We start from the raw sequence: 461,373 nt of genomic DNA on the forward strand, positions 1-461,373 counted from the left end.
GCGTCAACGACGGTGCAGTCCGCGAGCTGACCGAACTCCAGACCTCAGGCGCCGCCGTCGAGGAGACGCCGATCGTCATCGTCCGGCCGCCCGACTCCGAGCTGATCGCGATCGACCGGCGATTCGAGGAGCTCAAGGCGTCTGCGGTCATCGACGGTGTCCTCAGCACGGCGGCCGAGGACACCGAACTGCCCGGCCTGCTCTCGGCCGGCCTGCAGGCGTGGATCGCCGAACGCGGTGACGCCGGTCGCCACTTCGAACAGGACCCGCCGCCGAGCACGAAACCGGCGCTGCACGCCCGGCTGCGCCGCACCGTCGACGAGGAGACAGAGGTCCAGGAGCACTGGGGCTTCCGGGCGATCGCGCCCGACCACCACGGCAATGCCGTACTCAACCGGATTCGCTCGGGCTGCACCGAGGCGGGGCTGGCTCATGGCGTACCCAATCGGCGGTTGTACTTTCTTCGGAATGCCGAGTGGCCGACGAGCGCCAAGAACCGCGAGGCGGTGGAATACTTCGAACGGGCCGGCGGGCGTCGTCTGACCGTGAACGACGAGGATCTGCGCATTCTGTGGGCGCTACGGGATCTGCTCGCGAAGGCGTCGCCGGACCTGCCGGCCTGGCTGATGGCGCGGCAGCCGACGGGGAAGATCACCTTTCTGCGGGAAGCGCTGGCTGACGCCGCGGTCGGCCTGTCGGCACCCGGGCCCGCCGCGCCCGAGCCGTCGCCGACGACCCCAATGCGGCCGGAGCCCGTGACGCACGGACCCGCCATCTCGCTCGGCGTTGCCTTCGACACCGCGGACACGGTGAGGGTAGAACTCGAGGCCCTGCGCAAGCACACCGCGATCTTCGCCGGTTCCGGTTCCGGCAAGACGGTTCTGCTGCGCCGCATCATCGAGGAGTGCGCCCTCCAGGGCGTCTCCACGATCGTGCTGGATCCCAACAACGACCTCGCCCGGCTCGGCGACCCCTGGCCCGAGCCGCCTACCGCTTGGCGCCCCGGCGACGCCGAGAAGGCCCAGGACTACCTGGATAACACCGATGTGGTGATCTACACACCGCGCCGGGCTGCCGGGCGGCCGATCACCTTCCAGCCGCTGCCCGATTTCCGGCAACTCATCGACGACCCCGACGAGTTCGACGCTGCCGTGGACGCCGCGCTCGCTGCGCTCGCCCCGCGAGCCAAGGTGGACGGGCGCACCGCCAAGGCCGAGACCGGCCGGGCCGTACTCAAGGAAGCGCTCGTCTACTACGCCCAGCGGCACCGGGAGACATCGCTGCGTGGCTTCATCGGCATGCTCGACGATCTGCCGGACGCCGCCAGCAGATTCGGGGCCGACGCCATCAAGATTGCTGCCGATCTCGGCCGGTCGCTGACCGCCGCGACCGTCATCGATCCGCTTTTCGGCGGGGTAGGGCAGCCGGTGGACCCGGGTGAGTTGCTGACGCCCGAGAACGGCAAACGGGCCCGGGTCTCGGTGATCAGCCTGATCGGGCTGCCCGACGATGGGCAGAAGCAGAGTTTCGTCAATCAGCTCCAGATGGCGCTTTTCGCCTGGATCAAGCGCAATCCGGCGGGGGACAGGCCGCTGGGCGGCCTGTTCGTGATGGACGAGGCGCAGACGTTCGCCCCGTCCGGCGCGATGACCGCCTGCACCGGGAGCACGCTGTCGCTCGCCTCTCAGGCTCGCAAGTACGGCCTCGGCCTGATCTTTGCGACCCAGTCGCCGAAGGGACTGCACAACAACATCCCGGGTAACGCCGCCACGCAGTTCTTCGGGCTGCTCAACGCGCCAGTCCAGATCGAGGCCGCACGAGAGGTGGCCCGGGCCAAGGGCGGCGACCTGCCCGGAATATCCCAGCTGCGCGGTGGCGAGTTCTACGTGGCGGTGGAGGGCTCCTCTTTCAGCAAGATACGTACGTCACTGTGCCTGAGCCACCATCCCAAGAGCCCGCTGACCCAAGAGGAGGTCATCCGGTACGCCCAAGGTGAGCCCGAGTGAGCGGTGACGCCTCAGCGTCGGCATCGTCCCGATCAGCAGACGGGTGACGAGGATTCCGCCGCCAGCGGGGCGTGTCCGCCTCGGTCAACCGCCGGCCTTCTCGGTCAATCGGGAGGTGACGAGCCGGGTGACCCGTTCGGCGGCGGCCGGCGCGGTCTTGAAACCGCTGCCCGACCAGGCGGCAGCCACCACGACGTCCGGCATTCCTGGCATCCTGCCCAGGACAGGGGGCCGTCCGGGTGGTACAGGTCGGTGCCGTACCGTCCGCCGAGGCATGCGGCGTCGGCCAGCCACGGCAGCCGTTGCCCGGCCTGGTCGCGGATGTGGTCCTGCTGTTCTCGGGTCAGCCGGGTGCCGCCGTCGACGGTGTCGTCCCACTCCGGCACGGCACCCCCGTGAGGAAGCCCGCCGGCGTGCTCGCCGTCGGCCTGGGGCCGGCCCCAGGTGCCGGTAACCAGGTCCACGACAGCGGGACAGCGCGGGTGCCGGTCGGTGAAGAAGCCGTATCGGATGCGGCGGGTGCGGGTGGCCGGGAAACTGGGAAGCAGGGCCGGGGTGTGGCAGCCGGCGGCGACCACGACAACCTGGGCCGCCACCGCACCGAACCCGATAGTGAGCGCTAACAACAATTAGGCGGAGGTACGCCGCCCCGCGAACCGCCACAGCAGGAGGACGGCCGCGGTCACCTCGACCAGGCCGCCCAGTTGTGGGTCCTGCACCACGGCACCGGATGTGGGGGCGGCGCCCGTCGTCTGGTCGTCGTCGACGTACGACATCCGGACCGCCGCGGCCCCCGGCGCCGCGACCTCGTCGGCGTGCGCGGCCGAAGCCAGGCACGCCTGGGTGAGGGAGGGGGCGGCGAGGATCATCAGCGCCCCCTCACATCAATCGCATCCCTCGGAATGTGCACGCTAACAGACCTCCGTGGCCGTGCGTAGGTTGCGGCCGATGATCTCCGGGTGAGGGGCTGGCCGATCGTGGACGGTGGGACTGTCCGATAGTTGCAGCGTCAGAAAATTCATACGTCCGGCTATTGACCATGGCAGCTGCAAAACCGATTCTGTTTCGGCGGACGACGGTGAGTGATCCTTACCGGACCGCGTCATCCCCTCTCCCCATAGCACCCTCCGGGTGCCACAGATCCGAATGTGTGAACGAGCACAGAAGGCCGAAAGAGGAGCTGATCGCGTGTCCGCGACGACCGTGCCGCCACCGCGCCGCACCGGTGGCACGATCCGGGGCCGCATCGCGCGAACCCTGGCTCTGCCGGTGGCCGTCATTCTCGCGCTGATCGGCGTGATCGCGTCCGGCGAGATCGACGACTATCGGGCCGCCGCCCAGACCGGCCGCGCGGTCACCCTCGACCTCGAGGTGTTCGACCTGGTGGACAAGCTGCAGACCGAACGCGGCCTGGCAGCCGGCCTCCTCGGCGGCGCCACGCAGTTCCGCTCCCAGCTCGCCGCGGCCCGCCAGGCGGTCGATCAGCAGCGCTCCGTCGTCGACGACCTGACCGACGGCGGCGGCGAGATCGAGGACCGGGTCGCGGCGGCGGTCGCCGGCCTCGACGGCCTCACCCAGGTCCGGGCCGCTAGCGACACCGGGACCGGCACCGCGGCCGACACGGCCGGCTTCTACACCGCCGTGATCGCCCGGATGAACACCATCGACTTCGGCCTCGACACCGTCGACGACAACGAGCTGCGCCGCAACTACGCCACCATCAGCATGTTCGGCGTGGCCAAGGAGTCCGCCGCCCAGGAACGCATGCTGCTGCACGGCGTCTTCTCCGCCGGGCGGTTCGGCCCCGGCGAGTTCGTTCAGTTCGTCTCGGCGAAATCGGCCCGCGACTCCGCGATCCTGGCCTTCAACCAGTACGGCAACCCGCAGGCCGTACAGGCACAGAACCTGGTCCTGGGCACCGACGCAGGCAAACAGGTCGTCGCGATGGAGAACCTCGCGCTGGCGGCGGCCGACGGCCGTACCCTGCGGGCCGATCCCGACGTCTACTGGCAGGCGTCCGGCATCGTCCTGCAGACCATCCTCCAGGCCAGTCAGGCCATGGGCGGCATCGCCCAGGCAAACGCCACCAAGATCAAAGACGAGGCGACGGTACGGCTGGCCGCACTCGTCGCGGCCATGGCCCTGTGCGTCCTCGGCGCGATCCTGCTGGCCATCGTGGCCTCCCGCATCCTGGCCCGGCCACTGGCCGCCCTGGCAGAGGAGGCCGGCCGGATCAGCGAGTCACTGCCCGAAGCGGTCGACCGCGCCGCCGCCGGCGACCACGACATCCGTCCCCCTCCGGTCCGGGTGTACCGCGGCGCCAGCATCGAGGTCCACCAGGTCGCCGAGGCATTCGAACAGGTCCAGGACACCGCCTACACACTGGCCACCGCCCAGGCCCGGCTCCGCCTGGCCACCACCCGCTCGCTGGCCAACCTCGGCCACCGCAACCAGAACCTGCTGCGCCGCCAACTCGGCTTCATCACCAAACTGGAGAGCGAGGAGCCCACCCCCACCGGCCTGGCCAACCTGTTCGAACTCGACCACCTGGCCACCCGCATGCGCCGCAACGCCGAAAGCCTGCTCGTACTGGTCGACGCCTCCGACCCCCGCCACTGGTCCGAACCCATGCCGATCGGCGACATCGTCCGCGCCGCGGTCAGCGAGGTCGAGGAATACCGCCGGGTGACCCTGCGGCGGGTCGACGACGTGCTGATCAACGGCTCGACGGTCGACGCCGTCGTGCACATGCTCGCCGAACTCGTCGAGAACGGCCTGGTGTTCTCCCCACCCGACGCCGACGTGGAGGTCCAGGGCCGGATGATCGGCGACAGCTACCTCATCGCCATCATCGACTCCGGGATCGGCATGAACGCCGCCGACCTGGAACAGGCCAACCAGCGACTGCGCGGCGAAGGCGACTTCATCACCGCGCCGACCCGCTACCTCGGCCACTTCGTGGTCGGCCGCCTCGCCACCCAGACCGGTGTCCAGGTCCAGCTCACCCCGTCACCGGTCACCGGCGTCACGGCCCGGCTCACGCTACCGGCCGCGCTCCTCGCCGAACGTAAACCTGTCTCCGTACCCCCTGCACCGCCACCGCCACCCGCGGCAAAGCTGCGGCCTTCGGCACCGCCGCAACCACCGCATTCGGAGATGGCCCCACTGCGATCCGACGCCATCGAGTACGTGGTGATGCACCGCCCCACGATCGAACTCGGCTCCCGCGAATCGCAGCCGGAACGAACCGATCGCACCCCCAACGGCCTGCGCCGGCGCCCGCCGAAGAAGCAGACCCCCGCCCCGAAACCGCAACCGGTGGACATCCCCCCGCAACCGGCGGTCATCACCGACTCGCCGGAGGCCGTCCACGACCGGCTCTCCGCCTTCCGCGCCGGCGTGCTGCGCGCCGAAGCCGACCACGGCGTACGGTCCTGAACCGCCCGACAACCGCAACGGGGATCAACCATGAGCATCGACGCAACCGCTGACCGCCACCAGTTCAACTGGCTCCTCGGCCACTTCGTCCAACAGACCGACGGGGTACGCGACGCGATCGCCGTCTCCTCCGACGGCCTGCTGATCGCCTCCTCGGACGGGCTGAACCGGGCCGAGGCCGACCAACTCGCCGCCATCGTGTCCAGCCTGGCGAGCCTCGCCCGCAGCGCCTCCCGCCGGTACGACTTCGACGGCCTCAAACTCATCATGATCGAGATGAGGCGCGGCTACCTGGTCGTCTCCCAGATCACCGGCGGCAGCATCCTCGGCGTGGTGGCCGGCAGCGAATGCGCGCTGGGCCTGATCGGCTACGAGATCACCGCACTCGCCGAACGGTTCGGCACCCTGCTGACCCCCGCGCTGATCGCCGAGTCACGACAGCACCTGCCACGATGACCGATCAGAGATGGCCGCGCCCGGGCCATCGGGACCCACTGGTACGCCCGTTCATGCTCACCGGCGGCCGAACCCAGCCGGTGCACGACGGCCTGCGCGTCGAGACCCAACTGCTCGCCACCCCGGCCGCGCTCTCCGCGCCGCTGCGGTTCGAGTCCCGCCGGATCGTCGAACTCTGCCAGCGCCCACACTCGCTGGCCGACCTCTCGGCGGCCCTCGCCGCCCCCCTCGGCGTGCTCCGGGTCATCGTCGGCGACCTGCTCACCGAAGGCCATCTGCACATCGAGGAACAACCCGACGTCCTCTCCATCAGCCTGATCGAAAGGATCCGGGACCGTGTCCGTGCTCTCTGAGACAGCGGCGCCACCGATCGCCGTGAAGATCGTGATCAGCGGCGGTTTCGGGGTGGGCAAGACGACCTTCATCGGCGCCATCTCCGAGATCGAGCCCCTGATCACCGAAGCCGCCCTGACCGAACGCTCGGTCGGCATCGACGACACGTCAGCCGTCTCCGGCAAGACCACCACCACCGTGGCACTCGACTTCGGCCGGATCACCCTCGACGACGCCCTGCTGCTCTACCTGTTCGGCACCCCCGGCCAGGACCGGTTCGCCTTCCTCTGGGACGACCTGGTCGACGGGGCACTCGGCGCGATCGTCCTGGTCGACACCCGCCGCATCGAGGACTCGTTCCCCGCGATCGAATACTTCGAGGACAACGGCACCCCGTTCATCGTCGCGGTGAACCAGTTCGACGGCGGCCTGCGCTTCCACCTGTCCGAGGTCCGCGACGCCCTGGGCATCGCCGCCGACGTCCCGATCGTCGAATGCGACGCCCGGACCCGGATCTCGGTGCGCGACACGCTGCTCGCCCTGACCGGAGAAATCCTGATCCGGCGAGCCGCCGCCTGACGGCATCGCTATAGTGCTCGCCGATCACGATCGGCGACAGAAATGAGTGACATGCGGACACGACCGGTGGTCATCGCCCAGTGCACGCTGGCAGCGGTGCTCGTTCTCGGCGGGTGCTCCTCCGCACCGGGCGCCGTGGCCACCACCGGCCCGAGCCCGGTCGTCACGATCCCCGCCGACCCGGCGGCGGCTCTCGCCGCCGCGAGCAGCAGACTCGGCACCCAGTCCGCCCGGTTCACCATCTCGTACGGTGAGGGCGAACCCTTCGGGTCGAAGCAGAGCGGCGTGGTCGACCCGGCGACCGGACGGTGGGAGCTCACCAGCGACAGCTACGTGATCCGCCGCATCGACGGCGACGTCTACGTGAAGCTGACCAAAGTGCCCGCGACGCTGCCCGAGAAGGTTTACACGAAGGCCATCGGTAAGTGGATTCACCAGCGCGTTCCGCACGGCGCCGAGTACTCACGCACTTTCAACAAGGACTTTCCCTGGTACACAGGGCGTTCGGTGGCCAGTGGCACCGACATTGTGAAGGCCGGCGACCGCTCGTACCGCGGCAGGATCAGTTTCGACGAGTCGATCCGGCCGAGCGCCGACACGCCGCAAGCGGCCGACTTCGTCGTCGAACTCGACGGTGAAGGCCGCATCACCCGTATGAGCCTCGTCGCCCCCGATGCGAAGGTGTCACCCACCGACCTGACGTACACGTACACCGATTTCGGGTTGCCGGTCGACGTCTCCGCACCACCGCCCGGTGAGGTGATCGAGATGCTCCTCCCGCTCCCCGCGATGGGCATCGTCTGATCGGGCGGATCGCTCGCCGGCGCACCGATGAACCGGCCTGATGGTGGATCATCGCTCCGGATTACGACTCTGATGAATCAGGTCACCGAGGGTTTTGAACATGCTCGTTGCCCCGATCTTCTCGGCGGCCGCCAGGCTGTCCTCCAGGACGGATCTCGCCTGCTCGTGATCGCCGGTCGCCAGAAGGAGTTGTCCCAGAACGCTGCCGACCACCGCGATGCCGTCATGTTTTTGAAGGTGGCAGAGGGAAAGAAACGACTCCATGATCCGAGGTAATGCGTCCTCGTAGTTCTCCCGCGCCAAGTCGATTTGAGCTAGCCCCCACTTGGCGGCCGCAACGCCCTCAAGATCACCCAACTGCTCGCAGACACGAAGCCGCTTGGTATGCAGGGCGGCTGCTTCGTCGAAATCACCACGTTCATAGAGGATGTCGGCGATGTTGCCCCAGGTGATTGCGGTCGATCGGGTGTCGCCGAGTCGTTCGTAGACGGGCAGTTGCATTTCGCGGCGGATCCGGAGGGCTTCGTCGTAGTCGCCTCGCTGGTAGAGGATGTCGGCGATACTGCCCCAGGTGATTGCGGTCGATCGGGTGTCGCCGAGTCGTTCGTAGACGGGCAGTTGCATTTCGCGGCGGATGCGTAGCGTCTCGTCGTAGTCGCCCCGTTGGTGGAGGATGTCGGCGATGTTGCCCCAGGTGATCGCGACCTTGCGGGTGTCGCCGAGTCGTTCGTAGACGGGCAGTTGCATTTCGCGGCGGATCCGGAGGGCTTCGTCGTAGTCGCCTCGCTGGTAGAGGATGTTGGCGATGCCACCCCAGGTGATTGCGGTCGATCGGGTGTCGCCGAGTCGTTCGTAGACGGGCAGTTCGACTTCGCGGCGGATCCGGAGGGCTTCGTCGTAGTCGCCCCGTTGGTAGAGGATGTCGGCTATTTGGCCCCAGGTGACCGCGGTCGATCGGGTGTCGCCGAGTCGTTCGTAGACGGGCAGTTCGACTTCGCGGCGGATGCGCAGCGTCTCGTCGTAGTCGCCCCGTTGGTAGAGGATGTCGGCGATACTGCCCCAGGTGATCGCGACCTCGCGGGTGTCGCCGAGTTGCTCGAACACCGGCAGTTCGACTTCGCGGCGGATGCGCAGCGTCTCGTCGTAGTCGCCCCGTTGGTAGAGGATGTCGGCTATCTTGCCCCAGGCGACCGCGGTCGCCCGGGTTTCGCTGAGTCGCTCGAATACCGGTAGTTGCATTTCGCGGCGGATCCGGAGGGCTTCGTCGTAGTCGCCCCGTTGGTAGAGGATGTCGGCGACCTGGCCCCAGGTGACCGCGGTCGATAGAGCGTCGCCGAGTCGTTCGTAGACGGGCAGTTCGACCTCGCGGCGGATGCGCAGAGCCTCGTCGTAGTCGCCACGCTGGTAGATGATGTCGGCGATCCTTCCCTGGCAGATGGCGGCTTCACGTTCGGAGCCGGCGGAACTGAACAGCTGGTGGGCTTGCTGGAGCAGTTGTTCAGCCTGCTGTACTTCCCCACGATTGAGCAGAAAGGTGGCGTGCTCAGCGGTGACACGCGCCCGCTCGCGGGGATCGGTCTGGTCGGGGCCGTCAGCTTGCGTCTGCCGACTTGCCCGGCTGTACAAATGCTCAGCGGTGTCGCCGTCCCCACTGATCCGCGCAGCGTCGGCGACCCGCCGGAGCAGGAACGAAGGCACCGGCACTCGATGCCGGTCGAGCAGGCCGATCGCCTCCTGGCCGAGCCGGAACGCGCCGACAGCTGGACCGGACCGCAACGCTTCTACGGCACCGGTAGCGCAGTGGGCGACAATTCCAGGGGTATCGGCGCGCAGAGCGATCAGAGTCAGTTGCAGCTCCGATCCGAGATCCCGGTTGCTCTCCGCGGCCCCGCCCCAGGCGGCATACAGCGGCTCGGCGACCACCTGGGCCAGTTCGGTGATCTCGGTGTCATCGAGTGGATCGACACGCCCGGCGGCCAGCGCGTTGACGGCCAACGCCGGCCGCCGCGAGTCGTAGCCGTCGGGAAAGACGTCGAGCAGACCCAACCCCACCAGCCGCTTGGTCGACCCACCGGCACGCTCGGCCAGCACGGCGGCCACCGGCTCCGGCACCGGTAGTTCGAACAGGGTCAGATCCCGCAGCAACGTACGATGCTCCGCGCCGGCCTGCTCGATCAGCGTGTCCAGCGCCAGGTTCTCAAGGAAGACGCGCAGTTCGGCCTCGGACGGCAACCGGCCCTGCTGCAGATACGCCTCCATCCCGGCGACCGCCGCCTCAGCCCGCCCCGCATCGACCTGTTCGCTGTAGACCAGCCGCAGACCGATGAGGTCCTGCAGACCCGGATTGCCGCGGCTGACCGTCATCGCCCGCTCGGCGAGCCCGTCCCGCTCCTGCCGCCGCTCGGCAGAGACGTCCACCTGCTGCCGGTGCAGCAGCTTGCGCTGGGCGACCGCGGACAGCGGCCGCAGCGGCACCTGCTCCAGTCGACCCTCCAGACCACCGAGGGTGAACTGGAACCGGCTCGTCACCAGCAGACGGCTGTCGGTCAAGCCCGGATCGAACGCCCGCAACACGCCCGCCAGCACCCCGGCCACCCGCGGATCGACCCGATGCGGACCGTTCGGATCCAGCTCCAGAACCTGCTCGAGGTCGTCGATGACCAGCAGCAGCGGCCGATGCCCACGTCCCGCCTGCGCGCACGGCCCGCTCAGCAGGTCGAGCAACAGCTGTTCCAGCGCCTCCGGACGGTCACGCACCTGAGCCCGGCGTTGCTCGATCAGATCGCGGGCGTCCTTGTCGGCGCGGACCGCATCATCGACCACATCGAGGATCGCCGCGGCGCTGTAGTCACCGAACACCACCGCCGGCACCAACTGCGGGCACCGGTCCGCGATCCGCGCCGCCAGGCTGGACTTCCCGAGCCGTCCCTGCCCGTGCAGCAGCACCCCCGCCTTGTCCTGCCCACGCAGAACCCGCAACGTGCGCTGCAACTCGGGGCGCCGGCCGACGAACATGGACGGCGCCGCGACCGGCACATGCTGCTTGCGGTCCAGAAAGACCTTCGTTCCGTGTACGGCCGACACCCGCGACCGCCGCTCCGTTCCGGTGACCACCGGTCCACCACCGGCCGGACCGATCCAGAGCCGGGCCAGATGCCAGTCCGCGCGCATCGCCCGGTCGTCGGAGTTCAACAGGGCCCGGCGGGCATCACCGACGGCCAGCGCGAGATCCGCCCGGTTGCTCAACTGCTGATACAGCACCTCAGCGAACGCGGTCGCCGCCTGGTCACCGACCGAACCGTCCCAGCCCAGCACCGCCGGGAACCCCGCCGCCACCAGCGCCGTCGCCATCGAATGGGCAAGCATCGGGTCCGGCCCGCCGTCGGTCGTACCGGAGCGCCGCCCGGCCCCACCGGCCAGATGTCCGGGCGCTCCCGCCGCCGCATCGGTGAGGCACGCCGACACGAACAACAACCGTGGCACCGACGACGCGAACAGGCGTACCAGATCAGCGGCCGTGGTCGGCAGTTCGTCGCCGACCTCGTCCTCCATCATCAGCACCGGCTCGCCGAGCCGGCCCGCCTTCGTCACGAACTTGTTCACCCCGTGGCAGGACAGGTGCACCACCGGCATCCCACCCAGATCGGCGAGCCGTCGCCCCAACTCGACGGGGTTACCGGTGTCCTCCACCACGAGATCGACCCGGGTGTCGTCGACAGCCGCGAGGATCGCCGCCTCCTCGGCCTCGAAGTCCAGCTCGTGCTGTCGCCGGGGCGACGACGCCATGAACGCCAGACCCAACCGGAACCCGTCAGGCTCCGGAACCGCCGCGGACCGCCCGAGCCGCCGCACCACACAGAACCGCTCCACCGCGTCGGCGGCCAGGAAACCGCCGCCCGGACGAGCCAGCAACTCGAACGGCGCCCGCAGCAACGTCCACTCCCGATCCACCGGCGACCGCGGCCCCCGCACCTCGAACGTGACCGGCGCCGAAATCCGCTCCAGCAGCGCCGACAGCTGCCCCTCGGCGCCGTTCAGCCACTTCCACAGCTCCCGGCCCAACGCCAGGAACACGTCGTCGCCGGCCTGCGACTGCACGGCCCGCAGATACCGCACCCCGAGATCGGACAGCTGAACCTCATCGGTTTCGGTCAGCTCCCGGCGCGGCCCCACCCGCTCACCGCCGGCCACGATCTCGAACCCGGAACCGTCGACCACCACACCGGTCACCACCAGCCACCTCCTGCCCGTCACTGACGGACAAGACCACCGGATCCACTGAATCAGGCGGCTGAGAGGGTGCCCGCCCTGCTCCGACAGATCCGGATGGTGGTCGTAAGGTTCCTGGCATCCATCGATGTTTGTGCCGGATGCGGAAGGAACACGCAATGACGGAGATCGCGGCCACCCCAGGACCCGACGGTCCTCCGCAGATCAACACGAACGTGCCGCACTCGGCACGGGTCTGGAACTACCTGCTCGGCGGCAAGGACAACTTCGCGGTGGATCGTGAGGCGGCCGACCACGCCGTCAGGCTGATGCCCGAACTCGTGCTGTCGGCTCGGGCGAACCGGCAGTTCCTCGGCAGGGCCGTGCGGTTCCTGGCCGGCGAGGGGCAGATCCGTCAGTTCCTGGACATCGGCACGGGGCTGCCCACGGCCGACAACACCCACGAGGTGGCCCAGTCGGTCGCTCCCGGGGCGCGCATCGTCTATGTCGACAACGACCCGCTGGTGCTGGTCCACGCCCGAGCGTTGCTGACCAGCAGCCCTCAGGGCGCCACGAACTACATCGAGGCCGACGTCCGTGATCCGCGGGCCATCGTGGAAGCCGCCGCCGGCACGCTGGACTTCACGCGGCCGACCGCCGTCGTGCTGTCCGGCATCATCAACTTCGTTGTCGGCGACGCCGAGGCCCACGCGGTGGTCGATCAGCTCGTCGACGCGGTGCCGTCCGGCAGCTACCTGCTGATCTCCCATCCGACCACGGTGGTCAACGGGCCGGCCGTCGAGGAGTCGATGCGGCAGTGGAACGAGAGCGGGGCCGCTCCGATCAGGACCCGGGGCATCGAGGAGATCCGCGGGTTCTTCGCCGGACTCGATCTGCTGGACCCCGGCGTCGTCACCTGCACCGCATGGCGGCCGGACCCGCGACACCCCGGCATCACCGAGGTCGTGTCGGAGTTCGTCGGGGTGGGGCGCAAGCCATGAGCGCGTCACCGTCGGTCATCGACAAGAATGATTGATATGAAACGTGCTTTCGCCGTCGCTGTCTGCGTTCTCGCCTCCCTTCTCGTCGCGCCGCAACCCGTCCTCGCCGCCGACGCCTCCTACCGAACGCTCAGCGCAGCCGACAACCCCGACTGGATGGCGCCGTTGGCCGGCTCGACAAGCCTGGCCGCGCTCTCCGTCCCCGGCACCCACGAGACCATGTCGACGCACGGCGGTGCCCTGACCCAGACACAGGAGGACTTCGGCGACAGCGGCGGCACACTCGCGCGCCAGTTGACCGCCGGCATCCGGATGATCGACATCCGGGCGCGGGTCAACACCGGCAACACGTTCACCATTCATCACGGGGCGGCCTACCAGAACGCCAACTTCGACGACGTCCTCAGCCGGCTCGGCACCTTCCTCGCCCAGCATCCCGGCGAGACCGTGGTGATGCGTCTCAAGCAGGAATGCACCGGCCAGCTCGGCTCGTGCACCGACGTGTCAGGCCAGAAGAGCTTCGCCGACATCTTCGACACCTACACCGCCCGCTACTCGGCCCTGTTCTGGCAGCCGTCGGTGACCCGCGGGGCCGGCGCCCCGACACCGTCACTCGGCACGGTCCGCGGCCGTGTCGTCCTTGCCGTCCTGCACGGACCGTACGGCGGCCCGATCGGGAACTACGGTCTCACGCAGTTCTCCGGCTGGGACGACGCCTCCTCGACATACGTGCAGGACGAGTACAACGTGCCCAACGTGGGAGCCATCGCGACCAAACGCGACCAGGTACGCCGGTTCCTCGACATCACCAGCGCCGGCGACCCGGGCACGATGTACGTGAACTTTGCCAGCGGCTCCAGCGTGTTCGCCCAGCCACAGCAGGTGGCCGGAGGCGCGTTCGGGGTCCAGGGCGTCAACCCGTTCCTGCTCACCTATCTGAACGAGGGCCCCGAGGTGCACACTCCGGTCGTCCGGACCGGCATGCTGATGCTGGACTTCCCCGGCAGCGGCCTGATCAGCAAAGTCATCTCGCTCAACACCGTCCAGCAGAGGTGAGCAGACCCTGCCCTACTGTGCTCCACGAGTGCCCGCCTCGTACGCGGCGGCGAATTCCTTCTCGCCCAGCGCGGCCTTTCCCCGGCGGGTGAGTTCGCAGATCTGCGGGTCGGTGCGGTCGTGCGCGCCGCGCTGGCGGGCGGCGGCGCCGAGGAGCGCGGCCGATCGGTGTGGTTGTCCCTGCCGGTCGGCCGCCGCGGCCATCTGCACCGTCACCCGGGCCAGGACCGGTAGCTCCCGCGTCGCCAGGGCGGCCGCGTGTGCCGCTGCCAGCGCCTCGTCCGCGCCGGGAAGGTCGTCCAGCACCAGGAGGAGTGCCGCCCGGGTGCCGCACACGAGCGCGCGGGCGTGATCGGCAGGGAACGCGGTGACGTGGCGCAGGCCTCGTTCGGCGGCATCGAGCAGATCACGCGCACGGTCCAGGTCGCCCGTCCTCACCCGCAGAGCCGCCTCGTGCGCGTCGATGAGGACCAGCATTTCCGCCGAGGAGGCGCGCACCGCGCGTACCCTTGCGGCGTCGAGCATGATGATCGCCCGGCTGGTGTCGCCGCGGCGCAGGTGCAGGTCGATCCAGTTCAGATCCCGGTAGAACTGGTCGCCGAGGCCGAGGGCACCGAATTTGTCCGCCAGTATCCGGGCCTCGTTCAGGTCGGTCAGGGCGCCGTCGACGTCGTCGTATCGGCGCAGCGTCGCGCGCATCGGTAGCACCGCGGCCGTGGCCCATTGGTCGCCGACGCGGTGGAAGTGGTCCAGCGCCGCCTCGACGTGATGGCGCATCCGGTCGAGTGCGCCCTCGTTCTCGGCGATCTCCGCCTGGAACATGTGCGCAAGTCCGGCCGACCACCGGTCGTCGCCGTCGGCGAGACGCTCGAAGGTCGCGAGCGCGGCCCGCTCGTCCTGGAGGAACAGCAGGATCGCGCCGAGCATGCGGAAGTGGTCCGGTAGGTGCGGGTGGGCGAGCAGCCGGTCGGTCAGTTCCCGCATCTCCGTCCGGTCTGCGATCGCATCCGGTGTGGAGATCCCGGATGTGATGTCCGCTCGGTTGAGCAGATAGGCGGCACGCGCGCAATCGCGTGCGGGTGCCGGCACCTCACCGGGCACCGCCAGCGCCTCGCTCAGCCAGTGCACGGCGTCAGCGTGGCGGCCACGCATCTGCCAGTACCAGGTGAGATGGAGGGCGAGAGCGATCGCACCGGTGACGTCGCCGGTGGCGCACAGGTGATGAAGGGCGGCGAGCGTGTTGTCGTACTCGGCGTCGACGGTCCGGACGGCATCCAGTTGGCCGGGCCCGCGCAACCGGGGATCCTGCTCGGTCATCAGCGCGGCGAAGTAGGCCGCGGCCAGATCACGAGCCGAGCCGAGGGCGCCGGCCTCGGCCAGGCGCTCACTGCCGTATCCCCTGATGGTTTCCAGCATGCGATAACGGCCGGTGACCGGATCGAGGTGGAGCAGCGACCGGTCGACGAGTGCGGCGAGCAGGTCCGGGACGTCGGCGATGTCCTTGCACACCGCGGTGGCGGATCTGACAGTGATGCCGCCGGGCAGGACGGCGATACGTTCCGCGACGGCACGTTCGCCGGTGTCGAGCAGGTCCCAGCTCCAGGCGATCACCGCGCGCAGAGTGCGGTGCCGCGCAGGTGCGGTACGGCTGCCCGTGCCGAGTATGCGGAACCGGTCAGCGAGCCCGTCCGCCAGGTCGGGCAGCGACAGCGTCCGCAGCCGGGCGGCAGCCAGCTCCAACGCGAGGGGCATTCCGTCGAGGCCACGCACGAGACGCACGACGAAAGGCAGCGTTGTCTCGTCGACAGCAAAACCTGGGCGTACGGCAGCGGCGCGCGCGGTGAACAGGCGCACCGATGCGGTGTCCCGCGCCTCATCGGCGCTGGTGTCCGGGCCGGGCAACTCGAGCGGAGCCAGCGGGACGAGCCCCTCGCCGTCGACCGTGAGGGGCTCGCGGCTGGTGGCGAGCACCCGCAGGCCGGAGCAGCGTGGCAGCAACGACGAGATCAGGTGCGCCACGGTGTCGATCAGATGCTCGCAGTTGTCCAGCAGCAACAGGGTCTCCCTGCCGCTGAGTTCGGCGAGCAGGACGCCGAAGTCGTCGTTGTCGGCCCGCTTGAGCAGGCCGCCGGTCCGCGGGCCGATGGCGGCGAGTACGGCCGTGGTGACCTCGGCGGGGTCGGTGACGGCCGCGAGGTCGACCAGCCGGACCCCGTCGTGGTACTCGTGACGGAGACGGTGAGCGGCTTCCAGCGCGAGACGGGTCTTTCCGGCGCCGCCCGGTCCGACCACGGTGGCCAGCCGGCCGGTGGTGAGCAGTGCGGAAATCCGGGCAAGGTCGTCGTCGCGGCCGATGAAGCTGGTCAGGGGCGTGGGCAGGTCGGCATCTGAGCCCCCTGGCACGGGTAGGTCGTTTACTATCGCACCGGTCGCCGGCCGAGGAGGCTCGGGGCGTAACAGGCGTAGATGGCGTTCACGCAGAGCGGTGCCGGGATCGGCGCCGAGGACGTCGGCCAGCGTCTCGCGGACCCGCTCGTAGACGGCAAGGGCCTCCGCCTGTCGCCCCAGAACGGCGAGAGCGTCCATCAACAAGGCGGCCGCGCGTTCATGCCCCGGATGTTCCCCCAGCAGCCCGGACAGCCGGGCAGCCGCGGCCTCGGCCCGTCCGGAGGACAGCTCGGCGTCGGCGAGGTCGGCAACCACTTCGACCGACGTCTGCGCCAGGCGGGTCGCGACGGTGGGCGCAACCGCGGCGATGGCCGCGGGTTCGACGCCGGGACGGTCACCCCACAGAGCCACCGCCTCGGACAATGCCGGCTCCTGGCCGTTCGCGGCCAGTTCCTCGAACCGTACGGCGTCGACGTCGGACGTCTCCACAGCCAGCCGGTATCCACCGGCGACCTGCACCACCACCGCGGGATCCGGAGCGTCCGGGGTGAGCGCACGACGCAATCGGGAGACGAGTCGCTGGAGTGCGTGCGCGGGGTCGGAGGGCGGTTCCTCGCCCCAGATCGCGTCGATCAGCACAGCCGGTGTGACGGGCCGGCCGCCGGCAAGGGCCAGCCGTACGAGCAGGTTCTGCAAGCGGGTTCCGGAGATGGCCAGGACGGTGTCACCACAGGAGACCCGGAAGACGCCGAGCAGCGTGACCTGTAGCCGTGCGCCGCCGTCCATCCCCAGATCTTCCCGTGCTCTCCCGTCCGATCCGGCGGCGGGGGCGGTGTCCGCGCGGTGTGCGCCACATGTCAGCACTGCGCCGCAAGCTCAGGCCGCCGAATCACCACAGGAGGAAAGTTGTGAACGACATCAGGCAGCGCCCGGCGTCCGCGTTGGCATTCATGGCCAGCGGAATCATCTACTTCACCGGCGAGTTCATCGCCGCCGCGGCGTGGACCGACCCGCCCTACAGCTATACCCACCACTTCATCAGCAACCTCGGAGTCCACGGGCCGCTCACCGCGTTCGGGCAGTACATGTACTCCCCGCTGGCTTCACTGATGAACATCGGACTGGTGCTGACCGGCCTGGCCGTGCTGACCGCCGTCACCATGCTGAAAGGCCTGCCGGGTGGACGCCGCGCGGCGACGGTCATCACGGCGGCCGTACTGGCGATCGGCATGATCCTGGTGGGGCTGTTCCCGGGAGACGGCGGCACCGGCGGGACCGACTACCACGGAATCGGCGCCATCCTGGCATTCCTCTCCGGCAACGTGCTCGTCATCCTGCTCGGCCGGGCGCATCAGCCGCTCGGAACATCGTCCGGGCTGGGCCGCCTCCTGACCGTCGCCGGGGCGCTCGGCCTGCTCTCGCTGGTGATCTTCGGGATCATCCTCGCCTCGGGTGCAGGCGTGCTCATCGGCCTGTCCGAACGCGGGATCATCTATCCGTTCCTGATCGGCTTCGTCCTCCTGGGTGCGGCATTCCGCAGACGCCGGGCATAGAGACTCATCGGTACGCTGCCCGGTCCGGACGTCGCGCGGCCATGGTCGCACGGGTTGCCGGTGCCGGAACAGGCCGCGACGGTGGGTGGGACCCGGCGGTTCCGCCGTTTTTCTGACATGGGCCGTTCGGTCCTAGCGTCCATCCCGGATGTCTCGCCAACAAGACAGGCGCGGCTGGAGGCGAGTTAGATCATGATGATTCGCGGCAAGCGGGTGGCCCTGCCCTCGGCCCCTGTCGTCCACCAGCGTTTCGAGGCGTACGCCGCGGCGACGCCCGGCGCCGTCGCCGTGGTCTGCGGCGGGGAACATGTGACGTACGGGGAGTTGGACGCCCAAGCCAACCGATTCGCCAACCTCCTCGTATCGAGGGGCTACGGCCGGGGCGCCCTGGTCGGTGTCTGCCTGGGTTACTCGATCGACCTTCTCGTCACCATCCTCGGAGCGCTGAAGGCGGGAGCGGCCTACGTACCGCTCGACCCCACCTACCCGCCGGCGCGACTGCGGCTGCTGCTGGGGCAGGTTCCCGATCTTGCCCTGATCGTCGCCTCCCCGGCGACGGCGGAGCTGGTCGGGTCCGCGACGGTGGAGGTCGTCGACCTCGCAACGCTGCGGACTGACCTCGAAGGCCGTCCGGCGACCGCGCCGGACGTCACGGTCACCGGCGACGACCTGTGCTACGCGATCTTCACGTCCGGGTCGACCGGTGTCCCGAAGCTGACCGCCGTGCGTCACGTGGGCTGGTTCAACCTGCTGAACTGGCTCCAGGACGAGTTCGGCCTGCATCGCGGGTCGAACAACCTCGTCGTCAGCGCGTTCGGATTCGATCTGTCCCAGCGCAGCCTGATGACGCCGCTGTTCTGCGGCGCCACGCAGCATCTGATCGCCAGCCGCAATTTCGACCCCGCCATGGCCTACCGCATGCTGGAGCGCCACGACATTCGCACGGTGCACTGCGCGTCCAGCACCCTTTACGTGCTGGCGGACTGGGAGAAGGCGTCCGGCGGGACGGCCCTCACCGAACTGGACCACCTCCTGTTCGGCGGGGAGCCGCTGCATGTCGAACGGCTCGGGAACCTGGTCGGGCGCGAGGCGGGCGGGTGTGTCCTGCTGCATCAGTACGGCGTGGCCGAGTGCACGGACGTCGCATCCTCCTTCGACCTCGCCGGCTATCGGCCCGGCGACCACGAGATCGCACCGGTCGGCCGTCCCGTGCACAACATGGACATCCACGTTCTCGACGAGCGGATGCGCGGGGTCGGGGCGGGGGAGTACGGCGAGATCGGCATCTCCGGGGCGGGCGTCGGCGCGGGCTACCTCAACGGCACGGGGCCCGAGTCGGCGCGCTTCACGACGGTCGAGGTGGACGGTGTGCCGCGCCGGCTCTACCGCACCGGCGACCGCGGCCACGTGAACGAGGACGGCGAGCTGGTCGTCGCCGGGCGAATGGACGCGCAGGTGAAGGTGCGGGGGATGCGCATCGACCCGGCCGATGTCGAGCGGGCGCTGAGCCGGCTGGCCGGGGTCCGGCAGGCCGCCGTGGTGAGCAGGTCCACCGACTCCGGCGACACGGAGCTGATCGCGTTCGTCGTGCCGGAGGGCGACGATCTCGCCGGCGACGAGCTCGGCGCGCGGCTGCTGGAGACGTTGCCGCGGAACATGGTGCCGGCCGAGTTCGTCAGCATCCCCCGGATCCCGCTGAGCCCGCACGGGAAGTCGGACCGGTTCGCATTGATGGACGTTCTCCGTGACAGGCGAAAGGGGCAAGGTGTTCGTGGATGAGGTGCGCGCCATCTGGTGTCGCGAGCTGGAGTGTTCCGATATAACGCCCGAACAGGATTTCTTCGCCCTCGGTGGCCATTCCGTGATCATGGCCAGAATTCAGCGGGCCTACATCGACGAAATGGGCTACGAAATACCGATGGACGAGATGTACCGCTATCCGACGATAGCGTCGATCTCCGCTTACATGGAATCCCTGCCGTGAGCGCCGGCTCCTGGCTCGTCCGGCCGGCGTCCCCCGACTCCCGCGCGCGAATCTTCTGCTTTCCGTACTCCGGGGCCGGAGCCTCGGCCTTCCGGGCCTGGCCGCACACGGTCGGCGACGTCGAGATCTGCCCGGTGCAGTTCCCCGGCCGTGAGAACCGGCTGGCCGAACCCCACTACGGCACCTACCGGAGGCTGGCCGCCGCCCTGGTCGACGGCCTGGGCCCGGCACTCGACCGCCCGTACGCGTTCTTCGGGCATTGCGCCGGAGTGCTGCCCGCCTTCGAGGCGGCGGTCGTTCTCCGTGAACGGGGCCTGCCCCAGCCCGAGTGCCTGTACGTGTCGGGGCAGCTCGCCCCGCACGACTCCGCGCGCGACCGGATGCTCACGATGACCGAGCCCGAACTACGTGCGGACCTGGAATCGGTCGTGCGCGGCCGCGGGCTCGAACCGTGGCCGGACATGATCAGGATGGGTCTGTCGGTGCTCCTGCGCGACCTCGACGCCGCGCGCGAGTACCGCCGGGCCGAGCCGATCCTCGTCGGATTTCCCATCGTCGTGCTGCACTGGCGCGACGACGAGGAGGTGAGCCTCGACGGGCTCCAGGGGTGGCGCGACTACGCGGAGTCGGTCGAGTTCCGGGTCGTCGACGGCGGGCACCACGACTTCATGAACGCTTCCGCCGACCTGTTGCATGCGGTGACCTCGTGGCGGTGAGCGCAACGGCCCGCGGTTGCTCGTCGAACGCCTCGGCCGCCGCGCTGGCCAGCGCCCGTTCCGCCCAGGTCTCCAAGGGAAGGCCGAGCCTGCTCGCGGCCTCCTGGAACGACTCGAGGCGCTCCACCGGGATCGACATGTTGAGCACCGCGACGGCGCCCCGGCCCGCCCCGCCGGCCCGCCTGCCGCCGCTGCCGTCGGTCCGTTCCAGCAGGCTGTCCTTCACCTCCCGGCGCAGACGTTTCGCCGACCAGGCGTACTCCTCCGCCTTGCGCAGCCAGAACTCCTGCTCGGGCTCCGAGAGGGCGGCCACCTCGGCGTGGTGGGTGAAACTCAGCCCCTCCCGGCGCCGGGACATCGGAAAGCGCCGTGCCACCCAGGCATGGTTGCGCAGCGTCTGGTAGTCCAGCTGGGTGAGCTTCACGGCGTCCTGGTACCGGCCGCTGAAGGCGGTCTCCCCGTAGACGAGCCAGTCCCCGAGGCACCAGGCCGAGGAACTGTACACATCGGAGAGATAGCCACCGACTCCGAGCCACCTGTCGAACGGCATCTGGTGCGGCAGGACGAGTCCTCGCCTGGTCACGAATGCCGAGCTGTCGAGCGCCTGCACTGGCGAGTCCCCGCCCATGCCGTCTCCTTCAACAAACCCGCGAACGGCGATTATCTTAACCACGCCGGGATCGCGAAGTAAACCAAACAATTGCTATTCGTCTCGGCCGCTATCGCTTTTCTATCGACATCGCATTTGGCTTCCGGGCTCTCTTGACCCAATTGATCGGCGCTCCATAGCCTGACGTCCGATCCCTTTGGCAAGACTCTGCCCAGCGCCTTTGAAAATCAGCGGGAAGGGAACCATGGGAAGCCTCCACGCATCCGCCGCCGCGGCATTACGGCCCCGTACAGCGCAACGAGGTCCTCTGTCGCACGGCCAGCAACGGCTGTGGTTCCTCGACCGCTGGCTGGCGGGCCGGCCGGTGTTCAACATGCCGGTCACGCTCCGCCTCACCGGCCCGCTGGACGCCGGCCTTCTCATCGGCGCGGTCCGGGCCGTGGCCGCCCGGCACGACGTGCTGTTCACCGTGTTCGAGGAGGGCCCCGGCGGACCCCGCCAGCGGGTGATGGACAGCCGGGATCTGCCGTGCCCGGTGACCGACCTCGCGGAGCTGGGGGAGAACGCGGCGCGGGCGCGGGCCGAACAACTCGCCGAACAGGACGCGCGACGCCCCTTCGATCTCGCGGCAGGCCCGATGGTCCGGGCGCACCTCTACCGGCTGGCCGCGGAGACCCACTGGCTTCAGCTGACGTTCCACCACATCGCCTTCGACGGCTGGTCGTTCGGCGTCTTCCAACGTCAGCTCGTCGCGGCCTACCGCGCCGGCGCGGCGCCCGGCGAGCCGCTGGACGTGCAGTACGCCGACTACGCCCTGTGGCAGCGCGAGACGCTGACCGGCGAGGCCACCGACCGCGCCCTGGATGCGTGGACCCGCGCCCTGGCCGGCGCACCGGACGTCCTCGACCTCGGCGCCGACCGACCACGTCCGGGCGAGCTCAGCTACCGCGGCCGCACCGAGCGGTTCACACTGCCCGGGATCCCCGTCGTGGCGCTGGAGAAGTTCGCCGCCGGGGAGGGGGTGACCCCGTACGTCGCGCTTCTCGCCGCCTTCCAGGCCCTCGTCGCCCGGCATGCGGGCAGCGACGACATCGTGCTCGGCTCGCCGACGGCGGGCCGGGGGCCCGCGGCGCTCGACGAGATGGTCGGCTTCTTCGCGGACTCGCTGGTCATCCGGACCCGCCTGGACGGCGACCCGACCTTCCGCGAACTCGTCACCCGCACGCGGGCCGGGGTCCTGGACGCCCTGTCCCGCAGCCGGATGCCGTTCGACCTCGCCGTGAACCATCTGCGCCCGGCGCGCGACCTCAGCTTCAGCCCGGTCGTCCAGGTGGTGTTCGGCCTGCACGAGGAGGACGCCGCCGAGGTGCTCGGCGACGGCGTCGGCATCGAGCGCGCCGACATCGACACGGGCACGGCGAAGTACGACCTCACCTGGTCGGTCCACCGGGGGGCGAACGGGCTGCGGCTGGACGTGGAATACGCGACCGACCTGTTCGACGCCGCGACCGTGCGGACCCTCGTCAGCCACTGGGAGACGCTGCTGCGGGGGGTCGTCGCCGACCCGGACGTTCCGCTCAGCCGGATCGAGCTGGCGTCCGAGGACGAGGCCCACCGGCTGCGGCGCTGGTCGGGCGAGGAACGGCCGGCACCCGCCGGCACGGTCCACGACCTCGTCGCGCTCAGCGCCGCCGCGCGGCCGGACGCGGTGGCGGTCACGGGCGCCGACCAGACGCTCTCGTACGCGGAACTGGAGCGGCGCAGCACGGCGCTGGCCCGGCGGCTGCGGGCGATGGGCGTGGGGCCGGAGGACTGTGTCGGCGTCTGCATGACGCGGTCGCCGGAGATGGTGGTGGCCTGCCTCGCGATCCTGCGGGCCGGCGGCGTGTACGTACCCCTGGACACGGCGTTTCCCGCCGACCGCATGGCGTTCATGCTGCGCGAGGTCGGCGCGGAGACCGTCCTGATCCATCCGCCGACCGCCGGGGTGGTCCCGGACGGCCCGTGGCGCGTCGCCGATGTGGGCGAGGCCGAGGACGAGGGTCCGGACACGGAAGCCGCACTGCCCGAGGTGGGACCCGGCAACGGCTGCTACGTCATCTTCACCTCGGGGTCGACCGGCCGGCCGAAGGGCACCACGGTGACCCACGGCAACGTCCTGGGACTCCTCAACGGCGTCCGGGAGCGGCTGCCGTTCGGCCCGGACGACGTGTGGACGTTCTTCCACAGCCTCGCGTTCGACTTCTCGGTGTGGGAGGTCTGGGGCGCGCTGACCACCGGAGGGCGCCTGGTCGTGGTGCCCTACGACGTGAGCCGTGACGCCGACGCGTTCCACCGGCTCGTCCACGGCGAACGGGTGACGATCCTCAGCCAGACACCGTCGGCGTTCCGGCAGTTCGAGACGGCCGACGACCAGGCCGGCGTCGAGCTGTCGCTACGGGCCGTGGTGTTCGGCGGCGAGGCCCTGCACCGGCCCTCGGTCCGGCGCTGGGCCGCCCGGCACGGCTACGACGCACCCCTGCTCGTGAACATGTACGGCATCACCGAGACCACGGTGCACGTCACGTACGTGGCCCTCGCCGAGGACGACCTCGGCCGTGATCTGACCCAGATCGGGAAACCCCTGCCCGGCGTGGTCGCGCAGGTGCTCGACGCGTACGGGCGGCCCTGCCCGGCCGGGGTGACCGGCGAGATCCATGTCGGTGGCGCGGGCCTCACCCGCGGCTACACCGGGCGGCCCGGGTTGACCGCCGAGCGGTTCGTGCCCGATCACCTCACCGGGCGGCCCGGTCGCCGCCTCTACCGCACCGGCGACCTCGGCCGGTGGAACGCGCGGGGCGGACTGGAGTACGCCGGGCGCGCCGACTCCCAGGTGAAGGTTCGTGGCTACCGCATCGAGACCGGCGAGATCGAAGCCGTCCTCGGGCAGCATCCGCGCTTGCTGGAGGCGGCCGTCATCGCCCGCGGCGACACCGACGGCCACGTCGACCTGGCCGGCTACCTGGTCGCCGACGGCATCGCGCCGTCGCCTGACGAGCTGCGCGCGTGGCTGCGGCGGCGGGTCCCGGATTACATGGTGCCCCGCCATTTCGTGGTCCTGGACGCGCTGCCGCTCACCCCGCAGGGCAAGGTCGACCGCCGGGCCCTGCCCGCACCGGAGGCCGTACGCCCGGAACTCGCCCAGGAGTACGTGCCGCCCCGGGGTCCGGTCGAGGAGCTGCTGGCCGAGATCTGGGGCGAGGTGCTGGCGGTGGACCGGGTCGGCCGGCACGACAACTTCTTCGACCTCGGCGGCGACTCCATCCGCAGCATCGGCGTGCTCGGCCGGGCCCGCGGCAGCGGGCTCGCCTTCGACCTCCAGGATCTGTTCCGCAGCCCGACGCCGGCCGGGCTGGCCGCCCTCGTGCGGACCACCGCGCCGGCGGCCGCGGGTCCCGAACGCGAGCCGTTCGCGATGCTGACCGAACAGGACCGGGCCCTGCTGCCGGACGGGGTCGAGGACGCCTACCCGATGGCGGAACTCCAGGTGGGCATGGTCTACGAGATGGAGCTCAACCCCGAGCGCCGGGCCTACCACAACCTGGACGGCCTGCGTATCGCCGGCCCGTTCGACGAGGAGCGCTTCCGGGAGGCGACGGCCCGGGTCGTCGCCCGCCACCCCATCCTGCGGACGGCGTTCGACCTCAGCGGGTTCAGCGAGCCGATGCAGCTGGTGTACCGCACCGCCGAGATGCCGTTCACCGTGGCCGACCTGCGCCACCTCGACGAGGCGGCCCGGGACGAGGCGCTCGACGAGTACGTGCTGGCCGAGCGGCGCCGCCCGTTCGACCACTCCCGCCCGCTCCTGCTGCGTTTCGCCCTGCACCGGCTGACCGACGAGTCCTTCCAGTGGACGCTCACCGAACACCACGCCATCTTCGACGGGTGGAGCCTGCACTCCACCATCTCCGAGATAGCCGAGCTCTACCAGCGGCTGCTGGCCGGCGACGACCCGGTGCTCACGCCGCCGGACTCCGCCTACCGCGACTTCATCGCCGCCGAGCGGGAGGCCCTGGCGTCCGAGGAGAGCCGGCGGTTCTGGCTGGAACGCGTCGGCGACCGCCCGGACTGCCGGCTGCCCCGCCGCCCGTCCGACCGGCCGGAGCGACTGTCCGGGCGGGCACAGCCGCATGAATGGCGGGCCCACTACCCCGAGCAGGGCTACGGCGCCGTCGAAACGCTCCTGCCGGAGGATCTGTGCGACGGCCTGCGCGACCTCGCCCGCCAGTGCGCGGTCCCCCTCAAAGCGGTGCTGCTGGCCGCCCATCTCAAGGTGATGAGCCTGGTCACCGGTGTGTCCGACCTCCTGGTAGGGCTCACCGCCAACGGGCGGCTGGAGGAGGAGGGCGGGGCCGAGGTCCGGGGCATGTTCCTCAACACCGTGCCGTTCCGCATCGCGCTGCCGGACGGCAGCTGGCTCGAACTGATCCGTGCGGTCTTCGCGACCGAGCGCGAGCTGCTGCCGCACCGCCGGTATCCGCTCGGCGCGCTCCAGCGGGAGGTCGGCGGCGACCCGCTGTTCGAGGTGAACTTCGTCCACAACCACTTCCACGTCCTGGATCGCGCGTTCGGTCCCGGCCTCATGCGCATCGAGGACGGCAAGATCGACAGCTTCGCGACGGACCGGGTGGAGCCCACCAACTTCCCGCTCAACGTCGGCATGGTCCGCAACCCGTACTCCAACCGCCTCCTGTTCGGCATGGACTACCACACCGACGTCCTCACCCGGGACCAGGTGCTGCTGTACCGCGACTACTACCTGCGGGCGATGACCGAGATGGTGGCCGATCCCGAGGCGGCGCACCGGTCGGTGTCCCTGCTGGGCGACGACGAGCGGGCGCTGCTGGAGACATGGAACTCACTGACGGCCGACGTCCCCCCGGCGCCGGTGCACCGCATGGTCGAAGCGCGGGCCGCGGACGCGCCGGACGCGGTCGCGGTGGAGTCCGGCGGCACCGCGCTCACCTACGGCGAGCTCAACGCGCGGGCGAACCGGGCCGCCCGCCGGCTGCGTGACCTCGGCGTCGGCCCGGACGTCCCGGTGGCGCTGTGCATGGACCGCTCACTCGCCACGATCACGTGCCTGCTGGCCGTCCTCAAGGCCGGCGGTGTCTACGTGCCGATCGAGCCCGACTACCCGGCCGAGCGCATGGAGTACATGCTGCGCGAGGCCGGCGCCCCCATCGTGCTGGCCGACGCGCGGGCCGCGGACCGGGTGCCGGCCGGGCCCTGGTGGGTCCGAACCGTGGAGAACAGCCTGTGGGACGAGGGCGACGACGGCAACCTTCCCGGTGGTGCGGGACCGGACAACGGCTGCTACGTGATCTTCACGTCGGGTTCGACCGGACAGCCGAAGGGGGTGGTGACCCGGCACCGCAACGTCACCGAGCTGCTGCACGGCGGCGAGTTCCTCCGGCTCGAAGCCACGGACACCCTGCTCCAGCTGGCACCACTGTCCTTCGACAACTCGACCTTCGAGGTGTGGGCGCCCCTCGTGGGCGGGGCCCGGCTGGTCCTGGCTCCGGCCGAACGGTACGGCCCGGCGGAGATCGCGGAATGGGTGGCCGAGGCGGGCGTGACGGTTCTGCACGCGACGGCGTCGCTGTTCGCGTTGCTGGTCGATCACGAGCCGGGGATGTTCGACGGTCTGCGCCGCTTCCTGACCGGCAGTGAGACCGTCTCGCCGGGTCATGTGGTGCGGATTCTGGATCGTTGCCCGGATCTGGAGGTGGTCAACTGCTGGGGGCCGACGGAGACGACGACGTTCTCGGTGTGCGGTGTGTTCCGGCGTGGTTCGGTGCCGGCGGGTGCGTTGCCGCTGGGTTCGCCGTTGGTCAACACCCAGGTGTGGGTTCTGGACGAGGCCGGCATGCCGGTGCCGGTGGGTTCCGCGGGCGAGCTGTACGTGTCGGGCCCGTGCCTGGCGAGGGGCTATCTGGGCCGGCCGGGGCTGACGGCGGAGCGGTTCGTGCCGCACCCGTTCCGGGCCGGGGAACGGCTCTACCGGACCGGGGACCGGGGCCGGTGGTCGGTGGACGGGCTGGTGGAGTTCCTGGGCCGGACCGATCACATGGTCAAGGTGCGCGGCTACCGGGTCGAACTGGGCGAGGTCGAGGCCGCCCTGCGCGAGCATCCGGGTATTCGCGAGTGTGTGGTGGTGACCCGGCCGGACGGGGCGGCCGGGGTGGACCTGGTCGGCTATCTGGTGGCGGACGGAGTGGGCCTGTCGTCGGGTGAGGTGCGCTCCTGGCTGGGCGGCCGGCTTCCGGCGTACATGGTTCCTCGCTTGTTCGTGTTCCTGGACGCCTTGCCGTTGACGCCGCGGGCGAAGGTCGATCGCCGCGCGCTGCCGGATCCGGAGCTGGTGCGCGCGGATGTGGGGCAGGAGTACGTGGCGCCGGTGGGCCCGGTCGAGGAGCTGCTGGCGGAGATCTGGTGCCGGGTGCTGCGTGTCGACCGGGTCGGCCGGCACGACAACTTCTTCGACCTCGGCGGCGACTCCATCCGCAACATCCAGCTGGTGGGGCATGCCCGCGCCAACGGACTCACCGTCGGCCTGCAAGACCTTCACCGCCATCCCACCGTGGCGAGCCTGGCCGAGGTCGTCCAGCCTCGCGGGTCCGTCCCGAAACGGGCGAAGACGTCGGCGTTCGATCTCCTCTCCGACTGCGACCGGGAGCGGTTGTCCGCGCGCGGGTCGGCCGGGGACGCGCGGTGACGGAGGTGATGCAGCGCCGGGAGGCGGCCGGCGGGATCGAGGACGCCTACCCGATGTCGGCGCTCCAGGTCGGCATGGTCTACGAGATGGAGCGCGACCCCGAACGGCTGCCCTACCACAACGTCCACACCCTCCGGATCCCCGAACGGTTCGACGAACATCGGTTCCGGCGGGCGGTGGCACATGCCGTGGCCCGCCACCCGATCCTGCGCACCTCGTTCGCGCTCGTGGGGTTCAGCGAGCCGATGCAGCTGGTGTACGACGTGGCCGAGGTCCCGATCACGGTGGCGGACCTGCGGACGGCGGACGAGAGCACGACCCGGGCGGCGCTGACGTCCTATCTGGACAGCGAACGGCGGACGCCGCTGGACGTGACGACCGCGCCCCTGTGCCGGATGGGCGTGCACGTGCTGGCCGGCGACGCCTTCCAGTGGACCCTCACCGAGCACCACGCCATCCTCGACGGCTGGAGCCTGGCCTCGGTCGTCGCCGAGATCACGGACGGCTACCGGCGGCTCCTCGCGGGGCAGGAGCCGCAGGCGGCACCGCTGCGCTCCACCTACCGGGACTTCATCGCCGCCGAGCGGGAGGCCCTGCAATCACCGGAGAGCCGCGAGTTCTGGCAGGAACGGCTGGACGAGCGGCCCGACAGCCGCCTGCCGCGCTGGCCGGACGACCGCCCCGCCATGCCGGCCGCCGAGCCGGTCCGGGGAGAGCACCACCGCCCCGGCTCGCTGATCAGCCCGCTGCCGGCCGACCTGGCTCCCCGGCTGCGGGACCTGGCCCGCCACTGCCGGGTGCCGCTCAAGTCGGTGCTGCTGGCCGCACACATGAAGGTGATGAGCCTGGTCACCGGCTCCGCCGACGTCGTCGCGGGCCTCACCGCGAACGGGCGGCTGGAGGAGGAGGGCGGCGCCGACGTCTGCGGCCTCTTCGTCAACACCGTACCGCTCCGGTTGGAGCTGCCCGGTGGCACCTGGCGTGACCTGATCGGGGCGGTCTTCGACGCGGAGAGCGCACTGCTGCCGCACCAGCGCTACCCGATGGCCGCGCTCCAGCGGGAGCTGGGCGGCGCGCAACTGGTCGAGACCAACTTCGTCTACACCGACTTCCAGCAGATCCCCGCCCCGGCGGCGGGGGACGGGGAAAGCCTCACCGACATTTCCCGTACGCACTTCGCCCTCGTCGTCGCCTTCGGCCGGGAATCGGGAACCGGGGGCCTGAACCTGGAGATGGAGTACGACGCACGGGCGTTCCCGGCCGCTCAGATCGCCGTCCTGCGCGACCACTACGTGCGTGTGATGACCGCGATGACGGCGGATCCGGCCGCCGGGCACCGATGGGTGCCCTTGCTCGGCCAGGGCGAGCGGGCGCTGCTGAAGTCCTGGAACTCGCGGACCGCCGACGTGCAGCCGGACCCCGTGCACCGGCTCGTGGAAAGGCGTGCCGCGCAGGCGCCGGACGCGGTGGCGCTCGTGACGGAGACCGGGTCGCTGACGTACGGCGAGCTGAACGCGAGGGCCAACCGGATGGCCCGGCGGCTCCGGGCCCTCGGCGTCCGCGCCGACACCGCGGTCGGCGTCGGCGTCCGCCGTTCGGTCGCGATGGTGACCAGCTGGCTGGCCGTGCTCAAGGCCGGCGGCATGTACGTGCCGCTCGACCCCGACCTCCCGGCCGAACGCCTGCGGTACATGCTCACGCGGGCCGGCGCCCCGCTCGTCCTCACCGCGGGCGACGCCGTTCCCGAGGGCCCCTGGCGGCAGCTCACGGCCGGCGAGGAGCTGTGGACGGACGGCGACGGCGACGACCTCCCGGGCGGCGCCGGTCCGGACGACGGCTGCTACGTGATCTTCACGTCGGGTTCGACCGGGCAGCCGAAGGGGGTGGTGACCCGGCACCGCAACGTCAGCGAGCTGCTGCACGGCGGCGACGCCATGACGGTGCCGGCCGGCGACACCCTGCTCCAGATCGCCCCCGCCTCGTTCGACGTGTCCACCTTCGAGGTGTGGGCGCCGCTCGTCGGCGGCGGGCGACTGGCGCTGCCGCCGGCGGTGCGGTTCGGGCCGGCGGAGATCACCGAATGGGTCTCCCGCTTCGACGTGACCGTTCTGCACGCGACGGCGTCGCTGTTCGCGTTGCTGGTCGACCACGAGCCGGGGATGTTCGACGGTCTGCGGCGCCTTCTGACCGGCAGCGAGACCGTCTCGCCGGGTCATGTGGTGCGGATCCTGGATCGTTGCCCGGATCTGGAGGTGGTCAACTGCTGGGGGCCGACGGAGACGACGACGTTCTCGGTGTGTGGTGTGTTCCGGCGTGGCTCGGTGCCGGCGGGTGCATTGCCGCTGGGGCTGCCGTTGGTCAACACCCAGGTGTGGGTTCTCGACGAGGCCGGCATGCCGGTGCCGGTGGGCTCTCCGGGCGAGCTGTACGTGTCCGGCCCGTGCCTGGCACGCGGATACCTCGAACCGGGAACGACCGCCGAACGATTCGTGCCGCACCCGTTCCGGGCCGGGGAACGGCTCTACCGGACCGGGGACCGGGGCCGGTGGTCGGTGGACGGGCTGGTGGAGTTCCTGGGCCGGACCGATCACATGGTCAAGGTGCGCGGCTACCGGGTCGAGCTGGGCGAGGTCGAGGCCGCCCTGCGCGGGCACCCGGATGTGCGGGAATGTGTGGTGGTCGCCGTACGCGGGGACCTGGCGGCCTACCTGGTGGCCGACGGCGAGAGCCTGTCGTCGGGCGAGGTGCGGTCCTGGTTGAGCGGCCGGCTTCCGGCGTACATGGTTCCTCGCTCGTTCGTCTTTCTGGACGCTCTGCCGTTGACGCCGCGGGCGAAGGTCGATCGCCGCGCGCTGCCGGATCCGGAGTCGGTGCGGGCGGATGTGGCGCGGGAGTACGTGGCGCCGGTGGGCCCGGTCGAGGAGCTGCTGGCGGAGATCTGGTGCCGGGTGCTGGGCGTGGACCGGGCCGGCCGGCACGACAACTTCTTCGACCTCGGCGGCGACTCCATCCGCAGCATCCAGGTCCTGGGACTGGTCAGGGAGGCGGGACTGACCGCGAGCATGGCGGCCCTGCTGGCCGATCCGACGCCGGCCGGCTTCGCCGCCACCCTGGGACAGAGCACGGCGGAAACCCGGTCCACGGCCTTCTCGCTCGTCACCGAGGACGACCGCAAGCTGCTGCCGGACGGCCTGGCGGACGCGTACCCGATGTCGGAGCTCCAGGCCGGCATGGTGTACGAGATGGAGCGCGACCCCGGCCGCAGCCCCTACCACAACGTTCACACCATGCGGCTGACCGGATCGATCGAGGAGGAGTGCTTCCGCGATGCGCTCGCCCGGGTGACCGCCCGGCACCCCGTCCTGCGTACCTCCTTCGCGATGAGCCGCTTCAGCGAGCCCCTGCAGCTGGTGCACCCCACCGCCGAGATCCCGTTCACCGTCCACGACCTGCGCGGCGAGCCGGCGGACAGGCAGCGGGCCGTCATCGACGAGCATCTCCGTGCCCAGCGCGGCACCCCGCTGGACCCGACCGTGGCGCCACTGTGCCGGATGGCCGTCCACCTCCTGTCCGACACGACCTTCCAGTGGACGGTCACCGAACACCACGCCATCCTCGACGGCTGGAGCCTGACCTCCATGCTCTCCGAGATCACCACCCTCCACGAGGAACTTCTCGCCGGGCGCGACCCGGGTGACGCCCCGCCGCGATCGCTCTACCGGGACTTCATCGCGGCCGAACGCGAGGCGCTGCGCACGCCGGCCACCCGCGACTACTGGCGCGACCGCCTGGCCGGCAGCGACGGGAGCCCGCTGCCCCGCTGGTCGGCCGACGCACACGAGGCACTGGGCGACACGCTGCCGGGTGAGCGCCACGACCGGGACGAGGCCCTGGGACACGGCTCGCTCGTCACCCCGCTCGGCGACGACCTGCGGGCCGACATCGAGGAGTTCGCGCGCCGGGCCGGCGTCCCGTTCAAGTCCGCGGTGCTCGCCGCCCATCTGCGCGTGGTCGCCGCGGTCACCGGCGGCCGGGACGTCACGATCGGCCTCTCCTCGCACGGGCGCCTGGAGGAGGCGGACGGCGCCGAGGCGTGCGGCCTGTTCCTCAACACCCTGCCGTTCCGCGTCGCGCTCCCGGACGGAACCTGGCAGGACCTGGCCCGGGCCGTCCTCGACGCCGAGCACGAGGTCATGCCGCACCGCCGCTACCCGATGGCGGCGCTGCAACGGGAACTCGGCCGCACGTCGCTGTTCGAGGCGGGCTTCGTCTACAACGACTTCCACCGCTTCGGGCGCCTGGCCGACGGCGACGGCGGGTGGCGCTTCGACGCGGCCGGCCAGGGCCCGTCCGGCTCCTCCCGCACCAGCCTCCCGCTGCTCGTCTCGGTGAGCCGGGAAGCCGGGGCCGACGGGCTGCGCCTTGAGCTCGAATACGACACCCGGAAACTCACCAGCGACCAGGTGACGCTTCTGCGCGACTATCACGTGCGCTGCCTCCGGGCGATGACCGCCGGCCCGTCGACACGGCACACCACCGTCACCCTCGCCTCCGGACGGGAAGCCCGAAAGGTTTCGGCCTGGTCGCGGCCGGGGCTGCCGGTCCCGGGCGCGACGACCGTGCACGAGCTGGTGGCGGCCGCGACCCGTGCGTGGCCGGATGCGGTGGCACTGACCTGCGGCGAGACCTTCCTGACATACCGGGAGCTGGACGAGCGCGCCGGCCGTCTGGCGCAACGCCTGCGCCGCCTCGGCGTCGGCCCCGAGGTGTGCGTCGGCGTCTGCGTGGAGCGGTCCTGGGAGACCGTGGTGGCGTGCCTGGCCGTGTTGCGGGCCGGTGGAGTGTACGTGCCCCTGGACACGGCGTTCCCGCCCGAGCGGATGGAACTCATGCTGCGCGACGTCGCGGCGCCGCTGGTCGTGGTGCACGCCGCCACCGCTTCCCGGGTGCCGGGCGGCCCCTGGGCACAGGTCGACCTCGGCGACGACGCGACGGATCCCGGCGACTCCGTCCCCCCGGCGGTCGATCCGGACGCCGGCTGCTACGTGATCTTCACGTCCGGGTCGACCGGCCGCCCGAAGGGGACGACCGTGACCCACCGCAACGTGGTGCGGCTCATCCGCGGCGTACGCGAGCACCTGCCGTTCGGCCCCGGCGACGTGTGGTCGCTGTTCCACAGCTTCGCGTTCGACTTCTCGGTGTGGGAGCTGTGGGGCGCGCTCACCACCGGCGGCCGCGTCGTGGTGGTGCCGTACGCCGTGAGCCGCGACGCCGACGCGTTCCACCGGCTCGTACGCGACGAACGGGTGACCGTCCTCAGCCAGACGCCGTCCGCGTTCCGCCAGTTCGAGACCGCGGACGAGCGGGCCGGAGGCGACCTCGCGCTGCGGGCGGTGGTGTTCGGCGGCGAGGCCCTGCACCGGCCGTCGGTGCGCCGCTGGGCGTCCCGGCACGGCTACGCGTCACCGCTGCTGGTGAACATGTACGGCATCACCGAGACCACCGTCCACGTCACGTACCTGGAGCTCGACGCCGGCCACGTCGAAGGGACCGTGAGCCGGATAGGCCGGCCCCTGCCGGATCTCGGCGCGCACGTGCTGGACCGCGACGGCGTGCCCTGCCCGATCGGCGTCACCGGCGAGCTGCACATCTCCGGTGCCGGACTGGCCCGCGCCTACGTCGGCCGCCCGGCGCTGACCGCCGAGCGGTTCGTGCCCGACCACCTGTCCGGAACCCCCGGCGCACGCCTGTACCGCAGCGGTGATCTGGCCCGATGGAACCCGCGGGGCAGCCTGGAATACCTCGGGCGGGCCGACACCCAGGTCAAGATTCGCGGATACCGGATCGAGACCGGTGAGATCGAGAACGCGCTCGCCACCCACCCTCGGCTCCTCGAGGCCGCCGTCGTTGCGCACACCGATCCGGAGGGCCGGACCGAGCTGGTCGCCCACCTCGTGCCGGACCCGGCCGGGCCGGGCGCGCCGACCGCCGACGAACTGCGGGCATGGCTCGGCCGCGGCTTGCCGGACTACATGATCCCGCGCCATTTCATCGTCCTCACCGCGCTTCCGCTGACTCCCCAGGGCAAGGTCGACCGGCGTGCGCTGCCGGAGCCGGGCACCGACCGGCCGGCACTGGAGCAGCGGTACGTACCGCCCAGCGGCGACGTCGAGGAGATCCTGGCCGGCATCTGGCGCCAGGTGCTGGGCATCGACCGGGTGGGCCGGCACGACAACTTCTTCGCCCTCGGCGGCGACTCCATCCGCAGCATCCAGATCGTCGGCCGGGCCCGGGACGCCGGGCTCACCCTGGAACTCCAGCAGGTTCTCGACGCACCGACGCTGGCCGGGCAGGCCGCGGCCCTGGACCTGACCACACGCCACGAGGCGCCGGCGACCCAGCCGTTCTCCCTGGTCCTCCCGGACGATCGCGCGCTGCTGCCGGCCGGGCTGGCCGACGCCTACCCGATGGCACAGCTGCAGGTCGGCATGGTCTTCGAGATGGAACGCGACCCGGCACGCAATCCCTATCACAACATCGAGACGATGCGCCTGGCCGGCCGCTTCGACGAGGCGTGCTTCCGGGAGGCGGTCGACCGCGTGGTGGCCCGGCACCCGGTGCTGCGTACCTCGTTCGACCTGGCCGGGTTCAGCGAGCCGATGCAGTTGGTGCACAGCGCCGTCGAGGTGCCCTTCACCGTCGTCGACCTCCGCGGCGGCACCACCGCACCGCTGCGCGACTACGTCCGCGACCAGCAGCACGCACGGTTCGACCTGTCCGCGGCGCCGCTGTTCCGGATGGCCGTGCACGTGCTGTCCGACCACGCGTTCCAGTGGACCATCACCGAACACCACGCCATCCTCGACGGCTGGAGCATGGTCTCCACCATCTCGGAGATCACCGGCCTGTACCGCCGGCTGCTCGCCGGTGACCAGCCGGCGACCGAGCCCCTCCGCTCGCTCTACCGGGACTTCGTCGCCGCCGAACGGGCGGCCGTCAGCTCGCCGGAGATCGCGGCGTTCTGGCGGGACCGCCTCGCCGCGGCCCCCGGCGGGCGGATGCCCCGATGGTCCGGCGGCCCCGCCCTCGCCGTACGCCCGGAGGAACGACACGACCGCGACGAGGCCGCCGGCCACGCAACCCTGACCACCCCGATCTCCGCCGAACTGCTGGCGGCGCTGGAGAAGTTCGCCCGCCGCGCCGAAGTGCCCCTCAAGACGGTCGTGCTCGCCGCCCATCTCAAGGTGGTCGGCCTGATCACCGGCTCGACCGACGTCCTCATCGGCATGACGGCCAACGGGCGTCTGGAGGAGCCCGACGGTGCCGAGGCGCGCGGGCTCTTTCTCAACACGGTGCCTTTGCGGGTACGGCTGCCGGAGGGCAGCTGGCAGGACCTCGTACGCGGCGTCCTGCGCGCCGAGCGCGACCTGCTGCCCCGCCGCCGCTACCCGATGGCCCTGCTCCAGCGGGAGTTCGGCGGCGACGCGCCGCTGGTCGAGACCAACTTCACCTACAACAACTTCCACCGCATCGCGCGGCTCACCGTGGACGGCACGCTCGACCGGGACGGGACCGAGGTGCAGCCCGGCGTGGCGCGCACCAACTTCCCGCTGGACGTGACCGTCAGCCACGACCTCGACGCCGGCGGCCTCCTCCTGGAGATCGGCTACTCCCTCCGGGATCTCACCGACGACCAGGTCGGACAGCTTCGCGACCTCCACCTGCGTGCCCTGGACGCGATGGCACGCAACGGCGAGACCCACCACCGGGCGTCATCCCTGCTCGACGCCGAGCAGACGCGCCTGCTCACCGAGTGGCAGGGCACGAACGCGCCCGGGGCCACCGCCCCCGTGCACGAGCTTCTGCGGGAGCGCGCGCGGTGGTGGCCGGATGTGGTGGCGGTGGAGTCGGAGGGGGAGTGTTTGACGTTTGCTGGGCTTGATGCGCGTAGTGAGGCGTTGGCGCGTTGTCTGGCGGCGGCTGGTGTGGGTCGTGGTGGTGTGGTGGGTCTGCATTTGCGGCCGGGTGTGGATGCGGTGGTGGCGGTGTGGGCGGTGTGGAAGGCGGGTGGCGCGTTCCTGCCGTTGGATCCGGATCTGCCGTCGATGCGGCTGGAAGCGATGGTGCAGGACGCGGGGCCTGTGGTGGTGGTGTCGCGGGAGTCGTGCGCCTGGCCGTCGGTGTCGCCCGACGGTGATGGCGACGCGGTTCTCCCCACGGTGGGGGCGCGGGATCTGGCGTACGTCATGTTTACTTCCGGCTCGACCGGCCGTCCGAAGGGTGTGATGGTCGAGCACGGTGGTCTGGCCAATTTCGCTGAGCGGATGCTGCAGTCCCGGATGGGTGGGTTGGAGCATGCCAGGGTTTTGACGGGGTCGTCGGCGTTCATTTCGGACTTCTTCCTGGCTCAGGTTTTGCCGTTGCTGGGTGGTCACACCCTGGTGGTGGTTTCGGGTCGTGATCCGCGGGATTTGGTGGCGTGGGCGCAGGATCCGGATCGGGCGGTTCAGGTCATCGATGCCACGACGTCGCAGGTGCAGTTGATGGTGGAGGCGGGGCTGCTGGATGCTCCGTGTCCGCCGCGGCTGATCGCGGTCGGTGGGGAGGCATGTCCGCCGGATCTGTGGCAGGTTCTGCGATCCCGGCCTGGGTTGGCGGCTTTCAACACGTATGGGCCTGCGGAGACGACGGTCGAGGTGGCGGTGGCGGAGATCGCCGCGTACCCGTATCCGGTGTTGGGTCGTCCGTATGGCGGTGCCCGTCTGTATTTGGTGGATGAGTCGCTTGGTCTGGTGCCGCCGGGTTCGGTGGGGGAGATCGTGGTGGGTGGCCCGGGTGTGGGCCGTGGTTATGTGGGTCGGCCGGGGGCGACGGCGGCGGTGTTCGTGCCGGATCCGTTCGGTGGGCCGGGTGGCCGTTTGTATCGGACCGGTGATCTGGGCCGGTACACGGCCGATGGTCAGATCGAGTTCCTGGGCCGCCGGGATCTTCAGGTGAAGATTTTGGGTCAGCGGGTGGAGTTGGAGGAGGTCGAGGCGGTTCTGCGTGGCCATCCCGGGGTGGTGGCGGCAGCGGTGAGTGTTCACCGGCGGCAGTTGGTGGGGCACGTCGTGCTGGACGGCGGGACGGTCTTGCCGGATCGGGACTATCTGGCGGCGCGGTTGCCGGTGGTGGCGGTTCCGGCGGTGCTGGTCGCGGTCGAGGCGTTGCCGATGACGGCCGGTGGCAAGCTTGATCGGCGGGCGTTGGCTGAGCCGCCGGAGTTGTCGCGCCGGGATGTGGTGGCTCCGCGGACGGAGACCGAGCAGCGGATCGCCGCGGTCTGGCAGAGCGTGCTGGGTGTGGACCGGGTCGGTGTCCACGATGACTTCTTCGCCCTCGGTGGGCACTCGCTGTTGGCTGTTCGGCTGACCATGCGGGTCAGTGCGGAGTTGGGTGCCGAGGTTGCGTTGCATGAGGTGTTCGCCCGGCCGACGGTGGCGGCGCAGGCGGAGTTGGTCGATCGGCATGGTGGCGGCACGGTCGAGCGGATTCCGCGGGTCGAGCAGGCCGGGATCGCGTCGCATGCGCAAGAGCGGCAATGGTTCCTCTGGCAACTCGCCCCGGACGATCCGACCTACAACGTTCCCTGGGGCTACGAGGTGCGGGGCGAGCTGGACCTGACGGTGCTCGGCAACTCGTTGAACACCCTCTTCGAGCGCCACGAGTCGCTGCGTACGACCCTGCACCTCGACGCGGACGGGCGCGTGGTGCCGAGGCTGGACGCCGTCGAACCGGGCGCGGTGGCGTTCTCGGCGGCCGGCGAGGCGGAGCTGAAGGGACTCGTCGAGCGGGCGGCCCGGCAGCCGTTCGACCTCACCACCGGGCCGATGCTGCGGGTCGACGTCTGGCGTACGGCGCCGGACCGGCACGTCGTGCTCTTCGTCGCACACCACGTCGCCGTCGACGAATGGTCGATCGGTGTACTCGAGCGGGAGTTGTGGGAGCTGTACCGGGCAGGAGGCGACGCGGTGCTGTCGCCGCCGGCGGTCCGCTACGCCGACTACGCGGCCTGGCACCGCGACCTGGTGGCGAGCAGAGCGGACGAGGATCTCGCGTACTGGCGGGAGGCGCTGGACGGCGCCACGTCGTCCTGGCCCCAACCCTCTTCCGGCCTCGGCGCCGCCGACGAGCGTGCCCGGATCGTGCCGGCCGAACGCTTGCGAGGGCTGGACGGGATCCGCTCGCAGGCGGGCGCCACGGAGTTCATGCTCTACCTGGCGGTGTACTGCCTCCTGATCGCCCGCAGCTCCGGTGAGCGGGACATCACGGTCGGCATCCCGGTCTCGGGGCGTACCCATCCCGACCTGGCGCCGGTGGTGGGCTTCTTCGTCAACACCCTGGCGTTGCGGGTGACGGTCGATCCGGCCGACGACTTCCTGGCGTATCTGCGGCGGGTCCGGTCGGTGGTCCTGGCGGCGTTCGCCCACCAGGAGACGCCTTTCGAGCATGTGGTGCGCGCGGTCGCGCCCGACCGCGCCGACGGCGTCAACCCACTGTTCCGCACGCTCTTCTCCTTCGCCCCGGAGGCAGCGACCGGCGACCGTCCGGCTGAGCCGGCCGCCGACGGGCTGGCCCTCGGCGACCTGCCGATCGCGAGCGGCGGCAACCACTTCGACCTGTTGATGGGAACCGCGCGTACGGCCGAGGGGCTGCACCTGAAGTTGGAGTTCAGCACCGCGATCCTCGGGGCGGGTGAGGCCGAGGATCTGCTGGGGTCGTTCGTGGATCTGCTGGCGGCGGTCGGCGGGTCGCCTCAGGTGGTGGTGTCGGAGCTGTTGCGCGCCAGCGGCCCGGAGCGGGAACGGATGGCCGGATGGACCGGTGACCCGGAGGCTCCGGCGTTCGGCGTTCCCGTACACGAGCTGCTTCGGGAGCGCGCGCAACGGTGGCCGGACCTGGTTGCGGTGGAGGCGGACGGGGAGTGTTTGACGTTCGCCGGGTTCGATGCGCGCAGCGAGGCGCTGGCGCGGCGTCTGGCGGCGGCCGGTGTGAGTCGTGGTGATGTGGTGGGTCTGCATCTGCGGCCGGGTGTGGATGCGGTGGTGGCGGTGTGGGCGGTGTGGAAGGCGGGTGGCGCGTTCCTGCCGTTGGATCCGGATCTGCCGTCGATGCGGCTGGAAGCGATGGTGCAGGACGCGGGGCCCGTGCTGGTGGTCTCTCGGGAGCCGTGCCCGTGGCCGTCGGTGACGCCCGACGGCGATGCCGACGGAGTCCTCCCCACGGTGGGCGCGCGGGATCTGGCCGCGGTGATGTTCACCTCCGGCTCGACCGGCCGGCCCAAGGGCGTGATGCTGGAACACGGCGGCCTCGCCAACTTCGCCGAACGCCAACTGCTGCCGAGGCTACGCAGGGCCGGGGTCGGCGAGCACGCCCGGGTCGTCACCGGCACGTCGGCGTTCATCTCCGACTTCTTCCTGGAGCAGACCCTGCCGCTGCTGGGCGGCCACCGGCTGCTCGTGCTTTCCGGCATGGAGGGCCGCGACCCCCGTCTGCTGGTGGAACGGGCACAGGATCCGCAGCGGGCGGTGGACGTCGTCTGCACCACCACCTCGCAGGTCCAGCTGCTGGTGGAGGCGGGACTGCTGGACGCTCCGTACCCGCCCCGGCTGATCGAGCCGGCCGGTGAGGCGTGCCCGCCGGACCTGTGGCAGGCCCTACGATCGCGGCCCGGCATGGCGGCCCACAACATCTACGGCCCGGCCGAGACGACAGTCGACACGACGTGTGCCGACATCGCCGCGTACCCGTATCCGGTGTTGGGTCGTCCGTACGGCGGTGCCCGCCTGTATCTGGTGGATGAGTCGCTGGGTCTGGTGCCGCCGGGTTCGGTGGGGGAGATCGTGGTGGGTGGCCCGGGTGTGGGCCGTGGCTATGTACGGCGGCCGGGGGCGACGGCGGCGGTGTTCGTGCCGGATCCGTTCGGTGGGCCGGGTGGCCGTTTGTATCGGACCGGTGATCTGGGCCGGTACACGGCCGATGGTCAGATCGAGTTCCTGGGCCGCCGGGATCTTCAGGTGAAGATTTTGGGTCAGCGGGTGGAGTTGGAGGAGGTCGAAGCGGTCCTGCGTGGCCATCCCGGGGTGGTGGCGGCAGCGGTGAGTGTTCACCGGCGGCAGCTGGTGGGGCACGTCGTGCTGGACGACGGGACGGCCTTGCCGGATCGCGACTATCTGGCGGCGCGGTTGCCGGTGGTGGCGGTTCCGGCGGTGCTGGTCGCGGTCGAGGCGTTGCCGATGACGGCCGGTGGCAAGCTTGATCGGCGGGCGTTGGCTGAGCCGCCGGAGTTGTCGCGCCGGGATGTGGTGGCTCCGCGGACGGAGACCGAGCAGCGGATCGCCGCGGTCTGGCAGAGCGTGCTGGGTGTGGACCGGGTCGGTGTCCACGATGACTTCTTCGCCCTCGGTGGGCACTCGCTGTTGGCTGTTCGGCTGACCATGCGGGTCAGTGCGGAGTTGGGTGCCGAGGTTGCGTTGCATGAGGTGTTCGCCCGGCCGACGGTGGCGGCGCAGGCGGAGTTGGTCGATCGGCACGGTGGCACGGTCGAGCGCATCCCGCGGGTCGAGCAGGCCGGGATCGCGTCGCATGCGCAAGAGCGGCAATGGTTCCTCTGGCAACTCGCCCCGGACAACCCCGCGTACAACGTCCCGTGGGGCCACGAGATCCACGGGGAACTCGACGCGGCCGTGCTGGGTTCGGCGGTGGACGCCCTCGTCGCCCGCCACGACGCCCTCCGCACCACGTTGCACCTCGACACGGACGGCCGGGTCGTGCAACGGATCGGCGTCGCGGGCCGGACCGGCCTGACGGTGCACGACGCCGGCGACGCCGAACTCCCCGGGCTCGTCGAGCGGGCGGCCCGGCAGCCGTTCGACCTCACCACCGGGCCGATGCTGCGGGTCGACGTCTGGCGTACGGCGCCGGACCGGCACGTCGTGCTCTTCGTCGCACACCACATCGCCGTCGACGAGTGGTCGATGGGCATCTTCGAGCGTGAACTGTGGGAGCTGTATCGCACGGGCGGCGACGCCGAACTGCCGCCGCCGGAGGTCCGCTACGCCGACTACGCGGCCTGGCACCGCGACCTGGTGGCGAGCCGCGCCGACCAGGACCTCGCATTCTGGCGCCATACCCTCGAAGGCGCACCCACCTCGGCCTGGCCGGACCGGAACGCCGCCCGCACGGCCGCCCCCGGCGAGCGTGCCCGGCTCGTGCCAGCCGACCGGCTGCAAGGGCTCGACCAGGCTCGTGCCGAAGCGGGCGCGACGGAGTTCATGGCCTACCTGGCGGTGTACTGCCTCCTGATCGCCCGCAGCTCCGGCGAGCGGGACATCACGGTCGGCATCCCGGTGTCCGGGCGTTCGCACCCTGACCTGGCGCCGGTGGTGGGCTTCTTCGTCAACACCCTGGCGTTGCGGGTGACGGTCGATCCGGCCGACGACTTCCTGGCGCATCTGCGGCGGGTCCGGTCGGTGGTCCTGGCGGCGTTCGCCCACCAGGAGACGCCCTTCGAACATGTGGTGCGCGCGGTCGCGCCCGACCGCGCCGACGGCGTCAACCCACTGTTCCGCACCATGTTCGCCTTCACCGCCGGAGCATCCCGGACCGACGGCCCGCTGCCCACCGGCCTCACCGTGCGCGGCCTGCCGATCGAGGGCCGCGACAGCCATTTCGACCTGTCCCTGAGCACTACCCGTACGACCGAAGGGCTCCACCTGACGCTGGAATTCGGTGCCGGAATTCTCGCCGACGGGGAGGCCGAGGGTCTGCTGGGGTCGTTCGAGGATCTGCTGGCGGCGGTCGGTGGACCGGTGTCGGACCTACTGGCCGCGAGTGGCCCGGAGCGGGAGCGGATCGCCGCGTGGACCGGCGATGTCGAGATTCCGGCCCTCGCCGCCCCCGTGCACGAGCTGTTGCGGGAGCGCGCGCAGTGGTGGCCGGACCTGGTTGCGGTGGAGGCGGAGGGGGAGTGTTTGACGTTTGCTGGGCTTGATGCGCGTAGTGAGGCGTTGGCGCGTTGTCTGGCGGCGGCTGGTGTGGGTCGTGGTGGTGTGGTGGGTCTGCATTTGCGGCCGGGTGTGGATGCGGTGGTGGCGGTGTGGGCGGTGTGGAAGGCGGGTGGTGCGTTCCTGCCGTTGGATCCGGATCTGCCGTCGATGCGGTTGGCCGCGATGGTGCAGGACGCGGGGCCCGTGGTGGTGGTGTCGCGGGAGCCGTGCGCCTGGCCGTCGGTGTCACCGGATGAGGATGCTGACGCGGTCCTTCCGCGGGTGGTGGCCCGGGATCTGGCGTACGTCATGTTCACTTCCGGCTCGACCGGCCGTCCGAAGGGTGTGATGGTCGAGCACGGCAGTCTGGCCAATTTCGCTGAGCGGATGCTGCTGTCGCGCTTCGGTGGGCTGGAGCACCTCAGGGTTCTAACCGGAACGTCGGCGTTCATTTCGGACTTCTTCCTGGCCCAGGTTTTGCCGTTGCTGGGTGGTCACACCCTGGTGGTGGTTTCGGGTCGTGATCCGCGGGATTTGGTGGCGTGGGCGCAGGATCCGGATCGGGCGGTTCAGGTCGTTGATGCCACGACGTCGCAGGTGCAGTTGATGGTGGAGGCGGGGCTGCTGGATGCTCCGTGTCCGCCGCGGCTGATCGCGATCGGTGGTGAGGCGTGTCCGCCGGATCTTTGGCAGGTTCTGCGATCCCGGCCTGGGTTGACGGCCTACAACACGTATGGGCCTGCGGAGACGACGGTCGAGGTGGCGGTGGCGGAGATCGCCGCGTACCCGTCGCCTGTGTTGGGTCGTCCGTATGGCGGTGCCCGTCTGTATTTGGTGGATGAGTCGCTGGGTCTGGTGCCGCCGGGTTCGGTGGGCGAGATCGTGGTGGGTGGTCCCGGTGTGGGCCGTGGTTATGTCGGGCGGCCGGGGGCGACGGCGGCGGTGTTCGTGCCGGATCCGTTCGGCGAGCCTGGTGCCCGTTTGTATCGGACCGGTGATCTGGGCCGGTACACGGCCGATGGCCAGATCGAGTTCCTGGGCCGCCGGGACCTCCAGGTGAAAATCCTGGGTCAGCGGGTGGAGTTGGAGGAGGTCGAGGCGGTCCTGCGTGGCCATCCCGCGGTGGTGGCGGCAGCGGTCAGTGTTCACCGCCGGCAGTTGGTGGGGCACGTCGTGCTGGACGGCGGGACGGCCTTGCCGGATCGCGACTATCTGGCGGCGCGGTTGCCGGTGGTGGCGGTTCCGGCGGTGCTGGTGGCGGTCGAGGCGTTGCCGATGACGGCCGGTGGCAAGCTTGACCGGCGGGCGCTGGCCGAGCCGGAGGAGCTTTCACAGCGGGACGTGGTGGCTCCGCGGACGGAGACCGAGCAGCGGATCGCCGCGGTCTGGCAGAGCGTGCTCGGTGTCGACCAGGTCGGCGTCCACGACGACTTCTTCGCCCTCGGCGGGCACTCCCTGCTCGCCATCCGGCTCACCATGCGGCTGAGCTCGGAATTCGGGACCGACATCCCGCTCGCCCACCTTTACACCGCCCCCACCGTCGCCGAACAGGCCGAACGGATCACGACGCTGCCGCCCGACCGCTCGGCCGTGGTGTCCCTCGGCGGAGTCCGGGGCGCGCGACCCCTCGTCCTCGTCCACCCCATCGGCGGCACGCTCTTCAGCTATCTGGATCTGCTGAGCGAGGTACGGGACGACGTCGAGGCGTACGGCCTGCAGGGGCACCTCGGCGAGGATTCCGGTGCGTCCGACATCGCGGCGCTGGCCCGGCGCTACGCCGACGAGCTGGCACCGGTCCTCGGCGACCGGGAACCGGTGATCGCCGGCTGGTCCGTCGGCGGCGTCCTCGCCCACGAGGTGGGACGCGCGCTCGCCGACCGTGGGATCCGCACCCACCGCCTGGTCCTGATCGACTCCGATCCGCGACCCGATGAGGCGGGCGACGCCGCGGCGTACCGGGCCGACATCGCCACCCTCGACGCGCTCCGCCGCGAGGTCGCCGACCACGGGCCGGCACCACTGCTGAGGTCGGCCGACGCGGACCGCCTGTTCGCCGCGCTCGGCGTCGATCCGGCCGCCGTCGCCGAACTGGACGGGCCCACCACCGCCGGGCTCATCACCTTCTGGCGCGACATGTTCACCGGGCTCGCCGCCCACCGGCCGGGCGTGTTCGCCAGCCCCGCCGCACTCGTCCTCGGCCGCGGCGAGGGCCGCGACCTTGTGGCCGCGGCGTGGCGCGAGCTGACCGGAACGCTCACGGTCACCCACGCCGGCGGCGACCACTTCCAACTGCTGCGCCGTCCATGGGTGACGGCGATCGCCGACGCCGTCCGCGGCTCCACCGCACAGACAGGAGAGTGACGTGCTGATCCTCGGAATCAGCGGTCTCGACCGGGCTGCCGCGCTCAAGAAGCGGATGATGCCCGACCTCGACCGGCGCGAGCAGCGCCTGGTGCAGGGCCTCGACTCGGCCGCCGCCCTGGTCGACGAGAACGGCGTGATCGCCGCCTCGGCGCAGGAACGGCACGACGGCGTCAAGGGGACGGGCACCTTCCCGGCCGACGCCGTCGCCGCCTGCCTGCGGATGGCCGGCGCCACCCTGGACGACGTCGACCTCGTCGCCCACGGCTTCCGCTATCAGCACTCCCCGGCCTTCGAGATCGACGGCTACGTGCGGCGGTGGTACCGGGAGGCGTACAGCGAAGAGGTCCAGCTCGACGTGCTGCGGTCGCATTACCCGGACCAGGACTGGGAACGCAAACTCGTCCGCGTCCCCCACCATTTGGCGCACGCCGCGAGCACGTACCACCTGAGCGGCTTCCGCGACGCGCTGGTGCTGGTCGCCGACGGGATGGGCGAATCGGAGTCGACCACCCTGTTCAGCGGGCACGACGGTCGGCTGGACACGTTGCGCACCTATCCCATCGCGAGCTCGCTCGGCATCCTCTACAGCGTCGTCACCCAGTATCTCGGCTTCCTGCCGGGCATGGACGAGTACAAGGTGATGGGGCTCGCCCCGTACGGCGACCTGGGTTCCTTCCCGGACGCCGGGCTGGTCACCCTCCGCCCGGGCGGCGGTCTGAGCGTGCCGCTGCTGGCCTGTGACAAGACGCCGGAGGAGCGGGAGACCCACCGCGGCGCGATCCGCCGCCTCGAAGAGCTGTTCGGCCCGGCCCGCCATCCCGACGCCCCGATCACGCAGCGGCACATGGACGTCGCCGCCGTCCTGCAACGGTCGCTGGAGCAGAGCCTGCTCCTCGTCCTGGACGAAGGGCTCACCGCGGCCACCGGGGAGACGTACCGCGATCTCTGCATGGCCGGCGGCGTCGCCCTCAACTGCACCGCCAACGGCCTCATCGCGCGCAGCGGCCGGTTCGACCGGGTCTTCGTCCAGCCCGCCTCGGGCGACGACGGAACCGCCCTCGGCGCGGCCCTGCACGTGTTACGCAGTCACGTTCCCGCCGTACCGAAAGCCATGGGAATGCCCTTCTGGGGCGAGGAGTTCAGCGGGACCGAGATCGAGGCGGCCCTGGCCACGCTCGGGCCCGGGCATCGGGTGGACCATCTTCCCGGCGAGGCGCTGCTGGCGGAGACGTCCGGCCTCATCGCCTCCGGCGCGGTGGTCGCCTGGTTCCAGGGGCGCATGGAGTTCGGGCCGCGTGCCCTGGGCAACCGCAGCATCCTGGCCGATCCCACCGCGCCGGACATGCGCGCCCACCTGAACGCGGTGGTCAAGCAGCGCGAGGAGTTCCGGCCGTTCGCGCCGGCGGTGGTCGCCGAGGAGGCGGGCGAGTACTTCGAGATCGAGCCCGGCGAGGAGGCCCTCTACCGGCACATGCTCGTCGTCGCCCGGGTACGCGACAAGTACCGCGACGAGTTGCCGTCGAGCACCCACGTCGACGGCTCCGCGCGGGTCCAGGTCGTCGACCGGGAGCTCGCACCCCGGTTCCACGCCCTGATCCGCCGGTTCGGCGACGACCACGGCACCCCGGTGGTCCTCAACACCTCCTTCAACCTTCGGGGCCAACCGATCGTGCGGACGCCGCGGGAAGCCGTCGCCACCTACGCCCGCTCCGCTCTGGACGCCCTCGCCATCGGTGACTGGCTGGTTCGGCGCGAGCCCGCCGCGGCCGGGGACGGAGGCGACGATGACTGAGCACCACGACGTCGCGGCCGACCACCTGCGCGAGGCGGTCACCGGGATCTGGTGCGCCGTGCTCGGCGCCGACCACGCCGGCCCCGAGGACGACTTCTTCGCCGAGGGCGGCGACTCCGCGCTGGCCGTCGAGGCCGCACTCAGCCTGCGCGCCGTCACCGGAACCGACCTCGAGATCGACATCCTCTACCAGTACCCGCAGTTCGGGCGCCTTCTGTCCTTTCTGACCGACCCGCGGCCCGAGCACGAGGAACGCCCGCTCACACCGGCCGAGGAGCTGCTCTGGTTCGTGGAACGGCTGCGCCCCGGCACGCCGGTCTACCACATCGCCGCGCTGTACCGGTTCCCCGGCCGCATCGACATCCCGCGCCTGCGGACCGCCCTCGATGCCCTCGTCGCCGGGCACCCGGCCCTGCGGCGCGGCTTCGAAGCCCCCGGCCGGGTGGTCACCGCGGCCCGGGCGACCGTCTCGTGCCGGTGGCTGGACGGCCGCGGCCTGCCGGCCGACACGCTGCGGGAGCTGATCGACGAGCACGCCCGCCTGCCCTTCGACCTGGCCCGCCCGCCGCTGCTGCGGGCGGTCGCCGTCGAGCGGGGCGACGACGGCGACCTCCTGCTGCTCACCGTGCACCACCTGGTGTGCGACGGCGGTTCGCTGGCGATCCTGGAGGACGCCCTCAGCGAGCTCTACACCAACGGCGGAGCCGGGCCAGCGCCGGGGAGCGCCGCGATCCCCGAAGGCGCGCGGGCGGTCAACGAGGAGTCCCGGGCCTACTGGCGGCGTGTCCTGGCCGGCTGCCCCCGCACCATCGCCCTGCCGCACGACCTGTCCCGGCCGGCCGCGCTGGACAACACCGGCGACGTCCACCGCCTCGTCTGCCCCGGGGACCTGGTGGCCGACATGGCGCGATTCGCCGCCCGGGAACGGGTGAGCCCGTTCATGACCTGGATCGTCGCCTACGTGGCGGGCCTCGTCGCGCAGACCGGCGAACGCGATGTGGTGATCGGGATCGCCGCCTCCTCGCGGACGGCCGAGCAGCGCGGCGAGATCGGGATGTTCGTCGACCCGGTGCCGTTGCGGCTGGCCGTCCCGGACGGGACCACCGCCCGGGATCTGGCCCGCCAGGTGCGCTCCGCGACCACCGCGGCACTGGCCCACCGCGGTGTGCCCTTCCAGACGATCGTCGACGATCTGGGCCCCGGCGGCGATTCCACCCGCGCGCCGCTCGTCCAGGCCGGCCTCAGCTATCTCGACGTGGCGGCAGGCGCCCTCCGGTTCGACGGGCATCAGGCCGTACGCGATCTGCTGCCCACCGGGACCGCGAAGTACGAACTGCTCTGGGCGGTCACCCGGCAGGCGGACCGCACGATCACCGAGCTCGAATACCTCAGCGGGCTGTTCACCACCGAGCGCGCCGAGCAACTGCACGCCGGGATGATCGCGGCGGCCGGCGCGGCGTTCGCGAACCCGGACGCACCGTTGCGACTGCCCGAACGCCCGATCCACGCCGACCGGCGCCCCCTCCCGGAGCTCATCCGACTGCGGGCCGGGCAACGGCCGGACGCACCCGCCATCCGCGACCACGGCGTCGAACTCACCTACGCGCAGCTCGACGAGCGAGCCGTCGCCATCGCCACCGGACTGCGGGCGGCCGGACTGCGCCGCGGTGACGTCGTCGCCGTACCGATGGCGCGCGGAGCCGACGCCATCTGCTCCTACCTCGGCATCTTCTACGCCGGGTGCGCCTATCTGCCGGTCGACCAGGGCCAGCCCGCGGAGCGGCTCCGGGCCGCCCTCGACGGGGTGGCCGACGCGGCGCTGGTCACCGAGGCGTCGCCGCCGCTGCCCGTGGGTCTGCGTGTGCTGCGGCTGGACCGGTTGCTCGACGACCCGGACCGGGCCGCCGACCCGGCCGTCCCGGTGCGCGTCACCGGGGACGACGCCGCCTACCTGATGTCCACCTCCGGCACCACCGGGCACCCCAAGACTGTCGTCGTTCCCCACCGCGCGATCAGCCGCCTCGTCCCCGACGCCGCCGGCCTGGAATACCGGCGCGACGACCGCGTCGCGCACCTGTGCAATCCCGCGTTCGACGCCGCCGTCCTGGAGATCTGGGGTGCGCTCGGCGCCGGAGCCGTGCTGGCGATCGGCAACCGGGAGGACGTCTCGTCGCCGGCCCGGCTGCGCGCGTTCCTTGACGAGCACCGGATCAGCGTGCTGGGGCTGCCGACCGCGCTGCTCAACACCGTCATCGACTTCGCGCCGGACGCTCTCGGCGAGCTCCGCCTGCTGATCTTCGGCGGGGAGAAGGCCGACGAGCAGCGGCTCGCACGGCTGCTGGCACACCGGCCGCCCGCCTCGGTCGTCAACGTCTACGGCCCGACCGAGAACACGACGGTCAGCACGCTGCAGCAGGTGACGGCGGCCGGTCTCGACCCGGGCCCGCTGCCGATCGGCCGGCCGGTCTCCGGGTCGACGGCGTACGCGCTCGGACCCGACGGCGAACCGGTCCCGCCCGGTGCCGAGGGCGAGCTGTACGTCGGCGGCGACGGCCTGGCCCGCGGCTACCACGGCAACCCCGTCCTCACCGCGGCGTCCTTCGTCCCGAACCCGTTCGGCCCCGGACGCCTCTACCGCACCGGAGACCGGGTGCGCATGCTGCCGGACGGAACCTTCTTCTTCCGGGGCCGGACGGACGACCAGGTCAAGGTTCGCGGCTACCGGGTCGAACTCGGCGAGATCGAGCACGTGCTGCGCTCCCTGCCGGGCGTCGACGACGCGGTGGTCGCCGCCCGCGCCACCTCCGACAGCGCCGAGCTGCTGGCCTGGGTCACCGGCGCCCGCGAGGCCGCCGGGCTCACCGAGGACCTGCGGACGCGGCTGCCCGCCTACATGATCCCGGTCGTGGCCGTCGCCGACCGGCTGCCCCTCAACGCGAACGGCAAGGTGGATCGCGCCGCGCTGCTCGCCTCCCTGGACGCCGCGGGCACCGCCGCCGAGGCGCCCGGCGAAGACCCCGCGGACGACTCCGTGACCGAGGCCGTCGCCGCACTGTGGCGCGAATCCCTCGGCCTGGCGCGGGTCCGCCCGGACGACAGCTTCGTCGCGCTGGGCGGCCATTCCATCAAGGCGCTGAGGCTGCTCGCCCGCCTCGACGAAGAACTCGGCGTCACCGTCGATCTGGCCGACTTCCTGGCCGACCCCACCATGCGCGCGCTGGTCGCCGCCGTGCACCACCTCCAACCGACCACGGAAAGGAATCAGCCATGAGCGAGGACGAGTACGACGTCGTCGTCAACGACGAGGAGCAGTACTCCATCTGGGCCGCGGGCCGCGCGGTCCCGGCCGGGTGGCAGACCGTCGGCGTACGGGGCAGCCGCGAGGAGTGCCTGGAGCACATCGAGGGGGTCTGGACCGACATGCGGCCCAAGAGCCTGCGCCTCGCCATGGGCGAGCACTGAGGAGGATCCCCATGTGGACGCTGCTGCGCACCAACCGGAGCTTCAGAACGCTGTTCGCCTCCAGCGCGGTGACGAGCTTCGGCGAGACCGCCGTCTATCTCTCGCTCGCGATCTGGGTCAAGGACCTGACGGGCTCGAACGCCGCGGCCGGCATCGTGTTCCTCACCATCACCCTGCCCGGCCTGTTCGCGCCGGTGCTCGGCCACATCGTCGACCGGGTCAGCCGGCGACGGCTGATGATCGGCATGGATCTCGCGATGGCGGCGCTGTTCCTCACGCTGCTGGCAGTGCGCAGTGACGACCAGGTGTGGCTCATCTATCTGGTCACCCTCGCGTACGGCGTGCTCTCCGCCAGCCCGGCCCCGCCCGCGCTGCTGAAGGATGCCCTGCCGTCGGACGACGCGGCATCGGCGCGCTCCTTGCTCATGGCCGTCGGCGAGGGCGTCCGGATCGTCTCCCCGGTGGCCGGCGCCGCGGTGTACGTCGCGTTCGGCGGGGCCGCGCTGGCCGTGTTCGGCAGCGCGACCTTCCTGATCGCCGCGCTCCTGCTGATGTCCGTCCGTGTCGTGGAGTCCGAGCCCGAGCCGGTCGGCGAGCGGCTTCGCACGTCCGTCGTCGCCGGTTTCCGTTTCATTCGCGGCGTGCCGTTGCTGCTGCGCCTGTCGCTCACGACCGTGGCGTTCATGCTGGTGGTCGGGCTGCTGGAGACCGCCGTGTTCGCCGCGATCCACGGACTGGGCCGGCCGGCCGCGTTCTTCGGCGTGATCACCTCGTTCCAGGGTGGCGGCTCCGTCGTCGGCGGGCTCATCTCCGGCTCGTTCGTGAAGCGGTGGGGCGAGGTTCGAACGACCTGCGCGGGGTACACGATGATCACCGGCGGTCTGCTGCTCTGCCTGGCCGGGAACATCCCCCTGTTCCTGCTCGGCGTCTTCTGCGTCGGGCTCGGCATCCCGTTCGTGATGATCTCCCTCGGCACCGCCCTTCACCTCTACACCCCCGGACGCATGCAGGGCCGTGTCAACGCGGCGGTCACCGCGGTCAGCGGCGGCGCTCAGGCGCTGTCGATCGCCGCCGGCGCCGCCCTCATCGGCGTGCTCGGCTACCAGGTGATGTATCTCGTGACGGCCGGCACGGCTGTCCTGTGTGCGGCATCGCTGCTGCTGGGACGGGTGCCCCAGCCCGAGATCGTGAAGTCGGTGGCCGACGACGCCTTGGATCCGGAGACCAGCCGATAGACCAGGAGGACCGTACGTGGACCCCATCGCACCGCGACCGAGGACGGGGCGGGCCGGCGGCTGGATCACCGGCCCGTCGCCCCGGCGATCTCCGGCCCTCCGCCTGTTCTGCCTGCCGTACGTGGGCGGCGGGGCGCAGGTCTACGAGCCGTGGCGCCCCGCCTTCGGTGCGGACGTCGAGGTCTGCGCCGTCGAGCTGCCCGGCCGCCAGACCCGCATGCGCGAAAGCCCGTACACGCGCCTGGACGCGCTCGTCGGCGCACTCGCGTCCGCGATCGTGGACGAGCTCGACGTGCCGTACGCGCTCTTCGGCCACAGCATGGGATCGCTGGTCGCGTTCGAGCTGGCGCACGAGCTGCGCCGCCGCGGCGCCGGCGAGCCGTGCGTCCTGTTCGTCTCGGCCGGCCCGGCGCCGCGGCTCCCGCGGCTGATGCCGCCACTGCACGCCGCATCCGAGGAACGGGTGGTCGCCCGGCTCGCCGAACTGGGCGGTCTGCCCCAGGAGATCCTCGACGAGCCGGAGCTTCTGCGCTACTTCCTGCCGGCGATCCGCGCCGACTTCGAGGTGATCGAGACGTACGGGTACCGGGCCCGGCAACCGCTCGCCTGCCCGGTGGTGGCCTTCACCGGCAGCGACGACGAGGATCTGCCACCCGCCGGCCTGACGCCGTGGGGCGAGGAGACCACCGGCCGGTTCGACCAGCACGTCCTGCCCGGTGGCCACTTCTTCCTGCGCGGGTCGCAAGACGAGCTGCTGACGCTGATGCGCGGCGCCCTCGCCCCGTACACCCGCTCGTGGAGGAGATTCGCCGATGCCTGAGAAAGCGACCGGCCTGGGACCCCTCCCCGCGTTTCTGGCGACCGACGGCACCGGCGTCGTCCCGATCGTCACGCCGATGGGCGACAAGATGTGGCTCGTCCGCGACCACGCCCTGGGCCGTCTCGTGCTCACCGACCAGCGGTTCAGCCGGGCCGAGGCGACCAGGCCGCAGGCGCCCCGCTTCAACGACGCCCAGCCCGCCGCCGACGCCATGATGAGCATGGACGGCGCCGGGCACGCCCGGCTGCGGCGGGTGGTGAGCGGTGCCTTCAGCACCCGCCGGGTGGCCGCGATGGCGCCCCGCGTCGAACGCCTCACCGACGAGTACCTCGACGGGCTCGCCGCGGCCGGACCGGGCGCCGACCTCATCACGGGCCTCGCCACACCCCTGCCGCTGGCCGTCCTCTGCGCGGTGGTCGGCATTCCGCCGGAGGACAGCGACGTCTTCCGCGACCGGGTCGAGGTGCTGTTCGACATCTCGGCCAGCACGCCGCAGGAGAAGTCCCGCCGCCGCATCGAGCTCGTCGACTACATGGGTGACCTGATCGAGCAGAAGCGGCGGCGCACCGACGACGACCTGCTGACCGCCCTGATCGAAGCGCACGACCGGGGCCATCTGTCGTTGGGGGAGCTGCTGACACTCGGCCTCACCCTGCTGATGGCCGGGTACGAGACCACGGTCGGCCAGATCGGCCTCTCGGTGCTCGCGCTGCTGTCGGACCCGGCCGCCCTCGCGGAACTGCGCGGCGATCCCGTGCTCGTGGAACCAGCCGTGGAGGAACTGCTGCGCCTCACGCCGGCCACGCCGCTCAGCTTTCCCCGGGTGGCCGTGGCTCCGGTCCAGCTCGGCACGGTCACCGTCCAGGCCGGCGAAGCCGTGGTCGTCTCGCTGCTGCACGGCAACCGGGACGAGGAGATCTGGCCGCGGCCGGAGCATCTGAACACGTACGGCCGCGACGCCGTCCACCTGACCTTCGGGCACGGGGTGCACCGCTGCCTCGGCGCCCCGCTGGCCCGCCTGCAGCTGCGGATCGTCCTGGACCGCCTGCTGCGCCGTTTCCCCCAGCTACGCCTCGCCACCGGGCCCGACGCCGTGGTCTGGAAGTCGGGGCTGTCCATTCGCGGCCTGGTCCGGCTGCGCGTCGACTGGTAGCCGAGCCGGTTGCCGAGTCTAGGAGGAGCACCGTGCCCATCGCCGTCGTCGGCCTTGCCTGCCGATTCCCGCAGGCGCCTGACCCTGTTGCGTACTGGCGGCTCCTGGCCGCGGGGAGGAGCGCGGTCGGCGAGGCCCCGGCCGGGCGCTGGGACGGGGTGGCCGGGCCGCGGCGCGGTGGCTTCCTCGACGCGGTCGGCGACTTCGACGCGGCGTTCTTCCGCATCTCGCCCCGCGAGGCCGCGGCCATGGATCCTCAGCAGCGGCTCGTGCTGGAGCTGGTCTGGGAGGCCCTGGAGGACGCCGGCATCGTGCCGGCCGCACTGCACGGCAGTCGTACGGCCGTCGTGGTCGGCGCGCTGCGTGACGACTACGCGGCCCTGGTGCACCAGCGGGGCGGCGCATCGGTCACCCAGCACACCATGACCGGCGTCAACCGCGGGATCATCGCCAACCGGGTCTCCTACCACCTGGGGCTGCGCGGCCCGAGCCTGGTCGTCGACACCGCACAGTCCTCCTCGCTGACCGCGGTCCACCTGGCCTGCGCCGGCCTGCACAGCGGCGAGTCCACCCTCGGCATCGCCGCGGGGGTGAACCTCAACCTGCTGCCCGGCAACGTGCTGGCCGAGCAGCGTTTCGGCGCGCTGTCGCCGGACGGCACGACGTACGCGTTCGATGCCCGGGCCAACGGCTTCGTGCCCGGCGAGGGCGGCGGCGTCGTCGTCCTCAAGCGGCTGAGCGACGCGCTGGCCGCCGGCGACCGGATCCACGGCGTGATCCTCGGCAGCGCGGTCAACAACGACGGCGCCACCGACGGGCTCACCACGCCCAGCCGGGCCGCGCAGGAGGACGCGATCCGGGAGGCGTACGAGCGATCCGGTGTCACCGCCGACGACGTGCAGTACGTCGAACTGCACGGCACCGGCACACCCGCCGGTGACCCGGTCGAGGCCGCGGCGCTGGGTGCCGTGCTGGGGTCCGGGCGCGGCGGCGGGCCCCGCCTGCGGGTCGGCTCGGTCAAGACCAACGTCGGGCACCTGGAGAGCGCCGCGGGCATCGCCGGACTGATCAAGGTGCTGCTGAGCATCCGCAACCGTCAGCTCCCGGCCAGTCTGCACTTCACCGCCCCCGGCCCGGCCGTCCCTCTCTCCGAGCTGGGACTGGAGGTCCAGACCCGGCTGACCGGCTGGCCGCGGCCGGACCGCCGGCTGGTGTCCGGCGTCAGCTCCTTCGGCATGGGCGGCACCAACTGCCACGTGGTGGTGGCCGAGCCCCCCGCGGCGGCGCCCGGATCTCGCGACGGCGCCGTCGCGGCATGGCCGGTGTCGTGGCCGATCTCCGGGCACAGTGAGGCGGCGTTACGAGCGCAGGCGGCACGGCTGATGGAGTTCGCCACCGCCCACCCGGAGCACACGGCCCGCGCCGTCGCCCACACACTGGTCACCCACCGGGCCGTGTTCGACCACCGCGCGGTCGTCACCGCCGGCGACCGTGACGGCCTGCTGAGCGGACTGGGCGCGGTGGCGGCCGGCAGGCCCGCGGCCGGCGTCGTGGCGGGAACGGCGGCACCGGGCCGCCTGGGCTTTCTCTTCACCGGGCAGGGCTCGCAGCGTACGGGCATGGGCATGGGGCTTTACGCTGCCTTCCCGCGCTACGCCAGCGCCTTCGACGAGGTCGCCGCCGCCCTCGATCCGCTGCTGGACCGGCCGATCGCGACCGTCATCGCCGAGGGCGGGCCGGACCTCGACCGCACCGTGTACACCCAGCCGGCCCTGTTCGCGGTGGAGGTGGCGCTCTTCCGGCTGCTCGAATCGTGGGGTCTGCGCCCGGATTACCTGACCGGGCATTCGGTCGGGGAGATCAGCGCCGCACACGTCGCCGGGGTGCTTTCGTTGCCCGCCGCGGCACGCCTGGTCGCGGACCGGGCGCGGCTGATGTCGGCCCTGCCGGCGGGTGGGGCCATGCTGGCCGTACGGGCGACCGAGGACGAGGTACGCGACCTGCTTCGCGCCGAGCGGGGCCGGCTTTCGGTCGCGGCCGTCAACGGCCCCGACGCCGTGGTCGTCTCCGGCGACGAGGCGGCCGTCCAGCGCGTCGCCACCGACCTCACGGCACGCGGCCGCCGGGTGAGGCGGCTCGACGTGAGCCACGCCTTCCACTCGCCGCACATGGACCCGATGCTCGACGACTTCCGGGTGGCCGTGGCGAGCCTCGATCTCGCGCCGCCGACCATCCCCCTCGTGTCCACCGTCACCGGAGCGCTGGTGCCGGCCGGCGAGCTCACGTCGCCGGACTACTGGGTCCGGCAGGTCCGCCAGCCGGTGCGCTTCCTCGACGCGGTCCGCACCCTCGAAGCCGAGGGCGTGACCACTTTTCTGGAGCTGGGGCCCGACGGCGTCCTCGCGGCGCACGCCGCGGCCGGCGTGCGCGACGCCGCCGCCGTCGGGACCGCCGCGGTGCTCAGGGCCGGCCGCCCCGACCCGGGCACGGCTCTCGAAGCGGTGGCGCGCGCCCACGTCCGGGGGCACGCGGTCGACTGGGACGCGGTGCTCGGCGAATCCGGCTCCGCCCGCGTGGAACTGCCCACCTACGCCTTCCAACGGCGCCATCACTGGTTCGACGGTTCCGCCGACGCGGCCGTGCCCGCCGGCGCGGCTCTCGGCGCGGAGGAGCTGGTGGCCGTGCACCTCGCCGCCGTGCTCGGCAGCGCGCCCGGCGAACGGGTGCCGCCGCACACCCCGTTCCTCGACCTCGGCGTCAACTCGCTGATGGCCACCGAGTTGCGTACGGCCCTCGCCGACGCCACCGGTCTGCCGCTGCCGAGCGGCCTGCTGTTCGACCACCCCACACCGGCCGCGCTGACCGCTTTCATCGCCGCCGGGCTGAGCGGCGCCACTCCCACCGAGCCGCAACCGGTCGCCGGGGCCGTGGCCGACCCGGGCGAGCCGATCGCGATCGTGGGGATGGCGTGCCGTTTCCCGGGTGGGGTGTCGTCGCCGGAGGATCTGTGGCGGCTGGTCGCCGACGGGGTGGACGCGGTGGGCGAGTTCCCGGCCAACCGGGGCTGGGACCTCGACGAGGTCTTCGCCGCCTCGCACACGCGGCACGGCGGATTCCTGCACGACGCCGGCGAGTTCGACGCGGCGTTCTTCGGCATCTCGCCCCGCGAGGCCGAGGCGATGGATCCGCAGCAGCGGCTGCTCCTGGAGACCGCCTGGGAGGCCGTCGAACGGGCCGGCATCGACCCGGCGTCGTTGCGGGGCAGCGGTACGGGCGTCTTCGTCGGCGCCACCGCCCTGGAGTACGGCCCGAGGATGGCCGACGCACCCGAGACCACCCGGGGACACGTGCTGACCGGCACCACCCCCAGCGTCGCCTCCGGGCGCATCGCCTACCAGCTGGGCCTGACCGGGCCGGCGATCACCGTGGACACCGCGTGCTCGTCCTCGCTGGTGGCGTTGCATCTGGCCGTCCGTTCCCTGCGTTCCGGCGAGTGTGACCTCGCGCTGGCCGGGGGAGCCACGGTGATGTCCACACCCGGCATGTTCGTGGAGTTCTCGCGGCAGCGGGGGTTGTCGGTGGATGGGCGGTGCCGGTCGTTTGCGGAGGGTGCTGGGGGGACGGGGTGGTCGGAGGGGGTTGGTTTGTTGTTGGTGGAGCGGTTGTCGGTGGCGCGGGCGCGGGGTCATCGGGTGTGGGCGGTGGTTCGGGGGTCGGCGGTCAATCAGGATGGTGCGTCGAATGGTTTGACGGCTCCGCATGGTCCGTCGCAGGAGGGGGTGTTGCGGGCGGCTCTGGTGGATGCGGGGTTGGGGGCTGGGGATGTGGATGCGGTGGAGGCGCATGGGACGGGGACGGTGTTGGGGGATCCGATCGAGGCGGGGGCGTTGGCGGGGGTGTACGGGCGGGGCCGTTCGGGTGGGTTTTTTGTGGGTTCGTTGAAGTCGAATATCGGGCATGCGCAGGCGGCGGCGGGTGTGGGTGGGGTGATCAAGATGGTGGGGGCGTTGCGGTCGGGGGTGTTGCCGGGGTCGTTGCATGCTGAGGTGCCGTCGTCGCGGGTGGATTGGGTGGGTGGCGGGCTGGTGTTGTTGTCGGGGGAGCGGGCGTGGCCCGCGGTGGATCGTGCTCGCCGGGTGGGGGTGTCGTCGTTCGGCATCAGTGGGACCAACGCCCACGTGATCCTGGAACAGGCGGAAGAACCAGAGCCTCCGGTACGGGTGAACGACACCCCGGCCGTCCTCCCATGGGTACTGAGCGCACGCAGTGAAGCCGCCCTGCGCGCCCAGGCCGCACGGCTGCGCGACCACCTCGACACGTCCCCGGCGCAGGAGGAGGACATCGGTCTCGCCCTCGCCACCACCCGGGCGACCTTCGAGCATCGCGCCGTGATCCTCGGTGCGGCCAAGAGCACCGGACTCGACGCCCTCGCGGCCGGTGCGACGGCACCGAACCTGCACGTCGGCTCGGCGGCCGGGGCCGGGCGTACCGCCTTCCTCTTCACCGGGCAGGGCGCCCAGCACGCTGGCATGGGCCGCCGCCTGGCCGCCGTGCACCCCGTCTTCGCCGCCTTCCTCGACGAGGCCTGCGCCGCCTTCGACGGCCTCCTCGACGAGCCGCTGCGCGATGTCATGTGGGCCGCCGAGGGCAGCCCGCGGGCACGGCTGCTGCACCTCACCTCGTACACCCAGCCCGCCCTGTTCGCCCTGGAGACGGCCCTGTTCCGGCTCCTGGAACACCACGGCACGGTTCCCGGACTGCTCGCCGGTCACTCGATCGGCGAGATCAGCGCGGCCCACGCGGCCGGCGTGCTCCCGCTGGCCGGCGCCGCCCGGTTGGTCGCGGCCCGGGGCCGGCTGATGGGTTCCGCCCCCGGTGGCGCCATGGCCGCGATCGAGGCCGGGCCCGACGAGATCCTGCGCTCCCTGGCCGGCGAGGAGCGGGTCTGCATCGCCGCGATCAACGCACCCCGCTCCGTCGTGGTGTCGGGAGACGACGACGTCGACCGCCTCGCCGCCCGCTGGAGCGAAGCCGGCCGCCGCGTACGCCGTCTGGCCGTGACCCACGCCTTCCACTCCCCGCACATGGACGCCGTCCTCGACGACTTCCACACCGTCGTCGCCGGCATCGAGCTCCAGCCGCCGCGTATCCCGATCGTCTCCACCGTCACCGGCGAGACAGCCACCGCCGCGCAACTGACCTCGCCCGGCTACTGGACCCGGCAGATCCGCGAGACCGTCCGGTTCGCCGACGCCACCGCCCGGCTCGCCGGCCTGGGCGCCACCGTCCTCATCGAGGTCGGCCCCGACGCCGTGCTGGCCCCGCTGGCCGCCAGCACCGTGGAGGGCACGGTCACGACGGTCTCCCTGATGCGCGCGGGCCACGACGAGGCCGAGACCTTCGCCGCCGGTGTCGCCCGCGCCCACGCGAACGGCGCACCGCTGAGCGCCGCCTCGTTCCTCCCCGGCGCGACCCCGGCCCCGCTTCCCACCTACGCCTTCCAGCGGGAACACTTCTGGTCGGCACCCGCCCCCCGCACCGGCACCCGCGCCCTGGGACTCGAGCCCACCGACCACCCGGTGCTGGCCGCCGCGCTGGAACGCGCCGGAGACGCCGGCGTCGTGTTCACCGGGCGCATCACGCCGGCCACCCACGCGTGGATGTCGGACCACACGATCGCCGGGACCACCCTCGTACCGGCCACTGTGCTGCTCGAACTGGCCGCCGCGGCGGGCGACCGGATCGGCACCCCCCGGGTGGGCGAGCTGACGCTGGAACAGCCGCTCGAACTCGCCGGCAAAGCCGTGCGGCTGCAGGTGGAGGTCGCCGCCCCGGACACCGCCGGGCACCGCGCCTTCACCATCCACGCGCGTACGGACCGGGAATGGACCCGTCACGCCGCCGGAGTCCTGGCCCCCGCCGACGAGGCACCCGCCGAAGCGGCACCGGGCGCATGGCCGCCCGAGGACGCGGAGCCGGAGCCCGTCGAGGGGGCGTACGCGCGGCTGGCCGAGCTCGGCTACGACTACGGGCCGGCCCTGCGAGGCCTCGAAGCGGTGTGGCGGCGCGGCCCGGCCACGTTCGCCGAGATCCGGCTGCCCGCGAGCACCGAACGGTACCCGGTCCATCCGGCCCTGCTGGACACGGCACTGCACGCCCTGGTCCTGGGCGCGGCACCGCAGGCCGGGCAGATCCTTCTGCCGTTCAGCTGGCGCGACGTCACCCTGCACGCGAGCACCGCCACCCGGCTCCGGGTCCGCATCACGCCGGACGCCGATGGCACCGTGGCCGTGCAGCTGACCGAAACGGACGGCACCCTCGTGGCGTCGGTGCGGTCCCTGGCCCTGCGCCCGCTGCCGAAGAGGCGGATCACGGCCGGCGACCTCTACACCGTGGACTGGACGGTCGTACCCGCACCGGCCGCGGACATGACCGGCGTCGTCACCGTCGACGTCGCGGGGGCCACCCCGGCCCACGTCCTGCGTCTCGTGCAGGAGTGGCTGGCGCGGGAAGATCCCGGCCGGCTGCTCCTGGTGACACGCAACGCCGTGGCGGTACGCCCGTCCGACGACGTCGACCTCGACACCGCCGGCGTCTGGGGCCTGGTCCGCTCGGTCCAATCCGAGCACCCCGGCCGGGTACTCCTGGCCGACCTCGACACCGGCGACGCCGCGACCGCGTTGCCCGCCGCCGTGGCCACGGGGGAACCGCAGATCGCCGTACGCGCGGGCGAGATCCACGCGCCACGACTCGTTCGCCGCCGGCCCGGCCCGGCGAACGCCGTGCGCCTCGATCCGGACAGGACCGTGCTCGTCACCGGCGGCACCGGCGGCCTCGGTGCGCTCGTGGCCCGGCACCTGGTGACCGAGTACGGCATGCGGCACCTGCTGCTCGTGAGCCGCAGCGGCCCGGCGGCACCGGGCGTGGCCGGGCTCACCGCCGAGCTGACCGCGGCCGGCGCACGGGTCACCGTGGCCGCCGCCGACGTCACCGACCGGGACGCACTGGCCCGCCTGCTGGCTGCCGTTCCCGACCGGCACCCCCTGACCGCCGTGGTGCACGCCGCGGGCGTCCTCGCCGACGCGACCCTCCCGGCGCTCACCGAGCAACGCCTGGCCGAGGTCATGCGGCCCAAAGCGGATGCCGCCCGCGCCCTGCACGAGCTGACCCGGGACATGGACCTCGCGGCCTTCGTCCTGTTCTCTTCCGTGACCGGCATCGTCGGCACCCCGGGCCAGGCCAACTACGCGGCCGCCAACACGGTCCTCGACGCCCTGGCCCACCACCGCGCCGCCCGCGGGCTGGCCGCCACCTCCCTGGCCTGGGGACTGTGGGACGCCACCCACGGCATGGGCGCCCGCCTCACCGAGGCGGACCTCGCCCGGTGGGAGCGGACCGGCATACGGCCGCTGACCCCGGCGCAGGGCCTCGCCCTGTTCGACGAGGCCCTCGCCGCCGGTGAGCCCCTCGTGGTGCCGGCCGTGTTCGAGCCGTCCCGGCTGGTGCGCGACGACATGCCCGTCCCGCACCTCTACCGGGCGCTGGTGCGGACCGCCCCGCGCGTCGCCGCCGCGCCACGGGCGGCCGGGTGGGCCGCCCGGATCGCCGCGCTGCCCGTGGCCAAGCGGGCGGACGCCGTCGCCGATCTGGTCCGGGCCGAGACGGCGGCGGTTCTCGGCCACGCCGGCACCGGCGCGGTCGACCCGCGGCGAGCCTTCAACGACCTCGGCTTCGACTCGATGGCCGCCGTGGACCTGCGCAACCGGCTCGCGACGGTCACCGGCGTCCGGCTCACCGCCACCGCCGTCTTCGACCACCCCACGCCCGAGCTGCTCAGCGCCCATCTGCTGGCCAAGGTCGCCGAGGAGAAGCCGGCGCCGCGGGCCGCGGCCGTCACCGCGCCCGGCGACGGCGATCCGATCGCGATCGTGGGGATGGCGTGCCGTTTCCCGGGTGGGGTGTCGTCGCCGGAGGATCTGTGGCGGCTGGTCGCCGACGGGGTGGACGCGGTGGGCGAGTTCCCGGCGAACCGGGGCTGGGACCTGGACGCCCTGTTCGATCCGGATCCGGATCGGTTCGGCACGTCCTACACGCGGCACGGCGGCTTCCTCTACGACGCGGACATGTTCGATCACGACTTCTTCGGGCTGTCGCCGCGCGAGGCGACCGCCACCGACCCCCAGCAGCGCCTCCTGCTCGAAACCGCGTGGGAGACCTTCGAGAACGCCGGCATCGACCCCGACTCCCTGCGCGGCAGCAACACCGGCGTCTTCACCGGCGCGATGTACGACGACTACGCCTCCCGCCTCGCCCGGACCCCGGAGGAGCTCGAAGGGTTCCTGCTGACCGGCAACCTGTCCAGCGTCCTGTCCGGCCGGCTGTCCTACCGCTACGGCTTGCACGGCCCCTCGATCACCGTGGACACCGCGTGCTCGTCCTCGCTGGTGGCGTTGCACCTGGCCGTCCGTTCCCTGCGTTCCGGCGAGTGCGATCTCGCACTGGCCGGCGGCGTCACCGTCATGAGCAGCCCGCGCACCTTCGTGGAGTTCTCGCGGCAGCGGGGGTTGTCGGTGGATGGGCGGTGCCGGTCGTTTGCGGAGGGTGCTGGGGGGACGGGGTGGTCGGAGGGGGTTGGTTTGTTGTTGGTGGAGCGGTTGTCGGTGGCGCGGGCGCGGGGTCATCGGGTGTGGGCGGTGGTTCGGGGGTCGGCGGTCAATCAGGATGGTGCGTCGAATGGTTTGACGGCTCCGCATGGTCCGTCGCAGGAGGGGGTGTTGCGGGCGGCGTTGGTGGATGCGGGGTTGGGGGCTGGGGATGTGGATGCGGTGGAGGCGCATGGGACGGGGACGGTGTTGGGGGATCCGATCGAGGCGGGGGCGTTGGCGGGGGTGTACGGGCGGGGCCGTTCGGGTGGGTTTTTTGTGGGTTCGTTGAAGTCGAATATCGGGCATGCGCAGGCGGCGGCGGGTGTGGGTGGGGTGATCAAGATGGTGGGGGCGTTGCGGTCGGGGGTGTTGCCGGGGTCGTTGCATGCTGAGGTGCCGTCGTCGCGGGTGGATTGGGTGGGTGGTGGGCTGGTGTTGTTGTCGGGGGAGCGGGCGTGGCCCGCGGTGGATCGTGCTCGCCGGGTGGGGGTGTCGTCGTTCGGTATTTCCGGGACGAACGCCCACGTGATCCTGGAACAGGCGGAAGAGCCAGAGCCTCCGGTACGGGTGAAGAGCACCCCGGTCGTCCCCTGGATCGTGACCGGCGCGACCACCGAAGCGGTACGCGCGCAGGCCGCCCGCCTCGCACGGCACGTCGAGGAGCACCCCGGGCAGTCCGCCACCGACATCGGCTACACACTCGCCACCGGGCGGGCCCTGCTCGGCCACGGCGCCGTGGCGATCGGCGCCGACCGCGACTCGCTGCTGCGCGGGCTCACCGCCGTCGCCGAGGGTGCGGATGCCCCCGGCGTGGTGCCCGCCCGCCGCCGCGGCCTGCCCGGCCGGACGGCCTTCCTGCTCACCGGGCAGGGCAGCCAGCGCCCCGGCATGGGCAGCCAGCTGTACGCGACCAGCCCCGCCTTCGCCGCGGCGCTCGACGAGGTGTGCCGCCACCTCGACCCGCACCTGCCCCGCCCGCTCAAGGACGTCCTGTTCGCGCCGGCCGCATCGGCCGAGGCGGACCTTCTCGGCCGCACGGAGTTCACCCAGCCCGCGCTCTTCGCCGTCGAGGTGGCCCTCTGCCGCCTGCTCGACCACTACGGACTGACGCCCGCCTACCTTCTCGGTCACTCGGTCGGCGAGATCGTCGCGGCATGCGTCGCCGGCGTTCTCGACCTACCCGACGCGTGCCGGCTGATCGCCGAGCGCGGCCGGCTGATGCAGGCGGCCCGCGGCGACGGCGCGATGATCGCGATCGAGGCGGCCGAGGCCGAGGTACGTGAGACCCTGCTCCCGTACGGCGACCGGATCAGCATCGCCGCGGTCAACGGCCCCCGGGCCGTGGTCATCTCCGGCGACGCGGACGCGGCGGACGAGATCGCGGCCGCCTGGCGGGCCGGCGGCGTACGGACGACGCGCCTGCCCGTCTCGCACGCCTTCCATTCGCCGCACATGGACGGGGTGCTCGACGAGTTCCGTACCGTGGCCCGGAGCCTGACGTTCCACCCACCGCGCATCCCGATCGTCTCCAACGTGACCGGCGACCTCGCCCGCCCCGAGGAACTGGCGTCGCCCGACTACTGGGTACGCCACATCCGGGAGGCCGTGCGCTTCGCCGACGGGGTGCGCCGCCTGGAGAGCGAGGGCGTCACCGACCTGGTCGAGATCGGCCCCGACCCGGTCCTCACGTCGCTGGCCCGCGACTGCCTGACCGAGCCGGCCGGGGAACTCATCGCGACGCTGCGCCGCAACCGGTCCGAGACGGAGGCGGTCGCGCGGGCCGTCGCGCTGCTGCGGCTGCGCGGCGCCGGCCCCGACTGGGAGGCGGTCTTCCCCGGCGCCCGCCAGGTGTCGCTACCCACCTATGCGTTCCAGCGCGAGCGGCACTGGATCGAGGCCCCCGAGGGCGCCTCCGGCACGGACCACCCGCTGCTCGGCCCGCCCGTGAGCCTCGCCGGCCGGGACGTCCTCGTGTTCACCGGGCGGTTGTCCGTGCGTACCCACCCGTGGCTCGCCGAGCACACCGTCGCGGGCGCCGTCCTCGTCCCGGCGACCGCGGTGGTGGAGATGATCGCGAGCGCCGGCGAGCGGGCCGGGGCGCCGCGGATCGCCGAACTGACCCTGACCAGGCCGCTCGTCATGCCCGCCGCGGGCGCCGTCCACATCCAGGTCGCGGTCGCCGAGGCGGACGAGTCCGGGCACCGCCCGGCCACCCTGCACGCCCGGCCCGACGACGGGGACCACCCCTGGACGCCGCACGCCCAGGGCGTGGTGGGTCCCGTCCCCTCCGGCACCGGCGAAGGGCTGGCGGTGTGGCCACCGGCCGCCGCCGAGGTGCCCCTGGACGGCTTCTACGACACGCTCGCCGCCGCCGGGTACGCGTACGGGACGGCCTTCCGGTGCGTGCGCCGCGTGTGGCGCGCCGACGGCGAGCTGTTCGCCGAGGTCGAGTTGCCGGATTCACAGCGGCCGGGAGTCCGCCGTTACGGCCTGCATCCCGCCCTGCTGGACGCGGCACTGCACCCGCTGCTTCTCGGCGCGACCGCCGACGAGCCGCTGCGGCTGCCGTTCGCCTGGACCGGGGTGAGCCGGTACGCCACCGGGGCCACCGCGCTGCGGGTGCGGCTTCGGTTCGCGGGAACGGGGGAGGCGTCGCTCACCCTGGCCGACGGGACGGGCGCGCCGGTGGGCGGCGTGGAATCCGTGCTCCTGCGCCCGGCCGACCGCCGTGCGCTGACCATGGCCGCGGAGGGGCTGTTCCGCGTCACCTGGACGTCGGTGCCCGCCCCCGCCGCAAGCGCTGTCGCCGACGCGACGGCGTCCTTCCCGGTGCTCGACGCCGGCGCTCCCGTTCCGGCGACCGTGGTCCTGGCCGCCGTCCCCGACCCCGGCGAGGCGGACGTTCCGGCCGCCACCCACGCCCTGCTCGGCCGGACCCTGCGCGCGGTGCAGCGGTGGATCGCCGACGAGCGGACCGCCGGCGCGACGCTGGTGGTCGTCACGCGTGGCGCGGTGGCGACCGGCGACGAGGACATGATCGACCCCGCCGCCGCCGGGGTCTGGGGGCTCGTCCGTGCCGCGCAGACCGAGCATCCGGGCCGTATCGTCCTGGCCGATCTCGACACCGGCGATGTGCCACCAGGGCTGGCGGCCGCCGGGGAACCCCAGCTCGCGGTGCGGCGCGGTCGTCTGCTGGCGCCGAGGCTGACCCCGGCCCGCCCGGACGGCGGCCGTGAGGCGGTGCGATGGGACCGGGGCACCGTGCTGATCACCGGCGGGACCGGGACCCTCGGCGCGCTGCTCGCCCGCCATCTGGTGAACGAGCACGGCGTACGCCGGCTGGTCCTGGTCTCCCGTAGCGGAGCCGCCGCACCGGGAGCGGCCGAACTCGCCGGCGAGCTGGCCGCCGCCGGCGCCGGGGTGGTCTTCGCCGCCGCCGACGTGAGCGACCGGAACGCTCTGTCGGCCGTGCTGGCGGCCGTTCCCGGCGAACACCCGCTCACCGCGGTCGTCCACGCGGCCGGTGTGCTCGACGACGCGCCCGTCACGGACCTGAGCGAGGCCCGCCTGGACGCGGTCCTGGCCGCCAAGGCCGACGCCGCCTGGCACCTGCACGAGCTGACGAAGGACCTCGACCTGTCGGCGTTCGTCCTCTACTCCTCGGTCGCCGGGCTGCTCGGCACCGCGGGACAGGCCGGCTACGCCGCGGCCAACGCCTTCCTGGACGCTCTCGCCCAGCATCGCGTGGCGCGGGGGCTGCCCGCCCAGTCCCTGGCCTGGGGCCTGTGGGAGCAGAGCAGCGACCTGACCCGCGACCTGGCCGAGACCGACCGGCGGCGGCTGGCCCGGATCGGCCTGCGCCCGCTGTCCACGGTGGACGCGTTCGACCTGTTCGACGCGGCGCCGGCCACCGGGGACGCGGTCCTGGCCCTCACCCCGGTCGACGCTCACGGCGACCACCCGCTGCTGCGCGGCCTGGTGGCGCGACCGGCGAGCCGGCCCGCCGCGGCGGCCGGCGATACGGCGGGGTTCGCGGCGGGAATCGCCGGACTGCCCGAGGCGGAACGCGACCGGATCCTGACCGACCTCGTCCGCGGGACCGTCGCCACCGTGCTCGGCCACGGCGACCGGGCGGCCGTGCACACCGATCGCAGCTTCCGGGATCTGGGCTTCGACTCGCTCACCGCGCTGGAGTTGCGCAACGCGCTCGCCCGCGGGACCGGGCTCGGGCTTCCCGCGAGCCTCGTCTTCGACCACCCGACGCCGGCCGCCGTCGTCCGGCATCTGGGCGACCTCGTGGCCGCTGAGCGCAAGCCCGCGGGCGAACCGGTCGCCGCGCGGCTCACCGGACTCGCCGCCGAGATCCGGCGGGCGGCCGCGGACCCCGAGGCCTTCGGTCAGATCGCCGCCGGGCTGCACGCGCTGCTCGACGTGGCGGCCGAGGCGGCCGGGAGACCGGCCACCGTCGGCGCCGCCGTCACGTCAGCGAGCGACGAGGAACTGTTCGCTCTGATCAACGACTTCGACTGACCGGCTCGTGCTTCTCGCACAGGAGCAGTATGCCGCCGGGGACGCGGCATCGGACGATCTCGCGAACGTCGAAGCCGCCCTCGGTCAGGACGTCGCGCCAGCCGTCGGCGGGCAGCAGGGTCTGGCGCACCAGCGCGTGCACGTACGTGAACTCCGGCGTGAAGGGCTGGCCGGGTTCTCCGTCGATCGGGGGCTCGATCTCGCCGACGAGCAGCTTGGCGCCGGCCGGGAGCCGGGCGGCCAGGCCGGTGAGGTAGCCCAGCAGGGCGTCGCGGCCGCCGGCCAGGATCTCGTGCAGGAGGTAGAAGGTGACGACCAGGTCGACCTTGTCGATCCCGGGGATCTCGTCGAGCGCGCGGACGTCGGCCCGGACGAGCTCGATCCGGTCCTGCATGTGGTTCGCCGCGACGGCTTCCCCGGCGGCGGCGTGGGCCGCGTGGTCGACGTCGACGCCGATGCCGCGGGCGCCGAACCGGTCGCAGACGGCCATGAGGAAGCGGGCGTTGCCGCTGCCGAGGTCCAGCACGGTGCCGAAGGAGATCTTCGCCAGGGTTTCCATCACCTGCGGGACGACGTCGGTGCGGGCCATCATCGCGGTGCCGCCGGCGACCCACCGGCCGTCCCGGGTGACGTCGGACCCGTACCGCATGCTGCGCTGGAGGAACGCGTCGATCCGGCGCATCGGCTCGCCGTATCCGCCGACCAGCCAGACGAGGAAGCCGCGATCGGCGTACACCCGGGCGCCGTAATCGGTCAGGGTGAAGCGCTCGCCCGACTCCCGCAGGACGCCACGGTGGCACAGGTATCGCAGCGTGGCGACGAGCAGCGGGTCGCGGCCCTCCAGGGAGGCGAGAGTAATCCCGCCTTTCTCCAGTGCGGACAATTCGTCGGCCATTTCGAGTGCGGCGATAGCACTGGCGAGAGCATATCCGTGAAAGAGGTCGAGAGCGGGGCGATCTTCCGGCTTGGTGGACACGGGAACAGACACGAATTCGTCCTCCTTGATCCGAGCGCGAGAGGTCGAACTTATCATTTTGGATACCACAATGGAGGGTGTGTGAATGCCGATTACACCGCGGGCCGAAATTGTCGCGCTGCCGGGATATGCGGCACGCCGATCCGAGTCGCTGCCGGCGAAGCTCGCCAACAATGAGCTTGCCGAGGCGGCGCTGCCGCCGCCGGTCGCCGCCGCGATCGCGGCCGCCGTCGCCGAGTCGCACCGGTACCCCGACATGGCCGCGACCGACCTGCTCGACAGGCTCGCCGAGAGGCACGCGCTGCCGGTCGAGCGGCTCGCGGTCGGCTGCGGCTCGGTGGCGCTGTGCCAGCAGGTGATCCAGGCGCTGTGCCGGCCGGGGGACGAGGTGATGTTCGCCTGGCGCTCGTTCGAGGCGTACCCGGTCTTCGCCCGGATGATGAACGCCACCGGTGTGCCGGTCGCCCTCGACGACGGCCACGCCCACGACCTCGGCGCCATGCTGGCCGCGATCACGCCCCGCACCAGGATCGTCTTCGTGTGCAACCCGAACAATCCGACGGGCACCGTGGTCTCCGGCGAGGCGCTGCGGAGCTTCGTCGCCCGCGTGCCGCCGGACGTCCTGGTCGTCATCGACGAGGCGTACCGGGAGTTCGTCACCGACCCCGGGGTGCTCGACGGGCTGGAGGCGGTACGCGGTGCGGAGAACGTCGCGGTGCTGCGTACCTTCTCGAAGGCGTACGGCCTCGCGGCGCTGCGGGTCGGCTATCTGGCCGGCCCGGCGACGGTCGCGTCGGCCGTCCGCAAGGTCGGTGTCCCGTTCGGCGTGAACGGGATCGCCCAGGCCGCGGCGGTCGCCGCCCTCGCCGTCGAGGGCGAGGTCACCGAGCGGTGCCGGCGGATCGCCGCCGAGCGGGACCGGGTCCGCGGCGAGCTGCGGGCGCAGGGCTATCCGGTTCCGGCGACCCAGGCGAACTTCGTCTGGCTCCCGCTCGGCGAACGCACCGGGGACTTCGTCGCGCACGCGGCGGCGCACGGCGTGGACGTCCGCGGCTTCGCCGGTGACGGGGTCCGGGTCACCATCGGCGGCCCGGCCGAGAACGCGGCCTTCCTCCGGGCGTCCGGATCATTCCTGTACGTCGGCCGCGAACTTGCGCAGCGCGGCGCGGTTGGGCATGCCGGTCTTGGCCAGCAGGTTGCTGACGTGCCGCTCGACGGTGCGCGGTGACACGTGCAGGAGGTCGGCGATCTCCCGGTTGCCCATCCGCCCGACGAGCAGTTGCAGCACCTCGAACTCGCGTCCGGTGACGCCCGCCGACCGCAGTTCCTCCGGGACACGGTCGACCCCGGCACGGCGCTGCGGGACCCGGGCGCCCGACCTGCGCAGCAGGGCCCGGCAGGCGTCGGCCACGGGACGGACGTCGCGGTCGTGGAAGTACCGCTCGGCGGTGCGCAGCCAGCCGGGTGGGTCGCCCCAGCCGTCCACGATCGCCGCCTCGGCCACCAGGCGCAGGCCGAGGTTGCGGCTCATCTCGAAGGGCTCGGCCGCCTCCAGAGCCGCGGTCACCGCGTCCGCCGCCTCCGGGCCCCGCCCGGCACGGCCGAGCAGGACCGCGTACGCGAACTGGGTGAACTGCCGGTCCCATCGCAGCGCGCTCGCCGGGTCGACGGCCATCGCGTCGTACTCCGGCCAGTCGGCTTCGCCGGCCAGCACGCGCATCAGCAGATGCAGGCCGTGCCGTCCGGAGAGGTAGTAGATGCTGGGCCCGCCCTCCACCCCGGACATCGCGCGGGCCAGCTCGTCGTGTGCGAGCCGCCGGTCCTCGCCGAGCAGTGCGCAGAACGCCCCGGCGAGCCCGTGCGCGCGGGGCGCGTGCAGGGCGAGGTTGCCGCCCCATCGTTCGAACTCGGCGAGCGCCGTGGTCATCGCGGTGCGGTCGCCCTCGTGCCCGGCGCACACCGCCCGCAGCAGCAGCAGGTAACGGGTGGTCTCGAGAAGCTTCAACCGGACCGTGGAGTCCAGCGCCTGATCGATGAGGGCGCGCGCCGCCGGGTAGTCGCCGCGCAGGATGGTGTGCAGCGCGATGCTGGACTCGGCCTGGTAGTGAGCGGTCACCGCGCCCACCCGGCCGGCCTTGTCGCGGGACTCCTCGAGGCGGGTCGTGTCCGCGTGCCGCAGGGCGTCGTCGTTGCCGAGCCGGATCAGCGCGTGGATCTCCCAGATCGGCAGGCCGTGCCGGGCGGCGAGGCCGTTGGCCCGCTCCAGGCAGCGGGTCGCCTCGTCCGGGTTGCGGTGCCGCACGATGGCGCCGAGCAGCTGCCACGCCTGGCAGGCCACGACCGGCAGGGGTACGGCCTCGGCGACGGTGGCCGCGTGGCGGGCCAGCCGTTCGGCGCGATCGAACTGGTCGGCGCCGGTGATGTCGAGGACGAGGTGCGCCTCCACCACGTCGATCGGCGCGATGTCCTCCGGGGCCGGAACCGGGCCGAGCAGGCCGCGCGCCACCGAGGCCTGATGCACCGCCTCGTCGAGCCGGCCGGCCACGGCGGCCGCCCAGGCGACCTGGGTGTGCAGGCGGGCGCGTCGCCGGGGGGTGAGCCCGCGTACCTGATCGAGGGTGTTGATCGAGGCGAGCGCCCGTTCCACCTCACCGGCCTCGGCCAGGGCCAGCAGCAGCTGTTCGAGGGCGTCGGCGCGGTCCGACGCGTCGGTCAGCAGTTCCGTGGCGCGGTCCAGCAGGGACACCGCCGAGGCGGCGGCGCCACTGGCGAGCGCCCGCCGGCCGGCCTCGGTGAACAGCCGGCCCGCGGCGGGGCGGTCGCCCGCGTCCAGCCGCAGCCGGGCCGCCACCTCGCACCACTCGCCCGGGTGGTCGGGAAAGAGGGTGTCGACGGCTTCGGCCACCGTGGCGGCGAGCCGAACCTGTTCCGCGCGATCCATGCGAGCCAGGATCGCGTCCCGGTTGAGCTGGTGACGGAACGTGTACCAGTCGGCGGTGTACTCGTCCGGAGCCACCAGGTGACCGGCCAGGTCGTCCTGGAGCAGGCTCAGCATGACCCGGTCGGACAGCCCGGTGGCGAGCTGCACGACCGCGAGCGGAAAGCGCGGCCCGAAGGTGGCCGCCGCCGAGAGCACCTCGAGCGTCTGCGGCCCGAGGATGGCCAGGCGCCGGGCCAGCGGGCGGGTGAGCTCCGGGGTGACCGCGGCCGCGTGCTCGCCGAGCCGCCACGAGCCGCCGTCCGGGACGATCAGCTCCTCGTCGACCATGACCTTGAGCATCTCCTCGGCCATGAACGGGTTTCCCGCACTGCCCGCCCACAGCAGCTCCACCGCGCTCTCGGGCAACTGCGCCCCGTCGACGTCGAGGCAGGCGCCGGCCATCCGGCGCAGCGTCGGACGGCGCAGCGGGCCCAGCTCGATCAGGGTGCACCGGCCTCGCTGGGTGGCGGTCCTGGCCAGCGCGTACGCGACGCTGTCGCCCTCGCGGATGCCGCCCAGCAGCAGGGTCGGCTGCATGTCGACGTTGTCCACGAGGTACTCGAGCACCGCCAGCGTCTCCGCGTCGGCGTCGTGCAGGTCGTCCAGGCTCAGCAGGCACCCGCGGTCGTGGCCGGCGAGCCCGGTGAGCCGGAGGGTGGCCTCGGCCAGCACGACCAGGGACTCGCGGCCTCCGCCGGGCGGCTCACCCCAGCCGGGAATCATCCGGCCGAGGATCGGCCCGTACGGTCCGAGTTCAGCCGGCTCGACCCGTTCCATCCTCAGCAGATAGAGGGCCGCCTCGGTGAGCGGCCGCAGCGGGGTGGCCGGGCCGACCGAGCTGGCCCGGCCCCGCATCAGGCGCATGCCGGCGGCGTACGCGATCTCGGTCATCGTGGACAGCAGCCGGGACTTCCCGATGCCGGCCTCTCCGGTGACGAAGACCGCGCCGCCGCGGCCTCCCCGTGCCTCGGCCAAGGCCCTCTCTACGACGCTCACCTCCCGGTCCCGGCCGATCAACATCGTCGAGTGTGGACGCATGCCGGTGAACCTACTCGGGGTGTCCGCCGCCTAACAGCTTGACAAGCATTGCCGACACTCCCGAGCCGGGCGCCTCTACATGGGGTTCGGCGGGCAGCAGCTGGTCTCCAGGATGACCAGGTTCTCCGCCCCGGCGCCCTGCACCACGGCGGCGATCCCGGCCGTCACCACGGCGACTGGCAGGGCCATCTGGGCCAGAGCGGCCGCCCGCACGCCGAAGTTGACCGACGGCAGCAGGCGCATGCGGCCGACGGCGTGCTCGGTGGTTTGTTCGTACTCGCCGTACTCGTCGTTCTCGTCGTTTTTGATCTCAGACATGGATCAGGTCCCCTCTGTCGGATGGTTGACTGTCGATGCCAGGTCGTGGGCGGGTTGGAGCAGCAGGACCGAGGGCACGTCGCCGGGGGCGGCGAGCCGCAGCAGCCCGTATCCGATACCGGCGAGCCCCGTCAGCAGGCCGGGCGTGAGGACGTTGCCGGGTACCCCGCACACCGGCCCGCCGCGGCGCAGGGCCTCCAGCACCCCGCCGGTCCGGCGGCGCAGCGCCGCGGCGGCCGGGGAGGGCCGGTCACCGGACGCCGCGATCGTCGCGAGCACTTCGAGCACGCCCAGCTCGCCGTGGCAGAGCGACAGATCGCGGTGGGCCGGACCGTCGGCCAGAGCGGTCGCGTCCGCTGCCGACATCTCGTGCGGGACGCAGACGCCGGCGAGAGCCATCCCGGGATCGCCGTTGCACCAGCCGCCGCCCACCGGCGCGCCGTCGGCGGTCGCACGGGCCACCACCTGCGAGGCCAGCCGGCGCCCGGCCGCGCGGTGGTCCGGCCGCGGACCGCATCGCACGAGTGCCCAGGCGATGCCGCTCAGCCCGTCGGCGAACGAGAGCGGCAGGGTGCCGTCGTCGTGGTCGGCGATCCGGGCGAGCCGGTCGGCGCAGTCGATCTCCGCATCGGAGGCGGATCCGAGACCCAGGCAGCGGCGCACCGCGGACAGGGCGGCCAGGCAGCCGGCGAGGCCGTCGGCCCAGCCGGGCCCGGACAGCGCCCGCGACGACCGGCCGGCCAGCGCGGCCAGCCGTGCGGCACCGTCGCGCAGCGCCGGGTCGTCCAGCAGCAGACCGAGCCGGGCCAGGCCGTACGCGATCCCGCCGAGGCCGTTCAGGCCACCCCAGCCGACCGTCTCGACCAACTCGGGGTGGCCCGTGAACAGGTCGACCAGCGCGGGCGTGCCGGCCACCGCGCCGCGGGCCTGACCGGCGTAGCGGCCGACGCCGGTCACGGCGGCCAACTGGGCCAGGAACAGCGCCACCCCGAGGTATCCCGTGCCGAGGCTCGCGCCCATCGGCAGCACCAGCCACTGGCCGTCGACGTGTTCGACACCCAGCCAGTTGACCCGCTCCTCGCCGGACATCCGGGTGACGACGGCGTCGGCCATGGTACGGGCGGCGGTGAGCAGGGCGTCCGGATGCACGACGGGGTTCGTCGGACCGGCCGGGGCCGGGGCGCCGGGCCGGGGCGCCGGGTGGGCGGGCGCGCCGTGCCGGGTGGCCAGCGTCGCCGAGATGATCCATTCCTGCTGCCGGCGGTCCACGTGGCCGAGCCCGGCGAGGGTGTCGAGGGCGGCGGCGACCCCGGCCCGGGGCAGCGGCACGGGCAAGCACGTGCCGTCCGGGGTCCGCAGCTCACCGGAGCCGGCCGAGGCGAGGAACATCGGCACGTCGCCGTTCCACATCGCCGTGATCTCGTGCCCGACGAGCTGGGACAGCAGCGGGTTGGCGGAGCGGTTGGCGTGGAGCACCGAGAACGCCTCGTCCCGGTCCAGCGCGTCGCGCAGCACGTCCGGGTGCGTCGTCTCGTCCAGGATCGTCGCGTACATCCAGCTGGGCCGGGTGATCACCCGGATCTCCAGATCGGCGCAGGCGGCGACGGCCGCGGCGAACTCGGCACGGTGCGCGGCGGCGAAGTCGTAGGCCTGCCGGAAACCGGCCACGATGGACTGCTCGTGGTCGCCGGGGTCGAGATCGGCGCCGGCCAGGCGGGGCCGGTTGGCCGAGCCGGTCATGGCGTACGGGCGGCGGACGAGCCGCATCCGGTCGGTGCCGGCGTCGAGCCAGTCCACCACGCTCGCCGGGCAGTGGCCGTCGCGGTCGCCGCCCAGCCCGGACAGGTCCGCGGCGCCCTGGTCGCCGATCACCAGCAGCGGCAGCAGGGCGGTGCGGTAGACCGACGAGGCGAGGGCACCGGCCGCCGGGTCGGCGTCACCGGCAGGTGTCAGCTCGGCGTTGAACAGCGTCTCGGTGTCGATCAGCACAGGGGTCCCGGCGTCGGCGACGACGTTCTCGTAGTGCATGTCGGTGGTGCGCAGCACGTGCAGCAGGGCGAGCAGCGCGCCCTGCCGGCGGTAGAACCGGTCGGCTTCGGCGGGGTCCGGCAGGTCGCGGGCCGCCACGTACGCGGTCCAGCCGTAACCGGGCCGGGCGACGGTGCGTGCGATGCCCGGAGACAGCTCGGGGTGCCCGGCCGACAGCAGGTCGATGAACCGGCCCATGACGACCTGCGTGGTCACGTCCCGCGGCTTGTAGACGACGCGGCTGCCGTCGGCGAAGTCGACGAAGCTGACCGTGCGGCCGTTGTGGTGCCGGTCGCCGAGGCCGGCCACGATGGCGACGACCGGTCCCGGGTCGGCGGTGCCGAGGAGCGCGCCGACCACCTCGTCGCGGTCGGCGGCCAGCCGGGCGAGCAGTTCCCGGGTCGCCGTCACGGCCGCGTCGGTGGCCTGGGCCAGCAGCCGCGCCAGTACGGGATACCGGGTGAGCAGCGCGGCCAGGCCGCCGGGGGACGCCGTGCGGCGCGCGAAGTCGAGGAACCGGGCCCGCTCGTCGTCCCCGGTGAGCCGGTCGCGGGCGCCCCAGCGGTGCAGTTCGGCGACGAGCGCGCGGGCGGCCAGGTCGACGAGGCCCCGGCGCAGCGCCGTACCGAGGTGGAGAGTGACCCGCGGCAGGTCGAGCCAGTCGCACGGTCCGGCGCCGGCGGTGATCCGCTCGACGGCGTCGTCGGCGAACGGCCGCAGCACCCGGCCGAACGCGTCGCGCCAGTCGCCGCCCACCTCGGCCACCGAGGCCGGCACCGCGGCCGCCACCGCACGCTCGGCGGTCGCCACCCACGCCGGCCGGACGGTCCGGGCGGCGAGGCAGGCGGCCGGCTCGGCCCGCAGCGCCGGCATCGCGTCCGGGCTCAGCCCGAGGTCGGCGAGGCGCTGGGTGAAGGGCTCGCCGGGGTCCGCGCACGACGGGCCGGCGGCGGGGCCGGGATGGATCCGCTCGTGCAGGGCCAGTGCGGGCGCCCACCACCCGGCACCGAGGAGCGTCCCGCCGGTGGGGGTGGAGGGGACGGCCATGGCGAGAACGATGCCCGCCCGCTCGTACGCAGTCATGGGTGTTTCGCACCCACATTTCGCCGCCGGTCAGGTCGGGGGCACCTCACCGGCCCCGGCCCGGTCTCCCGGAGCCGCCACGCGGGCCCGTTCACCGGCGCCGGAACCGTCGGTCGGGCGCGGCGGCCGGGGAGAAATGTGCGGGGTGGCGCCGGATGCGGCCCGCCGTGACCCGCGGCAACTCTGGGGCCACCGCGCGTGACGATCACTACGAGTTGCGGAGCGAACGATGGAGTACCGGATTCTCGGCCCCCTCGAAGCCCGGCGCGGGGGTACCGCAATAGACATAAGGGGCAGACGCCAGCTGACCGTACTGGCGATCCTGCTCGTGGACGCGAACCGGGTCGTACCCACGGATCACCTGGTCGAGGCGGTGTGGGGCCGTAGGCCGCCGACCACCAGCCGCAGCCAGATCCACATCTGCGTCTCGTCCCTGCGCCGTCAGCTGTTCGCCGGCGACGATCCGATCGACACGCGCGCCCCCGGTTATCGGTTGCGGGTCGCCGAGGAGGAGCTGGACCTGCACGTCTTCCAGGCTCGCGTGGCGGCCGCCCGGACGGCGGTCCGGGACGCGGACCCGCGGCGTGCCGTGGCCGAGCTGCGGGCGGCGCTCTCGCTGTGGCACGGTCGCGCGCTGGCCGGCATCGGCGGCGACGCGGTACGCGCACTGGCCGCCCGCTACGACGAGCAGCGACTCGCCGTACACGAGGAATGCCTGGAGCTGGAGCTGGAGCACGGCCCGGCGAACGCCCACGACCTCGCCGGTGAACTACTGGCCCTGGTCGCCGCCCATCCGCGGCGGGAACGCCTGCTGGCCCTGCTGATGACCGCGTTGTACCGGGCCGGCCGGCAGGCGGAGGCCCTGGACGAATACCACAAGGCCCGGCTGCGGTTCGTCGGTGAACTGGGCATCGAGCCCGGCTCCGGACTGGACGCGCTGTACCAGCGGATCCTCACCCACGATCCGGCGCTGGCGGGCCCGGCCGCCCCGCCGCCGGAGCCGGTGCGTGCGGCGCGGACGGCCGACCGGGCCCCGCGCCGGCTCCCGGCCGACGTCGCGGACTTCACCGGACGCCGGGACAGCCTCACCGGCCTGTTGACGGCGCTCGAACGCACCGGCGGGACCGCGGTGCCCACGGCGGTGGTCAGCGGCCGCGGCGGCGTCGGCAAGACCACGCTGGCCGTGCATGCCGCCCACCTTCTCGCGCCGCGGTTCCCGGACGGGCAGTTGTTCGCACGGCTCTGCGGGCCGGACGGGGCGGAGAACCCGCACGATGTGCTCGGGCGCTTCCTGCGCGCGTACGGCCTGGGGGAGCGGGACATCCCGGACGGCGCCGAGGAACGGGCGGAGACCTACCGCGATCTGATGGCCGACCGCCGGGCCCTGGTGATCCTCGACGACGCGCTCACCGAGAGCCAGGTGTTCCCGCTGTTGCCGGGCACGTCGCGGTGCCGGGTGATCATCACGTCGCGCCGGCCGCTGCCCGGCCTGCCCGCCGCCGTACGGCTGCGGCTGGCGCCGTTCACCGAGCGCAGCGCGCTGGAGCTGGGCGGCCGGATCGCCGGGCACGCCCGGATCGACGCCGACCGCGCGGCCGCCGTGGCGCTGAACGAGACCTGCGGCTACCTGCCCCTCGCGCTGCGGTTGGCGGCCGCCCGGCTGGCCGCGCACCCGCACTGGACGGTCGCCGACCTCGTCGCCCGGCTCGGCGCCGGTTCCGCCTGGCTGGCGGAGATGCAGGCCCAGACCGGTGTGGAGCAGGCGTACGCCGGCCTGTCCGACGACGCGGGCCGCCTCTTCCGGCTGCTGCCGCTGGTCGAGGCGGCCGACTTCCCGGCATGGGTCGGCGCGCCGCTGCTGGACGTGGACGTCTGCCGCGCGGAGGCGCTGTTCGACGAACTCGCCGACGCGGACCTGCTGGTCGCGCGGCCCGCTCCCGGCGGTACGCGGTACTGGGTGCCCGGCTGGATCCTCGGCTACGCGCGCCGGCTGCAGGCGCCGGAGCACGACCAGGCCCGGCGCAAGTCGCACGAACGCCTGCTGGGCGCGCTGCTCTACCTGTCCGAGATGGCGCATCGCCGGCGCGGCGGCCACGACCTGCGGCTGGCCGGGAACGGGGCGAGCCGCTGGGAGCTGCCGGGCCCCCAGGCCGACCTGATCACCGCGGACCCGGCCGGCTGGTACGGGCGGGAACGTCCCTGGGTGCTGCGGGCGGTACGGCAGGCGACCGCGGCCGGATTCGCCGAGCACGCATGGGGACTGGCGATGTGCACGGTGACCTTCGCCGGTCTGCCGGCACCCGCCGGCCGCTATCCGGGCGACGAGTCGTGACCGTCCGGCCGGCCGAGCTCGGCCTGCGCCCCCAGCACGGCTTGCAACAGGACGTTCGCGCCGTTGACGAGGTCGCCGGGCCCGGTGTCCTCGCCGGGTGCGTGGCTGATCCCGCGGCGGCTCGGCACGAAGATCATCCCGACCGGGGCGATCTGGGCCACGATCTGGGCGTCGTGCCCGGCCCCGCTCGGCATGGTGAGATGCGGCAGCCCCAGCCGGTCGGCCGCCTCCCGGATCACGCCGCGCAGTGCGGGCGCCGTCGAGACCGGCCGCGACCGCATGGTGGCGGTGACCTCGACCCGGCAGCCGGAGGCCGCCGCCACGCGAGCGCACTGTTCGCGTACGACGTCCTCGCCTCGAGCCTGCCGGGCGGGATCGGTGTCGCGAACCTCGGCGGACAACCGCACGACACCGGGGATGGTGTTGGTGACGTTGGGCGCGGCCTCGATGAAACCGGTGGTGGCCGTCGCGCACACCCGGTCCTCGGCGGCGATGCGGCGGACGGCGAGGACGATCTCGGCCGCGGCGGTCAGGGCGTCGCGGCGGTCGGCCATCGGCGTCGTCCCGGCGTGCTGCGCCTCACCGGTCACTCCGATGTCCAGGATCGTACGCCCGACGATTCCCTCCACCACGCCGACCGGCACCCCCCGGCGCTCGAGCGACGGGCCCTGCTCGATGTGCAGCTCGATGAAGGCGGCCACGCTGCCCGGCGGCCAGGGCACGTCGGCCAGCCGTTCCGGCGCGCAACCGGCCGCGGCCAGGTAGGCGCCGACCGGCCGTCCGGTGCGGTCGGTGGCGCCGAGCGGGTTCTCCAGCGAACCGCACAGCATCCGCGAGCCCCAGAACGGGGTCTGCACGAGCGCGCCCTCCTCGTTGGCGAAGGCGACGACGACCATCTCGACCGGCAGGCTGACCCGGTGCTCGTGCAGGACCCGCAGCGTCTCGAGGGCGGCGAGCACCCCGTACGCGCCGTCCAGGCGACCACCCTGCACCACCGTGTCCACATGCGAACCGACCAGCAGGACCGGCTTTGCGCGGGACGTTCCCGGCCGGCGGGCGAACAGGTTGCCGGCCGGGTCCGTCTCGGCCTCCAGACCGGCCGCGGCGCACAGGTCACCGAGGAACACCCGGGCGGCGTTCTCCTCCGCGCTGAGCCCCAGCCGGGTCACCCCGCCGGCCGGGTCGGCGCCGATCTCGCCGAGTCGCTCCAGCGTGTCGATCAGTCGCGCGCCGTCGATCCGGAGCCCGGCGTGGCCGTCCAAGGCAAGGCCGCCGGATTCGCGTGCTTTCAGGTTCGACTGGGACATTGCCCTTCTTCCGCTCGTAGGGTTCCGTCTGTCCGGAGGGGACGACACCGATGGCCCGGGTGCTGATCTGCGCGGTTCACACGCTGACCCGGTTGGGCCTGCGCGTCGTCGTCGACGGCTGCCCCGGCGTCGCGCTCGCCGGCGAGGCGGCCGACGGGCAGCAGGCACTGGGAATGGTCCGGTCGTTGCGCCCGGACGTGCTGATCGTCGACGAGGCGCCGCCTGAGGTGGACGGCGTGGAGCTGTCCCGGCGCACCCGCGACGATCCGGCGGCGCCGGCGGTGCTGTTGCTGCTCGACCACAGCGACCAACGGGTGGTGGAGGGCCTGCGAGCCGGCGCTCTCGGAATGCTGAACAAGGACTGCGAGCCGGCCGATCTGGGTGCCGCGGTGCGGGCCGTGACCGCCGGGCGGCGGTTCGTCTCCACCCGGCCGTGCGGCCGGGCGGAGGATCGGGCCGTGCCCGGCGTCCCGCCGGCCCTGGCCCGGCTGACGCCCCGGGAGCGGGAGGTGCTCGTGCTGCTGGCCGGCGGGCTGTCGAACGAGGAGATCAGCGCACAGTTGCTGGTGACCCGGCCCACGGTCAAGTACCACGTGTCGCATCTGCTCCAGAAACTCGACGTCCGGGACCGGCTCCAGGCGGCGGTCTTCGCATACCAGCACGGGATCACCGGGCCGGCCGGCTGACTGTCGTGAGATCCACCATGGTGCGACCGTAGGGCCCGCGACCCGAGGCCGACACCGCCGGAAGAATGGGTGCGGCCTATACCTCGGGCGGGGTCGGAAAACGCTATCGCCGAACTATTCCTATTCGCGACTGTCGTTTCTCCATCGTTTGTCCTTCACCGCTTTCCCGGACTCTTGACCCTGGTCGATCGCGATTCCTAATGTCCGCTGGGATGGCTACTGAAGAGGAACTCCGGAAGTATCTGAGGATCGCCGTCGGCGACGCTCAGGAGTACCGTCGGCGGCTGCGCGAGGCCGAGGAACGAGACCGGCAGCCGATCGCGATCGTCGGCATGGCGTGCCGCTATCCCGGAGGAGTCACCTCGCCGGAGGACCTGTGGCGGCTCGTCGCGGACGGGGTGGACGCGGTCGGCCCGTTCCCCGGCGACCGGGGCTGGGACCTGACCGCACTCTACGACCCGGATCCGGACGCCGCCGGCACCTCGTACGCCCGGGCCGGCGGGTTCCTGCACGACGCCGCCGACTTCGACCCCGAGCCGTTCGGCATCTCGCCGCGCGAGGCCCACGCCATCGACCCTCAGCAACGGCTGCTGCTGGAGATCGCCTGGGAGACCTTCGAACGGGCCGGCATCCCCCCGGAGAGCCTCCGCGGCAGCCGCACCGGCGTGTTCGTCGGCGTGATGTACGACGACTACGCATCCCGGCTGACCCCCGCCCCCGCCGCGTACGAGGGTTACCTCAGCGCCGGCAGCGCGGGCAGCGTGGCGTCCGGCCGGCTCGCGTACACCTTCGACCTCAAGGGTCCCGCCGTCACCGTGGACACGGCGTGCTCCTCGTCGCTGGTCGCGCTGCACCTGGCCGTGCAGGCACTGCGCCGCGGAGAGTGCCGCCGGGCGCTGGCCGGTGGCGTGACCGTGATGGCCACACCGACGTCGTTCATCGAGTTCAGCCGGCAGCGCGGCCTGTCCGCCGACGGCCGCTGCCGGGCCTTCGCGGAGTCGGCCGACGGCACCGGCTGGGCCGAGGGCGCCGGGCTGCTGCTCGTGGAGCGGCTGTCGGACGCGGTACGCGAGGGCCACGAGGTGCTGGCGGTGATCCGTGGCTCGGCGGTCAACCACGACGGTGCCAGCAACGGCCTGACCGCACCCAGCGGCACCGCCCAGGCGCAGCTGATCGAGCGGGCCCTGGCCGACGCCGGCGTGCCGGCCGCGGAGGTCGACGTGGTGGAGGCGCACGGCACCGGCACCCGTCTCGGCGACCCGGTCGAGGCGCGGGCGCTGATCGCCACGTACGGGCGGGCACACACGGCCGACCGCCCGGTGCGGCTGGGGACGCTGAAGTCCAACATCGGGCACACCCAGGCGGCCGCCGGTGTCGGTGGAGTCATCAAGATGGTCGAGGCGCTGCGGCGCGGTGTGCTGCCCGCGACGTTGCACGCCGACCGGCCGACGTCGCACGTGGACTGGTCGGCCGGCACCGTGACCCTGCTGACGGAGCCGGTCCCGTGGCCCGCGGCCGGCCACCCGCGGCGGGCCGGGGTCTCGTCGTTCGGCATCAGCGGCACCAACGCGCACCTGATCCTGGAAGCCGTGCCGCCCGCCGCGCCGGCCGCACCGGATCCGCCTGAACCGGGCGCCGGCGTCGTTCCGCTGCTGCTCTCGGCGGCCGGTGCCGATGCGCTCGGCGCCCAGGCGCAACGCCTCCTCGGCCCCCTGGCATCCGCCGGCCTGGCCCCGCTCGGGCTCTCCCTCGCGACCGCCCGCGGCTTTCTGCGGCACCGGGCGGTGGTGCTGGCCGCGGATCCCGGCGAAGCCGCGGCGGGCCTGCGCGCGCTCACCGCCGGCGAGTCCACGCCACAGGTGTTCCGCGGTGTGGCCGACGAGGGCCGTACGGCGTTCCTCTTCGCCGGGCAGGGCTCCCAGCGCCCGGGCATGGGGGAGGGGCTGTACCGGGCGTACCCGGCCTACGCGGCAGCCTTCGACGCGGTGTGCGCCGCCATCGACCCGCATCTGACCCGGCCGTTGCGCGACGTGGTCTTCGCCGCCGAGGGCTCGGCCGAGGCGGCCCTGCTCAGGCGCACCGAGTGGGCGCAGCCGGCCCTCTTCGCCGCCGAGGTCGCCCTGTTCCGGCTGCTGGAGTCCTGGGGCGTACGGGCGGACGCGGTGCTCGGCCACTCCGCCGGCGCCCTGGCGGCCGCCCACGTGTCCGGCGCCCTGCCGCTGGCCGGAGCCGCCGAACTGGTGGCCGCCCGGGGCCGGGTCATGGGCCGGCTGCCGGCCGGCGGAGCGATGGTCGTGGTCAACGTCGCCGAGCCGCAAGCCGCGGCCCTCATCGCCGGCTACGAGGCCCATCTCTCGGTCGCCGCGGTGAACGGGCCGGAATCGACCGTCCTGTCCGGCGAACGCCTCGCGCTGGCCATCGTCGTGGCGGCCTTCCAGTCGGACGGCGGCAAGGCGACCTGGCTGCGCGTCAGCCACGCCTTCCACTCCCCGCTGATCGAGCCGGCGCTCGCCGGGCTGCGCGACGCGGCCACCCGCCTCGACCCGGCCGAACCCGGCATCACACTCGTCTCCGACCTGACCGGAAAGGCCGTCGAGCCCGGCGGCCTGACCGACCCGGACCACTGGGCGCGGCACGCGCGCGGCACCACCCGATTCCTGGACGGCATGCGTCACCTCGCCGAACTGGGCTGCACCCGCTTCCTGGAGGTGGGCCCCGGCGGCGACCTGGCCGCGCCGGCCGCCGCCTGCGTGCCCGGCAGCACCGTCGTGGCGGCCCTGCGAGCCGACCGGCCGGAGCCCGCGACGTTGCTCGGCGCGCTCGCCCGGCTGCACGTCGTGGGCCAGCCGATCGACTGGGCGGGCGCCCTCGGCGCACGCGGCGCCCGGCGGATCCCGCTGCCGACGTACGCGTTCCGGCGCAGCCGATTCTGGCTGGACCCGCCCGCACCGGCCGGAGGCCACGACGCGGCCCGCGCCGCCGGTTGCACCCCGGCCGGCCACCCCCTGCTGAGCGCGGTGGCCGAGATCCCCGCAACGGGCGCCCTGCTGCTGACCGGCCGGCTGACGGCGGGCGACCACCCGTGGCTGGCCGGGCACCGGGTCGCCGGCACGGTGCTCCTGCCGGGCACCGCATGGCTGTCGATCGCCGGCCACGCGGCCCGGGCGGCCGGCTGCACCACGGTCGAGGAGCTGATCCTGGAGAACCCCCTGCCGGTGCCCGAGGACGCCGAGATACAGCTGCGGGTGTTCGTCGACGCGCCCGACGACTCCGGACGGCGGGCGGTCACCGTGCACGCCCGCCGGGAGGCGCACGAGTGGGTCCGGCACGCCCACGGCATCCTCGGCGACGAACCGGCCGGACCGGTCGCCGACCTGACCGCATGGCCGCCGCCGGACGCGGAGGCCGTGCCCCTGACGCCGGACCACCTCTACGCTCAGCTCGCCGCGCGAGGACTCGACTACGGACCCGACTTCCGTGCCGTCCGGGCGATGTGGCGCCGCGGCCCGGACACCTACGTCGAGGTGACGCGGCCGCACGACGGCCATCTCCTGCATCCGGCACTGCTGGACGCCGCACTGCACCCGCTCGTGCTGACCGGCGTGGCCGGCGCGGACGGCACACCGGTGCCCCACACCTGGTCCGGCGTCCACCTTCCGGACACCGCGGTCTCCGCACTGCGGGTACGCCTGGCCCCGGCCGGCACACGGGCGGTCTCGATCGACATGGCGGACACGGACGGCAAACCGGTGGCGTCGATCCGCTCACTCGCGCTGCGCCCGATGCCCGGCGCCCGCGACGGCCTGCTGGTTCCCTCATGGACGCCGCTCGCGATCCCGCCGGGGCCGGCCGACCGGTGGACGGAGGCGGACGGCCCCCCGCCGCAGGCGGACCGGATCCTTTACACCTGCGACGTCCGAGGCGACGACGCCGCTGCGGTCCGGGCGGCGCTCCACCCCCTGCTGTCCCTGGCCCAGACCCTCACCTCCGACGACCGGTTCGCCGGCACCCGCCTGGCCGTACTCACCCGCGAAGCCGTCGCGGTCGATGGCGAGCAGCGGCCGGCCGGGCTCGCCCACCGGGCCGTCTGGGGCTTCGTGCGGGCCCTGCAGGCAGAGCATCCCGGCCGGTTCGTCCTCGCCGACGAGGACGGCGAGCCCGCCTCCCGGCGGGTGCTGGAGGCGGCCCTCGCGACCGGCGAGCCGCAGATCGCCCTGCGCGCCGGCGTGGCATACCGCCCGGTGCTCGTCCACGACGAACCGGCCACCGTACTCACCCCGCCGGCCGGGGAGCCGCACTGGCGCCTCGACTTCGTGGGCCGCAAGACCTTCGACGGCCTCGCCCTGGCGCCGTGGCCCGAGGCGGGCGCCGCGCTCGGGCCGGGCCAGATCCGGGTACGCATGCGGGCCGCCGGCGTGAACTTCCGGGACGTCCTGCTGACCCTCGGCGTGATCGCGCCGTCGGTGGACGCCGACGCGGCCGGCCCGGGCCAGGGCGGCGAGGGGGCCGGTGTCGTCATCGAGACCGGCCCCGGCGTGACCGCATGGCGAGCCGGCGACCGGGTGATGGGCCTGTTCGCCGGCGTCGGGCCGGTCTCGGTCACCGACCATCGGCTGGTGTGCCGCATCCCCGGCGGCTGGTCCTTCGAACAGGCCGCCGCCGTGCCGGTGGCCTACCTGACCGCGTACCACGGCCTCGTGGACATCGCCGGCCTCAGCGCCGGCGAGTCCGTCCTCGTGCACGCCGCGACCGGTGGCGTCGGCACCGCCGCGCTCGCGCTCGCCCGGCATCTGGGCGCCGACGTGTACGCGACGGCGAGCCCGGCCAAGTGGGACGTCCTGCGCGCGGCCGGGCTGCCGGACGACCACATCGCCTCGTCGCGCACACTGGACTTCGTCCGCTTCGAGGGCGTCGACGTGGTGCTCAACTCGCTGGCCGGGGAGTTCATCGACGCCTCGCTGGGCCTGCTGCGCGGCGGAGGCCGGTTCCTGGAGATGGGCAAGACCGCGCGGCTCGACCCCGCGGCGGTCGCCGCGGCGCATCCGGGTGTCATCTACCGGGCCTACGACGTACGGGACCCCGGGCCGGACCGGATCCGGGACATGCTCGCCGGCCTTCTCGACCTCTTCGACCGGGGGATCCTCGCACCGCCGCCGATCGCCACCTGGGACATCCGGCGGGCACCGGGCGCCTTCCGTCACCTCGGCGAGGCACGGCACATCGGCAAGGTCGTGCTCACCCTCACCGGCGACGAGGTCTGGGACACCACCCGCGCGGTCCTGATCGTCGGCGGCCACGGCCGGCTCGGCCGGCTGGCCGCCCGCCACCTGGCCACCGCGCACGGCGTCCAGCGGCTCGTGCTGATGGGCCGGCACCTGCCGGAGCCCGGCAGCGCGGCCGCACGCGACATCGCCGACCTCGCCGCCGGCGGTACCGACGTGCGCAGCGTGGCCTGCGACGTCGCCGACCCCGGCGCCCTGGCGGCGGCACTCGACGGGCTCGGCAGCGACGGCATACGCCTCGGCGGCATCGTGCACGCGGCGGGCGTCCTCGACGACGGTGTGCTCGCCGCCCTGACCCCCGAACGGCTCGAACGCGTCCTGCGGCCCAAGGTGGACGCGGCCCTCAACCTGCACGCCGCCACCCGTGGCATGGACCTGCGCCGGTTCGTCGTGTTCTCCTCCCTCGCCGGCACGCTGGGCACCGCCGGGCAGGCCGGCTACGCCGCCGGCAACGCCTTCCTGGACGGCCTCATGGAGCTGCGGCGAGCGCAGGGACAGCCGGGCACCTCGATCGTCTGGGGCCTGTGGCGCGGCGACGGCGCCGACGGCGGCATGGGCGGCGCCCTGACCGGGGCCGACATCGCCCGCATGGCCCGGACCGGAGTGGTGGCGCTCTCCGACGAGCAGGGTCTCGAACTGCTCGACGCCGCGATCCGCCGGGACCCGCCCACCGCCGTCGCGGCCGCCTGGGCACTCGGCGACGTGGCCCCCTCGCCGATGCTGCGCGACCTCGTACGCCCCCGGGCCGCCGAACCGGAGCCACCGTCCGGCACCCCGGCCGACACGCTCATCGACGTCGTACGCCGAGAGACCGCCGTCGTGCTGGGCCACCCGTCCGGTCTGGCGGTCGAACCCCACACGCCCTTCGACCGCATCGGCCTCGACTCACTCGCCGTGGTGGAACTGCGCAACCGCATCGCCGCCGCGACCGGGACCCGGCTACCGGCCACCTTCATCTACGACTGGCCGACCCCAGCACACCTGGCCGATCATCTCGGCCGACTGGCCCAGGAGGCGACGTGCTGAACGTGGAGAACACGCCGATCCGGACCGTCCACCCCCGGCCGGCCGCCCCGGCGCGGCTGGCCTGCTTCCCGCACGCGGGCGGCAGCGCCGACGCCTTCACCGCCCTCGCCGCGGCCTTGGCCGCCTCCGTCGCCACCTCCTTCGCCGCCGACGTGGAGACCCTCACCTTCCAGTACCCGGGCCGCCGGGAACGCGCGGCACAACCGTGCGCCACGGACATCGCCGCGCTCGCCGCCGAGGCGGCCGGCGCGCTGTCGTCCCGCCTCGACCGCCCGCTGTACCTGCTCGGCCACAGCATGGGCGCCCTCGTCGCGTTCGAGACCGCGCGGCTGCTGGAAAGCGAGGGTACGGTCACCGGGGTCTTCGTCTCGGCCGCCAGGCCGCCCGGCGACGACTGGGCGGAACCCGATCTCGACACGATGGACGACGCGGCGGTGATCGCCGAGCTGCGCCGGCTCGGCGGCGTCCCCGAGGCCCTGCTGGCCGAGGCCGACGTTGTCGCGGAGATTCTGCGCCTGCTGCGGGCCGACCATCGGGCGCTGCGCCGGTACGCGTGCCCGCCCGGCGCCACGCTCCGCGCACCGGTGACCGTCCTGCTCGCCGACGCCGACCCCAAGAACTCACCGGAGCAGGTCGGCCGCTGGGCCCGGCACACCACCGGCGGCTGCGACACCGTGCTGCTGTCCGGCGGCCATTTCGCGTTGCTGGCACCCGGTTCCACGGCGGCCGCGATCCTGGCAGACCGCATGCGTCCCGCGCCCGCCGGCCTGGTCCGCGACATCTACCTCGCCGGCCTCGGGGGCAGCACCCCCCGGCTGACCACCGACCTGACAGCCCTGGAAGACCTGGCCCGCCCGGTCCTGACGCCGGCCGCCCTCGGCTACGTCACCGGCGACGCCGGAACCGGTGAGACCGGCCGGGCCAACCGGGCCGCCTACACCCGCCGGCGCCTGCTGCCCCGCATGCTGCGCGGCGCCGACCGCCGCGACCTGAGCGTCACCGTTCTCGGGCAGCGCCTGCCGGTGCCGGTGCTGCTGGCCCCCGTGGCCGCCCAGACCCTGGTGCACCCCGACGGCGAGCTGGCGTCGATCCGCGGCGCGGCCGACGCCGGCGTCCCGTTCGTCCTGTCCACCTGCGCGTCGCACTCCCTCGAGGAGGCCGCCGCCGCGGCCGGCCCGCAGCCGAGGTGGTTCCAGCTCTACCTGCCCGGCGACCGTGCCCTGGCCGAGTCCTTGGTCCGCCGCGCCGAGCGCCACGGATACTCGGCCATCGTGCTGACCGTGGACGCGCCGACCTTCGGCTACCGTCCCACCGACCTGGACCGCGGCTACCTGCCCTTCCTGCACGGCGCCGGCATCGCGAACTTCACCGCCGACCCGGTCTTCCGGGCCGCGCTGCCGCACAACCACGACACCCGCGCCGTCCTCCAGCACTGGGCCGAGGTGTTCGCCAACCCCGGCCTGAACTGGGACGACCTGCCGTGGCTGCGGACCGTCACCTCGCTGCCGATCCTGCTCAAGGGAATCCTGCACCCGGCCGACGCCCGGCGCGCGCTGGACCAGGGCGCGGTGGACGGCCTGATCGTCTCCAACCACGGCGGACGCCAGCTCGACGGGTCGGTGGCCGCCCTGGACGCCCTTCCCGCCGTACGGGCCGCGGTGGGCGACGCCGTGCCGATCCTCACCGACTCCGGAGTCCGAACCGGCAGCGACGTCGTCAAGGCGCTGGCGCTGGGCGCGGACGCCGTCCTGCTGGGCCGACCGTACCTCTACGGGCTGGCCCTCGACGGCCGGGCCGGCGTGGCCCACGTGCTGCGCTGTCTGCTCGCCGACCTCGACCTGGCCCTCGCCCTCACCGGCTGCACCCGCATCGCGGACGTCACCACCGACCTCCTCGGGGATGCCTGACACCGGCGACGCTCGATCATGCGTACGGTCCTCCTGATGTGGACGTGCATCGGGCCTGCGTGCCCGCGCCCAACCGACCCTGGCGATGTTCGTTCTCACCGCCCCGGCCGGCCCCGTCTCATCAGGAGGTTTCCAGGTCGCCGACCGGCAATCGCGCTGATCGAGCGAACCAAACCCGCCCGTCGCAGGAACGCCCCACCTCGCCCACGGCGAGGGCTCAGCCCCGGGGTGAACGAGCGGCGGGCACGCGGCCCCTTCGTCCGACTCTTGAGGGCGCCCAGGTACGGAGAGCCGCCAGCGCAAAGATGGCTGTTGGCAAAGACGTCAACTTCGTGCTCCTGCTCATCGACCTGTCAAGAGAGCGGGTTGGCACCGAAGACTCGCCCATCGACCGGGAAGCACGTCAAGTGATTTGCCCAGCCCCCGGCGGCGCTGACCGGGCGCATTGTCATGCCGATGATCGGGCGGTGGGCTGAGACGCTAATTGGTCCTGATGTGGTCCGGACGCCGCTTCTAGACTTCCGGTCATGTCTCGAGATCCCGAAAACGAAGATGTTGAGATTGTCGTCTGGCGGGACGGCAACGGAGTCTGGCGTTGCAACGTCAACATCGATCATGGGCACCGGCAGAAGCTTCTAGAGACTGGAGCGTTGGAACTTGCCGCTAGCGACGACGTGACCTTGCAGGTCGTGGCGCTCAATCCACTGCCGCGAGACACGATCCATATTGAGCACCTGCGCGTCTCACTGCCTGTTGAGCGAGTGATCTAGCGCCGTACGATCTGGGGCCAGCCAGCCCAAGGAAGGCATCCGCTTCTGCCGCCATCATCGCGCGTCCGTTCGGCACCCGCCGGTTACGGTCGGTGTCGTTCGGGCCTGATTGGTGTCCACTTCCCGAGTCAGTACGCGCTGGGCGCTGTTGTCCTGTGCGGCCTGTTAGTGCTTGAACGGCTGACGCTCAAGCCACACTGCGTCTGGCCAGCCTGGCTGATCGTTCGCCTCGCGGCGAATCTCAACGAATCCGTGTCTAGCGTAAAAGCCGGCCGCCCGTGCATTGCCGTCGGTGTACTCAAGCCGCACCGGGAGGCCACCGGCGACCTCCATCAACTCTGTGATCAGCGCCGCGCCGACCCCTGTGCCTTGTACCTCAGGCACGGCGTACAGCTTCCAAATGACCGGGATCTCAGGGCGGAGGTCGATGTTTCCGGTACCGACGACCGCTTTGCCGCTATCGGCCACGAGCACGGTGGTGGTCTCCAGGCTCCGCTCGATCGCTTCGACCGACCACCAGGTCGCCAGGCCGTCGGCAATGTACTCGGCACCGGCGAACTCATACGTCGCAGGCCACGTGCGCCGACCGACGGAAATGATCGCTTGGACATCGCCTCGGTTGGCCCTACGGATCTTCACGGACATACCTACATCCTGCCGTCTGCCGCAAGGGACGCCCGGCCCGCACTGCCGGTATGGCCAGTGTGCGGATCTGCCGCCGAGAGCGAACGCTTGACGACCCCAGCCGGTCACGTCGGGTTACCGTCAACCTGCCTCGGTAGATGCACGCTCGTCCGATGAGCGGGTATCGGGCAATGACCGCATTGCTGTCGGTCAGCTGGCATTCCGCGACTGCTGCACGCCGGACCTACTGGTCGGTCATGATCGGAACTCATCGGTGGGACTGGACTCTCGGTTGCTGTCCCCGCTACCGGGCCTTCCGCTGGGAGAAGACTTCGGCGTCGACGTAGCGGCCGGAGAGCCGACCGGCCTCGTGAATTTCGTCGACGGTCATCCGTGGTGTGATCGCGTGGGCGGCGTGCACGCCGTCGGCGTTGCCGACCTCCAGCAGCTTCAAGTACCAGCGCAGCGCCTGTATCAGGTCGACGGGCCCGCCGAAGCCGTCGCGGTGCCAGTCGGCGGCGGCTCGCATGGCGCCCTGGTGGCCACCGTGCGCCGCGCGAACATACCAGTTCAGGGCCTCTTCGTCCTGGTCCAGCGCGCTGAGCCGGTCGCCCAGCACGGGATAAGCTGCGCTGATTCCCTTCTCCGCAGCGACTCGCAGCCATCCCACGGCGTCCGGGTGGTCGCCGAGGACCGATGCCAGGTTCAAGGCAGCCCACGCGTCGCCGGCCTCGGCAGCCGCGCGGTACAGAGCGGCGGCCCGCATCTGATCCTCCTTGACGCCGGTGCCGTGGGCCAGCAGGAAGCCGTACGACCGCTGGGCGATCGGATCGTGTTGCGCCGCGGACGCTGCCAGCAGCCGCGCACCCTCGGCCGGTGCGCCGAGGAAGAACGCCAGAATGACGCCGCGCATCGTGCGTTCCCGCGTCACGTTCTCGGACAACCGCGGCGCCAGCAACGCCAGCTCCCGCTCCGCCGGCTCGAAACCCTCGCGGGCTGCCTCGGCATACCAGTGGGCTGCCTCGGCCAGGTCCATCTTGTGATAGGCGAACAGCGTCCCGAGATCGTGAAAGGCGCGGGTGTCGCCGCCGGCAGCCGCGGCCCGCCACTGCGCCTCGGCCACATCATTGTTGACGGGCACACCCTGCCCGGTCGCGTACATGATTCCGATCATCCGCCGGGCATCATTGTCACCGAGTTCGACGGCCCGCTCGTACCAGCGCAGCGCGGCCGGGTAGTCGTCGTGACCGGCATGCCAGGCGCCCAGGTTGTAGGCAGCCTCGCCGTTGCCCAGTGCGGCCGCCCGCTCGTAGAACCCCGGCTTGCTTGCATCGTCGGCGAGTTGCCCGAGTGCCAGCAGCGCCCGCCGTCGTCGCCGGCCCGCTCCAGGTGTGCGCGCGCAGCCACCGGATCCCGCCGCTGGATCGCCATCATCCCGAGGTCGTACTCCTGCCAAGCCACGCGGACATTGTGCGAGGCCGCCAGATGCCCCACGAGGGTAGGGGTGGTGTCTCCCCTCCGAAGAGCGGCGAGCGTGGCGAGGACGACTTCAACGCCACACTGCGATGTCGATGCTCGCCCTCGTGGGCGGGCCTCGAACTGTCAGCCGCATATCGCGCAGTGTCTGATCAAGCGAGGTGGTCGCAGTACGGCGAGCAAGTGCGCCCGAGGCCGTGGCCAAGATCCCGAAGAAGGTTTCCGAGGCGTTCGGCCTCTTCTACGCGTGGCGGGCTGATGGTGGCACCAGCCGCGATATGTTCTCCGACTTCATACAACGTTGCATACAAATCCTCGGCGGTCGCTCGGTCAAGCTGCAGCGTGATGTCGTCCGGCACGCGACGAAGTTACTCTCACGCCGCCGGTCGTGCGTGGTGGCCGGCGTAGTTGTCATGGTCGGTATGGTTCGGTTTCGGTTGCCGACCGAGCGTGGGCTGCCCGGATCAGGCTGCCATCATGACGGGGTGACGTCGGTGCCGGAAAGTATGCCGTTTCGGTGGGATCTGATCACGCCGGATCAGCCGGGGATCGGATCCGGCCGGCGCTGGCGTCGTCGTCCGTTGACACCCGCTGAGGTCGCGCAGGGCCGCCGGTTCCTGGAGACGGTCGGATTGACGCCGTACGCGCCGGGACCGCCCGGCGGTCCTGGTCGATGTCGTTTACGAGGGCGAGACGTTCACCGAGTTGTTCACGCTGATCCGGGACTGGATCGAGCAGGAACGTGAGCCGTGGCCGGTCATCCGGTGCAAGCTGTGCTTCGTTGGGGTCACCATCCGCCGCAGGACCAGTCCGAACACCGAGCGGTGGCAGCAGCATCCCGCCTGGACCCGGACGCTGCCCGCCTCTGCGGTGGTCAACGTGTCGCTCGACCCGGGAGTCTGGTCGTACTTCGGGGATCACCAGGTGAAGCTGACCCGTTCGTTACGCCCGGACCGATGGACCGCCGAGGCCGAAGGCCCCGGCCGGGACGAGCGCACCCGGCAGGCCCTCGTCGAGGCAGCGGCACTGGTCGCCTACGGTCGCAGCCCGGTCGGCCGGCAAGGTGTGGCCCGCGCCGTTCGGCCGCGACCCCGCACTCCGCCAGTCGTGGCTACGTACCCTGGTCACCAGCCTGACCACAGGTTGAGTTCCGGCTACCCGCCAGGCGCCGTCGGCATTGACGGATGCGCGGATTCGCCGTCGAAGGCGACCGCTCGACGCCCCGAGCAGTCACGTCGCGTAACCGCCTACCTTGGTTGATGCACGCTCGTGCCGAGGAGCGGGTGGTGAGTGGGGCCAAGGAATCAAGCAGGCCTGATGTCGAGCAGGTCGGGCATTGGAAGTTCGTCTGGATCCGTCTCCTCGACGCTGACCCACTCGATGCCGCCGAGCAGTTCCCCGCGTTGCTGGTCCTCGATCGTGTAAAGGAACAGGCCGCCATTGGAGCCTCGAACGCCCGCATTGACTCGTATCTCCATCCCGAGCCCGCGACCATGCTGGAAATCGATGGACGGGCACCCGCAGCCGCACGTGTCGACGACGACCACTTCCGCCGCCTGGCGCCGCAAGGTTTCCACGTCAGGGAAATCAACCGCCAGCAGTGCCTCAAGCACAGCTCGCTCTCGCTGCGTCAGCGGCCTGGCATCCATGCCGTGATCATCTCATCAGCGACTGGGGGTCAACATCCGCTATTGGCACCCCTCTGTGTCAAGAGGCGGCTGCGAGGTCTGTTCTATGGTGGGTTTCGGCGGGTCCGGGAAGTGACTTCTCCGAAGTGTCGATCATGGGGTTGAGGTCGGCCGCGCTGGATTGCAGAGTCGCCCCCATATGTCCTCCCGGGCCCGTCTCGATCCGTTTCGCGTCGGCGACCATCCGCTTGTAGACGATGTCGGACAGGCGACGTTTCAACGCTCGCATCGCTTCCATCGGGGTCTTGCCGTCGGCGAGTTTGCGCCGGTAGTAGCGGCGGCCTTCGGTGTCACGACGGAGCTGGACCACCGCCATGATGTGCAGGGCCCGGTTGATGCGCCGGTTCCCGGCACGCGACAGACGGTGGCGGTTCTGGTCGCCGGAGGACGCGTCGATGGGTGCGGTGCCGTTCCAGGACGCGAAGTGGCCGCGGCTGGCGAACCGGGCGATGTCACCGATGTCGCCGATCAGCCGGGCGGCACCGGACGGGCCGATCCCGGTGAGTTCCTGCAGGGTGCTGCCGGTGGAGGCGACCAGGTCGGTGAGTTCGGCGTTGGCGAGCTTGATTTTCTTGTCGATCGTGACGAGCTCGTGGATCAACTCGGACGCCAGCCAGCGGCGGGTCTTGCCGACCAGGTCTCGCGGCCGGACGGTATTGAGCAGGGCGCGGGCCTGCTGGGCGGACAGGAACTTCTTCGCCCCACCTGGAATGAGTTCGAGCAGCAGGTGATGCAGCCGGGACACGACTTCGGTGCGGGTCCGGCCGAGCTGGTCACGGCGGTCGACCAGCAGTCGCAACGCCACCGTGGTGTCATCGGCCTGCACCTGCCGCAGACCTGCCGTGCGCAACGCGGCCACGGCGACGCTGTGAGCGTCGACCGGGTCGGTCTTACGGCCCTGACCGGTAGCGAACACCCGTGCTCGCGCCGACAACTTCGTCGGCACGTCGACGACCGTCTCACCGTCAGCGACCAGGCGCTGGGCGACATGCCGGCCGATGCCGTTGCAGCCCTCGACAGCCCAGATCCGTTCGCCGTGTTTGCGGCCGGCGGCGAGCATCGCCTTGTAGCCGTCGTGATCAGTGCCGAACCGGCCCTTGCCGAGGACACGTTCGCGCGGGTCGATGACCTCGATGGTGGCTGATCGTTTGTGCGGGTCCACTCCGATGACGACATTGGGCATCTGTCTCGTCCTCCCTGCTCCGACCTGGTGTCGGCGGGAGGGCAGCGCTACTTTGAGCTGGGCAAACCCCTCTGGAGCCTCTCCGCGCCGCGGTGACCGGCAGGGCGCATGCCAAATCTGAGCCACACCCAAGATGCAGGTGGACAGCCGAATTGAGAGCGTCTCCGCCGGTCACCTCGACCATGCCTGGCCGGGCAGCGGTCGTGCCACCAGTAGATAAGTAGCCGAGTTGAGTGCGTTCGCGGTCTGCAAGCTCTGGCGGGAGCCAAGGCTATTGCATAGCGGTGGCCGGGGGATGATCGAAGGATTCTGGGCAGCGGAAGGTATACAGCGAGTAGCCACGCCCGATTTGCACGCCGACGGTGTCCGGAGACGCGCTCGAGTCCTCTTCCTGTGGGCGCCAGCTGCAATTCATGCCGTTCCAATCAGCCGAGGCCGCTGTGGAGGTCAAAATCATCCCGGAGCCGCAAACAGCACAATTCATGGGGTGCGGGTCGGTCAGTGACCAGTTCGCGTACCCGCCGACCTTCCAGCCCGGTGCGAGTGACAGGTCGCTGTGATAGTCAGGGCTATCGTCCTCATCCTCGGCTTCGTCGTCCGGGTCCCATGCATCAAGCCGCTCACGCAGGTCGTCTGGCAGCAGATCGGCGTACTGATACTCGCGTACCTGTTCGGGGTGCACCACGCACGGAACGGGCAGGTAAATGTCGCTGATCACCGGCGGCTCGGGCGGCATGGCGAGTAGCGGGCCGATGGCGGAGCTTTCGCGCCAGTAGAGGAAGACGCGAGGGCTGTAGTGCCGATCCGAGTGGTCAACCGGGCACCACAGCACCTGGAGCAGGTCGGTGCCGTCCGGGCCGGCGTAGTCCGGGATGTCATGGCGGTACAGCTGCGCGATCGGGGCCAGCGGGATCGGATTCTCGATCAGTTCGTCGAGGTCCAGGGCATCGACCGCGTCGAGTTCGGCCCGTTCCTCGGCGGTCAGGAACTCGCCGTCCGGCAACGGCGCCCTGGCGTTCGCGGTCGCGAGGATCTCGCGCCGGCGGCGCTCGGCGGCCGGGGTAGTCAAGTTGTACGGCTCGTGTGCCCCGCCGTCGTCGCAGACGGGCTACACCTCGTCTGCCGGCCACAGCAACGGGCCGCCGACCGAGCTGTCCGTGACGGTCGGCTTACCAGGCTGCGGGTGCAGGCGGGTGGCGGTGGTCGAGTGTTTCCGCAGTTCAGGGAAAAGCTCGGTGATGTCGAGGGGGCGCGGGGGGTGTGGTGCGAGCCATAGCAGTGGATCTTAAAGCCCTGGGTTCAGAGGAAAATCGGTCGAACTACCGTGCCGCCACGACTCGCGTCCGGTGAAAGCACTGATCTGCGATCAGATCGGTGCTGAGTTTAAAACAACGCGATCTGCCCCGGTAGCGCCGCCTTCATGGCCTCCGGAACGTAGCCGTCCATCAACCGCGCGCCCGCGCCGAATGTAGTGCGCCGGTCAGGCCAGGAGGGTCAGTGCTGTCCTTGCCAATGCCCTGACCTGATCCCATTCCGTTCGCCTGGTCAAGGCCTCGACATGCCACAGACCAGCGTTGTGCTCTCCGCTCATCGAGCTGAGGTGTTCGTCGATCTCGGCCAACACCGGCAGCGCCGTGTCGTTCAACCAGCCGCGCTCGATGAAGGTCGGTACCAGCCGGAAACCGTCGTCAAACTCCAGCGCCAGCTCGTCCACCAGCGGGAGGCCCTTCACTCCGAGCCAAGCGACCTGCGCATCGGCCTCCAGGGCAAGCACGGCGACACTGCGCACGAAGGCAGCGACGAATATGGGGCCAGGCTGTTCCACGAGATCAGCCTATTGCTTCGCCCCCGAGGGCTGACGCAGCCCAGGCCGGCCCGCCGTCACGGCCGGTGACCGGCACTCTCGCCGCCCGGCTTCTCGTCCTGCCGAGTTTAGTGCGGCGTATCTGCTGAGTCGGTTAGCAGCCTGCTATGCGCTCCGGGTCGACGAGAATCGATGGCAATGGTCTTCTGGGATGGCGCTTGGGCGGGCTGCGTCGCTGGCGATGCGCGTGCCCAGTTCAGCGTTGTCTGTCGTCGCAGGGCAAATCGAAGCGTTCGGCCAGCGCCGACATCTCGTCCTGCTGTTCGGCGCGGTCTGTAGAGGTCACATTGACCACCACTCGGGTCACGCCTTCTGCGGCTAACGCCTCAGCCCGTTCCCGTGTCATCGAGATCGAAGCCCACCTCGTATATTCCAGCGCGCCCGGGTCGCGCCCGGCAGCCTCAGCTTCGGATCGGGCCATATCGAGCTGGGTAGCTCGCTCCTGCGGGCTTAGCATCCCGCCCGGAAAATAGCCGTCACCCCGCTGCCCCGCACGGCGGGCGGCGGCCCGGCTCGACCCGCCGACGTGAATCGGCAGAGTGGTCATGCCGTACGGCTTCGGGAAGCTGCACAAGTCGTCGAAATCGAAGAACTCGCCGTGAAAACTGACGCCCTCCGCACCACCGGACCACAGCAGGCGCAGCACGTCGATCGCCTCGTCGGCGCGCCGACCCCGGGAGCGGAAGTCGACACCCACCGCCCGCGCCTCGCCGGGCAGGCTGCCCAACCCTACGGTCAACAACCGCATCCGTCCTCTGGAGAGCACGTCGATAGTGGCGAGGCGCTTCGCCAGCACGACCGGGTGCTGGTACGGCAGCAACAGCACACCGGTACCAAGCAGAATGCGGCTGGTAGCGGCCGCGACGAAACTCAGCGCGTCGAGCGGGTCGACCAACGGCAGGTCCGGCGGCAATTCCATCGAGCCGAGCACCGCGCCGCGATAAAGCACCACGTGCTCGGGCATGTACAGTGCCTCGAAGCCGCATGCTTCCGCGTGACGCGCATAGGCGACCATATGCTCAGGATCCACGCCGAGCGAAGCAGTGCTGTAACTGATGGCGAACTTCATGACCGAGCTCCATCGTCCGGCAGGTACAGGGCGCTAGGGACGTTAAAGTTTGCCGTCGGCGTCAAGGCAACGACCATCGCCAAGGCGGTCAACGAAATCGGCCCGCCTCCCTGGCCTGTCTCCTCAATTTTGCTTCCAAAGACCCTCATTACAGGCACTGATTTGCCGCCGATAAGGCGACTTGGTCGTTCCGGGCTGCCCTGCGGGCTTAGCCGCCGGGCACGACGGCTACCACGGCGTCCGGGGCGTCGACCGGGTAGAGACCCCAGCTCAGTGCCGCCCGGGCCGCCTCCAGGAACGCTGGCACCTCGCCCGCTCCGACTCGCCGGTACCGCAGCGTACCGTCGGTGGGCTCATTGAGCAGCCCGTGGTACTCCTCGGCCGCCGGCGGCTCCCACCCGTCCGTGACGCCGCCGGTGGGCGGCTCGGGGAACGCGGTGATCGTTGCCCCTGGCGGAATGGTGTCGCGGGCCTTCGCAGGATCGCCGCCCCGGGGAATCAGCAGCCACCGGTGCTCCCGTTCCCCTGTGCTCGCCAGCAGGACGAGGTCCTGCTCCTGGACGGTGTCGTTGACCTGCCACCACCAGCCGTCGTCCGCGACCCCCTCGGTGAATTCGGCGGGGACCAGGGCCGGTTCCGCGGTGGTGCGGGGCGTGTTCCAGTCGACGATCGCTTGGCGGGCCTGATCGCGGATGGCCACCACACCGATCAACAGCACGGTGATCCCGGCGATCCGGACGGCGTCCAGCAGCGCGTCCATTCCGAGGGCGGAGACGACGTCGGACCCCGATGCGGGGTCGTGCCGTCGGATCACGGCGGGGATGCCTACGAGAAGCGACCACACCGGCACCGACCAGTGCCAGACCGCGGCGTCGGCATCAGCCGGGACGAAGTTGCCGAGCATCTCCCGCGTGCGGTTCCGCCACAGGTAGAAGCCGCCGATGTACGCGCCGAGCAGTACGAAGTGCAGGAGCCAGACGTCCGTCGGATGGTCGATGATCCAGAGCACGTTCGGCGACACCGCCGGGTCGCCTGTCGACAGATGATGGCGCAGGGCCAGTTCGCCAGCGAACAGGAACACGTCGAAGCATCCCGCCGCCCCGACAGCCAGGATCAGTGCGTGAGTGCCGAACTCCCATGAGCCCGGCGGGCGGATAACGGCGGCCGTGGTGTCTTTCATCGAGCTTCCCCGTGATCGATCTGTCCGATGGTGATCGGAGGACTCTAATCGATTCGTCCGGGCCTCCCGGGGCCATGTCGCGGGCGCCCAGGGCCTACAGGCTCGCCCGCACTCATCTGCCGCCGTCCGTGTGCATCATCCGCAGGCAGCAGAGAACCTATTCCAGTGAGATTCAATGTCCCCGACGCCTCAAGTTACTGTTGACGGGTCTCCTGATGCTCAGCTATCGGATGCCGGAGTGCGAGAGTGGCGTGGAGCTGGCCAAGCCTGACAGTGGTGTCCAGAAACCCCCAGATCATCTGATCGACATTCCCATCGGCTTCGACGTCAAGGCGGAGATCGCCGTACAACTGCTCGGCCTCGGCGACCAGTTCCTCTGCGCGTACGGCGTGCTGCTCTGGAGTCATGCCGTCATGCTTCCATCTCAGCGTGATCGGTGCTGTCTGCCTGTTCGTCGGTGGGCGGCCGTTCGGCGACTCGGCCAAGGACTGCTGAGCACTCACATGGCACCCCTCTGTGTCAAGAGGCGGTGAGAAGCGGTGCTCTAAGCTGGTCTTCAACGGGTCCGGGAAGTGACTTCTCCGAAGTGTCGACCTTGGGGTTCGGGTCGTCCGCGCTGGATTGCAGAGTCGCCCCCACGTGTCCTCCCGGGCCCGTCCTTAGCCGCTTGGCGTCGGCGACCATTTGCCGGTAGGCGACGTCGGAGAGCCGTCGTTTCAGGGCGCGCATGGCTTCCATGGTGGTCTTGCCTTCGGCGAGTTTGCGCCGGTAGTGGCGGCGTCCTTCGGTGTCGTTGCGGAGCTGGACGACGGCCATGATGTGCAGGACCCGGTTGATGCGCCGGTTCCCGGCTCGCGACAGCCGGTGCCGGTTCTGGTCGCCGGAGGAGGCGTCGATGGGTGCGGTGCCGTTCCAGGAGGCGAAGTGGCCGCGGCTGGCGAATCGGCTGATGTCGGCGATGTCGCCGATCAGGCGGGCGGCGCCGGACGGGCCGATGCCGTGCAGCTGTTGCAGTCGGCTGCCGGTCGACGCGACCAGGTCGTTGAGCTCGGTGTTCGCGACTTTGATCTTCTTGTCGATGGTGACGAGTTCGTGGATCAGTTCGGAGGCCAGCCAGCGGCGAGTTTTGCCGACGACGTCGCGGGGCCGGACGGTGTTGAGCAGCGCTCGGGCCTGCTGGGCGGACAGGAACTTCTTGGCTCCGCCGGGGATGAGTTCGAGCAGTAGGTGGTGCAGCCGGGAGATGATCTCGGTGCGGGCGTGGCCGAGCTGGTCGCGGCGGTCGACGAGCAGCCGCAACGCCACGGTGGTGTCATCGGCGGTGACCTGCCGCAGGTCAGGGGTGCGCAGGGCGACGACGGCGACGCTGTGGGCGTCGACGGGGTCGGTCTTGCGGCCTTGGCCGGTGGAGAAGACCCGGGCCCGGGCGGACAGCTTCGCGGGCACGTCGAGGACGGTCTCACCGTCGGCGACCAGGCGCTGGGCGACGTGCCGGCCGATGCCGTTGCAGCCCTCGACCGCCCAGATCCGGTCGGTGTGCTCACGGCCGGCGGTGAGCATGGCCTGGTAGCCGTCGCTGTCGGTGCCGAAGCGGCCCTTGCCGAGCACACGCTCACGATGGTCGATGACCTCGATGGTCGCGGAACGCTTGTGCGGGTCTACGCCGATGACGACTTGGCCCATGTGCTTGCCTCTCCCTCGATCCGACGCTGGGTCGGCGGGAGGGCAGCGCTACTTTGAGCTGGGCATACCCCTCTTGAGCCACTCCGCGCCGCGGTGACCGGCAGGCGCATGCCATGTGTGAGTCACACCCAAACTTGCGGTGGACAGCCGCGAGCGAGCGATCCCACCGGTCACCTCGACCAAGCCTGGCCGGGCTGTGGTCGTACTTCAATGAAACAAGTAGCCGCGAGTTGTGCATCGCAGCGAGGCGCTATGCGTCCCGGAACCACCCGACCACTGGAGCGTTCATGTAATCGTCCTCGTGCTCAGGCGGCCAACGATCGCGTAGAGCCTTCACCATCTCGCCGCCCGTGGCGTCGGCAACGGCGCACGGCGGCGAGTGCAGGCACCCAGGAATACCGGCTTCCGCGAAGCTGCGATGCATCTCCCACGCTCGCGCCAACTGCTCGCCAGTCAGGCGGTGCAGAACGTAGACGCGAGGTTCGAAATCCCAGTGCTCGCCGTCGTCGTTGGTGACCATGACGAACCAACACTCGCGACCGTCATACAGGGCAACGCCCGTGATGGGGCCGTCGTACCAATCGCTGAACCATACTTTTCGTACCTCCGACAGCTCAGGTAGACCCGAGAGGCGAGAAGCGGCATGCACGATGTCGACCATACTGCTGGGTAGGCTGCCGCCCTCATCTGCCGCCGTTCGTGCGCTCGGCTGTCACCGTTGAACGGATCGCGTGGGATCGCCGCCGTAGAGGGCTGCGAAGACGCGGTCCCGCAGGATCTCGTACTGCTGGCGGCATCGCCGGGGTGGGCCCGGCGGGCGTTGCTGTACCTGACCACCGACGACGACTTCCTGTGGGTGGAACTGGTCAGCCGTCAGGTCGACCTCGCGGCCGTCGGCTAACCGATTCCAGTAGTGGTAGCCGACCTTGGCGTCTCCTGCGAAGACCTCGCCGAGAATCAGCTCTCCGCCGAGCAGGTCCTGAATGATCAAGGCGGTCACCCCGCATTGACCACGGGCTGCGTTGCCGGCGTGCCAGTCCTGCACATCGTGCGGGTCACAGGTATCCGCTCCCCAGCCGGCCCGCAGTACCGGCCGCAGCACCTCCAGGTCAATCGTGAGAGGGGCTGTTCGTTGGTCGCGCTCTCCAGACGTCACCCAGGAAGGGTCAGCCCTCGACCGGGTTGAGAGTCAAGGAAAGAACGCGCCTCGGGTCCTGACCGGCCGAACGGCGCCACCGGCGGGAGCGCTCATCTGCCGCGATCCGGTTGCTACGAAGCGTGACGGCCGGTGTGGCAGTTTCGGCTCGCGGTCATGTGGCCAACCCTCGGAGTATTTCCATGTCGGTGATGTCCTTCTGCCGCCATGGCCGGCCGTTGCGCAGGCTGGGGAACTGCTCCTTCATGGCGAGCATGCCGGGGACACTCATAGCAAGGACTGGCGTGCCGTCGAGCGACACGAGTTCCTCGCCGAACGATCCTGGCGGGAACAGCCAGTCGGAGAACCTCCCAAGGGGCTGGCTGAACGATCCGTCCGACTGCCGATCAAAGTAGGCGGTGCTGAACGAAACGTCATCCCACGTGTACTCGCAGGCCTCCTCGGGCGGTTGAGTCGGCAGAACCATGGCGCCAGCTTCTACGAGAAGCGTCTTCGAACGCTCGGCATGAACACGTTCGACCCAGAATTCCACGTCGCCGTGCTCACGCGTAATCCGGCCGATCCTCGCATCGAGCCCCCATCCTCCGAACAGCCACGCCGAGATATCGGCCGCCCGCAGGGCCGCGACGACATCGCGGATAACACGCAGCTGTCCTTCAGTCTTCTCGTCCATGGCTGCGATCCTGGCACGCTGGTGGAAAGCGCCGTAGCCGTCATGATCGGATGAACTCATCTGCTGATCGTGCGCTGCAAGATCGAGGTGACGCCGGGGCGCTGCCGATTTGACGACCCCATGCCGCCACCCTGCTCCCGACGTGCTCCGCCTGGCTCTGATCACTGCGTTGACGATCCGGGTGAGCATCGCGTCCGGTTCCGTTGCCCGCCGGGGGACTGCTGTGGCGTGACGCGGCGCAGGTGCTGGCCGGGCTGCTCCGCCGGTATGACATCGATCCTGACCACGTGCACAACGTCGCGGCGGCGTGGCAGGCGTTCACCGAGTTCCTGGCGCTGCCGGTCGACGGTCCGGAACCGGTGGAGAACGACGCGGACGGCTTCATGGTGCAGTGGGGCCGGTACAGCTGGAACGACCGACTGCCCAGTTTGACCTCACCCGGCAGCTCACTGTTGACGTCCGGGACGCATGGGCCGGCAAAGGCCGGTACCAGCCGGAGATCCGGCGCAGCCGTCCGGCAGACCTCCAGTTCAGTGGAATCTGCGCCAGACGTTCCTGACAAGGTCACCCAGAGCGATGGCCGCGAATGCCCAACCCGCCAGCCTCAGCCACAGATTGCTGTGACTGGCGGCAAAGCCCAGACCGACGACGATGTACGCGACATCGGCCCACCAAACGGTATGACCGGCTCGACGCTCTACGGTGGCCGCTTGCCTGAACGGGTCCCGCCCGATTGCGGTCCGGAACATCGTGGCGAGCTTGATCCTGCTGAACTCGTCGCGCCGAACGGCCTCAGCCACCGTCGGCATCACGTTCGCGACGCTCGCCAGCTCCGGCTCCGTGAGGACGGCCACCAGAGGACGCGGCGGGCCAATTCGCAACGTCAGCCGCACCGACCCGTCGGCGTTCCGGGAAACGGTCCACACATCCTCCACGATCTGCACCTTAATGGCGTGCAGCAAGGTCATGGCCCCTCATGGCGGCGGATGCGATGGCAGCGGTGATCGTTCACGGAGAGCCTCACGAAGGTGCACCGCCGCGGTGAGAACGCGACGGCCTTCGAGGGCATAAAAGGAGTGCGGGGCAAGTACGAACGGGGTTGGATCACCGGGATGGGCGGACTGTATCCCGAAATCGAACCGTACGCGCAGGGCATGCTCGACGTCGGCGAGGGCCACCGCATCTATTGGGAAACCTGTGGCAACCCACTCGGTAAACCGGCGTTGGTTCTGCACGGTGGGCCGGGCTCGGGAGCCGGCTCCTTCTGGCGGCGCTTCTTCGACCCGGCGGTATACCGGGTGGTCTTGTTCGACCAGCGTGGATGCGGTCGCAGCACACCGGACGCGGGTGATGTGCGCACCGATCTGTCGACCAACACCATGCCTCATCTGCTGGCCGACATCGAGAAGCTGCGCACCCACCTGGAGATCGGCCGATGGCTGGTGCTCGGCGGCTCCTGGGGCAGTGCGCTCGGCCTCGGTTACGCCCAGCGGCACCCCGACCGGGTCACCGAGATCGTGTTGTTCAGCGTCGTCACCAGCACCTCGGCTGAGCACCGGTGGCTCACCCGCGACATCGGACGGATCTTCCCCGAACAGTGGGAGCGGTTCCGCGACGCGGTACCGGCGGCCGACCGCGATGGCAACCTTCCCGCCGCCTACGCGAGACTGCTCGCCGACCCCGATGAGACGGTACGAGATCGGGCCGCGCGTGCCTGGTGCGCCTGGGAGAACACGCTGGTCTCCAACCTGCGGGACAGCCGGCCCGACCCGCGGTACGAGAATCCGGCGTTCCGCATGACCTTCACCCGTCTCGTCACCCACTACTGGGCGCACGACGGCTGGTTCGCTGACGGCGAGCTGATGGCGGGCATGCACAGGCTCGCCACCATTCCCGGTGTGCTCGTGCACGGCCGACTCGACCTCGGCAGTCCTGCCGACATCCCCTGGCGGCTGGCGAAGGCCTGGCCGAAGGCGAGGCTGGAGCTGATCGACGAGGCAGGCCACGGCACGGGCCAAGGCATCGGAAACGTGGTCATCGACGCTCTGGACCGCTTCGGCAGCACGACGCGGCCGCACCCTGGGCCGGGTGCGGCCGCGTCACCGCCGTGTGAGCGGGCGGACGGCGACTAGCAACCGTTGCGTACGGCACTCACCGCCACGTCGTCGTACCAGAGGGTGTCCGCGCCCTCGCCGTAGCTCTCCCAGCCGAGGCGCAGGTCGGTGAGGGCCGGCCGCCAGGTCCGGTTGAGCCACTGGCTGTCGATGTCGTGCGTGGGCACGCCGTCCTCCACCAGCCCGGGAACCGAGGAGCCGTTCAGCCAGGTCTCGATGGTGCCGTCCCGGCCGTCGACCTTGAACTCGACGCAGTTCCACACGTTCACCGGCAGCGGGGCGGAGAGCGCCACGCCGGCCGGGCTCTGTTCCGGAAGGGTGGCGTCGTCCGAGGCCCGGTTGAACTGCAGGGCCCCGTTCTGCCCGCCGAACCGCAGGTCCCGGTTGCCGTCGTTGGCGTCGCGCATGGCCACGGCGGTCACGTGCGACGCCGGCAGCGCGGTGGTGTGCCGCACCCAGTAGCGGACGTACCAGACCGAACCGGCGGTGCCGAGGAGTTGGGTGTTGCCGACGAACACGTGGTTGCAGTAGCCGGCCGCGCCGTTGACCCGTAGGGACGTGGCGCCGCTGTGTGCCACCGAGCGGTCGATCGCCGCGGTGCCGGCGCCGGAGCAGTCCGGGTAGCTCACCGCCCAGTTGCCGCCGGGCGTGGCGCCGGTCTGCGTCTCGAAGCTGTCGCAGGTCGCCGCCGGGACGCAACCTTCCTGCGGCGGTGTACTCGTCGACGGCGACGGCGAGGGTGCGGAGGGCGACGGTGACGACGGCGAAGGGCTCGGGTTGTCGCCGCTGCACGAGACGCCGTTGAAGGTGAAGGCGGCGGGCTTCGCGTTGCTTCCGGAGTAGGTCGCCTGGAAGCCGAACCGGGTCGAGGCGCCGGTCGCGAGCGTGCCGTTCCAGCCCACGCTCGCGGCGGTCACGACGTTGCCGGTCTGGGTCACCGTGGCGTTCCAGCCGTTGGTCACCCGTTGATCCCCAGCGAAGGTCCAGGACAGTGTCCACGAGGTGACCGGGGCGCCGCCGTTGGTGACCTGCACGTCGGCGGTGAAACCGGTGGCCCATTGGTTGGCGGTCCAGTCGACGGTGCAGGCCGGGGCGGCGGTGGCGGGTGGCGCCTGCAGCGCCACGAAGCCGGCGCCGGCCAGGAGTGCTGCTGTCACCAGTCGTCGTAGCACTTGTTGCCTCCTTGCGGTCAGGGCATGGGAGCGCTCCCAGCATCGATGACTGTAACTGCATCGGAGATCATGGAACAGGGTTCGGGTGATCCTTCGGATCCGGAAAGGGCGTTAACAATCGACACCCGTCGAGGTGTTGTCAAGCGCCCTGAATCATGAACTTCCTTCAGAAAGGCAACTTTCGCATGTGCCGATGAAAGTTCCGTTCAAACACCAAGAAGATCTGGACCCGTACGCGAAAGGCGTCCTACGGTGACGCCCACCACACGTTCGCGTTAAGGGCATGTGACGCTGCACGGCTTCCACAGGACCTCCGGCGTTCGCCCCGAGCGCTTCCATCCCCCCGAGGAGAACGGATGCTCAGGCCGTACCGGAAAGTCTTCTTGTCGCTCTTGACCCTCAGCCTCGCCGTCGCGGCGGGCGCGCTGACCGCCCCGCCGGCGCACGCCGCACCGCCCCCGCAGGAGCCGGGAGTGACGCTGCGGGTCTTCGATGTACAGACCCCTCTGGACAGGATCTGCACCTTGAAGCCCGCCCAGACCCCGAACATCGACAAGCTGATGCCGACCATCGCCTGGTCCGGTGGTGACTTCGGTATCGAGGACAACTTCGTCGCGCAGGTGCTCGGCAACGTGACGGTCCCGGCCGCCGGCGCCTACACGTTCCGGTTGACCAGCGACGACGGCTCCCGGCTCTCCGTCGCCGACACCCTGGTGATCAACCACGACGGCCTGCACGGAGCGACGGCCAAGGAGGGCGCGATCACCCTGGCCGCCGGCATCCACCCGCTGCGGATCGACTACTTCGAACGTGGCGGCGGGCAGACGCTCACCCTGGAATGGCGCGCGCCGGGCGCCACCGCTTTCACGGTGGTGCCGAACTCGGCGCTGAGCACCGACGCCGGCGTCGTGCGGGTGACGGCTCCCGGCCGCAAGGAGTGCGAGAGCGCCGGCGACAGCCCGGGTGACGGTCTACCGCTGACCGGGGTGCACCCCGGCTACGACCTGACCAACCTGCGGCCCGGGACCTTCCAGCCCAAGGTCACCGGAATGGACTGGTTCCCCGACGGCCGGCTCGCCGTCCTCACCTGGGGCGGCGCGGACGACTCGGGCACCTCGTCGGCGGGCGAGGTCTTCATCCTCGGCAACGCGACCGGCGCCACGAGCCCGGGCAACGTGACGGTCAAGAAGGTCGCCGGTGGACTCAAGGAGCCGATGGGCCTCAAGATCGTCGACGGCGTGATCTACGTGTCGGAGAAGGCCCGGCTCACCCGGCTCGTCGACACCACGGGTGACGAGGTGACCGACCAGTACCAGAGCGTCGCGACCTGGCCGTACGGCGGGAACTTCCACGAGTTCGCGTTCGGCCTGCTCTACGAAGCGCCGAACTTCTACCTCAACCTGTCGGTGTCGATCAACTACGGCGGCAACACCACCAGCCCACAGCCCGCCGCCAACCGCGGCACGACCATCAAGGTCAACAAGGACACCGGCGCGGTCTCCTACGTCGCCGGCGGGCTGCGCACCCCGCACGGCATCGGCTGGGGACCGGAGGACGGCCTGTTCGTCACCGACAACCAGGGCGGCTGGCTGCCCTCCTCCAAACTGCTGCACATCAAGCAGGACCGCTTCTTCAACCACTACACGACCCCGCCCGGCCCGTTCGACGCCAAACCGGTCACCGCACCGGTGCTGTGGATGCCGCAGAACGAGATCGCCAACTCGCCCAGCACACCGGTACTGGTCAAGGAGGGTGTCTTCGCCGGGCAACTGCTGATCGGCGACGTCACCTACGGCGGCATCCAGCGCGCCTACCTGGAGAAGGTCAACGGCGAGTACCAGGGCGCCCTGTTCCGGCTCACCCAAGGGCTGGAAGCAGGCGTGGCGGAGCTCAGCATCGGACCCGACGGCGCGATCTACGCCGGCGGCCTCGGCGCCGGCGGCAACTGGGGACAGACCGGCAAGCTCAGCTACGGCCTGCAGAAGCTGAGCCCCAACGGCAAGAACACCTTCGACATCCTGGCCATGCGCGCCAAGAACGGCGGCTTCGAACTCGAATACACCAAACCGTTGTCCACCGAGACGGCCAACGCGCTGGCGGCACGATACGTGGTCAAGCAATGGCGCTACCAGCCCACCGCCACCTACGGCGGCCCCAAGATCGACGAGCAGGCCCTGAACATCACCTCGGCCAGCGTGTCGGCGGACCGTAAGAAGGTCACCCTGGCCATCGACGGCCTCAAGGCCGGGCATGTGGTGTACGTACGATCGCCGCGCCCGTTCTCCGCCGACACCGGCGAATCGCTCTGGAGCACCGAAGCCTGGTACACCCTCAACTCGCTGACCAGCGGCCCGCCGCCGATCGGCAACACCTACCAGGCGGAGAACGCCGGCCTGTCCGGTAGCGCCGGCGTGGCCACCGACCACACCGGATACACCGGCTCCGGCTTCGTGGCCGGTTACGGCACGCAGGGCGCGACCACGACGTTCACCGTCAACGTCGCCGCGGCCGGCACCTATGACGTGGCATTGCGCTACGCCAACGGGCCCAACCCCTTCACCGGCACGAAAAAGATCAGCGTGTACGCCAACGGCGCCAAGGTCGGGCAGACCAGTCTGGCCGACACCGGCGCCTGGGCGAACTGGACCACCAAGACCGAGAGCATCCCGCTCAACGCCGGCGCGAACACCATCGCCTACCGGTACGACACCGGCGACGACGGCCACGTCAACCTGGACGCCATCACCATCAGCGGCGGCACCGGACCGATCATCGGCATCGCGGGTAAGTGCCTGGACGTCAGCAACAGCGGCACCGCCGACGGCACCAAGATCCAGCTGTACACCTGCAACAACAGCAATGCCCAGAAGTGGAGCCGGGTCGGCACCTCGTTCCGCGCTCTCGGCAAGTGCCTGGACATCGACAACGGCGGCACCGCCAACGGCACCAAGGTGCAGCTCTGGACGTGCAACAACTCCGCGGCGCAGGTGTGGCAGCCGCAGTCCAACGGCTCGATCTTCAACCCGCAGTCCGGCAAGGTGCTGGACGCGCTCAACGGCAGCTCCGCCGACGGCACCCAGGCTCACATCTGGGAGTACGTGGGGGCGGCCAGCCAGCACTGGATCCTGGGCGGTGGATCCGGTGCGGTCGTCCTGTTCGACGGAGACGACCTGAACTCCTGGCAGAGGTCCGACGGCACCGCGGCGAACTGGCCGCTGTCCGGCGGGTCGATGGAGGTCCTCGGCGGTGACATCCGCACGAGGCAGACCTTCACCGACTTCAAGCTGCACGTCGAGTGGTGGGAACCCGTCCTGCCGTCGGACGTGACCGGCCAGCAGCGCGGCAACAGCGGCATCTACCTGCAGGACCGCTACGAGCTTCAGGTCCTGGACTCGTACGGCGACACCACCCTCGCCAACGACGAGGCCGGAAGCATCTACCTGAAGAAGGCGCCCGACAGCAACGCCGCACGGGCGCCGGAGGCCTGGCAGACCTACGACATCACGTTCCGGGCGGCACGCTTCAACAGCTCGGGCGCGAAGACCGAGAACGCCCGCGTGACCGTCGTGTGGAACGGCGTCACCGTCCACAACGATGTGGCGATCGACGGGCCCACCGGCGGGGGAGCGGCCGAGAACGCCGCGCCCGGTCCCATCCGCCTGCAGGATCACGGCGACGCGGGCGCGAACGTGCGGTACCGCAACATCCGCATCGAGCCGCTCGGCTGACATCCTCCACGCGGTGCCGGGACTCGTCCCGGCACCGCGTCACCGTCTGCACGCCTCGATCGCCCGTTACCGGCGGCAATTCCCATGAGGTCACCGCGCGCAGCTACGCCGGGCGGCGCCCACGGGACGTAGCGAGGCGGCGTGCAACACCGCGAACACCGGCTCGTCCCCATAACACGTTGGGTGTGCAACGACGGGTTGGCTGTCGGCAACACAGCGTTGCGGGTACGGTGGTCGGCGTCACCGTCCACGTGGGTTGGCAAGGCGGAGGTAAGGCGTGCCGGTCACAGGCCAACGCGTCGTGCGGCGGGCGTTGGGGCGGCGATTGACGCGGCTGCGCACGGCGTCCGGGATGAGCCGGCGGGATGTGGTGGAATCGCGGCTGGGTATCTCGGAGCCGACGCTGCACCGCATCGAGACGGGCAAGGTGCCGGTGACCGGGGCCAACGTACGCGCGCTCTGCTGGCTCTACGGTGCGGACCAGAGCATCACCGACGCGCTTGCCGACCTCGCGCTGGGCACGTCACAGCAGGAGTGGTGGGACGCCAGCCCGGTGATCCCCGAGTGGTTCAAGCTGTACGTCGGGCTGGAGGCGTCCGCATCCCGGATGTTCGGGTACGAGGGCGAGGTCGTTCCCGGCGAGTTGCAGACCCCGGAGTACGCGCGAGCTGTCTTCGGCGCCGAGCAGCCGGTCGACGAGGAGGTCGCCGAGCGCCACATCAACCTTCGCATGCAGCGGCAGAAGACGCTCTTCGCTCGCAACCCGCCGATCCGCCTCGTGACGGTGCTCGGCGAGGGAACGCTGACCCGGCCGGTCGGCGGCGAACAGGTGATGAAGGGGCAGATCGAGCATCTACGACGGCTGTCCCGAGAGGACACGGTCGACATCCGGGTCCTGCCGTTCTCGGTCGGGGCCCACGCGGCGATGGCCGGTGCGTTCCGGATCCTGGAGTTCGACGACCCGGACGATCCCGACGTGGTCTACCTCGAATCCCACGTCGGTGCCCTTTACCTGGAGGAGCAGGTCGAGGTCGACGAATACCGGCGGATCTTCGATCTCATCAGCAGAGATTCCGTGCCGGTCGAAGAGTTCCGGTGACGAACTGAGAAACGCTTGACGGAAGCCCGTCACCACCGGGGTTTCTCGCCCGCGCCGCTCGGCGTGATCAGTCGTTCAGGAGCTTGTCGAACTCGCCGCGCTTGGCGCCGAACAGGAACGAGTCCCACTCCTCGATCGTGAACACCACCGTGCCGGCCCCGCGTGCCTTGCTGTTGCGGACCTCGATGAGGCCGTCCTGGCGGCGGGCCTCGACGCAACTGCCCCCGTTGCCTGTCGACCTGCTGGAAATGATCCAGCCACCTTCACTGCTCATCAGTGCCCCTCCCCCTGGAGCTAATCACTGTGGGTAATCACCCTGCCACCGAATGGGTGGCCGGATGCGACCCTTAATGCCTGCCCGAAGTGCAAAATCAGGATTTCACGTCCACGGGTGACTCTTTCACCACGAAAGAGCACGTACCTAGAGTAGCCGAAACCTGTATCGGACGCATCATGTCAGCGTGACAGTTGTCCACGTGAAATCTTGCACGGGCCCAGGCCGGCTGCCATGATTCCACTGTGGTGCCTGGCGACCCCTCGCCATCGACTCGACAGCTCCCGCTGGTCCGCCAGAGTTTGGAGAGGACGGCCGATGCGGATCCTCGATCCTGCCGCCGCCGACACGGGCGGCGTAGCGTCAGATGACACTCAGCTGAGGACCGAGCCCGAAACCGCCCGCCTCCAGGCCCGCATCGATCAACTCGCGGCGCACGTCCAGCAGATGGAGCAGGAGCGAGCCTCACTCCAATGGATGGCAGGCCACGACGACCTCACCGGACTCGCCAACCGCCGCCTCTTTCACACCCTCGCCCCGGACCTGCTGCGCGACGACGACTACTCGTCGGCCGTCCTGATCCTCGACCTCAACGGTTTCAAGCCGATCAACGATACGTACGGGCACGATGCCGGTGATGAAGTCCTCTGCGTGGTCGCCCGGCGCATTGTCGCCTGCCTCGGCGACCCTCTGGTGGCCCGGTTCGGCGGTGACGAGTTCGCCGCGCTGCCGCGCGCCCCGCGCACCGATGTCCCGCAGACGTGGTGGCACGAGGTGGCCGGCTCGCTGAGCGCCGCGATCGCACCCCCGATGAACGTGCTGGGCCACACCCTGTCCGTCACCGCCTCGATCGGCGTCGTACCGGCTGGGCGCTCCTGCGAACTTCCCGACCTGCTGCGCCGCGCGGACCAGGCCATGTTCAGCGCCAAGCGGCACGCGAACACCACCGGCAAGGCCGGTATCACCTGGGTCGTGGCCACCGAGACCGGCGACCACACCGAGACGTACGAGCCGGCCGCCGTCCCTGTGCCCCCGCCGGGTCCGACCGCCTCCGGGCCCACGGTGGTGTACCGGCCCGGCGACCCGGTATGGGTGCACCGCAGCGGCACCCGTCGTGCGGGAGTGGTCGAGGGCGCCTGCGAATGGGCGGCCCTGGTCCGCTACCGAGCCCAGGGCGGAGCCGGCACGATGGTCGACACGATCCCCACGAACTGGCTCACGGTCCGAGCCGAAGCCGATCCGTACCTGGACCCGAAGTCCTCCGCCTCCATGTGATCGCGCGAGCTGACGGACGCGACTGCGGCCGGCTCGGTCGCCGCCGCACTCCCGGTCAATCCACCGTCAGCACGAGCTTTCCGCGCAGCCCACCGGCCAATACCCGCCGGTGTGCGTCGGCCGCTTCGGTCAACGGCATCGTCTCCGCCACCCGCGTGCGCAGCTGTCCGGCCGCCACCTGCCCCACCAGGCCGGCCAACAGCTCGCGGTCGTGCCGGATGAGTTGCAGCTCCTGGCGCACACCACGGGCCGGAACGAGGGCCGGCGTGGGCCGGGTCGCGACCACGATCCCCCTGTCCTCGACGGCGGCGGCCGCCGCCAGGCCGACGGGGACCGCGTCGAACACCGCGCCCACCGGCCCGACCGTGGCCAGATCGGCGGACCGGGAGACCACCTCGTGAGCGCCGAGACCGCGCACCCACTGCTCATCATCGTGGCTTGCCTGGGCGACGACACGGTAGCCGCCTTGAAGGGCAAGTTGGGCGGCGAAGCCGCCGACACCGCCGCTGGCGCCGGTGACCAGAATGCTGCTGCCGGCCGGCAGCATGGCCAACGAAACCAGTGACAGCCCCTGGTGTGCGGTCTGGACGTTGAGCGGCACCGTGGCCGCGGACACGAAGTCGAGCTCGTCCGGCAACCGCACCAACCAGTCCGCGTCGGCGGCCACGAACTCGGCATACCCACCGGGTGTGCCGCGCGTCAAATACCACGGAATCATCCCGACGACACGATCACCCAACCCGAAATCCGCCGTGTCGGGGCCGACCGAGGCCACCTCGCCGGCGATATCCCACCCGGGCGAGAACGGCGGCGGAACCGGCCCGCGAGGAATCTCCCCGGTCGTGGCGGCGACATCAGCCGGGTGCACACAGACCGCGCGGATCCGGACCACCACCTGCCCAGGCCCCGCCTCGGGCTCGGGCAGCTCAGTCACCTGCAACACCTCAGGACCGCCAAGCGCGGCCGCGACGACTCCCAGCACGCGTCCACTCTAGACTGTCGTCCCCCGATTCATGGCCCCGCTGACGAGGCGCACCCTGGATCCCGTAGAGGCTCAGTTGCGGACGTATGCCGGACCGCACTGTCGTGGGCATCCATACGTACCATGTAGTCGCCGGTGCGAACCGGTCCTGGTTGACAACTGCGGGTTCGTCGATCACGCGGACGATCAGCAATCCAGCTTTACGAGAGAAGGAACAATCAAGACAATGCAACGCGTCTGGAGGGAGGTGTGAAGCGCGACTTCTCGGCCGAGATCGTCGAATTGCTGACTCCCCGGCCGGTGCCTTCGGACTGGCGATGGGAAGGTGCTGAAGCCGAAATCGGTGCGCGCATCCCCAATGACTACAAGGCTTTGATCGCGGCTCTCGGCGGATATGCTGTCCTGGACGACTGCCTGGGCCTGTTCCAGCCGGAAGGTCGCATGACGCAATCGCGTATCGCCACGTTGGTCGCCGAGCGCGATTCAGTCTGGCGGTTCCTCAAGGATCGAGGGTACAGAACGCTTCCCGCGAAGTATTTCGATGAGGGAGTGCGTCTTATTCCGTTCGCGCTCTTCGAAGCGAACTACTTCTATTGGGTCGCCGTGTCCGGCAGGCCGGAAGACGAATGGGGGGTGCTGTTCGTCGACGCGGACTTCGAGGACTGGCTCGAGTTCGACATGTCCGCGACGGAATTCATATACAACATCCTCAGCGGGCGGCTGAAGCTCTGGGTTCTCGACGAGTATTTCCTTGATCCTCCGTACACATATATTCAATAGTCTGGTCGCCCGTCAGGCCGCGGCCACACTGAGCGAGCCGACCCTCTTGGTCCGTTTGGCCTCGTACATGGCCAGGTCGGCCCGGCCGATCAGGTCGTTGGCGGTGTCGCTGTCGCGGGCGACCGCGTAGCCGGCGCTGACCCCGATCCGCACCTGCCCGCCGACCGGGAACGGGGTCGACACCACAGCGCGGATCCGGGCGCAGATCTCGTCCAGCGCGTCAACACCCCGGCAGACGATCACAAATTCGTCGCCGCCGAGGCGGAAGACCAGGTCGCCTTGGCGCACACATCCGCGCAGGCGGTCGGCGACGGCGGCCAGCAATCGGTCGCCGGCCGCATGACCGAGCCGGTCGTTCACCGGTTTGAAGCCGTCCAGATCGCAGAAGAGCACGGCCAATCCCCCCGGCCCGCGCCGCAACTCCGTGGTGATGTGCTCCTCGCCCGCTGCCCGGTTCGGCAGGCCGGTCAGGCCGTCCCGGGTGGCGAGGCTGACCAGCGCCTGCTGAGCCTCGTCCCGGGCGCTGGACAGCCGTTCGATGCGGATCATCACGAGCGGGACGATGCTGACCGACGTGAAGGCCAAGATCAACCCGTCGATCGGCAGCCCGAGGAGCCCTCGGATCCCGACGGTCAGCGGTGCGAGGCCGACCATGAGGCCGAGTATGAGGAGTCTCCGGCGGCTGAGACGGTCGGCCGGCGGCTCGCCGGGGGCGGTCACCGCCCCCGCGCCGGGATGCAGCGCGGCACACCCCAGCAGCGCGTACGCGGCCAGGTAGACCATGTCTGTCCAGCTTGCGCGTGCGCCGGTCGACGGGTCATAGGCCAGCGCACCCACGACGTTGCCCAGCAGGCCGAGCCCGACCGCTCCGGTGAGCAACCGCACCGGCGCCTTCTCCCCAGGCCCCACGAGCGAGATGCGCAACAGCGCACCCATCGTGCCGGCCATGACGAAGACGTTGACGAAGACGACGATCTCCCGGCTGGTCGTCACGTGCTGACCGGCCAGCGCGGGGAACAGGAGCGAGTCCCAGAACAGGCCGGTCAGGGCCAGGGCGGTGACCACCGAGTCGATCAGCCCGCCGATGTCGCGCCGGCCCCGCTGCACCACCACGACCAGCGCCGCACACAGCACCAGAACTCCGCCGCCGGTCAGGAAGACCCCGGCGACGGTGCCGTCACCGGTCACCCGGCCCTCGACGATCACCAGCCAAGCCCAGATGCTGTTGCCGACGTTGTAGAGCAGGATCGCACCGAGCAACAGCCACCACGAGAGTCGCTCGCCCGGCGCGGCCCGCCGAAGGGCCACCACCACGCACGGCAGCGCGCCCAGCGCCACCAGCAGAAACGGGAGATGCCGCAGGTGGTCGGGCCAGAGAAGAAAGGTCACGACCAGGACACCGGCCATGGCGGCAAACCAACGCCCAGGGAGCATAGCCCCACAGTCGGCGGGCCGCCGCGCTACTTGAGCGCATGCCGCCGTACCACGCCTCGAAGACCATGTGGCCCGCGGCGACCCGTCGGCGCATGAGGGCTGAGGAGCGCCGTGGGCCCGCCCCCGGTGGTCCCGTACGAGTATGGGACCACCGGGAGCGGTGCCTTCGATCAGTTCATGGTGGCGCCGATGGTGCTGCTGCCTGTGGTCAGGAATGTGGTGGCGGGCAGGGTGCCGCTGGACGAGCGGGCGTTGTACGTGGTCGTAGCGTTGGTGGAGATGAACGACGGGGTGCTGATGCCGCTGTCCCAGTTGTTGCCGGACGAGGTGACCGAGGAGCCCTTGTTCACCAGGCCGCTGCCGTTGCTCACGGCGAGGTTCTTGCCGAGTTTCGCCGCGCCGGTGGCGAAGTAGTAGCCCCAGCTGCCGTTGGCGTAGGCGGTGGTGCGGTTGATGACGATCGCGCCCTTGTTGGAGTTCTCGGTGAATCCGTTGCCCGCGTTGTCCCAGGCCGCCGAGTTGTTCACCACGTGCGCCACGGTCTCGCCGTCGCCGCCGAGCTTGTAGCCGTTGCCGTCGCCGGCGAAGGCGGAGTCGCTCCAGCGGTTCTTGCCGTTGCCGAACGACCAGGTGTGCTCGATGGTGACCGGTGAGGAGAACGACCACAGGTCGATGCCGTCGTCGGAGTTGTTGTACAGGCGGGCGCCGGTGATCAGGTTGCCGGTGCCGGAACCGTACTTGACGGCGATACCGTCGGCGTTCTCCCCGTGCTCGGCGGCGTCGTAATGACCGTACGAATCGATGTTCTTGACCGTGTTGTTGATCGTGTCGGCGCCGGTGAGCGTGAAGCCGGAGTCGCCGCCGTTGATCGTCTTGATGTTGTTCCAGTTCGTGCCGGTGCACGACTGGCAGACCACCGCGCTGTCCGGGGAGTCCTGGAAGGTGATGTTGGAGACGTTCCAGTAGTCGGCGGTCAGCTTGAAGATCCAGGAGCCGCTGGGCAGACTCGAACCAGAGATCTTCACAACCTCGCTACCGTACGCGGTGAGCGTCACCGGCGCGGACGAGGTGCCGTTGGCCGTGGACTGCAGGGTGGCCGTCGGGTAGTACGTACCGGCGCGGACCTGGATGACGGTGCCGGCGGTGGCGTTCTTGATGGCGTTGGACAGATCCGTCACGTTGCTGACGACCACGGTGGCCGCCGACGCCGGGGCGGCGAGCAGGACGGCTCCGACAGCGGCGACAGCGGATGCGGCGAGAACATTCCGCATGGTTCTCATGGCGCGGCTTTCCTTTCGGTGGGGATGGGCTGACCGGTCCACAGGACGCGGTGGCCTTGGGGGAGGCCGCCGGTATCGGGATGTCCGGCGTGTCGGGGTGGGGCGGGGCCGCTCCCGCCGTTCGCCGAGCAACGGCATCGTCCTGGGGGGAACGATGCTCGTCACGCCGGATGGTCAGCATATTGAGCTATTTGACTGGACCCTACATGCCCGTGGATCAATCGAAGCTCGGTATTTGCTGTGAAATCAGGTGCCGGGCCAGGCCGGCGAGCGTCGCGGTCGGGTACGCGGCCGCGATGATCGCGAGCACCGGTGCGACGAGCGTGTGCGGGCGCTGGAGGAGGCGGTATCCAGTGCGAACCCCTTTCCAGTTCGGTGACCGTCGTCTATAACTAACTAACTGGTACGTTAATTCGGATCGAATGGACCGCCTGCCGGACCGGTCGGGGTCCGGGGCAGGAAGGCGGAGCGATCGTGCTCATCGCCGAACATGACAATGCCCACGACCGGATCGACACGCCGGGCGGCAGTCCCCGGCTGTCCATCGCCACCGCCTGCCTCTCCGGGACGATCGAGGACAAGTTGGCCGCCGCCGCCGCGGCCGGGTTCGACGGGATCGAGATCTTCGAGAACGACCTGATCGCCTCGGCCTGGTCGCCGGCCCGGATCCGGCAGGAGTGCGCCCGCCGGGGCCTGACGATCGAGGCGTACCAGCCGTTTCGTGACTTCGAGGCGGTCCCGGCCCGGCGGTTGCGGGCCAACCTGCGCCGGGCCGACCGCAAGCTCGACGTCCTTGAACAGCTCGGCGCGAAGACCCTGCTGGTTTGCTCGTCGGAGTCACCGGATGCCGTGGACGACGACGATCTGGCCGCCGCGCACCTGCACGAGCTGGCCGAGCGGGCCCAGCGCCGCGGCGTGCGGATCGCCTATGAGGCCCAGTCATGGGGCCGGCACGTGAACACGTCGGCCCACGCGTGGCAGATCGTGCGCCGCGCCGACCATCGTGCGCTCGGTCTGTGCCTGGACAGCTTCCACGTGCTGTCGCGTGACGAGGACCCGGCACAGATCGCGGTGATTCCCGCCGCCAAGGTGTTCCACCTGCAACTGGCCGACGCACCCCGGTTGAAGATGGACGTCGCCGAGTGGAGCCGTCACCACCGGTTCTTTCCCGGCCTGGGCTCCTTCGACCTGACCGGGTTCGTCGCCCGGATCCTCGCCGCCGGCTACGACGGGCCGCTGTCGCTGGAGGCGTACAACGACATCTCCTGCCAGGCCGACCCCCGGCATGCCGCGATCGACGGCATGCGCTCGTTGTTGACCCTGATTCCGTCGGCCGGTCTGCCCGCGGCTCCGCGGCTGGGCGGGCACGTCTTCACCGAGCTGGCCGTCGACGACACCTCCGGCCCGGCTGTCGAAAGGACCCTGACGGCGCTTGGTTTCCTCCGTACCGGGCGGCACCGCTCCAAGCCGGTTCACCTGTGGGAACAGGGTGATGCCCGGGTGCTGCTCAACTTCGCGCCGCAGCGACGGGTGGATCCGGGCGCCGCGGTGATCTGCGCCCTGGCCGTGGAGAGCGACGACCCGGCCCGGTCGGCGCAACGCGCGGACCGGCTGCTGGCGCCGGTGCTGCCCCGGGCCCGGCAGCCGGAAGAAGCGGACCTGACCTCGGTGGCCGCCCCCGACGGCACCGCCGTGTTCTTCTGCCGCCCCGGCACCGATGGCGGCTGGCGCGGCGACTTCACTCCGACCGGTGTGGTGGCGCGCACGGACGGCCTGGTCACCGCTACCGACCACATCGCGCTCACCGAGTCCGTCGACGACTTCGACCAGGTGGCGCTCTTCTACCGATCGGTCCTCGGCCTGCGGTCCGGGCCGGCGACGGAGCTGGCGGCACCGTTCGGGCTGCTGCGCAGCCGGTCGGCGACAGACACCGAGCACGGCGTACGGATAACCCTCAACACCGCACCCCTGCGCCGTGGCATCTGGGCGCCGGGCATCCCGAACCCGCAGCATGTGGCGTTTGCCAGCGACGACGTGATCGCCGCCGCCCGGTCGATGCGGGAGCTGGGCGCCCCGGTGCTGCGAATCCCTGACAACTATTACGACGACCTGGATGCCCGCCTCGCGCCGCCGCCGGAGCTGCTGGCCGTGCTGCGCGAGCACTCGATTCTGTACGACAGCGACGCCTGCGGTGAGTACCTGCACTTCTACACGCAGATGCTCGGCTCTCGGCTGTTCTTCGAGGTGGTGCAGCGCATCGGCGACTACACCGGTTACGGGTCGCCGGGCACGGTCGCGGTGCGGATGGCCGCCCACCGGCACCGCCGGCTGCGGGACCTGCGTGACACCGGCAGCCACCCGCACGACTACTCCCTGGCCCATCTGACCGCGCTGAGCCTCTCCCCGCCGGAACTGGTGGAGGCCGCGGCATCCGCCGGATACCGGTATGTAGGAATCCGGCTGACCCGGGTCACACCGCATGAACCGCACTATCCGCTCGCGACCGATCCCGCCCTGATGCGCACCACGAAGGTGCGCCTCGCGGCCACCGGCGTGGAGGTTCTCGACATCGAGCTGGCCCGGATCGGCCCGGACGAGGACCCCCGCGACTTCCAGCGCTTCCTGGAAGCGGGCGCGGAGCTCGGCGCCCGGCACGTCATCACCCAGCTCCCGGATCCGGACCGGGCCCGCAAGGTGGACCGCTTCGCGCGCCTGTGCGAGATGGCCCGACCGCTCGGCCTGACCGTCGACCTGGAGTTCCCGTCGTGGACCGAGACCCCGGACCTGACCGAGGCGGCCCGGGTGCTGCGGGCCGCCGGGCAGCCCAACGGCGGCATGCTGATCGACCTGCTGCACTTCGCCCGTTCCGGGTCCAGCGTCGCCGACCTGCGGGAACTGCCCGCGGAGTGGTTCCACTTCGCACATGTCTGCGACGCGCCCGCGGCGATCCCGGCGACCAGCGAGGGGCTGATCCACACCGCCCGCTTCGAGCGTCTGTATCCGGGCGACGGCGGGATCGACCTGGACGGCATTCTGGCCGCGTTGCCACCCGGTCTGCCGTACGCGCTGGAGATTCCCCGGGCCCAGACGGTGGCCCAGGTCGGCGCGAAGGAACACGCCCGCCTGGCGCTGGCCGCGGCTCGCGGCCGTCTCGACCAGGTAGCGTCGGCAGCGGCCTGACCATGCGGGCCTCCACCCATCTGTCCGTGATCCGGTTCGCGTCTACCGGCAGAAGGGTTTGCGGCCCATGGCTGATTCGATGCCACCGAGGACATGCGCCTTGAAATACGTGCCGTCGGTGTTCCACGCTGCCACCTCGTGGCCGAGAGTGGTCACCCACGAGCGGCCGCCGTCGTAGTACTGGCACCACGAGACCGGGTGGTTACGTCCGTGGCCGGGATGGCCGCTGCCGCCGGTCGCGCCGTCGGGCAGAGTGGCCTCGTCGACCGTGGCGAGGATACGCACGCCGGTGGGGAACGGGACCAGGTTGTACCACTCGTCGGTGAAGTCCCAGCGGCCCGGCAACCCGGCCGTGGAGGCGTCGCGGCGGCTGGTGGTGACGACGGTGCCGGGCTGGTTACGGCCGTGGTCGTAGTAGTTGGTGCCGCCGAGCAGTCCTTCGTACCATTCCCAGTTGTATTCCGTACCGAAGGCGTTGTGAATGCCGACGAACCCGCCGCCGCCCCGGATGTATTGCCGTAGCGCGGTCTGTGCGGGGTCGTCGAGCGCGTCGCGGGTGGTGCTCATGAAGATGACCGCGTTGTAGCGGAAGAGCCGGGCGGGGGAGTTGAGCTGGGTGACGTCCTCGGTCCAGTCGACCGCGAACCCGTTGTCGGCACCGAGTTCGACGAGTCCGCTCTGGGCGGCGTTCGCCGCGGTCAGCGGTGGGTTGAGGCCGGCGGCGAGCACCGGGCCGAGATGGGCGTGGCGGGGCCCGGCGGTACGGCTGTAGACCAGCACCCGGTACCCGTCGGTGGCCGGGTCGAAGTTGCCCCAGTCGTGGTAGCAGGAGGGGTCGGGGCCGCGGCAGACGCCGTATTCGACGCGGCCGAGGTTCCGGGCGGAGCTGTCGGGTCCTGCGCCCGACGGCGAGGGGCCGGCCGCCGGGCGCAGGACGGCGCTGCCGACCAGGATCACGGCTGCGGTCAGGGCTGCGGTCAGGGCTGCGGCGAGCAGCGGGTGGAGTCTCGTGAAGGACATGGGGCGGCTCCTGGATGGTGGAGACCAGCCGGTCAGGCGTCTCCGTGGAGGGTGGTGGGCAGGATCGACGGTGGCATCGGTCCTTTGTTGCGGCGGCCCTGGCCGGTCTCCTCCCAGGCGTGGGCGAGGATGCCGACGCTGCGGCTGAGCACGAACAGACCGCGAGCCAGCGGCGGTGGAAAGCCGAGTTCGCCGTAGACGACCGCCGTGCAGCCGTCGATGTTGATCGGCACCGGGTGGATCAGTTCTTCGACGGCGCGGGCGGCGCGCAGGTGGTGGCCGTCGACGGTGCCGTCGGTGACAGCCTGTTCGACCAGGTTGAGCAGAGGTTCGCGGCGCGGGTCGAGGGTGTGGAAACGGTGGCCGAACCCGGGCAGGTACTTCGACCGGGCCTGCCAGGAGGCGATCACCGTGGCGGCGTCGCGGTCGTGGATCTCCCGCAGCAGTGTCAGGCACTGCTCACCGGCGCCCCCGTGCACGTCACCGAGCAGGTTCACTCCGGTCGCCACGGCGTTGTTGAGGCCGACTCCGCAGGTGGCGGCCATCCGGGCGACCGCGATCGACGGCGCGTGCGGCCCGTGGTCCACCGATGACACGAGTGCCGCTTCGAGGAGCCGCTCCTGCGCGGGCGCCGGTGGTTCTCCGCGCAGCATCAGCCAGATGATCCCGGCGAAGGAGGTGGTGCCGATCAGGTCCTGGACCGGTCGCCCGCGCAGTTCGATGACGTTCGGTGCGACGCGGGAGACGGCGGTGCCCCACCAGTCGGCGACGTCCTCGACGGTCACGGCGCGGCCACCTCCTTGAACTCGGCGTTGTGCTCTCCCAGTAGCGGCGGCGGTGCCGGTGGGCGCATCGGTACGCCGTCGACGAGGACACCGTTGCCGCTGACCCGCAGGGTGCGGCCGGGATGTGCGGGGAACTCCAGGTCGGTGAAGAAGCCGCGGTCGCGCAGTTGGTCGAGCTGGGCGGCCTGTGCGACGGTCAGGATCCGGGCGGCGGGAACACCGGCGGCGGCCAGCAGGGTCTCCCATTCCCCCGCGGGCCGCCGCCGGAGCGCGGTGTCGATCTCGTCGTTGAGTGCCGCCCGGTGCTGTTTGCGGGCCTCCCGTTCGGCGAACCGTTCGTCGGTGGCCAGGTCAGGCCGTCCGATCAGCCGGCACAGGGTCTCGAACTGTTCCTGCCGGTTGGCGGCGATGTTGAGCGGCCCGTCGGCGGCGTGGAAGGTGCCCGACGGCGCCGCGGTCGCGTTCTGGTCGCCCATGGGCTCCGGCGGAACCCCGCTGACCAGGTAGTTCGACATGGCCCAGCCCATCGCCGACAGCGATGTCTCGAGCATGGACACATCAAGGGCGACCCCTTTTCCGGTACGGGTACGCCCGGCCAGTGCCGCCGAGATGGACAGTGCCGCGACGAGTCCACCGACGGTGTCCGAGACGGGGAAGCCGACCCGCAGCGGCGCGGTATCCGGAGTGCCGGTGACGCTCATCATCCCGGACAGGCCCTGGATGATCTGGTCGTAGGCGGGCGCGTGGCGCATCGGCCCGGTCTGGCCGAATCCGGAGATGGCGCAGTAGATCAGCCGTGGGTTGAGCCGGTGCAGGACCTCCCAGCCATAGCCGAGGCGGTCCAGTACGCCGGCGCGGAAGTTTTCCAGCAGGACGTCGGCCTCGTGGACGAGGCTCTCGAAGACGGTGCGGTCGCCGGTGTCCTTCAGGTCCAGTTCGACGGACTTCTTGCCGGCGTTCTGGGCGAGGAACGAGGCGCCGAGGGCAGCACGGTTGAGCGCGGGTTCGGGGCCGAGGGAACGGGCCAGATCCCCGTTGCCGGGTCGTTCGATCTTGACGATCTCGGCCCCGAGGAGCATCAGCTGGTAGCTGCAATAGGGGCCGGCCAGGACGTTGGTCAGGTCGAGGACCCGGATGCCGTGCAGGGGTCGGTCGTCATCCATGGGCGTGCCCTTCGGTCGGCATGGGCGGGAATCGATGTCGGCCATTGCCAGGGGACTTCGCGGCCCGTACGTTACACCTAGTCCACAGGACGGTCTAGAAGGACCACCACGCGGATCGCTTAGAGGAGTGGCGATGGCCGACAAACCTGAGATAACCCAGGTCGGAAGCCTGATCGGAGGTGTTTGGGTGACCGATGGTCCGCAGGTCGAACGGACCGGCCCGTGGACCCGCCTGGTCGTCAGCACGGCACGCCAGGCCCAGCTGCAGGAGGTGGCGACTGCTCTGACGTACGCCCGGGCGGGAGCGAAGGCCGTCGCCCGCATGCCGCCCGCCGACCGTGCCGACATCCTCGATCGCGCCGCCGCCGAAGCCGTACACCGCCGTACCGAACTCGCCGAACTGCTCGCCCTGGAGCTCGGCAAACCGGTCAAGGACGGTCGCGGCGAGATCGACCGGGTCGCGGACACGTTCGCCGTGTGTGCCGCCGAGGCCCGCCGGATCGGGGGTGAGGTGCTGCCGGTCGCCGGCTGGGGACGTGGCGTCGGCACCACCGCGCTCACCCAGCGGACGCCGATCGGGATCGCGCTGGCCATCACCCCGTTCAACGCGCCCGCCAACCTCCTGGCGCACAAGCTCGGCGCCTCCTTCGCCGCCGGCAACACCACGCTGGTCAAACCCCCGCCGCAGGCGCCCGCATCGTCGGTTGCCGTGGTGCGACTGCTGCTCGACTGCGGGTTGCCACCCGAGGCGGTGCAGGTGTTGCACGGCGGTGCCGAGGTCGGTGCGGCCCTCAGCGCGGCGTCCGAGGTCGGCGTCATCAGCTTCACCGGCAGCCCGGAGACGGGCGCGGCCGTAGCTCGTGCGGCGGGGGCGAAACGTCTGGTCATGGAGCTCGGCGGGAACGCCGCGACGATCGTCTGCGAGGACGCGGACATCGCGGCGGCGGCCCGGGTGTGTGCCGCGACCGGGTACAGCAACTCGGGCCAGAGCTGCATCTCGGTGCAGCGCATCTACGTGGACCGGCGCCGCTACGACGAGTTCGTCGACGCGTTCACCCGCGAGGTCGAGAAGCTGACCGTCGGCGACCCCAGCGATCCCGGCACCGACGTCGGCTCGATGGTCGACGACCACGCCGCCGAACGGGTCGTCAGCTGGGCCCGCGAGGCGGTCACGGGTGGGGCGTCGATCACCACCGGCGGCCACCGTGACGGGGCCACGGTCATCCCCACGGTCGTGGCCGCACCACCGGCCGACGCGCGGTTGATCCGGGACGAGGTGTTCGGGGCGGTGGTCAGCGTGACCGCATTCGATGAGTTCGACCAGGTGCTGACAACCTGCAACGACAGCCGGTACGGCCTACAGGCGGGCCTGTTCACCTTCGACGTCCGCCGGATCTTCACCGCCTGGCGTGAACTGGAGGTCGGCGGTCTCGTCGTCAACGGCTCGTCGAACTTCCGCCTCGACCACGTCCCGTTCGGCGGCGTCAAGGACTCCGGGTTCGGCCGCGAGTCGCCACGCTGGATGATCGACGACTACACGTCGGTCAAGACGCTGCTCCTGCGCGGCATCTCTTAACGATCCCCACGGATGAATCCGGGGGATTTCCCTCCGGGGCCAGGCCCTGGATTCCCAGCTCGGACCGCACCTGATCCACCATCCCGGTAGGAGGCGATCAGATGTCTCACGTCGTCGGCACTGGCACGGTCGCGTTCAGCCGTGGCGAGGATCGTCCTCGCGGCGTTGAGGTCACGGTCTGCGGTGTAGCCGCAGGCCGCGCACTCGAAGACTCTTACGCCCAGTCCGAGGCGGTGATTGGCTCTCTCGCCGCACGCGGAGCAGGTCATCGTGGTGTAGGCGGGCGGCACCAGCACCACCTTCCGGCCCGCCCGCATGCCACGCTCGACAAGTTCCCGCTTGCACGCGCCGATCGCCGCGTCAGCGGCCTTACCGGCCATCCGCGACTTGGCGAGGAACTTCGGCTTGAAGTCCTCCACAGCGATCAGGCTGTGATGCTCGGTGACGTTCTTCGCCCAGACACGGGCGTCGTAGGTGTTCTGCCGAGCCGCCCTCTTCGCGATCCGGGCGGCCTGCCGTTTCGCGGTCTGGTAGCCCTTCGACTGCGGCCGGCCCTTCGGCCGGCGGCGGCGAGCCATCCTGCGCTGCGCCTTGGCCAGTTCAGCCGCGCACCGTTTGCGGTGGCCGAGGTGCGGCAGGTCGAACCGGGGGTTGGTGGTGGCGGCGGTCGTGGTTACGCCCCAGTCGACGCCGATACCGGGCAGGTCCGCCCCGGGTGTGTCGATCGTGTCCCGACGGATTACGAACGAGGCGTACCAATGCCCGAGGCCGTCGCGGTAGACCCGCACGCTGGACGGGTCGCACGGCAGCTCCCGGGACCACACGACCGGGATCGTGACCCTACCCGGCAGGCGAAGCCGACCGCCCTGGATCGAGAAGCCCCGAGTCGTGTACTCCAAACTCGGCAACGCGTCCTTGAGCCGCTTGACCTTCGGACGGCCCCGCCCCTTCACCGTGAACCAATGGTTCAGGGCCGCCCCGTAGGTGCGCAGCGTCTGCTGCTGGGCGACCTGCGACCCGGCCTGCAGCCAGGCGTTACGGCTCCGAGCCTCGGTCAGCAGCTTGGACAGCTTGCCGAACGTCGGCTTGCGGCGAGTCCTCTGCTGGTGGACGGCTTCGTTCCACAGCCACCGGCAGCGACCCCACTCGCCGAGAAGTGCGGCCTCCGCGATGCGGCCGGGCCGCAGGCGGTAGGTGTAACGCACCGTCTCATCCACATCGGACACCATACCCGCGCAGCCCAACGACCCTGGAGACCGTGAAGAGGTATGTGGAGAACCAGCGCAATGTCTGACCAGACGCCTATCCGCCTTGACGGCGGATCGGCTATCCCTGACCTGCTCCGCAGGAGTCCCGTTTCCTCCCCACGGCTAAAGCCGGGGGTTTCCACGGAAGATTTTCGATGAGCGACACCGCCGCCGAGGCCCTGGTCGCCCAGCTCGAGTCGTACGGTGTCGAGCACATCTTCGGCACCTGCGGGCACACCAACATCGCCCTGCTCGACGCGATCGGCCGCAGCCGGATCCGGTTCGTGATCGCCCGCCACGAGCAGGCCGCCGCGCACGCCGCCGACGGCTACGCCCGCGCCACCGGCCGGACCGGGGTCGTGCTGCTGCATGTCGGCCCCGGCATGACCAATGCCGTCACCGGTGTGATGACCGCGGCCCTCGACTCGGTGCCGCTGGTCGCGATCGCGGGGGACGTCCCGTCCTACTACTTCGGCCGGCACCCGCACCAGGAGGTGAACCTGCACGCCGACGGCGACCAGACCGCGATCTACCGGCCGTTCGTCAAACGCGCCTGGCAGGTCCACCGGGCCGAGGACCTGGCCCGATTCACCGAACGCGCGTTCTGGACGGCCGCCTCCGGCCGGCCCGGGGCTGTGCTGCTCAGTGTGCCGATGGATCACTTCTCCCGGCCGTTGCCCGCCGTGCGGGAGTATCCGCTCGCCGTGGTGCGGCGGCCGGACCTGCCGGCCGAGGTGGCCGAGCAGATCGCCGGGCTGCTCCTGCAGGCCCAGCGGCCACTGGTCTACCTGGGCGGTGGGCTGCGGCGCGGGCCCGGCCTGGACGCGCTGCGGGAACTGGTCGAGCACCTCGACATCCCGGTCGTGCACTCACTGATGGCCAAAGGCACCCTGTCCGACGACCATCCGCTGCTGCTGGGCATGCCCGGGTTCTGGGGACTGGAGATCACCAACCGGTACACCCGGGAAGCCGACGTGGTCCTGGCCCTGGCCACCCGGTTCGCCGAGACCGACGCCAGCAGTTGGGACCGCCGCTACACGTGGCAGTTCCCGCCCGGGCGGCTGATCCAGATCGACATCGACCCGGCGGAGATCGGCCGGAACTTCCCGGTCGCCGTCGGTGCGGTCGCCGACGTCACCCGGGCAGTCCAGGCGATCAACACTGCCGTGCGCGCCCGGCAATCCGAGCCCCGGCCGCACGAAGGCCTTCGGGAGACCATCACCGCGGCGCGGCGGACCCTGTTCGCCGACAGCCGGGGACGCGGAGCCAGCGACAGGTTCCCCCTGCGCCCGGAGCGGATCCTCGCCGACCTGCGCGAGATCCTGCCGGCGGACGCGGTGCTGGTCACCGACGTGGGCTGGAACAAGAACGGCGTCGCCCAATGCTATGAGCTGCCGGAACAGGGGCGGTTCATCACGCCGGGCGGGGCGTCCACGATGGGGTTCGGGCCGGCGGCCGCCGTCGGGGTGCAGATCGCCGAACCGGACCGCACGGTGGTCGCGCTGGTCGGCGACGGCGGGATGAGCGCCCAGCTGCCGGCGCTGCCGATGGCCGTCGAGCAGGGCGCGCCGGTGATCTTCGTGGTGATGAACAACGGATCCCACGGCACCATCAGTGACCTGCAAGCCGTGAACTTCGGCCAGAGCTACGGCTGTGACTTCACCGGGCCGGACGGCAAACCGTACAGCCCGGATTTCGCCGCCCTGGGCCGTGCCTGCGGCGCCGACGGCTACAACCTTACGACCGCCGACGGTCTCGGCGAGGCCCTGCGGACGGCACTGGCCGCACGCCGGCCGGCCGTCATCGATGTGCCGATGGTCAACGAGCCGGTGCCCACCCCGGGCCACTGGAACATCAAGGACATCTACCAGGGCGTCTTCGAATAGCCCCGCCCTCAGCAGAACCGACTCCGGATTCCACCGTCCCGAAGAGGTGACCTCAGCGTGCCCGACATCAACCGCAGAGACCTGATACGCGCCGTCGCCGCCGCGGCAATCGCCGGCCCGGTGATCGGAGTTCCGGCGTCCGCCGCCCGGGCTCCGGGTGCCGCCGACCTCAAGCACTTCGACACCCCGGGTGACGCCGACTTCCCCAAGGTCGGCGGGAACCTCGGCAACCAGAACTACACCAGCCTGCGCCGCATCGACGCCGGAAACGTCCGCCGGCTGCGCGGCAGCTGGATGAACTCGATCGAGGGCGGGCTGCGCACCGGCAACAGCCAGAGCACCGCCGTAGCCGTCGACGGTGTCCTCTACATCGAATCGGCGCTGGGCAACGTCGTCGCCGTCGACGGTGTCACCGGTGTGACGAAGTGGCGCTACGAGCAGACCCGCGGCACCCTGACCCGCCGGGGTGTGGCGGTCGGCGGCGGGCACGTCTTCACCAAGTCCAACGACAACTACGTGATCGCTCTCGACCGGCAGACCGGCGCGGTGGTGTGGGAACGGCAGGTCAACGGCTTCGGCAACATCGAGAAGGTGGCCGTGGTCTACCACGACGGCCTGCTGTTCTGCGGCACCAACGACGGCCCGCGGGGTGCGGCGGTCGCCGTGGACGCCACCACCGGCGACGTGCTCTGGCACTTCTGGGGCACCCCTGAGCCGGGGGAGTTCGGCAACGACACGTGGGAGGGCGACTCATGGGCCGAGGGTGGCGCCACACCGTGGATCCACCCGGCCGTCGATCCGGAACTCGGGCTCACCTACTGGACGTTCGGAAACGCCCGCGGCAACAACTCCTCCCAGGACGGTTCCGCACGTGGCGGCCAGAACCTGTTCGCGAACTCCCTGGTCGCCCTCGACATGCGGACCGGCGCCTACCGCTGGCACTTCCAATCGATCCATCACGACATCTGGGACATGGACAACGTGATGTCGCCGGTGCTGGCCGATGTCCGTATCCGGGGCCGTGATCGCAAGGTGATCGTCTACGGCAGCAAGTCGGGCATGTACTTCATCCTCGACCGCACCGACGGCACCGCCCCTCTCGGCATCGTCGAACGCCCCGTCCCGCAGGAGCCGCGGCAGAAGACCTGGCCCACCCAGCCGTTCCCGGTCCAGGGCGGCTGGACCGAGCAGCAGGTCGTCGACCAGCCCCTGGGCACGTCGGTGCCGGGCGACCCCAACCGGGCCGTGCCCAACTATGCGCAGGGCGCCCTCTACACCCCGCACTGGGACACGCCGGTGCTGTCGATTCCCGGTCATGGCGGTGGCGCGGACTGGTCGCATCTGTCGTTCAGTCACCGGACCGGGCTGGTCTACACCGGGTTCGGGTACGTGGCCGCCGCCCACTCGCTGACCGAGGCCGCGAACGGGCTGCGGCCGCCCGGCGAGTACCAGACCGGTGGCATCGTGGCCGTCGACGTGAGCACGAACAAGGTCCGCTGGAAACGGCGCATGCCGTACTCGCTGGGGCACGGCAACGGCATCCTCACCACCGCCAGTGACCTGCTGTTCATCGGCCAGCCCGACGGCAACCTGCTCGCCCTGGACGCCCGCACCGGCCGTGAGCTGTGGCGTTTCCAGACCGGCGCGGCGATCAGCTCCAGCCCGATCATGTACCGGGCCGGTGGCAAGCAGTACCTCGCCGTCTTCGCCGGTGGCACCAGCATCCCCTACGGCAACTCGGCGCCGCGCGGTGACTTCCTGTGGGCCTTCGAGATCGACGGCGCCGTGGGCCCAGCGGCCACGCCACCCCCGCCGGTGATCCGCCGCCCGGTCTCCGGCACGCCCGTCGACGGCGACACCGTGATCATCGGCCGGACCGCGACCGGCACCACCGAGTCGTTCACCGTCGCGAGCATGGCGCCGACGCACCTGCGTGTTCCGGTGGGCACGACGGTCACGTTCACCAACCATCCGGGCAACGCCGGCCCGCGTGGGGTCACCCAGTTCTTCGAGGGCCTGTTCGACGTGACCCTGGCACCGGGGGAGTCCTTCACCTACACGTTCACCCGGGCCGGCGAGTACTTCTTCAACGACCCGGCCAGCCCGCGCTCGACCGGCAAAGTGGAGGTCTATTGAGCGAACGGGCGGTCGAAGCCGCGTTCCGACATCTGCTGGGCCATCTCCCGGAGGTCCGCGGCGAACTCGGTGACCTTCTCCGGCGTGAACCGGATCGTCGGGCCGCTCAGCGCCAGGGCGGCCACGACGGTGCCGGAACGGCCGAGGACCGGCGCGGCCACGGCGGACAGGCCGTCCTCACGTTCGCCGTGGCTCTCGCCGAACCCCTTGGCCGCGGCCTCGTCGATCCACTCCCGCATGACCACGGCGTGGCCGGGGCCGTGCGGGGAACCCTTGGCAATGCGTTCCAGCAGAGCCGGGGTCGCGTCGCGGAGCAGCACCTTGGAGGAGGCACCGGCCCACATGGGCAGTTCGTCACCGACCTGGACGACGTGCCGTAGGGGTTGCGGGCTCTCCTGCTGGGCCACGCAGACCCGGTAGATGTCGCGCACCACGTACAGGTTGACGGTCTCGCGGCGGCGGGCGGCCAGCTCCTTCATGCCGCGCTGGGTCTCGGCCGGCAGCTCCCAGCTGCGGCGGGCCAGGTGCGCCCACCGCCACAGCCCGGGTCCGGCCATGTAGCCGCTGGCGGTGGCCCACAGCAGGCCGTTCTGTTCCAGGGTCGAGACCAGGCGCAGCACGGTGGTCTTGGCCAGCCCGGTGGCCTCGACGATCTCGCGCACCGAGACGACCGGCCGGTCGTCGGTCAGCAGTCCGAGGATGCCCAGGGCCCGCTGGACACTGCGCACACCCTGCTGGTCCGCGGACTCCGCCCGCGATGTTCCCGATTCCACGAATGCCACCACTCCTCGCGTCCCGACGCACGACCCCGCGGTCCATCGTGCCTGCCCGCCGCGGATCTCCAGCGCCGGGTACCCGAGTCACGCATCCGTAATGGACCAGGCCTTGCCCCTTGCCAGAACCAGCGGACGATCGTACGTTACACGCAGTCCACAAGACGGATCAATTGGTCCGTACAGTGGACCTATCTGGAGCGTCTTTGACTGAACCGCCTTATTGATCGAGGTGAGACGCACATGCTCCGACTCCACGCCACCGCCATATCCGTCTTCGCCGTCTCCGCCGTTCTCGCCGCGGGATGCAGCGCCCCGGGCGCCGGCGACGAGAACACCGGGAACGACTCCGGCCCCATCAAGATCGCCCTGGTCGACGCGCAGAGCGGCCAGCTCAGCGCCCTCGGCGCCTGGGAGCTCAAAGGCGCCCGGCTCGCCGTCGACGAGTGGAACGCCGCCGGCGGCGTCAACGGGCGGCAGATCCAGCTCGACGTCTTCGACGACCAGGGCGACCCGACCGTCGGCACCAACCTGGCCCGAAAGATCGACTCCGAGGGCTACATCGCGATGATCGGCACCGCGGAGAGCGCCGTCACCATCGCGATGGCCCCGATCCTCAAGCAGGCCGAGATCCCGAACATCACTTCCGGCCAGTCACCGGGACTGGTCGCGGTCGGCAGCGAGTTCCTGTTCCTCAACGGCCCGACCAGCACCACCTACGACGAGACCCTGGCCAAGCACGTGGTCGACACCAAGGGGATCAAGAGCATTGCCATGATCACCAATAACGGGTCGTACGGCAAAGGCGAGCACGACGCCTTCCTCAAAGCCCTGACGGCCCGGGGAGTCACCCCAGTCGCCGACCAGGTCGTCACCACCGACCAGAAGGACTTCAGCGCCGTCCTGACCGGCATCCGCCAGAAGAACCCGCAGCTGATCTTCCTGGGCGCCGAGGAGGTCGAGTCCGGCCTGATCGTCAAACAGGCCCGCGACCTCGGTATCACCGCGCCCTTCGCCGGAGCGGCACCACAGGGCACCCCGGTCTTCCTGGACACCGCGGGCGCCGCCAACGTCGAAGGCACCATCGTCAGTTCGCCCTATCTGAGCAACGACATCGACGACGCCTCCAAGAAGTTCGCCGCCGCGTACCAGGCGAAGTTCAACGAGGAGGCCGAGATGCACGGAGCGAAAGCCTACGACGGCACCCAGATCCTGCTCACCGCCCTCAAGACCAGCAACCTCGCCACTGGAAAGGCCCTCGCCGACGCCATCCGCGCCACCAAGCACGACGGGCTGCTCGGCGACTTCGCCTACGACCGGACCGGGGTCGGGATCTTCGCCACCTCGATCGGCACCATCCAGAACGGCAAGCTCGTCGCCGCCAGCTGACCGGTGCTCCCGGCGTCCGCCCGACGCCGGGAGCCGCCCATCCTAGGAGAGCCATGCAGGTCTTTCTGCAGACGATCGTCGGCGGGGTCAGCCTCGGTGCCGTCTACGCCCTGGTGGCGCTGGGGTTCTCGTTGGTCTACCGGACCATGGGCCTGGTCAACTTCGCGCACGGCAACGTGGTGACCGTCGGCGCGTACCTCGCCTCCACCTTCTACCTGTCCGCCCGGCTGCCGTTCACCCTGGCCATGGTGGTGGCGATCGGTGTCACCGCCGTGATCGGCCTGGTCATCGAGCGGGTGCTGCGCCCGTTGGAGAACCGGGACTTCGATCTGATGCTGATCGGCACGATCGGTTTCGGCATCGTCCTGGACGCGCTGGTCATCATGATCTGGGGCGCCACCGGCCGGGCTGTTCCCTCCCCGGTGCCGTCCGCGCCGCTGGACATTCTCGGCCTGCGGATCCGCACGTACGACCTGGTGGTCCTGGCCATCGCCGCCGTCGCCACCGTCCTGCTGGTGCTGTTCCTGTCGCGCACCAAGCGAGGCGCCGCGATGCAGGCGGTCGCCATGGATCACGAGGCCGCCACCGCGGTCGGCATCCACGTGGGCCGCAGCAACGCCATCGCCTTCATGATCGGCGCCGGGCTCGCCGCGCTGGCCGGCGGCCTGGTCGGCCCGCTGCTCTACGTCAGCCCCGCACTCGGCGGAGCCCTCGGCATCAAAGGATTCGCCGCCGCGATCCTCGGCGGTTTCGGCAGCATCCCCGGCGCCATCGTCGGCGGCCTGGCCATCGGGGTTCTCGACTCGTTCACCGCCGGGCACTTCCAGGGCTACTCCGAACTGGTCACGTTCCTGGTCTTCACAGCGATCATCATGGTGAGACCGACCGGCGTCTTCGGCGAGCGGACGGTGAACCGCGCATGAGAACCCGCATCATCACGGCCGCGGCGGCGGGCGTCGTCGCCTGGCTGCTGCCATACGGTCTCGACTCGTACGCCATCCATGTCGTCGACGTGATCCTCATCTTTGCCGTCCTCGCGGTCGGTCTGGGCCTGTGCATGGGTGTCGGCGGGCAGGTCAACCTCGCGCAGATCGCGTTCTTCGGCGTCGGCGCGTACGCCACCGCGATCCTCACCACGAAGTCCGGCCTCGGCTTCTGGACCTCCGCCGCCCTCGCGATCGCCGCCACCGTCATCGTCGGCCTGGTCGTCGGCACTCCCGCACTGCGTGTCCAGTCGCACTATCTCGGCATCGTCACTCTCGGACTCGCGCTCGCCTTCACCAACTGGGTCACCAACGCCGAACTCAGCGGCGGCGCCGAAGGCATCTCCAACATCCCGGTGCCGCAGCTGCCGGGCGTCGACCTGTCCAGCGAGTACCTCTACTACTACCTGGAACTGATCGTCTTCGCCGCCTCGCTCGGCTTCGGACTGTTCGTGGTCCACACCGGGCTGGGCCGGCGGCTGCGGGCGATGCGCGACGACGCCCTGGCCGCCAGCGCGCTCGGCGCCGAGGTGCCGATGCTGCGGATGGTGGCGTTCCTCCTGGCCAGCGTCTACGGCGGCCTCGCCGGAGTGCTCTACGCCGGGCTGATCCGCTACGTCGCCCCGGAGTCGTTCGGCATCGCCAACATGTTCCTGCTGCTCGGCATGGTCATCATCGGCGGGCGGCAGAGCCTGATCGGTTGCGTCGTCGGCGCGGTCGGTCTGTTCCTGGTCCGCGAACTCCTGGTCGACCACCCGACCATCGCCCAGATCGGCTACGGCAGCGTGGTCGTACTGGTCGTGGTCTTCGCCCCCACCGGTCTCGCGGGTCTTCCGGCCAGGATCCGTGCCGTCATCGACCGGCGCCGTGGCAGGCAGGACGCGGCGGCACAACTACAACCCTTCCAGCCGTACGACCACACCGGCTCACCCGCCACCGAGGCCACCGAACTACTGCACGTGGCAGCCGTCAGCAAAGACTTCCGCGGCCTGAAAGCCCTCGACGACGTGTCCCTGACCGTCACCACCGGAGAGATCCGCGGCATCGTCGGCCCGAACGGCTCCGGCAAGACCACCCTGTTCAACGTGATCAGCGGCTTCTACCGCCCCACCCGCGGCCGTGTCACCGTCGCCGGCCGTGACCTGACCGGCCGTGCCCCCTACCGGCTGGCCCGTGCCGGGATCGCCCGCACCTTTCAGAACCTGCGCCTGTTCGGTGACCTGACCGTCGAGGAGAACCTGCTCGTCGCCCTCGACCGCACCGGCACCGTCCAGAGCTGGCGTTACCTGCTGCGCCCGTTCCACGTGCTGCGACGCGACCGTGACCTGCACGGGCAGGCCCGCCACATCCTCGACCGCTACGGCCTCACCGAGTTCGCCGCGCGGCCCCCGAAGTCACTGCCCTACGGCATCCAGCGCCGGGTGGAGATCGCCCGGGCGGTGGCCGCCGCACCGACCCTGCTCCTGCTCGACGAGCCGGCCGCGGGCCTCAACGGCGAGGAGGTGCGGCAGCTGCGCGAGATCGTCCGCTCGATCCGCGACAGCGGCATCACCGTGATCATCATCGAGCACAACATGGGCCTGGTCATGTCCCTGTGCGAGCAGGTCACCGTGCTCGCCGGCGGCCGGGTCATCGCCGAGGGCACCCCCGCACAGGTCGCCGCGACCCCCGCCGTCATCGAGGCGTACCTCGGCGACTCGATGGACACCGACGACCTTCCCACGATTCCCGAGGCGACCAGATGACCGCTGTATCAGAACCTGCTGCGCCCACGACCAGCCCGGACCTCACCGTCGAAGGGCTCACCGTGCACTACGGCGGCGTCTGTGCCGTACGGGATCTCAGCTTCTCGGTACCCGGCGGCGACGCCGTCGGAGTCATCGGCGCCAACGGAGCCGGCAAGACCTCCACCCTGAAAGCCCTGCTCGGCCTCATCCCACGCCAGGTCCGCGCCCTGCGCCTGGGCGGCGCGGACCTTCGTGGGGTCAATGCCCGCGACATGGTCCGGCACGGCATCGGCTACGTCCCCGAAGGCCGCCACGTCTTCGCCGGCCTCCCGGTCGAGAAGAACCTGCTGCTCGGCGCCTACGCCCGCACATGGAACACCGAAACCCGCAAAACCCTGACCGAGGTGTACGACCTCTTCCCCGTCCTCGGTGAGATGCGCGGCCGTCTCGCCGGGGCGTTGTCCGGCGGCCAGCAGCAGATGCTCGCCATCGGCCGCGCCCTGATGTCGAAGCCCCGGCTCCTGCTGCTCGACGAACCCTCGATGGGCCTGTCCCCGAAACTCGTCGAGGAGATCCTCGCCGTCCTGCTCCGGCTCCGCGCCGAAGGCCTCACCCTGCTGCTCGTTGAACAGAACGCCAAACTCACCTTCGAAGCCACCAGCCACTGCCTCGTCGTCGAGAACGGTTCGGTCGCCATGACCGGCACCTCCGAGCGCCTGCGCCACGACCCGCGGGTCCGCCGCATCTACCTCGGGCTGTGACCATGCTGCCCGGCACACCGTCCCGCCTGAACCGCCGGACATCGGTGTCCCGATCGGCTGGTTGGACACCGATCAGCGTCCGAGCACCGCGACCGTCACCGGGGCGGGCGCCGCGGTGTGCGCGGGCGCCTCGGGGAACGTGACGGTGACCGTGAGACCGCCACCCGGGCGGGGAGCGATGTGCACGGTCCCGTCGTGTGCCTGGACGATCGCCTGGGCGATGGACAGACCCAGCCCGAGCCCGTTGGTGTTCGCCGTCCGGTCGGCCGGCAGGCGCTGGAAGGGCTGCAGGAGCCGGTCGATCGCCTCCGGCGGGACCACCGGGCCGGTGTTGCGGACGGTGAGGACGGGATGGTCGCCGACGGTGGTGACCGCGACCTCGAGCCAGCCGTGGGGGGTGTTGTGCCGGACGGCGTTGTCGATCAGGTTCGTGATGAGACGTTCGGTGAGGTTGCGGTGTCCCGCCATCAGGGCCGGCGTGATGTCGGCGCGGACGGAGATCAGCCGGTGCTCCGCTTCGGCCTGGCGGCTGGTCACCGCTTCCCGGGTGAGTTCGCCCAGGTCGAACGGCTCACGAACCTCGATCCCGGCCTGGCCCCGGGCGAGAGTGAGCAGTGCCTCGATGAGTCGTTCCTGCTGAGCGCCGGCGGCCAGGATGCGCTCATGAGCCATGCGAAGAGAGGCCTCCGAGGCGTTCGGGTCGGCGAGCGCCACCTGCCCGAGGGCCCGTTGCCGGGCCAGCGGGGTGCGAAGCTCGTGGGAGGCGTTGGCCACGAAGCGGCGCTGGGCCTCGAACGACACCTGTAGCCGGCTCAGCAGGCCGTCGAAGGTGTCACCGAGCTCCTTCAGCTCGTCGTCGGGCCCTTGCAGGGACAGCCGCTCGTTGAGGCTGGTGGCCGAGATCCGGCGGGTGGCCGCGGTGATGGTCCGCAGTGGGCGCAGTACCCGCCCGGCCATCAGCCAGCCGAGAACGACCGAGGCGGCGGACATGATGGCGAGCGCGATGGCGGAGTCGACCCAGAGCGTCTGCAACACGACGACCCGCTGGCTCGCCAGGGCGGCCTCGGTCGCCGGCATCGAGAATTCCATCGACGACTGCCGGGGACCCGTGCTGCTGCCCATCTCCGGCAGCAGGGGCGACGGTGCGGCCTGCCCGGCGGGGGCCATCTGCGCGCCGTCCTGCGGGCCGGAGCCGAAGTGCATGATCGAATACCGCACCAGGAGATAGGTGGTGATCAGCAGGGCGGCACCGATGCCGAAGAACAGCAGGCCGAAGAGCACGGCCAGCCGCAGGCGGACGGTACGGCGTGGCAGGCGGAGACGGAGCGGCATGTCGGTTTCTCAATCCTCATGGATGCGGTAACCGCGTCTGGCGATGGTCTCGATGATCGGCGGATCACCCAGCTTGGCCCGCAGCCGGCTCATCACGATCTTCACGGCATTGGTGAACGGGTCGGCGGACTCGTCCCACACGCGTTCCAGCAACTCCTCCGCGGAGACGGCCCGGCCCTCGGCGGCCATGAGGATCTCCAGCACACCGAACTCCTTCGGGCGCAGATCGAGCGGGTGGCCGCCCCGCGCGCAGGTGCGGCGGGCGGTGTCCAGCACGAGGTCACCCTGGCGCAGCACCGGAGGCACCGGAGGCTGGACCCGGCGGGCGAGGGCGCCGACGCGCGCCACCAGTGCGGGAAAGTCGAAGGGTTTCGGCAGGTAGTCGTCGGCACCCATGTTCAGGCCCTCCACCAGGTCCTCGGTGGTGGCGGCCGCGGTGAGCATGAGGATGCGGCTGCGGCAGCCCGCCGCCATCAGCTCGTTGCACACGTCGTCGCCGTGCATGCCCGGAAGATCGCGGTCGAGGACGATGACGTCATAGCCGTTGCGGGTCGCCCGCTCCAGCGCGGTGACTCCGTCGAATGTCACATCGACCGCCATGTGCGCCTGACGCAACCCGACAGCGACGATCTGCGCCATCTCCTCGTCGTCCTCGACCACCAGAACTCGCATCCTCGCCGGACCCTCCACTTCATGTCCCGAGCCTCAGCCAGTCTTTGCAAGCTTCCCCATGATGCTCCAGCGCCGGTTTCCCGGAGGTTTCAGCGCCGCGGCGGCCGGCCCGCCGGACTTGAGCGCGAGGCGGGGTGGAGCCCAGCGGCCGGTGGGTCCGGAGACGGTTTGCTGTGAAACGTCGGTGAAACCGGTCCTCCGATAGAAAAGCCGTCGGGGCAAGAACCCCGGTCGCAACAGGAGGACAAGATGTTCACGATCAAGAGCGCCAAAGCGTCGCGGACCGGATGGCTTCGCAACACCGGTGTCGTCGCTTTCATGCTGGTGACGGCTGTGGTCGGCGCCGGCTGCAACAACGACTCCGGCGAGGGCAACAATGCGGTGGCGTCGCTGCCGGACAATTCCGCCGCGTCGGCGCCGGCCGTTTCTGGAAGTGGTACCGGGGACCTCGCCGCGTACGCCAACTGCCTGCGCGGTAATGGTCTCCCGGACTTCCCTGACCCGGAGAACGGCGCTCTCGCCCTGCCCGAAGGGGTCAATCCGAACTCCAAGGAGTTCAAGGACGCCGAGGCGAAGTGCGCCCGGTACAAGCCCGAGGGCAAGCCGCAGAACGGCGGCGACGCGGGCGGGCAGACCTGGTCGCAGGAGGAGAAACTCAAGTACGCGAAGTGCATGCGCGAGAACGGCGCGACCGGCTTCTCCGACCCGGACGCCAACGGCGATTTCGCCAACCGCAAGGGCGACGGCCCGGACCCGGAGTCGGCGCAGTACAAGGCCGCCGAAGAAGCGTGCAAACAGTACAAGTCGAACATCCCTGAGGACGCGCCGCAGGGTGGAGCCGGTCAGTGAGCCAGACGGAGACCCCCACTGAACCCCAGGCGCGCGCGCCGGTGGCGAACAGCTACCGGCGGCCGGCGGTGCTGATCGTCCTGCTGCTGGTGGGCGCCGGGGCCGCGACAGCCGTGGTCCTCCGCCCCTGGGAGAAGGAGACCGGGCAGGCGGCGTACCAGAACAAGGCGGTGTTCGCGCTGGCGGACGTCACCAAGGGCGATATCTCCGCGACGTCGCTGCAGAACGGCAAGCTCGGCTACGCCGGCTCCTACAAGGTGGTCAACAACGCCGACGGCAAACTCACCGACGCGCCGTCGGCCGGGCAGGTGATCACGTCGGGGAAGCCGATCTACCGGGTGGACGGCCAGCCGGTGATCTTCATGACGGGGTCCTACCTGCCGGCGTACCGGGCGCTCGACCGGGGCCTCAAGGGCGCCGACGTACAGCAGTTGAACGCTTCCCTGGTGGCGTTGAAGTACGCCACCAGGAGCCAGATCGACCCGGACTCCGACTACTTCGGCAAGCAGACCTACTGGGCCGTGTGGCGCTTCCAGAAGGCCATGAAGCTGGAGAAGACCGGTTCGGTGCCGCTGGGACAGGTGATCTTCCTGCCGGCGAAGCAACTGCGCATCACCTCGGTCGCCGCGACCGTCGGTGCCGGCGTCGCCCCGGGAGCGACCGTCCTGGAGGCGTCGTCCACGGAACGCCAGGCCACGCTGAAGCTGAACGCGAGTCAGCAGTCACAGGTCAAGGCCGGTGACAAGGTGACCGTCACGATGCCTACCGGCAAGTCGACGCCGGGTGTGGTGTCGGCGGTCGGCAAGATCGCGTCCACCGAGGGCGACAAGACGACCGTCGACGTCTACATCAAGCTGTCCAAGCCGGAGGAGACCGGCGCCCTGGACAAGACCCCGGTGCAGATCGCCATCGTCTCCGGCGTGTCCGAGGACGTCCTGTCGGTTCCGGTGAGCGCGCTGCTGGCCCTCGCCGGTGGCGGGTACGCGGTCGAGGTGGTGGACGCCGCTGGGGCACACACACTCGTGCGGGTCGAGACCGGACTGATCGACGACGGCGAAGGCCGGGTCGAGGTCTCCGGTGACGGCCTGGCCAAGGGACAGAAAGTCGCGGTGCCGGCGTCATGACAGGAAGGCTGACGGCCACGCCGGTGCTCCAACTGGACAACGTTCAGAAGATCTACCCGGGCCTCTCTCCGGTGGTGGCGCTGGACAGCGCCACCTTCACGATCCGCCGTGGTGAGCTGGTCGCCATCGTGGGTCCGTCGGGCTCCGGGAAGTCCACCCTGTTGCAGGTGATGGGCACCCTGGACCGGCCGACCGCCGGAACGGTCCGGGTCGTCGGTGACGACGTGGCCCAGATGTCCGACCGCGATCTGGCCTGGCTGCGGGCGACCCGGATCGGCTTCGTGTTCCAGCAGTTCTTCCTGGCCGACTACGCCACGGCCCTGGAGAACGTGGCCGACGGGCTGTTCTACTCCGGAACCCGGTACCGCGACCGGATCGACGCGGCCGACATCGCACTGCAGCGGGTCGGCCTCGGCCATCGGGTGCACCACCGTCCGGCCGAGCTGTCCGGTGGTGAGCGGCAGCGGGTCGCGCTCGCCCGTGCGCTGGTCGGCAACCCGGCCATCGTGCTGGCCGACGAGCCGACCGGAAATCTGGACAGTGTCTCCGGCGGGTCGGTCCACCAGTTGCTGCGCCGGCTCAACGACGAGGGCACGACGATCGTCGTGATCACCCACGACCGCGATCTGGCGGCCAGGCTGCCGCGCCGCATCGAGGTGCTGGACGGGCACATCGTCGCCGATGTCGCTCAACACGAACACCGGACCTCAAGGGAGGGGGACTGACATGCCGGCGACGGCTACCGTACGGCTGCACCCGGCCGACCTTGCCAGGGTGGCGAGCGTGGGGTTGCGTACCCGGCGGGTCCGGGCCACGTTGTCGGCCCTGGGCATCGCGATCGGGGTGGCGGCGATGGTCGCGGTGCTGGGCCTGTCCGCCTCTTCCCAGGCCGGACTGCTGTCCGAAATCGACGAACTGGGTACCAACCTGCTCACGGTCGAACCCGGCCAGACGATGTCCGGCGAGACGGCGAAGCTGCCCGAGGACGCGGTGCCGATGATCTCCCGGATCGGCCCGGTCGAGAATGTGCAGAGCACCGGCGAGGTCGCCGCCAAGGTGTACCGCACCCGGTACATACCGGAGGTCAACACCAACGGCCTGTCGGTGCACGCCGCGAGCCTCGGCCTGCCCACCGCCGTCAGCACCTCGGTCGCCCAGGGGGAATACCTCAACGCGGCCACCGCGGCCCAGCCGGTCGCCGTGCTGGGTGCCGACGCGGCCCGGCGGCTGGGCGTCTACCACCTGATCCCGAACCAGCGGATCTGGGTCGGTGAACAGTGGTTCTACGTCGCGGGCATCCTGAACCCGGCGAAGCTGACTCCGGAGATCGACACCTCGGTGCTCATCGGATACGAGTCGGCAGCGCACTACCTGAACTTCGACGGCTACTCCACGAAGGTGTACGTGCTGTCGCAACCCGACCAGGTCACCTCGGTCTACAACGTGCTCGCCGCGACGGCCAACCCGGCCACGCCGGACGAGATCACCGTCAGCCGGCCGTCCACGGCACTGATCGCCAGGGCCGCCGCCCAGTCCGCGTTCAACGGACTGTTCCTCGGCCTCGGCGCGGTCGCTCTGCTGGTCGGTGGGATCGGTGTGGCCAACACCATGGTCATCTCGGTGCTGGAACGCCGCTCCGAGATCGGGCTCCGGCGGGCCCTCGGCGCGACTCGGGGTGACATCAGAACCCAGTTCCTGTCCGAGGCGATTCTTCTCGCGGCGATCGGTGGCGCGGTGGGGGTGGGCGCCGGGGTACTGGCCACGGTGGCCTATGCCCAGGTCAAGGGCTGGGAGACGGTGGTACCCCCACTCGCGTGGGCGGGTGGGCTGGGTGCCTCGATGCTGATCGGTGCGGTGGCGGGACTGCTGCCGGCCCTCCGCGCGGCCCGCATGGCACCGACCGAGGCGCTCCGAACGGCGTAGGCCGCAGCCGGCCGCGCAGGCCCGAGGTTTGCCGAACAGTGTGTGAAACAGGACAGCAGGTAGCAGCATCAGGAACTGGCTCGAAGGAACCGGCGGGCAACACGCCGACCACTTCTCGGGCCGACGCTCGAGTCCAGCAGCGGGAGAGCCACGATGTCGCAATACTCACCGGTACCGTCCACGCTCACCGGCGATGTCATCGATGTCCGATGAGCCCGGCAGCCGGAAGTGCCGAGGCCATCACGGATGTTCTCGTGGCCGGTGCCGGCCCGACCGGTCTCACGCTCGCCTGCGACCTCGCCCGTCGTGGCGTGGCGGTGCGGATCGTCGACCGGGTGCCGGAGTTCCCCACCGGCTCCCGGGGGAAGGGGCTGAGCCCGCGCAGCCAGGAGGTGCTCGACGATCTGGGGGTCGCCGACCGGATCCTGGCGTCCGGTATCAGCCACCTGCGGCACCGCAAGTACCAGGGGACCGAGGTGATCGCCGAGGTCGATCCGCAGGCCGATCAGGTACCCACGCCCGACGTCCCGTACCCCGCGGCCCTGATGATCCCGCAGTGGCGGGTGGAGCAGATCCTGCGCGAGCGGCTGGACGGCCTCGGCGTCACCGTCGAGCGCGGCGCCGAGCTGAGCGACTTCCAGCAGGACGCCGACGGGGTGACCACGACGGTCGGTGAGGAGCGGATCCGGGCCCGATACCTCATCGGCTGCGACGGTGGCCGGAGCACCGTCCGCAAGGCACTCGGCCTGCCGATGCGCGGCGAGACACCGGACATGCAACTCATGGCGGTCGGTGACGTCCGGGTCGACGGGCTCGGCCGCGACGCCTGGCATCAGTGGTTCACCGACGACGGTGTCGTCATGCTGTGCCCGCTGCCCGGCACCGACGTGTTCCAGATACAGGCCACCCCCGAACTCGACGCGGACGGCGCACCGCTCGAACCGACCCTGGAACGGTTCCGGCAGACCTTCGATCGTGTGGCCGGGCTGCCGGGTGTGCGGTTGCACGACCTGGCGTGGCGCTCGACGTACCGCGTCAACGTCCGGATGGTCGACCGGCTCCGGGTGGACCGGGTGTTCCTCGCCGGGGACGCGGCCCACGTGCATCCGATCGCCGGCGGGCTCGGCATGAACAGCGGGATCCAGGACGCGTACAAACTGGGCTGGAAGCTCGGTCTGGTGGTTGCGGGGAGGGCCGCCCCGACGCTGCTGGACACCTATGACGAGGAGCGGCTCCCGATCGCGAGCTGGCTGCTGGGCATCACCTCGGAACGGCTCACCGCGGTCCTCGACGCCGTCAAGGAGAAGGGAGGCGGTCTCGACGCGGTGGCCACGCCCGAGTTGACCCAGCTGGCGCTCCGGTATCCGTGGAGCCGGCTCTCCCGTCAGGCCGGCCGGTCCGCCCGAGTCCAGCCGGGGGACCGGGCGCCGGACGCGCCGCTGTGTGACACCGACGGCACGCCGATTCACCTCTTCGATCTGTTCCGCGGTCCGCGCTTCACCCTGCTCGGCATCGGTGAACACGGTGTCCCACCGCTTGACGGTGTGGATCCCGCGATCGTCGGCTCCTGGACGGTCGGGCCGGGCGGCCTGCACGACCATGGCGGGCATGCAGCGAACGCCTACGGCGCAGACACCCTTGTCCTGGTACGCCCGGACGGCTACGTCGGCCTGGTCGCCGAACCGGGGGACAGCCGTGGCGTCCGCGACTACTTGAACTCGCTCTGAACAGGCTGGTCAGGGGACCTCCGGCCGCATAGAACGTCAAGAATCTCAGAGTGAAGAACTCGGGCGGTATTCGCCACCGTGATGCCGCCATGGCACCGATACTGGGCTGAGTCTGTGCCGATCACCGTCGCAGCAGCCTGGAGGGGTTCACCGTGCTCGACCAGCAGCAGCCGGCGGCGGATCACAGCACGCCACACGAAGGCGCGGGCGGTAGTGGGCGTGATGTCGTGCGCCTGGCCGTGGTCGTCGGTGCGCTCGGGGTGGTGTTCGGCGACATCGGCACCAGCCCGATCTACACGATGCAGACGGTCTTCAACCCCGCCGACCCGCATCCGGTCCCGGTCACCACCGACAACGTGTACGGTGTCGTGTCGCTGATCTTCTGGGCCGTGATGATCATCGTGACCCTCACCTACGTGCTGCTCGCCATGCGCATCGACAACGACGGCGAAGGCGGCATCATGGCGCTGATCACGTTGCTGCGCCGGTGGACCGCACCCCGGGGCAGACGTACCGCCGCGGTCCTGGCCGGTCTGGGTATCTTCGGCGCCTCCCTGTTCTTCGGCGACAGCATGATCACGCCGGCGATCTCCGTACTGTCGGCCGTGGAAGGTCTCAAGATCGTCGCGCCGTCGCTGGAGGAGTGGATCGTCCCGATCACCGCGGTCATCATCGTGGCGTTGTTCGCGGTGCAGCGGCACGGCACCGCGGTCATCGGCCGGTTGTTCGGCCCGATCATGATCGTCTGGTTCACGGCGATCGGCGCCTGCGGTGTCATCGGCATCGCCGAGCAGCCCGCCATCCTCAAGGCGCTGTCACCCACCTACGCGCTGAGCTTCCTGGCCGGCAACTTCGGCATCGCGTTCTTCGCACTCGCCGGGATCGTACTGGCGGTCACCGGCGCCGAGGCGCTCTACGCCGACATGGGCCACTTCGGCCGCCGCGCCATCACCCGCGGCTGGCTGCTGCTGGCGCTGCCGGCCTGCGTACTGAGCTACCTCGGCCAGGGAGCCCTGATCCTGCAGGACGCGGCCAACATCAGCGGCCCGTTCTTCCTGCTGGTCCCGGGATGGGGGAGGTGGGCGATGGTGCTGCTGGCCACCGCGGCCACGGTCATCGCCTCCCAAGCGGTGATCACGGGCGCCTACTCGGTCGCCGCGCAGGCCGCCCGCCTCGGATACCTGCCACGGCTGCGCATCACGCACACGTCGGAGTCGACCATCGGCCAGATCTACGTGCCCTGGATCAACTGGCTGCTGCTGGTCTCCGTACTCACCCTGGTCTTCGCGTTCCGCAGCTCCGCGGCCCTGGCGTACGCGTTCGGCATGGCGGTGATCTGCACCATCTCCATCACCACCCTGCTGTTCTTCTACGTCGCCCGGTCCCGCTGGGGAACACCCTGGTGGCTGCTCGCGACCGGCGCCACCGTCCTGGTGGGCATCGACCTGTTGTTCGTCGCCGCCAACCTCACCAAACTCGCCCACGGCGCCTGGCTGCCACTGCTCATCGGCCTGACCGCGTTCACCGTCATGACCACCTGGCAACGCGGCCGGGAGATCGTCACCGCCAACCGCAAACGCCAGGAAGGCTCGCTGCAGGACTTCGTCACCCAGCTGAGAACCGGCGCGACGCCAGCCACCACTGTCCCTGGCACCGCGGTGTTCCTCAACCGCGGTGGACAGACCGCACCACTGGCCCTACGCGCCAACGTCGAACACAACAAGATTCGCCATGAACGCGTCGTCATCCTGTCGCTGGAGACCCAGCCGGTGCCCCGCGTCGCGGACGCCGACCGCATCACCGTCGACGATCTTGGATACGGCGACGACGGCATCATCTTCGTCGCCGCCCGTTACGGCTACACCGAAACTCCCGACGTGCCCGCGACACTACGCGGGCTGACACCGGAGCAGACCGAAGGGCCCCTCGACACCGACGACACGACCTACTACCTCTCCAAGATCGAACTCCAGAGCTCGCCGGAACCGACCATGGCCCAGTGGCGTAAACGGCTGTTCACGGCCACCTCCAACATCACCGCCGACGCCGCCGAGCAATTCGGCCTGCCCCGCGACCGTACCGTCATCATGGGTTCCCACATCGACGTGTGACGCGTACGTCCTGGACGGCTTTCCCGGTGTGGCAGCGATCGGCTCGGCATGGGCTATCGCTACCCACCTTGACCGCGGGTGCCCGTCGCGGACGTCGAACTCAGCCCAACGCCGCGCCGACCTGGTCGGCGAGCGTGAGGGCGACGCGGCGTTCGCTCAGGGACACGACCGTGTGCGGCGCCGCGCGCAGCAGGTATCTGCCGTGCAGTCGCCCGTCATGCTCGACGAGAAGCTCGATGTCGGTGTCGCCCGGCAGCCCTTGATGGTCGACATCCCACCTGGCGTGTTGCCACATGATCTGGCCGTCACGTTGCAGTCGTGCCGGGTCACCGAGGCCTGCCACGCCGGATTGGTATCGGGCGGTTTGCAGGTGAAGGGCCTCGACGAGATTCGAGGCGACCTGTTTGATCAGCTCCTGCCGGGAGCCGCCGCCGGTCGCGCCGCTGGCCGCGGCGGCGTTGATACCGGCGAGATAGCCGGCCTCGCGGCTGGCCGCGGCTTGCTGACGGCGGCCCCAGACCGCCAATTCGGTCACCGCAGCACCGACGATCATGAGCAGTGTGAAAGTCTGGACCCCCGATCGGTCGGCGATCCGGAACTGCTGGTACGGCGCGATGAAGAAGTAGTTGAACCAGGCGCCGGCCGACAGCGCCGCCAGGTATCCGGCCAGCCGGCTGCCCAGTGCCGCGACCGCGACCACGACCACCACGAGCAGCAGCGCGACGTCGACCATTTCGACGCGGGCCCGCATCGGCGCCAGCGCCGCCGTGACGGCGAAAGGTGTGACGACCGCGAGGCCGACGCAGACACGACTCCGGTTGACCCAGGTGGCCATCCTTTGACTGTACGACCGTGGGGCGTGCCAGGCCGGGATTGGCACACAGACCTTGAGTTCGACGCGGTTTCCGCACTGTCGGGGTGTCAATTGCGGCGTCAGATGTCGAGGTCCTCCACGACGGGCTCGTCCTGGATGGCCTGCACTGCGAAGACATACAGTTCTGCTGGCAGCAGTGGCTCGAGTTCCTCGACGGTGTCGACGACGGCGAAGGTGGCCTGTGCCGGGGTGCGCATCCAGGCCTGGTCGGGTGACCAGTCACCTATCCAGCCGCGCCATCCGGTGGACCACTTCCTGCTCCGTTCGGCGTCGGGCCCGGCCGGGGTGTGCAGTTCGGGCTTGGAGTGGTGCACCGCGAAGCGGCCCTTGGCGGTCCGAAACAGTGAGTAGGTCTCCTCGCCGTCCACGCTCGACGCCGTCCACTCGCCGAGGGCGACCCCGAGGAAACGTTTGACGGCGGAACTGCCGAGACCGACTTTCACGGTGATCTCGTCGAACCCGGCGTGCTTGGCCTCCTCGACCGTGACCAGCCGGCGTAGAGCCGTGACGATGGCGCCCGACAGGTTGCCCCCGGTCAGTTCCTGGGCCCGTTGCAGCAGCGGCAGGTCGTCGTCGGAGATGTAGATGGTCTTGTTCGGCATACGTCTCACCTCCGGGCAACAGTGTACGCATACGTGTAGGGCTACGTACATGCATACGTAAAAGGTCCGGGACGTGGCCGCTGCCTGGTGGGTTGTCGCGCGATTCTGAGGCTTCCACCGCTGCGGTAACCACGGTTACAGTCTCGTTGTGGAGGATCGCAGGCAGTGGGTGCTGCTGTCGTACCGGATCCCGCGGGAGCCGTCGCAGCCGCGGATCTCGGTGTGGCGCAAGCTGGAGCGCCTCGGTGTGGCCCGGCTGGGCGACGGGCTGATCGCGCTGCCCGCCGACGACCGGACCCGCGAGCAGCTGGACTGGGTCGCCGAGGAGGTCGTCGAGAACGGCGGCACCGCCATGATCTGGCTGGCCACACCCGGTGACATCGCCCAGGAACAGGCCGTGATCGACGGGATGCGGGCGGCCCGCGCCGCCGAGTACCGGACGGTGATCGAGCAGGCCACGACCGTACCGGCCGACGACGCCGAGCGCACCCGCCTGGTCCGGAGACTGCGCGGCGAGCTGCGCCGGATCACCGACCGTGACCACTTTCCGCCGGGGGAGCGGGAGACCGCGCGGATCGCGGTGCAGGAACTCGCTACGGTGAAGGAGTCGACATGAGGTGGGCCACCCGTGCCGGCGTGCACATCGACCGTGCCGCGTGCGCGTGGCTGATCCGCACCCACATCGACCCGGACGCGGAGTTCCTGTTCGTCGACGACCGGACCGCGGTGCCCGCCGACGCGACCCCGTTCGACATGCGCGGCGCCGAACTCGGCCACCACAGGGGTGACTGCTCTTTCGAGACGATCCTGCGACGGTACGAGCTGCACGATCCGGTGCTGTGGAAGATCGCCGAGATCGTGCACGAGGCCGACCTCGCCGACGAACGCTACGACGCGCCTGAGGGACCCGGCTTCGACGTGCTGCTGCGCGGGCTGTCGATGACCTGCGACGACGAGCGGGTGCTCGCGCTGAGCGGACCGATCTTCGACGGCCTGTACGAATACCAGCGCCGCGCCGTCCTGCTGAACAGGACACCCGGATGAGCCAGTCCGTCGACGAGATCCGCGACGTCGTCCCGTTCGGCAAGGCGGTCCGCGCCTGGTTCAGCATCTCGTTGCAGACCTTCGGCGGCCCGGCCGGGCAGATCGCGGTCATGCAGCGGCACCTGGTCGACGAGCACCGGTGGATCGGGCAGAAACGGTTCCTGCACGCCCTGAACTACTGCATGCTGCTGCCCGGCCCGGAGGCCCAGCAGCTGGCCATCTACGTGGGCTGGCTGCTCAACGGCGTCCGCGGCGGCCTGGTCGCCGGCACCCTGTTCGTGCTGCCGGGCGTCGTGGCGCTGCTCGCCCTGTCGGCGATCTACGTCGGCTTCGGCGACACCCGGGTGGTGACCGCCCTGTTCGCGGGCCTCGCACCTGCGGTGGTGGCGATCGTCGCGCAGGCCGTGTGGCGGGTCGCCGGACGGGCACTGACCAACCGCACCCTCGTCGCGTTCGCGGTGCTGGCGTTCCTCTCGCTGGCGGTGTTCGCGGTGCCGTTCCCGGTCGTGGTCGCGCTCGCCGCGCTGGCCGGCTGGGCGCTGCACCGATGGCGGCCGGAGCTGGTCGAGTCGTCCGGCGGCCACGGCTCGGCGAAGGACGGCCCCGAGCCGTTGATCTCCGACGATGCCCTGCACCACGAACATCCGTCGGCCCGCCGCACCGCGGTGATCCTGGCGATCGGGCTGGCCGTCTGGTTCGTACCGGTGGCATTGTTTGCGATCTTCACCGGCACGGACAGCGTCTACACCCAGCAGGGCCTGTTCTTCTCCGGCACCGCCGTGGTCACTTTCGGCGGCGCCTACGCGGTGCTCGCGTTCGTCGCGCAGCGGGCTGTCGAGCACTACGCCTGGCTGTCTTCCGGCGACATGGTCCGCGGTCTCGCGCTCGCCGAATCCACCCCCGGCCCGCTGATCATGGTGGTGCAGTTCGTGGCGTTCCTCGGCGCCTACAGCAACCCGGGCAGCCTCGACCCGTGGGTGGCCGGAGTCGTCGCGTCGCTGCTGACGACCTGGGTCACGTTCGTGCCGTGCTTCCTGTTCATCCTGCTCGGCGCCCCCTACGTGGAGCGGCTGCGCGGGAACCGGTCGCTGTCGGCGGCACTGACCGGCATCACCGCGGCGGTCGTCGGCGTCATCGCCAACCTCGGCCTCTACTTCGCGGTCCACACCCTGTTCAACGAGGTGCACGAAGTCCACGCCGGGCCGGTGCACATGAGCCTTCCCGACTTCGGCGCCGTCCGCCCCGTACCCCTGATCATCGCCGCCGTGGCGGCTCTCTTGATCTTCTGGCGCAACTGGCCGGTGCTACGCGTCCTCGGCATCTGCGCCGGGCTGGGCCTGATCGCGGGGCTCGCCGGCCTGCCGGGAGTGTGAAGTCAGGATGACGCGTTGCCGGGCTTCGTCCCGGCGATGAGTATCGCGTGCCCGAGCACCTTCGGATGCCGTAGCGGGAACGGCAGCGGCAGGGAGCCGGCCAGGATGCCGAATTCCGTGATCGAGGCACCCGCTCGTCCGATCGCCTCCCGAACGTCCTCGGTCGACGGATAGCAGGCCGGGTCAGCGAACAGATCAAGAAAGACGTACCGGCCGCCCGGCCGCAGCACGCGTAGGGCCTCGACCACGCCGTCGGACTTGTCCGCGAGGTCGCCGATCTCGTGGAAGGTCAGGCAACTGACTACCGCGTCGAAGCTGCCGTCGGGGAACTCGATGGCGGCGGCGCTCTGCCTGCCGAACGCCGTCCGGGCGGCGACGCCCTCGATGCGCGCATTGTTCTCGCACTGCTTCTGCGAGTACTCCCAGTCCGTCCCCCAGGAGTCGATGCCCGTCACGGTGCTGTCCGGCAGGGCCTTCGCGAGCCTGATGACCAGGCTCCCGCTGCCGCAGCCCACATCCAGCACCCGGCGCGGCGCCGCAGGCGCGACCTTGGCGACCATGAGGTCGTGGATGCGGCGCTGGAAGTCCCCGCCGCGCGGCGTGAAGCGACGGACGGTGAGCGCCAGGATCAGCGTGATGTAGCCGAAGACCGCGAACGGTACGAGGAACAGTAGGAACCAGGGCGACAGCCACGCCAGCGCGCTCAGAGCCAGGCAGGCGCCGCTGACGGCGGCGAACCGGCGGAGCCGGCCGCTGCGAATCCAGGTGCCGTAGCGCGGTGCACGGCCTACGGTCACCGTGACCTCCCAAACGTCCGGCCACGGCATTCCGCCGGCCTCGGCAGATCGTACGGCAAGTGCCCGAGCGGCCCCGACAACTCCGGTCGCCGGGCGTGGACATCGTGAACGGGTGCGACACAAGACATCCGCGACAATGAGCCTTTCATCCTGCATAGCGGTTAGCCCTCGACGTGGTGCAGGACGCTGAAGTTCTGAACGGGCCCGAGGCGGCCGAGGCGTCGGGGCTGGCCCGCACAGCTGCGTTGGTTGCTGCCGTACATGTCGTTGGTGCCGATGTGCAGCAGCGGGGTGTAGGACTGCGGTCAGTTGACGATGTTGGCGTCGATCCGGGCGATCGTCCAGCCGGAGTGGCCTGTGCCGGCCGTGAGGGCTGTCGCGGCGACGAGGGCGGCCATTGTGCCGGCCGCGCCGAGGAGCAGGCGCGTCGGTCTTCTCTTGAAGGGTCCTTTCGCGGCGCGGGCTCGGCGACTACTGCTGCAGGGTCAGCACCGCCGGCCGCCACGGCAGCAGGTTGTAGTCGCCGCTGGAGCTGGGGGAGCGGCCCTGGTAGAGGAGTTGCAGGTGGCAAGGATCGATCGTCATCGTCTGATCGGGATTCGTGCGCACCAGGTCGCCGTGGCTGATGTCATTGGTCCAGGTGGCGCCGCTGTTGGCCTTGCCGGCGAACGGGTTGCTCTCGGAGGTGGACTGCGGCGTCCACGTGCCGCCCAGGCTGGTGGCCGTGAACGAGCGGAAGTAGCGCCCGTTCGCGCCGATCGCCTCAACGATCATCAGGTACTGGTTCTGTCCCTGGATCTTGTAGACCTGCACCGCTTCGAACAGGTTGTTCGTGGAATCGCTCAGGATCGTCGTGTACGACGAGCCGAAGTTGCCGGGGAAGTTCCCGATCGGCATGCTGGCCCGGTAGATCTTGCCGTTGTCGCCGGCGAAGAAGAGATACATGTTCGTGTTGTCGCCGATCAGGGTCTGGTCGATGGGTCCGTACGGCGCGTCGGAAACGCTTCCGGTGAACAGCGGCTGTGCCGCTGACCACCCGTTGGCATTTGTGGGGTCGCTCGACGTCCGGTACAGGAACGGGTATGCGCCCCACTGGTAGGCGAGCACCCAGATGTTCTTCGGGGCGAAGTAGAACAGGGTGGGGGCGACGGTGGCGGACGACATGCCGTTCTGGGTGGCCGAGGCCATGTCGGACCAGTTCGTGAAGAGGTCGAAGTTCATCGAGCCGTATGTTCCTGCGGTCGAGACGAGCAACTGCTACACCCGCAGATCGACCTGTACACCCTGGATTACGCCGACAACCCCGGCCTGAGGCGGGCCCGGCAGTTCGGCAGGCACTGCCTGGTCAGCGGCCGGCACTGTCCCGGGTATGACGGGCCGCTGGCAGGCGCCTGCCAGCGGTCACGACGAGAGGACCGCTCGCTGACCGAGCTGCCCTGGACGCCGCCGCGGACCCGGTCCTGGCCCCCGGTTGGATCACCGAAGCACAGGCTGAACGCCAATGCGCTCAGGCCCGTCGGCTTTCGGAACGCGCGGAATCGACGCCGTGGTGCGATGCGTTTTCCGGAGCGGGAGCCGCGGTGCTGGCGCGGATCGCCAGGGCGGTCGGCAGCTCGACGCGGGTGTTCGCCACCGGGTCCTCCATGATGAGCTGAAGCAACAGGCGGGCGGCGGCGGCGCCGATCTCCCGGAACGGCTGGCGAACAGTGGTCATCGGCGGACCGCACCATCGGGTGGCCGTGATGCCGTCGAAGCCGACCACGCTCAGGTCGCCGGGAATGTGCACACCGGCCCGCCGGGCGGCCTCGTAGACGCCCAGCGCCAGCAGGTCGTCGCCGCACAGCACGGCGGTGGGCGGCCGGGCCATGCGGAGCAGGATCGTGCCGAGTTCCAGGCCGTCTTCGAAGAGGAACCGGCCGGTGTGGATCAGCTGTGGGTCGGCCGGCAGGCCGGCGGTTTCCATGGCGGCGCGGCAGGCCTCCAGTCGTTCCCGGGCGACCAGTTGATCGGCCGGTCCCCCGATCAGCGCGATCCGCCGGTGGCCCAGCCCGATCAGGTGCCGCGTGGCGGCCACGGCACCGCTCCAGTTGGTGGCGGCCACGGAGGGCACCGCGTCCGGCGGCGGGTTCACGGGCTGCGCGGAGACCAGTGGAATCCCACTCGCCGAGAGCTGGGCGTACTGCTGGGCGGTGAAGCGCGAATGGACGACGATGATGCCGGCCGGCCGGCGCGCCAGCAGCCGTTCGGCCCACGGGCGTCCCTCTCCGCCGAACGCGGCCACGTCGGTGAAGCCCACGCCGAGGTCCCGGTCGCCGGCCACGTCCTGGACCCCGCGCATGATCTCGATCGCCATGGTGCTCTCCAGCCCGAAGAAGACGACCTCCATCCCGGGCGAGGGAGCGACCGCGGCCGGGCGGCGGTAACCGTACTCGCGGAGCACCTCCTCGACCCGCTGCCGGGTGTCCGGCGCGACGCCGGACTTCCCGTTGAGAACCCGCGAGACGGTGGGTTTCGACACTCCGGCCAGGCGGGCGACGGCGGCCACGGTCATCTCGCCGCGTCGCCGGCCCCGGCGTTCGGCCCGGGCGGCCGCCTCCGTCACCGAGTAGTCGGGTTGCATGCAGCCGTCCCTCCGGTTGGCCCTGTGGCCATCATCGATTCGCCACATAGTACGAACTTCCAGGAAGTACGTGCTGGAACGTTTCCTTGACTCTGTCGGAACGTTTCTGCGACGCTCCACATCGACATATGTCACTGGATTCAGCTGCTTGTGCCGACGCGACACCCCGGCAACCGTTCTGCCGCTCCCCATCACGTGACGCAGGCCGGCGACAAGTCCCCCTCCGTTGTCGCCGCCACTCCTATCCCCGAAGGAGCTCCGTTGACCACCACAATTCGCTCCGGACTGATCGCGCTGACGGTCGCGGCTGTCGTGGCCGCGGCCGCCGTCGCGGCGACCACCGCCGAGGCCGCCACCGGCGTCGCGTTGGCCGCGTCGGTCGAGGACGAAGGCGCCGATTGCGCGGTGTCGTCGTTCAGCACGATCAACAATGCTCAGCTGCCGGATCCGTTCACCCGGATCAACGGCACGCGGATCTCGACCACGGCCGACTGGCGATGCCGCCGGGCCGAGATCAGGGAGATGGCCGAAACCTACGTCTACGGCCAGAAACCCGCCAAGCCGGCCACCGTCACCGGCTCGGTCTCCACCACCAGCATCACGGCGAACGTCTCCGACCAGGGCAAGAGCACCAGCTTCTCGGCCAGCGTCCAACTACCCTCGACCGGGACAGCACCCTACCCGGCGGTCTTCGTCCTTGCCGGCGTCGCCGACACCGCCACGATCCTCGCCTCCGGCGCCGCCGTGATCAACTACAACCCGCTGACCGTCGGCGCCGAGGGCACCAGCCGCAGCGCCAAGTCCGGCGCCTTCTACACGCTCTACGGCTCCACCAGCACCACCGGCTTGGAAATGGCCTGGGCCTGGGGCGTCAGCCGCCTCATCGACGTCATCGAACAGTCCGGTACCAGCATCCTGCGCGCCGACGGCCTCGGCGTCACCGGCTGCTCCCGCTACGGCAAAGGGGCCTTCACCATCGGCGTGTTCGACCAGCGCATCGCCCTGACCATGCCGATCGAGTCGGGCAGCGGCGGCGTCCCGGCCTTCCGCAGCATCCCCGGCGAATCCGGATCCCAGCCACTGAGCAGCGCCTACAACGAACAACCCTGGCTCGGTGACGCGTTCGGCTCGTTCACCTCCAACCCGAACGCCCTGCCGGTCGACACTCACGAGATGGTCGCCATGATCGCGCCGCGCGGGCTGTTCATCATGGAGAACCCGCACATCGACTGGCTCGCCGCGAAGTCCGGCAGCGTGGCGGCGCTGGGCGGCGCCGAGGTCTACAAGGCCCTCGGCGCCGGCGACAACATCACCTACTGGTCGGACGTCTCCGACGGCACGCACTGCGCGAACCGCAGCGAGTGGAAGACGCCGCTGCAGCAGAACATCCAGAAGTTCCTGCTCAGGACCGGCAACGCGGCCGGCTCGTTCCACATCTCCAGCAAGAAGGCCGGCAACCTGTCCCAGTGGCGGACCTGGACCACCCCGACCCTGACCAGCGGCGCGACCACCTCACCCACCACGGTGCCGACCACCACACCGCCAACCACCACGCCCACGACCCCACCGGCCTCCGGCGCGTGTAGCGCGACGGTCTCGCTGAACTCGTGGACCGGCGGCTACGTCGCCACGGTGCGGGTGACGGCCGGATCCACGGCACTCACCGGTTGGTCGGTGGGTGTGACGTTGCCGGGGGGCAGCGCGATCACCAACACCTGGAACGCGACGGCAACCGGTAGCTCGGGCACGGTAAGTTTCCGGAACGTCAGCTACAACGGGAGCGTCACGGCCGGCGCAAGCACCGAGTTCGGCTTCCAGGGCACCGGCACCGGGCCCACCGCCACCCCGACCTGCCAGGCGGGCTGACCTCGGCCGCCACTCCACCGACTCGGTATGTGCCGCGGCCGGCAATCTTGTGGGATTCTCCAGCTGGCCTCGATCCGCCGAAGGATGGCGGTGACGATCGACCTTGAGGCCATCGCTGCCGAACGTGTACGCATCAGGAACGACTACCGCGCGAGGCGCCTGAACCGAGGTCCTGGGCGGCCTGCACCATGTGGCGATCTCGGTCACCCCGGAGCGGTGGCGGCATCTGCAGGGCACCTCGACGCGGCGGGATTCGCGGCAAGCCGCCGAGATCTTCGGAACCGGTGCCCGGTCGAAGCCGCCGGCACCGGGCGGCGGCCGTTCGAGGGTGCCTTCATGGCGCTCGGCGACGGCCTCACAAGCTGCCGGTCAACGGCGCGGTGCGCAAGGCGATCGGCAAGACCGACGGCGACGAGGTGGTCGTGTCACCTGACGCGCCGTCGGGTTGATCACTGCGCGGGGTCGTGGTTGCGGAGGCGGTCCAACTCGGCGAGGTAAATCGCCTGCATACGGCCATAATGCCGGACCAGCAGCATGACCTCCTCGCCGCTGTAGCCCTCGACGAGCTGCTTCGCCTGCTCGGCGAACCGCTCGTAGGGTCGCTCCAACTCGGCGGCCCGCTCCGGTCGCAGGGTGACGATCATCCGACGCCGGTCCGCCGGGTCGCGCTCGGCCGTCACGTAGCCCGCCTGCTGGAGCCGGCGGAGCATACTGGTCACCGCCCCGGTGGTGAGGTTGGTCCGCTCGGCGACCTGCCCCGCGGTGGCGGATCCGATCTCCGCCAGGTAGTCCAGGCACTCCAGGTCGCTCACGGTGAGGCCCAGCCGCTCCGCGATGGCGTACCGGAACACCGTCGACAACCGTGAGGTCTCCCGCCCGGCGCGCATGAGGTCGGCGATCGCGGACGCGCGGGCCGGCTCGTGGGACATGCCCGCAATCATGCCCTTGGTACGGTGACCCGGTGCAGCCGAGGTAGCAGGCGGGTCAGCACCCAGTGCGGTGCGGCCGCGTCACCGGTGAGGCGGCGCATCAGCCCGGCGGCGGTGTCGACGGCGCGGAAGGCGTAGCGCACCATCTCGTCCTGGTAGCCGGCGATCGCCTGCTCCACCGGCGTACCGGTCGCCCGGGCCTCGACCAGCCGCTGGCCGAGCAGGGCGGCGTCGCGCAGCGCGGTGTTGCCGCCGTGCGCGCCGAACGGCGGCATGGCGTGCACAGCGTCGCCCATCATCGTCGCCCGGGGCACCGCCCACCGGCGCGGGCGCCGGCCGGTGGCGAAGAGGTTGAGCACTGTGGTGTCCAGTTCGGCGGTGTCGACAAGCCGCTGGATGAGCGGGTGGAAGTCCGCACTCGTCCGGGCGGCCAGTTCCCGCAGCGCCAGCAGGTCCCCGCGGACGGCGATGGGAACCTCCTGCTGCCGCAGCAGCAGTCCCCACATGACGTAGTCGTCGCCGGTGGGCGCATAGTTACCCGGGGCCAGGCGGGCGAACGCCTCCCGCGGGTTCTCGCCGAACCGCATGGACGTGAAGAAGAAGGCCCGGCTCGGCCGGTCGGCGATGGCCAGAACCCCGCTGGTACGCAGCGAGTCCGGGATGACGCTCTCGCCGTTTCGCCGTAGGGGCGATCGGCCGTAGACGCCCGCCATCGGGGTGTTCGCCGGGTCGGCGTCCGGCATGAGCTGCGCGCGCAGCGCCGAGCCGACGCCGTCCGCGCCCACGACGACGGTTGCCGCGGCGGCCGTGCCGTCGGAGAACCGCAGCCGCAGCCCTGCCGGGCCGCCGCTGTCCACGGCGACGGCGGCCTTGCCGTAGTGGATGCGCCCGTCCAGCCCGTACGTCAGGATCGATCGCAGGGTCAGCCGGTCGACCTGGCGGGTCGCGTGCGGTTCGTCCTTGAAGTTGATGGTGAATGCGTTCCGCAGCTGGCTGTCGGTGAAGCGCAGGTGCCCGCCGGGCTCGTCGCCGGTGGTCAGCGCCAGGCGGTACAGCGGGCGGGGCAGGCTCTCGCGCAGCGCCTCCAGCCCGTACCGGTCGAGAATGATCCGGTAGCCCTGCCGCCGGACGAAGGGGCCCGGGTCGCGCTCGTAGACGTGCACGTCGATGCCGGCGCGCATCAGGTACTGGGCGAGACAGAGGCCGGAGAGACCTGCGCCGGCGATTGCCACCGAGAAGTCGGTCGATATAGCCATGGCGATTACCTTAACCATTAAGATAATTTGGGCAAGGCCATCGCCATGCCACGGTCCGTCAAGCCACCTGGGATCGGCAAAAAGCCACTTCCAGAGGAGGCAGGCGCGGTGAGGTAGCACGTCAAGACCGGCCTCGGACTGATCTTCACGGCGATCATGCTGTTCCCGGTCTACTGGATGATCAACGTGTCGCTGACCAAGGACACCGACATGCGGGCCGACCCACCGCACCTGGTGCCGCTCAACGGGACCCTGGAGGGATACCGCGCGGTCGTCGAGCAGCAGATGCCGTACCTCGGAACCAGTCTTTTGATCGGTCTCGGCACGGTGATCCTGACGCTGGCGCTCTCCGCGCCCGCCGGATTCGCCCTGGCCAAGCTGCGCCCGAAGGGCGGCGGAGCCCTGAACTTCGTGCTGCTGATCGCCCAGATGATCCCCGGGATCATCATGGCGATGGGCTTCTACGCCATCTACCTGCGCGCCGGTGTCCTCAACAGCGTGTGGGGGCTGATCCTGGCCGACTCCACGATCGCCGTCCCGTTCGGTGTCCTGATCTTCACGGCTTTCATGTCCGGCATCCCGGACGAGCTGATCAACGCCGCGATGATCGACGGCGCGTCGAAATGGCGCACGTTCGTGTCGGTGATCCTGCCGGTGTCACGCAACGCGATCGTCACCGTCAGCCTGTTCGCGTTCCTGTGGGCCTGGTCGGACTTCGTCTTCGCCAGCACCCTCGACGGCGGCGGCGACATGCAACCGATCACCCTGGGTATCTACCACTACATCGGCAACAACAACCAGCAGTGGAACGCGATCATGGCCACCGCCGTCGTCGCCTCCATCCCCGCGACGCTGCTGCTCATCCTGGCCCAGCGGTACGTCGCCGCGGGCGTCACCGCCGGCGCCGTCAAAGACTGACAGCAGCACAGAAAGCGAGTTCGATGTTCTCCCTCCGAGACATCCCGTTCAGCTACCGGGGCTCCTGGTTCGGGCTCTCCCCGGTCGTCGCCGAGCAGACGTACGCCGACGACGTGCATCTGGTCTCCCACCAGACCCGGATGCACCCGGCCCTGTGCCTCACCCCGCTGGCCGGCGGCACACGGGTGGACACCGAGGTGACCGCGACCCCGGCCCGGCTGTCCTGGGCCTACGGGACGCACCGCATCGACGCGTCCTACGAGAGCGCCGACACCGTACGCCTGCGCGGGTTCGGCCTCGGCCTGCGCATCGCCACCGCGGCTCCGGCACTGACCCCGTTCGCCGGCAGCTACCTCTACCGCGACCCGGTCGACGGCGCCCACGTCTTCACCAGCTACGAGACCGGCCGCCGCTACCGCATCACCGTGCTCACCGGAACCCTGACCGACCGTGCGGGGATCCAGGCACTCGGCGCCACCGACCGCCACCTCACGCTGCCCGACAACCAGCCGTGGGAGATCGCGATCGAGGAGTACCGGACCGCCCGGGCGCCGTACACGCCCACCGGCACCTTCGACACGGTCACCGCCGCCGCGGACAGCGCCTTCACCACCTACCTCGACGCCATCGCGCCCTGGCGCAGCGACCGCACACCGGGCGCGGAACTCGCCGCGTACGTCCTCTGGTCCGCGACCGTCGACCCCGCCGGTTTCGTCGGCCGGCCCGCCGTACTCATGTCCAAACACTGGATGGACAAGGTGTGGAGCTGGGACCACTGCTTCAACGCCATCGCCCTGGCCGCAGGCGAACCAGAACTGGCGTTCGACCAGTTCCTGCTGCCCTTCGACCACCAGGACCCGTCCGGTGCGCTCCCCGACTCGATCACCCACTCCGAGGTGCTGCACAACTTCGTCAAACCACCCATCCACGGCTGGGCGCTGCAACAGCTACGTGCCCGGCTGCCGCACAGCCTCGACAAGCAGCAACTGACCGACATCTACGAGCGGCTCACCCGCTGGACACAGTTCTGGCTCACCCATCGCCGGGCGCCCGGCCACCCACTGCCGCACTACCATCACGGCAACGACAGCGGCTGGGACAACGCCACCACCTTCGACACCGCCCGCGTCATCGAGACCGCCGACCTGGCCGGATTCCTCGCCCAGCAACTCGACTGCCTCGCCGGGCTCGCCACCGAACTGGGCCACCTGGACGCTGCCCGCCGGTGGACGGCGACCGCCGAGGAGATCCGCACCGCGATGCTGCAACTGTGGGACGGCAGCCGGTTCCTCGCCCGCGACGCCGAAACCGGCGAGACCAGCGCCAGCTCCAGCCTGCTCGACCTGATGCCCATCACCGTCGGCGCCGACCTTCCTTCGCAGGTCAGCGACGTTCTTGCCGGTCGCATCGCGGCACACCTGACCGCGCACGGTCCCGCCACCGAACCGACGAACTCCGCGCACTACATCTCCGACGGCTACTGGCGCGGACCGATCTGGGCACCCTCGACCGTGCTGATCGAGGACGGCCTGCGCCGCGCCGGCCATCCTCACCTCGCCGACGAGATCAGCCAGCGGTTCCGGGCCCTGTGCGAGAAGTCCGGCTTCGCCGAGAACTTCGACGCCGAGACCGGCACCGGACTACGTGACCGCGCCTACACCTGGACCGCCAGCAGCTACCTGATCCTTGCCGCCGACTACGAGCAGCGCCACAGCAACGGCTAGGACGCCGGGCTACCTGCCGCGGTTGGCCGGGCAGGTAGCCCAGAGCGACGTCGTCCCGATCAAAAGGCAGATGTACGGCCGAGCGAACGTCGACATGCTCCGGCTCCGCGTCATCCTTGCCGAGTAGGTGCCCCGACCCGGGGATCGAAATCACGGACTTCGTGGCGGAGCCATCATTCACGGGCCGACACGAGAACCTGTGACCGTTCCGGACGACCTCGCCGCGCGGTCGCTGTATCCTGTCCGAGCCTAATGATTTATGGGTGAAACAGACATAACGCTACGAAGGCGCATTCACCCGGGTGGGAGTGATCCCGCAGACGCGTCGAGGCGCTGTGCCAGGCTGCCGACCTCCCGCCTCGGCGAGGCGCCGTGAAACTCCTTGCTGCCGTCAACCGGGGACGGTTCACTCCCATGATCGGTTCTGCGCCGTCTCAGGAACGGCAGCGTTTCTCGCGCCAACGGCGCGAGGCGAGACCGACAGCGGGGGGGACAGCATGAACCAGAAGCGAAGGCTGGTGGCGCTCTTCTTGGCGAGCGCCGCGGCCACAACAATCGGGCTCGCCGGGGCGCGGCCGGCCTCGGCCGTGGCAGAGTCGGCCTTTCTGACGATCCGTTCGCAGGGCGGCGGCAACTATTCGCTCACCGTGACTGGTCATCGAAAATCTTCCGTGGAAAACCCCCGGCTTTAGCCGTGGGGAGGAAACGGGACTCCTGCGGAGCAGGTCAGGGATAGCCGATCCGCCGTCGAGGCGGATGGGCGTCTGGTCGGACGTTGCGCTGGTTCTCCACATGCCTCTTCACGGTCTCCAGGGTCGTTGGGCTGCGCGGGTATGGTGTCTGATGTGGATGAGACGGTGCGTTACACCTATCGCCTGCGGCCTGGCCGTATCGCGGAGGCCGCACTGCTCGGCGAGTGGGGCCGCTGCCGGTGGCTGTGGAACGAAGCCGTCCACCAGCAGAGGACTCGCCGCAAGCCGACGTTCGGCAAACTGTCCAAGCTGCTGACCGACGCCCGCGGCCGCAACGCCTGGCTGCGGGGCGGTTCCCAGGTCGCCCAGCAGCAGACATTGCGCACCTACGGCACCGCCCTGGATCACTCGTTCACGGTGAAGGGCCGGGGCCGTCCGAAGGTCAAGCGGCTGAAGGACTCGCTGCCCAGCCTGGAATACACCACTCGTGGCTTCTCGATCAAGGGCGGCCGGCTCCGCCTGCCGGACAAGGTCACGATCCCGGTCGTCTGGTCCTGGGAACTGCCGTGCGAACCGTCCAGCGTGCGGGTCTACCGTGACAGCCTCGGGCATTGGTACGCCTCGTTCGTGGTCCGTCGGGACACGATCGGCACACCCGGGGCGGACCTGCCCGGCATCGGCATCGACTGGGGCGTGAAGGTAACCGCCACCACGACCGATCCCGCGTTCGACCTTCCGCACCTCGGACATCGCAAACGGTGCGCTGCTGAACTGGCCAAATCCCAGCGCAGGATGGCCCGCCGCCGCCGACCGAAGGGCCAGCCGCAGTCGAAGGGCTACCAGACCGCGAAGCGGCAGGCCGCCCGGGTAGCGAAGAAGGCGGCCCGGCAGAACACCCACGACGCCCGGGTCTGGGCCAAGAACGTCACCGAGCATCACAGTTTGATCGCTGTGGAGGACTTCAAACCGACGTTCCTTGCCAAGACGACGATGGCCCGCAAGGCCGCTGACGCGGCGATCGGCGCGTGCAAGCGAGAACTTGTCGAGCGTGGTATGCGGGCGGGCCGGAAGGTGGTGCTGGTGCCGCCCGCCTACACCACGATGACCTGCTCCGCGTGCGGCGAGAGAGCCAATCACCGCCTCGGACTGGGCGTACGCATCTTCGAGTGCACAGCCTGCGGTTACACCGCCTGCCGTGACCTCAACGCCGCGAGGACGATCCTCGCCACGGCTGAACGCGACCGTGCCAGTGCCGACGACGTGAGACATCTGATCGCCTCCTTCCGGGATGGTGGATCAGGTGCGGTCCGAGCTGAGAATCCAGGGCCTTGCCCCGGAGGGAAATCCCCCGGATTCATCCGTGGGGATCGTTAATTCAATCTGCCTCAGGCGGTGGTGGCGACGACCTACTCCGTCAAGATCCTCGGTGAGGACGGCTGGTTCGACGACACACCGGTTTGCGACGCGTGGCCGTTGACCACCGACGCGAACGGGAACTACTGGCACCAGTGGACCTGCACGGGCGCCCTGCTCAACGAGGACTGGGAGGGTCAGGACGAGAACTACGCCAAGCTCACCGTCTTCCCATCCGGCGCCAAATCGCACGTGGTGCGGAGCAACACGGTCAAGGGCTACTACTAATCAGACCCGGCCGAATGCTGGTCCGGCTACCCGGTGACCGGTGGTGTTACCGGGTAGCCGTGACCTGCCGGGAGCTACACCGTTCCGGCTCCGGCGGGCTGGCGGGCCGGGGGAGCGTCCGGAGTGGCCCGGGTCAGGTGGCCGGCGAGCCGGTCACCCTCGATGTCCAGGTCGGGCAGGAGGCGGGCGAGCGGTCCGGGCAGGTTCCAGGCCGCGTCGCCGAAGGCCGCCATCAGGGCCGGTACGAGGGTGAGGCGGATGAGGAACGCGTCCACGACGATGCCCGCGGCCAGGGCCAGGCCGAACTGTTTGATCATCGGGTCGGTGTTGAAGACGAAGCCGGCGAAGACCGCGGTCATGATCACGGCGGCCGCGACGACGACCCGGCTGGCCTGGGCGTACCCGTGGATGACGGCGTCGTGTCCGTGTCGTCCGTGCACGCGGGCCTCGCGCATCGACGAGACCAGGAAGACCTGGTAGTCCATGGCTAGGCCGTAGAGCACGCCGGTGGCGATGATCGGCAGGATGCTCAGCACCGGCGTGGTGGCGTCCATCCCGAGCAGGTCCTGCAACCAGCCCCACTGGAAGACGGCCGTGGTGACGCCGAACGTGGCGGCGACGCTGAGCAGGAATCCGAGGGTGGCCTTGACCGGGACCAGGACGGACCGGAAGACCAGCAGCAGCACCAGCAGGGAGAGGGTCAGCACCACGCCGAGGTAGACGGGCAGTACGTCGGCGAGCCGGTCGGAGATGTCGATGGCCAGCGCGGCGAAACCGGTGACGCCGACGGTGAGATGCCGGGCCGCGGCGCCGTCGCCGGTGCGGTCGCGGATGGCGCGCACCAGATCGGCGGTGCTCTCGTCGTTCGGCCCGCCGTCGGGGATCACGGTGAGGATCGCGGTCCGGCCGCTCGTGTCCATGCCGGCGAGGGCGACGGTGGTGACGCCGTCGAGCCGGTCGAGGTCACCGGCGAGGCCGGCCAGGTCGCCGGTGTCGATGGGCTGCGCGGAGACGCTGGTGGCGGAGACGATCAGCGGCCCGTTGTAGCCCTTGCCGAAGCTGCTCTCGACGATCTCGTAGCTGGTCCGCTGCGGTGTGCCGACGTCGTAGGCCTCACCGGCCGGCAGTCCGAGGCGCATCGACAGGCCCGGCACGGTCAGCGCGAGCGCGACCACGACGGCGGCCGGGGCGACCACGTGCCGGCGCCGGACCAGCAGCCGCGCCCAGCTGGTGGCGACCGGGTGTGCCGCGGCGCGGGTGGAGACGGTCCGGCGGGCACGCGGGCCGCAGACACGTTCACCGGCCAGGCCGAGCAGGGCGGGCAGGAAGGTGAGCGACGCGGCGACGACCAGGATCACGGTCGCTGCCGCGGCCAGCGCCATGGTGCTCAGCAGGGTGATGTCGATGACCAGCAGCGCGACCAGGGCGATCACGACGGTGGCGCCGGCGAACAGCACGGCGTTGCCGGCGGTGCCGACGGCCCGGCCGGTCGCCTCGTGCGCGGTCAGTCGCTGGTCGAGGATGAGGCGGCGTTGCCGGTTGACGATGAACAGCGCGTAGTCGATGCCGACGGCGAGGCCGAGCATCAGGGCCAGCACGACCGTCAGCGAGTGGATCTGCATCAGGTGTGACAGGGCCAGGGCGCCGCCGACGCCGGTGCCGACGCCGAGGAAGGCCGACAGCAGCGGCAGGCCGGCGGAGATCACCGACCCGAGCGTCACCACCAGGACCGCCGCGGCCACCAGCACGCCGATGATCTCGCCGGCGCCGACGACCTCGGGGACCTGGACCATGGTCGACGACGGGTAGGCGGTGAGCCCGCTGCCCTCGACCGCGTGGGCCGCCGCCTCCACCGTCTGGTCGACGGTTCCGGTGGGCAGTTCGAAGGTCTGCACGTCGAACTGGAAGGTGAACAGGGCCGCGGTGCCGTCCTCGGAGACGAGCATTCCGGGTACGGCCTGAGCGTCGGCGGTCAGCGGTGCCGGGCCGCTGCCGGCCGGGAACGCGGTCATCGCCCGTACCAAAGCGCTGTTCTGGCCTTTGGCCGCCTCGGCGGCCAGCACCGTCCGGGCGTCGATCACGTGCTCGCTGCGGTACACCGCGTCGACCGCGGCGAGCAGGGCTCTCCGGCCGGCCGGGGTGTCGACGCGCTGCCCGTCCGGTGCGCGGAAGGCGATGATCCCCTGACCGCCGGAGGCTTCCGGGAGCCGTTCGGCGAGGTCGTCGATGACCTGCTGGGCGGGGGTGCCGTCGATGCGGATCTCGTTGCCCAGGTGCATGGGGAACGCGGTCAGTGAGGCGGCGAGGGCGGCGACGGCCAGCAGCCACGCGGTGATGAAGCGCCACGGATGGATGTAGGCGGCCTTGCCGATGCGGTACAGCAACGTCGACACGTACGAGCTCCCTAAGTGATAGTGCACTCTCAAAACGAGAGAATGCTATCGTTTCGCGGCCAGAGTCAAGCGGCGACAGAGGTGAACAGATGGCCATGCGCTCCGACGCGTTCGCGAACGTGTCCCGCATCGTCGAGGCAGCCCGGAAGGTCTTCGCAGGCAGCGGCGACGGCAGCGAGTCCCTAAACCACATCGCCAAGGTCGCCGGTGTGGGCGTCGCCACTCTCTACCGGCACTTCCCGAACCGGCAGGCGCTGGCCCACGCCGTCTACGACCGGATCTACACCACCGAGGTGGAGCCGCTCATCACCGAGTTCGCCCGGGCCGACGTGCCCCGCGAGGCGCTGCTGGACGTGGCCGAGCGCCTCTGCGCCATCATCGTCCGGGAGAAGGCGCTGGTCGCCTCGCTCGGCAACCTCACCGAGGAGACCACCGCGCTGCTGGCCCGCAGCACCGAGTCGATCGCGCCGATCCTGTGGCAGGCGCAGGACGCGGGCAACATCCGGGCCGACATCGGTCCGGACGACATCCCGCACCTGCTCGCCATGGTCGCGGCCGGCCTCAGCGTCCCGACCCTGGACGACGGGCTGCGCCGCCGCTACCTCGGCCTGCTCCTGGACGCCCTGAACCCGGCCCGCGCCACCACTCTGCCCAGCCAATGAGGAACCAGGACCCGCCGCGCGGCGTCACACCCCCATGTCACGCCGTCTGATCCTGTGCGCAGCCCTTGTCCTCACCGTCCCGCTCGCCGGCTGCACGACGACCCCCGACGCGCGGCCCGCGGCGTCCCCGTCCACCGGTGCCGCGATGCGCCTGGTGGCGTTCGACTCGTGCGATCAGCTGATCGCCGATCTGCGCCGGGCGGCGAAGGCCAGCGTCGGACCGTACGGCTTCGGCGGTGGGCCCGAACTTCTCGACGACTCTGTCCGGGCCGTGGGGGGCTCCGCGAGCAAGGTGGACAGCGCCCCGGGGCCGGACTTCTCCGGCACCAACGTGCACGAGTCGGAGGCGGACGAGCCCGACATGGTCAAGACCGACGGCCGACGGATCGTCACCGTCAGCCAGGGTGTGCTGCGCGTGGTGGACGTGGCCACCCGCAAGGAAACCGGCAGCGTTGACCTGGGTGTCCAGAACGCCGGTCAACTCCAGTTGCTGCTCACCGGCGACTCCGCCCTCGTGCTGGTGCCGGCCGGTTACCAGCGCAGCTTCGTCGGCAAGAAGGCCGAGATCGCCGACGGACCCCAGCTGTTGCTCGTCGACCTGTCCGGCCCGCCGAAGATCGTCAGTCAATACCAGGGTGAGGGCGAACTGGTCGACGCCCGGATGACCGGTGCCACCGCCCGGATCGTGCTCCGCACGACGCCCCGGATCCAGTTTCCCGACTCGCCCACCATCTCGGACGAGAAGCGGCGGATCGCCGAGAACCGCGACGCGATCGACCGCGCCCCCGCGGACGCCTGGCTGCCCGGCTGGCAGGTGACCGACGGCGCGGTGACCACCACCGGCAAGGTCGACTGCGGTCGGGTCAGCCGGCCCACCGACTATTCGGGCGGCTCGCTCGTCACCATCCTGACCTTCGACCTGGCCCGGCCCGCCCTCGGCGGCGGCGACCCGGTCGCCGTCGTCGCCGACGGCGACACCGTGTATGCCACGGCGACCAGCCTCTACCTGGCCAGTGACCAGCGCTGGCGGTTCGACCGCTTCGCCGGCCGGGCGGCAAAGCCGGCACGCCAGGAGACCGACCTCTACAAGTTCGCGCTCGAGGGAAGCCAGCCGCCGGTCTACCGGGCGGCCGGGACCGTACCCGGCTACCTGATCAACCAGTACGCATTGTCGGAATGGGAGACCCATCTTCGGGTCGCCACCACCGACTCGAAGACCAACCGGTCCGCGGTGCGGGTGCTGACCGAACAGAACGGCGAACTCGCGCAAACGGGCATCGTCGACGGGATCGGCAAGGGCGAACAGATCTACTCCGTCCGTTTCCTCGGCAACCGTGGCTACGTCGTCACGTTCCGGCAGACCGACCCGCTGTACAGTTTGGACCTCTCCGATCCGGCGAAACCGGCGGTGACCGGCGAACTCAAGATCACCGGCTACTCGGCCCACCTGCAACCCGTGGGCGCGGACCGGCTGATCGGCATCGGGCAGGAGGCGGACGGCAACGGCCGTACCCAGGGCACCCAGGTGTCGCTCTTCGACGTCTCGGACCCGGCGAAGCCCCGGCGGCTGGCGCGTTACCAGATTCCCGGGGGCTACTCCGAGGCCGAGTACGACCCGCACGCCCTGCTCTGGTGGCCCGCCGCGAACCTGCTGGTCACACCGGTGTCGACCTGGAACGGACAGGACTCGCAGAGCGTGGCCCTCGCGCTGCGGGTGACCGACGACATCAGGCTGACCGACAAGGTCTCCCATCCCGCGGCGAAGGGCTACCCGTCGATGATCCAGCGTTCGCTGGTCGCCGGAAACGTCCTGTGGACACTGTCGGACGCCGGCTTGCAGGCCTCTGAACTGTCCACGATGGACCAGCTGGCCTGGCTGCCCAACTAGCACTGGGGCTGCTCGGCGGCGCGGCGGCGCTGCTGGTCAGCGGCGGTGGCTGACCTGGGGTCGGCGTGCGAGGCCCGCCTGGGCCGCGGCCACGCCCGCCACGTCTCCGGTGATCGCGAGGGTTTCACGAGATGCTCTACATTCGGCGGCATGCCGGTTGTGTTCGAGTATTCGTTCACCGTGAACCCGCAGTATCGGCTCTTCACGATCTTCGATCCGACCTGCGACGAGGGTGAGAACGTCGAGGCGGCCCGGCGGACTCTCGGGCACGGGTTTTTCGCGTGGGGTCCCCACGCCGTCGTCGCCCGCGCGATCGACACCGGCACGGCGTCCGTCGCGGTCGAGGTCTGGGACGGTCCGCCGGGTACGCCCGGGGGAACGCCGGACGGGATCGCGGTGGCCGAGCTGGCCCTGCCCGGCGGCCGGTTCAGCTCTATCCAGGCCCTGGAGCCGGCCGTCCACGTCGGAGTGGAACTGCCAACCGGCGCAGGCACGTACGGCGCCCGGATCGCGGCGTACAACCGCGGCGTCTCCGGCGGGTTCGCGCCGGAGGACGCCGGGCTCTTCCCAGGCCGCTTCGAGGCGTACCGGTTGCAGTTGTGGAAGATCTCGGACGAGCCGTCCTGGCCGGATGACGACGATGAATAGCGTTCGAGGCCGCCGTTGACTGCTGACCGGTCAGGTGCGCATCCGGTTCCGGCGCGCCTGAGCACCTGTCGGACACCGCTGAGAAGGTCCGTATGTCGCTCGACTTGCAGTGAGGGGGCGAAGTAGGCCCGGAGCGGTCGGGCACTACCGTTCTCAGCCCTGGGAGCGGAGTCGGTACTGCGACGGGCGAACGCCGAACTCGCGGAGGAAAGCCGTGGACAGGTGGGAAGGGCTGGAGAAGCCGCAGTGCGCGGCGACCGCGGTGACCGTACGGCCGGCATCAAGGAGCCGGGCGGCTTCGCGTACGCGCAATCGCGTGAGATGACGACCTGGCGTTTGCCCCGTGGCCCGCTTGAACACGCGCAGGAAGTGGTACGGACTGAGATTGGCCGCCGCGGCAAGGTCCGCGAGGGTCAGCGGGTCGCCGAGGCGTTCCCGCATCAGGGCAACCGCATCGCGTACGCGCGCATCCTCACGTCCCGGCGGTGCGTCCAGCCGCCGCCTGCCGTAGTGGGTGACGAGGTGTGCGGCAAGGAACTCGGCGGCGATATCGCCGTACATGGGGTCGGCGTGCTGCCCGGCGGCGGCCGCGAGCGAGTTCAGCAGGGGCGCGAGCAACGCGTCACCGGGCCCGTCCTGCCGGCCCGGTTTGGTCTGGGCGCTGACTCGGTCGACGATGTCGGCGGGTACGTGCACGTGCACACTGCTCATCGCGGCGGACGTGGTGTAGCGCACCTCGGTGGGAATCCCTGGGGTGGCCCGGCCCAACAGGCCCGGGACGATCGCATACTTCTGCCAGCCGTCGGCGGAGCGCACCTGCATCGTTCCGGCGCCCCGCGTGATCGCCCAGAAATGGTGATCGGACGACGCGGGCAGATGGATCACATCGGTGGCGGGCCGGTGGTCGAAGCGTTGCACCAACAGCGATCGCCAGCCTGCTTCATCCCAGCTCGACAGCCGCCGGGTGACGTGTCGCTCCATGTCGAAGCCGGCGTAGCCGCCCTGGTCGAAACGCTCCCCGCGATGCACTCCGGCAAGCCTACGCAGCCCGGGCGAGTCCCTCCACCATCCGGCGCATCGTCCGGTTCATCAGCGGCCGCATGAACAGATGCACCCCGAACGCCACTTCGTACGTCCCGTGCCAGCGGATCGAAGTGCCGCCGGCCGCGGCTGGACTGAGCCGAATCTCCGCCCGATAGTCGCGTAGGTACGGGTTTTCGGCGTCCACGTACGCGAAAAGCCGGCACGGTTCCAACTCCACGATCCGCTCGCTGGTGACGACCCGGCCGGTGCGAAACGCCCGCACGGCACCTACGCCGTCATGTCCGTCGTCGGAGATGTTCGCGGACCTCTCGGGCATGAGCTCGTCCACAGTGCCCCACTTCGGCCAACTGCTCGCATCGACAAGCAACGCCCAGATCCGCTCGCAAGCAGCCGGCGACTGCGCCTCGACATCGTAAGAACCCTTCATGATCAACACGTTAGCGGCGTGCCATTGGCACACGCGACCACGTCATTGCCTTTCGCATGCACAGTATTGCGCTGCTGTCTTGCCCTGCCGCGATTGGCGACTATTCGGTGCACCCGTCCGCGGTCGGGCAGCGGTTCGAGGTGAACATCGACCTGGACGGGGTGCGCATCCAGCGGAGTGATTGCCTGGTGACGTGGCACGGCCCCGTGGTATGGCTATCGCGGCTTGCGCCCAGGGCTGTTGCGTTTTCGGAGAATGGCGCGCTGACCAGGTGTTTCGTGGAGTGAGTGGCCTCTGCGGAGGAAGTTGAAGCGGGTGAAGCCCTCAAGGTGATCATGGAGTTTCTCTAGGACTTCACGACACCGAGGACTCCACCCGTCGATGGCATCATCTCTGATCTCGGTACTGACCGTGACTACCCCTGGGCCGGACACGCCTGCAAGGCCGGTCGCCGACGGTGAACGTCGAGGGCTCCTCGACGCCGCGAGCCTGGTCCCGGACCCGCGTGATCCTCGCGGGATCCGGTATCCGCTGGCCGGGTTGCTGACCGTCGCGGTCTGCGTGGTCCTGGCCGGGTGGCTCCGGTCTCGGACCGAACCTAAGAAAAGGCGGCTGCCGTCCTGGAGCTTACTGCGGAGGAGGCGATGGTCTGGGGAAGACGACTATCTGGGCCGCCAACGTAATGATAGTCGTTGTCACGCCATTCGTAGACGCCGTCACCTCCCGTTATGACCGTGCGATCCGGGCCGCCATCCGTATCCTTTTCGATGCTGATGTAGATCAGATAACTGTGACCCGTTTTCAGCATCGCTGCAGTTTCTTCCGAGGCTGTTGTCGCCGTACCAAGTTGATAGATTTCGGCGGACTTCCTCGGATACGAGCCGTGGACGACGGTCGTCACTTGCACGGTGGTAATAGTGATAGGAAATCCGCGCATCGTGGTGGCGGTCTGCGACATTGCCTGCCCGATAATGACCGCCGCGCTGCCGTCTTCGAGCTCGCTGAGCGTGTTGAGCCGATTAATTTGATCGACGTGAACACGAGTAGTGCGCTGCGGCGTAGCCGTTGACGGTGCTGCGGTGCACCCCGCAAGGAACGGGATAAGCACCGCAGCCGCGGTAATCCGTCGAACAAACCGTGGCATCAGTACAGTGCGTTGGCGCCGTTGATGTCGTCCTGCCGAGGGGCCATGCGCCCGCAGCTGGGGACCAGCGAATCGATGTTCACTGACATGACAGGGGCGCTGCAGCTGCTTGCTGAAGCGGTGTGGGCGAGACCGAGCGCGTGGCCGATTTCGTGCACCATGATGGTTTCGCGCTGCGCCGAGGTGTACGAATCGGTGTAGTGACGGTTCCACCAGGTGACCATGGTGGTGTCCCAGGTTCCGCCACTACACGAGTTGGTGACGGGATTCTTCTGCGTGGAATTCAGAGTGATTCCGGAGAAGGAATTCCCCATCCATGTCGCACCGTAGTTGCCGTCCGCCACGTGCACGTTGGCGCCGCTGCTGACCTGGGTGAAGTTGAAGTGGGTGCTGGTCGAGTTCCAGTCGTTGATAGCTGCGGTCGCCGCAGTTGTGTAGGTCGAGTTCGCAATCTTGGGCTGCCACTTCAGATTTCCTGAGGTGAACTTGCAGCCCAAAAGGCTGTAGGCAGACGCCGGCGAAGCCGGAAGCATCAGGCCGGCTGTTGCGGCAATTACGGCACTAGCCAACACTGCGGCTCGACGCATGGAAGACCCCTATCTATGTGACAACATCGAATGGCGCGCCGCAAGACCGAAAGGGCCGATGCGGTGCCTAGAAACTTTCACTGGGGAATTCAGATATGTCAACTGCGCGTCGTCGGGGTGGGAGCTTCGCCACATCAAGCACGATTTTCCTCAACTCTTCAATCCCCTCGCTGTCCGTTTTGACATGACCGTTTTGTCCCTCGCTATTCGTCGGAGTGCTTCGACTTCCGGCTGTCCGTTTCTGCAGGGCAGTGATTAAGGTAGAGCTGACGACTGGCGACTTATCTATTGATCGCCCGCCCTGACTTATCTGGGGCGCTCGCCGATCGCGGAGTCTCTCGCCGCTCGAGCTGTTTCGGATGTCCCCGGCCATTACGAACTTGGAGCGTCGCTCGTGAAACGTGCCGACGTTGTTCCGCTTCCATGGAACTGGAACGGGCTGGGTGCCCCGGTCAGGCCATACAGGGGCCTCCGGGTCGCGGCTGCGGGGCAAGATCGTTCTTCTTCCGGAAGTCGTCCCGCAACGGCTGTCCCGTAATCGGTGGTACTGACGAATTCGGCACGGGTCCCTTCCCGTCACGCGGCCGTCCCTGTCCGGGTGGCAGGGCGGTTGCGTAGTCGCTTGAGGAGTGCGTGAGCTGGGGTTTCAGGCGGTTCCACGTGGGGCCGGGTCCATGAAGGACGGGTGCGGCCCCGTTGGTGATCATGGTGTTGCGAAGACAACCGTGATCGAGAACAGGACCGCATCCGCTGATGTCATCATCACTGATCGAGATCGTGCTGCCGCAGCGATCCCCGGACATGCCGTGCCCGACCACGGTCACCGATGGTGATCGGCTGAAACTGTTCATGGCGCTGGAAGCGGTCGATGACCCACGGGATCCGCGGGGCCGGAGGTATCCGCTGGTCAGCATCCTTGCGGCAGCGGTGGGCGCGGTGATCGCCGGGGCGTGTACGTTCGCCGCGGTCACGGACTGGGTGCGTTTCCAGGACCGCACGGTGTGGGGCCCGGCTCGGATTCCGTGGCCGGGTGCCCGCCGCGATGACGGTGTGGCGGCTGTTGATCCGCATCGACGCCGTGGTGTTGTCACAGCTCCTGGCCCGCTGGCTGCGGAGCCGGACAACGCCGGTCCTGGTCGTCGCCGTCGAGGGGAAGGTCGCCTGTGGTGCCCGGCTGAGCGACGGGCGGCAGGTCCATCTGCTCTCGGCCTACGACACCAGCACCGGAATCGTGCTCGCCCAGGTCCAGATCGCAGCGAAATCGAATGAGATTCCCGCGTTCACCCCACTGCTGCACCAGGTCGAAATCGTGCTGGGATCACTGGACGGCGTCCTGGTCGTCGCGGACGCGTTACATGCCCAGGTCGGGCACGCCGATCTGCTCGCCGCGGGCGGCGCGCATCTGATGGTCACGGCAAAGTCCAACCAGCCGAAGCTGTTCGCCCAGATCAAGGCCCTGCCCTGGGCGCAGGTCCCGGTCGGGACGCAGACCCGCGAGACCGGTCACGGCCGCAAGGAGACCCGCACGGTCAAGGCTTTGACCGTCGCGACCCCGGGCGGGCTGGGCTTCCCGAACGCACAGCAGGCGGTCCGGATCACCCGCACCCGGACGATCAAGGGCAAGACCAGCCGCGAGACGTCGTATCTGACGATCTCGCTGCCCGCCGGTCAGGCCCGGCCCGCTGATCTGGGCACGTGGGCGCGCTCGGAGTGACATATCGAGAATCGCCTACATTACGTGCGGGATGTCACGTTACGTGAAGACGCCCATCAAGCCCGGACCGGCAGCGGCTCAGCCGTGTTCGCCACCCTCCGTAACACCTCGATCGGGTACCACCGCCTCAACGGCGCCACCAACATCGCCGATGCCACCCGAGAGGCCAACCACCGTCCCCACGACCTCATCACCGCCGTCAGCACCGGAAATCCGACCGTGACCAGCAGTGACTCTACTTTGCAATAGCCCTGGCTTGCGCCCTACGCCGCCGTATTGCTCGACCCCGGGTGCCTCGGTGTCCGGCCGCCATCGGGTTACCGGGACCAGGCCGGGCTCGACGAGTTCCAGACCGTGGAAGAACTGGGCAAGGCGGTCCTCGCTGCGCAAGTGGTATGGCAACGCGGCGGACTCGTTCCAGATACGTGCCGCCTCGACCACCTCGGGGGAGACAGGGGCGCTGTCGTACAGGGCGAGGTAGCTGCCGGACGGCACAGCGTCCAATGCCTTGCTGACCATGCTCTGTGCGACCTCGTCCTTCTCGACGTGGCCGAGGACACCCATGAACAGGATCGCGACCGGTTCGGAGAAGTCGAGGGTGCGGGCGGCTTCGCGCAGCACCAGATCCATGTCGTACATGTCGGCGTCGAGGTAGCTGGTCAAACCCTCGGGCCGGCTCGTGAGCAGAGCGCGGGCGTGGGTGAGCACGAGTGGATCGTTGTCGACGTAGACGATGCGGCACTCGGGCGCCACCGATTGGGCCACCTCATGTGTGTTGTTGGCGGTGGGCAGCCCGGTACCGATGTCCAGGAACTGACGCACACCGGCCTCGGCGGCCAGATAGCGAACCGCGCGGATCAGGAACGCACGGCAGCGACGGGCGTTCTCGGCGAGTGCCGGTTGACCAGCGAGAATCTGGTCGCCGACCAAGCGATCGGCGGCGAAGTTGTCTTTGCCGCCCAGCAGATAGTTCCAGATTCGCGCGGTGTGCGGGATCGAGGTTTCCAGTTGGGGTGCCGTCTGCTCGCCGTTCGACATGTGCGCGCCCTCCTTCTTGGATGGACCGATGCCGGCAGATCGGCGCCAGCATAGACCTTTGCGGCCAACTGGCATCGACGCTCAGCTCAAGGATGAAGCCTCTGGCGGGTGGCTTGAGATGGGACCGTTCGTATGGACGATGCGGACCACGGCCGACGTCGGATGGCTGCGGGACATCGAGCCTGAACTGTGCGATGCGGGTGACGAGCTGATGGCCCGGGCGTTACCGGTGTCCGCCGATGCGGACGCGTGCTACGGGATCCTTGATCCCGCTGACATCAGCGACAACGGCCCGACCTGATCACCATGCCGGGTCTGTCGCCCCGCGACAGTCTCCGCCGCCCCGACCCAGTGGGACGATGGCGTCGTCCCACTCCTCGAAGACAAGGGGAGGTGCTCCCCTCGGCGGTGCCCGGGGACCACATCGCCGCTGGCCGGCCTCGCCGGACCTGCCTGCGGCACCGGTCAGGCGGCCAGACGCAGCAGACCGGCGAAAAGGAAGAAGCCGGCCGTCAGAGCGAGCAGCACCCGGGGCGTGCGCAGGCCACGCCACCAGGGCAGTGCCCACAGCAGCGCCCACAGGGCGAGGAACCCGAGCAGGTGCGTGCCGATAACGTCCCAGGTGACTTCTTCGCAACCGTTGACGGCGCGGACTTCGTCGCAGATGGCCGGGGAGTCGGTGCTGCTGCCGAGGATCACGATGCCTGAGAACAGCACCAGTGCCGGCGCGGCGAACAGCGTCACCAGCGGTACGCAGATGTAGGCCAGCAGGTCTCGCCGCCGGTCAGCTCCCCACGCCGCGATCCCATGGGCCCGCGGCGTGGCCTGGGCCTCGGTGAACGTCTCGTCGCCCGGCGTGTCGCTGCAGGTCGCGGCCTCGCCGCCGGCGTCCTCCGGTACGTCGTCACCGGTCTTGGTCTCGCCTGCGGCACCGATCCCGGCCGGGCAGCCTCTGGCCGCCGTGGCGGCGAGATCCGCTGCGACGGCGGCGGCCTCAGCCGCCTCGGCTGCGGCGGCCGCCGCTTCGGCTGCGGCGTCGGCGGCAGCGGCAGCGGTATGCGCGGCGAATGCGGCCGCCGCCGCGGCGACCGTTGCGGCGGTAGCCGCCTGCGCCACTACGGAGTCGATCTCCGGGCCTGCCGCGGGTGAAGGGTCGGGTTCGGCAGCGGTGGCGTCCGGGTCTGTAACAGGCTCCACCACCGCCCGGCTGTCTGCGGCTGATGCTGTGTCGGAGATGCTCTCTCCGTCTCCGACGGAATCGGCGGTGTCGCCCGCATCGAGGTCACTCCCACTGGTGCCCGGCGAACCCGCCGTAGCCGCCTCGTCGTCCGGCGCTTCCGCGGAAGTAGAGGACGTCTCATGGTCAGCCGTGGTCGAGGGGGAGTCGTCGGTATTGTTCGGCGCGGTTCCGGACGGGTTGGGGCTGTCGGCGTCCGGCACGGCGGAGGCGGCACTACGTTCGGACATGAGGCGAGATCATAAACGGCGGCGCAGGATCGATACCCGTCGTCCCCACTCCTCGGCAGGATCAGCTACTACGCCGCCCCACCGCGACGAACACCTCTACACCGAGCGCCACCTCAAGGGCCACCGCTGCTATGGATCAGCGGAACGGTGGTCGGGAGATCCGTCGGAAGGGTCATGTAACGGCGTCCAGGCCAGCGCCGCCGCGCCGAGGGCTGCGCCGACGAATGGTGTGAGAACCGCGGTGAGTCCGATCAGCAGCTGTACCCAGATCGCGTCCATGGCCGCCTGCCGGATTCAGCCGACGTGGACGTGCGGGCGTTGCCGCCGGTCCGGTTCGGCCTGGCGGATCATCTCGCGGGTCACCGGGGCCACCTCGCCCTGGCCGAAGATGAGATAGCGGGCGAAGTTCGCGACCGGGTTCCCTTCGGTCCATTCGAAGTAGATGTGCGGGCGCCGGTGGGTGGTGTCGCGGATCCACAGCACCAGCGCCGCGAGGGCACTGGGCACCGACGAGCTTTCCAGGGTGAGCACCCGGTAGCGGTGGTGCAGCACTTCGCCGCGTACGTGGAGTTCGGTCTCGAAATCGGAGGCATCGCGTACGGTCACCTCGACGAACAACACGTCACGCTGGTCGGCCATGTCGTTGTCGGCGATGATCTGCGCCAGCTTCTCGGAATATTCGCGGGCATCGCGCCGATCCGGCTCATTGGCGATGAGCCTGATCTGCCGACGACTGAGCTCGTCCAGGAAACCTTGGGCGACATGGTCGGCCTCGATGTGGCTGACGCGCAGCTCGAACGCCCGGAAGACGCGCGAGAGCAGCGAGACCGCGATGATGCCGGCGATGAAGCAGGCCGCGATTTTCACACCGTCCGGGCGTTCCACGATGTTGACGATCGTGGTGTAGACGAACACCGCGGTGATGACGCCGAACGCCCAGGTGCGTCCCCGTTGACCGGCGCGGTGGGCGGCCAGCGTCACCGCGGTGGCGGCCGAGGTGATCAGGACCAGTACACCGGTGGCGTACGCGCCGCCCTGCGCGTCGACGTCGGCGTCGAAGATCCAGGTGATCAGGAATGCGGCGCCGGTGAAGACCAGCACGAGTGGCCGCACCGCGCGGGCCCAGGACGGGGCCATGCCGAACTTGGGCAGATAGCGGGGGACCAGGTTGAGCAGTCCGGCCATGGCTGAGGCCCCGGCGAACCAGAGGATCGCGATGGTCGAGATGTCGTAGATGCTGCCGAAGACGGTGCCCAGGTTCTCGTGCGCCAGGTACGCCAGGGCCCGGCCGTTGGCCTCACCACCCGGCTCGAACGCGGCCGGCGGGATCAGGATCGTGGTGGCGACGCTACTGGTGATCAGGAAGACGCTCATGATGCCGGCCGCGGTGGTGAGCAGCCGCTTGCCGCCGCGGATCCGCTGCTGGAGGTCACCCTTGATGTGCGGCATGACGGCCACGCCGGTCTCGAAGCCGGACAGCCCCAGGGCGAGCTTCGGAAACACCAGCAGGGCGATCCCGACCATGGCCAGAGGGCTGCCGTGCGAGGTGGTCAAAGCGGTGCCCCAGTCGGTGACAGCGTGCGGGTGGGTCAGCACCTCCCACAAGGCGTCGCCGATCACGATCACGTTCAGGCCCAGGTAGACGGCGACCAGGGCCACCGCGATGCCGATCGCCTCGGTGAATCCCTTGAGGAACACCGCGCCGAGCGCCGCGATCAGAACCAGTGTCACCAGGACTTCCTGGCCGTGCCAGGTGGCGGGCCAGAACGGGTTCTCGTCGATGTGCGCGGTGGCGTCCGCGGCGGACAGCGTGATGGTGATGATGAAGTCGGTGGCCGCGAACCCGAGCAGGGCCAGGACGAACAGCTTGCCCTTCCAAAATGACAGCAGCCGGACCAGCATCGCGATCGAGCCCTCGCCGTTCGGGCTCTCGGCGGCGACCCGCCGGTAGACCGGCAGGGCGCCGAGCAGGGTGACCAGCACCAGCACCAGCGTGGCCAGAGGCGAGAGCACGCCGGCCGCGAGGGCGGCGATACCGGGCTGGTAGCCCAGCGTGGAGAAGTAGTCCACGCCGGTCAGGCACATCACCTTCCACCACGAGTGCGGCTTCTCCTCGTGCACGTCGGCGTGCGGCCCCGGCTGGCGTGCGGCACGGTCGTTGAGGCCCTTGAGCAGCCATGAACGCAATCCGCTGCGTTCGACCGTCGCGGTCATCGCTTGTTCCTCCCGGCATGGTCGGGCCGCGCCCGAATCCGCGACCCCGGGAATCCTGACACCGGGAGGGCGGCGGATCTTGATCATGCCGCGTTAATAAAACGTCAAAAATCTTGGATCTCGAGGCCCACAAGGTCAAACCCATTCCCGGTACGGCTGTGCCGAGTCCCGCAACTGCCGGTGGGCGAGCCGGGCGCACCCTCCCGGCCGATGCCGGCCGCCGGCTCATGGGAGCGCGTCGCCGTCAAAATCTACTCGCACGTACGTCAATTTCCGATCGCTGGGCGCGGCGACGTTCGTGGGGTTCCTCGCGAATCAGTACGGCGAGCTGACCAGCGACCGCGGTGCATGGTCGAATGTCGTGATCATCGTGGTGGCGGCGATGCGAGGCGTGCCCTTGTCACGTCTGGCGGCTGACTACGGCACTCCGCTGCACGTACCGGACGAGGCAGACCTGGGGGAGTGCTGCGCCGAATACGCGGCCGCGTACGGTCCCGGTGGTGCCGCCTACCGCGCGAAGGCCGGCTTGGCCGATCGCCGATTCGGGCTCTCGCCGGTCCGCGAAGAGGCTTGACCCTGACGCTGCGTCAACCCTTCATGCTGTGCGGCATGAGCATGACATCGACGGCTGATGCGATACACGTACGGGGCCTGGAGAAGGCATTCAAGGATCTGAAGGTGCTGCGTGGTGTGGACATCGACGTGGCGCGGGGCAGCATCTTCGCGCTGCTCGGCTCGAACGGGGCGGGCAAGACCACGCTGGTGCGGATCCTGTCCACGCTGCTGCGGGCGGACGCCGGCACCGCGACGGTCAACGGGTTCGACGTCGCGGCGCAGGCCGCCGATGTCCGTGAGTCGATCAGCCTCACCGGGCAGTTCGCGGCGGTCGACGAGATCCTCACCGGGAGGGAGAACCTCGTCATGGTGGCCAAGCTGCGCCACCTCAACGACCCGGGCGCGATCGCGGACGACCTTCTGAGGCGGTTCTCGCTGACCGAGGCGGGCGGCCGGCGGGTGGCGACGTACTCCGGTGGCATGCGCCGCCGCCTCGACATCTCGATGAGCCTGATCGGGAACCCGCCGGTGATCTTCCTGGACGAGCCGACGACCGGCCTGGATCCGGAGGCCCGCCTCGAAGTGTGGCAGGCGGTCAAGGAGCTCGCCGCAGGCGGCACGACGGTGCTGCTCACGACGCAGTATCTGGACGAGGCGGAGCACCTCGCCGACCGGATCGCGATCCTGCACGAGGGCCGGATCATCGTGGACGGCACCCTCGCCGAGCTCAAGCAACTCCTCCCACCGGCCAGAGTCGAGTACGTCGAGAAGCAGCCCACCCTCGAGGACGTCTTCCTCACCCTCGTCGGCGCCCGCAAGAATGGGGAAAACCAGTGAACAGGCACTTCTTCGGCGACACCGGTGTGCTGCTCAGCCGCTCGCTGCGGCACATCGCACGCAGCCCGGACACCATCATCACCACCGCGATCATGCCGATCGCCTTCATGCTGCTGTTCGTCTACGTCTTCGGCGGCGCGATCGAGACCGGCACCGACTCGTACGTCAACTACCTGCTGCCCGGCATCCTGATCATCACGATCGCCTCGGGTATCTCCTACACCGCGTACCGGCTCTTCCTGGACCTACAGGGCGGCATCTTCGAACGGTTCCAGTCCATGCCGATCGCCCGGTCGTCGGTGTTGTGGGCGCACGTGCTGACCTCACTGGTCGCCAACCTGATCTCGCTCGTGGTCGTGGTCGGGGTCGCCCTGCTGTTGGGCTTCCGCACCGGGACAGACGTGCTGGGGTGGCTGGCCGTCATTGGCATCCTGGTCCTGTTCACCCTGGCGCTGACCTGGATCGCCGTGATCCCCGGGCTGACCGCGAAGTCCGTGGACGGCGCCAGCGCGTTCGCCTACCCGTTGATCCTCCTGCCGTTCGTCAGCTCGGCCTTCGTGCCCACCGAGTCGATGCCCGGCCCGGTGCGCGCCTTCGCCGAGAACCAGCCGGTGACCTCCATCGTCGACGCGCTGCGGAACCTGTTCACCGAGCAGCCGGTCGGCACCGGCATCTGGACGGCCCTGGCCTGGTGCGCCGGCATTCTCGTGGTCGCCTACCTGTTCGCCAACCTGGCGTACCGGCGCAAGATCTCCTGAGAAGCGGCAGGATCTCCAGCATGCTGACGATCGGTCAACTGGCGTCGTATGCCGGCGTCACTGTGCGCACGGTGCGGCACTACCACCAGATCGGCCTGCTGCCGGAGCCGGAGCGCGACAACTCCGGCTACCGGCGGTATGGCGCGACCGCCGTGGTGTCCCTTATCAAGGTCCGTACTCTCGCCGAAGCCGGTGTGCCGCTCTCCGAGATCGACTCCCTGCTGCAGGCCGACGCACCGGCGTTCGCCGCGGCGATCCAGCGGATCGACGCCCGGCTGTCCGACGAGATCGCCCAGCGGGAGAACAGCCGCAAACAGATCGCCCAGCTCGCCGCCGGGGACCATGCCGCGCTTCCCTCGGAGGTCGCGTTCTATCTAAACAGGCTGCGGGAGATCGGGGCGTCCGAGCGGTTGGTGCACGCCGAGCGAGACGGGTGGATCCTGATGACGGCGCGCTGGCCGGACCGGGTCCGCGAGTGGATGCCTTCGAAGCTGGCACAACTCGAAGACCCTCGGCTGGTGCGGCTCTACCAGGTCCTCTCGCGGCTCCTCGAAGGCGGCGAGATCGACGAAGCGCTGCTGGAGGAGGCCGCGGACATCATGGCCGTACTGGCCGAGGAGGCACACGCCGGCGGTGATGTGATGAGCGAGGACGACCTGGAAGATGGTCTGCCGTTCGACCTGCTCGACGCATTCGCCGTCGAGGTCGACCCCCGAGCGCAGCGGATGCGCGACCTGATGCGCAAGCGAGGCTGGGAGAGCTGGACCCGGCAGGAACGAGTAGCGGGTCCTGTGCCTCCCGTCGTCGAGCGCCAGCGGACGTGACGGCGGGTGATTTTCTCGCGATGGCCGGCACGGGGCGTACCACCAGGCCGGCGAGCCCGTGGCCGGCCGGCCGTGGTGTCGGTCGCCGATGGTTTCCCCGTGCCCTGCAGCGCCGGGTGACCGTCACCGACCTGTTGGAGCGGTCACGCTGAGACTTCGCTGGCGGTGATGGGGCTGGCCGGTGGGTTGGTCAGGCGTGTGTGTTGTGGCGGGTCTGGCCGATGCGGGGCAGGAAGCGGCCGGTGCGTCGGGTGTAGCCGGTGTAGGTCTCGCCGTGGGCGGTGCGTAGGTAGGGCTCTTCGACGGTGCGGACCTGTAGTTCGAGTGCGGCGATCACAGCTGCCAGGACGAGCAGTTGGGGCCAGGTCGGTGTCATGGCGGTGATGCCGGCCATGGCGATGATCATCGCGGTGAAGATGGGGTTGCGTACGAGTGCGAAGACGCCGCTGGTGACGAGGGTGGTGGTTTCGCCGGCGTCGACGCCGATGCGCCAGGAGGTGCCCATCGCGGCCTGTGCGGCCGGGATGGCGACGAATCCGGCGACGGCGACGATCAGTCCGGCGACCTGAACGGCCCGGTGATCGAGGGCGCTCACCGGGTGCAGGGCTCCTGTCGCGTGCAGTAGGGGAGCGGTGAGCCCGCCGAGTAGACCGGCCGCGACCAGTATCTGTGCCCACCAGGCCGGGGTGCCGGTCGGAGGGCGGCTGTGCCGGTGGCCGGTGTCGCCGGTGCGGCGTTTGTGCAGCCAGGTTCGCAGTCCGAATGCGGTGAGCGTGCCGGTCAGGTTGAGGGTGAACGCGAGCCAGGCCATGGTGATCTCCTTCGATTCCGGAGGCTTCGATTGGCGACAGTACAGCATCGGCTGTACTGTTTGGGCGTGGAGATCCTGACGCACGGCTCGGTGCTGGCCCGGTTCGGCCATGCCCTGTCCGACCCGACCCGAGCCCGGCTGCTGCTCGCTCTGCGGGAAGGGCCGGGCTACCCGGCCGAACTGGCTGACCTGCTGGGCTGTACCCGGCAGAAGCTGTCGAACCATCTGACCTGCTTGCGCGGCTGTGGCCTGGTGGCCGCTGTCCCCGAGGGCCGCCGGGTCCGTTACGAGCTGGCCGATCGGCGGCTGGCGCACGCGCTGGGCGATCTGCTCGGTGTGGTGCTGGCCGTCGACCCGGACGCCTGCCCCGACTCGGCGGAGAAGGGCTGCTGCTGATGACCGGTCGGCTGATCCAGATCTCGCCCGCCGGCCCGTCGCCGCAGCGGCGGGACCTGTTGAGCCGCCGGATCCGGTTGCTGGTGGCCGCGACCATCACCTACAACGTGATCGAGGCGGTCGTCGCGATCACCGCCGGCACCATCGCGTTGTCGACCGCGCTGATCGGGTTCGGCCTCGACTCGGTCATCGAGGTGTCCTCGGCCGCGGCGGTGGCCTGGCAGTTCGCCGGCAAGGATCCCGAGCGGCGGGAGAGGACCGCGCTGCGGATCATCGCGGTGTCGTTCTTCGCCCTGGCCGCCTACGTCACCGTCGAGTCGGTCCGGGCGCTGATCGGCGGCGCGGAAGCCGAGCACTCCACCGTCGGCCTGGTCCTGGCGGCGCTGTCACTGGCGATCATGCCGGGCCTCTCGTACGCACAGCGCCGGGCCGGTCGTGAACTGGGTTCCCGTTCGGCGGTCGCCGACTCCAAGCAGACGCTGCTGTGCACGTACCTGTCCGCGGTGTTGCTGGTCGGTCTCGCGGTGAACAGCCTGTTCGGCTGGTCCTGGGCGGACCCGATCGCGGCGCTGGTCATCGCCGCCGTCGCTGTCAAAGAAGGCCGTGAAGCGTGGCGCGGCGACGCCTGCTGCGCACCCAACGCACGTGCCGGAACCACGGCAGCGGATACAGGCGGAGGCTGTACTGACGGCTGCTCCGACAAGCCGTAGAGACGGCGGAGTGTCTGGTGGCTGTTTGACCCCAGCCCGGCGGCGGGCCGGCGAGCGCCGACGAGAACGCGGTACCTGAAGACCGGGCGGCCAAGCACGTGAGTATCGGCTCTACCCGGATCGGTCTCGCCAGTACGTTCGGTTGCCCCGCGTCGGCCTGCGATCGCCGCATCCGCCACGCCGTACAGTCAGCGGTTGATGGACGCCGTGTGGAAGATCGCGATCGGTGCCGGTGTCGGGCTGATCCTGGTGTGGCTGGCACTGATCGTGGCGTTGCTGCTGGCCGGCCGTCGCTTTGAACGTCCCGGCCTCGGGGAGATGCTGCGGCTGCTGCCGGACCTGCTGCGCCTGCTCAAACGCCTGGCAGGCGACAAGGGTCTGCCCCGTGGGGTACGGGTACGGCTGTGGCTGCTGCTGGTCTACCTCGCCGTACCGATCGATCTGATCCCGGACTTCATTCCGGTCATCGGCTACGCCGACGACGCGATCGTCGTCGCGCTCGTCTTACGATCGGTGGCCCGGCGCGCCGGCGCTCAGGCTCTACATCGGCACTGGCCCGGCAGCCCGGCAGGGCTCGCCGCCGTACTCCGCACGGCCGGCATCCGCGACTGACGACGAGACTCCATCCCGATCATGGTGCGGAACATCAGTGCATCTTGGGACTTGCATCCGGTACCCAGGTACAGGCTTACCGTCGAGGCATGACCACCACCGAAGACGACGTATGGGCGCCCGAGGCGTGCACCTTGCCGACCGTCGAGCGACCGTTGCGGCTGGCCGAGTTCGATGATCTGTTCGCTACCGCGCTGCGCGGCCAGCAGCGGATGTCTGCCACAGTGCTGCGCTGGGACCTCGATCCAGCAGCTGAGGCCACGGCCCGGGACCTGTCCGGCCGGGAGAGCAGGTGCTGCTCGTTCTTCACCTTCACCTTCGATCCCGGCGACGGGGTGCTGCGGCTGGACGTCGAGGTGCCGGCTGCGCACGTTGACGTCCTCGACGCCCTTGCCGGGCGGGCTGCGGCCGGGATCCGGTCGTGAGCGGCCTGCGCAGCAGCCAACTCGCCGAAGCGGCCGGGGTCAACCTGCAGACGCTGCGCTACTACGAACGCCGCGGCCTGCTGGCCGAGCCGGAGCGCAGCCTCGGCGGGCACCGGCTCTACCCGGACGATGCGGTCACCGTGCTGAAGGTGATCAAGGCGGCGCAGCGGCTCGGGTTCACCCTCGACGAGGTCGCCGATCTGCTCGCCGCCGGCGGTCACCGGCACGGCGGCCCGGCCGCCGGCCTGCAGGATCGCGCCCGGATCAAACTCGCCGAGGTGGAGGCGAAGATCGCCGACCTGCAAGTGATCGCCGCAACCTTGAAAGCCGCGGTGGCGGCCGGTTGTGACGACCTGGTGGCCTGCGCCGGTCAGCCGTGCTGCCCGATCCCGTTCGCCGCCATCGCCGTGGGGGTGCCCGATGCTGAGCCGCGCTGACCGTGCTCGCCGGCTGCTGCCGTCCGGGCTGACCGGCCTGGCCGGGATCGCCTGCGCCGCCTGCTGCCTGATCCCGATGCTGTTTGCCGCCGGGATCCTGTCCGGTGCGGGTTGGGCCGTTGCCGGGTCCTGGCTGCCCGGCATCACGATCGCGCTCGCCGCAGCCGCGGGCGGCGCCTGGTGGTGGGCGTCGCGCAGACGGCACCGCGCCGGATGCGCCGGTGGTGGCTGCGCCTGTGGCACGCAGTGACTTCGCCGACGGCGGCCGATGATCACCTACCGGTAGGTTGCCCGGCATGACCGCCGCCCGTTCGCTGCTGCTGTTCGGTCTCGCCGCGTTCGCCGAGATCGGCGGCGCCTGGCTGATCTGGCAGGGCTGGCGCGAGAACCGTGGCCTGTGGTGGATCGCCGTCGGCGTCGTCGCCCTCGGCGCGTACGGCTTCGTCGCCACCCTCCAGCCGGACGCGAACTTCGGCCGGAGCCTGGCCGCCTACGGCGGCATCTTCGTCGCCGGCTCCCTCGCCTGGGGCATAGTCGTCGACACGTTCCGCCCCGACCGGTGGGACATCATCGGAGCCGCGATCTGCCTCATCGGCGTCGCCGTGATCATGTACGCACCACGCGCCGGCCACTGACCCACCTCCGCCACCGTCGGGCATGAGGAGACCGACGTTCGCGAAGACACCGGCAGCACAAGGCCGAAAGGGCCCGGCCCGGGGCCGCCGACTCGCGGCGGGCACCTGTCTCAGGACGGGCCGGACCGCCAGCCCAGGACCCGAGGCAGATGACGCAGCGAGAGCCGGCCCGACGGATCGTGTTCCGCGGTCACGGGTTTCCGCGGCGATCCCGGCCAGACACTCTCGAACCAAACCCTGAGGCACGAGCCGACCGCCGGACGGTTCGGCAATACCCGGCGCGACAGGGCGGAGAAGCCGACCACATCGAGCCGGAACTCGACGTCGTGCGCCGATTCCTGGCCGCGCTGTCCACCGCGATAGGTGAGCACCGCGACGACCTGCGTGCGTGGTGAGGGGCGGCTGCCGGAACCCGGAATATCTCCTATGCAGCTTGGGCGTACGTTGGCGGCGCTGCCCGGATTGCCGTTACAGCGGTTTGGTGCTGTTGCGGTCCAGCATCTCCTGCAGCGTGGCGATCTCGGTCTGCTGGCCGTTCAACATGATCTGCGCGAGCCAGCGCACGTCCTCGTTGTCGCTGAGTTCCAGCACCGGCGCCACCAGCGGCGCCAAGGCCCAGCTATGGGATTGCAGCGGCGCCACCAACCAGCGGTGGAGCCACACCTCCGGCAGCACGATCCGCAACGCCCAGTCGGGGTCTGTGCGCGGAGAGCGGCAATACCCCCAACGGCTCCACCGTCACCCTCCGGACCTGTACCGGGTCCGCGGCACAGAACTGGACCAGACGATGAGAAGAGCACTGGCAATCCTGCTGGCAGTGGGCCTGGACGCTGCTCCGCGCCCCGCCCGCCCGCGCGCTCGACAACGGCGTCCCCCGGACTCCGCCGATCGGTCAGGAGCGCTGGAGGCGGGCATCGGGTACAACGGGGAGTCGAGCAACTCGCGTAGGGCCAGCCGCGTCTCGTCATCGAACTCAAGCGCGCGGCCGGCGGTGGCCGCCGCAACCATCGCGATCAGGTCAGGTTCGGTCATCGGATCCCTCCGTAGACGCGCGGCGTCAGCCGCCGGGTCAGGTCTTCCTCCGCGGCGATCAACGCCTCGAACTCCGTGACCCGCCGCTCCAGGTCAGCGAGGGTCACGCCGAACGCCCACGGCGTCCGTGGCACGTTGTCGTCCAGGCCGGGGCGGAAGTCGTCACAGCCGCGCAGGCGCGCCCCGTCGGTCCGGCGGGCACCGAACCCGGCCGGGCGCTCCCAGCCCTTGCCGGTGTTCTCCGGCATCCACGAGGTGGACCAGGCGGGATGGTCCCGGTCGAACTGCTCGCAGGCGTCCAGGACGCCGTCCGGGTAGGGCAGATTCTCAGCGCGGATCCGCCGGTTCCTCCAGGCGAGCGTGTCCTCGGCGAATTGCTGCTCAGCCACCAGGCACCACCAGACCCGATGTCGTGCCCTTGGCGCTGGCACTCGGACCGTGCGTGCCCCGGCACGTCTTACACAGCGGCTGGACGGCGTCTCGTGGAGGCTCTCCCGGTTTCGGCTCGTACAGGTGCGGCCCGTAGTCGATCTGCTCGACGACAACGTACGGGGCATCGTCCGGACCGCCGCCGGTGCACAAGCAGTAGCGGTGACTCGGGTACGCCACGACCGCGTCCAACACCTTCATGGCCGCAGCGTTGCCGTCGCCTGCTTCCCCGCAATTGGGAGCATGGAAGACGACTCCAGGCGGGTAGTGACGGCGGGTCATCGGTTGGCCCGCCTCACATCTTGGCCCAGCCGAGAAACCGGCCAAAGAGATCCACGGGAAGCGGGGCCATGTTCCCCCTGAAATCGTCGAACGGTGCAGACGTGCAGCACGCCGGTCACAACGGTCGACCTCTCACAGGGGCACTATTTGGCTGCCTCTCGTGGCTGTAGCGAACTGTTGTTGCGCCGCACTTGGGGCACCACCGTGACTTGACCTTGAACGAGAGCAGGCCAGCTAGGTAGCCAATGACGAGGGCTGTCGCAACAGCAATGCCAAGAGCCACGAATGATCACCTCCGGGTTGGCGTTGTTGCGGCGGCAGCCGACTCGAGGGGCCACCTAGAAGCCAGCTGCCGCCGATCTTGCGGCCCAGCTGCCGAGATCCGGGGGGACCGAACGTCAACTGCCGCGCCTGACCCCGATGTTGGGACGCTGTCATCCGTTGGTGCAATGTTCCACGGCAGAAAACACGCGATGAAACCTAGAAGTTTTCAAGATCGAGGGGTAAACCTTCCATCAAGGACGCATAGCTCATTACATGGCCGCCGACACGGGGTCACGGCATGGAAGGGGCACCACGGATGGAGAGTGAGAGCGCCGGATCAACAGTGCCGCGCCGCCAACTGGGCCGCTACTTGCGATCACTACGCGAGGGCGCCCAGCCCAAAAAGATCACCATTGAAGCCGCAGCCGCACACCTTGAGTGCTCCACACAGAAGATCTGGCGAATCGAAAAGGGAGAGTCGCCGGTGCGGGCCGTGGACGTTAAGGCGCTCTGCGAACGGTACGGTGCTACTGCCGAAATGACGGAGGCTCTAATTGGCCTCTCCAGGGAGACGAAAGCCAAGGGATGGTGGGCCTCCTACGGTGATGCGGTCCCGGAATGGTTCGATCTCTACATCGGCCTGGAGGCCGCAGCTAGCCACATCCAAAAATATGAACCGGCGCTCATCCCCGGTTTGCTCCAAGGCGCGGCATACATGGAAGCCGTGTTGCGTGCCGGCCCGAACTTGAGCGAAGCGGAACTAGAGCGCCGCATCAAAATCCGTCAAGAACGACAGGGGCTACTGTCTCGCCACTTCCCAGAGCCCCCGAACCTTGAAGTGATCGTTGCCGAATCGGCGTTGCGCGCCGAACTGGAGACAGCTGGTGCAATGCACCAACAGTTCTGGCACCTCTTGAAAGCGAACGAGTTGGCGCATGTCTCCGTACGGGTGCTGCCAACATCGGCAGGCCCGCACCGGGCGTCCGTCTCGGGAGCTTTCACCATCCTTCAATTTCCAACGGTGAACGGGGAACGAGGTGAGCCCCCCACGGTCTACAGCGAGAGCCTCACCGGCGCCCTCTACCTAGACCGGCCGAGAGAACTAGAGGCGTACAGACAGGCGTGGGCCGCGTTGTCGGCCGTAGCCTTGAACGAGGGAGACTCGGACGACATGATCAAACGGATCATGACGACAGGAGAGATGAGAAGGCCGTGAGTGACCACGACTTGACGGGTGCCACGTGGCACAAGAGCAGCCGCAGCGGCAGCAACGGTGGTGACTGCGTCGAAGTTGCCGACAACCTCCCGGATGTCGTTGCGGTGCGAGACACCAAGAACCGTGACGGAGGAACCCTGACCTTTAGCCGCGAGGGGTGGGCCGCGTTCGTTGCTGGCGTCAAGGATGGCGAGTTCGACCTCTGAGCAGTAGCCAGCACCAGGAGCCCGGCCCACGGCGGTCGGGCTTTTTGGTACCGGCTGCAAGCCGCCGTCGAGATCCATCCGTCGGCGGTGACCCGAACGCCCTTCCGCTCTCCAGCAACGATCAGGAGCACCCGCGCGGGGCGGAACGCCGGAGAGGCTCCCGTCCCGCTTCGTGTGTGACGAAGTGTGGAAGTGATCCAGGGCTATTGCGTAGTGATTTCGGCCCTGGTCACGGCCGGTTTTCTGGTAGTCACGGCGGTGATGAGGTCGTGGGGGCGGTGGCTGGCCTCTCGGGTGGCTTCGGCGATGTTGGTGGCGCCGTTGACGTGGTGGTATCGATGTGCCATTCCGCCCGTGCCCACGTGCCCAGGTCGACGGGCCGGGCCTGGCCGGCGGGCAGCGAGGTCATCAGGTATGCCGTTTCGCGGCTGGTCTTGCCCTTGATCGTGCGGGTGCGGGTGATCCGGACGGCCTGTTGCGCGTGGGGGAATCCCAGCCCGCCCGGGGTTGCAACGGTGAGCGCTTGACCGGGCGGGTCTCCTTACGGCCGTGACCGGGCTCGCGGGTCTGCGCCCCGATCGGGATCCTGCTCCAGGGAAGGCCCTTGACCTGGTCGAACAGTGTCCGCTGGTTGGCCTTGACCGCGACCATCAGATGAGCGCCATCCGCGGCGTGCCCGACCTGGGCATGCAACGCGTCCACCACGACCAGGACGCCTTCCAGCGACCCCACCACGGCCTTGACCAGGCGCAGCAGTGGCGTACATCGGCCGGCGGCCAGGACCAGACCGGCGGTGTCCGGCCGGTCCGCCGACTCCAGCATGATCTACCTCATCGGCGCCGCCGGTGATGTTTCGGATGGAGAGCAGGCCCCGAGGGGCGAACACAGCCTCGACCCGGTCCGGTTCCCCGAGCGAGGAGGCTCGATGCGCATTCCCGGCGATGATGAGATCAGGGCGCTGCACGAGCGCCACGCCCCCACCCGGGAAGCGTTCGAACGAGTATGGACGCACAGCGAGATCGTCTGCCGGATCGCCGAGCAGATCGGCGGCGACGGTCTCGACATGGCGCTCGTCCGGGCCGGGTGCCTGCTGCACGACATCGGCGTGTACCGGCTGAAGCCGGACGACCACTACATACGGCACGGGCTGCTCGGCTACGAACTGCTAGCCGGCGCCGGTCTACCGGAGACACTGCGCCGGTTCTGCGCTCACCACACGGGGGTGGGTATCACCCGCGACGACGTGTCGCGGCAGCGGCTTCCACTGCCGGCCGGCGACTATCTCGCCGAGACCGGCGAGGAGGAACTCGTCATGTACGCGGACAAATTCCACAGCAAGAGCATCCCGCCCCGGTTCGTCAGCGCCGCCACGTTCGCGGTGAACGTCAGCCGGTTCGGCGCGGACAAGGTCGAACGGTTCACGTCCCTCGTCGACCGCTTCGGCGAGCCCGACCTGGATGCGCTCGCCGCCGAGTACGGCCACGCCGTCATCTGAGCGGCCCGGCCCGGCGAGTCCGTCGAGCACCTGTGCAGCGTGCTGGTCGCCATCGGCACCCTGCCCGCCCGCGACGAACAACTGGTGGGGGTCACCGTCGCGGACCTGGACCGCCTTGACCGGATCCGCTCGGAGGTGCCGAGCCTCGCCAACCGCCGCCTGTGGAACGGCCGCACGGTCCCATCCCGGAGTTGACGGCACCCGGCCTCCGGTTTACGCACTGCCTGAGGCCGGGCTGACCGGCACGATCCGCGGCGCCAATTAGGTTGCAGGGCATGGCGAACGGTCCTTTTAACGATCTCCACGGATGAATCCGGGGGATTTCCCTCCGGGGCCAGGCCCTGGATTCCCAGCTCGGACCGCACCTGATCCACCATCCCGGAAGGAGGCGATCAGATGTCTGACGTCGTCGGCACTGGCACGGTCGCGTTCAGCCGTGGCGAGGATCGTCCTCGCGGCGTTGAGGTCACGGTCTGCGGTGTAACCGCAGGCTGTGCACTCGAAGATGCGTACGCCCAGTCCGAGGCGGTGATTGGCTCTCTCGCCGCACGCGGAGCAGGTCATCGTGGTGTAGGCGGGCGGCACCAGCACCACCTTCCGGCCCGCCCGCATGCCACGCTCGACAAGTTCTCGCTTGCACGCGCCGATCGCGGCGTCAGCGGCCTTACGGGCCATCCGCGACTTGGCGAGGAACTTCGGCTTGAAGTCCTCCACAGCGATCAGGCTGTGATGCTCGGTGACGTTCTTCGCCCAGACACGGGCGTCGTAGGTGTTCTGCCGGGCCGCCCTCTTCGCGATCCGGGCGGCTTGCCGTTTCGCGGTCTGGTAGCCCTTCGACGGCGGCTGGCCCTTCGGCCGGCGGCGGCGGGCCATCCTGCGCTGTGCTCTGGCCAGTTCAGCCGCGCACCGTTTGCGGTGGCCGAGGTGCGGCAGGTCGAACCGGGGGTTGGTGGTGGTGGCGGTCGTGGTTACGCCCCAGTCGACGCCGATACCGGGCAGGTCCGCCCCGGGTGTGTCGATCGTGTCCCGACGGATTACGAACGAGGCGTACCAATGCCCGAGGCCGTCGCGGTAGACCCGCACGCTGGACGGGTCGCACGGCAGCTCCCGGGACCACACGACCGGGATCGTGACCCTACCCGGCAGGCGAAGCCGACCGCCCTGGATCGAGAAGCCCCGAGTCGTGTACTCCAAACTCGGCAACGCGTCCTTGAGCCGCTTGACCTTCGGACGGCCCCGCCCCTTCACCGTGAACCAATGGTTCAGGGCCGCCCCGTAGGTGCGCAGCGTCTGCTGCTGGGCGACCTGCGACCCGGCCTGCAGCCAGGCGTTACGGCTCCGAGCCTCGGTCAGCAGCTTGGACAGTTTGCCGAACGTCGGCTTGCGGCGGGTCCTCTGCTGGTGGACGGCTTCGTTCCACAGCCACCGGCAGCGACCCCACTCGCCGAGAAGTGCGGCCTCCGCGATGCGGCCGGGCCGCAGGCGGTAGGTGTAACGCACCGTCTCATCCACATCGGACACCATACCCGCGCAGCCCAACGACCCTGGAGACCGTGAAGAGGTATGTGGAGAACCAGCGCAATGTCTGACCAGACGCCTATCCGCCTTGACGGCGGATCGGCTATCCCTGACCTGCTCCGCAGGAGTCCCGTTTCCTCCCCACGGCTAAAGCCGGGGGTTTCCACGGAAGATTTTCGATGAGACGGTCATGGGTTTCCTCGTCGGGCCGTGGCTGGCCCAGGCCGTACGCTCGGCTGTTGATCTTTCGCTGGCCGAGCATCTGGCGGGACGGCAGCCAGCTGAGGGGGCGGCATGCCCGCCCGGCATCAACCGGGCGGGCATGGGGTCAGATCGGCGGAGCAGCGGTCAGAAGTTGTACCACTGCTGGTTGGTCCGGTAGTGGCAGGTCCGTGCCGCGATGATGTTCGACCCGCCGAACGGCGCGTCCAGGCAGGGCCCGGTGCCGTTGTAGCTGCGATAGGCGTTGCCGGGACCGATGTAGACGATCTGCCACCGCTGACTCGTCGCGCCGCGGCACAGGCTCACGACCAGGTGATCGGAATTGCGGTCGGGCTGTTCCAGGCACATGTTGTCCGACCCGTACCTGGCGACCAGGTAGTAGCTGTTCAGGCTCGGGTTGGCGGGCACGAACAGCCACTCGTGGCTGTAGTCGCACTCACCCAGGACCGGGACGCCGCCGGACGGGTTGTAGTCGGTGCAGTAGTAGTCGTTGTAGGCGCTCTGGAGGTACATGGGGTTGTACGCGGCGTTCGCCGGGGACGCCATGCCTGCCAGCGCCCCGATCAGCGCCATGATCACCAGCGTGATCCCGGCGGCGGCCCGCCGGCGCGGCACCTCTGTGTCGATCACTGTTCTGTTCCCCTTTCATCGGCTGACTGGCCCCCTGTCTAGTGGCGCGGCCGTTGTCTGGCTCCCGCTCGAACCGGCAAGACAAACAACCCTGGACAACGCAGAGACAATTGACGATGGATGTGGCGGTGGTGCGGAGGGAGGCCGGGGGAGATGCCGAGGCCGGAGCGACCCTTGGACGACCTTGCCGGCCCGGCCGCCGATCTCGCTGCTGAGCTGCGGAAACTGCGGGACAGGGCGGGCCGGCCGGGCTATCGGCAGATGGCCGCACGGGTCAACTACTCGGTCGCGACGTTGTCCGCGGCCGCGTCGGGCCGCAGGCTGCCGACCCTGGAGGTGACCCTCGCCTACGTCGCCGCGTGCGATGGCGACCCGGTCGAATGGGAGCGGCGCTGGCGGCAGGCGGAACGCCTCGGCACGACGCCGCCCGGGGATCAGGCGAACGGGAACGCTCCCGTGCCGTACCCCGGGCTCGTGACCTTCCAGGCCGGCGACGCGGAACTCTTCTTCGGGCGCGCCGCCATGGTGGCCGACCTGGTGCGGCGGCTCGGGCAACGGCGATTCCTGACCGTGTTCGGCCCGTCGGGCGCCGGCAAGTCGTCGGTCGTGCGCGCGGGACTGGTCCCCGCCGTCGAAGGGCCCGCGCTGGTGCTGACACCGGGCGCGCATCCGATGGCGGAACTGGCGGTGCACCTGGCACGGGTCGCAGGTGTGCCCGCCGGTGGGCTGCTGGACGAGCTGCGCGAGGATCCGGCGCGTGCCGGCCTCCTCGTACGGCAGAGCCTGTCCGGCGTACCCCCGGAAATTGATCTTCTGATCGTGGTGGATCAATTCGAGGAGGTCTTCGCCGGCGGGGTCGACGCGGGGGAGCGGGCGGATTTCGTGGCCGCGCTGCTGGCGACGTGCCGGGAACCGGGCGGCCGGGCCCGGGTGGTGCTGGTGGTGCGCGCCGACCACTACGCCCGGTTCGCGGAGTACCCGCAGCTGCTGGCCGTGCTCAGCGACGCGCAGGTCCTGATCGGCGGGATGAGCCCGGCCGAGCTGCGGGAGGCGGTGACCCGGCCCGCCGAACGCTGCGGCGCCCGGGTGGAGGGCGCGCTGGTGGCCACCATCGTGGCCGAGGTCAGCGGCTCACCGGGCGCGCTGCCGCTGGCCGCGCACGCGCTGCGCGAGGCCTGGCGCCGGCGTCAAGGCGCGATCGTCACCCTCGCCGGCTACCAGGCCGCCGGTGGCGTGGCCGGGTCGGTCGCTCACACGGCCGAGCAGGCGTACGAGGCGCTGTCCGGCCCCGAACGGCACGCAGCCCGGCAGACCCTGCTGCGGATGGTCGACGTCGGACCGGACGGGCTGGTCACCCGCCGGCGGCTGGGTCGCGCCGAACTGGACACGATCGTGGGGGCGCCCGCGGTGATCGACACGTTCACGGCCGCACGGCTCGTCAGCGCGGACCGCGACACCGTGGAGATCGCGCACGAGGCCCTGATCCAAGCCTGGCCGCGACTGCACGGCTGGGTCGAGGAGAGCCGCGCCGGGCTGCGGCTGCACCGCCTGCTCACCGAGGCAGCCGCCGCATGGGAGTCGCTCGGCCGCGACGAGGGCGCGCTGTACCGTGGCCCACGACTGTCGGCCGCGGCTGAGGCGGCGGACCTGCGGGTCATCGACCTGACCGGCCCGGAACGAGACTTCCTGGAGGCGGGCCGCGCACTTCACGACCGCGAGCAACGGGTACGGCGTAGGCGTACCCGAATTCTGGTCTTCGGTCTCGTCGCGGTCCTCGCGCTGGTGTCGACGGCCGCGGTAGTCGCGGTGGTGTCCGCCCGGCGTGCCGAGGCCCAGCGGATCCGGGCCGTCGCCGGACAACTGGCGGCGGGTGCCCGGGCCGAACGGATGACCGATCCGGAGCTGGCGCTGCTGCTGGCGCGACGGGCCTACCAGGTTCATCCGGATCCCGAGACCGAGTCGGTGCTGCGGCAGGCCACCGCCGACGCGCGCTCGATCCGCACGATGGACGCGCACCGGGCGGAGGTGTCCTCGCTCGCCGTCAGCGGCTCCACCGTGGCCGACGTGGACCTCGACGGCGTGGTCAAGGTGTGGGATCTGGACAGCCCAGCGCCGCCGGTCACCGCCCCCACGTCCGGCGGCGCCGTCGATCTCGGCCCCGACGGGCGGCTGGCGATCGCGAGCTCGGACCCGGGACTTCCGGTGGGCCGCGTGGTGCTGTGGCGGCCGCGGGACCCGGGTCCCCCACGTCTGCTGCGGCCGTTCATACCCGCCGGAGTCAGTGAGGTCGCCTACAGCCCGGACGGCCGCTGGGTCGCCGCGATCAGCGCGAACTCTCACGTCTACCTGTGGAACACCACACGGGACGGGCCGGGGCGGCGCTTTCGTTCCAGCGGCCAGGACACCGATCTCGCCTTCGGGCCGGGTGGGCGACTGGCCGTCGCCTCATTCGACGGCACCGTCCGCGTGTGGGACGTCGACGGCACGGATGCACCTGCCGTGCTTCGCCAGCCGGCGGGCGCCCATCCTGTTGCGGTCGCCGTCAGCCGCGACGGCAACCGGATCGCGGTCGCCGGAACGGAGCAAGTCACGGTCTGGCCGGCGGACGGGCGCGGCGAACCGGAGATCCATCGCGGGCCCGAGCACTCCTACCTCAGTGTGGCGTTCAGCCCCGATGGGCGTCGTGTCGCCGCGGGCACCAGCGAACGTACCGTGCGGATCTGGGGTGACGGCGACACATCGGACGGGCTGGCGATGCGCGGGCATCGCGGGCCTGTACGGCAGGTGGCGTTCAGCGCGGACGGTCGCCGGCTGCTGTCCGGCAGCGACGACACCACCGTGCGCGTCTGGGACACCTCCGGGGCCGCCGACCCCGCACTGATCGCCCTTCCCGCATCGGCCGGCGGCCCGGCAGCGCTCAGCCGTGACGGCGCCTTCACGGTGGCGGGCACGATCTCGGTCTTTCCCACCCGTACGCCCGGCGACGCCACCGAGTTGCGCAACGTCCCAGCGGGCCGGCTGTTCTCCGCCGTCAGCGCGGACGGGCGCAGCGTCGCGTCCGCCAACCTCGACAGCGAGCAGATCCACTGGTGGAGAGACGTCACCGGCGAACCCACGGTTGTCGAATGCACGCGCCGGCCGGGCGAGGTCACCGTCAACGCCGTCGCCTTGAGCGACAACGGACGAGAACTCGCCGTCGACTGTGGCAACGACGAGATCCTGTGGTCTGCCGGCGACGGGCATGCCGCCGTCCGCATCGACGGCCACGGCCCGATCGCCGTCAGCCGGGACCTCATCGCGATCGCGATGGCGAACAGCGTGGTGCTGTGGGAACCGGCCACCGGCGGGCTGGTCCGGACCTTGAAAGGCCAGAACGGACGCGCGGACCAGGTGCGGTTCTCCGCCGAGGGCGACCGGATCGCCGTCGCCGGCGACGACGGCGCGATCCGGATCTGGCCCGTCGCCCAGGACCACGACCCGGTCGTGCTCACCGGCACCGTCGGCAGGACCGTGGCGATGAGCTTCAGCCCCGACGGCAGGCTGATCGCCGCCATCGGCACCGACAACGTCGTACGCCTGTGGCACACCGACGGCAGCGGCGAACCCGTGACCTTCGACCACCCCGCCGAAGCCCGCCAACTCGAATTCAGCGCCGACGGCCGCAGCATCATCACCCTGTACGGCACGACGGTCCGGATCACGCCGTGCGAGGTCTGCGGCCCGGTCGGTGAAGTGGTCGCGCTCGCTGGACAGCGCGTGACCCGGGACTTCACCGCGCGGGAGAGCGCGAAGTACCTTCGCGAACCCGGATAGACCGGTGTCGCGTCCCGGGCGTTCCCGAGTGGGCAGTTGTCCGGAGTTGTTTGTCTGACCGCTCCGAGCAGGGGCCAGACAACCTCCGCGCCGCTAGACACATACCCCGTAAGCCGTACGGTCTATCACTCGGAAACGGGAGAACCATGAACACACTCAAGATCATCGGCGTGGCCGGGCTGGCCGTCATGCTGCTGGGGGCACAACCGGCGGCTGCCGCACCGACCGAGGGCGCAGCACGAGCCCAGGCGGCGACGGCCGAAACGCCGAGGGCTGACGCGACGCGGACGGTGCACGCTGGCACGGCACAGCACGCCCTCGCGGGCTGGCTCGGCAGCTGTTACGTTTCCCGCTACAGCACGTACGCCGGCGGCTGGTGCGACGGGAACGGTCCGGACTGGACATACCAGGGCACGGTCAGATGCGGGAACAACCCCGGGTACATCAATAACGGCCCCACCCGCTGGGCCGGCGACCGCCGAGGCTCGTACTCTTCATGCCCCTCTGGCACGAGCGCGGCCCGGGGAGGCGTCGACGTCTTCTATCAGGGCTCGTACCAGACCAGCTTCCTGGTGTGACGGTGGCGTGACGCGCCGGTCGCTGTTCGGGCGCCTCGCCCACGAAGGTGGGCGAGGCGCCTCTTCGAGGAGGACTACTACGGCATGGCCGTAGCTCTTGACGCTGTGCATGGGGAGGGCCGCGCACACCAGCATGCGGGCGCCGCCAGAACGGGCGACCCGCGCAAGCGGATAGGGGCGGCCTCCCCGCGGGCGAAGGATGCCGGTGCCGCTGGCGGGCTTGTGGGGACGGCCCGGTGGTTACCGACGGGCGCGGGCATGAACCCTGTGTCCAAGTTCCGTGGGTAAGGCCCTCCTCCCTTCGGTTCGCCGTCGGCGGCGCCAGTTGCCGTCATCGAATACCTTCCGTGGAAACCCCCGGCTTTAGCCGTGGGGAGGAAACGGAACCCCTGCGGAGCAGGTCAGGGGTAGCCCATTCGCCGTCAAGGCGAATGGGCGTCTGGTCAGACGTTGCGTTGGTTCTCGACATACTTTTGACCGCTTCCAGGGTGGCTGCGCCGGTCGTGGCGACGAAGTACGAAGTGGTCAACAGGGTCGGCATCCGGGACTCGAGCTGCGGGAACTGCTGTCGAATCAGCCGGGACGATCGGCCCTTGGTACGCTGTCTGATGTGGACGAGACGGTGCGTTACAGCTACCGCCTGCGGCCCGGCCGCATCGCGCAGGCCGCACTTCTCGACGAGTGGGGCCGCTGTCGGTGGCTGTGGAACGAAGCCGTCCACCAGCAGAGAACCGGCCGTAAGGCGACGTTCGGCAAACTGTCCAAGCTGCTGACCGAGGCTCGCAGCCGCAACGCCTGGCTGCGCGCCGGGTCGCAGGTCGCCCAGCAGCAGACGCTGCGCACCTACGGCACCGCCCTGGACCATTCGTTCACGGTGAAAGGCCGGGGCCGTCCGAGGGCCAAGCGGCTCAAAGACGCGCTGCCGAGCTTGGAGTACACGACTCGGGGCTTCTCGATCAAGGATGGCCGACTTCGCCTGCCGGGTAGGGTTACGATCCCGGTCGTCTGGTCCCGGGAACTGCCGTCCGACCCGTCCAGCGTGCGGGTCTACCGTGACAGTCTCGGGCATTGGTACGCCTCGTTCGTGGTCCGTCGGGACACGGTCGGAACACCTGGGGCGGACCTGCCCGGCATCGGTGTCGACTGGGGTGTGAAGGCGACCGCCAACACGACCGATCCGGCGTTCGATCTGCCGCACCTCGGGCATCGCCGACGGTGCGCGGCTGAACTGGCGAAAGCGCAGCGAAGGATGGCCCGCCGCCGCCGGCCGAAGGGCCGGCCGCAGTCGAAGGGCTACCAGCAGGCCAGGAAGCAGGCCGCCCGGGTAGCGAAGAAGGCCGCCCGGCAGAACACCCACGACGCCCGGGTCTGGGCGAAGAACGTCACCGCGCATCACAGTTTGATCGCCGTGGAGGACTTCAAGCCGAAGTTCCTTGCGAAGTCGCGGATGGCCCGTAAGGCCGCTGACGCGGCGATCGGCGCGGCGAAGCGAGAACTTGTCGAGCGTGGCATGCGGGCGGGCCGGAAGGTGGTGCTGGTGCCGCCCGCCTACACCACGATGACCTGCTCCGGGTGCGGCGAGAGAGCCAATCACCGCCTCGGACTGGGCGTACGAGTCTTCGAGTGCACGGCCTGCGGCTACACCGCAGACCGCGACCTTAACGCCGCGAGGACGATCCTCGCCACGGCTGAACGCGACCGTGCCAGTGCCGACGACGTCAGACATCTGATCGCCTCCTTCCGGGAGCGTGGATCAGGTGCGGTCCGAGCTGGGAATCCAGGGCCTGGCCCCGGAGGGAAATCCCCCGGATTCATCCGTGGGGATCGTTAATGCGCGTGCCCATTTGCCGTGGCCTGCGAGCAGACCAGTGGTCTCACGGCGACGGAACGGGCGGCGTACGCACCCGGCCTGGATTTCGAGCGGCCCTGCTCCTGATTCACTCAGAGGATGACTAGTTCCGCGTGTGTTATGTGAATCGTCTCCTCATCGGTGGAGGCATGCCATAAATGCTCTGGGGCGGCATGGGGCCGTGTCCGAACCGATGTCGGAGGACTCCCATGCGACGCCGCGTCTTTCTGCAGTCCGCCGCCCTCGCGGCCGCACTCGGCTCGCTCAGATTCTCCGGCTTCGCGCTCGCGACCGGGAGCGGCCAGGAGGATAAGCTGATCGAGGTGTGGACTGGAGAACATGGCGGCTACCCGCCCTTCGAGCAGGTGAACCCGACCTCGATCAAAGCGGCGCTAGAGAAGGGCATGGAGCTCAATAGAGCCGAGATCGCGAGGATCGCCGGCGCCGCCGAAGGGCCGACCTTCGCCAACACCATCGCCGCGCTCGAAGACAGCGGCCGTGCCCTCGACCGCGCTCAACGTCTTTTCAGCGTTTTCACCTCGGCGATGAACGACAAGGCGATGCAGGATCTGCAGACCGAGATGTCGCCCGTCCTGTCGGCCTTCGGCGACGACATCATTCAGAACGCCCAGCTTTTCGCCCGGATCAAGGCGGTCCATGACGGCCTGGCCACCGCTGGCCTGTCGCCGGAGCAGAAGCGTCTCGTCGAGAGCTACTACCAGGATTTCACCCGGCAGGGCGCGGCACTCGACGACGCCGACCAGGCCGCGCTGAAGGACCTCAATCAGAAGCTTGCCTCGCTCTACACCAGGTTCAGCCAGAACGAGCTGGCCGACGAGGAGAGTTACCGGCTCACCATCGAGACCGAGGCGGATCTCGAGGGCCTTCCCGATTCGCTGCGTGGGGCTGCCGCAGCGGCCGCCGAGGCGCACGGGGTCAAGGGCAAATGGGTCTTCACCAACACGCGTTCCTCGATGGAGCCGTTCCTGACCTACTCCGCCCGGCGCGACCTGCGGGAGAAGGGCTGGCGCATGTGGATCATGCGCGGTGACAACGGCACGGCCACCGACAACAAGGCCGTGATCAGCGAGATCCTTCAGCTCCGGGCCCGGCGGGCCGGTCTGCTCGGCTTCACGACACACGCCCACTGGGTCGTCGAGGACAACATGGCGAAGACGCCGCAGGCCGCCATGGACCTGATGATGAAGCTGTGGGGCCCGGCCCTGCGGCGCGCCCAGGAGGAGATCGCCGACATGCAGGCGATCGCCGACGAGGAGGGCGCCGGCATCACGATCGAGGCCTGGGACCACCGGTTCTATTCGGAGAAGGTACGTAAGGCGAAGTACGACCTCGACCAGAACGAGGTGAAGCACTATCTCCAGCTCGACAAGATCCGTGACGGTATGTTCTGGGCCGCCGAACGCCTCTACGGCCTGCGATTCGCCAGACTCGACGGTCTGCCCGTCTACCACGAGGACATGTCGGTCTACGAGGTGACGCGCGGCGGCGAGCGCGTCGGCCTGTGGTATTTCGACCCCTACACCCGCGCCGGCAAGAGCTCCGGTGCGTGGATGAACGAGTACCGCACCCAGGAGCATTTCAAGACTGGCATCACCCCGATTGTCTCCAACAACTCGAACTTCGTGAAGTCAGGCTCCGGCCCAGTCCTCATCTCCTGGGACGACGCCGTCACCATGTTCCACGAGTTCGGCCACGCACTGCACGGCCTCAGCTCGAACGTCATCTATCCGCGCCTGGCCGGCACCTCGGTCAAGCGCGACTTCGTCGAGTTTCCCAGCCAGATCAACGAGCACTGGCTCCCGACCCCGGAGGTGCTCGAGCGGTTCGCCCTGCACGTCGACACCGGCGAGCCGATGCCCGCCGAGCTGCTCACCAAGATCCAGAAGTCGCTGAAGTTCAACCAGGGCTTCGGTACTGTCGAATTCCTTGCCTCGGCGATCTACGACATGAAGATCCACCTGGCCGCGACGCCGGACGGCACGATCGACCCCGGAGCCTTCGAGAAGACCTGCATGGCCGAGATCGGTCTGCCGAGGGAGATCGTCATGCGTCACCGCCCGACCCATTTTGGGCACATCTTCTCAGGCGACGGATATTCGGCCGGCTACTACGTCTATCTCTGGGCCGATGCGCTGACCGCCGACGTGTGGGAGCTGTTCGAACAGAAGGGCGTCTGGGACCCTGCCACCGCCAAGGCGTTCCTCGACGACATCCTCGCGGTCGGCAACGCCGTGGCACCGGACGAGGCATTCCGCAATTTCCGGGGCCGCGACGTGGACACCGAGGCCCTGATGCGGTTGCGCGGCTTCGCCTGACCCGGGTTCGATCCGGCATGCGAACCACTGGACCGCCAGGCCGGTCCGGTGTTCTCATGCCATCGTCTGCTGATCACTGGGTCTTCGACGACGAGCAGTTCAGCAGTCCATAAGGCGGGAACCCCGGCCGTTCACGGCCGGGAGGAACGCCGTCACCCACCTGGACGGTTCTGGTTTCGCGGTGTGCGCGGACGATGCTGAGGGGTTGGCCGCCGCATGGTCGGTGAGGTGCCACGGGTGTTCGCGGGTGCTCGCGGCGGGCTTGATGCAGTTGTGGATGGTCTGACGTTGTGTGCCCGAACGTCGGGGATGAAGTGTCTGTTCGGGTGACATAGTCGTATCTAGACTGATCGGCGTGAAGCTGGTGGTGCAGGTGAAGCTCCTGCCGACGCCTGTGCAGGCGTCGGCGTTGGAGGCTACCCTGCGGGCCTGCAACACCGCCGCCTCGAAGGTTGCCGCCACCGCCCGTGCCGTCGGCTGTTACCGCAACTATGACCTGCGGAAACACTCCTATCAGGCCATCAAAGCGGATTGCGGGTTGGGTGCGCAGGCCGCGCAACATGTGATCAAGAAGGTCTGCGACGCGTACACGACGTTGCAGGCCAACCTCACAGCCGGCCGCTACGGCAAGCCCGGCAGCAGGCGCCGCCGCAGAGTCGAGGCCGGCCCGGTTGTGTTTCGCTGGGATGCGGCACAGCCGTACGACGCGCGGATGCTGTCCTGGCAGCACGACGCCCGGACCGTGTCGATCTGGACGGTCGGCGGGCGGCTCAAGAACGTGGCGTTCACCGGCTCGGCGGATCAGCTCACAGCGGTCGCGACCCTACCGGTCGGTGAATGCGATCTGCTGCACCGCGACGGCATGTGGTTCCTGTACGCCAGCGTGGAGGTGCCCGAGCCGCAGCTGATCGAGCCGGCCGGGTTCCTCGGTGTTGATATGGGCATCGTCAACATCGCCTACGACTCCGACGGCACCCGGCACGCCGGGGCCGAACTCAACGGCTATCGCCGCCGGCAGGCCCGGCTGCGTCAGCGGTTGCAGGCCAAGAACAGCCAGTCCGCGAAACGGCTGCTGCACCGCCGCCGTCGTAAGGAGGCGCGGCACGCCGCGGACATCAACCATGTGATCGCCAAGACCATCGTGACCGAGGCTGCACGCACCGGCCGCGCTATCGCCGTCGAACAGTTGACGGGGATCCGTGACCGGGTCCGGCTGAGAAAGCCCCAACGGGTCACGCTCTCCTCATGGTCATTCGGGCAGCTCGGCGCGTTTCTGGCGTACAAGGCCTGCCGGGCCGGTGTGCCGCTGGTCCAAGTGGACCCCCGGTACACCTCGCAAACCTGTCATCGGTGCGGGTACCGCGACAAACGCAACCGGCCGAACCAGGAAACCTTCACCTGTCGGTCGTGCGGGGTCGTTGCCCACGCCGACCACAACGCGGCCCTCAACATCGCCCAACGCGGTGCCGAGAGCTGGGGCGCAGTCAGCCGCCCACACGTGGCCTGACCTCGCAGCCAGCGGGGGAAGAGATCCACAAACCCGCCCATTCATGGGCGGGTAGTTGACCGAAGGCATGGAGCGCGCCACCCGGTGCACGGAGGCCGCGATCGTGACGGCGTTGACCGGATCGATGTGCCCGCGTAGGGCGGCCTGCTGCGCGCCGGTCGCGGCGTTCCAGATCCGGTGATCGACCGCTGTGACCGTGATGATCCGTCAGATGCGCTCTTGTCAGCCCGGGTGACCGGCCAGTTCCAGCGCGTACCGCGGGAACCAACGGCCGGCCGGCGGTGAGCCGGCGGTGCAGGCGCCGTCGGACTCGCCCGGCCGCTTGATCCACAGGTACGCGTCGACGAGCGGATGCCCGGTCTCGACCGTCGGCGGCGTACCGAGGGCGCGGCCCGGCGGGTTGCACCAGTGCCGGTCGCCGGCGCCCATCTGCGCCGGCCCGTTGCCGTTGCGGCTGGTGTCGACGACGAAGTGCGCGCCGCCGAGCAGCCCCGACAGTGCCGTCCCGTACGCGATGTTGTCCGGCGTGCTCTCGAAGTTGGCTACGTTGAGCGCGAAGCCGTGCGCCCGGTCGATGCCCGCGGCCCGCAGGGCCGGCGCCATCCGGCCCGCATCGACCCAGGTCGGGTTGCCGGCGTCGAGGTAGACCCGCACGCCCGGCACGGTACGGAACGCGTCGACGGCGGCGCCGAGCAGTCGGTAGCGCTCGGCCGCCGCGGCCGCGGGAAGGCAGCCGTCGATGGCATGCGCGACGGCGTCCGGCTCGAGCACGACGATCGCCCGATGGCCGGCGAGCGCCGCCGCGAGGGCGCCGACCCACCGGCGGTACGCGGCGGCGTCACGCGCGCCGCCGGCGGAGTGACCCGAGCAGTCGCGCTGGGGAAGGTAGTACACGGAGAGCACCGGCACCTGGCCGGCCGCGCCGGCCTCGCGGACCAGGCGGCGGGCGCGGTCGGCGTACCCGGATGCCTCGTCGGCGAACCAGGTGGCCGTCGGCTGCTCGGCGATCCGGCGGATCGCCGCGGCCTCGCCGGTGCGTCCGGCGGCCTCGAGGCCGCGCAGGTGATCTACGGCCGGCCCGGTGCGCTCGACGAACAGCGGCCAGCCGGCGAGCCGACCGGTCGGGGCGGCATCGGAACCCCTCGCATCCGGTGTCGCCCCGCCGGTCCCCGCCCGGTCCGTCGCGTCCCCCTTCGCGGCGAACCAGGCGGCTGCGCCGAGCAGCAGCACGGCGCAGAGTGCGGCCGCCACCAGCAGTGGGCGGCGGCCGCGTGGCCGCACCAGGGCATGGCGCGCCATCGGTCAGAGCACCTGCACCCAGCGGCCGACGGACGGCACGCCCTGGTCGTCGACCAGGTACAGCAGGTACCAGCCGGAGGGCACCAGGCCCTTGGCCTTCGGGACGGACAGGGCCAGGCCACCCGGCACGGGGGTGATGTCAAGGGCGACGGAGCGCTGGTCGACGTCGGTCACGTGGGTGACGGCGCTGGGCCGCATGAGCCGGGCGGCGTGGATGCGGCCCGCGTCGGCGGTCGTGAACGTGACGGTGGTGCCCCGCTGGACCGCGGCGGGCCCGTCGGCCACCGTGGGCCGGTCGCCCTTGAACAGGTACGGCGGGGAGTAGACCTCGATCCGCTGTTCGAAGGTGCCGGGGTTCTTGCCGGAGGGGTCGTAGAGCGGGTCGCTGCCCATGGTGATGACCCGGCCGTCGGGCAGCAGGATCGCCTCGGAGTGGTAGTTGCGGCCGATGGTGGAGTCGGCGGCGCGGGCGAAGCTGTTGCTGGCGGGGTGGTAGATCTGCGCGTTGAGCAGGTCGCTGCGGGTCTTGCCCTGGTATTCGCCGCCGCGGTAGCCGGAGGAGCCGCCGGTGGTGAGGACGGTGTCGTCGGGCAGGAGCACGGTGCTGAGGTAGCGGGCGGGTTCGGGCAGGTTGGGGCCGGGTCCGTAGGTGGGTTTGGGTTCGTCGAGGTCGGCGATGGCGGTGCGGGCGGTGGAGACGGGTGATTCGCCGATCTCGCCGCCGCCGAAGATCATGACTTTCTGGTCCTGTGCGGGTGCGAGCAGGACGGAGGAGCTGGTTTCGGTCATGCTGGAGTCGGGCAGCCCGGGGACGGTCTGGAAGCGGTTGTTGGTGAGGTCCCAGAGCCCGGGGGTGCGGCCCTCGGTGTCGGAGCCGTAGCCGGAGTTGGAGCCGGAGAAGAAGAGCCGTCCGTCCTGCATGAGGTGCAGCCCGGGGTAGGTGGGGAAGACCCGCGTGAGTTCGGGCGCGTCGACCCAGCGCCGCTGACCGGCGAGGTAGCGCTCGTTGTTGCCGGGCAGCATCCGGCCGAACCCGTCGAGGCCGGAGACGGCCAGGACGTCGCCGTTCGGGGTCTCGGCGAGGGTCGGATACCAGCGGGGCTTCACCATGTTGCCGGTGCGTATGTAGCGCTCGGTGTTCGGGTCGAACTCGTACGACGTGTTGTCGCCGCCGTACTCCTGCTTTTCCCGGGTGATCTTGTCGGCGAGGCCGTAGAGGTTGCGCCGGTCGTCGCCGGTGAGGCCGGCCAGGGCGTACTGGGCGGGGCCGCGGACGATGGCGGTGTCGCCGGCGAGCTCGGCGTCGACCCACACCTCAGCTTCGCCGGCGTGCGTCATCACCTCGTCGCCGTGCTTCATGGTGACGGCGGCGGGAACGGTGACGTCGGCGCGGGTCAGGTACGCGAAACCGTTCTTGCCGGTCAGCCGGGTGCCCTTGGGGAAGAACCGCGGCCCGCCGACGGCGGACTCGTTCTTGATCTTCATGACGCCCGCGGCGTTGGCGATGTCCTTCTCGAGGACCTCGTACGACTTGGTGCCGCCGGCGACGAGCAGGTTGCCGTTGGCGAGGAACGTGTGTCCCGCGCAGAACACGTCGGTGGGGGTTGGCACCTCGGTGAACTTGTCGAGTGCGGGGTCGTAGAGCACGGTGCGGAAGGTGCCGGCCTCGAAGTTCTCCCGGTCGTTGCCGCTGCCGGCGATGATCAGGACCTTGCCGGTGTGCAGCAGCGCGGCATGGATCGCGTTGACCCGGAAGTCGGCCGGCACCGGAAGGCGCGACCAGTATCCGTGCTTCTGCGTGTAGGACGGCCGGCTGATCTGGAACTCGTGCAGCTTCTCGGCGCCGAAGACCACCATGGGCCGGTTGACGACGGCGAGGACCGTCAGGACCACGAGGGTGACGAACCCACTGAGCAGGCGGCGGGCCACGGTCGGGCGAGGGCGGGGGCTCATGCGTACGACTCCACGGTGAGGGCGGGCCCGGTGGCGCCGGCGTCGGCGCCCGTGCGGTCGGATCCGGCGGGGCGGTACGGGACGCGGCGGTGACGCCGGTCCTGTACCAGCCAGATGGCCGGTGGCAGGAGACAGATGACCAGGTTGAGGGCGGGCCACAGCCACATCGCGCCGTGCACGTGGCCGGCGAACGGGGCGATGACCAGCAGCGCGGCGAAGAACGCCGCCCAGCGCAGGCTCTGCCGGAAGGTGAGCAGCCGGTCCGGGCTGGCCGAGTCGCCCTTGGGCGTCACCACGAACTTGCTGTTGCGGCGCAGCAGCGCACCGAGGAACGACGACACGTAGATCGGCGTGGAGAGCGTCGACACCAGCATGCCGGCCAGGCCGGACGAGCCGCTCTCCTCGTGCGGACTGACGTTGTGGCGCCGGTTCCAGACGTAGAGGCCGACCTGGAAGAGCGCGGCGTCCACGTAGAGCATCAGCCACACCTCCTGCGGCACCTGCACACCCTTCGCACCCAGCACCAGGTAGCAGGCGGCGTTCACCGCGCCGAGCAGCCAGGCGAGTGCGGTGAGCGGGTAGTAGGAGGTGAGCAGGGCGTAGTGCAGGCCGCGGCGGAAGCCGAGGCTCCACATGAACCTGGCGAAGGAGGTGACCACGACCTCGTCGGTGCCGCGTGACCAGCGGTGCTGCTGGCTGAAGTAGTCGGTCCAGGAGGACGGGCCCTCGCCGACGGCAAGCACGTCCGGGGTGTAGACCGAGCGCCAACGCTTGCCGGTCTGCGGGTTGCGTGCACTGTGCACCGCGAGGCTGGTCGCCATGTCCTCGGTGATGGAGTCCTGTAGGCCGCCGATGCCGCGCAGGGCGCTGATGCGTACGGCGTTGTTGGTGCCGACGAGCATGGCGACGCCGAGGCTGTTGCCGGCGCGCTGCAGCAGGGAGTGGAAGAGGTACTGCTGTGACTCGGCCCAGCGGGTGACGACGTTGTCGTAGTTGCCGTAGATCTGGGGTCCGACGACGAAGGCGACGTCGGGGTCGCGGAAATAGCCGAGGAGGCGTTCGCAGAAGTTCGGCAGCGGCACGTGGTCCGGGTCGACGGAGACGAACACGTCGTAGTCGTCGCCGTTGGTGTCGACCCAGGAGTTGTAGTTGCCGTGTTTGGTCTTGGCCTTGAAGGCGCCGGCGGGGGTGTTGTAGTCGGGTCGGCCCTTGCGGCTGAAGTGGTTGACGCCGAGGCGCGCGCACATCTCGCGCACCTGTTCGTCGTCGCCCTCGTCGAGCAGCCACACGTCGTACCGGCCGGGGTGGCGGACCTGGAGGGCGGCGCGCAGGGTGCGCTCGACCATCTCCACGGGTTCCTTGCCCGGCACGATGGTGGTCAGGAACGCCACCCGCAGGTCGGCCTGCGGCACCACGGGGACCGGGTCGCGGGCCCACAGGGTTGCCAGGCACAGCGTGACGACGTTGACCAGCCGGAACAGCTCGATCAGCGCGGTCGCCACGATCATGAAGATCGTCGCCGCGTACAGCCCAGGGTGCAGGGTGCGCTCGGGAACCTCGATCGAGGAGAGCAGCCAGGCGAAGAAGGTGCTCTCGAACGCGAAGGCGAAGAGCGTGATCAGCACCGTGGAGATCGGCCGGCGGCGGGCCAGGGGCCGCATCTCGACCTTGTACCCGCGTGCCGGCGCGTGCCGGGCCTGGCCGGCCAGGACGCTGAAGCCGGCGTAGTTGTAGCCGCCGTCGGGGATGGCCATCGTGGCGTCGTCGCCCGGGTCGGGGAGCGATGTGCCGGTCCGATCGTCGTCCAGACCGGCGGGCGCGCCCGCGGTCGAGTTCATCGGTACGGGCGCGGCGGTGCGCTCGGTCCTTCCCGGGGGCATTTCAGTGACACTCATCGACGGTTCTCTCACCTCGCGGGGTATGTTACCGAAAGTGATGGGGACGGTAATGCCGGTGACCGTCCTTTACGGATCGCCGCTAAAGCGAACCGTATTCACTGCCGGCAAATGGCGCTCTTCAATAGCGCCATTGCGGTTGGGTTGCTGAATGTTTCCTGACAGTTCCACACGGAGGCCGTCGAGCCATAAATTTGAGCCTTGAACGTGATCACTGACACGTGACCGGCGAGTAGCTATATACGCAGCGTGGCTACGGGTTCCGGTGCAGCGTAGTTGATCAATATCTTTCCAGGGTGTCGCGGCACCCTTCCGCTATGTCCAGATTGCCCTGATGGTGGCGCCTCGGCCGTTCGATGCCGTCTGTGTCGGCGCGGTTCGGCCTGACCGTTTCGCGGAAATCGACAGTGGACGGCCGCGCGTGACGGCCGTCATGTCCGCGGCGGCGCCAGCCGCCCGTAGCCCCGGGTGTCACACCCTGTGACCGTCGTTACGTAAGACATTCGCCGTTACCACGCTTTAAGCGGCCCCCCGAAACATTCTTGGGCTACGCATTCTCGAATGCTCGACGGCGGCTCGATCGAAGGTCGCGTCTCCTGCTATTCCGAGAGGTTGCCGGCGCGGTCGCGGGAACGTTCACTAATCACGCAGAAGCGGCAACGATGTGACCGAGGGTGATTTACGTGGGTCATCGCGGACCGTCGCCGCCGACTCGGCGACGGCGGCGGGGGCGGGGGCGTGCCTGCGCTAATAGGCGATCTTCGCCATCTCCCGGATGGCGACGGCCGCGCGAACGAACGGGTTGTCGGCGAGGTCGCCGATGGTCTCGATGCCGAACGCCTGCCGCAGGCCCTCGGCCTCGCCCTCGGAGATGCCAGGCCAGCGCCGGCACCGGCGCGTCGACGAGGTCGGGAATCTGGCTCGACCGGTACTCCGGGCCGAGGATCGCGTCGCGCCCAGAGCGATCGCACCGACCATCCCGTCGAGCCCGGATCCGCCGCCGGTAAGCAATCTGGCTGACAATACTCCATAATGGACCGGATCGTGGCCAGGTGAGCCGATTCAAGTGGAGGACTGATGGCACAGCAGGACCGGCCGGCCCCTGCCGGTGTCGACCCCACGAAGCCCAGCATCGCGCGAGCCTACGATGTCGTTCTCGGGGGCAGGGACAACTACGCGATCGACCGGGCGGTGGTCGGCGAAATGCTCAAGATCGTGCCGGAGCTTCCCGAGGTAGCGGCCTACAACCGGCAGATCCTCAGCCGAGGCGTGCGCTACCTGGTCGAGGAGGCGGGTATCCGGCAGTTCATCGATCTGGGCTCCGGGCTGCCGACGCAGGAGAACACCCATCAGGTGGCCCAGCGGTCGGCTCCCGACGCCCGCGTCGTCTATGTCGACAACGATCCGATCGTGCTGGCCCATGGTCGGTCACTGCTGGTCGAGAACGAGAACACCACGGTGGTCACGGCCGATCTGCGCCACCCCGACACGGTGATCACCCATCCCGAGGTGCGGCGCCTCATCGACTTCTCCCAGCCGGTCGGCGTCCTCCTCGTCGGCATCCTGCATCACCTGCACGACAGCGAGGACCCGCGGGGCGTCGCTAAGGCGTACATGGACGCCGTGCCTGGCGGCAGCTATATGTTCATGACCAGCTTCTGCGCGTCCTTCCCCGAAGCTGCCGCGCTTGAGGCGACCTACCTGCGCGTCCTGGGCACCGGACGATTCCGTACGCTGCAGGAACTTCAAGGATTCTTCGGCGACCTCGAGATGGTCGATCCTGGCCTGGTGTCCTTGCCGGAATGGCGGCCGGAGACTCCGATCAGTCACGACCTGTCCGTGGCCGAACGCCTCATGGCCGGTGGCGTGGCACGGAAACGCTGACTCGGCGGCTCGCCGTTGAGTTCAATGATGAACCTACTGCAAGGTGGCGAGGCGGCAGCTCCCGACACCGGTCGTGGGCGCGTGGCTTCTGGCCCGATGCCAGGTTGAAAAGGGTGCACCGGATGGAAATCAGGTCGTCCTCTTCGGGGACAAGAGCAGCGGCCCGGCTTCCATGCTGAATCGAGGGCGACAGCCATGAGTGAGGCATCTGGGTTCCTCATCCCGGTGTCTGCCGAAGGGGCGGAGCTTCTTCGTGACATCGCGGATGACATGGTGGCGAGATTTCATGTCACGCCGGCGGAGGCGATCGCCAGGATCAACTACCACTGGCGTGGGCAGAACCTGGAAGCCCCGACCGACTTGGTCTTCCACCAGACTGCGGACTACTGGGCAGATCGGATCTACCACGAGGACGTCTTCGAGGATGGCCGGACATCCCGGGTTCCGCGGCCGGCACCGGCCGCGGACTCGGGCTGCTGGCCGGTGAGTGATCGCCGCGCATTAGGGCGTGTATCAAAGTCATAGCCACTCGTTGATCGCGACGATGGTCACGGTGGCCGCGTAACGCACGGCGAGTTTCTCAAACCGGGTCGCGACGGCCTGGTGGCGTTTGAGGCGGTTGATTCCGCACTCGACGGCGTGGCGTTGCTTGTAGATCTCGGGGTCGAAGGCCGGTGGCCGGCCGCCCTTCGACCCGAGCTTGCGCCGGTTCGCGTCCTGGTCGGCCTTGCTCGGGATGGTCGCCTTGATCCCACGCCGCCGTAGGTAACGCCGGTTCGCGCGAGAGGTGTACGCCTTGTCCGCCAAGACCCGGTCCGGCCGGGTCCGCGGCCGGCCGACCGGCCGGGGCACCCGGATGCCCTCCAGCACCGTGATGAACTGCGGGCTGTCACCGCGCTGGCCCGCGGTCAGCACGATCGACAGCGGCTTCTGTCCTTGCTCGCAGCTCAGATGCAGTTTCGTGGTCAACCCGCCCCGGGAACGACCCAGAGCATGATCGGCCGGCTCGACCGCGACGCCGCCCGGCGGCTCGACTTGAAGATCCCCCTACGCGTACCAGCGGCATGCTGATGCGCTCGGGCCACCGTCGAGTCGATCGACACGTCCCACACGATCCGGCCGGCCTCGTCTGCCGCTGCCTGCAAGGCGGTCAGGATCCTCGGCCACGTCCCGTCGCGTTGTCATCGGCGATACAGCGCATACGCGGCCGCCCAGGAGTCGTAACAGTCCGGGATGTCACGCCAGGGGGTGCCGGCCCGGATTCGCCACGGATCCCGTCGATGAGCTGCCGTTTCGTCCAGATCGGCGGACGTCCCGGACGACGTGGCACGGGCAGCAACGGCTCCAGGGCCGCCCATTGAACGTCGGTCAGGTCGTACCGCCTCGTCACCGCCAGGGTGGTCACGAGGTCTCCGGTGGTCTCCGGTTTTTCTTGGTCGTTAAGCCGTCTACCGGAGACCTCGCTATTTATCGATCACCGACACGCCCGTGATCTCACCTGAACCATCGACTTCGATGCACGCCCTAGTTCGATTACCGCGTGGCGGACTGCCTCATCGTCGCCGCGGCGGCCAGTACGTGCCCGACGACGTCCCCGACCACCAGCGCCACCCGCCCGTCGGCGAGAACGATCGCGTCGAAACCAGCGTGCCCTCCGCCGACCACCGACCTGACGTGCTCGTTTCAGCTTCCCGTAGTGGGGAACCCGGAGACGGTGTCCGGACGCCAACCCCGTGCCGAGGAGCTTTCCGATGGTCGACAACGAACCGCAGCAGCGGCCGCCCGGCAGCACGACCGCGATGCGCCGCAAACCGGATCACGGTGAGGAGAGCTATCGGGGTTCCAAGCGCCTCAACGGTAAGCGGGCGCTGATCACCGGGGGTGACAGCGGGATCGGCCGGGCGGTCGCCATCGCGTTCGCGCGCGAGGGCGCGGACGTCGCGATCTCCTATCTGAACGAGGACGACGACGCCAAGGAGACCGCGTCGCTGGTCTTGAAGGCCGGCCGGCGGGCGGTCCTGTTGCCCGGCGACCTGGCCCGCCGCGAGCGGTGCCGCGAAGTCGTCGACCAGACCGTGCAGACCCTCGGCGGCCTGGACGTGTTGGTCAACAACGCCGCGCACCAGATGACCTACCACTCGGTCGAGGAGATCCCGGACGAGGAGTGGGTCGGCACGTTCGACGTCAACATCACCGCGATGTTCCGGTTGGTCCAGGCCGCCCTGCCGCACCTGGGCGGGGGAGCGTCGATCATCAACACCAGCTCGGTCAACTACGACCAGCCGAAGCCGACGCTGCTGCCGTACGCGACCACCAAGGGAGCGATCGCGAACTTCACCGCCGGCCTGGCCCAGTTGCTCGGCGACCGGGGCATCCGGGTGAACGCGGTGGCGCCCGGCCCGATCTGGACGCCGCTGATCCCCTCGACGATGCCACCCGAGCAGGTCGCCGAGTTCGGCAAGAACACCCCGCTCGGTCGTCCGGGTGAGCCCCGTGAGGTCGCTCCCGTTTTCGTGCTGCTCGCTTCGGACGAGGCGAGCTACATGTCCGGGTCGGTCATCGCGGTCACCGGCGGGCGACCCATTCTCTGACCCCGGTTCAGCAGCTCATTATTGGAGGCCACGATGCCCGCGGGATCCAGCCCGAAGAGGGAACGCCAGTACGAGCACATCAAGGACAGCGCCGAGAAACGTGGCGAGCCGCCCAAGCGGGCGAAAGAGATCGCCGCCCGTACCGTCAACAAGGAACGCGCCCGAGCGGGCGAGTCCAAGACGGCGAGCCGTAGCTCGCTGCAGGACGTGTCGTCCGGTCATCGGGGCGGGAAACGCTCGCACACCGGTGCGCAGGGCCCGACCAAGGAACAGCTTTACAACGAGGCCAAGAAGCGTCACATCACCGGCCGGTCGACGATGACCAAAGCCCAGCTCCAACACGCACTGGCCCGCTGAACGCGGCGGCGGGGCCGATCAGCCTTCGACGCCGGTGGCTGCGTGCGCGCTGCCCACCGGCTTCGACTGCGACGAGCCCCGTTGCCGCAGAAGGCGGATGCGTGGCCGGGGCGTCGGCAGACCTGGAACCCTGGCCGCCGCACACCACGAGATCTCGATCTGGTTGGTCCACGAGGCGTGGATCGGGGTGTGGACCATGACCGCGTTCGGGAACCGTGCCGTGAGGCGGTCGATCGCGGCCTGACCACGGTGTGACGAGCACCGTAAGGCCACCGTGACCGCCGGCGCGGGCACCGGCAAACTCTAGCTCCCGACCACGGCGAACGCCGGTCCACCCACTACTCCTGGTGGATGGGCCGGCGACTTTGTCGTGGGGGATCTCGGTCTCCCGTATCTGTTGTCGGCGGGCACCGGGAGGACCTCGGAGTCTCCGCCTCGGGCCTGTCATCCAGCTCAAGACCCGCGACAAAGGATCGAGGAGCGTCGCCGCGATGAACGAGCGCGGCCGCGACGCCCTCGCCCGGTCCTAGCACGTTCGAACTCTGGTTCGAAGGAGCCACCGCCGGCAAGGCCGACACCGAGACCGCGTGGACATGGTTCCTCCCGGTGAAGCGGGCAACGACATCCGGCGTACCCGGGCTTTGAGTGAACAAACGGGTCACCCGTCCACGGAGCCGGGCTCACCAGCGTCGAGCGGCGTCGAGCCGGAGCCGTGGCAGGTGATGGTCTACCGGCGCACCGCATGATCGCGGTCGCGGGCGGGTAATTCGCGGTCGTGAGCAGCCATGCCGCCGACCGTTCCGGTCCCTCGCACGGGTCCCTGTGGAGCCTGCTGGCGTTCGCCGCCGCGGTGGCGGCCGCCGCGCTGATCGGCGGCTTGGGCGTGTCCGGCACGGCGGCCGAGTACCAAACCCTCGACCAGCCGTCGTGGGCCCCGCCATCGTGGCTGTTCGGCCCAGTCTGGACGATTCTGTATGCGATGATCGCCGTCGCGGGCTGGCTGGTGTGGCGCCGGTCGGGCTGGGCGCCAGCGCTCACCGCGTACGCGATCCAGTTGGTACTGAACGCGCTCTGGACACCCATCTTCTTCGGCTTCGGCGAGTACGGGCTGGCCTTGATCGACATCGGGGCGCTGTGGGTGGCGATCGGGGTGACGGTGCTGCTCTTCCGTCCGATCTCAAGCCTGGCGGCCGGCCTGCTGCTGCCGTACTGGGGCTGGGTGACCTATGCGACCGCCCTGAACGCGGTGATCTGGCACGCCAACTGACCCGTACAGCGCTTGGACTTGTCGTCGCGAAGAGCTCAGTGCCGACGGTGCGATCACGAAGGCGCCGTGCGGCGGGGAGCTGGCTTTTTGTGTTTGTCGATATTAATTCGTGCGTGGATGTACTAAAACACGTCTTTTTCCGGTACGAGCGTACGGTTTCGCCTAGATCTCGTTGATCTTGCCGGCGACCGTTGTCTCTCGGTTGAATCCTCATGGCTGAGTCGCATCTCGGCCAGCGTCCTTCGGCGGGTGCTCGCCGGCCCGGATCCGTTACGCGGATTCCGCGAGTACGTCGAACGCGCCTGTGCCATGCGGGCCGGTGGCCGTGGCTTCACTGCCGCGCTGACCATGACGTTCTCATCGCGAAGCAATTCGAGGCCGACCGTGCCCAGGTACCGCAGGTCGCGGCTTCAGGGGCTCAGTTTGAGGCAAATCCGGGTCATTTCAGGCAGCATCTTGTCAGACTGGAAGGTGAGCACGGCTCAGTGCCGCGCTGGGCACAGTGAGGAGCGCAGCGACATGACGACCCAAACCACCAGGGCTGATCCCGCTAGCCAACAGGCGGGCAAGGACTACAAGGCGGGCTCGGAGAAGGCGGTGGCCGCCCGGAACAAGCTCAACAACGACGAGGGCAAGATCAGCGTCGCGCAGGGTGTGGTCCAGAAGATTGCGGGCATGGCCTGTCGCGAGATGTCCGGGGTGCATTCCATGGGTACGGGCGGATCCCGGGCGTTCGGTGCCATTCGCGAACGGATACCGGGAAGCTCGGGCCCGAACGTTGCGCAGGGTGTCGGCGTTGAGGTCGGTGAGACGCAGGCGGCCATCGACTTGGACATCGTGGTGGAGTACGGCGTCAGCGTCGTGGAGCTGGGTCGCAGCATCCAGCGCAACGTCAAGACTTCGATCGAGCGGATGACGGGTCTCGAGGTCGTCGAGGTCAACGTCAACGTGGACGATGTGAACCTGCCCGACACCGGCGACGAGCCTGAGCAGACACGGGTCTCATGACCGTGGCCGCCGCGACCCGCCTGGAGGACGCGCTGATCGACGGTGTCGACGCCGACGCGGTGGTGTCGGCTACGCGGGGCTGTCCGGACGTCGAGGATCTCTGTGGGGATCCGCTCGGCGATATCGCCACCTACTTGCCGGGTCGCCGGCTGCCGGGCGTGCGGATCGACCGGGAGGCCGTGCTGTTGCGGGTGCGCTCCCGCTGGAACGTCCCGGCGGCAACAGTCGCGTACGAAATCCGCGGGGCCGTCGCGGGTCTGGCTCCCGGCCGACGGATCGACGTGACGATCGCCGACGTGAGCGACCCGCCGGCCCTGCCGACCGCGGCGGCGAACTCAGGCCCGGAGACGAAGCCGCAGAGGGGTGTCAGCCGCGCGCAACCACGGTCGAGAGGGCTTTGATGGACGACGGTTGGGCGCGGGAGCGCCGCGAGTTCATCCGTAACCACCACCCTGACCGGGGCGGTGACGGGACCGAGTTCATCGCGGGTCTGGCCAGATACGACCGCATGGAGCCGCTGGAGCGGGCACAGGCACGTGGTGACCGGGGGGTACGCGTGGTGGTGGTGGCGCGCCGGTCGCTGTGGTCCCGGCTGAGGCACGCGTGGCGCGGCTGGCGTTGCCCGGCCCGGCCGCGGGTGCATTGACTGATTCGGGACTGGTCGTTGTGGATGGACGGGACAGTGAGCTGACATGACTCGTACGATCTTCGGTACCGCTGTGGGCCTCGCGCTGGGCATGGCCCTGGCCTTCGGCAGCTTCGGGCAGATGCTCGTGGTGGCGTTGTTCATGGTTCTCGGCGGTGGTGTGGCCAAGGCTCTCAGCGGTGAGTTGGACCTGATGCCGTACATATCCGGACGGCGGAGCACCCGGTGACCGCGACCGTTCCCGGGACGGTGCAGATCAGCGCTGCCGCCGTGGCGAAGCTGGCGGCCCAGCTCGCGTCTGAGGACCCCGACGTGGGCGGGACGGCCGGCCTCCTGGGTCGCACCGTGCCTGGCGGGCGTCAACTCGGCGCCCGGCAGACCAGTCTGACTTCACTGCCGAAGGTGTCCGCGGAGGTCGACGGTGACCGTGTCTTCGTCGACCTCGCGATCAGCGTGCGGTGGCCTGCATCCGTGCCGCAGGTCACCACCGACCTGCGGGAACGGCTGCAGAACAGGTTGGGCGCGTGGACCGGCCTGACCGTCGCGGAGGTCGACATCGCGGTCACCGGCCTGGTTGCCGACCAGCCCGGGCCGAGAGTCCGGTAAGCCGCCATGCGAATCACCAACCGCCTGCTGGCCGCGCTGTTCGCTCTCGCGCTCGCCGTCGGCGGGGTGATCCTGGTCGTCGAGGTCGTGGCGCACTGGACCGGCGCCGACCCGGTGGTGTTCGACTGGCCGGCCGTCTACGCGTGGGCGCGTCGCACCACCTGGAGCGCGACCCCCGTACGCCTCATCAGCGTCATGCTTCTCCTCGTCGGCCTTGCGCTGTTGTGGGCGCAGCTCAAACCTCGCCGGTTCGGCCGGCTCGCGCTCGCGGTCGGTCACCCCGCCACGGACGTCGCTGTCACCCGCCGGGGGGTGGCCCACTCGTTGGCCGCCGCGGTGAGCCGCGTCGAGGGCGTACACAACGCACACGTGGTCGTCAAACGAAAGAAGATCAAAGTCTCCGCTCGTACGTACGGTGGGCGCACGGCGGACGTGGCGCTCAGGCGCGAAGCGGTGACCCGCATGGCCCAGCAGCGCCTGGACGCATTGCCGCTGCGCAGAAGGCCCACCCTGGCGGTACGTCTGTCGGCGAGGGCACGCTGATGCACGCCGACCGCGCCAGTCGTGTCCTTCTGGGACTCATCGGCCTCACTCTCACGGCCGCCGGCGTTGCTAGCCTGCTGGCCGGCGGCGGCCGCCTCGGCGCCGACCTGCCCGACAGCCCGGTACTCGACTCCACGGTGATCCGCTTCGCGGCCGAAAACAGCACGTGGTGGTGGCCGGCCGTAGCGGCCACCGGTGTGGTCATGGCGCTGTTGGGCGGATGGTGGCTGCTCGCCGTCCTCTTCTCCACGGACCGAATCCACGGGGTCAGACTCGCAACGGACCCCACCGCCGGCGCGACCACCCTGACCAGCGGGGCCGTCAACCACGCCATTGACGCGGAGATCGAGGCCTACCGTGGCGTCCGGGCGGCAAACAGCAGGCTGCTCGGTACGCCCGAGGAACCCGAGCTTGCCGTCAACGTCACCGTCGATCAGTCAGCCGACATCGGAGCGTTGAGCCAGCGCATCGAGATCGGCGCCCTCACCCACGCGCGACAAGCCCTCGGCCGCCCCGACCTTCCGGCTGCATTGGACATCACCGTCAGCCGCCGCCCGGCAGGGCGGGTCGACCGGGCCTATCAGCTCCCTTGAGTACCTGCTCGGTGGTGGCATCGGCTCCTTCTCGGCAGGATGCCGTGGACCGACATTCGGATTTTGTGGTGGCCGCTTCAAGGTCATCAGCATGGTTTCTGTCCGCGAGGGCCCCTACTGGGGTGGGGAGTGGCGTCGTCTGAGTAACCCGGCGAGCTCGACCTCGATGTTGTGCGCCCACAGCGCGCCGAGTACGCCCCAGCCGGGTGAGGTGGGGTTCGCCGCCGACGGGCCGGCTGGCCGGCTGTCCGCGACGCGTCGCTGGACGATCTCGTCGATCCACGCCATGACATCGGTGTCCGGATCGACATGGCATCCGGCGAGCCACCACACCTCGATGAAGGTGCCCGCGAGAATGCCCGCGACCCGATGCTGGTCCGACACCTGGCCACGCAGACCGGGCAACACCAGGCCCGAGCATTGGTCGAACAACTCGGCGAAAGCACCGCGATCGTCGTCGGAGATCCGGCGAATCAGCCACCGTAGTTGCGCCGGGCCGTCGCGCGGGCTGGATGACGCGGATCCACGCAGAGGGCATGCCAGACAGAGAGGACTGCGATGAGTCGATGCTGACACCCGAACTCCCGGGGGGCGACGTGAAGACGTGCGCCGCCGGGTCTGGGACGACAGCCGCAAGCATGGGTCTCGCGCCACCGAAACGCTACGACAACACCGACATTCACCATAGGGGCGCCACGAACGAGTGATGATCGCCCACCTCCGTTCCATGCCGACATCCAGCAGGCCACCACGGCCGGCAGGGTTGCGGCGGCGAGTTCACGAACCCGTTCCGCGTCAGTCCCGCGCAAGATCGGGCGGCCTGACTGTCGATACCTGCGACGCTCCTCAACGGGATCTGCCCGATCCGGGTGGCGCCCGACGCGGACGCCGGCCAAACGCGCCGCGGTTTTCGCGTAGGCCCGGGACGTCATTTGATCGAGGTTTGCGAATGGTGTGCGGCCGGGGTGGTTAGGGCGTAGGGTGAGCACGTCACTCCGGTCCCCGGTGGCGTCGTCCTGTAGGTGTTACGGACTCGCAGCCATCGGAGGGTCGACCATGAGCTGGCCCACACGATCGTTGATCGTTATCTGCCTGCCGGCTGCGGCCTGGTGTCAACATCGTCGCCGCCGTCGCTCCGCAAGATGGAACTCGCAGCCCGCCATCCGGTTGCTGTTCATGACCCGGGCGCAGATCGCCGAGCGGATCGGCGTGTCGCAGATGCAGGTCTCGCAGCTGCTGAACACACCCATGTCGGTCCGCGTTTCATCAGTTCGTTTCCGGGGGTTCGGGGGGTAGTGGTGCCCCGGGCGGGGGGATTTGCCCGGGGCACCGCCACGCTTGTGCTGGGCGGTACCGGCACCGTGGGACCTCCTGGTCAGACCGGGGTTGGGTAGCTGCCCGTCCAAGAGGTGGCGCTCTGATCGTGGTACCGCGAGATCCCCAAATGTGTTCATGGCGAGTAATGTGCGGGGTGCTATCGCATCGACGTGCGCACCTTGTCGAGCCCGCAACGCCCGTCACCTTCGGGTCTGTTGCCTCCCCGGCCACGGGTCCAGACCCTGCCCGCCCTCGCATTCCCTGTCTGGACAAAGTCGTTGGGCTGGAGGAACCATGCTCACCATCTATTCGCCGCAGACCCCGTCGGCGCAGTTGCGCATCGACACCAGCAACGTCATGCCGGGCCTCGTCCGGGTCGCCGTGGCCGGAGAGATCGACCTGTCGACCTCCGACGTACTGCACGCCGGGCTGCTCGCCGTGTTGTCTGCGCAGCTTCCTGAGCGAATCGAAGTTGACCTCGCCAAGGTCACCTTCATGGACTGTGGCGGACTCACCGTTCTCGTCGCCGCGGGCAAAGCCGCCGCCCGCACGGGATGCCAACTGCGGATCACGAACCCACAACCCATCATCCGTCGAGTCCTCGACCTGACCGGACTACTCGAAATCCTCACGGCCCGGTTCGATCAGACACTGCCCGTAGCGACCAGCTCCGCACCTGGATCCCCGATCGGACCCACCGCCAGGAACGTGACCCAGTCGGTCGACCTCCTGGCCTGCGTCTGACCGAATCCCTCGGTACCTCGCCGGCCTGTCCACCAACCGCGACCGGGAGGCATGTACGCGTCCAGGCATCCTCGACATTCCCTGGTACTGAAAACGATCCGCGAGTTCAGGCGGAACTGTAAAAATATCGGCGGATCTCGATTTCTAGGGAGACGCTCAGATGACGACCGAAGAGCCCGTGCCTACTACGGACGCGGCCGGTGGGCCGGCGGCGGAGATCTCGGATGATCAGCTCGTCGCGATGCTGGTCGACCGGGCTCGTGGCAACGACCTGAAGCTGACCGGTGAGGGCGGGCTGTTGTAGCAGCTCACCAAGCGGCTCTTGGAGTCCGCTCTCGGGGGTGAGATCACCGATCACGTCGGTTTCGACAAGCACGACAACCCACACTCTCGGTGTTTGCGGCCGGGCGATGATCGAAGCACTGATCGCCGGGGAACGCGACCCGCAGGTCCTCGCCGAACTCGCCCGTGCCCGGATGCGAGCGAAGATTCCAGCCCTGCGTGACGCTCTGGTCGGCCGGTTCACCGACCATCACGCCTTTCTCTGCCGCATGGTGATCGACCGTATTGATGGCATCGCCGCGACAATCGACGCGTCAACCAAACGGATCGACGAAGGGCTCCAGCCGCTGCAACCCGCAGTTACCCGGCTGAGCAGCATCCCGGCGATCGGCACCCGTCAAGCTCAGGTGATCCTCGCTGAGATCGGCACGGACATGGCCCGCTTCCCGACCGCAGGTCATCTGGCGTCCTGGGCGGGGATGTGTCCCGGCAACCACGAATCCGCCGGCAAGCACTACGGCGGCACGACCCGCAAAGGCGACTGGGTGCGTTCGTTCTTGAGTGAGCTGCTGGCTGGTTCGAAGGGTGGGTAGCAGCTGTGGGCGAGAAAGGTTTCGTCGCAAGCTCGATGCCCGTCTGCGAGACGGGTGTGGAGCATCCCCGCGCCTACGAGCCGGATCGCGCGGTTACGCGGGATCCGGGAATAGCTGACGGCACGCGGCGAACCATGCATGCAGATCGCGCGTACCGTCGAGGGCGGATCGGTTCGTCAGCTGACTAGCCGGCCGGCGCTCATCGGGCGCGCTGCCCCAGACCTCGGTAGCCAGACGCGGCACTGCCGCGTCTGAGGGTCGAGCGGTGGCAACCAACCCCCACCTGTATGTCGTCTCGACGACGAGATGCGGCGGGTCGTGGGCATCAGCCCTCGCCACACAGGCTTCGGACGGAGCTGGCACATCAGCCGTTTGATCCGGTCGGGCGCTTCCGTGCCCGAAGGATCAGGGCGACAGCCGATCCGTTGGAGGTCCAACGATCATGACCGTAACGACCGCCTACCCGGTGCGCGTGGATGCGCGTCTCGAGGCGACGGAAGGGTCGGACCTACCCACCACCTGACCCGGCCGTCCGGCCGCGCCTCCACGTCATGAACGGAGATTCCCACCATGAGACGCCTGACCTACCTACTGGCCATTCTGGCCACGGTTTTATCCACCGCCCTGATACCCGCAGCAGCCTCCGCCTCCGGCCACCACGGGAACCGCAAGTGCGCCTCGGTGCAACCCGAGGCCGGCTTCTACGAGGGCGGGCGCGTCGGCACCGAGGTCCTCACCGTGCCGGACTCCCGCTGCCGCACCATCAGCGTGTCCCACATCGTAGACCCGGCCAACCCGTCCGACCGCTGCCAGACCTTCCTCGTCGGGTTCTACCCGCCGGTCGACGGCAGCCTCACTTACACCGAACCGGTCACGGCGTGCGGCCGGCAACGCACCGTCCTGGCCCGCAACGTCCCTGACGGCACCGAGTACATCGTCCTGTACGACATCGACTACCTGGAGCAGCGAATCCATTTCCGAGTGCACCACTGACGCACACCGTTATTCGTACAGTCCCGTCGGCTGAGGACCATTTTCGACTCAGAGCAGACTGTTGATGACGGAGGTCAGCAGGTGCCGCATCAGGTCGGGTGACGCGTCGGTCAGCGCTTGGCCGAGCAGGCCGGCAGGGTCGATGATGTGTGGTGCGGCCATCGTGATGATTCCCTTTCGAGAGTTCCGTGAGACGTTCGCTCGAAAGATCACGCGATGGCCGCGCTCTATGCCGGACAGGCTGTCCGACGATCACGCCAACCGCGTTACACCACTATCAGGGACTCCACTTTGGCAAAACGGGCAGCCGCGTTCACCGCCGGTCCAGGAATGCCTGCATCGCCCGCTGAGCCTCCGGGCTGGCGAACAGCGCGGCCGAGCGCTGCGCGGCCTGCTCCCCGTCCCGGTCGATGCGGCTGACCAGGTCGCTGGTGAGCAGCCGTTTGGTTTCTGCGAGTCCCTGCGGGCTGCCCTTGACCAGTTCGGTGAGGGCCTCGGCGACCGCGGCCGCCAGTTCGTCGTCCGGCACGCAGCGGGTGACCAGGCCGATAGCGGCGGCCTCGGCGGCGCCGAACGTGCGGCCGGACAGGAAGATGTCGGCCGCCGCCCGCGGTGCGAGGCGCGGCAGCAGACTCAACGAGATCGCAGACGGGGCGAGCCCGAGCCGCACTTCGGTGAGCGCGAACGTGACCGAGTCCGCGGCGATCACGATGTCGGCCGCGCCGACCAGACCGAGGCCGCCGGCGCGAACCGGGCCGGCCAACTCGACGACCACCGGCTTGGGCAAGGTGGCGATCTGCCGCTGGAGACGGACGATCTCACGCGGCCCGTCACTGCTCAGACCCTGGCGCGCCTCGGCGAGATCGGCACCCGCGCAAAACACCCGCCCGCTGGACCGCACCAGGACGACACGCACATCAGGATCCTGCTCGGCAGCAGCCAAGCTACTGCTGAACTCGGCCATCAACTGCCTGCTCAGCGCGTTGCGGTTGTGCGGGCTGTCCAACGTGACCGTGACAACGCCACCGGCGACGTTCGAATGGACAAGCGAAGAGGACATCGCGAGATCCCTATCAGTACGAGCGAGGAAGCTTGAGGGAGAACTGGGCGATGAAGTTGAGCGCCATCTCACGGCTGACCGGCGCGATCCGGGACAGCCGTACGTTGGCCAGGGCTTGAACGAGGCCGTACTCGACGGCCAGCCCGTTGCCGCCGTGGGTTTGGATCGCCTGGTCGACCGCTTTGCAGGCCACTTCACCGGCGGCGTACTTGGCCATGTTCGCCGCCTCCCCGGCCGCTTGCAGATCACCCGCCGCGTCGAGTGCGGCGGCCTTCTGCGTCAGCAGGCGCGCCGCCTCGATCTCGACGTGGATCTGGGCCAGCGGATGGGCGATCGCCTGGTGCGTGCCGATCGGGGCACCCCAGACCTCGCGTTCTCTCGCGTAGTCGACGGCTTTGCGCAGCGCCCACCGGGCGGTGCCGGTGGCCTGCGACGCCGCCATGATCCGTTCCGGGTTGAGGCCGGCGAACAGCTGGTCGAGGCCGGCGTCCTCCCGGCCGACGAGCGCGTCGGCGGGCAGCCGGACGTCGTCGAAGAACAGGCTGAACTGCTTCTCGGGGGAGACCAGGCCGGTCTCGATCGGCTGGTGGACGAACCCGTGCGCGTCGGTGGGCACCATGAAGAGCGCGGGTTTGAGCTTGCCGGTACGCGCGTCCTCGGTACGCCCGACCACCAGGACGTGACCGGCCTCGTCCACCCCGCTGATGTAGGTCTTACGGCCGGTCAGCACCCAGTCACTGCCGTCGCGGCGGGCCCGGGTGATGATCTGGTGCGAGTTCGAGCCGGCATCCGGCTCGGTGATGCCGAAGGCGTAGCGGGCCTCACCGGTGGCCAGGCCCGGCAGCCACCGCTGTTTCTGCTCGTCGGTGCCGGAGCGGGCGATGATAGTGCCGACGATGGCCGGCGAGACGACCAGCAGCAGCAGGGGACAGCCGGCGGTCGCCAGCTCTTCCACGACAGCGGCGAGGTCACCGATGTCGCCGCCTCCTCCGCCGTACTCCTCGGGGATCGAGACGCCCAGGTAACCGGCTTTGGCGGCCTCGTCCCACAGTTCGGTGGTCTTGGCGCCGCGGGCCGCGGCCGCGTAGAAGTACGACTCGCCGTACCTGCGTCCGAGCTGGTGGACCGCAGCGCGCAGGTCGCGCCGTTCCTGAGACTCGACGAAACTGTTCAACGGTTCTCCTCGACGACCGAGATGACGGCGAGCACGGCGCCCGCGACGACCTGCCGGCCCACGCTCGCGGTGAGCGCGGTGACGGTGCCGTCGGTCGGCGCGGTGACGGTGTGCTGCATTTTCATGGCTTCCAGCACGACGATGGGGTCGCCCTTGCTGACCACGGCGCCCACGTCGACGGCAACCGCGGTGATCGCCGCCGGCATCGGCGCGAGCAGCGAGCCGTGGGCGACCGTTTCGGCCGGGTCGACGAAGGTGGGGATCAGCTCGAAACCGACGGACCCGGACGGGCCGTCGACGTCGACCGCGGTGCCCGCGACGGTGACCCGGTAGGTTTCCCGGATCGGGCCGTCGCTCAGCACGACCTGGTTGCCGCGGGCGTCGATGACGTCGACACCGGTGACGAAGTCCGACATCAGCCGGTGGCCGATCGACGTGTATGTCACGGCGTACTGCTGCTGGCCGCGCCGGTAGGTGCGCTGCCGGGGCTGGCTGGCGGCGTTGCGCCAGGCAGGCGGGATCCGGGTGAGCACCGGCGCTGCCGCGGCGGTCTGGGTGGCCTGCCCGATGGCGGCCGCCATCGCGGCCTTGGCGAGCCGCCGCGGATCGTCGCCGCCGGTCCACAGGTCGAGGCGCTCGTCGAGCAGGGTGGTGTGCATCCGCCCGGCCACGAACTCCTTGTCAGCGAGCACGGCACGCAGCAGGTCGAGGTTGGTGGTGATGCCGTGCAACCGTGCGCGGCGCAGGGTGTCGCCGAGCATCCGGATCGCGGTGTCGCGATCGTCGGCACAGGCGATGATCTTGGCGAGCATGGCGTCGTAGTGGACGCCGACGTCACTGCCGGCCTCGATCGCGGAGTCGACCCGTACGCCCGGATGTTCCGGCACGTCGAAGATCCGGATGCGGCCGGTCTGCGGAGCGAATCCGGCGGCCGGGTCCTCGGCGTAGAGCCGCACTTCGATCGCGTGACCCGAGATCGCGGGAGCTTCGCCGGGCAGCGGCTTGCCCTCGGCGACGGCGATCTGGAGAGCGACCAGGTCGAGGCCGGTGACGCATTCGGTGACCGGGTGCTCGACCTGCAGGCGGGTGTTCATCTCGAGGAAGAAGATCTGGTCCTGGTCGACGAGGAACTCGACTGTTCCCGCTCCGCGGTATCCCGCCGCCTGCGCGGCGGCCCGGGCAAAGGCATGCAACGCGGTACGGGTCTGATCGGGTAGATAGGGCGCGGGCGCCTCCTCGACCACCTTCTGATGGCGGCGCTGGATCGAGCAGTCACGGTCGCCCAGCACCCAGACGGTGCCGTGCGTGTCGGCGAGGACCTGCACCTCGACGTGCCGTGCCGTCGGCAGGTACGGCTCGGCGAAGACGGTCCCGTCGCCGAACGCGGACGCTGCCTCCGCCTCGGCCTCAGCGATCTGTTCGGCAAGCAGGTCGAGTGATTCCACGATCCGCATGCCCCGGCCACCCCCGCCTGCCGACGCCTTGACCAGCAGCGGCAAGTCCGCCGCGGTGACGGTGGCGAGGTCGACCTCCAGAACCGGCACCCCGGCGGCGGCCATGACTCGTTTGGCGTCGACCTTGCTGCCCATCGTCGCGATGGACGCAGGCTTCGGGCCGATCCAGGTGAGGCCGGCCGCCTCGACGGCGCTGGCGAAGGCGGCGCTCTCGGAGAGGAAACCGTAGCCGGGATGGATGGCGTCGGCGCCCGCCGCGCGTGCCGCCTCGATGATCAGGTCACCGCGCAGGTAGGTGTCGGCCGGCGCGCTGCCCGGCAGCCTGATCGCGGTGTCGGCGTCGGCGACGAACGGGGCGGAGGCATCAGCGTCGGAATGCACGGCAACGGTCGCGATGCCGAGAGCGCGACAGGTACGGAACACCCGGCGTGCGATCTCTCCGCGGTTGGCGACCAGAATCCTGCGGATCATCAGATCCCCTTTCACAGGCGGAAGACGCCGTAGCCACGGGCGCCGGCCACCGGCGCGCTGTGAATCGCCGAGAGGCAGATTCCGAGAATCGTGCGGGTGTCGCGGGGATCGATGACCCCGTCGTCATACCCCAGACCGGAGGTGAAGTAGGCCAGGGACTGTTCCTCGACCTGTTTCTCGACCATGGCGCGCATCGCGGCGTCACCCTGTTCGTCGAATGGCAGCCCACGGGCCGCGGCCGCCTGCTGGGAGACGATCGAGATGACCCCGGCGAGCTGCGCTGGTCCCATCACCGCCGACTTGGCGCCGGTCCAGCTGAACATGAACCGCGGATCGTAGGCGCGCCCGCTCATGCCGTAGTTGCCGGCCCCGTACGAGGCACCCATCACCACCGACAGATGCGGGACGGTCGAGTTCGCCACCGCGTTGATCATCTGAGCGCCGTGTTTGATGATGCCGCCCTGCTCGTACTCGGCGCCGACCATGTAGCCGGTGGTGTTGTGCAGGAACAGCAGCGGTGTATCGCTCTGGTTGGCCAGCTGGATGAACTGGGCGGCCTTCTGCGCCTCCTGGCTGAACAGCACTCCCTGCGCGTTGGCGAGGATCCCGATCGGATAGCCGTGCAACTGCGCCCAGCCGGTCACCAGCGACGGCCCGTACAGCGGTTTGAACTCATCGAAGTCGCTGCCGTCGACGATGCGGCCGATGACCTCACGGGGATCGAACGGGACCTTCAGATCGGCCGGCACGATGCCGAGCAGGTCCTCGGTGTCCAGCTGCGGCTCGGCGTAGTTCGTCTGCGGAGCGGACCCGGCCTTGCGCCAGTTGAGCCGGCGCACGATGGACCGTCCGATCCGCAGCGCGTCGAGCTCGTCGACGGCCAGAAAGTCGGCCAGGCCGGACGTACGCGCGTGCATCTCCGCCCCGCCGAGCGACTCGTCGTCGGACTCCTCACCGGTGGCCATCTTGACCAGCGGCGGCCCGCCGAGGAAGACCTTGGCCCCACCCTTGACCATGACCGTGTAGTCGCTCATCCCCGGCACGTAGGCGCCACCGGCCGTGGAGTTGCCGAACACCAGAGCGATCGTGGGCCGGCGGTCGGCGCTGGCGGCGGTGAGGTTACGGAACACCGCGCCACCCGGGATGAAGATGTCCTTCTGGGTTTGCAGGTCCGCTCCGCCGGACTCGACAAGCGTGATGGTGGGCAGCCGGTTCTGCCCGGCGATCTGGTTGGCGCGGAAGATCTTGCGCACGGTCACCGGGTTGGACGCGCCACCCTTCACCGTGGGGTCATGGGCGATGATCATGCACTCCACGCCCTCGATCACACCCAGACCGGTGACCACCGAGCCGCCGACCGCGAAATCGGTTCCCCAGCCGGCCAGGACGCCGAGCTCGAGGAACGGCGAGTCCGGATCGATGAGCAGTTCGATCCGCTCCCGGGCGGTCAGCTTGCCGCGCCGGTGATGCCGCTCGACGGCCTTGGGGCCGCCTCCGGCCAGGGCTGCGGCCTGCTGCGCTGCGAGATCGGCGACGCGTTCCAGCATCACCTCCCGATTGGCGGCGTAGCCGGGCGAGGTCGCATCGACGCTGGTTTTCACGCGAGAAGCTCCTTGGGCAGGTTCACGGTGCGTGCGCGCAGCCACTCGCCGACGGCCTTGGCCTGCGGGTCGAAACGGGTGGACGACGCGACACCGTCACCGAGAAGTCCGTCGATCACGATGTTGACCGCGCGGAGATTCGGCAGCGCGAAAACCTCGATGCCGAGTCCCGCCGACTCCGGAAGCAGCCGGGAGACGACGGCCGGGGTCAGCCAGTCACGCAGCCACGCGTACGCTTCGGCCCGCCGGGGATGACCGACCGGGACCCAGACCCCCACGTTGGCCGTTCCGCCCTTGTCTCCGGACCGCGCAAACACCAAACGGCCCAACGGCACTTCGACTTCCAACCCTTCTCGGGTACGCCCGAAGCCGGCCACCGTCTCCTCCGGCGGGTCCGCGGTAACCGGCGGCGGCGCGATGTCCACCGGCGTGCCGTCGGGCCGGATCACGACGTGGGGCACCATCTCCTGGGGCAGATAGGCGGCACGGTAGATCCCGAACGGGGCCCCCGGGCCGGGCGGCGCGGTCACGTGGAAGCCCGGATAGGACGCGAGGGCCAGTTCTATGGCGGCGCTACTGAACGCGCGGCCCACCACAGCCGGATCAGGGTCCTTGACGCAGCAGCGCAGCACCGCTGAGGCCGCTGACTGGGTGGCGGGGTCGGCATGGTCGGTGCGTGCCAGGTCCCACACGATCTCCGCCGGCGGCCGGGCATCGAGTGCCTGCGTCATCTGCTGACGCACCCAGCTCGCCTTCTCCTCGATGTCCAGGCCGGTCAGGACGAACTCGACGGTGTTCCGCCACCCGCCGACACTGTTGAGGGCGATCTTCGTCGTCGGGGGAGGGGCGACACCGCGCACCGCGCTGACCCGCACCCGGTCGGGACCGGACTGCTGCAGCTCGACCGTGTCCAGGCACGCCGTCACGTCCGGATTGGCGTAGTGCGGCCCGGCCACCTCGTACACCAGTTGCGCAGTGACCGTGTCGACCGTGACCGCGCCTCCGGTGCCGGGATGTTTGGTCACCACGGCGGTCCCGTCCGCGCTGAGCTCGGCGAGTGGAAAGCCCAGCGGGCGGGTGGTGTCGACCGTGGCGAAACCGGAGAAGTTGCCGCCGGTGGCCTGCGTGCCGCATTCGAGGATGTGACCGACGGCGACGCCGGCCGCCAGGCGGTCGAAGTCGGTGCGCTCCCAGCCGAACTCGGCGATCGCCGGTCCCAGCGTCAGCGCCGCGTCGGTGACGCGGCCGGTGACGACGATGTCGGCGCCGGCGTTGAGCGCTTCGGCGATCCCGAAGGCGCCGAGGTAGGCGTTGGCGGTCAGTGCCCCCGCCCAGCCGTGTGCCGCGGCCTCGCCGATCAGGTCGTCGCCCTGTACGTGGGCGACGGCGACCTCGATGCCCTGCTCCGCCGCCAGGGCTCGGATGGCCTGCGCGAGCCCGGCCGGGTTGAGTCCACCGGCGTTGGTCACGATCCGTACCCCGCGTTGCCGGGCCAGCGTGAGGCAGCCGGCGAGTTGCCGCAGGAAGGTCTTCGCGTAGCCGAGCGACGGGTCCTTCTGGCGGTCCTTGCCCAGGATGAGCATGGTCAGCTCGGCCAGGTAGTCCCCGGTCAGGTAGTCCAGCGGCCCGCCCTCGAGCATCTCGGACATCGCCGAGAAGCGGTCACCGTAGAAGCCCGAGCAGTTCCCGATGCGGATCGTACGCATTGTCTGGTTCAACACCTCGACCATGGAAGTAGTGGTGACCGCCACACTAAACTTTCTGACAAAGTAGTCAAGTAAGGGGAGGAGTCTGATGGGACGAACCCGAACGAACCCCGCACCGACCGCACCGGCCACCGCCAAGGGCCGGCGAACCCACGACGCGCTGATCGCCGCCGGCCGGGAGATCATCGAGGAGCACGGGTGGGCGGGATTCACCACCGAGGCCGTCACTCAGGCAGTCGGCGTCTCCTACGGGACCTTCTACACCTACTTCGAGTCCAAAGACGATCTGCTGCGCAAGATCGTCCAAGCGGCCGCCGGCCAGATGATCACCGCGAGCCTGGTGCCGGACACCCCCGACGACCCGTACGCACGCATCGTCGAAGCGAACCGCCGATTCCTGGCCGCCAAAGGCAAAGCCGCCAAAGTGCTCCGAATGGTCGAGCATGGCGCCTACCTCGACGACAACCTGCGCAGCCTGCTCCTCGAGGTTCGTGAGTTCTACGTCGCCCGCAGCGAGGAAGGCATCCGCCGGCTGCAGGCAGCCGGGCTCGCCAACCCCGATCTCGATCCCCGCCTGACCGCGATCGCACTCGGCGGCATGGTCGAGCAGGTAGCCGTGATCATCGACGAACTACGCGAACCCCTCGACACGGAGAAGATGGTCGACCATCTCTCCCGGCTCTGGGCGTCGGCCATCGGCCTCCGGATTCCCGACACCAAAACCCAGAACCCGGCGTAGCCCAGTCGGGCTGTGGGCCAGTCCTGGAAGATCGCGGACTTGTCGAGGTAGCTGGGTGTCTGCGCGTCGAGCGGCGTACCACTGCCGGACAAGGTCGGCGAGATCGACCCCAACTCCTCGAACGGACTCGGCGGACTCCTCCACGAATACGAACATGCGGCTTGACCAGCATGGATGACATTCTCGACAATCACCCGCACCTTCGCTGGCGGTTGTTCGAGCCGCCCTGCGGCTGGCACCCGTACGTGCAGGTCGCCGCGGCGCTGGGGCGTGCCGGTACGCGCGGCTGACCGACCCGGAGCTGGCGCTGGCGCACGTGTTCGAGGTGCTCGACCTGATCATGGCCAGCTGGGAGTTCGGCCGGGTCCGAGTCGACGTGGACGCAGCCGGCCTGGCCCGGCAGCTGATCTCGACCGCCGCGTGGGTCCGCGCAGAAATGCCGCGGGAGCCGCCTCCTGTTGCCCGCGCAGGCACGGGAACTGATGCGCAGCAACGCCACCCGTGACGTGTACGACGGCACCGGCACCCGGGTCGTGGACGCGATCAATCCGGGCCGGGAGCTGCGCGAGTCGCTGGTCGCCTGAACTGGCACGGCGTAACGGGCCGAACCCCGCCGGAATTCGGCCCGATACGCGGGAATGTCAGTGCCTGCCGCAGGGCGAGCAGGCCGGCGGGCCGGACGGGTGCTCCCAGTAGCGCCAAAGGTGCGCTGGCGGCACCGAGTCGTCGTTCCGCTCCGCGGTGTAGACCCGGTAGATGCCGGTGGAGTACGGGTCGTTGTGCGTGGCGCTCAGCACGTGGCCGTTGCCGAGCCGGCTGGTGATCCGGACCTTGTACGGCTCGGTGTAGTCGATGACGGTCCAGTCATGCCCTGGGTCGACGCTCCACACCGCGGCGTACGCGCCGAAGGTGCCCGCGCCGCCGCCGGCCGGCCTGGTCGAGTTGTTGCTCAGCTCCCAGACTTCGCCGCCGAAGTTCTGGTAGTTCCGGAAGTTGTCCCGGTAGGCGTAGTACCACCACTGGGCCGGGGTGTTCGCGTTGCAGTTGGCAAGATAGACGCGCTTCGTTCCGGCGCCGCTCGGGGATTCCTCGTTGTTCATGCTGAGGCACTTCTCGTACGAGTCGTTCACAAGCATGTAGTAGCGGCCGGCGGGGGGTTCGGCGGCTGCCGGCGTTGCCGTGGCTGACAGGACAGCCGTGACGACGAGGGCGGCGGACAGGAACCGGCGGAGTTGGGGGAGACGCTTCATGGAACTCCTCAAGTCATCGCTGATCTTGACCTGATCCACATTGGTCTATCGGTCGGCGGGCCGCCGTCCCACTCGGGGTCCGCAAAATGAACATCCGGCGGCCTTCCGGTTGCTGGGGTGGCCGTCAGGGCGCTCGAAATGTCTCCATCAAACCCGGTGCGGAACAGTTTGACGGCCACCGGGCAGGCGGGAGCCCCTGAGTGCCTTGCCGTCGACGGCGATCACGGTCCGCTAGCGGCGCGGCCGTGCGGTCACCGGTGGCGTCCGGGAACGAAGCCGGCCGGCACCCCGCTGACCAGGGCGGCGTCTCGGCGGGTCAGCAGCCGCCACACCGTGCTGCTGGCCGGTACTCCCCGGGTGAATCCGAGCCGCTGCCGGTCCGCCTCGTCGAGGTCGTACAGCCAGTCGGTAATCGCGATGAACGAGGTGGCGCCGGCCAGGACCGCGCAGACCGCGACGGTCAACACCGCGGGCAGGGGATACCGCACTCCTTGTCCGCAACGACATCGCACGCCGAAGGGCCGCCGCCTTTGTCGTGATGCCATGACAGCGGCCCCCGGTGGGTGGTGGTGTCAGCTACCGGTCGGGTACGGCTTGGCAGCCGCTGTCCCCAGGGTCATGAAGGCGGACAGGTTGCGACTCCAGAAAGATGCCATGCAGCTGTACGCGGGGAAGAACCCACTGCAGGAGGAACTGCTGGGGCCGACCTCGATCGTGTATCCGGGCACACCCAGCGTGCCGTAGATCCAGTCGTCGGTGGCACCCGGCGCGAAGTAGTTCAGACCGCCGTCACCGTGCACGACCGTGTACTTGTTGGACTTGGCCATGTTCGTGGCGATCGTTTTGAGGTCGGTGTTGTTCGGCGCGAGCGAGTTCGTCCAGCCGTAGGGGTAGATGTTCAACTCGGCGTAACTATGCAGCGTGAGGAAGGTGCCGGTGGTGGCGGTCGTCGCCGCCGAGAAGTCGGCGGCCGGCTTGGTGTCGCGGTAGATGCTCGCCAGGAAGGTCTGAATGGCCCGCGTCTCCGGCTCGCTCCCGGCACTCGCACCGGGATAGGTCTCGGTGCACTTGGTGCCCTGGTTGACGTCCCAGTGGTAACTCGAGTTCCGGTTGAGGTCGACCCCGAGCCCGGTGCCCGAGCACCCGTTGTCGTGGGCGTTCTTGCGCTGGGAGACGGGCCGCGTCGAGTTCGACGAGACGATGTCGACGCCGTCCGGGTTGGCGATCGGGATGACCCACAGCTCGGTCGTGTCCATCAGCGTCGTCACGGCACCGACCTTGCCGTAGTTGGCCACCAGGTAGTCGATCCACATGTACGCGAGCTCACCGGTGGCCAGTTCGCGCGCGTGCATCTGGGCCATCAGCGTGAACTTCGGTTTCGAGCCGGTGGTGCTCAGCGCGCAGTCACCGGTGGTGATCTTCGTGATGCACAGGGCCTGGATGTCGTGACCGCCCCGGTTCTGGGTCTTCAGCCATGACTGGCCGATGGTCTTCAGGGCCGCCAGCTCCGGGTGGGCCGTCACGACCTGCTGGTTGTGGGTCTCGTGCGCGGCCGCGGTGTGATAGCCGCCGTAGTAGGTGTCGGCAGCGGCCTGCGCTGACACCGGCACCGGCTGGTAGAGCGGTCCGGTGTACCGCACGCTCAGGCCGTCGCGCAGTAGCCGCTGGGCTTGAGCCGCGGTCGCCAGGATCGGCACCCCGTCTCGCGACAGTCCTTCCATGACGTCGTAGCCGCGCTTGCTGAGGTTGTCGGCCAGCTCACCCACGGCGGTGGTGGGCGAGGCCACCACCCAGTAGCCCGGTTCGCTTGTGTCCGGGCCGGCCGCGGTCGCGCTGCTGGGCATCATGAGCCCCGCAGAGATCAGCAGGAGCATCGTGGTCGTCACTGCGGCCAGCAGCCGGCGCGCCCGTGATCGCCGGAAATACGGGAACCTGGTCATCGGCACCTCGGTCGTGGGATGGCCGGTGTCACCGTGCACCGACCGCTACCGATTTACGTTCATCGATTCACCTTTGGCCGTCAACATGCCGATGTGGTCATATCCCCGCACAGCCAGGCGCGGGTGCCGGCGTCCACGGTGCAGCCGGCACCGGCGCCCCCAGGCCACCTCAGCGGACGAGGCGCAGGCGGCGCCGATCATGGCGAGTGTGATGACGCTGTCGCGTGTGGGACCGAGGAAGCCGAGTGCGGCCTCGCCCACTGCGCAGACCGCTACACCGGCCGGGACGGGTAACCGATCTCAGCGAGATCCTCCGCGAGATCGGCCACCACAAGATCGGGGTTCAAGCGGCGAACCAGGTCGTCGGTCAGCGGGTGCAGAGCGAAAAACCTACTGACTGCGTCCAGGTCAACAGCTGTCTCGTAGTAGTCCTCGGCGAAGCGCTGGTACGCCACCGGGATGCCCTCGACGAGAACCTGGAACAGCCTGGTAGCGCCATCGGGATCCTCGTCGACGGGAAATGCCAGATCCCCGGCATGCCACCGGTCATCGCTCCGCTGCCGCCACAGGCATACCGTCGCTTGCAACCTGCCGTTGAAGCTGAACGCTGGCTCGGCGACACAACCCGAGAAGACATCAGGCGTCCTGTCGACCAGCCCAGGCCATAACTCACCGTTGTTGTTGGCGGGACTCATCGGCGATTCGTGGTCGAAGCCCCGGATGAACGCGCCAGCCGACGAGAACACGATCGACCAGGTATCTCCCGATCCGTTGCGCATCGAGGCCATCTGCTCTCCCGGCGCCCAACGCGAGTCAAACGAGTAGTACCGGTACTCCCACTCCGGGCTCATGACCGCGTCCAGCATCGCCAACGCTCGGCACCGTTCGCGAAGCACCGCGATGTCCGGCAGGGCACGCACTACGTCATGAACCGTCACCGGCACATCTAACCTCGATGAGCCTTTCGCACTGCCGCGACCCCAGCAATCTCACGAAGAGTCACTGCAGGTCACGACCATCAGCCCGAATACCAGACAGTCTGATTACACGATCCTGCCAGTCCGGCACCCCTCCTGGCCCTGACACCCACCCACCCCGGCGTCAGGCGTTAGCGGGACGGTAGTCCAAGCCCTCAGGAGAGGGCAGGAGGATGGCGGCATACCGACGGTCGTCGGCTATGTCGGCATCCTCGTCTACTTCGAAGCCGATCAGCGCACGCTGCAACGGCACATCACCGTGCACCACGGCAGCCACGTCGGCGAGCCAACGGTCGAGCGGGGCGCGCCAAGAAAGCGACTCGACACCGCTGTGCTCGTTGAAGGGATAGCCGCCGATTCTGCGGTCAACTCGGGCCAACGCGCCGAGCGGCAGGTCGAGATCCAGCTGGTCAACGTCCTCGTACCGAGACGAAAACCCGCCGCAGACGACGCAGCCGCCGGACGGCAGCGTCAGCGTCCCTCGTAGGTGACCGTGCTCGATTGACATCCTCGCCGTCCTAAAGGACGGCGATTCCAGCCGCGCTGCGCGGGGCGCGCGCAGTGTTCTGGTGGGTTACCGCTTCACTGCGCGCTGCCGGGACGGATCCTGGTCTTACGTGCGCTCGACGGTCGTTTAGCCTGTCCGCCCGTCCGGCGGCCAGGATGTTGACGGCGGCGTTGACGTCCCGGTCATGGTGACTGCCGCAGGGGCAGTCCCACGCCCGGACGGTCAACGTCATCTTGTCGCTGATCCGGCCGCACGCCGAGCACATCCGGGTGGACGGGAACCACCGATCCACCCGGGCGAACGTACGCCCGTAACGGGCGGCCTTGTATTCCAGCATGGCGGTGAAGCTCGCCCATCCAGCGTCATAGACGCTCTTGGCCAGCCTCGTGCGGCCGAGTCCGGCAACGCACAGGTCCTCGACGTACACCGCTTGGTTGTCGCGGATGATCGCCGTGGACAGTTTGTGCTGCCAGTCGCGGCGGGTGTCGGCCACCCGCGTGTGAGCGCGGGCGACCTGGACGACCGCCTTCCTGCGACGGTTACTGCCCTGGGTCTTGCGGGACAGGTTTTGCTGCAGCCGCTTGAGTTTGCGGGCGGCGCGGCGCAGGAACTTCGGGGCGGTCACCTTCGTGCCGTCGGACATGACCGCGAAGTGGGTCAGCCCCAGGTCGATGCCGACCTCGGACCCGATCGGCGGCAGGGTTTCGTCGTCGGCCGTGGTAACGACGAACGAGGCGAAATACCGGCCGGCCGCGTCCTTGATCACGGTAACCGAGGTCGGCTCGGACGGCAGGCTACGCGACCACCGCACCGCGATGTCGCCGATCTTCGGCAGACGTAGACGGCCATTGTCGAGGACCTTGAACCGGGCGTTGCGGGTGAACCGGATCGCCTGCCGGTTGTCCTTACGAGACCGATACCGGGGTGGGCCGACCGTGCGGCCCTGGCGTTTACCGGACAGCGAGGTGAAAAAGTTGCGGTACGCGGAGTTCAGATCGGCGAGGGCCTGCTGCAACACCACCGCGGACACCTCACCCAGCCACGCCCGCTGGTCGGTCTGCCTGGCCTCGGTGATGACCAGCTTCGACAGGTCGCTGTCGGAGATGTACTTCTCGCCCGCCTCACGGGCCTGCCGGCGCAGCCTGAGCCCGTCGTTGAACACCACCCGGGCGCACCCGAACGCTTGCGCCAGCGCGGTGCACTGGGTCGCGTCCGGATAGACCCGGTATTGGTAACGGAGCTGCACGATACCACCGTATCATGTTGGTCTATGGCTGGACTTCAAGGAATCCGTACTGGCAGGCACTGCACTTTCGCGATGCATGTTCACTTGGTTTTCGTGACGAAGTTCCGGCATAAGGTGTTCACCGACCAGCATCTGACCCGGATGCAACAGATCATGCGGGACGTCTGCGCCGACTTCGAAGCGGAGCTGGTCGAGTTCAACGGCGAGAACAACCACGTCCACCTGCTGGTCAACTTCCCGCCCAAGATGGCCGTGGCCCGTCTGGTCAACAGCCTCAAAGGCGTATCCTCACGCCGCCTGCGGCAAGAGTTCCCCGACCTGGCACGCCACTACTACCGGGCGAACAAGCTCTGGTCGGGTTCGTACTTCGCCGGGTCCGTCGGCGGCGCCCCGCTGAGCGTTGTGAAACAGTACATCGAGCAGCAGAACCGTCCCGGTTAGAGCACTGCTCGGGCCTTGACGGCCCTCCCAACGCGGGCCTTCACCCCCGGCTTGAAGGCCAGAGCACTGGCCCGCATTCCGGTAGCCGGCCGCGCCAGGCTCGACATCCACGAGTCCAGACGCGTCGACTCCGGATACTCGGCAGCCGTCGATGCCCGCTGCACGCCAGAGCGCCCGCGCGGCTCGGTCGAGGTTGTCGTCATTGACCGGGCCGAGAACCAGGTACAGCTCGTAGAAGCCGCCGGTCCAGTTCTCGCCGTCGTTCATGTCGTCTGCCTTCACGACATCAAGATCTTCGAACTGGGGGGTCAACGTCACCCTATTTCCTCGCTGATCAACGCCGTTTGCGGCTGGTGACACGTTTGCCGGCACCTCTACGCGATCTGCGTGATTGATCTTGAGCAGCTCTCGGACATCCCGCTAGCCTTGCCTCACTGCGATCGCGACTCCCTGAGGAGAGGGCTTGCACGCCAAGATCAAGTGGCGAGGCGACGAAGATGGCCATCTCGTCACCTGCGATGAAGAGTTCCGGCACGCATTCTCGGAGGCAGAACAGGATGCAGCCCGCCAGCCACTGATCGCTGTGGTCACTGTCGGCGATGGGGACTCGCTATCCATCGGGTTGGGTCGTGAGGTCTCGGTGTTGAGTTACGTGGGCGCATCCGGGAGCCCGCCGTACTTCAGCAGCCAAGGATCCGTGCGTGTGCGAGACGGCGAAGGCGTGGTGTTCCACTACTACGGGCACTGGTCGGAGTTCCCTCCGTCCGCTGCGGTGCCGGTAGAGGACGCCGTTGAAGCCGCTCACTATTTCTGCGAGCATGGCGAGTTATCCCCGCAGTTGGACTGGGTCGAGGTGTAGGCCCACCCGCTTGCCGATGCGTGGCCCGCCAAGTCCTTCCTCACCCAGGCGGCCTAGTCCAGCGCAGGCTCCCCGCAAGATCGAGCAGCGTCACGGCTCAGCCGACATCGGTATCCGGGTCGCGCAGCGGCCTGAGCCGCTGCGCGCTCGACGGGGCGGGGAAGGTGTAATGCTAGTACGCATGTTCGATTGGCTGAGGCGGGTCCCGTGATCGGCTCTGTCACCCCACGTCATGAGACTCGGCATTAAGGTGCCGTTCAGGTGACCTTGCGGCTCTACGGGCTTCCGAGCGTGGGATGGGAGGAATCAGCAATACGCATAGTCTGCGCTGATGTCTTCCTCGATCCGAATATTGTCCCCCGAAATCCAGCCCTTAAGACTAGTGCCATCCCGTCGCACATACCACCAGGTATTGTTGTAGTCATTAACCACGTAGCAGCGGAGCCAAACCCTGTCGTAGCCGTAGACTTTGCCGACATTCGCGCAATCCGCGTAGTAAGCGTCCTTGAGATTCCAGGTGCCCGACTTTACGATCGCGGATCCGTCGCCGTTCGTGCTCGGGACATAACTAAAGCCGCACGCGGCGAATGCCGGCTGGGCCGTGGCGACGCCGAGTCCAGCAGTGAGCAATGTCGCAGCAATCCCTGCGCGCAATGCTCGGGCAATAGAAAAACGCATCCTATGACTCCTTCCTTGCGGGGCCAAATGCCCCACAAATAGTCTTTCGTTTCGAGCGCCGCGTGAGTGCCGTGACGACCGGTGGCCGCATGTCCGCCACCCTGCTGCAGCGTTGCCGCCGCGGTGAGCGGGTGGCCGGAGCGACGGTAGCGCAGCCGACCGTGGCGTGGTCAACTAGCGGCCTGATCGGCCATACATTTCCGCATTTTTCGGGCTACCGAAGACCTCACCCGATCCGCAGACGGCGAACCCGGACTAGCCAGGACATATCTAAATTATGTTCTCAAACCGCAGGTCATCTGGCTGGAAAGTCACCCACGTCCTGGGGCTCCTCTATCATGCATGTCCATGAGACTTGACATTCCAGGCGGCCGAGCCAGGCCCCCACTCAGTCGTTTATCGGCTTCCGCTTGTCGAGCAACTCCGGAAATGCTGTCTGGAGCACGCAGAATTCGTTATCCCATGGGTCGCGCATAATCCAGAAGTCGAAGCCGCGTGTTTGCTGGCGATCCCAACGTTTGGCCCCAAGCGACTCAAGACGACGAACCTCGGCTTCAAGCATCATCGGATTCAAGGTCGAGATGAATGCGTTCCTCAGCGGTGTTGTCAACTACCCGCCCATGAATGGGTGGGTTTGTGGATCTCTTCCCCCGCTGGCTGCGAGGTCAGGCCACGTGTGGGCGGCTGACTGCGCCCCAGCTCTCGGCACCGCGGTGGGCGATGTTGAGGGCCGCGTTGTGGTCGGCGTGGGCAACGACCCCGCGCGACCGGCAGGTGAAGGTTTCCTGGTTCGGCCGGTTGCGTTTGTCGCGGTGACCGCACCGGTGACAGGTTTGCGAGGTGTAGCGGGGGTCCACTTGGACCAGCGGTACACCGGCCCGGCGGGCCTTGTACGCCACGTACGTGCCGAGTTGGTGGAACGACCATGAGGAGAGGGTGACCCGTTGGGGCTTTCTCAGCCGGACCCGGTCACGGATCCCCGTCAACTGTTCAACGGCGATACCGCGGCCGGTGCGTGCAGCCTCGGTCACGATGGTCTTGGCGATGATGTGATTCTGGTTCGCGGCGTGCCGCGCCTCCTTGCGACGGCGCCGGTGCAGCAGCCGTTTCGCGGACTGGCTGTTCTTGGCCTGCAACCGCTGCCGTAGCCGGGCCTGGCGGCGGCGATAGCCGTTGAGTTCGGCCCCGGCGTGCCGGGTGCCGTCGGAGTCGTAGGCGATGTTGACGATGCCCATATCAACACCGAGGAACCCGGCCGGCTCGATCAGCTCCGGTTCGGGCACCTCGATGGTGGCGTACAGGAACCACATGCCGTCACGGTGCAGCAGATCGCATTCACCGACCGGCCGGGTCGCGACCGCTGTGAGCTGATCCGCCGAGCCGGTGAACGCCACGTTCTTGAGCCGCCCGGTTGTGGTCCAGATCGACACGGTCCGGGCGTCGTGCTGCCAGGACAGCATCCGCGCGTCGTACGGCTGTGCCGCATCCCAGCGAAACACGACCGGGCCGGCCTCGACTCTGCGGCGGCGCCTGCTGCCGGGTCTGCCGTAACGGCCGGCTTTCAGGTTGGCCTGCAACGTCGTGTACGCGTCGCAGACCTTCTTGATCACATGCTGCGCGGCCTGCGCACCCAACCCGCAATCCGCTTTGACCGCCTGGTAGGAGTGTTTCCGCAGGTCATAGTTGCGGTAACAGCCGACGGTACGGGCGGTGGCGGCAACCTGGGACGCGGCGGTGTTGCAGGCCCGCAAAGTGGCCTCCAGCGCCGACGCCTGTACAGGCGTCGGCAGGAGCTTCACCTGCACCACCAGCTTCACGTCGATCAGTTTAGATACGACTATGTCACCCGAACAGACACTTTATCCCCGACGTTCGGGTACACAACGTCAGACCATCCACAACTGCATCAAGCCCGCCGCGAGCACCCGCGAGCACCCGTGGCACCTCACCGACCATGCGGCGGCCAACCCCTCAGCGTCGTCCGCGCGCACAGCGAAACCAGAACCGTCCAGGTGGGTGACGGCGTTCCTCCCGGCCGTGAACGACTCCGTTGGGCAACTCGCAAACCGGACGCCGATTCCAGGCCCACCAAGGCTCTGGCCTCGGTCGAGCATCGACGTTCATGCGCCCCGTCGCGACGGTTTGGTCATTTACCAACGGAGTCGTGAACGGCCGGGGTTCCCGCCTTATGGACTGCTGAACTCCGCGTCCCCCGGAAGAAGCCCGGGAAGGCATGGGACAGTGATGAGGCACTACGGCGCGTGCTGCGCCAGACGGCCGCGTCCGGGCGCTGGGCTTGTTCCTGGCGGATCCCCTCGACGTGCCGACCGAGGCGGTGGACTACGTCGCGGGGCAGGTCGGCGTGGCGGATCCGTCGGTGGGAGTTGTTCCACTTCCTTGGAACCGGAACGTTCCAACCTTCGGAAGTGGAACGGATGCGTCGCCAGGGAACGGGGTCAGAAGGGCGCGATCAGTTCGACGGCTCGGCGGGCAGCTTCCTGGGCGCCTTCACCCGGGAACCCTTCGTTGCTGCAAAGTATGTGCAGCAACGTGCCAGCACGATCATTCGATGGCTGGCTGCGTGCGTCCGCTCACCGACGGTCAATCTTTGCGCAATGATGTGGCACTCAAGATCAAACCGATTAGCATGCGTCCCCGTGACCACACCGGAAGACATCCTCGCCACCACCGCCTGGGGGGATCTGGAAGACGCCTACGGTTCCGCGGAGGACCTGCCCGGCCTGTTGCAGCCGCTCCTCAACGGGGAGACGGCCGACTTCGCCGCGGCCATGCACACCCTGACCTGGAACCTGACCCACCAGGGCAACCTCTACTCGGCCACCCTGCCGGCTGCGCGATACGTCGTCGCCGTCCTGACCGATCCGCGCACCAAGGCGGGCAAGGCGGCCATGCTGAGCTGGCTGAACGTGCTCGTCGGCAGCGCCATCGAGTTCGAGGAGTTCGACAACGAGCCGGACGCCGACGCCGTCCGCGAGGCGATCCCGTCCTTCTATCCGGCGGTCGCCGCCAACTTCGAACACACCAACCCGGTGGTACGGGTGGCCGCCCGCCGCGCCGCCCTCACCATGCTCGACCGCTCCGGCCTGGAGCACGAGCGCGCCGCGGCGGCCCCGCACCTGCTCGCCGAGCCCGAACTGCTGACCGACTCCGAACAGGGCGTGGTCCGCGCCGCCGTCGCCGGCTGGGAGGCCTGAGCCAGGGCCGCGCGGTGGGCGTCCCGCACCTCAGCCCCTGATGGCGGGGTCCTGGCAGAGCGAGGCCAGATCGCCGTCGCGGAGGAGGTCCCGCATCGCCGCCCGGCGCACCTTGCCGCTGGTGGTCCGGAGCACCGTGCCGGGCCGGAGAAGCGTCACCATGCCGACACCGACCCCGAACTCCCGGCGGTGCGGCGGAAGTCGGCGGCCAGGATCCGCAGCCCTTCCTCGGGCATGATGGCGGCGGCGCAGGATCCCGAGCCGGTGGTGAGCGAGCCGGTCCGGCAGGCGCGGGCCCGGCTGGCCGACTGCGACACGAAACTCGCCCAGTACCGGGCGGCCCTGGACTCGGGGGCGGCCCCTGTGGTGGTCACCGGCTGGATCAGCGAGGTCCAGAACCAGCGCAGGCGGGCCTCCGAGGTGCTGAACGCGCCCCGACCTCAGCGGACCGCGAGGATGAGCCCGGACCAGATCGCCGACATGGTCGGGCAACTCGGTGACATCGTCACCGTGCTGGACGAGGCGGATCCCGAAGATCTGGCCGAGATCTACCGGCAACTCGGGCTCCGGCCGACGTATCATCCGGAAATGCAGAAAGTCCGCGTCCGGGCACAGCCTGTAGCGGACTCTCATGGGAAACCGTTGGTGTCCGAGGCCCAACACTCAGCTTGAGCACACGGTTATTGCTTCGAAGTCGCTGGCTCGGAGGTAGCCGGTCGGTCCTCAGCCTCAGCGTCGCTGGGCCAAGCCAGCTCGGCGTTGGCGTTGCCGCTACCCGCCCCGATCACCGACCCGGGCCGGCTGACCCGACTCGGCATCCGTCGTCGTGATCGCCTCGGTGGCGTCCTCCACGAGTACGAACACGCCGCCTAACCTGCCCGGATGACATTCTCGGCAGTTACGACGTCGTCGTCGGCGGTGCAGGGATCGGGTCTTTTCCAGGCCGCCCGAAACATCTGCCCACCTTCGACACTACGGCTCGGCCGCGTCGTTCATCGCGCGCTGCTCGAGCAGAGCGTCGAGCAGATCAAGATCGTCGGGGGCCAGCCAGGTCTCCTCCAACGCGGCACCACCGGCCCGCCGGATCGCCGCCGTCAGCGGCCCGGCCCACAGATGCTCGATCAGGGCGACTGCCGCAGCGGAGCCGACCGGTACCGCCTCAGCCAGGGACCACACCGGCCTCCCGGCAGGATCGGCACCCAGCGACGGTTCCGCCGAGGAGGCCCCACCGGTAGGCGCTTCGGCATCGCTGTCCGGGTGGGCGAACAACGCGACAGCGATCCCGCCGAGCCCGGCATCGGCACCGTCCGGTGCGGCCAGCGTTTCAAGGGTGCCGTCCGCCGCCCGCGAGACGAGCAACAGGTCGACCAGCCGCACAATCCCGGCATTCCGCAGCCGGGTGAACTCCGAGAGCACCTCGCCGGACAACGCCGGCCGGTCGAAGCCCACGACGAGAACCTGCACTGGTCCCCTCATTGCTGCATCCGCGTACGCAGCGTGCGGTACTCCTCGGCGGTGATCACGCCGGAGTCGAGCAGGTGCTGCAGCGCATCCAACGGTTCCGCGGCCTGCCCCGCAGCAGGCGGCCGGGCATCCGGCGGCCGGGCAGCAGGCGGCGGCGTCGGGTGGGACGCGGCGTAGGCCTGCGCAGGCGTGAACCGGCCACCGTAGTAGGGCACGTTGCCGGTCATCCCGGCACGCAACAACTGCCTGGGCACCAACAGCATCGGCCCTCCTCATCGACGAATCTCCAGCTGACCGGCCCCGGGCGGCAGCGCGTCCGCCCGGACCGCGGATGCCGGACGGTCATCCATGATCGCCACGCCGACCGCCCACCATGCTGGCCCCCGCCGGACCTGGGCACATCCTTCGTGCAGGATGGTTCCCGCCGACACCCGCCCAGCCCGGAAACACCCTCGACATGGCCCGGCGGCGCCGTCCCTCATTTCAACCTGGCTGGACGTCTCGCCGGGTGAACCGGGCGAGACCGGCCCAGGTGAGCATCGCCGCGGTGGCCATCATGATGATCAGCGGTGTCCACGTCATCTGCTCGGCGGGCAGGATCGGTGTGGCCGAGAACGGCAGCACGTCGAGCACCCAGCCCGGCAGGTGGAGTGTGTCACCGATCAGCCATGACGATGCAGAGGGCCGCGACGACGCCCCAGGTCACCGGGATCGCCACGCGTGGCAGATAGCCGAACAGCAGCACGGCGAGCCCGGTGAGCACCATGACGGCCGGCCAATAGACCAGAGCCGTCCCGGCGATCCGCAGGCCCTGCGAGGCGTCACCGATCGTGGCCCCGTACCCGACGCCGAGCAACCCGCCGCCCAGAGCGAGCAGTGCCGCAGCGCCGACCGTCGGGATCAGCAGGCGTTCGAGCACCCACCGGGTCCGCGACAGCGCGCCTGCCAGTTGCGGCTTGAGGATCCCGCTCGCCTCGTCCGCCCGCAGCTGCGTGGCGGACTGGATGGCGCTACTGCGCCCTGATCACCGGGCCTGTCCGCATCGTCTGCCTTGAGCCGCGAGAACCGAACTTCCAGACGAGACCAGCTATCCGGATCTCCGAGGAAGGCGCCTCTTCTGCCGCAGACAATGCGCGCGTGGTCTCGTCTCTGCCCGTGCCCGGCGCGTCTGCCGGAAACTGGCTGTAGTCGCCGTTGATGACGCAGCGGCTGCTCCGTGGAGGCACTGCGCTGGAGCCAGAGGTTGAACGGCAGGCTCACCGTTGTTCGTCAGGGCTTCAGGCGCGGCTCCGGTGATGCCTCAGCCGATCATCCGGCCGAGGCGGGCAGGTCGCGGGCGTTGAACCTGCCTCCCGCGTACGCCTGCAGCACGGCAGCCACTTGGGCGGGTGCCTCGCGAAGCTCGTCGATTTGGATCACCAGGCAGCCGGGGCGGTCGTCGCCCTTGCGGCGGTAGCCGAACTTGAAGCCGAGCTCGGCGCCCGGCACGGGCCAGATGATTAGGTGCGGGGCCGACGAAGGGTCGACGAAATGGACCCGTTCAATGCTGACCTCGGCCAGCGCAGCCCACGGAACGTCCGCGTTGAGGCCGTCGCAGCGGATGGAGAGGCCGGCTTCGCCCACAGCCAGCCGGAACGGGTGGCGGATGATCTGGTAGATCCGGGCGATGCCGAGGAAAGCGAGGATCGCACCCATCGCGTAGGCGATCCATGGCCCGAGGGTGAACTCGTAGCCGATGAGATTCAGCAGCGCAGGTAAGGCGAACAGCGCGACGCCGAGCAGGACGAGCAGAAGCGCCGTACGGAGCATTTTGCCGGTGTTGCGATGAAATTCCACAAGGATTCCAAGGGCTCGGGAGAAGCGGTGCTGGGACGGTAGCAGCATCGATGACCAGTGACAAGGTGTCAGGGGACCCTTGGCAGGGTCGTTGCGTAGTCGGGTAGCGGGGATCTGACCAGGGGATTTGATGGGTGACCGGCCTCTATGGAGGCGAAAGAAGCGGGTGAGGCTGTATCGGTGATCATGGACTTGCGACGCCTGGACCCCAAGTTCGGCGCGGCTGATGGTCATGCCGTCACGGTGAGGGTGACCAGGCCACCAATCAGGACATTCAGCACGCCACCAAGGTCGCAGACGTCCGCCAGGGTGGGCTCGCGCATGGCTGAGCCAACGGCACCGCTGGAGATGGAAGGACGTCCGCCGCCAGTTCACCATGCCGAACGTCCGGTGGAAGCCAGTGACGGCCGACGGGATCGAGTTGTTCAACCTGGCCAAGGTGCCGATCACGCGGTACCAGTACCGGGGCGACAAGATCCCGAGCCTCTGGGCTGCCTGACACCGACGGCAGACGCAGTGGAGAGCCCGTCACCGGGAGACTGGTACGGCGGGTTCGGCGAGCGGCATGGGAAACGGGCCTGAAGCAACTCCGGCACCGCGTCCCATGCCGACTTGGCTCGCCTTGGGGCTTCACCCGCTTCAACCGCCTCCACGGAGGCCACTCACCCCACGAAATACCTGGTCAGCAAGTCATGCCTCGAGAACGCAACAGCCCTGCGCACCACCATGATTGTCGAAGTCAATTTTCGACTCCTCTGCACGGATTTTCGAAGTCCTGTGCACTTGTGCTTGGCGGAGTTGGGCGGGGTCTCAGGGTCGGATCGTGAGACCCCGTTCCTGGGGCTAGCAGCCGATCGTCAGGTAGTCGCGCACCCAGTCGATGAGGGCGCGGGTGGTACCGGCGAGTAAACCGGTGATCATTGCGAGAGCGATTCGGGTGCGGTGCTCGTTGATATGGTCTCGGCGATGCTGTGGTCGGGCCATCGAATGCTCCATCGGTGTCCGGAAGGTTGACGGCGAGGCTTGGTGCCGGCTTGCGTTTAGGGTCAAGCCGCCTGGCTGGTGCCAACCTCGGTGCCGATGAGTGACGACGAATGCGTTCACGGGATGGGTGGGCCATGATGGACAGCCGATGACTACCGACGAGTCCCGACGGGGGATGCGGCCCAGCAGCCGGCCGGTGGAGCGGGCCGAGTTGCCCGCTGGGCCGTTGCGAGATCTGCGTGATGCTGTCTTTCTGTTGTACGGACAGGCAGGTTGTCCTCAGTTGGACGATCTGGCCACGACCGTCTCGGATGAGGACAGCCTTCCGGGCTCGCCGAAGAAGGACGTGATCGGCAGGATCGTCAGCGGGGCCGGGTTGGCATCGCAGCAGGACACCGTAAGCGTGGCGGTCGCGTTGGCTCGTGCCGCCGACCGCGACGACGTCGCAGCAGTCGCGGAAGGCATCCGGCGGTTGTGGCAGACGGCGTGGATGGCACCCGCACCCCCGCAGCCGGTGAGGCTAGGACGGCCGGTTGGCGACTGTGACCCGCTGGTGCTGGAGGTGCATCGCTCGATCGAGGTTTCCGGCCACGGTGGCGTGTTGCCGGTGCTGCCGGCGTATGTCCGACGGGGTCATGACGAGCATCTGCGTCGGATCGCCGAAAAGGTGATCGGCGGCGGGGTGTCCGGGCTGGTGACGCTGGTGGGCGGGTCGTCAACAGGTAAGACCCGGGCTTGTTGGGAGCTGGTGCAGTGCCTTGAGCAGCGGCAGCCGGGCCGGTGGTGGTTGTGGCATCCGTATGATCCGAGCCGCCCGGACGCGGTGTTGGCGGATCTCGCTCGGGTCGGCCCGTACACGATCGTGTGGTTGAACGAGGCCCAGCTCTACCTCCAGCCGTCGGATGCCCGGCTGGGTGAGCGGATTGCGTCGGGGTTTCGCACCCTACTTCAGGATCATGAGCGGCAGCCGGTATTGATTCTGGCCACCGTGTGGCCGCGGTACTGGGACGAGTTGACTACTCGACCCACCCCTGGGGACCCAGATCGGTACGCGCAGGCCCGGGATTTGATGGCCGGCAGCAGGGTAAGCGTGGCCGACGAGTTCACCCCGGCCGAATTGGCCGGGTTAGGGGGTGCCGGGGTGGATCCCCGGGTACGGCAGGCCGCAGCCCACACGGAAGGTGGCCGGATCACCCAGTACCTGGCCGGCGCACCCGTTCTGGAGGATCGCTACCGGACCGCCCCGCCTGCTGCTTGCGCGATCATCCAGGTCGCCATGGATGCGCGCCGGCTCGGTCACCCATCCACGTTGCCGCACACGCTGCTGGAACAGGCAGTCCCCGGCTACCTTGACGACCACGACTGGGATGCGCTTGGTGAGGACTGGCTGGAACAAGCCCTGGTCTACACCGGCCGGCCGTGCAACGGCACCCGCGGGCCGCTGACCCGCATACGGCCCCGCCCCGGCCAGCCGACCGCCGACAGTGGGCCCTCCTACCGGCTTGCCGACTACCTGGAGCAGATCGGCCGCACCGAACGCGCGGCCGTGTTCCCGCCCGACAGCCTGTGGACTGCGTTAACCACGGGCGTTACGGACCCTGCCCTGCTGCGCGACCTCGGCGAGGCGGCTGAGAGGCGGAGCCGTTATCAGCACGCGATCCGGCTGTACACCCGATCCGCTGACCACGGCGACCCCGGTGCGCTGCGGAGTCTGGCCCGGTTGCGGAAGCGGGCCGGGGACTTGGCCGGTGCCGAAGCCCTTTACCGGCAGGCCGCCGATCGCGGCGACCCCGACGCGCTGCGGGTTTTGGCCGGGCTGCGGGAGCGGGCCGGGGACTTGGCCGGTGCCGAAGCCCTTTACCGGCAGGCCGCCGATCGCGGCCGCCCCGACGCGCTGCGGGTTTTGGCCCAGATGAGGGAGCGGGCCGGGGATCCGACCGGCGCTGAGGCCCTGGCGGTGCAGGCCGCTGACCGCGGCGACCCCGACGCGCTGCGGGTTTTGGCCCAGATGAGGGAGCGGGCCGGGGACCCAACCGGCGCCGAGGCCCTGTGCCAGGCGGCTGCCGACCGTGGTGACGCCTGGGCGCTGTGGGCTCTGATCTGGTCGCGCGAAGCCGCCGGAGACACTGCTGGCGCTGAGGCCCTGGCGGTGCAGGCCGCCGACCGTGGCAACACCTGGGCGCTGACGGTCTTGGCCCAGTTGCGGGAGTTGACCGGGGACCTGACCGGCACCCAAACCCTGTACCAGAAGGCTGCGGACTGCGGCGACATCGAGGCTCTGACGATCCTGGCCCAGGAGGTGATCCGGGACACCGGCGCCGAGGCCTTGGCAATGCCAGCCGCCGACCGCGGCAACACCTGGGTGCTGACGGTCTTGGCCCAGATCCGGGAGCTGACCGGGGATCTGACCAGCGCTCTAGCGCTGTACCAGACGGCTGCCGACTGCGGCGACCGCGATGCGCAGATTGTCCTGGCCCGGGAGAAGACCTGGACGCGGGCACTCCGTACCTGGTCCCGAGACACCGCCGCCGAGGCCCTGGCTACACAGGCCACCGACCGCGGCAACACCTGGGCGTTGGTGCTCCTGGAGTTGTCGCGGGGGACCTGGGACACAGGCGCTGAGGCCCTGGCGGTGCAGGCCACCGACCGCGGCGATCCCGACGCGCTGCGGCTCCTGGCTCAGATGCGAGAGCGGGCCGGTGACCCGACCGGCGCTGAGGCCCTGGCGGTGCAGGCCACCGACCGCGGCGATCCCGACGCGCTGCGGCTCCTGGCTCAGATGCGAGAGCGGGCCGGTGACCCGACCGGCGCTGAGGCCCTGGCAGTGCAGGCCGCTGACCGCGGCAACACCTGGGTGATGCAGAGCCTGGCCCGGTTACGGGAAGAGGCCGGGGACCTGGCCGGCGCCGAGGCCTTGGCAATGCGGATTGCCGACCGCGGCGACCCCGACGCGCTGCGGGTCTTGGCCAGGCTGCGGGAGAAGGCAGCGGACCTGGCGGGCGCCGAGGCCCTGTACCGGCAAGCCGCCGACTACGGCGACCCTGACGCGCTGCGGGCGCTGGCCCAGATGAGGGAGCGGGGCGGGGACACGACCGGCGCCGAGGCCCTGTACCGGCAGGCCGCCGACTACGACAGCGGCTGGGTACTGACGGATTTGGCCTGGTCGCAGGAGGAGGCCGGGAACACCGCGGGCGCTGATCGGATTTTGAGGTTTGGTCTGACTGGTTCTGGTGAGATTGCGACCGGGCTGGACTTCGGCTCGTAGACCTCCGGACTTGTGCGCTGGGGTACGCCACTGCCACGCCGTGCCTGGAACCGAGGGACAAGTTGGACACCGGCGTAGTCTCGGCCACAGTGGCGTACGAACCGGAGGGCGTCCTCGATTGGCATGCGATCGATTGGCGTGCCCGCGAGGATCAGGTACGGCGTACGCGTCAGCGGATCCTCACGACGTCACGGGCGCAGGACACATGCGGGTCCGGAATGCACAGGTCGATGCTCCAGTTCCGGTCGAACACGCTGCTGGCGGTGCGGCGGGTCACGGGGGCCGACGCGGGGCGTTTGGCGGCGGGCGTGGACGGCAGGATCGTTCCCGATGACCAGGACAAAGCCGTGCTGGCGCGCGGTTGAGCCTAATTGGAGGAGAATGAGATGTCTGTTCCAGGGGCGCCGGATCAGGCTGGCGGTGGTGAGCCTGCGCGGTCGGTGCTATGGGTTGAGGTCTATCTCGACCAGGTCGACATGGCGGTGGGGCAGGCGTGGCACGGCCTCGCCGCGGAGGCGTTGACGCCGATGCTGCAACCGGCCGGTGCTCCCGCGTTCAGACGTCGTTACAGCGGTTTCCGCGACCCCGACGGTGACGGTTCGATGCACTCGGTTCGGGCCCGATCCTGGGCCGGGGTCCTGCTTCCGACCATGTCGCAGGCTCACGGTAGTTGGGGATACGGCGACGACCCGTCGCACGGCCCGCTCGACCTGGTCCAGCTCGGCGCCTTCCGGGAGAGTTCGGCCGCGCCATTCATGCACCTGGAGATCCGGGCCGGCCTGGCCGACCCGGCCGCGATGCCCGAACTGGCCGACGCTCTGATCGGCGTGGTCCGGCAGATCGGGGAGCGTGCCGACGTGGCGTACGGGGAGATGTGTTCCCATCCGCTGCGCAGGCCGTGGACCACCCTCGACCGGGCGTTGCGCCGCCGGGACCGGGAGTCGTTGCCGCAGAGCCGGCAGGTTCTGCGCGGCTACGAGTGGGTCACGATGTGCCCGGCCGAGCTGGCGAAGTCGCTCGGCGAGGCCAAGGGTCTGCGGGACACCGGGGCCTTCGCCGAGGTCGTCGAGCTGGCGACGGGCGGTCTGCTGCTGCGGGCCACCCGGAGCCCGCTGGAGTACGACGACGCCGCGGTCCAGCGGGTCTTCGAGGCGGTGCGCCCGGTGCTGCCGCCGGGCCGGCCCCGGCATCTGGAGGTCGAGACGCTGCGGCACGTGGTGATGGCGGACGCGTCCGCCTGATGGGTGCTTCGAGCTGGTGGTACGTGACACCGTTCCACCCGGATCTCAACGTGGTGCTGCGGGACCTGCACGAGCGGGTGCTGGCGGATCATAGGTACTGCCTGGGTCGCTACTCGAGCGGGCCTGCGTGCGCACCGAGCTGACCCGGATCGCGCGGCTGCCGAGCAGCACGGTTATCCCGCACGCTCAACGGCTTCCCGACGACGAGTGGGTTCAGCTGGTGCTCGGGCAGCTCACCGGCGTCAAGTCCGCGCTCGATCTACTCGTCCGCGGCGCATGACGACCATTGAGGGTGCGGACTGGGCCACCTACGAAAGCGGCTGCGTGCGCGAGGAGACGCTGCGGATCACCCGGCTGCTGGACACCGTGCTCATCCCGCACCTGAAGGGCCATCCCGACGACGGGTGGAAGCTCCTCGAACCGCTGCTGCCGCCGCCGGCCAGCACCACACCAACGGGTAGGCATCCTGAGGCGTACCCGCGCCGCGAGATCGTGGACGGTATTCGCTACCTGGTCGACAACGGCTGCAAGTGGCGAGCCCTGCCCTCGGACGTTCCGCCTTTCAAGACCGTTTACGGGTTCTTCGCCCGCTGGGCCAAAGCGGGCGTGCTCGAGCACGTCCGTGACCAGCTGCGGCGCCGCATCCGCGTGGACGCCGGCCGGTACCCCCGCCCGGTCACCGCCATCATGGACTCCCCAAGCGTGAAAGCCGCCGAGACCGTCAGCCGGGACACCCGAGGATTCGACGGCGCGACGCTGATCAACGGCCGGAAGCGGACCTGATCGTCGACACGAAGGGCCTGTTGATGACGGTGAAGGTGACCCCGGCGGACGTCACCGACTGCGATGCCGCCCGCGACATGCTGCCTGAGCTGCGCAAGCACAACCCGGACCTGTCGTGGCGCCAGGAACGCTGTCTGACCTGCTTCCGTCAGTTTCTCGGGCGGTAGGGCGCCTAACGCGAGTGACTGGCGGGCTAATTCGTTGATGTTCGGTGTCTCCAGGACCCGGCGAGGCGGCGAGAAAATCTAGGTCTGAATCACTAGACATTCCCGCCGGACCTGCTAGTGTTTCTCCCGTTGACAGCAGAGATCAGCTAAGACGCAGACGAAGCACGCCGAGCGTTAAGCAGGGCCCGGACCCTGTGCCGTGGCTCGCTCGGCACCGCAGCGGGAAGTAAGCATCTCCGCACGCGGTAAGGCAAGGCACATGGAAGTGGAACGTAAGACCCTGACGTAGTTCCAGGTCAGGGCAAGGCGGGCCGATGCTGGTTTCGGGGCTCGCCTGGCAGGACAGTTCGTCGCACGTGCACGGGGCCATGAAGTCGCGTGGGGCTCCGACACCGGCGGACGGCACAACAAGTAGCACAGCAATCGGAAGCAGAGGAAAGGGAGGGCACGAACACCGTTGGATCGCCCGTCGCTGGAACGCATTCGACTCCGGCGCGGACACCGCAGTTTCCATCGAACGAGAGGTGGTCTCCGGTCACGCTTATGCGGTCCTCGCACCCCTACCGCCGACGGCGGCCAGGTGCGGATACGACAACCCGACGAACCAGTCGGTAGATGGTGTTTTGACCCCGTAACCCTGGGCCCCGGCGCTTTCTGCGCCGGGGCCCTCGTCATGGAGAGGAACCTGTATGGCCCAACGCGACGACATGTTCGGCGACGATGACTACCCCGCCTACACGATGGGCCGCGCCGCGGAGATCACCGGCGCCTCGCAGGACTTCCTGCGACGCCTCGACGAGGCGAAACTGATCACCCCGACCCGCTCGGCAGGCGGGCACCGCCGCTACTCCCGCCACCAGCTGCGCCTGGCCGCCCGGGCCCGGGAGATGGCCGAGCAGGGCACCGCCCTGGAAGCCGCCTGCCGGATCATCATCCTCGAAGACCAACTCGAAGAAGCCCTCCAGCACAACCAGGACCTCCAGCGCGAACGGCCAGCGGACTCCGTCTGACTCACCGCCCGCACGCGATCCTTCTCCGCCACGAGAGGGACGTGAAGGTCGGCTCGGTCAGTCGGGCGCTCGGCGCTGATGCTCGCGCCCGCGCTGGGTGACGCGGCGGATCTGGTCGGCGTCATCGGTGACGCTGGCGACCCGCCCGGCGAGCGGGGCGTGCCGACTTTGCAGGTATGCGTGGGTATCACTGAGCAGCGGGAGCAGGGCGGCCGGATCACTGTCACCGAGGGCGTGGTGCAGCCGGTCGAGGCTGGCCTGAGCGTCGGGGCCGAGGTCGGTCAGGGCGGTGATCTGACCGGCGAGTTGCCGCAGGCCGGCGCCGTTGGTGCGGGCCCAGCCGGTGACCGCTCGAGCACCCGCGCGGCGGTCTCGTTCGGCGGCCACACGCTGGTCGGCGGTGGCGGTGGCGTCGTCCTGTTCGCTGCGGCGGATCCGCAGGTAGCGGCGTTCCGCCGCCTGGCGGCTGGTGACCCCCATCGCGGGGGCGAGTTCGGCCCAGGCGGCCCCGGCGGCACGGGCGGTGGCGATCAGCTGCGGCTCGCAGATGTCGAGGCGGTCACGCAGGTGGCGGAGCGCGATCAATGCGCTCAAGGCCGCCTGGCCGGACGTGGCGGTGGGCTCGGGACCAGTGGGTGCGGTCGGTCTGCTGCTGGTCGCGGCCAGGATCAGCGCGAGCGCGGCCTGCGCCTCGCGATGCTCGGGAACATCCATGCCCTACTCCGTCGTCTTTTGAGTGACGTTTCGCTTGTCGTCTTTCCGATGACATGCTACAACGGTGGGTAAGCGCATTGGCACCCAGTTGTTGAACAGATTTCGGAGGTGGAACCGATGTTGGTGCGCACTGACCCGTTCCGGGAACTCGACCGGCTCACCCGGCAGATGTTCGGTGACCCCCAGCCCGGTACCTGGTCTCGGCCGGTCGCGATGCCGCTGGACGCGTACCGCACAGGCGACGAGTTCATCGTGGCGTTCGACCTGCCCGGCGTGACCCCGGACAGCATCGATGTCGACGTCGAGCGCAACGTGCTGACGGTCAAGGCCGAACGCCGGCCGCTGGACCTCGGCGACAACGCGCAGATGCAGACGTCGGAACGGCCGCTGGGCGTGTTCTCCCGCCAGCTGATCCTGTCCGACATGCTCGACAGCGAGCGCATCCAGGCCGGCTACGACAACGGTGTGCTCGTCCTGCGGATCCCGGTGCTGGAGAAGGCCAAGCCCCGCAAGGTCAACGTCGCGGTCAACACCAGCGAACCGGCCGCGATCAACGCCTGACCCCAACCGTCCACCCGCCCCGGGCGGCGGGAAGCAGTCGTGCGGAGCCCGTCATGAACTGCGAGATCACCGGCACCCCAGTGCCAGCAGCCGCAGCCGTGCAGGACGCGTTCATCGACCTGGTCTGTCAAGACGACGACCTGCTCCGCGCCGAGTTCGACGCACTGGTCGCCGCGTCCTGGCACACCCCGCCAGGCCCTCCTCCGCCGGCGCCGCCACGGCGGCCCCCGCCCGGGGCAGCCCACTCAGCCACACCCGCCATCCACACCGGACGGCCATACACGGGCGGAACTCCCACACGGCGCCAGGACCGGCGGCAACGTGCCCCTCCGTGACACCGATGCGCCGCCACCATCCCCGACCATCAGGGAACAGTGAAGGGACGGTGACCACAGGAGGACGAAACAACCGAAACGAACCACGGCACCAGGACCCCGGCCATTCGTCGGGGTCCTGGTCCATGACCGATCCGAGTACATGAGCGGGCTGCACACTGCCGTGGGTGCAGCCCATCGCTTGCAGGTGAACCTCACCCCTGACCACGATGCGCAACCTCTGTCAACGACTGCTGCCGGAGCGTATGACCACGCCCCGGCATGGCGTCCGAGCTGCTATTTTAGGCCGGCCGGGCAGGGTGCCGTCGACAGCGATCGGATCCCTGGAAAGGGTGTCCGGACCGGGCAGTGGCCGTGGATGTCGTGGTCCGTAGTCGACGAGATAGACGACCATTTCCTGAGCGTCGACCAGCGGCGCGAACCGCGTCGCCGCGGCCGCGATGTCTTCGGGCCCGCCATGGTGCGACACCGTCAAAAGTTGATCGAGCAACTGCAGAAGATCGGCCACCAACACCTCCGCCTCACGTCGTGATCAGCGGCCGCGAGCACATGTCGATCAAGCATATGGTCCGGGACGCGCAACGCGCCGAACCGCGTACGTCGATGGGTGGTGTGCCGCCGCCCCGGTGATCATGGGCGCTGCGGGACCGGCAACGGCACCGGCCATATGATTGCCGCACTCGTCGGCCAGAACGCGTGGCCGGTATCGACGCGGCCAGCAGGGCTCCGATCCTGCTGCCCGCCGTCGACGGACTGCAGACGCCACGACCCTTGCCGGCAGATACTCCGCCGCGGTCTTCCTGTACGCCCCATGCTTCGGCCGGACCGGGTTCCTGGCACGGGAACTGGTCGACGAGGTCGCGTACACGATCGCCACGGTGTGACGCGCGAGCGGCGTCCGAGCTGTGTTCGCCTTTCGCATCCGCCGCCCGCCCCTTGCGTTGGCCGGAACCTGCTGGTCACACGTTCGCTACGCAGGCAGCCGGGTAACTGACAGTCATGGCGAAGGTGACTCGTACGATGTGCGCCGCGGCCGAGCAGGTGTACGCGATCCTGGCCGACGGCTGGACCTACAGCGACTGGGTCGTCGGCACGGCCCATATCCGTGACGTTGACGCGTCGTGGCCACAGCCGGGCTCGCGATTGCATCATAAGGTTGGTCCGTGGCCGCTCTCGATCAATGACACGTCGACCGTGACTGCCCTGACCCCGGGACGGGGACTCGCGCTGCGCGCCGGGATCTGGCCGCTCGGTGAGGCCGCTGTTCGTATCACGCTCGAGCCGACAAGCGCGGGCGAGACTCGGGTGACCATGTTCGAGGACTTTCAGGCGGGTCCGCTGCACTGGCTCAAGAACAAGATCAACGACATGGTTCTGCACAGGCGCAACGTCGAAGCCCTGCGCCGGTTGGCCGAACTCGCCGAGCACTCCCGGCATACGATCCGCTCCCGGCGCTGACCCGTCTCAGCGACAGGAGCGGTTGTCCGCCCGAGAAGGCCCTGGCAGCGGCCCGGGGGCTCATGCCGAGTGTGACCGGAACGTTCCGCGGTAGGCCTGCGGGGTGGTGCTCAGTCTCTGGGCGAAGTGATGCCGCAGGGTGGCCGCGCTGCTGAAGCCGGTCCGCTCGGCGATCGCGTCCATGCCGAGGTCGGAGTCCTCGAGCAGCTGGCGGGCGAGCAGCAGCCGCTGGTTGGTGAGCCAGTCGTGCGGGGTGGCGCCGGTCTCGTTGCGGAACTTGCGGGCGAACGTGCGCGGCGCCATGTGGGCGAACTCGGCCATCGTGTCGACGGTGTGCGGCTGGTCCAGCGTGCCGAGTACCTGGGTGAGCACCGGTTGCAGCGTCTCGCAGTCAACTACCCGCCCATGAATGGGCGAGCTTGTGGATCTCTGCTCCCGCTGGCTGCGAGGTCAGGCCACGTACGGGCGGCTGACTGCGCCCCAGACGTCGACACCACGCGCGGCGATGTTGACGGCAGCATTGACGTCCGCGTGGGCAACGACTCCACACGACCGGCAGATGAACGTGGCCTGGTCGGGCCGGTTCCTCTTGTCCCGGTGACCGCATGCCGAGCACGTCTGCGACGTGTACCGGGGATCGACCTGGACCAGAGGGATACCGGCCCGGCGGGCCTTGTAGGTCAAGAAGCCGCCGAGTTGGGCGAAGCTCCAAGAATGCAGTGCGGCCCGTTGGGGCTTGCGGAGCCGGACCCTGGCGCGGATCCCCGTCAGGTCTTCGACGGCGATACCACGCGAGGTGCGTTCAGCCTCGGCCACAATGCTTTTCGAGATCACATGGTTGACGTTCGTAGCGTGCCGTGACTCCCGGCGGGCGCGTTTGACCAGCAGCCGGCGGGCGGATTCGGTCTTCTTGGCCTGCAACTTGGCGCGCAACCGGATCTGGCGGCGCCGGTACCGGTTCAGCTGTTCGCCCGCGTAGACGGTGCCGTCGGAGTCGGTGGCGATCTGCACGATGCCCAAATCCACACCGAGGAAACCAGCCGGTTCGACCGGGGTGGCCTCGGCGATCTCGACGGTCGCGTAGAGCAACCACATGCCGTCGCGGTGCACCAGATCGCATTCACCGACCGGCAACTCGGCGACGGCTTTGAGCTGGTCGGGAGAGCCGGTGTAGGCGATGTTCTTCATCCGGCCGGCCACGGTCCAGATCGACACCGTACGGGCGTCGTGCTGCCACGACAGCATCCGCGCGTCGTACGGCTGGGCGGCCTGCCACCGGAACCGGACCGGCTCGGTGGACACCCGCCGGTACCGCTTCGCATCCGGCGGGCCGTAGTTGCCGGCCCGCAGATTCGACGTGAGGGTCTTGTACGCGTCACAAACCTTCTTGATCACATGCTGGGCGGCCTGGGACCCGAGCCGATGATCGGCTTTGATGCCCGCGTACACATGCTTGCGCAGGTCGTAGTTGCGGTAGACCCGCGCCCGGCGGGCCACCTGAGCAACCTCGTTCGCGGCCGTGTTGCAAGCACGCAGGGTCGCCTCCAACATCGACGCCTGTTCGGCCGTCGGCTGAAGCTTCACCTGCACCACCAGCTTCACCCCACCAGCCTACATACGGTCCAGGTCACCACAATGGACCTACGGACCGGACAGGCCCAGAGGCCGCAACGTCGTCCACAACCTGCATCCGCATTTGGTCCTCACCACCAAGTACCGGCGTGGGGCACTCACCGACCCGATCCCCACCCGCTACGAAGAGACCATGCGGAACGTGTGCGCCAACCTCGGCGCCGAGTTACGCGAGTTCAACGGCGACGACGACCACGTCCACCTGCTCGTGCACCACCACCGACTGTCGCGTTGTCGAAGCTGGGCAACAGCCCCAACGGCGTCTCGTCACGCTGCCTGCGACAAGAACACGGCACCCATCTACGCCGCTACCTCCGCGGCGGCCACCTGTGGTCCCCGTCCTACCTCGCCGGATCCTGCGGCAGCGCACCGCTGACGGCCGTCACGGAATACATCGAAGGACAACAACGTCCCGCCAGGTGACGGCTTTCCTCCCGGCCCTGAAGGGCCGGGGTTCCAGCCTTACTCACTGCTGAATGAGCGCCTCTGCGATCACGCTGTGCCGGCCGGCCTCCGTGACGTTGTCGACGAACGACTTGTCGACTTTGAGGATGTCGACCGGCACCGTCTGCAACAGGCCGAGTGACGAGTGCCCGGTGCCGAAATCGTCCAGCGCGATCCGTACGCCGAGCTTCCGCAGTTCGTGCAGCGTTGTCACAGCCTGGCCGCCCTCGAAGACGGCGGTCTCGGTGACCTCGACGGCGAGGCGCTGCGGGGGAAGTCCCGTCTCGGCCAGGATGCCCGCGACCGTCGTGGCGAATCCGGGCCGGGCGAGTTGACGGGCGGAGACGTTGACGCTGACCTTGTCGGGGCGCGCTGCCGCCGAGTTCGGCCCGCCACCGTGCCATCTGCCGGCAGGCCGTTCGCAGGATCCACGTACCGAGTTCGATGATGAGGCCGTTCTGCTCGGCCACCGGCACGAACTGCGCGGGACTGACCGTGCCCCGCTGTGGGTGTTCCCAGCGCACCAGCGCCTCGACAGCGGCGACACGGCCCTCCGGGAAGGCTACGATCGGCTGGTAGACGACCCGGAACTGGCCGGTGTCCAGCCCGATGCGCATCTCGGCGCGAGCTGGAAGATCGCGGAGATCATCCACGAGGCCGACATCGGCGACGAGAAGTTCGACGTTCCGGAAGCACCCGGTCTCGACGTGATCCTCCGCGGGCTGTCGATGATCGGCGACGACGAACAGACCCTCCAGCTCACCGGTCCGATGTTCGACGGCCTCTACGAGTGCCAGCGGCGCTCGCTGCTGCTCAACCGCCCGCCCGCCTGACGAGCGCCCGACCGACCCGATCCCGCATCAGAGCAGTGCGTCAGGCCGCCGATGGGCGGGCGACACGCCGGACCGCGCGGCTCAGGCGTCCCGGCGCGCGGCCACGGGAACCAGCGCCATCGCCGCCAGGAGGGTGATGCCGCCGAGAATCGCCGGGAACCGCCAGTCCAGGACCCATGCCCCGGCCAGCGGCGCCGCCGCACGGGCCAGCGCCATCGGCACGGCGGTCACGGCTACGACACCGGCGAACCGGGTCACGCCGAAGGTGTCGGCGAGGATGGACGGCCGGGCGACCACGCCGACGCCGTAGCCGGCGCCGAATGCCGCTGCGCAGAGCAGGGTCGCCGGGAGCCCGGCGCCGGCCAGGGGAAGGGCCAGCAGACCGAGAGCCTGCACCACGAACGCCACGGCGGTGACCTCGGTCATGCCGTAGCGGCGGGCCAGCGGGACCAGCACGAGCCGGGACAGGATCTGGGCCGAGCCGACCGCCAGCGGGATGGTGGCGGCGGTGGCTGGCGAGAACCCGATGTCGCGGAAATAGGTGACCATCATCAGCAGGAACGCCGTGACCGTGCCGGTCTGGGCCACGAAGGCGAACGACAGCAGCCAGAACGGCGGGCCGTACGGGACGCCGGGCCCGGAGGTGTCGTTGCCGGTCAGGGAGCGGACATGCTCCTGCCGGCCGGGAAGAGCCCACAGATGGATCGGGACGGCGATGACCGCCAGGCCGGCGGCGAGGGCGAGCAGGGTGGCCCGCCAGCCGAGATGCGCCTCGAGCCGGCCGACCAGGGGGTAGAAGCAGCTGGTGGCGAACCCGGTGACCATGGTGACCGCGACGATCGCGCCATCGCGGTGCCGGGGATCGAGTGCGACGACCAGGACGGCGAAGGCTGCTTCGTAGGTGGACAGCGCCAGTGCCACCCCGATGGCGGCGAAGCACAGGTAGAGGCCGGTCACGCTGTGGACCTGGGACCATCCGGCGACCGCGGCCGCACCGAGCGCGGATCCGGCGGTCATCGGCAGGCGGCCGCCGGCGCGGTCGAGCAGCCGGCCGACCGGGACGGCGGCGATGGCTCCGGTCAGTGTCGACACGGTGGCGGCCGCGGCGACGGTGGCCCGGGACTGACCGAGATCGGTGGACAGCGGAGTCAGCAGCACAGTGAAGGCCTGGATCATCGCGCCGTAGCCGACGGTCTGGGTGACGGCGAGCAGCGCGACGAGCCGGTGCCGGGTGGCCGGGCCGGGCCGCCGTCCGACGGTGGCGGGGACGGTCACGCGATGGGCGCGTCAGGCTCGGTGAGACCGGCTGTGCCGGCGCCTGCCAGGTGGGTCAGCTGCGCACGCCGTACCTGCGCGCTCTGACCCTGGACCAGGATGAACAGCGCCGATCTTGCATGCAGTTGCGCGGTGTCGTCGCCCGTCAGTCCGCGCCCCGAGCGGGCGACGACGAGCGCTCGGGTCAGGGTGGCCAGGGCCTCGCCGCTGGCGACCTTGGTGGCCAGCCGTTCCTCGAGGCGGTAGGCGCCACCACCGTGGTCGGCCGCCTCGTCGGCCAGGCGGTAGGCGGTCTCGCGGATCCGGTCGATCCGCGGGCGCCAGTGGGTGGCGACGTCTTGCGCGAGCGGGTCGGGGTGCCCGGTGAGTTCCCGCAGGACGGCCTCGGCCAGCCCGAAGTGGTGACCGCGCGCGTCGCTGGCGACGGCGAGATCGTCGAGCCGGGTCTGTTCCAGGCTCTTGCGGCTGATCACCAGCTCGTCGGGAACGAAGGCGTCGTCGAGGTGGACGCGTTCGGTGCGGCTTCCGTCCAGCACGGCCAGGCGCAGCGGTTCGGCGCGGCGGGTGCGCTCGCTGACCTCGACCAGCCCGGTGACCACGGTCGCGGTGCCGGAGTCGACGCCGGCGACGGTCAGCGCCTCGCTGAGGCCCCATCCGCTGACCCAGGAGATCGTTCCGCTGAGGATCCAGCCGCCGTCAGCGCGAGTGGCCGAGATGTAGCGGTGTGGGTAACCGCGGACGTCGCTGATCCCGGCGCCGATCAGGATTTCGCCGGTGACGGCCTTGCGGGCGAGCGCGGGCAGTGGCTGTCCGGCCCGGTCGGCGTCGGCGAGCCGGCCGGTGAGTGCGGCGTGCTGCGCCCAGACCAGCCAGGTGTTGAAGCACGCTGCGGAGATGATCTCGTGGATCAGGCGGTCGTCGTCGCGGCTCAGGCCCAGCTGTTCGAGCAGGCGTAGCTCACGCAGCGCGCTGATGCGTGCGGCGGTGACCCCGTCGCGTTCGGTCCGCAGCGCGTCCGGCCGCAGCACCTGATCTGCGTAGTCCCGGACCCGGCTCACGAAGCTCGTCATGCGCTACCGCCTACTTTCGACTGTCCTCACAAAACCCATATCGGCTATTAATTCTATAGGCCAAGTATGATTTACTCCAGGTCATGAGCCCGACAAGACTCCGCACGCTGCTGGCTGTGAGCCTGGTGGCGACCCTGTTCACGGCCGCCTGCGGCGGTTCCGGTGGTGCACGGTCCGCGGCCTCCGGCGAACCGGTCCACGGCGGCACGCTCACCTTCTACGACCCGATCCAGTACGCCGCCTGGGTGCCCACCGCGTCGATCTGGTCCAACAGCAACGTCGCCGGCAACGTGGCCGAGCGCCTGATCTGGCAGGACCCGAAAACCGGTGACTTCAAGCCCTGGCTCGCGCAGTCCTGGGAGATCAGCGACGACAAGCTGAGCTACACCTTCAAACTGCGCTCCGGCGTCACGTTCAGCAACGGCGACCCGCTCGACGCCGAGACCGTGAAACTCAACTTCGACCAGCACGGCCTCGGCGACGAGAAACTCGGCATCCCGAAGGACTCGTTCTGGACCGACTACGCCGGCACCGACGTGGTCGACGCGCAGACGGTCAAGGTCCGGATCACCAAGCCGAACGCGGCGTTCCTGCAGATCATCTCCAACTACCGGGCCAGCTCCATCCTCGGCAAGCCGTTCCTCAAGCTCGACCTGGCCGGGCAGGGACAGCTCACCAACTGGGTCGCCACCGGCCCGTTCACCGTGGAGAAGGTCGACGGCACCACGGGGGTCACGCTCAAGCACCGCGACGACTACAACTGGGCGCCCGAGGGCTCGGCTCACCAGGGCAAGGCCTACCTGGAGCGGATCGTCTACAAGTCGGTGCCCGAAGCCAGCACCCGGGTCGGCGCGCTGCAGTCCGGCGAGGCGCAGATCTCCCGCAACATCGCGCCCTACGACGAGCAGACCATCGTCGACGGCGGCGGCACCGTCATCGGCATCCCGGTCCAGGGCGAGGTCAACTCGCTGAAGATCCAGCTCGACACCGGCGCGCCCACCCAAGACGTGCAGGTCCGGCTCGCGCTGCAGGCGGCCACCGACCGTAACGAGATCAACAAGACGGTCCTGTCACCGAACTACCCGGTCCCGTCGAGCGCCCTGGTCAAGGGGACGCCGTTCCGGGGCGACGCCTCGTCGTACCTCACCCATGACCTGGCCAAGGCCACCTCGCTGCTGGAGGCGGCCGGCTGGCGGGCGGGCGCCGACGGCATCCGGGTCAAGGACGCCGAACGGCTCGAGTTCGAGATCTGGGTCGCTCCGTACTACCAGGTCGCTCAGGCGGTGCTGGAACTACTGCAGGCGCAGTGGAAGAAGGCCGGCGTGGACCTGAGGATCCGCTCCGCGTCGCAAGCCGAGTACACCGCCGTCGAGGCCGCCGCCGCCAAGAGCACCGACGACGACTGGACCTTCGAGCAGGGCCAGACCTCGACTGCCGAGGCGAACGTGCTGCGCGTCTCGCTCGGCGCCGCCCGCTACAACGCGCTGCGGTTCCTCACCCCCGACCCCACCCTGGAATCGCTGCTCGACGCACAGGCGGTCACCTTCGACCCGGCCCAGCGCAAGGCCGCCGTCCAGAAGGTCGAAGACCGGATCTTCGAGCAGGCCTACATCATCCCGCTGTACGACGAGACGCAGGTCTTCGGCCTGGCCCCGAGCGTGCACGGGTTCGCCACCGAGTCGACCGGCCGCACCTGGCTCTACGACACCTGGCTGGACGAGTAACCATGGGCCGCTACCTGATCAGGCGGCTGGGCCAGGCGCTGCTCGTCCTCTGGGCGGCCTACAGCCTGTCGTTCGTCCTGCTCAGCGCCCTGCCCGGGGATGCGATCAGCAACCGGATCGCGTCCCCCGACTCGGGCCTGACCGGCGAGTCCGGAGCGGTGCTGCTGCGCTACTACGGACTGGACCAGCCACTCTGGGAACAGTACCTGCGCGGCATCGGCCGGGCACTGCAGGGTGACCTGGGCCTGTCGCTGCACACCGCGCAGCCGGTGCGGGACCTGCTCGCCGACACGCTACCGAGCACCCTGGCGCTCACTGGCCTGGCCCTGGTCGTCGGGATCCTGCTGGCCGCGGTGATCGCCCTGGCGATCAACTACCTGCCGTCGGCCCGGGCGCGCGGCCTGTTCTCCGGTGTGCCCTCGCTGTTCGCCTCGGTACCCACGTTCGTGGTCGGCGTCCTGGCCCTGCAGTACCTCTCCTTCAAGGCCGGCCTGATCCCGTCGGTCGACGACGGCTCGCTGTCGGCCCTGCTAGCGCCGGCGGTCACGCTCGGGCTGGTGATCGCGGCGCCTCTGGCCCAGGTCTTCGCCGCCTCGATCCGGACCACCCGGGCCCAGCCGTTCGTGCACGTGCTGCACGCCAAGGGCGCGGGGGAGGGCTACATCTTCGGCAAGGACGTGCTCCGCAACTCGTCGCTGCCGGTGCTCACCCTGCTCGGCCTGGCGTGCGGGGAGCTGATCGCCGGGTCGGTGGTGACCGAGTCGGTGTTCGCCCGCGACGGCGTCGGCAACCTGGTCGTCGGCGCGGTCAACACCCAGGACCTGCCCGTGGTGCAGGGCGTGGTGCTGCTGTCCACCGTGACGTACGTGCTGGTCAACCTGGCCGTCGACGTCGCCTTTCCGTTCATCGACCCGCGTGTCCTGGTGGGAGCGACGTCATGACCCTGATCGCCGAGGCCGACGCGGAGACCCGCACCGCGCCACCACGCCGGCTGCCCCGGTCCATGGGCCACGTGAGCCTCTATCTCGCGGTGGCGGTGGTCATCGTCGCCCTTCTGTGGGCGATCGCCCCCGGCTTGTTCACCAGCCAAGACCCCCTCGCCGTGCAGCCGGCGCTGCGATTCCGGCCCCCGTCGGCCGAGCACTGGTTCGGCACCGATCAGCTGGGCCGTGATCTCTACACCCGGGTGGTCTACGGCGCGCGCGCCTCGCTGACCGGCGCCGGCGTGGCAGTCGCGCTCGCCGTGCTGCTCGGCGTGGTCCTGGGCACGACCGCCGGCTGGTTCGGTGGGGTCACCGACAGCATGATCGGCCGCTGCATCGACGTCGTCCTGTCCATCCCCGGTTTCCTGTTCGCGATCACCATCGTCGTGCTACTGGGTTTCGGCATCCTGCAGGCCGCGGTGGCGGTGGGGCTCACCTCGTCGGCGACGTTCGCCCGGCTGATCCGCTCCGAGGTGCTCAAGGCCCGATCCAGCAACTACGTCGAGGCGGCGGTCACCAGCGGGGCGGGCACGTTCGCGATCCTGCGGCGGCACGTGCTGCCGAACTCGTTCACGGCGACGCTCGCCTTGATCACCGTCCAGTTCGGCATCGCGATCATCTGGATCGCGTCGCTGAGTTTCCTCGGCCTGGGCGCGCAGCCACCGCAGCCGGAGTGGGGCCTGCTGGTCTCTGACGGGCGCAACTACATCGCCAGCCGCGGCTGGCTGACCCTGTGGCCCGGGCTGACCGTCGTCGCGGTCGTGCTGGCCACCAACCACATCTCCCATCACCTGGGCCGAAGGAGAACGGTTTAACGATCCCCACGGATGAATCCGGGGGTTTTCCCTCCGGGGCCAGGCCCTGGATTCTCAGCTCGGACCGCACCTGATCCACCATCCCGGAAGGAGGCGATCAAATGTCTCACGTCGTCGGCACTGGCACGGTCGCGTTCAGCCGTGGCGAGAATCCGTCTCGCGGCGTTGAGGTCACGGCAGGCGGTGTAACCGCAGGCTGTGCACTCGAAGATGCGTACGCCCAGTCCGAGGCGGTGATTGGCTCTCTCGCCGCACCCGGAGCAGGTCATCGTGGTGTAGGCGGGCGGCACCAGCACCACCTTCCGGCCCGCCCGCATGCCACGCTCGACAAGTTCTCGCTTGCACGCGCCGATCGCCGCGTCGGCGGCCTTACGGGCCATCCGCGACTTCGCCAGGAACTTCGGTTTGAAGTCCTCCACAGCGATCAAACTGTGATGCTCGGTGACGTTCTTCGCCCAGACCCGGGCGTCGTGGGTGTTCTGCCGAGCCGCCTTCTTCGCTACCCGGGCGGCCTGCCGTTTCGCGGTCTGGTAGCCCTTCGACTGCGGCTGCCCTCTCGGTCGGCGGCGGCGGGCCATCCTGCGCTGGGATTTGGCCAGTTCAGCAGCGCACCGTTTGCGATGTCCGAGGTGCGGAAGGTCGAACGCGGGATCGGTGGTGGTGGCGGTTACCTTCACACCCCAGTCGATGCCGATGCCGGGCAGGTCCGCCCCGGGTGTGGTGATCGTGTCCCGACGGACCACGAACGAGGCGTACCAATGCCCGAGGCTGTCACGGTAGACCCGCACGCTGGACGGTTCGGACGGCAGTTCCCGGGACCAGACGACCGGGATCGTAACCCTACCCGGCAGGCGAAGTCGGCCATCCTTGATCGAGAAGCCCCGAGTCGTGTACTCCAAGCTCGGCAACGCGTTCTTGAGTCTCTTGACCTTCGGACGGCCCCGGCCCTTCACCGTGAACGAATGGTCCAGGGCGGTGCCGTAGGTGCGCAGCGTTTGCTGCTGGGCGACCTGCGACCCGGCTCGCAGCCAGGCGTTACACCCGCGGGCGTCGGTCAGCAGCTTCGACAGCTTGCCGAACGTCGGCTTCCGGCCGGTCCTCTGCTGGTGGACGGCTTCGTTCCACAGCCACCGGCAGCGTCCCCACTCGTCGAGAAGTGCGGCCTCCGCGATGCGGCCGGGCCGCAGGCGGTAGGTGTAACGCACCGTCTCATCCACATCGGACACCCTACCCGCGAAGCCCAACGACCCTGGAGACCGTGAAGAGGCATGTGGAGAACCAGCGCAACGTCTGACCAGACGCCTATCCGCCTTGACGGCGAATGGGCTACCCCTGACCTGCTCCGCAGGCGATCCGTTTCCTCCCCACGGCTAAAGCCGGGGGTTTCCACGGAAGGCATTCGATGACCCTGCTGGCCGTCGAGGACCTGACCGTCGGGTACCGGGGGCCGCGCGGCCTCAGCCCGGTCGTGCACCAGGTGTCCTTCCAGGTCGAGCCGGGGCAGGTGCTCGCCCTTGTCGGTGAGTCGGGCTCCGGCAAGACCACCATCGGGCACGCGATCCTCGGGCTGCTCCCGGGCAACGGCGAGGTGATCGGCGGCCGGATCCGGTTCCGTGACCAGGAGCTCACCGAACTGTCCGCCAAGGGCTGGCGGGACCTGCGCGGACGGGCGGTCAGCCTGATCCCGCAGGACCCGGGCGTCTCGCTGGACCCGGTCCGGCCGGTCGGCGCGCAGGTCGAGGATGTTCTGCTACTGCACACCGAGCTGGACGCGGCGGCCCGCCGCAAGCGGGTGCACGAGCTGTTCGGACAGGTCGGGTTCACCGACGTCGAGCGCCGCTACCGGCAATACCCGCACGAGCTCTCCGGGGGCATGCGGCAGCGGGTACTGATCGCCGCCGCCATCGCCGCCGACCCCGATCTGATCATCGCCGACGAGCCGACGTCGGGTCTGGACGCGACGGTGCAGAAGCAGGTGCTCGACCTGATCGACGAGTTGCGGGAACGCAGCGGCACGGCGGTGGTGCTGGTCACGCACGACCTCGGGGTGGCCGCCGACCGGTCCGACCTGATCGGGGTGGTGCAGGACGGCCGTCTCGTCGAGGGCGGGCCCACCTCCTCGGTGATCACGGCGCCGGTTCATCCGTACACCCGGAAGTTGCTCGACAGCGTGCCGTCCCGGGCCGCCCGGCCGGCGGTCGCCCGGGAACCGGGAGGCACCGTGATCGAGGTGCGCGATCTGCGCAAGGTCTTCGGTGACGTGGCCGCGGTCGACGGGGCCTCGTTCGAGGTACGCGCGGGCGAGACCTTCTCCATCGTCGGCGAGTCCGGCAGTGGCAAGTCGACGACGGCTCGCATTCTGACCGGCCTGACCCGGGCCACCTCGGGCCGCGTGACCGTGCTCGGCACCGACGCGACCACGCTGAGCCGCCGCGGGTTTCGGCCGCTGCGCCGCGACGTGCAGATCGTCTACCAGAACCCGTACTCGTCGTTCGACCCGCGTTTCGACGTCTTCGACGTGGTCGAGGAGCCGCTGCGGTCGTTCGCGCCGGCCCGGCCGCCGTGGAGACGCCGGGCCGCGCACGAGGACCGGGTGATCGCCGCGCTGGAGGCGGCCGCGCTGCCGGCCGACTTCGCGAAACGCCACCCGCGTGAGCTGTCCGGCGGCCAGCGTCAGCGGGTCGCCCTCGCCCGCGCGCTGATCCTGGAGCCGAAGGTGGTGGTGCTGGACGAGCCGATCTCGGCGCTCGACGTGTCGGTCGCCGCGCAGATCCTGGCCCTGCTCCGGCAGTTGCAGCAGGAGCGCGGGCTCACCTACGTGTTCATCTCGCACGACCTGGCGGTGGTGCGGGCCATCTCGGACCGGGTGGCGGTCATGCGAAAGGGACGCATCGTGGAGCAGGGGCCGGTCGAGGACGTGTTCGGCAAACCGCAGCACGAGTACACGGTCGGCCTGCTCGACGCCATCGCCGGCCGTGAGCTGCTGGTCGGTGCCCGATGAGCGCCGACCTTGCCGGGATCCGGGCGGTCCTGGCCGAGCTGGCCGAAGGCGCGGGGGAGCGGGACCGCACCGGCGAGCACCCGTACGCGCTGATCCGCAAGCTCGCCGACGCCGGGTTCGGGCGGCTTCGCGTGCCGCGTGAGTTCGGCGGCCACGACCTGACCCTGCCCGAACTGTTCGAGGTGCTGGCCGAGGCCGGGCAGGCCGACTCCAACGTCCCGCAGATCTGGCGCGGCCACTTCACCACCACCGAGATTCTGCGGCGGGAGACCGACCGGGCGGTACGGGAGAAGTGGTTCCGCGCGATCGGTGAGGGTGCGGTCTTCGGTAACGCTCAGTCGGAGCCGTCCGCGCTGGCCGCGGAGGGCGTGGTGACCCGGGTGCGAACCGGTGCCGACGGCCGCCGGCTGGTCAGTGGCACCAAGTTCTACTCGACCGGGGCCCGGTTCGCTGACTGGATCCGGGCCGCGGTCACCGACGACGACGGCGACCGTGGGTTCGTGGTGATCTCGGCCCGGCATCCCGGGGTGAAGCACGTCGACGACTGGGACGGCATCGGTCAGCGGCAGACCGGCAGCGGCACCACGATCTTCACGGACGTGCCGGTCGAGGACCTCGGCGACGTCGGCCGCTACCGGGAGGCGCTGGCCGGGCTCGACTCGTTCGTCCAGATCGTGCACTTGGCCAACCTGGCCGGAATCGCCCGCAACCTGGTCGCCGAGACCGTCACCCTGGTCCGCCGGCGCACTCGGACCAGCCTGCACGGGCTGACCGAGTCCGCCGCCGAGGACCCCGAGGTGCTGGGCGTGATCGGCACCCTGCAGGCCCGGCGGCTGGTCGCCGACACGCTGCTGCGGCACGCCGCCGAACGCCTGGAGGCCGCGCACCGCGACGGCGACTTCACCCGGGCCTACCAGGACACCTCGACCGCACAGATCGCGTCGATCGAGGCCGTCCTGGACGCTGCGGCGATCGCCTTCGACGCCCTGGGCTCGTCGGCCGCCCGCAGCCCGGTGCACCTGGACCGGCACTGGCGCAACGCCCGCACGCTGGCCTCACACAACCCGGTGATCTACAAGCCGCGGGTGGTCGGCGACTACCTGGTCAACGGCCGGGCGCCGGAGCCCGGCTATTACCGGGGCCGTCAGTCCCTGAGCAGCGGCAGCAGCTGATCACCCTGCCGGCGGATCTCCGGGAGGTACGGCGTGTCGGACAGCACGAAGTGGGTGACGCCGAGACTCCGGTAGCGGCGCAGCGACTTCGCCACATCCTCGGCCGACCCGACCAGCCAGGTGGTGGCCGCGCCGCCACCACCGAATCTCCCGGGCGTGGTGTAGAGGTTGTCGTCGAGCACCTCGCCGCGGGCGGCCAGGTCGAGCAGCCGCTGCTGGCCGACCGCCTCGCGCCGCTGCAGGTCACGGGGCGAACCCTGGTTGCGGGCCATCTCGGCCACCTTGGCCTCGGCGTCGGCCCACGCCTGCTCGGTGGTGTCGCGGACCAGCGTGGTGATCCGCAACCCGAATTCCAGCGGCGCGTGCTCGCGGCCCAGTTCGGCGCTGAGCCGCTTGAGCCGGTCGATGCGCTCGCCGACGCCGTCGAGCGGCTCGCCCCAGAACAGCTGCACGTCGGCCTCGGTGGCGGCGACCCGCTCGGCCGCCTCGGACGCGCCGCCGAAGTAGAGCCGGGGCGGCTTCGCGATGCGTGGCGTGACGGTCGAGCCGGTCACCTGGAAGTGCTCGCCGGTGAAGGTGACGTTCTCCTCGGTCCACAACCGGCGGACCAGCCGCAGGAACTCGCGCGTGCGCCCGTACCGGTCGGCCTGGTCCTTCTCGCTGTCGCCGTAGGCGCCCAGGTCGTCCTTGCCGGAGACGATGTTGACCAGCACCCGGCCGCCGGTGAGGTGCTGCAGGGTGGCGGCCGCCGACGCGAAGTTGGCCGGCCGCCAGTAGCCCGGCCGAATGGCGATGAGCGGCTGGAACGTGGTGGTCCGGGCGGCCAGCGCGGTGGCCACGGTGAACGTGTCCGGCCGTCCCCAGCCGGTGCCGAGCAGCGCGCCGCCCCAGCCGTGCTCCTCCAGCGCGCGGGCCTGCCCGGTGAGCGTGTCGAGGCTGTTGTGGCCCTTCACCACATCGTCGCCGCGGTGTCCGGGCGTGACCTGGTTGGGGATGTACCAGAGGTATTCGCTGCTCACGTAAGCCTCCTGGGCCTGTTGACGAACGGCGGCGGCGGTAAAAACCCTACTTAACTTATAGGGCTTATAGGTCTTTGGTCTCCAGTGATCCGTCCTATGTCGCGGGACAGGGTGTTTTCCTACTGAACCTATAGAGTTTATAGTCTAGCCAGACCGCGGCCGCCAGCCTGCCGCCGGCCGTCTCTCCTCGCCGCCCGACCCCGATCAAGCTGGGGGCAGACCATGTCTGAACTTCGCAATTCCATCGAAAATGCCGAGTCCAACCGTCGACGATGGCCCTGGATCGCCGGCGCCGCGGTCCTCGCCGTCCTGCTCGCCGCCGGCATCGGGTTCGCCGTCACCCGCGGCGGCTCGGGCGCCGAAGCCGCCGGCGACGGTGACGGTGAACCGGTCCGCGGCGGCACCCTGCAGTTCGCTCTGATCGACTATCAGCGCAGCCCCGACCCCCACTGGGGCACCAACTACGCCGAATCGCTGATCGGCAACAACGTGACCGACAAACTCACCTGGCAGGACCCGGACACCGGCGAGATCACCCCGTGGCTCGCCGAATCCTGGGAGTACAACACCGAACTCACCGAGTTCACCTTCCACCTGCGCAAGGACGTCACCTTCAGCGACGGCACGCCGTTCAACGCCGCCGCGGTCAAGGCGAACTTCGACCAGTACGTGCGCGGTGACCAGAAACTCGGCATCAACCCCAACGGCGCGGTCCTGCTGTCCGGCTACATCGAGACGAAGACGCCGGACGAGTACACCGCGGTGATCCGCTTCTCCACGCCCCTGGCCAGCTTCCTGCAGGCGTCCTCGTTCACCGCGAACTCGCAGCCCGGCTTCCTGTCACCGGCCACCCTGAAACTCTCCGACAAGGAGCGCACCGACCCGACCAAGGTGATCGGCACCGGCCCGTTCGTCTACGAATCCTGGGAAGAGCAGGTCAAGACCGTCCTGGTCAAGCGCAAGGGCTACAACTGGGCCCCGCCGTCGCTCGACCACCAGGGCGAGGCCTACCTCGACAAGGTCGTCTTCAACACCATCCCGGAGGCCAGCGTACGCACCGGTTCGCTCGCATCCGGCACCATCGACGCCACCCTCGACGTCGGCACCACCGACGAGAAGCCGCTCGCCGACCAGGGCTTCAAAATCATCTCGCGCAGCGTCTCGGGCACCGCCATCTACTTCAACTTCAACTCCCAGCTCTTCCCGACCGACGACATCGCCGTCCGCAAGGCCATCCAGCTCGGCTGGGACCGCTCGGCGGTCGAGAAGACGGTGCTCACCGACTCCTACTCGATCGCCACGTCGGTGCTGAACAAGTCGGTGCAGGGCTACGTCGACTACAGCGGCTCGGTGCTCAAGCACGACCCGGAGCAGGCCAAGAAGCTGCTCGACGACGCCGGATGGAAACCCGGCGCGGACGGCATCCGGGCCAAGGACGGCAAGCGGCTGCAGGTCAAGCTGCTCGGCATCAGCAACCTGGTGGTCAACAAGCCAGCGTACGAGTCGGTTCAGCAGGATCTGCAGAAGATCGGCGTGGACCTGCAGCTGACCGTGGTGCCGATCCCCGACTACGCGGCCCAGGTCGCCAAGGCGAAGACCGACTGGAACGTCACCGCCGCCAACCGGTCCCGCAACGACCCGGCCGCGCTGAACCTGGTCTACAACCCGAAACTGGGCAACAGCAGCTTCCTCACCCAGGGCGCCTCCACCGGCATCGACGTCGCCGAGGTCACCGCGGCGCTGGACAACCTCGAGACCACCCTGGACGCGACCAAGCGCGCCGCGTACGCCAAGACCGCGCAGGACCTGCTGGTGGAGAAGTACGCGCTGGTCAACCCGATCTACAACCCGTCGCAGGTGATCGCCCACGCCGACTACGTGCACGGCATCGTCTTCGACGCCCAGTCGCGCAACCACTTCGTCAACGCCTGGAAGAGCAACGGCAAGTGACCGCCGGTGGCCGCCGGGCACACCGGCGGCCACCCCAGCAGAGGGGAGCGTCGTGCTTCGCTATGTAGCGCTGAAGGTCGGCCGGGCCCTGTTCGTGGTCTGGGCGGCATTCACCGTCACCTTCGTCCTGCTCTTCGTGCTGCCGGCGAACCCGGTGGACCTGCTGTTCGACCCCGCCGAGATCAACGCGATCCCGGACGAGGTCAAGGCGCAGGTAGCGGCGAACTACGGGTTCAACAAGCCGGTAGCGCTGCAGTACCTGGACCGGTTCGGGCACGCCCTCATCGGTGACTTCGGCAACTCGGTGCAGTCCGGCAAACCGGTCACCCATGCGATCCTCGAGGTGCTGCCCAGCACCCTGGTCCTCGCTTCCGGCGCGCTCGTGCTCGCCGTACTGATCGCCTTCGGGATCGCTCTCGTCGCGACCGCGACCCGGCGGCCCTGGCTGCGCAACCTCGTCGAAGCCCTGCCGTCCGGCGCGGTCTCGGTACCGGTCTTCCTCTCCGGCATCCTCGTCCTGCAGATCTTCTCGTTCCGGCTCGGCTGGTTCCCGTCCTTCGGCGACGACGGCGTCAAGAGCCTGATCCTGCCGCTGATCACCCTCGCCATCCCGGTGGCCGGGCCGATCGCGCAACTGCTGGTGCGCAGCTTCGGCACCGAACTGCACTCCGGTTACGTCACCACCAGCTGGGCCAAGGGCGCCACCCGCGGCAGCATCCTGGTGCGCGACGTATTCCGCAACGCCAGCCTGCCGGCGCTCACCATCGCCGGTGTCACCTTCGGCAACCTGATCGCCGGCTCGGTGATCACCGAGACGGTCTTCGCCCGCAAAGGCATCGGCCGGATGACCCAGACCGCGATCAACACCCTCGACGTGCCCCTGGTCGCCGGAATCGTCGTGCTCGTCGCGGCCAGCTTCGCCCTGATCAACCTGGTCGTCGACCTGATCTACCCGGTCCTCGATCCACGGTTGCGGGCCACCCTGACGACCGGAGGGACCGCATGACCGCTCTGGCCACCGGCTGGGCCGAACCCGCCCGGATCCGCGCACACTCGCGCCGCCTCGGCGACCTGCTCCGGCAACCGGTCCTGGTCCTGTCCTGGATCGTCGTGCTGATCGTGATCGGCTGGGCGCTGTTCCCCGGCGTGTTCACCGACTACAGCCCCTATGCCGGGGACACCGGCGCCAGCTTCGCGCCCCCCAGCGCCGAGCACTGGTTCGGCACGGACCGGCTCGGCCGGGACCTGTTCGCGCGCAGTGTCTACGGCGCCCGCACCACGCTCACCGCCACCCTGCTCGCCGTACTCATCGCCTTCGGCCTCGGCGCGGTCGTCGGCCTGGCCGCGGGCTTCGCCGGTGGCCTCGCCGACACCGCCATCATGCGGGTGGTCGACGTCTTCCTGGCCATCCCCAGCCTGCTGCTGGCCATGGTGATCGTCTCGGTGCTCGGCTACTCCACCAACAACATCGCCCTGGCCGTCGGCATCTCCTCGATCGCCTCGTTCGCCCGGGTCATGCGGGCACAGGTGCTCACCGTGGTGAACCAGGACTACGTCCGGGCCGCCTACGGCCTGGGCGTCGGCCGGTTCGGCGTGATGATGCGCCACGTCGTACCCAACTCGCTGAGCTCGGTGATCGCGCTTGCCGCGCTGGAAGTCGGCACCGGCGTGCTCGCCGTCGCCTCGCTCGGCTTTCTCGGCTACGGCGCGCCGCCACCACAGCCGGAATGGGGGCTGCTCGTCGCCGAGGGCCGCGACTACGTGGCGGTTCACCCGTGGGCGTCCATCCTTCCCGGCCTGGCGCTGGCGGTCGTCGTCATCGCCACACACCGGATCAGCACCTCGTTGCGCAAGGAGAACCGCTGATGACCGACCCGCTGCTGCGCATCACCGACCTGGCCGTCGACTACCGCACCGGGCGCCGCGACTGGACCCCCGCGGTGCGCGGGGTGAGCCTGCACGTCGAGCCCGGCGAGTTCGTCTCGCTGGTCGGCGAGTCCGGTTCCGGCAAGACCACCCTCATCCAGGGCGCGCTCGGCCTGCTCCCGGCCGCCGCGCGAATCCGATCCGGGTCGATCGAGTACTCCGACGTGGACGTGACCGGCTGGAACGACCGGCGGATGGCACTGGTGCGCGGCAACTACGTCGGCTTCATCCCGCAGGACCCGAACACCTCGCTCAACCCGGTCAAGAAGGTCGGTCAGCAGGTCGTCGAGGCGGTCCGTTTCAACCAGCCCAAGGGCGCCCCGGCCGCGCACTACCGGCAGGCCGCGCTGGAGAGCCTGCGCACCGCCGGGCTCGCCGACGCGGAGCGGGTGTTCGACCAGTACCCGCACCAGCTCAGCGGCGGTATGAAACAGCGCGCCCTGATCGCGATCGCGCTCGCCGGCCAGCCGAAGATCATCGTCGCGGACGAGCCCACCAGCGCCCTCGACGTCACCGTGCAGAAACGCATCCTGGACCACCTGGCCGGCCTGCGCGAGCAACTCGGCATCGGCATCCTGCTGGTCACCCACGACCTCGGCGTAGCGCTGGAGCGCAGCGACCGGATCCTGGTGATGCAGCACGGCGAGATCATCGAACAGGGCTCGGTCACGCGCGTCCTGACGGACGCCACCAGCGAATACACGCGGCGGTTGCTCGCCGCGGCGCCGTCACAGCACGCCGGCCGCCTGCAACCCACCGACACGGTACGGGCGGACGGCTCCGGAGCCGTCGTGCTGCGCGCCACCGGCCTCACCAAGAACTACCGCGACCTGCGTGCGCTCGACGCGGCCGACCTGATCGTGCGGGAGGGCACCACCCATGCCATCGTGGGCGAGTCCGGTGCCGGCAAGTCCACACTCGCCGGCATCCTGGCCGGCTTCACCAGCGCCGACGCCGGCAGCGTGCAGCTACACGGCCGTGAGCTGACCGGCCTGAACCGCAAACAGCTGCGCGAGACCCGCCGGGACCTGCAGTTCGTCTTCCAGAACCCGTTCACCTCGCTCGACCCGCGATTCACCGTCCGCAAGCTGATCGCCGAACCACTGAAGGCGTTCGGCCTGCCCTACGGCGAGCGGGTCGGCGACCTGCTGCACGAGGTGGCGCTGAACGAGACGTACCTGAACCGGCTGCCGGCCCAGCTCTCCGGCGGCCAGCGCCAGCGTGTCGCCATCGCCCGGGCGCTCGCGCTGAACCCGAAGGTGCTGATCCTCGACGAGGCGGTCAGCGCCTTGGACGTGTCGGTGCAGGCACAGATCCTGCAACTGCTGGTCGATCTGCAGGCCGAACTCGGCCTCAGCTACGTCTTCGTCACCCACGACCTCGGGGTGGTGCGCCTGATCGCGGACGACGTGACCGTGATGAAGGACGGCCGCGTCGTCGAGACCGGAACGGTCGAGCAGGTGTTCGCCGCGCCCGCCCACGAATACACCCGCCAGCTGCTGGCGGCCGTCCCCGGCGCGGACCTGGTGCCCGCCGCGCACAGCTAGGAGCGAGCGTGCTGCACATCAACGTCAACATCCTCAACGCCGGCGTCTTCGGCGGCTCGTGGCGTTTCCCGGGCACCGACGGCACCGCCGCCTACCGCATCGAGCACTACACCGCGATCGCCAAGAAGGCCGAACAGGCCAAGCTCGACGCGGTCTTCCTGGCCGACGGGCCGGTGCTCGACCCGAGCGTACGGCACCGGCCCGGCAACAACCTGGAGCCGACCACGGTGCTGGCCCGCATCGCCGCACAGACCGAGCGGATCGGGCTGATCGGCACGCTGTCGTCGTCGTACAACGATCCGGCCGAACTGGCCCGGCGCCTCGGCGACCTCGACCATGTCAGCGGCGGCCGGTTCGGCTGGAACGTGGTCACCACGGCGGGGCCGCTCGCGGCGCGCAACTTCGGCCGCACCGCCGAGCCCGAACACGGCTGGCGCTACCGGCGGGCGGCGGATGTCGCCGCCCACGTCGTTCGGGCCTGGGCCGGACGCGACGACCTGGTCTCGCCGCAGGGCCGGCCGGTCGTGGTGCAGGCCGGCGGCTCCAGCGACGGGCGCCGGCTGGCCTCCCGCATCGGCGAGGTGATCTTCTCAGCGGATCAGGACCTCGGGCACGCCCGTGACTTCCGGGCCGAGATCCGCGCCGGAGCGGCCGCCTTCGGCCGGCGCCCGGAGGAGATCGTGGTCCTGCCCGGCCTGTCCACCGTGGTCGGCAGCACCGAGGCCGAGGCCAAGGCCCGCCGGGAGCTACTCGACGAGATCCTGCCGACGGCGTACGCCCGCGGCCGGCTCGCCGGTCAGCTCGGCATCTCCCTCGACGGGCTCTCCGACGACGAGCTGATCCCGGCCGAACTGCTCCGCGACCCGGACGAGGCCGGCGGTTCGCAAACCTTCTACCGGGTGGTCAAGGACATCATCGACCGGGACCGGCCCACCCTCGGCCAGCTGCTGAAACGGCTCTCCGGCGGCGGCGGCCACCGGATCGTCACCGGCACCCCGGAGCAGATCGCCGACGACATCGAAACCTGGTACCGGGCCGGCGCGGCCGACGGCTTCAACGTCATGCCCGACGTGCTGCCGTCCGGCTTCGACGACTTCGCCGACCACGTCATCCCCGAGCTACAGCGCCGCGGCCTGTTCCGCACCGAGTACGAGGGGTCCACCCTGCGCGCCCACCTCGGTCTCGCCGTCCCCGCCCTTCCGGAGGTCGCCGTTTAACGATCCCCACGGATGAATCCGGGGGTTTTCCCTCCGGGGCCAGGCCCTGGATTCCCAGCTCGGACCGCACCTGATCCACCATCCCGGAAGGAGGCGATCAGATGTCTCACGTCGTCGGCACTGGCACGGTCGCGTTCAGCCGTGGCGAGAATCCGTCTCGCGGCGTTGAGGTCGCGGTCTGCGGTGTAGCCGCAGGCCGTGCACTCGAAGATGCGGACGCCCAGTCCGAGGCGGTGATTGGCTCTCTCGCCGCACCCGGAGCAGGTCATCGTGGTGTAGGCGGGCGGCACCAGCACCACCTTCCGGCCCGCCCGCATGCCACGCTCGACAAGTTCTCGCTTGCAGGCGCCGATCGCGGCGTCGGCGGCCTTGCGGGCCATCGTCGTCTTGGCGAGGAATGTCGGTTTGAAGTCCTCCACAGCGATCAAACTGTGATGCTCGGTGACGTTCTTGGCCCAGACCCGGGCGTCGTGGGTGTTCTGCCGGGCCGCCTTCTTCGCTACCCGGGCGGCCTGCCGCTTCGCGGTCTGGTAGCCCTTCGACTGCGGCTGCCCTCTCGGTCGGCGGCGGCGGGCCATCCTGCGCTGGGATTTGGCCAGTTCAGCAGCGCACCGTTTGCGATGTCCGAGGTGCGGAAGGTCGAACGCGGGATCGGTGGTGGTGGCGGTTGCCTTCACGCCCCAGTCGATGCCGATGCCGGGCAGGTCCGCCCCGGGTGTGGTGATCGTGTCCCGACGGACCACGAACGAGGCGTACCAATGCCCGAGGCTGTCACGGTAGACCCGCACGCTGGACGGTTCGGACGGCAGTTCCCGGGACCAGACGACAGGGATCGTGACCTTGTCCGGCAGGCGGAGCCGGCCGCCCTTGATCGAGAAGCCCCGAGTGGTGTATTCCAGGCTGGGCAGCGAGTCTTTGAGCCGCTTGACCTTCGGACTGCCCCGGCCCTTCACCGTGAACGAGTGATCCAGGGCGGTGCCGTAGGTGCGCAATGTCTGCTGCTGGGCGACCTGGGAACCGGCCCGCAGCCAGGCGTTGCGGCTGCGAGCCTCGGTCAGCAGCTGGGACAGTTTGCCGAACGTCGGCTTGCGGCGAGTCCTCTGCTGGTGGACGGCTTCGTTCCACAGCCACCGGCAGCGGCCCCACTCGCCGAGCAGTGCGGCCTCCGCGATGCGGCCGGGCCGCAGGCGGTAGGTGTAACGCACCGTCTCGTCCACATCGGACACCCTACCCGCGCAGCCCACGACCCTGGAGACCGTGAAGAGGTATGTGGAGAACCAGCGCAACGTCTGACCAGACGCCCATCCGCCTCGACGGCGAATGGGCTACCCCTGACCTGCTCCGCAGGCGATCCGTTTCCTCCCCACGGCTAAAGCCGGGGGTTTCCACGGAAGGCATTCGATGAGCACACCCATCCAACTGGCCCTGGCGGTCGGCGGCCCGGGACTGACGTCGCTGGCCGAGGCCGACGCCGTCGCGTCCACCGCCGAGCAGGCCGGCATAGCGGCGATCCGGCTCGCCGACCGGACGACCACGGGCCGGGTGCTCGACCCGAGCGTGGTGGCCGCCTATCTGGCCGGCCGGCACGGGGGAGTCGGCTACCTGCCGGTGCTGCCGACCACCGGCAACGCCCCGTACAACGCGGCGCGACGGGTGCTCTCGCTGGACCGGGCCACCGCGGGCCGCGCCGGTGTGGTGCTGCGTCCCGGCCGCGGCGACGAGGTGAGCGAGGCCAGCGTGCCGGTGCCCGCCGCCACCGACCCGGCGCGGCGCTGGAGCGAGTACGCGCGGGTCCTGACCCGCCTCTGGGAGTCCTTTCCCCGCGCCGCACTCGTCGGCGACCAGCACAGCGGTGTGGTCGTCGAGGACAGCCTGATCCAGGCGATCCGGCACGAGGGCGAGTTCTACCGGGTCGCCGGCCCGCTGGACGGACCCTCGTCGGTCCAGGGCCGCCCGGTCCTCGCCGCCGACCTCGGCGTCCTTGACCCGGTGGCGGTGGCGGCGGTGGCCGACGTGGTGGTGGTCGAGCACGGCCACGCGGCGGGCACGGACGCCGTACTGACCCAGGCCCTGCGGCTGGCCGGCCGCGACCGAGGCGAGGTCACCCTGCTCGGCCGGGTCAAGGTGAGCCGCGCGGATGTGGCGCCCGGACTGGAGCAGCGGCTGCGCTCCTGGGCGGACGAACACCTGCTCGACGGCCTGGAACTGGTACCCGACAGCGCGGAGACGGCGATCACCGCGCTGCGGGCGCTCACCCCGCGGCCCCCGGCACCCACCCTGCGGGCCGCCTACGGCCTGCGCGACGTCCGGGCGGTGCTGGCATGACACACCGCCCGGCCGCTCCCGGCGCTACCCGAGGAGGCACAGCATGACCGCCGAAGTGATCGACTTCCGGTACACCGTGGCAGGCATCCGAGCCGGCGCCGAGCCGATCCTGCGCCGCCTCGCCGCCGGCTCGCGGGACCGCGAACTCACCCGCGCCTACGCGTACCAGGAGGTCCGCGCGCTCGCCGAGCAGCGGATCACCCTGGTCGGCATCGCCGAGGCGGACGGCGGCGCCGGCGGCACCCTGCGCGACGTCGCCGACCTGATCATCGCGATCGCCCGGGCCGACTCCAACGTCGCCCAGGCCCTGCGCAGCAGCTTCCTCACCGCCAACCAGGTGGCCGGCCGCCCCGACCTGCCGAACCGGGCGGTCATCCTGCGGCGGCTGCGCAACGGCGACCTGTTCGCCGGCACCAACAACGAGCGCAGCGGCGGCGCGAACGGCACGGTGCACACCACCATCCGCCGCGACGGTGACGGCTATCTGGTCAACGGCGAGAAGTACTACTCGACCGGTGGGCTCTACTCCTCCTGGTTCACCGGGACCGCGCGGGGCGAGGACGGGGCCGTCTACAGCTTCACCGTTCCGGTCGACCGCGACGGCGTCGAGCGCCTCGACGACTTCGACGCGATCGGACAACGGCTCACCGCCAGCGGCACCACCCGTTTGCACGATGTGCGGGTCAGCGCCGAGGAGGTCGTGCCGCGCGACAACAGCCGGCTGGACAACCCGTGGCTCGGCTCGTTCGCCCAGCTGTACCTCGCCGCGGTGGAGGCCGGGATCGCCGCGGCCGTGCTCGACGACGCCGTCTGGTTCGGCCGGGAAAAGGCCCGGCCCATCAAACACAGCACCGCGGACAGCAGCGCCGACGACCCGTACGTGCGGCACACGGTCGGCGAAATCGCGGCCCGTGCCCACGCCGCCCGCTCGGTCGTCCTGCTCGCGGCCGAGGCGCTTCAGGGCGTACGCCACCTCGAGGGTGCCCGGGCACGCGCCGCGGGCGCGGAAGCCGCGGTGACCGTCGCCCAGACCGGCGTGATCGCCGTGGAGAGCGCGCTGCGCGCCGCCGAGCTGCTGTTCGACGTCGGTGGCGGTTCGGCGACCAACCGGGACCTCGCCTTCGACCGGCACTGGCGCAACGCCCGCACGGTCGCCAACCACAACCCGCGCGACTGGAAGACGGCGGTGGCCGGCGCCTACCGGCTCACCGGCGAGGAACCCCCCACCACCGGACTGTTCTGAGAGGAATCACGATGACCGTCAAGACCGACCGGGTGCTGGGGCGCACCGGCGTGCGGCTCAGCCCGCTCACCCTCGGCACCATGAACTTCGGCCGGTGGCAGGACGAGGCCGAGAGCATCCGGATCATCCACGCCGCGCTGGACGCGGGGATCACCGCGATCGACACCGCCGACGTCTACGCCCAGGGTGTCTCGGAGCAGATCGTCGGCAAGGCGATCCAGGGCCGCCGTGACGACGTCTTCCTGGCGACCAAGTTCCACGGCCAGATCGGCGACAACCCGCTGCACGCCGGCAACTCGCGCCGTTGGATCGTCCAGGCCGTGGAGGCCAGCCTGCGCCGGCTCGGCACCGACCACCTCGACCTCTACCAGGCGCACCGGCCCGACCCGCACACCGACCTGCTCGAGACGCTGCAGGCCCTCGACGACCTGATCCGCCAGGGCAAGATCCGCTACTACGGCACCTCGGTCTTCCCGGCCCACCAGCTCGTCGAGGCCCAGTGGCTGGCCCGTACCCACTCGCTGATCGGCCCGCACACCGAGCAGCTGCCCTACTCGCTGCTGGTGCGCAGCGCCGAGCGCGAGGTCTTCCCGGTCGTTCGCGACCACGGGGTGGGCGTGCTCAGCTACGGCCCGCTCGCCGCGGGCTGGCTCTCCGGCGCGTACCGGCTCGGCGCCGAGCAGCCCGCGTCGGCCCGCGCCGACCTCATCCCCGGCCGCTTCGACATCACCCTGGGACGCAACCGGCGCAAGCTCGCCGCCGCCGACGCCCTCGCGGCACTCGCCGAGGAGCACGGCCTGACCCTGGTCGAGCTGGCGGTGGCGTTCGCGCTGAACCATCCGGCGGTCAGCAGCGTGATCATCGGGCCGCGCACCGGGGAGCACCTGGAGGCGTACCTGAAGGCCGCCGCTGTCGTGCTCGACGACCAGGTGCTCGACCGCATCGACGAGATCGTCGACCCCGGCACCCATTTCCTGGAACGCGACACCGGTCGCGACACCCCGTCCCTGCAGCCCACCGCCCTGCGAAGGAGCCACCTATGAGCACTCTGCCCTACCGCCGTGCCGGAAGGTCCGGCCTCGACCTCTCCGCCTTCTCCTTCGGGCTGTGGCAGAAGTTCGGCACCGACCACCCGTTCCAGACCCAGCGCGAGATCATCCTGCACGCCTTCGAGCTGGGCATCACCCACTTCGACAACGCCGACCGGTACGGCCCGCCGCACCGCGCCGCGCAGAAGCTGTTCGGCCGGATCCTGCACCGGGACCTGGCCGCATACCGGGACGAACTGATCCTGTCCACCAAGGCCGGCAATCCGATCGGCGCGAGCCCCTACCTGCAGGGCGGCTCCCGCAAATCGCTGCTCGGCTCCCTCGACCACAGCCTGCGCGACCTCGGCACCGACTACGTCGACATCTTCTACCACCACCGCCAGGACGACAGCACCCCGCTGGAGGAGACGGTCGGCGCCCTGGTCAGCGCGGTGCAGCAGGGCAAAGCCCTCTACGTGGGCGTCTCCAACTACGACACCGAACGTGCGCATCAGGCCGCCGAGCTGCTGCGTGGCAGCGGCGTCCCGCTGCTCGTCCACCAGCCCCGGTACTCGATCTTCGACCGCAGGCCCGAACTCAACGGTCTGCTCGAGCAGGCGGCCACGGACGGATTCGGGCTGGTGGTCTACTCGCCGCTGGCCCAGGGGCTGCTGACCGACAAGTACCTGGACGGCATCCCGGACGGCGCCCGCGCACAGAACAGCGCGTTCCTCAAACCCGACGTCATCGACGACACCTACCGGCAGCGAGCCGAAGCGCTCAACAAGATCGCCTCCGAGCGTGGCCAGTCCCTCGCCCAGCTGGCACTGCAGTGGGTGCTGCGACGCCCGGAGGTCACCTCGGCGCTGATCGGCGCCAGCTCCACGGCGCAGCTCGACCACAACGTGCAGGCGCTCGACTTCCCGGAGTTCACTGCCGAGGAACTGGCGCTGATCGACGAACACGGTGTGCATGGCACCGGCGTGCGGATCTGAGATGGCCTTCCCGAGACCGTTCCGGCTCGGCTTCCTGCTGCACCTCGACGGCGATCTGCCGCCGGCCGTCGCGTACCGGCAGGCGATCGACCTGTTCGTGGCGGCCGAGGAGCTCGGCTACGACTCCGGCTGGGTGATCCAGCGGCACTTCCGGCAGGGCAAGGAGCACGTCTCCGCCCCGCTGGTGGTGCTCGCCGCGATTGCCCAGCACACCCGGCGGATCCGGCTCGGCACCGGCGTGCTCGTGCTGCCGCTGGAAGACCCGTTGAAGGTCGCCGAGGACGCGGCCACCCTCGACGAGCTCAGCGGTGGCCGGCTCGAACTGGGTGTGGGCTCCGGTCCCTTCCCGGGCGCCTGGGAGGCGTTCGGGAAGGACCTCGGTGACCGGCACCGGCTGTACGACGCCGCCGTGACCCGGCTGCACGCGGTCCTCGACGGGGCGCCGCTGAACAGCCTCGGCGAGGTCCTGCACCCGCCCGGCACCGGCGTACGGCAGCGGCTGTGGCAGGCCACCAGCAGCGACCCGTCGGTCGCGCACGCGGCGGCCGTCGCGGCCGGCAAGGCGGGGGACGGGCTGCAACTGTCGCGGGCCACCGCCTGGCGGGGCGCGACGATCCGCGACGCCCAGTCCCGGCAGGCCGAATGGATCGACGCCTACCGGGCCGCGGCAGCGGGCGAACCGCGGGTGCAGGTGTCGCGGGCGGTCTACCCGCATCCCGACCGGGCCGAGGCGGTCCGTCTGGTGACGCCCGGGGTCCGCCGCTGGCAGAGCTGGATGTCCTCGCAGCGCGACGTCGCCGGGCTCAGCGTCGAGGAGTACCTCGACGCCGACCACGCCCTGCTCGGCCCGGCCGACCTGCTGGCCGCCGAACTCGCCGCCGACCCCGCGCTGCAGCACGTCACCGACCTCCTGGTCAGTTTCGTGCCGGGAGTGCCCGACTTCGACGAGCACCTGCGGCTGCTCACCACCACGGCGCGCGATCTGGCGCCCCTGCTCGGCCGGCGGCCATCCGGAGGAACACGGTGACCCGATTCCATCTCAACCTCTCCCTGATGACGCCGGGACACTTCCGGCACGCCTGGCGGCTCCCGCACGTCGACCCGCTCGCCTACCTCGACATCGACTACTTCCGGCGGCTCGTCACGATCGCCGAGGACGCCAAGATCGACGCGGTGTTCCTCGGTGACGGGCCGGCGCTGCGCGGCGAGATCGAGGACGCGCCCGGCACCGGGCTCGACCCGTTGATCCTGCTCGGCCACCTGGCCGCAGTCACCTCCCACCTGGGCGTGGTGATCACCAGCTCGACCACCTACAACTCGCCGTACAACCTGGCCCGGCGCTTCCAGTCGCTCGACCACGTCACCAAGGGCCGGGCCGCGGTCAACATCGTCACCACCGGCACACCGGCCGCGGCCGCGAACTTCGGCCTCGACGAGCACCCGGACAAGGACACCCGGTACCGGCGGGCGCACGAGTTCCTCGACGTGGTGACCCGGCTCTGGGGCTCCTGGGAACCGGAAGCCATCATCGCGGACAAGGAGAGCGGACGTTACGCCGTACCGGAACGCATCCACCGCATCGACCACCACGGCGAGTTCTTCTCCGTGGCCGGACCGCTGCCGGTGCCGGCCGGCCCCCAGGGCCGCCCGGTGATCGTGCAGGCCGGCGGCTCGGCGGGCGGACTGGAACTGGCCGCGCGTTTCGCCGACGTGGTGTTCACGGTCGCGCAGACCCGCGACCAGGCGGTCGCCTTCCGCGACGACATCCGCCGGCGGGCCGCTCTCGCCGGGCGCGACCCCGACGAGGTGAAAGTGTCGCTCGGCGTGGTCGTGCTGGTCGCCGCCACCGCAGAGCAGGCGCGGCAGCGGGCGCAGGACCTCTACGCGACGCTGCCGATCGAGCGGCTGTCCACGGTGCTGACCGGCAACCTGGGCCTGCCGCCGGGCCGGTTCGGGCCGGACGACCCGATCAGCGCGGCGGATCTGCCGCCGCCCGTACCCGATCAAGCCTTCTCGGCCGGCTTCAGCGCCTCGACCCGTGCGCTGATCGGACAGGCCCCCCACACGCCGCGCGAGCTGGTGCAGCGCAGCGCCGGCGGCGCCGGGCACCGGCTGCTGGCCGGATCGGCCGAGCAGGTCGCCGACGATCTGGAGGCCTGGTACGACGCCGGCGCTGCCGACGGGTTCACGATCATGCCCGCGGACACCGCGGTGGATCTGGAGAGCTTCGCCACCCTGGTCGTGCCGATCCTGCAGAAACGCGGCCTCTTTCAGAGCCAGTACGACCAGGCCACGCTGCGTGGCCGCCTCTTCGGAAGGGAACCCGGCTGATGTCGTTCACCGCCCGCTACGCCGACCACACGACAGCGCTGGGCGTGGCCAATGACCTGCTCACCTCGCTGCTCGCCCGCCGGTCGGTGCGCAAGTTCGGCCCGCGCGACGTCACCGACGACGAGCTGGCCGCGCTGATCGCCGCCGCCCAGTCCGCGCCCACCTCGTCCAACCTGCAACCGTGGAGCGTCGTCGCGGTCCGCGATCCGGACCGCAAGAAGCGGTTGTCGGTGCTCGCCGGCAACCAGGGCTTCGTCGCGCAGGCGCCACTGTTCCTGGTGTGGATCGCCGACCTGGGCCGGGCCCGTCGCCTCGCCGCCCGGTCTGGCGCCGACGTGCACGCCGCCGACTTCCTGGAGACCACCATCATCGGCTTCGTCGACACCGCCCTGGCCGCGCAGAACGCGGTCGTGGCCGCGGAGTCGCTGGGTCTCGGCTCGGTCTTCGTCGGCGGCATCCGCAACCATCCCGAGCAGGTGGCGGCCGAGCTGGCGTTGCCGCCGCACACGGTGGCGGCGTTCGGACTGGCGGTGGGGGAGCCGGACCCGTCCGAGCAGGCGGACGTCAAGCCACGGCTACCGCAGGCGGCGGTGCTGCACCGGGAGCGGTACGACGCGGAGGCCGCGGACCGGCACATCGACACCTACGACGAGCGGCTGGCGGCGTACAACAGCAGGTTCGGGCTGCCCGGCGGCTGGAGCGACCGGGTGCTGACCCGCTTGCGCGGGCCGGAGTCGATGGCCGGTCGGCACCTGCTGCGTGAGACCCTGGAACGCCTCGGCCTGCCGTCACGCTGATCGCGCGACGCCGCCCGGGGCCTGAGTTCCACCTACGCCCGGCCGAAGTTGAGCTAGTTCGCAGCCCGGGCTTCACCAGCGGGGCGCGTGAGATCCGCGGATTCTCCCCGGCGCAGAGCGAGCGGATCCTCGATCTGCTGTGGTCGGAGGCCACCCGCACCGAGTACACGGTGCGTTTCCGGTGGGCCGCCGGCAGTGTCGCGTTCTGGGACAACCGGGCCACCGCGCACCTGGCGATCGCTGACGCCGGCCATCTCGGCCACGACCGGGTCCTTTACCGGGTGGCCCTGGAAGGTGACGTGCCGAAGGGCGTGGACGGCCGGGAGTCCGAACCGGTTTCCGGTGAGCCGTTCCACGGCAACTGACCGGTCCGCGAGCGAAGGCGCCCCGGCCGACGGCCGGGGCGCCTTCGTGTCAGCGGCTACGCGGATCGGGCAGTTTCAGCCGCTCGCGGATGGTCGAGCCGTCGTAGGCGGTGGGGAAGGCGCCCGCCTCCTGCAGCAGCGGGATGACCTTCTCGTTGAACTCGGCGATGCCGTCGGGCAGTACCGGAATGTGGATGTTGAAGCCGGCCACCGCACCGGAACTCCACCAGTCCAGGATGGTGTCGGCGACCTCGCGCGGCGTGCCGACGGCCAAGCGGTGGCCGCCTTCGACGCGGCGCACCAGCTGGCGCGGGGTGACCGGCTCGGCCGCGGCGAGTTCGGCGAACGACTTGACGAAGCCGACCGGCCGTTTCTGGTCCTCGGTGTAGGCGAACAGCGCCGGATCGAGGGGAACGTCGGGATCGATCCGGGCGTCCAGGTCGACGGCCCAGTTGCGCCGGAGGAAGTCGGCGATCAGGCCGTCCTCGCCGCGGCGGCCGTGCAGCGCCTCGTGCTTGCGGTACGCCTCCTCGCGGGTCGCACCCAGGATGACGGTCAGGCCCGGCAGCAGCCGGATGTCGCCGGGATCGCGGCCGTGCGCCAGCGCCCGCTCCCGCAGCCGGGCCTGGTAGTCGAACGCGGACTGCTTGTGCAGCAGGGACGCGTACACGATGTCGGCGTGCCTGGCGGCCAGGTCGATGCCGGCGTCGGAGGCGCCGGCCTGGGCGATGACCGGGTGGCCCTGTGGCCCGATCGGCACGTTGAGCGGGCCGGCGACGTCGAAGAACTCGCCGTGGTGGTCGATGCGCCGCGCGGTCGTCTCGTCCCACAGCGCGCCCTGCGGCGCCGGTCCTGCCGGGGTGTCCCAGCTCAGCCACAGGTCCTTGACCACCTGGAGGAACTCCTCGGCGCGCCGGTACCGCTCGGCTCGTTCGGGCAGCGGCGCCGCCCCGAAGTTCGCGGCGATGTCCGGGTTGAAGCTGGACACGACGTTCCAGATGACCCGGCCGCCGGAGATGTGGTCGAGGGTGGCCAGCCGGCGGGCCAGGTTGTAGGGCGAGTTGTACGAGGTGGAGGCGGTGAGCAGGAACCCGATGTCGGGTACGGTCGCGGCCACCGCGGAGAACAGCACGGTCGGGTCGAAACTGTGGATCGGCCGTGAGGTGTTGTCGCGTTGCAGGGCCGGGTGGTCGGAGACGAAGACGATGTCGAAGACGCCCTCGTGGGCGAGCTGAGCCGAACGCAGGTAGTGGTTCCAGTCAGCGAACCGGTTCCAGCGGGTGCCCGGTGCGGCCCAGGAGCGGGCCGCGGAGCCGGTGCTGTTGAGCGCGACGCTCAGATAGAGGCGGTGTGTGGTCATGCGGCTTCTCCTGTGGCGACCGGTTCGGCGTGTGGTGTCCAGACAGCGTGGGCGTACTCGTCGCGCGACGGCGGCGCCGGGGGAGTGGGCCGGGGCGGGTCCGCCAGGACGAAGTCGCGGGTGACGGCGTCGACGAGGCGGGTCACCCCGGAGCGCAGGCTGGGCACATCGCCGACCGGCAGTCCGAAGCTCTGGCTCGCTCCGGCGTTGAACACGTGGATCTGCGACAGCCACCCGTCGTCCGGGTCACGGGCGGTCAGCTGGTAACCGGGTCCGAGGTAGGGAAAGGCGCCGAGATACTCGGAGCGTGACTCGGCCGGGGGTTCGTACACGTCCCGCCACAGGGCGATCTTCGAGGCGATCCCGGCGAGCTCCGGCCTGGTGGCGGGATCGTGCTGGTACCCGGTGCCGGCGATCACGAAGTCGTAGGTGTGTGTCCCGTCGGCGGCGGTGACCTCGACCTGCCCGCCGGTCTCGGCGGTGCGCTGCCAGGGCGCGGCCAGGTGGATCCGGAAGTTCGGGTGGGCGGTGGCCCGCAGCACCGAGTCCAGCGGGGTGCTGGCGGTGAAGGCGAAACGGCGACGCCATCGTTCGGCGGCCGGCAGCAGGTGGAAGGTGTCGAACAGGGCGAGGGCGGGCGGTTTGCCGCCGGGCCGCACGATGGCCAGGTCGGCGCGTCGGGAGAACAGGTGCACCTCGGCCGCGCCGGCCTCGAGCGCGGTGGCGGCGGCGTCGAAGGCCGAGGCCGCAGAGCCGAGAACAGCGACGGTACGGCCGTGCAGCGCGGCGAAGTCGACATGGTGTCCGGTGTGCGCGAACACCGCCGAGGACAGGCCGGCCACCTCCGCGGGGATGCGGGGGCCACCGGTGCCCTCGACGCCGTTGGCCAGGATCACCTTGCGGGCGACCTCGACGGTGTCCACGCCGTCAAGGCGCAGGCGCAGGCGGCCGGAGCTGTCCGGCTCGATGCTCAGCACGCGGACGCCGTGCCGGACCGGTACTCGTACCTGGCGCCGGAACCATCGCAGGTAGGCGATCCAGTCGGCGGTGGCGGCCCGGTCGATCGCTGTCCACGCCTGTGCACCGTCGCGGGCCTCGAGCCAGGCGCGGAAGCCGAGCGCCGGATTGCCCAGCTCGGGGCCGACGAGGTTCTTGTCCGTGCGCAGCCGCAACATCCGGGCCTTCGCCGCCCAGCTGCCCACATGTTGTTCGTCGTCGGCGGCGTCGAGCACGGTGACCCGGGTGATGCCGGCGCGGCGCAACGCGTACGCGATGGTCAGCCCGCTCTGCCCGGCGCCGACGACTGCCACGTCGTGGTCGGCGCCGTCGGTCGGCGGCACCCAGCCGGCCGGGTCGTCTCCGAGTAGACGCAGTGATTCGCTCGCCAGTAGATCGGCGTTCACGAGGCTCCTTTCCACGGTTGTCGGCGATGGGCCGCTGAACGGACGTCGAGGGGCGCCCGTTGCGCGTAACGGATGATCTGTTCCTGGTCTATGAGGCGATGACGAATCGGCTGGTGCGCAGAGACGGGGCGATGTCGTCCGCGACGGTGCGAAGGATCCGCAGGACGGAGGCGATGTTGGGGTCGCGGTGGCGGCCCTCCCGGACCACCGCGCTGATGGTCCGCCCTCCGAGGGCAGGTCCCTCGACGATGAGCCCCTCCAGGTGCGCCGGAACGGCGAGCCGGGGGACGATCGCGGCGGCCACCTCGGTGGCGGCCAGTTCGCAGACGTTCGGTGCGCCGATGACCCGGTGTTTGACCTGGGGAACGAATCCGCCGGACCGGCCGGCACGCATGACTGCCGTGTCGAGTCCGGAGTCGCGCCGGCCGGTGACCCACGGCTCGTCGGCGAGCGCGGCCAGGCCGCGGCCGCGGATCCGCAGGTGGAGATACGACGGCGCCATCAGGACCAGGGGCTCGTGGAGCAGGTGCTCGCCGGTGAGCCCGCCCCATGGCTCGTCGGCGCGGAAGTCGTACCGGCAGGACAGGGCGATGTCGACCTCGCCCTGTCGCAGCAGCCGGACGGCTTCGGGGCTGGTGGACTGCTGGACCTCGATCTGCAGGTCGGGTCGTGATGGATCGTCGCTCCGCCACGGCTGTCACCGTGCCGAGCTCGGCGAGGTCGTTGAGAAGCATCATGCGGCGAAGGTCGAGCATCACGCGCCGCCGATGACGCCTCGGCCGGCTTGCCGGCGGCTGGTGAGGTTCGCGCGCTCCACGAGAATCAATATCCCACGCACCGGCGCCATAACCTAGTTTACCTATGTAACTACTAGGCTATGGCGCGGAGCGGCGGCTCGGCCACGACCGGACGGGCCACCTCCACGATGGCGAGCAGCGGGGATCGCGGCGCGTTGTCAGCCGGCCGAGTCGCCGGGCCCGTCGGCGCGGTAGCCGACGGCGACCATCACGAGGCGACGGCAGCGGCGCGGTCCTCCGCCTCCGCCACGGCGCTCCGGTCCTCGTCGCGGTGGAGGCGGTACTCGCGGACGGTGTACGTCAACGCGGCCGGCCAGACGACAGCGATGGCGAGATGGAACCCGTACCGGACGCCGTCGGAGGCATCGATCCAGTCGCTGCGCAGCAGCGAGCGGGCGTTGGTGAGGATGATCAGACCGCCGACCGTGGTGCCCGCCACCCGCGGTGGGATGGGGCGCACGAGCCACGGGGCGATCGGCGCGGCGATCACTCCACCGAGCAGAAGCCTGAGGACCCAGACCAGGCTGATGTTCTCCGAACCCAGCCCTGCCAGGAACCCGAGGCTCGCGGCGACCGCGACCAGGAACTCACGGATCGACAACGAGATCGACATCGACTCCCGCCCGTCATCGGCAGTCATCCGGCAACCTGCACCGTGAACGACATACTGGATGCCGCTACAGGTCACCCCTTCTCGAGGCAACTCCCGAGCCGACCGAACCGCAGTGAGAAGGCCAGCCACGTTCGCGATCGGCGACAAGTCTTCAGGGCGCTGGACAGAAGTCCGCGCGGTGCTGGCAGCTTCATGATCGGGTGGATGCCCGTTTGGATCGCCGGGAACGGAAACTCAGGCGATCATGTCGTCGACCATCACACCGTACGAGGACGGCCCGCTGATCGTGCGCGGTGACTTCGAGCTGCGTACCCCGGAGGGTGAACCGATCGACCCGGCACGCGACACCATCGCGCTCTGCCGGTGCGGCAGATCCGCCGACAAACCGTTCTGCGACGGAACCCACAAGACGTTCCGGTTCAAGGCCGGCGCCGGACGCGACCTCCCGCCCGCGCGGCCCGGCGACCCCCAAGATGCCTGACCGGATCGCCGACACCGCCACGTTCGACGCCGGTGCCGTGCCGGTGCGGGCATGGTGGTCATACCATGGAGGTGGAGAACCGCTGCCAGACCCGGTGGGAGCCGAGGAACCGCTCGACGGCGTCGAGAGTCTCCGGACCCGACTCCGTGGCGATCACACCGGGCGTGCCGATGATGCCGGCCTGATCGAGAACCGATGCGCCGTCGCCCCAGGCACCGATCGCCTTGGCGTGCCGCCACGCCTCGTCGACCATCAGCAGCACGCGCGGGTCGACCGTGACGTCGTCGGCGGCTGCGGCCTTGGCGTCGCGGGCAGGTAGCGCGTCCGGGGCGGGCGGCGGCGCGGCGGCGAGCAGCAAGGCGTCGAACTCGACGGACCGTGCCGTGGCGAACGTGCGCTGCGCGGTCACTGTGCCGATCGTCCCGCCGTGCGGCGCGATGATCAGCGGCACCATGCCGGCGGCGATCAACGCCTCCCGCACCGAGGCCACCCCGTCGGGCTCCTCATCGCCGATGACGATGCCGACGATCCGGCCGTCGGCCGGCCATGTCTGGCCCATCTGGGACAGCGCCGGGCTCGGGGTGACCTCGGTAACCGGCTGCGCCGGCTCCGGCACGGGCATTCCGAGACCGGCCGCGACCTGCTCGCACAGCAGCGGGTCCACGTTGGCCAGGCACTGCAGCTGTCGTTGTTTGATCGCCTGCTCGTAGCACTTGCCGAGTTCGAAGGTGTATGCCGCGATGATGTGCTCCTTCTCCACCGGCGACATGCTCTGCCAGAAGAGGCGGACCTGGCTGAAGTGGTCATCGAAGGAGACCGGGTTGGCCCGGATCTTGGGTGCTTCGGCGACCCGGACCGGCACGTCGACGAAGGCGTTCTCGGCGTCGCCCGCCTCGAACGGGTTGCCGCCGTCGAGCGAGTTGGGCCGGTAGGGCGCGACTCCCGCGTGGACGGCCTGCTGGTGGAAGCCGTCGCGCAGCATGTCGTTGACCGGGGCGTGCGGGCGGTTGATCGGGATCTGCGGGAAGTTCGGCCCGGCGAGCCGGGTCAGCTGCGTGTCGACGTAGGAGAAGAGCCGGCCCTGCAGCAGCGGGTCATTGGTGACGTCGATGCCGGGCGGCAGGTTGCCGAGGTGGAAGGCGACCTGCTCGGTCTCGGCGAAGAAGTTGGTCGGCGTGCGGTTGAGCACGAGGCGGCCGACCGGCTGCACCTCGGCCAACTCCTCCGGAACGATCTTGGTCGGGTCGAGTAGGTCGATCCCCGCGAACGTCTCCTCGGGGGTGTCCGGGAAGACCTGCAGGCCAAGTTCCCACTCGGGGTAGGCGCCGGCCTCGATCGCGTCGTAGAGATCGCGACGGTGGAAGTCGGGGTCGACACCGCAGATCAGTTGTGCCTCCTCCCACGTCAGCGAGTGCACGCCGAGCTTGGGCTTCCAGTGGAACTTGACCAGCACCGTCTCTCCGGCGTTGTTGATCAGCCGGAAGGTGTGCACCCCGAAACCTTCCATGGTCCGGAAGGAGCGCGGGATGCCCCGATCGGACATGTTCCAGATCGTGTGGTGCTGCGCCTCGGTGTGCAGTGACACGAAGTCCCAGAACGTGTCGTGCGCGCTCTGCGCCTGCGGGATCTCGCGGTCCGGGTGCGGCTTGGCGGCGTGGATGATGTCCGGGAACTTGATCGCGTCCTGGATGAAGAAGACCGGGATGTTGTTGCCGACCAGGTCGAAGGTGCCCTCGTCGGTGTAGAACTTCGTGGCGAAGCCGCGTGTGTCACGGACCGTGTCGGCCGAGCCGCGGGAGCCGAGCACGGTGGAGAATCGGACGAAGACCGGTGTCTGCGCGTCCTTCTTCAGAAAGGCCGCCCGGGTGAGCCCCGCCGCAGTGCCGTACGAGGTGAACGATCCGTGCGCGCCGGTTCCGCGAGCGTGCACCACCCGCTCGGGGATGCGTTCGTGGTCGAAGTGGGTGATCTTCTCGCGCAGGTGGTGATCCTGCAGAAGCACCGGACCGCGCGGACCGGCCTTGAGTGAATGGTCGGTGTCTCGCAGCCGCGCTCCCTGCGCCGTGGTGAGGTAGGCGCCCTGCTGCCCGTTCGCGGTGGGCGCGGCGCCGGTCTCGGCGCCGGTGGGGGTACGAGTGTCCGGTGTGCCCTGCTCGCCCTTTGGGGGCAGCGGGTCGTGCGGGATGGTCACTTCCTCCACCGTCGGCGTGCCGCTGCCCGGCGCGCCGGGCACATGCGAGCTGAGCGCATCAGCCACCTTGGCCGCGGCGTTCTCCACGACATCCTCGACCTTCTCGACGGGCTTGCGCGGGACCATCCCGGTCTCCTTCCGCTCGGTGAGCGTCTGGCGGATACCCGCCACAAAGCGGGTCAATCTTCACGCCCGCCAGGCAGCGGAATTGCGCATTCCGCCGCCGGCGAATCTTGTAGTTCGCGCGACATCGCCCGCACGGGGGCGCCTGGGAGCGGCACGTAACGCTTAGGCTGGCCTGGCGCGCTGCGACGTGTCAGCGGCGACCTCGCGCCCGTTAGTACGGCGGCGAGCCGGAGGTAGCCGTCGGTTGCCATTCGACGAGGACCGCGCTGGCGTCGTCCTGCAGTTGTCCGTCTTGGTAATCGAGGATGGCGTGAACGAGCCGGCGCATGGTTTCGGGCGCCGAGAGTTGATCGGCCAGGGCACGGGTGATGAACTCGACGAGTCGGGCGGTGCCGAAGAATTCGTTGTCGAGCGTGCGGGCTTCGATGACGCCGTCGGTGTAGAGCAGGATGCGATCGCCCGGCTGCAAGGTCTCTTCCGTCACCGTGGGGCTGCGCCCGAACCGACGACCGAGTCCCAGGGGTAGCGCGGTGGGCGCGACGAACTCCGTGACCAGTTTTCCATCGCGTAGGAGTAGTTCGGCGGGATGTCCGGCGGAGATCCGGCGTAGTGCGCCGGTGGCGGCGTTGAGTTCGCACAGGACTGCGGTGACGAAGGCGTGCGGGTGTTTGCGGGCGATCCAGCCGTCGACGGAGTTGTAGATCTCCGCCAGGTCGAGCCCGCCGCGGCGGGCATTGCGGTAGGCGTTGATCGCCAGCGAGGTGATCGTGCTGGCGTCGAGGCCGTGCCCGGCGGCGTCAAAGATCGCCAGGCGGAGGATGTCGCCGTTGACGGCATAGTCGAAGGCGTCACCACCGACGTCGTAGCAGGGTTCCAGCACGGCGCTGACCGCGATGTCACAGCCGATGAAGGTCAATGGTGGCAGGAGATTCCACAACACCTCAGCGGCCAGCTGCATCGGTTGCCGGCGGCGGGTGAGCTCAACCGCGTCGCCGTAGGCACGCCGTGTCATGACCAGCTCGGCCAGCAGGCTGGCTACCAGCGGGAGGTCGTGCCGATGCTGGTCGGATATCGCATCGGTGACGGCTTCCAATACGCCGAGGCGCTCGGTGCCGTTGAGCAGTGGCACCCACAGACGGTGCGCGTGTTCGTCTCTGGTCTCGTAGATCTCGGTCAGTGCGAATGCCCGTCCGGGCAGGGTGCCGTCGACGGCGATCGGCGCTCTGGCGGGAGCTTCCGGACCGGGCAGTGGTCGTAGCTGTCGTTGGTCGTAGTCAACGAGATAGACGACCACTTCCCGCGCGTTGACCAGAGGTGCGAACCGCGTTATTGCGGCCGCGACATCTTCGGGCCGGGCATGATGCGAAGCGGTCAGCAGCCGACTGAGCAGCCGCAGCAGATCGGCCACCAGCACCTCCGCCTCACATTGTGATCAGCGGCCGCGAGCACGTGTGGATCGAGCATATCGGCCGGGGTGCGGGGCACGCCGAAAACCGCGGACGATGATGATGGTGTGCCGAAGACGCGGGCACGAACCAAGCCGGCGGGGCGGGCACCACACCAGTGCCGCTCTACCCGACAGCACACTCGTGATATTCCGGGCAACCGATGACCTTCCCGGTGCCAGGTGTCAGAGCAGCATAGAGGCTGGAGGTACTGGCCCGGATGTTTCCTGGGCGGCCGGACCCGGTAACCATGGGCGCTCCGCGGAACGTACCCCTGGCAAGGTGTGGTTAGCGTCCCCGGCAGGCCGAAATACTTTGTGACGTGAACGCGAAACGACAGCTCGGCGAGTTCCTGCAGACCCGCCGCTCACAGCTGAAGCCGGAGGACGTCGGTCTGGCCACCTACGGCGACCGGCGGAGGGTGAGCGGGCTGCGCCGGGAAGAACTGGCGCTGCTTGCCGGAGTCAGTGCCTCGTACTATTCGAGACTCGAACAGGGGCAGTTCTCGAATGCCTCGGCGCAGGTTCTGGACGCCATCGCCGCGGCGCTGCGACTCGACGAGACGGAGCGCAGGCACCTGCACGATCTGGCCGGTGGGACCCGGCGGCGGGCCGGCGTCCGGCGAGCACCGCTGGAGCGCGTCACCCCAGCGGTGCGCCAGCTCATGGCGGCGCTGGGGGAGGTGCCTGTTCTAGGTCTCATCCTTGCCTGGCGCCGGCCACGACCAGGTTGGGGTAACGAGGTGTGTATCGGCCGGTGACTTGGAGGACGAAGTTCTTGAGCATTGCCACCGGGAGGCCGGTGCGTACCTTCCCGTGCGGGTTGCCGTCGAGGTCCGTGGGCTGGAGGATGCCGTCACGCCTGCCGAGGCTGATGCACAGTGCGTCGTCCTTTGCGCGTAGTGGGGCGGGGGTGCGTCCGGCCAGGCGGGCGGTGATCGCGTGGAAGGCGCACGCGGCGGCCAGGCTTCCGGGCCCGCAGCCCATGCGTAGCATCCGCCCGTCCTGGTTGTGTGCGGCCGCGGCGTCCCCGACGCCGTAGACCTCGAGGTGGGAAAGCGAGCGCAGGGTTCCGTCCACGACCATGCGTCCGCGTTCGTCGACGGCCAGGCCGGCCTCGCGTGCCAGTTCCGGGACTCTGAAGCCGGCGGTCCACGCCACCGCGTCGGCGCCGATGTGATCGCCACCCGCCAGCAACAGTCCGTCCGCGTCGACCTTGGCGACGTCGGCGTTCTCCCATACCTGGATGCCGAGGCGGTCGAGGGCCCGGTGCAGGTATTCCCGGCCGTGCCAGGACAGCCCTTCGCCCAGCGCTCCTCGGGAGACCAGTCGCACCGTACGGTCGGGATAGCTTTCGGCCAGTTCGGTGGCCGTCTCCAGACCGGTCGGCCCGGCGCCGACGACGGCGACCGTGCCGGCGGTGCGCATCTGATCGCGGAGCCGTTCGGCCTGTTCGGCGACGGCCACGGAACAGGCGTGCTCGGCCGCGCCGGGGACGGCATCGGTGTCGGCGTGGCTGCCCAGCGCGTACACCAGCAGGTCGTAGTCGATCGGTGGGACGCCGCCTGCCAGCTCGATCTGGCGTTCCTGCAGGTCGATGCGAGTGACCTGATCGATGATCAGCCGGATGCGGCTGCCTCTGAGAAGGTCGTGCAACGGCAGGTGGCGAACCTGCTTGCCGCCGGCGAGCTGGTGGTTGCGCATACGCTCGACGAACCGGTCACGGTTGTTGACCAGTGTGACGGTCGCGCCGGTACGTTTGGCGAGCAGCTGGGCGGTCGCCAGACCGGTGTATCCGGCGCCCAGGACCGCGATGTGCGGGGTGTTCATGAACGTGGTGTCCCTTCGTCGTTCGGCACCGGATGAACGGGCGAGGGACGTGATTCGTGACAACAACCAGAGAAACAATCAGATTTTCTGCTTCTTGAGGAAAGCCAGCTTGTCCGGGTTCGCTATGGTACGGATCGCAGCGATACGGTCGCCCTCGAACTCGACAACGGTGACCCCGGACAGCAGGCCGTCGAGGTACAGCACGACGGCGGGCTCGCCGTTCACCACCTCCGGCGTCATGCGGATCCGCGGTGAATACCTGGTCAGCGCGAGCAGGTGCCGCAGGACCTCCTGCCTGCCGGCCAGCGGACGCCGCGTCGCCGTCGCCTTGCCGCCACCGTCGGCCCAGGCCACCACGTCCTCGGCCAGCATCCCCTCCAGTGCCGGCACGTCCCCGCTCAAGGTGGCCTCCAAGAACCGCTCCAGCAGCTTTCGATGCTGCCCCGGCTCGGCGGTGAACCGCGTCCGCGCCGCGGCGACATGGCGCTGCGCCCGGCGGTACAACTGCCGCACATGCGGCTCGTTGTCCTCAAGGATCTGCGCGATTTCACGGTGGCTGTGGCCGAACGCCTCACGCAGTACGAACACGGCCCGTTCCGGTGGTGTCAGCCGCTCCAGCAGCACCAGCATCCCCATCGACAGCGACTCCCGCTGTTCTACGGTCTCGATCGGATCGAGTGCGTCACCATCGATGATCACCGGTTCAGGCAGCCACGGTCCGACGTAACTCTCCCGCCGCACCCGCGCCGAGGTGAGCCGGTCCAGGCACAGGTTGGTGACCACCTTGGTCAGCCATGCCTCCGGCGAAACCGCTGTGTCATGGCGCTCCCAGCGCAGGTAGGCGTCCTGGACCACGTCCTCCGCCTCGGACGCCTCCCCTAGCATCCGGTAGGCCACCCCGAACAGGCGCCGACGGTTGGCCTCGAACCGTTGCAGCCGCTCCGGGATCATGCCCACACCATAGCCAGCGGCAGGATCCTCACATGGCCGAAGCGAGGGCATTCACATGTGCCACGACGTGACTGCGGACAGTAATCTGCTGGAGGTGTCGGCACGTCCCGTGCTTTCCTCATTTTCATGGTGTCTGCCGATCACTTGCTCGCTTTCGCGGCCATGTCGTTCCTGCTGATATTGATGCCTGGACCCAGCGTGTTGTTCGTGGTCGGGCGGGCGCTGGCACACGGGCGCCGCGCCGCGCTGACCACGGTCGTAGGCAACACGCTTGGCGCCTACCTGCTCGTCGTGGCCGTGGCCTTGGGGACTGCGTCCATCGTCGAACGTTCGGTCGTCGTATTCACTGTGCTCAAGTTGGCGGGCGCTGCCTATCTGATCTACCTCGGTGTCAAAGCCTGGCGGGAGCGCGACTCGCTGGAGGCTGCCGTTGCCGACGCACGAGCGGCGAGCGGCGGCCTGCGCACCTTCTGGGAGGGATTCATGGTCGGTGTGTCGAACCCCAAGACCATCGTGTTCTTCCTGGCTGTGCTGCCGCAATTCGTCGACCGTAGCCAGGGTCATGTCGGGGTGCAGATGTTGGTGCTCGGTCTGGTTTTCAACGTCATTGCCGTGGTCTCCGACAGCATCTGGGGTCTGGCCGCGGCCACTGCACGGGACTGGTTCACCCGCTCACCACGACGGCTTTCCCTGGTCGGCGGTATCGGTGGGCTCACCTTGATCGGTCTGGGCGTCACGGTGGCCGTCACCGGACGCAAGGACTGAGTTAGCCGCCGATCGCGAGTACAAATACTTCACGCAGACCGTGCGGCGCCTGGCCTGCGGCCTGTTCACCGAGTACTCGACCAGGTCCCGCGTCCACCCCGAGCCAGTGCGGTGTCGCATCTTGACGCCGAAGGTCGAGACATCGCCACTGCACGCACCAGCGGTCAGCAGGCTGGCCGACTCGTGCTCGAACCTGTCAAGCCCCGGGTTTGATGGAGAGGACCCTTCCGGCTGCGGCGTTTGCTTGCGGGATCCGGTGTCCACCGTGCCGGAGGTGTGACACGAAAGCAGGAGACGAGCTGTGCTCACGTCCTCATAGGATTTGCGTATTAGCAGCTAGGGTGCGGGGGATCCCATGATTAATCTCGACCGTAAGAAGCTGGCCGCGATCGGTGTGGCGGCCGCTGCCGCGACTACTCTCTTCGCTTCGCCGGCGCAGGCTGCCACGGCGGCCAAGGCCCAGGTGGTGGGGAAGAACGGAACCATCGTCCGGTTCACCGCGGCGCCGGGGCAGGCGAATTCGTTGGTCATCACGATCTCTGGGCGTACCGTGACGCTCGACGACAAGGTCGCCATCAAGGCCGGCGATGGTTGCAAAGCGGTCAAGGGTGACAAGACCAAGGTCAGGTGCGCCACGTCGAAGACGCCGACCGAACTCAGCGTCACGCTCGGCGACAAGAACGACAAGGTCGCCAACAAGACCAAGGTTCCCCTGACTGCCGAGGGCGGCACCGGTGACGATGTCCTGCGGGGCGGGTCGGGCCGCGACCGCCTCTTCGGTGGCGCCGGCAAGGACCAGCTGTTCGGCGGTGCGGGAAGGGACGCTCTCGATGGAGAGGCCGGTGTTGACTTCGTCGACGGTGGAGCCGGCGATGACTGGCTGCAGGGCGGGCTCGGTGACGACACCGTGTTCGGTGGCGCCGGCAACGACACCGTCTACGGCCACGACGGCATCGACGACCTCCAGGGCGGGCTCGGCAACGACACCATCCGCGGCGGCCGTGGCAACGACCACGTGCAGGGCGGCCCGGGTAAGGACAAGATTTACGGCGAGGCCGGCAACGACGACCTGATCGGCGGCGTCCTCGACGGCGACGCGCCGGACAGCGGCGACATCATCCGCGGCGGCAGGGGTAACGACTACCTGCTCGGCGGCTACGGCGACGACACCCTGTACGGCGAGGCCGGCGACGACAACCTGGTCGGCGGCTTCGGTAAGGACAGGCTGGTCGGCGGTCCCGGCACCGACACCCTCACCCAGTAGTCCGCAGTCGAAGTCAGCGTGGGCCGGGCGTTGCCGCCCGGCCCACGCTGTGTAGGTCAGCCGCCGTGGAACGAACCGTCGTAGACCTTGAAGTCCAGTCGCGTGATCAAGTCGAATCTGGTCCGGCTGCCGGCGAGCGCCCCGGATTCCGTGTGCCCGCACGCGGCGAGTTCGTGGTAAGCCCACCCCGGAACCGCCGCCTACACCGCTGACTAGGGCGGCAGGTCGTCCCATGACCTGCGGCGCTGCCAGGCCATCGAGAAGGCCAGCCGGTTGCAGGGCGCGAAACGCGTTGCGGCGGCCCGTGGTGAGCTGCCGCTGCCGGTCGGGCTGGTCTACGGCATCGACGGGCAGATTGTGCTCGATGCGGACGAGCAGGTCCGTCAGGCGGTGGCCGGTCGCAGAACCGGCGGTGGGTGTCGTCAACATCGAGCCCGACCGCTCCGCAGTGAACCAGCCAGGCCGAGGCGCGTGCGCCTGGCGTACCGGATCTACGCTGTCGATCATGGGTGAGGAGGATGGCGGTAACCCGATGCGCCGGGCCTTTACGGCGCTTTCCGTGTCGTACGCGGTGGCCTGGTTTCTGCCGGCCGCCCTGGCAGGGCTGCTCGACGACTCGGATCCCGGCGTCCAGCCCGGTTACACCGTCGTCAGCGGCCGGGTGCAGAGCTGCGCCGGCGATTTCGGATGTCCCACGGGCCCGCCGGACATCGGCGGCATCCTGCAGGACACGGGTCTGGCCCTGCTGCCGAGCCTGCTGGTGGCGGTGCCGCTCTGCGCGTACCTCGCCCGCGGGTCACGTATCCCGGACCTGGCCGGGGTCGGTGCCGCCCTCACCGGCTGGATGGCTCTCTGCCTGTTCCATCTTTCCTGATCAGCGACGGGTCAGCGATCAGGACGCCAGCCGATCAGGCGGCGGCGAGAAGGTCGGCCGACGGCTCCAGGGACTCCTGCCAGATCGCCCACCGGGTCTGCGGGCCATGCGACTTCGCTTTGTACATGGTTAGGGCAGCACGGTGCACGACACCGGTCGCCCGTCCCGGGTGATCGGAACACGGGTCAGTCCTTGATCGAGTCCCGGCCGCGCCGCACGATCAGCGGGTCCGCGGGGTAGACCACCGACGTGTCCTTGCCCTCGTAGTCGAACTGGTCAAGGAAGAACCGCATCGCGTTGATCCGGGCACGTTTCTTGTCGTTGCTTCTGATCGAGGTCCACGGGGCGTGATCGGTGTCCGTGTGCGCGATCATCGCCTCCTTGGCGGCGGTGTAGGCGTCGCTGCGGTCCAGGGACTCGATGTCCATCGGTGAGAGCTTCCACCGGCGTACCGGGTCGATCTGCCGGATCGCGAACCGGGTGCGCTGTTCGGCGTGGGTCACCGAGAACCACAATTTCGTCAGTGAGAAGCCGCTCTCCACCAGCATCTGCTCAAAGAGCGGGGCCTGCCGCAGGAAAATCTCGTAGTCGCGGTCGGTGCAGAAACCCATCACCTTCTCGACCCCGGCCCGGTTGTACCAGGACCGATCGAACAGCACGATCTCCCCGGCGGTCGGCAGCTGCGCGACGTACCGGTGGAAATACCACTGACCGAGCTCGGTCTCGGTGGGTTTGGTCAGGGCGACCACCCGGGCGGCGCGCGGGTTGAGGTGCTCCATGAACCGCTTGATCGTGCCGCCCTTGCCGGCGGCGTCGCGGCCCTCGAACAGGATCACGTGCTTGGAACCGGTGTCCTGCGTCCAGTACTGGAACTTCAGCAGCTCGATCTGCAGCTGATACTTCTCCTGCTCATAGAGGTCGCGATCGAGCCGCCCGGGATAAGGGTAGTCCTCGCGCCAGGTCTCCACCGGATTGCCGCCCGGGTCGATCAGGTCCGGATCGGAGAGATGCTCGTCATGCCGCACGCTGTAGCCCTCACGCAGCAGATGGTCGAGGTACTCCCGGAACTTCTCCCGTATCACCCTACGAGTATCGGTCCCCGTGATCCTTGCTGTGGTAGCGAGGAGGTGAACGAACGGGCACGTCAATACGTCGGACCGATCGCACGCTCAGTCGAGCGGCGGGTCGGCCAGCGGCCATCCTCCGGCCGCGAGGTGGGCGGAGACCCGGACGACGTCCTCGGGCAGCGCCGGCTGCAGAACCGCGGTCTTGATCATCTGTTCGATGTCGTCCGCGCTGACCGGCTCGCCGTTGGGGACGGATTCGTCCGCGAGGCTCCGGGCGATCGCACGGACCTCGTCCTCGGTGAGCTTGCGCTGCAGCAGCCCGAGCAGCACCACGTAGTCCTGCCGTGGAACCCCGGTCGGGTACCCGGCGCGCAGCCATCCCACGGCACGGCGCAGGAAGCTCGACCTCTGGTCACTCACCACAGAATTCCTCACTTATCGACGATCGTCGGGAACACGTGCTCGAAACTCAGTGTCTTGCCGAGGCCGGACGCGACGATGAACGCTATCCCCAGGGCCACGCCGAGCAGTACCGTCGCGAACAGGATCCACGCGACGACGGTGCCGATGCGGTGCGGTGCCGGACCGGCCACGCCGCTCTCGTGCACCTCCGCGTCGCCGCCGGCGCCGTAGGCGAGCGCACGCACGCCGAGCCCGAACAGCGCCGGCAGACCGGCACCGAGGACGAGGCTGACCAGCAGCACCCGCCAGGCGCCCTCGACGGCGAATTCCAGGTTGTGCATGATCCGGCCTCTCAATCGCCGGCGCCGACCGGCGTACGGCCCCGGGTCGACGCGTCCTGCCACTCGTCGTTGACGTTCGTGTGGTTCACCGGCGTCCGGCGCGAGCGCAGGTACATCGCCGCGGCCGCGGCGACCAGCAGCGCGAAGATCAGCACCGCGCCCGGGAGCCCGCCGACCAGGTCGCCGATCCACCACATGCCGGCGCCGACCCCGGCCGCGGCCGGGATCGTGACCAGCCAGGCGACCACCATCCGCCCGGCCACCGCCCACCGCACGGCGGCACCGCGCCGGCCGACCCCGCTGCCGAGGATCGACCCGGTGGCGACCTGGGTGGTGGACAGCGCGAAGCCCAGATGGCTGGAGGAGAGGATGACCGCGGCCGACGCCGACTCGGCCGCAAAGCCCTGCGGCGGGGCGATCTCCACCAGACCCTTGCCGAGGGTACGCATGATCCGCCAACCGCCCAGGTAGGTGCCGAACGAGATCGCCAGGGCGCAGACCAGCTTCACCCAGAACGGGATGTCGTCGGTGTCGGTCCACTCGCCCGCCGCGATGAGAGCAAGCGTGATCACACCCATGGTCTTCTGCGCGTCATTGGTGCCGTGCGCCAGTGACACCAGCGAGGCGCTGCCGATCTGACCCCACCGGAACCCGCTGTCGGTGAACCGCGCCGCGACGCCCGTGGTGACCTTGTAGATCAACCAGGTGCCGACCGCGGCGACCACCCCCGCGATCACCGGCGACATCACCGCGGGCAGCAACACCTTGCCGATCACGCCGTCGAGCTTCGACCCGTTACCGCTCCAGTTCACTCCGGCCCACCCGAGGCCCGCGATCGTGGCGCCGATCAGTCCGCCGAACAGCGCGTGCGACGAACTCGACGGCAGCCCGAGCAGCCAGGTGAACAGGTTCCAGACGATGCCGCCGACCAACCCGGCCAGCACGATCAGCAGCAGCGCGAAGCCACCGTCGCCGATGAGTTCCGGCTTGGGAGCCCCGTCCGGGTTCTGGATCTTCACTACCGCGTTGGTGACCGTCAGGGCCACCTCGATGGAGAGAAACGCCCCGATCAGGTTCAGCGTCCCGGACAGGGCCACCGCCACCTTCGGCCGCAGCGCACCGGTGGCGACAGAGGTCGCCATCGCGTTCGCCGTGTCGTGGAACCCGTTGGTGAAGTCGAATGCGAGCGCGGTGACGACCACCAAGGCGAGAAGGACAGCGGTTTCGGTCACCCCTGGATCGTCATCCCGGTGACGGCCGATGGAAAGCGGAGGCGGCAGGCCGGGACAAGAGTTCGATGCCGGGCCACCCGCCCTTCATCTCCTGCCCAACCACCGGTAGACAACCGGGCCAGGCAGCGACCTGTTGACCGGACGAGTCACCATGACGAGAGCCGACATTCCATTCAGGAGTGGCAATGTATCAACGCGATACGTTCGGGCCGTACCGGATAGCCACACGCGTGCGGGTGATCGGGGCGGTCATACTGGCCGCCCCGATCTTGGGGTTGATCGGGGTCGTGTTCGACGAGGACGCCGGGCTGCCGTTGCGGGCGACCTTCATCGTCGTGTTCGGCGCGATGGTCGTGCTGGTGCCGTGGCTGTGGTCAGCGAACACCCGGGCCGATGCCGACGGCATCGAGGTGCGGCTGTTGTGGATGCGGCGACGCATCCCGTGGCGAGAGGTACAGGATATCCGGGTCGAGGCGAGCCTCGAGGCGGAAGCGTTCGGGGCAGGCGCGACCAGGTACGCGGTCGTCTACGACGCCGTACCGCGGCGCCGGTTCCTGGTCGCCGTCGACAACCTTCAACTCGCGTCGGACGGCCGGGACGTCGACGCCGAGGTCGAGGCACTGCGGGGTGCCTGGGAGCGGCATCGAGGGCCGGACTGGCGGCTGCTCCCGGCGGCGGTGGCGCTGATCCGGGACCGGGAACGGTACGGCGATCCGTTCACCCGCGCCATGCGCACCTCGCTTGTCGGCGTCGTCGCGGCCCTCGTGCTCGTGCTCGGCGGGCTCTTCGTCGGCGCGCCCGAGTGGGATAGTCCGTGGGCCTGGCCGTTCCATCCGGTGATGTTCCTGATCCTGCCCGCCGTCGCGGTCGTCGTCAGCCTGGTCCGCTCGTACTCTCGCGCGCGGCGGCGGATCGCAGCGACCGCCACGGCCACGGGTTCCCTACCGGAGGCGGATACGGCTGAAACGGCATTCCGAGTCACCCCCGGCGGCATCGTGCTCGGGGTCGCGAGCTCGCCCGAAGGTACCCGGGTCGCGGTGGTGACCATGGTGGACGCGAGCGCGCCGAACATCGTCGCCGAGTACGCGGTCGACGATGCCGACGCGCCACTGCGTACCTGGTCGGTGCCCGGTCCGTGGGTGACCGACGTGCTGCACCTCGGCCATACGATCGTGCTCCGGGTCGAGGAGTTCATGGGTGGCACCCGCCTGGTCCGTCTCACGGGGGAGACGCCGGCCGACTTCGGCGGCGGGATCCCGGTAGGCGCGCTGCGCCAACTACCCGGCGGCTTCGTCTGCGTGACCGGCGACGACGTTCTCTCGCTGGCGGCCGCCGGCCACGGCGAGCTGCATCCGATGATGTTGGATCGCGTGCCCTCGGGGACGGACGTCTGGACGATCGCGACCGATCCGGAGACCGGGCTTGTCGCGCTCGGCGGACGCGCTCTGGTCGTGCTCGATGTGCGGACCGGTGAAGTCGTCGCCTGCGCATCCCCGCCCCGCCGACACGACGTCGTCGGCGCCGTCGTGTTCGTCGGTGCCGGCCGGATCGTCACCCGGCTCGGCCGACCGGACGGCACCGGAAGGTACGAAACGCTCGCGTCCTGGCAGCTCGACGGTACGACATTGGTGTACGAGACCGCGGCGCCGATCGTCACCTGGGGCAGTGCCTGGCCGGCCGCGATACCCGCGCTGGGCCTGGTGGCCACCGTCATGTTCGGTGCGAAGCCGCACCAGGGCGGGCCGGTGCTGTGCTACGACGCGGCCACGCTGACCCCGGTCCCGGTGCCGTTCGCCCGCGACAGGGTCACTCACCTCCCGTCGTCGCCGGCCGGCGGCCTGCTGCCGATGATCCGGCGGCAGGAGCCGGGCGCGGAGTACGACGACACCGCAGAGCTGCTGCGGCTTGCGGCGAAGCCACTCCGGTAACAGCCAGCCGAGAGGATCCGCAGCGATGCCTGCCGCCTTACCGGAACGAGGCTGGCGCGGAGTTGCGGGCGCTCGACGGCGGTAATCCCTGTCCGGGTGGGCGGGACGAATAGCTGACTCCGGTTTCGAGGCGGCCGATCTCGACGCGTAGAACCTCGGCGGCCTGGGAGTGCCCGGCCTGATCGACATGGAGCAGCGGCAGCCACCCAGCACGGGGGTGGCTGCCGCCGGTGGTTTGTCGTTGCGGGTCGGGTCAGACGGTGGCGTTTGCGGGGAGTAGTTCGGCTGCCGCGTCGATGTCGGCGGGGCTGACCGAGCCGGCTGAGCCGAAGATGGCGACGGCCTGGTAGTAGGTCCACGCCAAGCTGTTGCAGGCCGGCCGGACCGCGGTCGAGTAGGTGGCACACTTACGTTTGAGATCTTCGTAGAACGCCGAGTCCAGTCGGCTCTTGTTGGCGTCGAAGGCGCTCATCTCTTTGTAGTTGCGGTAGCCGAAGTCGTGTCGCGCGCAGGCGAGGGTGAAATCGAAGCCGAGTGGGTTGTCCGGGCTGCTCGAGCAGTAGTCGGTGCTCCAGTTGAACGCGTACGCCGCCCAAGCGCTCTGGTTCTGCCTGGCGGCGTTCCAGCTGTTGTAGCTGGAGACGCTGGTCTGGGTGAAGGAGGACAGGACCGCCAGCTTCTCCGCGGGGGTCACGGCGGCCGCCGGGCCGGCAACGCCGAAGACGGTCAGGGTGGCGAACAGTGCGACGAGTAGGGATCGCAGGGATGCGCGCCGGATGGGCGCGCCGCCGGTGGGTGTGGAGTGAGCGACAGCTACCGCGATCGGTCGTGACACGAGCATCCAGGACTCCTAAGAATCGGTCCACCCGCTGGTGGGATGGGCTGCCGGTGGATGGTCGGTTGGTTCGGCACCATTCGCGCCGTCCTCCCGAACGATGACTAAGCCTGGGCTCGCAATGCGGACGAAACAGCACCAATAAATTAATGATCGTCTATTAATGCGGGAACTGTGCCGCACTTACCATGCTCAGCGGCAGATCCTGATGGCCTTATCGGTGACTGGCCTCGCCTTGCAAGTCGGCTTCGATTCGAACGGCTGCCGCGACCAGGTCTCGGTTCTCTTCGTCGAACGCGACCAGAAGGATTCTGCGGACGGCGGTAGCTGTCGACCGGATGGCGTTTACCGCGATCCGGGCCGACGGTGTGGATGATGTGCCGCACCGGCGAGTTCGAGTCGAAGGCGGGGGTGGGGCCTGGCCGCCGGCTTGGTCAGGGTCGCCGCGGTCCATCTCGCTGGCCTGACCTGACCGGGTCCACCGCACGGCTGCCGGTACGGCCAGGCCGGTAAGGAGAAACAGTGCGGCGAGGACGTACCAGCCCGGCGTTCTCCAGGTGATGCAGAGCCCGATCAACAACCCTGACCGGATGGTCTCGGCCAGCCCGGCCCCGAGTCCGAAAATTCCCCAGGTACTAGCTAGCCGGCCGCAACTTCGGATTCCCACCGGCTACCGACGTCCTGCCCTCGGGCAGACTTGCCATAGCGGCACGGTAGTGCCCGATCAGCTGGTCGCCGACCGCGGACCAGCTGCGGCCTTCGATCGCTGCTCGGCCCGCGGCGCCGAACGCGGCCCGCATCTCGCGGTCCGCGGCCAGTGCCGCGACGGCCGCTGTGAAACCGGCCGCTTCGAAGGGCGGCACCAGCAGGCCGGTACGTTCGTGGGTGACCAGGTCGAGTGGCCCGCCGAGGGCGGGTGCCACCACGGGAACGCCACTGGCCATCGCCTCCTGCACTGTCAGCCCGAACGTCTCGTACGGGCCGGTGTGCGCGAAAACATCCAGGCTGGCATACAGCTGGGCCAGCTGTGCGCCGTGCCGTACCCCGACGAAGACCGCGCTGGGCAATGCCCTGCGTAACGGCGCCGCCGCGGGCCCGTCGCCGACGATGACCAGTCGGACGCCCGGTAGCCGGCTCGCCTCAGCCAGCAGGTGCACCTGCTTCTCCACGGCCAGACGCCCGACGAATCCGATCAGGACCTCGCCGTTCGGCGCGAGTGCGCGATGCAGTCCTGCGTCACGGTGCCGTGGGTGGAACCGGGCGTCGTCCACGCCGTGTCGCCACAGATGGACCCGGTGGACGCCGTGTGCAGCGAGTTTGTGGACTGAGCTGGTGGAGGGCGCGAGGGTGCGCTCTGCCGAGTTGTGTACCGCCCGGATCCACCGCCACGCGGCGGTTTCGGTCATGCCGACGCCGTATGCGTGAGCGTACGCGGCGATGTCGGTCTGATAGACCGCCACGGCGGGTACCCTCAGCGACTTCGCGGCTGCCGCAGCCCAGGCACCCAGAACGAACGGGCTGGCCAGATGGACCACCTCGGCTCGGTGGATCCGGATCGCCGCGCTGAGCGCAGGGGTGGGCAGCCCCAGGCGGATCTTCGGGTAGCCCGGCATCGGCACCGACGGTATCCGCACCACCGGGTACGGCATATCAACGGGGACCCGGTGGGTGACTTGAGGGGCGATCACCATCGGTTCGTGCCCACGACGCAGCAGGTGGTCCGCCGCGTGAACGACCGAGTTCGCGACACCGTTGACGTCAGGCAGGAACGACTCCGTGACGAGCGCGATTCGCATGCCCACACGATGAAAGGCATCGGCGCTCCACCGGGCCACCCCAGCATGGCCGAGAGTTGAACCCCCGACGACAACTTGCAGGGTGTAATCGACGCCGAACCGCCGCTCGATCAGCTTCCATGCAGGGCACGGGCATTCTCTGCACCATCGGCGGCCCGGTAGTCCGCGGTAAGCCCGGCTCCAAGATCCACGCGATCGGTGATCGGAACGGGCTTCCGCTGTACGCCGACATCTCGGCTGCGACGCTGGCCTCGGCGCACTGTTGCGTTTACAGGCGCATGGTCTTCCCGATCGGATCGAGGTCGAAGGCGATCAGGCCGGTCTGAACTGCCAGCAGCCCGTTCAGGACATCGGTGGCTTCGTCAGCAGAGTCGACCTCCATGAACAGCACGACTCCAGGAACGTCTCCTACCTTGAGCGCATACTCGGTCACGACTCGGTGACGTACCAGATCCCAGGCTGCAGCCGAGAACCCGTTCTCGTCGATGAACTTGGCGATCTGCTGTGCCGTGACCCCGTCTGCGGGACGCGAATTGGCCATGTACCGCATGCTTCCTCCGATTCCGCCGTACAGGAGCGTGGCTGTCTCGCCTGGCCGGGATCGCCGCCCTGAACGCCCAACCTGCGCTCATGCTGACGGCTTGGGTAGCCGGCAGTCCTACGTGGCGCTGAACAGTGGGTTGCCGTTGGTCGGACGCGGCGGCTATGACGGCCGTCCCGTTTGATCCGGCACCGCAGCAGTTGAGCGTGGTTCTCGAACGTCAAGCGGGCGGATTGCCGTCGTCCACGCTGGCCTGGTGTATCCGCAGGAACTACTGTCCCGGGCGATGCGCACCAGGTGCGCGCAAACAACCGCCCGCCGGGGCCAGGGCCGGCCGGCGGCGATGGCCGAGGCACTCAGGCGGGTTGGCAGATCGCCGGGTTGGCCAGGTCGGCGCAGGGTCGGTCGCCGTTGGCGCGGATGATGTCCGCGCCGACCTGGTTGGTGAGATACCGCAGGAAGCTGGCGGCCAGTGAGTGGGCATCCGGTTCGCCGAGGGTGTAGCCGTACTCGGTCTCCCAGAACGGGTAGGCGCCGTGGTCGGCTTCGGAGACTGTGGCGCGATGGCCGCTGATGCGGACCAGCGTCAGGTCGTCGTGGCCGGTTGCTGCTCCGAGTTCGGCGTAGCCGAGTGCGCCCGGTGTCTCGGCCACCGCGCGCACAACGTCCTCGGTGGAGTCGCGGGCGCAGCGCAGCACCCCCTGTGCGGCGCCGGGGTCGAGCGTGCGGCAGTCGTCGGAGTTGCTGCCCGGTTCGCGTACCCCGCCCAGCACCCGTCGTTGCAGTGCGGCCCGCGTACCGGATCCGGGGTTGCGGCTGATCAGCCGCACCGGCACGTCCTTGCCGCCGATCTCCTGCCAGTTCGTCACCTCACCGCGATAGATCCGCTGGATCTGTTCGGGGGTGAGGTCCTGTACGCCGGTGCCCGCGTTGGTCATCATGGTGAACAGGAAGAAGGCAATCGGCCGGGGCAGCAGCGCGGGCATGCCGTCCGGCTTCTCGCCGTCGGAGAAGGCCAGCGTGTTCGCGTCGGCGGTGGTGTGCAGCGCCTGCAGCCCTTCGCCGCTGCCGCGCATGTCGATCACGAACTCGGCGCCCGGGCAGAGTTGACGGTAGGACTCGGCGGCTTCCCGGACGATGGGTGCGAACGCCGTGGAGCCGACCACCTTGAGCCGGCCGGTGGCGCAGTCCATCGGCGTCGTGGTGTTACTGCGCAGGAAGACAAGCAGTTGGGCGACGACCAGGACGACCAGAAATCCGATCAGGGCGATGGCGCGCTTCGGTGTTCCGGTGCGGCTCTGGGTCTCCACGATCCGGCCGCCCTTGATTCCCCCGATCACCTCCGGCGGGTCGAAGGTGGCGCCGGCACTGCCGTCGGCGCGTTCCAAAGCGGCGAGGATCTTGTAGTGCGCCGATCGGTTCATCGGTGTGCGGGGTAGTTCGATCAGGTCGCCGTCGGCGGCGAACCCACCGCCGTTGGTGAAGCTGTCGCGCAGGTAGTCGTCGCTGAGTTCGGTCACCACCATGCCGGCGACGCGGCGGCCGGGGAAGCGCACCCGGAGGCCGACGAGGCTGTCGTCGAGCACGGCGTAGTCGTGTGTGTCGATGAAGGTGGCGCCGTTGTTCTCGATCCGCAGCAGCACGAGTGTGGGCTTGGCGAGCGGGTCGCCGCCCTCGCGTAGTTCCCGCAGTGGCCCGGCGTGCTCGCTCTGCACGACGTCGGTGACCGTGGTGTCCATCTGGACCCGGTAGCCGAGCCGTTTGCGGCCCTTGAGGACGAACTCGTATACGGCAGCGACGGTCGTCACTGCCACGCCGATCATGGCGAGCGCCACGCTCCACCAGAACTCGATGACCGCCTCCGGCCTGACTCCTCGATTTGAGGCGATGCTAGGGCCGGTGTGGGCCGATCGCGCCGGGCTGCACCGAGGGTTCAATCAGCGTTCACGGCCCGGCTATTGATCGGGCGGTAGGTCATGCCGCCCGACAAGGCGAGGCCTCCGGCAACCCGGTGCCTGCCGGCTCCGGAGAGCCTTCATCAGATTCCTCCGTGGAGACTCCGGCCTTCAGGCCGGAGAGGAAACGGAACCCCTGCGGAGCAGGTCAGGGACAGCCCATTCGCCGTCAAGGCGGATGGGCGTCTACCCACGGACCGTCCGCGAGGGTGGTTCCACATAGGTGTGTTAGCTTGTGAGCCGTGTCCGAACGTGCTGTGAAGCGGGCTTTCAAGTTCCGCTTCCACCCGACTCCGGAGCAGGCCGACCTGCTGAACCGGACGTTCGGGTGTGTGCGCAAGGTGTACAACCTGGCCCTGGAGGCCCGCACCACCGCCTGGTATCAGCGCCGGGAGCGGGTCAACTACAACGCCACCAGCGCCATGCTGACGGCGTGGAAGAAGACCGAGGAACTCGCGTTCCTCAACGAGGTCTCCGCCGTGCCGCTGCAGCAGGGCCTGCGGCATCTGCAAGGTGCGTTCGCCGCGTTCTGGGAGAAACGGGCCCGGTATCCGCGGTTCAAGTCCAAACACAAGTCGCGGGCCTCGGCCGAGTTCACCCCGTCCGCGTTCCGCTGGAACAACGGCGAACTGACCCTGGCCAAGACGGCCACCCCGCTGGACATTGTCTGGTCGAGGCCACTGCCCGAAGGGCAGTCGCCGTCGACCGTGACCGTGTCCCGCGACAGCGCCGGCCGCTGGTTCGTGTCCCTGCTCTGCCAGGACACGATCGAACCCCTCCCGACCGTCGAGAACGCGGTCGGGATCGACGCCGGACTCGACCACCTGATCACCCTGTCCACCGGCGAGAAGATCACCAATCCCCGTCACGAACGCGCCGACCGTGAGCGGCTGGCCCGCGCCCAGCGGGAACTGGCCCGTAAAGAAAAGGGCTCCAGGAACCGGGACAAGGCCCGGCTGAAGGTCGCCCGCATCCACGCCCGCATCAGCGACCGGCGCCGCGACCACCTGCACAAACTGACCACTCGGCTCGTGCGTGAGACCCAAACGCTCGTGATCGAGGACCTGACCGTGCGCAACATGGTCAAGAACCACACCCTGGCCCGCGCCATCAGTGACGCGGCCTGGACCACCTTCCGCGAACAGTTGACCTACAAATGCCAGTGGTACGGCCGGAACCTGGTCGTGATCGACCGCTGGTACCCGTCGTCCAAGGTCTGCTCGGCCTGCGGGCACCTCACCGAGAAAATGCCGCTCAACGTGCGGTCGTGGACCTGCCCCTGCGGGGCCGCCCACGACCGTGACGTCAACGCGGCACGCAACATCCTGGCCGCCGGGCAGGCGGTGTCGGCCTATGGAGCTGGCGTAAGACCTCAACGGAAACCTCCGTCCGGGGCAGCAGGCTGAGAAGTAGGAAACCCGGTGGGCGACCACCGGAATCCCCGTCCCTTCAGGGCGGGGAGGATGTCAAGCCCTGGGGCGGTGATCAGGCGGTCAGCCGAGTCAGCTCCACCCGCGTGGTGAGTTCAGCGATGGCGTCGCGGTGGCCGGTTCCCAGGCCGTGGCGCGTCACGTTGAGGGCGCCGGCCGCAGCGCCGGTGCGTACGGCTTCACGCAGGTCCCCGCCGCGGGCGAGCACGGTCGCGACGCCCGCGGTCATGGAGTCGCCCGCGCCGCGGTGGTCGACGGTCTGCAGCGGCGGCAGGCGGACGAGATACGCCTTGTCATCGAGCAAGGCGATGCTGGGCCGTTCCGCCCGGCTGATCAGTACGGCCGCAGCGCCGTCCGCCCGCAGCTGGCGTGCCGCGTCGAGCAGCGCATCGTCGTCGTAGCCGGCAGCGCGACCCGAGTCGATCAGCTCCTCGTGACTGATCTTCAAGAAGGCGACGCCGCCCTGCAGAACGGCGTTGAGGTGGTCACCGGTGAGGTCGGCCACGACTTGCACGCCGTGATTGTTGAGGTCCGTGGCGAGCCGGCGGTACACGTCCGGGCGCACGACCCCGGGTGCGGCGGCGCCGCTGAGTACCGCCAGCCGGGCACGCAAGCCCTCGGCGAGGGCGGCGGTGTAGAGCTCGTCAAGGTCGTGGCGGCCCAGCGGGGCGCCGGGGTACTCCGCGACCTCGGTTCGTCCCCCGTCGCGGCGGTCGTGCACGTACCATCCGCTGCCGGTGTCACGGGTGACCGCGCGTACCCGAAGGTTCTCCTGTTCCAGCAGGCCGGCGATGACGCGCCCGATCTCGCCGCCGACGGCGGCGCACAAGGTGACCGACGCGCCCAGCGCGGCGCACATCCGGGCCTGCCAGATCCCCTGACCACCGGGATGAACATGCAGCTCCGGCATCTCGCCCGGTTCCTCGACGGTGACGGTGAGCTGCGGAACCGGCGCGAAGACCAGGATCTTTTCGTCATCGACCATGCCCCGGCGATACCCGGGCACGACCCAATCAACCTGGAGCCCGGGTGAACATCATCCCAACGGCGTGGGTCGCAGCACCCGGATTGCGGTCAACGTGCGGTGAAGACGCCGGGTCACGGCATCCAGATCCGGCCGAGCATCTGCCGGCTGATCCCGTCGCACGGTCGGCCCGATGGGCCTCAGCGCGCCTTGGTCACGCTGCCGACGGCAGGTGGTCGATCATGGCGAGTCGGTGCTGGACGCGTACGACCGCGGCGCGCAGCAGTGGTGTGCGGAGCTGGCGTGCGGCCGCGTTCGGGGAGTCGGGTCCGTGCCGGCGGAGCATGTCGGCGAGGCGCTGCTCGAAGTTGATGACCCTGCCGTTCGGGGTGACCGTCTGGTCCGCGTAGGTCAGCGCGTCGGACACTCGTGACTGTTCGCGCGGGAATCGGGTGAGTTTTTCGGCCAGTCCGCGGGCCTGGGCCGTGTGCATCGCCGCGGAGTGGTGGGCGACCAGTGCGACGATCCGTGACGGCCACCCCGTCGTCTCCAGGTGGCGAGCGCCGTCGAGCGGGTGGAAGCCGGTGTCGTACAGGGTGGCGGCGTATCCGATGTCGTGCAGCCAGGCTGCCGCCAGCAGGATCTCGCCCTCGCTGCGCGGCCCGACCGTGGCGGCCGCCATGTCGGCCCGTCGCGCCACCCCGATCGTGTGTAGCCAGCGCTCCGGTAGATCCACCAGCAATCGTTGTGCGAGGTCGCGGGCACGGTGGACATCCCCGACGGAACGAAGAGCGTCGGTCATGAGATTCCTCCGTGGATGTTGCGGCGTTCAGGCGGGAGCGGAACGGATTGCCAGCCCGGCAGGCCCAGGGCGGCTCTATTTGCCGTGGGTAACAGTGCTGGAAACGCGTGAAGTTAAGATGAACGATAGGTAAACGCCGTTTGGCTCGGGGTGCCGCTGGCTGGTCCGAGCGGCACCTGCCGTGTCGCTGAGAAGCATTGATGCACGTGGCCGAAAGATACACACAGCCGGTGAGATATCCATCACGCTTACGGCAGGTGTCCGGGGCACGTCCTTGAGTCCTGCCTGTCCTCGTTTGCCACGGCTCGGGCGACGGGCATCCGGCCGCCGGGGGGCGCGGGCGAGTATGGCCTCTGCCGTCGGGCGACCGTACGCTGGCCTGCCCGTGCGGTGCGTGCGGCTGCTGGGACCTCGAGGCCGGTGGTCGTGCACTGGTCGGGCGCCTCGTCGAAGTTTCGACTGGGGCGCGCTGATGCGGATGCGGCAGGTCGAGTCACGGCTGCCGCTGGTGGCGCTCACCAACTACGACTTCCTGCAGGTCGGCCAGCCCGGCGCCTCGCCGTGGCTGGGCGGCATCGACATCGACGACTTCGGCGGTGACCCGATCCGGGCCATCCGCAGCTTCGGGGCCACCACCTTCTCGCCCGTGCAGGGCTTCCCGCAGAACGGCACCGTGACCGACTCCGCCTACCGGCCCTGCGTGACCCGGGAACTGGTGCGCCACGCGCACGCCAACGGGATCAAGGTGGTGCCGTGGACCGTCGACGACATCCCGACGATGAGCAAGCTCGTCGACGACGGCGTAGACGGCATCATCACCGATTACCCGGACCGGCTGCGTACGGTGCTCGCCTCGCACGGCCGGCGGCTGCCGCAGGCGTACGCGTCGCCCTTCGACGTGCAGGCGCACCGTGGCGGCCGGGCCACACGGCCGGAGAACACCCTGCCGGCCTTCGCCCATGCGCTGGAGAACCCGGCGATATCCACCCTGGAACTGGACACCGGTGTCACCGCCGACGGGCAGCTCGTGGTCCTGCACGACCGTACCGTCAACGGTTCGCACTGCGCCGACACCGCGCCGGTTCGCCCCCGTGACCCGCAGTTCCCGTACGTCGGCGACCTGGTCCGAGACCTGACCCTCGCCCAGCTCAAGACCCTGGACTGCGGTTCGAGAACTCCGGCGGATCACCCGCGGCAGGTCGCGGTGCCGGGCGCCCGCATCCCCACGCTCGCGGAGGTGTTCGCCCTGGTCGGGAGCAGCGGCCGCACGGACGTGGCGCTGAACATCGAGACGAAGATCAGCCCCCTGGTCGCGGACACCGCGCCCTATCAGATCTTCACCCGTACGCTGGTCCGCGAGATCCAGCGTGCCGGGTTCACCGACCGGGTGACCGTGCAGTCGTTCGACTGGCGCACCATCCGCTACGCCCGCCAGCTGGATCGCCGTCTCGAGACGGTCGCGCTGATCTGGCAGTACGGTCCGGCCGAGTGCACGACTGCGGCCGACGAGTGTTCGTTGCGGGCCGTCTACGGCGATCCGACGGTGAAAAGCCTGTGGACCGGCGATCTCGACTGGTGGCGCCACCACGACGTCGGTGCCCTGGTGCGTGCGGCCGGCGCCGGCACGGTGTCGGCGAACTGGCAGGTGCACGACCCGCGGCAGCCGGTCGTCGCGTCCGCCGACTGGTACCTGCGGCAGAACCCGGCCTACTTCCACGGCCCGCAGGTCGCGGTCCTGCAGGACAGATACCGGCTGAAGGTGGTGCCGTACACGGTGAACGACGCCACGGTCATGCAGCGGGTGATCGACCTCGGGGTGGACGGCATCATCAGCGACGACCCGGACCTGCTGATCGGCGTGCTGATCCGCAACGGGCTGCGCTGACACCGGCTCGGCGGGGCGCCGGTCCCGGGCGCCCCGCCGAGCCCCACTGCGACCATCGCCGACGCTTGTGCGCGGCCAGCGCCTCGTTGCCCTGTCGTGACCTAGATGAACCCTTCCTCTGTGCACTCGACCGGAGATTCGGCTCCCACTACGTAATATTGGTTGTGCGGCGGCAGCCCGGTTCCAGCCGGGGCGTCGTAGCTGTCGCTACGTCGCTCGGAGAACGCTGGAACGGGCTGCCGGTCAGAGGGGACTGGTCGTGGGTCAGCGACTCTCGGCGAAGTACTCGTAGTTGTCGGCGTTGTCGACGGCGTTGCTCGGGCTCGACGCGGCGAGTTGCTTCGCCGCGGTTTGGCCGTACGCGTGGTCGTCGGTGCCGCCGTTGACGGTGAAGTGACTCGACTCGTGGATCAGTGTTCCGGCCTTCGAGTCGGTACCCGTGGCCGGCGCTGTCCAGAACGCGTTGCAGAGGTAGATGATGTAGGGCTCGTCCGGGTAGACGTAGGCGTAGTAGTCCTCGTTGCTGGTGCAGTCGAGCGTCAGGGCCTTGCTGGTCAGCTCGCTGGTGATTTTGCTGTATGCCGAGGTGACACGCGTGAACCGCGACGAGCTGTAGGTGCCGAACCAGGTGGTGTAGGCGCCCCCGCCGGACGGGTTCGCCGCGAGCCAGGTTTGGGACTTCTGCGAGTACGTTGCGGCGTTGGTGACGGCCGTCTTCAGCGCGGTCTGTTCACTCGTCGTACAGCCGCGGTAGGTGATGCTGACTGCGGCGGCGGCGAGTTTTACCTGCTCAGTGGTTGTCGGTGCGACGCTGGACACCTTGCTGGTGCTTCGGATGCCGGCGCTGGTGCGGACGGTGGCGCGACCGGCGTCGACCCGGAGCGTGTCCTGACGGGGTGCGGTTGCCCCGTTCAGGGCCCGAACCTGGGTCGATGCCAAAGCGACGGTGAAGGTTCCCGGCCGTGACAGGTCATAGTTGTCCGCCAGGTTCACGGTCACGGCGTAGGTACCACCGGCGGGAATGTGTGTGTAGTCGGCGGCGGTCGGCGCCGTGAGCTTTGCCAGCTTGCCTCGATAGGGCACCGGTACGCCGTCTCTGGTCACGGCCAGGACCGCTTTGGACTCGCGTGCCTGCGGCAGGTCCCGGGAGAGCACGTCGACCGCCGACGATGACGTGTTCCGCACCGTGACACGCACGGTGAGGCCGCTACTGGTCACCTGACCGATCTGGATGGTCGTAGTGAGGCCGGCGGTGCTGGCGGCTGCCGCCGCGCTCGCCCCGACGGCGGCGCCTGCCGGGATCGCTATCCCGACAGCGAGGCACGCTGCCCAGAGCGGACGTCGAGAGATGCGCACGCGGTTTCCCTTCTCAGCCATCGACTCCCACGGGTGACCACTCCAGGGGGCAGGAGCGAGGGAGTCGAAGCCTAAAAATCAACGATTCTCTATCTACTCGATCATCTCCTTGCGTCGATGAACTTCTCTCATCCCTGGTGGGTCATATCGCGGCGGCCAGACCGCGACGGCGCAGTTCGCCGCCAACACCCACCGGGCGCAGACGGCGCAACTATGGAGCCCGGCTGTGAACGCCGGGAGGGGCTGTCCCGAACGGGGTTGCTGAAGCTGTTCACCAAGAACGTTCTGGAAGCAGCTTTGAACGAGGAGACGACCGAGCATCTCGGTCGTGAAAGGAATCGGGCCGGTCGTCGGCGAACGTGCGGAACCGCGCCCGGTCAAAACCGTGGTGTGGGATGCGAGGGCCAGGTCGCGAACCGGCCGGTCTACGCGGCCGTCGGAGTCACCCTGGAGGGCCGCAAGGACGTCCTGGGCCTGTGGGCCGGCACGGGCGGCGAGGGTGCCAAGTTCTGGATGAGCGTGCTGGTCGACCTCAAGAACCGAGGCGTCCGCGACGCCTTCTTCGGTCGGCGAGAACGTCTGGCCGTTGGCGGTCGTGCCTGGCGGCAATCCGGCAGCGGGCTGCCGGCTGTGGCCAGGAGGTCCTGGCCCGGATCAGGCCGCTTCGACGGGTGGGCCGGCCGGTATGTGGTCTCCAGCGAGGCCACCTTCCGGGCACGGTGAGCGGGCCTGAACCGGACCAACGCGGTTCGCTGATGGAGTTGAGTCGGGGCGGCCGGAACCCGATCATCCTGCCCGACGGCACGGTACGCGCTTTCCTGGAGGACGGTGACGAGGTGCGCGTCTCGGCGACCGCGCCCGGCCCGGGTGGCACCCGGATCAGCCTGGGCGAGGTCACCGGAGTCGTCCTGCCGGCAAACGACGCCTGATCGGGTCGGCTTCCCCGGCTTGGCGTTCCAGTCCGGGACGGCACCGGTCTTACCGCGGGAGTTCCGCCAGCGAGGGTGGGTCGGCTCCCCTTCTGCCGCAGGTGATCGCGGCGGTGTGGGCGGCGAACCGCAGCGTGGCGGTCAGCGCGGTCTCGTCCATGTCGGCGAGGGCGTCACGTCGATCGGCGCCGAGCAGGTTCCTTTCGGCGCAGGCGAACAGCAGGCCCGCGGTGAAGGCGTCACCGGCACCGACGGTGTCCGCGATCTCCACGGGTACGGCGTTCACCGTGATGGAACACAGGTGGGTGATGGCCCAGGCACCGGCGGCGCCGAGCGTCACCGCGGCCAGCCGGACGCCGCGTTCCAGCCACCCTTCCGCGACTTGCCGATACGGCTGGTTCGGATAGAGCCAGGCGAGGTCGTCAAGGCTGATCTTGACGATGTCGCTCATGCCGATCAGGGCTTCCACTTTTCGCCGGGCCCGCTCCGGATCGCCCATCAGCGAGGGCCGGCAGTTGGGGTCGTAGCTGATCGTGGCGGATCCGCGCGCCTCGCGCAGCAACGCCGCCACACTCTGGGCGCCCGGCGACACCACTGCGGCGACCGACCCGGTGTGTGCGCACTTGGTGCCCGGTGGCACCGTGCCGCGGAAGGACCGCCAGCGCAGGTTGAAGGTGTAGCTGGCGTGTCCGTCGGCGTCGGTGCGTGCCACGCTGGTCGACGCGTCGTCGAGCAGGGAGTCGGCGGTGAGCCGGACCCCGCTTCGCGTCAGGTGGTCCAGCAGCAGCCGGCCGTGGCTGTCCGTGCCGATCTGGGTCAACAGGGATACCGGCTGCCCGAGTCGGGCGAGTGCCGTGGCCACGTTCGCCGGGCTGCCGCCGGGGTGGGCGACCGTCCGGCCGGTCACCGGGTCCGTGATGAGGTCGACGAGGCTCTCGCCCGCGACGAGGATCATGAGGTTTCCTCAGCTTCGCCGGTGATCCCGGCGGCGGTCTCGGCGAGTGTGGTGGCACCGGTCATGATGGCCACGGCCTCCGACATGGTGTGCGATCGCGGGGTGATCACTCCGGCTGCCCGGCCGAGGCGCTGGATGTGGATGCGGTCGGCGACCTCGAAGACGTGTGGCATGTTGTGGCTGATCAGCACCACCGGCAGGCCTCGGGAACGGACCTGGTCGATCATTCGGAGTACTTGTTGGGACTCGCGTACGCCGAGCGCCGCGGTCGGCTCGTCGAGCACGATCACTTTGCTGCCGAAGGCGGCGGCCCGCGCGACCGCCACGGCTTGCCGCTGCCCGCCGGAGAGGGTTTCGACCGCTTGCGACATGTTCTGCAGTGTGCCGATGCCGAGTTCGGTCAGTGCCTTTTCGGCCTCCTGCCGCATACCCTTCTTGTCGATCATCCGGAATACCGAGCCGAGCAGCCCGGGCCGGCGGCGTTCCCGGGCCAGGAACAGGTTGCTGGCGATGTCCAGGGCGGGCGCCACGGCCAGCGTCTGGTAGACGGTTTCGATACCGACGTCGCGGGCGTCCTGCGGCCGGCGGAAGTGCACCGGCCGGCCGTCGAGCAGTATCTCGCCGGAGTCGGGGGCGAGCGCGCCGGTGAGGCATTTGATCAGCGTCGACTTGCCGGCACCGTTGTCGCCGATGATGGCGAGCACCTCGCCCGGGTAGAGGTCGATGTCCACGCCGTCCAGGCCGACCACCCGGCCGTACGTCTTGATCAGGCCACGCGCGGACAGCACCGGGGTCGTCACGACTTCACCTTCCGGATCCACTGGTCGACGGCGACGGCGAGCAGCACGAGCAGCCCGACGGCGAGCACCCGGTATTGGTCGTCGACCCCGGCGAGGGACAAGCCGCTGCGGAAGGAGCCGACGATGAGGGCGCCGAGCAGGGTTCCGACCAGGACGCCGCGACCGCCGAAGAGGCTGGTGCCGCCGATGACCACCGCGGTGATGCTTTCCAGGTTCGCGTCGGTGATCGCGTTGGGGCTGGCGGCACCGGCCCGGCCGATCAGGATCCAGGCGGCGAGGCCGTAGACGGCGCCGGCGGTGAGGTAGACGCTCAGCAGCACCCGATCGACCCGGATGCCGGCGAGGCGGGCGGCCTCCTTGTCGTCGCCGACGGCATACACATGCCGACCCCAGGCGGTGTTCGCCAGCGCGTACCCGACGAGCAGATAGAGGACGGCCACCAGCACCACCCCGACGCTGATCCGGAATTCGCCGACCGGGAAGGTCTCACCGGTCCAGTTGAGCAGGTCGGGCAGGTCCACGGCCTGCACGCTCTGTCCCTTGGTGTAGAGCAGTGCGATGGCTCCGAAGACGCTCAGTGTGCCGAGGGTGACGATGAAAGGTGGCAGGCCGACACGGGTCACGAGGGCACCGTTGATCAGCCCGGCCAGCAGGCCGACACCGATGCCCAGGGCGACCGCGAGGATGCCCGGCAGGCTTTGGCCTTCGGCGACCTTGGCGGCGAGCATCATCGCCAGGATGGTGACGGCGCCGACCGACAGGTCGATGCCGGCGGTGAGGATGACCAGGGTCTGCCCGACGGCGAGCGCCCCGACGACCGCGACCTGTTGCAGCACCAGTGACAGGGAGTTGGGTGAGGCGAACCGCGGCGTGACGGCGCTGAACACGACGAAGGCGAGAATCAGCACCAACAGCGGGCTGATCGACGGGTGCGCGTGCAGGATGTGCTGGAGCCGCTCCAGCGGTCTGCGCCGACGCGGCGCGAACTGCTCGACTGCGGTGGCGGCCGCGGGGGTGGTGGTCACGGTCAGGCCTTGCCCCAGCACGTGCTCGCGCCCGCGGCGCTGTCGATGCTGTCGACGCCGGACGCGGGCTGGTCGGTCACCAGGCTGACGCCGGTGTCGAAGAAGTCGAGGCCGCCGGTGGTCTGCGGCTTCTCTCCGCCCCGTGCGATCTTCTTGATCGCTTGAACGCCGAGCTCGGCCATCTTGACCGGGTACTGCTGGCTGGTGGCGTTGATCAGGCCGTCCTTGACCTGCTGCACACCGGCGCAGCCGCCGTCGATCGACACGACCAGTACGTCTTTGGTGCCGGCGGCCTGAATCGCTTTCCGCGCGCCTACCGCGGCCGGTTCGTTGATCGTGTAGACCACGTTGATCGCCGGGTTCTTGGCGAGGCAGCGTTCCATCGCCGTACGGCCGCCGTCCTCGGCGCCGCTGGTGGGCTCGTTGCAGACGATGCTGTAGGTGCCAGCGGCGTAGGAGCCGGTCTTCGCCTCGTCACCGTTGACCTTGGGGTCTTTGGTGTCGATGCCCATGCCTTTCAGGAAGCCCTGGTCCCGGTTGTAGTCCACCGAGACGATCTTGTCGGCGAACAGGTCGAGCAGGGCGATGCTGGCCGGCTTGCCGGCCAGTTGCTTGGCGGTCCACTGGCCGATCAGTTCGCCGGCCTTGAAGTTGTCGGTGGCGAAGGTGATGTCGACGGTGTTCGCGGGATCGGGCGGGGTGTCCAGGGCGATGACGTAAAGGCCCGCGTCACGCGCCTTCTTGATGGCCGGGTTCACGCCCGGACCATTGGGGGTGATCAGGATTCCCTCGTCGCCGCGGGCGATCGCGTCCTCGATGGCCTGGACCTGGCCGGCCTCGTCGCCGTCCTCCTTGCCGGCGGCGACGGTGAGCTTCACGCCTTCGGCCTCAGCGGCCTTACGCGCCCCGTCTTGCATGGTCACGAAGAACGGGTTGGTGGAGTTCTTCGTGATCAGGGCGACGGCGACGTTGTCGTCACCACCGGCGCCCTCGTCCGCGCCGCAGGCGGTACTCATCAGGCAGGTGGCCGTCGCGAGGGCGAGCAGCAGGGTGCCTCGCCGTCCTCCGGGCAGGATCATGTGCACTCCTATGTGCTCGCCGGCGGTCTGCCGCCGGATTCCGACAACGATGTCAACGAAGTGTTGGATGTCGATTCATGTTCTGTCAATGGCACTAGTCGATCGCGTCATGTAACGAAGCGGAAACGGTCTATGCGTCTTGACAACGTGGTCATCGCAGACTCAGGATGGCGTCCACGATCCGGATGCGAATTTATGACGATCAATGAGAGGGGGCGGGGTCGACGGGGACAGCCGATACGGGTTGCCCTCCGCCGCGGCGATAGCCTTCTGCTGGCCCGGCGCCACCCCGCGGCCGGCGCCGACTGTTGCCGAGGAGAACTTGTGCCGCACCATGCCGAAGAGATCGCCGCCGCGGTGACAACGCGAGCCACGCTGCGCGACGTCGCGATGCTCGCGGGGGTAAGCCCCAAGACCGCGTCGCGCGTCGTCAACGGAGAAACCGGCGTGAGCCCCGCCAAGGTCAACGCTGTGCAGCGGGCCGTCGCTCAGCTCAATTACCGGCCCAACTTCACGGCGAGCGCCCTGCGCCGGTCGACCGGCCGGACGGCGGCGATCGGCGCGGTGCTGGAGAACGTCGCGAACCCGTTCTCCTCCGCGCTGCACCGGGCGCTGGAGGACGTTGCCCGCAGCCGTGACGTCATGATCTTCGCCGGTAGCGTCGACGAGGATCCCGCACGAGAGAAGATCCTGGTCCAGGCGTTCACCGCACGTCAGGCCGACGCGCTTGTCGTGGTGCCGGCCAGCGACAACCAGGCATACCTCGCCCACGAGATCGCCGCCGGCACGCCGGTGATCTTCGTGGACCGGCCGCCCGTGGGAGTGCTCGCCGACGCCGTCCTGGCCGACAATCGCGCCGGCGCCGCGGCGGCCGTGCACCACCTGGTGGCACACGGTCATCGCGACATCGGCTACCTGGGTGACCTGTCCACCATCGCCACGGCCGCGGAGCGCCTTCAGGGCTACAAGGAGGCGCTCAGCGACCACGGCATCCGCCCGCAACCCGACCACATCGTCCACGACCTGCACACCGAGGACGCCGCCCGCGCGGCGGCACTGCGCCTGACCACCGGTCGCAGACCGCCGACGGCCTACTTCACCGCACAGAACCTGGTGACCATCGGCGCCATTCGAGCATTACGCGAACTCCACCAGCACGAACGGATCGCGCTCGTCGGATTCGACGACTTTCCCCTCGCCGACCTCCTGCAACCCGCCGTCACGGTGGTGGCCCAGGACCCATTCCGGATGGGCCTGGTCGCCGCCGAATTGATCTTCCGCCGCCTCGATGGACAGCGGTGGGAGCCCACCACCCATGTCGTGCCGACCCGACTGATCCCGCGCGGCTCCGGTGAGATCACCGGCCCGTACCCGAGGCAGTCATGACCGCCGCCGTCCGTCTACCCGCGAAGGGTGACCCATGTCCGCAGCAGCACCGACCGCCCTGAAACGTGCCGTCCTCACCGCGTTCCTGATCCTTGCCGCAGTGATCAGCCTGCCGGCACCCGCCTCCGCCGGGACGGTCAGCACCTACCCCGAGTTCCCGTACCCGGCCACCGACTACCACGAGCCGCAACGCGGGCAGTTCCACTTCAGCGCCCGCTCCGGGTGGATGAACGACGTGAACGCCCCGCTGTACTACCGCGGCACCTATCACCTGTTCTTCCAGCACAACCCGCACGGGCTCGCCTGGGACACGATGCACTGGGGCCACGCCACCAGCACCGACCTGACGCACTGGACCCAGAAACCGATCGCCCTGGAGCCCGGCGTGCACCCCGGCGACCTGTGGTCCGGAGCCGGCGTCGTGGACACCGCCAACGTCACCGGGCTCAAATCCGGTGACGACGATCCCATCGTGGTCTTCACCGGCACCAACGGGGTCAGCATGGCGTACAGCACCGACGGGGCGAAGACCTTCACCAGCTTCGACAACGGCCGCAAGCTCGTCACCATGCCCGGCACCAGCCGCGACCCGAAAGTACTCTGGCACGAGCCGACCAAACGCTGGGTCATGGTGGTCTGGTCCGACGCCGGCGGCAACGGCGTCAACATCTACACCTCCACCAATCTGATCGACTGGACGTTGCGCAGCCGGTACGCCGCGAACTGGCTGTTCGAATGCCCCGACCTGTTCCAGCTGCCGCTCGACGGCAACGCCGCCGACAAGCGTTGGGTCCTCACCGACGCCAGCGGCGAATACGTGGTCGGCGGCTTCGACGGCACCGCGTTCAGCACCACCTGGACCGGACCGCAGGTGATGGACCACGGCCGCAACAGCGCCGACGGCACCTTCTACGCGGGTCTCGTCTTCGCCGACATGCCCGACAACCGTGTCGTCCAGATGGCCTGGCAGCCGGGAAACAAGGGTGGTACCTGGACCGGCAACGCCAGCATCCCGGCCCAGCTCGGGCTGCGAACCCTGCCGGCGGGCATCCGGGTGACCCGGTTCCCGGTCGCTGAGGTGTCCGCGCTGCGCACCGGCACACGGACCTGGACTTCCCGAACGGTGACCGCGGACCCGGCGACCGATCCGCTGGCCGGCGTCAGCGCCGACACGTACGAACTGGAAGCCACGTTCGAGGTTTCCACCGCGACCGCGACCCGCTTCGGCTTCCGCCTGCACACCCGCCCCGACGGCAGCTACGACCGGGCGGTCAGCTACGACCGCGCCAGCCAGACTCTCGACGGCAAACCACTGCCGACGGTGAACGGTTCCATCAAACTTCGACTGCTGGTAGACCGGGGACAACTGGAGATCTTCGGCAACGACGGCACGTTCTCCTGGACCGACAATGTCGCGTTCGACTCCACGCCGACCAGCCAAGGCATCCGGCTGTTCGCCGAGAACGGCTCGGTACGCCTCACCACACTGCGGCTGCACCAGATCAACTCCACCTGGGGCGTCGGCGAGTCCACCCTCGACAGCAATCTGGCCGGTCCATGGCGGGCGGCCGGCGGCACCTGGACCGACACCGCCGGCGGCAAGCGCGGGTCAGCCGGTGGAGACGGTTTCTACCTCGGCCCGCAGACCGCGGGCGACGCCAGCTATGAAGGTGACGTACGGCTGGACACCGCCACCGCGGCGGGTCTCACGTTCCGGGCCAGCGCGGACGGCGCCGCCCACTACACGGCCAACATCGACGCGAGCGGGCTGGTGAAGCTGTGGCGGCCGGGCCGCGACATCGCGGTGTATCCGACACCGATCGAGCGCCAACGCACCTACCACCTCAAGGTGACGACCAACGGCGGCCGCATCCGGGTCTACCTGGACCACGGGCCGGTACCGGTCATCGACGCCACCGACACCGCCTACGCCACGGGACGATTCGGCGCGAACGTCTTCGCCGGCGCCGCGACGATCCAGAACCTCTACTCCGGCGCGACCGGGTTCGTCACCACGGTGAACAGCCGGTGGTATCCGGTCGGCGGTGGCTGGACCGTGCCCGGCGCCGGCGTCCGCGGCCAGGCGAGCGGCGACGCGTTCCTGCTCAGCGACCAGGTCGGCACGGACTTCAGCTACTCCGGCGACCTACGCGTCGAGACCGGTGTCGCCGCCGCCCTCACCTTCCGGGCCAATACCGACGCCACTGAGCACTACACCGCCAACATCGATACCGGCGGCGTCGTCAAACTGTGGCGACCGGGCCGGGTGATCGCCGAGCACCGCACGACCATCCGGGCCGGTCGCACCTACCACCTGCGGGTGGTGGCGACCGGATCGAGCCTGCGGGTCTACCTGGACGGCGGCGCCACCCCGGTGATCGACACGACCGACACCGCTTACCCGAGTGGCCGGTTCGGCGTCAACGTCTTCGAAGGTTCCGGTGTGATTCAGAACGTGGCGGTGTCCTAGCCGGCAGGAGCCCGGGCAGGCGGGCCGAGCCACCCGCCTGCCCGGTCGCGGCCGGCGGGTGGACGCCTGGAACTCCGCGATCCGCACGTTGCCCGCCTGGACGCTGGCGCTCGCGCAGTCGGTGCCCACCCGTGGGTCGGCGTCCTGGCCGCGATCCGAACGCTGCGCAGTGTCATGCCAGCTGGTGTGTGGTCACCCGGCCGCGGCGGTTACGCCGTCGGCCGCGCCTGGTGCAGGATTGCGGCCAGCTCGTTCGGTCGGCTGAGCATCGGCCAATGCCAGGTCGGTAGTTCCTCGTAGCGCCACCCGTCGCCGGCCATGTGGCGGTACAGCGGCATTGCCGCGGCCATCCCCTGCGCCTGCGCGGCGGTGAAGCTCGACAGCACGCCGAGTCTGGGCAGCTTCTCCCACGCCCCGGTCAGCCGGACCGGGGCTGTGGCGGTCGCCCACGGCTGGTCGATCGACCGCTCGTGCAGCAGCGTGACGATCGAGTCATCCACGTCGGGTACGCCGGCGGCCACGTCGGCCCAGGGCGGCGGCGGCAGCCGCCATCCGTCACCGTGGTCGGCCACCAATGCCGCGTTGCGCTCGCGCTCGTCCGGCGGGGTGAACTCGACCTGGGCCACCCCGTCGGGCAGCGGGCCGGTGTCGACATAGACCAGCTGGGCGACGCGGTCGGTGACGCGGTCGGCGGCCGCGGTGACGACGCTACCGGCGTAGCTGTGCCCGACGAGGACCACGTCGTGAAGGTCCTCGTAGCGCAGGAGGTTGACCACGTCGGTGACGTGGACATCGAGGTCGGTGTCGGGACGGGCCAGATGAGCGCGCTCCCCGAGGCCGGTCAGGCTGATCGGGTACACGTCGTGGCCGTGCCGGCGTAGTTCAGCGGCCGTCGCATGCCAGGCCCAGGCGCCGAGCCAGAACCCGGGGACCAGTACGAATGTCGTCATGCGCGGCACGCTACGGTCAATACCGGGCAGTTTCCGCCCGGATTAGGAGGACTTCTTTGGCCAGGCCGACAGCGCGGGTACTGGCCCTGCTGGAGATCCTCCAGTCGGGCGGCGCATTCAGCGTCGCCGACCTGGCCCGCCGGATCGGCGTCGACGAGCGCACCGTCCGCCGCTACGCGACCCACCTCCTCGACCTGGGCATCCCGGTCGATGCACGCCGTGGCCGCTACGGCGGGTACCGGCTCGCGCCCGGATACAAGTTGCCGCCGCTCATGCTCACCGACGAGGAGGCGGTCGCCATCGTCCTCGGCCTTGCCGCCGGACGCCGCGCGGGACTCGTCACAGCCGACCACACGGCCACCGAGAGCGCCACCGCCAAGCTGCGCCGGGTACTGCCAGCCGCCCTTGCCCGGCGCATCGACGCCCTACTGGCCACCATGGACGTCACCGGACCGGTCCGGCAACAAGCCCCACCCGGCATCGAGGTGCTGCTGGTGCTCGCCGAGGCGGCCCGCCACCGACACCCGGTACAGCTGACATACACCACCTGGCATGGCCACTCCAGCGAGCGCGGCCTCGACCCGTACGGGCTGGTCTTCCACAACGGCCGCTGGTACGTCACGGGTCGCGACCACCCCAGCGGATCCGCGCGGACCTTCCGACTCGACCGCATCGGCGCCATCCGCGCCACCGACGGGGCATTCGAGGTGCCGGCCGGGTTCGATCCCACCGGACACGTCCTTGCCGGCCTGGCCTCGGTGCCCTACGCCCACAACGTCTCGGTCCTGCTGCACACCAACCTCGCCCAGGCACGGCGGCGGATCCCTCCCTCGGTCGGCACACTCACCGAGGTCGCCAACGGGGTGCGGCTGACCACCCGAGTCGAACACCTCGACGGCGCCGCCCAGATGCTGGCCGGGCTCGGCTGGCCCTTCACCATCGAACGGCCCGCCGAACTCAAAGCCGAGGTGCGCGCCCTGGCCGCCCGCCTACTCACCCACGCAGACGCAGGCGAGTAGGCCGCCACAGCGGCCCGCCGACGCTGGTAAACCGGGCAGTGTGAAACATCCGCTCTTGGCCGCAGACAAGGCGTGGCCTGTCTCAGGCACCCGTCACCGTGCGTGAACGGTGGGGCCGGCTGTCCGCTGTCATTGAAGTTGGTTCGATGCGAAGGCCGGCGAATACACCCAAGACTGACGGAGCCGCCGCCGCGCTGGCACCGTGCGTGGAACTGGCAGTCAAAACCCGGACATCTCAATGGGTATGCACCGCGGCGGGGCTCACGGCGATGCAGCGGACGCCGTCAGGAGCTCTGACGACGGCGTTCACCCCCGTTGCGCCCGCGGTTAGCCCGCAGCAAACCGACGTCGGCGTCCTCGCCGACGACTACGACACCTGGTGCGAGAACGCCAGCACCTGCCGGCGCAAACTCAGCGCCTACATCGCCGAGACCAAGGGCAATGCCGCGTACGGCAACAGCCAAGGCCTTCGATGTGCGATACAAGACGGCGCCGGTGGCAGCACCCGCCTGTCCATCCGTGCCGGTGCCTCGTGCGACACACCCGCTGTCCTCTGAGCCGTCCTCGGATGCGGAAAGCTCAGAGACTATGCTTCGGCGCTCCTTCACCCTCGGCTCGCTGGCCGGTCTGACTGCCGCCATCGCCGGTCTGTCGCCCGACGCTCGGGCCCAGGTCAGCCGGCCGTCCGGCGGCATCGTGGACCGCGCCACGGTGCGGGAGTTGCGATCGATCGGCGCCAGCTACCGTCGTTCCTACAAGTCGTTTCCGGCTTCCAGCCTCGCCCATGTCGCCCATGACCAGGTCCAACTGGTCATCTCGCTGCGGCCGAAGGACCAACCGGCTCATCTCCGGGATTCGCTGTTAGCGCACATGGCCGAGATGGCCGCGCTCGCCAGCGCCCTGCTGTCGCTTGACCTCGGCGACCCGGGCCAGGCCGACGCTTACATGGATCTCGGCTACCAGATCGCGAAGGAGATCGATAGTCAGGAGCTGGCCGCGCTGATCCTGGCCGGGCGGGCCTTCCGCACCTGCTACGGCGGTGATCCCGCCGGCGGGCTGGACTACGCGCTCGCGGCCGTGGACACCGCCGAGTGCGGCGCCTCGATGCGGATGCGTGCCTGGACGAACGCGGTCGCCTCCGAGATGCATGCCTGCACGGGCGACCACCACGGCTTCCGAACGTGTTTGGAGCAGGCTCGCATCCTGCTGTCCGGCTCGATGGACGACGATCGTTGGGGCGGGATCGCCTGGTTCGATCTGTCCAAGGCCGATGCGTACGAGGGCAGCAACCTGGTCGGCTCTGTTGCGTTGAGCGATCGGGTGTCCGTGGTGGGGCCTCGCCAAGCATTCAGGCACAGTTGATCGGTGAGGTCGTCAGCCCGGTCGCGTTCGTGGTCTGCGCCGTCGTCGGCGTTCTCCGGATTCCGGGTTTCCGCCGGAGGTGATCGTGGTGGCGGTGCGCTGGTACCTGCGCTACAACCTGTCCTACCGCGACGTCGAGGAACTGCTCGCCGAGCGCGGTGTCGAGGTCGATCACGTCACGGTGTATCGATGGGTGCAGCGGTTCACGCCGTTGCTGGCTGACGCGGCCCGGTTCACCCGCCGCGCTCCGGGCGACCGCTGCTTCGTGGATGAAACATATGTCAAGGCCAACGGTGTCTGGCGGTACGTGTACCGGGCTGTCGACCAGCATGGCCAGGTCATCGACGTGCTGGTGTCAGCCCGCCGGGACGCTGCCGCGGCTCGCCGGTTCTTCACTCGCGCCCTGAAGGCGTTGAAGGTGGTGCCGGTCGAGGTGGTGACCGACGCCGCCGCCGTCTACCCGGCCGTGCTCGCCGACCTGGTCCCAGCAGCGTGGCATCACGTCGAGCAGTATGCGAACAACCCGGTCGAAGCCGATCACAGCCAGCTCAAACACCGGCTCCGGCCGATGCGCGGCTTACGGACCGACCGGACCGCCCAGACCGTGATCGCCGGACATGCCTTCGTGCAGAACCTGCGCCGCGGACACTACGAGATCGCCACCGAAACCTCACCCCGGCTACGCCTGGCCGCCGTGTTCACCGAACTCGCCACCGCGATCTGACCACGCCACCCTGCTGAGCCGAACACGTCTCCCAATCGAACAACGCAACAGAGCCCTCAAGAGACAACCTCTGCTCGCCGCCAGAGCCACTCGACGAATCTCCATCCCCCACCCGTACGTGCTGTAAGGGCTGTTGACCTCGGCACTCCGTTACGATGGGCCGTCTCCACGCCGAGGCTGCCCGTTCACGTGAACGGGCAGCCAATCGACGGCACCGGCTGGGCCGTGGGTCATACCGCGCTCAGGTTGTGTTCGTAGATGGATACGTGGCGGCTGCTGACAGTGGTCAACGGCCGCCAGTCCCAGCCACCGTACCGGTCGAGTAGCCGCATTCCGGCAATGCTGGCCATCAAGTCGAGTTCGGGCAGCGTGACGTAACGCATCACGGACGGCAACATGCGGCAGGTGCCGTCCGCTTTGAACGTGATCTCCTGAGAGACGACCAGCTGGGTGGTCGGGTCATGGGCCTGGATGGTCAGGTGGGCGTGCCCGTCGTCGACGTGCCGGACGATGATCTGCCTGCCATCGCCGATGACGGTGTGCGGCAGAGCCGCCTCGATGACGAATCGGCCGCCGGCCGCCAGGACCCCCGCGATCGCGCGTAGGCACGATATCTGCCGGTCGGCGGTGCCGAGCAGGTAGAACGTGGACGCGGCGACGTAGACCAGGGGGAACGGGAACGGGGCGGGTGCCCGGAAATCGGCCATGTCCGCGATCCGGGCGTCGACCGGCAGGCCAGCGCGCCGCTGGTGCAGGATGTCGATCATCTCCGGGGAGGCGTCGATGCCGCAGACCGGGATACCGCGGGCGGCCAGCGGAAGGGCGAGTCGGCCGGAGCCGATGCCGAGTTCGAGGGCCGGGCCGTCGCCGGCGAGGTCGCACAGCGCGTCGACGGCGGGGCTGGGGTCGAGGTGGCCAGCGGAGTCGGCGTCGTAGAACGCTGCCCACCGCCTCCAGTGGTCAGCCTGCTGGTCGAAGGGCCCGGGATTTTCCATTGATCACCTTTCACGTACGCGGACGGGTGAGAGGTTCCACCGGTGGTGTGTCGGGCCCCTGCGGCCGGTCGGGAGTCGCTAGGTTGCCGCGGTGGCCCCCGCCTACGGACTCGCCCGTGGCCGGGGACCGCTTTGCCCGGTCCCGGCTCCACCGATCTTGTGAGGTATGGCGCGCGTGGGTTACCTGCAGCTGCTGCGGAAACGTCCGGTGCTGGTGTTGTGGTCGTCGGCGGCGCTGAGTGTGCTCGGCGACCGGCTGTACGGGCTCGCGGTCATGTGGGTGGTGTACGAGTCGACGCAGTCGGCGAAGTGGATGGGTGTCGCCGCGGTGGTCGAGTCGATCCCGTACATCCTGATCGGCACGTTCGGCCGGGACCTGGTCGCCCGGTTCTCGACGTACCGGGCGCTCGGCTGGCTGGATGCCGGCCGGGCGGTGGCGGCGTGCGTGCTGCCGGTGCTGTGGTCGCCGGGCGGTGGCGGCCTGGCGGTGCTGCTGGCGCTCGTGTTCGTGCTCGGCACGCTGGGGGCGCTGTTCGGGCCGAATCTGGGGGCCCTGGTGCCGGACCTGGTCGAGCCGGGCAAGGTTCGGCAGGTAATCGGGCTGTTGGACCTGACGACACGGATTGCGGCGATCGCCGGGCCCGGCGCGGTCGGATTGATCCTGCTGGCCGTGTCCGAGGTGCAGCTGTTCGCGCTGGACGGGGCCACCTTCGCGGTGTCGGCCGTGGCGATGTGGTGGCTGCACGTCCATGTCCGCCGTACTGCTCGGGTAGCCGCCGCGACCTCGCCGGCTGACACCCCTCCGCCGGTTGACGCGCCGGCGGCCGCCGCGTGGCCGGTGCTGCGCCGCCACCCGGATGTGACCCTTGGGATCGGTCTGCACGGTGTTGGGTTCTTCGTGGCTGCCGTGTCCGCGGTCGGTCTGCCCGCCCTGCTGGCGGTGCAGCTCGGCCAAGGCGCCGCCGGGTACGGGCTCGCCCTGGCGGCGGTCGGCGCGGGGGCGCTGGTCGGGAACTTGCTGGTCGGGAACCTGCGGCTGGGCCACTGGCTGACGGTGTACTGCGGGGCGTGGGCGGTCGCCGGGCTGACGCTGTTCGGGTACGGGATCGCACCGTCGATGCCGGTCGTGCTGGCGGTCGGGTTCATCGCCGGCCTGGCCACCCCGGCGGCCGCTGTCACGCTGCGAACCCGGCTGTCGGAGTTCGGCGGACCGGAGCGGCTTCGGCTGATCACCGTCGACCAGACGGTGATCCGGACCGCGGGCACCGTCGGCATGTTGACCTTCCCGATGGCGGTCGATGCGGCGCCGGCCACCGCGTTCGCTGGGGCCGGTGTGCTGCTGCTGGGGGCTGCTGTGGCGGCTGCCGTCGTGGGACGGCGGTGGGCGGCGGTGCCGGAGCTCGCCGCCGAGCCGGTCGGGGGACGCGCGTCCTGACGTGAGACGGGTCCGCCCATCACGCACAGGGGGTGCGGGACGGGCGGATCCTGTCGGCCGGGATGCTCAGATCGTCGCGCCAGCCGCCAGCGCGGCGGGCGAGTCCGGGACGTCCTCGGTGGCGGTGAACCGGGCCACGTCGGCGCACAGGAAGTGCTGGATGGTGATGGCATCCTCCGGGATGCCGATCAGCTCGTAGACCTTGCGGTGCATGCGGGAGAAGCCGGCGCCGCCGCGTTCGGTGAAGAACTCCATGTCGTACCAGGCGACGCCGAGGAATACGATGCCGCCGCCCGAGCGGGGGTCGTCCGGGTTGTCGAATTGGACGTGCGTGTCGTCCCAGTCCCACAGCATGAGGTCGTCGGGCCGGGCGCGGAGCTTGTCGTCGGAGTCCTTGATGGCGTCGACGCACCTCACCAGGGTGGCGAAGTCCGCGCACCGGTAACGGCAGTCGCTGAACGCCACGACCTTCTTGTCACCGCGGCGGGCCGGGTCGCTGCTCTCACCCGTGAGCACCTGGGTGCGGGTCCGGGGGGTGGGGCCGGACAGGATCGCTTCGAGCACGCTCTGAACCATGGTTCCTCCTTGCTCGTTGGGGCGGACTACCAGCTGGGCCCGGCGATCGGGTACAGCTGGGGTTCTTGGCCGTCGCGGCGGGTCACCGCGCCGGGGGCGACGTACCGCAGGTTCAGCCCGATGCGGGGCTGGCCGGAGGTGTTGGGCGGGCTGGAATGCAGCAGCCGCACGTCCATCAGCAGGGCCTGGCCGGCGGGTACCGGAACTACGATCGGGTCCGGGCTGCCTGGCGGCACGTCGGTGGTGAGGGCTCGGCCGTGCTGGCCGCCGTGCGGGTCCTCACGGCGGGTCGGCAGGTAACCGCGCCGGTGCGAGCCGGGGATGAGGCGGAGCGCCCCGTTGCCGGCGGTTGCCTCGGTGAGGGCCACCCACACGGTCACCGCACGGTCCGGGTCCAGTTCCATGCGGTCGCCGGCGCCGTCCTGATGCCAGGGCACCCGAAAGTCGGCGCCGGGCCACTTGGTCAGCAGGAAGCCACCTTCGAGGGCGATGTCGGCGCCAATGACGTCGGCCACCGCGTTGACGATGGCGGGCCGGCGGACCAGGGCGGCGATCTCCGGCAGGATCAGCCAGGGCTGTCTGACGACGTCACCGTGTCCGGCGACCTGTTGGGCGATCCGGGTGGCCTCGCCGGTGTCGGCCCAGCGGATCCCCGTCAGGTAGCCGACCGAACCGAGCCCTTCCGTGTTGGTGAGCACGGTCATCACCTCTCCCCTGCTGCGGGGAGACGACCCCGCGCCGATCACCTATCGATGGATTCCACTTTCGGTGGACGGCGGGCGGGATCGGAACCCCCGTGACGGGGCCCCCATGAGGGGGTGGATGTCGATCTACCAGCGGGTTTACGATGCGCCCACTCGGCACCCACCGGCTCGGAGGGGCGATGTGGAACGTGCGACAGTGCGACCTTTGCCCGCGGATCTGCTGACCGCTCCGGAGATCGTGGATGCGTTGCGGCGCCGAGAGTTCGGGCCCGTTTTCGCCGCCGCGCACCGGCACGGGATCAGCTGGATCGGGCTGGAGGAGGTGACCGGGCTCAAATCCGAGCGAATCAGTGACGGTGCGAAGAGCAGCTACTCAAATCCGAAGATCGAGACGGTCGAGCGGATCGTGGACGGTTTGCAGATCCCGGGTTGGATGGTCGGCTTGGCTGCGCGACACTGGGAAATCACTCCGCCGACCAACTCCGGGAGGGAGCTGAGCGCCGTGAATCGTCGAGACCTGCTCACCGCGGGCCTGGTGGTGCCGCTAGCCGGGATCACGGCCGCACGTGACGAGACCGAGGCCGCGCTCGCCTACGCCGGTGTGCAGGACGTGACCGGTGTTGAGGCGGCTGCCGAGCGGTACAGCGCTGGGTACGGCGGGAGAGCGCCGGAGGAGATGCTTGGCCTGTTGGCCGGGGAACTGACGGCGGCCGCGCCGCTGTTGAAGTTGCGGCACAGTCGGGCAGTTGGCAAGGATTTGGCCCGTGCCATGGCACAGCTGGGCGGGATGGCGGCGATCGTGTTGCACGACATGGGCCGTCACGAACTCGCCGACCAGTGGTTCGTGACGGCGGTGAAGACCGCCCGCCGGTCGACGGACCGGCAGACGGTGGCGTGGGTGCAGGCCCGGCGTGCGATGGTGCCGCTGAACTATGGGGCGCCGCGCACTGCGGCGAAGCTCGCGGAGGAGGCCCTGCGGGAGGCCGGGAGTGCGGACACCGCTGCGGCTGTGCTCGCCGCGTCGGTGGCGGCGCGGGCGTACGCGCTCTCCGGGCAGCGTGACCAGGCGGTAGAGGCGTTGCAGGCTGCCGACCGGGTCGCTGGCCGGCTACCGCGCGGGGAGTCAGCGGATACATGGGTGGGCTACTGCGAGCAGAAGCACCATGTGCACCGGTCTCAGGCGCTCACGTCCCTGGGCGACACTGCGGCGGCAAGGGAGAGTCAGCAGGCGGGGATTGAGCTGGCCAGCAGGTCGGGCATGACTCGGACGCTGTTGCTGCTGGATGGGGCGATGTGCGTAGGGCGGGACGGCGATCCGACCGGTGCGTGTGAGGCGGCGGTGGAGGCGTACGGGCAGGCGCCGGGCCGTTTCCGTGGCGGTCTGGTGCAACAGCGGGCCCTGGAGTTGTACGGCAGCGTGCCCGAGGATGCGCGCCGATCGGCGGCGGGACGGACACTCGCTGAGGTTCTGGCGGCCGCCTAAGTCAGGGAGTCAGCAGGGTGGCGGCACCATCGCGGGCCGCAACATGTAGCGGGGTACGCGGCTGACCATATCCGTAGATCTTGTCCCGTGTCGGCGGCATTCACCCTCACCCACAGTTACTCACTGTAGTCATGGAGGGAGGCGGTGGCAACTTGTCTACACCACTCAAAGGTCCAGCTCAGCACCCAGATCCACTATGGATGGAACAGCTTTTCGACACGCGATCACCATCCGATCACCACACTCCCGCCAGATGGGAGGATTGGGCCCAGAAATGGGAAAGAAGAAGGCCGTATCCCTTGTTTCCGCAGGTCACGGCCTTGATCGTTTGTGCGCCCGAAGGGACTTGAACCCCTAACCTTCTGATCCGGTGCGCCGTGAGGCGCTGTTGTTCGAGTGGAGGTGAAAGGCCGCCACCGTCTTCCTGTCGCAGCAGGTGGGCGTAGCTGAGGGCAGCCTGGTCCGGGTGGTGCCGGATCGGGTGGAAGCGGCCCTGACAAAGCCGGGGCGTGCCAGCACTGCCAGATGGTGCGGGTCCGGCGAGCGAGACGAAGAGGAGTACGCGAGGAACCGGCGATATTACGTCCCTTAATGGGTTACCGGCTCAAAACCTGGTGGATCAGGGCCGGATGACGGTGGTTCTCCGAGCGCGTCATGCGGGCTGGGGAGCTTCCGGGCTGGATTGGATTGCTGGTCCGGGAGGCGGTGGGGAAGGTCTGCGGCGTACCCATCGCGAGGGCCGTCAGGGGCAAAGTCGGGCTCCTCCTTCGACGAACGAGCAGCAGTGAACATGGGAACCACCCGGCCGCGATTCCCGAGCCGTCCGCGTCCAGCGGGCCGGTCCGGGATAGGCGCACCGACCGTCGAACGGGTCGGGTGGGGCGGAGCCGCCGTAGTACTCCGAGCTGGGGAAAGCCCGGCGCATGGGGAAGGGCGGCAGCGGTTACGCGAAGGGATGGATGCTGTAATGCCGCAAGACGCGCCGCCGAACGGCGACGCCCGACCGGACGTGAGTCCGGTTGATCGGGTAGCGGAGATACAGGCCAAACTTCATCGTTGGGCGGCGGCCGATACCGGCCGCCGGTTTGATGACCTGTTCAACCTCGTGCACGACCCGGCGACGCTGATCATGGCGTTCCACCGGGTCGCTGGTAACCGGGGAGCCCGCACTCCCGGCGTCGACGGCCTGACCGTCGACCACGTCGAGCAGTACGTGGGCGTCCCCGGGTTCCTGACCGACCTGCGTGCCCAGTTGAAGGCGGGCACCTTCCGGCCGCTGCCGGTTCGGGAACGCAAGATCCCGAAGCCTGGCGGGTCGGGCAAGGTCCGCAAGCTCGGTATTCCGACCGTGGCGGACCGGGTCGTGCAGGCGGCGTTGAAGCTGGTGCTGGAACCGATCTTCGAGGCCGGTTTCGAGCCGGTCTCCTACGGGTTCCGGCCCAAGCGGCGAGCCCAGGACGCGATCGCCGACATCCACCAATTCGGCACCAACGGGTACCGGTGGGTGCTCGACGCGGACATCGAAGCGTGCTTCGACTCCATCGACCACACCGCGTTGATGGACCGCGTCCGAGCCAGGGTGAAAGACAAACGCGTGCTGACGCTGGTGAAGGCGTTCCTCAAAGCCGGGATCCTCACCGAACTCGGTGACCGGCGGAACACCCACACCGGCACGCCGCAGGGCGGCATCCTGTCTCCGCTGCTGGCCAACATCGCTTTGTCCGTGCTCGACGAGCATTTGACGGCGCCGTGGAAGCCGGGCGGGACAATGTCGACCAGCGGACGCCGTAACTACCGGCGCAGCCGGGGGTTACCGACGTGGCGGCTGGTCCGTTACGCCGACGACTTCGTGGTCCTGGTCCACGGAACCCAGGACCACACGGCCGCGTTGCGCGAGGACGTCGCCGCAGTGCTCGCTCCGATGGGTCTGCGCCTGTCGCCGGCCAAGACGCGGATCGTGCACCTGAGCGACGGGTTCGACTTCCTCGGCTTTCACATCCAGTGGCAGCGCAAGCGAGGCTCGAACCGCTGGCATGTGTATACGTTCATCGCCGCCCGGCCGATCCGGTCGCTGAAGGCGAAGATCCGAGCACTGACCCGCAGGACATCACAACAGGACCTGAGATCCGTGCTGACCAGGCTCAACCAGGTCACGCACGGCTGGGCCAACTACTTCCGGCACGCCGTCGCCAAGCACACCTTCCACACCCTGGACCGGTTCGCCTGGCAACGGCTGATCACGATGCTCATGCACCGACACCGCTGGAACTGGAAGGCCGTCCGCAAGCAGTTCACCACGCCGACCGGCAGGTGGCTGCCCATCACCGCGGACGGGACCGCGCACCAGCCGATCGCGGCCACCCCGGTGACCCGCTACCGGCAACGCACGATCCCCAACCCTTGGCCCACACCCGACAACGCCTGACGACAGCAACCGTGGAGAGCCCGTTGCGCGGAGACGCGCACGGCGGGTTCGGCGAGCGGCCTGGAGAAACGGACCAGCGGCAACGCGGCACCGCGCTCCAGGCCGACTCAACTAGTCAGGCGCCCGTACGCTCGAAGCACGATCCTTATGGCCGGATATGTTCCTCGCGGGTGTTGTCCGCCCAGCCGAGCACCCCGATGGCCCCACACTCCGTCGCGACTGCCGTCGCTTCGTCGAGCAGTCGCTCGGCTTCGTCTGAACGACCGTCCCGATAGGCCAGGTCCGCCAGCGCCACCAGCCCGGCCGCTACCCCCGCCGGGAAATCGAGCTCCCGGCGGAGCGCTACCGACTCCTCCAGCAGGAGGCGCGCCGTGGCGTGATCCCCGGCCATGCCCGCCGCGAAGCCCAAGTGCCGCACCGCGTAGGACAGTGTCAGCCGATTGTCGGTCGCCCGGGCCAGGGTCGCAGAGCGCTGCAGGTGCGGGTGCGCCGCATCCCCGTCCTCGCGCACAACCTGGTGGAAACAACCCAGCCAGAACTCCGCCTCGGCCAGCGCGTGGTCGTCGCCGAGCGCGGCGTACAGCTCGGCGGCCCGCTCGAAGGCGACCAACTCGCGCGGGTCCTCCCGGCGGTCACGGAGGAACGCCGCGTGCAGAACCCGACCCCGCGCCAACGCCAGGTCGGCTTCGAGGCTGTCTAACTGCCCGGTCGCGGCCCGTACCGCTTCAGGATCGCCGTTGAAGGTGGCGGCGTGGTAAAGCTCAGCTGCTCGTTGGAGTCTGGGATCTTGCGACATTGCCCAAAGCTAGCGCAAGCCCGCCCGGCCGTGGCACCCGTCGATGAATGCAGCCGGCCCGCTGGGTCGCGCGGAGGCTGGACGTGCAGGTAGCGGCAGTCGTCCTCGGTCAACGGGGGATCTGAACGGGCACCTGGTGGCGCTACATCGCGACGTTAGCGGACGGCAGCCGGCAGACAAACATGACTGGCAAAACCCTTGCCAGGACAAGTTCGCTGGCACGCGGACACACTTCGTTGGCAAAGGACAGGACCGGTTTTGCGCCGATCCTGGGTGTCCCGTCCTGCTTGAGTTGGTGTTGTCTCGCTCGAGTTGGTTCGATCTGCGGTTTCCTCTCGCTCAAGTTGCTCTCGGGCTGTCGTCGTCTGGAGCTTGTGTTCTCAGCCGTCCTTGCGCAGGTAGAGGTCGCGTAGCAGGCAGATTTCCGCGCCGTGGTGGATGACTTCGCGGTGGATGTGCATGACGAGCCTGGCCATCGGGACGTCCGCGTACTGAGGTGGGGAGAGCTTGCCCTGAGGCTGGATGAGACCTGCCGTGCCGAGGTTGCGTACGTCCCGGACCCAGGCATCGTGACCTTCGTCGAGTTGACGCAATGCCGTTTCGGCGGTTCCCGCGTAGTCGATGACATGTTGACCGTGACCGGTCCAGGGTTGGTCGAAGTGGAACGCGTCCGGAGGCCCGAGCACGGCAATGAGATGTGCCAGCCGCCAGGCGATCGTGGTGACGGGTTCACGATCGTACGGCGGTGGGGCGTAGTCCATCGTGAAGTCGCCGGCGCCGAGCGGCATCGGCGCTGTGCTCTCAGCGCGGCGAGTCAAGGTCCAGCAGTCGCGGGCCGGCTGCCAGAAGTACTCGTCGTCGGTCAGGCCGTCCAGCCGGGGCCGGAGCTGGTTGTCCCAGTGCCACTCGAGCTGGTCGAGCAGTTCGGCGTTCCAGTCGATGTCCACGCTTAGACATTAGAGATCGGGTTCCACCCGGGCAGCCGGTCCCCCGGTTGTTGAAGGTGCCGGCCGAGTGTCGCCGGCGGGTGACGGCTGGCTCTCTATGGGTTGATTACCCTGGCTCCGGCAGGATCGTTCGGGTCTGCGGCGTTGTTTTCAGTATGGTGACTGCGGCGCCTGTTTCCGTTGCGGATAAGGGGTTCGACGTCGAGTTCCTGGAGCCCGGCGGGGTGCTCCGGCGGGCAGATCTGTCGACGTGTTGGGGCGTGCGATTCGAGGACGTGCCGCCGGTGCGCTCGTTCCCCTCGCTGCGAGGCCAGGCTCATTTTCCCGGGTTGCGGTAGTCGGCTACCTCAGGGCGGCATGTGGGGTATGAGTCCTGGTTGGAGCGTGACCACGCGATGCTGCTGGACTTCGACCCTGAGGTGGTCGGGTATTCGTCCCAGCCGTTCTGGCTGCGCTGGCATGACGGGTGCCGTCGGCGGCATGCCCCGGACTTCTTCGTCCGGTTGATCGACGGCACGGGTGTGGTGGTCGATGTCCGCGCCGATGACCGGATCGAGGTCGAGGACGCCGAGGCGTTTGCGGCGACCGAACGAGCGTGCGCGCAGGTGGGCTGGAGGTTCCGGCGGGCCGGTGTCCTGGATCCGGTGTTCGCGGCGAACGTGCGTTGGTTGGCGGGCTATCGCCATCCCCGGTGTTACCGATCGGCGGTCGCGGCCCAGTTGCTGGAGGTGTTCTCGCAACCGCGCGGCTTGTTCGACGGGGCGGAGGCCGTGGGTCAGAGGCTGGGGGTGCTGCCGGTGCTCTTTCACCTGATGTGGTTGCGGATGCTGGTCACGGACCTGCAGTCGGGGTCGTTGGGGCCGGCCAGCGTTCTGGTCACGGCGGTCAGGTTCGATGAGCCGCGCCCGGCCCGGGGTGTTACGGGTCGGAGACCGGGTGTGTCTGGAATCGGTGGTCCGCACGGTGGTCGGGTTTGCCGGCACGACGGTGCTGCTCGCGGATGAGCACGGCTCGGTGATCACCCCGGATCTCAGCTTGGTCTGCTCGCGCGGCGTCTTCGAACCGGCACTTCACCAGGTCGGCAGGGGGTTGGCGTCGGGGCTGTTGGCGGACGTCGCGGCGCCGGCAGCGGAACGGGCTCGCTGGTGGGAGCGACACGTCGTCCTGGAGGTGATCACGGGCCGTGACCCGGGCGGGGCGGCACCTCGGCCGGAATACGCTCCGCAGAGTCACTCGATGGCCGACCGGGAAGCGGCCAAGGCCGCCGAGTTGAGCCATGACGGGGACAGCGTCAGCGCTTTCACGGTGCGCCGCAAACGGCAGCGTTACGAGACCCGCGGGCTGGCGGGGTTGGTGGACGGCCGGTCGAGCCGCGTCAGGCCGCCGCACGGCCGCACGGATCCCCGCGTCGCCGAGGAGCTACGGCGGGTGATCGACGCTTCGACGGACTCGGCGTCACGGACGGTGGAGTTCTTCCGATGGAAGGTCGAGCAGCAACTCACCGCCGCGCACGGGCCCGGCGAGGTGACGATGCCGTCGAGGGCGGCGTTCTACCGGCTGTTCGACCGGGTCACCGCGGGCCGGCACGTCACCGGGTCGGCGCGGACCCGGCGGGCGGAGGCGGCCAAACCGGACGGCCCGTTCGGGGTTTTCTCCCCGGTGCGGACTGGTGAGCTGATGCAGATTGACTCCACGCCGTTGGACATCGCGGTCATGCTGGACGACGGTGTCGTCGGACGCGTCGAGCTGACGGGCCTGATCGATGTCGCGACCAGGACGGTGACCGCGGCGGTGCTGCGTCCGACCACCAAGTCGGTGGACGCCTCGCTGCTGCTGGCGCGGACGGTCACGCCGGAGCCGATGCGTCCCGGCTGGCCCGACGCGTTACGGATGTCGCGGTCGGTGCTTCCGCACCGGCACCTGCTGACGCTCGACGAACGGCTGCAGCATGCGGCGGCCCGGCCGGTCATCGTCCCCGAACTCCGCGAACAAACCAGCCGGACCGGTCCTGCGGCGATCCTGGGAGAGCCCGTCGCTTCCGATCCGGTCACGCGGCCGCAGCCCTGCGCCGCAGCTATGACGGCTGAGCTTGAGACCCGGCTCGGCAAGGGACAGGGGGAAGCCCTCACCGAGCCGGGAGCATCATCAACCGGCCGGCCGGAATCGCCGTCTACACGCCTACCTGCCGGTACTGCCTCCAAGCTGCGGAGGCAGCCAGAATCCTGGTCGTCCAGGCATCGGTGCTGCCTGCGCCGATCTCCGCCCACAATCGCGCGTTGGCCTCGGCGAACGCTGTTACACCCGCTGTTGTTACGGTCTGCCAGGCCGGTACCTGGGCCGCCCACCATTCGGCTTGCTCCGGGGTGTGGCCGGCGGCGATCAACCAGCTCACCCAGTAGGCCGCGTCGAGCCAGGCGGCACCGCGGGTGGCCCAGCCCCAGTCGACGATGCGCGCCTGGCCGTTGTCGACGATGACGTTGGCCGGGTTCAGGTCGGTGTGCAGCAGGCTGTCACCGGCGAAATGGTGGAGCATGTCTGCGCTGGTGTAGGCGGCGAGTCGCTGCTCGGCCAACCGGAGCGGCGTGTGGGGGCATGGCAGTTCTCCGATGCGGGCGATGAGCCGAGCGACGGGTACGAGGTCATTCGAACCGGGGGAGTAGTCGGCCTGGTGCCCATCGAGCGCGTCGAAGAGCAGGACGTCCCAGCCGTCGTCGACGATCCGCGCGATCAGGCCGGCCCCCACCGCATCGACGTGCGGCGCGATTTCAGCCTCTCGTTGTTGGGTCCAAGCCCAGCGATGGTCCACCGGTAGCGCCTTGACGAAGGAGTGGCCGCCGGCGGTGTGTAGACGGGCGGCGACAGAGCTGTTGAGTCCCTCGATCGCTGAGTCGGCGTCGGTGACCAAGCCGACGATCTCGCTGATGCGGTGGCGAATAGCGGCCGGTAGTTGCTGGTAGGCGATTCGTGTGGGCGACAAGACTCTGTTCCTCGGGCGACGGGAGGCATCCGGACCACCGCGCCCATGGCACGGCGGCGGTCCGGAGCACTCAATCAGTGTGGCGGGTGGTCAGTTGTACGGCCAGCGATGCCTTCGGCGCAGTGAACCCGGGAGCAGAGCCGGACTGGATGGGAACCCTCGACATCGGTGAGTTGCTGGCCCAATACGGGCGGGTGTATCGCGACTTCGCTCGTTCCGATCGCCGCCACGGCTCCGAGACCGTCCATTGGGTAGACGAGGCGATTACCTCGTTCGAGCCAGACAATGTGCGAAGTTCCGCGCTCAACCTGGTGGGCCTGGCCAGTGCATACTTCCTGGCCGGAGCGCCAGAACTCGCGCTCGAAGCAGGGCGCAAGGCACAGCGGCTCGCTCCGACACTGACGTCCCGACGGATCGTCGATCGCATCGCGAATCTTCGCCGTGATGCCACCGATCACCTGGACAACTGTCCCGTATCGTTGATCATGAGGCGTGAGCAGCTTGCTGAGCTGCGGTGCCTCAGATAGGTGGGACAGGCGGCCAGTTGCCGCGTCTTGCTGATATTGAGGCAACCGTCGGGAATGGCATCCTCTGCGCCGACGCATCTTGTTTGATTGGCGAGTCCAGGGCTCGATTTGGTGAGGCGGGAGAAGGCGCGGTTGTGGCACGCTGGCCGCGTGTGACGCTGGATCTTGATTTGGTGGTCTTGTCGTACCGGGCTCCTACAATGCGCCGATGACGAGATTCGTGCAGCAGTCCGACTACACGGGCGCGGAGTTCATCGACCTGTCAATGGCCAGCGCCACCTTCCGCGAGGTTGATCTCAGCGAAGCCCGGATGCGTGGCGTGCTGCTGTTCAACGCCGACATCGACGGAGCGATCGACGGGCTACGGATTAATGGCGTGGAGGTCAAGCCGTTGGTCGAAGCCGAGCTGGATCGCCTGCACCCCGAACGGCTGCGACTGCGGCCGACCACACCCGAGACGGCGCGCGACGCGGTGGACGCCATCGAGGAGCTGTGGCACGCGACGGTCCGACGCGCGAGCGCGCTGCCGGAGGAAGCCGTCTACAGATCAGTGAACGACGAATGGTCACTCGCCCAAACCCTGCGCCACACGATCTTCGTCGTGGACGCCTGGTATGGCCACGCGGCAGCCCTTCGCCCGAACCCGTTCCATCCGATCGGCGTGCCCGCATCGTTCACCACCAACGGCGCCGAGTTCGGCATCGACGAGTCGGCCGCGCCCACCCTCGGCGAAATCCTCGCCGTGCGCGACGAGCGGATCGCCGATCTGCGCGCGTATCTGGCGCAGGTCACGCAGGAGGAGCTTGACCGAGTGCGGAGGCCCAACACCGCGATCGGCTGCCCTCCACCCGCCGAACGCACGGCGCTTAAGTGCCTGCAAGTCATCGTCAATGACCAGTGGGCGCACGTGCAATTCGCCAACCGCGACCTGGCTATCCTGGAACAGGCGTATGCGTGATGTTCCACGAGGTGGACTGCTGCTAGACCATCAATTCTCACGAAGATGTCGCAACCGAAATGTCCGGCGACATGCTCGTGAGAAATTGACATCTTCAGTGAGAACCTACACTGGTCTTCTTCGCGGGCATGTTCAGTCCCACCTTCGCGACCTACCGGGTGAACGCCACGGACGACGAGCACATGTCCCGCGTGGTGATGGCCTGGTCGATCACCAACAAGACGGTGCAGCCGGTCTTCATCGCCGCCGCCGGTTTCCTCGCGGCGGTCACCAGCGCCAGGATCTCGCTGATTGATCTGGCGTGGCCCTGCTGCCCGGGATCGCCTCCCTCCCTTGGCGAGCCGACGCCGCGGAAGCGCAGCCCATGATCGCCCGGGCGGTCATGGGCTGCGGGGTGCGTGGCGTTTCTGGAACCAGCGTAAGAGCGGGTCGCGGGAGTTGCCCTGCGGGCGGTAGTGGATTCTGAGATGGTCGCTGATGTCGCGCCGGAACTGGCGGAGGTCGTGTTTGGTCGCTCGGCCGGCGGGATGGCGCCACCTGGGCATGGCCAGCACGCGGGCGAGATCGACGGTCTCGGGGTAGGTAACGACCGGTGTGATCGGGTCACCCGAGGGCAGCCTGCCGGTCAGCGGGTTGTGGCCGAGAAACGCGCGGATCAACGGTTTCCGTCGATCATCGTGCAGGCCGTGGCGTGCCCAGAGGGCGGTGATGTGGGCCGCGTCGGCGAATGCGTCGGCCGTTGTCTGGCGGCCGTAGTGGCGGGCCAACCGGTAGTGACGTCGTTGGGCATGAAGGATGTCGGGCAGGTCGTGGACGTCGTACTGCCTGCCGCGGTGGCTGCGCCCGGGGAGCCCGAGCCAGATGCGATGGTTCGGGCAGAGCGTCACCTCGTCAGGTTTCCAGGTGACGGCGAAGACGAACGCGTCGCGGCGGACCGCGCAACGCCAGCAAATCAGCTCTGTTCGGCAAGGTCCTCGGCGAGTTCCTTCTCATCGCTCTCGGACAGCGAGGTCTTGAGGATGGTGCCGCCGAAGGGTTGCAGAGCCTTGGCGAACTTGTCCTCGGTGATCTTCGAAGCCATGATCACGATGGCGGAGTGGCCGGGTTCGACCAGATGCTCGACGCGCTTGCGGAACGCGGCATCGATTCCCGACTGGTTGAACTTGCCGATGAGCGCGCCCATCGCGCCGCCCAGCAGCGCCATGCCCGGGACGAAGAACAGCAGGCCGAGCAGTAGGCCGAAGAGCGCACCACCAGAGGCGGACGTTCCGACGACCCGCTGAGGTGTGTCGACGTGAGTCTTACCATCGGCATCGACGTCGACGATGGCCAATCCGCGCAACTCGACGACGAAATCGTCCTGCAGACGCTGCACCTGCTCATAGGCCTGTCGAGCGGTCTGCGGGTCCTCGTACCCGATGATGATCAGTTCAGACATTTATCCTCCAAATCGGCATCGGCACGCTCGTCCTAGTCGCGCAGTGCCGGGGAACCCTGCCGTCGAGACCGTCGAGACCGTCGAGACCGTCGAGACCGTCGAGACCGTCGAGGGCAGCGGTCAGCCTGATCCGACTCGGTCGCCGTCTCGATGGACCTGACTTCGAAGATCCGCCAACGCCTCCATCCTGCCGGGTCCGGCGAGGTAAATCTGGTGAATGTGGCCGAAACCGGCGACGATGCGGTCGCGTTGAAACGGGCCGGCTCCGGGACGCCCGCACAGGAAGGTCACCGGCTGTGACCAACTGACCGGAGTGGGCGAGCCATCCGTGGCATGCTGCTGGGGGTGGCCCACCACGTCCACCGTGCCGGGCCGTTGCACCCGCTTGGCGCGGGCCGGGTTCGGATCCGTTGATTCTCTCGCGGGGAGTTCATCACATGACCGGGCGGATCGTCGTTGGCATCGACGGCTCAGAGCAGAGCGGTTACGCACTCGACTGGGCGGTGGCCCGAGCACGCCTCGGCGGCGAGCAGCTCGAGCTGGTCAACTCCTACACGCTCATTCCCACCGTCAACTTCTTCGGCTTCCACGGCCTGCCGGCGAGCCAGTCCACGGTAGCGCTCATCGAGTTCTCCGAGCACGTGCTCGACGCTGCGGCGGCGCACGTACGCGAGCTTGCCCCAGACCTCGCCTGCATTCAGACCTCGACCATGGGCCATCCCGCCGACGCGCTGGCGGCGGCTTCCGAGGGCGCGGACTCCGTCGTGGTCGGCCGGCGCGGCCTGGGCAGCACCGCGAGCGCCCTGCTGGGTTCGGTGAGCAACCGGCTGACGATCGAGGCGAGGTGCCCGCTGATCGTCGTCGGAGAGGGCGAGCATCCGTCGACGGGCCCGATCATCGTGGGCGTCGACGGGTCGGAATTCGGCACGAACGCGCTCCGCTACGCCATCGCCGAGGCGGCTGTGCGCAAGACGTCGGTAAGAGCCGTCGCCGCCGTCGACGCTCTGCTACCCCGCCCGTTTCCCATGGCCGACCCGGAGCTCTTGGCGCGGATGCGGGCGGGCGTCAAGGCGGAAGCCGCCGAAGCCATCACCCGGACGCTCGACGAGGTGCAGGGCATGGACACCGCGTCGGTGAGCGTGAGTCCCGTCGTGGTGGAGGGCCGCGCGGCCGAAGCGATCCTGAAGCACGCCGGTGATGCGCAGCTGATCGTCGTCGGCACGCACGGCAAGGGCCTCGTCCGCCGGGTCCTGCTCGGCTCGGTGAGCCGGGAGATCTTGAACGACGCCGACCGGCCGGTCGCCATCGTCGACCTTCCTGACGCTGAAACCCCGCCGGCCTTCGCTGAGCGCCTCTGGCCAACGTAGGAGCCGGTTGTCGGCTCTTGGCGGTTGATGTCGGTTGATCAGGTTCCCGTGGTGGAGCCGGTGGTGTTGTCGTGCCAAGCTTGGCAGAGTTCGCCAGCACGTTGACCGGCAGCTCGATGCCATGGTCAGCAGCCGGCCGTCACGCGGTCTCGCTCTGCTGCGCTGGCTCTGGCACGGCTGACCTGCGCATGCTGCCTTGTGGTCCTCCGAAGGTGGTAGTCCGCGAAGGCGACATGAAGGACAACCAAGCCGACGGCGTCCCATGTATTTGTGCTGTTCACCGTTGTGGGCGCCCACTATGCCTCCGACGGTTTACCGCCGAGAAGATCGCCGGGGCTGGAGTCGTCGACGAGGCGCGCAAGGATGTATCGACTGGCGAAAGGGCGGGAGGGCGGCAGCGTGGAGTACCCCGTTACCTTTTTGATCGTCCCCAGCCGGGGACTGCTCGGTCGCTCGGTCCGGTATGACTTACTGCCCCTGTCGTACGCATGATCCGGGGGGTGTTGTCGCCGGGCCGGGTGGCGTCGGCGGACCGCTGATAGGGACTCGGCCACCCCTCGGGTAGGTCTCTTCCGTAACGTGGCTGCCGGCAGTCCGACGCTCTGACCAGCGGCCGAGCCCATGATGGACATCGTGGGAGGCGAAAGCGTGCACAACGAGTGCCGCCGGAATCCACCGGCCGAGCAGGGCGGCGATCCACCGGGCGGCCTGGCGCAGCAGCCGGGCGAGGCCCACCCAGGCGGCGGCGGTCACCACGGCGATCGGCGGCACAAGTAGATACCCCACCCGGGGTGGAGGGTCCAGGTCGATCAGTTGGTGGATCTGTGTCTGCCAGCGGGCGCCGGCGTAGACCGAGATGGCTCCGGCGACGGTGGCGGCGGCCAGGAGAATGCGCCACGCCCGTGGCCCGGCCTCCGGTAGCGGACGGCCGATGATCTGCCGGCCCAGCCAGGCGGTGAGGACTCCGAGCCCGTAGCCGACTGCGGTGAGCAGCCCGCTGATCAGCCCTTGGTAAAGGTAGCCGCGGGGGAGCAACGACGGCGTCAGCGACAGGCAGAACATGACGGCGGCCGCGACCAGCCCGGAGAACTGGTAGCAGTGGGTGCGGCCCTGCCTCGTCGTCATGTCGCTCCTGGTTTGCCTGCCAACCCGGGGAACGTGACGGTGGGATGTGTCGACCTATCGATTGTCGCGGCTGGCCTGTTGCCGAGCGCCCGCGGCGGCGCTCGCCGCTTGCCGTTTGCGGGCGGCCTGCCCGGCCCCGGGCGTGGCCCGGCCGGCCGGGGCGCGGGTGGCCGCACGCTTCTGCGCGGGGGCGCTGCGCCGGGATGCTGTTGATCCGCGCGGAGCCAGTGGCGCCGTGTTGCGATCCTCCCGTACGGCGGCAAGGCGGTCGGCTCGCAGCTCCAGGGCGCTGTGCCGGGCGGCGGTCGCCAATTGGCGGCTGACCCGGGCCAGCGCGTCCTCAAAGACCTCCGCCTTCTGTGCGTTGAGCGTGTTCTTCGGGCGCGCCTTGCCCCGTCCCCCGGACTCGGCAACCCGGGCGCTGGCCTGTCGGCGGTACATACCCACGTACTTGTCGCGGGCCTGCCGTACACGTCCGTGCAGTTCTATCAGCGTGTCCTCGTCGGCGGCGCCGATGTTGTCCCGCTCGCACTCGCGCACCAGCCCGAGTTCGGCGTCGGTCAGGGTGCTAAGAAGCGCCTTCATGACATCCAACCTAGTACTAATCAGTTCTGCATTAGCCGGTTCAAGTAGATCGAACCGGTCATTCTGATGTCGGCGGCAGCGGCGGGTGATCTCCGTCCGTACGGCCATGGGCACCCATGATCGTTTTGTGATTAACCGGTGTCGGACCCGGTGACGGATGCAGAATCCTGTCATAAGTCTCTTCTGGGCAACTCGCCCCCAAGCATCCGGTCCGGAGGCGCACGGCTATGACCAGTCTGCTGGAGAAGTTCGACCCGATTCCGTCCGTGCAGCAGGCTCCGACTGTGCAGGTGACAGCGACGCCGGGCGAGTTGGCCTCGATCGCCGGGGTTGCCGACGTGGTCGGCCTGCCGGTCGGTACCTCGGGTGAGCTTCCTGTGGGACTGAAGGCCTCGCGGTCGGGGCTGGCGGCGGCCGGGTTCGACGGCGAGGTCGGGCAGGCCCTGATGATCTCCCCGGCGGACGGGCCGCCGATGGTTCTCTACGGCGTCGGGCAACCCGGCGAGGTGGACGGAGCCGGACTGCGGAACGCGGCCGCCGCGCTCGCCCGGGCCGCTGAGAAGCAGGTCCGTCTGGCGATCATGCTGCCCCAGTCGGCCGCGACCACCCCCGAGGACGCGGCGCAGTCGCTGGTCGAGGGCGCGCTGCTGGCCCGCTACCATTTCGGCGGGCTCAAGCGGGACAACACAGCGAAGCTTCTCGGGGTGCTGACCTTGCTCGCCCCGGCGGAGACGGTGCCCGCCGTCGAGCGTGGCGTGCGGCGCGGCCAGGTGTTCGCCGCCGCGGCAGCGCTGGCCCGGGATCTGGCCAATGCCCCGCCGAGCCTGCTGACCGCGACGCGGATGGCCGAGTGCGCACAGGCGCTGGCGCACGAGGCCGGGCTGGAGGTGCGGGTCTACGACAAGGACGAGTTGCTGGCGATGGGCTGCGGTGGTCTGCTCGGGGTCAACGCCGGCAGCGCCGACCCACCCCGGATGATCAGGCTGACCTACCGGCCGCAGGCCGGCGATGCGCAGAAGCTGACCTTCGTCGGCAAGGGAATCATGTACGACTCGGGCGGCATCAGCCTCAAGCCCGCCGACGCGGTACACGCCACCATGAAGAACGACATGTCCGGTGCAGGCGCGATCCTGGCCGCGATGACGGCGCTGCGGCGGCTCGACTGCCCCACGGCGGTGACCGGCTATCTGATGTGCACGGACAACATGCCATCCGGAACGGCGACCAAGCTCGGCGACGTGCTGCACATCCGCGGCGGCACCACCGTCGAGGTGATCAACACCGACGCCGAGGGCCGCCTGGTGATGGCCGACGCACTGGTGCTGGCCACCGAGGAGCCGTGCGACGCCATTGTGGACATCGCAACCCTCACCGGTGCCTGTATGCGCGCGTTGGGGGTGCAGATCGCCGGGGTGTTCGGCAACGATCAGCAGCTGATCGACCAGGTGAGCCGGGCGGCCGAGGCGGTCGACGAGCCGGTCTGGCAGCTGCCGTTGGCCCACCGCTACCGCAAGGAGCTCAACTCCGAGATCGCCGACATCAAGAACATGGGTGGGCCCAACGGGGGAGCCATCCACGCCGCGCTGTTTCTCGAAGAGTTCGTGCGCGGCAAGCCGTGGGCGCACATCGACATCGCCGGTACCGCCCAGAACGAGAAGGCCGCCGGCTGGCAGACCGCCGGCTGCTCAGGCTTCGGCGCCCGGCTGCTGATCCAGTTGGCCTGCGACTTCACGACCGCCCGGTGACCGCCGAAGCGGTGCCGGCGAAGCGCACGTTCAGCCAGAAGATGCTGGACGGCGTCGAGAAGATCGGCAACAAGGTCCCGCACCCCGTCATGATCTTCCTGATCCTGATCGGGTTGATCATCGTTTTATCGGCGATCTTCGCCGCGATGCAGGTCCAGGTGACCTACGAGGTGACCGAGCCGCCGCCGGTGGCGGCCGAGGAGAGCTATCCGGGCGGCACCTACGAGCCGTCCCTCGACGTCGCACCGGAGCAGCTCTACGACACCGACGTCGAGACCCACACCGAGACCACGAAGATCGAGAGTCTGCTGACCGCGGACGGCATCCGGTTCATCTTCACCTCGGCGGTCACCAACTTCACCAACTTCGGCGTCGTCGGCGTCATCCTGGTCGCGATGGTCGGCGTCGGGCTTGCCGAGCAGGCCGGGCTGATCGGCGCGCTGATCCGCAAGCTCGTCGCGGTGTCCCCGAAGTGGTCGCTGACCTTCATCATCGTGCTGCTCGGCATCCTGTCCTCGGTCGCCTCCGACGCCGGCTACCTGGTGCTGATTCCACTGGGCGCGGTCGCGTTCCTCAGCGTCGGCCGACATCCGCTGGCCGGGCTCGCGGCCGCCTTCGCCGCCGTCGGCGCGACCTTCGGCGTCAACGTGATCATCACTCCGATCGACGGCATCGTCACGGAGGTCACCAACGAGTCCGCACACCTGGTCGACCCGACGCGGACCATCGGGCTGACCGCCAACCTCTACTTCGGCATCGCCTCCACCATCTTCCTGGCATTCCTGATCACGTTCATCACCGAAAAGTTCATCGAGCCACGACTGGGCCGCTACGAGCCCATCGGCAACGGCGGCCCGCACGACGCGACGCAGCTGCCCACCCCGGACGACACCGCCGAACCCGAGATCGACCAGGCGGCCGAGTCGCGCGGCCTGCGCTTCGCGCTGGGCGGCTTCCTGGCGGTCCTCGGCATCCTGCTGCTGCTGACCGTGCCGCCGTCGGGAATCCTGCGCAACCCGGAGACCGGCAGCCTGGTCGAGGACTCGCCGCTGATGGACGGCCTCATCTTCATCATCATGCTGATCTTCCTGGTCTGCGGGGTCTGCTACGGCGCGGGCGCCGGCAGCCTCAAGGGCAGCGCCGCGGCCATGGAGGCGATCACCAAGACGTTCGCCGGCCTCGGCGGGCTGATCTTCATGCTGCTGGTGATCGCCCAGTTCATCGCGTACTTCAACTACACCAACATGGCGACCATCGCCGCGGTGAAGATGGCCGACGGGTTGGAGAGTGCCAACATCGGCCCACTGTGGCTGCTGGTCGGATTCATCGTCGTCACCCTCATCCTGGACATCATCATCCCCGGCGTGATCCCCAAGTGGGCCATCTTCGCGCCGGTGTTCGTGCCGCTCTTCCTGCGGCTGGGCGTGGCGCCGCAGACGGTGCTGGCCGCCTACCGGGTCGGCGACTCGCCGATGAACGTGGTCACCCCGCTGATGGTCTACCTGCCGTTCATCGTGCTGCTCGCCCAGCGCTACAAGAAGGCCGCCGGCGTGGGCACCGTCGTGTCGCTGATGATCCCGTACACATTGATCATCTCGTTGGCCTGGATCCTGTTCTTCGTCGCGTGGTATCTCCTCGGCATCCCGCTGGGTCCGGGCGCCCCGGTCGAGCTGCCGTGACGTGTCCGACGCCACCGTCTGTCTGCTGATCCTCGCCGCGGTCATCGGCCTGTTCCTCTGGAACCGGCTACCGGTCGAGGTCGTCGCGCTGGGCTCCGCGCTGGCCCTCTACCTCACCGGTGTGCTGCCCGTCGCCGCGGTCTTCGCCGGCTTCGGCGACCCGGTGGTCGGCTTCATCGCGGGACTGTTCGTGGTCAGCGAGGCGCTCGGCGCCTCGGGCGTCACCGCCTGGGTCGGTCAGCGGCTGATCCGGGTCGCCGGCACCGAGCCGCGCCGCCTGCTCGTCGCCACGATGCTGCTCGGCGCGCTGCTCTCCGCCCTGATCAGCGTCAACGGCGCGACCGCCGCGCTGCTGCCGATGGTGGTGCTGCTGGCCGTACGGCTCGGTTTCTCGCCCTCCGGCCTGGCCATGCCGCTGGCCTTCGCCGGGCACGCCGGCTCCCTGCTGGTGCTCACCGCCACCCCGATCAACCTGCTGATCTCGCAGGCCGCCGACCAGGCCGGCGGCCGGCCATTCGGATTCTTCGAATACTCCCTGGTCGGTGTCCCGTTGCTGGCCGGCACGGTGGCCCTGATGGCCGGGCTGCGGCACCGGTTGCTGCCCCGGCGAACGCCGCGGTCATTGCCACCCGACCTCAGCGGCTACGCACGTACCCTGGACGCGCACTACGAGCTGGGCGCCCGGGTGCTGAGCCGGGAGGTCGGCGCCGCCGAGGTGGTGCTGACCCCACGCTCGGCCCTGATCGGCGACACGGTGTGGCCGGGCATGACGACCGACAGCGGCGAACTGGTGGTCCTCGCCGCACACCGGATGGGCCAGCACCTCGGTCCGGCGCCGGTCACCCTGGTCGCCGGGGACACCCTGCTGGTGCAGGGATCCTGGGACGCGCTGGACCGGCACGCCCGCTCCACCGGCGATGTGCTCGTGGTGGACGCCCCGGCCGAGCTGCGGCGCCAGGCCGTCCCGCTGGGCCCCGGCTCGACCGCCGCGATCGTCATCGTGGTGGGGATGATCGTGCTGCTGGCGACGGGTCTGGTGCCACCCGCGATCGCCGCGCTCGCGGCGGCCATGGCGATGGTGGTCTGCCGGGTACTCACCATGCAGCAGGCATACGGCGGGATCTCGTTCACCACCATCGTGATCGTGGCCGGCATGTTCCCGCTGTCGGCGGCGATGCAGGAATCCGGGGCCGCGAACCGGGTCGCCGACATCGTGGTCGGCGCCTTCGGCGCCAACGGGCACCTGCTGCTGCTCGGGCTGTTCCTGCTCACCGCCACGCTGGGCCAGATGATCAGCAACACGGCCACCGCGCTGATCGTCATCCCGATCGCGGTGAAGGCCGCGGCCGACGTCGGCGTCTCGGTGCAGCCGGTGCTGATGTGCGTCGGCATCGCGTCGGCCGCGTCGTTCCTGACCCCGATCGCCACCGCGGCCAACCTGATGGTCAAGGACCCGGGTGGCTACCGCTTCGGGGACTACTGGCGGCCGGGCCTACCCGTCTTGGGCTGGTTCGGGATGGTCGCGGTGCTGCTCGTACCCATGATCTGGCGTTTCTGAACTCACCGCAGCTCGGCCTGCGCCCAGGCGAGCGCGGCGTCCACCGTGGCGTGGAACCGCCACGGGCCGGCGGCGGGGAAGCCCGCCTGGGCCGCCACCGCCACCGGCCGGCCCAGCGCCGCCAGCCGAGCGAACGCCTTCGACAGCAGCGCCTCGGCGATCGCCTCGATCTGGGTGACCTGGGTCAGATCACACACCAGCGCACCGTCCGGCGGCACTACCTCGTCCAGTGCGAAGAGGATGCGCTCGGCGGCCGGGAAGTCCAGCGCGCCCTGCGCGGCGATCCGCCCGATCCGCCCGCTCCGCCCAGCATGCGTGACGGTAGGAGCGGCCGTCGCCGCCGCGTGCATCAGGTGCAGGCCGAACCGCTGCGAGAGGGTCCGCAGCGCGGCTACACCCCGCACCGAGCTGCCGGCGGCATCCAGCGGCGGGCTGAACGCCGCCACGCCGAACCTGGCCGGGCTCACCGCGATCACTCCGCCCGAGACGCCGCTCTTGGCGGGCAACCCGACCCGCAGCAGCCAGTCGCCGGCCACGTCGTACATCCCGCAGGTCGCCATCACCGCGAGCACCTGCACCGCGACCGGCTCGGGCACCACCTGCTCCCCGGTCACCGGCTGCCGGCCGCCGTTGGCCAGGGTCCCGGCCATCACCGCGAGGTCGACGGTGGTCACCAGCACCGAGCACTGCCGAAAGTACGTGTCCAGGACGGTGTCCACCGCGCCGGGCAGCGTGCCGGCCGCCCGCATGAGATAGGCGAGCGCGCGGTTGCGGTCACCGGTGGCGCGCTCCGACTCGTAGACCTGCTCGTCGAGGTCGAGCGGGCGCCCGGCGAAGGCGGAGAGCAGCGCACGGATCCGCTCGAACCGCCCCGCCGCGCCAGTCGCCGGTACCAGGCCGGTCGTGACGATCGCCCCCGCGTTGATCATCGGGTTGGCCGGCCGGCCGGTGCCGGGCTGCAGGCTGATCGCGTTGAACGCCTCGCCGCTGGGCTCGGCCGCGACCCAGCGGGACAACTCGTCCGCGCCCAGCTCGGCCAGGACCAGCGCATGGACGAAGGGCTTCGACACCGACTGGATGGTGAACGGCACCTCGGCATCGCCGGCCTGATAGCCGTGGCCGTCCATGCTGGCCAGCGCCAGTGCGAACCAGGACGGGTCGGCGTGACCCAGCTGCGGTATGTAGTCGGCGACCCGGCCGGTGCCCGCGGCGGCGCACTCCTCCCGCACCCGGGTCAGTGCTTCGGTGATGACGTCGAGGCCGCTCACCGGGATGCCCTCATACCGAAACCCTAGAGCCGGAGGACGGCCGAAGTCCGGAAGATCGACGCGGAACCCTCGGCAGTCGATGCTTTCCACCCGGCCACGGCACCACGTTGCGAGCATCGCAGCGGGGAGACAGTTAAAGGTGGACCCGTGCGCGCGGTGACGGAGCCGAACCCGTCGCGGGCGTCGGCGGGTCGTCGTATGGCCTGGCCGAGGTGCGCGCCGCGGCCGCCGTGGCGGCCGCCCGGAAGGGCCCGCCCGGTTCCCTCCCGCGGCAACAGGCCGAGGGGATTCTGGCCGCGGCCGCCGCTGAGGCCCGGCAGGTAATCCTCGAACGGCGGCGCCGGGGCCGGACAACTGCCACAAGCCGAACCCGAAATCGCAGCCAGCCGACCGAATGATCATCAGTCGCCGACCGCTGACCACCGATGACGAACCTGCCCGCCGGCTCAGGAGCTCTATTCAGCAGTCCATAAGGCGGGAACCCCGGCCGGTCACGGCCGGGAGGAATGCCGTCACCCACCTGGACGGTTCTGGTTTCGCTGTGCGCGCGGACGATGCTGAGGGGTTGGCCGCCGCATGGTCGGTGAGGTGCGACGGTGATCGCGGGTGCTCGCGGCGGGCTTGATGCGGTTGTGGATGGTCTGACGTTGTGTGCCCGAACGTCGGGGATAAAGTGTCTGTTCGGGTGACATAGTCGTATCTAAACTGATCGACGTGAAGCTGGTGGTGCAGGTGAAGCTCCTGCCGACGCCTGTACAGGCGTCGGCGCTGGAGGCCACTTTGCGGGCCTGCAACACCGCCGCCTCGAAGGTTGCCGCCACCGCCCGTACCGTCGGCTGTTACCGCAACTATGACCTGCGGAAACACTCCTACCAGGCGATCAAGCGGATTGCGGGTTGGGTGCGCAGGCCGCGCAGCATGTGATCAAGAAGGTCTGCGACGCGTACACGACGTTGCAGGCCAACCTGACAGCCGGCCGTTACGGCAGACCCGGCAGCAGGCGCCGCCGCAGAGTCGAGGCCGGCCCGGTCGTGTTTCGCTGGGATGCGGCACAGCCGTACGATGCGCGGATGCTGTCCTGGCAGCACGACGCCCGGACCGTGTCGATCTGGACCACAACCGGGCGGCTCAAGGATGTCGCGTTCACCGGCTCGCCGGCCCAGCTCAAGGCGGTCGCGACCCTACCGGTCGGTGAATGCGATCTGCTGCACCGTGACGGCATGTGGTTCCTGTACGCCAGCGTGGAGGTGCCCGAGCCGCAGCTGATCGAGCCGGCCGGGTTCCTCGGTGTTGATATGGGCATCGTCAACATCGCCTACGACTCCGACGGCACCCGGCACGCCGGGGCCGAACTCAACGGCTATCGCCGCCGGCAGGCCCGGCTGCGTCAGCGGTTGCAGGCGAAGAACAGCCAGTCCGCGAAACGGCTGCTGCACCGCCGCCGTCGTAAGGAGGCGCGGCACGCCGCGGACATCAATCATGTGATCGCCAAGACCATCGTGACCGAGGCTGCACGCACCGGCCGCGGTATCGCCGTCGAACAGTTGACGGGGATCCGTGACCGGGTCCGGCTGAGAAAGCCCCAACGGGTCACCCTCTCCTCATGGTCATTCGGGCAGCTCGGCGCGTTTCTGGCGTACAAGGCCCGCCGAGCCGGTGTACCGCTCGTCGAAGTCGACCCCCGGTACACCTCGCAAACCTGTCATCGGTGCGGTCACCGCGACAAACGCAACCGTCCGAACCAGGAAACCTTCACCTGTCGGTCGTGCGGGGTCGTTGCCCACGCCGACCACAACGCGGCCCTCAACATCGCCCGGCGCGGTGCCGAGAGCTGGGGCGCAGTCAGCCGCCCACACGTGGCCTGACCTCGCAGCCAGCGGGGGAAGAGATCCACAAGCCCGCCCATTCATGACTCCGTTAGTAAATGACCAAACCGTCGCGACGGGGCGCATGAACGTCGATGCTCGACCGAGGCCAGAGCCTTGGTGGGCCTGGAATCGGCGTCCGGTTTGCGAGTTGCCCAACGGAGTCATTCATGGGCGGGTAGTTGACTCTCTCGTCGGCCACTAGCCGAAACGTCGTCGATCATGAACCGCGACTGCCGAACCCACCCTGGGATCCGCCTATCTGGTCAGGCGGTACGGGGTCATCGGGTAGGTGCCGTAATAGGGGTAGGGGATGGTTCGGTAGTGGGTTCCGCCGTCGCCGGACTGCTCGTAACCGTGGTAGCGGGTCATTGATGGGTCGGTCCAGCGTTCGAAGAGGACGACGTGGCCGCGCAGGTTGGGGGCGGTGTTGATCAGTAGGTCGCCGGGTTGCAGCTGTGATTTGGTGAGGGTGGTGGAGCGGGCGGCGAGGCCGGCGGTGTTGAGGCCGGGGCCGGGTAGGCCGAGGGTCATGGAGACGTAGCCGGAGCAGTCGCGGCGGTAGCCGTGGAACCAGTCGGTGGGATCGCCGCTGGACAGGTAGGGAACGGGGCCGCCGGACCAGGCGGTCAGCCAGGATCGGGCTCGCGCGAATACTGCCGTCGTATTGGTGCAGCCGGTGGCACAGACGGTTCCGCACGGGGCATCGCCGACCGTTTCGGATCCTGCGGTGACCTGGTCGATCAGGGTGGTGGCGGCGGGTTCGTGGCGGGCGTAGGCGTTCGGGTAGGCGGAGAGCTGTACGGCTTGGGCTGCTGCGGTCAGGGGCATCTGCTGCCAGCCGTTGACGGTGATCAGCTTGTCGTAGAACTTTCCCGTGGCGTACACCGGATCCTGCAACTGAGTGGGGCTGCCCCAGCCTTGGCTGGGGCGCTGCTGGAACAGGCCGACGGAGTCGCGGTCACCGCCCGAGAGATTCCGGAGGCCGGATTCCTGGATGGCGGTGGCCACCGCGATCACCCAGCCGCGCTGCGGCACGCCGCGGTTCATGCCGACGGTGACGATGGTGTGCGCGTTGGCGATCTGATCGCCGTCCCATCCGTCGACCTCGGCGGTACCGCTGGACGCGACGGCACAGGGTGTGCCGCCGGAGCCGAGTAGGGCGGTGACGGCGAGCAGCGGAATCGCGAGGCATGCCACGACGGCACCGACGATGAGTTTGTGCATGGTGAACCTCCGGTCGAGGCTGGAAACGCAAAGGGACCTGCCGGCCGCCGGATAGGCGGCCGGCAGGTGGCAGAGTCAGCGCTGGCCGAGAACGGTGAAGACGTCGGCGGCGTCGGTGACCAGACGCACGCGGGGGTCGCGCAGCAGGTGGTGGCAGCCGGCGGAGAGGGCTGAGGTGACGGCGCCGGGGACGGCCATGGTCGGCTTCTCGAGTACGAGTGCGGCCTTGGCGGTGATTAGGCTGCTGCTGCGGATGGCGGCCTCGACCAGGACGGTGCCGTCGGTGAGGGCGGCGAGCAGCCGCTGCCGGGAGATGAAGAGAGGGCGGGTGGCGTCAACGTCGGGCGGAGTCTCACTGACGAGCAGGCCGGTGCGGCGGATCTGATCGAACAAGGCACTGTTACCGGCCGGGTGGGGCCGGTGCAAGCCGCCGGCGATCACCGCCACCGTAGGGGTGTCGTTGGCGAGGGCGGCGCGGTGGGCGGCGGCTTCGATGCCGTAGGAGCCGCCGGCGACGATGGTCCAGCCCTGCTGTGCGCAGCCGGTGGTGATGTCGGCGGCGACGTGCTGGCCGTAGGCGGTGCAGGCGCGGGCTCCGGTGATGGTGACCGCCTGGCCGAGGGCCGTGGACAGCGGCAGGGCGCCGTCGGCCCACAGGGCGATCGGCGGGGCGAGAGGGCTGCCGACGGTGGCGGTGGCGTTCGTGTCGAGGTGGGCGAGTTGGTCCAGGCGGTCCGGCCAGTCGAAGTCGCCGGGGACGATCAGCCGGACGAGCTCGGCGTGCAGGCGGGTTCGGGCGAGGCGGACTGGGCTGCTGTGCTGCCACGGTTGGCCGGTGGTGCGCCTTCGCGTCGAGGTCAGCAGCCGGTCGAGTGCTTCAACCGGGCCGAGGGTGCCGATCATGGTGTGGGTGGTGGGGTCACCGGGTTGGGCGATGTAGGTGAGCGCCGCGCGGGCGAGCCGCTCGTCGTCGGGCAGGGATGCCACGGGTGCTTCTCCTTATATAGGGGAGGGTTCCCGGGCACGGCTGTCGGCCGTGCCCGGGGGTGCGCGGTGTGCGCGGGGTGGCCGGGCGCGGCCGATGTGAGTGGAGTTCGAAGGTCAGCGGCTCGTCACCGCCGGGATGTGGTCAGGCCGGGAAGGGCCGGTACCGTTCGGGGTCGTCGCCGATCAGTTCGGCTCGACCCGTGTCGGCGAGGCGGCGCAGGGCTTTGGCGATCGTGGTGGTGCTGCGGCCGGGGGTGTGGACGGCGATGCGAGCTTTGGTCCAGCCGGTGATGCCGCCGAAGTCGGGTAGTGGCTGCTCGCGCATCACCGTTGCGATCAGCGTGTCGAGGTCGCTGCGCCGGAGTCGGGGTATGCCGGTTCCGCGGTGTCGGCAAGTGCCGCAGTAGGCGGGTGTCGTCTGGCCGCAGCCGTCGCAGACTGCCGGCATCGGCACCCGGCAGCCGTCGCACGACTTCGTCGCCGCGCCGTTCGGCCCGGCTGTCGTGCCATGGTTCTCCGATTCGGCCGATGTCGCGCCCGGCGAGGTTGCCGTGTCATCACTCGGCCCGGCCGCGGACGGCGGGACGGCGTCGGAGGTCGCAGCCACACGGTCCGGTACAACCGAGGTTGCGTCCGCTGGGCCGGTGAGCGGCTGATCGACCAGATCGGACAGATGGACGGCGGTGTGATGGCCGTTCAGGGTGGCGGTGGAGGGTTCCACAGGATGTGTCTCCTTCTCGGGTCAGGCGCTGAGGCTGGTCTGCTCCTCGGCGGTGAGTTGGTCGGGGGTTCGGGCTCGGTCGGGGTCGGTGGAGAGCAGGTGCCACCAGCGCAACAGGGAGCGGACGGCGGCGTCCTCGGTTGCGGTGACCGGTAGCCGGAAGGTCAGGTGCGGATTGGCGGCGGGGTCGTCGGTGCGGGTGTAGGCGGTGGGCTGCCAGCCGTGGTTGGTGGTGTGGATGTCGCCGATGAGCATTGCGGCGGCGGCGGGGATGCCGTAGGCGGTGGCGGCGACCGGGTCGGGGGTGACGCGCCAGTGGCGGTCGTCGTCGGTGGTGAGGGCGGCCATGCCGTGGGTGGGGTCGTAGGGGACGGTCAGGATCCGCCGGTGGCGCGGGTCGGCGCTGCCCGGCCGGTGCAGGCGCCAGGCCTGGTAGAGGGCGAGCATGAAGTCGCGGTGGGCGGTGAACCGTTCCTGCTGCTGGATGACGTGGATGAGGTCGCGGTCCAGGAGGGTGGGTTCGACGGTGGCGGCGGCGGTGATGGTGCCGGCGTGACGGCGGCAGCCGTCAGCGGTGCGGTCGAGGACCCGGGCCAGCAGTTCGGCGGTCTCGGTGACCTGGACGGCGGCGCGGGCGAGCAGGACGGCGAGATCGCCGATCGGGCCGGACATGTTGGTGTCGTGGCGCCACACGTGTTCGGGCAGGGCGTCGTTGGTGAACGCCGCGATGGCGGTGAGCACGGGATCGTAGGACACGGTTACCTCCTTGAAACGGCGAACAGCCGGCGACCGCGAGGAGCGGTGGCCGGCTGTTCGTGAAAGGGAAAGAAGTAGTTGTAGGGATCAGGGTTCGGTGATGGTGACCGCCAGCATCTGGTGTCCGCGGCCGAGGCCGATCAGATACCGGTTGGCCTCAGCCATGAACCGCAGCCGGTCGGCGACGGCCGGTGAGCTGGGCTCAAGGAGGTCACCGTCGGCGGTGATCACCATGTCGCCGGTGACGGCGGCCTGCCAGTGCAGAGCGGCATACGTTGCCTGCCCGGCCTGGTAGGCGCCGAGTTCGTACGGGTCGAGGTCGACCTGGGCCCGGGGGTGACCGCTGAACGCGATCATCGCCTGGACCTGCGGTTGAGCTTCGAACCGTTGGCGCGCCTGCTCGGCGGTCACCTTGGCCGGGTCGGCCTGGTGGACGGCGAGGAAGTGCTCCCACGGGCGGGCCGTGGGGAGTCCGCGGACGACCTGGGCCCAGATGCGCCAGCGGCGGATCGCGGCCAGGTTGGCGGCGGTGACGGCGGCCTTCAAATCGAGGCGGTGCTTTCGGCCTCCGGCGGCGTACCGGACAGCGCCGTGTCGGCGGATCACCTCGAGCAGGTGCCGTGCCGACCAGCGGGAGAACCAGCCGGTGAGCCACCGGCGGCGGACCGGGAACATCGGGCTCGGGGTGCCCGCCGGCAGGTTGTGCCAGTCGAGCGCCTCGGAGGCGGTGTACCAGTCCAACGGTTCGTCCGCGGGCATGCAGACGATGACGGTACGGACGCCGGAGTCGGACATGATGGTGCTCCTTTCACAGGATGCGGGCAGGAAGAGGTGCACCGGGATGGGTCGCCGGGTGGACGGTTCGCCGACCGCAAAGGGTGGGCGAAGCGTGGAAGGCGGCGACGGCCGGTGCGGGGTGGAGCAGTGATGGAGCCCGCACCGTAACGCCGGGACCTGACAGCAGACGCCCTGATCAGCGGCCTGTCAGGTGCTGTCAGGTCCGGTGGTGGCCGGCAGCGCCCTGGTGGGTGAGGTCGGATTCGCCGGCGGGCCAGTTCGGGTTGCCGGGCGTGTTGTGCCCGTGGCTGCTGGGCAGCCCTGACAGGGGGAGGCGCTCCCAACGGCCGGTGGGGAGCCAGACCGGGCCGGCGGGGTCGGCGTCGTGGGTGGCGGTCGCTACCGGGATCGCCGGTGGGCGGGCCCGCAGCAGGTTCTGCAGGTTGGATTCGCGGACGTGGCTGGGCAGCCAGAACAGGACGGGATACTCGACGCCGATGGTGTTGGTCAGGTCCTGGTAGGCGTCGAGTTTGGCGATCAATTTGGGCAGGGACTCGGTGCCCATGTCGCATTCCAGAAACCAGCCGACGGTACGGCCGTCAGCGGTCCAGAGACCGTGGGCGTCGGGGCGGATCCGCAGGAAGCGGGCGGTGGCGGTCCGTTCCGACCACCAGCGCACCAGCGCCACCGACGGGTCGTGGTGGGCGGTGCGCGCCAGCCGTACCCCGAATTCATTGGTCTCTTTCTGGTGGGCCAGGTTGGCGTAGGCGGACAGGCGCAGGAGTTGGTCGCGGTGGCTGGATTCGGTGGGCATGGGCCGGCCGAGGGTGCCGGCCATGTAGCGGGCGCCGTAGAGGCCGAGGACCCACAGCCACGGGTCGGCGCCGCCGGTGGGGCGGGCGTAGCGGAACCGGTCGAGCAGCCGTAGCTGTGACAGCTGCAGCAGCCGGCGCTGGGCGGTGCGGTAGGAGGTGAAGTGCAGCCGCATGATCTGGTCGGCGGTCAGCACGCGGTGTTCGTCGAGCAGGGTGAGGATGGCCCGGTCACGCGGTGTCAGGTGGGTGTAGAAGGCGAGCAGTTGCGAGACGTTCGGCGTCAAAGGCTGTACCCCTCAAAGGAAAAGGACTCCCCAATACAGGGGAGTCCGGACAGTGGTGGTGAGAGAAAGCCCAGGCCAGGGCGGTAGAGAGGTGGCGTTCGGGTGTACATGTCGCAACCGGCCCGGCGTACACCCGAACGCCGGGCCCGACGTACACCCGAACGCCACCCCTCAGGTACGGCGGGAACGCCGCTGCATGGCCCGGCGGGCGATCTGCTGCATGTCGCTGTCCGCGCCCGACCGGGCATGCAGCTGGGCGTGCCGGGCGCGGATGGCGGCGGTGTGGCCGAGCGGTGGCGCGGGTGGGTTGGTGGTGAAGGTGAAGGCGGGCATCTCCCGGTTCGCCACCAGCAGCCGGGCGGTGGCGGTGTAGACGTCGAGGTGGGCGAGGTCGTGTTCGTCGAGTTCGGGTCGGGTATGGCGGGCGAGTTCGTGGGCGTCGTGCGGATCCACGTTGAAGTAGATCTTGGAGCGGGCGTTGGCGGAGATGGCGTCGGCGGTTTCGCGGGGGAGTTGGGCGAGGTTCTGGTGGGCCAGGACCAGACCGAGACGGAAACCGCGGGCTTCGGCGAGCATGTCGTCGACCGATCCCGGCAGATTCAGAAAGTTTTGCGCCTCGTCGATGTAGACGGTGGCGTCGCGGCGAGACTGTTCGGGTTGGCCGGCGCGGGCGATCGCGGCCTGCCAGGTGCGGGCGACCACCAGGGAGCCGAGGATCCGGGCGGTCTCCTCACCGAGCAGGCCCTTCGGGAGGCGGCAGAGCAGGATGCCGCCGTCGAGGATGTCCGCCATCCGCAGCGTGGTGTGGGCGCTGCCGATCACGTCGCGGACGAAGTCACGGAGCAGGAACGCGCGCAGTCGGGCGAGGACGGGGCCGATGACCTGGGCGCGTAGGCCTTCGTTCATCGAGTCGTACCAGTTCCAGAAGCCGCCGAGGCCTTCCGGGTCGGTGAGGTGGTGGGTGAACCGGCCGCGGAAGGTGCGGTCGTTGAGCAGCGGCGGCACCAGCGCCAGCGTCGGGTTCGGCTGCCGCATCAGGGTCAGGCACGACACGCGCAGGGTGTCGTCGATCCGCGGCCCCCAATGCCGCTGAAAGATCTTCGCGAAGACGCCGACCAGGTTGTCGACCGCCAGATGGGGGTCGCCGTCGGCGTCCAGGGGGTTGAAACAGGCGGGGGTCGGCTGGTCGGGGTCGATCAGCGCGAGCCGGTCGGCGGCCGCCAGCGGGAGCCGGTCGAGGACGTCGAGGACCAGGTCACCACGCGGGTCGATGACCACGACACCACGGCCGGCATGCACATCAGACATGATCATGTTGAGGAGCAGGGTTGACTTGCCGACACCGGTCTTGCCGATCAGATGGACGTGCTGCCGGGAGTCGACCACGTTGAGGCCGACGGCCTGACCGCCGATCTGGGCGCGGCCGATCACCTTCACCCCACGCCCGCCGGACGGGATCGCCGCAGCAGCGGGCATCGCCCGGGCGCGGGCCCGATCGAGACCGGGCACGGCCAGATCCTGGGGGAGCGCGGCCAGGACGGCGACCTCCTCGACGGTGGCGAGGAACCCGCGGTGCAGGACCCGGCCGGCGAGCACCGCCGCCGGCGTTTTGACCGCGATGCGTCGGAGCCGGTTGGGGCGCGTGTAGGCGGCGGCAGCGGCAGCGAAACCATGCGCCAGCGCCGCCATCCGCTGGCGAGCGGTGTCGGTGTCGCGACTGGTGGCGGCCGCATACCGGATGCCTATCTCGAAATGCGGCACCCGAACCGCCTTGTCGACCATCGCCCGCCGGTGCGCGTCCCCGATCGGATCCCGCACCACCGGCCGCCCCACCGCCGTCGGTGTGCTACGCCGCACGGGCCCGGGCAGGAACGCCTCCAGCAGCCACAACACCGGCTCGACAGCCAGCCGCGCGACAGCCCCGGGCAGATCCACATCGGCCGGCGTAGCGGTGGCCGAGGCGATCCGGCGGGCCTTCCGCAGCCGCCGGGCGGTAGCCGGGCGGGCCAGGATCTGCACACACGCGTGCTCGCCGTGCCGGATCCCGGCACCGGTGGCGAGCAGCGCCCGCAGTGGGTCTTCGTCGTGGTCGGTGCGCAGCGGCAGCACGTCGGTCTGCTGCGGCCACAGCGCCCCACCCGCCTGCACCACGGCGTCGGCGGGGATCGGCGGGCCGGGGGTGTCGTCGACGGTGGTGGTACAGGCCGGCCAGGCGGCCCGGACCGCGGCAACCACCGTAGAGACCGGAACGATGCCCGGCACCCACATGCGAATCGTGAGCGTGCGCCCGTGCCACAGGTACTCCCACGCCACATGCGGCAGCCCGTACAACCAGGCCCGCCGGGGCGGGGTGAGCACACCGGTCATCGTCGTCCACAACGCCGCCGCCGACGCGGCCGTGACCTCCGGCGGCGCGGCGATACTCACCCACGCTGCCCCGACGGTCAGGCGGCGATGCCGCCAACGACCCAGGATCAAACCCCCGATCGTGTACGCGAGAAGCGCACCGCCCAGGCCAGCTGCGACCAGCACGATCATGGTCATGCGTCACCTCCCAACCCGGTGGTGGCGAGCCGGTGCTCACCCGGTGAGGCGATCGACCGTAGGGGGATCCGGTTGCGGCCGCTGATCAGCAGTCCTTCGCCGCGGTCGGCGGCGAGCAGCAGCCGGGCTTCGCCGCTGGTCAGCCCGAATGCGGTGGTGACGGTGTCGATGGCCTGGGTGGACTGGCGCATCAGGATCTGGGTGGCGGCGTTACCGACGACGGCCAGGCCCAACTCGGAGCCGAGCAGGTCCGCGGCGTCCTGGGTGACCACGGTCAGCCCGGCCCGCCGTTTCCGGGCGGCTTTCGACATGCGCAGCAGGAACCGGCCACCCTCGCGGTCGCGCAGGAGCAACCATGCCTCGTCGACGACGACCAACCGCCTGAGGCCATCCGTGGTGTGGTCGATGCCGTCCCAGATGTGCTGCAACGCCAGCATCGTGCCGACCGTGCGCAGCTCATCCGGCAGATGCCGCAGCGACCACACCACCAGATGCCCGGCCGGATGATGCGTGGTGGGGCCGTCGAACAGGTCCTTGAACGCCCCGGACACCCACGGCGCCAGCCGACCGGCGAGGGGCCCGACGGCGGGGTCCGCGGCCAGATCTTTCAGCAGGGGTGCGGGCTTGTTCCACGTCGCCGGGTCGTGGGTGATCCCGGCGCGGCTGTAGGTGCCGGTGATCGCCCGGTCCAGGGCGGCCCGCTCGGGCGCGGTCAGGCCGCCGAGCATGACGGTGACGATCGAATGCAACGCCAGCTGATGATCGCGCAGCCGGGTGGGGCCGCCGTGACGGGGCAGGTCGAGCGGGTTCAGATACACGCCGGGCGCGCCGAGGGCGATGGTGGTGCCGCCGACATGCTGGGCGAGGGCGGTGTACTCGTCTTCGGGGTCGATGACGGCGACCTGCACCTGGTCGTAGAGGCTGCGCAGCACCTCGAGTTTGACGAAGTAGGACTTGCCGGACCCGGAGCGGGCCAACACCACACTGTTGTGGTTGTCCTGCGCCCACCGGTTCCACATCACCACGCCCCGGGAGGTCGGATTGACGCCATAGAGGACGGCATCGGCCGGCTCCAGACGGCCGGGTGGGGGAGCGGCCAGATCGGTGGAGGCGAGCGGGAACGCGGCGGCGAGGGCTTCGGTGTCGAAGATGCGCCGCATTCCGAGTCCGTCGGAACCCAACGGCAGGGTGCTGGTGTAGCCGAGATGGTGACGGAAGGTGGCCGGCTGCAGATCCAGCAACATCGACGCGGCAGCCGCCCGTACCCCGGCGGTGCACTCCTGTAGTTCGTCGAGGGTGCGGGCGTGGACGGTGACGTAGACGGCCACCTCGTGCAATTTCGACGCGCCGCGGGCGACCTTCTCGGCGAGGTCGGCGACGTCGGTGGCGGCCGCCTCCACCCGCGGATCCGACCAGCGGCCACGGCCGGCATCGGCCCGGCGGGTGGATTCCAGACGAGCGCGACGGCGGGTCAGCATCGGCGCCGCCACCTGCGCCGGCACCGGCCGCGTGTGCACTGCCACGGTCACCCGGCCCGGATACGACACCAGCGGGGTCAGCCAGCCCGCACCGACCTCGGCCGGGTAGCCGCACACCGCGAACGTGGCCGCGAAACCAGCGCCGACCCGTACAAAATCTGGGTTGATCTGTAAAGCCGCCGGGTGTGGCGGGGCGTGTTTGCGCATGTCAGCTCCTTGCGGTGATCGGTGTGCCGGGAACGGCGCGCGGGCCAGCGACGGGCGGGTCGAACGGGTCGGCGGCGGCTGCGAGCGCGGCCGTCACCTGGCCGCCGTCGAGACGGGTGGCGGTGACGCCGAGGCCGCCGAACGCGCGCAGGGTCGTGTCGGCCGCCGGCCCGGCCGGGACCACCGCCAGCACCTGGCGGCGCAGCGGTTCGCGGTCGGCGTCCAGATCGGTGAGGAAGGCGGCGTAGTCGGCGGCTGCCTGCCGCAGCCGCTCGTGCGGGAGGGCGGCGGTAGCCACTGCGGTCGCATGCGGGGTGAGGTCGTGCCGGTGGGCGGCCACCACGATCTGGGCGGGGCCGTTGAGCGCGTTCAGCCAGGCACCGAACCCGGCCAGCAGAGCCTGCTGTTCGGTACCGGTGCACAGGCCGATGTTCACCGTGCCGCACCCGATCACCGCCCGTACCGCCTGATCGACGGTGAGAGTGCCGTCGCCGGTGATGGTCGTGGCCGGGCTGCGCAGCGGCGCCGGCGTGCGTAGCGGCCCGGTAGTGTCGGCCAGCCGCGCACCCGTCTCACCCGGTGTCTGCACACGTGGGGTGCGGTGGAGGGTGAACGCGTGGCGCAGCCACACGTCCAGCGGCAGACCGTCGCGGCGGCCCAATGCGACCACCGCAGTGACAGCGGTGACCGGTAGTGCGGCGGCGAGCCAGGCCGCGGCGGGCAGCAGCGGCCCGAACCGGGAGTAGGCCAGCCAGCCGGCGCCGCTGACCGCGGCCAGGATCGCCAACTGCCGAAACGTCAAACCCCAGGCGATCGTGTCCGGGGTGCCGATGTCAGCGGGCACCTGCACCCGCGGCAGGTCGTCATCCACGACGAACCTCCAGTTAGAGAAACATGGGTGGGTGGGAGAGAGTCCCGATAAAACGGCCAGGCCCTGCTGGCGTGGGCGCGGCACGAAGACGGTGAGCTCAGCGGAAGCCGGGCAGCCGCAGCCCGCGGGTGACGGCCTGCACCGCGGCCGCCTTGAGGACCACGCCGGGGTTGTGAGGACGGCTGCCGGTGACATACCGGCCGACCAGGCCAGGGATGCGGACCGTCACCCACAGCAGGCAGACCGCGATGAACAGGTTCGCGACCTCCCACCCGGCGGGGCCCGCGGTGAGACCGAGTAGTTCCGGCACCCGCACGGTCGGGCCGAGCAGCAGTTCCACTCCGGCGGACAGGAACAACGCCTGCAATCCGGGGACGGCCAGACAACCCAGCAGGGAGCGCCACCACAGGACGGCGGCCGGCTGGGTGTGCGGCAGCCCGTGGCAGGCCAGTGCGAGCGGGGCGATCCCGGCCAGCACGATCAGCAGCGCGACACGGGCGAACCAGCCGACCAGCAGCAGATAGAGCAAGACGACGAACAGGACGGCGAGGATCGCCACCATCAACCGGGCGGCCGGATCCAGCGCGACCGCGATAATCCGGCCACGCACATGCTCGACCAGCCGCAACCCTGAACCGGTTTCGCCGGTCAGGGCTGTGGTGATGGCGTTGGCGGCGTCTATCAGCAGCCGGCACACCTCGACGCCGACGTTCGCGGCCAGCATGCCGAACACCAGGCGGGGCAGCAGATCCTTCACCTCGTACTGGATCTGCACCCCGCCGTGGCCCATCGCGACCACCCCCGCCGCGATGATCATCAGTAGGTAGGCGGCGTTCACGATCGTCGCCGACCGGCCCGCCAACTGCTGCACCTGCGGGAACCCGGTCACGTCCGGCGTGGTGAACAACTCCGCCGACAACAGCGCCAGCAGACCGGTCAGCAACTGCTGCACCCGTTCGGCGAGCCAGGTGGTCAGCCCGTCATACAGCAACCCGGCCACGGCTCAGGCACCGAGAATGCCCTGCAACACCTGCAGGATCACCGGCGCGAGCACCGCCAGCGCATAGCCGGCCAACGCGGCCCGCAGATTCTGCTTGGCCTGCTCCACCTGCGCCGGATCCCCACCGGCGGCCGTGTAACGCAGCCCACCGATCACCAGATACAGCGTCGCCACCGCCGACAGGATCCCCATGACCCACACCTGCAGACCGGAGATCACCTCCGGAATCGACTTCACCGCGAGAAGATACGTGTCCATGAAACGGCCTCCGAGACTCCGCGAAGACCGCCCCGGACGGGGACAATCGTGGACAGCCTGGCCGGGCCGGGGGCGCTCCTCCCTACATCAACGTGAAGGTCGGGGGTCAGTACGCCGAACCCGAACATCCCAGCCGACCACCACGGTGACCGACCCCGCCGGAGCGGGCACACCATCAACGGCATGCACCCCACAGACCGCCCCTGTCAGCCCGAACGAACCCGGCCCCGACCTGACAGCACCTAACAAGACCTGTCACCGACGGTGCCCTGTCTCAGCGATTCTGTCCGCGCGACATAGGCTTTATCCTTAATGTCAGATAGATCCTGAGCAAATCCTCGAGGGTGCGGCAAGGGCGATGGCTGCAATCGCGCTGGTACCAACTCGAATTCGGCCACTGCTGGCTCGCCGAACCCACATCTGAGCCGCCGTCGCTACCCGCTCTCCACCTCGTAATGCGAGGAGGGCTCGATAGACGACGGCTCCCGGCTCGGCCCCGGCAAGCCGTCGCCACCGCTCCCCGATTTGCGCCCAAGGCCATGACGGCGTCCCCGTCGACTCCGGTATGCCCGTTCCTGCCCATACCGCAATTGCCGGCCGATCTTCGGGGCCTTGCTATATGCGCTCTGGGCTGCGTGACATCGTTTTGTTGGCAACGGGCAGCAGGTGCTCGGGGGCATCCACCTCAAGGATGTGGTTGATCGGGGGCTTGACATCGCAGACGCTCGTGCCTAGATCCCGATCCGGGTGACCTTGTCGCTAGCAATCTTGTCCAGTGCCTACTCTCTTGTTCATGGGAACTCGAAAGCTGAAGCTGGTCGGCAGTCATGAAATCCGGGTACGGCTGGGCTGGCTCAGCCGTCAGCGGGTGTATCAGCTCACGAACCGGGCCGATTTCCCGCGCCCGGTCGCCGAACTCTCTCAGGGCAAGATCTGGCTGGCCGCCGAGGTCGAAGCGTGGTGCGCGGAACGAGAGGCCTCAGAGCCCGGCAAAAAAAGCGAACATGAAGATCACCGCTCAGGGAGGCGAGAAACGACGGTTCAGCCCGCTGGGGAAGCGCATCTCTCCCCAGCGTGCCAACCGGCCAGAAGGGACGGCGATGGTCCAAACGATCCGACTTCGGGTACGGGAGTCGCCCTTGATGCTGCCGTCGAGGAAGCAGTCACACCCTTTGGCATCGAAGATCAGCGGTTTCCGGTCCGGGTTCCGTGAGTCGTGTATGGCCACGTAGCCGCCGATCTGAGCGAACTCGACGCACCCGGCCGAGTTGGCCGCCGCGCTCGCCGCGCATCACCCCCGCGTGCGCGGGGAGCAGGCGCCCAGCCTCGGCGACCCGGACCGGACCGCAGGACCACCCCCGGCGTGCACGGGGAGCAGACGTGCTGAGCGTGCGACCGGTTGCCGTTCCAGGGATCACCCCCGCGTGCGCGGGGAGCAGGGGTGCAGTACACCCTTACGTACACCCTTGATCGGATCACCCCCGCGTGCGCGGGGAGCTGCTAGCGGAAACGCGAAAATGGATCTGGCACGAACTTGCTGATCGTTGCAGGTCGATGGTAGATCCCTCCGATGTTCGGAGTGGATCTTCTACGTGTGGTGCTGCCGCACCTGTCCGACGTGTCGATCACCGACGTGGTAACCAAGGGCGCGTCGGTGCGGGTGTTCGCGCGAACCAGCAGATTAATCGCGGTGTGCCCGGTCTGCGCGCCCCGTCACGGCGGGTTCACAGCCGCTATGAGCGTCGGCTGCTCGACGCCGCCATCGCCGGCCGGGAGACCGTGCTCCACCTGCGAGTCCGGCGCTTCTTCTGCACCACGGCCGGCTGCGAACGGAAGGTCTTCGTCGAACAGGTCGACGGAGTCACCACCCGCGGCGCGAAGATCATCACCGTCGCGCGAGGGCTGCTCGAACGCGTCGCGCTGGCCTTGGGCGGCCGGGCCGGCGCCCGCCTGGCCGCCCGGCTCGGCCTCGGCGCCGGCCGGATGACTTTACTCCGAGCCATCCGCGCCCTGCCTCTACCAGCGATTCCGGCCCTCACCGCCGTGGGCGTTGACGACTTCGCCCTGCGTCGCGGTCACCGCTACGGCACCGTCCTCGTCGACATGACCACCCACCAGGTCGTCGACGTCCTCGACGACCGCACGGCCGGCACCCTTGCCGCCTGGCTCAGCGAACACCCTGGCATCGAGGTCATCTGCCGCGACCGGGCCGGCGCCTTCGCCGACGCCGCAGCGACCGGTGCCCCCACCGCCCTGCAGGTCGCCGACCGCTGGCACCTCATGCACAACCTTTCCGACGCCGTCTACCAGGCCGTCGCCGGGCACCGCCGTTGCCTGCAGCCCTCGCTCAGCGAGCCGGAACCCGCCACACCGATCGTCACGACGCCCGGGCCCGGCGACACCCCGATCGCCCGACGGACCCGCATCCGCCACGCCGAGATCCACACCCTGATCGGGCAAGGCCACGGCATCTACGCCACCGCGTCCCGGCTCGGCCTCGATCCCAAGACGGTTCGCTGGTACGCCGAGGCCACCGACCCCGAACAGCTGATCAGCGACCGCGGCACCAGCCGCGACAACATCATCGACACCTACAAGCCCTACCTGCTGCAACGCTGCACCGACGGGCTCACCGGCACCAACCAGCTCCTCGCCGAGATCCGCACCCAGGGCTACACCGGCAGCGAACGCACCCTGCGCCGCTGTCTGATCAGCGTCCGAGGCAGCAACGCCGCCGTCGCACCACCCCCGCCAATTCCCAAAGCCCGCGAAATCACCGGCCGGATCATGCGCCCGACCAGCAAACTCACCAGCGAAGACCAGGAACAACTCCAACGGCTCTGCGAGCTCTGCCCCGACCTCAGCACCATCCGCGACCTCGCCCACGGCTTCACCGACCTGCTACGCACTCGCGGCGGCGACCGCCTGGAAGCCTGGGTCACCCGAGCCGAGCAGGAGTCCATCCCGCAGATCCGCTCCTTCGCCAACGGCCTTCGCCGGGACCGGACCGCCGTCACCGCCGGACTCACCACGTCCTGGAGTTCCGGACCCGTCGAAGGCGCCGTGAACAGGATAAAGATGCTGAAACGACAGATGTACGGCCGCGCGAACACCGACCTGCTCCGCCACCGGATCATCCTCGCCGACTGACATCAACGTCCGCCGATCACCATGGCCGTGCCAGATCCACTTCGTCTTGACCGTTGACAGGAGCAGACGGCGTCGCACGGCACCACCGGCGTCTACAGCGAATCACCCCCGCGTGCGCGGGGAGCAGTATCCCCAGATCCCGAGGTAGACGTTCGCCACCGGATCACCCCCGCGTGCGCGGGAGCAGGCCTGGCGCCGGCGCGCCGAGTACGAGCGGCGGATCACCCCCGCATGCGCGGGGAGCAGCGCTCCCGTACCGCGCGGAGTACGACCGCGGCCGGATCACCCCGCGTGCGCGGGGAGCAGCGTGGTGTATTCACGTGAAATCGTGGTGTCGTGGGATCACCCCCGCGTGCGCGGGGAGCAGTTGATCTGCGCACCTGGGCGGCCAGTTGCTCAGGGGTCACCCCCGCGTGCGCGGGGAGCAGACAGCCGAAACCACGGGGCTGATCAGCGCCTGGGGATCACCCCCGCGTGCGCGGGGAGCAGGGCGGTTTCGCAGCCGCAGGCCAGGCCGGTCCAGGGATCACCCCCGCGTGTGCGGGGAGCGGCGCATGACGTCGTCCATCCGCGGCCCCCACGCCGGATCACCCCCGCGTGCGCGGGGAGCAGCCCGGCCATCGCTGTATGAAACGCCCTGGTCCGGGATCACCCCCGCGTGCGCGGGGAGCAGTGGCTCAGCTCAGGGTGTGCACGGATCACCCCCGCGTGCGCGGGGAGCAGTGGAAGGCGCTGCGGATGCTGCCGGAGCAGTCCGGATCACCCCCGCGTGCGCGGGGAGCAGTCCCACAGCATGTGCAGGCGGTCTTGGTACGCCGGATCACCCCCGCGTGCGCGGGGAGCAGGTAAGGCACACGACGATGCGACAGCAGCCCTCGGATCACCCCCGCGTGCGCGGGGAGCAGCCCGTGCTGGTGTCGGTGCACCAGATCCACGCCGGATCACCCCCGCGTGCGCGGGGGGCAGGCGGAGACCACCAGCCTCGCCGCCGCCAAGACGGGATCACCCCCGCGTGCGCGGGGAGCAGGAACGACCCCTCCGACCCCCGACCTGGAAGAGAGGATCACCCCCGCGTGCGCGGGGAGCAGTCCTGCCAGTCCAGGACGAACCGCGGAGCGATGGGATCACCCCCGCGTGCGCGGGGAGCAGAACTTGGCCAGCAGCTGCGGGGTGACCTTGCCGGGATCACCCCCGCGTGCGCGGGGAGCAGGCGCAGGTGGGGGTCTTGTGCGACACGGCATCGGGATCACCCCCGCGTGCGCGGGGAGCAGGCAGCGGGGCAGGTAGTCGATGTTGGTTTCGGCGGATCACCCCCGCGTGCGCGGGGAGCAGATCTCCTGCGCCGTGAAGACGCCGAGTGACCGGGGATCACCCCCGCGTGCGCGGGGAGCAGGTCCGGGTAGACCTCGTTGCCGTCCGAGTCGTAGGATCACCCCCGCGTGCGCGGGGAGCAGCTCGACGAACCCCCACTGCCCGTTCGGGTTGACGGATCACCCCCGCGTGCGCGGGGAGCAGACCGCTTGGCGGCCTTGTCGACCTGCTCGAGCAGGATCACCCCCGCGTGCGCGGGGAGCAGCTCCGCGAAGGGCGCGGGGTTGGCGCTTACCCGGGATCACCCCCGCGTGCGCGGGGAGCAGACTAACTGACCTGCGGTCTTGGAGATCAAGAACTCGATTTTTGTTCACTTAGGTGGGCCAGCCATAGTCTACGTTGGCCTGCCCTGTCGGCCGACCGTACGGTCGATAGCAGCACCGTCATGACAACCCTACGAGGTTCGTTGGCGGCCTGCTGCACTGCTGGGTGCCGAAGGGGGTCCGCCAGTTGCGGCCATCCCAATGTCTCCTTCTTGGCCGCTGGCCATCATCCGCTTGTTCAGGAATCCGCACCGGTTGTGAGGGACCCTTTCAAGAGGCCGTCGTTGATTTCTCGGGCCAGTGTTTCGCCGGTTGTGGCGGCCTCGCGGAGTCTTGCCTGGAATTCGGCTAGGTGCTGGAAGGCTTGGCCGTAGGCTCGCTGCTGGCCGAGGGGTAGGACGGGGATGGCTAGGCGTTTGACGTCGATGCGGCGCATGATGCTGCCGGCGCTGGATGCTCGACCGGCGACGCGGGCGTTTTCGGTGTGCGATAGTGCGCCGGCTACGAACCAGGGGTCGAATTGTGTGACGTCGACGCGTACGAGCTGTAGGCCGGGGCCGAGTTGGGCGTCGATCTGTTCGGGGGTGGCTACCCGGGCGATGACTTCGTTGCCCCTGATCGGGACGAGGATGTCGCCGGCACGGATCCGGGGTGCTGCTTCGTCGTTCGGGAAGCTGCCGCTGGCGGGTCTGTTGGTGAGGACGTCGTCGGCGGTCAGCACGGTGTTGCCCGATGGCGGTGTAGCTGTCCGGTCTCGTGAACCGGCACGTTGCTGAATGACGACGGTGCCGGACCGGATCAGGTCGGCCAGGCTGGCGTGCGGCGCCCGTACCGTGGTGGTTGATTTTGTTGCTTGAACGGCGGGCAGGCAGGCTCTGGTCTGCTGTAGGAGGTCCTCGAGTCGTTTGAGTTTTTCGAGGGTTCGGGTGGGTTCCGCGGGCGTTTGGTGCGCCTGCGGCAGGTATCGCCACGGGGTCAGGTCGACGTGTCCGTCGAGGAGTTGTATTGCGGGAGTGACGCGATGGATGTTCGATTCACTGCTGTCATGGCCGGAAAGGTAGTCGTTCCACGCCTGGAGAATGGGCTCTGTCAGTGGACTGTTCGCCGCTGTGGCGGTGGTGTCGACGAACAGCAGGCGATCGTTGAGTTCAAGCTGTGGGTCCGGTTGGGTGAGCACCCAGATGTGCAGGCTGATGCCGGCGGGTGGCATCAGCCCGGGTGGCAGGGCGATGACCGCGCGCAGGGTGCCGGAGCGGACGAGTTCGGCGCGGATCCGTCTGCCGGCGGGCCGGAGTGCGGCGGCGGGGGGCATGAGTACGGCCGCCGTGCCGCCGATGCGCAGGTGCGCCAGTGCGTGTTGTACCCAGGCGAGTTCCGGCTCGGTGCGTGGGGGGAGTCCGTGGACCCATCGTGGATCGTAGGCGAGCTGGTCGTGGCCCCAGTCGTGGATGCCGAACGGGAAGTTCGCCACGACGACGTCGGCTTTGAGGTCGGGGAAGGCATCGGCGAGCATGCTGTCGCCGATGTGCAGGTTCGGTGGTGCCGCCGGTCTGCCGGATTTCAGTGCTCGCTGGTGTACGAACCACAGGCGTAGCAGGGCGATCAGGGCGTATTGCGGTTTGATCTCTTGGCCGTAGCAGCGGCTGGGAACGCCGTCTTGCACGGCGCGGTCGGCGGCCAGGCGCAGGATCGAGCCGGTGCCGCTCGTGAAATCGAAGACGACCGTTCCAGCGCCGGTGAGTGCCAGCATCAGCCCGGCGACGATGTCGGGGGTGTTGGCCAGGCCGGACAGCGATTGGGCGGAGTTGACGTACTCGTCGTGCAGGTATTCGAAGGCGATTTCGGGTTCTTGTTCCCGGCTGAGTTGGGCGACGGTGTCGAGCACGGTGACGAGCTGCGGAGTCCATCGCTGTGGCAGTACCGGGCTGATGAGCTCGGCCAGGCTGGAGTCGAGTGTGCGGAGCCGGGCGAGTAGCTGCTTCGGGGTCAGCAGGTCTTCCGGCTGATCTCCGTTCACCAGGAGGTATGCGCCGGCGGCGATGAGGGCGTCTTCGAGCTGGGCTGCTGGTTGGTAGTTCTCGATGTTTCGCCAGGCCAGCTGTCCGAGACTGGCCTGATGCAGCTTGCCCTGCCCGCGCAGCCATTGCTCGACGGCATGCGCGTCGAACAGAGGGCTGCCCGGGGTGCCGGCCACGGGCGGCGGGAAGTCAGCGTACCGACGGCGCCAGTTGCTCACCGCCGGTCTGCCGACGTTTGCCAGCCGCGCGATGCCGCTCGCACTCAGGGTGGGGCCGCTGTTCGGCTGACCTTCCGATGGACTCACGGGTGAACGCTAGCATAAGCCACTAGTGTGTGAACACAGTTCACTGATACTCTCGCGCCGCGGAACTGTTCACATCGATCTGTAGTGGGAGGACGGTCATGGGCGGCAGGCGCGGACACAGCACGACCATCGGGAAGTTCGCCAAGATTCACCACAATCGCCGGGTCTCTGAGATCCGGCGGCTGGGGGTGACGCTCCGCGCTGAGCAGAGGGCCGCCGGATCCTCGGACGGCCGCGAAGACTCGGCCGGGCGCCCGGCACTACGGGCCGACTGACAATCGATCGAGAACCGACTACCTGAGGAGGACCATGAACACGATTGGTTTCATCCGCGTCAGCACCCGCACGGACGCAGCTGTTCACACCGGTGCCGTACCTCGTCGACGGTGCGCGCCGGTGGGGCTGCCTTGACCCGATCGCGCCCGATGGCTACACCCGGGCGCGCCTCGATCCGGCGGTGGGAGCCGCGATCGCGGCGGCCTACATGGCCGCGCCGGTGCGAGATCCGCGGGCCGGCGCCGCATACGCGGCGTTCCGGCGGGAGACAATCCGGCAATACGCGTATCTCGTGGGCCGTGCGGAGTTCGGCGGGCTCGGCGTAACCGTGCGGATCATGGACACCGACCCGTACGCCGATGCCGCTGCCATGATCGACGACCTGGTCCACCGTGAACTCAAGGTCTTCGCCACCGCGGCCACCGACAACCCGCACCCGGTGCTCAGCAATGCCGAGAACGACATGTTCCGGGCGGTGCACGACGCCTTCGGTCATGCGTCCATCGGCCGGGGGTTCGACGGTCACGGCGAGGAAGCAGCCTGGCTGAAACACAGGAGCATGTACTCGCCGCTGGCCGGCCGGGCACTCGCCACGGAGACGCGGGGCCAGAACTGCGCGATGATCTTCCACTATCGAGGCCAGCGGTTCGCCGAGCAGAAGGCGGCGCTGTTGCCGCGTGCCTTCAGCGATCCCCGTGCGGTGCGGCTCGACCGGTCGGCTCAGCGTTCCGACCGGTCGAGCCCGCCCTGAGTGAGTTTCGCGATCTCGTCCTGGATGGCCTGCACCGTCGGGTGCCCGGCGCCGTCGACGGCGATGCGGTCCTGCAGCAGGCTGTGCAACTGGCGCAACGCGCGGCTGTGTTCGCCGATTTCGGCGTGCAGGCGGATGGCGCGAAGGCGGTAATCAGCGACCGCGGCGTCCTGTTCACCGAACTGGGACGCGCGGCGGTCGGCGAGCTCTCGCCACTGCCGGGCGGCGGCTCGGGGATTCCCGGTGGTGGCCAACTGCTGGGCTCGGGCTTCGGCCTGCCTCGTCGCGAGATCAGGGTCGTCGTACTCGGCCGTTGTGGAATCTCGGGTCTCGTGATGGGCGGGTAAGGGCACCTGGCCGACCATCGCGGCGTACGCCCGGATCGCGTCCGGCTGGTCGCTGACCACGCCCGGAATCGGTGGCAGATTCCGGGCGAGCGGGGCCAGTACCTCATACACGGCGGCTGCGCTGGGCGGACGGTCCTGCGGGTGCCGGGCCATCAAGGCGTGCACCAGGTCGTCGATGACGGCCGGGACTTCCGGGCGCAGCGCCGCCGGTCGCGGTGGGGACGTCTGCAGCTGATGCCACACCGTGGCCGTGGGGGTGGGACCGTCGAAGGGCGGGCGACCGGTGAGCAGGTCGAAGAGGGTGGCGCCGAGTCCGTAGAGATCGGTGCGGTGATCCGTGGGGCTGCCCTCGATCTGCTCGGGAGCCATGTAGCCGACGGTACCGAGACTGTCGCCGCTCTGGGTGATTCGGGAGTAGCGGTCGTCGCCGTGGATCGCGGCGAGGCCGAAGTCGAGGACCTTCACCGCGCCGCTGCGCTCCAGCATGGCGTTGCTGGGCTTGATGTCGCGGTGAACCAATCTGATCTGCCGGGCCGCGATCAGCACGCTGCTGATCTGTGCGCCGATCGCGGCCACCCAGCTGACCGGCAGAGGGTCGTGTTCCGCGATCAGATCGGCCAGGTCAATCCCCTCGATCCGCTGCATGACCATGTAGAAGCGGCCTTTGTGCTGGCCGAAGTCGTACACAGCCGGAACCCCCGGGTGTGCCAGGCGTGCGGTCAGCCGCGCTTCGCGCCGGAATCTTTTCGCCAGCGCGGCGTCCATCACGGACGAAGCGGTCAACTTGACGATCACCTGACGGTCGAGCACGGTGTCCCGTGCCGGCCAGACCTCGCCCATCCCCTGATGCGACAGGGGAAGGTGGTCGACTGCGTATCGGTCCTTGAGGCGCTCGCCCGCTACCACGGGCTCACCCTAGCAACCAGCCCTGTCCACCCATTCGTCGTTGTCGCTTGCACGAAGGCTTGAAAACATAGTTCACAACTTGATTCTCCGTGTTCGCTGTGCAAGGGTCGGTCGCGGGCCACATAGGACACGCCTTGGACGGCGTGCCGGCCGACGGCGCCTACCGATCAGGGAGGGGTGTATGGCCGACCTGGCCATCGACCGAGGGTTTCTGCCCGCCTTTGCCAAGCTGCAGCGGCCGGTACAGCATGCCGTGCTTGCCACCATCGACAAATTCGCCGAGCACACCCACGCCGGCCTCCACCTCGAGAAGCTCACCGCCGCACGGGACCCGAACATCCGGACCATCCGCATCGACCGGTTCTACCGCGGGGTGGTACTCGCCCTCGGAGGCCAGCGCTACGCACTGCTCAACGTGCTGCCCCACGATGACGCGAACGCTTTCGCCACAAGCCGGCTGTTCACCGTCAACCAGGTGCTCGGCGTCCTCGAGGTCCGCGACCAGGCGGGCATCGAGGAACTCACCCATGCCACCCCGCCACCGTCGGCCACGAGCCTGTTCGACCGGGTCTCCGCCGCGGATCTCCACAGCCTGGGCGTGGACAAGGACCTGATGCCGCTGCTGCGACTGATCAGCACCGACAAACAGTTGGACAGCCTGGCCGGCCTGCTTCCACCGGCCCAGTTCGACGTTCTGAGCGGTCTGGCCAGCGGAATGTCCAAGCAAGAGGTCTGGGAGGAGATGGCTGACCGCATCGTCGGCGACGTCGACCCGGACGACCTGTTCACCGCCGCCCAGCGCACCCCCGAGCGGATCGCCTTCGTCTCCGGCCCCATGGAGCTGGCCGCCATCCTCGCCCACCCGTTCGACGTGTGGCGCACCTTCCTGCACCCCACCCAACGGGACGTGGCCTACCGGGAGACCTACTCCGGACCGGCCCTGATCACCGGCAGCGCCGGCACCGGCAAGACCGTCACCGGCCTGCACCGAGCGGTCTTCCTCGCCCGGCGGCTGCCCGACGACGGACCGAAAGTACTGCTGACCACCTACACCCGCTCCCTCGCCGACGCACTCGGCAAGCAACTGCGCCTGCTCACCGATGACCCCGCGGTCCTGCGCCGGATCGACGTGATCGGTGTGGACAAACTCGCCCACCAGATCGTCACCCGAGACGGCACAAAGGTCACCGTCGCCACCGACACGATCATGGACCCGCTCTGGGAGGAAGCCGCCGCAGCCAGCCCTGCGTTCAGCGCCGCCTTCCTCAAACACGAGTGGGAACAGGTGATCCTGGCCCAGCAACTGACCACCGCCGACACCTACCGCGACAGCCCCCGCAAGGGCCGGGGCGCCGGGCTCCGCGCTGCCCAGCGCGACCAGGTCTGGACCGCGATCGACGGGGTGGTCACCAAACTGGCCAAGCGGCGCCTGCGCACCCACACCCAGCTCGCCGACGAGGCGGCGGCCATCACCGCGCGCACACCGAGCCCTTACCGGCACGTCATCGTGGACGAAGGCCAGGACCTGCACCCGGCACAGTGGCGGCTGCTACGCGCGCTCGTCCCCGCCGCGGACAACGACCTGTTCCTGCTCGCCGACCCCTACCAGCGCATCTACGACAGCCAGGTCTCGCTGACCCGGCTCGGCATCCCGGTACGCGGCCGGACCCGACGCCTGACCGTCAACTACCGCACCACCCACGAAATCCTGGACCTGTCGGTGAAGGTCCTCAACACCGGCACCGTGTTCGGCCTGGACGACACCCCCGACACCCTGGTCGGCTACCGATCGGTCACCCGCGGCGGCACACCACAGCTCACCACCCACCCCACCCGCGACGACGAGTTCGAAGCCCTGATCGAACGGGTCGGCACCTGGCTGGACCAGGGCGTCGAACCACACGCGATCGGCGTGGCCGCCCGCACCGGAAAACTCGTCAAGGCCATCACCACCACCCTGGCCGGCGCCTACATTCCGGTCGCCGACGACAAACAGGGCGCCGACGGCGTACGGGTCGCCACCATGCACGGCATGAAAGGGCTGGAATTCCGCTGCCTCGCCGTGGTCGGCCTGGACCTCGGAGTGCTGCCCGCCGCCAACGCGGTGACCCCCGCGGCCGACGATCCACACGCCCACCGGCAGGACCTCCAACGCGAACGCTGCCTGCTGTTCGTCGCCCTCACCAGGGCCCGCGACGTGCTCTACCTGTCGCACAGCGGCCAGCCCAGCGAACTTCTCCCGGCACTGACATGAGGAACCGCCATGGGACTGAGTGACGCGGCCCGCACGGTGTGGGGCAAGACCGACCGCACGGGTCTCTCCGTGGTCGGCTGGCTTCCCCTGTGGCGGCACCTCGCCGATGCCGCCGACGTGGCCGGCCGCCTGTGGGACCACTGGCTGAGCCCCGCGGTCCGCCACCGCATCGCGGACGAACTGCCCGGCGGCGACACCGACGGCCGGACCCTCGCCGTCTGGCTCGCCGGCGTGCACGACATCGGCAAAGCGACACCCGCCTTCGCCGTCCAGGCATCCTTCCGCGGCCAGACCGCCAACCTGGTACAGCGGATGCGCGACCGTGGACTCGACTTCGATCATCAGCAAGTCTGCGACCAACGTCGGCAGGCCCGCCATGACGCCGCCGGTCACCTCGTACTCGCCGAATGGCTGCGCGAACGCGATTGGACCGATCCGCACGCGTACGCCGTGGTCGTCGGCGGCCACCACGGCGTACCGCCAACCGACGAGGTGCTCAAGGGCATTCTGTGCCGCCGGTACCTGCTCGGTGACCAGGCATGGCAGCAGGTACAGCACGAACTGCTGACCTGGATGACCGACCGAGCCGGCGCGGGAGACCGGCTCAGCGGCTGGGCCGATGCACGACTGTCACAACCGGTCCAGGCGGCCCTCACCGGACTCGTCATCGTCGCCGACTGGATCGCCAGCAACGAGAAATACTTCCCGTACCTTCTCGATGCCGCCGACGAGGACCGGCTCAAAACCGGATGGGAAGAAGTCGACCTACCCGTACCGTGGCTTCCCGCCCAGCCGCCGGCCGACGCGGCAAACCTGTTCTCCACCCGGTTCGCCCTGCCCTCCGGCGCGACGCCACGCCCGGTGCAGCAGACCGTCACCGAGGTCGCCACCAGCATGCCGACACCAGGAATGATCATCGTCGAAGCGGCCATGGGGGAGGGGAAGACCGAAGCGGCACTCGCGGCAGTGGAGATCCTCGCCCGCCGCACCGGAGCCTCCGGCTGCTACCTCGCGCTGCCCACCCGGGCCACCAGCGACGCCATGTTCAGCCGCATGCTGTCCTGGCTGCGCCGGCTACCCGACACCCGGGTCGGCAGGGGAGACCGCGACGTACGACTCGCCCACGGCAAGGCCGCACTCAACCCCGAATACGACCAACTGCGCCACACCTCCCTGGCCAGTGCCATCGCCGAAGACGACGGCGGCACCAGCATCGGCGTCAACAGCTGGCTGGCCGGATCGAAACGCAGCCTGCTCTCCAGCTTCGTCGTCGGCACCGTCGACCAACTGCTGTTCGCCGCGCTGCGCGGCAAACACCTGGTGCTGCGCCACCTCGGCCTCGCCGGAAAGGTCGTCGTCATCGACGAGGCCCACGCCTACGACGTCTACATGGGGCGCTTCCTCGACCGGGCGCTGGAATGGCTCGCCGCCTACGGCGTACCGGTCGTCGTGCTCTCCGCCACCCTGCCCGCGCACCGCCGCGCCGAACTGCTGGCGGCCTACGACAACGGACGGCTCGGCCCACCACCCCCGCTCACCTGGCGAGACCGAGGCAAAACCAGAATCGATCCGTACGCCGCGGTGCGCACCGAAATGCGATATCCCCTGATCACCACCTCAGCCGACGGCCGCGGAGCCATAACGACCAGCTGCGCCGACTCCGGGCGAGGCATCAAGGTACGGATCCGCCGTCTCGACGACGACCCGACCGCCCTGATCAACCTGCTCCGCGATCGGCTGCGCGACGGCGGCTGCGCGCTGGTCATCCGCAACACCGTCGCCCGCGTCCAGCAGACAGCCGAGTACCTGCGTACGGCACTCGGCCCGGACCTGCCCGTGTCGGTGGCGCACTCCCGGTTCATGGCGGTGGACCGGGCCACCAAGGACCGCTGGCTCGCCGCGACCTTCGGGCCACCGGGAACCGCCGAACGACCGCGCCGGCACATCGTGGTCGCCAGCCAGGTCGCCGAGCAGTCCCTGGACATCGACTTCGACCTGCTCGTCACCGACCTCGCCCCCGTCGACCTCGTACTGCAGCGCATCGGCCGCCTGCACCGGCACCCCCGCGACGACCGTCCGGCCGCCGTCGCCGAGCCGACCTGCTGGATCACCGGAGCCGACTGGACCACCGAACCACCCCAACCGGTCGCCGGCTCACGCCGGGTCTACCAGCCCGCCATGCTGCTGCGCAGCGCCGCCGTGCTCCTGCCACACCTGGACGGTGTGCCACTGCGACTTCCGGCCGACATCGCCGTACTCACCCAGGCCGCCTACGGCGACACCGAGGTGGGACCGCAAGCCTGGCAGCCGGCGCTGTCCGAGGCCGAGCAGAAACAGCGCGACGCCTTCGTCGCCAAGGAACTGAAAGCCGACGGCTTCCGCCTCGCCGGGGTCGCCGAGCGCGGGGAACCGCTGATCGGCTGGCTCTCCGGCGGCATTGGTGACGCCGACGACAAGACAGCTCGCGGACACGTCCGCGACACCGACGGCGAAACCCTGGAGGTCCTGCTACTGGTCCGAACCGAGACCGGTCTGGTCATTCCACCGTGGATCGGCGGGGGCGGGGTAGCCGTACCCGTCAACAGCATGCCCCATTGGCGGCTTGCCCGGCAGATCGCCCGTTGCACCCTGCCCTTGCCCCGCTCGATGACGGCCACCGACGTCATCGACGACACCATCGCTGAGCTGGAGCGTCGAGTCGATGTCGCCGCCTGGCAAGACAGTCCTTGGCTGGCCGGGGAGCTGGTACTTGATATTGAGATTAACGGTCTCGCGCGGGTCGGTTCCTTCGATCTCCATTACGAATTTCATGAGGGCCTCCGGGTTTCGCGCCGTGATTAAAACCCCCGCCTGACGCGGGGAACCTACCTGCATGCAGGGATTTAAAGGATCACCCCTCATTGGAGGGAATCGGCTGACGAAAGGTTTTCATCAATGGGCTTTGCATACAGGGTTTTAACTTATGGCGGTCACGTTATGTTGGGGTGGCGGGTTTGGCAACTGTGAGTAACTCTCGAGTGTTCACTCTGGCGGATGAAACCTGGATTCCGGTCCTGGATGGGGCTTGTAGGCGGCGTGAGGTTTCCGTGCGCGGGCTGTTCGAGCAGTCCGCTGAGATCCGCATGATCGCCTGCGAGTTGCCCACGCAGACGTTTGCGATCCTGCGGCTGGCCCTGGCGATCCTGCACCGCGTTACGAACGGCCCACCCAATGAAGCTGCCTGGCAAGCCCTCTGGCGAGACCGGCGACTGCCGCTGGACGACCTGACCGACTACCTCGACACGTTCCGCGACCGGTTCGACCTGTTCCACCCGCGACACCCCTTCTATCAGGTAGCCGACCTGAGAGCCGAGAAAGACAACACGTACGGCCTCGAGCGGCTCATCGCCGATGTGCCCAACGGCATGCCGTTCCTGACCACCCGGGCCGGCCCGGGTATGGAATCGATCTCTCCTGCCGAGGCTGCCCGGTGGCTGGTGCACTGCCAGGCGTACGACCCGGGCGGCATCAAGACCGGGGCAGTCGGTGACATCCGGGTCAAGAAGGGCAAGGGCTACTCGATCGGCGTCGGCACGCTCGGCAACCTCGGCGGCGTCTACCTGGACGGCAATACGCTGCGAGAGACGCTGCTGCTCAACCTGCTGCCCTTCGGTGGAAACCGGCAGCGGGCCGACGACCGAGATCTGCCGGTATGGGAACGCGAACCGCAGACCGCCGCCGAGGAACCCGACGAGACACGCGGCCCGTACGGCCTGCTCAGCCTCTACACCTGGCAGTCCCGCCGGATCAGGCTGTTCGGTGATGCCGACGGCGTCACCGGCGCGATGATCGCCATCGGTGACCGGCTCGACTGGCAGAACCACCACCTGCTGGAACCGATGAGCGTCTGGAGCCGCAGCGCACCCCGGGAACGCGAACAGAAGCTGGCCCCGATCTACCTGCCCCGCCCGCACGACCACACCCGCACCCTGTGGCGAGGGCTGCAAACCCTGCTACCCCCGCCGGCGCCGTCCACCGGCGAAGCACCGCAACGCTGGTCGCCGCTGGTCCTGCAGTGGCTAGCCCGGCTGACCCGCGACGCTGTGATCGGCCAGGACTTCCAGGCCCGGCCCCGCGCGGTCAGCGTCACCTACGGCACCCAACAGGCGGTCATCGACGAGGTCTTCTCCGACACGCTGACCATGAACGTCCTCCTGCTGCTCGAAGACTCCCCACTACGGACCACAGCCGTCGACGCCACCGCCGACGCCGAGGCGGCCGTCCAAGCACTACGGCGACTCGCCACGAACCTGATCCGGGCCGCCGGCGGCTCCGACGACAGCGGCGACGCCGACCGCGCGGCCGAGCGCGCGTACGCCGTACTCGATCGGGCTTTTCGTGATTGGCTCGCCCACCTCGGACCCGACAGCGAACCGGCGACCGAGCGCACTGCATGGCAGCACCGAGTGCGTCGCGCCGTTAAGGAGGTCGGCGATGAGCTGGTCGACGCGGCCAGCCCGGCCGCCTGGGTCGGCCGCACCAGAACCGACCGCAACGGACGAGACATCCACTACTCCAGCTTCCAGGCCGAAACATGGTTCCGCCGGGACCTTGCCAAAGCGCTGACCCTCACCACCGACACCGACCACCAGGAGGTACGAGCGTGACGACGACAGACGCCCCGGCCGACACACCGGTGCGCACCGCGAGACCGAGACGGCGCACCGCGCTCGGCGACCACGTCGCACGCACCGTCGGCAGCCTCCAGGCCCGGCTGCTGCGCGACCCTCCACAACCACAGGCCATCAGCGCCCTCGCCCGGCTACGCCGCGTCATCGGCCACGAACCCGGCTTCGACTACACCCTCGAGGACTACCTCTCCGTCCCGGACGAACTGCTCAACACCCGGCAGATCGACCCGGCCACCGACCAGGACCACGCCGTCCACGACGCGGTCAGCCTGTACGCCCTGCACCAGCAGTCACGCCGCGAACGGATGCACATCGACGGCCGCGGACTCGGCCGGGCCGTGGCCGAACTCGCCCACGCCTCAGCCGGACCGGACGGCATCCGCCGCCGCTTCGCCGCACTCGGCACCGCTAGCAGCTACCACGAGAGCATCCACCACCTGCGCGGCCTGATCACCATGCTGCGCGGCCACCAGATCCCCCTCGACTACGGCCTGCTCGCCGACGACCTGCACACCCTGCGCCGCCCCGGCGGCCGGCAGCGGGTGCAGGCCATCTGGGGACGCGAATTCTTCCGCAGCCGGCCGCAACCCACCGACAACTCCGAGGAGACGCCAGCATGAACCGCGCCATCATCGACGTCTACGCCCTGCACACCGTCCCGCCGAGCAACCTCAACCGCGACGACACCGGCTCACCGAAGACCGCCGTCTACGGCGGTGTCCGCCGGGCCCGGGTGTCCAGCCAGGCATGGAAGCGGGCCATCCGGCTGGCCTTCAAGGACCTGCTCGACCCCACCGAACTCGGCGAGCGCACCAAACGGGTCGGCGAATCCCTGGCGGTCCGCATTCAGGCCCTCGACCCGAACCTGTCCGACGAGACCGCCGCGACCATGGCTGCCGAGGTATTCGTCACGGTAGGCCTCGCCAAGGCCGACAAGAAGAAGACCGAGGTGAAGTACGTCGAATCCGGCTATCTGCTCTTTCTCAGCCACCAGCAACTGGACAACCTAGCCGCTGCCGCACTCGACGCCGTCAACACCGGCACCCCACTGGACAAGAACCGGCTCAAGGCGCTGGCGAACAGCGACCACTCGGTGGACATCGCCATGTTCGGCCGGATGGTCGCCGACATGACCGACATCAACGTCGACGCCGCCTGCCAGGTCGCCCACGCCATCAGCGTGCACGCCGTCGACAACGAGTTCGACTACTTTACCGCCGTCGACGACCGCAAACACGACATGGCCGAGACCGGCGCCGGCATGATCGGCACCATCGAGTTCAACTCGTCCACCCTCTACCGGTACGCCACCGTCGACGTGAACGCCCTACACGAAACGCTCGGCTCCGCGCCGGCCGCAGTGGCCGCGGTCAAGGCGTTCCTCACGGCCTTCGCCCGCAGCATGCCCACCGGCAAACAGAACACCTTCGCCCACCGGACCCTGCCTGACGCGCTCGTCGTACGGCTCCGCGACACGCAGCCGATCAACCTGGTGGGCGCGTTCGAGACTCCCATCCGCGAAACCCACGAGGCCGGACGGATCAAACTGGCCGCGGACGCCCTCGCCGACCACACGGTCGCGGTCGAGAACGCCTACGGCGAACAGCCGGTGGCGAGCTGGGTCACCCGCGTCGGCGACCAGACCGCAGCGCTGGCCGACCTCGGCAAGTCCACCACCCTCGGCGAACTGGTCAACGAGGTCGCGGAACAGGTAGGCCTGGCTCTCGGACAGCCCGCATGACCGTCCTGGTTCTCAGACTCGCCGGCCCGCTCCAGTCATGGGGCTCGTCCAGCCGCTTCGCTCGCCGCGGCACCGACATCGCACCCACGAAAAGCGGTGTCATCGGCATGCTCGCGGCCGCCAAAGGAATCCGCCGTACCGAGCCGCTCACCGAGCTCCTCGGCCTGAAATTCGGCGTCCGCCTCGACCAGCCGGGCCAGATCCTGCGGGACTTCCAGACCGCCCGGTCCCTCGACGGGCGAGCCAGCGCCCCACTGACCTACCGCTTCTACCTGTCCGACGCGATCTTCCTCGCCGGAGTCCACGGCGACCCGGCGCTGCTCCACGACCTGGCCGAGGCACTCAAGCGTCCCCGATACCCGCTCTATCTAGGACGACGATCCTGCCCACCGGCCGGCCCGGTCAGCCTCGGCGTCCACGACATCACCCTCGACGACGCCCTGGACTCGTGGCCCTGGCTGGCATCGGAACGCTTCCGGCGCCGCGCCGCCCCCACCGTCCGGCTGGAAGTCGTCCGCGACGCCCGCCCCGGCGAACCCAGCGCGGAAACCCTGCCCGACGAGCCGGTCAGCTTCGACCCCGCCCACCGGCAGCACACCTGGCGCTCCGTGCTGCGCCGCCACGTGGACGTCCCCAACGACCTCGCGGAACGGGCCGGCGTAACCGACCACGACCCGTTGAGCCTGCTCGGAGGATGAGCATGTTCCTCACCCGATTCCCGATCAACCCGGCCCGCCGCGGAGCCCGCAAACTGCTCGCCTCTCCGCAGGCCATGCACGCCGCGGTCCGGGCCGGATTCGCCGATCCCGCCGACTACCAACGGCCTGATAGCCGCACCCTCTGGCGACTCGACACCCCCGCCCCCGCCACCGTCCACCTCTACCTGATCAGCCCCGGTCGCCCCGATCTCACCCACCTCGTCGAACAGGCCGGCTGGCCGACCACCGCCACCTGGGACACCCGCGCCTACGATCCGCTGCTCGCGACGCTGCGACCCGGCCAGCGCTGGGCCTTCCGGCTCACCGCCAACCCGGTCCACAGCGGCCGCAAAACCCCGGACACCAAGGAGACCCAGCGATTCGGCTACCTCCGAGCCGAAGAGCAGGAACAATGGCTGCTCCAGCGTGCCGCCCGATGCGGATTCACCGTGGCGACGCAACAGGACGGCCGGCCCAACCTGCGCCTGCATCAACGGCAGACCCAGAGCTTCAAACGCGGGACACAACCGGTCACGCTGACCACGGTCACGTACGACGGCGTTCTGGACGTCACCGACGGCCAAGCCTTCCGCACCGCCCTGACCAGCGGTATCGGTCACGCCAAGGCCTACGGCTGCGGCCTGCTCACCCTCGCCCCAGCCGACGGGGCAGCGACCGGAAGATGAGTTCCTCCGGGGTGCCACCCGCCGACATCGCCGACCTCAGCCGAGCCGAGGACCGCATCAGCTTCCTCTACCTCGAACGCAGCGTCATCCACCGCGACAGCAACGCGATCACCGCTACCGACGACCGCGGCGTCGTACACATCCCGGCCGCATCTATCGGAGTCCTCCTGCTCGGACCCGGCACCAGCATCACCCACCAAGCAATCGCCCTGCTCGCCGACCACGGCGCCACCGCCGTCTGGGTCGGCGAGCGCGGCGTGCGCTACTACGCCCACGGACGCTCCCTCGCCTCCTCCAGCCGGCTACTGATCGCCCAAGCCGCCGCCGTCAGCCACCGAAACCGGCGGCTGGCGGTGGCCCGAACCATGTACGCGATGCGCTTCCCGGGCGAGAACACGACCCACCTGTCGATGCAACAACTACGCGGCAAAGAAGGCGCCCGCGTCCGGCGGATCTACCGCGAACACTCCCAGCGAACCGGTGTGCCCTGGAACCAACGCGCATACGACAAGGCCGACTTCACCGCCGGCGATCCGATCAACCAGGCGCTGTCCGCTGCCCACGCCTGCCTGTACGGGATCGTGCACGCGGTCATCGTGGCCGTCGGAGCGTCACCCGGCCTCGGATTCGTCCACACCGGCCACGAACGAGCCTTCGTATACGACATCGCCGACCTCTACAAAGCGGAGATCACCATTCCGGCCGCCTTCGACCTGATCGCCGAAGGCTCGACCGACATCAGCGCCGACACCCGCCGTCGAGTACGCGATCGCGTACACGACGGAGCCCTACTGGAACGGTGCGTGCGAGACATTCGCATGCTGCTGCTTCGGCCCGAACACGGCGGCGAGATCGAGGAGGACGACGATTCCGTCCGGCTGTGGGACGAGGGCGGTTTCGAGGTCACGGCCGGCCGCAATTATGCCGACGTCGGCGACGTGGACTTCTGATGACCGTCATCATTCTCACCGCCTGCCCACCAGGGCTGCGAGGGCACCTCACCCAATGGCTGCTGGAGATCTCCGCCGGCGTGTACGTCGGCCACATCAGCACACGAGTCCGCAACCGCCTCTGGGCGCGGGTTGTCGACATGGCCGGGCCCGGACGAGCGCTACTGGTCTACCAGAAGCGCGGCGAGCAGAAGCTCTCCTTCGAGGTACACGACCACCACTGGGAACCGGTCGACCTGGACGGCGTGACACTGATCCGCCGTCCCGGAAACGCACCGTTCAATCCGGCAGCTCCGACCGGCTGGAGCAAGGCCGCCAAACGCCGCCGGTTCGGGCGCCCCGGCCGTCCAGCGTAGGCTGTACCCAGCGAGAGCAAGTGAACAAAATCCAGGATCCTGATCTTTAACGCTGCAGGTCAATTAGTCTGCTCCCCGCGCATGCGGGGGTGATCCCCACCTGTCCGCGGTCGTCGACAACCCGGAACGCTGCTCCCCGCGCATGCGGGGGTGATCCCCGACGTGGATGACGGTGGCGATCGCCGCTGACCTGCTCCCCGCGCATGCGGGGGTGATCCGTGTCGTTGATCTGACTGTACGAATGGCCGAACCTGCTCCCCGCGCATGCGGGGGTGATCCCCGCTACGTGACGATCGTGGGCCCGTCCTACGACTGCTCCCCGCGCATGCGGGGGTGATCCCTGGCGCAACGTCGGCCTCGCGATGCGGTGGGCCTGCTCCCCGCGCATGCGGGGGTGATCCGGTGGAGCGCATGACTTCTGCCAGTGAAGGGACCTGCTCCCCGCGCATGCGGGGGTGATCCCGGTTCTCACAATCAATTCGTCTCACCCCCTCTCTGCTCCCCGCGCATGCGGGGGTGATCCGGAGCTGCGTGATCGAGGCCGGTTGCACGAGATCTGCTCCCCGCGCATGCGGGGGTGATCCGACGCGGATCAGTTCGGGCAAGAAGTCATAGCCCTGCTCCCCGCGCATGCGGGGGTGATCCCCAGATCCCGGCCATCCCCGGCGGCGAAGGCGGCTGCTCCCCGCGCATGCGGGGGTGATCCGGCGATGATCCTGGCCGACCTGCGCGGCCCGCTCTGCTCCCCGCGCATGCGGGGGTGATCCGCTACACCGGGGGACGGCGCGCCAACGGACTACCTGCTCCCCGCGCATGCGGGGGTGATCCCTCTCCCGGCGTGTCGCAGGATCGCCACCGTAACTGCTCCCCGCGCATGCGGGGGTGATCCTCAGAATGCAGACCCGACCCGTCCGGAACGCCACTGCTCCCCGCGCATGCGGGGGTGATCCCTCCTACGGCGGCGCCGACGTCTCCGCTGGCCGCTGCTCCCCGCGCATGCGGGGGTGATCCGTCCACACCGAAGGTGGCGGGCTGGTCGAACGCCTGCTCCCCGCGCATGCGGGGGTGATCCTTCGAGTGGGCACCGGTGGCCGAACGATCCGGCCTGCTCCCCGCGCATGCGGGGGTGATCCCTTCGGCAAGAGCGCGTCGAAGCCGAAGTTCATCTGCTCCCCGCGCATGCGGGGGTGATCCGGTGCCCGCGTTCGGGTTCGGCACGAACTGGTCCTGCTCCCCGCGCATGCGGGGGTGATCCTCCAGGGGGCGTGTTGTCAGTGCTCACGGGTCACTGCTCCCCGCGCATGCGGGGGTGATCCGGTGTCTGACCTATCCGGACAGAAAGTGGCCCCCTGCTCCCCGCGCATGCGGGGGTGATCCCGCCAAACGGTACGCCAATACCGTGCACTACTCCTGCTCCCCGCGCATGCGGGGGTGATCCGTCGACGTACCGGAAGACGATGTGGGTCAGGCCCTGCTCCCCGCGCATGCGGGGGTGATCCGGCCATGGAGGCCTGCGGGTCGTCGGACTTAGCCTGCTCCCCGCGCATGCGGGGGTGATCCGTTCCGCGCGGGTGTGCAGCCGCATCAGGAAACCCTGCTCCCCGCGCATGCGGGGGTGATCCCGCGCCGGGCCTGATCGTGGTGGTGGGCCAACCCTGCTCCCCGCGCATGCGGGGGTGATCCTGGGCGGGGTGGTGTCTGCGGGCGCCGAGTCCACTGCTCCCCGCGCATGCGGGGTGATCCCGCGCCGGCCTTGACGACCTCGGCATCGGCGAGCCTGCTCCCCGCGCATGCCGGGGGTGATCCCTGACCGCCTACACCGTTCGGATACTGTGCGACCTGCTCCCCGCGCATGCGGGGGTGATCCCGGCAAGAACGCGTGTTCAGCGAGGAACCACCGCTGCTCCCCGCGCATGCGGGGGTGAACCCACCGGTCAGTGGGTCACGGCGAACGAGGTCACCTGCTCCTTTCACATGCAGGGGTGATCCGGCCACATGCGCGCCGACATCTACATCCGGGTCCTGTTCCCCGCGCACACGGGGATGATCTTGGACGGCCGGCACGCTCACCCGTGGTGGGGCCTGCTCTCCGGCGTTCGACCTCGACACGAAACCATCGTCTCCTGCTCACCCAGCAGCCGCAGCACCCCGTCGCCCCCACAGGCCACCTTCAGCTGATCGCCGGGTTACACCGGACACCGGTGGTCAGTTGCCGCTGCTTAAGCGCGGCCGGGGGCCGCATTAGTATCGGATAGCCGGCCGGGGCGATGTCCGAGATCCTCGGACCTGCGCAACCGTGAGAGCGATGACCTTCCCGGGGTCGGCCGCGTCCTCGGTGATCCGGCGGCGGACGGCCAGGACCCCGCTGACCAGGCTCGCCTCCGGCCATCTCCCATCGCCGGGTTCGATCGAGGTGAGGGTACGCCGAAGGCCGTGAACCACCCTGTCCAGCCCCGCGGGTCACGCCTGGCGACCGTGCGGCGGGCGCGTGCCACCAGCGCGGTCGACTGGGCGGCCTCCCGGAACGTCTGAATCGGGAGTGTCAGCTCTGCCTGTCACCGCTGACGACCGCTCCACCGCTCGCGGGCCCGTGCGCCGTTCGATGTCTGACCAGCGCTGATCCGGCGTGGTGGGGGGAGTGGCGAGGATCAGATTCCCGGCACGGGGAACTCGCCCTTGGTGACGCCGTCGAGGAAGCAGTCCCACTCGTTGGCGTCGAAGATCAGTGGTTCCCGGTCCGGGTTCCGTGAGTCGCGGATGGCCACGTAGCCGTCGACCTGAGCAAACTCGACGCACCCGCCGTTGTTGGCGGACTTGCTGGACTTCCGCCATCGCGCGTCGGCCAGGTTGACCTGGTACTTGTCCATCGGTGGCTCCTACTGTGGCGCGAGCTGGCGGGCCGCCGCGGTGATCAGTTCGCGTGATTGCTGCTTGCTGAGAGCTGCCGCGGTGATGTGGTTCATCGCCAGATTACTCCTTGCGAGGTCATCCTCTCGTTCGAGGTACAGATTCCCGGCCTGGGATTCCATATAGACGACGGGCGTGTGTAGGTCGTCTTGGAACTCGAAGACGGTCAGCGCACCCAAGGCTCCCGGATATCCGCCACCCGTGAACGGAACGACTTGGATGGTCACCCACTTCGGAAGCCTCAACAGATGATCGAGTTGCTTCGCCATGATCTCCGGGCCACCCATATGGCGGCGTAGTACAGCCTCGTCAAGCACGACCCAGAGTTCTGGATGATCCTCGCCGAAGACTCGCTCCTGACGTTCCAGCCGAATCTGTACCTGGCGGTCCACCTCCGCGGTCGTCGACGGAGGATTGACACTCTCGGCGAGGGCGCGAGCGTAGTCGGCGGTCTGCAGCAGGCCGTGGACCATGAGCGGTTCGAAGATTCGGATCTTCGTGGCGGCGCTCTCCAAGCCCAGGAACGTGGCGAACGGAGCGGGCACTGCGCCGTACTTGGACCACCAGCCGCGCTGGGCGCCGAGCGTGCGCAGCTCCATCAGTTGGTCGCGCAGTGGGTCGGGAGTTCCGTAGAGGGCGAGCAGCGCCTCCAGTTCGACGGGCTTGGTCCCGACCTCACCCGCCTCGATCTTCTGGATCTTGCTGACCGAGCAGCCGAGCCGGTTCGCGGCGTCCTGCTGAGACTTGCCAGCGGCGGAGCGGAGCTGGCTGAGCTGTTCACCCAGCTGCCACCGGGGGATGGTCGGGCCGATCGGTCGTGCCATGGCAGGCTCCTCCTCCACCGTGGAAATCGATCGACGTCATCCTCCCACTTCCTATGCCGCTGGCAATACGGTTCGTACGTAGAACCTATGACGATTCACCCGAACGGGCAGCAAGAAGTTACGGCATAAGATTGACGGCCGACGCTGCCGGTGCCACTCTTGCCGTACCGAGCTGGTCGCCAGCCGATCCATACTCGACGTTCCCTCCCGGCACAGGGGGTCACCATGGACTCGAGAACCACCACCGAGGTAGACGGTGCCCGCCATCAGCCGGACCGGTGCTCGTACCTCTGCCTTGGTTGTGAAAGGTCTTGGCCGTGTGATCCGGCCCGTGAACACCTGGTCGCGACGATGAGCCGCGACCTGCCGCAGCTTTACGCCTGGATGTGGCGCGAACTCGAGCACGCCGCCCTGGGTCCGCTGGAACGCGAGCCGGTCGCCGAACTGGTCGAACGATTCCTGCGCTGGATTCCCGTTCCGGCCCGTCAGGCGGCGGACCGCCGCATACCGCCCGCGATCCGTACGCCGGGCGGTCACCCGTACCCGAAGGAGAGAGCATCGATGGAGCAGAACGCGCACGCCATGGCCGAACGTGTCGCCGACACGCTGGCCGGGCACGGTTACGCCTTCGTCGAAGAGGACCGGATCGACGCGTTGGCGGCGACCCTGCAGGCATTCCTGGTCACCGCCGGCCTCCCGGCCATGCCGAACGCCGAACCCGCTGATCTGGCTGTGACGCCGGAAGCGCGCCACCGATGATGCCGCACAAAGGTGACGGCGGCGGCAGCGCATGCGGGTCGTCGTTGAACGACATACGAATCCGGGCTGACCACCCCTGTCGCTGCTGAATTCCACGGTCGGTGACGTCCTTCGGTGACCCCCCGTGGCCGACGCTCTGGATGTCCTTGATGTTCGGAACCCGTAAGGTCTGACGAATGGGATGGGAGGCGCTCGGGCAGTGGGGTGAAGACGCCGTTCGCGTCGAGCCGCTCGCTGGGGGAGTCGCCAACGACGTGTGGAGCGTGCGCGTCGGCGGACATCTCGCGGTCGGTCGTCTCGGCGGCAGGAGCGACGCCGATCTCGCCTGGGAGATGGCGCTCCTTCAACACCTCGATCGTGAAGGTTTGACCGTGCCGGTGCCGATCCCGACCGCGGACGGACGGCTGTTCGTCGACGGTCTGGTGGTGATGCCCTATCTGGAGGGCGGACCGCCCGAGACGGCCGCCGACTGGCGTCGCGTGGCCGGCGTGCTCCGCGAGTTGCACCGGTTGACGCGCGGCTGGCCGCAGCGCCCGGGCTGGCGATCGTCGACCGATCTCCTGCACGCCGAGACCGGGACGAAGATCGACCTCGGCGCGATGCCCCCGGAAGGTGTTGCCCGGTGCCGGGCGGTGTGGGCACGGCTCGCCGGACGTGAGACCTGTGTCGTGCACGGCGACCCCAACCCCGGCAACATTCGCATGACCGCGGATCACGTCGGGCTGATCGACTGGGACGAGACGCACGTCGACGTACCCGACCTCGATCTCGTGCTGCCCGGTAACGCCGCCGGCCTCGACGACGACGCCTACGACATCGCCGCGCAAGCCGAGGCCGCCTGGGAGGCCGCCGTCTGCTGGAAGGACGATTACTCGGTCAAGCGGCTCGCCGAAGTTCGACCGGTCTGACAACGCGTTCGAGGAACATCGGGCGAGATGACAACGGCGAACGAGAACCGGATCGCGCGCCGATGGCCGGTCTTCGTGCCGCATTCGTCCAGCACGCTCCGCTCATGGCCCGCTACCCGGGCAGCCGTATGCATCCCTCATCGTCGTGTTCGAGCGGGATGATGACCAGCGCCACCAGGTCGGTGTTAAGGCGTCCTGGTTTATCCCCGTCATTACATGCGACCATGTCGCCATGACGATCACCAGAAAGGGCTATGGCGCGTAGACCACCGGCGCAAGTGCGCGCCGCCACACACCGCCGCCTTGAGCAACCCCTTTCGGGCCTCCCCGATCTCAGCCCACGTGGCCGCGCCGTGATCGCGCACCTCGAACGCACCCGGCTCTGGCCCGGCGCCGCCCGTGATGCCCTCGACGCCTGGACACGCTTCCTGCGCGACCCCTATCACCGGCTGTTTGACCCGGCATCCGGCTGCGGGGTCCTTGCCTGCTGCCCCGATCCGATGGAGCTACGCCGCCTGCTGCACATGGTCAGCCAGGCCCTGCCACGACGCGATGCCCGCGAACTTCGCCGTCATCTCGCTGAACTGGACGAGCAGTGGTGAAGCTGGGGCATGGCGAAACTCGCAGCACCACCCAACACGATCACGATTTGTGCACTTTGTACGTACCTGGCGCTCGGGTTCTAGACTTCGTGCCAGAGCTTGTTCTAATCGACCAACGTCACGCCGCGAAACGCCGCTGGCTCGGAGGTCCCGGCCGCCCAGCGTAGGCTGTACCCCAGCAAAGGCAAGTGAACAAAATCTAGGACCCTGATCTTCAACGCTGCAGGTGAATTAGTCTGCTCCCCGCGCACGCGGGGATGAGCCCAACATCAGCGAGCACTGCACGGACTCCAACTGCTGCTCCCCGCGCACGCGGGGATGAGCCCGAGCCGACCGCCAGCGTGCGCCTGTCAATCGTCTGCTCCCCGCGCACGCGGGGATGAGCCCTGACCGATGAGGCTGCCGCGCTCGGACTGGCTCTGCTCCCCGCGCACGCGGGGATGAGCCGGCGGGTATGCAGCGGGCGAACGCCAAGGCCGCCTGCTCCCCGCGCACGCGGGGATGAGCCGGGAACCTGGTCGTCGCCGGGAACATCACCATTCTGCTCCCCGCGCACGCGGGGATGAGCCCACAAACCAGTCCATGCAGGCGATCCGGCGAGCCTGCTCCCCGCGCACGCGGGGATGAGCCCGGCGTCTCGCCGGCCCGGGACCGCGGTGCCGACTGCTCCCCGCGCACGCGGGGATGAGCCGTGGTCGGCGATCTTCCCGGGAATGGTCTTCAGCTGCTCCCCGCGCACGCGGGGATGAGCCTCACTCTCCGCAGTCACTGGGCTGGCCGGTCGACTGCTCCCCGCGCACGCGGGGATGAGCCGCTGAATCCGTCGGTCAAAGACCCGAACAAAATCTGCTCCCCGCGCACGCGGGGATGAGCCACGTCCAACCACGGGGCCGTTTCTTGAACGGATCTGCTCCCCGCGCACGCGGGGATGAGCCGGTCGCGAAGCTGATCACCGACCCCCGGCCGGGCTGCTCCCCGCGCACGCGGGGATGAGCCGGATCATGGAGCACGCCCACCACACGCTCGGCCCTGCTCCCCGCGCACGCGGGGATGAGCCTACGGAGTGACCAGCACATGACCCAACCCATCACTGCTCCCCGCGCACGCGGGGATGAGCCCACCTGACCGGCCCGTACCGGGTTGCCGACGTGCTGCTCCCCGCGCACGCGGGGATGATCCGTACTGGTCGGTGGTGCGGCCCAGCAGCTGCAGCTGCTCCCCGCGCACGCGGGGATGATCCCACGAGGTTCGCGACGCCGACCGGGTGCTCACCCTGCTCCCCGCGCACGCGGGGATGATCCTGCGGAACACTCGGCCCGGCAGGTCCGGGTCATCTGCTCCCCGCGCACGCGGGGATGATCCGTCGAGCGAGTCGCCGGAGGTGTTGGAAACCAGCTGCTCCCCGCGCACGCGGGGATGATCCCCGTGCGCCGCTGGGACCGGCTCGGCCGCCGGTCTGCTCCCCGCGCACGCGGGGATGATCCCTTCTTCGCGCTGACGGAGACCCGCTGCGAGCCCTGCTCCCCGAGCACGCGGGGATGATCCGGTGGCGGATCCCGCGCCCGCGGCGGTAGCCAGCCTGCTCCCCGCGCACGCGGGGATGATCCCTCTGGCTCGGGGCGCGGCCTGCTCAACGGGCCCTGCTCCCCGCGCACACGCGGGGGTGATCCCTGTTTGGAGGTGAGCAGGCCATCCTGGACCTCCTGCTCCCCGCGCACGCGGGGAGCAGGACGGCCCGCATCGCGACAACGACCGTTGCCGGGGGGATCACCCGTCCGCGCCCCGCGTGCGGGGAGCAGTTCCTGATCAAGCGGGAGCTGACTGGGGGAGTGCGGTTCACCCCGCGTGCGCGGGGGAGCAGATGAGAACGAAAATTGTTTCCATCAGGCCCATAAGGATGACCCCCGCGTACGCGGGGAGCAGTGAACGTGCTGGATCGCGGCGAGGACGGCCAGGGGATCACCCCCGCGTGCGCGGGGAGCAACTCCACGGTACGGCAGCCGTGACAGATGATGATGGATCACCCCCGCGTGCGCGGGGAGTAGGAGGCCCGCACCGACAAGACCGCGACGGGCAACGGATCACCCCCGCGTGCGCGGGGAGCAGTAGCGGCATACCGCGCCCCTCTGAGGTTCCACCCCGGGACCGGACACCGGAGTTTCATGCCGCGAGGGCGATGGGTGGACGATAACAGACACGCGCTTCGCGTGGTGTCTGATAGTTCGTGGTGGAATGCAATCATTGGTTGTTGTAGTAGTTGATGCAGGCGAACACCTTCCGGCGGGCCTCGGCACGGGTGGCGAAGACGCGGGTGCCGATCTCGGCCTTGAGGCTGGCGAAGAACAATTCAGCGCCAGCGTTGTCGAAACAGGACCCGGTACCGGCCCATTGGCGGCCGCATGTCGAGCCTGGTCAGCGTGGCGCGGAGTCCTTCGAGGTGTACTGCCGGGGGTCGGAGTGGAAGATCGCGCCCGGGCGGACCAGACCCCGGCGGTGAGCCAGATCGACGGCATCGCAGACCAACTCAGCATGCATGTGCGTCGCCATGGCATGCCCGACGACCTCCCGGTTGAACTGGTCGATTGTGGCCGCCAGGTGCAGTCAGCCCTCAGCGGTGTGCAGGGAGGTGATGTCCCCGACCAGCTTGCGGCCTGCTGCGATCGTGGTGAAATCGTGGCGGATCAGGTCCAGCGCCGACGCGGCCTTTTCATCCTGCCTGGTCAGTGACCGCCGTCGACGGCGGGTTATCCCGGCGATCCCGCGTTCACGCATCGTCCGCTTGACGCGTTTGCGGTTGACCCGCAGCCCCCGCAGCCCCCCGCGGCGCAGCTCGGCGGTGATCCGCGGCGACCCGTAGCCGGATGCTCGGCCCGGATCGCCGGATCCAGTTCGGCCAGGTACTCGTCGTCGGCCTCCCGGGTCTGTCTCGCCGGCGTGGCAGCCTGCTTATCGTCGTAGCCCTGCCTGCCCTTGACCGCCAGAACACCAGCTTGTCGCGGTCGGCACCGTTCAGCTCGCCGCCGGTGGCGTCGCTACGGCCGGCACGCTGCTCGTCAGCGCGTTTCGCGGCGCTGACCGTCGACATGTTGCCTCCCTATGATCGTCGACAACGGACGTTGTCGTCCTGAGAGTCGGTCGACAACGTCCGTTGTCGGTCACCGCGAGTCCGAAACGGCCGTCGTCGCGGCCGAACAACAGGAGTTGTCCGGCCGTCGCAGTTTGCATTGACAATCATCGTTTTTATTTGACGGTGGGGCGTGTCGCCGGAATCATGCCGGCGCGGGCGACAAGCGAGGAACGGCCAGGTCACCGCGCTCCAGCGCCGCCACCAGCTTGCGTTCGGCGCGTTTGCGGCGCATGCGGACGGTCGCGCCCGGCTGACCAGAGGCGGCCGCGATCTGCTCGACCAGCACGTTGTCCAGACGCGTCGAGGCGATCAGTTCGGCCTGGGCGGGCGTGAGGACACCGGCGATGACGGCGCGGCCGAGGATCAGGTCCGGATGCCCGTACGGGCGATGCGGTGTCCGGGAACCGACCGGCATCTCGGCGGGCAGTTCCAGCAGGTCATCGGCCTGACCGGCCTTGAGGCCGGCCCGCCACGCAGCCCAGCACCAGCGCAGCCACACGCGCGGCTGCTCCAGGTCGTCGGTACGCAGGGCGTGCAGGAAGCCGGCCACCAGTTCGGAGTCGATGTCGTCGGCGAACCGGCGGCGACCGGCTGACAGGCGGGCCGCCATCCTGGTCAGTCCGGGCAGGGCGATACCGACCGCGGCGACCACCCAGGCGGGGCCCAACTCGCGGGCGTGGGCGGCGAGCTGTCGCCAGACCGCGTCGGTCAGGACCGTGTCGGTGGTGCGCCGGCGTAGCAGGTCCCGCAGTTCGCCTACCGGAATGTCGCGGTCGGGTAGTGCGGTGACGGGTCGGCCGTCGAACGTCAGGGGCGATGGTTCGCAGGTGAGTAGCCGGAACGCGTCTTCGGCGACGGCCAGAACGGTACGAGGCATCAGCGACTCCCGATGAGTTGCGGCAGTGGTGGGAGGCCCATTCGCGCACCACCGCCTGACACCAGAGGGTGCTGTCAGGTCCGGACAGGTCGTGTCAGGTCACGCCGCCGTTCGGGACGGCTGACACGGGGCGTCTGGGACATGTCAGTACGCCGTGCCCGACGCGGGGCTCGTGACCATGACCGAATCTCAACCGGAGATCCCCGTGCCGATCACGGTGTGGCGGCTGCCCGCCGCCGAGCCGGGACAGGCGCTGCCGCTGGAGCTGGCGCGACGGATCGTCGTCGAGTACGCACGCGACGGCGCCCCCATGCTGGACCTCACCAGGGATGATGTGCTGGCGGAGGCGGCGCGCGAGTGCGGGCGGGCGCGCGTACCCCGTACGCTCGCTGATTTTGCTGTCGGCTCGCACCGGACGGCGCTGATCGTGCTCTGCCTGCCGCGACCCGGATTCCAGGCTGGCGGGTTCTTCGCCGGCTGTGCCGCGAAGCTCGTCCCGTTCGGCCGGGCGGTCGTCATCCTGGCCGGTGCCGACTTTGTCGCGAGCCGCATGCTGGCCGACGCAGCAGCACCGTGCGGGCTGCGATTGGTTCGGCGCATCAAGGCGTTCACCGCACGACACCACGCCGACGTGCTGGTGTTCCGTAGCGGTTGACCTGGGGTTGTCAGGTTCTGTCGGGGCGCTGACAGGTGCGCCGGTTAGCGTCGCCGTACCGAAATTTCTGTACTTTGCCCGCCCGCTGCCGTGATCCGGCGCCTACCCACCCCCCTTTGTGGGGGTCGGTAGCCGGATGACCGGCGGCGAACACCACGTCCATCCGAGGGTGGCCACTTTCGTGGTCGCCCTCGTCGTCGTGCCTCAAGCACAGGAAGGAACTCCATGATTCAGCTTTGGGTGGGGCTGCCGCGTCTGCAGGAGACGCATCGGCTCACCGAGACCCTCGACCGAATGTTCGGCCCGGACGCGCCGGTCGATCCGGCGCACACCGGCACCGCGATCGAGGTGCTGCTGCACGTGTCCGGCTATCTGGCCGCCGCCGTCGAGCATGGCCGGGTCGCGGTCAACACGCCCGCCGAGACCGCCCGGCTGCTGCATGCCCTCGATCAGGCGGTCACCGACCTGGCGCACGTCACCGGCCAGCTGCCCGGCAGCCACCAGCCGTTGACGGACGCCGCTACCCGTCTCGCCGAGGCGTGCCGGCTGTTCCGCGACGCCTACCTGTCCATCCACCACTGACCAGGGGAGTACCACGATGGCGCATCTGATCGAACAGTTCACTGACGGTACGGCCGCGTTCGTGTCCGCCCGCCAGGATGCCTGGCATCGGCTCGGCACGGTCACCACCGGCTGCCTGACCGCGGCCGAGGTGATGCAGGCCGCCTACCTGGGTGGCTGGGAGGTGCGGAAGGAGCCGTTGCAGACGGTCGGCACGGCGGTCCCGGTGGCGGGAAAGTGGGCGACCACCCGCCGGCATCCGAAGACCGGGGCCCGGGAGGTTCTCGGCGTGGTCGGCCGCAGCTACCAGGTGGTGCAGAACGAGCAGGCCGCGGGCCTGCTCGAGTTCATCGTCGACGAGACCGGCGCCCACTTCGAGACCGCGGGCAGTCTGCGCGGTGGCCGGGAAGTGTTCGTCACCATGCGGCTGCCGCAGACCATGCGGGTCGCCGGCGTCGACGACCTGGACCTGTACCTGGCGATGTGCACCACCCACGACGGATCCCGCCAGATTCGCATCCTGGTCACCCCGGTGCGGATCGTGTGTGCGAACACGCAGGCGGCCGCGTTCGGCGACAACGTGGGGGAGTACGCGCTGCGCCACACCGGTGACGTGACCGCGAAACTCACCGACATCCGGCAGGCGCTCAACCTGGTGCCGGTCTACCTCGACCGGTTCCAGGCCGAAGCCGAGCACATGATCGAACAACAACTGGAATGGCAGCTGCAGGCGGTCGCCGGCCGGCTGTGGCCGCTCGACGACGACGCCTCCGAGCAGGCGTTCCTGCGCACGATGGCCCGCGACCGGGATCTGCGCATGCTGTTCGAACAGGCCCCGACCCAGGAGAACATCCGCGGTACCGCCTGGGCCGGCTACCAGGCGATCGTCGAATGGCTCGACCACTTCCAGCCCACCGCCGACGACGACGCCCGCGCCGTGAAAGTCCTCACCGACGGCACCACTCACGGCCTCAAGAAGCGCGCCTTCGACCTGGTCCGGGCGGTCTGACATGGACCCGCTGCGCGCCGTCCTGCTCGCCCTCGCCAGGAAAACCCACGACGCTCAGCAACGCTGGCTCGCCGGCCGGGCCGCGCTGCGGGCCCGCGAGCAGCAGGTACACCGCAATGAGGTGTTCGCCCACTACATGACGGCTGAATCCTGCCTGATCGCCGCTCTGGACGCCGCGAATCTGCCCAGCGGCTACCGGATCGGCGGCACCCGCCTGACCCGCGATCCGGTCGTCGCGATGCAGCGGCTGCGCGACCACCCCATCGAAGCCGACCGTGAACCGGCCCGGCAGGACTACCTGGACGCCTACACACCGCCACTGACCGAAGCCGAGGCGGCCCTGGCCGACCGGCTGGCCGCGCTGCCGGCCGCCCGCCGCGACCGGATCTTCGACCACACCCACTGACTTCCCCTTCACCCGACGGCCCGCTGGTTCTCCGGCGGGCCGTCGCCGTTTCCCGAGAAAGGAAACCCTGATGAGACTGCTGACAGCGGTCGCGCTCGGCATTCTGCTCGGCCGGCTCACCAGCCGGCCGAGGATCCGCCGGCTCACCGACAACATCACCGCCACCCGCGCGCTACTGCGGGCCGCCCAGCACGCCGGTAACCACGATTCGCTGACCGGTCTGCCCAACCGGAGCTGCGCGGAACAGTTCTACGTGCAGCGCGCCGAAATCGACCGGCACCCCACCGTGCTGGCCCTGGTTGACCTCGACCGGTTCAAAACCTTCAACGACACCTACGGCCACCACGTCGGCGACACGGTGATCCGCACCGCCGCCGACCGGCTCTCCACGATCGCCCAGGAGGCGTACGGATTCGCCGCCCGACTGTCCGGCGACGAATTCCTGCTCGTCCTGCCTGCCGCCGAGATCACGGCTGTCACGGAGGCCCTCGATCACCTCACCGATCCGGCCACCTTGTACACCGACGACGGCGAGATCACCGTCCGGTTGCAGGCCAGCGCCGGCATCACCGTCAACGACGGCACCGACCTGATCACCTTCGCCGACATGCTGCACCGCGCCGACATCGCCCTGCACCACGCCAAACACCGGCGCGGCACCTGTGTCACCTACGAACCGCGGATGCGGATGCCCCGCAACGCCGAACGGCACGGCCCGCGCCGCCGCGACCAGCACCCCACCGCATGATCGGCGACGACCTGGCGTGCCGGGTCTGCGGCTACGCCCTCAACCCCGGCGGCGAACACCCGGTCACCTCTACCGGCCACACCCCACAACCGGTGCCCGCCGACCAGCTCGCCGACGTCTACCGGCGCTGCCACCTGTGCAGCATCGGCCAGCCGATCTGGGCCTACCACACCGACCAGATCGAAGCCCACTCCATCGCTGCCAGCCAGATCTACGCCACCCGCTGGCACACCTGCTGGAACTGCGCCACCCTCATCGAACGCGACGACCCGGACACCCTCACCCGCCGCTGCGCCACCGTCATGGGCTGGCCCGCCACCGATCCGCGAACCCGGATCCTCGCCGCCATCCACCGCGCCATCGTCGGCACTCGCGCTCCCGGCCGAACCCTGCTCACCACCGGCATCTGGCCACCGGCCCACCTCAAAGCCGGCACCCTGCCGAAGATCCGCGACCGCCTCACCCACCTGCTGCGCGGCCCGCACCTTCTGGACCGGTTCCCGTCACGCCTGAACCTGGCCGACAGCCTTGAGCAGGCCAGGCTGTACTGGATCGACCCCGAATTCACCACCCTGGCCGCCACCGCCGGCGAGCAACTGCCCGCCGTCGCTGTCACCGACCGGATCGTGCCCGCCGGCAGCGGCCTGCTCACCTGGCCACATCCCGTCGGCCGCCACCAGTTGGCCGCCGCCTCCTGGACACCCCGACCCGGCGGCTGGCAGCTCACCGCCTACCGCAGCCTCACCCCCGACCTGCCCGCCCCAGCACTGGCCGAACTACGGCATCAGATCGGCTGGCTCATCCCCGCCCACACCGCCGACATCACCATCGGCGACACCCTCGACAGCGGCGACCCCCTCGCCATCCTCGCCACCACCTGGCTGATCATCGCCCAGCAACTCACCCAGGCCGAAACCACCACCGCCGACCCACCGATCAGCCGCGCCTACAGCCGGGCCGGCCGCAAACCCCCGCAGATCCGCACGCTGCGCATCAAAGCGCCAGGCCGTCGCACCACCACAACCAGCACCGGTACGGGCGCAGCACGCGCGACACCCGACCACCGCTACTGGGTCAGCGCCCACACCCGCCAACAGCCCTACGGACCCGGCCGCACCCTGCGCCGCCCAGTCGACATCGACCCGTTCCTCAAGGGACCCGACGGCGCACCCATCAAACCCAGCACCACCGTACGCATCCTCGGCCAGCAGTAACCAATCCACCCAGCCCGCGCCGGGCACAGGCACGCCCGGCGCCAGCCGGGCTGCCCGTGTCCGGCCCCGCCCGGAAACGGAGAACCACGATGCCCGAACCCGTCACCCTGCGCCTGACCGAACCCGCCGACGCCGCCGCGATCGTGCCCTACCTGTTCGGCTACCACCCGAACGACGCCGTCGCCGTCCTCGCGATGCGCGACCAGCAGGTCGTCTTCATCGCCGCGCTGCGCCTCGGCGAACCCGCCGACCACCTGACCCGCATCCTCGCCGACAAACACATCGCCACCACGCTGCTGGTCGGCTACGGCGCCCCCGGACCGGTCACCGCCACCGTCGACGACCTCGAACATGCCCTCACCGGCATCGGGATCACCGTCATCGACGTCATCCACATCCACGACGGCCGGCTCTACCACATCGGCTGCCCGCATCACGGGCACCCGGCCAACGGCATCCCCTACGACCCGCATACCACTGCCGCCGCCGCGCACGCCACCTACCACGGTCTGACCGCACTACCTGACCGGGCCGCGCTCGCCGCTCACCTCGACCCGATCGGCGGAGCCGAACGCGACGCCATGACCGCCGCGCTCACCCACGCCGTCACCCACCTCAACACCCTCATCCGCCGCCAGCAGCCGGACATCGCCCGCAGCGAGCTCGACACCCTGCTGCACACGCTCATCGGCGAAGCCCTCGCCACCAACGCCGACCGCGGGTTCCCCGACGACCGGGCTGCTCTGCTGCTGCACCTGCTCTCCGTCGAACAGCCCCGCGCGATCGCCGCCCGCCGGGTGCACGGCGACGACACCCACATCCAAACGTGGACCGCCCTGACCCGCCGCGCCGACATCCACACCGCCAGCGGCCCCGCACTGCTGCTCGCCTTTGCCGCCATCCAGGCCGGCCGCGGCGCGCTCGCCGACATCGCCGCCACCCGCGCCCGCACCGCCGACCCCGGCAACCAACTCGCCGCCACCCTGCACCAGCTCATCCGCGCCGGCGCCGAACCCGCCGACATCCGGCGCGTCCTGCACGACTGACCCTCACCACCGGCACGGGGAGCAGCACTCGATTGCTGCTCCCCGTTGCCCTTTTCGTGCTTCTGAGGAGACCACCCGTGGAACAGATCCCGGTCACCGTCCGCGAATGGACCGACATCCTGGCCCGCATCCGCTTCGGCACAGTCAAAGCCTTCGGCAAAACCTACAGCGCCGCCCGCATCAAACTTGTCGCCTACCGCCTCGCCAACTACGCCGACAGCGACGGCACCCGCATCCGCCCCGGCATCGCCCGCCTCGCCGTCGACCTCGAAATCGAATACCGCACCGCCCGCGACGTCATCGCCCTACTCCGCCGCCTCGGCCTCATCCACCTCGAAGCCGCCGGGGCGGGCCGGGGACGCGCCGACGAATACCGGCTCACCCTGCCCACCGACCTGCTCGACCGCGACGACCTTGATGTGTGGACACCCACCCAGCACACCCACCACACCCGGCAGCTCAGCGACCGCCACCGCGGCCGGACCACCCACCCTCGCACCCCGATACACGGTCCCCAGGACGGTGCGGCAACCGACACCGCCCCGCCGCCCGCACGGTCCTCAAGGACCACCGAAACCCGCGACGCACGGTCCTCAAGGACTCCGGCGCACGGTCCTCAGGACCTGGCCACCTACCAAGACCTAGACACAACCCCCACCGACCAACCACCACTCGCTCCCCGTACGGCCGTCACCGTTACGCGCGCGACGACGCCGACCGTCCCCGACCGGTCGCCGCGATGCCACCACGGCCTCACCGCCGGCCGCCGCCGCGACGGCCGACCCGCCTGCGCCCTCTGCCGCAGAATCGCCCACGACACTGCGCGCATGCCGCCCGCCGAGCTCACGATGACGCCCGAGCGAACGTGAACCTTCAGCTTGGCCGTGCCCCGTCGGTCCATCAGCGATAGGTATGCCGGATCGCGGTGATCCAGCAGCTGGGACGCAGCGCGCAACAGCCCCGGGCCAGCAAGTGCTGTGCTGTTCGATCGGCTTATCTGGTAGGCGTCTCTACGACGGCCTGTTCGTTGCTGACGGCTCCGGCGCGGTCACCGCGACGGTGGAGATGCCGGCGATCAGCGCGTCGAACATCCAGGACAGGCGCTGGATTCCGGTGCCGGAGAACAGCTCGTTACGGGCGCGGGCAATGTTCGGGCAGTCGTCGTCGGCTGCTTCGTTCAGCGCCTCGACGAATGCGTCGTGCTCCTGCTGCGCCTCGTTCGTCGCGTTGCGTATGGCTTGCTCGGCGGCGGTAGCCGTGCCGTGCTGCAGGAGCAGGTCGACTCCCCATGCCGCCTGTGCCACCGGCACGCCGCCGGCGTGCAGAAGCCCGAGGAGCGTGTCGACCAGGTGCACGTAGTGCGGGCCTGACGGGCGCAGCGCCAGGATGGACCGTGCCAGGCTCGGCTGGGCGAGCAGCAGCCGCGTGTAGTCGGTGAGCAGCCCGATCAGCTCTGCACGCCAGTTTTCGCCAGCCTGGCCCGGATCGGGCAGGCGTAGGCCGGCGAGCAGTTCGTCGAGGATGGCGCCGTGCAGTTCGGCCATGTTCTGTACGTAGACGTAGAGCGAGGCCGGGCCGGTGTCGAGTTCGGTGGCCAGTCGGCGCATCGTCACCCGCTCCAAGCCTTCTTCGTTCATGATCTGCAGTGCCACGGTGACGGCGCCTGCGCGGCTCAGCGGCGGTTTGGCCGGGCGGTCACGCCGGCTGACCGGAACTCGACGAGGGCTCATAACGCGATCGTAGCGAACGCGTTCGCCGGCACCAGCATTCTTGGTCCTCCTGTGGGCGGGGTCAGCAATCGCTGGTGATGGGGTTGAGGGACACCCGGGTGCCGCGACGCCAGACAGCGCGGGTGTTGAGGGTGTCGCTGATGGTGGTGGTGGGGTCGCCGTCGACGAGCAGCAGGTCGGCGCGCAGTCCGGGCGCGATGCGGCCGCGGTCGTCGAGGTCGAACCGGCGGGCCGGGGTGCTGGTGGCCGCGCGCAGGGCCTGGACGGGCGTCAGACCGGCCCGCACGAGGTACTGCAGCTCGTGGTGGACGCTGGCGCCGTGTGCCAGACCGCCCAGGAACGGCAGGGCCACCGACGCGTCGGTGCCCACCAGGATGTCGACCCCGGCGGCGTGCAGGGCCTTCACGGAGGCGAGTACGTCGATGAGGCTGCCCTGCGGGTAGTGGCCGAAGCTGGAGCGCAGGGTCGTCATCCAGTCGTCGGGCAGCCGGGAGGCCACGCGGGAGTCGGCGGCGAGCTCGCCGCCGGTGATGCCCATCATCGAGGCGTTGAGGACCACACACGGCACGACAAACGCACCGGAGCCGGCGACCAGGGCGATGATCTCGTCGGTGTGGGGCCGGTCCATGAACAGGTGCGCCAGGCCGTCGATCCCGGCCTCGATCGCCATCCGGGTGGCGTCGATGGTCAGCGCGTGAGCCACGGTGAGCATGCCGTGCCGTTTGGCCGCCGCCACGCCCGCGTCGAGTGTCGCCTGGTCCAGCATGGGCAGGCCGGGGTGGCCCTCGACGCTGCCGTCGTCGACCATGAACTTGATGTAGTCCGAGCCGGTCTCGACCAGTCGCGGGATGAACGCCACTGCCTGTTCCGGCGTGGTGGAGAACGGCATCACCGGCGGGACGGCCCCCGGAGGTGGGGTCGCGCCGGGTGGCGGCCCGGGCCGGAAGTCGTTGGGGAACAGCTCGCTGGGGTGTCCGCCGGGCGGGGTGATCCCGAAGCCGGACGAGCGCACGTCGGCGACCGTGTCGTTCTCGGTGATGTGGGCCCGGTTGTGCCGGGTGTTGGTGCCCTGCATCTCCAGCTCGGTCGTCACTCCGAACTGCAAGGCGAGGGCCAGGTTCGCGGAATTGGTGTGCACGTGCGCGTCGATCAGGCCGGGGAGCAGTGTCGCGCCTTTCGCGTCGACGATCGCCGCGTCTGCCGGTGGCTGCCCGCCCACCGCGGCGATCCGGCCGCCGTTCAAGAGCACGGTCGTGGCATCGAGCACTTCGGTCCCATCGAAGACCCGTGCATTGGTGATTGCGGTTGTCATGGTGGTGCACCTTTCGTGGATGGCGCTGGCCATCGATGGCCGCCGGGTACGGCGGGCGCGGAGCCTGTTGGTCAGGATCACCGACGTCAACGAACGCGTTCGTCAGAAACATACACTCAAAGGAACTAGTTCGCAACGAACATGTTCGTTAGGAGCGGGTTCCTCGGAGTTCCGGCCGCTGAGTTTCACGCAAGATCACCAAGCTCGGACGCTGATGCGGGCCTGCTGCCAGGCCAGCGGGGCCGCCGGCCCGATAAGTGCCCCGACCCGACCCGGGTATCCGTCGATTACAGTCGCCGCGCAGGTAGCGGGTGACCATGTCGACCAGTTCGGTGGCGAAGGTGTCGACCGGCACCGCGCTGGGAGCGGCCATCAGTTTGTGCGTGTTCATCTCGATGGTGAACAGGATCAGGTCGGCGGCCGTACCGACGTCGCCGACGCGGACGTCCGGGTGCCGGGAGAGCAGGTCGCGGATCTGGGCGGTCCGGATCCGGCCGTGCCGGTCGATCGCGTCGCGGACCAGGGCTTGGACCGTTTCCCGGAGGGCGCCCGGGGAGAGGTCCAGCCGGTCCGCTTCGGCCCACGTGCCGCGGTCGATGTGGCGGATCAGCAGCTGGGCGAGGATCGCGTCCTTGTTCGGGAAGTACTGGTACAGCGAGCCGATCGAGATACGGGCCTGCTCGGCGATGCGGTTGGTGGTGCCGGCGGCGTACCCGTACTCGGTGAAAACGTGAGCAGCCGCGGTCAGGATCCGCTCGCGGGGCAGCTCGGCGCGGACCTGACGAGCCTTGCGACGTGGTTGAAGACGGCGGTCGGCCGACGGCACCTCGACACCCTCCCAGGCGACAGAATGCGGTGAGCGCCGACAGGCGGGCAGCGCACACGGGCAGAACGGCCAGCGCCGAGACCGAGCACACGACCATCGTGAGGCCCATGGCGGTGGCGGCGACGCTGCCGACCAGGAACTACGGCAAGCCCGCGGTGAGCAGGCCGCGCAGGCCACGCCACCGGACACGTCGCATTGATGACCGGAGATGCTCCGGTCGTGGAAGACGACCTCGACCGGATTGAAGCCGCATTCACCGGCACAACGCTGGCCGGCCTGCCGAACGGGCAGGCATCGTCGTGCCGAGCCCGCCGGCGCCGGAGCTACGGGCGTTCGTCCAGGCCGCCGCGTCGTCCGCACCCTGGCCGCCTACCGGGACTACGACGAAGACGAACAGGTCGGTAAAGGCGAGTTCGAGCTCTACGTACACGGCCGGCATCGACCGGACGAACCTGGCGTCCGACGTGCCGCTGCCGCCTCCCGTCGCGACACTGGAACGAGCCCTGTACGACCGCCTGCGCACCGACGCCGACCTGCACGCCCGCGTACCCGATCGGACGCGTCATCGCCCAGACCGGACAAAACCAACCGGTCAGACGACGACGTCAGTGGCAGGACGTCGATCCGCACCTGCGAGTTTGATTCGGATGATGTCGGCGTCGGGATGGTGGAGCTCATCCAGGATGGTCAGAGCGTGCTGCCATGCGGTGCTGGCCGGTTCGGGTTGGGCGGCGGCGTGATGTGTGTCCCCGATGCGACTGAGGACGTCAGCTTCTCCGTGACGGTCGCCGAGGTGTTGGAACAGGCGCAGAGCGTGCTGGTAGCAGCCCAGGGCCTGATGATGGTCGCCCCGGCGGTGGTGAGCGAGGCCGAGGCTGTCCCAAACGGGCGCCTGCCCCCGCGGATCGTCCAGGTCCTGGGAGAGTGCCAGCGCCTGTCGACAGTGACGCAGGCCTTGTTCATGGTCGCCGAGGTGGATGTGGTAGCAGCCGATGTCATTCAGTGCGTAGGCCTGCCCGACTCGACGCCCGGTGCTCCGGTAGAGGCGCAGGGAGTGCTCGGCGTGGCTGAGCGCCTCGCGATGGCGGCCTCGCCGATGTGACAACAGGCCGAGGTTGAGGTGAACACGAGCCTGCCCGGCCTGGTCGTCGAGCTCGACGAACACCTCCAGCGCCCGTCGGGCATGAATGGTGGCCTCCTCGTCGCGGCTCAGCCGGGTGTTGGCGTGCGCGAGGCCGCGATGGGCGTTGCCTTGTGCGGTCCTATCGCCCAGGCGCAACGCCGCGTCCAGTGCGGTCCGCTGGGTAGCGGCCATGTCGCGCCAGTGCCCGCAACGGTCGAGAAAGACCCACAGGATCCGGGCGAGCTGCCAGGTGTGGGTGTCGAACCCGGCGTTGGCGGCGTAGTCAACGGCCGCGAGGAGTATCCCGTGTTCGGTGGTGAACCAGTGCATGGCCTGCCGGAGGTCGACCAGGTCCTCGGGCGTCACTCCGTCAGCGGGTCCGGCCGGTGTGATCGGGTCCCGGTGGGGGTGCAGCAGCAGCAGCGCGGCGGTATGAGCGGTGTGCAGGTAGTGATCGAGTATCCGGCGTGACCCTGCCCGCCGTTCATTGTCAGGGCCGGGAGGCACCTGTTCGGCCGCGAACAGCCGAACCAGGTCGTGCATGCGGTAACGGCCGGCTGTCGGTTCCTGCACCAGGTGACCGGCGATGAGCTGGCGTAGCAGGCTGCTGACCCGGGCGGTGGGCAGGGCCGCCAAGCTGGCGGCGGCGGGCAGGCTAAGATCCGGCCCAGGGGAAAGGCCGAGCAGCGCGAATACCCGGGCCGCGTCGGGTGGCAGGGCTTGGTAGGAGCTTGCCAGTACGGCCCGCAGGTTGACTGCCAGCTCACCGCCGTCCAACGCGTCGAGCCGGGTGGCGGCGCTGCGCATCTCGGTGGCCAGGACAGCCAACGGCAACCCCGGGCATGACGCGGCGCGTGCGGCCACAATGCTCAGTGCCAGCGGCAGACCCGTACACCAGTGCAGAATGGCGGCCACCGCCGCGGGCTCCGCTGCGATCCGGTCCGTGCCGAGCTCGGCGGTGAGCAGTTCGCGGGCCTCACCGTCGGTGAGAACGTCCAGCGTCATCGGCAGGGCACCGTACTCGCAGAGCAGGCCTGGTAGTTGGCGGCGGCTGGTGACCAGCACCGTGCAATGCGGGGTACCGGGGAGTAACGGAGCGACCTGGGCGCTGTCCCGGGCGTGGTCGATGATGATCAGCATTCGCCTGTTCGCGATCAGGCTTCGGTACAGTGCGGCTTGGGCGTCAGGATCGGACGGGACGGCCGACGAATCGACTCCGAGGGCGTCGAGGAACATCCGGACCGCTGTCGCAGACGTCACGGGCTTGTTGGCCGGGTCGAAGCCCCGCAGGTTCACGTAGAGCTGCCCATCGGGAAAGCGGGCGACATGGTCGTGGGCCCAGCGCATCGCCAGCCACGTCTTTCCGATACCGCCGGCGCCGCCGATCACCACGGGGGCCGACTCGTGGGAGGTGTCCAGCGCGGCGTTGAGTTCGGCGAGTACGGCGGTTCTGCCGGCGAATCGACGCGGTGCCGCCGGGAGTTGACGCGGCACCGGCGGCGGTTGTTTGGATGGCTGGCTGGCGGCGGTCGTCACAGAAAGGTCCAGCGCCACGTCCGCGGTCAGGATCCGCTGGTGCAGTTGCCGCAGTGCCGGGCCCGGATCGGCACCGAGGGTGTCGGCCAGCCGCAACCGCATCCGCTGGTAGGTCCCCAGCGCGTCGGCCTGCCGGCCGCTGCGGTACTGAGCCAGCATCACCTGGGCGCCGAGCCGCTCGTCCAAGGGGTGGACATCGGCGAAAGCCATCAACTCGGGCAGCAAACGCCCGTGTTGCCCAGCGCGGAGTCCTGCCTCGTTGCGATCCAGGACGGCTGCCCGCCATCGGCCACGCAACCCGTCGCGAACGGTGTTTGCCCACGGAGTGTCCAGGACGCCGAACGGGTCTCCCCGCCACAGGCTGAGCGCCAGTTCGTACAGGTCGACAGCGGTGTCGTCGTCCTCGGCGGTGCGTGCCCGGGCCAGCAGGGAGTCGAACCGGTGCAGGTCCACCGTCGCCGGATCGACGGTCAGGACGTAACCACCGGGACGCCGTACGATGCCGGCCTCGGTGGTCGAGGCCAGGGCACGTCGCAGCCGCGACAGGTAGCTGCGCAGCGCTGCGGACGCGCGCTGCGGCGGACATTCCCCCACACCCGCGCCGCGATCCGCTCAGCCGGTACCGCATGGTTAGCGTCGACCAGCAGCGCCGCCAGGACACATCGCTGCCGAGCATGGCCGAGGTCGATGACGTCGTCGTCGATGGCTGCTTCGATGTCGCCCAACAGGCGGAACTCTATCGCCATTCGACCTCCGCCCCCTGCTCCAGCCAGCTATCAGTGTCGATGCCGCCTCAACCGTGACCGTCGATCTGTCCTCGATCCGATCACACGTCCGTAGCCGATGACAGCCCGCTGTCCAGGCAATTCAACAAACGCTGCAGGTCTGTTCAACACCGGCCGCGCAACCTGAACTCATGCACGGCCCAATGCCGAGGCGGTAAGGCGCCGACCGCACATGTGGATGGCGCGCCGGATCTCACGACAGGAGCACCACGTTGTTTACCAAGTACTTTCACATCCCGGCTCGATTCACTCCGGCACGCACATGCACCGCCGCCGTGCTGCTGGTCAGCGGGGTCCTGGTAGCCGTGACGGGCACGGCCGGATCCGCCCAGGCCGCCGGGCAGACGGACTTGGTCCTGATCGACACCGATCGCATCGATGTCGCGTTGATCTACCCGCCGCTGCCGAACAACTTCGAGCCAACCGGGCCCGCCCGGTTCCTGTGGCAGCCCGACTTCGCGTCCAACACCTACACGCCGAAGTTGGAGGCCGTGGTCGCTATGCGAGACGCATCAGGATTCTGCGGCAAGGTCAAGATTACGGCCTACGACGCCGCCAACACGGTTATCGATCGGGCACAATCGTTTCCACTGTGTCCCACCTCCAACAGCATCGATTTCGACCCTGCCGAGCCGACGTTGTCGGCGATCCCCGAGGCCGACCTGCACCATGTGACGGTGGAGGCGATGCTCCAGTTGGCGCCGGGTGGATACGCGCGGCAGGCCGCGGTCGACGTATATCCGTGACCTGATCTATCCGCGGGCCACGAAAGCCCGCGCGGGCCGGCAACCCTGGAGGCGGCGGAGGGCGGAGAACGTTAGTCCAGTTGCCGTTGTCGCAGGTAGGCCAAGACCGCTTCGCCGGGTGGTGGGGCCTTACCCCCCCAGGGCCCCGGCAAAGCCGTGAAGGTGTCCGACGTGGGGGATCTGGAGTAGAAGCGTCGCTGTTGGGCGCAGCAAGACGGGCATGACCGGTTCGGAAGATCATTAAGGGTCCTGACAGGGGTCCGAAGGTTCCTGACAGGGGTCCGGGCGTGGCGGCGCTCGACTCCGCCTCGACCGGCTCTCGCGGTCCCTGGCCGACCTGATCACCACCGTTGGCGAGCTGCGCCGCGACGTCGGGTTCCCTCACTGCACGAGAACCTCGACACCACCACACCCGGCGGAAGGGGGCAGGTATTCCGTGTACCTGGAGCCCGAATACCAGAAGCGCCGCAGACCGGGAGCCTGATGGCTCCCGGTCTGCGGTTGTTGTGGAGGGTCGAGCTCGGCGTATTACCCCGCGCGTCAGGCGCCGAGCATCCTCAGGGTGATGTCGTCGATCGCGAAGTCGTTGCCGGTGTGGAGCGTGGACCCGTTGCGGATCTCGATCTTGACCGTAGGGGCGTACTCCACGATGTCCTTGACCTCGACCACTTCTCCGGCGTTGCCGTCCAGTTTCACCTGGGTCGCGACCGGCTTGCCGTTGATGACCACTGTCAGATCGCCTCCGACGCCGGTCTGGTCATAGACGTTCATCGCGTTCATGCTGAACTCGTAGGTGGGGACTTCGAAGGCGTAGGTGGCGTACAGCGCCCAGTTCTTGCCGCTGAACTTGTTAGCTCCGGCCCACGCGGTGTCGGTCGTCACCACCTGCGTGTCAGGGTTCGTCTTTGTCACTACGGCGTGCGCCGCGATCACCGATCCCGCGTCCACGATGTACTCCTGCGCAGCGGTCGTGCCGGGGGTGAAGGCCTTGTTGACCTCGAACCGGCCGGGGGTGGGACCGCCCGTGGACTGCGGGATGTCGGCCACGGCGTTCGCGGTGTCCAGGTGGATCTGGGTGAGCGTGTACCCCTGGGCGATGGCTTCGGAGCTGAGGCGGTACGTGACCTTGATCTGGGTGGCCGAGGAGGGGCTGACCTCGATGGTGCCGACCTGGGTGTTCTGTCCGGCGATCAGCTTGTAGGTCTCGACGGGCTTGGTGAGGGTGACGGTCTGTCCCCAGACGAGAGCGCCCTTCTTGTCCTCGGTGCTGAACCCATTGACGATCATCTTGCGGCTGTCGAAGTTGATGTCCGCCCACAGCTCGTGGGTTTGCTTCGGGTTCATGCCGAGGGTGTAACGGCCCTCCCCGTACATGGTGTCGTCGTTGATGCTGTCCCGGCCCCAGCCGCCCTGCACGTCATCGCTGACGTAGCGGAGTTCGGTGCTGGTGCCCTCAGGGAGAGGGCCGTCCCACTCGAAGTCGCCGCCCTGGACGAGGTTCGGGTTGGTGTCGGCGGCACCGGCCGCGGCGCTCGGGGATGCGGTTGTCAGGGCCATCGACGCTGCCGCGGCCGTGGTAGCCAGGGCTGCGGCGAGTTTCTTGTTCATTTCGGCTCCTTCTATCAGGCGGTTCGGTGTCCCCAGGGACGTCCTTGGGCCAACCACCTCATCGCGTCCGGCGCTGATGTAACGCTATGTAGTTTTCGTTGGGCGCCCAATGGGCCCTTGCCACGGAGTTTGCAGGCCTAAGGTCCCTCCCGGTGCCGACTTTGAGGGAGGTCCCCGGCCGTGGTGATCCCATCGTGATGGACTCATTGCTCAGGGTTACGTCTCGGCGAATATTTGCAGGTCAAGGTAATGAAGAAGCCGGGTGATCGGGCACTGGCTCCGACGATATAGGCCGTCCAGATGATGCGGCGTCAACCGATCACGGTGCCCGCGGGGTCGCGGTGACGGGGTCCGTTGCCGGTTCGGGTTCGGCGAAGAAGGCTCACGGAGCGTTACGCATGCGGGATTTCGCCCTGTGCCGCTGGGATCCCGCCGCCCCACCACACGTGCAGAGGAGTACGGACATCCATGCAGACGACTTCGGAAATCGACATGTGGCTCCTGCACCGTCCACCTGACCGGCGGAGACGTAACCCAGACAGAGCCGGACGGAACCGTACTGGCGTGTCTGAGCTGCCCGCTCTCGGCAGTGACCCTCGAATCCGACGATGAGTCCCTGACAGCGACGAGGGTGCCGGTCGCCCGCTCGGCCGCACCGTCACCTACCGGCGGATCCCGGGCGCCGACCTCGAAGCCATGATGCGGCGGCGCGGCGCGAGCCAGACCATGACCCAGGGCATGGCCGACCGGCGGTCGAGGACTGAGCGCGGTCGGCCGGCTCGACAGCCCCGCCCTCCGGTCACGTTCTCGTGTTACCCCGTTCCCGGGCCAGAGGCCGACCACGAGATCAAACAACCCACCCGGCCACGATCACGGCCGGGCCGTCAGCCGAGGATTCCACCGGCACGTGACCGCCACACCCGTGACACCACGCGCCCGGCCAGCACCCCGGACTGAACAAAACTAAAGATCTCAGAGACGCTCGACAAATTCCACATCGACGCCCTGACCGCCCAGTTCGTCCTGCATCCCGAATGGTTCGACGTGGTCGTCGCCAGCAACCTGTTCGGCGACATCCTCTCCGATCTCGGCCCCGCCTGCACCGGCACGCTCGGCATCGCACCGAGCGCGAACATCAACCCCGAGCGCGATCACCCGAGCCTGTTCGAGCCGGTGCACGGCTCCGCGCCGGACATCGCCGGCAAGGGCATCGCCAACCCCGTCGGCCAGATCTGGTGCGGCTCGATGATGCTGGAACACCTCGGCCACCCCGAGGCGGCCGGCCACCTGCTCGGCGCGATCGAGGACGTCCTGGCGTACGGACCCGGGCAAGCGCCGCTGACCCCCGACCTGGGCGGCACCGGGACGACGACCGAGCTGGCCGACGCGATCGCCCAGCGGGTCCGCGAACGCTGAGCGCGCCCGGGTGTCAGATGGCGGGTACGTTCGTGAGCGCCTCGCCGCGCGAACGCAGGACCGCCAGCAGCCGGGCCTGTTCGGCCGGGGTCAGATCAGCGGTCGGGATGCTGGACATCCGCCGCTTGGCACCGGCGAACCCTTTGTGCAAGAGCAGGACCTGACCGCGCGTCCGGCGCACCGTCTTGATCGCCGACCAGGGCAGCGTGTCCGTCGAGAAGCCGTGGACGGTGTGCACACCCACGGCGTCGATCCGGAAGGCGACCGGCCCTCCGATCTTGTGGGCTTCCCGCTTCACGACCAGCCTTGGCACCGCGAACAGCACGTACGGCAGCGTGAAAACGCTGCTGACGAGCAGGGGTAGCGCCCAGCCGCCCGGATTGCCGGCCCGGTACAGCAGCACGGCGGCGACCAGTGGGACGGCCACGACCCATGCGACGATCGGAAACATGGTATGCCGAAGCAGCGCCTTCACCAGCTTCGGCTCCGATCGGGTTTGAAAGGTGAGCTGCCCCGCGTCTTCCATGCCCGCATCATAGAGATGATCTTGGTTGCCCCTGCGGGGAGGTCGAAGGCGAGCACCGATCGTCGGGCTCCTACCGGGAGCCCAGGCGGGCGGCCAGGTCGGTGGTGGCGTCCTCGGGTTCGGCGTCGAGATCGGCCAGTGCCCGGGTCACCGCCCGCAGCAGCTGCTTGACGCCGCCGGTGTCGCCGAGGGCGTGACGGGCGCGCATCGCCGCCCGGTACAGCTCCTCGTTGTACCGGTCCAAACCGATCGCCTTGTCGAGCAGGTCGCTCGCCGAACGGGGGTCGGTGGGCAGCAGGTCCTCGGCGAGCAGCAGGTGGGCTTCGAGGCCGAAGCGGTGGGCGTTCTCGCGGTGCGCGGTGATCCAGTCGTAGTCGCAGCCATCGGCCAGCGGAGCGGTGTAGAGGTCACACGCCGCGCGCAGCAGATCGGCGCGCGCCGGCCCGGACGCGATGCGGGCCCGGCCGAGCAGGTCACGCAACTGCCACAGGTCCACCGCGACGGTGTCGGGATCCAGCCGGTAGCGGGCGGCGGTGCCTCGTTTGAGCAGGTAGCCGCCAGGGTTCGGGCCGCCCGCCCGGCCGAGCCCGTGACGCAGGTTCGACGCGTTGGTGTGGACCTGCTGGTAGGCCTGCTTTCGGCGTACGTCGGGAAGTAGGTTTTCGGCGATGGTGTCGGTGTCGGCGCCGTGCGGGTGGCAGGCGAGGAAGACCGCCAGTTCGAAGGCTTTGCCGCGCACGTTGCGGCCGGGCAGGTTCATGTCCTCGATGCGCGGCTGGCCGAGGACGCACAGCCGCACCGGGTTCGCCGCGGTGGGCGGGCTCACCGTCTGCTGGACCACCGGCTGCGTCGCCGGCGGGGGAGTGCTGGTGTGCGATTCGCGGACGGTGTCCAGGATGGTGATCGCGTCGTCCTGGGCGAGGACGGCAACGGTCGCCGGGACCTGGGCCGGCTGGTCGCCCGGTGTGCTGGTGCGCCCGTCCGTGGTGATGGTGCAGGTGATTCCCGGCGGCCAGGAGCCGATCAGGACGGCGGTGGCGTCGAGCCCGGCGGCGAGGCCGAGGACGACGGCGGCCCGGGCGGTCGCAGCGTCGGCGGCCCGGCCGATCAGCAGTAGCGGCGGGAGGGCCTCCTCGGCCGGGGCCTGAGCGTGGAGGTCGTCGATGGTGTCGATGCCGTGGTCGTTGAGCAGGCGGCGCCGCTGCAACAGGTGGGCGTCGAGTAGGTCCAGCGATGCGGTGACGTCGGCGGTGACCCGCAGCCGGTCCCAGCCGGTCACGCCGGGGCCGAGCAGGTCGTCGCAGGTGGTCCGGTCGATGATGACGTGGGTGCGGTGGCCGGGTTCGTCGGGGGAGCCGTCGGTGAGCGCGGTGATGATCAGGCCGCGTACGGCGTCGGCCGCGCCGGGTCCGTTGACGCCGAGGCCGCCGTAGGGCCAGCGGGCGGTGAGCGGCTCGGCGGGGTGGCGCAGCGTGTGCCGGTGGATCGCCGTCACCGGTTCGGGCAGCGGTTGCGCCGGAAGTACGTGAGCGGTGTCGGCGGTCGGGCGGAAGCGGCGACGGCGTTGCCGCCAGGCCAGGGTGGCGGCGGCGCTGATCGCCGCGGCCAGCGACCAGGGGACGATGCTGCCGCTCGGCAGGCGGATGCCGTCCTGATCAGCCGCCGGAGCCACGGGCTCGGCATCGACCGGCGGCGCCTCCCGGGCCGGGGGAGCGGCGGCAGCCGACGGTGACGAAGGGGCGCTGGTGGCCTGCGATGAGGAGGGAGCGCTGGTGGCCTGTGGCGGCGGGGGAGTCGCGGTGGCCGGGGCCGACGGAACCGGTGTCGCGGTGCCGGGCGCTGATGGGGGAGTAGCAGCCGGCGGAGTACGCGGCTTGCTCGCGCCGGGCGGCCGCGCATCCTCCGGCAACCGCAGCCGCCAACCGGGAATGATCAGATCGCAGTCGGTGAGCCGCGCCCCCGCGGCCACATGCTCATGCCGGTTGAGCCGGCAGATCTCCGGCCACCGATCGGCGTCCCCCAGCCATCGCCGCGCGATCTTCGACAGCGTGTCCCCACGCTTGACCTGATACTCGTAGTGCTCGTCGCCGACCAGGACGGTCACCGTGCCCTGCTGCAACGCGGTCGTACCCGACGCCACCGGCACCTCCGGCGACTCAGCCGCTGCCGACGGGATGCCGGTGGCGCCGACCGCGACGACCGCCGTGCCGGCCAGCCCGAACAACATCCGGTGCACCGGCGCCGGCAACCGCCACCGCGGCATCCGCCACCCGGCGATCACGGTGAGCAGGCTGCCGGCCAGCAGCACCGCCATCACCGCCCAGACCAGCCACAACACCGCCACAACAACGAAGAGCAGGATTCGCGTACGGTCGCCGTCGTCCCCGGCGAGGAAACCGCTCACCGTCGCACCGGACGGAATCCGGTCCACCGGATTGCCGAACACCAGCCACAACACGGCAGGCGGTACCACCAGCAGGACGAGACTGCCCAGCAGTGCCCGCCCGGCCGCGAACGCCCTGCGCCCCGCCGGCGGCCGCCCCGGTGGCGGCGGTGCGGCGACCCAGACGGAGGGCTGCCGGGCGAGTTCAGCGGTACGGCGATGCATGTCGTCGCTCATCGCCCGCGTGTCTACCGCCCACAACGCATCAATCTCCATCGAATTGGCGCGGATCTCTCACCATGCGTGAAACATCGGCTACCGGGACCGCACGATGATCGTTGCTTTGCGACACTGCCCGGCATGCCAGCGGGGAATCTGCACCTGGTCGTCGACATCGCCGCCTGGTCGGCCGGCGCCGTCCACACCACCGGCGGCTACGTCCAGCCCGTCGTCATAGCCGGCCATACCCGCTTTCCCAGCGGCGTCCACCAGGATCCGGCCACCGGCACCCGCACCACCGGAGCGCCCGCCCTCGCCGCGGGCCTGGCCGACCCGGACGACTACCACCCCGACCCGATGAGCCGCCTGCACGCTTCGGCCACCGGCAGCACGGAAGAGGTCGCCACGGTTCTCGCCTACGCCGCCAACGCCGCCGCCACCCACACCGGCACCCCGGTCACCGCCCTCACCGTCGTCACCGGCCAGCCGTGGGGGCACCGCGCCCGTACCCGTCTGATCGACGCCGCCACCCACGCCGGCCTGCCGCAACCGCACATCGTCACCACCGCCGCGGCCGCGGCCGCAGCCGCAGGCGGCGACCACCGCTTCGTCCTGCACGCCACCGCCGACGCGAGCATCCCGCACCTCACCGTCCTCGACGCGACCGACGCCTTTCAGCAGATAGCCACCACAGCGGTACGCGACCCGGCCGCCGACACCATCGACGACGCCCTCACCGCACCCGCATCACCGCCCGCGCCCTCACCGGCGTCACCGTCCTGGCCGCCTGCTCGGTCGGGCTGCTGCTCCAGACGATCACCACCGCCGACACCTGGACCCGCGGCAGCAGCATCACCGCCGTACGCCTGCCTGTCGAGAATCTGGGATTGGCAGCCGCTCTCGCCGCGCTCACCGCCTGGGCCGCCGCCCAGCTCGCGCCCACCACCTGGATCCACACCGCCCAGGCGGGCGACGACAGCACCACCGGCGCCCTGCTGCGCCGCGGCTATTTCGGCGCGGCCGCGCTCGGCCTCGCCATCGCCGGACTCTGGGGACTCGGCGCGGGCGTCGGGGTCGGCTTCACCGACGAAACCTTCCTGCGTACGGCCTTGACCGCGGCCGTACCCATCAGCATCTGCGCCGCCGTGATCGCGCTTGCCGCGCCCCGCCTCCCGCAGACAGCGCTCACCACATGGCTGCGCCGCGCCCGCCCGCCGGTCACCGCGATCGCGGTCGGCGCCGCCGGCGTCTACCTGCAACGCGCCGCCGACACCCTCACGTTCCCCGCCGACCTGGCCATGCCCGGCCTCGTCCAGGCCGTCGGCGCGGCCATGCTCGGTGTCGCCACCGCCCTGATCGCCACCCGCAGCACCCTGCTGCGCATCATCACCGGGATCATCCTCGCCACCGGATACGTCCTGGTCACCGACGTCACCACCCACCACTACCTGACGATCGCCTACACCATCGTGCTCGCCTGGTGGGCCGCCACCACCGCCACCGTCACCGTGACCGCCGCGATCCCGCAGGCGGCCGGATGGCTATCGCGAAAGCCGGCGGATCACCACCAGTAGTTGTCCTGCGGCAGGTACGTGGCCTCCAGCTCGGCGATCTCCTCCTCGGTCAGGCGCAGTTCAAGAGCAGCGAGGGCGTCGTGCAGATGATGCGGCCTGGTGGCACCATCTTGTCGCCCACCAGGACCGGCATGACGACCGAATCACCGCTCGACGAGGCCGGGGCTTGGAGAGATCCAAGCCCCGGCCTCGTCGAGCGCCATCCCTACGTGATCCGATCATCTGCCGAATTGAGGACGTTCTCTGGTTATTGGTGTGGTGAGCGCCCACGAGATCTGTAACGATGAATAATGACTTCCGGATGGCGGAACGGTTGGGATCTTCTGGCAGCGACTGCGAGCGCGATCGCCCTGATCATGATCGTTTTCTATGTTGGACTGATACGTCAGCAGGGCGGTCAGGTAGCGGCCTGGTTCCTCGCCGGACTTGCCATCGCAGCACTTCTTTCGATCTATGGTGTAGCGCGCGCAGCGCCCGGGCGCCGACCGGTGCTGGCAGTGTCGGGCGTGATGATGATGGCACTCGGCCTTCTCGGCATCCTGTCGATCGGAATACCCATCCTCGGCGCGGGTATTTTGGCCCTGGTCGCTGCCACGCGCGTAGCGGGCGCCGGGGCGGGGTCGCCCGCCCGGTAGAGGGTTTCGCCGGCCTCGTGCAAGGTGAGGTCTTCCGCCGTTGCGCGGTCGAGCCGCAGTACGACGTGGTCCGCCACGCGGAGACGTGCGCTCTCCGTCCCCGGCATCGCGCAACCAAGATCGAGTGGACGGATCTGCTTGCAGAGAATGCGCGTTCGGGCCCGCATCTGCCGCACCTTGCTCGCTCAGCCAGCGCTCGCCGTAGTCGCCGCTGGTGACGCTGCGGCTGGTTGGGGCAACACCGGGCTGGGGCGGAGATTGAACGGGATATGTGTCAGCGCGGCTCGCGGTCGTCGCCGAATGGGCCGTTGCAGGCTTGGGTGACCGCCGTGTCGAGGAAGTCCCACAGCCGCTGCGGGTGGAATGGCTCGGCGGCGCGGAACAGCAGGCTGTTGATGCCGTACTCGATGGTCTCGGGGATGTGCTCGCCGTTGAGCTCGGCGACCCAGCCGGGCGCGGTCTCGGCGGCGGCCATGCCGGTTCCGGGTGCGCTCGGCGATGGCAGCCCAGGTTCGCGAGCAGGGCCGTCATCTCGGCGGGCGTCCACCGTACGGCTACCAACTCGTCGACGCCGGCCCGCACCCCAACAAGGTCCATGCGAGTTGGGGCCCGCCGTCAGCATCGCCTGGAAGTGGACCCGGTGACGGCCCCGACCGTGCGGTGGATCTTCGCTCGCCGACTGGAGGGGATGAGTTACGGCGGGGATCGTGCGGGTGTTGAACGAACGGCGGACCCTGTCACCGGCCGCCTACGACCGGGTAAGGAATCCGCACCGTGACGGTGCGGTATGGACGCTGCGCACGGTCGCGGCGATCCTGGCGAACCCGTGGTACACCGATCGTGAGGCGGTGCCGGGGGACTGGCGGACCAGTCTGGGGCCGGTGCGGGTGTGGAACCCGCGGGAGGACTGGGTGGTCTCCCCACTGCATCCTCGCCGTCTACATGGCCTCCGACGCTTGAACACCCCAAGGCCTGCCGTCCGCCGGGGCCCGCCGACAGCAGCCTCGCACGGCCTATCCCATCACCTGCCGAGCGGCCGCCCGGCACGCGTCAACATTCAACGGGAGGGGAAGGTCGCCGATGCACGCGAAGATGCCGATGAGAATGCGCACGGCCATATCGACATCGCGATGCTGGTTTCCTGGCGCACGTCCTTCTGATGTGAAGTGCCGGCGCGATCGGTCGAGGGGTTCGGCGACGATGCTGACCACGTACAGTTGATCGATGACCGCTCCACGGACGGTCGTCCTCAACGGCGACCTCGGCAGTGGCAAGACAACGGTGTCAGTCGCGCTGGCCGAACGGCTGGGCGTGCGCCGGGTCAGTATCGGCGACCTCTACCGGCAGATGGCGGCCGAGCACGGCATGACCGCCCTCCAATTCAATTTGCACGCCGAACTCGACGACAAAATCGACCACTACATCGATCAGCTCCAGTACGATATCGCCGCCTCGGGTGAACCCCTGGTCGTCGACAGCCGCCTGGCCTGGCACTTCTTCCGCGGCGCATACAAGGTCCACCTAGTTACCGACCCGGTGGTCGCGGCCCGGCGGGTGCTGGGCCGCGCCGGCGGCCCAGTCGAGCGGTACACCAACCTCGAGGATGCGTGCACGCAGCTGGCGGCGCGCAGCGAGAGCGAGCGGCAGCGCTTCCTCACCCGTTATGGGGTCGACAAGACCCGGCTGCAGAACTACGACCTGATCTGCGACACGACCAGCGCCACCCCGGTCGACATCGTTACTCGCATCATCGAATGGGCAGCGGCACCGACTTGTCTGCTCGACCCTCGTCGGGTACTGCGGACGACGCCGACCGAGAGCGACGGCGAGATCAAGGTTCTCCACCAAAATTCACACTTCTTCGCCGTAAGTGGCGGCCTCCGCCTCGACGCAGCCGCGCAGGCCGGCGAAACCTTGGTCCCGGTGCAGCTTGTAGACGAGGCCGGGAAAGCACTGTAGTCGGATGGCAGGAGCTTCGGCGTAACGTTGGTCGGCTTCGCGGCCGCCGACACGTTCTGGGAGACCGCGCTGCAGCGGGCGGTGCCGAGCGATCGCCTCGGCCGGGTCGCCTCATTCGACCGGCTCGGCTCGTCGTGCCTGCGGCCGTTCGGTTATCTGCTGGCCGGCAGCGCGGCCATCGCCTTCGGCCTGTCCGCGACGCTGCGAGGCGCAAGCGTGGCGCTGCTGGTCACGGTACTCGCGGTGGCACTGCTGGTGCCCGCGATGCGACGACTCGTGCCGCGGCCGCCCGGTGTTACGGAATTCGGCGCTCGCTCCAGCAAGCTGACTACCGGCCACCAGACCGCGAGACAACAGCTAAGGAGGAGCAGCCATGGCTACGCGACTCATAGCGCTGCTGGGTGGCGGGTTCTCGGACGACCCGGACACCTTGATCGACGATCGTCTGCTCGTCGCCATCGATCGGGACCGGCCGAAGGTCTGTTTCGTGCCGACCGCGAGCGGCGACTCCGCCGGATCCATCGATCGCTTCAACACCGCTTTCGGGCCACGGCCCAGTTCTTCCCCGATGCTGGCGGCATCCTGCCTTGGGCGTTACACCGGACGGCTGGATCATCGGCCGGCAGACCTGGGCGGCAGGCCCGTGGCAGTGAACCGTGACGCCAGCCGGGTCGACTTCCCGGAGCTGTCATTCATCGTGACCTCGCCGAAGTCGACCTCCGCTTCCTCGCCTGGGCGGTGGGTCTGCGGAAAGAACACGTTGACCGGCCCGCGGCCGGCCTCGACGCAGATCTTGGGCTTGCGGTCGGCGACGTAGGCGCGAACGACCTGGTAGGAGACGTCGTGCATGTCGTGTTCGTCGATCAGCCGGTCGTAGATTCGCTTGACGGTGTGCCGCTGCTTGCGGGGCGCGTCCAGGTCCGCCCGAAGGATGTCGTCGATGACCGGTTTGAACGGGTCCAGCTTCGAGGACCGCGGCGGCATCGGCTTGCGCGGTGCTGGCCGGGCTGCGGTCGTACGACCAGTAAATAAGTAGCCGCAGTGTGGGCGATCACTGTGTGTAGCGGAGTTTGCATCGAAGAACTGTTAACCGCTTGCCCCGGCCGATAGGTTCGGTTCCAGAACAAGGGCAAGGAGGCGCATCGGGTGGCCAGACAGCGGGTCGGACAGCGACGACCCCGCGAACAACGTGCCATCTACCGGGGTCCGGGGCGGACACGTCCGCCGACACTGGGCGTCGATGTCGGCGGAGTGGTCGTGGCCCTGACCGGCGACGGCGCGGACACCTCCTTCTTCGGCAGCCGTCCGCTGGAGACACCCGCGACGGCCGGCGTCTTCGCATGCCTTGCCGCGCTCACCGCTGAGCCGTTCGCCGGCCGGGTCCACCTGGTCTCCAAGGCCGGCCCGAAGGTGGCCGCCAACACCCGAGCCTGGCTGGCCCACCACCGGTTCTTCGAACGGACCGGCATAGCCGAGACCAACCTGCACTTCGTCCGGGAACGCCGCGACAAGGCGCCAGTCTGCCACCGCCTCGGCATTACCCACTTCGTCGACGACCGCCTCGACGTCCTGGCCTACCTCGACACCGTGGAACACCGCTACCTGTTCACCGGCGGCACGCCCAGCCGCGGCCCGGACGCGCATATGCCCGGATGGGCCACAGCGATCGCAACATGGACCGAGCTCGCCAGCGAGATACAGGCGCCGACGCCAAACTGAATCGGCCGACCGCGCGAACGTCCACTCGTGCCACGATCCGCGCAGCTCAGCCGACGAGGCGGGAACGCGGACGGGCGCTTGCCCCGCCCCCGGAAACAGGCAAGCTGAGGGCCGCGTCAATGCTGTACATTCCCCGTGTCTCGTCGTCTAGAGGCCTAGGATCCCGCGCGCCCTTCGGGGACGCGGAGACGCGGGTTCAAATCCCGTCGAGGCACTTGGCCGACGCCGTAGACGGCGTCGGCCAGCACACTCATGCCGTAAGTCGCTCACTGCCGAGCCTGTCAGATGTTGGTGGTCAGGCTCAGTGGGAGTGGGACGACCCGGCAGCGTTGCGCGAGCGGGAATTGGGACAGCAGGTCGGCGATGAGGTCGGCCATGCGGGCGGCGGATGGCCCGTAGAGGTACAGGGCGGTCTCTCGAGGGCCTTGCCAGTAGGACTGCATGCGGCCGTGCGCGCCGAGGGCGTCGAGGAGTGCGGTGATCAGGTCGTTGATGTCGCTGGTCGCGTATACCTCGTCTGGCAGATCGGTGCCGTTGAGGTAGACGGCCAAGCCTTCGGTGACCCCGAACGTCACCGGTTCCTGTTTGTCGAGCCGTGCCGTCGATCCTTTCGGCGCGCCGGCCCTTTTCGAGGGCAGCCGTCACGAGGTGCCTCGTGAGTGCGCTCGGAGCAGATCACCCAATCGGTATCCGCGGTCCGAGTGATGGACGAGTCCGCCCAGGTCAGCGGGGGGTGGAACGGCGTTTTCCAGGGTTGGGCCGTTAAGATCAATTAGAACGAAGGTCGGGTGGAAGCTTGTGACGGCTCGCCGCCCGCAGCAGCCGTGCTGCCGGAGGCTCATGTCGGGCCTGGCTGCTCCGCGGAGAAGGGTTCGGGGCGTTGCTCGATGCGGGTGACCCCGATCGATCTCAGCGCGTCCACTGCCGCGGAGCGGACGGCCAGCCCGTCGGGTAGCGGGGTGTGCACGTGAACCGTGTTCTGCCTGCTCACTGGCTCAACATCGAACACCACGTCGGTGCCGTCCCCGAGCGCGTGTCGGAGCCGCTCGACGAAGTCTCGGAAGTGTCCGGGAGCCACCAGGTCGGTGCACACGACGGTGGTGACCGTCCGTTCGAGCGGCGGGTGGGGCAGGGTCGTCCAGATCCGGGCCTGGTACCAGTCCGGCCTGGCGTTCGCGTGCCGCAGCAGAGCCAGGCAGAACCAGCCGACGGCGGCGACGGCGAGGAGGGCGACGGCGACCGTGGCCGGTGTTCCTATCCTTTGCCAGGGCTTCAAGACGACGAAGAACGGCGCCACCACCACCGCTAGGAGGCTGAAGAACACGGTGCGCGCGATGCGGCGGTTCGTGGCAGGCCCTGGATTCTCCGACCCGTCGGCCTTGGCACCGTCCACAGTCGGTCTCCTTCCGCGGCCCCCACTCGGCAGGAGCCTAGTTTTAGCAGGCCCATTGTGTCTCGGTTGCGGTCGGGCCCGGGAACGCCAAAGCTACGGCTAGGCCCGAGCGTGTCAACGGTCAGCATGACCTCTTTGTGGGTGGTCCTTGAATCTCTGAGCTGGCGGACACCAGTTCCGGTGTCCGCGAGCCGGGACTCAACTGTCCGCTGACAAGGATATTCGCGTTTCTGCTAGCAGCAATAACGGCAATAGAGGGGCTGACTCCGCCTCGGCGGGGAGGTGGCCATGCCGCCGGCCCAGCCAGAATCGCGAACTCAAGTGAACAGGACGCGTACTGTTCTGCTGCGATCCGCACGTTACGCTGCGTCACGTCCCGTGGTCGACGAGCAACTGGTAGAGCTTTCCGAAGGTGGTGACGGCCGGCGTTGGGACTGGCTGTCGCCCATGGAACGGCTGCAATCGGCAGGTTCGGAACCGCGGGCCAGGGCTCAGGGCGGAGGCCGGTACAGATGATGCCTGTACGCGGCCGGGCACGCTCCGGCACGATCAGGTCATGATCGTGTTGTTCGACGCTGACGTGCCGGTGCACTACGGGTTCATGCTCCTGACCTCGGGTGACGAGTACCCGGACCTGAGTAACACGTGGGCGGGTCAGCAGAACGGGCTCGCTGGCGCTGCGACCCCCGGCGTCCTGTCGATGATCACCGGGTTGCACACCGGCCGGGTGCCGCTACGGATCGAGTGGCACGCCACGGCATCGGAACCCGGCGCCGACTGGGAGGAGATCGTCGACGTGCCGTTCACCCCGCCGTCGGTGGACATGTGCGTCCGATCGTTTGACGACTCGTTCGACGTCCGGCTACCCGACACCGGCCTGCTGCGCGCGCGGTACTGCGCCGCCGGGATGGACGCCGCCCGGGACGCTGACACCGTCATGTCCGAGGAACCGACCGTGGACCGGTATCTGCTGCAGCTGTGGCCCGACGAGGAAGCGGCGGAGACGATCGTGCGGCAGACCAGCGCCATCGCCGCGTACTGGCACGGTGTCGCCCGGGAAACACCACCGGCGGCCGAGCACACCCGCGACACCGGCGAGAACGGCGACGACGACGGTCAGGACGGCTGGGGCGAAGACGGCCAGGAAGACTGGTACGACGCTTGGGCGTGGGGCGACCGGCCGCCGTCGGATCGGCTGCGGCAGCTGCGCGGGAACGTGCTGGGTGTGGCGCAGGATCATCGGGACCTGCTGGACGTCTTCGACGGATGGGATCCCGCGGTGCAGCGGGCCGCGGCCCGGTGGCTGGCCCGCCGAGCTTTCGAGGTCGCCGGGATGGACGATATCGGCTGGGTCCGTCCGGCACTGACCGCCATGGACCTCGGTGAGCCGCTACCGGAACCGTTCACTTCCCCGGAAGCGGTGTTCCCGCTGCTGTGGACCGGATTCAACGGGTCCGGTCCGGTGCCGTTCGATGCGTCGCAAGGAGCCAGGCACCGGCCGTCGTTCGCCGTTCCGGCACTCTTCGCCGCAGTGAACGACGATCCGCTGGAGGCGGTCGTCGACGCGTTCAGCCACGCGGAGGCGACCTGCGACGGTCAGGCACACGATCTGCTCACCGGCCTTCGCAGCCGGTTCCCGTTCCCGGCCGGACGGTGACGTGGTCGCAGTTCGGCGAACAGGCGCGGCCCAGACGATGGCCGAGATCCCGCAGAGGCCTCCCAGTCGCTCGACCTCATCCGTGGTCGGCAAGGTTATTGGCGAGCCGGCTGCAACACGCTCACCGACCCGACGCTGACCATGTTCTTTGTCAGGATTGCGCTCGGGCAGCCGATCGGCGGGCCGGAGGCTGCTGCGGATCGGCGTGGGCTACTCGTGGCTTGGGTAGCCGTCCAGGTGCGCCGCTGGCTCGACGATCGGCTGCTCGGCAACGTCGCGACTTTGGTCATCCCGCCCACCGAGTTCCTGCTCGCTGAGGCGGCCAGGCCTCGGGAGCGACCGTCGTCCTATATGGGCCGGTCATGAGCCAGGCCGGGCGTCGCCACCACGACGGCAACACCTGTCGTTCGCAGCCACGGCAGCGCTGCTCGTGAATGGCAGCACTTCGGGCGGTCAATGCAGAGGCGGTGGTGTCTTCCCGCATGTGGGCGGGCTGATCAGGGCCGGTGACAGCAGCCAGTCCGCCATGCGGGCGAGGCTGCGGACAGCGGCCGGATTGTGCGGTTCGTTGAGGTGGCCGTGGTGGACGCCGTCCTCGCGGATCATGACGAGGTCGACTCCGGCGGCGGCGAGTTCGGCGCCGTACTGCTGTCCGGAGGCGCGCAGAGGGTCGACGTCGGAGTTGAGGATGAAGGTGGGCGGCAGGCCGGTGAGGTCGTGGCCGCCCGGAAAGGCGTAGGGCTCGTTCAGGTCGGAGGGTTCCCGCACGTAGTTGAGGTTCATCCTGCGGATCGAACCGGCGCCCACCAGGTCGGGGTCGGGCAGCGTCGCGACCTTCGCGGCGAGTTCGGCGGTCATCGGCGGGAGTTCGGTGTGCAGTACGGGGTAGACGAGCAGAACGCCGCGGGGGAGTGGCCGGCCGTCGTCGCGCAGCCGGAGGGTGGCTCCTGCGGCGAGGTTGGCGCCGGCGCTCGCCCCGCCGAGAACCCAGCCGCGGACACCCGTGTCCGAGGCCCCTGCCCAGGCGAACGCCGCGACGAGTTCCTCGGAGGCGACCGGGTAGTGGAAACGCTCGCCGGGCTGGACCGGTGCCTGCTCCCCGGTCGTCCAGTCCAGGACCGGCGCGAGCCGGTAGTCCACGGCGACGACCGCTATGCCGCGCTCGGCGAGTTGCCGGGCGACCCAGTCGCTCTCGGGCATGTCGAGGTCGCCGCCGAAGAACGCGCCGCCATGTGCCCAGACGAGTCCGGCGCCGGCCTGCCCGTCGGGGGTGTAGACGCGTACGGGAATCGGGCCGTGCGGCCCGTCGATCCGCCGGTCCTCGACCGTGACTCTCATGACCGGTGTCCCGCGTCGATGGCTGTGGTGGTACGCCGGACGACCAGGGTGGGTGACAGTTTGATCTGTGCGGTGCGGCGGTCGCGGTCGCCGATCCGGTCGATCAGCAGGCGGGCGGCGTTCGCGCCCATCTGGCGGCCGTCCTGGTCGACGCTGGTCAGGGAGATCGGCCCGAGGGCGGCCAGCGCGCTGTTGTCGTAGCCGGCCAGTGAGATGTCGCCGGGCACGGTCAGGCCGGCTTCGGTGATCGCCTCCAGTGCGCCGAGGGCGACGACGTCGGCGCCGGCGAAGATCGCGGTGGGCCGGACCGGGCGGGCGAGTAGCTGTTGAGCACCGAGGTAGCCCCCTTGCTGGGTGTAGCTGGTCGACGCGATGTCGACCTCTTCCTCCAGGCCGTGCGTGATCATCGCCTCCCGGTAGCCGCGGGCGCGCTGGGCGTTGGGCATTTCGGCGAGGCGTACCCGGTCGGTCTCGTGGTGTTCGATGTGCGCGATGCGGCGGTGGCCGAGGCTGACGAGGTGGTCGACGACCAGGGCGGCGCCGGCGATGTCGTCGTCGGTGACGCTGTCGTAGGCCGGTGAGGAGCCGTGCCGGCCGACGACCACGGTCGGCACGCTGCGGGCGACCTCGTTGAGCCGGCTCTTCGCCGAGACGGGGGCGATCAGCACGAGGCCGTCCATGCTGCGGTCGATCATGGCGTCGATGACCCGCGCCTCGGCCTTCTCGCCGTTGCAGCCGGGCGCGAGCAGCACCTGGTAGTCGCTGTCGCCGAGTTGGGCGGTGATCCCGTCGAGGATGTCGGCGAAGAACAGGTTGCGCAGCTCGGGCAGCATCACGCCGATGGTGTACGTCTGTCCGCGCAGGCCGCGGGCGGCGGCGGACGGCCGGTAGCCGAGGTCGGCGATGGCCTGCTGCACCTTCTCCCGCATCGCGGGGCTGGCGCCGTACGCGTTGCGCAGCACCTTGGAGACGGCGGTGGTGGACACCTGGGCGTGGCGCGCGACGTCGACGATGGTGACGCGACGGGTCGCGGGCTTGTCCACCTGATCTCCTCTGTCGTTGGGGTTGAGCAAAGCGTACTGATCAGCGTGGCGGGCCGGTGGTGGCCCGTACCGCTGGTGTGGGGGTGAGTTTCACCTGCACGGCCGGGCGGCCCGGTTCGGCGATGCGGTCCAGCAGCAGCTGGGTCGCCGTGGTGCCGATCCGGTGGCCGGCCTGGTCGACGGTCGTCAGTGAGATCGGCCGGTAGCCGGCCAGGGCGATGTTGTCGTAGCCGGTGACGGAGATGTCGCCGGGCACGGACAGGCCGGCTTCGGCGAGGGCGTCGAGGACGCCCAGGGCGACGACGTCGGCGCCCGCGAAGATCGCGGTGGGCGGGTGCTCGCGGTCGAGCAGGATCCGGGCGCCGTGGTGGCCGCCGTCGCGGGTGTAGCTGGTGGAGGCGATGTCGATGTGCGCGGCAAGCCCGTGCTCGAGCATGGCGTGGCGGTAGCCGTCGGCGCGCAGCGCGTTGGGCATCTCGGCGAGCCGTACCCGGTCGGTCTCGTGGTGCTCGATGTGGGCGATGCGGCGGTGGCCGAGGCCGGCCAGGTGCGCGACCATCAGTCCGGCGCCGGTGAAGTCGTCGTCGTTGACGGTGTCGTAGCGCGCCGAGCGGCTGTGCCGGCCGATGACCACGGTCGGCACGGTGCGCGCGACGCGTTCCAGGTGCGCGGGCAGCGAGACCGGTGCGATCAGGATCAGGCCGTCCATGCTGCGGTCGATCATCGCCTCGGTCACTCGGGCCTCGCTGGCCGCGTCGTTGCATCCGGAGGTCATGAGCACCTGGTATTCGCTGCCGTCCAGATGTTCAGCGACGCCGTCGAGGATGTCGGCGAAGAACGGGTTCCGGACGTCGGGCAGCATCACGCCCACGGTCCAGGTGCGTCCCCGCAGGGCCCGGGCGGCGGCCGAGGGCCGGTAGCCGAGCTGGTCGACCGCGGCTCGGACCAGGCGGTGCATCTGCGGGCTGGTGCCATAGGCGTTGCGCAGCACCTTGGAGACCGCCGTCGTCGACACGCCCGCGTGTCGGGCCACGTCTCTGATCGTCACCCTTCGGGCGGTTGCCGGTCGTTGGTGCATGCGCTCTCCCTGCTTGGTGAAACGTTACCCACGATAGAGATCATTTCGGCGTCAGGGAAGCGGGCGGCCCCGTGGGTGGTCGTGGCCGGAGTGGGTCGAGATTGCTGCCGATGGACCCCTTGACGCTCTTTGGCGCGTGCTCGTAAGGTCGGCGAAACATTTGGAAAACGTTACCCACATCACTTTCGGCGCCGTGGTGGCCGCCTCGACTCGGCGTCCACGCCGCAGCCATCCACCTGATCATGAAACGATTCAGCTAGGTGGGTTCCCGTGACACTCGATCTCCAACAACGACGCTCCGAGCGGCCCGCGGCCGCGGGCCGGCCCCGTCGAGCAGGGCGGGCCGTACCACCCTGGTGGTTCACCGCACCGGCGCTGCTGCTGTTCGCCTTCGTGGTGCTCATCCCGAGCGCCCGCGGCGTCTACTACGCCTTCACCGACTGGGACGGCCTCGACCCGAACTTCGCGTTCATCGGCCTGGACAACTTCATCGCCATGGCCGACGACCCGGACGCGTTGCAGGCCATCTGGCACACCCTGCTGGTGGCGATCGCGATCACGGTGATCCAGAACGGCGTCGGGCTCCTGCTCGCACTCGGCGTCAACACGACGATCAAGAGCCGCAACGTCCTGCGAGTGCTGCTGTTCGCCCCGGCGATGATCGCCCAGATCGTCACCGCCTACCTGTGGCGCAACCTGCTCGGCCCGGACGGTGCGGTCAACAGCCTGCTCGCCGGCATCGGCCTGGAGTCCTGGCAGCAGAACTGGCTCGGCGACCCCGACCTCGCGCTGTGGATGATCGTGCTCGTCGTGGTCTGGCAGTACGCCGGCTACTCGATGGTCATCTTCATCGCCGGCCTGCAGTCCATCCCGCAGGAGATCTACGAGGCGGCCGCGATCGACGGCACCGGCCCGGTCCGCCGCTTCTGGTCGGTGACCCGACCGCTGCTCGCCCCGGCACTCACGATCAACCTGATGCTGTCGATCATCGGCGGGCTCAAACTGTTCGACCAGGTCTACGGGATGACCGGCGGCGGGCCCGGGCATGCCACCGACACCATCTCCACGCTGATCTACAAGGACGCGTTCACCCTCGGCGAGTTCGGCTACAGCATCGCCCTCGCCGTGGTGCTCACCGCGATCGTCACCGTCGTCTCCGCCGCCCAGTACACCGGGCTGTCCCGCAACGAGAAGGCCGCAACATGAAGCGCTACACCCCGCGCACCTTCGCGCTGGAAATGTTGATGATCGCGGTTGCCGTCGTCTTCGCATTCCCGGTCTACGTCCTGATCAACCTGGCCTTCCGGGCGCCCAGCGACACCTCGTCGCCGATCACCCCGACCAGCAGCCCGACCCTGGACAACTTCGTCGGCGCCTGGCAGGAAGCCGGCCTCGGCGGTGCGCTGATCAACAGCCTCGTGGTGACCACGGTGAGCGTGCTGATCGTGCTCGCCGTCTCGGCGCTGGCCGCCTACCCGCTCGCGAGGTCGACCGCGCACTGGTCACGCGGCATCTTCCTGCTGATCATGCTGGGGCTGATCCTGCCGTTCCAGCTGGCCTCGCTGCCGCTCTATCAGACCATCCGCGACCTCGGCCTGCTCGGCTCGGTCGGGTCACTGATCCTGTTCTACTCCGGGTTGCAGGTCCCGTTCACCACGTTCCTCTACGCCGGCTTCCTGCGGGCGCTGCCCCGCGACTTCGAGGAGGCCGCCACCATCGACGGCTGCGGACCCTTCACCGCGTTCCGCTACGTGATCCTGCCGATGCTCAAGCCGATCACCGTCACCGCGCTGGTCCTCAACGCGGTCAGCGTGTGGAACGACTTCTTCACCCCACTGCTCTACCTGTCCGGCAGCGACCAGCAGACCATGCCCGTCGCGATCGCCGGATTCGTGGGCCAGTTCGTCTCCGACTGGAACCTCATCTTCGCCGCCCTGCTGATCAGCATCATCCCGGTCCTGGCGGTCTACCTGGCGCTTCAACGCTCCATCATCAACGGATTCGCGGGAGGGCTGAAGGGATGACCCCCTACGGCTTGCAGACCGAACAACGCACCGAACCCCTCGGCCTCGGCGAAGCCCGGCCCCGGCTGTCCTGGAAACTACGCGCCGACCGGCACGGCGCGGCACAGACCGCATACCGGATCGTCGCGGCTGAGCGGGCCACCGACCTCGACGACCCCGCCCGGCTCATCTGGGACAGCGGCCGCCGCGACAGCGACCAGACACTGCTGATCACCTGGGACGGGCCGGCCCTGCGCTCAGCCACCCGATACCACTGGCGGGTCGACGTCTTCGACGAGACCGCAGCGCCCGCCGGCACCGCGCAGACCTGGTTCGAAACCGGTCTGCTGCACGGCGAGGACTGGACGGCCGCGTGGATCGGCCGCGACCCGGCGGCCCTGCCGTTGGTGGATCCGCCGACCGACGACGACCTGATCTCGCCCGGACCGGCCGAAGCGGCACTGCACCTGCGGCGCGACTTCCAGCTGCCGAAGCAGCCGATCCGGGCCCGGCTCTACGCCACCGCCCGCGGCGTCTACGAGCCGCAGCTCAACGGCGAGCGGGCCGGCGACCACGAGCTCGCGCCGGGCTGGACCGAATACCACCACCGGATCCAGTACCAGACCTACGACGTCACCGGCCAGATCCGGGCCGGCGCCAACACCGTCGCGGCGACGGTCGCCGACGGCTGGTGGAGCGGATACGTCGGCTTCGACCCGCGCCGCCCGGCCCGCCACTACGGCGACACTCCCGGGTTCCTGGCCCAGCTGGTGCTGGACTTCGCCGACGGCTCGCGGCAGATCGTCGCCACCGACGCGCAGTGGACCGAGCACGACAGCCCGATCCGCTCCGCCGACCTGATGATGGGCCAGTTCACCGACGGTCGCCGCGAGCTGTCCGGTCCGCGGCCGGTCGCCGTCCTGGACACCGAGACCGGCCCGCTGGTCGCCGAACCCGACGAGCCGATCCGGGTAACCGCCGAACTGCCGGCCGTCACGATCGACAACGGCATCGCCGACTTCGGGCAGAACCTGGTCGGCCGGGTTCGCCTGACCATCCGCGACGCCGAAGCCGGGCAACGGATCGTGCTGCGCCACGCCGAGGTCCTCACCGCAGACGGCTCGCTGTACCTCGACAACCTGCGCCGCGCCGCCGCCACCGACACCTACATCTGCGCCGGCCACGAGATCGAGGTCTTCGAGCCACGATTCACCTTCCACGGCTTCCGGTACGCCGAAGTCACCGGCTACACACCGCACCCCGACGACGTGACCGCCCAGGTCCTGCACTCCGACACCCCGTGGACCGGCCGGTTCGAATCCTCGGACCCGACCGTCAACCAGCTGCACGCCAACATCTGCTGGGGACAGCGCGGCAACTTCGTCGCCGTGCCGACCGACTGCCCGCAACGCGACGAGCGCCTCGGCTGGCTCGCCGACGCGCAGGTGTTCGCACCGACCGCGACCCGCAACGCCGACGTGTCCGCGTTCTTCGCCCGCTGGATGCGTGACGTCGTCGACGGCCAGAACGCCGACGGCGCCTTCCGCGACGTCGCCCCGATCATCGCGTTCGACCGGGAAGGCGCCCCTGCCTGGGGCGACGGCGGCGTGATCATCCCGTGGCTGTTGTGGCGCACGTACGGCGACCGGCGTGTGCTGGAACGCAGTTTCGACGCGATGGCCGCGTGGGTCGAGCACATCCACCGGCACAACCCCGGCCTGCTGTGGGAGAACCGCACCGGCAACTCCTACGGCGACTGGCTCCAGATCGACGCGGAGACTCCCCGCGATGTTCTGTCCACCGCCTACTTCGCGCACAGTACCGCGATCGTGGCCACAGCGGCCTCCGTCCTGAACCGGACAGCGCAAGCGGCGAAGTACCGCGAACTGCACGCCGGGATCAAGCAAGCCTTCACCGACGCGTTCGTCAGCGACGACGGCAGTGTCAAAGGCGGCAGCCAGACCGTATACCTGCTGGCGCTCGCCTTCGATCTGCTGCCGAACGACCTCAAGAGTCTGGCCGTGGCGCATCTGGCGGCCGACATCGAGAGCCGCGGCAACCGGCTGACCACCGGATTCGTCGGCGTCTCCCTGCTCTGCCCGGTGCTCACCGAACACGGCCGCGCCGACCTCGCCTACGCACTACTTCACCAGGACGAATACCCGTCCTGGAACTACTCGATCCGGCACGGCGCCACCACCATCTGGGAGCGCTGGGACGGCTGGACCGAAGAGCACGGCTTCCAGTCCGCCGCCATGAACTCGTTCAACCACTACAGCCTCGGCAGCGTCGGCGACTGGCTCTACGGCCGGGTCGCCGGCATCGACCAGACACCCGACTCGGTCGCCTACTCCGAGCTGCTGCTGCACCCCACCCCGGACCCGACCGGCCGGCTCACCTGGGCCAGGGCCGAACAGGAGACCGCCCGCGGCCTGGTCGCCTGCGGCTGGTCGAAAGAAGACGACCGGCTCACCGTGACCGCTACGGTGCCGCCGGGAAGCACCGCCATCCTTCTGATCCCCACCAGCGATCCCGGCAGTGTGCACGCTGCCGAAACGCCCGGGGTTCTGCGGGCCGAGCCGTCCGGCGCCGGGCTCACCCTGCGGTTGACGTCCGGCCGATACACCTTCATCACCCCGCCTGATTCCTCTCCCACGCAGGAGACACCCATGAGATCACGCAAAATCACCGCCTTGACCGCGGCAATCGCCACGGCAGCCCTGCTGACCGCCTGCTCCAGCGGCCCCGGCGCCGGATCCAGCGACGGCGACAACAAGACGCTGACCATCGCCTCGGTCGACCAGGGCTCCATCGAGAAGGTCGTGGAGGCGTTCAAGGCCGCCAACCCCGGCGTCACCGTCAACCTCACCACGAGCGGCGCCGACCAGTACCAGCAGCAGATCCGCACCCAGCTGTCGTCCGGCACCGCCCCCGACGTGATGACCGTCTGGCCCGGCAACGGCAACCCCGGCGCCACCTACGTCCTGGCCAAGCCCGGCTACCTGCTCGACCTGTCCGACCAGCCGTGGGCCGCGAAACTGCCGGACTCGTTCCAGAAGGTCGCCCAGTACGAGGGCAAGACCTACAACGCCGTCTTCGGGCTCAACGGCATCGGCGCCGTCTACAACGACCAGGCTATGACCGAGTCCGGGCTGACCGCGCCGGGCACCTGGACCGACCTGCTCGCCTTCTGCAAGGCCGCCGCCGGCAAGGGCACCCCCGCGTTCGCCCTCGGCATCCAGGACAACTGGGTCACCCAGATCGCCCTCTACGGGCTGGTCGCCACCACCGTCTACAGCACCGACCGGGACTTCGACACGAAGATGGCGGCCGGGCAGGCCACCTTCGCCGGCTCACCGTGGACCACCGCGATGGCCAAGTACCAGGAGATGGACAGCGCCGGCTGCTTCCAGAAGGACCCGCTGGGCACCAGCTACGAGGCCAGCCAGACCCTCGCCGCCACCGGCAAGACCCTCGGCATCATCCAGGGCAACTGGATCATCGGGCTGCTCAAGCAGAAGAACCCGTCCGGCACGTTCACCATGAAGGCGCTGCCGGCCACCGACGACACCGCGCAGTTCATCATGCCGGCCGCGGCCGGAGCCGGCTACGGCGTCAACGCCAAGGCCAAGAACAAGGAACTCGCGCTCAAGTTCATCACGTTCGTGATGAGCCCCGAGGGCATGAAGACGTTCAACGAGGCCCAGGGCAGCCTGCCGACCCTGCCCGGCGCCGGAACGACCGTCGACCCTGGTCTGGCTGAACTCACCACGTTCGTCGAGGGCAACAAGACCGTGCCGTTCATGGACCAGCTCTGGCCCAACGCGAAGGTGCAGCAGACCATGCTCAGCGGCCTGCAAGAGGTGTTCAGCGACCAGACCACCGCCGCTGACGTGCTCAAAGATATGGACACCGACTACAAGGCCGGCGCGTGAAACGGCGTACCGCACTCGGACTGTCGCTTGCCATCCCCTCGGCGACCGTGCTGACCGCCGGCCCCGCCGAGGCAACCGGCAGCGGCCACGGCGACGGGCCCGGCCTGAGGGTCGTCGGTCTGCGCATCGACGGCCGCGGTGACCAGCCGCTCGGCCTCGACAGCCCGAACCCCGTGTTCAGCTGGCGGTTCGCCGAGACGTCGTCGGCAGCGGCGGACCGGCAGACCGCGTACCAGATCCGGGTCTACGACGCCGACCGCGACCGGCTGCTCTCGGACTCCGGCAAAGTGAGCTCGCCGGTGCAGTCCGGTGTCCGCTACGACGGCCCGATTCTGAGTTCTCGGCTTCGGCTGAGCTGGCAGGTCCGGGCCTGGGACGCCAACCGGCACGCCACGGACTGGAGCCGCCCGTCCACCTGGGAGACCGGGCTGCTCCAGCAGGGCGACTGGGGTGGTGCACGGTGGATCGACTACCCCGGGCGCACCGAGACCCAGCCGATGCCGATCTTCGCCCGGCAGTTCACCACCGACGCGCACCGCAAGGTCACCCGGGCCCGGCTCTACCTGTCCGGTGTCGGGCTGCACCTGGCGACCGTCAACGGCAAGTCCCTGACCGACGAGGTCCTCGCCCCGGGGTACTCCAACTATCAGCTCTCCAGCGAGTACCGGGTCTACGACATCACCGACGAGCTACGCAAAGGCGCCAACACCGTCGGGGTACGCCTCGGCAACGGCCCCGCCTACGTGCGGCGCAGCGCCACCAACCCGGCCGTCGGGCGGACCGCGCCGTACTCGTGGTGGCAGAGCCAGCTCAAGGGCAGCGGCACCCTGGTCGGCGCCGTCGAGGCCGGCGCCACCACGGTCACGCTGAGCAGCGTCACCGGCTATCACGTCGGCGGCACCATCAACGTCGACACCGGTGGCGGCGGCGACAACCTGGAATCCCGGGTCATCACCGCGATCGGCGCGGACAGCATCACCTTCACCCCCGGGCTGTCGAAGCCACACCCGGCCGATGTCACGGTCACCGGCTCCGGCAACAACATCGCGGCCAGCGATCCCAGCGCCGGAGCGGCTGTCACGCCGCGGTTCATCGCGCGACTGGAGATCACGTACGCGGGCGGGAAAGAGACGGTGATCGTCTCGGATCGTGAGTGGCGTACCGCGTTCGGCCCGCTGACCACCGATGCCTGGTACTCCGGATCCGACTTCGATGCCCGCCGCGAGCAGCCCGGCTGGGACCGGCCCAAGTCCGATCTGTCGGCGGCCGCGAAGCGCCGCGACGGCACCGCGACCGGGTGGATCGCGGCCGGGATCGCGCCACCGCCGAACCTCGCCACCAAGCTCGTCGCACGTACCGCACCGCCGATCACGATCGCGGACCGGTTCGAACCGGTGGCGATCACGAACCCGGTTCCGGGGACGTGGGTGTTCGACTTCGGTCAGAACATCGTCGGGTTCCCGCAGCTGAACGTGAACGGCCTGCCCGCCGGCACCACCATCCGCGTCTCGCCGGCCGAGTCCCTCGCGGCCGACGGCACGGTCGACCAGGCGTCGCTGCGCGGCGGTGGCGGCAGCCGGGGTGTGGACCTGTTCAACACCTACACCACCGCCGGGCTGCACGGCGGCGAGACGTGGCGGCCGGACTTCAACTACTTCGGCATGCAATGGGTGCAGGTCACCGGCCTGCCAGCGGACTACGTCGCGACCAAGGAGACGATCACCGGGCTGCGGGTGCAGGCCGAGACCCCGCTGGCCGGCGCGGTGACCACGTCGAACGCGCGGGTCAACCGGCTTCACAAGATGGCCTGGTACTCGTTCGCCGGCAACATGATGAGCGTCTTCACCGACTGCCCGGGCCGGGAGAAACTGTCCTACCCGGCCGACTACACGATGCCGATGGGCTCGATCCACCGCAACTTCGACCTCGCCGCCTACCTGCGCACCCACCAGCGGCACCTGGTCGAAGGACAGTCGATCGCGGACACCCCGATGGCCGGCAACGTGGCGCTCAAGACCCCGGTCTACGACTGGGGCTACACCGGGCGCTTCGGCGACGAGATCAACTGGGGTGACGCGATCATCCTGGTGCCGGGCTTCCTGCGGCAGCTCTACGGCGACACCGAGACCGCGGCCCGCTACTACGAGCCGATGGTGCGGTTCGCCGACTACATCGCCCGGCAGAAGGCGGTCGGCAACATCGTCGATGCGGCTCTGGCCGACTGGGTGTCGGCTGAACCGGTCTCCGGCAAGATCACCGGCACCTGGGGCTACTACCTGATGATCAAGGAGCTGGCCGAACTGGCCCGGCTGGCCGGGCATCAGGCCGACACCGTCAAATACACGGCCCTCGCCGCCGATATCAAAACGGCCTTCAACAACGCCTTCTGGGACCCGGCCCGGCGGCTCTACGCGGACAACGGCGCCGTCTCCCAGTCCGCGCAGGCCCTCGCGCTCGACGCCGGTCTCGTACCCGAGGCCGAGCGGCAGGCGGTCCTCGACGGCCTGGTGGCGATGATCTACGCGTTCCACCCCAACGGCGACGGCCCGCACTTCAGCGGCGGCACCATCGGCATGGCGCCGACCGTGCGGGCGCTGTCCGCCGGCGGCCGCGACGACGTGCTCTGGGATCTCATCCACTCCGACGATCAGCCCAGTTACGGCTACTTCATGGCGTCCACCGTCGCGAACCCGGGCGGCATGACCACCATGGGGGAGCGGTGGAACCGCGGCGACTCCAAGAACCACATGATCCTCGCCCAGATCGAGGAGTGGTTCCACACCGGCCTGGCCGGTATCCGGGCCGCCGACGGCACGGTCGCCTACCGGGACCTGGTCATCCAGCCGAAGGTGGTCGGTGACCTGACGTTCGTGAAGGGGCACTACGTCACGCCGCAGGGCACCGCCCGCTCGGAGTGGAAACGTGACGGCAATCGGCTGCGGCTGACCGTCACGGTCCCGCCGAACACCACCGCCACGGTCCATGTGCCCACTCTGGGTGGCCGGGTGGCCGGCACCCCGCGTCGCGCGAAGTTCCTGCGCAACATCGACGGCTACGCCGTCTACCAGACGCCGTCCGGCACCTACACCTTCCACACCGAGTAACCCCCAACCACCGGTCCGGCCGCCGTTCCCCAGCCCGGCGGCCGGACCGGCCCTCAACGCGACGAGGAGACCGGTGAACGACTTCCCGGACGGCTTCCTGTGGGGCAGCGCCACCTCGGCTCACCAGGTCGAGGGCGGCAACACCAACAACGACTGGTGGGACTTCGAACAGAACCCGGCCTCTGCCGCGAGGTGGTCGTCCGGCGACGGCATCGATCACTTCTACCGGTACGCCGATGACTTCGCGCTCCTGGCATCCCTGGGACACAACGCCCACCGGCTGTCGCTGGAGTGGTCGCGGATCGAACCCGTGCCCGGACAGTTCAGCCGGGCGGCGATCGGCCACTACCGGCGAGTGCTAGGCGCCCTGGCCGGCACCGGCATGACCGCGTTCGTCACCCTGCACCACTTCACGCTGCCGCGCTGGCTGGCCGTTCGGGGCGGCTGGCTCGCCCCTGACGCGATCGACCTGTTCACGCGGTACTGCGCGTTCGTAACCGATGCGCTCGGCGACCTGATGCCGTACATCTGCACCATCAACGAACCGCAGATGATCGCCCTGCACGGCTACCTGGAGGGATACCACCCGCCTGGCGTCACCAACCCGGCGCTGTGGCGGCGCGTCGGCGGCGTGCTGCTCGACGCCCACCTCGCGGCGGTCCCGGCGATCCGCGCGGCCGGCGGCGCACAGATCGGCCTGGCCGTGCAGCTGCCTTTGCTCGACGGGCCGGAGCCGTTTCTCGGCCTGATGCGCCACGAGATCGTCGACCGCTACCTCGACGGCCTGGCCGGCGTCGACGGCGGTGACTGGCTCGGCGTCCAGTACTACCGCAAACAGTGGGTCGACCCGACGTCACCGTTCTTCTTCGCGCCGCCGCCACCGGGCGTGCCGGTCACCCAGATGGGCTGGGCCGTGCACCCGGACGGCCTGCGCGAGATCCTGCACCGCGCCGCGAAGACCGGCCTGCCTCTCTACGTCACCGAGAACGGCATCGCCACCGAGGACGACACCGAACGTATCGCCTACCTGCGCTCGCATGTCGCCGCCACCGCCCAGGCCATCGCCGAGGGCGTCGACGTGCGCGGCTACCTGCACTGGTCGGCATTCGACAACTTCGAATGGAGCGAAGGCTACCGGCCGAAGTTCGGCCTGATCGCCGTCGACGGCGACTTCACCCGCCACCCCAAACCCAGCGCCCACGCCTTCGCCGACCTCATCCGACAAGGAACCCTCCCGTGAACCTCACCCTCGAGGAGAAGGCCGCCCTCTGCCTCGGCTCCACCTTCTGGCACACCGCGCCGGTCGACCGCCTCAACATTCCGGCGATCATGCTCTCCGATGGCCCGCACGGGCTGCGCCGCCAACCCGACGGCAACCAGGCCGGCATCACCGGCAGCCTGCCCGCCACCTGCTTCCCGACCGCGTCCGCGCTCGGCTCCTCCTGGGACCCGGCCCTGGTGGAACGCGTCGGCGCGGCGATCGGCGCCGAAGCGCGCGCCCTCGGCGTCGCCGTGGTCCTCGGCCCCGGCGTCAACATCAAGCGTTCGCCACTGTGCGGCCGCAACTTCGAATACTTCTCCGAGGACCCGCTGCTCACCGGCGTGCTCGGCGACTTCCCACTCACTGCCCTGACCGCGTTCCCCGGCCTGGGCCTCTCCGCTCCCGTCCTGGCGCACGCCGTGCGCCTGTCGAAGGAGGTTTGATCATGGATCGTTCCGTCACCCGAAGAGCACTGATCGGCGGATCGCTGTCGGTTGCCGCCTCGCCGCTGATCGCGGCACCGGCACATGCCGACGGCGGCCGCTGGAAGGACGAGGCAGCGACCCGGTACGGCCGGGTCCGTGGCCGCCGGCAGGACGGCATCGTCAAGTTCCTCGGCGTCCCCTACGCCACCCCGCCGCTCGGCAAGCTCCGCTTCCGGGCGCCGCAGCCGTTGAAGCCGTGGCACGGTGTTCGGGATGCGGTCGACTTCCCGAACCCGGCGTACCAGGTGGCCGGCGCCGAGATGGGCCCGGGCGGCAACGGCCGGATGCCGGCGCCGTCCGAGGACTGCCTCTACCTCAACATCTGGACCCCGGCCGCCGACGGCAAGCGCCGGCCGGTGATGTTCTACAACCACGGCGGCGGCTACATGATCGGCTCCGGGTCCGCGACCGGGCAGGACGGCACCCGCCTTGCCATGCTCCACGACGTGGTCGTGGTCGAGTCGAACCATCGGCTCGGTCTGCTCGGCTACCTGTTCCTCGGCGACCTCGCCCGCGGCGACTACGCCGCCAACCAGGGGATGCTCGACATCCTTGCCGCGCTGCGCTGGACGGCGGAGAACATCGAGAACTTCGGCGGCGACCCGGACAACATCATGGTCTGGGGCGAGAGCGGCGGTGGCGCCAAGACCGCCGCCGTCTACACCATGCCGAAAGCAGCCCGGCTGTTCCACAAGGCGTCGATCGAGAGCGCCGCGCCGCTGCGCTTCCCCACCCGGGCCGGCGCCACCGCCCGCGCCGAACGCACCCTGCACCTGCTCGGCCTGACCCGTACGGACATCCGCACGCTGCACGACATTCCCGCGGCCCGGCTCCTCGAGATCCAGGTCTCCGAGGCCGCGAACGGTGTCGCGCCGTGGGGCGAGCCGGACCCGGTGCTGCCCGGCTTCGGCGCCTTCGTCGACGGCACGATCATCCCACGGCATCCGTTCGCCGACGGTGCCGCGCCGTTCTCGGCCGGCAAGCCGCTGATGGTCGGCACCACGCGCGACGAGATGGTGTTCTTCGGCCTCTTCGGCCCGAAGGACATCTTCAGCATCGACGACGCCGGCCTGCGCAGCCGGCTGAGCGCCACCTACCAGGGCGCCGACCTCGACCGCATCATCGCCACCTTCCGCCGGTCGCGGCCGAACGCCACTCCGGCGCAGCTGTACTTCGCGATCACCACGTCGCCGATCTGGCGCGACGCTATCAAGATCGCCGAAGCGAAGGAGGCGCAGCGCTGGGCGCCGGTCTACATGTACCAGCTCGCCTACCCCGACCCGACCCTGGTGCCCGGCACCGACTTCCCGCTCGGCTCCCCGCACGCCTCCGACATCCCGCTCAAGTTCGACACCCTCAGCCGGGACTCCCTGCCGGGACAGTTGGCGACCGCACGGCACATGAGCGCGCTGTGGGCCGGGTTCGCCCGCGACGGCCGCCCGAACGCGCCGGGAGTGCCGCGATGGCCGACCTACACTCGCCGGGACCGCGCGACCATGTGGATCGACGCCACCTGCCGGATCGTGAACGACCCGGACCAGAGCGAACGGCTGTACTGGGAGAGTCGCGCATGACGTACGCCGCCGATCCCGGCATCTCCGGAATCGGCGGCGCACCACACAGCGGGTGTTACGGGGCCGAGGTGAACTCGGAGGTTCCGGCGCCCACGGCGTAGACGTCATAGAGCCCGTCGCGGCGAACCAGTGTCGCGCCGGGCGTCACGGCGGTGCTGCTCGCCGACGCCGACGCCAGCGGCACCCACACCTGACCGCTGGTGCCTGCGGCCGCGGTGACCTGGATACGGAACTGGCCGGTGGTGTCCCGGGCCCATTTGACGACCAGTGACCCGCCGGTCGTGGGGACGCCGCCCTGCGCCCAGGTGAGGTTTCCGGCCTGGGGCTTGACCTGCCAGGTTGTATAACCGGGGTTCACCGCGGTCGCGCCGAGGACGCTCTCGGTCAGTACCTGGGTGGGTCCGGCTCCCCAGGCGTGGGCGAGGCTGTCGAAACCGCGCGACGGCAGCCCGTTGGCGTTGACGAACTCCCAGAACGTGCCGGTGTAGTAGCCGCTGTTCGGGTCGACCTGGATGCCCCAGTGACGGCGCATCAGGTCGAGGGCGCCGGTGGTGTCGCCGTTGGCGAACCGTGCCATGACCTCCCAGGTGTTGTTGAGCGGCTCGATGGTGTGGCCGTACGGGTCGGCCATACTGGGAGCGGGCTGCGAGATCTGACTTCCGTGTGCCTGCCAGCGGGCTTTGAAGTAGCTCAGGATGCCGGCGACCCTGTCCGCGGGCGCCACGCCGAGGCGGATCGCGTTCATGTTGGCGTCCAGTGGGAACACGTTCGGCCGGCTGTTGGTGTGCTGGTAGAGCCCGGCCGTGGTGTTGAACAGGCGGTTGTTGATCGCGGTTTTGAGCGCGGTGGCCTTGGTGGTGTACTCGGTGACCCGGGCGGCGGTCCCGACCCGGCTCTCCATCCAGATCATGTTCTGCAGCAGCTCGTAGTAGGCGAGGCTGTACTCGGTGACCTCGCCGCTCTGGCGGGTCTGCCAGTAGTCGTTGTCGTCGGTGACGACCAGACCGTTGGCGTTGACTCTGGTGGCGTGATAGGCGGTCGCGGCTTCCAGCTTGCTGCGCAGACCGGTGATGAACGCCGTGTCGTTGGTGTAGCGGTAGTACTGGATCGCGATGATCGCCGAGTAGGCCGAATACGTCACCGCGTAGTCGAAGGCGCCGCAGCCACGGAATCCGACGGCGCTGGTGAGGCGGCCGGTGGCGGCCTGGAGGTTGAAGATGCTGTTGATCGAGCCTTTGACGTACGCGGTGCTGTTCGAGCCGAGCGAGAGCTGAGCGACCGGGTTGGTGATCATGAGGTCGCCGGACCAGATGGCCCGGTCGCGTTTGGCGCCGTCGAAGATGACCGGCACGGTGAAGCAGGAGGCGACGCCGGTGGGCACCATGTCCATCTGGGTGGTGTAGGCGCCGGCGTACCACATGCGGTTGAGCTGATCGTCGCTCGAGATGAAGTACCCCTGGTAGCGGTCGGCGGTGGCCCGGTAGGCCTTGAAGTTCACGCCGGCGCCGCCCAGGGTGACGCTGCCCGGCGTGGTCAGCTGGATCGCGGCGAACCGGAACCCGCCACGTAGCGCGCCGGTGTACGTGCGCACACCGTTGACGGCGAAGGTGACCGGGGAGCCGTTGTCGCTGTTGTAGACGCCGCCGCTCGCGGTCAGGAACGGCAGCGCCTCACTGGTCGCCACGCGCAAAGTGACTGACGAGCCGCTGGATGCCTGCCATGCCGAGACGTTCGCGAAGGGGGTGCCGCCGACCTCCTTGCCGAAGTCGAGCACGATCGTCGCGGGGGAGTTCGCCGAGGTGGTGGTCAGCACTGTCGAGCCGGTTCCCTGAGTGGTCAGGCCCGCGGCGTTGGTGACCGTGCCGCTGGTCCGCGTCACGCTGGTGGCGCGGACGTTGTCGCTGGCCGGAGCCGGTACCAGGGCCTGCCAGTTCGGGTTGTCCGGCCAGGTCGGCGGCGCGGCGGCGGCCGGGCCCGACAGCGTTGTCGCCGCGACCAGGCAGGCGACGATGCCGGCCAGCGTTCGCCAGGCTGATTGTCCGAGGCTTCGTCGTGGCTGCTGATCGGGTCTGCCATTCGAGTCGTGCATCGGCTTTCCTCCTTGAATATAAGTGTTGTAACGTTTCAATTTTATGGAGCAGGGAAGCCAGAAAAGGCTGGTGGCTGCGGCTGTCGATCAAGCGAAGGGCAGGATGCAGGTGAACCCGTGACGAGAAACGTTTCCCACGGGTTTCGCTCAAGATAGGCGTCGATGTCATGCCTGGTCAACCATCAACCTCCGCGAGGCTGTCGTGTATGGGCACCCATTCGCAGCCATCTCGATCAGGGTGGCGGCTGTCGCGAACCTGTCTCTTGACCCACGGGTCATCGACTTCTATCGTTCCCCGAAACAGTTGAGAAACGTTCCCCGTGACGTCGACGCCTGCTGGAGCCGGTGACGAGGAGCGTCTAGCAGATATGAAACGTTACATACCTGCGACGGATGGCCAGTTCAGAAGGGGAGAGCCATGCTGAGAAGTCAGCCGAATCCGCCCGTCATGTTGCGCCTCCGAAGGGCCGTCACAGCAGCAGCGGTGGCTCTCGGCACCCTCATCGCCATCGGCCCGCAGAGTCCGGGCTGGCGGCCGTCAGTCCCTACCAACGTGGGCCGGACCCGACCGCGGCCAGCGTCGCCGCCGTCACCGGCCCGTTTGCCATTTCGTCGGTCGCGGTCGCCCGCGGCAACGGCTTCGGCGGCGGAGTGATCTACTACCCGACCGACACCAGCCAGGGCACCTTCGGCGGGATCGCCATCTCGCCGGGGCTCAACGGCACCTGGCCCGGCATAGCCTGGCTGGGCCCGCGACTGGCCTCGCAAGGCTTCGTCGTGTTCGGAATCGAGACGAACAACCTCAACGACAGCCCCGCCAGCCGCGGTACCCAGCTCCTGGCGGCGCTGGACTACCTCACCCGCAGCAGCACGGTGCGCACCCGAGTCGACGCCGGCCGGCTCGGCGTCATCGGGCATTCGATGGGCGGCGGCGGGGCCCTCGACGCGGCCCTGCGCCGGCCGGCTCTGCAGGCCGCGATCGGCAACGCGCCGCACCTGCCGTCAGGCAGCCTGGCCGGCGACCGGGTCCCGACACTCGTCTACGCCATGCAGAACGACACCCTCGTGCCGCCGACCCGCCTGACCAGCCTGTACAACACCATCCCGGCGGCGACTGAACGCGCCTACATCGAAGTCGCCGGGGCGGGCCACAACTACATCGGACAGCCCAGCACCGTCCTGGCTCGCACCATGATCCCGTGGCTGAAGATCTTCATCGACGATGACGCTCGCTACAGCCAGTTCCTCTGCCCCCTGTCCAACCAGGCCGGCATCACTCAGTACCGCAGTAGCTGCCCGTTGATCTCGACGACGGCGACGGTGTCTCGAGGACCCTGACGATCAGCTGAGGATTGGCGCCCGACGGCACACCGGCTGGCGGGTTCCACCGCACTGGCCTTGTTACCGCGAGCTCGCCGCGATAGTGGAGCTGGCGCCGGCCTTACGGAAGGCGCGGTAGCTGACTCTCACCCGCCCCGTGGATCGGTCGGCGGGATCCGGAGCCTGCGTCAGCCTGGTGGAACACGGCTGGAACGGACGCGCCCGCTCGGCCTGCAACACCAACCCGACGAGCGCCGCGCTGTTCCTGAACGACGACTGCATCGGCGGCCCGAGCCAGCTCCCGCCGGGCGACACGCCGAACCTTGACACCTCCACCCAGACAAGCATCCGGGGGCCCTGACCCGCGATGAGGTAGCACCCCGGCGGAAACTGCACGCCACGAGCATCCCGCAACCAGTCGCACACACCGCTGAAGCCGATCAGATGCCGGTGGGCTGGGCCCGCCGGTTCACCTTCCTGGTCGTCGGGAACCCGGCCGTCGTCCGACCCGTGCTGCCCCCGAGGTGCGTGGCCGGGTCGGCTGATCCTTGGGGGCGTCAACGGCACCGGGACTGGAGAACGCCACCAGTGGCGCGGCCGGGCGAGTGGATGTCGGCGGTGGCCACTCCGACGCCGCGATCTCCGCACCGGTGACCAGGACCGGAGGCGAGACGCGGTCGAGCAAGCGTTGCGCCAGAGAAGCATCGATCTCGAGTTCCGAACTGATGCGTACATCAGCGGCGGTAGCCAGATCCACGACGTCATCGCTGGTGAAAGCCCTGGAGGCGAGGGTGCTGAGCCGCCGGGCGAATTCCTGCATATTGACCATGTGCAGCCACATTCCTCGTTCAGCTGTCTTCGACTCCCACCGCAGGCGGATCATGAACCGACCTGCTCTGGCGAACCACGGCGTCCGCAAAGCCCTTGACGGCCTCTAGCTACGGCGACGTCACAGCTGCCGGATGGTGAGGCCAGTATATCGACACCCCGACGCTGATCCGGTCGAGCGGGTGCACGAGCAAGGTGGCCCGGGCGGGTACGATCGCGATCTGACCCTCGTGATCGATACCGGCCATCTCGCGGGCAGCGGCCGGTATCGCGAGTTCACCAGGTGTTTCGACGTGAGGACCACTGCTGGCGGCGGTGAAGAACGACGGCCTCGCCGGTTACCGGCATCGCGACTGGCTGGCCTGGTCGCCACCGCAGGGCGCGCATTGTCGTACGGCTGGTGAACCGGCCAGACGCGTCGAGAAGGGCCGTGTCCATCACCAGCGGTAAGGCCGTGATGTGGGCGCGCGGCGGATCAAGCGCGGGTTGGGCAAAGGGAACCTGCGGGGCGGCCCGGCACCGCACAGGAGGAATCAGTGCCTCGATGGTGTGCTCGAGACGGCCACGGATCCTCAGCAGGCCGGCCTCGCCCATACCTTCCTGCTCGGCATCAACGGCGCCGATATGAGCAGTACGCGACAAGGATTCGGGCGGTCCAGCGGATCCGTCGCCGAACGAACCCTCTGTTCCCGGCCACTGCCCGGCGTTGAGCTGGCCACCGCGAACCGAGCCCGCAGGAAGGCCGGCCGGATTCGATACCGCGTTGGTCGTCGAAGACGAGCTCCGTCACGGACCGGTCGCTACGCCAGGGCGCTGACCTGACCGCCCGATCCATCCAGGTCATGGGTAGTTCGGTTTCTGCACGGCCACGGCTTTCGGTGTTCTTCCACCAGTCGGGGTGGCCGGGCGTCCACCGTCGTTGACCGCTTCGGGCACCGGCTCGTTGAATGCCTCGCCGCCCGGTGGGAGCGCCGGGTCGAGGGCGGTGGCGGCGGACGCGTTGGTGATGCCCAGGGCGCTCAGCGCACCGGCATCCACGGTGGCGAGCGCCACCGCCAGCAGCGTGCGCTTGTTCATGGGGATACCTCGTTGCCGTCTCGGGGGATTGGCAAGACGGCTTACAGTAAGGCAGGGAGCCTATCGAGGGCCTTCAATAACCTAAATCCGGCCGCGGACCGCCCAGGCCGCGGCGGTGAGCGCGATTTCGCCGCCGTCGGTGCGCGGCAGGCGCTCGTCGAGCAGCCTGCGGATCCGTTCCCGCTGGGCGGGGTGCTGCCGGGCCAGGTAGGCCGGCGCGGGGCCCTGGCCGCCCAGGAACGGGTGCCAGTAGTCGTCGAAATCGGCGAAGACCGTCGGGATCTCGACGGCGCGGGTCGTCACGTCGCGCAGGCCGGCGACGGTCCAGGCGGCGCGGAGGGCGTCGGGGTGGCAGATCGGGAAGCGGGGCGCCTCGTCGGCCTCGGCGGCTGCCGGGTCGGTGTCGCGGGCCGCGTCCCAGAAGTACCGCATCATGCGCATGCCGTCGGCGTAGTCCCAGACGTACGCGGCGACGACCGCGCCGGGCGCGGCCACCCGGGCGAACTCGGCGACCGCCGCCCCGGGGTCGGGGATGAAGTTGAGCGCCAGGCCGCTGACCACCGCGTCGAAGCTGTCGTCGCGCAGCGGGAGGGCGGCGGCGCTGCCGTTGACCGGTACGGCGCCGGCGCCGGCCGCGGTGAGGAAGCCGCGGGACGTGTCGACGCCGGTCACCCGGGCCGGGGCGGCGACGGCCAGGACGGCCTCGCTCAGCGCGCCGGTGCCGCAGCCGGCGTCCAGCCAGCGGCCGCCGGGCGGCGCCGCCAGCCAGGCGACGAACTCGCGGGCCACCCGGCGACTCCAGCGGCCCACGTACGCCTCGTAGGCGTCGGCCACGGCCCAGACGTCTCCCATGCCGAGCAACCTACCGCCGCGAGTATGTGGGTTGAACACACTGCACGCGCCCGGCCGGCGGTGGGACGCTTCGGCCATGGAACAGGTAACCGTCGCGGTCCGCGGCATCTCGCTGAACGTCCTGCTCAACGGCCCGGCCGACGGCGCCGAACCACTTCAACGTGGCGGACGACCTGGTCGCGATGCCGCGGAAGCCGCCGATCACCTGGGTGCGCGGCGACCGGGGCGCGATCGTCTCCGACACCTCGTTCTTCGACCTGGCCTATCTGGGCTCGCTGGGCCTGGTGGCGGGCTGGCCCGGCACCGAGGCACTCGCCGCCACAACCATGTGCGAAGTCCGGGTCTAGACGCGGTTGCGGTAGTCGCGGGGTGGGGTGCCGGCGTGGCGTTGGAAGGCGCGGCTGAAGTCGGGGACGGGAGAAGCCCCAGCGGCGGGCGATGGTGGCGATGGTGAGGTGGTCGAGGCGGTGGTCGGCCAGGTCGCGGCGGGCCCGGTCGAGGCGGCGGGTGCGGATGTGGGCGGCGACGCCGGCGGGGTGGTGCTGCTGGAAGATGCGGTGCAGGTGGCGCGGGGAGATCCGGTGGGCGGCGGCGATCGTGGCGGGACGCAGCTCCGGGTGGTGCAGATTCTCCTCGATGAAGGCGATGATGCGCAGGTAGAGGGTGTGCGTGGGGGAGCGCAGCGGCGGGTTCTCCCGCTCCAGGTGGTGGGCGAGCACGGCGGTCGTCAGGTCCACCGCGATGGTTTCGAGGCGCAGCGTGTCGCGTTCCGTGCAGCGGGTGCGGTCGTCGGCCAGGGAGGCGAGGAAGGCGGCGAGGAGGCTGCCGATGTCTTCGGTTCCGGGTAGCGACACGGCGCAGAGGCCGGTCACCTGGCGCACGGGCAGCGGAAGCATCCTCTTGGGGAACTGCAGGAGCGCCGACTCCGCGAGGGACGTCCCGTTGACGATCGCCTCGTACGGTACGGAGCTGTCCCAGAGCACCAGGTTCCCGCGGGGGACCAGGGCGCTGGTGTCATTTTGCTCTATGCCCTGCCGGCCGGCCCGGATGAGACCAACCTCGTAGTACTCCGGATCGGACCTGCGGATTTCCCGCATCGACCGCCGCGCTGTCAGCGCCGTGTAGGCCAGGGTGGCGACCTGCGCGTTGCCGAGCGGCATGGCGCGGAGGCGGGCGGTGAACGCCTCGGGGTCCGGGACGTCGATTGCCGTCGGCGCCATCGAGGCGGCGGTGATCTCGCGCCAGGCGTCCAGGCGTTCTCGTGGGGCGATCGTGGCGCTGTCGAACACAGTGAGCATGGCTCCCCGCTTCCCCCGAAGTAAGCCCAGGGTAGCGAGTCCTGTCGATGTGCGCTGGGTGCGTACGACTGTGCGCCCGGTGCTGACGACAGGGCCGCCGGTGCGGCCCGAAACTGGGCACAAAGGCCAACGGGAACGGGGAACGGCACATGACAACAACGACGAGAAGGACGTTACTCAAACTGAGCGCGGTGGCCGGAGCCGGCGCGGCAACCGGACTGGCGCTGCCCGGCACGGCACGCGCGGCACGGACGAAGAACCTGGTCGTCGTGGGGGAGAACGGAAATCTGAACATCGTGACGCCGGGCGGCGCGCTGCTCATGTACTACCAGGAGCAGTGGCAGACCGGGTCGGGGGGCTTTCTCGGGCCGTTCTCCCGCGGCAGCGGCTTCGATGCGTTCGGCTCGATCGCCTCGTGCGGTGTCGCATACACCTACGACAATCTGTACGTCTGCGCCAACAGCTCCGGTGTGTACGGCTATTACTGGCGAAATGGCTTGCAGGCATGGGCGTACGGCGGGGCGCCGGCGCCGATCGCCGGCACGACCAGCCTGGGGTGGGCCAACCTCAGCAAGCTGATCAGCGGCGGCTATATCACTCCAGAGTTGGGTTATCCCGGAGGCAGCATTTTCTACACGATCGACTCCTCCGGGCGGTTGTTCTGGCACAAATACCTGGGTGTACCTGGTGAGGGCGGCAGCTGGGCCGCGAACAGCGGCACCCAGATCGGCGTCGGCTGGGAGGGGTTCCGCTACGTCACCGGATCCCCCAGCGGCGCGATTTACGGCGTCGACAGCTCCGGCAACATCCGCTGGTACAGGTATCAATACCCGTATTCCGGCGTCAACGTTAGCGACAGCTGGGTAGCGGGCTCCGGCAACGTCATCGGGTCCGGCTGGTACGGCGGCACGTACGGCTACCAGACGGTGCAGGCGGCCGGAGTCGACTTCTCGGCGACCGTCGGAGCCGACGGTGGCATGTACATGGTCGACAAGAACGGCAACCTGCGCTGGAACGAGCACCTCGACTGGTACGGCGGCGCGGCGGAGTGGCGCTACCCGACCGGCGGCGGCCTGATCATCGGCAACGGCTGGATGTGACAGCCGGCCAGCGCCGGCCGCAGGTTTCCAGGCCTTAGACTTGGCGGTCGCGGCCGGCCTGGTAGCTGGCGATGATCTGCGGGACCATCAGCACGATCATCAGGGCCAGGGGGATCCGCCAGCCGTCCGTGCGGTCGTGCAGCAGGCCGACCAGGATCGGGCCGGGGATGGCCATCAGGTAGCCCACGCCCTGCGTGATCCGTAGGGGCAGGTGCGCATCGCGGCAGCGGCGTTGAGTGACCTTTATGGTTAGCCGGCCGAGGCCAGCCATGCTTCCCGTTCGACCGGCAATCCGGTCCGGGAGAGGGCCTGCGTCCACCTTTTGTCGCCTTGCCAGGCTCTGTCGTGAGCGGCGACCGCGCGGGCGAGAGTCTGCTGTGCCGTGGTGCCATGGATTGGTAGCCCATGGGGGAAGGCTTTGCGCAGGTAGGGCTCGACCAAGACGCCGCCGGGAGTCTCGTAGGCGACTGCGGTTATGCCGCTGTCCAGCAGCGGCTCGAACCTCTCGACGCGATGGCAGAGCGCCTCGGCGACGGTGTGGTGGTGCCGAGGAACCTGGTGCAGGTGCATTCCGGCAAGGCTGGCATCGAGTTCGGCGGGGTCGAGCGAGGCGGTGCGGAGCACTTCGGTGGCCGTTTGATCTTCGGCAAGCCCCGGAGCGAGTGCAGCGCAGACTTGGACCGCGAGTTCGGGATCGGTGAGCCATTCGCTCGTCGCCGCCTTCGTGAAGTGTTCGTGCGGTGGCTCCGGCCAATCTGATGCTCTTGCCGTCGAAGATATAGGAGGCGGAGTAGTTGCGCATGAGGGCGCGGCCGTCTCGTGGCCAGGAGTGGTCGGCGACGGTGGTGTGTTTTTCGGCCAGGATCGTCCAGAGCAGGGCTTGGCCGTTGTTGATCAGGTAGTCGGCCAGGGGCTCGAGGCGTACGTGGACGGAGTCTGGTCCCGGTTGGCGGGCGGCGAAGCTTTCGGCGAGGAGTGTGCCCTCGCGGCCCCATCGGAAGTCGCCGAGTCTTTGCAGGTGGAGTGCGGTGCAGAGGTCGGTGGAGGGTACGAAGGTGTAAAGGTGTCTGCTGTCGGAATGGTCTTCGTCGTTGGCTACGCCGCCGTACCGGGACGTGGTGATCAGCAGGGCGCCGGGTAGCGGTGTCCCCTGGTGCTCGGTGCGGTCGTCGGTTTCGAGGTCGAGCCAGCCCGAGTGGTGGGGGTGGTCGGCGAGTAGGAGGCCGGTGGGCTTCCGGATTCGGGCATCCATCGGCCGTTCCAGTCCTGGTCTTTCGCCCAGTTCGCCCAGGTGTCGATGCTGTTGGCGTTGATGAGGTATGAGCGGATTTGTGCCCATGTGACGTGGTGGGGGTGGTCAGCCGCGGCGTCTTCTGGATATTGGGGCTGTGACCACTGGTAGTGGCCTTCCAGGACGAGCCATCGTTTGCCGTCGGGGTCGGTGCAGTTGATGAGGGCGTCGGCCGGTGGGCTGTGTTCGTCGTGGATGGGCCAGGTTTCGTCGATGCCGTGGGGGAATGTTGCGGCGGCGGGGGCGTACCAGGTGGTTGGGGTGTCGGAGTAGACCCGGTTTTCGGTACGGCGTAGGAGCAGGGTTGGGTCGATGTCGACAGTGGTGGAAGCCGAAGCGGGGTCGACGAACTCGGCATGCGCTCTCCAACGGTGGCCGGATTGGTCACCGCACCGGGAGGCGTCAGGCACGCACAATTCATCGTCTGGGCTGCTCAGAATAACCGGAAGTAGATCAACAACGGTACGGCGATCGCGCCCCGGGCGTGACCTCTCAAGATCGAATGCGGGTACCCGTCAGGATGGACGGCGCTACCCGGCCGCCCTCGGGGCTGGCCTCGGCGATCCGCCGGTAGGTCAGCCCGGTCCACTCCTGTAGCCGGCGAATGCCGTCGCTGAACTCCAGCGGCGTGTGCACGGTCTTGGGCCGGAGCGGGCAACCCCCCGCTCGCGCGGGCTGCGCTTGTCGAGAGCTTCGCCCTCCATGGACTGTCACGGCCGTCGCAGGCGACGTGCCGTCGGCCGGCCAGGGGGCGTTTCGCGCTGGGATGGGTGCGGCAAGGGCCCCGTCGCTCTCGACGGGGTCCTTGCCGGCCAGGTGTGATGCGGTCAGCCTCGGACGGTGATCTTCTTGCCGGACGCCTTGACCGTGTAGGAGACGGTCTTGTGGGTCCAGGGGTTGGTCGCGTGTACGCGTATGCCGCCGCGGATGTCCTTGGCTTTGATCATCCTGGTGCTCGCGTAGGAGTTCCACACGGCCGCCTCCTGGCGGACGTGTTCGCGCACAGAGGCCACTTTGACGGTGCGGCCGGCCGCGGCCCGGAGGGTTTCCGTCGCGCCCTGGTTGGCGGCCGAGGCCACGTACGTTCGCATGTCGAGGTATGCCATGCCCTTCGTCAACTCGGCCCAGCTGATCGTGGCCGAGCGGGATGGCAGGGTCACGTGCTGTGGGCCGTACGCGTAGGTGAGGCTGATGGCGGAGTTCTCCTGGCCTGCCTGCGCGCGGGTCAAGGTGCCGGCGGAGTTGACCCGCAGGGTGACGTTGGTGTCGTCCTCGGGGCGGAAGGTGTAATCGGCGGACCCGTCACCGTGGACGGTCTTCGTGCCTGCCTGGATGTCCTCGGTGAGGACGGTCGCCGGCGCCGGAACGGCTTCGTCGAAGTCCTGCGACGGATTCGGGGTGAACACGTATCGCACCTGCGGTCGGCGCATCATCTTCAGCACCGACCGTGTCGTGGGGTCGCTGAGGCTTTGGTACCGGCCCCTGCCCTGGGCCGAGTAGGCGCCTGCGGTCGTGGTGCCGTAGCGGTAGCGTTCGAGCGTTCGCCCGCGCACCGGGTCGACGACGTAGAACATCGACATCGACATCTCGCCGGTATCGGTCACGGCGGCTGCGCCGCTGCCGGGGGCGCCTACCTCTCCGGTGGAGGCCACTGCGGCTTTCCGGCCGACGTCGGCCACATTGGCCTTCCAGCCGGTGAGGTCCGCATCAATCGTCAAGTCGGTGAGGACGATGTTTGCCTTCCAGCCCTTCTCGGCCGCGAGGGTCGACGCCTTGGCAACGGTCCCGAGTTCGTCGACCATCTGCTCCCTGGACAGACTCGTGGTCGTGTCCGTCGCGTACGCGGCGCCGGGTGCGGCGAGTAGGCCGATTGCCAGTGACGCGGTGGTTGCCAGGAGTGCGGAGCGGGACGGGCGCAGCATGAACCACCTCAAGCAGGGAAACGGCGAGTAGAAACGTGAACATATCTGGGCTAAACGGATATTGGATCGGCTTCGTGGGTGGCACTGACGGATGGTCCCGGCTTCCGGGAGAACAGTCGGCTTCAAGCGGTCGCCGAACGGCGGAACACGGCTCACCTGTTCACGTCTCCTGGAAGGCACCGAGGCCGCTCGACGGGCGGCTGCCGTGTTGCGCGACTGCGGCCCTTCCCGAGCCAAGGCAACGTTGCATGGGACGGTAAATTTATCGGCTAATCTCGATGTCTAGGGAGACGCCAAGATGGCGGCCGAACACCCCGGCCAGGAGCTGGCCGCCGGCCAGTCGGTGGAAATCTCGGATGACCAGCTCGTCGCGATGCTGGTCGGCCGGGCCCGCGGCAACGACTTGCAGCTGACCGGTGAGGGCGGGCTGTTGCAGCAGCTCACCAAGCGGGTCCTGGAGTCCGCGCTCGAAGGCGAGATCACCGACCGCGTCGGGTAGTCATACCGCTCGCTTCGATCGGCCGCCGCTGACCCCTAATTGTCCGGGGCCAGCCGGGATGCGAGAGGCCCACCCTGTTCAGGGGGTGGTTCGAGATCCTTCGGATTGATCTATGCATTGAGTCCGTTTGGAGATCGTTCTGCGGGTTCGCTGTAGATAGTGATCACTCGATGGCGCGAAAGATGAATCCTGGTCACAGCGATGCTGGTAGCTGCGGCGTTGGCCGGTCATGGGAGCTCGAAAGCCGTATCCGAGTGACGTCACCGATGAGCAGGGTCACGTCCGCTGGCGTGGTGTAAGAGGCGGCCAGCGCTGATCCGTGTGTGTTGATCTTATGCGGCGATTGCGGTCGTTTCGATGATTTCGGTGTCGTGTCCGTCGGTATTGATACTGGTCAGCCGTGCTTTGCCGAGGATCTCCAGGCCCATGTAGCGGCGGCCTTCGACCCATTCGTCGGTCTGTTCGGCCAGGACCGCGCCGACGAGCCGGATGATCGCGTCGCGGTTGGGGAAGATCCCGACGACGTCGGTGCGGCGGCGGATCTCCTTGTTCAGCCGTTCCTGCGGGTTGTTCGACCAGATCTGGCGCCACAGTTCGCGGGGGAACGCGGTGAAGGCGAGCAGGTCGGCGCGGGCGTCGTCGAGGTGTTCGGCCGCGGCCGGGAACTTCTCGGCGATGGTGCCGAGGACGCGGTCGAACTGCTGGCTGACGGCGATGGCGTCGGGTTGGTCGAAGATGGTGCGGACCAGGGTGGCGACCCACGGCTGCGCACTCTTCGGGACGCGTGACAAGAGGTTGCGCAGGTAGTGGAGCTGTATCAAATCAAGTTGGCGTGTCGTTGCCGATGGCTTCCCGCAGGGCCGCTGCGGAGCGGTAGCGGATGGTGGCGGATGTGGGCTGGTAGCCGGCCTGGTCGAGCAGTGGGCGGATGTCGATCAGGATGTTGCCGATGGTGCGTGGGCTGACCTGGAACAGGTCGGCCAGAGCCTGCCGGGTGCAGGCTTGCCGGTGGTAGAGAATCGCGGCGAGGACGCGTTCCGGGTCAGTGAGTTTCTGTTTGAAGATGCCGCCGCGGGTTCCGGGAAGAGGATGACGGCCGCGGCGGTGGTAGCGGCGATGTTCGACTTGGGCGTCGTGTGGCAGGCGGATCTGGTCCAGTAGATCGCTCAGTTGTTGACGGCTCATCCCGGTCAGGCGGGGATCAGTGAGTAGATCGGGCAGCAGGACGGCTGGGGCCGGTCGGGTGCTGCCGTCGAGGAAGTCGGACAGTTGCGACGCGCTGTTGCAGCGCAACCTGGTCGGGCCGATGATGTGTTTGCGCTGCTCCAGCAGGGTTCGGGTGTCGGCTATGGCATTGCCGATCGAGGTCGGGTTGATGGCCAGTAGCTCGGCCAGAACCTTCTGTGAGCAGATCTGCCGCAGGTAGATCACGGTGACCAGGACGCGGTCCGCGGCGGTGAGTAACATCGCGGCGCCGGCGCCGGGAGACTTCCGGCGGGGTCCGCCGCGTTGCTGGTAGCAGCGCTTCTCGGTCTGGGCGGCTTGGTCTGCAGCGAGTTCGCCGGCCAACTGGTCGAGTTCATCGCGGGTCATGCCGGTCAGCCGGGGATCGGCGAGCCGGTGCAGGTTCTGGGCACGTTTCTGCAGGGCCGTGGTGCTGTCGGTTGTCGGCGGCGGGACGGAGCCGGGGATCGGTGGCGTGATGGTGTAGTTCCAGGCGCCGTGCCAGGCATGGGCGGTGATCGGCAGAGCCTGCAACTGCGCGGCGGTGATGGTGATGCCGAGCGGATAGTCACCGGGGTCGAGGCTGGCATCAACCCGCAGACCGGTGCGGGTGGTGGTCGCCGCGATCGTCTGCACGACGATTTCGTGACTGGTCAGAGGGCGTCCACGCCAGTTCATGGTGATGTGGGAGAACAGCCGGTGCTCGATCTTGTTCCACTTGGATGTGCCCGGTGGGAAGTGGCAGACCGTGATGGTGAGTCCGGTTTCGGCAGCCAGGGTGGCGAGTTCGGCTTTCCAGAGCCGGAACCGGTAGCAGTTGGATCCGCCCGCGTCCGCGGTGATCAGCAGCCGGGTGGCCTGCTGGTAGTCGAGGTGGCCGCGGGCTTGCCACCAGCGACGGATCGAGGCGACCGCGAATGCTGCGGTGTCGTGGTCGACGCCGACGTTGACCCAGCCGGTGTCGCGGGTCAGGTCATAAACGCCGTAGGGCAGTGCCTGCTCGACGTTCGGGCCGGTGAAGAAGCTGTGATCGACGACCTTCACCGGTTCCCCGTGCGGGCGCCATTCCCGGCCGCCGCTGGGTAGCAGGCCCAGTTGTTCCTTCTTCTTGGCATCCACGCTGATCACGGGCTCGCCGGACTGCTGGTGTTCTCTGACCTGCTCGTTCACGTAGTTGAACTGGGCGTCGCGGTCGGGGTGCTGGTCGCCTTCGAGGGTCTTGGCGTTGGCCTGCAAGCTGAATCCGTTGCGGTGAAGCAGCCGGCCCACTGTCGGCGCCGAGATCGGATATCCCTGCCGCGTCAGCTCGTCTGCCAGATGCCGCAGTGACTTCGTGGTCCATCGCAACGGCGACGTCGGGTCGCCCCGTTCGTCCGGCTCGACCAGCGCCAACAACGCGGGCAGCAGCTTCGGATCATGCTCGGTCAACGACTTGCGGCCGCCGCCGGGCCGGCGAACCCGGCCCACCGGCAGGGGATCGTCGCCGCGTTCCAGTTCGAAGACGCCAGCTCGCACGGTCGTCTCGCTCACCCCGACCGCCCGGGCGACAGCCCGCACCCCGCCATGACCGAAGAGCCGGGCCTCTGCCGCCAACGCCAGACGCCGTTGCCGCTCGTTCAGATGCGGAGCGAGAACCTCGAACCGTGTAGTGACCTGCCGCAAGGTCTCCGCATCGATCGCCATACAAGACCAACGATGGATGTTGGACAGCTCGACGGCTTATTTCGTGACGGCTCCAGTGGGTGCGACAGCGCTGCCACTGGGCGCCGGGCAGCGCGGCGCCGATCGCGCCGACGAGGCCGCGGTGGGCGTCGGAGATGATCAGGCGGACGCCGGACAGTCCGCGGGCGGTCAGGCTGCGTAGGAAGGCGAGCCAGCCGGCGCCGTCCTCGTCGGACGCGACGTCGAGGCCGAGGACCTCGCGGCCGCCGTCGGCGTTGACGCCGACCGCGACCAGGGCGTGCACGTTGACCGTGCGGCCGTGTTCGCGGACCTTGATGACCAGGGCGTCGGTCCAGACGAACGTGTACGGGCCGGCGTCCAGCGGCCGGTTGCGGAACGCCTCGACCTGGGCGTCGAGATGCCGGGCCATCTCCGACACCTGACTCTTCGACAGCTGTTTGACGCCGAGTTGCTCGACCAGCTTCTCCATCCGCCGCGTCGACACCCCGAGCAGGTACGACGTCGCGACCACGCTGACCAGGGCCTGCTCGGCCCGGCGCCGGTGTTGCAGCAGCCAGTCCGGGAAGTACGAACCGGAACGCAGCTTCGGGATCGCCAGCTCGATCGTGCCGGCCCGGGTGTCCCACTCGCGCTGCCGGTAACCGTTGCGTGAGTTGGCCCGCTCGGCGCTGCGTTCGCCGTAGCCGGCGCCGCAGAGAGCATCGGCCTCGGCGGACATCAACGCGTCAGCGAAGGTTTTCACCATCGCCCGCAGTACATCAGGGCTCGCCGATTCCAGGTGCTGGCCCAGCAGGTCAGCGACGTTCAAACTCTCTGTTGCGGCCATCGCAGGTCTCTCCTTCGTGATCTTCAAGCAATCCGAAGGATCTGCGGTGGCCGCCTCTTTCGTCCCGGGAAGTCCGAGTCATACACCACTTCGGTGGACGTGACCATGAGCGCAGTGGGCGTTGCTCGGCCCGTTCCTAGAAGCCTGGCGGGCCAAGCGTGTTTCGGTAGCGGGCCGCACGGGTGAGCATGATCTACGGGAGATCGTGAGCGCAATCCTCTACCAGACCCGGGCCGGCTGCCAGTGGGCTTATCTGCCGCACGACCTGCCGCGGAAATCTGCGACCTACTACTACTTCGCCCTGTGGCGTGACGACGGCACTGACCAGACGATCCATGACCTGCTGCGCTGCCAGACCAGGGAGAAGGCTGGCCGCCGGGAGGATCCGACCGCGGTCGCGGTGGATACCCAGTCGATCCGGGAGGCGAACCAGCCGGATGCCTCGACGAGGCGCACGTTCGGTGCGGGAGGCGGGCCGAGGAGACGGACCGGTCGAAAGACCGGCACCGCGCCTCGGTCCGACCTCACTTCAAGCAGAACGTCGGCGGGCACGGCGCCGTGCTGGGCATCGACGTCGAGGTCGTCAAACGCACCGACACCCAGCCCGGTTTCGTGCCGGTCAAGGAACGATGGATCGTTGAGCAGGTCTACGGCACCCTGATGCTGCACCGCCGCCTGGCCCGCGAATACGAGAGCCGCCCCGAACCGTCGGTGTCACGCACGCTCTGGGCGTCGATGGCCGGTATGGTCCGCCGGCTGACCGGCACCAGCACCCCGACCTGGCGCAACGCGTAAGGCCCAGTCGATGCACCTCGACACAATCCTCGGCCTGATCACCGAAAGCGAGACCATCGCAACGACGACGCCGGACGGCTCCGCGAACAGATCACCCTGCTCCAGACGGAACTGAACCGCATCGACCGGGACCTGGCCGACCTGGCCACCACCCGCACCATGTGCAGCACCTCGCCGCGACCGATTTCACCGCCGGCATTCCCACCATCGTCAGCTCCGCCTACCAGCAGATCCTGGCGATCCTGGGCACCGCGACCGCCGGCATGCGAGCCAAAGATGTCTGCCTCGCCCTCGACATCGAACCGCTACCAAAGCACGTCGAAGGTGCCCGCGCGAAGGTTAAACGCCTGGTCAACCGCGGAATCGTGACGGAGAAGCAGCCCGGAATCTTCGCCCTGATCCAGAAACAGACCTAACCTCCCGGAACGTCCTCTCCAACACTTACTAACTGAAACCCTGTTTTCTCTAGCCAGCAACAAGGAGCCACAGGGCTATACCCCTCGGAGTACCAATGCACAGCGCGTCATGCCCGCCCCGTAACAGGCGCGTCCCGGCGCACCGCGCTGTGCACGCGATTATGAGTCAACGACATTTGCACCTTTCAGGCGCGAACGCACAGCCGTTCGCATAGACGCAAACATGGACGTTTAGTCACTCTCCGCTTGCCCGCAAGGCCGGTTCCAGCGCGCGAAAACAGGACTAACAGGCATGATGTCATACAAAAAAGGAAGGATCATAACTTTAGTTTTGGGCAAGGTGCTTTCTGGTCACATCGGTCGCCATTTAGCGTTGCGGTCGCCCTCACGGCTCAACTACTTGGAGCAGGAACCGTGCAACCACTCAGCGGTAAGCGATGGCGAATCACCGCCGCAGCTTTCCCCTCAAACCTCGACCTCGGGCGAAAGCCGGCAGTAGCGTCGCCGGCAAGCAACCGGTGGAACTTCCGGAGGCCGATGGCGTTTGGCCTGCCACTGGTTCTTCTGGCGAGCGCTGTGGCGGCGCCGATGAGCGCTTCTGCAGCAGCGCTGGAGACGGACTGCTCAACGTTGGCGCAGCCCACTCAGGAAGCCGCCGTCCAAGTAGCCGGTGATTGCGATGCCCCTGTGGAAATCACGGAGGCTACGAATGAGACCACGCGTGCGTGGGCACTTCCGGACGGCAAGATCCGACAGGAAATCAGCGCTGCGCCGGTCAGGGTCCAGAAGGGCGGCGAATGGGTCGCCACCGACCTCACCCTTGTTCAGCAGGCTGACGGCAGCATCGCGCCCAAGGCGCACCCAGCCGAGCTGGTCATCTCCGGCGCCACCAGCGAGTCGGGCGTGCACGAACTGGCCATCCTTGGAGAGGGAGACGACCAGGTCGCGATGGGCTGGACGGGACCACTGCCCGCACCCACGCTGTCGGCGGACAAGGCGACGTACCCCGAGGTAATGCCGGGCGTCGACCTGGTCGTTCAGGCCACCACCCGCGGCGTCGAGTCCTTCTACATCGTCAAAACGCCGACAGCGGCTTCACAGGTCACCACGTTGACGGTTCCGATCGTCGGCGACGATGTAACGTCGCACCACCTGGGCACCGATGGCCAACTAAAACTGCTCGACAAGAGCAAGAAGCCCGTGGCGGGCAGCCCCACACCACTGATGTGGGATGCGCAAACCGATCCCCGTACCGGCGACCCGACCAATGTAGTCGTCATGGAGAGCGACGCGACGACGCGCAAGGCCACGGACGTCTCCGCCCAGGCGGAGCCGATCGAAGCCGCCGGCGTCAACCTCACCATCACCCCGGACGCGGACTTCTTCAACGATCCCGACACCGTCTATCCCGTCACCATCGACCCAACGATCACCTACGATGACCCCACCTGGGACACCTGGGTCCGTGACGGCGTCACCACCGATCTGTCGACCACTACCTACCTAGAGATCGGCGCCAGCGGCGGCAAAGCCTCGCGCTCCATGGTCAACTTCAACGTGTCGGCCCTCAAGGGCGCCATCATCACGGACGCGACAGTCGGCTTCTACAACTACATGTCGGCGAGCTGCGAACGGCTCAACTGGGAAATCTGGCAAGTCGGAGGCTCCAACACAGAGACCCGCTGGACCAACCAGCCGACGTGGCATTCCCGTTCCGGCGTTGCTTCCACGGTCAAGGGTGGGCCCACCTGCACCGCGCCCGGCTTTATCTGGGTCAATGCAAAGCCCTTCTTTCAAGAAGCCGCGAACGTTGGCCGCAACGTCGGCTACCTTGGCGTGCGGGCCTCTGACGAAACCAGCAACCTCACTCAGAAGCGCTTCTACTCCCAGAACTACAGCGACACAACCAAGTCACCGACCGCAACTGTGACCTACGAGCCGGGACCGACGTTGTCGGCCAGTGGAATATCAAAAAATCTAGATAACACCGCCTTCGCAACATCCTGCGTCACAGGCGCGTCGCGTCCAGTGGTGAACACCTTCACGCCACAGTTCTTCGCTTCCTTCACCCACCCCACTCTCCCGTCTTTCAGTGCCGAGTTTGAGTACACCAACCTCTCTGGGGCTGTGCTTGGCACCGAGACCGTCGGGTCCGTACCCGTCGGGCAGGCCGCAAGGGTGTCGGTTCCTTGGGACAAGTTCGTCAATGGCGAATCGTACCGTTGGCGGGTCCGGAGCCGTGACACCGCCGCCAACGCAATCGGCATCTATTCGGCATGGTGCGAGTTCACCGTCCGTGCGGTCGCCTTCTCGTCAGGGCCATCGTCGGTTCCCGTCGAGACGGTACCTTCGTCAACGGTCGATCCCAATTCTGCGGAGTTTCCTGTGGAGGAGCCTGCCGGGAATGAATTCATCCCAGGGGTAGACGACCAGACTCCGTACACGCCGACGCCCGACTCCGGTGAGGTGTTCACCGAAACTAGTGACGACGAGAGCGACGTGCACGCAGCAGGCTCGCTCGAGGCCGCTGCCACCGTCGACACCTCGAACGACTTCACCGCGCCAACGTCCACCTCGCCCCCGTCCGCAGCCGCGGAGCAGGCCTGCGCGGCGGCCGATGGCAGCACCACCTCCGCTCCCAGCGGGAATTACGACTGCCTTGCCTTCGACAATGGTGTCAGCGCGCTGAGCGTGCCCGATCCGATAGCCTTCCCTGACAGCGACTTCGACGCCGAAGCAGCCGACGCTATGGCTTCGGCCAGCTCGGTAGCGGCTCCTGGCACGCTCAGGAACATCCCACTGCCTCAGGAGTGCGCTAAAGTTGCCTACGGGCAATGGGTGGTCAGCCGATACCAAGCCTGCTATCGCGACCGCGTTTTCTACAGTGCCACGGACATCGTCAACGGGAAAGTTTCGGTCACGGGAAAAGCGATATATGATCTTTGGAGGGTCGCCCGGCAATCGCCTCGGAGCGAGACTTGGGACTATCACCTAATTCTCAAAAACCTGTATGTTACTGGGACAGCCACAGCTGCCCTCGCAAAGCCTGGCTACTTGAAGTGCATGCGAGGATGCACTACTAGATTGAATATCGCAGCCGTGCCTGCCGGCCGCTTCGAATCCTGGGCTCAGATCAGCGGTACGGCCTATATGCCCGTCGGCAAGAACGTAAAACGCGAAGACCAAGCCATCATGGAACTTAATATCACTCGACCGGATACGTCTTCTCTGCTGACCGTAAGAATCCACTCGAACTGGGTTCGCTGTGACAGGGCATTGAAGGGTTCCGATGTAGCTGGATGCGTCGTCCCCAATTTCATCCCCTCTTTGAGCTACCACAAGCAGGGGAAGTATCCGGATATGGCGAACCACATCTATGCCGCCCAGCAATCCGAGCTGCCCGGAAAGCCGGGTGGAGTGCTGAACGGACAGCCGGGCTCCGAGCATGCACTTAGGCGACTGTACGACGACAACCTGCGAGACAGGAATGGAAGGAAGGCATGCCCATCCGGGCTGCGGGACAAGGTGGGAGCACCGAAGAGCACGTCGTGCGACGAATACCCGTTCCGGTCAACTTACCAGGGTGCTCATACGGGGGACCCCTACGGCAACAATCCGCGCACCTTCAAATTCTGCAAGTTCCCCGAAGCGGACGCTGACTTCGGGAGCAAGGGGTATAGCCGCTGCTTCATCAACGCAAAGCAGAACTCGGTCGGCGGCTCCTGGATCGGAGTCTTCTACGGTGACAGCAGTACGGGAATGCGCATCCTGGACAACGATAAGTTTTACGTGAGAATCAACTCCAACTAGCTTCACGGGACTTCGGGCGGCTCCGCATCAATCCGATGCGGAGCCGCCATCGTCGATGCCCTCCGCAAGCCACCCGACGGTTTAGCTGCGGCACCCGATCGCGCAGACAGTCCAACATTCTGCCGGGCGGCCCGGCTGCTACCCCCGTGCCAGCTGAGGGAACGCTTGGCGCACGGCTGTGAACGCCTGCCGGTATCCGTCGCGTCCGTGGACGTATGCCAGGCAGACCAGCGTTTCGAGCGCTGCTGCCAGCGAGTCCTTCATCGCTGAGTGGAAGAGAGCGCTCATCGCCCAGTTCTGCGGGCACTGCTCCTTTCTCCCGTCAGGGGGAACGGGAACACTGGTCCGGGCGAGGTCGGCGGCGTTGAGAATCGACCAGACCGTCCCGCTGTCGTCGAACGGTGGAGGCACCCGCGTGCCTTTTCGTAGTGCGGCGACTGCCGGAGCGATCGGCGGAAGATCGACCAGGCCTGCCTGTTCCAGAGACCGCAGCGTCGCCCATGTCGCGATCTGCCGCTGAGTGGCGTCATCCGCGTCGGCGACGGCGAATTCCAGATCGATGTCCAGCCTGGAGATCGCGTCCAGGTACAGACCCTCGGCGTGGCGGAGCCGGTCGTTCGGGATCCGGTCGCCCCATCGCTTCCGTGCCTGCTGCGCCTGCTCCTCCGCTTCCTGCTGCTCGTCTTCCTGCTGTTCCTGGGAAGTCAGCGTCCGTCGGGCCCGGTGCCAGTACGCTGCCCGCTCGCTGTGTTGCTTCACGATCCGGCCGCCGGCCTGCGGGGCCGGCCAGAACTGCAGCAGGTACGCGTCAGGGGTCTCGTCGGTGGTGTCCGCCTCGTCCATCCCACGGACGCTGTACCGGACCCGGTAGGTATCCCGGGGCAGGTCGAACTCGAAGGCGTCGCCATCCAGCCCGGCAAGGACGACTCGGTCGGACATAGCCGTGTAGGAGACCTCTACGACGTCGTCCCAGCCGTCGTCGAGCGGCGGCTCGCTGGGGTACAGCTCGACCCGGAACGGGAGCCAGCCGGTGTGCGTACCGGTAGTCAGCGCGAGGACTCCCTCGACCCCTGCCCCGCATAGGCCGTTGCTTTCATCCGCCCAGGCATCGTCCGGGTCATACTCGATGTCGTACAAGTCTTCCCTGCTGGTCACCGAGGCCGAGCCGTACGTCACGAACACCCGCGGCTCGTCCAACAACACCGTCATCCCGAGACCTCTCGACCATCGGCATTCCCCGCCGCAGCCATGCCGTTTACATTATTGGACACCACCGCTGCGGGATTGCGTGACCAAACCAAATGGATCCCCTCGAGGTCACGCGCCGTGCTGGCCCTGGAACGGAAGACAAGTCGAACGGGCCGAGCAACGCCCACTGCTGATCAGTAACGTCACTCGGATACGGCTTTCGATCTCCATGACCGGCCTACGCCACAGCTACCAGCAACGTTGTGACCAGGATTCATCTTTAGCCATCGAGTGATCGCTATCTAAAGCGACCCGCAGAACGATCTCCAAACGGACGGCTCCGTTGCGTTGACCGTTGGGAAGATCGAGGCAGAGTTGGCCGATGGAGTCGGTAGCACGGTCTCGTCCCTGGTGTCCTCCCGGCTCGGCGTTCGCCGGGTTCCGTTTCCCGGCCGAGGTGATCGTGCTGGCGGTGCGCTGGTACCTGCGCTATGGCCTGTCGTACCGCGACGTCGAGGAACTGCTCGCCGAACGCGGGATCGAGGTCGATCACGTCACGGTCTACCGCTGGGTACAACGGTTCACGCCGCTGCTGGCCGACGCCGCACGATTCTCACGGCACGCGCCGGGCGACCGGTGGTTCGTCGACGAGACCTACGTCAAGGTCAACGGGGTGTGGCGCTACGTCTACCGGGCTGTCGATCAATACGGCCAGATCATCGACGTACTGGTCTCGACCCGCCGGGATGCCGCAGCGGCTCGACGCTTCTTGACCCGTGCCCTGCGGATGCTCAAGGTCATCCCGAGCGAGGTGGTCACCGACGCCGCGCCGGTCTACCGGGCTGTGCTCGACGAACTGGTGCCGGCGGCGTGGCACCACGTCGAGCAGTACGCGAACAACCCGATAGAAGCCGACCACGGTCAACTCAAACGCCGACTGCGACCGATGCGGGACTGCAGACTGATCGAACCGCACAGGTGGTGATCGCCGGGCACGCCTTCATGCAGAATCTGCGCCGCGGCCACTACGAACTCGCAGTCAACGTCCGTCCCGTGCTTCGGGTCGTCGCGGCGTTCACCGAACTCGCCCAAGCGATCTGACACCCGGTCCGGCCAGGGTCAGCATGCCCAGCGATCTCGCAACGCAACAGAGCCCGCCGCAGTTTGAGGGACCTCTTCCCGGTCACCGTGACCGGGCTCCGTAGCCGCGTGGCGACATTGAGGGTGAGGCGAGAGCCTCCCCCTGGCCACCAACGAGTGACCCGATACCCAGGTTGATTCGTGGGTAGATCGACTAATTCTATTGTTTCCCTGGGTATGGGCTTGTGGTCAGGGATGCGTTCTATTCAAAGCTAGAGGGAGGGCGTGTTGATTCGATTTCTCTCTAGGGGTCACGTTTGACGGATTGGTCACCACCCTCCAGCGAGACGCAAACCCGGCGCCGCAAGGCTGCCGAGATACTGAACGCGCCCAGGCCACCACGGGCCCCGCAGATGAGCCCGGCACAGATAACCGACCTTCTCCAGCAGATCGGCGACATCGGCGCCGCGCTGAGCGAGGCCGACCCAGCCGATCGAGCCGAGGTCTACCAGCAACTGGGGATCCGGCTTACCTATCACCCGGATACACAGAAAGTCCGCGTCCAGGCACAGCCTGCAGCGGACTCTCATGGGGATTTAGTTGTGTCCGAAGATCGACACACGCCTATGGCCAAAATACCATATTGCTATCTAGCACTATTCCACTCGCATAGCCGACGAGGAACCCGTCCGGTGAGAACTCACCCGGCCGGGTTCCTCGTTTGTGGGCCTTTGTATAGGTAGCCACAGCGGAGGAGCCGGTCAACGTCTCCGAGGACATTTCCAGGTGGACGATTCCAAGAACTTCTGCAGGTTGGAGATCGTTTGCCCTTTCGGCAGGGACCCGTCCTCCAGACGTTCGGGCCGGAGGAGTTGCTGACCTGCGTCGCGTCGTGGCCTTGGAGGCGGGCGCCATTCCCGCCGG

372 protein-coding genes, 1 tRNA gene, 20 pseudogenes and 3 CRISPR repeat arrays (1 of these 396 only partly in view) are annotated in these 461,373 nt (G+C 69.3%); of the genes and pseudogenes, 211 read left to right on the plus strand and 182 right to left on the minus strand.

Annotation, left to right across the window (positions count from 1 at the left end):
* Positions 1–2,006, plus strand: partial view of a helicase HerA domain-containing protein gene (locus BJ964_RS31700; protein WP_307838061.1) — the 3' portion only. Its footprint begins 1,135 nt before the window's first position; 2,006 of the gene's 3,141 nt are visible here — the last part of the coding sequence; its start codon lies off the left edge, out of view; the stop codon is at positions 2,004–2,006.
* Positions 2,007–2,110: 104 nt separating this feature from the next.
* On the opposite strand, the gene BJ964_RS31705 is transcribed toward BJ964_RS31700, so the two are convergent.
* A complete protein-coding gene (locus tag BJ964_RS31705; protein ID WP_188124107.1) occupies positions 2,111–2,602 on the minus strand; it encodes a hypothetical protein in 492 nt (163 codons plus the stop codon).
* A 33-nt stretch (positions 2,603–2,635) separates the two neighbouring features.
* Entirely contained in the window at positions 2,636–2,875 is a 240-nt protein-coding gene (locus BJ964_RS31710; protein WP_188124108.1) for a hypothetical protein, read from the minus strand.
* Positions 2,876–3,194: 319 nt separating this feature from the next.
* Here BJ964_RS31710 and BJ964_RS31715 point away from each other — a divergent pair, with 319 nt between their 5' ends.
* The 5 genes from BJ964_RS31715 to BJ964_RS31735 are packed head-to-tail and all read left to right on the plus strand — an operon-like array spanning position 3,195 to position 7,616.
* On the plus strand, positions 3,195–5,444 hold the full coding sequence (locus tag BJ964_RS31715) for a sensor histidine kinase (protein ID WP_229807184.1): 2,250 nt from the start codon (positions 3,195–3,197) through the stop codon (positions 5,442–5,444).
* 30 nt (positions 5,445–5,474) lie between these two features.
* Positions 5,475–5,900: a roadblock/LC7 domain-containing protein gene (locus BJ964_RS31720; RefSeq protein WP_188124109.1), complete on the plus strand. Its 426-nt coding sequence runs from the start codon at positions 5,475–5,477 to the stop codon at positions 5,898–5,900.
* Entirely contained in the window at positions 5,897–6,253 is a 357-nt protein-coding gene (locus BJ964_RS31725; protein WP_188124110.1) for a DUF742 domain-containing protein, read from the plus strand. Before BJ964_RS31720 ends, BJ964_RS31725 begins: the two co-directional genes overlap by 4 nt.
* Positions 6,237–6,812 (plus strand): GTP-binding protein, encoded by a 576-nt coding sequence (locus BJ964_RS31730; protein ID WP_229807183.1) that lies wholly within the window; start codon positions 6,237–6,239, stop codon positions 6,810–6,812. Before BJ964_RS31725 ends, BJ964_RS31730 begins: the two co-directional genes overlap by 17 nt.
* A 51-nt stretch (positions 6,813–6,863) precedes the next feature.
* Positions 6,864–7,616, plus strand: a complete 753-nt coding sequence (locus tag BJ964_RS31735) for a hypothetical protein (protein ID WP_188124111.1) — start codon at positions 6,864–6,866, stop codon at positions 7,614–7,616.
* Between the two features lie 48 nt (positions 7,617–7,664).
* Here BJ964_RS31735 and BJ964_RS31740 read toward each other — a convergent pair whose 3' ends face one another.
* Positions 7,665–11,846, minus strand: coding sequence for a tetratricopeptide repeat protein (locus BJ964_RS31740; protein WP_223149643.1), 4,182 nt, complete (start codon positions 11,844–11,846; stop codon positions 7,665–7,667).
* 158 nt (positions 11,847–12,004) lie between these two features.
* Here BJ964_RS31740 and BJ964_RS31745 point away from each other — a divergent pair, with 158 nt between their 5' ends.
* On the plus strand, positions 12,005–12,826 hold the full coding sequence (locus tag BJ964_RS31745; RefSeq protein WP_188124112.1) for an SAM-dependent methyltransferase: 822 nt from the start codon (positions 12,005–12,007) through the stop codon (positions 12,824–12,826).
* Positions 12,827–12,862: 36 nt separating this feature from the next.
* Positions 12,863–13,882, plus strand: a complete 1,020-nt coding sequence (locus tag BJ964_RS31750) for a phosphatidylinositol-specific phospholipase C (protein WP_188124113.1) — start codon at positions 12,863–12,865, stop codon at positions 13,880–13,882.
* Between the two features lie 12 nt (positions 13,883–13,894).
* Here BJ964_RS31750 and BJ964_RS31755 read toward each other — a convergent pair whose 3' ends face one another.
* A complete protein-coding gene (locus tag BJ964_RS31755; RefSeq protein ID WP_188124114.1) occupies positions 13,895–17,056 on the minus strand; it encodes a BTAD domain-containing putative transcriptional regulator in 3,162 nt (1,053 codons plus the stop codon).
* 122 nt (positions 17,057–17,178) lie between these two features.
* Here BJ964_RS31755 and BJ964_RS31760 point away from each other — a divergent pair, with 122 nt between their 5' ends.
* The 4 genes from BJ964_RS31760 (at position 17,179) to BJ964_RS31775 (ending at position 20,523) form a co-directional block, all read left to right on the plus strand.
* Positions 17,179–17,823: a DUF998 domain-containing protein gene (locus BJ964_RS31760; RefSeq protein ID WP_203832931.1), complete on the plus strand. Its 645-nt coding sequence runs from the start codon at positions 17,179–17,181 to the stop codon at positions 17,821–17,823.
* A gap of 192 nt (positions 17,824–18,015) precedes the next feature.
* Entirely contained in the window at positions 18,016–19,602 is a 1,587-nt protein-coding gene (locus tag BJ964_RS31765) for an amino acid adenylation domain-containing protein (RefSeq protein WP_188124115.1), read from the plus strand.
* A complete protein-coding gene (locus BJ964_RS31770) occupies positions 19,595–19,807 on the plus strand; it encodes an acyl carrier protein (protein WP_229807181.1) in 213 nt (70 codons plus the stop codon). The genes BJ964_RS31765 and BJ964_RS31770 overlap by 8 nt, the downstream gene beginning before the upstream one ends.
* Complete coding sequence (locus tag BJ964_RS31775; RefSeq protein WP_229807180.1) at positions 19,804–20,523, plus strand: thioesterase II family protein; 720 nt, start codon at positions 19,804–19,806, stop codon at positions 20,521–20,523. The genes BJ964_RS31770 and BJ964_RS31775 overlap by 4 nt, the downstream gene beginning before the upstream one ends.
* On the opposite strand, the gene BJ964_RS31780 is transcribed toward BJ964_RS31775, so the two are convergent.
* Positions 20,474–21,151 (minus strand): LmbU family transcriptional regulator, encoded by a 678-nt coding sequence (locus tag BJ964_RS31780; protein ID WP_188124117.1) that lies wholly within the window; start codon positions 21,149–21,151, stop codon positions 20,474–20,476. The two genes, BJ964_RS31775 and BJ964_RS31780, sit on opposite strands and share 50 nt — an antisense overlap.
* A 226-nt stretch (positions 21,152–21,377) precedes the next feature.
* Between BJ964_RS31780 and BJ964_RS31785 the strand changes: the two genes are divergently transcribed.
* Genes BJ964_RS31785 through BJ964_RS31825 form a run of 9 tightly spaced genes read left to right on the plus strand, consistent with a single transcriptional unit; the run spans position 21,378 to position 65,918 of the window.
* Positions 21,378–27,890 carry a non-ribosomal peptide synthetase gene (locus tag BJ964_RS31785; RefSeq protein ID WP_188124118.1) on the plus strand — a complete coding sequence of 2,171 codons (6,513 nt, stop codon included), beginning with the start codon at positions 21,378–21,380 and terminating at the stop codon, positions 27,888–27,890.
* Positions 27,887–44,278, plus strand: coding sequence for a non-ribosomal peptide synthetase (locus BJ964_RS31790; protein ID WP_188124119.1), 16,392 nt, complete (start codon positions 27,887–27,889; stop codon positions 44,276–44,278). The genes BJ964_RS31785 and BJ964_RS31790 overlap by 4 nt, the downstream gene beginning before the upstream one ends.
* A gap of 1 nt (position 44,279) precedes the next feature.
* Entirely contained in the window at positions 44,280–46,073 is a 1,794-nt protein-coding gene (locus BJ964_RS31795; protein ID WP_188124120.1) for a carbamoyltransferase family protein, read from the plus strand.
* On the plus strand, positions 46,066–49,344 hold the full coding sequence (locus BJ964_RS31800; RefSeq protein WP_188124121.1) for a non-ribosomal peptide synthetase: 3,279 nt from the start codon (positions 46,066–46,068) through the stop codon (positions 49,342–49,344). The genes BJ964_RS31795 and BJ964_RS31800 overlap by 8 nt, the downstream gene beginning before the upstream one ends.
* Positions 49,341–49,535, plus strand: coding sequence for an MbtH family protein (locus BJ964_RS31805; RefSeq protein WP_188124122.1), 195 nt, complete (start codon positions 49,341–49,343; stop codon positions 49,533–49,535). The genes BJ964_RS31800 and BJ964_RS31805 overlap by 4 nt, the downstream gene beginning before the upstream one ends.
* An 11-nt stretch (positions 49,536–49,546) precedes the next feature.
* Positions 49,547–50,770, plus strand: coding sequence for an MFS transporter (locus tag BJ964_RS31810; RefSeq protein ID WP_188124123.1), 1,224 nt, complete (start codon positions 49,547–49,549; stop codon positions 50,768–50,770).
* Between the two features lie 16 nt (positions 50,771–50,786).
* Positions 50,787–51,590, plus strand: coding sequence for a thioesterase II family protein (locus BJ964_RS31815; RefSeq protein WP_203832977.1), 804 nt, complete (start codon positions 50,787–50,789; stop codon positions 51,588–51,590).
* The gene (locus BJ964_RS31820) at positions 51,583–52,743 is read left to right on the plus strand and encodes a cytochrome P450 (protein WP_188124124.1); all 1,161 of its coding nucleotides are present in this window, start codon (positions 51,583–51,585) and stop codon (positions 52,741–52,743) included. Before BJ964_RS31815 ends, BJ964_RS31820 begins: the two co-directional genes overlap by 8 nt.
* 32 nt (positions 52,744–52,775) lie before the next feature.
* Positions 52,776–65,918, plus strand: coding sequence for an SDR family NAD(P)-dependent oxidoreductase (locus tag BJ964_RS31825; protein WP_188124125.1), 13,143 nt, complete (start codon positions 52,776–52,778; stop codon positions 65,916–65,918).
* On the opposite strand, the gene BJ964_RS31830 is transcribed toward BJ964_RS31825, so the two are convergent.
* Positions 65,902–66,813 (minus strand): methyltransferase domain-containing protein, encoded by a 912-nt coding sequence (locus BJ964_RS31830; protein WP_188124126.1) that lies wholly within the window; start codon positions 66,811–66,813, stop codon positions 65,902–65,904. The two genes, BJ964_RS31825 and BJ964_RS31830, sit on opposite strands and share 17 nt — an antisense overlap.
* Positions 66,814–66,979: 166 nt before the next feature.
* Here BJ964_RS31830 and BJ964_RS31835 point away from each other — a divergent pair, with 166 nt between their 5' ends.
* Complete coding sequence (locus BJ964_RS31835; protein WP_188124127.1) at positions 66,980–68,122, plus strand: histidinol-phosphate transaminase; 1,143 nt, start codon at positions 66,980–66,982, stop codon at positions 68,120–68,122.
* On the opposite strand, the gene BJ964_RS31840 is transcribed toward BJ964_RS31835, so the two are convergent.
* From BJ964_RS31840 to BJ964_RS31850, 3 genes are all read right to left on the minus strand, one after another.
* On the minus strand, positions 68,021–70,912 hold the full coding sequence (locus BJ964_RS31840) for a helix-turn-helix transcriptional regulator (protein WP_188124128.1): 2,892 nt from the start codon (positions 70,910–70,912) through the stop codon (positions 68,021–68,023). The genes BJ964_RS31835 and BJ964_RS31840 overlap by 102 nt on opposite strands.
* A 75-nt stretch (positions 70,913–70,987) precedes the next feature.
* Positions 70,988–71,230, minus strand: coding sequence for a hypothetical protein (locus BJ964_RS31845; protein ID WP_188124129.1), 243 nt, complete (start codon positions 71,228–71,230; stop codon positions 70,988–70,990).
* Positions 71,231–71,233: 3 nt separating this feature from the next.
* Positions 71,234–74,341, minus strand: a complete 3,108-nt coding sequence (locus tag BJ964_RS31850; protein ID WP_229807450.1) for a type 2 lanthipeptide synthetase LanM family protein — start codon at positions 74,339–74,341, stop codon at positions 71,234–71,236.
* Positions 74,342–74,570: 229 nt separating this feature from the next.
* On the opposite strand from BJ964_RS31850, the gene BJ964_RS31855 reads away from it, so the two are divergent.
* Entirely contained in the window at positions 74,571–76,673 is a 2,103-nt protein-coding gene (locus tag BJ964_RS31855; protein ID WP_188124130.1) for an AfsR/SARP family transcriptional regulator, read from the plus strand.
* On the opposite strand, the gene BJ964_RS31860 is transcribed toward BJ964_RS31855, so the two are convergent.
* On the minus strand, positions 76,652–77,980 hold the full coding sequence (locus BJ964_RS31860) for a Zn-dependent hydrolase (protein WP_188124131.1): 1,329 nt from the start codon (positions 77,978–77,980) through the stop codon (positions 76,652–76,654). The genes BJ964_RS31855 and BJ964_RS31860 overlap by 22 nt on opposite strands.
* 50 nt (positions 77,981–78,030) lie before the next feature.
* Here BJ964_RS31860 and BJ964_RS31865 point away from each other — a divergent pair, with 50 nt between their 5' ends.
* The 4 genes and pseudogenes from BJ964_RS31865 to BJ964_RS31880 all read left to right on the plus strand — a co-directional run bounded on the left by BJ964_RS31865 (position 78,031) and on the right by BJ964_RS31880 (position 87,651).
* Positions 78,031–78,666 (plus strand): LuxR C-terminal-related transcriptional regulator, encoded by a 636-nt coding sequence (locus tag BJ964_RS31865; protein WP_188124132.1) that lies wholly within the window; start codon positions 78,031–78,033, stop codon positions 78,664–78,666.
* Positions 78,667–78,878: 212 nt separating this feature from the next.
* Positions 78,879–84,974 (plus strand): annotated as a pseudogene (locus BJ964_RS31870) (type I polyketide synthase); the annotation flags it as partial.
* Positions 84,968–86,881 carry an alpha-hydroxy-acid oxidizing protein gene (locus BJ964_RS31875; RefSeq protein WP_188124134.1) on the plus strand — a complete coding sequence of 638 codons (1,914 nt, stop codon included), beginning with the start codon at positions 84,968–84,970 and terminating at the stop codon, positions 86,879–86,881. The pseudogene BJ964_RS31870 and the gene BJ964_RS31875, both read left to right, overlap by 7 nt.
* A gap of 527 nt (positions 86,882–87,408) precedes the next feature.
* On the plus strand, positions 87,409–87,651 hold the full coding sequence (locus BJ964_RS31880) for a hypothetical protein (protein WP_188124135.1): 243 nt from the start codon (positions 87,409–87,411) through the stop codon (positions 87,649–87,651).
* Between the two features lie 165 nt (positions 87,652–87,816).
* Here BJ964_RS31880 and BJ964_RS31885 read toward each other — a convergent pair whose 3' ends face one another.
* From BJ964_RS31885 to BJ964_RS31895, 3 genes are all read right to left on the minus strand, one after another.
* Positions 87,817–88,296 carry a GNAT family N-acetyltransferase gene (locus tag BJ964_RS31885; RefSeq protein WP_188124136.1) on the minus strand — a complete coding sequence of 160 codons (480 nt, stop codon included), beginning with the start codon at positions 88,294–88,296 and terminating at the stop codon, positions 87,817–87,819.
* Between the two features lie 283 nt (positions 88,297–88,579).
* Complete coding sequence (locus BJ964_RS31890) at positions 88,580–89,731, minus strand: tetratricopeptide repeat protein (RefSeq protein WP_188124137.1); 1,152 nt, start codon at positions 89,729–89,731, stop codon at positions 88,580–88,582.
* Between the two features lie 172 nt (positions 89,732–89,903).
* Positions 89,904–90,110, minus strand: a complete 207-nt coding sequence (locus BJ964_RS31895; RefSeq protein ID WP_188124138.1) for a hypothetical protein — start codon at positions 90,108–90,110, stop codon at positions 89,904–89,906.
* Positions 90,111–90,456: 346 nt separating this feature from the next.
* Here BJ964_RS31895 and BJ964_RS31900 point away from each other — a divergent pair, with 346 nt between their 5' ends.
* Positions 90,457–91,011, plus strand: coding sequence for a hypothetical protein (locus BJ964_RS31900; RefSeq protein ID WP_229807451.1), 555 nt, complete (start codon positions 90,457–90,459; stop codon positions 91,009–91,011).
* Positions 91,012–91,055: 44 nt separating this feature from the next.
* Here BJ964_RS31900 and BJ964_RS31905 read toward each other — a convergent pair whose 3' ends face one another.
* From BJ964_RS31905 to BJ964_RS31960, 12 genes are all read right to left on the minus strand, one after another.
* Positions 91,056–91,400: a hypothetical protein gene (locus BJ964_RS31905; RefSeq protein ID WP_188124139.1), complete on the minus strand. Its 345-nt coding sequence runs from the start codon at positions 91,398–91,400 to the stop codon at positions 91,056–91,058.
* Positions 91,401–91,458: 58 nt separating this feature from the next.
* Positions 91,459–92,622 (minus strand): IS110 family RNA-guided transposase, encoded by a 1,164-nt coding sequence (locus BJ964_RS31910; RefSeq protein ID WP_188124140.1) that lies wholly within the window; start codon positions 92,620–92,622, stop codon positions 91,459–91,461.
* Between the two features lie 271 nt (positions 92,623–92,893).
* Positions 92,894–93,691 carry a hypothetical protein gene (locus BJ964_RS31915; RefSeq protein WP_188124141.1) on the minus strand — a complete coding sequence of 266 codons (798 nt, stop codon included), beginning with the start codon at positions 93,689–93,691 and terminating at the stop codon, positions 92,894–92,896.
* Positions 93,692–94,102: 411 nt separating this feature from the next.
* Positions 94,103–94,447 carry a hypothetical protein gene (locus tag BJ964_RS31920; RefSeq protein ID WP_188124142.1) on the minus strand — a complete coding sequence of 115 codons (345 nt, stop codon included), beginning with the start codon at positions 94,445–94,447 and terminating at the stop codon, positions 94,103–94,105.
* A gap of 235 nt (positions 94,448–94,682) precedes the next feature.
* Positions 94,683–95,555 (minus strand): TIGR03619 family F420-dependent LLM class oxidoreductase, encoded by an 873-nt coding sequence (locus tag BJ964_RS31925; protein ID WP_188124143.1) that lies wholly within the window; start codon positions 95,553–95,555, stop codon positions 94,683–94,685.
* Positions 95,556–95,763: 208 nt separating this feature from the next.
* Complete coding sequence (locus tag BJ964_RS31930) at positions 95,764–96,735, minus strand: hypothetical protein (protein ID WP_188124144.1); 972 nt, start codon at positions 96,733–96,735, stop codon at positions 95,764–95,766.
* A 194-nt stretch (positions 96,736–96,929) separates the two neighbouring features.
* A complete protein-coding gene (locus BJ964_RS31935) occupies positions 96,930–97,142 on the minus strand; it encodes a hypothetical protein (RefSeq protein WP_188124145.1) in 213 nt (70 codons plus the stop codon).
* A gap of 112 nt (positions 97,143–97,254) precedes the next feature.
* The gene (locus BJ964_RS31940; RefSeq protein WP_188124146.1) at positions 97,255–98,418 is read right to left on the minus strand and encodes an IS110 family RNA-guided transposase; all 1,164 of its coding nucleotides are present in this window, start codon (positions 98,416–98,418) and stop codon (positions 97,255–97,257) included.
* A gap of 250 nt (positions 98,419–98,668) precedes the next feature.
* The gene (locus tag BJ964_RS31945; RefSeq protein ID WP_188124147.1) at positions 98,669–99,079 is read right to left on the minus strand and encodes a hypothetical protein; all 411 of its coding nucleotides are present in this window, start codon (positions 99,077–99,079) and stop codon (positions 98,669–98,671) included.
* A gap of 51 nt (positions 99,080–99,130) precedes the next feature.
* On the minus strand, positions 99,131–99,574 hold the full coding sequence (locus BJ964_RS31950) for a YunG family protein (protein WP_316254207.1): 444 nt from the start codon (positions 99,572–99,574) through the stop codon (positions 99,131–99,133).
* Positions 99,575–99,728: 154 nt separating this feature from the next.
* Positions 99,729–100,307, minus strand: a complete 579-nt coding sequence (locus BJ964_RS31955) for a nucleotidyltransferase domain-containing protein (RefSeq protein ID WP_188124148.1) — start codon at positions 100,305–100,307, stop codon at positions 99,729–99,731.
* Between the two features lie 470 nt (positions 100,308–100,777).
* The gene (locus BJ964_RS31960; protein WP_188124149.1) at positions 100,778–101,215 is read right to left on the minus strand and encodes a hypothetical protein; all 438 of its coding nucleotides are present in this window, start codon (positions 101,213–101,215) and stop codon (positions 100,778–100,780) included.
* Positions 101,216–101,359: 144 nt separating this feature from the next.
* Between BJ964_RS31960 and pip the strand changes: the two genes are divergently transcribed.
* On the plus strand, positions 101,360–102,379 hold the full coding sequence (gene pip, locus BJ964_RS31965) for a prolyl aminopeptidase (RefSeq protein WP_188124150.1): 1,020 nt from the start codon (positions 101,360–101,362) through the stop codon (positions 102,377–102,379).
* On the opposite strand, the gene BJ964_RS31970 is transcribed toward pip, so the two are convergent.
* Positions 102,376–103,518 (minus strand): cellulose-binding domain-containing protein, encoded by a 1,143-nt coding sequence (locus BJ964_RS31970; RefSeq protein ID WP_316254208.1) that lies wholly within the window; start codon positions 103,516–103,518, stop codon positions 102,376–102,378. The genes pip and BJ964_RS31970 overlap by 4 nt on opposite strands.
* A 398-nt stretch (positions 103,519–103,916) precedes the next feature.
* Here BJ964_RS31970 and BJ964_RS31975 point away from each other — a divergent pair, with 398 nt between their 5' ends.
* Both BJ964_RS31975 and BJ964_RS31980 read left to right on the plus strand, forming a co-directional pair.
* The gene (locus BJ964_RS31975; RefSeq protein WP_229807463.1) at positions 103,917–107,261 is read left to right on the plus strand and encodes a family 16 glycoside hydrolase; all 3,345 of its coding nucleotides are present in this window, start codon (positions 103,917–103,919) and stop codon (positions 107,259–107,261) included.
* Positions 107,262–107,562: 301 nt separating this feature from the next.
* Positions 107,563–108,360, plus strand: a complete 798-nt coding sequence (locus BJ964_RS31980) for a helix-turn-helix domain-containing protein (protein WP_268248051.1) — start codon at positions 107,563–107,565, stop codon at positions 108,358–108,360.
* A 67-nt stretch (positions 108,361–108,427) separates the two neighbouring features.
* Here the strand turns inward: BJ964_RS31980 and BJ964_RS31985 are convergent, their stop codons facing one another.
* Entirely contained in the window at positions 108,428–108,634 is a 207-nt protein-coding gene (locus tag BJ964_RS31985) for a DUF397 domain-containing protein (protein ID WP_188124153.1), read from the minus strand.
* Positions 108,635–108,952: 318 nt separating this feature from the next.
* Between BJ964_RS31985 and BJ964_RS31990 the strand changes: the two genes are divergently transcribed.
* A complete protein-coding gene (locus BJ964_RS31990) occupies positions 108,953–109,909 on the plus strand; it encodes a GGDEF domain-containing protein (protein ID WP_188124154.1) in 957 nt (318 codons plus the stop codon).
* Between the two features lie 55 nt (positions 109,910–109,964).
* Here BJ964_RS31990 and BJ964_RS31995 read toward each other — a convergent pair whose 3' ends face one another.
* On the minus strand, positions 109,965–110,843 hold the full coding sequence (locus tag BJ964_RS31995; RefSeq protein ID WP_229807461.1) for an NADP-dependent oxidoreductase: 879 nt from the start codon (positions 110,841–110,843) through the stop codon (positions 109,965–109,967).
* Between the two features lie 297 nt (positions 110,844–111,140).
* On the opposite strand from BJ964_RS31995, the gene BJ964_RS32000 reads away from it, so the two are divergent.
* Positions 111,141–111,671 (plus strand): SMI1/KNR4 family protein, encoded by a 531-nt coding sequence (locus tag BJ964_RS32000; RefSeq protein WP_188124156.1) that lies wholly within the window; start codon positions 111,141–111,143, stop codon positions 111,669–111,671.
* Positions 111,672–111,683: 12 nt separating this feature from the next.
* On the opposite strand, the gene BJ964_RS32005 is transcribed toward BJ964_RS32000, so the two are convergent.
* Both BJ964_RS32005 and BJ964_RS32010 read right to left on the minus strand, forming a co-directional pair.
* Complete coding sequence (locus BJ964_RS32005) at positions 111,684–113,078, minus strand: GGDEF domain-containing protein (protein ID WP_188124157.1); 1,395 nt, start codon at positions 113,076–113,078, stop codon at positions 111,684–111,686.
* Positions 113,079–113,275: 197 nt separating this feature from the next.
* The gene (locus tag BJ964_RS32010; protein WP_203832958.1) at positions 113,276–114,385 is read right to left on the minus strand and encodes a right-handed parallel beta-helix repeat-containing protein; all 1,110 of its coding nucleotides are present in this window, start codon (positions 114,383–114,385) and stop codon (positions 113,276–113,278) included.
* Positions 114,386–114,859: 474 nt separating this feature from the next.
* Between BJ964_RS32010 and BJ964_RS32015 the strand changes: the two genes are divergently transcribed.
* Entirely contained in the window at positions 114,860–117,565 is a 2,706-nt protein-coding gene (locus BJ964_RS32015) for a TIM barrel protein (RefSeq protein WP_203832957.1), read from the plus strand.
* 42 nt (positions 117,566–117,607) lie between these two features.
* On the opposite strand, the gene BJ964_RS32020 is transcribed toward BJ964_RS32015, so the two are convergent.
* The 3 genes from BJ964_RS32020 to BJ964_RS48375 are packed head-to-tail and all read right to left on the minus strand — an operon-like array spanning position 117,608 to position 120,533.
* Complete coding sequence (locus BJ964_RS32020) at positions 117,608–118,585, minus strand: ThuA domain-containing protein (RefSeq protein WP_188124158.1); 978 nt, start codon at positions 118,583–118,585, stop codon at positions 117,608–117,610.
* A 32-nt stretch (positions 118,586–118,617) separates the two neighbouring features.
* Positions 118,618–119,370: a citryl-CoA lyase gene (locus BJ964_RS32025; RefSeq protein WP_203832956.1), complete on the minus strand. Its 753-nt coding sequence runs from the start codon at positions 119,368–119,370 to the stop codon at positions 118,618–118,620.
* Positions 119,367–120,533 (minus strand): CaiB/BaiF CoA transferase family protein, encoded by a 1,167-nt coding sequence (locus BJ964_RS48375; RefSeq protein WP_203832955.1) that lies wholly within the window; start codon positions 120,531–120,533, stop codon positions 119,367–119,369. Before BJ964_RS48375 ends, BJ964_RS32025 begins: the two co-directional genes overlap by 4 nt.
* 187 nt (positions 120,534–120,720) lie before the next feature.
* Here BJ964_RS48375 and BJ964_RS32030 point away from each other — a divergent pair, with 187 nt between their 5' ends.
* The gene (locus tag BJ964_RS32030) at positions 120,721–122,109 is read left to right on the plus strand and encodes an aldehyde dehydrogenase family protein (RefSeq protein WP_188124160.1); all 1,389 of its coding nucleotides are present in this window, start codon (positions 120,721–120,723) and stop codon (positions 122,107–122,109) included.
* On the opposite strand, the gene BJ964_RS32035 is transcribed toward BJ964_RS32030, so the two are convergent.
* The gene (locus BJ964_RS32035; RefSeq protein ID WP_223149644.1) at positions 122,106–123,326 is read right to left on the minus strand and encodes an RNA-guided endonuclease InsQ/TnpB family protein; all 1,221 of its coding nucleotides are present in this window, start codon (positions 123,324–123,326) and stop codon (positions 122,106–122,108) included. The genes BJ964_RS32030 and BJ964_RS32035 overlap by 4 nt on opposite strands.
* 185 nt (positions 123,327–123,511) lie before the next feature.
* Between BJ964_RS32035 and BJ964_RS32040 the strand changes: the two genes are divergently transcribed.
* Both BJ964_RS32040 and BJ964_RS32045 read left to right on the plus strand, forming a co-directional pair.
* Positions 123,512–125,242: a thiamine pyrophosphate-binding protein gene (locus BJ964_RS32040; RefSeq protein WP_188124162.1), complete on the plus strand. Its 1,731-nt coding sequence runs from the start codon at positions 123,512–123,514 to the stop codon at positions 125,240–125,242.
* Between the two features lie 57 nt (positions 125,243–125,299).
* The gene (locus tag BJ964_RS32045; protein WP_188124163.1) at positions 125,300–127,378 is read left to right on the plus strand and encodes an outer membrane protein assembly factor BamB family protein; all 2,079 of its coding nucleotides are present in this window, start codon (positions 125,300–125,302) and stop codon (positions 127,376–127,378) included.
* Here the strand turns inward: BJ964_RS32045 and BJ964_RS32050 are convergent.
* Positions 127,372–128,151, minus strand: coding sequence for an IclR family transcriptional regulator (locus tag BJ964_RS32050; RefSeq protein ID WP_203832901.1), 780 nt, complete (start codon positions 128,149–128,151; stop codon positions 127,372–127,374). The genes BJ964_RS32045 and BJ964_RS32050 overlap by 7 nt on opposite strands.
* 243 nt (positions 128,152–128,394) lie before the next feature.
* Here BJ964_RS32050 and BJ964_RS32055 point away from each other — a divergent pair, with 243 nt between their 5' ends.
* Genes BJ964_RS32055 through BJ964_RS32070 form a run of 4 tightly spaced genes read left to right on the plus strand, consistent with a single transcriptional unit; the run spans position 128,395 to position 133,011 of the window.
* On the plus strand, positions 128,395–129,540 hold the full coding sequence (locus tag BJ964_RS32055) for an ABC transporter substrate-binding protein (protein WP_188124164.1): 1,146 nt from the start codon (positions 128,395–128,397) through the stop codon (positions 129,538–129,540).
* A 53-nt stretch (positions 129,541–129,593) separates the two neighbouring features.
* Positions 129,594–130,463 carry a branched-chain amino acid ABC transporter permease gene (locus tag BJ964_RS32060; RefSeq protein ID WP_188124165.1) on the plus strand — a complete coding sequence of 290 codons (870 nt, stop codon included), beginning with the start codon at positions 129,594–129,596 and terminating at the stop codon, positions 130,461–130,463.
* A complete protein-coding gene (locus tag BJ964_RS48380) occupies positions 130,460–132,268 on the plus strand; it encodes a branched-chain amino acid ABC transporter ATP-binding protein/permease (RefSeq protein ID WP_188124166.1) in 1,809 nt (602 codons plus the stop codon). Before BJ964_RS32060 ends, BJ964_RS48380 begins: the two co-directional genes overlap by 4 nt.
* Positions 132,265–133,011, plus strand: a complete 747-nt coding sequence (locus BJ964_RS32070) for an ABC transporter ATP-binding protein (protein ID WP_188124167.1) — start codon at positions 132,265–132,267, stop codon at positions 133,009–133,011. Before BJ964_RS48380 ends, BJ964_RS32070 begins: the two co-directional genes overlap by 4 nt.
* Before the next feature lie 72 nt (positions 133,012–133,083).
* Here the strand turns inward: BJ964_RS32070 and BJ964_RS32075 are convergent, their stop codons facing one another.
* Together BJ964_RS32075 and BJ964_RS32080 are read right to left on the minus strand one after the other, a co-directional pair.
* Positions 133,084–134,343, minus strand: a complete 1,260-nt coding sequence (locus BJ964_RS32075) for a sensor histidine kinase (RefSeq protein ID WP_188124168.1) — start codon at positions 134,341–134,343, stop codon at positions 133,084–133,086.
* Positions 134,344–134,352: 9 nt separating this feature from the next.
* Complete coding sequence (locus tag BJ964_RS32080; RefSeq protein ID WP_188124169.1) at positions 134,353–135,015, minus strand: response regulator transcription factor; 663 nt, start codon at positions 135,013–135,015, stop codon at positions 134,353–134,355.
* A gap of 249 nt (positions 135,016–135,264) precedes the next feature.
* On the opposite strand from BJ964_RS32080, the gene BJ964_RS32085 reads away from it, so the two are divergent.
* The 6 genes from BJ964_RS32085 (at position 135,265) to BJ964_RS32110 (ending at position 142,749) form a co-directional block, all read left to right on the plus strand.
* Positions 135,265–135,864 carry a hypothetical protein gene (locus BJ964_RS32085; protein WP_188124170.1) on the plus strand — a complete coding sequence of 200 codons (600 nt, stop codon included), beginning with the start codon at positions 135,265–135,267 and terminating at the stop codon, positions 135,862–135,864.
* Positions 135,861–136,988 carry a peptidoglycan-binding protein gene (locus BJ964_RS32090; RefSeq protein WP_188124171.1) on the plus strand — a complete coding sequence of 376 codons (1,128 nt, stop codon included), beginning with the start codon at positions 135,861–135,863 and terminating at the stop codon, positions 136,986–136,988. The genes BJ964_RS32085 and BJ964_RS32090 overlap by 4 nt, the downstream gene beginning before the upstream one ends.
* A 23-nt stretch (positions 136,989–137,011) precedes the next feature.
* The gene (locus BJ964_RS32095) at positions 137,012–137,713 is read left to right on the plus strand and encodes an ABC transporter ATP-binding protein (RefSeq protein ID WP_203832902.1); all 702 of its coding nucleotides are present in this window, start codon (positions 137,012–137,014) and stop codon (positions 137,711–137,713) included.
* 1 nt (position 137,714) lies between these two features.
* The gene (locus BJ964_RS32100) at positions 137,715–138,911 is read left to right on the plus strand and encodes an ABC transporter permease (RefSeq protein ID WP_188124173.1); all 1,197 of its coding nucleotides are present in this window, start codon (positions 137,715–137,717) and stop codon (positions 138,909–138,911) included.
* A gap of 209 nt (positions 138,912–139,120) precedes the next feature.
* The gene (locus tag BJ964_RS32105; protein WP_203832900.1) at positions 139,121–140,638 is read left to right on the plus strand and encodes an FAD-dependent monooxygenase; all 1,518 of its coding nucleotides are present in this window, start codon (positions 139,121–139,123) and stop codon (positions 140,636–140,638) included.
* Between the two features lie 152 nt (positions 140,639–140,790).
* On the plus strand, positions 140,791–142,749 hold the full coding sequence (locus tag BJ964_RS32110; protein ID WP_188124174.1) for a potassium transporter Kup: 1,959 nt from the start codon (positions 140,791–140,793) through the stop codon (positions 142,747–142,749).
* A 100-nt stretch (positions 142,750–142,849) separates the two neighbouring features.
* On the opposite strand, the gene BJ964_RS32115 is transcribed toward BJ964_RS32110, so the two are convergent.
* Both BJ964_RS32115 and BJ964_RS32120 read right to left on the minus strand, forming a co-directional pair.
* On the minus strand, positions 142,850–143,584 hold the full coding sequence (locus tag BJ964_RS32115) for a DUF4118 domain-containing protein (protein ID WP_188124175.1): 735 nt from the start codon (positions 143,582–143,584) through the stop codon (positions 142,850–142,852).
* Positions 143,585–143,682: 98 nt separating this feature from the next.
* The gene (locus BJ964_RS32120; protein ID WP_188124176.1) at positions 143,683–144,225 is read right to left on the minus strand and encodes an EXLDI protein; all 543 of its coding nucleotides are present in this window, start codon (positions 144,223–144,225) and stop codon (positions 143,683–143,685) included.
* Positions 144,226–144,373: 148 nt separating this feature from the next.
* Here BJ964_RS32120 and BJ964_RS32125 point away from each other — a divergent pair, with 148 nt between their 5' ends.
* Genes BJ964_RS32125 through chrA form a run of 3 tightly spaced genes read left to right on the plus strand, consistent with a single transcriptional unit; the run spans position 144,374 to position 146,642 of the window.
* Positions 144,374–144,841: a Chromate resistance protein ChrB gene (locus BJ964_RS32125; RefSeq protein ID WP_203832899.1), complete on the plus strand. Its 468-nt coding sequence runs from the start codon at positions 144,374–144,376 to the stop codon at positions 144,839–144,841.
* Positions 144,838–145,269 (plus strand): chromate resistance protein ChrB domain-containing protein, encoded by a 432-nt coding sequence (locus BJ964_RS32130; protein WP_188124177.1) that lies wholly within the window; start codon positions 144,838–144,840, stop codon positions 145,267–145,269. The genes BJ964_RS32125 and BJ964_RS32130 overlap by 4 nt, the downstream gene beginning before the upstream one ends.
* On the plus strand, positions 145,266–146,642 hold the full coding sequence (gene chrA, locus BJ964_RS32135; RefSeq protein WP_188124178.1) for a chromate efflux transporter: 1,377 nt from the start codon (positions 145,266–145,268) through the stop codon (positions 146,640–146,642). Before BJ964_RS32130 ends, chrA begins: the two co-directional genes overlap by 4 nt.
* Positions 146,643–146,644: 2 nt before the next feature.
* On the opposite strand, the gene BJ964_RS32140 is transcribed toward chrA, so the two are convergent.
* The 3 genes and pseudogenes from BJ964_RS32140 to BJ964_RS32155 all read right to left on the minus strand — a co-directional run bounded on the left by BJ964_RS32140 (position 146,645) and on the right by BJ964_RS32155 (position 150,059).
* Complete coding sequence (locus BJ964_RS32140) at positions 146,645–147,439, minus strand: class I SAM-dependent methyltransferase (protein WP_188124179.1); 795 nt, start codon at positions 147,437–147,439, stop codon at positions 146,645–146,647.
* A 471-nt stretch (positions 147,440–147,910) separates the two neighbouring features.
* Positions 147,911–148,681, minus strand: a pseudogene (locus tag BJ964_RS32150) (non-reducing end alpha-L-arabinofuranosidase family hydrolase); the annotation flags it as partial.
* 265 nt (positions 148,682–148,946) lie between these two features.
* Positions 148,947–150,059 (minus strand): LacI family DNA-binding transcriptional regulator, encoded by a 1,113-nt coding sequence (locus tag BJ964_RS32155; protein WP_188124180.1) that lies wholly within the window; start codon positions 150,057–150,059, stop codon positions 148,947–148,949.
* 261 nt (positions 150,060–150,320) lie between these two features.
* Here BJ964_RS32155 and BJ964_RS32160 point away from each other — a divergent pair, with 261 nt between their 5' ends.
* The gene (locus BJ964_RS32160) at positions 150,321–151,925 is read left to right on the plus strand and encodes a glucuronyl esterase domain-containing protein (RefSeq protein ID WP_229807393.1); all 1,605 of its coding nucleotides are present in this window, start codon (positions 150,321–150,323) and stop codon (positions 151,923–151,925) included.
* A gap of 449 nt (positions 151,926–152,374) precedes the next feature.
* Here the strand turns inward: BJ964_RS32160 and BJ964_RS32170 are convergent, their stop codons facing one another.
* Both BJ964_RS32170 and BJ964_RS32175 read right to left on the minus strand, forming a co-directional pair.
* Complete coding sequence (locus tag BJ964_RS32170; protein WP_229807394.1) at positions 152,375–152,854, minus strand: MarR family transcriptional regulator; 480 nt, start codon at positions 152,852–152,854, stop codon at positions 152,375–152,377.
* 8 nt (positions 152,855–152,862) lie between these two features.
* A complete protein-coding gene (locus BJ964_RS32175; RefSeq protein WP_188124182.1) occupies positions 152,863–154,110 on the minus strand; it encodes an FAD-dependent oxidoreductase in 1,248 nt (415 codons plus the stop codon).
* A 156-nt stretch (positions 154,111–154,266) separates the two neighbouring features.
* Here BJ964_RS32175 and BJ964_RS32180 point away from each other — a divergent pair, with 156 nt between their 5' ends.
* The 5 genes from BJ964_RS32180 (at position 154,267) to BJ964_RS32200 (ending at position 159,085) form a co-directional block, all read left to right on the plus strand.
* On the plus strand, positions 154,267–155,028 hold the full coding sequence (locus BJ964_RS32180) for a carbohydrate ABC transporter permease (RefSeq protein WP_188124183.1): 762 nt from the start codon (positions 154,267–154,269) through the stop codon (positions 155,026–155,028).
* Positions 155,029–155,051: 23 nt separating this feature from the next.
* Entirely contained in the window at positions 155,052–156,752 is a 1,701-nt protein-coding gene (locus BJ964_RS32185; RefSeq protein ID WP_188124184.1) for an amylo-alpha-1,6-glucosidase, read from the plus strand.
* 497 nt (positions 156,753–157,249) lie between these two features.
* Positions 157,250–157,444 (plus strand): hypothetical protein, encoded by a 195-nt coding sequence (locus BJ964_RS32190; protein WP_188124185.1) that lies wholly within the window; start codon positions 157,250–157,252, stop codon positions 157,442–157,444.
* A 153-nt stretch (positions 157,445–157,597) separates the two neighbouring features.
* A complete protein-coding gene (locus BJ964_RS32195) occupies positions 157,598–158,818 on the plus strand; it encodes an RNA-guided endonuclease InsQ/TnpB family protein (RefSeq protein ID WP_223149645.1) in 1,221 nt (406 codons plus the stop codon).
* 18 nt (positions 158,819–158,836) lie between these two features.
* On the plus strand, positions 158,837–159,085 hold the full coding sequence (locus BJ964_RS32200) for a hypothetical protein (RefSeq protein ID WP_188124187.1): 249 nt from the start codon (positions 158,837–158,839) through the stop codon (positions 159,083–159,085).
* Positions 159,086–159,159: 74 nt separating this feature from the next.
* Here the strand turns inward: BJ964_RS32200 and BJ964_RS32205 are convergent, their stop codons facing one another.
* Positions 159,160–161,478: an MMPL family transporter gene (locus BJ964_RS32205; protein ID WP_188124188.1), complete on the minus strand. Its 2,319-nt coding sequence runs from the start codon at positions 161,476–161,478 to the stop codon at positions 159,160–159,162.
* An 89-nt stretch (positions 161,479–161,567) separates the two neighbouring features.
* Between BJ964_RS32205 and BJ964_RS32210 the strand changes: the two genes are divergently transcribed.
* The 3 genes from BJ964_RS32210 to BJ964_RS32220 all read left to right on the plus strand — a co-directional run bounded on the left by BJ964_RS32210 (position 161,568) and on the right by BJ964_RS32220 (position 164,676).
* Entirely contained in the window at positions 161,568–162,140 is a 573-nt protein-coding gene (locus tag BJ964_RS32210; RefSeq protein WP_188124189.1) for a TetR/AcrR family transcriptional regulator, read from the plus strand.
* Between the two features lie 34 nt (positions 162,141–162,174).
* Positions 162,175–164,028, plus strand: coding sequence for a beta-propeller domain-containing protein (locus BJ964_RS32215; RefSeq protein WP_188124190.1), 1,854 nt, complete (start codon positions 162,175–162,177; stop codon positions 164,026–164,028).
* Positions 164,029–164,178: 150 nt separating this feature from the next.
* Positions 164,179–164,676: a hypothetical protein gene (locus BJ964_RS32220; RefSeq protein WP_188124191.1), complete on the plus strand. Its 498-nt coding sequence runs from the start codon at positions 164,179–164,181 to the stop codon at positions 164,674–164,676.
* A gap of 153 nt (positions 164,677–164,829) precedes the next feature.
* Here the strand turns inward: BJ964_RS32220 and BJ964_RS49250 are convergent, their stop codons facing one another.
* The 4 genes from BJ964_RS49250 to BJ964_RS32245 form a co-directional block, all read right to left on the minus strand.
* The gene (locus BJ964_RS49250; protein WP_188124192.1) at positions 164,830–165,705 is read right to left on the minus strand and encodes a helix-turn-helix domain-containing protein; all 876 of its coding nucleotides are present in this window, start codon (positions 165,703–165,705) and stop codon (positions 164,830–164,832) included.
* 10 nt (positions 165,706–165,715) lie between these two features.
* The gene (locus BJ964_RS32230; protein ID WP_188127299.1) at positions 165,716–166,147 is read right to left on the minus strand and encodes an SRPBCC family protein; all 432 of its coding nucleotides are present in this window, start codon (positions 166,145–166,147) and stop codon (positions 165,716–165,718) included.
* Positions 166,148–166,745: 598 nt separating this feature from the next.
* Positions 166,746–167,255 carry a hypothetical protein gene (locus tag BJ964_RS32240; RefSeq protein ID WP_188127582.1) on the minus strand — a complete coding sequence of 170 codons (510 nt, stop codon included), beginning with the start codon at positions 167,253–167,255 and terminating at the stop codon, positions 166,746–166,748.
* A 35-nt stretch (positions 167,256–167,290) separates the two neighbouring features.
* Positions 167,291–167,878, minus strand: coding sequence for a matrixin family metalloprotease (locus BJ964_RS32245; RefSeq protein ID WP_188124193.1), 588 nt, complete (start codon positions 167,876–167,878; stop codon positions 167,291–167,293).
* Positions 167,879–168,727: 849 nt separating this feature from the next.
* Here BJ964_RS32245 and BJ964_RS48390 point away from each other — a divergent pair.
* Together BJ964_RS48390 and BJ964_RS48395 are read left to right on the plus strand one after the other, a co-directional pair.
* A pseudogene (locus BJ964_RS48390) lies at positions 168,728–168,811 on the plus strand (hypothetical protein); the annotation flags it as partial.
* A 97-nt stretch (positions 168,812–168,908) separates the two neighbouring features.
* Complete coding sequence (locus BJ964_RS48395) at positions 168,909–169,592, plus strand: ISAs1 family transposase (protein ID WP_229807395.1); 684 nt, start codon at positions 168,909–168,911, stop codon at positions 169,590–169,592.
* 252 nt (positions 169,593–169,844) lie between these two features.
* Here BJ964_RS48395 and BJ964_RS32255 read toward each other — a convergent pair.
* Positions 169,845–170,630, minus strand: a pseudogene (locus tag BJ964_RS32255) (SAM-dependent methyltransferase); the annotation flags it as partial.
* A gap of 118 nt (positions 170,631–170,748) precedes the next feature.
* On the opposite strand from BJ964_RS32255, the gene BJ964_RS32260 reads away from it, so the two are divergent.
* Positions 170,749–170,931 (plus strand): hypothetical protein, encoded by a 183-nt coding sequence (locus BJ964_RS32260; RefSeq protein ID WP_188124194.1) that lies wholly within the window; start codon positions 170,749–170,751, stop codon positions 170,929–170,931.
* 164 nt (positions 170,932–171,095) lie between these two features.
* On the opposite strand, the gene BJ964_RS32265 is transcribed toward BJ964_RS32260, so the two are convergent.
* Together BJ964_RS32265 and BJ964_RS32270 are read right to left on the minus strand one after the other, a co-directional pair.
* The gene (locus BJ964_RS32265; protein ID WP_188124195.1) at positions 171,096–172,097 is read right to left on the minus strand and encodes a hypothetical protein; all 1,002 of its coding nucleotides are present in this window, start codon (positions 172,095–172,097) and stop codon (positions 171,096–171,098) included.
* 294 nt (positions 172,098–172,391) lie between these two features.
* Positions 172,392–174,311 carry an APC family permease gene (locus BJ964_RS32270; protein ID WP_188124196.1) on the minus strand — a complete coding sequence of 640 codons (1,920 nt, stop codon included), beginning with the start codon at positions 174,309–174,311 and terminating at the stop codon, positions 172,392–172,394.
* A gap of 298 nt (positions 174,312–174,609) precedes the next feature.
* Here BJ964_RS32270 and BJ964_RS32275 point away from each other — a divergent pair, with 298 nt between their 5' ends.
* From BJ964_RS32275 to BJ964_RS32290, 4 genes are read left to right on the plus strand one after another with little or no spacing between them, the layout of a single operon-like run.
* Positions 174,610–174,885, plus strand: coding sequence for a hypothetical protein (locus BJ964_RS32275; protein WP_188124197.1), 276 nt, complete (start codon positions 174,610–174,612; stop codon positions 174,883–174,885).
* A gap of 35 nt (positions 174,886–174,920) precedes the next feature.
* A complete protein-coding gene (locus tag BJ964_RS32280; RefSeq protein ID WP_188124198.1) occupies positions 174,921–175,703 on the plus strand; it encodes an ABC transporter ATP-binding protein in 783 nt (260 codons plus the stop codon).
* Positions 175,700–176,461, plus strand: a complete 762-nt coding sequence (locus BJ964_RS32285) for an ABC transporter permease (RefSeq protein WP_188124199.1) — start codon at positions 175,700–175,702, stop codon at positions 176,459–176,461. The genes BJ964_RS32280 and BJ964_RS32285 overlap by 4 nt, the downstream gene beginning before the upstream one ends.
* 20 nt (positions 176,462–176,481) lie before the next feature.
* Positions 176,482–177,285, plus strand: a complete 804-nt coding sequence (locus BJ964_RS32290) for a MerR family transcriptional regulator (protein WP_188124200.1) — start codon at positions 176,482–176,484, stop codon at positions 177,283–177,285.
* 190 nt (positions 177,286–177,475) lie between these two features.
* Here the strand turns inward: BJ964_RS32290 and BJ964_RS32295 are convergent, their stop codons facing one another.
* A complete protein-coding gene (locus tag BJ964_RS32295; protein ID WP_188124201.1) occupies positions 177,476–178,096 on the minus strand; it encodes a methyltransferase family protein in 621 nt (206 codons plus the stop codon).
* Positions 178,097–178,156: 60 nt separating this feature from the next.
* Here BJ964_RS32295 and BJ964_RS32300 point away from each other — a divergent pair, with 60 nt between their 5' ends.
* The 7 genes from BJ964_RS32300 to BJ964_RS32330 all read left to right on the plus strand — a co-directional run bounded on the left by BJ964_RS32300 (position 178,157) and on the right by BJ964_RS32330 (position 181,311).
* On the plus strand, positions 178,157–178,492 hold the full coding sequence (locus tag BJ964_RS32300; protein WP_188124202.1) for an ArsR/SmtB family transcription factor: 336 nt from the start codon (positions 178,157–178,159) through the stop codon (positions 178,490–178,492).
* On the plus strand, positions 178,492–179,202 hold the full coding sequence (locus BJ964_RS32305) for a cation transporter (protein ID WP_188124203.1): 711 nt from the start codon (positions 178,492–178,494) through the stop codon (positions 179,200–179,202). The genes BJ964_RS32300 and BJ964_RS32305 overlap by 1 nt, the downstream gene beginning before the upstream one ends.
* 198 nt (positions 179,203–179,400) lie before the next feature.
* The gene (locus tag BJ964_RS32310; RefSeq protein WP_188124204.1) at positions 179,401–179,814 is read left to right on the plus strand and encodes a YkvA family protein; all 414 of its coding nucleotides are present in this window, start codon (positions 179,401–179,403) and stop codon (positions 179,812–179,814) included.
* 89 nt (positions 179,815–179,903) lie between these two features.
* On the plus strand, positions 179,904–180,239 hold the full coding sequence (locus BJ964_RS32315) for a hypothetical protein (protein ID WP_188124205.1): 336 nt from the start codon (positions 179,904–179,906) through the stop codon (positions 180,237–180,239).
* A complete protein-coding gene (locus BJ964_RS32320; protein WP_188124206.1) occupies positions 180,236–180,676 on the plus strand; it encodes a MerR family transcriptional regulator in 441 nt (146 codons plus the stop codon). Before BJ964_RS32315 ends, BJ964_RS32320 begins: the two co-directional genes overlap by 4 nt.
* Complete coding sequence (locus BJ964_RS32325) at positions 180,660–180,926, plus strand: hypothetical protein (RefSeq protein WP_188124207.1); 267 nt, start codon at positions 180,660–180,662, stop codon at positions 180,924–180,926. Before BJ964_RS32320 ends, BJ964_RS32325 begins: the two co-directional genes overlap by 17 nt.
* 46 nt (positions 180,927–180,972) lie before the next feature.
* A complete protein-coding gene (locus BJ964_RS32330; RefSeq protein ID WP_188124208.1) occupies positions 180,973–181,311 on the plus strand; it encodes a YnfA family protein in 339 nt (112 codons plus the stop codon).
* Between the two features lie 468 nt (positions 181,312–181,779).
* Here BJ964_RS32330 and BJ964_RS32335 read toward each other — a convergent pair whose 3' ends face one another.
* From BJ964_RS32335 to BJ964_RS32345, 3 genes are all read right to left on the minus strand, one after another.
* Positions 181,780–181,995, minus strand: a complete 216-nt coding sequence (locus BJ964_RS32335; RefSeq protein ID WP_188124209.1) for a hypothetical protein — start codon at positions 181,993–181,995, stop codon at positions 181,780–181,782.
* Between the two features lie 344 nt (positions 181,996–182,339).
* A complete protein-coding gene (locus BJ964_RS32340; protein ID WP_188124210.1) occupies positions 182,340–182,732 on the minus strand; it encodes a hypothetical protein in 393 nt (130 codons plus the stop codon).
* Positions 182,725–182,973, minus strand: a complete 249-nt coding sequence (locus BJ964_RS32345; RefSeq protein WP_188124211.1) for a hypothetical protein — start codon at positions 182,971–182,973, stop codon at positions 182,725–182,727. The genes BJ964_RS32340 and BJ964_RS32345 overlap by 8 nt, the downstream gene beginning before the upstream one ends.
* Positions 182,974–183,634: 661 nt before the next feature.
* Here BJ964_RS32345 and BJ964_RS32350 point away from each other — a divergent pair.
* Both BJ964_RS32350 and BJ964_RS32355 read left to right on the plus strand, forming a co-directional pair.
* Entirely contained in the window at positions 183,635–184,534 is a 900-nt protein-coding gene (locus BJ964_RS32350) for a helix-turn-helix domain-containing protein (protein ID WP_188124212.1), read from the plus strand.
* 11 nt (positions 184,535–184,545) lie between these two features.
* Positions 184,546–184,740: a DUF397 domain-containing protein gene (locus BJ964_RS32355; protein ID WP_188127300.1), complete on the plus strand. Its 195-nt coding sequence runs from the start codon at positions 184,546–184,548 to the stop codon at positions 184,738–184,740.
* Between the two features lie 408 nt (positions 184,741–185,148).
* Here the strand turns inward: BJ964_RS32355 and BJ964_RS32360 are convergent, their stop codons facing one another.
* Positions 185,149–185,562 (minus strand): hypothetical protein, encoded by a 414-nt coding sequence (locus BJ964_RS32360; RefSeq protein ID WP_188124213.1) that lies wholly within the window; start codon positions 185,560–185,562, stop codon positions 185,149–185,151.
* 103 nt (positions 185,563–185,665) lie between these two features.
* Here BJ964_RS32360 and BJ964_RS32365 point away from each other — a divergent pair, with 103 nt between their 5' ends.
* Both BJ964_RS32365 and BJ964_RS32370 read left to right on the plus strand, forming a co-directional pair.
* Positions 185,666–186,235, plus strand: a complete 570-nt coding sequence (locus BJ964_RS32365) for an HD domain-containing protein (RefSeq protein ID WP_188124214.1) — start codon at positions 185,666–185,668, stop codon at positions 186,233–186,235.
* Between the two features lie 39 nt (positions 186,236–186,274).
* A complete protein-coding gene (locus BJ964_RS32370) occupies positions 186,275–186,430 on the plus strand; it encodes a hypothetical protein (protein ID WP_188124215.1) in 156 nt (51 codons plus the stop codon).
* Between the two features lie 96 nt (positions 186,431–186,526).
* Here BJ964_RS32370 and BJ964_RS32375 read toward each other — a convergent pair whose 3' ends face one another.
* Both BJ964_RS32375 and BJ964_RS49255 read right to left on the minus strand, forming a co-directional pair.
* Positions 186,527–187,747 carry an RNA-guided endonuclease InsQ/TnpB family protein gene (locus tag BJ964_RS32375; RefSeq protein ID WP_223149646.1) on the minus strand — a complete coding sequence of 407 codons (1,221 nt, stop codon included), beginning with the start codon at positions 187,745–187,747 and terminating at the stop codon, positions 186,527–186,529.
* Between the two features lie 354 nt (positions 187,748–188,101).
* Entirely contained in the window at positions 188,102–188,605 is a 504-nt protein-coding gene (locus BJ964_RS49255; RefSeq protein WP_188124217.1) for an RICIN domain-containing protein, read from the minus strand.
* Between the two features lie 174 nt (positions 188,606–188,779).
* On the opposite strand from BJ964_RS49255, the gene BJ964_RS32385 reads away from it, so the two are divergent.
* Positions 188,780–192,418, plus strand: a complete 3,639-nt coding sequence (locus tag BJ964_RS32385) for an nSTAND1 domain-containing NTPase (RefSeq protein ID WP_188124218.1) — start codon at positions 188,780–188,782, stop codon at positions 192,416–192,418.
* A gap of 146 nt (positions 192,419–192,564) precedes the next feature.
* Positions 192,565–192,996 carry a hypothetical protein gene (locus BJ964_RS32390; protein WP_188124219.1) on the plus strand — a complete coding sequence of 144 codons (432 nt, stop codon included), beginning with the start codon at positions 192,565–192,567 and terminating at the stop codon, positions 192,994–192,996.
* A 472-nt stretch (positions 192,997–193,468) separates the two neighbouring features.
* On the opposite strand, the pseudogene BJ964_RS48405 reads toward BJ964_RS32390, so the two are convergent.
* Positions 193,469–193,621 (minus strand): annotated as a pseudogene (locus tag BJ964_RS48405) (transposase); the annotation flags it as partial.
* On the opposite strand from BJ964_RS48405, the gene BJ964_RS32395 reads away from it, so the two are divergent.
* From BJ964_RS32395 to BJ964_RS32405, 3 genes are all read left to right on the plus strand, one after another.
* A complete protein-coding gene (locus BJ964_RS32395) occupies positions 193,619–194,827 on the plus strand; it encodes an RNA-guided endonuclease InsQ/TnpB family protein (RefSeq protein ID WP_229807483.1) in 1,209 nt (402 codons plus the stop codon). The pseudogene BJ964_RS48405 and the gene BJ964_RS32395 sit on opposite strands and share 3 nt — an antisense overlap.
* A gap of 227 nt (positions 194,828–195,054) precedes the next feature.
* Complete coding sequence (locus BJ964_RS32400) at positions 195,055–197,181, plus strand: M3 family metallopeptidase (RefSeq protein ID WP_188124220.1); 2,127 nt, start codon at positions 195,055–195,057, stop codon at positions 197,179–197,181.
* 355 nt (positions 197,182–197,536) lie between these two features.
* The gene (locus BJ964_RS32405; protein WP_223149649.1) at positions 197,537–198,688 is read left to right on the plus strand and encodes an RNA-guided endonuclease InsQ/TnpB family protein; all 1,152 of its coding nucleotides are present in this window, start codon (positions 197,537–197,539) and stop codon (positions 198,686–198,688) included.
* Positions 198,689–198,910: 222 nt separating this feature from the next.
* On the opposite strand, the gene BJ964_RS32410 is transcribed toward BJ964_RS32405, so the two are convergent.
* The 4 genes from BJ964_RS32410 to BJ964_RS32425 all read right to left on the minus strand — a co-directional run bounded on the left by BJ964_RS32410 (position 198,911) and on the right by BJ964_RS32425 (position 204,858).
* Positions 198,911–199,987 carry a glycoside hydrolase family 6 protein gene (locus BJ964_RS32410; RefSeq protein ID WP_188124221.1) on the minus strand — a complete coding sequence of 359 codons (1,077 nt, stop codon included), beginning with the start codon at positions 199,985–199,987 and terminating at the stop codon, positions 198,911–198,913.
* Between the two features lie 3 nt (positions 199,988–199,990).
* Positions 199,991–201,940 carry a radical copper oxidase GlxA gene (glxA, locus tag BJ964_RS32415; RefSeq protein ID WP_188124222.1) on the minus strand — a complete coding sequence of 650 codons (1,950 nt, stop codon included), beginning with the start codon at positions 201,938–201,940 and terminating at the stop codon, positions 199,991–199,993.
* On the minus strand, positions 201,937–203,820 hold the full coding sequence (locus tag BJ964_RS32420; RefSeq protein ID WP_239163885.1) for a glycosyltransferase family 2 protein: 1,884 nt from the start codon (positions 203,818–203,820) through the stop codon (positions 201,937–201,939). The genes glxA and BJ964_RS32420 overlap by 4 nt, the downstream gene beginning before the upstream one ends.
* A 762-nt stretch (positions 203,821–204,582) precedes the next feature.
* Entirely contained in the window at positions 204,583–204,858 is a 276-nt protein-coding gene (locus tag BJ964_RS32425) for a hypothetical protein (RefSeq protein ID WP_223196236.1), read from the minus strand.
* A gap of 54 nt (positions 204,859–204,912) precedes the next feature.
* Here BJ964_RS32425 and BJ964_RS32430 point away from each other — a divergent pair, with 54 nt between their 5' ends.
* A complete protein-coding gene (locus BJ964_RS32430; protein WP_188124223.1) occupies positions 204,913–205,719 on the plus strand; it encodes an SAM-dependent methyltransferase in 807 nt (268 codons plus the stop codon).
* A gap of 519 nt (positions 205,720–206,238) precedes the next feature.
* Here BJ964_RS32430 and BJ964_RS32435 read toward each other — a convergent pair.
* A pseudogene (locus BJ964_RS32435) lies at positions 206,239–207,124 on the minus strand (IS5 family transposase).
* 346 nt (positions 207,125–207,470) lie between these two features.
* On the opposite strand from BJ964_RS32435, the gene BJ964_RS32445 reads away from it, so the two are divergent.
* Positions 207,471–208,310 carry an SDR family oxidoreductase gene (locus BJ964_RS32445; protein WP_188124224.1) on the plus strand — a complete coding sequence of 280 codons (840 nt, stop codon included), beginning with the start codon at positions 207,471–207,473 and terminating at the stop codon, positions 208,308–208,310.
* Positions 208,311–208,343: 33 nt separating this feature from the next.
* Positions 208,344–208,667: a plasmid stabilization protein gene (locus BJ964_RS32450; RefSeq protein ID WP_188124225.1), complete on the plus strand. Its 324-nt coding sequence runs from the start codon at positions 208,344–208,346 to the stop codon at positions 208,665–208,667.
* 18 nt (positions 208,668–208,685) lie between these two features.
* On the opposite strand, the gene BJ964_RS47480 is transcribed toward BJ964_RS32450, so the two are convergent.
* Positions 208,686–208,961 carry a hypothetical protein gene (locus BJ964_RS47480; protein ID WP_203832891.1) on the minus strand — a complete coding sequence of 92 codons (276 nt, stop codon included), beginning with the start codon at positions 208,959–208,961 and terminating at the stop codon, positions 208,686–208,688.
* Between the two features lie 481 nt (positions 208,962–209,442).
* Between BJ964_RS47480 and BJ964_RS32460 the strand changes: the two genes are divergently transcribed.
* The 8 genes from BJ964_RS32460 to amaP all read left to right on the plus strand — a co-directional run bounded on the left by BJ964_RS32460 (position 209,443) and on the right by amaP (position 213,330).
* On the plus strand, positions 209,443–209,934 hold the full coding sequence (locus BJ964_RS32460) for a TspO/MBR family protein (RefSeq protein ID WP_188124226.1): 492 nt from the start codon (positions 209,443–209,445) through the stop codon (positions 209,932–209,934).
* 519 nt (positions 209,935–210,453) lie between these two features.
* The gene (locus BJ964_RS32465; RefSeq protein WP_188124227.1) at positions 210,454–210,942 is read left to right on the plus strand and encodes an Asp23/Gls24 family envelope stress response protein; all 489 of its coding nucleotides are present in this window, start codon (positions 210,454–210,456) and stop codon (positions 210,940–210,942) included.
* The gene (locus BJ964_RS32470; protein WP_188124228.1) at positions 210,939–211,343 is read left to right on the plus strand and encodes an Asp23/Gls24 family envelope stress response protein; all 405 of its coding nucleotides are present in this window, start codon (positions 210,939–210,941) and stop codon (positions 211,341–211,343) included. Before BJ964_RS32465 ends, BJ964_RS32470 begins: the two co-directional genes overlap by 4 nt.
* Positions 211,343–211,588: a hypothetical protein gene (locus tag BJ964_RS32475; RefSeq protein ID WP_188124229.1), complete on the plus strand. Its 246-nt coding sequence runs from the start codon at positions 211,343–211,345 to the stop codon at positions 211,586–211,588. Before BJ964_RS32470 ends, BJ964_RS32475 begins: the two co-directional genes overlap by 1 nt.
* A 46-nt stretch (positions 211,589–211,634) precedes the next feature.
* Positions 211,635–211,817 carry a DUF2273 domain-containing protein gene (locus BJ964_RS32480; protein ID WP_188124230.1) on the plus strand — a complete coding sequence of 61 codons (183 nt, stop codon included), beginning with the start codon at positions 211,635–211,637 and terminating at the stop codon, positions 211,815–211,817.
* Entirely contained in the window at positions 211,814–212,194 is a 381-nt protein-coding gene (locus BJ964_RS32485; RefSeq protein WP_188124231.1) for an Asp23/Gls24 family envelope stress response protein, read from the plus strand. The genes BJ964_RS32480 and BJ964_RS32485 overlap by 4 nt, the downstream gene beginning before the upstream one ends.
* Positions 212,195–212,200: 6 nt before the next feature.
* A complete protein-coding gene (locus BJ964_RS32490; RefSeq protein WP_188124232.1) occupies positions 212,201–212,737 on the plus strand; it encodes a DUF6286 domain-containing protein in 537 nt (178 codons plus the stop codon).
* Positions 212,737–213,330, plus strand: a complete 594-nt coding sequence (gene amaP, locus BJ964_RS32495; protein ID WP_188124233.1) for an alkaline shock response membrane anchor protein AmaP — start codon at positions 212,737–212,739, stop codon at positions 213,328–213,330. Before BJ964_RS32490 ends, amaP begins: the two co-directional genes overlap by 1 nt.
* A 114-nt stretch (positions 213,331–213,444) precedes the next feature.
* On the opposite strand, the gene BJ964_RS32500 is transcribed toward amaP, so the two are convergent.
* Positions 213,445–213,738, minus strand: coding sequence for a hypothetical protein (locus tag BJ964_RS32500; protein ID WP_188124234.1), 294 nt, complete (start codon positions 213,736–213,738; stop codon positions 213,445–213,447).
* A 1,203-nt stretch (positions 213,739–214,941) separates the two neighbouring features.
* Here BJ964_RS32500 and BJ964_RS32505 point away from each other — a divergent pair.
* The 4 genes and pseudogenes from BJ964_RS32505 (at position 214,942) to BJ964_RS32520 (ending at position 217,259) form a co-directional block, all read left to right on the plus strand.
* Complete coding sequence (locus tag BJ964_RS32505) at positions 214,942–215,391, plus strand: STAS domain-containing protein (RefSeq protein ID WP_188124235.1); 450 nt, start codon at positions 214,942–214,944, stop codon at positions 215,389–215,391.
* A 223-nt stretch (positions 215,392–215,614) separates the two neighbouring features.
* Positions 215,615–215,770, plus strand: a pseudogene (locus tag BJ964_RS49695) (IS256 family transposase); the annotation flags it as partial.
* Between the two features lie 31 nt (positions 215,771–215,801).
* The gene (locus tag BJ964_RS32515) at positions 215,802–216,266 is read left to right on the plus strand and encodes a transposase (protein ID WP_188124236.1); all 465 of its coding nucleotides are present in this window, start codon (positions 215,802–215,804) and stop codon (positions 216,264–216,266) included.
* Positions 216,267–216,836: 570 nt separating this feature from the next.
* On the plus strand, positions 216,837–217,259 hold the full coding sequence (locus tag BJ964_RS32520; protein WP_188124237.1) for a hypothetical protein: 423 nt from the start codon (positions 216,837–216,839) through the stop codon (positions 217,257–217,259).
* A gap of 313 nt (positions 217,260–217,572) precedes the next feature.
* Here BJ964_RS32520 and BJ964_RS32525 read toward each other — a convergent pair whose 3' ends face one another.
* From BJ964_RS32525 to BJ964_RS32545, 5 genes are read right to left on the minus strand one after another with little or no spacing between them, the layout of a single operon-like run.
* On the minus strand, positions 217,573–218,319 hold the full coding sequence (locus BJ964_RS32525) for an enoyl-CoA hydratase family protein (protein ID WP_188124238.1): 747 nt from the start codon (positions 218,317–218,319) through the stop codon (positions 217,573–217,575).
* 13 nt (positions 218,320–218,332) lie between these two features.
* A complete protein-coding gene (locus BJ964_RS32530; RefSeq protein ID WP_188124239.1) occupies positions 218,333–219,493 on the minus strand; it encodes an acyl-CoA dehydrogenase family protein in 1,161 nt (386 codons plus the stop codon).
* A complete protein-coding gene (locus tag BJ964_RS32535; RefSeq protein ID WP_188124240.1) occupies positions 219,490–221,418 on the minus strand; it encodes an acetyl/propionyl/methylcrotonyl-CoA carboxylase subunit alpha in 1,929 nt (642 codons plus the stop codon). The genes BJ964_RS32530 and BJ964_RS32535 overlap by 4 nt, the downstream gene beginning before the upstream one ends.
* An 11-nt stretch (positions 221,419–221,429) precedes the next feature.
* Positions 221,430–222,965, minus strand: a complete 1,536-nt coding sequence (locus BJ964_RS32540; protein WP_188127304.1) for an acyl-CoA carboxylase subunit beta — start codon at positions 222,963–222,965, stop codon at positions 221,430–221,432.
* A gap of 50 nt (positions 222,966–223,015) precedes the next feature.
* A complete protein-coding gene (locus tag BJ964_RS32545; protein WP_188124241.1) occupies positions 223,016–224,725 on the minus strand; it encodes an acyclic terpene utilization AtuA family protein in 1,710 nt (569 codons plus the stop codon).
* 88 nt (positions 224,726–224,813) lie between these two features.
* Between BJ964_RS32545 and BJ964_RS32550 the strand changes: the two genes are divergently transcribed.
* The 3 genes from BJ964_RS32550 to BJ964_RS48415 all read left to right on the plus strand — a co-directional run bounded on the left by BJ964_RS32550 (position 224,814) and on the right by BJ964_RS48415 (position 226,048).
* Entirely contained in the window at positions 224,814–225,464 is a 651-nt protein-coding gene (locus BJ964_RS32550) for a TetR/AcrR family transcriptional regulator (RefSeq protein ID WP_188124242.1), read from the plus strand.
* 161 nt (positions 225,465–225,625) lie between these two features.
* Positions 225,626–225,754, plus strand: a complete 129-nt coding sequence (locus BJ964_RS48410) for a hypothetical protein (protein ID WP_262479386.1) — start codon at positions 225,626–225,628, stop codon at positions 225,752–225,754.
* 168 nt (positions 225,755–225,922) lie between these two features.
* Positions 225,923–226,048 carry a hypothetical protein gene (locus BJ964_RS48415; RefSeq protein WP_262479387.1) on the plus strand — a complete coding sequence of 42 codons (126 nt, stop codon included), beginning with the start codon at positions 225,923–225,925 and terminating at the stop codon, positions 226,046–226,048.
* Between the two features lie 57 nt (positions 226,049–226,105).
* Here the strand turns inward: BJ964_RS48415 and BJ964_RS32555 are convergent, their stop codons facing one another.
* The 6 genes from BJ964_RS32555 to BJ964_RS32580 form a co-directional block, all read right to left on the minus strand.
* On the minus strand, positions 226,106–226,714 hold the full coding sequence (locus tag BJ964_RS32555) for a hypothetical protein (protein WP_188124243.1): 609 nt from the start codon (positions 226,712–226,714) through the stop codon (positions 226,106–226,108).
* 251 nt (positions 226,715–226,965) lie between these two features.
* Positions 226,966–227,181 carry a transposase family protein gene (locus BJ964_RS48420; protein ID WP_229807405.1) on the minus strand — a complete coding sequence of 72 codons (216 nt, stop codon included), beginning with the start codon at positions 227,179–227,181 and terminating at the stop codon, positions 226,966–226,968.
* 105 nt (positions 227,182–227,286) lie between these two features.
* Entirely contained in the window at positions 227,287–228,654 is a 1,368-nt protein-coding gene (locus BJ964_RS32565) for a M14 family zinc carboxypeptidase (protein ID WP_203832888.1), read from the minus strand.
* Positions 228,655–228,926: 272 nt separating this feature from the next.
* A complete protein-coding gene (locus BJ964_RS32570; RefSeq protein WP_188124244.1) occupies positions 228,927–229,598 on the minus strand; it encodes a hypothetical protein in 672 nt (223 codons plus the stop codon).
* A 157-nt stretch (positions 229,599–229,755) separates the two neighbouring features.
* On the minus strand, positions 229,756–230,139 hold the full coding sequence (locus tag BJ964_RS32575; RefSeq protein WP_188124245.1) for a hypothetical protein: 384 nt from the start codon (positions 230,137–230,139) through the stop codon (positions 229,756–229,758).
* 10 nt (positions 230,140–230,149) lie between these two features.
* The gene (locus BJ964_RS32580) at positions 230,150–231,385 is read right to left on the minus strand and encodes an RNA-guided endonuclease InsQ/TnpB family protein (RefSeq protein WP_188124246.1); all 1,236 of its coding nucleotides are present in this window, start codon (positions 231,383–231,385) and stop codon (positions 230,150–230,152) included.
* Positions 231,386–231,409: 24 nt separating this feature from the next.
* Between BJ964_RS32580 and tnpA (BJ964_RS32585) the strand changes: the two genes are divergently transcribed.
* The 3 genes from tnpA (BJ964_RS32585) to BJ964_RS32595 all read left to right on the plus strand — a co-directional run bounded on the left by tnpA (BJ964_RS32585) (position 231,410) and on the right by BJ964_RS32595 (position 232,685).
* Positions 231,410–231,826 carry an IS200/IS605 family transposase gene (tnpA, locus tag BJ964_RS32585; RefSeq protein WP_188124247.1) on the plus strand — a complete coding sequence of 139 codons (417 nt, stop codon included), beginning with the start codon at positions 231,410–231,412 and terminating at the stop codon, positions 231,824–231,826.
* 51 nt (positions 231,827–231,877) lie between these two features.
* Positions 231,878–232,183: a hypothetical protein gene (locus tag BJ964_RS32590; RefSeq protein WP_188124248.1), complete on the plus strand. Its 306-nt coding sequence runs from the start codon at positions 231,878–231,880 to the stop codon at positions 232,181–232,183.
* Positions 232,184–232,289: 106 nt separating this feature from the next.
* The gene (locus BJ964_RS32595) at positions 232,290–232,685 is read left to right on the plus strand and encodes an Imm1 family immunity protein (protein ID WP_188124249.1); all 396 of its coding nucleotides are present in this window, start codon (positions 232,290–232,292) and stop codon (positions 232,683–232,685) included.
* A gap of 306 nt (positions 232,686–232,991) precedes the next feature.
* Here the strand turns inward: BJ964_RS32595 and BJ964_RS32600 are convergent, their stop codons facing one another.
* From BJ964_RS32600 to BJ964_RS32610, 3 genes are all read right to left on the minus strand, one after another.
* On the minus strand, positions 232,992–233,363 hold the full coding sequence (locus tag BJ964_RS32600; RefSeq protein WP_183226437.1) for a hypothetical protein: 372 nt from the start codon (positions 233,361–233,363) through the stop codon (positions 232,992–232,994).
* Between the two features lie 388 nt (positions 233,364–233,751).
* Positions 233,752–233,928, minus strand: a complete 177-nt coding sequence (locus BJ964_RS32605) for a VOC family protein (protein WP_188124250.1) — start codon at positions 233,926–233,928, stop codon at positions 233,752–233,754.
* Positions 233,929–234,028: 100 nt separating this feature from the next.
* On the minus strand, positions 234,029–235,180 hold the full coding sequence (locus tag BJ964_RS32610) for an RNA-guided endonuclease InsQ/TnpB family protein (protein ID WP_223149650.1): 1,152 nt from the start codon (positions 235,178–235,180) through the stop codon (positions 234,029–234,031).
* A gap of 840 nt (positions 235,181–236,020) precedes the next feature.
* Here BJ964_RS32610 and BJ964_RS32615 point away from each other — a divergent pair.
* The gene (locus BJ964_RS32615; RefSeq protein WP_188124251.1) at positions 236,021–236,578 is read left to right on the plus strand and encodes a hypothetical protein; all 558 of its coding nucleotides are present in this window, start codon (positions 236,021–236,023) and stop codon (positions 236,576–236,578) included.
* Positions 236,579–236,608: 30 nt separating this feature from the next.
* On the opposite strand, the gene BJ964_RS48425 is transcribed toward BJ964_RS32615, so the two are convergent.
* Together BJ964_RS48425 and BJ964_RS32620 are read right to left on the minus strand one after the other, a co-directional pair.
* Complete coding sequence (locus BJ964_RS48425) at positions 236,609–236,740, minus strand: hypothetical protein (protein ID WP_262479388.1); 132 nt, start codon at positions 236,738–236,740, stop codon at positions 236,609–236,611.
* A complete protein-coding gene (locus BJ964_RS32620) occupies positions 236,734–236,952 on the minus strand; it encodes a hypothetical protein (RefSeq protein ID WP_188127583.1) in 219 nt (72 codons plus the stop codon). The genes BJ964_RS48425 and BJ964_RS32620 overlap by 7 nt, the downstream gene beginning before the upstream one ends.
* Here BJ964_RS32620 and BJ964_RS32625 point away from each other — a divergent pair.
* On the plus strand, positions 236,942–237,250 hold the full coding sequence (locus BJ964_RS32625) for a hypothetical protein (RefSeq protein ID WP_188127584.1): 309 nt from the start codon (positions 236,942–236,944) through the stop codon (positions 237,248–237,250). The genes BJ964_RS32620 and BJ964_RS32625 overlap by 11 nt on opposite strands.
* 300 nt (positions 237,251–237,550) lie before the next feature.
* On the opposite strand, the gene BJ964_RS32630 is transcribed toward BJ964_RS32625, so the two are convergent.
* The 6 genes from BJ964_RS32630 to BJ964_RS32655 form a co-directional block, all read right to left on the minus strand.
* A complete protein-coding gene (locus BJ964_RS32630) occupies positions 237,551–238,042 on the minus strand; it encodes a hypothetical protein (protein ID WP_229807406.1) in 492 nt (163 codons plus the stop codon).
* Between the two features lie 8 nt (positions 238,043–238,050).
* The gene (locus BJ964_RS32635; RefSeq protein WP_188124253.1) at positions 238,051–238,305 is read right to left on the minus strand and encodes an SHOCT domain-containing protein; all 255 of its coding nucleotides are present in this window, start codon (positions 238,303–238,305) and stop codon (positions 238,051–238,053) included.
* 220 nt (positions 238,306–238,525) lie between these two features.
* On the minus strand, positions 238,526–238,666 hold the full coding sequence (locus BJ964_RS32640; RefSeq protein WP_188124254.1) for a hypothetical protein: 141 nt from the start codon (positions 238,664–238,666) through the stop codon (positions 238,526–238,528).
* A 31-nt stretch (positions 238,667–238,697) separates the two neighbouring features.
* On the minus strand, positions 238,698–238,961 hold the full coding sequence (locus BJ964_RS32645; RefSeq protein WP_188124255.1) for a hypothetical protein: 264 nt from the start codon (positions 238,959–238,961) through the stop codon (positions 238,698–238,700).
* A 389-nt stretch (positions 238,962–239,350) separates the two neighbouring features.
* Positions 239,351–240,112 carry a hypothetical protein gene (locus BJ964_RS32650; RefSeq protein WP_188124256.1) on the minus strand — a complete coding sequence of 254 codons (762 nt, stop codon included), beginning with the start codon at positions 240,110–240,112 and terminating at the stop codon, positions 239,351–239,353.
* Between the two features lie 609 nt (positions 240,113–240,721).
* Positions 240,722–240,862, minus strand: a complete 141-nt coding sequence (locus BJ964_RS32655) for a hypothetical protein (RefSeq protein WP_188124257.1) — start codon at positions 240,860–240,862, stop codon at positions 240,722–240,724.
* Between the two features lie 283 nt (positions 240,863–241,145).
* Between BJ964_RS32655 and BJ964_RS32660 the strand changes: the two genes are divergently transcribed.
* From BJ964_RS32660 to BJ964_RS32690, 7 genes are all read left to right on the plus strand, one after another.
* Entirely contained in the window at positions 241,146–244,127 is a 2,982-nt protein-coding gene (locus BJ964_RS32660; RefSeq protein WP_188124258.1) for a tetratricopeptide repeat protein, read from the plus strand.
* An 89-nt stretch (positions 244,128–244,216) separates the two neighbouring features.
* Positions 244,217–244,492 (plus strand): reverse transcriptase N-terminal domain-containing protein, encoded by a 276-nt coding sequence (locus tag BJ964_RS32665; protein WP_188124259.1) that lies wholly within the window; start codon positions 244,217–244,219, stop codon positions 244,490–244,492.
* Positions 244,493–244,567: 75 nt separating this feature from the next.
* The gene (locus tag BJ964_RS32670) at positions 244,568–245,368 is read left to right on the plus strand and encodes a hypothetical protein (RefSeq protein ID WP_188124260.1); all 801 of its coding nucleotides are present in this window, start codon (positions 244,568–244,570) and stop codon (positions 245,366–245,368) included.
* Positions 245,369–245,495: 127 nt separating this feature from the next.
* Positions 245,496–245,648: a hypothetical protein gene (locus BJ964_RS32675; protein ID WP_188124261.1), complete on the plus strand. Its 153-nt coding sequence runs from the start codon at positions 245,496–245,498 to the stop codon at positions 245,646–245,648.
* Positions 245,645–246,151 (plus strand): transposase, encoded by a 507-nt coding sequence (locus tag BJ964_RS32680; protein WP_188124262.1) that lies wholly within the window; start codon positions 245,645–245,647, stop codon positions 246,149–246,151. Before BJ964_RS32675 ends, BJ964_RS32680 begins: the two co-directional genes overlap by 4 nt.
* Before the next feature lie 23 nt (positions 246,152–246,174).
* Complete coding sequence (locus tag BJ964_RS49585) at positions 246,175–246,318, plus strand: hypothetical protein (RefSeq protein ID WP_188124263.1); 144 nt, start codon at positions 246,175–246,177, stop codon at positions 246,316–246,318.
* A gap of 689 nt (positions 246,319–247,007) precedes the next feature.
* A complete protein-coding gene (locus tag BJ964_RS32690) occupies positions 247,008–247,328 on the plus strand; it encodes a helix-turn-helix domain-containing protein (RefSeq protein ID WP_188124264.1) in 321 nt (106 codons plus the stop codon).
* Between the two features lie 57 nt (positions 247,329–247,385).
* On the opposite strand, the gene BJ964_RS32695 is transcribed toward BJ964_RS32690, so the two are convergent.
* Entirely contained in the window at positions 247,386–248,042 is a 657-nt protein-coding gene (locus tag BJ964_RS32695) for a type III effector protein (protein WP_203832948.1), read from the minus strand.
* A gap of 117 nt (positions 248,043–248,159) precedes the next feature.
* Between BJ964_RS32695 and BJ964_RS32700 the strand changes: the two genes are divergently transcribed.
* Positions 248,160–248,603: an Hsp20/alpha crystallin family protein gene (locus tag BJ964_RS32700; protein ID WP_188124265.1), complete on the plus strand. Its 444-nt coding sequence runs from the start codon at positions 248,160–248,162 to the stop codon at positions 248,601–248,603.
* A gap of 558 nt (positions 248,604–249,161) precedes the next feature.
* On the opposite strand, the gene BJ964_RS32705 is transcribed toward BJ964_RS32700, so the two are convergent.
* Positions 249,162–249,446, minus strand: a complete 285-nt coding sequence (locus tag BJ964_RS32705; protein ID WP_188124266.1) for a hypothetical protein — start codon at positions 249,444–249,446, stop codon at positions 249,162–249,164.
* A 491-nt stretch (positions 249,447–249,937) separates the two neighbouring features.
* Between BJ964_RS32705 and BJ964_RS32710 the strand changes: the two genes are divergently transcribed.
* Positions 249,938–250,396, plus strand: a complete 459-nt coding sequence (locus tag BJ964_RS32710) for an SRPBCC family protein (RefSeq protein WP_188124267.1) — start codon at positions 249,938–249,940, stop codon at positions 250,394–250,396.
* A 60-nt stretch (positions 250,397–250,456) separates the two neighbouring features.
* On the opposite strand, the gene BJ964_RS32715 is transcribed toward BJ964_RS32710, so the two are convergent.
* Positions 250,457–250,768, minus strand: a complete 312-nt coding sequence (locus tag BJ964_RS32715; protein WP_407650819.1) for a helix-turn-helix domain-containing protein — start codon at positions 250,766–250,768, stop codon at positions 250,457–250,459.
* 78 nt (positions 250,769–250,846) lie between these two features.
* Complete coding sequence (locus tag BJ964_RS32720; RefSeq protein WP_188124268.1) at positions 250,847–251,998, minus strand: RNA-guided endonuclease InsQ/TnpB family protein; 1,152 nt, start codon at positions 251,996–251,998, stop codon at positions 250,847–250,849.
* A gap of 13 nt (positions 251,999–252,011) precedes the next feature.
* Between BJ964_RS32720 and tnpA (BJ964_RS32725) the strand changes: the two are divergent.
* A pseudogene (gene tnpA, locus BJ964_RS32725) lies at positions 252,012–252,451 on the plus strand (IS200/IS605 family transposase).
* Positions 252,452–252,500: 49 nt separating this feature from the next.
* Here tnpA (BJ964_RS32725) and BJ964_RS32730 read toward each other — a convergent pair.
* Positions 252,501–253,095 (minus strand): annotated as a pseudogene (locus BJ964_RS32730) (EAL domain-containing protein); the annotation flags it as partial.
* On the opposite strand from BJ964_RS32730, the gene BJ964_RS32735 reads away from it, so the two are divergent.
* Entirely contained in the window at positions 252,982–253,305 is a 324-nt protein-coding gene (locus tag BJ964_RS32735; RefSeq protein ID WP_229807407.1) for a chromate resistance protein ChrB domain-containing protein, read from the plus strand. The pseudogene BJ964_RS32730 and the gene BJ964_RS32735 overlap by 114 nt on opposite strands.
* A gap of 81 nt (positions 253,306–253,386) precedes the next feature.
* Here the strand turns inward: BJ964_RS32735 and BJ964_RS32740 are convergent, their stop codons facing one another.
* Both BJ964_RS32740 and BJ964_RS32745 read right to left on the minus strand, forming a co-directional pair.
* Positions 253,387–254,580 carry an MFS transporter gene (locus BJ964_RS32740; RefSeq protein ID WP_203832949.1) on the minus strand — a complete coding sequence of 398 codons (1,194 nt, stop codon included), beginning with the start codon at positions 254,578–254,580 and terminating at the stop codon, positions 253,387–253,389.
* The gene (locus BJ964_RS32745) at positions 254,577–255,650 is read right to left on the minus strand and encodes an acyl-CoA dehydrogenase family protein (RefSeq protein ID WP_188124269.1); all 1,074 of its coding nucleotides are present in this window, start codon (positions 255,648–255,650) and stop codon (positions 254,577–254,579) included. Before BJ964_RS32745 ends, BJ964_RS32740 begins: the two co-directional genes overlap by 4 nt.
* Positions 255,651–255,733: 83 nt before the next feature.
* Between BJ964_RS32745 and BJ964_RS32750 the strand changes: the two genes are divergently transcribed.
* Genes BJ964_RS32750 through BJ964_RS32760 form a run of 3 tightly spaced genes read left to right on the plus strand, consistent with a single transcriptional unit; the run spans position 255,734 to position 259,172 of the window.
* Positions 255,734–257,374 (plus strand): ABC transporter substrate-binding protein, encoded by a 1,641-nt coding sequence (locus tag BJ964_RS32750; protein ID WP_188124270.1) that lies wholly within the window; start codon positions 255,734–255,736, stop codon positions 257,372–257,374.
* A 2-nt stretch (positions 257,375–257,376) separates the two neighbouring features.
* On the plus strand, positions 257,377–258,315 hold the full coding sequence (locus tag BJ964_RS32755; RefSeq protein WP_188124271.1) for an ABC transporter permease: 939 nt from the start codon (positions 257,377–257,379) through the stop codon (positions 258,313–258,315).
* Positions 258,312–259,172: an ABC transporter permease gene (locus tag BJ964_RS32760; protein ID WP_188124272.1), complete on the plus strand. Its 861-nt coding sequence runs from the start codon at positions 258,312–258,314 to the stop codon at positions 259,170–259,172. Before BJ964_RS32755 ends, BJ964_RS32760 begins: the two co-directional genes overlap by 4 nt.
* On the opposite strand, the gene BJ964_RS32765 is transcribed toward BJ964_RS32760, so the two are convergent.
* Positions 259,169–260,389, minus strand: a complete 1,221-nt coding sequence (locus BJ964_RS32765; RefSeq protein ID WP_223149651.1) for an RNA-guided endonuclease InsQ/TnpB family protein — start codon at positions 260,387–260,389, stop codon at positions 259,169–259,171. The genes BJ964_RS32760 and BJ964_RS32765 overlap by 4 nt on opposite strands.
* Positions 260,390–260,574: 185 nt before the next feature.
* Between BJ964_RS32765 and BJ964_RS32770 the strand changes: the two genes are divergently transcribed.
* Together BJ964_RS32770 and BJ964_RS32775 are read left to right on the plus strand one after the other, a co-directional pair.
* Positions 260,575–262,173, plus strand: a complete 1,599-nt coding sequence (locus BJ964_RS32770) for a dipeptide ABC transporter ATP-binding protein (RefSeq protein ID WP_188124274.1) — start codon at positions 260,575–260,577, stop codon at positions 262,171–262,173.
* Positions 262,170–263,345, plus strand: a complete 1,176-nt coding sequence (locus tag BJ964_RS32775) for an acyl-CoA dehydrogenase family protein (protein ID WP_188124275.1) — start codon at positions 262,170–262,172, stop codon at positions 263,343–263,345. Before BJ964_RS32770 ends, BJ964_RS32775 begins: the two co-directional genes overlap by 4 nt.
* On the opposite strand, the gene BJ964_RS32780 is transcribed toward BJ964_RS32775, so the two are convergent.
* Complete coding sequence (locus BJ964_RS32780; protein WP_188124276.1) at positions 263,318–264,364, minus strand: LLM class flavin-dependent oxidoreductase; 1,047 nt, start codon at positions 264,362–264,364, stop codon at positions 263,318–263,320. The two genes, BJ964_RS32775 and BJ964_RS32780, sit on opposite strands and share 28 nt — an antisense overlap.
* Positions 264,365–264,586: 222 nt before the next feature.
* Here BJ964_RS32780 and BJ964_RS32785 point away from each other — a divergent pair, with 222 nt between their 5' ends.
* From BJ964_RS32785 to BJ964_RS32805, 5 genes are read left to right on the plus strand one after another with little or no spacing between them, the layout of a single operon-like run.
* Positions 264,587–266,314: an ABC transporter substrate-binding protein gene (locus BJ964_RS32785; protein ID WP_188124277.1), complete on the plus strand. Its 1,728-nt coding sequence runs from the start codon at positions 264,587–264,589 to the stop codon at positions 266,312–266,314.
* A gap of 52 nt (positions 266,315–266,366) precedes the next feature.
* Positions 266,367–267,320: an ABC transporter permease gene (locus tag BJ964_RS49260; RefSeq protein WP_188124278.1), complete on the plus strand. Its 954-nt coding sequence runs from the start codon at positions 266,367–266,369 to the stop codon at positions 267,318–267,320.
* On the plus strand, positions 267,317–268,180 hold the full coding sequence (locus BJ964_RS32795) for an ABC transporter permease (protein ID WP_188124279.1): 864 nt from the start codon (positions 267,317–267,319) through the stop codon (positions 268,178–268,180). The genes BJ964_RS49260 and BJ964_RS32795 overlap by 4 nt, the downstream gene beginning before the upstream one ends.
* Positions 268,180–269,787 carry a dipeptide ABC transporter ATP-binding protein gene (locus tag BJ964_RS32800; RefSeq protein WP_188124280.1) on the plus strand — a complete coding sequence of 536 codons (1,608 nt, stop codon included), beginning with the start codon at positions 268,180–268,182 and terminating at the stop codon, positions 269,785–269,787. Before BJ964_RS32795 ends, BJ964_RS32800 begins: the two co-directional genes overlap by 1 nt.
* Positions 269,788–269,795: 8 nt before the next feature.
* On the plus strand, positions 269,796–271,004 hold the full coding sequence (locus tag BJ964_RS32805; protein ID WP_188124281.1) for an LLM class flavin-dependent oxidoreductase: 1,209 nt from the start codon (positions 269,796–269,798) through the stop codon (positions 271,002–271,004).
* Here BJ964_RS32805 and BJ964_RS32810 read toward each other — a convergent pair.
* The gene (locus BJ964_RS32810) at positions 271,001–272,221 is read right to left on the minus strand and encodes an RNA-guided endonuclease InsQ/TnpB family protein (protein WP_223149652.1); all 1,221 of its coding nucleotides are present in this window, start codon (positions 272,219–272,221) and stop codon (positions 271,001–271,003) included. The two genes, BJ964_RS32805 and BJ964_RS32810, sit on opposite strands and share 4 nt — an antisense overlap.
* A 184-nt stretch (positions 272,222–272,405) precedes the next feature.
* Here BJ964_RS32810 and BJ964_RS32815 point away from each other — a divergent pair, with 184 nt between their 5' ends.
* From BJ964_RS32815 to BJ964_RS32850, 8 genes are all read left to right on the plus strand, one after another.
* Positions 272,406–273,329, plus strand: a complete 924-nt coding sequence (locus BJ964_RS32815; protein WP_188124283.1) for an LLM class flavin-dependent oxidoreductase — start codon at positions 272,406–272,408, stop codon at positions 273,327–273,329.
* Between the two features lie 43 nt (positions 273,330–273,372).
* Entirely contained in the window at positions 273,373–274,572 is a 1,200-nt protein-coding gene (locus tag BJ964_RS32820; protein WP_188124284.1) for an acyl-CoA dehydrogenase family protein, read from the plus strand.
* 11 nt (positions 274,573–274,583) lie between these two features.
* Positions 274,584–275,615, plus strand: a complete 1,032-nt coding sequence (locus BJ964_RS32825) for an aldo/keto reductase (protein WP_188124285.1) — start codon at positions 274,584–274,586, stop codon at positions 275,613–275,615.
* A complete protein-coding gene (locus tag BJ964_RS32830; protein WP_188124286.1) occupies positions 275,612–276,595 on the plus strand; it encodes an aldo/keto reductase in 984 nt (327 codons plus the stop codon). Before BJ964_RS32825 ends, BJ964_RS32830 begins: the two co-directional genes overlap by 4 nt.
* Before the next feature lies 1 nt (position 276,596).
* Positions 276,597–277,622, plus strand: a complete 1,026-nt coding sequence (locus BJ964_RS32835; protein ID WP_203832910.1) for an LLM class flavin-dependent oxidoreductase — start codon at positions 276,597–276,599, stop codon at positions 277,620–277,622.
* On the plus strand, positions 277,619–278,926 hold the full coding sequence (locus tag BJ964_RS32840) for an NtaA/DmoA family FMN-dependent monooxygenase (RefSeq protein ID WP_188124288.1): 1,308 nt from the start codon (positions 277,619–277,621) through the stop codon (positions 278,924–278,926). The genes BJ964_RS32835 and BJ964_RS32840 overlap by 4 nt, the downstream gene beginning before the upstream one ends.
* Positions 278,926–279,723, plus strand: a complete 798-nt coding sequence (locus BJ964_RS32845) for an NADPH-dependent oxidoreductase (protein WP_188124289.1) — start codon at positions 278,926–278,928, stop codon at positions 279,721–279,723. Before BJ964_RS32840 ends, BJ964_RS32845 begins: the two co-directional genes overlap by 1 nt.
* A 92-nt stretch (positions 279,724–279,815) precedes the next feature.
* Positions 279,816–280,088 carry a TauD/TfdA dioxygenase family protein gene (locus BJ964_RS32850; protein ID WP_268248049.1) on the plus strand — a complete coding sequence of 91 codons (273 nt, stop codon included), beginning with the start codon at positions 279,816–279,818 and terminating at the stop codon, positions 280,086–280,088.
* Positions 280,089–280,137: 49 nt separating this feature from the next.
* On the opposite strand, the gene BJ964_RS32855 is transcribed toward BJ964_RS32850, so the two are convergent.
* The 4 genes from BJ964_RS32855 to BJ964_RS32870 form a co-directional block, all read right to left on the minus strand.
* A complete protein-coding gene (locus BJ964_RS32855) occupies positions 280,138–281,448 on the minus strand; it encodes an NtaA/DmoA family FMN-dependent monooxygenase (RefSeq protein WP_188124290.1) in 1,311 nt (436 codons plus the stop codon).
* Positions 281,445–282,851 carry an FAD-dependent oxidoreductase gene (locus BJ964_RS32860; RefSeq protein WP_188124291.1) on the minus strand — a complete coding sequence of 469 codons (1,407 nt, stop codon included), beginning with the start codon at positions 282,849–282,851 and terminating at the stop codon, positions 281,445–281,447. Before BJ964_RS32860 ends, BJ964_RS32855 begins: the two co-directional genes overlap by 4 nt.
* An 88-nt stretch (positions 282,852–282,939) precedes the next feature.
* Positions 282,940–283,512: a LysR substrate-binding domain-containing protein gene (locus BJ964_RS32865; protein ID WP_203832913.1), complete on the minus strand. Its 573-nt coding sequence runs from the start codon at positions 283,510–283,512 to the stop codon at positions 282,940–282,942.
* A 344-nt stretch (positions 283,513–283,856) separates the two neighbouring features.
* Positions 283,857–284,288: a hypothetical protein gene (locus tag BJ964_RS32870; protein WP_188124292.1), complete on the minus strand. Its 432-nt coding sequence runs from the start codon at positions 284,286–284,288 to the stop codon at positions 283,857–283,859.
* A gap of 217 nt (positions 284,289–284,505) precedes the next feature.
* Here BJ964_RS32870 and BJ964_RS32875 point away from each other — a divergent pair, with 217 nt between their 5' ends.
* A complete protein-coding gene (locus tag BJ964_RS32875; RefSeq protein ID WP_188124293.1) occupies positions 284,506–284,742 on the plus strand; it encodes a CDGSH iron-sulfur domain-containing protein in 237 nt (78 codons plus the stop codon).
* 58 nt (positions 284,743–284,800) lie between these two features.
* Here the strand turns inward: BJ964_RS32875 and BJ964_RS32880 are convergent, their stop codons facing one another.
* Together BJ964_RS32880 and BJ964_RS32885 are read right to left on the minus strand one after the other, a co-directional pair.
* Positions 284,801–287,059, minus strand: coding sequence for a catalase (locus BJ964_RS32880; RefSeq protein ID WP_188124294.1), 2,259 nt, complete (start codon positions 287,057–287,059; stop codon positions 284,801–284,803).
* Positions 287,060–287,270: 211 nt separating this feature from the next.
* Positions 287,271–288,467, minus strand: a complete 1,197-nt coding sequence (locus BJ964_RS32885) for a PP2C family protein-serine/threonine phosphatase (RefSeq protein ID WP_188124295.1) — start codon at positions 288,465–288,467, stop codon at positions 287,271–287,273.
* A 359-nt stretch (positions 288,468–288,826) separates the two neighbouring features.
* Here BJ964_RS32885 and BJ964_RS32890 point away from each other — a divergent pair, with 359 nt between their 5' ends.
* Positions 288,827–289,264: a helix-turn-helix domain-containing protein gene (locus BJ964_RS32890; RefSeq protein ID WP_188124296.1), complete on the plus strand. Its 438-nt coding sequence runs from the start codon at positions 288,827–288,829 to the stop codon at positions 289,262–289,264.
* Here the strand turns inward: BJ964_RS32890 and BJ964_RS32895 are convergent.
* Entirely contained in the window at positions 289,203–290,333 is a 1,131-nt protein-coding gene (locus tag BJ964_RS32895) for an NAD(P)/FAD-dependent oxidoreductase (protein WP_188124297.1), read from the minus strand. The genes BJ964_RS32890 and BJ964_RS32895 overlap by 62 nt on opposite strands.
* Positions 290,334–290,411: 78 nt before the next feature.
* The gene (locus BJ964_RS32900; protein ID WP_188124298.1) at positions 290,412–291,284 is read right to left on the minus strand and encodes an RNA polymerase sigma-70 factor; all 873 of its coding nucleotides are present in this window, start codon (positions 291,282–291,284) and stop codon (positions 290,412–290,414) included.
* 126 nt (positions 291,285–291,410) lie between these two features.
* Between BJ964_RS32900 and BJ964_RS32905 the strand changes: the two genes are divergently transcribed.
* The 3 genes from BJ964_RS32905 to BJ964_RS32915 all read left to right on the plus strand — a co-directional run bounded on the left by BJ964_RS32905 (position 291,411) and on the right by BJ964_RS32915 (position 294,187).
* The gene (locus BJ964_RS32905; protein WP_188124299.1) at positions 291,411–292,049 is read left to right on the plus strand and encodes a LysE family translocator; all 639 of its coding nucleotides are present in this window, start codon (positions 291,411–291,413) and stop codon (positions 292,047–292,049) included.
* A gap of 355 nt (positions 292,050–292,404) precedes the next feature.
* Positions 292,405–293,313, plus strand: a complete 909-nt coding sequence (locus BJ964_RS32910; protein WP_188124300.1) for a calcium-binding protein — start codon at positions 292,405–292,407, stop codon at positions 293,311–293,313.
* Positions 293,314–293,818: 505 nt separating this feature from the next.
* A complete protein-coding gene (locus tag BJ964_RS32915) occupies positions 293,819–294,187 on the plus strand; it encodes a hypothetical protein (protein ID WP_188124301.1) in 369 nt (122 codons plus the stop codon).
* A gap of 185 nt (positions 294,188–294,372) precedes the next feature.
* Here the strand turns inward: BJ964_RS32915 and ppk2 are convergent, their stop codons facing one another.
* The 4 genes from ppk2 to BJ964_RS32935 form a co-directional block, all read right to left on the minus strand.
* Positions 294,373–295,269, minus strand: coding sequence for a polyphosphate kinase 2 (ppk2, locus tag BJ964_RS32920; RefSeq protein ID WP_188124302.1), 897 nt, complete (start codon positions 295,267–295,269; stop codon positions 294,373–294,375).
* Positions 295,270–295,356: 87 nt separating this feature from the next.
* Positions 295,357–295,674, minus strand: coding sequence for a DUF3349 domain-containing protein (locus tag BJ964_RS32925; protein WP_188124303.1), 318 nt, complete (start codon positions 295,672–295,674; stop codon positions 295,357–295,359).
* Positions 295,675–295,685: 11 nt separating this feature from the next.
* The gene (locus tag BJ964_RS32930) at positions 295,686–295,997 is read right to left on the minus strand and encodes a hypothetical protein (RefSeq protein ID WP_188124304.1); all 312 of its coding nucleotides are present in this window, start codon (positions 295,995–295,997) and stop codon (positions 295,686–295,688) included.
* 11 nt (positions 295,998–296,008) lie between these two features.
* A complete protein-coding gene (locus BJ964_RS32935) occupies positions 296,009–297,229 on the minus strand; it encodes an inorganic phosphate transporter (protein WP_188124305.1) in 1,221 nt (406 codons plus the stop codon).
* 185 nt (positions 297,230–297,414) lie between these two features.
* Between BJ964_RS32935 and BJ964_RS32940 the strand changes: the two genes are divergently transcribed.
* A complete protein-coding gene (locus BJ964_RS32940) occupies positions 297,415–299,157 on the plus strand; it encodes a YdbT family protein (RefSeq protein ID WP_188124306.1) in 1,743 nt (580 codons plus the stop codon).
* 253 nt (positions 299,158–299,410) lie between these two features.
* Here BJ964_RS32940 and BJ964_RS32945 read toward each other — a convergent pair whose 3' ends face one another.
* The 4 genes from BJ964_RS32945 to BJ964_RS49265 all read right to left on the minus strand — a co-directional run bounded on the left by BJ964_RS32945 (position 299,411) and on the right by BJ964_RS49265 (position 304,143).
* Positions 299,411–299,998 carry a phospholipase gene (locus tag BJ964_RS32945; protein ID WP_188124307.1) on the minus strand — a complete coding sequence of 196 codons (588 nt, stop codon included), beginning with the start codon at positions 299,996–299,998 and terminating at the stop codon, positions 299,411–299,413.
* A gap of 629 nt (positions 299,999–300,627) precedes the next feature.
* Positions 300,628–301,788 carry a glycosyltransferase family 4 protein gene (locus tag BJ964_RS32950; protein WP_188124308.1) on the minus strand — a complete coding sequence of 387 codons (1,161 nt, stop codon included), beginning with the start codon at positions 301,786–301,788 and terminating at the stop codon, positions 300,628–300,630.
* 268 nt (positions 301,789–302,056) lie between these two features.
* Positions 302,057–302,329: a hypothetical protein gene (locus BJ964_RS32960; protein ID WP_188124309.1), complete on the minus strand. Its 273-nt coding sequence runs from the start codon at positions 302,327–302,329 to the stop codon at positions 302,057–302,059.
* A 356-nt stretch (positions 302,330–302,685) separates the two neighbouring features.
* Positions 302,686–304,143, minus strand: coding sequence for a PstS family phosphate ABC transporter substrate-binding protein (locus tag BJ964_RS49265; protein ID WP_203832911.1), 1,458 nt, complete (start codon positions 304,141–304,143; stop codon positions 302,686–302,688).
* Positions 304,144–304,526: 383 nt separating this feature from the next.
* Here BJ964_RS49265 and BJ964_RS32970 point away from each other — a divergent pair, with 383 nt between their 5' ends.
* Positions 304,527–305,690 (plus strand): RNA-guided endonuclease InsQ/TnpB family protein, encoded by a 1,164-nt coding sequence (locus BJ964_RS32970; protein WP_188121527.1) that lies wholly within the window; start codon positions 304,527–304,529, stop codon positions 305,688–305,690.
* Between the two features lie 79 nt (positions 305,691–305,769).
* Here BJ964_RS32970 and BJ964_RS32975 read toward each other — a convergent pair whose 3' ends face one another.
* Positions 305,770–306,699, minus strand: coding sequence for a 1-phosphofructokinase family hexose kinase (locus BJ964_RS32975; protein ID WP_188124310.1), 930 nt, complete (start codon positions 306,697–306,699; stop codon positions 305,770–305,772).
* A gap of 193 nt (positions 306,700–306,892) precedes the next feature.
* Positions 306,893–307,480 carry an HDIG domain-containing metalloprotein gene (locus tag BJ964_RS32980; RefSeq protein ID WP_188124311.1) on the minus strand — a complete coding sequence of 196 codons (588 nt, stop codon included), beginning with the start codon at positions 307,478–307,480 and terminating at the stop codon, positions 306,893–306,895.
* 472 nt (positions 307,481–307,952) lie between these two features.
* Here BJ964_RS32980 and BJ964_RS32985 point away from each other — a divergent pair, with 472 nt between their 5' ends.
* On the plus strand, positions 307,953–309,365 hold the full coding sequence (locus BJ964_RS32985) for a glycerophosphodiester phosphodiesterase family protein (RefSeq protein ID WP_203832967.1): 1,413 nt from the start codon (positions 307,953–307,955) through the stop codon (positions 309,363–309,365).
* A 264-nt stretch (positions 309,366–309,629) separates the two neighbouring features.
* Here BJ964_RS32985 and BJ964_RS32990 read toward each other — a convergent pair whose 3' ends face one another.
* Positions 309,630–310,721 (minus strand): M35 family metallo-endopeptidase, encoded by a 1,092-nt coding sequence (locus BJ964_RS32990; protein WP_188124313.1) that lies wholly within the window; start codon positions 310,719–310,721, stop codon positions 309,630–309,632.
* Positions 310,722–310,838: 117 nt separating this feature from the next.
* Here BJ964_RS32990 and BJ964_RS49700 point away from each other — a divergent pair.
* Both BJ964_RS49700 and BJ964_RS33000 read left to right on the plus strand, forming a co-directional pair.
* Positions 310,839–311,372, plus strand: a pseudogene (locus BJ964_RS49700) (transposase); the annotation flags it as partial.
* A gap of 104 nt (positions 311,373–311,476) precedes the next feature.
* A complete protein-coding gene (locus tag BJ964_RS33000) occupies positions 311,477–311,650 on the plus strand; it encodes a hypothetical protein (RefSeq protein WP_203832968.1) in 174 nt (57 codons plus the stop codon).
* 49 nt (positions 311,651–311,699) lie between these two features.
* On the opposite strand, the gene BJ964_RS33005 is transcribed toward BJ964_RS33000, so the two are convergent.
* Genes BJ964_RS33005 through BJ964_RS33020 form a run of 4 tightly spaced genes read right to left on the minus strand, consistent with a single transcriptional unit; the run spans position 311,700 to position 315,509 of the window.
* Positions 311,700–312,605 carry a carbohydrate kinase family protein gene (locus BJ964_RS33005; RefSeq protein WP_188124314.1) on the minus strand — a complete coding sequence of 302 codons (906 nt, stop codon included), beginning with the start codon at positions 312,603–312,605 and terminating at the stop codon, positions 311,700–311,702.
* Complete coding sequence (locus BJ964_RS33010) at positions 312,602–313,405, minus strand: ATP-binding cassette domain-containing protein (protein ID WP_188124315.1); 804 nt, start codon at positions 313,403–313,405, stop codon at positions 312,602–312,604. Before BJ964_RS33010 ends, BJ964_RS33005 begins: the two co-directional genes overlap by 4 nt.
* Positions 313,402–314,430, minus strand: coding sequence for an ABC transporter permease (locus BJ964_RS33015; RefSeq protein WP_203832969.1), 1,029 nt, complete (start codon positions 314,428–314,430; stop codon positions 313,402–313,404). The genes BJ964_RS33010 and BJ964_RS33015 overlap by 4 nt, the downstream gene beginning before the upstream one ends.
* A 2-nt stretch (positions 314,431–314,432) precedes the next feature.
* The gene (locus BJ964_RS33020) at positions 314,433–315,509 is read right to left on the minus strand and encodes a substrate-binding domain-containing protein (RefSeq protein ID WP_188124316.1); all 1,077 of its coding nucleotides are present in this window, start codon (positions 315,507–315,509) and stop codon (positions 314,433–314,435) included.
* Positions 315,510–315,833: 324 nt separating this feature from the next.
* Between BJ964_RS33020 and BJ964_RS33025 the strand changes: the two genes are divergently transcribed.
* Together BJ964_RS33025 and BJ964_RS33030 are read left to right on the plus strand one after the other, a co-directional pair.
* Positions 315,834–316,895 (plus strand): LacI family DNA-binding transcriptional regulator, encoded by a 1,062-nt coding sequence (locus BJ964_RS33025; protein ID WP_229807477.1) that lies wholly within the window; start codon positions 315,834–315,836, stop codon positions 316,893–316,895.
* Positions 316,896–316,929: 34 nt separating this feature from the next.
* Positions 316,930–319,365 (plus strand): glycoside hydrolase family 32 protein, encoded by a 2,436-nt coding sequence (locus BJ964_RS33030; RefSeq protein WP_188124317.1) that lies wholly within the window; start codon positions 316,930–316,932, stop codon positions 319,363–319,365.
* A gap of 209 nt (positions 319,366–319,574) precedes the next feature.
* On the opposite strand, the gene BJ964_RS33035 is transcribed toward BJ964_RS33030, so the two are convergent.
* A complete protein-coding gene (locus BJ964_RS33035; protein WP_188124318.1) occupies positions 319,575–320,315 on the minus strand; it encodes an alpha/beta fold hydrolase in 741 nt (246 codons plus the stop codon).
* Between the two features lie 56 nt (positions 320,316–320,371).
* On the opposite strand from BJ964_RS33035, the gene BJ964_RS33040 reads away from it, so the two are divergent.
* From BJ964_RS33040 to BJ964_RS33055, 4 genes and pseudogenes are all read left to right on the plus strand, one after another.
* Positions 320,372–321,334: a helix-turn-helix transcriptional regulator gene (locus tag BJ964_RS33040; RefSeq protein WP_188124319.1), complete on the plus strand. Its 963-nt coding sequence runs from the start codon at positions 320,372–320,374 to the stop codon at positions 321,332–321,334.
* A 206-nt stretch (positions 321,335–321,540) separates the two neighbouring features.
* Positions 321,541–321,891: a hypothetical protein gene (locus tag BJ964_RS33045; RefSeq protein WP_188124320.1), complete on the plus strand. Its 351-nt coding sequence runs from the start codon at positions 321,541–321,543 to the stop codon at positions 321,889–321,891.
* A gap of 31 nt (positions 321,892–321,922) precedes the next feature.
* The gene (locus BJ964_RS33050) at positions 321,923–322,696 is read left to right on the plus strand and encodes a hypothetical protein (RefSeq protein ID WP_188124321.1); all 774 of its coding nucleotides are present in this window, start codon (positions 321,923–321,925) and stop codon (positions 322,694–322,696) included.
* A 3-nt stretch (positions 322,697–322,699) separates the two neighbouring features.
* Positions 322,700–323,420, plus strand: a pseudogene (locus tag BJ964_RS33055) (IS6 family transposase).
* A 230-nt stretch (positions 323,421–323,650) separates the two neighbouring features.
* On the opposite strand, the gene BJ964_RS33060 reads toward BJ964_RS33055, so the two are convergent.
* Positions 323,651–324,415: a class I SAM-dependent DNA methyltransferase gene (locus BJ964_RS33060; protein WP_188124322.1), complete on the minus strand. Its 765-nt coding sequence runs from the start codon at positions 324,413–324,415 to the stop codon at positions 323,651–323,653.
* A 175-nt stretch (positions 324,416–324,590) separates the two neighbouring features.
* On the opposite strand from BJ964_RS33060, the gene BJ964_RS33065 reads away from it, so the two are divergent.
* Complete coding sequence (locus BJ964_RS33065) at positions 324,591–325,850, plus strand: MFS transporter (protein WP_188124323.1); 1,260 nt, start codon at positions 324,591–324,593, stop codon at positions 325,848–325,850.
* A gap of 66 nt (positions 325,851–325,916) precedes the next feature.
* On the opposite strand, the gene BJ964_RS33070 is transcribed toward BJ964_RS33065, so the two are convergent.
* On the minus strand, positions 325,917–326,426 hold the full coding sequence (locus tag BJ964_RS33070; protein ID WP_188124324.1) for a hypothetical protein: 510 nt from the start codon (positions 326,424–326,426) through the stop codon (positions 325,917–325,919).
* A 26-nt stretch (positions 326,427–326,452) separates the two neighbouring features.
* On the minus strand, positions 326,453–327,130 hold the full coding sequence (locus tag BJ964_RS33075; protein WP_188124325.1) for a phytanoyl-CoA dioxygenase family protein: 678 nt from the start codon (positions 327,128–327,130) through the stop codon (positions 326,453–326,455).
* Between the two features lie 196 nt (positions 327,131–327,326).
* On the opposite strand from BJ964_RS33075, the gene BJ964_RS33080 reads away from it, so the two are divergent.
* Positions 327,327–328,613 (plus strand): hypothetical protein, encoded by a 1,287-nt coding sequence (locus BJ964_RS33080; protein ID WP_229807484.1) that lies wholly within the window; start codon positions 327,327–327,329, stop codon positions 328,611–328,613.
* 1,105 nt (positions 328,614–329,718) lie between these two features.
* Entirely contained in the window at positions 329,719–331,038 is a 1,320-nt protein-coding gene (gene ltrA, locus BJ964_RS33085) for a group II intron reverse transcriptase/maturase (protein ID WP_229807486.1), read from the plus strand.
* Positions 331,039–331,183: 145 nt separating this feature from the next.
* Here the strand turns inward: ltrA and BJ964_RS33090 are convergent, their stop codons facing one another.
* Together BJ964_RS33090 and BJ964_RS33095 are read right to left on the minus strand one after the other, a co-directional pair.
* Positions 331,184–331,834 (minus strand): hypothetical protein, encoded by a 651-nt coding sequence (locus BJ964_RS33090; protein WP_188124326.1) that lies wholly within the window; start codon positions 331,832–331,834, stop codon positions 331,184–331,186.
* A gap of 380 nt (positions 331,835–332,214) precedes the next feature.
* A complete protein-coding gene (locus BJ964_RS33095; RefSeq protein WP_203832966.1) occupies positions 332,215–332,781 on the minus strand; it encodes a DinB family protein in 567 nt (188 codons plus the stop codon).
* A gap of 350 nt (positions 332,782–333,131) precedes the next feature.
* On the opposite strand from BJ964_RS33095, the pseudogene BJ964_RS48445 reads away from it, so the two are divergent.
* Positions 333,132–333,785: pseudogene (locus tag BJ964_RS48445) on the plus strand (TnsA-like heteromeric transposase endonuclease subunit); the annotation flags it as partial.
* A gap of 1,166 nt (positions 333,786–334,951) precedes the next feature.
* On the opposite strand, the gene BJ964_RS33105 reads toward BJ964_RS48445, so the two are convergent.
* Positions 334,952–335,758: a phosphotransferase family protein gene (locus BJ964_RS33105; RefSeq protein ID WP_188124327.1), complete on the minus strand. Its 807-nt coding sequence runs from the start codon at positions 335,756–335,758 to the stop codon at positions 334,952–334,954.
* Positions 335,759–335,907: 149 nt separating this feature from the next.
* Here BJ964_RS33105 and BJ964_RS33110 point away from each other — a divergent pair, with 149 nt between their 5' ends.
* The 3 genes from BJ964_RS33110 to BJ964_RS33120 all read left to right on the plus strand — a co-directional run bounded on the left by BJ964_RS33110 (position 335,908) and on the right by BJ964_RS33120 (position 337,611).
* The gene (locus tag BJ964_RS33110) at positions 335,908–336,285 is read left to right on the plus strand and encodes a hypothetical protein (RefSeq protein WP_188124328.1); all 378 of its coding nucleotides are present in this window, start codon (positions 335,908–335,910) and stop codon (positions 336,283–336,285) included.
* A 208-nt stretch (positions 336,286–336,493) separates the two neighbouring features.
* Entirely contained in the window at positions 336,494–337,243 is a 750-nt protein-coding gene (locus tag BJ964_RS33115; RefSeq protein WP_188124329.1) for a DinB family protein, read from the plus strand.
* Between the two features lie 128 nt (positions 337,244–337,371).
* On the plus strand, positions 337,372–337,611 hold the full coding sequence (locus BJ964_RS33120) for a hypothetical protein (RefSeq protein ID WP_188124330.1): 240 nt from the start codon (positions 337,372–337,374) through the stop codon (positions 337,609–337,611).
* A 12-nt stretch (positions 337,612–337,623) separates the two neighbouring features.
* On the opposite strand, the gene BJ964_RS33125 is transcribed toward BJ964_RS33120, so the two are convergent.
* Both BJ964_RS33125 and BJ964_RS33130 read right to left on the minus strand, forming a co-directional pair.
* A complete protein-coding gene (locus tag BJ964_RS33125) occupies positions 337,624–338,130 on the minus strand; it encodes a hypothetical protein (protein ID WP_188124331.1) in 507 nt (168 codons plus the stop codon).
* 65 nt (positions 338,131–338,195) lie between these two features.
* Positions 338,196–338,681 (minus strand): DUF1269 domain-containing protein, encoded by a 486-nt coding sequence (locus tag BJ964_RS33130; RefSeq protein WP_188124332.1) that lies wholly within the window; start codon positions 338,679–338,681, stop codon positions 338,196–338,198.
* A 437-nt stretch (positions 338,682–339,118) separates the two neighbouring features.
* On the opposite strand from BJ964_RS33130, the gene BJ964_RS33135 reads away from it, so the two are divergent.
* A complete protein-coding gene (locus tag BJ964_RS33135; RefSeq protein ID WP_188124333.1) occupies positions 339,119–340,048 on the plus strand; it encodes a universal stress protein in 930 nt (309 codons plus the stop codon).
* Between the two features lie 468 nt (positions 340,049–340,516).
* On the opposite strand, the gene BJ964_RS33140 is transcribed toward BJ964_RS33135, so the two are convergent.
* Together BJ964_RS33140 and BJ964_RS33145 are read right to left on the minus strand one after the other, a co-directional pair.
* A complete protein-coding gene (locus BJ964_RS33140) occupies positions 340,517–341,173 on the minus strand; it encodes an alpha/beta-hydrolase N-terminal domain-containing protein (RefSeq protein ID WP_188124334.1) in 657 nt (218 codons plus the stop codon).
* Positions 341,174–341,227: 54 nt separating this feature from the next.
* On the minus strand, positions 341,228–341,758 hold the full coding sequence (locus BJ964_RS33145; RefSeq protein ID WP_188124335.1) for a hypothetical protein: 531 nt from the start codon (positions 341,756–341,758) through the stop codon (positions 341,228–341,230).
* Positions 341,759–341,985: 227 nt separating this feature from the next.
* Here BJ964_RS33145 and BJ964_RS33150 point away from each other — a divergent pair, with 227 nt between their 5' ends.
* Genes BJ964_RS33150 through BJ964_RS33160 form a run of 3 tightly spaced genes read left to right on the plus strand, consistent with a single transcriptional unit; the run spans position 341,986 to position 346,740 of the window.
* Positions 341,986–343,503, plus strand: coding sequence for a leucyl aminopeptidase (locus BJ964_RS33150; RefSeq protein ID WP_188124336.1), 1,518 nt, complete (start codon positions 341,986–341,988; stop codon positions 343,501–343,503).
* Positions 343,500–345,182, plus strand: coding sequence for an AbgT family transporter (locus BJ964_RS33155; RefSeq protein ID WP_229807468.1), 1,683 nt, complete (start codon positions 343,500–343,502; stop codon positions 345,180–345,182). The genes BJ964_RS33150 and BJ964_RS33155 overlap by 4 nt, the downstream gene beginning before the upstream one ends.
* A 1-nt stretch (position 345,183) precedes the next feature.
* Entirely contained in the window at positions 345,184–346,740 is a 1,557-nt protein-coding gene (locus BJ964_RS33160) for an SLC13 family permease (protein ID WP_188124337.1), read from the plus strand.
* A 2-nt stretch (positions 346,741–346,742) separates the two neighbouring features.
* Here BJ964_RS33160 and glsA read toward each other — a convergent pair whose 3' ends face one another.
* Complete coding sequence (glsA, locus tag BJ964_RS33165; RefSeq protein WP_188124338.1) at positions 346,743–348,008, minus strand: glutaminase A; 1,266 nt, start codon at positions 348,006–348,008, stop codon at positions 346,743–346,745.
* 714 nt (positions 348,009–348,722) lie between these two features.
* Between glsA and BJ964_RS47490 the strand changes: the two genes are divergently transcribed.
* Positions 348,723–348,932, plus strand: coding sequence for a hypothetical protein (locus BJ964_RS47490; RefSeq protein WP_189638303.1), 210 nt, complete (start codon positions 348,723–348,725; stop codon positions 348,930–348,932).
* Positions 348,905–349,873, plus strand: a complete 969-nt coding sequence (locus BJ964_RS33170; protein ID WP_223149655.1) for an RNA-guided endonuclease InsQ/TnpB family protein — start codon at positions 348,905–348,907, stop codon at positions 349,871–349,873. The genes BJ964_RS47490 and BJ964_RS33170 overlap by 28 nt, the downstream gene beginning before the upstream one ends.
* A gap of 258 nt (positions 349,874–350,131) precedes the next feature.
* On the opposite strand, the gene BJ964_RS48450 is transcribed toward BJ964_RS33170, so the two are convergent.
* The 11 genes from BJ964_RS48450 to BJ964_RS33225 form a co-directional block, all read right to left on the minus strand.
* On the minus strand, positions 350,132–351,100 hold the full coding sequence (locus BJ964_RS48450; protein ID WP_229807391.1) for an NlpC/P60 family protein: 969 nt from the start codon (positions 351,098–351,100) through the stop codon (positions 350,132–350,134).
* A 75-nt stretch (positions 351,101–351,175) separates the two neighbouring features.
* Positions 351,176–352,087, minus strand: coding sequence for a DNA-processing protein DprA (locus tag BJ964_RS33180; RefSeq protein WP_188124339.1), 912 nt, complete (start codon positions 352,085–352,087; stop codon positions 351,176–351,178).
* Between the two features lie 142 nt (positions 352,088–352,229).
* On the minus strand, positions 352,230–352,412 hold the full coding sequence (locus BJ964_RS33185; protein ID WP_188124340.1) for a hypothetical protein: 183 nt from the start codon (positions 352,410–352,412) through the stop codon (positions 352,230–352,232).
* Between the two features lie 417 nt (positions 352,413–352,829).
* Positions 352,830–353,564 carry a hypothetical protein gene (locus BJ964_RS33190; protein WP_188124341.1) on the minus strand — a complete coding sequence of 245 codons (735 nt, stop codon included), beginning with the start codon at positions 353,562–353,564 and terminating at the stop codon, positions 352,830–352,832.
* An 87-nt stretch (positions 353,565–353,651) separates the two neighbouring features.
* Complete coding sequence (locus BJ964_RS33195) at positions 353,652–354,359, minus strand: hypothetical protein (protein ID WP_188124342.1); 708 nt, start codon at positions 354,357–354,359, stop codon at positions 353,652–353,654.
* Positions 354,360–354,558: 199 nt separating this feature from the next.
* Complete coding sequence (locus BJ964_RS33200) at positions 354,559–355,440, minus strand: replication-relaxation family protein (RefSeq protein ID WP_188124343.1); 882 nt, start codon at positions 355,438–355,440, stop codon at positions 354,559–354,561.
* Between the two features lie 171 nt (positions 355,441–355,611).
* A complete protein-coding gene (locus tag BJ964_RS33205; RefSeq protein WP_188124344.1) occupies positions 355,612–357,984 on the minus strand; it encodes a type IV secretory system conjugative DNA transfer family protein in 2,373 nt (790 codons plus the stop codon).
* On the minus strand, positions 357,981–359,669 hold the full coding sequence (locus BJ964_RS33210; protein ID WP_188124345.1) for a VirB4 family type IV secretion system protein: 1,689 nt from the start codon (positions 359,667–359,669) through the stop codon (positions 357,981–357,983). Before BJ964_RS33210 ends, BJ964_RS33205 begins: the two co-directional genes overlap by 4 nt.
* A 1-nt stretch (position 359,670) precedes the next feature.
* The gene (locus BJ964_RS33215; protein WP_229807390.1) at positions 359,671–360,540 is read right to left on the minus strand and encodes a PrgI family protein; all 870 of its coding nucleotides are present in this window, start codon (positions 360,538–360,540) and stop codon (positions 359,671–359,673) included.
* Between the two features lie 97 nt (positions 360,541–360,637).
* Entirely contained in the window at positions 360,638–361,540 is a 903-nt protein-coding gene (locus tag BJ964_RS33220) for a hypothetical protein (RefSeq protein ID WP_188124347.1), read from the minus strand.
* A gap of 3 nt (positions 361,541–361,543) precedes the next feature.
* Positions 361,544–361,777 (minus strand): pilin, encoded by a 234-nt coding sequence (locus tag BJ964_RS33225; protein ID WP_229807389.1) that lies wholly within the window; start codon positions 361,775–361,777, stop codon positions 361,544–361,546.
* Between the two features lie 814 nt (positions 361,778–362,591).
* On the opposite strand from BJ964_RS33225, the gene BJ964_RS49270 reads away from it, so the two are divergent.
* Entirely contained in the window at positions 362,592–363,011 is a 420-nt protein-coding gene (locus tag BJ964_RS49270; RefSeq protein ID WP_307838052.1) for a helix-turn-helix transcriptional regulator, read from the plus strand.
* Positions 363,012–363,490: 479 nt separating this feature from the next.
* Complete coding sequence (locus BJ964_RS33240; RefSeq protein ID WP_188124349.1) at positions 363,491–364,948, plus strand: ISL3 family transposase; 1,458 nt, start codon at positions 363,491–363,493, stop codon at positions 364,946–364,948.
* Between the two features lie 339 nt (positions 364,949–365,287).
* A CRISPR array of direct repeats spans positions 365,288–366,585; the repeat unit is 28 nt; unit sequence GGATCACCCCCGCGTGCGCGGGGAGCAG.
* Positions 366,586–366,820: 235 nt separating this feature from the next.
* Here BJ964_RS33240 and BJ964_RS33245 read toward each other — a convergent pair.
* A complete protein-coding gene (locus tag BJ964_RS33245) occupies positions 366,821–368,905 on the minus strand; it encodes an N-6 DNA methylase (RefSeq protein WP_188124350.1) in 2,085 nt (694 codons plus the stop codon).
* Between the two features lie 367 nt (positions 368,906–369,272).
* Here BJ964_RS33245 and BJ964_RS33250 point away from each other — a divergent pair, with 367 nt between their 5' ends.
* Positions 369,273–369,932, plus strand: coding sequence for a hypothetical protein (locus BJ964_RS33250; RefSeq protein WP_229807388.1), 660 nt, complete (start codon positions 369,273–369,275; stop codon positions 369,930–369,932).
* On the opposite strand, the gene BJ964_RS33255 is transcribed toward BJ964_RS33250, so the two are convergent.
* Complete coding sequence (locus BJ964_RS33255; protein ID WP_188124351.1) at positions 369,902–371,119, minus strand: serine/threonine-protein kinase; 1,218 nt, start codon at positions 371,117–371,119, stop codon at positions 369,902–369,904. The two genes, BJ964_RS33250 and BJ964_RS33255, sit on opposite strands and share 31 nt — an antisense overlap.
* Positions 371,120–371,366: 247 nt before the next feature.
* Here BJ964_RS33255 and BJ964_RS33260 point away from each other — a divergent pair, with 247 nt between their 5' ends.
* From BJ964_RS33260 to cas2e, 9 genes are all read left to right on the plus strand, one after another.
* Entirely contained in the window at positions 371,367–373,439 is a 2,073-nt protein-coding gene (locus BJ964_RS33260) for a UvrD-helicase domain-containing protein (protein ID WP_188124352.1), read from the plus strand.
* A 9-nt stretch (positions 373,440–373,448) separates the two neighbouring features.
* Entirely contained in the window at positions 373,449–376,280 is a 2,832-nt protein-coding gene (gene cas3, locus BJ964_RS33265; RefSeq protein WP_188124353.1) for a CRISPR-associated helicase Cas3', read from the plus strand.
* 176 nt (positions 376,281–376,456) lie between these two features.
* On the plus strand, positions 376,457–378,085 hold the full coding sequence (gene casA / locus BJ964_RS33270; protein ID WP_229807387.1) for a type I-E CRISPR-associated protein Cse1/CasA: 1,629 nt from the start codon (positions 376,457–376,459) through the stop codon (positions 378,083–378,085).
* On the plus strand, positions 378,082–378,729 hold the full coding sequence (gene casB, locus BJ964_RS33275) for a type I-E CRISPR-associated protein Cse2/CasB (protein ID WP_188124355.1): 648 nt from the start codon (positions 378,082–378,084) through the stop codon (positions 378,727–378,729). The genes casA and casB overlap by 4 nt, the downstream gene beginning before the upstream one ends.
* Positions 378,726–379,850: a type I-E CRISPR-associated protein Cas7/Cse4/CasC gene (cas7e, locus tag BJ964_RS33280; protein WP_188124356.1), complete on the plus strand. Its 1,125-nt coding sequence runs from the start codon at positions 378,726–378,728 to the stop codon at positions 379,848–379,850. The genes casB and cas7e overlap by 4 nt, the downstream gene beginning before the upstream one ends.
* A complete protein-coding gene (gene cas5e, locus BJ964_RS33285) occupies positions 379,847–380,548 on the plus strand; it encodes a type I-E CRISPR-associated protein Cas5/CasD (protein WP_188124357.1) in 702 nt (233 codons plus the stop codon). The genes cas7e and cas5e overlap by 4 nt, the downstream gene beginning before the upstream one ends.
* A 2-nt stretch (positions 380,549–380,550) precedes the next feature.
* The gene (gene cas6e / locus BJ964_RS33290; protein ID WP_188124358.1) at positions 380,551–381,234 is read left to right on the plus strand and encodes a type I-E CRISPR-associated protein Cas6/Cse3/CasE; all 684 of its coding nucleotides are present in this window, start codon (positions 380,551–380,553) and stop codon (positions 381,232–381,234) included.
* Positions 381,231–382,184, plus strand: a complete 954-nt coding sequence (gene cas1e, locus BJ964_RS33295; RefSeq protein WP_188124359.1) for a type I-E CRISPR-associated endonuclease Cas1e — start codon at positions 381,231–381,233, stop codon at positions 382,182–382,184. Before cas6e ends, cas1e begins: the two co-directional genes overlap by 4 nt.
* Entirely contained in the window at positions 382,184–382,540 is a 357-nt protein-coding gene (gene cas2e / locus BJ964_RS33300) for a type I-E CRISPR-associated endoribonuclease Cas2e (RefSeq protein ID WP_188124360.1), read from the plus strand. Before cas1e ends, cas2e begins: the two co-directional genes overlap by 1 nt.
* A gap of 68 nt (positions 382,541–382,608) precedes the next feature.
* A CRISPR array of direct repeats spans positions 382,609–384,285; the repeat unit is 28 nt; unit sequence CTGCTCCCCGCGCATGCGGGGGTGATCC.
* A gap of 903 nt (positions 384,286–385,188) precedes the next feature.
* Here the strand turns inward: cas2e and BJ964_RS33305 are convergent.
* Together BJ964_RS33305 and BJ964_RS33310 are read right to left on the minus strand one after the other, a co-directional pair.
* Positions 385,189–385,407: a DUF397 domain-containing protein gene (locus BJ964_RS33305; protein WP_188124361.1), complete on the minus strand. Its 219-nt coding sequence runs from the start codon at positions 385,405–385,407 to the stop codon at positions 385,189–385,191.
* A 9-nt stretch (positions 385,408–385,416) separates the two neighbouring features.
* Positions 385,417–386,271 carry a helix-turn-helix domain-containing protein gene (locus BJ964_RS33310; protein ID WP_188124362.1) on the minus strand — a complete coding sequence of 285 codons (855 nt, stop codon included), beginning with the start codon at positions 386,269–386,271 and terminating at the stop codon, positions 385,417–385,419.
* Between the two features lie 351 nt (positions 386,272–386,622).
* On the opposite strand from BJ964_RS33310, the gene BJ964_RS33315 reads away from it, so the two are divergent.
* From BJ964_RS33315 to BJ964_RS33325, 3 genes are all read left to right on the plus strand, one after another.
* Positions 386,623–387,030 (plus strand): hypothetical protein, encoded by a 408-nt coding sequence (locus tag BJ964_RS33315; RefSeq protein WP_188124363.1) that lies wholly within the window; start codon positions 386,623–386,625, stop codon positions 387,028–387,030.
* A 176-nt stretch (positions 387,031–387,206) separates the two neighbouring features.
* Positions 387,207–387,938, plus strand: coding sequence for a phosphotransferase enzyme family protein (locus BJ964_RS33320; protein WP_188124364.1), 732 nt, complete (start codon positions 387,207–387,209; stop codon positions 387,936–387,938).
* Positions 387,939–388,291: 353 nt separating this feature from the next.
* Positions 388,292–388,540 (plus strand): hypothetical protein, encoded by a 249-nt coding sequence (locus BJ964_RS33325; protein WP_188124365.1) that lies wholly within the window; start codon positions 388,292–388,294, stop codon positions 388,538–388,540.
* 236 nt (positions 388,541–388,776) lie between these two features.
* Positions 388,777–390,147: direct repeats of the CRISPR family, unit length 28 nt; unit sequence CTGCTCCCCGCGCACGCGGGGATGAGCC.
* 631 nt (positions 390,148–390,778) lie between these two features.
* Here BJ964_RS33325 and BJ964_RS33330 read toward each other — a convergent pair.
* From BJ964_RS33330 to BJ964_RS33340, 4 genes and pseudogenes are all read right to left on the minus strand, one after another.
* Positions 390,779–390,886, minus strand: a complete 108-nt coding sequence (locus BJ964_RS33330) for an IS3 family transposase (protein WP_188124366.1) — start codon at positions 390,884–390,886, stop codon at positions 390,779–390,781.
* A 66-nt stretch (positions 390,887–390,952) separates the two neighbouring features.
* Positions 390,953–391,141: a DDE-type integrase/transposase/recombinase gene (locus tag BJ964_RS49590; RefSeq protein ID WP_407650858.1), complete on the minus strand. Its 189-nt coding sequence runs from the start codon at positions 391,139–391,141 to the stop codon at positions 390,953–390,955.
* Positions 391,142–391,384: pseudogene (locus tag BJ964_RS49595) on the minus strand (IS3 family transposase); the annotation flags it as partial.
* A 425-nt stretch (positions 391,385–391,809) separates the two neighbouring features.
* The gene (locus BJ964_RS33340) at positions 391,810–392,544 is read right to left on the minus strand and encodes a hypothetical protein (RefSeq protein ID WP_188124367.1); all 735 of its coding nucleotides are present in this window, start codon (positions 392,542–392,544) and stop codon (positions 391,810–391,812) included.
* Between the two features lie 172 nt (positions 392,545–392,716).
* Between BJ964_RS33340 and BJ964_RS33345 the strand changes: the two genes are divergently transcribed.
* From BJ964_RS33345 to BJ964_RS33380, 8 genes are all read left to right on the plus strand, one after another.
* The gene (locus tag BJ964_RS33345) at positions 392,717–393,199 is read left to right on the plus strand and encodes a hypothetical protein (protein WP_188124368.1); all 483 of its coding nucleotides are present in this window, start codon (positions 392,717–392,719) and stop codon (positions 393,197–393,199) included.
* A 225-nt stretch (positions 393,200–393,424) separates the two neighbouring features.
* Positions 393,425–393,781, plus strand: a complete 357-nt coding sequence (locus BJ964_RS33350; protein WP_188124369.1) for a hypothetical protein — start codon at positions 393,425–393,427, stop codon at positions 393,779–393,781.
* Positions 393,782–393,797: 16 nt separating this feature from the next.
* A complete protein-coding gene (locus BJ964_RS33355) occupies positions 393,798–394,769 on the plus strand; it encodes a DUF932 domain-containing protein (protein ID WP_188124370.1) in 972 nt (323 codons plus the stop codon).
* A gap of 1 nt (position 394,770) precedes the next feature.
* Positions 394,771–395,175 carry a hypothetical protein gene (locus BJ964_RS33360; protein ID WP_188124371.1) on the plus strand — a complete coding sequence of 135 codons (405 nt, stop codon included), beginning with the start codon at positions 394,771–394,773 and terminating at the stop codon, positions 395,173–395,175.
* Between the two features lie 70 nt (positions 395,176–395,245).
* Positions 395,246–395,923 (plus strand): GGDEF domain-containing protein, encoded by a 678-nt coding sequence (locus BJ964_RS33365; protein WP_188124372.1) that lies wholly within the window; start codon positions 395,246–395,248, stop codon positions 395,921–395,923.
* Positions 395,920–397,137, plus strand: a complete 1,218-nt coding sequence (locus BJ964_RS33370) for a hypothetical protein (protein ID WP_188124373.1) — start codon at positions 395,920–395,922, stop codon at positions 397,135–397,137. The genes BJ964_RS33365 and BJ964_RS33370 overlap by 4 nt, the downstream gene beginning before the upstream one ends.
* 89 nt (positions 397,138–397,226) lie before the next feature.
* Entirely contained in the window at positions 397,227–398,183 is a 957-nt protein-coding gene (locus tag BJ964_RS33375; RefSeq protein WP_188124374.1) for a DUF4192 domain-containing protein, read from the plus strand.
* A 77-nt stretch (positions 398,184–398,260) separates the two neighbouring features.
* Positions 398,261–399,052: a hypothetical protein gene (locus BJ964_RS33380; RefSeq protein WP_188124375.1), complete on the plus strand. Its 792-nt coding sequence runs from the start codon at positions 398,261–398,263 to the stop codon at positions 399,050–399,052.
* A gap of 141 nt (positions 399,053–399,193) precedes the next feature.
* Here BJ964_RS33380 and BJ964_RS33385 read toward each other — a convergent pair whose 3' ends face one another.
* The 4 genes from BJ964_RS33385 to BJ964_RS33400 form a co-directional block, all read right to left on the minus strand.
* Positions 399,194–399,835, minus strand: coding sequence for a TetR/AcrR family transcriptional regulator (locus BJ964_RS33385; protein WP_229807386.1), 642 nt, complete (start codon positions 399,833–399,835; stop codon positions 399,194–399,196).
* A gap of 139 nt (positions 399,836–399,974) precedes the next feature.
* Positions 399,975–401,225, minus strand: coding sequence for an amidohydrolase family protein (locus BJ964_RS33390; protein WP_188124377.1), 1,251 nt, complete (start codon positions 401,223–401,225; stop codon positions 399,975–399,977).
* 148 nt (positions 401,226–401,373) lie between these two features.
* Positions 401,374–402,051, minus strand: coding sequence for a TetR/AcrR family transcriptional regulator (locus tag BJ964_RS33395; protein WP_188124378.1), 678 nt, complete (start codon positions 402,049–402,051; stop codon positions 401,374–401,376).
* Between the two features lie 592 nt (positions 402,052–402,643).
* The gene (locus BJ964_RS33400; protein ID WP_229807385.1) at positions 402,644–405,304 is read right to left on the minus strand and encodes an AfsR/SARP family transcriptional regulator; all 2,661 of its coding nucleotides are present in this window, start codon (positions 405,302–405,304) and stop codon (positions 402,644–402,646) included.
* A 32-nt stretch (positions 405,305–405,336) separates the two neighbouring features.
* Between BJ964_RS33400 and BJ964_RS48455 the strand changes: the two genes are divergently transcribed.
* Together BJ964_RS48455 and BJ964_RS33405 are read left to right on the plus strand one after the other, a co-directional pair.
* Entirely contained in the window at positions 405,337–405,513 is a 177-nt protein-coding gene (locus tag BJ964_RS48455) for a hypothetical protein (protein ID WP_229807384.1), read from the plus strand.
* Positions 405,514–405,707: 194 nt separating this feature from the next.
* A complete protein-coding gene (locus BJ964_RS33405; protein ID WP_188124379.1) occupies positions 405,708–406,241 on the plus strand; it encodes a hypothetical protein in 534 nt (177 codons plus the stop codon).
* Positions 406,242–406,781: 540 nt separating this feature from the next.
* On the opposite strand, the gene BJ964_RS33410 is transcribed toward BJ964_RS33405, so the two are convergent.
* The gene (locus BJ964_RS33410) at positions 406,782–407,849 is read right to left on the minus strand and encodes a hypothetical protein (RefSeq protein ID WP_188124380.1); all 1,068 of its coding nucleotides are present in this window, start codon (positions 407,847–407,849) and stop codon (positions 406,782–406,784) included.
* Positions 407,850–408,845: 996 nt separating this feature from the next.
* Here BJ964_RS33410 and BJ964_RS33415 point away from each other — a divergent pair.
* Positions 408,846–409,265, plus strand: a complete 420-nt coding sequence (locus tag BJ964_RS33415) for an isocitrate/isopropylmalate family dehydrogenase (RefSeq protein WP_275407717.1) — start codon at positions 408,846–408,848, stop codon at positions 409,263–409,265.
* Between the two features lie 13 nt (positions 409,266–409,278).
* Here the strand turns inward: BJ964_RS33415 and BJ964_RS33420 are convergent, their stop codons facing one another.
* The 4 genes from BJ964_RS33420 to BJ964_RS48460 form a co-directional block, all read right to left on the minus strand.
* Positions 409,279–409,791 carry a YcxB family protein gene (locus BJ964_RS33420; RefSeq protein ID WP_188124381.1) on the minus strand — a complete coding sequence of 171 codons (513 nt, stop codon included), beginning with the start codon at positions 409,789–409,791 and terminating at the stop codon, positions 409,279–409,281.
* Positions 409,792–409,861: 70 nt separating this feature from the next.
* The gene (locus BJ964_RS33425; protein WP_188124382.1) at positions 409,862–412,411 is read right to left on the minus strand and encodes a BTAD domain-containing putative transcriptional regulator; all 2,550 of its coding nucleotides are present in this window, start codon (positions 412,409–412,411) and stop codon (positions 409,862–409,864) included.
* Between the two features lie 78 nt (positions 412,412–412,489).
* Positions 412,490–413,038 (minus strand): hypothetical protein, encoded by a 549-nt coding sequence (locus tag BJ964_RS33430; protein ID WP_188124383.1) that lies wholly within the window; start codon positions 413,036–413,038, stop codon positions 412,490–412,492.
* 88 nt (positions 413,039–413,126) lie between these two features.
* A complete protein-coding gene (locus BJ964_RS48460; protein WP_262479395.1) occupies positions 413,127–413,249 on the minus strand; it encodes a hypothetical protein in 123 nt (40 codons plus the stop codon).
* A 31-nt stretch (positions 413,250–413,280) separates the two neighbouring features.
* Between BJ964_RS48460 and BJ964_RS33435 the strand changes: the two genes are divergently transcribed.
* Complete coding sequence (locus BJ964_RS33435; RefSeq protein ID WP_188124384.1) at positions 413,281–413,967, plus strand: hypothetical protein; 687 nt, start codon at positions 413,281–413,283, stop codon at positions 413,965–413,967.
* A gap of 290 nt (positions 413,968–414,257) precedes the next feature.
* A complete protein-coding gene (locus BJ964_RS33440) occupies positions 414,258–414,602 on the plus strand; it encodes a hypothetical protein (protein WP_188124385.1) in 345 nt (114 codons plus the stop codon).
* Positions 414,603–414,936: 334 nt separating this feature from the next.
* Here the strand turns inward: BJ964_RS33440 and BJ964_RS33445 are convergent.
* Positions 414,937–415,068: pseudogene (locus tag BJ964_RS33445) on the minus strand (GTP-binding protein); the annotation flags it as partial.
* Positions 415,069–415,315: 247 nt separating this feature from the next.
* Between BJ964_RS33445 and BJ964_RS33450 the strand changes: the two are divergent.
* Both BJ964_RS33450 and BJ964_RS33455 read left to right on the plus strand, forming a co-directional pair.
* A complete protein-coding gene (locus tag BJ964_RS33450) occupies positions 415,316–415,762 on the plus strand; it encodes a hypothetical protein (RefSeq protein WP_188124386.1) in 447 nt (148 codons plus the stop codon).
* A 64-nt stretch (positions 415,763–415,826) separates the two neighbouring features.
* Positions 415,827–416,325, plus strand: a pseudogene (locus tag BJ964_RS33455) (AAA family ATPase); the annotation flags it as partial.
* An 848-nt stretch (positions 416,326–417,173) separates the two neighbouring features.
* Here BJ964_RS33455 and BJ964_RS33460 read toward each other — a convergent pair.
* The gene (locus BJ964_RS33460; protein ID WP_223149656.1) at positions 417,174–417,545 is read right to left on the minus strand and encodes a hypothetical protein; all 372 of its coding nucleotides are present in this window, start codon (positions 417,543–417,545) and stop codon (positions 417,174–417,176) included.
* A 273-nt stretch (positions 417,546–417,818) separates the two neighbouring features.
* Between BJ964_RS33460 and BJ964_RS33465 the strand changes: the two genes are divergently transcribed.
* The gene (locus BJ964_RS33465) at positions 417,819–418,280 is read left to right on the plus strand and encodes a hypothetical protein (RefSeq protein WP_223149657.1); all 462 of its coding nucleotides are present in this window, start codon (positions 417,819–417,821) and stop codon (positions 418,278–418,280) included.
* A 136-nt stretch (positions 418,281–418,416) separates the two neighbouring features.
* Positions 418,417–418,495, plus strand: a tRNA-OTHER gene (locus BJ964_RS33470).
* A 66-nt stretch (positions 418,496–418,561) separates the two neighbouring features.
* Here BJ964_RS33470 and BJ964_RS33475 read toward each other — a convergent pair.
* A complete protein-coding gene (locus tag BJ964_RS33475; protein ID WP_188124388.1) occupies positions 418,562–418,855 on the minus strand; it encodes a hypothetical protein in 294 nt (97 codons plus the stop codon).
* Positions 418,856–419,118: 263 nt separating this feature from the next.
* Entirely contained in the window at positions 419,119–419,673 is a 555-nt protein-coding gene (locus tag BJ964_RS33480; protein ID WP_188124389.1) for a hypothetical protein, read from the minus strand.
* Between the two features lie 556 nt (positions 419,674–420,229).
* Here BJ964_RS33480 and BJ964_RS33485 point away from each other — a divergent pair.
* Positions 420,230–421,330 (plus strand): hypothetical protein, encoded by a 1,101-nt coding sequence (locus tag BJ964_RS33485; RefSeq protein WP_188124390.1) that lies wholly within the window; start codon positions 420,230–420,232, stop codon positions 421,328–421,330.
* A 216-nt stretch (positions 421,331–421,546) separates the two neighbouring features.
* Positions 421,547–421,696 (plus strand): hypothetical protein, encoded by a 150-nt coding sequence (locus BJ964_RS33490; protein WP_188124391.1) that lies wholly within the window; start codon positions 421,547–421,549, stop codon positions 421,694–421,696.
* Positions 421,697–421,783: 87 nt separating this feature from the next.
* Here the strand turns inward: BJ964_RS33490 and BJ964_RS33495 are convergent, their stop codons facing one another.
* Genes BJ964_RS33495 through BJ964_RS33505 form a run of 3 tightly spaced genes read right to left on the minus strand, consistent with a single transcriptional unit; the run spans position 421,784 to position 424,744 of the window.
* Positions 421,784–422,668 carry an alpha/beta hydrolase gene (locus BJ964_RS33495; RefSeq protein WP_188124392.1) on the minus strand — a complete coding sequence of 295 codons (885 nt, stop codon included), beginning with the start codon at positions 422,666–422,668 and terminating at the stop codon, positions 421,784–421,786.
* Entirely contained in the window at positions 422,665–423,711 is a 1,047-nt protein-coding gene (locus tag BJ964_RS33500; RefSeq protein ID WP_188124393.1) for a LacI family DNA-binding transcriptional regulator, read from the minus strand. Before BJ964_RS33500 ends, BJ964_RS33495 begins: the two co-directional genes overlap by 4 nt.
* Before the next feature lie 40 nt (positions 423,712–423,751).
* Positions 423,752–424,744 carry a LacI family DNA-binding transcriptional regulator gene (locus tag BJ964_RS33505; RefSeq protein WP_229807446.1) on the minus strand — a complete coding sequence of 331 codons (993 nt, stop codon included), beginning with the start codon at positions 424,742–424,744 and terminating at the stop codon, positions 423,752–423,754.
* 315 nt (positions 424,745–425,059) lie between these two features.
* Here BJ964_RS33505 and BJ964_RS33510 point away from each other — a divergent pair, with 315 nt between their 5' ends.
* From BJ964_RS33510 to BJ964_RS33545, 7 genes are all read left to right on the plus strand, one after another.
* A complete protein-coding gene (locus tag BJ964_RS33510) occupies positions 425,060–425,995 on the plus strand; it encodes a carbohydrate ABC transporter permease (RefSeq protein WP_188124395.1) in 936 nt (311 codons plus the stop codon).
* Entirely contained in the window at positions 425,992–426,813 is an 822-nt protein-coding gene (locus BJ964_RS33515) for a carbohydrate ABC transporter permease (RefSeq protein ID WP_188124396.1), read from the plus strand. Before BJ964_RS33510 ends, BJ964_RS33515 begins: the two co-directional genes overlap by 4 nt.
* Positions 426,810–430,727 (plus strand): extracellular solute-binding protein, encoded by a 3,918-nt coding sequence (locus tag BJ964_RS33520; protein WP_229807447.1) that lies wholly within the window; start codon positions 426,810–426,812, stop codon positions 430,725–430,727. The genes BJ964_RS33515 and BJ964_RS33520 overlap by 4 nt, the downstream gene beginning before the upstream one ends.
* Positions 430,724–433,831, plus strand: a complete 3,108-nt coding sequence (locus BJ964_RS33530) for an alpha-L-rhamnosidase (protein ID WP_188124397.1) — start codon at positions 430,724–430,726, stop codon at positions 433,829–433,831. The genes BJ964_RS33520 and BJ964_RS33530 overlap by 4 nt, the downstream gene beginning before the upstream one ends.
* 73 nt (positions 433,832–433,904) lie before the next feature.
* On the plus strand, positions 433,905–435,071 hold the full coding sequence (locus BJ964_RS49275) for a glycoside hydrolase family 1 protein (RefSeq protein WP_188124398.1): 1,167 nt from the start codon (positions 433,905–433,907) through the stop codon (positions 435,069–435,071).
* Complete coding sequence (locus tag BJ964_RS33540) at positions 435,068–435,535, plus strand: glycoside hydrolase family 3 protein (protein WP_188127585.1); 468 nt, start codon at positions 435,068–435,070, stop codon at positions 435,533–435,535. The genes BJ964_RS49275 and BJ964_RS33540 overlap by 4 nt, the downstream gene beginning before the upstream one ends.
* Positions 435,536–435,537: 2 nt before the next feature.
* A complete protein-coding gene (locus BJ964_RS33545; RefSeq protein WP_188124399.1) occupies positions 435,538–437,151 on the plus strand; it encodes a carboxylesterase/lipase family protein in 1,614 nt (537 codons plus the stop codon).
* 55 nt (positions 437,152–437,206) lie between these two features.
* Here BJ964_RS33545 and BJ964_RS33550 read toward each other — a convergent pair whose 3' ends face one another.
* Positions 437,207–439,240 (minus strand): alpha-L-rhamnosidase-related protein, encoded by a 2,034-nt coding sequence (locus tag BJ964_RS33550; protein ID WP_188124400.1) that lies wholly within the window; start codon positions 439,238–439,240, stop codon positions 437,207–437,209.
* A gap of 393 nt (positions 439,241–439,633) precedes the next feature.
* Here BJ964_RS33550 and BJ964_RS33555 point away from each other — a divergent pair, with 393 nt between their 5' ends.
* Complete coding sequence (locus BJ964_RS33555) at positions 439,634–440,578, plus strand: dienelactone hydrolase family protein (RefSeq protein WP_188124401.1); 945 nt, start codon at positions 439,634–439,636, stop codon at positions 440,576–440,578.
* Positions 440,579–441,029: 451 nt separating this feature from the next.
* On the opposite strand, the gene BJ964_RS33560 is transcribed toward BJ964_RS33555, so the two are convergent.
* From BJ964_RS33560 to BJ964_RS33575, 4 genes are all read right to left on the minus strand, one after another.
* Positions 441,030–441,443 carry a hypothetical protein gene (locus BJ964_RS33560; RefSeq protein ID WP_188124402.1) on the minus strand — a complete coding sequence of 138 codons (414 nt, stop codon included), beginning with the start codon at positions 441,441–441,443 and terminating at the stop codon, positions 441,030–441,032.
* Between the two features lie 785 nt (positions 441,444–442,228).
* Complete coding sequence (locus BJ964_RS33565; RefSeq protein WP_188124403.1) at positions 442,229–442,465, minus strand: hypothetical protein; 237 nt, start codon at positions 442,463–442,465, stop codon at positions 442,229–442,231.
* A gap of 81 nt (positions 442,466–442,546) precedes the next feature.
* Positions 442,547–443,317 carry a class I SAM-dependent methyltransferase gene (locus tag BJ964_RS33570; RefSeq protein ID WP_188124404.1) on the minus strand — a complete coding sequence of 257 codons (771 nt, stop codon included), beginning with the start codon at positions 443,315–443,317 and terminating at the stop codon, positions 442,547–442,549.
* Positions 443,318–443,442: 125 nt separating this feature from the next.
* Positions 443,443–444,615, minus strand: coding sequence for an AraC-like ligand-binding domain-containing protein (locus BJ964_RS33575; protein WP_188124405.1), 1,173 nt, complete (start codon positions 444,613–444,615; stop codon positions 443,443–443,445).
* Positions 444,616–444,764: 149 nt separating this feature from the next.
* Here BJ964_RS33575 and BJ964_RS33580 point away from each other — a divergent pair, with 149 nt between their 5' ends.
* On the plus strand, positions 444,765–445,715 hold the full coding sequence (locus tag BJ964_RS33580) for a tachylectin-related carbohydrate-binding protein (RefSeq protein WP_188124406.1): 951 nt from the start codon (positions 444,765–444,767) through the stop codon (positions 445,713–445,715).
* Between the two features lie 34 nt (positions 445,716–445,749).
* Here BJ964_RS33580 and BJ964_RS33585 read toward each other — a convergent pair whose 3' ends face one another.
* The 4 genes from BJ964_RS33585 to BJ964_RS33600 all read right to left on the minus strand — a co-directional run bounded on the left by BJ964_RS33585 (position 445,750) and on the right by BJ964_RS33600 (position 448,928).
* Positions 445,750–445,902, minus strand: a complete 153-nt coding sequence (locus BJ964_RS33585) for a hypothetical protein (RefSeq protein WP_188124407.1) — start codon at positions 445,900–445,902, stop codon at positions 445,750–445,752.
* 62 nt (positions 445,903–445,964) lie between these two features.
* Entirely contained in the window at positions 445,965–446,339 is a 375-nt protein-coding gene (locus BJ964_RS33590) for a hypothetical protein (RefSeq protein WP_188124408.1), read from the minus strand.
* A gap of 498 nt (positions 446,340–446,837) precedes the next feature.
* On the minus strand, positions 446,838–447,416 hold the full coding sequence (locus BJ964_RS33595) for a hypothetical protein (RefSeq protein WP_188124409.1): 579 nt from the start codon (positions 447,414–447,416) through the stop codon (positions 446,838–446,840).
* Between the two features lie 417 nt (positions 447,417–447,833).
* On the minus strand, positions 447,834–448,928 hold the full coding sequence (locus BJ964_RS33600) for a hypothetical protein (protein ID WP_188124410.1): 1,095 nt from the start codon (positions 448,926–448,928) through the stop codon (positions 447,834–447,836).
* Positions 448,929–449,226: 298 nt separating this feature from the next.
* On the opposite strand from BJ964_RS33600, the pseudogene BJ964_RS33605 reads away from it, so the two are divergent.
* Positions 449,227–449,424: pseudogene (locus BJ964_RS33605) on the plus strand (hypothetical protein); the annotation flags it as partial.
* 335 nt (positions 449,425–449,759) lie between these two features.
* On the opposite strand, the pseudogene BJ964_RS33610 reads toward BJ964_RS33605, so the two are convergent.
* The 3 genes and pseudogenes from BJ964_RS33610 to BJ964_RS33620 form a co-directional block, all read right to left on the minus strand.
* Positions 449,760–450,236: pseudogene (locus BJ964_RS33610) on the minus strand (transposase); the annotation flags it as partial.
* Positions 450,237–450,249: 13 nt separating this feature from the next.
* Positions 450,250–452,334: an ISAzo13 family transposase gene (locus BJ964_RS33615; RefSeq protein WP_188124412.1), complete on the minus strand. Its 2,085-nt coding sequence runs from the start codon at positions 452,332–452,334 to the stop codon at positions 450,250–450,252.
* Between the two features lie 43 nt (positions 452,335–452,377).
* Positions 452,378–453,160 (minus strand): annotated as a pseudogene (locus tag BJ964_RS33620) (IS256 family transposase); the annotation flags it as partial.
* Between the two features lie 121 nt (positions 453,161–453,281).
* Here BJ964_RS33620 and BJ964_RS33625 point away from each other — a divergent pair.
* From BJ964_RS33625 to BJ964_RS33635, 3 genes and pseudogenes are all read left to right on the plus strand, one after another.
* Positions 453,282–453,955, plus strand: a pseudogene (locus BJ964_RS33625) (transposase).
* 161 nt (positions 453,956–454,116) lie between these two features.
* Positions 454,117–454,371 carry a hypothetical protein gene (locus tag BJ964_RS48480; protein WP_229807376.1) on the plus strand — a complete coding sequence of 85 codons (255 nt, stop codon included), beginning with the start codon at positions 454,117–454,119 and terminating at the stop codon, positions 454,369–454,371.
* A 537-nt stretch (positions 454,372–454,908) separates the two neighbouring features.
* Positions 454,909–458,181: a hypothetical protein gene (locus BJ964_RS33635; RefSeq protein ID WP_188124413.1), complete on the plus strand. Its 3,273-nt coding sequence runs from the start codon at positions 454,909–454,911 to the stop codon at positions 458,179–458,181.
* Positions 458,182–458,319: 138 nt separating this feature from the next.
* Here BJ964_RS33635 and BJ964_RS33640 read toward each other — a convergent pair whose 3' ends face one another.
* Positions 458,320–459,390: a hypothetical protein gene (locus tag BJ964_RS33640; RefSeq protein ID WP_188124414.1), complete on the minus strand. Its 1,071-nt coding sequence runs from the start codon at positions 459,388–459,390 to the stop codon at positions 458,320–458,322.
* A gap of 361 nt (positions 459,391–459,751) precedes the next feature.
* Here BJ964_RS33640 and BJ964_RS33645 point away from each other — a divergent pair.
* A pseudogene (locus BJ964_RS33645) lies at positions 459,752–460,470 on the plus strand (IS6 family transposase).
* The last annotated feature ends 903 nt before the right edge of the window (positions 460,471–461,373 follow it).

It is taken from the genome of Actinoplanes lobatus (assembly GCF_014205215.1).
Lineage (GTDB): Bacteria > Actinomycetota > Actinomycetes > Mycobacteriales > Micromonosporaceae > Actinoplanes > Actinoplanes lobatus.

Excerpts from the sequence above, each read along its gene's own strand:
- BJ964_RS32600 (WP_183226437.1), bottom strand. The coding sequence starts at position 233,363 with ATGCGTTTTTCTATTGCCCGAGCATTGCGCGCAGGGATTGCTGCGACA.
- BJ964_RS32400 (WP_188124220.1), top strand. The coding sequence starts at position 195,055 with ATGCGACGCCGCGTCTTTCTGCAGTCCGCCGCCCTCGCGGCCGCACTC.
- cas5e (WP_188124357.1), top strand. The coding sequence starts at position 379,847 with ATGACCGTCCTGGTTCTCAGACTCGCCGGCCCGCTCCAGTCATGGGGC.
- BJ964_RS32545 (WP_188124241.1), bottom strand. The coding sequence starts at position 224,725 with ATGCGTACGATCCGCATCGGGAACTGCTCGGGCTTCTACGGTGACCGC.
- BJ964_RS32170 (WP_229807394.1), bottom strand. The coding sequence starts at position 152,854 with ATGTCCCACGAGCCGGCCCGCGCGTCCGCGATCGCCGACCTCATGCGC.
- BJ964_RS31720 (WP_188124109.1), top strand. The coding sequence starts at position 5,475 with ATGAGCATCGACGCAACCGCTGACCGCCACCAGTTCAACTGGCTCCTC.
- BJ964_RS32490 (WP_188124232.1), top strand. The coding sequence starts at position 212,201 with ATGCGAATCACCAACCGCCTGCTGGCCGCGCTGTTCGCTCTCGCGCTC.
- BJ964_RS32815 (WP_188124283.1), top strand. The coding sequence starts at position 272,406 with ATGAGCACACCCATCCAACTGGCCCTGGCGGTCGGCGGCCCGGGACTG.
- BJ964_RS33485 (WP_188124390.1), top strand. The coding sequence starts at position 420,230 with ATGATCGTGTTGTTCGACGCTGACGTGCCGGTGCACTACGGGTTCATG.
- BJ964_RS32330 (WP_188124208.1), top strand. The coding sequence starts at position 180,973 with ATGACCGCCGCCCGTTCGCTGCTGCTGTTCGGTCTCGCCGCGTTCGCC.
- BJ964_RS32365 (WP_188124214.1), top strand. The coding sequence starts at position 185,666 with ATGCGCATTCCCGGCGATGATGAGATCAGGGCGCTGCACGAGCGCCAC.
- BJ964_RS33060 (WP_188124322.1), bottom strand. The coding sequence starts at position 324,415 with ATGGAAAATCCCGGGCCCTTCGACCAGCAGGCTGACCACTGGAGGCGG.
- BJ964_RS32345 (WP_188124211.1), bottom strand. The coding sequence starts at position 182,973 with ATGAAGGTGTTGGACGCGGTCGTGGCGTACCCGAGTCACCGCTACTGC.
- BJ964_RS32220 (WP_188124191.1), top strand. The coding sequence starts at position 164,179 with ATGCCGGTTGTGTTCGAGTATTCGTTCACCGTGAACCCGCAGTATCGG.
- BJ964_RS32180 (WP_188124183.1), top strand. The coding sequence starts at position 154,267 with ATGCTGTTCCCGGTCTACTGGATGATCAACGTGTCGCTGACCAAGGAC.
- BJ964_RS31800 (WP_188124121.1), top strand. The coding sequence starts at position 46,066 with ATGACTGAGCACCACGACGTCGCGGCCGACCACCTGCGCGAGGCGGTC.
- BJ964_RS33555 (WP_188124401.1), top strand. The coding sequence starts at position 439,634 with ATGGCCAGTTCAGAAGGGGAGAGCCATGCTGAGAAGTCAGCCGAATCC.
- BJ964_RS31990 (WP_188124154.1), top strand. The coding sequence starts at position 108,953 with ATGCGGATCCTCGATCCTGCCGCCGCCGACACGGGCGGCGTAGCGTCA.
- BJ964_RS33640 (WP_188124414.1), bottom strand. The coding sequence starts at position 459,390 with ATGACGGTGTTGTTGGACGAGCCGCGGGTGTTCGTGACGTACGGCTCG.
- BJ964_RS32770 (WP_188124274.1), top strand. The coding sequence starts at position 260,575 with ATGACCCTGCTGGCCGTCGAGGACCTGACCGTCGGGTACCGGGGGCCG.
- tnpA (WP_188124247.1), top strand. The coding sequence starts at position 231,410 with ATGGCTGGACTTCAAGGAATCCGTACTGGCAGGCACTGCACTTTCGCG.
- BJ964_RS32470 (WP_188124228.1), top strand. The coding sequence starts at position 210,939 with ATGACCGTGGCCGCCGCGACCCGCCTGGAGGACGCGCTGATCGACGGT.
- BJ964_RS32800 (WP_188124280.1), top strand. The coding sequence starts at position 268,180 with ATGACCGACCCGCTGCTGCGCATCACCGACCTGGCCGTCGACTACCGC.
- BJ964_RS33460 (WP_223149656.1), bottom strand. The coding sequence starts at position 417,545 with ATGCCGCCGCGGTCCTCGAAGCTGGACCCGTTCAAACCGGTCATCGAC.
- BJ964_RS33110 (WP_188124328.1), top strand. The coding sequence starts at position 335,908 with ATGGGAACCCTCGACATCGGTGAGTTGCTGGCCCAATACGGGCGGGTG.
- BJ964_RS32605 (WP_188124250.1), bottom strand. The coding sequence starts at position 233,928 with ATGATGCTTGAAGCCGAGGTTCGTCGTCTTGAGTCGCTTGGGGCCAAA.
- BJ964_RS32080 (WP_188124169.1), bottom strand. The coding sequence starts at position 135,015 with ATGCGAGTTCTGGTGGTCGAGGACGACGAGGAGATGGCGCAGATCGTC.
- BJ964_RS32895 (WP_188124297.1), bottom strand. The coding sequence starts at position 290,333 with ATGAACACCCCGCACATCGCGGTCCTGGGCGCCGGATACACCGGTCTG.
- BJ964_RS33390 (WP_188124377.1), bottom strand. The coding sequence starts at position 401,225 with ATGACAACCGCAATCACCAATGCACGGGTCTTCGATGGGACCGAAGTG.
- BJ964_RS32155 (WP_188124180.1), bottom strand. The coding sequence starts at position 150,059 with ATGCAACCCGACTACTCGGTGACGGAGGCGGCCGCCCGGGCCGAACGC.
- BJ964_RS32775 (WP_188124275.1), top strand. The coding sequence starts at position 262,170 with ATGAGCGCCGACCTTGCCGGGATCCGGGCGGTCCTGGCCGAGCTGGCC.
- BJ964_RS31945 (WP_188124147.1), bottom strand. The coding sequence starts at position 99,079 with ATGGTCGACATCGTGCATGCCGCTTCTCGCCTCTCGGGTCTACCTGAG.
- BJ964_RS33135 (WP_188124333.1), top strand. The coding sequence starts at position 339,119 with ATGACCGGGCGGATCGTCGTTGGCATCGACGGCTCAGAGCAGAGCGGT.
- BJ964_RS33370 (WP_188124373.1), top strand. The coding sequence starts at position 395,920 with ATGATCGGCGACGACCTGGCGTGCCGGGTCTGCGGCTACGCCCTCAAC.
- BJ964_RS32040 (WP_188124162.1), top strand. The coding sequence starts at position 123,512 with ATGAGCGACACCGCCGCCGAGGCCCTGGTCGCCCAGCTCGAGTCGTAC.
- BJ964_RS32230 (WP_188127299.1), bottom strand. The coding sequence starts at position 166,147 with ATGAAGGGTTCTTACGATGTCGAGGCGCAGTCGCCGGCTGCTTGCGAG.
- BJ964_RS32915 (WP_188124301.1), top strand. The coding sequence starts at position 293,819 with ATGGGTGAGGAGGATGGCGGTAACCCGATGCGCCGGGCCTTTACGGCG.
- BJ964_RS48455 (WP_229807384.1), top strand. The coding sequence starts at position 405,337 with ATGGTTAGCGTCGACCAGCAGCGCCGCCAGGACACATCGCTGCCGAGC.
- BJ964_RS33075 (WP_188124325.1), bottom strand. The coding sequence starts at position 327,130 with ATGACCGTGCTCACCAACACGGAAGGGCTCGGTTCGGTCGGCTACCTG.
- BJ964_RS32960 (WP_188124309.1), bottom strand. The coding sequence starts at position 302,329 with ATGGCCAATTCGCGTCCCGCAGACGGGGTCACGGCACAGCAGATCGCC.
- BJ964_RS49585 (WP_188124263.1), top strand. The coding sequence starts at position 246,175 with ATGACGGTGAAGGTGACCCCGGCGGACGTCACCGACTGCGATGCCGCC.
- BJ964_RS33035 (WP_188124318.1), bottom strand. The coding sequence starts at position 320,315 with ATGACGACATTCGTACTGGTCCCCGGGTTCTGGCTCGGCGCCTGGGCC.
- cas7e (WP_188124356.1), top strand. The coding sequence starts at position 378,726 with ATGAACCGCGCCATCATCGACGTCTACGCCCTGCACACCGTCCCGCCG.
- BJ964_RS32245 (WP_188124193.1), bottom strand. The coding sequence starts at position 167,878 with ATGCGTCGAGCCGCAGTGTTGGCTAGTGCCGTAATTGCCGCAACAGCC.
- BJ964_RS31755 (WP_188124114.1), bottom strand. The coding sequence starts at position 17,056 with ATGGACGGCGGCGCACGGCTACAGGTCACGCTGCTCGGCGTCTTCCGG.
- BJ964_RS32295 (WP_188124201.1), bottom strand. The coding sequence starts at position 178,096 with ATGGCCTGGCTCGCGTTCACCCTCAACCTGACCGGCACGCTCACCGCA.
- BJ964_RS32540 (WP_188127304.1), bottom strand. The coding sequence starts at position 222,965 with ATGCTGGAACGCGTCGCCGATCTCGCAGCGCAGCAGGCCGCAGCCCTG.
- BJ964_RS32830 (WP_188124286.1), top strand. The coding sequence starts at position 275,612 with ATGAGCACTCTGCCCTACCGCCGTGCCGGAAGGTCCGGCCTCGACCTC.
- BJ964_RS32870 (WP_188124292.1), bottom strand. The coding sequence starts at position 284,288 with ATGACTGCCGATGACGGGCGGGAGTCGATGTCGATCTCGTTGTCGATC.
- BJ964_RS32005 (WP_188124157.1), bottom strand. The coding sequence starts at position 113,078 with ATGGCCGGTGTCCTGGTCGTGACCTTTCTTCTCTGGCCCGACCACCTG.
- BJ964_RS32820 (WP_188124284.1), top strand. The coding sequence starts at position 273,373 with ATGACCGCCGAAGTGATCGACTTCCGGTACACCGTGGCAGGCATCCGA.
- BJ964_RS33365 (WP_188124372.1), top strand. The coding sequence starts at position 395,246 with ATGAGACTGCTGACAGCGGTCGCGCTCGGCATTCTGCTCGGCCGGCTC.
- BJ964_RS33600 (WP_188124410.1), bottom strand. The coding sequence starts at position 448,928 with ATGCTGCGCCCGTCCCGCTCCGCACTCCTGGCAACCACCGCGTCACTG.
- BJ964_RS32100 (WP_188124173.1), top strand. The coding sequence starts at position 137,715 with ATGCCGGCGACGGCTACCGTACGGCTGCACCCGGCCGACCTTGCCAGG.
- BJ964_RS33320 (WP_188124364.1), top strand. The coding sequence starts at position 387,207 with ATGGGATGGGAGGCGCTCGGGCAGTGGGGTGAAGACGCCGTTCGCGTC.
- BJ964_RS32480 (WP_188124230.1), top strand. The coding sequence starts at position 211,635 with ATGACTCGTACGATCTTCGGTACCGCTGTGGGCCTCGCGCTGGGCATG.
- BJ964_RS33560 (WP_188124402.1), bottom strand. The coding sequence starts at position 441,443 with ATGATCCGCCTGCGGTGGGAGTCGAAGACAGCTGAACGAGGAATGTGG.
- BJ964_RS32975 (WP_188124310.1), bottom strand. The coding sequence starts at position 306,699 with ATGGTCGATGACGAAAAGATCCTGGTCTTCGCGCCGGTTCCGCAGCTC.
- BJ964_RS33020 (WP_188124316.1), bottom strand. The coding sequence starts at position 315,509 with ATGATCCTGCCCGGAGGACGGCGAGGCACCCTGCTGCTCGCCCTCGCG.
- BJ964_RS32305 (WP_188124203.1), top strand. The coding sequence starts at position 178,492 with ATGACCGGTCGGCTGATCCAGATCTCGCCCGCCGGCCCGTCGCCGCAG.
- BJ964_RS32825 (WP_188124285.1), top strand. The coding sequence starts at position 274,584 with ATGACCGTCAAGACCGACCGGGTGCTGGGGCGCACCGGCGTGCGGCTC.
- BJ964_RS32795 (WP_188124279.1), top strand. The coding sequence starts at position 267,317 with ATGACCGCTCTGGCCACCGGCTGGGCCGAACCCGCCCGGATCCGCGCA.
- BJ964_RS32085 (WP_188124170.1), top strand. The coding sequence starts at position 135,265 with ATGTTCACGATCAAGAGCGCCAAAGCGTCGCGGACCGGATGGCTTCGC.
- BJ964_RS33205 (WP_188124344.1), bottom strand. The coding sequence starts at position 357,984 with ATGACCATGATCGTGCTGGTCGCAGCTGGCCTGGGCGGTGCGCTTCTC.
- BJ964_RS31925 (WP_188124143.1), bottom strand. The coding sequence starts at position 95,555 with ATGAAGTTCGCCATCAGTTACAGCACTGCTTCGCTCGGCGTGGATCCT.
- BJ964_RS32210 (WP_188124189.1), top strand. The coding sequence starts at position 161,568 with ATGGCCATGCGCTCCGACGCGTTCGCGAACGTGTCCCGCATCGTCGAG.
- BJ964_RS32430 (WP_188124223.1), top strand. The coding sequence starts at position 204,913 with ATGGCACAGCAGGACCGGCCGGCCCCTGCCGGTGTCGACCCCACGAAG.
- BJ964_RS32760 (WP_188124272.1), top strand. The coding sequence starts at position 258,312 with ATGACCCTGATCGCCGAGGCCGACGCGGAGACCCGCACCGCGCCACCA.
- BJ964_RS32550 (WP_188124242.1), top strand. The coding sequence starts at position 224,814 with ATGGGACGAACCCGAACGAACCCCGCACCGACCGCACCGGCCACCGCC.
- BJ964_RS32515 (WP_188124236.1), top strand. The coding sequence starts at position 215,802 with ATGATCGAAGCACTGATCGCCGGGGAACGCGACCCGCAGGTCCTCGCC.
- BJ964_RS32350 (WP_188124212.1), top strand. The coding sequence starts at position 183,635 with ATGGAGAGTGAGAGCGCCGGATCAACAGTGCCGCGCCGCCAACTGGGC.
- BJ964_RS32190 (WP_188124185.1), top strand. The coding sequence starts at position 157,250 with ATGAACCAGAAGCGAAGGCTGGTGGCGCTCTTCTTGGCGAGCGCCGCG.
- BJ964_RS33005 (WP_188124314.1), bottom strand. The coding sequence starts at position 312,605 with ATGATCCTCGTCGCGGGCGAGAGCCTCGTCGACCTCATCACGGACCCG.
- BJ964_RS31905 (WP_188124139.1), bottom strand. The coding sequence starts at position 91,400 with ATGGATGCCAGGCCGCTGACGCAGCGAGAGCGAGCTGTGCTTGAGGCA.
- BJ964_RS32535 (WP_188124240.1), bottom strand. The coding sequence starts at position 221,418 with ATGATCCGCAGGATTCTGGTCGCCAACCGCGGAGAGATCGCACGCCGG.
- BJ964_RS31750 (WP_188124113.1), top strand. The coding sequence starts at position 12,863 with ATGAAACGTGCTTTCGCCGTCGCTGTCTGCGTTCTCGCCTCCCTTCTC.
- BJ964_RS32880 (WP_188124294.1), bottom strand. The coding sequence starts at position 287,059 with ATGGTCCCGCGCAAGCCCGTCGAGAAGGTCGAGGATGTCGTGGAGAAC.
- BJ964_RS33615 (WP_188124412.1), bottom strand. The coding sequence starts at position 452,334 with ATGGCGATCGATGCGGAGACCTTGCGGCAGGTCACTACACGGTTCGAG.
- BJ964_RS33140 (WP_188124334.1), bottom strand. The coding sequence starts at position 341,173 with ATGACGACGAGGCAGGGCCGCACCCACTGCTACCAGTTCTCCGGGCTG.
- BJ964_RS32700 (WP_188124265.1), top strand. The coding sequence starts at position 248,160 with ATGTTGGTGCGCACTGACCCGTTCCGGGAACTCGACCGGCTCACCCGG.
- BJ964_RS32450 (WP_188124225.1), top strand. The coding sequence starts at position 208,344 with ATGCCCGCGGGATCCAGCCCGAAGAGGGAACGCCAGTACGAGCACATC.
- BJ964_RS32290 (WP_188124200.1), top strand. The coding sequence starts at position 176,482 with ATGCTGACGATCGGTCAACTGGCGTCGTATGCCGGCGTCACTGTGCGC.
- BJ964_RS33115 (WP_188124329.1), top strand. The coding sequence starts at position 336,494 with ATGACGAGATTCGTGCAGCAGTCCGACTACACGGGCGCGGAGTTCATC.
- BJ964_RS31845 (WP_188124129.1), bottom strand. The coding sequence starts at position 71,230 with ATGTCTGAGATCAAAAACGACGAGAACGACGAGTACGGCGAGTACGAA.
- chrA (WP_188124178.1), top strand. The coding sequence starts at position 145,266 with ATGAGCCAGTCCGTCGACGAGATCCGCGACGTCGTCCCGTTCGGCAAG.
- BJ964_RS33030 (WP_188124317.1), top strand. The coding sequence starts at position 316,930 with ATGTCCGCAGCAGCACCGACCGCCCTGAAACGTGCCGTCCTCACCGCG.
- BJ964_RS31985 (WP_188124153.1), bottom strand. The coding sequence starts at position 108,634 with ATGAGCAGTGAAGGTGGCTGGATCATTTCCAGCAGGTCGACAGGCAAC.
- BJ964_RS31840 (WP_188124128.1), bottom strand. The coding sequence starts at position 70,912 with ATGCGTCCACACTCGACGATGTTGATCGGCCGGGACCGGGAGGTGAGC.
- BJ964_RS32070 (WP_188124167.1), top strand. The coding sequence starts at position 132,265 with ATGACCGCTGTATCAGAACCTGCTGCGCCCACGACCAGCCCGGACCTC.
- BJ964_RS31745 (WP_188124112.1), top strand. The coding sequence starts at position 12,005 with ATGACGGAGATCGCGGCCACCCCAGGACCCGACGGTCCTCCGCAGATC.
- BJ964_RS31805 (WP_188124122.1), top strand. The coding sequence starts at position 49,341 with ATGAGCGAGGACGAGTACGACGTCGTCGTCAACGACGAGGAGCAGTAC.
- BJ964_RS32555 (WP_188124243.1), bottom strand. The coding sequence starts at position 226,714 with ATGAAGCGTCTCCCCCAACTCCGCCGGTTCCTGTCCGCCGCCCTCGTC.
- BJ964_RS32505 (WP_188124235.1), top strand. The coding sequence starts at position 214,942 with ATGCTCACCATCTATTCGCCGCAGACCCCGTCGGCGCAGTTGCGCATC.
- BJ964_RS32130 (WP_188124177.1), top strand. The coding sequence starts at position 144,838 with ATGAGGTGGGCCACCCGTGCCGGCGTGCACATCGACCGTGCCGCGTGC.
- BJ964_RS33350 (WP_188124369.1), top strand. The coding sequence starts at position 393,425 with ATGATTCAGCTTTGGGTGGGGCTGCCGCGTCTGCAGGAGACGCATCGG.
- BJ964_RS31785 (WP_188124118.1), top strand. The coding sequence starts at position 21,378 with ATGGGAAGCCTCCACGCATCCGCCGCCGCGGCATTACGGCCCCGTACA.
- BJ964_RS32465 (WP_188124227.1), top strand. The coding sequence starts at position 210,454 with ATGACGACCCAAACCACCAGGGCTGATCCCGCTAGCCAACAGGCGGGC.
- BJ964_RS32215 (WP_188124190.1), top strand. The coding sequence starts at position 162,175 with ATGTCACGCCGTCTGATCCTGTGCGCAGCCCTTGTCCTCACCGTCCCG.
- BJ964_RS33145 (WP_188124335.1), bottom strand. The coding sequence starts at position 341,758 with ATGAAGGCGCTTCTTAGCACCCTGACCGACGCCGAACTCGGGCTGGTG.
- BJ964_RS33000 (WP_203832968.1), top strand. The coding sequence starts at position 311,477 with ATGGAGTTGAGTCGGGGCGGCCGGAACCCGATCATCCTGCCCGACGGC.
- BJ964_RS32695 (WP_203832948.1), bottom strand. The coding sequence starts at position 248,042 with ATGGATGTTCCCGAGCATCGCGAGGCGCAGGCCGCGCTCGCGCTGATC.
- BJ964_RS32710 (WP_188124267.1), top strand. The coding sequence starts at position 249,938 with ATGGCGAAGGTGACTCGTACGATGTGCGCCGCGGCCGAGCAGGTGTAC.
- glxA (WP_188124222.1), bottom strand. The coding sequence starts at position 201,940 with ATGAGCCCCCGCCCTCGCCCGACCGTGGCCCGCCGCCTGCTCAGTGGG.
- BJ964_RS32410 (WP_188124221.1), bottom strand. The coding sequence starts at position 199,987 with ATGGCGCGCCATGCCCTGGTGCGGCCACGCGGCCGCCGCCCACTGCTG.
- BJ964_RS32855 (WP_188124290.1), bottom strand. The coding sequence starts at position 281,448 with ATGACCACACACCGCCTCTATCTGAGCGTCGCGCTCAACAGCACCGGC.
- BJ964_RS33410 (WP_188124380.1), bottom strand. The coding sequence starts at position 407,849 with ATGAACAAGAAACTCGCCGCAGCCCTGGCTACCACGGCCGCGGCAGCG.
- BJ964_RS32185 (WP_188124184.1), top strand. The coding sequence starts at position 155,052 with ATGTTCTCCCTCCGAGACATCCCGTTCAGCTACCGGGGCTCCTGGTTC.
- BJ964_RS32905 (WP_188124299.1), top strand. The coding sequence starts at position 291,411 with ATGGTGTCTGCCGATCACTTGCTCGCTTTCGCGGCCATGTCGTTCCTG.
- BJ964_RS32260 (WP_188124194.1), top strand. The coding sequence starts at position 170,749 with ATGGGACCGTTCGTATGGACGATGCGGACCACGGCCGACGTCGGATGG.
- BJ964_RS48375 (WP_203832955.1), bottom strand. The coding sequence starts at position 120,533 with ATGGATGACGACCGACCCCTGCACGGCATCCGGGTCCTCGACCTGACC.
- BJ964_RS31860 (WP_188124131.1), bottom strand. The coding sequence starts at position 77,980 with ATGTCCCAGTCGAACCTGAAAGCACGCGAATCCGGCGGCCTTGCCTTG.
- BJ964_RS32075 (WP_188124168.1), bottom strand. The coding sequence starts at position 134,343 with ATGCCGCTCCGTCTCCGCCTGCCACGCCGTACCGTCCGCCTGCGGCTG.
- BJ964_RS33185 (WP_188124340.1), bottom strand. The coding sequence starts at position 352,412 with ATGCGCGAGCAGCCACTACCCGACTTCGGCGGCATCACCGGCTGGACC.
- BJ964_RS48425 (WP_262479388.1), bottom strand. The coding sequence starts at position 236,740 with ATGGTGACGCTTCTCCGGCCCGGCACGGTGCTCCGGACCACCAGCGGC.
- BJ964_RS31850 (WP_229807450.1), bottom strand. The coding sequence starts at position 74,341 with ATGACTGCGTACGAGCGGGCGGGCATCGTTCTCGCCATGGCCGTCCCC.
- BJ964_RS33360 (WP_188124371.1), top strand. The coding sequence starts at position 394,771 with ATGGACCCGCTGCGCGCCGTCCTGCTCGCCCTCGCCAGGAAAACCCAC.
- BJ964_RS48380 (WP_188124166.1), top strand. The coding sequence starts at position 130,460 with ATGAGAACCCGCATCATCACGGCCGCGGCGGCGGGCGTCGTCGCCTGG.
- BJ964_RS31725 (WP_188124110.1), top strand. The coding sequence starts at position 5,897 with ATGACCGATCAGAGATGGCCGCGCCCGGGCCATCGGGACCCACTGGTA.
- BJ964_RS32785 (WP_188124277.1), top strand. The coding sequence starts at position 264,587 with ATGTCTGAACTTCGCAATTCCATCGAAAATGCCGAGTCCAACCGTCGA.
- BJ964_RS33495 (WP_188124392.1), bottom strand. The coding sequence starts at position 422,668 with ATGAGAGTCACGGTCGAGGACCGGCGGATCGACGGGCCGCACGGCCCG.
- BJ964_RS33440 (WP_188124385.1), top strand. The coding sequence starts at position 414,258 with ATGACTTCCGGATGGCGGAACGGTTGGGATCTTCTGGCAGCGACTGCG.
- BJ964_RS33420 (WP_188124381.1), bottom strand. The coding sequence starts at position 409,791 with ATGGAAGACGCGGGGCAGCTCACCTTTCAAACCCGATCGGAGCCGAAG.
- BJ964_RS31910 (WP_188124140.1), bottom strand. The coding sequence starts at position 92,622 with ATGCCCAATGTCGTCATCGGAGTGGACCCGCACAAACGATCAGCCACC.
- BJ964_RS32930 (WP_188124304.1), bottom strand. The coding sequence starts at position 295,997 with ATGCACAACCTGGAATTCGCCGTCGAGGGCGCCTGGCGGGTGCTGCTG.
- BJ964_RS32445 (WP_188124224.1), top strand. The coding sequence starts at position 207,471 with ATGGTCGACAACGAACCGCAGCAGCGGCCGCCCGGCAGCACGACCGCG.
- BJ964_RS33050 (WP_188124321.1), top strand. The coding sequence starts at position 321,923 with ATGCTTCGGCGCTCCTTCACCCTCGGCTCGCTGGCCGGTCTGACTGCC.
- BJ964_RS32390 (WP_188124219.1), top strand. The coding sequence starts at position 192,565 with ATGAACACACTCAAGATCATCGGCGTGGCCGGGCTGGCCGTCATGCTG.
- BJ964_RS32635 (WP_188124253.1), bottom strand. The coding sequence starts at position 238,305 with ATGCTGTTGGTGCCCAGGCAGTTGTTGCGTGCCGGGATGACCGGCAAC.
- BJ964_RS32325 (WP_188124207.1), top strand. The coding sequence starts at position 180,660 with ATGCTGAGCCGCGCTGACCGTGCTCGCCGGCTGCTGCCGTCCGGGCTG.
- BJ964_RS32680 (WP_188124262.1), top strand. The coding sequence starts at position 245,645 with ATGACGACCATTGAGGGTGCGGACTGGGCCACCTACGAAAGCGGCTGC.
- BJ964_RS32525 (WP_188124238.1), bottom strand. The coding sequence starts at position 218,319 with ATGTCCTCTTCGCTTGTCCATTCGAACGTCGCCGGTGGCGTTGTCACG.
- BJ964_RS31935 (WP_188124145.1), bottom strand. The coding sequence starts at position 97,142 with ATGACTCCAGAGCAGCACGCCGTACGCGCAGAGGAACTGGTCGCCGAG.
- BJ964_RS33515 (WP_188124396.1), top strand. The coding sequence starts at position 425,992 with ATGAAGCGCTACACCCCGCGCACCTTCGCGCTGGAAATGTTGATGATC.
- BJ964_RS32650 (WP_188124256.1), bottom strand. The coding sequence starts at position 240,112 with ATGACCATCAGCCGCGCCGAACTTGGGGTCCAGGCGTCGCAAGTCCAT.
- BJ964_RS32175 (WP_188124182.1), bottom strand. The coding sequence starts at position 154,110 with ATGGCTATATCGACCGACTTCTCGGTGGCAATCGCCGGCGCAGGTCTC.
- BJ964_RS32055 (WP_188124164.1), top strand. The coding sequence starts at position 128,395 with ATGCTCCGACTCCACGCCACCGCCATATCCGTCTTCGCCGTCTCCGCC.
- BJ964_RS33130 (WP_188124332.1), bottom strand. The coding sequence starts at position 338,681 with ATGTCTGAACTGATCATCATCGGGTACGAGGACCCGCAGACCGCTCGA.
- BJ964_RS31780 (WP_188124117.1), bottom strand. The coding sequence starts at position 21,151 with ATGGGCGGGGACTCGCCAGTGCAGGCGCTCGACAGCTCGGCATTCGTG.
- cas2e (WP_188124360.1), top strand. The coding sequence starts at position 382,184 with ATGACCGTCATCATTCTCACCGCCTGCCCACCAGGGCTGCGAGGGCAC.
- BJ964_RS32745 (WP_188124269.1), bottom strand. The coding sequence starts at position 255,650 with ATGACGAGCTTCGTGAGCCGGGTCCGGGACTACGCAGATCAGGTGCTG.
- BJ964_RS32315 (WP_188124205.1), top strand. The coding sequence starts at position 179,904 with ATGACCACCACCGAAGACGACGTATGGGCGCCCGAGGCGTGCACCTTG.
- BJ964_RS31930 (WP_188124144.1), bottom strand. The coding sequence starts at position 96,735 with ATGAAAGACACCACGGCCGCCGTTATCCGCCCGCCGGGCTCATGGGAG.
- BJ964_RS33545 (WP_188124399.1), top strand. The coding sequence starts at position 435,538 with ATGGATCGTTCCGTCACCCGAAGAGCACTGATCGGCGGATCGCTGTCG.
- BJ964_RS33580 (WP_188124406.1), top strand. The coding sequence starts at position 444,765 with ATGACAACAACGACGAGAAGGACGTTACTCAAACTGAGCGCGGTGGCC.
- BJ964_RS32755 (WP_188124271.1), top strand. The coding sequence starts at position 257,377 with ATGGGCCGCTACCTGATCAGGCGGCTGGGCCAGGCGCTGCTCGTCCTC.
- BJ964_RS33120 (WP_188124330.1), top strand. The coding sequence starts at position 337,372 with ATGTTCAGTCCCACCTTCGCGACCTACCGGGTGAACGCCACGGACGAC.
- BJ964_RS33425 (WP_188124382.1), bottom strand. The coding sequence starts at position 412,411 with ATGAGCGACGACATGCATCGCCGTACCGCTGAACTCGCCCGGCAGCCC.
- BJ964_RS33195 (WP_188124342.1), bottom strand. The coding sequence starts at position 354,359 with ATGTCCGACTCCGGCGTCCGTACCGTCATCGTCTGCATGCCCGCGGAC.
- BJ964_RS32120 (WP_188124176.1), bottom strand. The coding sequence starts at position 144,225 with ATGCCGAACAAGACCATCTACATCTCCGACGACGACCTGCCGCTGCTG.
- BJ964_RS33375 (WP_188124374.1), top strand. The coding sequence starts at position 397,227 with ATGCCCGAACCCGTCACCCTGCGCCTGACCGAACCCGCCGACGCCGCC.
- BJ964_RS32980 (WP_188124311.1), bottom strand. The coding sequence starts at position 307,480 with ATGACCGACGCTCTTCGTTCCGTCGGGGATGTCCACCGTGCCCGCGAC.
- BJ964_RS32750 (WP_188124270.1), top strand. The coding sequence starts at position 255,734 with ATGAGCCCGACAAGACTCCGCACGCTGCTGGCTGTGAGCCTGGTGGCG.
- BJ964_RS32115 (WP_188124175.1), bottom strand. The coding sequence starts at position 143,584 with ATGGCCACCTGGGTCAACCGGAGTCGTGTCTGCGTCGGCCTCGCGGTC.
- BJ964_RS31940 (WP_188124146.1), bottom strand. The coding sequence starts at position 98,418 with ATGGGCCAAGTCGTCATCGGCGTAGACCCGCACAAGCGTTCCGCGACC.
- BJ964_RS31865 (WP_188124132.1), top strand. The coding sequence starts at position 78,031 with ATGGCCCGGGTGCTGATCTGCGCGGTTCACACGCTGACCCGGTTGGGC.
- pip (WP_188124150.1), top strand. The coding sequence starts at position 101,360 with ATGGGCGGACTGTATCCCGAAATCGAACCGTACGCGCAGGGCATGCTC.
- BJ964_RS31885 (WP_188124136.1), bottom strand. The coding sequence starts at position 88,296 with ATGTCCGTGAAGATCCGTAGGGCCAACCGAGGCGATGTCCAAGCGATC.
- BJ964_RS31810 (WP_188124123.1), top strand. The coding sequence starts at position 49,547 with ATGTGGACGCTGCTGCGCACCAACCGGAGCTTCAGAACGCTGTTCGCC.
- BJ964_RS32835 (WP_203832910.1), top strand. The coding sequence starts at position 276,597 with ATGGCCTTCCCGAGACCGTTCCGGCTCGGCTTCCTGCTGCACCTCGAC.
- BJ964_RS32105 (WP_203832900.1), top strand. The coding sequence starts at position 139,121 with ATGAGCCCGGCAGCCGGAAGTGCCGAGGCCATCACGGATGTTCTCGTG.
- BJ964_RS33355 (WP_188124370.1), top strand. The coding sequence starts at position 393,798 with ATGGCGCATCTGATCGAACAGTTCACTGACGGTACGGCCGCGTTCGTG.
- BJ964_RS32655 (WP_188124257.1), bottom strand. The coding sequence starts at position 240,862 with ATGGCCCGACCACAGCATCGCCGAGACCATATCAACGAGCACCGCACC.
- BJ964_RS31880 (WP_188124135.1), top strand. The coding sequence starts at position 87,409 with ATGTCTCGAGATCCCGAAAACGAAGATGTTGAGATTGTCGTCTGGCGG.
- BJ964_RS32575 (WP_188124245.1), bottom strand. The coding sequence starts at position 230,139 with ATGTCAATCGAGCACGGTCACCTACGAGGGACGCTGACGCTGCCGTCC.
- cas1e (WP_188124359.1), top strand. The coding sequence starts at position 381,231 with ATGAGTTCCTCCGGGGTGCCACCCGCCGACATCGCCGACCTCAGCCGA.
- BJ964_RS32910 (WP_188124300.1), top strand. The coding sequence starts at position 292,405 with ATGATTAATCTCGACCGTAAGAAGCTGGCCGCGATCGGTGTGGCGGCC.
- cas6e (WP_188124358.1), top strand. The coding sequence starts at position 380,551 with ATGTTCCTCACCCGATTCCCGATCAACCCGGCCCGCCGCGGAGCCCGC.
- BJ964_RS31710 (WP_188124108.1), bottom strand. The coding sequence starts at position 2,875 with ATGATCCTCGCCGCCCCCTCCCTCACCCAGGCGTGCCTGGCTTCGGCC.
- BJ964_RS33210 (WP_188124345.1), bottom strand. The coding sequence starts at position 359,669 with ATGCGCAAACACGCCCCGCCACACCCGGCGGCTTTACAGATCAACCCA.
- BJ964_RS32420 (WP_239163885.1), bottom strand. The coding sequence starts at position 203,820 with ATGCCCCCGGGAAGGACCGAGCGCACCGCCGCGCCCGTACCGATGAAC.
- BJ964_RS32280 (WP_188124198.1), top strand. The coding sequence starts at position 174,921 with ATGAGCATGACATCGACGGCTGATGCGATACACGTACGGGGCCTGGAG.
- BJ964_RS32020 (WP_188124158.1), bottom strand. The coding sequence starts at position 118,585 with ATGTCCTTCACGAGACTCCACCCGCTGCTCGCCGCAGCCCTGACCGCA.
- BJ964_RS32265 (WP_188124195.1), bottom strand. The coding sequence starts at position 172,097 with ATGTCCGAACGTAGTGCCGCCTCCGCCGTGCCGGACGCCGACAGCCCC.
- BJ964_RS32690 (WP_188124264.1), top strand. The coding sequence starts at position 247,008 with ATGGCCCAACGCGACGACATGTTCGGCGACGATGACTACCCCGCCTAC.
- BJ964_RS32945 (WP_188124307.1), bottom strand. The coding sequence starts at position 299,998 with ATGCTCGTGTCACGACCGATCGCGGTAGCTGTCGCTCACTCCACACCC.
- BJ964_RS33340 (WP_188124367.1), bottom strand. The coding sequence starts at position 392,544 with ATGCCTCGTACCGTTCTGGCCGTCGCCGAAGACGCGTTCCGGCTACTC.
- BJ964_RS32060 (WP_188124165.1), top strand. The coding sequence starts at position 129,594 with ATGCAGGTCTTTCTGCAGACGATCGTCGGCGGGGTCAGCCTCGGTGCC.
- BJ964_RS33520 (WP_229807447.1), top strand. The coding sequence starts at position 426,810 with ATGACCCCCTACGGCTTGCAGACCGAACAACGCACCGAACCCCTCGGC.
- BJ964_RS32875 (WP_188124293.1), top strand. The coding sequence starts at position 284,506 with ATGTCGTCGACCATCACACCGTACGAGGACGGCCCGCTGATCGTGCGC.
- BJ964_RS33150 (WP_188124336.1), top strand. The coding sequence starts at position 341,986 with ATGACCAGTCTGCTGGAGAAGTTCGACCCGATTCCGTCCGTGCAGCAG.
- BJ964_RS31835 (WP_188124127.1), top strand. The coding sequence starts at position 66,980 with ATGCCGATTACACCGCGGGCCGAAATTGTCGCGCTGCCGGGATATGCG.
- BJ964_RS32310 (WP_188124204.1), top strand. The coding sequence starts at position 179,401 with ATGGACGCCGTGTGGAAGATCGCGATCGGTGCCGGTGTCGGGCTGATC.
- BJ964_RS32010 (WP_203832958.1), bottom strand. The coding sequence starts at position 114,385 with ATGAGAACCATGCGGAATGTTCTCGCCGCATCCGCTGTCGCCGCTGTC.
- BJ964_RS48450 (WP_229807391.1), bottom strand. The coding sequence starts at position 351,100 with ATGCACAAACTCATCGTCGGTGCCGTCGTGGCATGCCTCGCGATTCCG.
- BJ964_RS31955 (WP_188124148.1), bottom strand. The coding sequence starts at position 100,307 with ATGAGTTCATCCGATCATGACGGCTACGGCGCTTTCCACCAGCGTGCC.
- BJ964_RS33255 (WP_188124351.1), bottom strand. The coding sequence starts at position 371,119 with ATGGGCGAGGTCTGGCCGGCACGGGACACCGTGCTCGACCGTCAGGTG.
- BJ964_RS33550 (WP_188124400.1), bottom strand. The coding sequence starts at position 439,240 with ATGCACGACTCGAATGGCAGACCCGATCAGCAGCCACGACGAAGCCTC.
- BJ964_RS33575 (WP_188124405.1), bottom strand. The coding sequence starts at position 444,615 with ATGCTCACTGTGTTCGACAGCGCCACGATCGCCCCACGAGAACGCCTG.
- BJ964_RS32360 (WP_188124213.1), bottom strand. The coding sequence starts at position 185,562 with ATGCTGGAGTCGGCGGACCGGCCGGACACCGCCGGTCTGGTCCTGGCC.
- BJ964_RS31830 (WP_188124126.1), bottom strand. The coding sequence starts at position 66,813 with ATGGCCGACGAATTGTCCGCACTGGAGAAAGGCGGGATTACTCTCGCC.
- BJ964_RS31735 (WP_188124111.1), top strand. The coding sequence starts at position 6,864 with ATGCGGACACGACCGGTGGTCATCGCCCAGTGCACGCTGGCAGCGGTG.
- BJ964_RS33305 (WP_188124361.1), bottom strand. The coding sequence starts at position 385,407 with ATGGACAAGTACCAGGTCAACCTGGCCGACGCGCGATGGCGGAAGTCC.
- BJ964_RS33090 (WP_188124326.1), bottom strand. The coding sequence starts at position 331,834 with ATGTCGCAAGATCCCAGACTCCAACGAGCAGCTGAGCTTTACCACGCC.
- cas3 (WP_188124353.1), top strand. The coding sequence starts at position 373,449 with ATGGGACTGAGTGACGCGGCCCGCACGGTGTGGGGCAAGACCGACCGC.
- BJ964_RS32900 (WP_188124298.1), bottom strand. The coding sequence starts at position 291,284 with ATGATCCCGGAGCGGCTGCAACGGTTCGAGGCCAACCGTCGGCGCCTG.
- BJ964_RS32475 (WP_188124229.1), top strand. The coding sequence starts at position 211,343 with ATGGACGACGGTTGGGCGCGGGAGCGCCGCGAGTTCATCCGTAACCAC.
- BJ964_RS31765 (WP_188124115.1), top strand. The coding sequence starts at position 18,016 with ATGATGATTCGCGGCAAGCGGGTGGCCCTGCCCTCGGCCCCTGTCGTC.
- BJ964_RS32940 (WP_188124306.1), top strand. The coding sequence starts at position 297,415 with ATGTATCAACGCGATACGTTCGGGCCGTACCGGATAGCCACACGCGTG.
- BJ964_RS32270 (WP_188124196.1), bottom strand. The coding sequence starts at position 174,311 with ATGACCGCGACGGTCGAACGCAGCGGATTGCGTTCATGGCTGCTCAAG.
- BJ964_RS33310 (WP_188124362.1), bottom strand. The coding sequence starts at position 386,271 with ATGGCACGACCGATCGGCCCGACCATCCCCCGGTGGCAGCTGGGTGAA.
- BJ964_RS33315 (WP_188124363.1), top strand. The coding sequence starts at position 386,623 with ATGAGCCGCGACCTGCCGCAGCTTTACGCCTGGATGTGGCGCGAACTC.
- BJ964_RS33260 (WP_188124352.1), top strand. The coding sequence starts at position 371,367 with ATGGCCGACCTGGCCATCGACCGAGGGTTTCTGCCCGCCTTTGCCAAG.
- BJ964_RS33635 (WP_188124413.1), top strand. The coding sequence starts at position 454,909 with ATGGCGTTTGGCCTGCCACTGGTTCTTCTGGCGAGCGCTGTGGCGGCG.
- amaP (WP_188124233.1), top strand. The coding sequence starts at position 212,737 with ATGCACGCCGACCGCGCCAGTCGTGTCCTTCTGGGACTCATCGGCCTC.
- BJ964_RS33565 (WP_188124403.1), bottom strand. The coding sequence starts at position 442,465 with ATGAACAAGCGCACGCTGCTGGCGGTGGCGCTCGCCACCGTGGATGCC.
- BJ964_RS33570 (WP_188124404.1), bottom strand. The coding sequence starts at position 443,317 with ATGGGAGACGTCTGGGCCGTGGCCGACGCCTACGAGGCGTACGTGGGC.
- BJ964_RS49270 (WP_307838052.1), top strand. The coding sequence starts at position 362,592 with ATGGGAACTCGAAAGCTGAAGCTGGTCGGCAGTCATGAAATCCGGGTA.
- BJ964_RS33070 (WP_188124324.1), bottom strand. The coding sequence starts at position 326,426 with ATGGTTCAGAGCGTGCTCGAAGCGATCCTGTCCGGCCCCACCCCCCGG.
- BJ964_RS31855 (WP_188124130.1), top strand. The coding sequence starts at position 74,571 with ATGGAGTACCGGATTCTCGGCCCCCTCGAAGCCCGGCGCGGGGGTACC.
- BJ964_RS32985 (WP_203832967.1), top strand. The coding sequence starts at position 307,953 with ATGCGGATGCGGCAGGTCGAGTCACGGCTGCCGCTGGTGGCGCTCACC.
- BJ964_RS31960 (WP_188124149.1), bottom strand. The coding sequence starts at position 101,215 with ATGACCTTGCTGCACGCCATTAAGGTGCAGATCGTGGAGGATGTGTGG.
- BJ964_RS32520 (WP_188124237.1), top strand. The coding sequence starts at position 216,837 with ATGAGACGCCTGACCTACCTACTGGCCATTCTGGCCACGGTTTTATCC.
- BJ964_RS32845 (WP_188124289.1), top strand. The coding sequence starts at position 278,926 with ATGTCGTTCACCGCCCGCTACGCCGACCACACGACAGCGCTGGGCGTG.
- BJ964_RS32950 (WP_188124308.1), bottom strand. The coding sequence starts at position 301,788 with ATGCGAATCGCGCTCGTCACGGAGTCGTTCCTGCCTGACGTCAACGGT.
- BJ964_RS32565 (WP_203832888.1), bottom strand. The coding sequence starts at position 228,654 with ATGACCAGGTTCCCGTATTTCCGGCGATCACGGGCGCGCCGGCTGCTG.
- BJ964_RS31820 (WP_188124124.1), top strand. The coding sequence starts at position 51,583 with ATGCCTGAGAAAGCGACCGGCCTGGGACCCCTCCCCGCGTTTCTGGCG.